The following is a 456,398-nucleotide window of genomic DNA, read 5'->3' as shown; positions in this document are numbered from 1 at the left end:
TTTAGAAGAAGCCCAGCGGGTTGATGTCGTAGCTCACCAGCAGGTTTTTGGTCTGCTGGTAGTGGTCGAGCATCATCTTGTGGGTTTCACGGCCGACGCCGGACTTCTTGTACCCGCCGAACGCGGCATGCGCCGGGTACAGGTGGTAGCAGTTGGTCCACACACGACCGGCCTTGATGGCGCGGCCCATGCGATAGGCGCGGTTGATGTCGCGGGTCCAGAGGCCGGCGCCGAGGCCGAACTCGGTGTCGTTGGCGATGGCCAGGGCTTCGGCTTCGTCCTTGAAGGTGGTGATGCTCACCACCGGGCCGAAGATTTCCTCCTGGAATACGCGCATCTTGTTGGTGCCCTTGAGCAGCGTCGGCTGGATGTAATACCCGGTCGCCAGGCTGCCCTCGAGTTTTTCCACCTTGCCGCCGGTCAGCAGCTCGGCACCTTCGCCCTTGGCGATTTCCAGGTACGAAAGGATCTTGTCGAATTGCTGTTCGGACGCCTGGGCGCCGACCATGGTGTCGGTGTCGAGCGGGTCGCCACGTTTGATCTGGCTGACCTTCTTCATCACCGCTTCCATGAACTGCGGATAGATCGACTCCTGAACCAGCGCACGGGACGGGCAGGTGCAGACTTCGCCCTGGTTGAAAAACGCCAGCACCAGGCCTTCAGCGGCTTTTTCAATGAAGCTTGGCTCGGCCTGCATGATGTCTTCGAAGAAGATGTTCGGCGACTTGCCGCCCAGTTCCACGGTGGACGGAATGATGTTTTCGGCGGCGCACTTCATGATGTGCGAGCCGACCGGCGTCGAGCCGGTGAACGCGATCTTGGCGATGCGCTTGCTGGTGGCCAGGGCTTCGCCGGCTTCCTTGCCGAACCCTTGCACCACGTTGAGCACGCCCGGCGGCAGCAGGTCGCCGATCAGCTCCAGCAGCACACTGATACCCAGCGGGGTCTGCTCGGCAGGTTTGAGCACCACGCAGTTGCCGGCGGCCAGGGCCGGGGCGAGTTTCCACGCGGCCATCAGGATCGGGAAGTTCCACGGGATGATCTGGCCGACCACGCCCAGCGGTTCATGGATGTGATAAGCGACGGTGTTGCCATCGATCTCGGCAGCGCTGCCTTCCTGGGCGCGCAGGCACCCGGCGAAATAGCGGAAGTGGTCGGCGGCCAGCGGGATGTCGGCGTTGAGGGTTTCGCGGATGGCTTTGCCGTTGTCCCAGGTTTCGGTGATCGCCAGGGTTTCGAGGTTCTGTTCGATGCGGTCGGCGATTTTCAGCAGGATCAGCGAGCGGGCCTGGGCGGAAGTGGAGCCCCAGGCATCGGCAGCGGCGTGGGCGGCGTCCAGCGCCTTTTCGATATCTTCGGCCGTGGAGCGCGGGAATTCGGCAATCGGCTGGCCATTCACTGGCGAGGTATTGGTGAAGTACTGACCTTTGACAGGCGCGACGAACTCGCCGCCGATGTAGTTACCGTACTTGCTCTTGAACGAGACTTTGGCGCCTTCAGTACCGGGGTGGGCGTAACGCATGATGTTCTCCTTGGCTTTGTACTTATTAGAGAAACGCGCATGAGCGCTTGCCATAAGCGTAGAGCAAAGGGCGGGCCACTGCCGTGCAGGTCAGGCAAATCAAGGCCTTGCGAGGTTTGTGTCGGACAAGTGGCAAGCGTCTGTGACGGTATCGGTACAGCTTGAGTGACAGTTTGTACCGCTTCTGGCACAACCCGTGACCGGGCGGTCTTGCCAGCATTGCAAAGACCGGTGGGCTGGAGGATGCTGGGCACCACTTCACGCATGGGCCGATGAGCCTCGGGGAGAATAATAAGAAATGCACGACAACCATTTGAGTCGCCATGCCCAACAGGTTCTTACCGTCACCCAGGGCAAGCCGCACCTGCATGGCCCCGGTGCCGACCCGTCGATTGCCCGCTCGTGGCTGCGTTGTCTTGAGGACTATCACCTCGACCCGGCCCTGACCATGGCGCCGACCGTGCTCGAGCACGGACGCGTCCTCGAAAGCCGCGAACGGCTGCAGCAGGTGTTGCAGATCGCCGGCAACGAAATGAGCAGCCTGCATCAACAACTCTCCGGCGCCGGACACGCGGTGCTGCTGACCGATGCGCGCGGGGTGATCCTCAACTGCGTCACGGCTGCCGCCGAACGCAAGATCTTCGAACGCGCCGGCCTCTGGCTGGGTTCCGACTGGAGCGAGGCCTGCGAAGGCACCAACGGCATCGGCACTTGCCTGGTTGAACGTCAGGCTTTGACCATCCATCAGGACGAACACTTTCGCGGGCGCCACACCGGCCTGACTTGCTCGGCGAGCCCGGTGTTCGACCCCCACGGCGAGTTGCTGGCGGTGCTCGACGTGTCCTCGGCGCGGCCGGACGTTTCGCGCCAGAGCCAGTTCCACACCATGGCGCTGGTCAATCTGTCGGCGAAGATGATCGAGAGCTGCTATTTCCTGCGCTGTTTCGATAATCAATGGTTGCTGCGTTTCCATCTCCAGGCCGAATCCGTCGGGCTGTTCAGCGAAGGGCTGCTGGCGTTTGACGGGGAAGGGCGGATCAGTGCGGTCAATCAGAGCGCATTGAATCTGCTGGGACACATTCGTGGTGGTTTGCTCGGTAAACCGGTGGAGGCGTTTTTCGATTGTTCGCTGGATGAGTTGCTGGGGCGCGCCAGTGCCCATGCCAGCGCAAGCTGGCCGCTGCGCACCCGAGACGGGCGGCATCTGTTTGCGGTGTTGCGCGCAGAAGCGCGCAAGCCGTCTCCCGTGCTGCCGAAACCGGCAGTTCCCGAGGCGCCACGCCTGTCCGGCATTTGCCTGGGCGATGCCGGGCTGCAAGCGGCTTTTCGCAAGGCCCTGCGGGTGTTCGAGCGCGACGTGCCGCTACTGATCAATGGCGAGACAGGCTCCGGCAAGGAAGCATTTGCCAAGGCTGTGCATCAGGCCAGTCAGCGTGCGAGCAAGGCTTTCGTTGCCCTCAACTGCGCAGCGATACCCGAAAGCCTGATCGAGAGCGAGTTGTTCGGCTATCGCGGCGGCAGCTTCACCGGCGCGCGCAAGGACGGCATGCGCGGCAAGCTGCAGCAGGCCGATGGCGGTACGTTGTTTCTCGATGAAATCGGCGACATGCCGCTGGCACTGCAAACCCGGCTGTTGCGAGTGCTGGAAGACCGGCAGGTGGTGCCGATCGGTGGCGAGCCCGAAGCGGTCAACGTGCGGATCATCAGTGCCACTCACCGCAATTTGCTGGAACGGGTTGGCGACGGCAGTTTCCGGGAAGATTTGTATTACCGGCTCAACGGGCTGGAAGTGGCGCTGCCGCCGTTGCGCGAGCGCAGTGACAAGTCGCAGTTGCTGGATTTTCTGCTGGCCGAAGAGGCGGGCGGGGAACAGATCCTGATTGACGAGCCGGCGCGCCGGGCTTTGCTCGGGTTCAACTGGCCGGGCAATGTGCGGCAGATGCGCAATGTGCTGCGCACACTGGCAGCGTTGTGCGATGAAGGGCGGATCGGGCTGGAGGACTTGCCGGCGATGCTGCGGCAGGTGCAGCCGCTGCTGGCCAACGTCGAAGAAGCGTCGTCCGAACATCCACTGGAAGATGCCGAGCGGCTGGCGTTGCTCAATGCGCTGGAACACACGCGCTGGCACATGACCCACACGGCGCAACAATTGGGCGTCAGTCGTAATACGCTCTATAGAAAGTTGCGCAAGCACGGGATTGCCCGAACCGCCTGAATGCTCCTGCCGATCGTTCCCACGCTCTGCGTCCGCTTTTGGACGCAGAGCGTCCTGTGCTGCATTCCCACGCAGAGCGTGGGAACGATCATGTCGGGTGATCAGCTAAAGAGTGCGATTTCCCCCTCCCTGCGCTAACCTGCGGCCATGTTTTACGAGGTCGACTATGCACATTCATATTCTGGGTATCTGCGGGACTTTCATGGGCTCGATGGCGGTTCTGGCCAAAGAGCTGGGCCATCACGTGACCGGCTCCGATGCCAACGTCTATCCGCCGATGAGCACCCAGCTCGAAGCCCAGGGCATTCAGCTGACTCAGGGGTACGACCCGGCCCAGCTTGATCCGGCACCGGATCTGGTGGTGATCGGCAACGCCATGTCCCGCGGCAACCCGGCAGTGGAATATGTGCTGAACAAAGGCCTGCCGTATGTATCCGGCCCGCAGTGGCTGGCGGATCACGTGTTGCAGGGTCGCTGGGTGCTGGCGGTTGCCGGTACTCATGGCAAGACCACCACCAGCAGCATGCTCGCCTGGGTACTGGAGCATGCCGGCATGAGCCCGGGCTTCCTGATCGGTGGCGTTCCGCAGAACTTCTCGGTGTCGGCGCGTCTGGGCGGCACGCCGTTCTTCGTGATCGAGGCCGACGAATACGACAGCGCGTTCTTCGACAAGCGTTCGAAGTTCGTCCATTACCGTCCGCGCACGGCGATCCTCAATAACCTCGAGTTCGATCACGCTGACATCTTCCCTGATCTGCCGGCCATCGAGCGGCAGTTCCACCACTTGGTGCGGACCATTCCGAGCGAAGGCCTGGTGATCCACCCGACCACCGAGCCGGCCTTGCAGCGCGTGATCGAGATGGGCTGCTGGACCCCTGTGCAAACCACCGGTGCCGGCGGTCAGTGGCAGGTCAAATTGCTCAAAGACGACGGCTCGGCGTTCGAAGTGATGTTCGAGGGTGTGTCCCAAGGCGTCGTCGAGTGGGAGTTGACGGGGCAGCACAACGTCGCCAACGCTTTGGCCACTCTGGCCGCAGCGCGTCACGTCGGTGTTGTGCCGTCGATGGGCATCGCCGGGTTGAGCGCGTTCAAGAGCGTCAAACGCCGGATGGAAAAAGTCGCGGAAGTGCGCGGCATCACCATCTACGACGATTTCGCTCACCACCCGACCGCGATTGCCACCACCCTCGACGGTCTACGCAAACGCATTGGCGATGCGCCGCTGATCGCGATCATCGAGCCACGTTCCAACTCGATGAAACTCGGCGCACACCGTGACGGTCTGCCGGACAGCGTGGTCGATGCCGATCAAGTGATCTGGTACGCCCCGGCCAACCTCGGCTGGGATCTGGCAGGCACCGCCGCGTTGTGCACTGTGCCGTCGATCGTCAGCGATTCGCTGGAAGGCATCATCGAACGCGTCAAGAGCCAGGCCCAGCCCGGCACTCATGTAGTGATCATGAGCAACGGCGGCTTCGGCGGCCTGCACGGCAAACTCGCCGAGGCGCTGAAATGAACACTCGTCTGCAGAGCAATGGCCCTGAACGCATCACGCTGGCGATGACCGGCGCGTCCGGCGCCCAGTACGGCTTGCGCCTGCTGGATTGTCTGGTGCGCGAGGATCGCGAGGTGCATTTCCTGATCTCCAAGGCCGCGCAACTGGTGATGGCCACCGAGACCGACGTGTCGCTGCCGGCCAAGCCGCAAATGATGCAGGCGTTCCTCACCGAATATACCGGCGCGGCTGCCGGGCAGATCCGTGTATACGGCAAGGAAGACTGGATGTCGCCGGTGGCCTCGGGCTCCGGTGCCCCGGCCGCGATGGTGGTGGTGCCGTGCTCGACGGGTACGCTGTCGGCCATCGCCACCGGCGCCTGCAACAACCTGATCGAACGGGCAGCAGACGTGACGCTGAAGGAACGTCGCCAGTTGATTCTGGTGCCACGCGAAGCGCCGTATTCGAGCATTCATCTGGAGCACATGCTCAAGCTGTCGAACATGGGCGTGACCATCCTGCCGGCCTCGCCAGGTTTCTATCACCAGCCGCAGACCATCGATGACCTGATCGATTTCGTGGTGGCGCGGATTCTCAATCTGCTGGGCATTCCCCAGGACATGCTGCCGCGTTGGGGCGAACACCATCTGAGCAGCGATGAATAAGCTGCTGGCGATCCTGCTGATCTTGCAACTGACCGGCTGCGCCACGGCGCGCACGCTCGATGCCGCCAAGCCCGGCGCGCCGGTGGTGTATTCCGGCACCCGACTGGACTTGTACGCCATGAATGGTGGCTGTTGCGCGATGGATCGATTCGGCGCCGAAGCGCCGAGCTATCCCGCAGTGGATCTGCCGGCCAGCGCATTGCTCGATACGCTGCTATTGCCGTTGTCGTTGCTGACGGTGCTGGGCGTAGGGTTTCAGGCCACTGGCGGGCTGTGAAAATCAATGGCTCGACCACGCAGGATCGAGCCATTGAAACTGCCTACAACGTGATCGTTTCGGGTGGAAAGACGATGTCGTCGGAGAAGATGTCCTGTCCCGTCGGCAACTCGATAACGCGCTTGCCGGCGCTCGCCACTTCATCGATCAGCGCGTCATATTCGTCACGGTTCAAGTCTCCTGCACGCGTGCGGGCCTCGATGGCATCAGTGTGGTTCTGATTCGATCCGGTGGCGCGTGACTGTGCCTGCAGATAGATATCCTCCACTGTGGCCGCGCGGGTCATGGTCGAGTTGACGAGCCAGACGCGTCTGGAGGTGAGCCCGATCGGAGACGTCGAGACATGCCCCTCCATTTTCATGCTCGGGAACAGGATTTTGCCGTCAGCGAGGCTCTGGTTGGGCCGCATTGGATTGTAGGCGCGATTTTCCTGTCCCGGAACGACCTCCACATTGCGAGTGTCGAGCAGGTAGCAGAATCTGATACGTCGCGGGTGGGGCGCCAGGCCGGCGTGACTGTTCTGGCGCGATTCGCTAGCCGCCAGCGGATCCTCTGTCCGGACGACCTCATTCGCGAAATCCATGGCAGTCTTGAGACTGAACACCGCGCTGACGGGAGTCTCGCTCGTGGAGCCTACGGTCGATAACCGTTGTGGAACCATGGCGGCGGGCCGGGCAATTTCGAAGGGCATCCGCTCGTCTACTTTGAACACGGCGGGGATGTCGGTTCTGTACAGGTAGTTATGCTTGTTGCGTTTATAGCCACTGTGTACCAGCAATTCTTGAAAGAAGGGGGCCGTCAGGCTGGCTTTCAGAATGCTGGTGCCTTCCCCCTGATTTCTCAAACTGATCATTTCGGCACGAATTTCCGGCAGAAACGGATCGTAGAGTTTTGGGTTGGCTACGAGTCGCGTGCGATCTCGATGTGTCTTTGCCCACGTGGGCAGCTCATCGTTGATCAGATTCTTGAACTGCCCGGTCGGCGATATCTCCTTGCACAGTCGCGCCAGTTGCAGGGTGGACAGATTGTACGGCTGGAAGCGGGCAATGACCTGTTCCTTTGAGTCGAGCTGAGAATAAGGGCGTGTCCACAACCGCAGGTATTCGATCAACTGTTCGCGCCGGGAAGGCGCTTCACGTTGTTTGATCCATGCGGGTGGTTTCCCGGAGATCGCAACGTCCCGACGAAAGCGCACGAGGTCGTCTCCTTCGATCCTGTACAGGTTCCAGATATCGATGTCCCGCCAGTAGGGTCGGAATGCCCGTTGTTCCGCTGAATACTTCACAGGCCTGACGACAGTCAGGCCGGATCCTTCGGGGAACGCCACTTGAGTGAGCGGGCCGTGACTGTCGTCCAGGCCAGGTTTGCGCCGCATTTCGACGTAACCATGAGGGTCTGGTTTTTCGAGATCCCAGGTGTAGTGACTCTTGTCACCGTAAACCGGTGTGGCGTCCGGGTTTTCTGGTGTGCCGGGTTTCGACAGGCGCGGCAACGAGTCGGGCGTCGACAGCTCTGGTAAAGGCGTTCGAGGGGGTGGTGCGGGGCGGTGCAAAGTGACGGTTTCGAGATGTTCGGCCCACTTGGCAGGGGGACGTTTCTGATGGTCCAGGAGGCGGTTGAACATGTTGCGGTCCATCTCCGGCCCCAGCCAGCGACGTAGCTCGTCAAACAGGTAAGTGTTTTCCATCCGTCGTGCGCGAACATGCGCCCACTGAGGTTTCCTGCCGGTGCGCTCTGCTTCGGCGCGAAAACGGGCGATGTCTGCACCCTGTATGCCGTAGAGATCCCAGATGTCGCGATCTGTCCAGGCAGGCAGCAGTTCGGCTGGCTGATCGATGGGGTGAGCGGGAGGCTCGACACTGACGAACGCACCGCTATCGTCCCTGAACGCGTGGTGCAACGGAGGGCCAACCGAGTCGTCCAGCCGCATTTTTCGGTGCATGAGCACATAACCATGGTGATGGTGGGTGGCTTCGTCCCATACGTAATGCCGGGTGTCGACGTACACGACGGGAGTGACCGATTGCGGCTGAGGCGGTCGCCCCGGTTGTGGCTGGAATGCCTGTGCCAGGCTGTCGTCTGCGTCGACTACCGGCTGATGTATCGTCGGTTCAATCGAACGGCTGACAATTTGCGGCCTGCCGATCCGCCAGGTATTGCTCTCGGGGTCGAAGTGCAGGGCAGGGCCAGAGGGGTGCGCTTCCTGTGGAAGGATGGGGCGGTAGGTTCCGATGCTCTCGTCCCAGGCCACCATGACCGTTGTGGTCGAGGTGTACTGCACCTCGGCGTAAATGCGCCCTTTGTGGACGCGTAACCCTTCGGGCCCCACGGCAGGCAAAAGGGGTCTTGCCTGGGATGGCACTTCATATTGGCGAATCGATTCGGTCGAGCGGGGATCGAGGAGCGAGGCTCCGGGGTTCTCGGCGACAGGGTTTACCAAGTCCCTGACCTGCATCGCGGGCAATCTGTCGCTTGTAACGGCGGGCAGTGTGGTTCCCGGTTGCTGGTTGGGCAGAGAGAGTTCCGGTCCTTCGAGGCGAACCAGCCCCGGGATCTCAAAACGCGGAACTGACGGAGGGGGTGATGAATCAACGGGGTTGTGGGGTGTGCCGGTGTTTTTCGGCGTTGGGTTTTTGGGTGCCATCTGGGAATCCTTTCAATGATTGCCCGACGTGCTGCCGTCTCATGTGGGGATGACAGCAGGCGCAGGCGTGCCGGCAGGCACGTTATCCATGGAAGGGAAGGCGAATGAGGTAAATAGATAGGACGTGGTTACTGATTCGATTCAGTTCGTTTCAACTGTCGGGCCGTTCAACGCGAGATCCTCGGACTCCATTGGAAATGGCCGTCCGGATCCGCGTTGAACTGCCGGGTGAGGGAGCTTACTTGCCGAGTTTGCGTAACTCATCCGACTCGACGATCCGCACCCCGTCCTGCTCTTCCAGCGCGAGGCGCCACATGGCACGGGCCAGTTGGCAGGCTTCGATGCCGCGGTACTTGCCGGGAATCAGTTTCGAGAAGGGGGCGGCCAGTTGTTCGCCCAGGCGTGGCTCGCTGCGTTCGCCAAGCAACAGCGATGGCCGGCAAATGGTCAGTTGCGGCCAGTCCTGCGCGCGCAATGCATATTCCATCTCGCCTTTGACCCGGTTGTAGAAAATCGAGGATCGGCGATCGGCCCCGAGGGCACTGATCACGATCAGGTGTCGTGCGCCCATTTCCCGGGCACGCTTGGCGAATGCTACGACCATGTCCAGATCCACGGCGCGAAACGCCTCTTCGGAGCCGGCCTGCTTGATGGTGGTGCCGAGGCAGCAATAGGCGATGTCGACCCGGCCGGCCAGTTGTGGAAGGAACGTCTGTGGATCACCGACCGGGTTTTCCAGGTGCGGATGTTCGGCCAGCGGCCGGCGTGAAGGGGCCAGGACACGGGTAATCGTCGGCTCGTTGAGCAAACGGTCGAGCAGATGTTCACCGGTCAGCCCGGTGGCTCCGGCAAGCAATACATGCTGAGGCGTCAAGTACATAGTGTCTCTCCCTTGATACTGTTCAGCTTAGTTGCTGTTTGTCGCTCCGTCGTTCAACGCAGCACTTTGCAACGCTTTTCTCGCCTGTTGCTTGCGCAGTAGCTGCCAGTGCGCAAGCACGGTTTTCGGTGCCCAGATCTGCGGTTCAGAAGCTTCGAAGTTGTCCGCCAGCTCGCGCTCGGCAACCGTGGCCTTGGCCAGTTTGAAGGCTTGCTCCAGGTCGTCGGTCTGGTTCAGTGCCTGGGCAAACAGGGCATCGCCGAAATAGGTGAAGTTGGCCTCCTCGGAGCAGCCGAATGACACGCGGTCGGCGCGCGAGGCGGTCATGATCAGCGTTCTTTCGTCCTTCAGCGCCGGAATGAAACCACCGGAATAGCACGCGGAAATCACGATGATCTTGTCGCGGTTTTTCAGCGGCGCGAGCACGGCGGCGAGTTCGTCGGCGGGCAGGTCGGCAAGCTCCATGCGCGGCTGATCGAGGACCAGTTCGTGCTCGGCGGTGCCGTGGCTGGTCAGATAGATAAACACCAGGTCTTCCGGGCCAGTGCGTTCGGCCAGGGTCAGTGCTGCTCGGCGCAGGTTTTCGCGGGTGGCCATCGGTCGATCGCCCAGGTGATCGCGATGGTTGACCAGGCGAATCTGGCCAAAGGCGCCGAAACGGCTGGCGAGCATGTTGGCCACGTAGTCGGATTCGCGCAGGAACACGCTTTGCTTGCCGTCGCCGCCGAGGGTCAGGGTGTACAACTCTACCGCCGGGGTCGAGGCTGGCACGTTGGCCAACGCTTCGTCGAGCAGGCGGCCCTGGGCCAGCAGGCCGAGTTCGAGGGTGTCGGGCAGCAATTTGCCGTCTGCATCGCGCACGCGCTGGCCATTGATCCAGGTGCCGCTGAGCACGGTGCCGTCAGTCAGCACCAGCGTGCCGCGTCCCGCGTAGCTGTCGCTGTCGAAACCGCCGATGTAGAAACTGCCGTCGGACAGATTCAAGCGGCCCTGGCCACTGAAACGCCAGTCGTTGAAATAACCGATGTAATGGCTGCCGTCGGCACCGATCAGTTCGCCCTTGCCAGTCAGCGCGCCTTCCTTGAACTGGCCGAGCCAGACGTCGCCGTCGGCGTTCTCGTAGCGGCCCTTGCCGTGCAGTTGATTGTTCTTGAAGCCACCGACATAGATGTCGCCGTCGGCGCTGTTGAAGGTACCGTTGCCTTCGAGCTGGCCATTTATGAAGTGGCCGCTGAACTGATTGCCGCTGGCGTCGCCGCGCTGGCCTTCACCGTTGGGTTTGCCGTGGGCGAACTGACCCTGGTAGGAGCTGCCGTCGTCGAGTTCCAGGCGACCCAGGCCGGAATACTGATCGTCCTTGAATTCGCCGCGATAGGTCATCGCGTTTTCCTTGAGGGTGCCTTCGCCCTCGCGCCGGCCGAGCTTGAAGCCGCCGGTGTAGCTGCCGCCGTGGGTGGTCAGCGTGCCCTGGCCGTCGAACAGGCCTTGCTGGAAATTGCCGCGATAGACTTCGCCATTGCTGCCGTGCCATTCGCCCTGACCGTGCCACTGCCCCTTGTCGAACGTGCCGGCGTACCAGCTGCCGTTGGGGTAGTCGACCCGGCCCTGGCCTTGCAGCAGACCGTTGACCAGCTCGCCGCGATAGCGTCCGCCGTCGGGCAGGCGTGCGTCCGGGGGCAACAGCGATTCGCCGTCGCCGCAAGCGGTGAGCATCAGGGTCAGGGCAAGCGGTGCAAGAGCAGCAAGTTGGCGCATAGCGGGATCCGGGCAATTAGGCGACCGAGTATGCCGCAGCTATGTGACCTTATACAGCCGGCAGGGAGGAGTGGATGCGAAACCGCGTGAGCGGCTTCGCATCCCGGCACTCAGACGAAGCAGAGCGACAGCGGTTCGGCGATGTAGGCCGGTTTGTCCGAGCCTTCGATCTCCAGGGTGGCGGTGGCCTTGAGCAGCCACTGGCCGGGTTTCTTTTCGGTCACTTCGCCGAGGTCGACCTTGAGCCGGACTTTGGAGTTGACCTTGACCGGCTGGATGAAACGCACGCTGTCCAGACCGTAGTTGACCACCATCTTCACGCCTTGCGGCAGGATCAGGATGTCTTCCATCAGTTTGGGGATCAGCGACAACGACAGGAAACCGTGTGCAATGGTGCTGCCAAATGGCGTTTGCGCGGCTTTGACCGGGTCGACATGGATGAACTGATAATCCCCGGTGGCTTCGGCGAACAGGTTGATGCGCTCCTGATCGATGGTGAGCCATTCGGAACGTCCGAGTTCCTTGCCGACATAATCTTTGAGCTCTGCAACTGGAACATAGGGCATTGAGACTCTCCTTGGGTTCATCGGTTTTATAGTTTTTCAGGTGGGGGATTTGACCGCCCTGCGAACCACTGTAGATCATCATGGCGATTTGCTCAGGTCAACCGACCATGCTTTTGGCGAATGCCGATCCATAGCGCAGGCGTGCTTATAATGCCGACGACTTGCGGGTTGGAAAGTAAGACGGAGATGACGGATGTTGCTACGCGGCCTGACGTGGCTGGTGCTGTTTCAATTGCTCGGCACGGCCCTCAATCATTTGCTGTTGCCGGTGCTGCCGGGGCCGATCATCGGCCTTTTGCTGTTGCTGGCATTCCTGATCGTGCGCGGTGAAGTCGGCGAGCCGCTGAATCTTGCGGCCGGCAGTCTGCTGCGTTACCTGCCGTTGCTGCTGGTGCCGCCGGCGGTGGGTGTGATGGTCTATGCCACGGCGATTGCCGCGGATTTCTGGGCGATCGTCGGTGCGCTGGTGGTGTCGCTGATTCTGTCCATGGCTTTCGCCGGGGTGTTGATGCAGCGCCTGGTCAAGCGCCACGCACCGCATTCGGAGGAATCCTGATGCTGTTTGACTGGCAAGGCGCCTGGGCTTCGGTGATTCATCACCCGCTGTTCGGCATCGGTATCACCTTGGGGGCTTACCAACTGGTACTGGCGGCGTTCGAGAAAACCCGCTGGATCTTTCTGCAACCGGTGCTGGTGTCGATGCTGCTGGTGATCGGCGTGCTGGTCGGTTGCGGCCTGACTTACGTCGAGTATCGCAAGAGCACGGAGATCCTCAGCGTTCTACTGGGCCCGGCAACCGTCGCGCTGGCGGTGCCGCTGTATCTGAATCTGCGGCGCATCCGCCAATTGTTCTGGCCGATTTTTACTACGCTGGTGATAGGCGGGGTGGTCGCCACGGGCATGGGCGTGGCGCTGGGCTGGTGGTTTGGTGCCGATCACATGATCCTGATGACCATGGCACCCAAATCGGTGACCTCACCCATCGCGATGCTGGTGGCTGAGCAGATTGGCGGTGTCGCGGCATTGGCGGCAGTGTTCGTGTTGATCACCGGGGTGATCGGCGCGATCTTCGGCCCGGCGTTGTTGACCCGCCTCGGTGTGCACAGTCCCGAGGCGCGCGGCATGGCGCTGGGCATGACGGCGCATGCGGTCGGCACGTCGGTGGCGTTGCAGGAAAGTGACGAGTGCGGCGCCTTCGCGGCACTGGCGATGAGTCTGATGGGCGTGGCCACGGCGGTGTTCCTGCCGTTGGCGGTGTCGATGGTGGTGTAAGGAAATGTCTATGAGTCTGCCGCTTTTTCCGCTGAACACGGTGCTGTTTCCCGGCTGCAACCTGGATTTGCAGATCTTCGAGGCGCGCTACCTGGACATGATTGGCCGCTGCATGAAGCAGGGCGGCGGTTTCGGCGTGGTGTGCATTCTCGAAGGCCATGAAGTCGGCGCTGCCCCCGAAGGTTTCGCCATGGTCGGTTGCGAAGCGCGGATCACTGACTTCCAGCAGCAGGACAACGGACTGCTGGGCATCCGGGTGCAGGGCGGACGCCGGTTCATCGTGCAGCGCACCGAAGTGCAGCGCGATCAACTGATCGTCGCCGAGGTCGAGTGGCTGGACGAAGAGCCTGAGCAACCCTTGCAGGATGAGGACGCCGATCTGGTGGCGTTGCTCAAGGCTCTGGCCGAGCATCCGATGGTTGAGGCGCTGAACATGGGCACCGAAGCGGCAGGGCAGCAGTCGCTGGCCAATCAGCTGGCGTATCTGCTGCCGTTTGCCGAGGAAGACAAGATCGACTTGCTGCAACTCGATGACCCGCAGCAGCGACTGGATGCGATCCAGGCGCTGCTCGACGAGTTGCAGGGCGAGTTGTTTGCCTAGAGTCGAAATCGCTATTGCGGCCAGATGATGTCGTTGGCGAACCACTCCTTGTCCTTGCCCAGTGTCAGTATCGGTTTGCCGGCCTGGGCTGCCTTGTCGATCAGAGCATCATATTCGTATCGATTGTAGGCGCCTCGATGGGTTCGCTCTTCCATGTCCATTCGTGACTGATATCCGGCCTCATAAGCAATGTCTTCGACTTTTGCGGCGCGAGTCAGGGTCGAGTCGAGCAGCCAGAGGCGATTCGAATCGATGCCCCGTTTCGATGCTGAAATCAGCGCCTCAAGCTCATCCTCCGGGAACCACGCACCCTTGTCCCTGGCCGCGGCATTGAGCAGGTGATTCTCCTCTCTAAGAACGACTTCCATTTTTCGTGTGTCGATGATGTAGGCGAATATGATCTTTTGATCGTGCCGGACGGTTTCGTAATTGCGTTCGGGGTCGAGCTCTACGTCCGACGCTTCGGACCAGTCATTGTCAGATTCCCCTGACTCATTGGCGGGATCGCCGGGCTTGCGTCCGGGGTACTTGTTTTTCTGGTTGTTGTAGAGCAGGTATACCGGATCGGGCGAATCGATGCCTTTGCCGGCATATTCATGAACCAGTTTCAGGCTGACGGTTGCGCTGACCGGTTTATCGGTGGTTGCTCCACGAGGATGCTTCAATCGCGGCAACATCCGGTCATCGTTGTAGAACTCGAACGGTGTCCGTTCATCAGCCCGGAACAGGGCCGGAATGTCCGTCCGGTACAGGCAGTCGCTGTCGTTGCGCAGGTACCCCAGCTTCGCAATGAATCCGTCGAGAAATTCGCGGCTGACGCTCTCGCTGAAATCACCATAATCGCCCAGACGACTGAGCAGCAGCTTGCCGTTTCTCAGGGGAAGGAGCAGGGGTTCTATTTCCTGATGGAGCGCGTCGTAGCGTCCAGGGTCGTCAGTGTTCAGGGATCGTGTCTTGTGCTGCACGACCCATTCCGGGAGCTCTGACGGATGGGCGATCAGATCGTCGCGCAGTCGAACGTGCTGGAGCGGAGAAAGGTTGTATGAACGCAATTGCATGACCCGCTCACCGTGAGTCATCTGCGGGTACAGCCTTGCGAAATGCGTACCCAGCAGTTCGGACGTGGCTGCTTTCAACTGGGCTGGCACCAACGTGATTCGCGGCTGTCTTGTCGGCACCGCCGCTTCTGCGGCACGGTTATCCGCACTCGGTCGTTTGAGCGGATGGGCTGTATCGGTCTGTCGAGCAGGGCTCCAGGTTGATTCGCCGGCGTTTCTGTAGAGCGCAGGTCCCGGCGCAAGCTTTCGGTACAGATCCATGGCCCGATACGTGCCCAGGTTCGGGTCGAACTCCACATGCACGGTGCCGCTGTCTTTGACATCGACGAACTTGCGTCCGACGACATAACGCAAGCCCTCTTCATTGGCCGGTTGCATGTTGCGCAGCAAGCCGGGGCTCAACAGATAGCGGCTCAACAGGGTTGCCGATTCCCGGGACCGCTCAGGCAAGTCCGAGAACTCGACTCTGGAAGGGGTGGTGATAGCGGTGGATGGCAGTTGATGCCCCGGGGGGCGATTGCCTGATATGACCGGATCGGAAAGTGAATCATGTGACGGTGGTATCTGCCCCTGTGGCCGCAGCCGGGGAGGTTGAATCGAAGGGTCGGCGGACGTGTCGATCCTGGACGGGGTTGGCATTGAGGGTGGTTTGGGGCGCATGGTGTCATTCCTTGACGATGGACAGGTGTTCGGCCGATATCACACGGGACGGCTCGCTTTCGAGTCTCCAGGTGTCGGTGGCAACGTTGTAGAAAATCCTGCCGGAAGTGGCATCGCGCAAGCGCAGGTTCAGAACCTGCAAATCAGTGTTTTCAAGTTCGTCGCGATGCTGGTGGTCCCTCGCGTCCTGAACAAGCGCATCGATTGTCGAGTACGCCCGAGCATCCGCCACGCAGAGACCAATCACCTCGAACAGGTTATTGATCCGGTAACGGTTCCCGGACGAGATCGCTACCTCGACGGTTTCCAGGGGCAATAGTGGATCGTTACTGTCCGGCAGGTGAATGTGAACGCTGCCGATTTTGATCAGGTCGTTCTTGATGCTCAGGTCGCGCAGGGTGATTTTTTCCGGCAGGAGATGCGTGTGAATGAGCCAGGTGGATGAACCGGAGAGTCTCACGTCAGCTTCGGCGGTGGACAGGCGGATGGAGAGATTGCTGGCGGGGAAAAGCTCATAGCTTGCCGATCTTCCTTCCAGCCAATAGGTCGCGTTGTGCTCGGTGGCCAGAAAGTCGACCCGTTGCGGGGTGTTCTTCAAGGCGCGCTTGCTGACAAAGGGGCTGACGAACAGGTATCGGCCCGCTCGCTCGCGCAGTGAGGCTCGGCTTTCAATGAGCCGGTAACCCGGATTCTTTGCATCTTCCAGATAGTTATTGCGGGGGAAGTCCAGGTGGTAGGAGACGCCATCGCGCATCACCAGGGTCAAGGGATGATTCATCGCCCACCCTGCGGCCATGTTGCCGGCGCCCATGTCGCTCTTTCGGGTCCGGTTCCCGATCACGTTTCCATGCAGCGAGAGCCGGGCTCCCCGAGCGAACGTCAGGGTGAAATGGACATTGTCGTAATCGAGGAATGTGAACGCCTCCATTTCCGTGATGCTCACGACATAAGTGGCGCTGACCCTGACAATTTCCTCACTGTCGAAATCGACGTACACGGTGCTGTGCGAAGGGAGGCTGTCCTTCGGGGCGAACAGGGCGGCGCGACGGATCTGGCGGGAAACGAAATAGTGAGAGTGTGCTTGAGCCGACAGTACGTGCGGATGATCGTTGATCTGCACCGGAGACGCCTTGGGTACGCCTGACGTTCGGATGGTGACGCTGACGGGCAGATCGCCGGACTGCAGAATCTCGGTGGGCCAGTCCGGCTGCAAGTGGAAACCGTCCTGGGTAATGAACGCCCATTTTTCATGGTGCAGGATGCGTTTGCCATCCATGGTCCGGTAAGCGTTCTCCAGTATCAGTTCACGCCTGGGCGACCCGGGATCATCGTCTCGAAGTGACTCGATCACCAGCGCGTTCTCCCGGACGAACCAGCGCTGGATGGCTTCAAGCGATACGCCCAGATAGACCGTGCTCGGCTCCAGACCGTCCTCGGTGATGGAGATCCTGTGGCACATCGGGTCTAGATAATAGATATCACTGCCGGGACCGCCATCGACCGTGGCATTCAGACCACGTACGGATATCTGATCATCCCCGGCACCGGCCTCGACGTGATCGTTACCATTGGCTGCAATGATGTCCGCCTGATCGGAGCCGATGACCCGATTGGTTGCGCCGGCAAGTGTCTCGACCTTTTCGATGGACTTGAGTGTCGAATGCAGTACCGGTTCAAGTCCCGGGCTCGCGGGGCGCAACGCCAGCCTTCCGCGTTTCAGATCAATGTCATAACCGAGATGGCGGGGTGGGTCGGGAATATGGTCGAGGTGCTTGTGCGTGCCTTGAAGCCACAATAGATCGATTCCATCTCCACCCGACAGTTCGCTGGCCTTGATCGGGTCGTACGAGAGTGCTTCTGACGCCGACTGAAACACAAAGGAGTCGTTCTTGTCGCCACCGCTCAGGGTTTTGCGGCCTGTGGTGTAGCTGAAGAAATTCGGCTTTTCCTTAATACCCTGCACCGTGTCATGCCCACCGCCCAGACTCCAGAAAACCCCTTTGGCAGGGTCACTTTTCGTTATGGAGACGACGGAATCCGAATCCGGTAAACCGTCACGCGCGTCATTCGAGTCGTCTGTGTCTTTGATGATGGGCAGGTTTTCGATGGTGTAGGGCGTTTCGCCCTTGTCTTCGTCCCATTGGTAACGATAGAGACGGGTGGGTTGCAGCGTCACCTCGAATCGACCGTTGACAATGACGTCGACGGTTTCCCTGAATTCGTTGTCCAGCCATCGAAGGCTGCGCGTCTTCAGGGCTTTGGCGTAGTCGTCGGTGGTCTTGGCGACCAGGTAGCGATCCATGAGCGCCTTGTCCTGACGCTGTCCGGTGAACGCAAACCAGCCGGCACGCCAGCGTTCGTTCACGGTCAGTTCGATGTAGTCGTCAATATCGTCGACCGCCCGCACCGCACCATAGATTTTTGATCCGACAATCATGATTGCGGCGGCGGCGATACCCACCGGGCCTGCCGCCTGGAATCCCGCCAGTGCTGCGCAGCCAAGGGCCAGGGACAGCGCGCCACTGAACACGCTCAGTCCGCCGGTGACATACAGGTCCTGCGCTTCCTTGCCCTGGGCCTTGGCCGCATCGGTGAAGGATTTGATGGCGGTATAGATATCGAAGGGCAGTGTCAGCACGCTGGCGATCAACCCGGCTCCACGACACAGCCACTTGCCCATGGAGGTCTTGCCGAATTGTTCGAAGGCCATGGATCCCTGGCGGATCATTTGCTCGCCGGTCTTGCTCAGGGCGTATTCGACTCCCAGTGAAGTGATTTCCGAGAGACCTCCGCCAAGGTTGATCAGCGCTTCAGTCGTGTCACCTTTCTTCAACGCGTCGATGGCGCCGATGTAAGCGCTGTAGAGTCCGTACGCCTGCAGCCCGACGCCCATGCTGGCCATCCCGCGGCTTTTGGTTTTATCGACCCAGTCCGGCAAGTGTTCGGGCAACGGGTCCCGACGAATGTCCAGGCGTTGGGTGGCGTTCAGCAGGTGGTTGATCTTGTTCATGGCGTCAGCGAACTCACCGGTGGGCATCTCACGCATGAGTGGTGGGGCATCGGGAGAGCGCTGGGTGACGATTTCGTACAGCAGGGGCGGGATCTGAGCGTTTTCCGGTGAGGGAACGGATCTCATGCGCTGTTCGATCTGAGTCGTATCGAATTCCAGTGCATCGATGAACGCTTGGTCAGGTTCGGAAAAGTAGGTGCTGCTCGCCGAGAGGGCTTGCCCGTGGATTCGGCCACCCAAGGCCTGAAGCGTCTGGCGACTGACGCTGAACTCTCCGATGCGCAGAGGGCCGAACAGGGTGTCGATATCCGCAAGCCCGGGCTTTTGGCCCGAGGCCTGAAGGGGGGGCTCCGATTGGATGTTCAGGTCGGATATTTTGATCGGAGCTGGCGGTCGGTCAGTCCGTGAAACAGGGTTCAATTGATTCGTCAAAGTCATGGTTCTTTTCACAAGTCCGTTTGTGGTGCTGCTGCCGAAATGTGGCATGGGACACGGACTTGTTCATGAGCATTTGCTTTGCCAAATGTTTGATGACGCTCATCGGCGCCGGATGCACCGATGAGCATTGAGCGCGGGCTCAGTAGGCATATCGCAACAAGGTGTGTGGCAAATGCCGCAATACAAAAAAACCGAACAGGGCGACCAGCGCAGGCAGCACCAGCCACCAGACCTTTTGCGGCATCGCTTCAAGCGGGGAGCGGCGCTGAGTCAGCCACAGGCTCGCTGCGCAGACGCAGGCGGCGAGCATGGCACCGGCCAGGACATCCGTCGGCCAGTGTGCTCCCAGATACACCCGTGACAGAGCAATCGCCAGCGCCGGAATGCAGCCGATCAACAGCCAGGTCAGGCGCAGTCTTGGCGGTTGCCCGCGTCCGGCCAGCACCGCCAGTGTCAAAAACAGCGCGAACGACCCGGACGCGTGGCCGCTGGGCATGCTGTAACTGGTGATCGGGTCGGTCAGCACTTCCGGGCGTACCCGGGCGAAAAACAGTTTGGTTCCGGTGTTGGCCAGTGCGGTGACGAGCAAGGTACTGCCGGCGAAGATCGCCTGACGCCACTGGCGGCACAGCAGCAACAGGCCGGTCAGCAGAATGCTGAACACCAGCATGTTGCGGAATTCGCCGATCAGGGTGAAAACCACCGCAACTTCGTCGAGCGCCGCACTGCGGTGTTCCTGCACAAGGGTCATGACGCCTTGATCGAGTGCTGTCAGATACGGATAACCGATGAACAGCGCGATCAGGATCAACAGGCTCATGCTGCTGATCCAGACCGTCGTCCGGCGATGGCGGCGCAGGCTGCTGTTGGCGCTCAGGCCGACCATCACCGCGATGCTGCCGGCGACGATTCCTGCCTGCAGCCAGAAGCCTTCCGGCAACGGCAGACGAATCGCCGCCCCGGTGGCCCAGCCCGGCAGCAGGTAGGCAATGCTCCAGCCCGCCGCCGCCAGCAGGCTGACGGCAGCGAAGCGCGGGAAGGGCATGTCGCACATCCCGGCGACCATTGGCAGCATCGGCCTTAGCGGACCGATGAAACGCCCGACCAGCAGACTGGCAATACCGTAGCGCTGGAAATAGGTCTCCGCGCCGGCCATCCACTCCGGGTGATGACGCAGTCCCGGCAGGCGCCGGATGTTCTGATGGAAGTGGCGTCCGAGGAAATACGAAACCAGGTCGCCAAGAATCCCGCCGAGAAAGCCCAGCAACAGGGTCTCGCTCAGTGACAACGCGCCGCTGCCGGCAAGTGCCGCCACGGCGAACAGCAGCACTGTGCCGGGAACGATGATCCCCGCAATCGCCAGGCACTCGACTAAGGCCACGATGAATACCGCAGCGGCCAGCCACTGCGGGTTGGCGGCCAGCCATCCGGTCACGCTATCGAGCCATGGGCCCATACAAAGCACTCCATTTCATTGATGTCCCAGGTCGGCGTACCGCAGAGGGGAATTTCACAGCAGAAAGTAATCACGCCCTTCGACCTGACCCCGGCGCAACGGGTTCCGGGTGCACCACTGGGCGTAGGCTGCGTCGACGAAGCGATACATCAGGTGCTCGTCGCGCCCGCGGGGGATGCCCAGGCGGGTGGTCTGGATGATGTGCCCCGGCGCAGGGCCGGTGTCCTCCACCAGCAGTATTTCGTGGTCGAAGCGCTTGGCGTCCCACACCGGCACCTTCAGTCCCAGTGCCTTGCACAGCAGAGTCTGCCCGGCACAGAGTTTCTGCGAGGGGCGCGGGTGGCCCTGAGCATCGGGATTGTTCAGCAGCATTTGCGCGAGACTGGCCGGGCCGCTGATCTCGTCGACCCATGGATAGGCCGATTTGATCAGCACCGCATTGCCAGGCCCCTGGGCACTGAAATTCAACGAGTCGCCGCCACGGGCGTAGTACATATAGATGTGGCCACCATCCAGAAACAAAGCTTTACGCTTTTCCGTGTAGCCGAGGGACGCGTGGCTGCCTTTTTCTTCGCAGTAATACGCTTCGGTTTCGATGATCCGGGCGCTGAGCCACAGGTCGCCGACGCGATGGCGGATGACTTTGCCGAGCAGATCCCGGGCAAGCGTCTGGGCGTCACGGTCGAAAAAAGCGTCCGGAAGGCCCATCGGCAGGCGCTCGGCGTGGGCACGAACGGTCAGATTGGACATGGCAAACGGTGTTTATCCAGGTGAAAGAGGTCGTGATGATAACAATCCGAGCCTTAATTACGGCTGAACATCGGCAAATCGCCGTCCATTTCGACCATCCGCCCGTCACCGCTGTTAGTCCCGGGACGCGACAGCTATAATCTGCCGCTTTCCTCTTTGCCAAGACCCCAGCAGACCATGACTGAGTCCGTTCTTGACTACATGACCCGATTGGGTCGCGCCGCCCGCGAAGCTTCCCGGGTCATCGGCCGTGCCAGCACCGCGCAGAAAAACCGCGCCCTGCTGGCTGCCGCCAATGCCCTGGATGCCGCCCGCGCCGAGCTTGCAGCAGCCAATGAACAGGATCTGGCCGCCGGTCGCGCCAACGGTCTGGAGCCTGCACTGCTGGAGCGTCTGGAACTGACCCCGGCGCGCATCGACGGCATGATCGTCGGTCTGCGTCAGGTCGCAGCGCTGCCGGACCCGGTCGGTGCGATCCGCGACATGAGCTTCCGTCCGTCGGGCATTCAGGTCGGCAAGATGCGTGTGCCGCTGGGCGTGATCGGGATCATCTACGAATCCCGTCCCAACGTGACCATCGATGCCGCGAGCCTGTGCCTGAAATCCGGCAACGCGACCATCCTGCGCGGTGGTTCCGAAGCGATTCATTCCAACCGCGCGATTGCCGCCTGCATCCAGCGCGGTCTGGCCGAAGCCGAACTGCCGGCCGCCGTGGTGCAAGTGGTGGAAACCACCGACCGCGCCGCCGTTGGGGCGCTGATCACCATGCCCGAGTACGTCGATGTGATCGTGCCGCGCGGTGGTCGTGGCCTGATCGAGCGCATCAGCCGTGACGCCCGTGTACCGGTGATCAAACATCTGGACGGCATCTGCCACGTCTATGTCGGCGAACACGCCGATCTACCGAAAGCCCAGCGCATTGCCTTCAATGCCAAGACCTATCGCTACGGCATCTGCGGCGCGATGGAGACTCTGCTGGTCGATCAAAGTGTTGCGAAGGGTTTCCTGCCGTCGATGGCGAAGCAGTTCCGCGAAAAAGGCGTCGAGCTGCGTGGCTGCGAGCGCACCCGGGCGATCATCGATGCCGTGCCGGCCAGCGAAGAAGACTGGAGCACCGAGTATCTGGCGCCGATTCTGTCGATCCGCGTGGTCGACGGTCTGGACCAGGCCATCGAACATATCAACCATTACGGCTCCCACCACACCGATTCGATCGTCAGCGAAAATCTCGCCGACACCCGCCAGTTCGTGGCTCAGGTCGACTCGGCGTCGGTGATGATCAACACCCCGACCTGCTTCGCCGATGGATTCGAATACGGATTGGGTGCCGAGATCGGCATTTCTACTGATAAGCTGCACGCCCGTGGCCCGGTGGGCCTCGAAGGACTGACCTGCGAGAAATACATCGTGGTCGGTGATGGCCAGTTGCGCGGCCAGGCGACGGTCTGACTTGTCCGACCTCGACCTGAAAACGCCGAAGTCCGGCAGAAAGTCTCGTCCCCAGCGCATTGGCGTTCTGGGCGGTACGTTCGATCCGGTGCATGTCGGCCATTTGCGTGGCGCACTGGAAGTTGCCGAAGCGCTGGCCCTCGATGAGCTGCGCATGATGCCCAGCGCCCGGCCGCCGCATCGCGATACCCCGCAGGTGTCGGCGCAGGATCGGTTGGCAATGGTTGAATGTGCGGTGGCCGGTGTGCCGCCGCTGGTGGTGGACGCCCGCGAACTGCAGCGGGACAAGCCGTCCTGGACCATCGATACCCTGGAGTCGCTGCGTGCCGAAATGGCCGCCGGGACCCAGGTTTTTCTGCTTTTGGGCTGGGACGCATTTTGCGGCCTGCCCACTTGGCACCGCTGGGAGGAGTTGCTCCAGCATTGCCACATCCTGGTGCTACAGCGCCCGGACGCCGACAGCGAACCGCCGGATGCCTTGCGCAACCTGCTGGCAGCGCGTTCGGTGAGCGACCCGCTGGCCCTGAAAGGGCCGAGCGGACAGATTGCATTCGTCTGGCAGACACCGCTCGCGGTCTCCGCCACCCAGATCCGTCAACTGCTGGCCAGCGGTAAGTCGGTACGTTTCCTGGTGCCCGACGCGGTCCTGGCCTACATCGATGCGCACGGTCTGTACCGTGCGTCGAACTGAACAAGGCGTGCTCAAGTAACACGATCATCGTGGGACGAGACGCCGAATACATGAGCAAAACGAGTTTTATATGACTGACAAAGACCAAACCAAAGTAAAGCGCAAAGGCACGTTCAAGAGCGCTCCGCTGCCAGAGCCGGTCAACACCAGCGAGCCGCTGAAAGGTGACGAGCTGGTCAAGATTGCCGTGGCCGCCCTGGAAGACGTCAAGGCCCAGGACATCCAGATCATCGATGTGCGCGACAAGCAAAGCATCACTGACTACATGATCATCGCCACCGGTACGTCCAACCGCCAGATCAACGCGATGCTGGACAAGGTTCGCGAAGAAGTGAAAAAGCAGGGCGCCAGGCCGCTGGGCGAAGAAGGCAAGGGCGACAGCGACTGGGTGCTGCTGGACCTGGACCTGGTGATCGTGCACATGATGACCGCCTCGGCTCGTCAGTTCTACGACCTGGAGCGCCTGTGGGCCGGTGCCGAGCAAAGCCGTGCGGCGGACGCCAAGCACCACAGCCCGGAAAACACCCACGAGCACTTCACCAAGCTCAACAAAGACCAGCTGTAAGGGCCGCGCTGTGCGACTGCGACTGATCGCCGTCGGTTCACGCATGCCCAAGTGGGTGGAAGAAGGCTGGCATGAATACGCCAAGCGTCTTCCGTCCGAGCTGGCACTGGAACTGGTGGAAATTCCGCTCAATACCCGTGGCAAGAATGCCGACGTGGCCCGCTTCATCCGTCAGGAAGGCGAAGCCATGCTGGCCAAGGTCGGGCACAACGAGCGGATCGTCACCCTCGAAGTGCACGGCAAGCCCTGGAGCACCGAGCAGCTGGCGGGCGAGCTCGACCGTTGGCGGCTGGACTCGCGCACGGTCAATTTCATGGTCGGCGGCCCGGAAGGGCTGGCGCCGGAAGTCTGTGCCCGCGCGGATCAGCGCTGGTCGCTGTCGCCGCTGACGTTGCCGCACCCGCTGGTGCGCATCCTCATCGGCGAGCAGTTGTATCGTGCCTGGACCGTGTTGTCCGGCCACCCTTACCACAAGTAATCCTGCCCTCATGTCCCAGCCGATCCGCATCAAGGACCACGAAAAAGACGCCCGTCTGGTGCGTAGCCGCGTCGTGTTCGGGGCCATTGCGGTGGTGCTGCTGATCTGTGTGCTGATTGCCCGGCTGTATTTCCTGCAGGTGATTCAGTACGAGTATCACTCGACCCTCTCGGAAAACAACCGCGTCCATGTCCAGCCGATTCCGCCGACCCGTGGCCTGATTTACGACCGCAACGGCGTGGTGGTGGCGGACAACCGTCCGAGCTTCAGCCTGAGTATGACCCGGGAACGCTCCGGCGACTGGCAGCAGGTACTCGACGTGATCGTCGAAGTGCTGGAGCTGACGCCGGAAGACCGGGTGATCTTCGAAAAGCGCATGCGCCAGGGGCGTCGGCCGTTCGAGCCGGTGCCGATCCTGTTCGAGCTGACCGAGGAGCAGATCGCCCGGATCGCGGTGAACCAGTTCCGGCTGCCCGGGGTGGAAGTGGTGGCGCAACTGGTTCGTCACTATCCGCAGGGCGCGCATTTTGCGCACTCGGTGGGTTACATGGGGCGGATCAACGAGAAAGAGCTGAAAACCCTCGATCCGGTCAACTACAGCGGCACTCACCATATTGGCAAGACTGGCATCGAGCGTTTCTACGAAGCCGAGCTGCACGGCCAGGTGGGTTACGAAGAGGTCGAGACCAACGCCCGGGGCCGCGTACTGCGAGTACTCAAGCGTACCGACCCGGTGCCGGGCAAGGACATCGTCCTGAGCCTTGACATCAAGTTGCAGGAAGCCGCCGAGGCCGCGCTGGGCGGGCGACGCGGTGCGGTGGTGGCGCTGGACCCGAGTACTGGTGAGGTGCTGGCCATGGTCAGTCAGCCGAGCTTCGACCCGAATCTGTTTGTCACCGGCATCAGCTTCAAGGCGTATGCCGAACTGCGTGATTCTATCGACCGGCCGCTGTTCAATCGCGTGCTGCGCGGTCTGTACCCGCCGGGTTCGACGATCAAACCGGCGGTGGCGATTGCCGGTCTGGACGCCGGCGTGGTGACGGCGTCGAGCCGGGTGTTCGACCCGGGTTACTACATGCTGCCCAACTATGACCACAAATATCGCAACTGGAACCGCACCGGGGACGGCTTCGTCGACCTCGACACGGCGATCATGCGGTCCAACGATACCTACTTCTATGACCTGGCGCACAAGCTCGGCATCGACCGGTTGTCGGCCTACATGAACAAGTTCGGCATCGGCCAGAAGGTCTCGCTGGACATGTTCGAAGAATCTCCAGGGCTGATGCCTTCGCGCGAGTGGAAACGCGCCACCCGCAAGCAGGCGTGGTTCCCGGGCGAGACCCTGATCCTCGGGATCGGCCAGGGCTACATGCAGTCGACCCCGTTGCAACTGGCCCAGGCCACCGCGCTGGTGGCCAACAAGGGTGTGTGGAACCGTCCGCACCTGGCCAAGACCATCGAAGGCGAGAAGCCGAAGGATGAAAACCCGATGCCGGACATCGTCCTGCGCGATCCGTCGGACTGGAACAAGGTCAATCACGGCATGCAGCAGGTGATGCACGGTGCCCGGGGTACGGCGCGCAAGGCGGCGATCGGCGCGCAATACCGGATCGCCGGCAAGTCGGGTACGGCCCAGGTGGTCGCGATCAAGCAAGGCGAGAAATACGATCGCTCCAAGGTGCAGGAACGCCACCGCGACCACGCCCTGTTCGTCGGTTTTGCACCGGCCGACAACCCGAAAATCGTGGTGTCGGTGATGGTCGAGAACGGTGAGTCCGGTTCCGGCGTCGCCGCGCCCGTGGTGCGTCAGGTGATGGACGCCTGGCTGCTGGATCAGGACGGACGCTTGAAGGCCGAATACGCCAGCCCAATCAGTGCGGAGGCTACGGCCCGTGAAGAATAATTTCGATCGCATGCTCTCCAGCGAGGATGTGATGCGTCGCCGGGCGACGCTGTTGCAACGTCTGCATATCGACGGACCTTTGCTGGTCCTGTTGCTGATCCTCGCCGCCGGCAGCCTGTTCGTGCTGTATTCGGCCAGCGGCAAGAGCTGGGACCTGCTGGCCAAGCAGGCCACTTCGTTCGGTATCGGCCTGGTGTCGATGATCGTCATCGCCCAGTTCGAACCACGGTTCATGGCCCGCTGGGTGCCGCTCGGTTATGTGGTCGGGGTGGTGCTGCTGATGGTGGTGGACATCATGGGCCACAACGCCATGGGCGCGACCCGCTGGATCAACATTCCCGGGGTGATCCGCTTCCAGCCGTCGGAATTCATGAAGATCCTGATGCCGGCAACCATCGCCTGGTACCTGTCCAAGCGCACACTGCCGCCGCAGCTCAAGCACGTCGGGATCAGTCTCATGTTGATCGGTGTGCCGTTCATTCTGATCGTGCGTCAGCCGGATCTGGGTACTTCGCTGCTGATTCTGGCCGGCGGTGCGTTCGTGCTGTTCATGGGCGGATTGCGCTGGCGCTGGATCCTCAGCGTGCTGGCCGCCGCCGTACCCGTGGCGATCGCCATGTGGTTCTTCATCATGCACGATTACCAGAAGCAGCGGATCCTGACCTTCCTCGACCCGGAAAGCGATCCACTGGGCACCGGCTGGAACATCATTCAGTCGAAGGCTGCCATCGGTTCCGGCGGCGTGTTCGGCAAGGGCTGGCTGCTGGGCACCCAGTCGCACCTGGACTTCCTGCCGGAAAGCCATACCGACTTTATCATTGCGGTGCTGGGCGAAGAGTTCGGACTGGTGGGCATCTGTGCGCTGTTGCTGATCTACCTGCTGTTGATCGGTCGCGGCCTGGTGATTACCGCCCAGGCGCAGACACTGTTCGGCAAATTGCTCGCCGGCGCCTTGACGATGACGTTTTTTGTTTATGTTTTCGTCAACATCGGTATGGTCAGTGGCCTGTTGCCGGTCGTAGGGGTGCCGTTGCCGTTCATTAGCTACGGCGGAACTTCGCTGGTGACGCTGCTGTCAGCGTTTGGGGTTTTGATGTCGATCCATACGCATCGCAAGTGGATCGCACAGGTTTGAATAAGGTGAAGAGTTCAATGCAAGTAATGCGTGACTGGGCGACACGATACGCACCGTGGCTCGGCCTGGTAGGCATCCTTGGCAGCGCGCAGGAAGCGCTGGCCGGCGATTACGAAGGCTCGCCCCAGGTGGCCGAATTCGTCGGTGAAATGACCCGCGACTACGGCTTCGCCGGCGAGCAACTGATGGCGGTGTTCCGCGAGGCCCAGCGCAAGCAGGCGATTCTCGACGCGATTTCCAAACCCGCCGAACGCGTCAAACAGTGGAAAGAATATCGGCCGATGTTCATCACCGACGCGCGCATTGCCCGGGGTGTGGACTTCTGGCGCCAGCACGAGGCGGTACTGGCACGTGCCGAGCAGGAGTACGGCGTTCCGGCTCAAGTGATCGTGTCGATCATCGGCGTCGAGACCTTTTTCGGACGTAATACCGGCAATTACCGGGTGATCGATGCCTTGTCCACGCTGGGTTTCGACTATCCTCCCCGTGCCGAATTTTTCCGCAAGGAGCTGCGTGAGTTTCTGCTGCTGGCTCGCGAGGAACAGGTCGACCCGCTGACCCTCAAGGGGTCCTACGCCGGGGCGATGGGCCTGCCGCAGTTCATGCCGAGCAGTTTTCGCGCCTACGCGGTGGATTTCGACGGCGATGGCCACATCAATATCTGGAACAACCCGGATGATGCGATCGGCAGCGTTGCCAGCTACTTCAAGCGTCACGGCTGGGTGGCCGGCGAGCCGGTGGTCAGTCGTGCCGATGTGCGCGGCGAGCAGGTGGATGAGGGCCTGACCACTGGCATTGAGCCGACGAAAACCGTCGGGGAGTTGCGAGCGCTGGGCTGGTCAAGTCATGATGCGCTGCGCGATGATATGCCGGTTACTGCATTTCGCCTGGAAGGCGACAATGGCCCGGAATACTGGATGGGCCTGAAGAATTTCTACGCGATCACGCGTTATAACCGCAGCGTGATGTACGCCATGGCTGTACATCAACTGTCTGAAGAGCTGGTAAAAGCACGGGGCGTCAAGTAATGCAGGCATTGCCTATCAACAAACCCCTGAAGCTGGTGGCATTCGCCGCGTTGGCGGTCCTGGTCGCCAGTTGCTCGACCAGTCGTGCGCCCACTCAGAAATACGCCTCCAACACCGTTCGTGCCCAGCCGGGTCTGGACATCAACCGGGCCCACAAGGACGGTGCGCCGTGGTGGGACGTTGACGTGTCGCGCATTCCGGACGCCACGCCGACCCTGCACACCGGCCCGTACAAGGCCAACCCGTACACCGTGCTGGGCAAGACCTACTTCCCGTTGCAGGAATCCAAGACCTACGTGGCCTCGGGCACCGCGTCCTGGTACGGCACCAAGTTCCACGGTCAGAACACCGCCAATGGCGAGGTCTATGACCTGTACGGCATGAGTGCCGCCCACAAGACCTTACCGCTGCCAAGTTACGTTCGGGTGACCAACCTTGACAACAACAAGAGCGTGATCCTGCGGGTGAACGACCGCGGGCCGTTCTACTCGGACCGGATCATCGACCTCTCCTACGCCGCGGCCAAAAAGCTCGGTTATGCCGAAATCGGCACCGCGCGGGTCAAGGTCGAGGGCATCGACCCGCAACAATGGTGGGCCGCCAAGGGCCGTCCGGCGCCTTTGATGCTCAACGAGCCGCAAGTCGCGCAGAATAGCGCGCCGGTGATCACGGCTTCGGCCGGTACCATCGAGCAGTGGACTCCACCGCCGCAGCAACATGCCTCTGACACTGTACCTGTACAGATCAGCGCAAAAAAAAACGCTTCTGCACCAGCGTCTGGCCAGTATCTGCAGGTGGGCGCGTTCGCCAACCCGGACGCTGCAGAACTCCTGAGGTCGAAGCTCAGCGGGATGGTGAGCGCTCCGGTGTTCATCAGCTCGATCGTGCGCAATCAGCAGACCCTGCACCGGGTACGCCTGGGACCGATCGGCTCGCCGGGTGAAATTGCCCAGGTTCAGAACAGCGTGCGCTCGGCCAACCTTGGTTCGCCAAGCGTGGTCACCGAGTAAGCAATACGTAGCACTTGATTGACGGTTCACCAGCGATTGGGGGGTGAGCCAGGTTGTTGGCTCGTCGAAGAACAAAAGCCCGGCAAAGGGTGACTGGAGTGAGCAACTGAACACGCGATGGCCCGTTAGAAAGCCATCTGATTAATTTTGCCTTCGGGCAGTTTCCATTAGCGATTTCGAGAGACGGATGAACATCACCACCTTTGCCAAACGCCTGTGTCTGCTAGTCCCGCTGCTCCTCTCGCCAGCCGCCTTCGCGGCCGAGATGATGCCGTCGCCACCACAACTGGCCGCCAAAGCCTACGTGCTCATGGATGCCAACAGCGGCAACGTGCTGGTGGAGAACAACGGTGACCAGCGTCTGCCGCCGGCCAGCCTGACCAAACTGATGACCGCGTACATCGCCACGCTGGAAATCCGTCGCGGCCAGATCGGTGAAAACGACCCGGTGACCGTCAGCGAAAACGCCTGGCGCACCGGCGGTTCGCGGATGTTCATCAAGGTCGGCTCGCAGGTGACTGTCAGCGACCTGCTGCACGGCATCATCATCCAGTCCGGCAACGACGCCAGCGTCGCGGTGGCTGAACACATCGCCGGCAGCGAAGATGCCTTCGCCGACCTGATGAACAAGACCGTCGCCGATCTGGGCATGACCAACACCCACTTCATGAACCCGACCGGTCTGCCGAACCCAGAGCACTACTCGTCGGCTCACGACATGGCGATCCTGGCTCGCGCGATCATCCACGAAGACCCGGCTCACTACGCGATCTACTCGCAGAAAGAGTTCTTCTGGAACGGCATCAAACAGCCTAACCGCAACCTGCTGCTGTGGCGCGACAAGACCGTTGACGGTCTGAAAACCGGTCACACCGACGAAGCCGGCTACTGCATGGTGTCCTCGGCCGTACGTGACGGCATGCGCCTGATCGCCGTGGTGTTCGGTACCAACAGCGAAGTGGCTCGTGCCGCCGAAACCCAGAAGCTGCTGACCTACGGTTTCCGCTTCTTCGAAACCCAGACCTTCTACCAGAAGGGCACCGAACTGGCTCAGGCCCCGGTATGGAAAGGCACCACCAGCCAGGTCAAGGCCGGCCTGGCACAAGACCTGACCATGACCCTGCCGAAAGGCCAGCTGAAGAAGCTCGCTGCCAGCATGACCATGAACCCGCAACTGACCGCGCCAATCGCCAAGGGCGACGTGATCGGTAAAGTCGAAGTGAAACTGGACGACAAGGTGGTGCACAGCGCCGATCTGATCGCTCTGGACGCTGTCGAGGAGGGTGGTATCTTCCGCCGCATGTGGGATAGCATCCGTCTATTCTTCTACGGCTTGTTCAACTGATACGAGTTGACCTGCATGGCCCCGTTCCCTTCCGGAGCGGGGCCTTGTTCGTTACCGGGCTTACGCTTACGAGGCCGTTACGCCATGACCGACACCGAAGTAAAGGCGCCAAAGATCGAATTCCCCCAGGTTGATTATCCGGTTAAGGTGATCAGCGATACGGGCGTCGGCAACAAAGACAAGATCATCGACATCGTCAAGAAACACGCGAAGATCAACGATGAGCGTGTGGACGAGCGTCAAAGCAGCAACGGCAAGTACACCACCATCCAGTTGCACATCGTCGCGACCGACCAGGATCAGCTGTACAACATCAACAGCGAACTGCGGGCGACCGGCTTCGTACACATGGTGTTGTGATGCCGGGCACGCTGGGCTTTCGCGAACTTGGCCAGATGGCTTACGAGCCGGTCTGGCATGCCATGCAACGCTTCACCAACGAACGCGGCAGCGATGCCGCCGACGAAATCTGGCTGGTCGAGCACCCTCCGGTGTTCACCCAGGGGCAGGCCGGCAAGGCTGAACATCTGTTGCTGCCGGGAGATATCCCGGTGGTGCAGGTCGACCGCGGCGGGCAGGTGACTTACCATGGCCCCGGCCAACTGGTGGCGTACCTGCTGCTGGATGTGCGCAAACTGGGTTTTGGCGTCCGCGACCTGGTCACGCGCATGGAGCGGTGCCTGATCGAGCTGCTGGCCAGCTATGACGTCACCGCAGTGGCCAAGCCAGATGCTCCCGGCGTCTATGTCGACGGAGCGAAAATCGCTTCTCTGGGTTTGCGGATTCGCCACGGTTGTTCCTTTCATGGCCTGGCCCTGAACGTGGACATGAACCTGGAGCCGTTTCGACGGATTAATCCCTGCGGCTATGCCGGGCTGGCGATGACCCAGCTGAGCGATCACGCAGGATCGATTGAATTTGCCGAGGTAAGTGCCCGGCTGCGCGCGCAGCTCGTCAAACACCTCGACTATGCTGAGCAGACGACCCTGACGGGCGGAATCGACTGATATGACTACTGATGCAGTGCAAACCATGATCCCGACGCTCGACGTGACCGAGCGCCCGGCCCCGCGTCCCAAGGTTGAAGCGGGCGTCAAGCTGCGCGGCGCCGAGAAGGTTGCACGCATCCCGGTGAAGATCATTCCGACCACCGAACTGCCGAAGAAACCCGACTGGATCCGCGTGCGCATCCCGGTTTCGCCGGAAGTCGACCGCATCAAGAGCCTGCTGCGCAAGCACAAGCTGCACAGCGTCTGCGAAGAGGCCTCCTGCCCGAACCTGGGCGAGTGCTTCTCCGGCGGCACCGCCACTTTCATGATCATGGGCGACATCTGCACCCGTCGCTGCCCGTTCTGCGACGTCGGCCACGGTCGTCCGAAACCACTGGACGTCAACGAGCCGCAAAGCCTGGCCATCGCCATCGCCGACCTGAAGCTCAAGTACGTGGTGATCACTTCGGTAGACCGCGACGACCTGCGTGACGGCGGTGCCCAGCACTTTGCCGACTGCATCCGCGAAATCCGTAAACTGTCGCCGAACGTGCAGCTCGAGACCCTGGTCCCGGACTACCGTGGCCGCATGGACATCGCCCTGGAAATCACCGCGGCCGAGCCGCCGGATGTGTTCAACCACAACCTGGAAACCGTGCCGCGTCTGTACAAGGCTGCGCGTCCGGGTTCGGACTACCAGTGGTCGCTGACCCTGCTGCAACGCTTCAAGCAGATGATGCCGCACATTCCGACCAAGTCCGGCCTGATGCTGGGTCTGGGCGAGACCGACGACGAAGTCATCGAGGTCATGAAGCGCATGCGCGAACACGACATCGACATGCTGACCCTGGGCCAGTACCTGCAACCGTCCCGCAGCCACTTGCCGGTGCAGCGTTTTGTGCACCCGGACACCTTCGCCTGGTTCGCCGAGGAAGGTTACAAGATGGGCTTCAAGAACGTCGCGTCCGGCCCGTTGGTGCGTTCTTCGTACCACGCCGACGAGCAAGCGAAACTGGTCAAGGCCGAGCTGCTCGGTTCCTGATTCAGCGCTGAATGAGAAAGTGCCCGCCGGGGTTTACCACCCGGCGGGCATTTTTTTGTCCGGCCTACACTCGTTATCGACTTTTCCTGCAAACTGCGGCGCAGCTGAAGCTCTTCTGTTTGTCGCCGTTCCTGACTACTGTGTGAGCATGACTTCACACAGGGAGATCCATGGATGACCGTTCGACCGACCCACACCCTTTTTCCGCACAAGCCTGTGCCGGCGCTGCCGTCGGAAGGGCTGATAGGTGTCATTGCACCTGCCGGTCCCGGCACACTGGAGACTGAAAAAGCCGTTCAGTGGATGCGCGCCCGGGGTTACGGTTTGCGGGTGTTCCCTGGCGTCTACGAGAAAGATGGCTATCTGGCCGGCAGCGACGAGGTGCGACTGAACGATCTGCACGCGGCGTTCACTGATCCCGAGGTTGACGCAATCATCTGTCTGCGTGGCGGTTACGGCACGCCGCGCCTGCTGGATCAAATCGACTACGATCTGTTGGCGCGTCATGCCAAGCCGTTCGTTGGCTACAGCGACATCACTGCACTGCATCTGGCGATCAGTCGCTACGCAGGGTTCGTGACCTTTCACGGGCCGCTGTTGAATGCCGATCTGCTGGGTGACAAGGAGCCACCAACGGTGACGTCGTTTTTCGCCATGTTGCGCGGTCAATTGAAGACCGGCAGTGTACTGAGTCATCCGGCGGCTTATCCGTTGACCACGGTTGAGCCCGGCATTGCCCACGGGCGTCTGCTGGGTGGCAATCTGGCAATGATCGCCGCGACCCTGGGCACGCCATACGAAATCGACGTCGAAGGGGTGATTCTGCTCATCGAGGACATCAACGAGCCGCTGTACCGGATCGACCGCTTGCTGACTCAGATGCGTCTGGCGGGCAAGTTGGCCAGATTGCGCGGCGTGCTGGTCGGGGATGTGGCGGGCGTGGATGTCGAGGCCTTGAACCGCTTGCTCAGGCAGACCTTTGCACCACTGCGGATTCCGGTGCTGTCAGGCTGGCGCAGCGGGCACTGCGATCCGAACCTGACGTTGCCGCTGGGGGCATTGGTTCGACTGGATGCAGGAAAGAAGGAGTTGATGCTGGAACAGGATGTGGTGATCAAGGCGTAGAGACTGATCGCCTCATAGTCAGTCATCGCGGGCAATCCCGCTCCCACGGTTTTCAGGTTGTACGCAGATACTGCGATCACCTCTAAACCTGTGGGAGCGGGCTTGCCCGCGATGCTTTTACTGGTTGCGCAGGCTTTCGAGCAGTTTGTGCGTCGGATAGCCATCTGCGGGCCAGCCCAAGGACTGCTGCGCACTGCGGATCGCCTTGCGCGTATTGGCGCCGATGATGCCGTCAGCGGTGCCCGCGTCGTAGTTGCGCGCGGTCAGCAGGTTTTGCAGCTCGATGCGTTCGGTACGACTCAGCGGCAGGTCATCTTTCGGCCAACTGCCATTGATCAGCCCGGCACCGTTGAAGCGTTCGGACAACAGACTCACCGCCAGAGCATAGGACGACGAGTTGTTGTATTTGAGGATCGCCCGGAAGTTATCGAGTATCAGGAACGCCGGGCCACGATAGCCGGCCGGCAACAGCAGGGCGGCTGACAGTTGTTCGGAGCCGGCTGGTGCCTGGCCGCCGTTGGGCAGAATCACACCCAGTTGCCGCCATTCGGCGACGCTCTTGCGAATCGCGCCATCTGCCAGGGTGTAGTTGAAACCGCTCGGCAGCTGCACCTCGAAGCCCCAAGGCTGGCCACGCTGCCAGCCGGAGCTTTGCAGGTAATGCGCGGTGGATGCCAAGGCGTCAGCCGGGCTGCCCCAGATGTCACGGCGGCCGTCACCATCGAAATCCACGGCGTGGGTGTTGTAGGTGGTCGGGATGAACTGGGTCTGGCCCATGGCACCGGCCCAGGAGCCGAGCATTTTCTCCGGTGTGATGTCGCCCTGTTGCAGGATTTGCAGCGCCGCTATCAGTTGCGCGTGGGCAAAGCCCGGGCGGCGACCTTCGTAGGCCAGGGTCGCCAGGGAGTTGATCACCGATTTGGTGCCCTGGAACTGACCGAAATTGCTCTCCATCCCCCATACCGACACCAGTGCCTGGCGATCGACGCCGTAACGTTGCTCGATGCGCTGCAGGATATCGGCGTACTGGTTGATCAGGGCCTGGCCTTTACGTACTCGCAGCGGCGACAGGGCGCCGTCCAGGTATTCCCAGACCGGCCGGGCGAACTCCGGCTGGCTGCGGTCGGCGCGGATCACGCTGGCGTCGAAACTGACGTTGGCGAAGGCACGGTCAAAGACGTCAGCGCGAATTCCGGCGGCCAGGGCGTCCTTGCGGAAACCTGCCTGCCACTCGGCGAAAGTCTGGGTTGGTTGCAGATCGAGGTCGTCACCGGACGGCACTACCGGCGGGACGATCGCGGGGGCCGTGGCAATGGGAGCAGTCTGAAGCGGTTGCGCGTCGGCGGCGGTGGGTTTCTCCGCGCAGGCGACAAGCAGTATGAAACTTGTGGCAGCGATCAGTTGGCGAACGGGCCAACGACGGGAAAGACTGAGGGGCATGCACAGGTCCAGGGGATACGAATCAGGTGCAGACCTTAACATGAGGAAGGGGTGCTGCGCTTCAAGCGGCCAGAAAGTAAGAAGCCTCCCAGCTGTCAGACTGGAAGGCTTCGCGGCGGTAGCTGCCTTTACCCTTGGTTGGTCGTTCCTGGCGGCTGCGGAACAGGGGTTGGGCGACGATGGATTTGGCCTTGTTGTGGCCATGTTTCGATGGCTTTTTGCTCATGAAGGTTTCTCGCGAGTGAGTGAGTTTTGCGCGGCAAATGATCTGCCGATGTCGAGCTTCTGTCTATAGGACTGAAGGCGAGATGTGCTGTAGGAAATGGTCTGTGCAAAAAAAACGGGATCGCAGTATGCGATCCCGGGTTTCATTCGGCAGGTAATGTCAGACGCTGACCCGCCATCAACAGCGCCAAACGGCTGAGGCTCATCCACGGCGAACCGGCTGCCTGGCCCTTGATCTGCGCATCGATGCGCTGGGCTTCAAGCAACAACTGCGCCCAGCGCTGTGCCGAGTAGCGTTGCAGGGCCTTGCTCATCAGCGGTTTGCGCTTGTCCCAGACCGGCGGTTTGGCCTGACTGAAGCACTTGTCCAGCGGTGTGCCCTGGCTGTACTGCAGCGAGATGTTGGCCAGCAGGCGCAACTCACGGGCCAGGGCCCAGAGGATCACCGGCGGCTCGACCCCTTCACCGCGCAGCCCTTCGAGCATGCGCAGGGCGTGAGCCGGTTCGCCGTTGAGCACCGCGTCGGTCAGGCCGAACACATCGAAGCGCGCACTGTCGGCCACGGCCGCCTGTACGGTTTCGACGGTGATCTGACCGCCTTCGGCCATCAGCTTGAGCTTCTCGATCTCCTGCGCCGCGGCAAGCAGGTTGCCTTCTACCCGCGCGGCAATCAGTTCGACCGCGTCCTGACTGGCCGAGAGGCCGGCCTGAGACAGTCGTTGGCGAATCCAGCTCGGTAACTGGTTGGCATCCACAGGCCAGATCTGGATGAACTGGGTCTGCTGACCTTCGACCAGCGCCTTGCCCCACTTGGTCTTCTGCGCGCTGCCGTCCAGCTTGGGCAGGCTGATCAGCAGTACCGTGTCTTCGGCGGGGCGCGAGCAGTATTCGATCAGTGCGGCAGCGCCTTTGTCGCCAGGCTTGCCGGAGGGCAGGCGCAGCTCCAGCAAGCGTTTTTCGGCGAACAGCGACATGCTGGCACCGGCCTGCAGCAGCGTACCCCAATCGAAATTGGCATCGGCGGCGAACACCTGGCGTTCGTCGAACCCTTGCTGACGGGCAGCGCTGCGAATGGCGTCGGCAGCTTCCTGACACAGCAACGGGTCATCGCCGCTGATGATGTAGACCGGCGCAAGGGCGCCTTGCAGGTGTTTGCCGAGTTGGGCGGGAGCGAGCTTCATAAGAGAGGGCGAACGGGGCGCCTGCGCGCCCCGAACGGCTTACTGCTGCGGCAGTTCGAGCGGCGACTGACGCGGGGTTTCCGCTTCAGCCTTCTGCGCCGCTTCCAGGGCGTCGGCCTCTGCCTTGGCACGGGCATTGGCGGTTTGCTGCAGAGCGTCCAGCTGCGCCGGTGTCAGCTGTTGCAGACGCAGCATCATGCGCTGAACCAGTTCGCGGCGGGTTTCACGACGCGCATCGTTGGCTTCCTGATCGGAACCCACGAGGTTGTTGCCGTCGTGGATGAACACTTTCTGCACTTCAAGCTTGTCGCTTTTGAGCAACAGGCCTTTTTCACCGCGGATGTCATAGCTGAGCACGGTGCTCACCTGATATTCGCCAGTACGACCGGCGCCGGCGTAGCTGAGGATGCGCTGGTTTTCCTGCTCATCGGCCAGGTACAGCTTGTACGGTGCGCCGGAGACGACCTTGACGCCGCTGGCCTCCAGCACCTGACGCAGTTGCGTCACGGTCTCGCCGTAGGCGTTGCGGGCGCTCAGATCGAGCTCCTTGATCGACAGTTCGTTGGTGCCGGTGCCGCGCAGCTGGAAACCGCAGGCGCTCAACAGGACGGCGAGGCCCATCACCAGCAGATTGCGTTTGATCATTGTGTTGCTCCCCTTGAAACCATGTGGGCCGACTCTGTGGCCCGAAAGGTTTTACTGGGCGTCAGGCACACCTGACGCCCGATCCAATTAGCTGGCGACGATATTGACCAGTTTCCCGGGCACTACGATCACTTTGCGAATCGTCAGGCCGTCAACGAAACGCAGCACGTTCTCGTTGGCGCGGGCTGCCGCTTCGACTTCTTCACGGGTCGCGGCAGCCGGCATTTCGATCTGGCCGCGAAGTTTGCCGTTGACCTGGATCACCAGGGTCAGGCTGTCCTGAACGAGTGCGCTTTCATCCACCACTGGCCAGCCGGCGTCGATCACAGGATCGGCGTGGCCCAGTTGATTCCACAGTTCGTGGCAAATGTGCGGGGTGATCGGAGCCAGCAACAGCGTAACGGCTTCCAGACCTTCCTGAACCAGCGCGCGATCCTGTTCGGTGGATTGTGCTGCTTTTTCCAGCACGTTCATCAGCGTCATCACCTGGGCGATGGCGGTGTTGAATTTGTGGTTCTGGCCAACATCGTGGCTGGCCTGCTTGATGGCCTGGTGGATCGCGCGACGAACGGCTTTCTGCTCGTCGTTCAGGCCGGCGATGTCCAGTTTGCCCGGCAGGCCCTGAGTGACGTGGGCCTGAGCCAGACGCCAGACGCGCTTGAGGAAGCGGTGCGAGCCTTCAACGCCGGAGTCGGACCACGCGGCGCTCATGTCGGGCGGCGAGGCGAACATCATGAACAGGCGGCAGGTGTCCGCGCCGAACTGGTCGATCATCGATTGAGGGTCGACGCCGTTGTTCTTCGACTTGGCCATTTTCTCGGTGCCGCCGATTTCCACCGGCAGACCGTCGGTTTTCAGTCTGGCGCTGGTGACGTTGCCCTTGCCGTCGCGTTCGAGATCGACGTCCGCCGGGTTGAACCAGGTATAGGCGCCGTTGGCTTCGCGGCGATAGTAAGTCTCGGCAATCACCATGCCTTGAGTCAGCAGGTTCTTGAACGGCTCGTTGGAGCTCACCAGGCCTTCGTCGCGCATCAGCTTGTGGAAGAAGCGCGCGTACAGCAGGTGAAGAATGGCGTGTTCGATACCGCCGATGTACTGATCCACCGGCAACCAGTGGTCGGCTGCGGATTTTTCCACCAGACCGCCCTCGAAGTGCGGCGAGGCGTAACGGGCGTAGTACCAGGACGACTCGACGAAGGTGTCCATGGTGTCGGTTTCACGCTTGGCAGGCTGACCGCATTTCGGGCAGGTGCACTCGTAGAACTCGGGCATGCGTGCCAGCGGCGAACCGGCGCCGTCCGGCACCACGTCTTCCGGCAGTACGACAGGCAACTGGTCTTCCGGTACCGGCACGTCACCGCAGGCATCGCAGTGGATGATCGGAATCGGGCAGCCCCAGTAGCGCTGACGGCTGATGCCCCAGTCGCGCAGCCGGAACTGGGTGCGCGAGGCGCCGAGGTTTTTCTTGATCAGGGCAACTTCCATGGCGTCGAACGCGCCGGCGAAGTCCAGGCCGTCGAACTCGCCGGAGTTGATCAGCGTGCCGTGCTCGCCGTAGGCATCCTGCCATGGCGCCGGGTTGGTTTCACCGGAGCTGGTGCGAACCACGGATTTGACCGGCAGGTTGTACTTGTGGGCGAATTCGAAATCGCGTTCGTCGTGAGCCGGCACAGCCATGACCGCGCCGTCGCCGTAGTGCATCAGCACGTAGTTGGCGACCCACACCGGCAGTTTTTCACCGGTCAGCGGATGCTCGACGAACAGGCCGGTCGGCAGGCCCTTCTTCTCTTGAGTGGCGACGTCGGCTTCGGCGACGCTGCCGCCCTTGCATTCGGCGATGAACGCTTGCAGCTCAGGGTTGTTCCTGGCGGCGAGAGCGGCCAGGTGGTGCTCGGCCGCCACGGCAACATAGGTTGCGCCCATCAGGGTGTCCGGACGGGTGGTGAAGACTTTCAGGGTGCCGCTTTCGCCGATCGAATCGACGTTGTACGGGAACTGCACTTCCATCCCGCGGGACTTGCCGATCCAGTTGCGCTGCATGGTCTTGACCTGTTCCGGCCAGCCAGTCAATTCGTCGAGACTCTCCAGCAGCTCATCCGCGTAGGCGGTGATCTTGAAGTAGTACATCGGGATTTCGCGTTTTTCGATCAGCGCGCCCGAACGCCAGCCGCGACCGTCGATCACCTGTTCGTTGGCCAGAACGGTCTGGTCGATCGGGTCCCAGTTCACGGTACCGTTCTTGCGGTAGATCACGCCTTTTTCGAACAGGCGGGTGAACAGCCACTGTTCCCAGCGGTAGTAATCCGGTTTGCAGGTGGTGACTTCGCGGGACCAGTCCACCGCGAGGCCCAGGCTGCGCAGCTGGGATTTCATGTAGGCGATGTTTTCGTAGGTCCACTTGGCCGGGGCTACGTTGTTCTTCATCGCGGCGTTTTCCGCCGGCATGCCGAAGGCGTCCCAACCCATCGGTTGCAGGACGTTCTTGCCGAGCATGCGCTGGTAGCGGGAGATGACGTCGCCGATGGTGTAGTTGCGCACGTGCCCCATGTGTAGCTTGCCGCTGGGGTAAGGGAACATCGACAGGCAGTAGTAAGTCTCCTTGCCTGGCTGTTCACTGACTTCAAAGGACTTTTGCTCGTCCCAGAACGACTGGGCGGCGGCTTCGATTTCACGGGGCTGATATTGTTCGTGCATGGCTACTTTTGTACTGGATAGGGGTGGCCTAATCCTCTTCAATGCGACATCCGGAGCGGGCCGGACGGGCTGGAAGTGGAGTTACAGGAAGCGCCGTAGCATACATGACCGCGCTTGGCCTAGGGAAACCCTGATTGCAGCCGTGTTACCCGTTGAAATCGCGGCGAGGGCCGTTGGTCGCGGCGTACAGCCGGTTTGTGCAGCGAAGCTAAGCTCTAACTGGGGAGTGAGTCTTATCTTCAATGAGGTGAGGGATGGTGGAGTCACAGCAAAGAAACATAAGCAAACCGGAGTTGTACGAGCGGTTGATCGATCGTCTGGGAATGGCCCTGGACGCTGCAAAAACCGCTGGACGGCTGCGCGACGAGCGCCCCCTGGAGCTGGAATTGCGTGGCTTGAGCCCCGCCGAGTTCAATCTGGTCAAGGCTTATCTGGATCGCAGTGAGCGTGAAACCCACGGATACCTGTCACAGGCAGTGAAGCAACTCGATGCAGCCCATTCGGCCAAGGTCGTCTGGCTCAAGGACAAGGCACCTGGCAGAGACCCCGTCAAGGTGCGCACTCTGCAGGCCAAGTAAACGCATGGCAGGTCAAAAAACGGATCTTTTTCAACAGGATCCGACCCTACTGGTTGTCGCGTCGTATCAACCCACTTAGGCTTCGGGCATCTCTGGAGATGCTCGATGCCTTTTCGTTATTTCATTAAACAACTTCTATTGCCGCCCGGCCTGCTCTTGTTGCTGTTGCTCGTCGCCTGGTGGTTGCGACGTTCGCGCCCGCGACTGGCCGGCCTGTGTTTTGCCCTGGGTTTTGGCGGGTTCTTGCTGATGAGCCTGCCGGTGGTCGTGCAATGGGGCGCCAAGGCCCTGGAGCGCGAGCCGCCGCTGCCCCGGGACTCATGGACAAGCCTTGCGCAGCGCGCCGATGCGATTGTGGTGCTGGGCTCCGGGCGCGAGCGTGGCGATCTGGCCTGGGGTGAGGATCAACCGACGGGCGTCGGGCTCGAGCGGCAGCGTTATGCGGCGCGCCTGGCCAAGGCGTCAGGGTTGCCGATTCTGACCAGTGGCGGCCTGCATTACGGCACGCCACCGACCGAAGCGAAGCTGATGGCCGATTCACTGCGCGATGATTTCGGTGTGACCGTGCGTTGGCAGGAAGGGGAAAGCCGCACCACGTGGGAGAACGCCGAATTCAGCGCCAAAGTGCTGTTGCCGGAGGGCGTCAAACGCATCGTGCTGGTGACCCAGGCCTGGCACATGCCCCGTGCGGTGTGGAGTTATCAACAGGCTGGATTCGAAGTAGTGCCGGCACCGGTCGGCTTCCTCGGCACGGACAACGCCCGGCCGTTTGGCGGCTGGATGCCGGAGTTCAAGTCGATCTGGCAGAGCGGGCAGTTGTTGAACGAGGCGGTGGGGCAGATCGGCTATTCACTGTTCTACCGAGGGGGTGACAGCGCCGATTGATCACTCCCGCGCAGGGCGCGGGAGTGATCGGGTTTTCAGAGAGTCTTGGACATCCGGTTGGTCATCAGCGCCCAGCCAAACAGCACTACGCACAGAATGATCAGCGGCCACGAGCGCCATTGCAGATACGGTGTCAGGTTATGCATCGGCACCACTTCGCCGTAGAGCACGCCTTGTTCGAACTGCGGAATGCGCTCGGTGATCTGCCCGAACGGATTGATCAGGCCGGTCACGCCGTTGTTGGTCGCACGAATCATCCAGCGCCCGGCTTCAAGAGCGCGCATCTGCGCCATCTGCAGGTGTTGCAGCGGGCCGATGGAGGTGCCGAACCAGGTGTCGTTGCTGATGGTCAGCAACAGGTCGCTGCGTGCTGCCAGACCGGCAGCAAACTCCGGGTACACCACTTCGTAGCAGATGAACGGTGCAATCTGATAACCCTTGGCCTGCAATAGCGGCTGATCCGCAGGGCCACGGGCGAAGTCGGACATCGGCAGATCGAAGAACGCGATCAGCCCGCGCAGCAGGTCCTGCAAGGGTACGTACTCGCCGAACGGCACCAGTTTTTGCTTGAGATAGGTGCCATCGCCTTCGCCGACCACGGTGATGCCGTTGTAGAAGCGTCTCTCGTGGTGAACCATTTCGCGAATCGGCACGCCGGTGATCAGCGCCGATTTACGCTCGGCGGCAAAGGTGCCCATCATGTTCAGGTAACCCTCGGCGGACTCCTTGAGCACCGGGACGGCGGTTTCCGGCCAGATCAGCAGATCCACCGGTTTCGAACGGAAACTCAGGTCGCGGTACAACGCCAGTTGCGCGTTGAGCTGCGCCGGGTCCCATTTCATGCTTTGCTCGACGTTGCCTTGAATGGCCGCAACGGTCAGTGGTGCGCCGGAGGGACTGGTCCAGGCGTGGCCCTTCAATGCAATGCCCGCCGCCCATGGGCCGATCAGCAATACCAGCCCGGCAGCGATAAAGCCCTTGCGACCGGTCTGCAGCAGGCGCGGTGCGTTGTAAATCAGCGCGGCGGTCAGTGCCAGGACGAACGACACCAGCCACATGCCGCCCAGCGGCGCGAGTCCGGCCAGCGGGCCATCGAGCTGGCTGTAACCGGAGTACAGCCACGGGAAACCGGTGAGGAACCAGCCACGAAAGGCTTCCTGGCCGACCCACAGCGCCGCGAAGGCCAGGGCATCGGCCAGCGGTGCTTCGTTACGGCGCAGCCAGCGCGCCCACAGCCACGCGGGCAGGGCGAAGAACCAGGCAATGGCCGCCGTGAAGATCAGCATCAGGAACCCGGCCAGCAGCACTGAAGCACCGCCGAAGTGGTGGATGCTGTAATAGATCCAGCTGGTGCCGGCGCCGAACAGGCCGAAACCGAAGCACCAGCCACGGCCGAGTGCCTGGCGCGGGCTCAGCTCGCGCAGGCCGGCGTAGAACAGGCCGACCGCCAGCAACGCCAGCGGCCAGAGATCGAACGGTGCCAGCGCGAAGGTGGTGATTGCACCGGCCGCCACGGCCAGCAGGTTACCGGGCCAGCCGGGGCGGGTAGTCCAGCGCATTTCAATCCTTAGATTTTTTACCGGGCGATAGGGGTCAGTCGCAGCAAATGAATCCGACGGCTGTCGGCGTTCAGGATGCGGAAACGATAGGCGCCGATTTCAGTGATTTCGTTGCGTTTTGGCAAGTGCCCGAACGCGCTCATCACCAGCCCGCCGACGGTATCGAACTCGTCGTCGGAGAATTCGCTGTCGAAGAACTCGTTGAAGTTCTCGATCGGCGTCAGGGCCTTGATCAGGAAATCACCGCTGGGCAGCGGCTTGATGTAGCTGTCTTCTTCGACGTCGTGCTCGTCTTCGATATCGCCGACGATTTGCTCGAGCACGTCTTCGATGGTCACCAGACCGGCCACGCCGCCGTATTCGTCGATCACGATGGCCATGTGGTTGTGGTTGGCGCGGAATTCACGCAGCAACACGTTCAGGCGCTTGGACTCCGGCACGAAGGTGGCCGGGCGCAGCAGATCCTTGATGTTGAAGCTGTCGCCGTTCTCCTTGAGGATCAGCGGCAGCAGGTCCTTGGCCAGCAGTACGCCCATCACGTCGTCATGGCTTTCGCCGATGACCGGGTAGCGCGAGTGGGCCGAGTCGACCACGGCAGGGAGGAATTCGCGGGGTGTCTGGGTCGCCTTGATGCTGATCATCTGCGAGCGCGGCACCATAATGTCGCGAACCTGCAGGTCAGCCACCTGGATGGCGCCTTCGACGATGGCCAGCGCTTCGCTGTCCAGCAGTTTGTTCTGATGTGCATCGCGCAGCAGCTCCAGCAGCTCCTGGCGGTTCTTCGGCTCGTGGGCAAAAGCCTGGGTCAGTTTACCCAGCCAGGACTTCTGCCCGTTGCTCGATCGATCTTCGCTCATAGCGATTACTCTGAATCCTTTGTTGTAACGATAGGGGATGTTTCGGTTTCGTCGTCCGCGTACGGATCGGGATAACCCAATTCGGCAAGCAACTCGCGTTCCAGTGCTTCCATTTCTTCGGCTTCCTCGTCATCTATATGGTCGTAACCAAGCAGATGCAAGCAGCCGTGAATGACCAGATGTGCCCAGTGGGCCTTTGGTTCCTTGCCCTGTTCGGCGGCCTCACGCTCAACCACGGCCACGCAGATCACCAGATCGCCCAGCAAGGGAATGTCGAGAAACTCGTCGGGCACTTCGGCGGGAAAGGACAGGACGTTGGTCGCGTAATCCTTGTGGCGCCAGGTGTGATTCAGCTCGCGGCCTTCTTCCTCGTCCACCAGACGAATGGTCATTTCCGAGTCGGCGGTGCGCTGGCGCAGGGCCAGTTCGCACCATTGGCGGAATTCGGCTTCGGTCGGCGCAGACGCTTCGGTCGCGATTTGCAGGTCAAGCTCAAGCATCGTGGCGGGTGTCCTTTGGCGCTTCATCGGCCAAACGCGTCTCGAAGCGCTCGTAGGCTTCGACGATGCGTTGCACCAACGGATGGCGCACCACGTCTTTGGGCTGGAAGTGAGTGAAGCTGATGCCCGGCACATCCTTCAGGACTTCGATGACGTGATGAAGTCCGGACTTGGTGCCGCGCGGCAGGTCGACCTGGGTGATGTCGCCGGTGATCACGGCCGTGGAGCCGAAACCGATCCGGGTCAGGAACATCTTCATCTGCTCGACGGTGGTGTTCTGACTTTCATCGAGAATGATGAAGCTGTTGTTCAGCGTACGACCGCGCATGTAGGCCAGCGGCGCGACTTCGATCACCTGACGCTCGATCAGCTTGGCCACGTATTCAAAGCCGAGCATCTCGTAGAGCGCGTCGTAGAGCGGGCGCAGGTACGGGTCGATCTTCTGCGACAGGTCGCCGGGCAGGAAGCCGAGTTTTTCACCCGCTTCGACCGCCGGACGCACCAGCAGGATGCGACGGATCTGCTCGCGCTCCAGCGCATCGACGGCGCAGGCGACAGCCAGGTAGGTCTTGCCGGTACCGGCCGGGCCGATGCCGAAGTTGATGTCGTTGCCGAGGATTTCCTTCACGTAGCGCAGCTGATTCAAGCCCCGAGGGCGAATCATGCCTTTCTTGGTGCGCAGGGCTACGGAGGCTTCGGCGGGGGCGTGGTTGTCCAGCTGCTCGACGGCCGATTCCTGAAGGAACAGGTGCACCGTATCCGGCGACAGCTCTGAACCCTTGGTTTCCCGGTACAGGCGGCGAATCAGGTTTTCCGCGGAAGTGGTGTGCTTGGGTTCGCCGATCAGCTCGAACTGATTGCCGCGGTTGCGGATCTCGATGGCCAGGCGTTGTTCGATCAGGCGCAGGTGTTCGTCGAACTGTCCGCACAGATTGGCGAAGCGGCGAGCCTCAAAAGGCTCGAGGATGAAACGATGAGGTTCTATGGGTGCGTTCAAGGTCGTATTTAGCCGCCCTGGGGCAATTGGGATGAAATCAAGGATAACGCCAGTGGCGTGGGTGCGAAAGCTCTTAAATGGATGAGCCTGTTCTCAAGAACCAGGCCGGTCCATTGTGGGAGCGAGCCTGCTCGCGATGGCCACGCCACGGTTGACTTGGTAAACCGCGTCATCGTTCATCGCGAGCAGGCTCGCTCCCACATGGGATATGCGGTGTTACTGGATCAGCGAGCCACGCAGCGAGTGCGGTTGCGCCGCGTCGATGTGGACGTCGGCGAACTGGCCGATCAGGGTCGGATTATCGCAGCGGAAGTTGACGATACGGTTATTCTCGGTGCGCCCTTGCAGCTCGCCCGGATCCTTCTTCGAGTAATCGGTCACCAGAATCCGCTGGATCGAACCGACCATTTGTCGGCTGATCTCGAACCCTTGCTGATTCAAACGGTGCTGCAAGGCGTTCAGGCGTTCTTTCTTCAGTTCTTCCGGGGTGTCGTCGGCCAGGTCGGCAGCCGGAGTCCCCGGGCGCTGGCTGTAGACGAACGAATAAGAGAAGTCGAAGCCGACGTCGGCAATCAGCTTCATGGTCTGTTCGAAATCTTTCTCGGTTTCCCCCGGGAAGCCGACGATGAAGTCCGAGCTGATGCAGATACCCGGGACGGCAGCGCGCAGTTTGCGCAGCTTGGATTTGTACTCCAGTGCCGTGTGGTTGCGCTTCATCGCCGCCAGAATCCGGTCCGAACCCGACTGCACCGGCAAGTGCAGGTGTTTGACCAGTTCCGGCACTTCGGCGTGGGCCTGGATCAGGCTGTCGGAGAATTCCAGCGGGTGCGAGGTGGTGTAGCGGATGCGGTCGATGCCATCGACCGCCGCGACAACGCGGATCAGTTCGGCCAGGTCCGCCAGACGTCCGTCGTGGGTCAGGCCGCGATAACCGTTGACGTTCTGCCCCAGCAGGGTCACTTCACGCACGCCGTTTTCGGCCAGGTGAATGATCTCGGCGATCACGTCGTCGAACGGCCGGCTGACCTCTTCGCCGCGGGTGTAAGGCACCACGCAGAACGTGCAGTACTTGCTGCAGCCTTCCATCACCGACACGTAGGCGCTTGGGCCATCGATGCGCGGCTCGGGCAGGTGGTCGAACTTTTCGATTTCCGGGAACGAGACGTCGACTTGCGGCAGCTTGCTGATGCGTGCGGCGTCGATCATTTCCGGCAGGCGGTGCAGGGTCTGCGGGCCGAACACCACGTCGACGTACGGGGCGCGATCACGGATCGCCGCGCCTTCCTGGCTGGCCACGCAACCGCCGACGGCGATGACCATGTCCGGGTTGGCCAGTTTCAGTTCGCGCCAGCGACCGAGCTGGGAATACACCCGGTCCTGGGCGCGTTCGCGGATCGAACAGGTGTTGAGCAGGATCACGTCGGCATCTTCGGCGCGCGCCGTGACTTCCAGGGCCTGGTGTTCGCCCAGCAGATCGACCATGCGCGAGCTGTCGTACTCGTTCATCTGGCAACCGTGGGTTTCGATGTAAAGCTTCTTGGCCATGGAATAGGGTCGTCACGTGGTTCAAAGAACCGCGCATTATAGGGAACATGTCCCCAGGTTCCTACCGTTGCGCGTCCAGTGGCTATGCTATAGTTTGCGCCCTCATTTTTACCCCGATGTGTTGTCCGCCCGCCATGACCAAACGCGAAGCTCCAATCTACAAGGTGATTTTCCTCAACCAGGGCCAGGTGTACGAAATGTACGCAAAGCAGATCTATCAAAGTGATCTGTGGGGTTTTCTGGAAGTGGAAGAGTTCGTCTTTGGCGAGCGCACCCAGGTGGTCGTCGACCCGAGCGAAGAGAAGCTCAAGGCGCAGTTCGAAGGCGTGGTGCGCAGCTTTGTGCCGATGCATTCGATCGTGCGCATCGACGAAGTGGAGCGTCTCGGTACGCCGAAGATCAGCGAAGCCCGTGGCGGGGTTGGCAATGTGATGCCGTTTCCGGTACCGATGCCCGAAAAGTAAGCGGGGCGGGAAAAGGAGCTAAGGCAGGGGCGAGAACGGCGTACGTCCGTCGGCGTTCTGCAGTTCCATCAGGTATTTACGGAAAATTTGCCCGAGCACCTGGGTTGCGGTTTCCAGGTCTTCGCGGGACATCTTTTCGGACACTTCGTCGGCGGTGTCGAGTGCGTCTTCGGCGCCGTTGACCGCGGCCATCTTCAGCACGATGTAGGCCTGGATGTTGTTGGCCTGCACACCCTCACCGTGGAAGAACATGGTGCCGAGTTTGAATTGCGCCTGGGCGTGGCCCTGCAGCGAAGCCTTTTCGAAATAACTCAGGGCTTGATTGAGGTCGCGCGGCGCGTTCTTGCCGTCGTAGTAGAACTCACCCAACTCGTATTGCGCTTGCGCATCCCCTTCATCCGCTGCCTTTTGGCAGGCGGCGAGAGCCTGCGTGACATCTTGCGGCTGAGTATTGAGGGTGCAACGACCCATCGCCGGGATCAACAACGAGTTGCCGCCTGCTTGTGCATGTGCGAGCAGCGGCTGAAGGAGCAACAGGCAGCCCAAGGCAAGGGTGCGGCCGGTGCGGTTCATGGGAATCGACTTACCTCTGAAGGGCGCGCGGACCCGTCGAGGGATCCAATAAGCGCGCATTATGAAATAAGCAGGGCCATCCTTACAAAGTCTTTACTCGATTTTCTGCTGCGCGGGAAATATATCGCCCACTTTATGGGAGATTTTTGGCAGACGTGTCGGAAAAGGCGTGCAGATGTAGGAGAACGCTGACGCTGGCAATGGCCAACGTCAGCGGCGGGGCGTTTTACTTCAACTGGGCGAAGGCGCGTTCGGCGGCATCGAGGGTGAGTTTCAACTCGGCATCGCCATGGGCAATCGAGGTGAAACCGGCTTCGAAAGCGCTCGGTGCCAGGTACACGCCACCTTCCAGCATCAGGTGGAAGAAGCGGCCGAACAGTGCTGCGTCGCTGGCCATTACGTCTTCAAACGTAACAATGTCGTCGGCACCGCTGAAGTACAGACCGAACATGCCGCCGGCCTGGGTGGTGACGAACGGAATGCCCGCCGCATCGGCGCGCTGTTGCAGGCCATCGAGCAGGCGAGTGGTGTAATCGGTCAGCTCGGCGTGGAAGCCCGGACGGCTGATCAGGCGCAGGGTGGTCAGGCCGGCGGCCATCGCCAGCGGGTTGCCCGACAGGGTGCCCGCCTGATAGACCGGACCCAGCGGTGCGATGCGCTCCATGATCGAACGCTTGCCGCCGAAGCAGCCGACCGGCATGCCGCCGCCGATGATCTTGCCGAAGGTGGTCAGGTCCGGGGTCACACCGTAGTAAGCCTGGGCACCGCCGAGGGCGACTCGGAAACCGGTCATCACTTCGTCGAAAATCAGCACCACGCCGTGCTTGTCGCACAGGCTGCGCAGGCCTTCGAGAAAGCCTGGTGCCGGCGGTACGCAGTTCATGTTGCCGGCCACGGGCTCGACGATGATGCACGCGACGTCCTGACCGACTTCGGCGAGCATTTTTTCAACCGCGTCGATGTCGTTGAACGGCAGGGTCAGGGTGTGTTTGGCGAACGCTGCCGGTACGCCGGCCGAGCTTGGCACGCCCTGGGTCAGTGCGCCGGAGCCGGCCTTGACCAGCAGGCTGTCGGAGTGGCCGTGGTAGCAGCCTTCGAACTTGATGATGCTGTCGCGGCCGGTGAAACCGCGGGCCAGACGGATTGCGCTCATGGTCGCTTCGGTGCCGGAGCTGACCATGCGCACCATCTCCATCGATGGCACCAGCGAGCAGACCAGATCGGCCATCTCGGTTTCCATCGCGGTCGGCGCGCCGTAGGACAGACCGTGTTGCAACTGGTTGCGCACCGCGTCCAGTACGTCCGGGTGGCTGTGGCCGAGAATCATCGGGCCCCAGGAACCGACGTAATCCACATAACGCTTGTCGTCTTCGTCGGTGACGTAGGCGCCTTCGGCGTGCTTGAAGAACAGCGGCGTGCCGCCGACGCTCTTGAACGCGCGAACCGGCGAGTTCACGCCACCGGGGATGTGTTTCTGGGCGTTGGCAAACAGGGTTTCGGAACGAGACATGATCGGGCTCTCAAATCAGACTTTAAGTAATTCGTTGAACGCGCGGGCGCGGCGGGTCACCTCGGCGGTGCTGTCTGCGCCGAACAGGCCATGGACCACGGCCAGCAGATCGACACCGTGGGCTACCAGCGGCGCCGCGTTGTCGAGGGTGATGCCGCCAATCGCGCAGATCGGCAGGTGCAGGGTGCGTTTGGCCTCGTCGAGGAGATCGAGGCTGCAACTCGGCGCACCGGGTTTGGTATTGGAATTGAAGAAGCGACCGAAGGCGACGTAACTCGCGCCTTCTTTGGCGGCCTGTGCGGCCAGTTCGAGCTGTGCGTGGCAGGTCGAACCGATGATCGCTTTTGAACCAAGCAAGGCGCGGGTCGGCGACAGCGGGCCGTCGGTCTGCCCCAGGTGCACGCCGACATTCAGGCGTGCGGCCAGTTCGGCGTCATCGTTGATGATCAGTTGCGTCTTGTAGCGCTCGCACAGATCGCGCAGGGCTTCGGCCTCACGCAGGCGCCGGGCCTCGTCGCTGCTCTTGTCGCGGTATTGCAGGAGGGTGACGCCGCCTTCCAGCGCCGCCTCCACGTAGGACAGAAACTTGCCGGCCAGCAACTGGCTGTCGGTGATGGCATACAGGCCACGTAGTTTCATCGCGCAGACCTCAGGCTCGGAACATCAGGAACAGAAATCCAGCGGCAGACGACGCGGCACGAACTGGCCTTTGCCCAGCTGTTCGGCATCGCGCAGGGTGCGCCAGGTGTAATCCAGCGCGGTACGCACCGCGCTGGCCAGGTTTTCACCCAGTGCCAGGCGGCCGGCGAGGGTGCTGGCCAGGGTGCAGCCGGAACCGTGGTAGCTGCCGGGCAGACGCTGGCATTTGAAGGTTTCGCGCAGGCCGTCACGGCTGTACAGGCGATTGTGGATTTCGGTTTCGTCGCCGTGGCCGCCGGTGATCAGCAGGTTCTTGATGTACGGCAACAGTTTTTCAGCGCACTCGTCCGCGGTGCCTTCCGGCAGTTCGGCAAGGATCCGGGCTTCGGGAAGGTTGGGGGTGGCGATGATCGACAGTGGCAGCAGGCGTTCGCGCATGGCGTAGCCGACTTCGTCCTTGCCCAGGCGTCCGCCGCCGCCGGCGCGCAGCACCGGGTCGCAGACCACTGGCAAGTGCGGGTGCGCCTGAAGCAGTTCGACGACGGTGTCGACCATTTCCAGGGAACCGAGCATGCCCAGTTTCACTGCCGCGACTTCGGAATCGTTGAGTACGGCATTGGCCTGGGCCAGTACCCACTCACGGTCGAGGACGCGAAAGTCAGTGACGTTGACCGTGTCTTGCACGGTCAGGGCGGTGACGGCCGGAGCCGCATGGCAACCCTGAGCGAGCAGGGCTTCGATATCTGCCTGCAAGCCGGCGCCACCACTGGGGTCGTGGCCGGAGAGACAGAGGACAACGGGGCGTGAGCTGTAGATATTCATGGTGCGCGAGCTTACCACCAAACCTGTTTTTCGGGTGTTGTGCCGCAGCGCCCTGCCGATAACACGGGTAGCGGATCCACAGCGCTTGTCACAATCTGACCGAGCCAACAGCTCTAGCCCGGTGCTTTGCTCTGAAACGCCCGTTCTAGAGCCTTTGTAGGAAAAATTTCCATGGTGCTCAATGGCCATCAACGGCTATGCTAGAGTGGATCCAAACCAATAACAGGTAATACCGGTTTTACGTCATCTCAAAGGGAATGGGGGGCTTCCTGACACAACCGGACAAGCCACGCTGGGGCTTCAATGCGCTATTTGTTGATGTTGCTGTTCTGTTTGCCCCTCCTGGCAAACGCCGTCGAATTCGACGAGTTCACCCAGAGTCTCCCGCTGGGTCGATCCCTGCAAGTGTTCGAAGACCCGAGCGGTCAGGCGAGCATTGCCGACGTCCGCGCGCAAGCCGCTGCCGGACAATTCAAGGCCCACGATAAAGCCACGCTCAATGCCGGTTACTCGCGCTCGGCGTTCTGGCTGAAGATCGACCTGCATTACCGTCCGAGCAATCCGGCGGCGCAGCGTACCTGGCTGCTGGAGCTGGCCTATCCGCCGCTCGATCACCTCGATCTGTATCTGCCCGACGCCGCCGGCGACTTTCGTCTGGTGCGCCAGACCGGGGACGCGTTGCCGTTCGCCAGTCGCGAGATCCGGCAGAACAACTACCTGTTCAACCTCACGTTCAAGCCAGACCAGCAACAGACCGTCTATTTGCGGCTGTCCAGCGAAGGCTCAATCCAGGCGCCGGTGACGTTGTGGTCGAGCACCGCGTACCTCGAAGACCAGCCGGTGCGCCTGTACGTGCTGGGGATCATTTATGGCGTGCTGCTGGGAATGCTGGTCTACAACCTGTTCATTTACCTCAGCGTGCGCGACACCAGTTACCTCTATTACATCTTCTATATCGCATCGTTCGGCCTCTATCAGCTGTCGGTCAACGGCGCGGCAGTCGAGTATTTCTGGCCGGACAACCCGTGGTGGGCCAACGCCGCCACGCCGTTTTTCATCGGTTGCGCAGGGCTGTTCGGCAGCCAGTTCGCCCGCAGTTTCCTGCAGACCAGGAACCACAGTCCCTGGCTCGACCGGCTCTTGATCGCCCTGATCGCGTTCGGTGCGCTGGTGATCGGTCTGTCGCTGATGACCAGTTATGCCCTGGCCCTGCGCCTGGCGACGACCCTGGCGCTGACCTTTACCGTGGTGATCTTCGCTGCCGGGATCCTCGCCTGGTGGCGCGGCCTGCGAGTGGCGCGCTATTTCATCATCGCCTGGTCGGCTTTTCTGCTCGGCGGGATCGTCAACACCATGATGGTGCTGGGCCTGCTGCCCAACGTGTTCCTGACCATGTACGCCAGCCAGATCGGCTCGGCCATCGAGGTGGCGCTGCTGTCGCTGGCGCTGGCCGACCGCATCAACGCGATGCGTGAGCAACAGGCGCAGACCCTGTTCGACGCCGGCCAGAAACTCGAAGTGCTGAACCAGCAACTGGCCCACAGCAACAAGCTCAAGGACGAGTTCCTGGCGACCCTGACCCATGAACTGCGCACGCCGATGAACGGGGTGATCGGTTCGCTGGAGCTGATGCAGACCGTCGAACTGGACCCGGAACTGGAACAATACCAACAGACCGCCGCCGGTTCGGCGCGGGACATGATGCGCATGGTCAACGGCATCCTGACCCTGACCGAATTGCAGGCCGGCAAGCTCAAAGCCACACCGGGCAGTTTCAGCCTGCGGGCCGTGGTCGAGGCGCTGCGCGTGCAGTTCGACGGCAACGCCTCGAGCAAATCGCTGGACTTCAAGGTCGACGTGCTGGCGACCCTGCCGGATCGCCTGCAGGGCGACAGCGCCAAACTCGCGCAATGCCTGGAGTGCCTGCTGGATAACGCGATCAAGTTCACTCGCGTCGGCGGCCTCGCCTTGCGGGTCACCGGCAAGCCGTCGACGGACAATCGTCTGGCGCTGTCCTTTGCGGTGATCGACACCGGCATCGGTTTTACCGATCTGGACGAGGCGACCCTGTATCAGCGCTTCTTCCAGCTCGACGGCTCGATGACCCGCGAGTACGGCGGCCTGGGCGTGGGGCTGGCGATCTGCCGACAACTGGTGGAACTGCTCGGCGGCAAATTGACCCATCGCTCCGAGCCGGGGCGCGGCAGTCGTTTCCAACTGGACGTCGAGTTTGAATTGCCGGCCGTCGAAGCGGCGCCGACGCTCATTCGCGATGCCATGCGCGCACCGCAGGACTGCACCGTGTTGCTGGTGGACGACAACAGCGTCAATCAATTGGTGATGCGCGGCATGCTGCTCAAGCTCGGTTTCCGCGTGCGTACCGCCGACCATGGTGCCGCCGCCATCGAATGCCTGCAGCGCGAGCCGTTCCATGCAGTGCTGATCGATTGCCAGTTGCCGCCGCTCGATGGCGCGTCACTGTGTTGCCAGATCCACGACCTGCCGGGTTGCGCCAACCTGCCGGTGTTCGTGATCGCGCTGGGGGCGGATCGAGAGCATTGCGCTTCCGCCGGCTCGATCGATTACCTGAGCAAACCGGTGAAATTCGAAGACTTGCAGGTCGCCATGCAGCGTCGGGTGTTGAGTTGTTGATAGGGTGAAAGCGCCGGCATTTAGGCCGATATGACACTTTGATCGGTTCGGGGGCGGTGCTTAACTGAAGCTCTGGCCGATCAAGGAGCCCCGTCATGAACCTGCATCAGTTCGCCGAAACCCACGAAGTCACCAACCAGCCACCGTCGCTGGACGGCACCAACCTGTACCGCATCGACCTGCCGTTGCAGGAGTGGTCGCGGCGGTTCGGTGCCGGCTGGGCCGAGTCGCGGATCGACGCTTACGGCGCGCTGGCCGGCGGGTCGCTGATGGAGGCCGGGTTCCTCGCCAACCAGAACAAACCGGTGTTCGCCAGCCATGACCGCTACGGTCATCGCATCGATCTGGTGGAGTTTCATCCGGCGTATCACGAGCTGATGCGCACGGCGATCGAACATGGCCTGACGTCGTTGCCCTGGGCTCACCCACAGGACGGCGCCCATGTTGCCCGTGCCTCCATGAGCTATCTGCACAGCCAGGCCGAGGCCGGCAGCGGTTGCCCGTTGACCATGACCTTCGCCAGTGTTCCCGCGCTGCGCTTGCAGCCGGACCTGGCCGAACAGTGGCTGCCGAAGATCCTCGCCACCGAATACGACCCGCGCAATGTCGGCATGGCCCACAAGGCTGGCGTCACCATCGGCATGGCGATGACCGAGAAACAGGGCGGCACCGACGTGCGCGCCAACACCACCAAGGCCTATCCGGTCGGCGCCAGCGGCCCGGGCCAGGCTTATGAGCTGGTGGGGCACAAGTGGTTCTGCTCGGCGCCGATGTGCGATGCGTTCCTGACGCTGGCGCAGACCGACAAGGGCCTGACCTGTTTCCTGCTGCCGCGCCATCGTCCGGACGACACGCGCAATCAGTTCTACATCCAGCGTCTGAAAAACAAGCTCGGCAACCAGTCCAACGCCTCCAGCGAAGTGGAGTTCCGTGGCGCGCTGGCGTGGATGGTCGGTGAAGAAGGGCGCGGCGTGCCGACCATCATCGAGATGGTGGCCATGACCCGCTTCGATTGCATGGTCGGCTCCAGCTCGCTGATGCGTCAGGCGCTGACCCAGGCCAGCCATCACTGCGCCCATCGCAAGGTCGGCGGCAAACTGCTCAGCGAACAACCGTTGATGCAGAATGTGTTGGCCGATCTGGCCCTGGAAAGCGAAGCCGCGCTGGCCCTGAGCCTGCGCATGGGCAAGGCGCTGGATCATCTGAATGATCGCCATGAAGCGCAGTTCGCCCGACTGGTGACGGCGGTGGGCAAATACTGGATCTGCAAACGCGCACCGGCGATGATCAACGAAGCCGCCGAATGCATGGGCGGCGCGGGATATGTCGAGGACAGCATCCTGCCGCGGCTGTACCGCGAGGCACCAGTGAACTCGACGTGGGAAGGCTCCGGCAACGTGCAATGCCTCGATGTGTTGCGCGCGCTGTCGAAGGAGCCGGGCGTGCTCGACGTGCTGTTCAACGAACTGGGCGATGGCCATGGCGACAAACGGCTGGCAGCGCATATCCAGCAATTGCAGGCGTCGTTCAAGGACACCAGCGACATTCAGTACCGGGCGCGGCAATTGACCGAAGACATCGCGCTGGGGCTGCAAGCGAAGCTGTTGCTGGAGGCCGGTAATACGGCAGTCAGCGATGCCTTTATCGCCAGTCGCCTGAGCGGTGGCGGTCGGGCCTACGGCGCGTTGCCGCGTGGGCTGGATGTTGAAGCCATCGTCGCCCGTTCCACCCCGCAAGGTTTCTAAAGCATCCCTGTGGGAGCGGGCAAGCCCGCTCCCACAGGGACCGCATATGCCTGTCAGATTGATGAATAGCCACAACGCCACTGTTTCCGTGACGCCACGATGCAGGCAAGATGAAGCTCTGCAAGTCAGAACACAGGAAGCTGATCGTGACCGAAGCGTTTATTGTCGTTCAAACCGCCGAACAGGCCGTGGATCGTCTCGCCGAGCTGCATGAGCGGGCCACCACGGCGCTGAACTCGGCGCTCAAGCGTTATCTCAAGGATCGCGTCGAGCCCGACGCCGAGCAACGTGCCCTGTTCCGTTATCCCGAACTGCGTCTGACCTACCACTGCCAGGGCGAAGTCCCGCAGACCACCCGCGCCTACGCCAAAGTGCAGTTGCCGGGCACCTACAGCGTGACCGTCACCCATCCGAAGGCGTTTCGCAAATACCTGCTCGAGCAGCTCACACCGCTGATGCACGACTTCACCGTGACTGTCGAAGTCGGGGTCAGCGGGCAGAACATTCCCTATCCGTACGTGGTCGAGCAGGGCGATGAACTGGCCGGCTCCGGTGTCACCGCTGCGGTGTTGGCGCGGGTGTTCCCGAGTACCGACCTGTCCGCCGCCACCGATGGCATCGCCGACGGCCTCTACGACTGGGAAAACACCGATCCGCTGCCGCTGGCGCTGTTCGATGCGGCCCGCGTCGACTTCTCCCTGCGCCGTCTGGTGCATTACACCGGCAGCGACTGGCGCCATGTGCAGCCGTGGATTCTGCTGACCAACTACCACCGTTATGTCGACCAGTTCATCGTCCATGGTCTGGAGCAACTGCGCCGCGACCCGCGCTTCGTGCGCATGGTGCTGCCGGGCAATGTGATCATCGAAAAAGGCATGGATCACGGCGAAGCCTCGGCAATTGCCGCCGGTGTGGTCTGGCATCGCTACCAGATGCCGGCCTATCACCTGATCGCCAGCGATGGCCACGGCGTGACACTGGTGAACATCGGTGTCGGCCCGTCCAACGCCAAGAACATCACCGACCACCTGGCCGTGTTGCGTCCGCATTGCTGGCTGATGATCGGTCACTGCGGCGGCCTGCGTCAGTCGCAGACCATCGGCGACTACGTGCTGGCCCACGCTTATATGCGTCGCGACGGGATTCTCGACCGGGTGGTGCCACCGAACATTCCGATCCCGGCACTGGCCGAAGTGCAGCTGGCGCTGCAACAAGCGGCGGCCAACATCACCGGCGAAAAAGGCGAAGAGCTGAAGAAGCGTCTGCGCACCGGCACCGTGCTGACCTATGACGACCGTAACTGGGAATTGCGCTGGGCTCAGGAACGACCGCTGATCAACCTGTCCCGCGCCGTGGCCGTGGACATGGAAAGCGGCACCATCGCCGCCCAGGGTTATCGCCTGCGGGTGCCGTACGGCACGTTGCTGTGTGTATCGGACAAGCCGCTGCACAGTGAAATCAAGCTGCCGGGTTCGGCCAATGCGTTCTACGAACGTGCGGTCAGCCAGCACTTGAAGATCGGCATCGAAGCGGTGGACCTGCTGCGCACCGAACTCAACTCGCTGCACTCGCGCAAACTGCGCAGCTTCGACGAGCCGCCGTTCCGCTAACGGTTAGTCGTGGTCATTTGGCGGTCGGGGCACTAGCATTGTCAGCCCTGATCGCCAAATGCCTGTGCACTTATGTCCCGTCCCCAACGTCCGCCTTCCCGCCGCCCGGGCGCGAAGCCAGCTTATTCAGCCCCGCGTCGTGTCGCCAAGGCACCACCGGCCGAGCCGAAGCTGATCCTGTTCAACAAACCGTTCGATGTGCTGACGCAATTCAGCGACGGCGAAGGGCGGGCGACGCTCAAGGATTACATCGACGTTCCGGGCATCTACCCGGCCGGACGGCTGGATCGCGACAGCGAAGGTTTGCTGCTGCTGACCAACGACGGCCAGTTGCAGGCGCGGATCGCCGACCCCAAACACAAGCTGGCGAAAACCTATTGGGTGCAGGTCGAAGGCGTGCCGACGGCCGAGCAGTTGCAGCGCCTGCGTGACGGCGTTGAATTGAATGACGGCATGACCTTGCCCGCTGAGGCGCGGCAACTGGAGGAGCCTGAACTGTGGCCGCGCAATCCGCCGGTGCGCTTTCGCGCAACCATTCCGACCACCTGGCTGGAACTGGTGATTCGTGAAGGGCGCAATCGCCAGGTACGGCGGATGACCGCGGCGGTGGGGTTGCCGACGTTGCGGTTGGTGCGGGTCAGGATTGGTGACTGGACGATCGAAGGGCTCGATCAGGGCCAGTGGAAAGAAGTGCCGGCGCGCTTATAAGGCGCCGGATTCGATCAGGCCGATCACCACGCTCTTGATGATGAACGCGGCCACGCCCAGGCCCAGCACGAAGAACAGAATGAACGATCCGAAGCGCCCGGCCTTGGACTTCTTCGCCAGATCCCAGACGATGAAGCCCATGAAAATGATCAGGATGCTGACCAGGCCAGTCATCATCCACTCTTCAAATACTGCTGGATCCATTAGGTTCTCCGGCGCGCACGGGGCTAAAAGGGCGCGGCGAGTATACGCCAAGGGGGGCGGGGTGGCATTGATCTGGGTCTGATCCGACGACTGGCCCTCACCCTCACCCTAACCCTCTCCCGGGGGGAGAGGGGACTGACCGAGGTGTCTGGCGTCATACATCGACCTGAAATTTCCAGTCGATTATGGATTCACAGCAGGGCGTTCAGGTCGGCGTACTTCTCGAGCAACCCACCGTCGGCCCCCTCTCCCTCCGGGAGAGGGCTGGGGTGAGGGCAGCTCTGATCAGCTACGCAGATGCGTGAGAGGCAATTCAGTGCTGTTGAGCACCTGATTCAACACAAAGCTCGAGCGCACACTGGTCACGCCTTCAATCCGCGTCAGATGCCCCAGCAGCAGTTTCTGATAGTGATCCATGTCCGGCACCACGACCTTCAGTTGATAGTCGGCATCGACCCCGGTCACCAGGCTGCATTCCAGCACCTGCGGCAAGGTGCGGATCGCCGCTTCGAAGTTCTCGAAGCGCTCCGGTGTGTGCCGGTCCATGCCGATCAGCACGTAGGCGGTCAGGCTCAGGCCGAGCATCTTGCGATCCAGCAGGGCGACCTGACGGGAGATGTAGCCGTCGTCCTCCAGCTGCTTGACCCGGCGCGAGCAAGGGGATGGTGACAGACCGATGCGCTCGGCCAGTTCCTGGTTGGAGATGCGGGCGTCGCGCTGCAATTCCGCCAGAATGCTCAGGTCATAACGGTCGAGTTTGCTCATGAATCTGTCCTTTGTTCTAACTATTGCGGCGGATTATCTATCCAGGGTTAAAAATTGCGCAAGTGATGTTTAATTGAGCAATCTTCGCAATCATCTGTCGCGGGCTCGAGCCTATCCTTATCACCAGAATCACTGCTCGGTAACACAGTCCACTGCGGCCCGCCCAATCAGGCCCGCCGCGGCCGCCGCCCCCACCGGGGACGTGCCGGCCCCCGAGCTGCACACTGTCCAGAAGACGGCGTGAGGTGAGCCGACGTCAAAAGCGTCGAGCCAGGACGAAGTTCTCTGGAAGGGAGGCCGACGGGTCTCCCTTTTTTCTTGCCCGCGATTTGACCTCACACACTCAATAAATAAATGGCGTGACTGATAACCTGTTGCAGAACCCGGTGTGCCCCTTTCCGGTCTTAGCTACAAGCCCTTCTTAATTACAGGGTCCAGCCCGCAGTGAGGAATTTCATGAAGTCGCGTATCTGGCGTGTGGCCAGTGTTGGTTTGCTGTGTGTGAGTGTCTGTGCGCAGGTACTGGCCGATGAGCCGCAGAATCGCGGCCCCGAGGGCGGCGGACGCGAGCGGGAGCATTGGGGCAACAATCAAGAGCACGGCGGCGGCAATCAGCCACGTCCACAAAACCAGCCTCAGCAGAATCAGCCTCGGCCGCAGAACAACGAAATCATTCGTGGCGACAACAGCCGCCAGTTCGAACACAACGGCCAGCAGCACAACAATGGGCAGTGGCAGAACCACGACCAGAACCGTCCGGCCTACAACCCCAATCCGGTCCGCCAGCCGCCACCGCCGCCACAACTGCCGGCCAACAGTCTGCCGATCCAGCCACGCCCCGACACTGTGCGCCAGACCCAGGAGCCGCGTCAGGGCTACTACCGCGACGAGCGCCCGCAGAATGGCTACCACCAGAACTGGCAGACCGGCAATCGACCCGATGACCGTCGCTGGCCGGGTCGCCCCGACGGGCATGGCAACGGCTGGGGCCCCGGCCCGCAGTACCGGCCGGGCCATGTGATCGACCGCTTCCCGGATCGTGACTTCCGCGTTCCGTATCGCGGCCAGGATTACTTCTACTCCGGCGGCTACTGGTATCGCCCGCAAGGTCCGCGTTACATCGTGGTTCAGCCGCCACGGGGAATTCGCATCCAGTACCTGCCGGATTATGCCCGTGAAGTGTGGATCGGCGGTTCGCTGTTGTTCCTGGCGGCAGGCTCGTACTACGCCTATCAGGAAGCGACCCAGGATTACGTGGTGGTCGAGCCGCCGGTGCAGCAACCGCCGCAACCGGCCAACAACGGTTATGACGTGGAAGCCTATCCGGCCAACGGCCAGTCGCCGGAGCAAGTTCAGCAGGACGGCTACCAGTGCTATCAATACGCGGTGCAGCAAAGCGGTTTCGATCCGCGCACTGCAACCTATCAGCCGGCGCCCGAAGTGGTGCAGGCCTACCGCCAGGCCCAGGGCAATTGCCTGAGCAGTCGCGGTTATCAGGTCAATTACTGAGCGCGGGCGGCTTTCACCACTTCCTGCGGGTCGGCGTGCACCAGCACTTCGGCCCGTGGGTAGGCAGCGTGGATCGCATCGGCAGCCTGATCGCTGATGCCGTGGGCGACTGACAGCGTCAACTCTCCCGGCAATTCCAGGTGCAACTGCACGAACCAGTGATTACCGGAAATCCGCGTGCGCAGATCATGCGCGCCGAGCACGCCCGGCACGCCGCACGCCAGTTCGAGCATGTGCTGACTGACATCCGTCGGCAGCTCTTCATCCATCAGCACCGAAAAACTTTCCCGGGCGATCTGGATCGCGCTCCACAGGATGTACACGGCGATCCCCAGACCGAACCAGGCATCCAGTTGATGAAAGCCCAGACCCGCCAGGATCAGCGCGATCAGGATGCTGCCGTTGAGCAACATGTCCGAACGGTAATGCAGCGAGTCTGCGCGCACCGCGTTGGAGCCGGTCTGCTTGATCACCCGGTGCTGCAGCATCAACAGCGCTGCTGTCAGCACCAGCGAAAACACGATCACGCCGATACTGATCCACGGCGCGCCGAGCGGCTCAGGCTGCTGAATTCGCTCATACGCCTGAAACGCAATCAGTGTCGCACTGCCGCCAATGAACAGCGCCTGCGCCATGCCCGCCAGGGATTCGGCCTTGCCGTGGCCATAACGATGATCGTTATCCGCCGGGCGCAGCGCGTAATGCACCGCCAGCAGATTGAGCAACGAGGTGACGCCATCGAGAGCCGAGTCGGTGAGGCCGGCGAGCATGCTCACCGAACCGCTCAGCCACCAGGCGATGGCTTTGGCGATGATCAGCGTACAGGCCACCGCTACCGAGGCGCGGGTCGCCAGCCGCAGCAGGCGGGCGTGTTCGGGGCTGGGGGTCATGGGTTCGTCAATTCCTTATGCGGCAGGTTGCAGGCCGAACATCGCCAGTTGCTGGGTGCTGCCCTTGTGCTGGATCAGCCGTGGGTCGTCCAGCGGCAGGTTGCGGCCCAATTCTGTTTCGAGAATAGCCTGCAACTTGAGGTTATCGACCTGACCGTCCGGGCCGATGGCTTGCTTGAGCTTGGCCGGATCGACCTGCGCCGTGTGGCCCGGTTCGAAATAGATCGCGCCGGTGGTGAAGTCCACGGCAAACGCGATCAGGCCGGGAATGATGTAGAACAACAGGCCCACGGCATCGAGCACGGCAATCGCCGGGTCGATCTTGCCGTCGATCTGGCCGCGCCGGTCGGGATAGAAAATCGAACCGCACGCAGTGATCTGAGTGAGCAGGGTGGCAACCAGTACACCGCCGATCAGGCGAAAAGGTAAGCGCATGGGAATCTCCTGAGTCATCTGTTAACGAAGCGTCATCGTGTGAAGTTAAGACCCTGACGAACGCCTGGCAGTTCGCCGTTATACTCGCCGCTCTGTTTGGGAGCCAGCATGATTTCTTTGCCAATCGATGAAGTTTTACCCGCCCTGCGTGAAGCCCTCGCGACACGCCACGAAGCCGTGCTCGAAGCACCGCCCGGCGCCGGTAAAACCACCCGCGTGCCCTTGGCCCTGCTCAATGAAGCGTGGCTGAACGGGCAGACCATTCTCATGCTCGAACCCCGTCGACTGGCCGCGCGTGCAGCCGCAGAACGGTTGGCCAGCGAGCTGGGCGAGAAGGTCGGTGAAACCGTCGGTTATCGCATCCGCCTCGACAGCAAGGTCGGCCCGAACACGCGCATCGAAGTGGTCACAGAAGGGATTCTCACCCGGCGTTTGCAGGACGACCCGGCGCTGGAAGGCGTGGGCCTGCTGATCTTCGACGAATTTCACGAACGCAGCCTCGACGCCGATCTGGCGCTGGCCCTCAGTCTGAACGGTCGGGAGCTGTTTCGAGCTGAACAACCGCTGAAGATTCTGCTGATGTCCGCCACCCTTGAAGGTGAACGTCTGGCCGGGTTGCTCGACGACGCGCCGATCCTGCGCAGCGAAGGCCGGATGTTCCCGGTGACGATGCGCTGGGGCCGGCCATTCCAGCCCGGCGAATACATCGATCAACGCGTCACGCAAACGGTGCTTGAAGCCCTGCACGACGAAACCGGCAGCCTGTTGGTGTTCCTGCCGGGGCAGGCGGAAATCCGCCGTGTTCATCAGCATTTGGCGGACGCCATCGGTGAGCGCAGCGACGTCTTGCTCTGCCCGCTGCACGGCGAACTCGACCTGAACGCACAACGCGCCGCCATCGACCCGGCCCCGGCAGGACAGCGCAAAGTGGTGCTGGCCACCAACATCGCCGAAACCAGCCTGACCATCAACGGTGTGCGCGTGGTGATCGACGCCGGGCTGGCACGGGTGCCGCGTTTCGACCCGGGCAGCGGCATGACCCGCCTCGACACCCAGCGCATCTCCAGGGCCAGCGCCACCCAGCGCGCGGGCCGGGCCGGGCGTCTGGAACCAGGCGTGTGTTATCGCCTGTGGTCGCAAGATCAGCATGAACAACTGGCGGCTTATGGCAGTGCGGAAATCCTTTCGGCGGATCTCGCAGGGCTGGCGTTGCAACTCGGGCGCTGGGGCGTGGCGCCGAGTGATTTGATCTGGCTGGATGTGCCGCCAGCGGCCGCTTACGCACAGGCTCAGGATCTGTTGCAGCGCCTCGGTGCGCTGGACGGTGAAAGCCTCAACCGTCACGGGAAGGCCATGGCTGAATTGCCGGCGCACCCGCGTATCGCCCATTTGCTGTTGCGCGGTCAGGCATTGGGGCTGGCGACCATGGCGTGCGACGTCGCCGCGTTGCTCGGCGAGCGGGATATTTTGCGTGGCGCCGGGGCCGATCTTCACAGTCGTTTGGCACTGCTGTCCGGTGAAGAACGTGCGGCCCGTGGTGCCCAGGGCGGCGTGCAGCGCGCCCGGCAACTGGCGCGGCAATATCGCGGCTACCTGCGTGGGCAACCGAGCGAACCGGTCGCCGACCCGGATCACCCGCGCTGGCTCGGTGCCCTGTTGGCGCTGGCCTACCCGGACCGCGTCGCTCAGCAGCGGCGTGCTGGTGGTGCCGAATATCGTCTGGCCAACGGCCGTGCGGCGCTGTTCGCCGAAGCCGACAGTCTGATGAAGGAACCGTGGATCGTGATCGCCGACCTCGGCAGCCGTCAGGGCCAGCGCGAAGAGCGGATTTATCTGGCGGCAGATTTCGATCCGGCGCTGTTCGATTCGGTGCTGGCCGAGCAGGTGCACAACGTCGATCAACTGGACTGGGACGAACGCGAAGGCGTGCTGCGCGCCGAGCGTCAGCGCAAGGTCGGCGAACTGATCCTCAGCCGCGAACCACTGACTGGTCTCGACGAAAGCGCCCGCAGTCAGGCACTGGTCAATCTGGTGCGGCGCAAAGGTCTGGAGCTGCTGCCGTGGACCCCGGACCTGCGCCAGTGGCAGGCGCGAGTCGCCTTGCTGCGCCAGCTCGACCTGGATGCCAAGGGCGACAGCCAATGGCCGGATGTCAGCGACGCCACACTGCTGAAAAACCTCGAAGACTGGCTGATGCCTTATCTGGGCAAGGTCTCGCGCCTCAGTCATTTCGCCAACCTCGACCTGTCGAGCATCGTGCGCAATCTGCTGCCATGGCCGCTTCCACAGCAACTCGACGAACAGGCACCGCATCACCTGAGCGTGCCGTCAGGCTCCTCCATTCGCCTCGACTACAGCGAGCAGCCACCGATTCTCGCGGTGCGCTTGCAGGAGCTGTTCGGCCTGGCCGACACACCGCGCATCGCCGGCGGCCGGCAAGTGGTCAAACTGCACCTGCTGTCGCCCGCACGACGTCCGGTGCAGGTGACGCAGGATCTGGCCAACTTCTGGCGCAGCACCTATGCCGAAGTGAAGAAGGATCTGAAGGGGCGGTATCCGAAGCATTACTGGCCGGATGATCCGCTGGTGGCTGAAGCCACTGCGCGGGCCAAACCGCGGGGTACGTGACAGAAGGCATTCAGGTAAGGCTTCCATCTTTCTCAATTATGCGTAATTATTTCCTTATTCATAAATTATTTATTTTGACATAAAGGCTCATAATGACCCCGGAAACCAAGGACTCGCTGCTCTTTCCTCGCACCAATCTGGCTGAAGGAATCCTGGTCACTTTCGAGTCTCGCCTGCAGAACGCCGCAACGATATTCGCGCCTCGACGCAAGGGTAAAACCACCTTTCTGATCAACGACTTGATACCGATTGCCAAGGCACACGGCTTTATTGTTGCAACAGCAGACCTGTGGTTTGACAAGGCGCATCCTGAGCGGGTAATCGCGGGTGCGCTGTATGAGGCCATCCACGGTACAGGGTTCTTGCGACGCAACTGGCTAAAGCTCATGCGACCGGGTTCTCTCGTCCAGTCGGTAGAGGCCGGCGCCAGTACTGACGGCGTAACAGTGAAGGCCGAACTGGCGAAGGAAGGCGGACTGAACCTGATCGAGCTCTTCGAGCGCTTCCGGATACTCGGTAACGGCAAGGCGCTGCTGATCATCGATGAGGTCCAGCATCTGGCGAGCCGGAAGGAATTCGAAGACTTGACCGCTACGCTCCGTTCGCTGCTGCAGCATGCGCACGGTGAAGTCTTTGCAGTGTTTACAGGTTCCTCCCAGGATGGCCTGCATCGAATGTTTCGTCGTACCAAAGCACCGTTCTATCAGTTCAGCCACGAGATCCAGTTTCCTAATCTTGGCTTGGAGTTTGTCCAGCATCTGGGCCAGCGGTTTCAGGAAATCACCGGAAGGGAGTGGGAGGTAAACGCCGCTTTCGAGCGTTTTGCTGCTCGCGGTTACATGCCCAAGTACATTCGCGACGTATTCCTGCTGTGTCTCACTGAGGGGCTCAGTGTGCGAGATGCAGACCATCGTGCCTGGAGCACCATGACGGACGAAGGCAACTTCGAGAACCTGATCCTGGAGATGGCTCCCCTGGATTTCACCGTACTTATCGGGCTGGTGAGGGGCCTTCCCATTTTTTCTACCGAAGGACGCGAATGGATTGGCAGCGAGATGCCCGGTGGCCACGTGCCCAGCGCGGCGACGGTTCAGACTGCCTTGAAGCGCCTGCAACGCCGCGACCTGGTCGGCAACCTCGGGCATGGTGAGTGGGCGATTGAAGACATTGCCATGGAAGGTTACTTGCGTCGGAACTTCGTTGAAATTGACCCTCAACTCGGCACGGAGAACGATCAATAGGTTTTTTGGGGACTGGCGACAGCCTGAGGCTTATAAAAACGGGGTATCAAAAGATCGCAACCTGCGATCTTTTGATTTTCATCGGCTGGCCTTCGCCGTCAGCTGCTCCCGGCAATAATCGGCAAACAACTGCGCCGGTTTGGTCAGTTGCCCGCGTTTGAGCCACGCCGCTACCAGCCCCGAGCCGGTGACGTCTTCGACGATGTCCACGCACACGACTTTCTTGCCGTCGTAGGTGCATTCCGAATGCGGTCGGGTCACCAGGATCGAGAAGCCGAAGCCCTGGCCGACCATGCCGCGCACCATTTCGATCGACGGTGAGCTGAACTCGATGCGCGGCGACAGGCCGAGTTCTTCGAACAGGCTGACGAAGTAGGTGCGGCTCGGTTGCACGTCGAGCAGGATCATCGGTTCCAGGCACAAATCCCGCAGCGAAACCTGCTTGAGCTGGGCGAAGCGGTGATCTGCCGGGAGCAGGGCGTAAGGCCGTTGGGCCGGCATCAGCGGTTCGGTTTCGATGGTGGCGTCGAGGTCGTGTTTGTACAGGATCGCCAGGTCGAAAGTGCCCGAGGTCAGGCCTTGCACCAGTTCCTGCTGTTCGCCGTCGCGAATGCGGATTTTCACTCCCGGATACAGCGCCGAGAAGCCTGCAATCAACTGCGGCAGGTACAGCGGCGCGACGGTTTCGAAACAGCCGATATCGATCTGCCCGGCCACCACGTCGTTGTCGGCGAGGGCGTTCTGTTCGAACTCCTTGGCCATGCGCAGCAGTTCCTGAGCCTTGCGGAAGAACCGCGCGCCGCTGGGTGTCAGGGACACGCCCTGAGCGTGATGACGGATCAGCAGTTGCACGCCGAAGCTGTCTTCCAGCCCCTTGATTGCCGTGGAAATCGCCGGTTGTGCGATGTACAGCTTGCGCGATGCTTCGGCGACGCTGCCGCATTCGACGGTGGTGATGAAGTATTTCAACTGACGCAGGTTGTAAGCGGCCACGGTGAACCTCAAAGCGAACGGATTTCACATCCAAGCAATTTGTACGCCGCCGGCCTCCGTTCTGTCGGCGGTTTTTTTTGTCCCTGAACAATAGCCCCATACGCGCGCGAAGGGGCCATCGGCTGGTTACCTTTTTTATTGTCTGGGAAGACATTTTTACTGGTTTTAGCGCGCACGGGCCTGAGCGACTATCGACCCCGCACTGTTCTCAAAAGAATAAAAGTCCAAGGAGCAACCACCGTGTTCGAGCTTGCAGACTGGCAGCGCAAGGCCGCTGAATTGAGTTTTCCCAATCAGGCCGTGATCGACGGCAAGTTGCGTGCGGCGCAGTCGGGGCAGACCTTTGCCGCGATCAACCCGGCCACCGGCCAACTGCTGGCAAACGTCGCCGCGTGCGGTGAAGAGGATGTCGATGCAGCGGTGAAAAATGCGCGGCAGGTGTTCGAAGCCGGCACCTGGGCCGGGCGTTCACCGACCGAGCGCAAGCAAGTGCTGCTGCGTCTGGCGGATCTGATTCTGGCCCATCGCGAAGAGCTGGCGCTGCTCGATTCGCTGAACATGGGCAAACCGGTGATGGACGCTTACAACATCGACGTGCCGGGCGCCGCCGGGGTGTTTCGCTGGTACGCCGAAAGCCTCGACAAACTCTACGATCAGATCGCGCCAAGCGCCTCGAATGTGCTGGCGACCGTCACCCGCGAAGCGCTGGGCGTGGTCGCCGCCGTGGTGCCGTGGAATTTCCCGCTGGACATGGCCGCGTGGAAACTCGCGCCGGCGCTGGCGGCGGGCAACTCGGTCATTCTCAAACCCGCCGAGCAATCACCGTTTTCCGCATTGCGTCTGGCCGAGCTGGCGCTGGAGGCCGGGTTGCCGGCCGGCGTGCTGAACGTGCTGCCGGGGCTCGGCGAGCAGACCGGCAAAGCCTTGGGTCTGCACCCGGATGTCGATTGCCTGGTGTTCACCGGCTCGACACAGGTCGGCAAATATTTCATGCAGTACTCCGCGCAGTCGAACCTCAAGCAGGTGTGGCTGGAGTGCGGCGGCAAGAGCGCCAATCTGGTGTTCGCTGACTGCAAGGATCTGGATCTGGCGGCGCAGAAAGCCGCGTTCGGGATCTTCTTCAATCAGGGCGAAGTCTGCTCGGCCAACTCGCGGTTGCTGGTGGAACGCTCGATCCATGACGAGTTCGTCGAGCGACTGAAGGCTCAGGCCGAACGCTGGCAGCCGGGCGATCCGCTGGACCCGGCGAGTGCGGCCGGGGCGATTGTCGACAGCCGTCAGACCGAAAGCATTCTGCGCTTCATCCATCAGGCCGAACGCGAAGGTGCGACCCGCGTCTGTGGCGGGCGACAACTGAGTTTCAACGGTTCGGATAACTACGTTCAGCCAACGATTTTCACCGACGTGCAGCCGCACATGACCCTGTTTCGCGAAGAAGTGTTCGGCCCGGTGCTGGCGGTGATGCCGTTCGATGACGAGGCCCACGCCGTGCAACTGGCCAACGACAGCGTCTACGGTCTGGCGGCATCGCTGTGGACGGACGACCTGCACCGCGCGCACCGGGTGGCGCGGCAATTGCGAGCCGGTACGGTGTCGGTCAACAGCGTCGATGCGCTGGACGTGACCGTGCCGTTCGGCGGTGGCAGGCAATCCGGTTTCGGCCGCGATCTGTCGCTGCACTCGTTCGACAAATACACCCAGTTGAAAACCACCTGGTTTCAACTGCGCTCATGACAGCCGCTCACAACAAAAAAGGAGATCCGGCGATGACCACCTCACGTGAAACCCGCGACTACCAGGCCGCCGATGCAGCGCACCACATTCATGCGTTCGTCGACCAGAAGGCCCTCAACGACGAAGGCCCACGGGTGATGGTGCGCGGTGATCGCCTGCACCTGTGGGACAACGACGGTCGGCGCTACCTCGACGGCATGTCCGGGCTGTGGTGCACCAACCTCGGTTACGGGCGCAAGGATCTGAACGCGGCGGCGAGCCGGCAGCTGGAGCAGTTGCCGTACTACAACATGTTTTTCCACACCACCCACCCGCAGGTGATCGAGCTCTCCGAGCTGCTGTTCAGCCTGCTGCCGGGGCACTACAGCCACGCGATCTACACCAACTCCGGCTCCGAGGCCAACGAGGTGCTGATCCGAACCGTGCGCCGTTACTGGCAGGTGCTGGGCAAGCCCGAGAAGAAAATCATGATCGGCCGCTGGAATGGCTATCACGGTTCGACCCTGGCCGCGACGGCGCTTGGCGGCATGAAGTTCATGCACGAAATGGGCGGGATGATTCCCGACATCGCGCACATCGACGAGCCGTACTTCTTCGCCCACGAAGGCAACCTGACCCCGGCTGAGTTCGGCCTGCGGGCGGCGCAGCAACTGGAAGCGAAGATCCTCGAACTGGGCGCCGACAAGGTTGCAGGTTTCATCGCCGAGCCGTTCCAGGGTGCGGGCGGAATGATCTTCCCGCCGGAAAGCTACTGGCCGGAAATCCAGCGCATCTGCCGTAAATACGACGTGCTGTTGTGCGCCGATGAAGTGATCGGCGGCTTCGGTCGCACCGGTGAGTGGTTCGCTCACGAGTACTTCGGTTTCGAGCCGGACACCCTGTCCATCGCCAAAGGCCTGACCTCCGGTTACATCCCGATGGGTGGTTTGATCCTGTCGAAGAAAATGGCCGACGTGCTGGTGGAGCAGGGCGGTGTGTTCGCTCACGGTCTGACTTATTCCGGGCACCCGGTGGCGGCGGCGGTGGCGATTGCCAACCTCAAGGCATTGCGCGATGAAGGCGTGGTGACGCGTGTCAAGGACGACATCGGCCCGTACCTGCAACAGTGCCTGCGCGAGGTGTTCGGCAATCACCCGCTGGTGGGCGATATCCAGGGCACGGGCATGGTCACGGCGTTGCAGCTGGCCGAAGACAAGGCCACGCGCAAGCGCTTCGCCAATGAGAACGATATCGCCTGGCGCTGCCGCACGATCGGTTTTGAAGAGGGGGTGATCATTCGCTCGACCCTGGGGCGGATGATCATGGCGCCGGCGTTGATTGCCAGTCGTGAAGAGATCGATGAGCTGGTGGGAAAGACCCTGAAAGCGGTTGATCGTACGGCGCAGGAATACGGTCGGCTCTGAGGTATTCGTAGGGCTCAAGGCCCCCATCGCGAGCAGGCTCGCTCCCACAGGTTTATCAGTCGTTCACAAAATTGTGATCCGCCTCGATAACTGTGGGAGCGGGCTTGCCCGCGATTGCGTCAGTCGATTCAACATCGTTTTTGCTGTCTTGCACCCCCTCCGTGCACCCCCGCCAGACGCGCCCTTTCGCGGTGCGCACTACCCAGTTTTTTCATCGTTCGCGTCTAACTATTTCCTCGTTTTCCTGACGCCAAGCCTGGGTCAACATCGATTTCGCCAGCCAAGGCATTGCCCGCCAGAGTCCAGCAGAGACCGCAGCGTGCGATCGCGACACCACGGCTGGCCGTACTGCCCATGACAACTAAATCAACAGCGTTGGGAGTGCTCCATGAACAAGTCCTTGTTTACCCGTCTTGCAGGTCCTCTGGCGATTTCCGCCCTTTGCGTCACCGCCGCTCAGGCCGGCACCTTGTCGATCGGCCACACCACGTGGGTCGGCTACGGCACCCTGTACCTGGCCCAGGATCTGGGCTACTTCAAGGAGAACGGCCTGACCGTCGAATTGCCGGTGGTCGAAGAAGCGTCGATGTACATGGCCGCCCAGGCGTCCGGGCAATTGTCCGGCTCGGCCTCGACCATCGACGAAGTGCTCAAGTACCGCCCGCAGTTCTGCTTCAAGGCCGTGGCCGCGCTGGATGACAGCCATGGCGGCGACGGCGTGCTGGTCGGCAAGAACGTGAAGAGCCTGCAAGAACTCAAGGGCCAGGCCGTGGCCGTCAACGAAGGGTCGACCTCGCAGTTCTGGCTCTCGTACCTGCTGAAAAAGAACGGCATGAGCATGAGCGACATCACCGTGCAGAACATGACCGCCGACGATGCCGCCACCGCGTTCATCGCCGGTCGCGTGCCGGCCGCCGTGACCTGGGAGCCGCATCTGTCGATGGTGCGCGACAAGCAGCAGGGCAAGGTGCTGATCGACAGCAGCAGTACGCCGGGGGTGATCGTCGATGTGGTGGCGCTCAACTGCACGGTGATCGAGAAGCAGCCGGAAGACGTCAAGGCGCTGGTCGCCGGTCTCTACAAAGCGGTGCAGTACACCAAGGACCATCCACAGCAAGCTTACGAAATCATGGCCAAGGGTGTCGGCGGTTACCTGTCCGATCCGAAGGAACTGGCCGCTGCCGCGCAGGGCGTGCGTTTCTACGATCAGGCCATGAGCGAAAAACTCCTTGGCTCGCCGGGCAAGCCGGGTGACAGCGCACCGCTGATCAAACTGGCCAACGAAACCGCCAGCGAATTGCAGGGCAAGCCCTACAACGTCAGCAATGACGATCTGGTGGATAACCGTTTCGTCAGCCCGCTCTAGGAGACTGGTCATGTTCAAGCGCAATTCATGGCTGAGCCGCTGCATCACGCCGAAGACCGGATTGCCGGTGCCGGTGGTATGGAGCGCCAGCGGTCTGGCCTGGGTGTTGCTGGTCGGCCTGTGGGCCGGGTTGTCCTACGGCGGCATCGTGCCGGGGATGTTTCTGCCGACGCCCGGTGCGGTGGTTGAAGCGGCGGTGCGCCTTAGCCGCGACGGCACCCTTGGCCAGCATGTCTGGGCCAGTGTCGAAGTGGTGATGGTCGGCTTCATCGTGTCGTCGCTGGTGGCGGTGCCCCTGGGTCTGCTGATGGGCAGCTTTCGCATCGTCCAGGCGTTCCTCGAACCGCTGGTCAATTTCATTCGTTATCTGCCGGTGACCTCGTTCGTGCCGCTGTTCATCCTGTGGATCGGCATCGGTCTGGAGCAACGGGTGTCGGTGATCATTTTCGGCGTGTTCTTCCAGCAACTGGTGATGATCGCCGACGTGTCCAAAGGCATCTCCAAGGACTTGATCAACGCCTCCTACACCCTCGGTTCCAACCGGCGTGACGCGGTGCTGCATGTGATCGCCCCGGCATCGTTGCCGGGTGTGCTCGACACCCTGCGGGTGACCATGGGCTGGGCCTGGACCTATCTGGTGGTCGCCGAACTGGTCGCCGCCTCGAGTGGCCTCGGTTACTTGAGCCTCAAGGCCATGCGCGGCTTTCAGGTCGACGTGATTTTTCTCGCCATCGCGATCATCGGCCTGCTGGGTCTGGTCACCGATCAACTGTTCCGCTTTTTGCGTTTGAGGATTGCCGCATGGGCTCAGTAACCGCTGCCAACCGTCGTTTCATCGAGCCGGTCGCCGCACCGGCACTTGCCGCGCCAAGGTTGCAGGTGGACAAGGTCAGCCTGCGCTACAGCAAACCCGGCGGCGGTACGTTCACCGCGCTGGAAGAAGTGTCGTTCGAAGTGCCGGATCAGCAATTCGCAGTGCTGGTCGGGCCATCGGGTTGTGGCAAGTCGAGCCTGCTGTACCTCACCGCCGGCCTGGCCGAGCCGACGTCCGGCGAGATCTACGTCGGCGGCCAGCAAGTGCAGGGTCCCGGCGCGGATCGCGGGATGGTGTTCCAGAGCTACACGCTGTTCCCGTGGCTGACGGTGCGGCAGAACGTCGAGTTCGGCCTCAAGCGCCGGGGCATGCCGGCGGCGCGGCGAAAGGAAATTGTCGATCACTATGTCCACGAGGTCGGTTTGTCCGGGTTCGCCGACAACTACGCCAAGCAGCTGTCCGGCGGCATGATGCAGCGGGTGGCGATTGCCCGGGCGCTGGCCAACGACCCGCAGATCCTGCTGATGGACGAACCCTTCGGCGCCCTCGACAGCCAGACCCGCCTGCAAATGCAGCAGCTGTTATTACGGGTGTGGGGCAACAGCAAGAAGACCGTGCTGTTCGTCACCCACGACATCGATGAAGCGATCCTGCTCGGCGATCGGGTGTACGTGATGGGCGCACGGCCCGGACGGATCAAGCAAATTCTCGATGTACCGATCGAGCGCCCACGCACGCTGGACATGGTCATGGAGCGCTCGTTCATCGACATGAAGCGGCAGATCTTCGGGCTGTTGCACGACGATCTCGAAGAGGCTCACTGAGACCACCGCCGAACGTGTGGGAGCGAGCCTGCTCGCGATAACGGTGTGTCAGGCAACAAATCGTCAACTGACCGATCGCCATCGCGAGCAGGCTCGCTCCCACAGGTACAGCAGTCAGTTGGGTGGCAGGAGGAACCGCGCAATCACCGGTAGATGATCGGAAATGCGCAACGTATCGTCCTGACGCACCGTGGCTTCGACCCGTTTGATCTTCGGGCTGTAGAACAGGTAATCGACCGTGCGGTCCGGGCCGTTGAGGCCGGGGTCGTTGGGGTAATGGGTCAGCCATTTGGCGCGGTCGATGCCGCTGGCTTCATTGTTGGTCGGGATCATCGGATACTTGTCCCACAACAGGTGCAGCGCACTGTCCACGGAGTAGGGCGTGCGCTGTTCGACCGGCAGGCGCCGGTACTGGCCGAGCGGCAACAGGTTGAAGTCGCCTCCGATCAGCCACGGCGTGCCCTGGCTTTCGTGTTTGTCGAGAACCTTGGCCACCGCCGTCACCTGCGCCTGCAAGGTTTCGTCCGGCTGCACGGCGCGATCCAGATGCGTGTTGAACACCATCAGTTGCCCGCCATCGCTGAGCGGCAGGGTGGTGGCGAGCAGGGCGTTTTTCGGCTGGAACTGACGGCTGATGATGTTCGACGGCTGCACCGGCAGTTGCAGGCGCTCGGCGTGTTCGATGCGGTAGCGGCTGAGGGTCGCGAGTTGCCGGCCGACGCTGCCGAAGATATGCGGATCCGGGACGAAATCGGCCTTCCAGTCGAAGGCGTGGGCGCTGCACGGGTAGAGGTCGGTGAGGCGTTCCTGCAACAGCTTGAGCTGGTTCTGATAGTCGCTGGCCTTGGCGCCATCATCCAGTTCCTGGATCAACACCACGTCGGGTTGCTCGTCGCGGATCACCCGGGCCACTTCGTCAAGGCTGAACGCCATGTCTTCCTGAGTCGGGGCCTCATCATCGCCGTGGGCCAGGTCGTTCCAGAACACATAACGCTTGCCGGCCAGGTATTGCACGTTCCAGGTCATGACCTTCAGCGCCTGGCCGGGCACCAGTGTTGGCGGTTGCCCGATGCAACTGACCGGCAGGGTCTCCCGGGCGTCGGGGCGCCAGGTCAGGCTGAAAATCATCACGCCGATCAGGGCGACGGCCAGCAGCACGAAGAGCAGGATGTAGCGCAGTAGACGGGTCATGGCTCGGCTTATAGCGATACGGAAGTGGTCCCGAGCATACCCGAGACCCGTCGCTCAGCCCAAGCTCAGAGCGGTCAGACCCTTCCGTCACGTTTGTCGGGCAATTCGCTGATCAGCATGAACAGGCGGAACAGCACCACGCTGGTGAACAGCTGCAGGAAGCTGTGACCACTGTCGATCAGTACCGCGATCAAAGGATTCTGCGGATCGGGATAGACCTGCAGAGTCAGACCCTTGAGCAGCCACAACGGCCCCATCACACACAGGATGCACACCAGAATCCGCAGGAAATGCCCGCGGCTCAGGCGCAGGCTTTCCTTCATCGCCTGCAACGGGCCGTAGCCGCGCAGCACCAGCAGGTATTCACCGAAGGCCAGGGTGACCATCAGCCACAGGCCTGGCAGGAAATACAAGGACAGACCGAGCAGGATCAGCAGCGTGTTGAGTGCGGTGAGCACAGCAAAACGCGGCCACAAACGCGCCGCCATCGCCAGCAAGTCGAGGGTTTGCGGGGATTCGCCACGGGTGCGGGCGTCGAGAAACAGGATCAGCGCAGCGGTGTACAGCGGGTAGACCAGCAGGCCGACGATCACGCTGATGGCCGAATAACCGTCCGGGTCGCTGGCGTGATCGACCACCTGTTGCAGCGCGGCTTCGAGGATCACCAGCGGCAGGCACAGCTGGACGATCCGGGCCAGATTGCGTTTAAAGAAATACAGAGAGTCACGCAGCACATCGAAGGCATTCATCAGTCGGTATCGCAGGTCAAAAACAGTGGCTCACTTTAACCGATGATGTGCTGAAGGGCGCAAACGTAAACGTTCGGTAAAGACCATTGAAACATTCTGTCACTGCCTCCATTACGTAGGTGCGCCTCCTCCACCGTGGACGAGGGCAACGTTATCCCCGGCAATCTACGAGGTCGCCATGAACAGCGAAGAGCAAACCCTGATCGATGGACTGTTTTCCCGGCTGCAACAGGCCGAAACGGAGGCAGCCCCGCGCGACGCCCTGGCCGAGGCGCGGATCAAGGAACACCTGACGCGCCAGCCGGCCGCAGGCTATTTCATGACCCAGGCGATTCTGGTGCAGGAGGCCGCGATCAAGAGCCTCGACGAACAGAACAAACAATTGACTCAACAGGTTCAGCAACTGCAGGCCGAACTGCAATCGGCCAAGGCGCAAAGTGCAGCCCCGGCGCCGAGCGGCGGCGGTTTCCTGTCGAGCATCTTCGGCGGCAGCAGCTCACGCCCGGCACCGACCCAGAGCGCCCCGGCGTCCACTGGCGGTTGGCGTGAACCGGCTCCGCAGCAGAACTTCGGTGCACCCGCGCCACAACAGAACTTCGGCGCGCCACCACCGGGTTATGGCCAGCAACAAGCGGCACCGGCCGCGGGCAGCAGCTTCCTCGGCGGCGCCCTGAAAACCGCTGCCGGCGTGGCGGGTGGCGTGATGCTGGCACAAGGCATCAGCAGCCTGTTCCATCACAACCAGCAGCCGGAAGAAATCGTCGAAGTGATCAAGGAAGAGCCTGCGCAAGTGGCCGACCAAGGTAATAACGGTTGGGGCGATGACCAGCGCATGGCCAACAACGATTCCTTCGGCAACAATCAGGGTGGCTTCACCGACACCGACTACAGCGATGACAACTCATCGTTCTTCGATGACGACGATTCCTTCGTCTGACTCACCATTCGTCCGGGGCGCCTGAGCGCCCCGGGCCGATTATTCGCGGAACCTTCCTTCGGGCTGGCATACTGAGCGCCTTTTTCGGGCCTGGTGCCTGATCCGGCTCATGCGCGTCAGCGCTCACAGGAACTCCGGTGAAAAAAATCGCAGTGTTCGCCGATGTGCAGAACCTCTACTACACCGTCCGCCAGGCCTATGGTTGCCACTTCAACTACGCGGCGCTGTGGGCGGATGTCAGCCAGCACGGGCAGATTGTCGAGGCCTACGCCTACGCGATCGACCGGGGCGACAGCAAACAGCAGCAGTTCCAGCAGATCCTGCGCAACCTCGGTTTCACCGTGAAACTCAAACCCTACATCCAGCGCAGCGACGGCTCGGCCAAGGGCGACTGGGACGTGGGCATCACCCTCGACATCATGGACGCCGCCGACCACGTCGACGAAATCGTGCTGGCCTCCGGTGACGGCGATTTCGACATGCTGCTCGAACGCATCATCAACAAACACGGCGTGCAAGCGGTGGCCTACGGCGTGCCCGGCCTGACCGCCAACTCGCTGATCCGCGCCGCCAGCCGTTATGTGCCGATTGAAGGCTCGTTGCTGTTGAAAAATTGAGCCCTGCTCAAGAATTGATTTGGACGGAGTACAACCCGGTTTGGAACGCATTGCAGTCATCGACTTTGAAACCACCGGCATCTCGCCGAGCAGCAGCTGCCGGGCCACGGAAATCGCCGTGGTCATGCTGGAAAACGGGCGCATCGTCGAGCGTTACCAGAGCCTGATGAACGCCGGCGTCCGCATCCCGGCCTTCATCGAGCAACTCACCGGCATCAGCAACGCCATGCTGCGCACCGCGCCCCCGGCCGAACAGGTGATGAATGAAGTCAACGAATTCGTCGGCTGCACACCCCTGCTGGCGCACAACGCAGCGTTCGACCAGAAGTTCTGGGACTTCGAACTGGGCCGGATCAAACGCACCCGCCTGCAGAACTTCGCCTGCTCGCTGCTGCTGGCCCGTCGCCTGATGCCGGCGGCGCCGAACCACAAGCTCGGCACGCTCACGACCTTCGCCCAACTGCCGCATACCGGTCAGGCGCACCGGGCGATGGCGGATGCGGAGATGGCGGCGAACCTGCTGGCGCATTTGGCGGATGAGTTGCGGCACAAGCACGGCGTGCGCGAGCTGTCGCACGACTTGCTGTGCAAATTGCAGAAAGTCCCGGCCGCCAAAGTCGGCGAACACCTGCAGCGCTATCGCTGATTTTCAGGCAAACACATTTCCCTGTGGGAGCGGGCTTGCCTCAGGGTTTGCCATTGCCTTCGATATGCCCCAACGGCACCCGCTTCTCTATCGCACTCGACAACACGATCGACGTCTTGCTGAACCCGAATTTCGCCACCCGGTTGATCAGCTCTTCCAGCTCGGTCATCGAGCCCACGGCGGCCTTCATGATCACGCACGGATCGCCCGTCACTCGAAAGCACTCGGTCAGTTGCGGAATTTTCACCAGTTCGTCGTAGACCTTTTGACTGCCGTTCTGGTGGAGGCGCAATTCGATCACGCACTGGATCGGCAAGCCGATTTTCGACAGGTCGATGTTCGCCTGATACCCGGTGATTACTCCGGCCGCCTCAAGTTTGGCCACGCGCTCGGCGACGGCGGGGGCGGAGAGGTTCACTTTGCGGGCGAGGTCGGCGTAGGACGCGCGACCGTTTTCGAGCAGGGCGCCGAGCAGCATGCGGTCGTATTTGTCCAAGGTCGGACTCCTGAAAATGCCAGACTTTCGAAATCGCGGTTTTGGCCGTCGATCTCCGTGTTTTCAAAAGTGTACCGGCGCTATAAACAGGTTTTGTAACTTATTTTTAGCGGTTGGCCTTTCTAGAATAACCAATCCTCTGAGTCTGACTTTCGAGCTGCCCATGTCTGCCTTGCGCCGTTTTTCCTTGCCGTTGATCGCTGCGTTTTTTGCGTTGTACGTGATTTGGGGATCGACCTATCTGGTGATCCGCATCGGCGTCGAATACTGGCCGCCGCTGATGCTCGGCGGTGTGCGCTTCGTGATTGCCGGCACGCTGATGTATGCGTTTCTGCGCTGGCGCGGGGCACTGGCGCCGACCTGGGTGCAGTGGAAAGCGGCGGGGATCATCGGGATTCTGTTGCTCAGTTTCGGCAACGGCGCGGTGACCCTGGCCGAGCACAGCGGCGTGGCCTCGGGTGTTGCTGCGCTGGCGGTGGCGACGGTGCCGCTGTTCACTTTGCTCTGCGGTTATTTCTGGGGCGCACGCAACACCCGCCTGGAGTGGGCCGGGGTGGTGATGGGGATTATCGGCATCGCGATGCTCAACATGGGCTCCAACCTGCAATCGAGTCCGCTGGGTGCGGCACTGCTGATTTTCGCGGCGGCGAGTTGGGCGTTCGGTTCGGTGTGGAGCAAACACCTGCCATTGCCCCAGGGCGCAATGGCCAGTGCCGTGGAAATGCTGGTGGGCGGCGTGGTGCTGTTGATCGGCAGCGCGGCCAGCGGTGAACACCTGCAAGCCATGCCGCCGTTGGAAGGCTGGCTGGCGCTGGCGTACCTGATTTTCTTCGGCTCGATCATCGCCTTCAACGCCTACATGTACCTGTTGAAAAACGTTCGTCCGGCGGCGGCCACCAGTTACGCCTATGTGAACCCGGCGGTGGCGGTGTTGCTGGGGATCGTGTTTGTCGGCGAGACCATCGGCATCGAAGAGGCGCTGGCGATGCTGGTGATCATCGGCGCGGTGGTGCTGATCAGTCTGCCACAGTGGCGGCGTCCGGCGCGGCCGCCGGTGGTCAGCGAGCCGGCTGCCGCAGCGAAGGTCATAGCGACGGAGCAGCGTGCGAATTAGGGTAAACTGCGCGCCATCGCACACATGCTCTGATTTTTTCCTACGGTACTCCCATGACTTTCGCCACCCTTGGCCTGATCGAACCCTTGCTGCGCTCCCTCGAGAAGCTCGGCTACCAGACCCCGACGCCGGTGCAGGCGCAAGCCATTCCGGCCGTGCTGGCCGGTCGCGACCTGATGGCCGCGGCCCAGACCGGCACCGGCAAGACCGCCGGTTTTGCCTTGCCGCTGCTGCAACTGCTGGCGATGGAAGGGCCGAAAGTCACCGCCAACTCGCTGCGTGCGCTGATTCTGGTGCCGACCCGCGAGCTGGCCGAACAAGTCCACGAAGCCGTGCGCCAGTACGCCGAGAACCTGCCGTTGCGCACTTACGCGGTGTACGGCGGCGTCAGCATCAACCCGCAAATGATGAAGCTGCGCGGTGGTGTCGATCTGCTGGTCGCGACCCCGGGCCGTCTGCTCGACCTGTTCCGTCAGAACGCGCTGAAGTTCAACCAGCTGCAAACCCTGGTGCTGGACGAAGCCGACCGCATGCTCGACCTGGGCTTTTCCGAAGAGCTGGCGAACATTTACCGCGCATTGCCGAAGAAACGTCAGACGCTGCTGTTCTCCGCGACCTTCTCCGATGACATCCGCCTGCTGGCCGGGCAGATGCTCAACGACCCCCAAAGCATCGAAGTCAGCCCGCGCAACGTCGCGGCCAACACCGTCAAGCAGTGGGTGGTGACGGTGGACAAGAAGCGCAAGCCGGAACTGTTCGTGCACCTGATGCGCAAGAACAAGTGGAAGCAGGTGCTGGTGTTCGCCAAGACCCGCAACGGTGTGGACGCGCTGGTCGAGAAGCTTCAGGGCCTGGGCGTGAACGCCGACGGCATCCACGGCGACAAGCCGCAAGCGACCCGGCAGCGGGCGCTGGATCGGTTCAAGCTGAGCGAAGTGCAGATTCTGGTGGCCACCGATGTTGCTGCCCGTGGTCTGGATATCGAAGACCTGCCACTGGTGGTCAACTTTGATCTGCCGATCGTTGCCGAGGATTACATCCACCGTATCGGTCGTACCGGTCGTGCAGGTTCGACCGGTGAGGCGATTTCGCTGGTGTGCGCTGATGAAGTGAACATGTTGTCGGCGATTGAAATGCTGACCCGCAGCACGTTGAAGCGTGAGGTTGAGCCGGACTTCGTGCCCGAGCACCGCGTGCCGGACACCGATGCCAGTGGGCAGGTGATCAAGAAGCCGAAGAAACCGAAAAAGCCGAAAGCGTCCGGTGGCGGCGGTGGCAAGCGCAATCTGGGCAAGTGGGTGGACAGCGGGGATACCCCGGCGCCGGAGGTGGCGATCAAGCCTGTTCGTAAAGTGCCGGTGTTCAATACCGGGCCGCGTAAGCGTAAGCCTTAAGCGTCAGAAAGGGTCGTTCCCGCGCAATGCGGGAACGATCAGTTACGCTGTTTCAACCAGTCCAGCATTCCAGCTCCGGCCGCCCGGCCACTGGCAAAACACGCCGTCAGCAAATACCCCCCAGTCGGCGCTTCCCAATCCAGCATTTCCCCCGCACAGAACACCCCCGGCAACGCCTTGAGCATCAATCGCTCATCCATCGCTTCGAACGTCACGCCGCCGGCACTGCTGATCGCTTCATCCAACGGGCGAGTTTTCACCAGCGTCAGCGGCAAAGCCTTGATCGCCCGAGCCAACAGTGCCGGATCGGCAAACGTCGCAGCATCAGTGAGTTCACGCAGCAACGCCGCTTTCACCCCGTCAATCCCGACCTGACTGTGCAGATGCTTGGCCATCGAGCGCGAACCCCGAGGTTTGCTCAACGCCGCCTGCAATTTATCCACAGGCCGGCCGGGCAGCAGGTCGATGTGAATGGTCGCGGCACCGTGCACATTGATCGCCTCACGAATCGGCGCCGACAGCGCGTAGATCAGGCTGCCCTCAATCCCTGTCGCGGTAATCACGCATTCGCCCAAACGCGGAACGTCGTCGTTCAAACCGATGGCGATATTTTTCAGCGGCGCGCCGGCGAATTTGCTGACCATCAGTTCGCTCCAGGCTTGCACCTCGAAGCCGCAATTGCTTGGCTGCAAGGGCGCCAGTCCTACGCCGCGTTGCTCCAGCGGCAGCATCCACGCGCCGTCGGAACCCAGCCGCGACCAACTGCCGCCGCCGAGGGCGAGCAGGGTGGCGTCGGGGGTAAGGGTTTTCTCGCCTTCCGGGCTGTCGATGCGCAGCGCGCCGTTTTCATCCCAGCCGAGCCAGCGGTGGCGGGTGTGGATAACCACGCCGCTGTCGCGCAGGCGCTTGAGCCAGGCGCGCAGCAATGGCGCGGCTTTCATGTCGGTGGGGAACACCCGGCCGGAGCTGCCGATGAAAGTTTCGATGCCCAGTTCGTGAATCCAGCGGCACAGGGCGTCGGCGTCGAATGCGCGCAGCAGCGGGGCAATGTTCGGGGCGCGTTCGGCGTAGCGCGAGAGGAACGCCGGCCAGGCTTCGGAATGGGTGATGTTCATGCCGCCAACCCCGGCCAGCAGGAACTTGCGGCCCACCGAGGGCATGCCGTCGTACAAATCGACGCGGACTCCGGCCTGGCTCAGCACTTCGGCGGCCATCAGGCCGGCGGGGCCACCGCCGATGATGGCGACGTGAGCGGGAGAGGTGGCGTGAATCTGGGTCATGGCGTGCGCTGCGGTCTGACGAAATATGGCGCGCATTCTAACAGCGCAAATCCCTTGTGGGAGCGAGCCTGCTCGCGATGCGGCGGATCAGTCGCCATCGATTCCGGATGAGAGGGCCTCATCGCGAGCAGGCTCGCTCCCACAGAGGCTTGTGGTGGCTCAAATTGCTGATCAAAAAACAACCAGTGCGCTGCAAGCCATGTTCAGCGTGGGCTGTAGTCCCTTTCGCTCAGGTTATCCACAGGCCGTTCCACAGCCATTGTGGGTAACGCAGCACAACTCAATGACAACCCGATGACTGCCAGACGCGCTGCGCACTGTGATGCAGGATCCCGTGACGGCGGGCGAGTGCGTGGCGATCCTTGCTGTAACCGCCGCCGATCACGCCGACCACCGGGATGTCGCGGCCCAGGCAATGGCGCATCACGCTTTCGTCGCGGGCGGCAACGCCTTCGTCGGTCAGTTGCAGATAGCCGAGGGCGTCGTCCTTGTGCACGTCGACGCCGGCGTCGTACAGCACCAGATCCGGCTGATACAGCGGCAGCAGATAGTTGAGCGCGTCATCGACGACTTTCAGGTAATCGGCGTCGCCCATGCCGTTGGGCAGCGGAATGTCCCAATCGCTTTCGGCTTTGCGTGCAGGAAAGTTCTTTTCGCAGTGCAGGGAAACGGTGATGGCTTCCGGGGTGTTGTGCAGAATTCGTGCAGTCCCGTCGCCCTGATGCACGTCGCAATCGAAGATCAGCACCCGGTTCACCCGGCCGCTTTGCAGCAGGTAGTGACTGATGATCGCCAGGTCATTGAAGATGCAGAACCCGGCGGGGTAGTCGTAGTGGGCGTGATGAGTACCGCCGGCCAAGTGACAGGCCAGGCCATGCTCCAGGGCTTTCTCTGCCGCGAGAATCGAGCCGCCGACCGCCCGTACGGTGCGTCGGGCCAGAGCTTCGTTCCACGGCAGACCGAGGCGCCGCTGGTCTTCGCGGGACAACTCGCCACTCATGTAGCGTTCGATATAACCGCGGTCATGGGCCAGGGCGAGGATGTCGGCAGGGCACAGTTCAGGGCGCAGCAGGTCTTCGTCGCGAGTCAGGCCGCTGTCCACCAGGTGATCGCGCAGCAGGCGGAACTTGTCCATGGGAAAGCGGTGATCCGCCGGAAACTCGGGGCTGTAGTCTTCGTGGTAGATCAGCGGCAATGGCATGGCGGACTATTCATAAAGGCTGTAGGAAAGAGTGCAAAGACTACCAGCGATGTAGACTTGCGGCATGGAAACGGAGGGGCACGATGGAGCCGATACTTGAGCTGGAAAGCGCGCGACTGCTGATGCGTCAGTGGCAGGACGCTGATCTGCCGGCATTTGCGGCGATGTGCGCCGATCCGCAGGTGATGCGCTATTTTCCTGCGCCTTTGAGCCGGCTGGAAAGCGCGGCGCTGATCGGCCGTGTGCGCGGCCATTTTGCCGAACACGGCTTCGGCCTGTGGGCACTGGAGCGCAAGGACACCGGTGAGTTTATCGGCTTTACCGGACTCGGTGTGGTCGGTTTCGATGCCCCGTTCACCCCGGCGGTGGAAATCGGCTGGCGTCTGGCGAAGGAACACTGGGGCCTGGGATATGCCAGCGAGGCAGCGTGGACTGCGTTGCGTTGCGGCTTTGACCGGTTGGCCCTGAAGGAGATTGTGGCGTTCACCGCACAGAGCAATCTGCCGTCGGAAAAGGTCATGCAGGCCATCGGCATGCATCACGACCCAGCCCATGATTTCGATCACCCGAAACTGGCGGTCGATCACCCGCTGCGTCGACATCTGCTGTACCGCATCACCCGGGAGCAATGGCTGCAGACCTTGCATGGCTAAGCCGACACGGACGTTTACAATGGCGCGATCATGGCTCGCGCCAGAATCTGAATTGGTCGCCGCAGCCAAGACTGCGCGGCATTGCTTTGTGTGAGGAGAGTCTGAATGAGCCAAGTGTTGGAAGATCTGGTGGATCTGCTGACCCTCGAACCGATCGAGGAAAACCTGTTCCGTGGTCGCAGTCAGGATCTGGGCTTTCGCCAGTTGTTCGGCGGCCAGGTGCTCGGCCAGTCGCTGTCGGCGGCCAGTCAGACCGTTGAAGAAACCCGTCATGTGCATTCGATGCACGGTTATTTCCTGCGTCCGGGCGATGCCAAGTTGCCGGTGGTCTACTCGGTTGACCGCGTGCGGGATGGCGGCAGTTTCAGCACCCGCCGCGTGACCGCGATCCAGAAGGGCCACCCGATTTTCACCTGCAGCGCTTCGTTCCAGTACGACGAAGAAGGCTTCGAGCACCAGAGCCAGATGCCGCAAGTGGTCGGCCCGGAAAACCTGCCGTCGGAGCTGGAACTGACCCAGCAACGCGCGCACCTGATTCCGGAACACATGCGCGAAAAGCTGCTGTGCCCGAAACCGATCGAAGTGCGCCCGGTCACCGAAAAAGACCCGTACAACCCGCAACCGGCGGACCCGATCAAGTACGTGTGGTTCCGCGCCGACGGCGCTTTGGCCGACATCCCGGCGCTGCACAAATACCTGCTGGCCTACGCCTCGGACTTCGGCCTGCTGACCACCTCGATGCTGCCCCACGGCAAATCGGTCTGGCAGAAAGACATGCAGGTCGCCAGCCTCGACCACGCCTTGTGGTTCCACAACGACCTGCGCGCCGATGACTGGTTGCTCTACGCCATGGACAGCCCGTGGGCCGGCAATTCCCGTGGTTTTTCCCGTGGCAGCGTGTTCAACCGCGCCGGGCAACTGGTGGCGTCGGTGACCCAGGAAGGCCTGATCCGTCATCGCAAGGACTGGGCATGAGTCTGGCGGATGTGCGGCACTGGGTGTTCGACATGGACGGCACCCTGACCGTGGCCGTGCATGACTTCGCGGCGATTCGCGTGGCGCTGGCGATCCCGCCGGAGGACGACATCCTCACGCATCTCGCAGCATTGCCTGCCGAAGAAGCGGCGGCGAAACACGCGTGGCTGCTGGAACATGAGCGGGATCTGGCGCTCGGCTCGACCCCGGCGGTCGGCGCGGTGGCGCTGGTGCGCGACCTGCACGCTCGGGGTTATCGCCTCGGCATCCTGACCCGCAATGCGCGGGAGCTGGCCCATGTGACGCTGGAGGCCATCGGCCTGGCCGACTGCTTCGCGGTTGACGATGTGCTGGGCCGCGATGAAGCGCCGCCGAAACCGCATCCGGGTGGTCTGCTGAAACTGGCCGAAGCCTGGCAAGTGCCGGCGAGCGAGATGGTGATGGTTGGTGATTACCGGTTTGATCTTGATTGCGGTCGGGCGGCGGGCACGCACACGGTGCTGGTGAACCTGCCGGATAATCCATGGCCGGAGCTGACCGACTGGCACGCGAAGGATTGCGTGGAGTTGCGGCAGATGCTTTTGGTCTGAGACCTGCGTTGTCTGCACGGACGCTTTCGCGAGCAGGCCCGCTCCCACAGGGGAATGCATTCCAAATGTGGGAGCGGGCTTGCGCGAGAAGAGGCCCGACCCTCCACCCCACAACTTACTGCTCGAATAGAGCTTTCTGACCTTCCGGTGAGGTCAGCATGCCGTCGCCGTTATGCCCGACGCCGGGCACTTCCACCAGCCGCTGATTCACCCCTTCCGGATGCCGGCGCAGTAGATAGCTGAAAAACATTTTTCCGCGCATCAGGCGATAGGCGCCTTGTGCTTCGGCGGCACAGCTCTTGTCCAGCGCCGGGTGTTGCGGGTCGGTGTCCTGCTGGCCCAGCAGATAAATCACCTCGCGTTTGACGTAACTGCCTTCAAGCTGTGCGGGCGTTTGCCCACCCGAGTAGATCGGCGGATCCACCAGACCGTACTTCCAGCGGTTGAAGCCCGGGCACTGCGCATGATCGAACGCCACCGGTCGTTGCTCATTGAAGTAGGCGTAGGACGACGGATTGGCCACCACGTAGCGCAAGCGAATGCCTTCAGCCTTGAGCGCCGGTTGTTCGCGGGCGAGCAGGGCATAGCGCTGCACCACCTGACCGCCGCCGGAGTGGCCGAAGATCACGATCTGCTTCACGTCCGGAAATTGCTTGCGATCAGTCAGCCGCCCGACGATTTCGTCCAGTGCGGCGTAGGAACTCAGCGGGTTCGGCCCTGTGGATAACCCGCCACCCATCCATTCATTACCCTTCCAGCGCAACACGCTGGCGGGCAACGAATAGAGAGCAACATCGCTTTCGTTGAGAAACTGCGGAGCGATCACCAGGGTGTTGGCGGTTTGCCCGGCCAGTTCCGCCGCGGCTTCGCCGCTTTTGCGATAGGTTTCGGCGTTGCGCAGCTTGCCATGAATGACGATCAGCACCCGCTCGATTTTCGCCGGCGCCGGGCCGATGCCCACCGCCATTTCGCCGGCCTGCAATTGCAGGCGCCCGGGACTGATTGCGTCGACGCCGGCCGCTTGCGCGGTGCCGCCGATCAACAGTAAAGCCAACAGCCATTTATGCATTTACAGGTTTTTCGCCGCAAAGGTATCGCACTGGCCGACCTGGCCCTGGGCGAATCCGGTTTTGAACCAGCGCACCCTTTGCGCCGACGTACCGTGGGTAAACGAGTCCGGTACCACACGGCCCTGACCCTGTTGTTGAAGGCGATCATCACCGATGGCGTTCGCCGCGTTCAAGGCTTCTTCGATGTCGCCCGGTTCCAGCCAGTTCAGACGTTTCTGCGCGTTGTAGGCCCAGACGCCGGCCAGACAATCGGCCTGCAGTTCCTGACGCACCAGCAGACCGCCGTCACCTTGCATCTGCCGGCCTTGCTGGCGGGCGGCCTGAATTTTCGCCGAGACGCCGAGAAGCGTCTGCACATGGTGTCCGACTTCATGAGCGATCACGTAGGCCTGGGCGAAGTCGCCGGCCGCCTTGAAGCGTTGGGACATTTCCTGGAAGAACGCCATGTCCAGATAGACCTTCTGGTCTGCCGGGCAATAGAACGGGCCGGTGGCCGAGGTGGCCATGCCACAGGCTGAATTGACCCGGTTGCTGAACAGCACCAGAGTCGGGTCTTTGTATTGGCGGCCGGCCTGCTGGAAGATCGCGCCCCAGGTGTCTTCGGTGTCACCAAGGATCGAGCGCACGAATTCGGCCTGTTCATCGTTGGCCGGCGGCGCCTGGCGGGTTTGCGAAGAAGGGGCTGGTTGCTCGGACATCTGCCCGGTCAATTGGCCGAGAATCTGCAGCGGGTCCTGCCCGGTGATCCAGCCAATGCCGACGATCAGCAGAATCGCGCCGAGGCTCAGGCCCTTGCCACCCCCGAAACGCATGCCGCCGCCACCTCCCATGTCATCGCCACGGGCATCGACGACGTTGTCACTGCGTCGGCCTTTTTTCCATAGCATGTGGGAATCCTCTGTCTGATCGTGGTGATGAGTGTTGCTGGTGTGTGAGTGTGGCGCCAGTCCGGTCGTCCGTCTATTCGCACATATGCACAAAGGCCCGGCCTCGGGGTGACGAGGTCGGGCCTGTTATTGACGAGCATGAGCGCCGGGAATTCAATCCGCCGGCGGTTTTCTTTTGCCGAGTCAGGTGTCAGCGGTCGAAGGCATCCCACACCGGCGCGAAGTCCGGGCTGACCTGACGTTCGCGCTTGGGCAGCGCAGCGATCAGCGCTCGGTCGTCGTCATCCAGTTCGACCTTCAGCGATGCCAGGTTGGCCAGTTGATTGGTTTTGCTGCTGGCCTTGGGAATCGCCGCGACGTTGTCCTGATCCAGCAGCCACTTCAGCGCGATTTGGGTCGGCAGCACGCCGTGTTTTTCGGCGATCTGCTGAATCTGTGGAATCTCCGAGACCTTGTTACGCGCCAGCGGCGTGTAGGCCGTCAGCGCCAGATCGTGTTGACGGGCGTAGCCGAGCAGGGCGTTTTGTCCGAGCAGGACGTGGTACTCGACCTGGATGGCTGACAGAGGAATGCCGTATTCCTCGACGACTTTGCGCAGCAGCGGCAGCGGAAAGTTCGCCACACCGATGTTGCGAGCCAGCCCCTGTTCTTTGAACGACGCGAGGGTTTCGAGGGTGCGCGGCAAATCCCAGTCGGTGGTCGGCCAATGGATCATGAACAGGTCGACGTACTCGCTGCGCAAGGCCTTGAGGCTGCGATCCAGCGAGTGACGCATGGCGTCCGGTTGCAACTGGTCCCACCAGACCTTGGTGGTGACGTGGATCTGCTCGCGGGGTGTCGGCGTATTCGCCAGGGCCTGTCCGACTGCGTCTTCGTTGTTGTAGGCCGCTGCCGTGTCGATGTGGCGGTAACCGAGTTCCAGGGCTTGCTCCACGGCGCGGGTGCATTCGTCGCCGAGCATCGGCCAGGTGCCGAGGCCGAGTTTTGGCAGGTTCAGTCCTTGTCTGTTAACGATGTGCTGCATGGTCGTTCTCCTGTTCGAAAGCCGTGACGCCCGCCATGTGCCGGGCTGCGATGTAACCGAACGTCAGCGCCGGGCCGAGGTTGATCCCGCCCGCCGGATAATGCCCGCCCATGATGCTGGCCATGTCGCCACCGGCAGCGTACAGCCCGGGGATAGGCCGGTCTTCGGCGTCGAGCACCTGCGCATGCGGGTTGACCTTGAGCCCGGCGAAGGTGCCGAAGCAGCCCGGCTGCACCTTCACCGCGTAGAACGGGCCCTGTTCGATAGGCGCCACGCACGGATTGGGCTGTCGCGCCGGATCGCCCTGTTTGCGGTTGTACGGCGTCGAGCCGCGACCGAACAGCGGGTCTTCGCCGTGCCGGGCATGGTGGTTGTAGTCATGCAGAGTGGCGCGTAAACCGTTCGGATCGATACCGCATGCGGTGGCCAATTCCTCAAGGGTATTGCCGGTTTTCAGATAGCCGCTGCGGATAAAACCTGACACCGGAACCGGAAACGGCCGAGACATGCCGAGCCCGTAACGGCGCTGGAACGCGCGGGTGCAGATCAGCCACGAAGCGACTTCTTCGCCTTCAGGGGCCGCGGCGACCATGGCGCTGACATAGTCGTAATAGCCGTTGGCTTCGTTGACGAAGCGCTGGCCGTTGCGCAGCACGCCGATGACGCCCGGTTTGCCGCGTTCGATGATGTGTGGGAAATGGCCGATGCTGCCGTCGGAATGTGGCACCTGCGAGACCGGCGCCCACGCCACGGGCGAGGCCACATCGGTGTTGACCCGGCCTCCGACGTTTTCACCCATCCGCAGGCCATCGCCATTCACTGCCAGCGGAGGCAGCGCCCAATGTTCGTGACCGGTGGGCGTGCGCGGGAACAAGGCCTTGCGCCGCTCGATGTCGTTGGCAAATCCGCCGGCCGCGAGCACCACGCCCTTGCGCGCATGGACAGTGACCGGGCCTTTCGCGGTGTGCACGTGAGCGCCGGTGATGCGTGATTCGTCGCGCAGCAGTTCAGTCACTGGCGCCGATTCCCACAGCAGTACGCCTAGGTCTTCGGCGGATTTCGCCAGCCGAGCGACCAGCGCCACGCCGTTGACCAGTTGCATCGCCCGGCCGTGCAGCGCCAGGTCCAGCAGGTGGCGAGTGAAACGCCGGGTCACGTGCCAGGCCGCCGACAGCGAGCGAGTCAGATTGAGAAACGCCGACAGGTCCGCGCCGGCCATGATCGGCATGCCCATGAACGATGTTTCGCGCATGGTTGTACGAAGACGTTTGAGCAGGCGTCCGACCTTTCGTCCGTCATAGGGCGCGGCAATCACCGAGCGTCCGCCGGTGCCGGCGCCCGGTGTTTCGCCGTGGATGTCGGCGATGGTGTTGCCGTCGGCAAATTGCAGGGCAGTGTGTTGTTCGAAGAACGCCACCATGCGCGGGCCGGCTTCAAGGAAGGCGTCGATCATGGCCGGGTCGTAGTGTTTGCCGAGTTCGTGGCGCAGGTAGGTGCGCGGCAGTTCCACGTCTTCGACGATCCCGGCGCGCCGGGCCAGCGGATTGCGTGGCACCCACGCCCAGCCGCCGGACCAGGCGGTGGCGCCGCCGAACACCGGATCCTTTTCCACCACGATGACCTTCAAGCCATGCCAGGCGGCGGTGACGGCGGCCGACAAACCGGCGGCGCCGGAGCCGACCACCAGAACGTCGCAGTCGATATCGGGAAGGGCAGGCATCAGGAAACGCTCCAGCTATCAATTATTTTTAGAATCATGTTCCAGAAAATAACCAGTGCGAGTGAAGCAGATCAACCCGACTGACGCGCAAAGTGGGCGGTTATCGGACGTCAGGTTCCAGATTTCGCATTCCTCGGGATGTCTTCTAGAATCGGCGAAATTTCACCGAGAGCGCACCATGGCCGGCAGTCAAATCGAACGGGTTTTCAGCGTGCTGGAAAGCCTCACCAGTGATCCGCGCGGGCTGCCGATGCAGACCCTGGCCGAGCAACTGGACATTCCAAAGAGCGCGACGCACCGCTTGCTCGCCGAGCTGATCCGCCTGGGTTACGTGCGGCAGAATCCGGAAACGTTGCGTTATCACCTGTCGACCAAACTGGTTGCGATGGGCTTTCAGTACCTGTCGAGCAGCGGTGCCGATATCGTGCAGCCGGTGCTCGATCGGCTGGCCCAGGAAACCGGTGAGCTGGTGCGTCTGGGCGTGATCGACGGCGAACGCCAGACCTGGATCGCCAAAGCCCAGGGCGCCCGCACCGGCCTGCGTTACGACCCGGATATGGGCCGCGATGCGCCGCTGTTCTACACCGCATCGGGCCATGCGTGGCTGGCGTGCATGAGTGACGCCGAGGCGTTGTCGCTGGTCGAACGCCAGGGCGCGGAGGTGCCGGCGGATATCGGGCCCAACGCGCCGCGCTCCAATATTGAACTGCTCGAACGCCTGCGCGTGGCCCGGGAACAGGGCTATGCCTGTGTGGAAGAAAGTTCGGCGGTGGGCACTTCGGCGATTGCTGCCGTGGTGAAGCATCCCGCCGATGGCCGGGTGATTGGCGTGCTCAGCATCGCCGGCCCAAGCGCCCGGATGCCGGCGGCGCGATTGCATGAACTGGCGCCGTTGCTGCTTACGTTTACCGCGGAGCTGTCGGCGGCGAGCCTGGCCTCGGAGTTGTTCGTTTAAGCAAAACTGTGCGCTGTTCGCCCACTTTTCAGTCGGATGGGTGTGAGAATCTGGAACCGGGTTCTAAATTGTTGGTTGAGTGAGTTTTCCCACAACAATCACAAGAGGATCGCACCTTGAACCCGCCCCTTCGCATCGCCTTGATCGGCGCCGGTAGCATGGGCCAGCAACATTACCGGCACCTGAAACATCTCACTGAGGCCACGTTATGCGCCGTGGCCGATCCCGGCCTTCAGGCACCGGCCCTGGCGGCGGAGTGGGGTGTGGCGCATTTCGCCGATCACCGTCAGATGCTGGAACAGAACCGGCCAGACGCAGTCATCGTCGCCAATCCGAATAATCAGCACGTCAGCACCGCACTGGATTGCCTGGCCGCTGGTGTTCCGGTGTTGCTGGAAAAACCGGTGGGTGTGCATCTGGATGAGGCGCGGGAGCTGGTGGCAGCGGTGAAGCGTAGCGGCGTGCCGGTGTTGGTTGGTCATCATCGGCGGCACAATCCGTTGATCGTGCGGGCCCATGAACTGGTCAAGGGCGGAGCATTGGGGCGGCTGACGCTGGTGACTGCGTTGTTCCAGTTGCGCAAACCCGACCACTATTTTGAAACCGCGTGGCGGCGCGAAGCCGGTGCCGGACTGCTGCTGACCAATCTGATTCACGACCTCGATCTGCTGCGTCATCTGTGCGGAGAAGTACGTTCGGTGCAGGCAATCACCGACCGTTCGGTGCGCGGTTTTACCAATGAAGACAGCGCGGCAATCCTGCTGCAGTTCGATGGCGGAACGCTGGGCACCCTGACCGGTTCCGATGCGGTGGCGGCGCCGTGGAGCTGGGAGTTGAACTCCGGGGAGAATCCGGTCTATCCGTGCCATGCCGAACAGCCTTGTTACTTGCTGGCGGGAACGGCCGGGGCCTTGAGCATTCCGCAACTCAAGCGCTGGCATTACCACCCCGATCAGGTGGACGCCGGTTGGCACGAGCTGTTGCTGGCGGTCGATGAACCGTTCACGCCTGATGAAGCCCTGCGGTTGCAATTGCAGCATTTCGTCCGCGTCGCACGCCGGGAAGTCGAACCGCTGGTGAGTGCCGCCGACGCCGCCCGCACGCTGGCGCTGGTCGAGGCTATCCGTGGAGCAGCGGCCAGCGGTCGCGCCACCGAACCTGCGCAGATCGAGGCCTGAACATGAGCGAACGAATTCTGTCCCTGGCCAGCCTGACCGTGCTGGAGTTGTCGCCACCCGAGATGGTCGAGGTCGCCGCCCGTGCCGGATACAGCCATGTCGGCTTGCGTCTGGAGCCGGCGACGGCCGAGGAATATCACTTTCCGTTGGTAGCCGATGGCGATTTGCGGCGTCAGACACTGGCGCGTTTGCGTGACACCGGAATCGGCGTGCTCGACGTGGAAATCCTGCGTCTGAAACCGCACACGGTGGTGGCGGATTTCGAGCCACTGCTCAGCGTCGGCGCGGAGTTCGGTGCCAGTGAATTGCTGGTCGCCGGAAACGATCCTGACGAGCAGCGGCTCACCGATAATTTTGCGGCACTCTGCGATCGGGCGGCGCCCTACGGTTTGCATCCGCATCTGGAGTTCATGCCGTGGACCGATGCACGCAATCTTGAGCAGGCGTTGCGCATCGTCGACAACGCCGGGCGCGAAAACGGTGCGGTGCTGGTCGATGCGTTTCACTTCGACCGTTCCGGATCGCGGCTGGAAGATCTGACCGGTGTGCCGTCCTCACGGCTGCGCTACGCACAGTTGTGCGATGTTGCCGGGCCGAGGCCGACGGACATGGCCGAGATCTTGCGTCAGGCCCGCAATGAACGACGGTTTCCTGGCGAGGGGGATTGTGACTTGAGCGGCTTATTGCGCTGCCTTCCGGCTAACCTTCCCCTGAGTCTGGAAATTCCCACGGTCAAATTGCTGGAGCAGGGCGTGAGTGGATTGCAGCGGGCGCAAATGGCGATCGACCGGACACGGGAATTGTTGGCCCGGCTTTAAGTCTGCTTCAAGGGGCGAGGCGCACGCGTCCTCGTCACCGTTTATTTTTCATTCAGAGAGAGCCCATGACCGTCAGCACTCCGCTTTCCGGCGTCAACCAACCCTTCAAGGGGATCTTGCTGATTGTCGTGGCAACCTTCCTGTTCTCCAGTCACGACGCGCTGTCGAAATACCTCTCGGGTTTTTATCCGATCGTGATGGTGGTGTGGGCGCGGTATCTGGTGCACACGCTGCTGATGGCGGGGATTTTCCTGCCGCAGTCCGGGTTGCGCGTGCTGCGCACCAAGCGTCCGTTGTGGCAGTTGGCGCGGGCGTTGTGCCTGTTGGGCACCAGCCTGTTTTTCACCACTGCGTTGCTGTACATCCCGCTGGCCGAGGCCACGGCGGTCAACTTTCTTGCGCCGGTGCTGGTGACGGCGTTGTCGGTGCCGTTGCTCAAGGAGCGGGTGACGCGCGGTCAGTGGATCGCGGTGGTGTGCGGGTTCATCGGTGTGCTGATCATCGTCCATCCGGGCGGTGACCTGTTCACCCCGGCGATTCTCTTGCCGTTCTGTTCGGCGCTGTTTTTCTGCTTCTATCAGTTGCTGACCCGCAAGCTCAGCGAGGTCGACAGCCCGACCACCAGCAATTTTTTCGCCGGGTTGTGCAACACGCTGGTGATGAGTGCGCTGGTGCCGTTCTTCTGGCAGGTGCCCAGTTTGGGACATGCGTTGTTGATGCTGGCGCTGGGCAGTTGCGGGATGACCGCGCACCTGTTTCTGACCCAGGCATTCCGCCATGCCGCACCGGCGTTGCTGGCGCCGTTCGGTTATTGCCAGATTGTGTTTGCAGGGTTGCTGGGCTGGTTGCTGTTTGCTCACACGCCGACCCTGATGACAGTGATCGGGATTGCGGTGATCTGTTGCAGCGGACTGGCGGCAGCGTGGCAGCAGAGCCGGCGCTGAAGACGTGACCGGCCTGAAATCAGGCCGGTCGGTGCAGGAAGGTTATTCGGTGATGGTAGGAATCTTGCGCGGTGCCATGAAGTACATCCAGGTCAGTGCGATGAAGTACATCGCCGGAATCAGGGTGAACAGCACGGTGTAGTTGTTGTTGGTGACGGTCAGGATGTGGCCGACGATCTGGGTCATGAACATCCCGCCGATCGCTGCGCACATGCCGCCGAAACCGAACACCGTGCTCATCATGTGCTTGGGCGTGTAGTCCATCACCAGGCTCCAGATGTTGGCGGTCCAGGCCTGGTGCGCGCCGATGGCCAGGGAGATGGCGGCGACGGCGATCCACAGGTTGGCGGAGCCGGCGGCCATGACCACGCCGATGATGCAGCAGGCGAACAGGAACATCGACAGCAGCCGCGCCTTGATCGAGTTCATGCCGCGACCGATCAGGAACGAAGACAGAATCCCGCCGCCCACGCTGCCGAAGTCGGCGGTGACGTAGATGATGATCAGCGGAATGCCCATCTGGGTAACGTTGATGCCCAGGTTGTATTGCTGATTGAGAAACGGCGGCAGCCAGTACAGGTAGAACCAGAACACCGGCGCAGTCAGCGAGTAGGCAAGGGCGAAGGCCCAGGTGCCGCGCATCCGCAGGATTTTCGAGAACGGTACGCGGGCCTGCTCCGGTTCGACTTCTTTCTGGATGTAGTCCAGTTCCGACTGTTTGACGCTGGGGTGATCTTCCGGGTTGAAATACTTAAGACCCCAGAACAGCAGCCAGATCCCGCCCAGTGCCGACATGCACAGGAACGCGGCTTGCCAGCCCCATACGTGAAGAATCAACGGCAGCAGCATCGGGGTGAACATCGCGCCGACGTTGGTGCCAGCGTTGAAGATGCCGGTGGCCACGGCGCGCTCGCCGGCCGGGAACCACAGGCGCGTGGTCTTCACGCAGGCCGGGTAGTTGGCCGCTTCAGTCAGGCCGAGGATGAATCGGCAGACCATGAAGCCCACCGCCGAGGTCGCCAGACCGTGGGCGCCGGTGGCCAGGCTCCAGAGCAGCACCGCGCAGAAGAACACGCGTTTGACGCCGACCCGGTCGATCAGCCGCCCTTGCAGCACGAAACCGATCGCGTAGCCGACCTGAAACCAGAAGTTGATGTTGGCGTAGTCCATCGCCGTCCAGCTCATTTCCTTGGCGAGGATTGGCTGCATGACGCCGAGGGCGGCGCGGTCGATGTAATTGAGGGTGGTGGCGAAAAACACCAGCGCCAGCATGCCCCAACGGGTCTTGCCGACGGCCATGGCGCCGCGGATCTTGTCGCCGATGCCACCCGTGGCAGTGCTCATGGCCGGAGCCATGCGGGAAGTCTGTGAAGGAATCATGTGTTCCACCCGTTTTTGGATTTGTTATTTGGTGTGCTTTTTTTGTGCACGCTGCGACCGGTGGTTCAGTTCCGGACTCAAGGTGAAAGGGATGTTGGGCAGTGGACGAAAAATCGTCAATTCGCCAAACCGGCATTGTGTTCGATAATCGCACGCAAAACTAACCGGGTAGTACAGTTTAAATTGCTCAATGAAAAACCGGGACCAATAATTCGCTCATCTTATAAAAGCGGCGCAATCCCCGTAGCCGACGTCTCCACCGGGAGTTGAATCATGCAGCGATCCATTGCCACCGTTTCCTTGAGCGGAACCCTGCCGGAAAAGCTCGAAGCCATTGCCGCCGCCGGGTTCGACGGGGTGGAGATTTTCGAGAACGACCTTCTGTATTACGACGGCAGTCCCCGGGAAATCAGGCAGATGTGCGCCGACCTCGGGATTGCCATCACCCTGTTCCAGCCGTTCCGCGATTTCGAAGGCTGCCGCCGCGATCGTCTGGAGCGCAACCTGGAGCGGGCCGAGCGCAAGTTTGACCTGATGCAGGAACTGGGCACCGACCTGGTGCTGGTCTGCAGCAATGCCTCGCCAGACAGTGTCGGCGACCAGCAGATCCTGATTGATGACCTGCGCCTGCTGGCTGAGCGCGCCGGCGCCCGTGGCTTGCGCATCGGTTATGAAGCGCTGGCCTGGGGCCGCCATGTGAACACGTATCAACAGGTCTGGGACATCGTGCGTCAGGCCGATCACCCGGCCCTCGGCGTGTTGCTCGACAGCTTCCACACCCTGTCGCTCAAGGGCGATCCACGGGCGATTGCCGAGATTCCCGGCGACAAGATCTTCTTCGTGCAGATGGCTGACGCGCCGATCCTGGCGATGGATGTGCTGGAGTGGAGCCGGCATTTCCGCTGCTTCCCGGGGCAGGGCGAATTCGATCTGCCGGGCTTCCTCGCGCCGATTATCCAGAGCGGCTACACCGGACCGCTGTCGCTGGAAATCTTCAATGACGGCTTCCGCGCCGCACCGCCTCGGGCCAATGCGGCCGACGGTCTGCGTTCGCTGCTGTACCTGGAGGAGAAAACCCGCCAGCGTCTGGAGCAGGAAATCCGCCCTGTGGATAACCGCGACATCCTCTTCGAAACGCCGAAGGCCAGCGAATACAACGGCATCGAGTTTCTTGAGTTCGCCGTGGATGAAAGCCTGGGCGCCAAGCTGTCGAACTGGCTGGAACGGCTGGGTTTCGTCAAGGCCGGCCAGCATCGCTCCAAGAGCGTCAGCCTGTTGCGTCAGGGCGATATCAACCTGATCCTCAACTCTGAACCCTATTCGTTCGGCCACAGCTTTTTCGAAGCCCACGGCCCGTCGCTGTGCGCCACTGCCGTACGGGTCAAGGACAGTGCCAGTGCGCTGGCCCGTGCCGTCGCCTATAAAGGTCAGCCGTATCGCGGGCTGGTCGGCCCCAATGAACTGGAGTTGGCAGCGGTGCGGGCGCCGGATGGCAGTCTGATTTATCTGGTGGATGAAGAGGCGGATGTCTACGGCACCGATTTCAATCTTCTGCCGGATGCTGTGGCTCGCGGCGGTCTCAAACGCATCGATCACATGGCCATGGCGCTGCCGGCAGACAGCCTCGACAGCTGGGTGCTGTTCTACAAGAGCCTGCTGGATTTCGAGGCCGATGACGAGGTGGTGCTGCCGGATCCGTACGGTCTGGTGAAGAGTCGCGCGCTGCGTAGTCGCGACAGTTCGATCCGTCTGCCGCTGAACATTTCCGAGAACCGCAACACCGCGATCTCACACGCGCTGTCGAGTTATCGCGGTTCCGGGGTGCATCACATTGCCTTCGATTGTGACGATATCTTCGCCGAGGTCAGCCGGGCGAAAGAAGCGGGCGTGCCGCTGCTGGATATCCCGCTCAACTACTACGATGACCTCGCGGCGCGCTTCGATTTCGACGACGAATTCCTCAGCGAGCTGGCGTACTACAACGTGCTGTACGACCGCGATGCACAAGGTGGCGAGTTGTTCCACGTCTACACCGAGCCGTTCGAGGGGCGTTTCTTCTTCGAGATCATCCAGCGCAAGAACGGTTATGCCGGTTATGGCGCGGCCAACGTCGCGGTGCGGCTGGCTGCGATGGCCAAAGCACGCAGTGGTGCCGTTCGCCAGGCGAAGTTGTAGGAAATTCGTAAACGCGGGATTAAACACGGGCCGCGCGGCTTCCTTCACTGTGCCGCGCGGCCCATAATCGCCAGCCTGTGCAGTGATGGCCGTGAGCCCGCAATGACAATGACTTCAGAACTTTCCGCAGCCCCCGTTCTACCCGCGGTTGAGCCGCGCAAGAGTCGCAAGAACAACCCGGAAAAGACCCGCGAGAATATCCTGCAGGAGGCGATCGTCGAGTTCGTCCAGCAGGGTCTGTCCGGTGCTCGTGTCGACGCGATCGCCGAGCGCATTCACACCTCCAAGCGCATGATCTATTACTACTTCGGCAGCAAGGAGCAGTTGTACGTCGAGGTTCTGGAAAAGCTCTACGGCGATATCCGCAGCACCGAAAACCGTTTGCACCTGGCCGAACTGCCTCCGGTGGAGGCGATCCGCCGTCTGGTGGAGTTCACCTTCGATCACCACGACCGCAACGTCGATTTCGTGCGCATCGTCTGCATCGAAAACATACATAACGCCGAGTACGTGAAGCGTTCCGACGCGATCAAGGCGATGAACAACACGATCCTCGATTCGCTGGGCGAGATCCTGGCGCGCGGTGCCGCTGAAGGTGTGTTCCGTGCCGGGCTCGACGCGCTGGACGTGCATCTGCTGATCAGTTCGTTCTGTTTCTATCGCGTATCCAACCGCCACACGTTCGGTGAGATCTTTCAGATCGACCTGCCGGATGAAACCATCAAGCAGCGTCATCGCGAGATGATTTGCGAGTCGGTGCTGCGTTACTTGCAGGCGTGACCGAAGTCGAGGGGGCGTCGCCCCCTCAGGGTTTATCCGTTCATGCTTTGAAAATGCGCGAGCATTCGCTGCGCATCCGGCACTTTGCCGCTGAACAGCTCAAACGCCTTCACTGCCTGAAACACCGCCATATTGCCGCCATCCAGGGTTCGGCAACCCAGGGCGCGGGCGTTGCGCAGCAGTTCGGTTTCCAGCGGGAAATACACGATCTCCGCCACCCACAATTCTGGACGCAGCAATGCGGCCGGCACGGGCATGCCCGGCAATTTGGCCATGCCCATCGGCGTGGTGTTCACCAGGCCATCGGCATGACTCAACGCGCTCGACAGATCGTGTCCGGCCACGGCCCGGCCCGCATCGAAATGTTGATTGAGGTTGTTCGCCAGGCTCTCGGCCCGTTCGACATCCACATCAAAAATGCTCAGTTGCTGTACGCCTTCGCTCAATAAGGCGTGGGCCACCGCCGCGCCTGCACCACCGGCGCCCATCTGGACCACACGTTCGCGGGCAACGTCTGGCAGCCCGCGACGAAATCCTTCGGCGAAACCCAGACAATCGGTGTTGTGGCCGACGCGTTTGCCGTCCTTCAGCACCACCGTGTTCACGGCGCCGATGCCCCGGGCTTCGGGTGAGAGCTCATCGAGCAGCGGAATAATTGCCTGCTTGCACGGAAAGGTGATGTTCAGGCCGGTGTAGTTCATTCGCTCGGCGGCCAGCAGCAGGTCGGGCAGGGCGCTGCTGTCCAGTTGCAGTTGATCGAGATCGATCAGCCGGTACAGGTAACGCAGTCCCTGTTCGTCGCCTTCATGTTCATGCAGCGCCGGAGTACGGGAAGCCTGGATGCCGGCGCCGATCAGCCCGGCGAGTATCACGTTGTTGTGGTTCATGCGGATCACCCCTTCAACCGCTGGTGGAAATGTTCCAGGGCCAGGCGATAACCGTGGCTGCCGAAGCCGCACATCACGGCCGTGGCGATGGCCGAGACGAACGAGTGGTGACGGAACGGCTCGCGGGCGTGGACGTTGGACAGGTGGACTTCGATCACCGGCAATTCGCTGGCGACCAGGGCGTCGCGGATCGCTACCGAGGTGTGCGTCCAGGCAGCCGGATTGATCACGATGCCGGCGCAACGCTGGCGGGCGCCGTGAATCCAGTCGAGCAGTTCGCCTTCGTGGTTGGTCTGGCGAAACTCCACGGCCAGGCCGAATTCTTCGGCGGCGCGCCCGCACAGGGCAGAGATGTCGGCCAGGGTTTCGTGACCGTACGTGGCCGGTTCACGGGTGCCGAGCAGGTTCAGGTTCGGGCCGTTGAGCACCAGAACGATAGGGGGCATGGGGGCAAACTCCACTTATTGTTTTTGGCTTGGGCCGAGGGTTTCGGCTTGTGGAGTTAAATTGTACTAGATGGTTACTTTAATCAATTGCTCTGCATCGACGGCCTGGTTTTGTGTGCGGTGATCGAACACTGGTGCAATTCACTGCGGCAACTGCTCGACCAGAAAATCGATGAAAGCCCTGACACGCAAAGGCATGTGGCGATTTTGCGGGTACAGCAACGTGAACGGTCGCGAGCGTCCGCTGTAGGGTTTGAGCACTTCCACCAGCGAGCCGTCGGCCAGTTCCTTTTCGACAATGAAGCGATAGGTCTGGAACAACCCGGCGCCATGTTTGGCCAGGGTCACGCCACCTAGCACGTCATCGGAGCAGCAGAAATTGCCCTCGGCGAGGATTTCCCGTGGTGTCTCTTCATCGTAAAACAGCCAGGTGATCCGCCGCCCGCTGCTGGGCAGTTCGTATTGAATGCATTCGTGCTGTTCGAGGTCTTCGAGGGTCTGCGGCGTGCCGGCGCGTTTGAGGTAGTCGGGGCTGGCGACCATCACCAGCGCCGCATCTTCCAGATGCCGGGCGATCAGGCCGGAATCGGGAATCGCTCGCACGCGGATCGCCATGTCGTAGCCCTCGCCGACGAAGTCGATGTTGCGATTGCTGATGTGCATGTCGACCTTCACCTGTGGGAAGCGCGCACGAAACGCGGGCAGTAGCGGCAGGATCCGATGATGGGCGTAAGTCGTGGGAATACTGATACGCAAGGTGCCGGACGGTTCCTGCTGCTGGCCCATGACTTCCCGTTGCGCCTCGACCAGTTGCGCCAGCGCCTGGCTGCATTCTTCGTAGTAACGTCGGCCGCTGTCGGTCAGTTTCACGCTGCGGGTGGTGCGTGCAAACAGGCGTACACCCAGGCGTTCCTCCATGCGTGACACCGAGCGGCTCACCGCTGCCGGCGTTACCGAAGCCGCCTGCGCCGCGCCGGTGAAGCTGCCGCACTCGGCAGCCAGGCAAAACAACTCGATGCTGCCCAGCTGAAGATCGTCAAAGTGTCGCTGCATGATTGAGTACACCGGGGAATGAGTCTTCGTATGTAGCAAATGCGCGGGCGCTGCGAAAGAACTGCTTACCATGTTGCCCAGGGCTTTCCTGAATCCCGCACTAGGCTCGAAAACGTAATGACCATTGAAGGCAGCAATGCCGATGGTCGGAATTGTCAGGGAATGGCAGTTTTCGAAACTCTTTAACCTAACGGATGGGTTAGCATGAAAGTGTGCAGTTACAAGGGATTGTCGGTGGTGATCATGTTGCGAGACGAACATTGTCCGCCCCATGCGCACGTAGATTCAGGTGCATGGAGTGCCCGTTTCAAATTCAGCTTCTGGCACAACGGCGTGGAGTTATGGGATGTGGTGCCCCTGTCGCGTCGGCCACCGATTGCAGTGCTTGAGGGGCTGCGCCAATCGCTGCGTGAAACTGTTCATCTGCGGCGGGCCCGTCGAATTTGGTGGACTCGTCTGCAGACTGCCTGTCTCGATAACCAATGGTGGGACGGGGACTCGAACGAAGTGGCGGTCATGCGCGAAGTCACCGGAGCGACCTTCAGAATCGGATCGGCATATTACGAACCGGAAGAAAACAAAACCCTGCTGGCCCTGGTTGGTGCTCAGGAAGGTGTGGAGATCGAACTATGAAAACAGTAAAAGCCGGTTTGCATGCTGATCGACCGGTAACGGAAAAGCGCCTCGATGAAGCTGTTGAGCGGGGAGGGCTGCGTCGCCGCAGCAGCTTGCAAGCCGTGTCGGTGGCCTTTCAGAAACCATGCCTGGTGATTCACTTCGAGGACGACAGCGGCGTATTGCTGCCGGTGAATCTCTACCGGGAGTTCGATGATTTCGAACCTGAAGACTTCAACGGGTTGAACGTCGGCTTTGCCGGCACCGCGCTCTGCCACGACGGCAAGGACCTGCAGGTTTCCATCGCCGGCATGATCTCGGCCAGTCAGCCCTTGATGGCCATGGCCGCCTCGGTGATCGCTTCGCGCAACGGTCGCCAGAGCAGCACTGCGAAAGCTGAAGCTGCCCGGGCCAACGGCAGGAAGGGTGGGCGCCCGCGCAAGATTGATCCTGCGTCATGAACAGGCACAAAAAAGCCGTCGGTCAGGACGGCTTTCTTGTCTCTGGCATCTGCCGTCAACGGCGAGTCAGCAACACGCCGGATTCCATGTGGTGGGTCCACGGGAACTGGTCGAACAACGCACAGCGGGTGATGCGGTGCGTGTCGTGCAGTTGGGCGATGTTGGCCGCCAGAGTCTCCGGGTTGCAGGAGATGTACAGGATATTGTCGAAGCGACGGGTCAGCTCGCAGGTGTCCGGGTCCATGCCGGCCCGTGGCGGGTCGACGAACACGCTGCCGAATTCGTAGCTTTTCAGGTCGATGCCGTGCAGGCGGCGGAACGGGCGAACTTCGTTCAGGGCTTCGGTCAGCTCTTCGGCGGACAGACGTACCAGGGTGACGTTATCCACAGCGTTTTCGGCCAGGTTGCTCAGTGCGGCATTGACTGAGGTCTTGCTGATTTCGGTGGCCAGCACTTTGCGCACGCGGGTTGCCAGTGGCAGGGTGAAGTTGCCGTTGCCGCAGTACAGCTCCAGCAGATCGTCGCTGCGATCGCCCAGTGCTTCGTATGCCCAGTTGAGCATCTTCTGGTTCACGGTGCCGTTGGGCTGGGTGAACGCGCCTTCCGGCTGACGATAGCTGAACGTGCGGCCGCCGACGTCGAGCTTCTCGACCACGTAATCGAGGCCGAGCACTTCGCGTTTGCCCTTGGAGCGGCCAATTATGCTGACGCCCAGATCCGCCGACAGCTGGGTGGCCGCCGCGTGCCAGTGCTCATCCAGCGGACGGTGATAGCACAGGGTGATCATCGCGTCGCCGGCCAGGGTGGTCAGAAACTCCACCTGAAACAGCTTGTGGCTCAGCGCCGCGCTGGCTTGCCAGGCCGCTTTCAATTGCGGCATCAGCTGGTTGATGCGCAGGCTGGCGATCGGGAACTCTTCGATCAGGATCGGCGTGCGTTTGTCGTCCTGGGAGAACATCGCGTAATGCCGTTCACCGGCCTCGCGCCACAGGCGGAATTCAGCGCGCAGGCGGAAGTTCTGCAGCGGCGAGTCGAACACCGTTGGCTCCGGTGCATCGAACGGGGCCAGCAGGTCACGCAGGCGCGTGACCTTGTCTTCGAGTTGTGCGGCGTAGGCCTGGGAATCAAAAGTCATGCGTTGAACCAACCCAGCTTGATCACGAACAGAATCGACAGGATCACCAGCGCCGGGTTCAGCTCACGGGCGCGGCCGGACAGCAGTTTGATCGCTGTCCAGGCGATGAAGCCGAAGGCGATGCCGTTGGCGATGGAATAGGTGAATGGCATCGCCAGGGCGGTGACCACGACCGGCGCGGCGACAGTGATGTCTTCCCAGTCTATTTCCGACAGGCCCGAAGTCATCAGTACGGCGACGAACAGCAGTGCCGGCGCGGTAGCGAAGGCCGGAACACTCGATGCCAGTGGCGAGAAGAACAACGCCAGCAGGAACAGAATCGCAACGACGACGGCGGTCAGGCCGGTGCGGCCCCCGGCACTGACGCCCGCAGCGGATTCGATGTAGCTGGTGGTAGTCGATGTGCCCAGCAGCGAACCGGCCATGGCCGCGGTGCTGTCGGCGATCAGCGCACGGCCCATTTTCGGCATGTGGCCGTCCTTGCCCATCAGGCCGGCGCGCTTGGCGACGCCGATCAGGGTGCCGGAGTTGTCGAACAGGTCGACGAACAGGAAGGCGAAGATCACGCTGACCAGCCCGATGTCCAGCGCGCCTTTGATGTCCAGTTGCAGGAAGGTCGGGGCCAGCGAAGGTGGCATCGACGTCACGCCGCCGAACGGGGTGAAGCCCATCACGATCGAGACAATGGTCACTGCGAGGATGCCGATCAGCACCGCGCCGCGCACTTTCAGGGCTTCAAGGGCAACGATCAGGGCGAAACCGAGAGTCGCCAGGATCGGTGCCGGTTGCTTCAGATCACCGAGACCAACCATGGTCGCCGGGTTGCTGACCACGATACCGGCGTTGTGCAGAGCGATCAGTGCCAGGAACAGACCGATACCGGCAGCAATCGCCGAACGCAGCGGCAGCGGAATGCTGTTGATGATCCATTCACGGATGCGGAAGATCGACAGCAGGAAGAAGCACACGGCCGAAATGAACACCGCGCCCAGCGCTACCTGCCAGGTGTGGCCCATGTGCAGCACGACGGTGTAGGTAAAGAAGGCGTTCAGGCCCATGCCGGGTGCGAGGGCGATCGGGTAGTTGGCGATCAGACCCATGACCGTGGAGCCGATGGCGGCTGCCAGACACGTGGCGACGAACACCGCGCCCTTGTCCATGCCGGTCTCGCCGAGGATGCTCGGGTTGACGAACAGAATGTAGGCCATGGCCAGGAAGGTCGTGACGCCCGCCAGAATCTCGGTCCGCACGTTGGTGTTGTGTGCCTTGAGTTGAAACAGCCTTTCCAGCATGTCTGCTCCCCGGGGCGCGCGTGGCGCCGTGAATGTATCGACCTCAACAGCAAAGCACAGACCGTCGCAAGCGCCTGGAAAATTGTGGTGGGCCGGAAAAAGCCGCGCATCATACCAGCAGCGTGAGGAATATGGCGGATGTTGGTATCGATCGTCGGCGAAGTTTTGCACCACGGCCAAGTACGCCATACTGCGCGCTGTTTTTTCGGGGATGGATCGCATGAGCAAGGGTTGGATGAAGACCGCTGGACTGATGGCCTTGCTGCTGGCCGGTGTACCGGCGGCACTCGCGGCGTCGGCACCGCCATTGAGCGAGGTGAAAGTCATCAAGGTTCAGTCGGCGTCCTGCGGGCTCGAAGACATTACCGATGGTCAGGTGCAGACCCGCTGCGATCACAGCGCGCCGGGCATCAAGGTTTATGTGCTGGAAATCGGCTATGGCCAGAGCCAGCCGCAAGCGGCACTGGACGGCTTTGAAGTGAACGGCACGCGAAGCCCGGTGTGTGCCTTTGATAACGGCAATCTGACCGAGTGCACGCCCGGCAGCAAAACCGTCGGCTCGCTGTATACCTTCGATCTGGCGGCCCGTCAGGAAGGCACCTTTACCTTCAGCAATACATCGATCAACGCCCCGCGCAACACGATGTCGACCCAGCTTTACATCAAGTAACGGCTGCCGCGAACAGGGCAGGGCAAAGCTGACTACGCTTTAAAGATCACCCAGCGGAAAGCGCCCATGACCTTTAGAGCCCTGATTACCCTCGCCGAGGGCATCGATGATCTGCAAAGCGTGACCCTGATCGACGTGCTGCGCCGGGCCGGCGTCGAAGTGGTAGCGGCCAGCATTGAGGGCCGGCGCATGCTGACCTGCGCCCGAGGCACACGGCTGACCGCCGACGGCATGCTCATTGATGTGCTGGCCCAGACCTTCGACCTGATCGTCCTGCCCGGCGGAGCGGTCGGCGCACAACACCTTGCCGCGCACCAGCCCTTGCAACAATTGCTCAAGGACCAGGCCAGTGCCGGACGCCTGTTCGCCGCCATCGCCGAAGCCCCGGCGGTTGCGCTGCAAAGCTTCGGTGTATTACGTCAACGCCGGATGACCTGCCTGCCCACAGCCAGCCATCAATTGTCCGGTTGTACCTTTGTCGATCAACCGGTGGTGGTCGACGGCAATTGCATCACCGCCCAGGGCTCCGGCGCCGCGCTTGCGTTTGCGCTGACGCTGGTCGAGCAACTGGCGGGCAAGGCCGTCAGAGCGAAGGTAGCGGGGGAGTTGCTGGCCTGAGAAGGTCAGGCGTGAGCAGCGATTGGTTGAATGGCTGGCTGCTCACGGTGCTCGGCTTGCCAAAGGTCGTAATCGGTTTGAACGCCTAGCCACATGCGAGCCTTGCCAATCCCCGCGCGTTCCAGTCGCACGGCCAGATCCGGGCTGATCGGCGCATGCCCGTGCAAAACACGGGAAAGGTGAGGACGAGCGAATCCAAGATGCCGAGCCAATTCGGTCACGCTGATCCCAAGTTCCGGCAATACGTCCATCAGCAGTGTTTCACCGGGGTGTGGCGGGTTGTGCATAGGCATGAGCCTGCCTCCTGTCAGTGGTAATCCAGATAGTCGATCAGTTCGATATCCGAACCTGCAAATCGAAAGATAACCCGCCAGTTCCCGGACACACTGAGTGACCAGTACTCGCAAAGCTCCCCTTTCAGTGGATGCAGACGCCAACCGGGAAGGTCCAGATCCCCGGGAGCCGCTGCGCGATCCATGAACTGCAGCATGCGCGACAGCCGTTTAGCGTGATCGGCACGAATCCCGCGAGTCGAACCGGTTTCATAGAAGCCGCGAAGGCCTTTGTGCTGAAAGGATTTGATCATGCAGCGAGTGTAAGGCGATACATTACACTCAATGCGGTATCTATGTACCGCATCTTTTCGAGCTATTTGTGCTTGGGGGATGGCCCCGCTGGTGGAGCCCGTGAAGCTAGGCCTTCACCTCTTCCACCGGCACATGCATCCGGTCGCGATTGGCCAGGGTCGGGAACAGTTTGATCCAGGTTCCGGTCACCACCAGCGTACCGATGCCGCCCATCACTACGGCTGGCACGGTGCCGAACCAGTGAGCGGTGAGGCCGGATTCGAATTCGCCCAACTGGTTCGAGGCGCCAATGAACAAACCGTTCACCGCGCTGACCCGGCCGCGCATTTCGTCCGGGGTTTCCAGTTGCACGAACGAGGCGCGGATCACCATGCTGATCATGTCCGCCGCGCCCAGCACTACCAATACCGCCAGTGAGAACCAGAACGACGTCGACAGACCGAAAGCGATGGTAGCCACACCGAATACACCGACGGCAGTGAACATCACCCGTCCGACGTTTCGCTCGACGGCAAAGCGCGCCAGGAACAGCGACATCATCAACGCCCCGACCGCCGGCGCCGAACGCAGCAACCCCAGGCCCCATGGACCGGTCAGCAGAATGTCCTTGGCGAACACCGGCAACAATGCCGTAGCGCCACCGAGCAGCACCGCGAACAGGTCCAGCGAAATCGCCCCGAGAATGTCCGGGCGGCTGCGAATGAAACGGACTCCCGCCAACAACGAATCGAGTGTCGCCTTGCCTTTGTTCAGCGGGGTCTGTCGCGCGGGCAGATTGAGCATCAGTGTGCAGGCGATGACGTACAGAACGACGGTCGGGCCATACACCCAGACGCTGCCGAAGGCATAAAGCAGACCGCCAAGGGCCGGGGCGACGATGGTGGCCGATTGCTGCGCGGATTGCGCGGCGGCGACCGCCCGTGGGAACAGCGCACTGGGCACGATGCTCGGCAGCAGCGCCTGGGTGGTCGGCATCTCGAACGAGCGCGCGGCGCCCAGCAGGAACGCCAGGATAAAGATCATTTCCCGGGCGACCTGATCGGTAGCGCTGCCGATAGCCAGTGCCAGGGCGATCAAGGCCTGCAGCGACTGGCAGATCGCCGCGACCTTGCGCCGATCGTAGCGATCGGCAACGTGGCCGGTGTGCAGCATGAACAGTACCCGCGGCGCGAACTCCACCAGCCCGACCAGCCCAAGATCGAGCACGTTGCCGGTCAGTTGATAGAGGTTCCAGCCGATCGCCACGGTGAGCATCTGAAAACCGCTGGCGGTGAAGATCCGGGCAAACCAGAACGCAAGAAAGGGACGGTGGTGGCGTAACAGCAAGGGCTCTTGGCTGGGCATCTGCGGGCCGGTCTTGATCGAGGGGAATCGCGAGATTATCACCAGTCTGTAACAGAAAGTTGCCATAACAAAAAAATTAGTTAGCCAGACATCGATTTTTCGGTATCCGGACAACAGATCTGGCCAAGGATGTATTTCGGGGCGTTGCCAGGCCTGTGAGGCAACTTGTCACGCGGCAAAAGACCACGCGGTTCCCCGTCGGAAATGGGACTACTCTTTCTACGTTGATTGATCCAGATCAAGACCCTTCGTGGAACTGATCGGTGATCCGTCGGCAGACTCCCTGCGTCGCGATGCCTGTAAAAAGAAGAACGAATCCGAGTTCGCCGCACTCCATACCCGTGGGGGCAGTGGTTCAAGGCCGCCAGCCTTGGAACCGTTATCTGATAGAGGAAAGCTTATGTTCGGTTTAGAGGCACTAGATCTCGCCCGAATCCAGTTCGCGTTCACCATCTCGTTCCATATCCTGTTCCCGGCAATCACCATCGGTCTTGCGAGCTATCTCGCGGTGCTGGAAGGCCTGTGGCTGAAAACCGGCAACGACACCTACCGCGATCTCTACCATTTCTGGTCGAAGATCTTTGCCGTCAACTTCGGCATGGGCGTGGTCTCGGGGCTGGTCATGGCCTACCAGTTCGGCACCAACTGGAGCCGCTTCTCGGACTTCGCAGGTTCCGTCACAGGGCCTTTGCTGACCTACGAGGTGCTCACGGCGTTCTTCCTTGAAGCCGGTTTCCTCGGCGTGATGCTCTTCGGCTGGAATAAGGTCGGGCGCAAGCTGCACTTCTTCGCCACGGTCATGGTTGCCATCGGCACGCTGATTTCGACGTTCTGGATTCTTGCCTCCAACAGCTGGATGCAGACGCCGCAGGGCTTCGAGATCGTCAACGGCCAAGTGATCCCGACCGACTGGCTGGCAATCATCTTCAACCCGTCATTCCCCTATCGCCTGATGCACATGGCGACGGCGGCATTCGTCGCAACGGCGTTCTTCGTCGGTTCGTCGGCCGCCTGGCACCTGCTGCGTGGCAAGGACAACCCGGCGATCCGCACCATGCTGTCGATGGCAATGTGGATGGCGTTGATCGTCGCACCGATCCAGGCGGTCATCGGCGACTTCCACGGCCTCAACACCCTCAAGCACCAGCCGGCGAAAATCGCCGCGATCGAAGGTCACTGGGAAAACGTCGGTAACGAAGCGACGCCGCTGATCCTGTTCGGCTGGCCGGACATGAAGGAAGAAAAGACCAAATACGCCGTCGAGATCCCGTACCTCGGCAGCCTGATCCTGACCCATTCGCTGGACAAGCAAGTCCCGGCGCTCAAGGAATTCCCGCCGGAAGACCGGCCGAATTCGACCATCGTGTTCTGGTCGTTCCGGATCATGGTCGGCCTCGGCTTCCTGATGATCTTCACCGGCCTCTGGAGCCTGTGGCTGCGCAAGCGTGACACGCTCTACACGTCGCGGCCGTTCCTGTATCTGGCGTTGTGGATGGGGCCGTCCGGTCTGATCGCGATTCTGGCGGGCTGGTTCACCACTGAAATCGGTCGTCAGCCATGGGTGGTCTATGGGCTGATGCGTACGGCGGATGCGTCGTCCAACCACAGTTTCATGCAGATGAGCATCACGCTGATCATGTTCGTGGTGGTGTACTTCGCACTGTTCGGTGCGGGTCTGGGCTACATGATGCGTCTGGTGCGCAAAGGGCCGAAGACCGACGAGGGCAAGGAGACCAACGAGGGTGGTCCTGGCCAGAAACGCACGCCGGCCCGTCCGTTGTCCGCTGCCGACGACGATGGCGCCGAACACGACCGCAGCCTGACCAAGGAGATTTGAGTCATGGGTATTGATCTTCCGCTGATCTGGGCCGTGATCATCATCTTCGGGATCATGATGTACGTGGTCATGGACGGTTTCGACCTGGGGATCGGGATTCTCTTCCCGTTCATCCCCGGCAAGACCGACCGCGATGTGATGATGAACACCGTCGCCCCGGTGTGGGACGGCAATGAAACCTGGCTGGTACTGGGGGGCGCTGCGTTGTTCGGCGCGTTCCCGCTGGCCTATTCGGTGGTGTTGTCGGCGCTGTATTTGCCGCTGATTTTCATGTTGATCGGGCTGATCTTCCGCGGTGTGGCGTTCGAGTTCCGCTTCAAGGCCAAGGACGACAAGCGCCACCTGTGGGACAAGGCGTTCATCGGTGGTTCGGTGGCGGCGACGTTCTTCCAGGGTGTGGCGCTCGGCGCGTTCATCGATGGTTTGCCGGTGGTCAACCGGCAATACGCCGGCGGTTCACTGGACTGGCTGACGCCGTTCACGCTGTTCTGCGGCGCCGCGCTGGTGGTGGCGTATGCCTTGCTCGGCTGCACCTGGTTGATCATGAAGACCGAAGGCAAGTTGCAGGAACAGATGCATGACCTGGCGCGTCCTCTGGCCTTCGTGCTATTGGCGGTGATCGGTGTCGTCAGTCTGTGGACGCCGCTGGCCCATCCGGAAATTGCGACGCGCTGGTTCAGCATGCCGAATCTGTTCTGGTTCATGCCGGTGCCGATTCTGGTGCTGGTGACGATGTACGGTCTGATTCGCGCGGTGGCGCGCAATGCCAACTACATGCCGTTCCTGCTGACCCTGGTGCTGATCTTCCTCGGCTACAGCGGTCTGGGCATCAGCCTGTGGCCGAACATCGTGCCGCCGTCGATCTCGATCTGGGACGCCGCCGCACCGCCGCAAAGCCAGGGCTTCATGCTGGTGGGCACGCTGTTCATCATCCCGTTCATCCTGGGTTACACCTTCTGGAGCTACTACGTGTTCCGCGGCAAGGTCACCCATGAAGACGGTTATCACTAGTGGTGATCACGATGGCGCCGGTAGCGGCGCCATTTCCCTCAACCGGAGGATGAAAGCATGACCGGCAAACATTCCCTGCACGACATTGAAGAAGCCGAAAAAAAGCCGCTGTGGCAGCGGCTCGGCTGGTTGGCGATGATCTGGGTCGGCAGCGTCGGAGCACTGTTCATCGTCGCCAGCCTGATGCGCATGTTCATGAACGCCGCAGGCCTGACCACGCACTGAGACTTCCCATCCCGCTGCCTTGCGGCACGGACTTTTGACCCTCCGACCGGAGGGTTTTTTTTGCCCGGATTATTTGCGCGCCTTGAGGATCACGAATTTCGGTGTGGCCGCGACCTGCTCGACACCCCGGAACAGCCGCGCCAGCTTGCTGTGATAACCCAGGTGACGGTTGCCGACAATGTACAGCGCACCACCGACCACCAGCGCTTCGCGGGCCTGCTGGAACATGCGCCAGGCGAGGAAGTCGCCGACCACCTGTTGCTGGTGGAACGGCGGGTTGCACAACACTACGTCCAGCGACTGCGCTTCCTGTCCGGCCAGGCCGTCACCGGCGCGCACGATTACATCCCGCTCGCCCAACGCCGCGCGCCAGTTTTCGGCAGCGGATTGCACGGCCATGAACGACTCGTCCACCAGCGTGTAATGCGCATCGGGGTTTTGCAGGGCGCTGGCAATGGCCAGTACGCCATTGCCGCAGCCAAGATCCGCGACTCGCGCTGAGCCGAGGTTTTTCGGCAGGTGCGGAAGGAAGGCGCGGGTGCCGATGTCCAGCCCTTCACGGCAGAACACGTTGGCGTGGTTGAGCAGTTCGATGGCCGGCTCGTCGAGGCGATAGCGGGTCGGGTAGGGCGAGACGGCGGGGGCCTTGGTCTCGGGCGTGGCGATCAGCAATCGTGCCTTCTTCACTGCCAGCGAAGCCTGAACCGGGCCGATGTAGCGTTCCAGCAAATCACCGGCGGCACGGGGCAAATGCTTGACCATCGCCGCTGCCACCACTTGCGCGCCGGGGGCCAGTTGGCCCTGCAAGCGAATCAGTTGCTCCTCCAGCAGCGCCAGGGTTTTCGGGACACGGATCAGCACCCGGTCAAATGGCCCGACCAGCGGCTCGCTGGCTGGCGTGCCGCGCAGTGCATCGAACGCCAGGCCATTGCGCAACAGGTTTTTTTCCAGGCCCTGAAACGCCAGGAACGAATCTCCGCTGGTGCTGACCTGCACTTTGCCTGAGAGGCTGATGGCCAGCGCTCCGAAACTGTCGTTGAGCACCAATACTCGGGTATCCGCCGGCAGATTCTGTTCGGCCAGATGATTGAGCAGGTATTCGTCGGCTGCGTCGAAGGCTTGCAGCGGTTCGTTCTGCTGTTCGGGCTGGCGGATCAGATCAAGCTGGGCGAAGGGCGTATCGAGCAAAGGCATGGGGCGGGGACTCTGGGTAATCAACGGGTGTACCGCGGCCCTGAGTGTCGTGCGGCGGAACCGTCCAGGTGAACAGCGGCGCGAAGTTTGGCGTCATCACTCAGGAAGGTCGTAAATGGTACTTTTTTTTCGACGGCATTACTTGGTTGTTTTTGGTGATCCCGACTAGATGATCCCCGCCTTGGCGGCGGCAATGACTGCAGAGATCTTGTTGCAGACGTTCATTTTCACGATCACGTTCTGCACGTGATAGTTCACGGTGCGCTCACTCAGGCTGAGGATTCTCGCGGTTTCATAAGCTGTCTTGCCACAGGCGCAGAGTTTCAGCACTTCGACCTCTCGTGCAGACAGGCGAGGCGGTCTAGCCTTCTCGGGCCGTGAAGGAAGCGTACTGGCGAAGAGTTCGCTCAGATGGCGGGTGACGTAGAGCATGTAGCCAAAATGCTCGTACAACTCGATCGAAGTGATCGGGCAGTGAGGCCGGGCCAGGCTGAGGATACTGCACAGACCGCTTTCTTCGTGATGAAAGGATTGCGACCAGCCGTGCTCCAGTCCCTGGTCCTTTAACGACTTCCACAACTGTGGTGTTTTTGAAAATAACTCTTTGCTCCAGGAAATGGGGAGCATTGAGCGAGTGCAGTGTGTGACTACCGGATCAAACTCCCAGTGGCTTTCCTCCTCATATTGTTTATTCCAGGCTGGAGGGTAGTTATTGAAGCGCAAGGGCTTTTGCAGTGTATTTCGATCAGGTGAAGTGATTGAAATGCCGCAGAACTGGAAGCCTATGTTTTTGGCAAATGTCAGCAGAATCGGGTAAGCAGTATCAATTCTCGTGGCAAATGTCAGCTGCTTTATCTGCGACTCCTTCCAAATTTCCATTTGAAGATTCTCCGATATTTTTCGCTGGGGTGCGATTTTGGATCCAATACTCGTGCACGAAAACGAGTGTAGGACGCTTCCTACAAAAGTGTTTGGAATTTTTCGCTCTTAGATTGGAGATAATTAGTCGTTTGTGATTAGCCGCCTATGCATCATTAAATGCAGATCATAATTTCAAGAATTGAACTATGTCATTGTGCCAGTAGTTATTGGCGTCATTAACCACTACAAATTGTCCGGTTTTTTATTAGGCTTTATTGCGGGACACTGTGACCTTGGCCCAGGGAGGTACCGATGACCGCCAGTGCAGAAAAAATCAGCCGCCAGACCTTGATCGATGTACGACCACTGACGTCCAGCCTGTTTACATTGCGTACGACCCGAGACGCGGGCTTTCGCTTTCGTGCCGGACAGTTTGCCAGGCTCGGCGTGACCAAGGATGACGGCAGCACGGTTTGGCGGGCCTACTCCATGGTGTCTTCGCCGTTCGATGAGTTCCTTGAATTCTTTTCCATCGTGGTACCCGGCGGGGAGTTCACCAGTGAGCTGAGCCGGCTCAAGGCGGGCGATACATTGCTGGTGGATCGCCAGGCCTTCGGCTATCTGACGCTGGATCGTTTCGTCGATGGCCGCGACCTCTGGCTGTTATCCACGGGCACCGGTGTGGCACCATTTCTGTCGATTTTGCAGGACTTCGAGGTCTGGGAAAGATTCGAGCGAATCATCCTGGTGTACAGCGTGCGGGAAGCCAGGGAACTGGCTTATCAACAGCTGATCGGCGAACTCACGCGGCGCGATTACCTGGCCGAATACGCGCACAAGTTTCAGTTCATCCCGGTCGTGACGCGTGAGTCGCATGCCGGTGCCCTGAACGGGCGTATCACCACCCTGATTGAAAACGGTGAGCTGGAGCGCGCGGCCGGGGTCAACCTTGATCCGCTCAATTCTCGGGTCATGCTGTGTGGCAATCCGCAGATGATCGATGACACTCGGGCCTTGCTCAAGCAGCGAGGCATGAGCCTCAGCCTGACCCGTCGGCCAGGGCAGGTGGCGGTGGAAAACTACTGGTAAAGAAACGGCACCCTCGGGTGCCGTTTCAGTCTTCAAGGCCGGTTGTTCTGGGCCTTGAGCAAGTCGCGTATCTCGCCCAGCAACTCTTCTTCCTTGGTCGGAACCGGTGGCAGGGTAGGTGCCACGGCCTCTTCGCGCTTCAGGCGGTTGATGGCTTTTACGCCCATGAAAATCGCGAACGCGACGATGACGAAGTCCAGAATGCTCTGAATGAACTTGCCGTAGGCCATCACGACCGCAGGGGCGCTGCCCTCGGCGGCTTTCAGGGTTATTGCCAGGTCACTGAAGTCCACCCCACCGATCAGCAGGCCGATTGGCGGCATGATCACGTCACCGACAAACGATGAAACGATTTTGCCGAAGGCCGCGCCGATGATGATACCGACGGCCATGTCGACCACATTGCCTTTGACCGCGAAGGCCTTGAACTCGCTAAGCACGCCCATAGTTATTTCCTTGTTACAGATGAGTTTGGTGTCAGCAGTGTAAATCAGCAAAACGCGTCGTGCGCGAAACACCTTCTTACAATGCCCGCATTTATCGACACATCGATTCGCCATTAGTTTGCAAAGTGCCACTAATCGCGCGCGAAATACGCTGCAAGCCGCTGATCTGGAAGAAAAATTAATCAATCATCGCGTTACGATCTTTCTATTTATGTTTGGCTGATCGAGCTTCTAGCCTCTGTCTGGCGCACCTGGATGCGCCTCAAAAAACAGAGGAGCCTGAAAATGAATTCCACTCTTGGCCTCGGGGCTGTTCCCCATCGCCGTACGTTTGGCGTACTCGCCGCCAGCCTGCTGACCTTTTCCGTGAACGCCGCGCCCCTGACCCGGGATAACGGTGCAGCGGTGGGCGACAACCAGAACTCGCAAACCGCCGGTGCCAACGGCCCGGTGCTGTTGCAGGACGTGCAACTGATCCAGAAGCTGCAGCGCTTCGACCGCGAGCGCATTCCCGAGCGTGTCGTGCATGCTCGTGGCACCGGTGCTCACGGCACGTTCACTGTAACCAACGATCTCAGCGATCTGAGCAAGGCCAAAGTGTTCGCCGCCGGGCAGGTAACGCCGGTGTTCGTGCGTTTTTCTGCTGTAGTGCACGGCAACCACTCCCCCGAAACCCTGCGCGACCCGCGGGGCTTCGCGACCAAGTTCTACACCGCCGACGGAAACTGGGATCTGGTGGGCAACAACTTTCCGACGTTCTTCATCCGTGATGCGATCAAGTTCCCGGACATGGTGCATGCGTTCAAGCCGGACCCGCGCACCAACCTTGATGATGACTCCCGTCGCTTCGACTTCTTCTCCCATGTCCCTGAGGCCACCCGCACTTTGACCGAGCTGTATTCCAACTCAGGGACGCCAGCCAGTTATCGGGAGATGGACGGTAACGGTGTACATGCCTACAAGTTGGTCAACGACAAGGGCGAAGTGCATTACGTGAAGTTTCACTGGAAAAGTTTGCAGGGGATCAGGAATCTCGATCCGCAACAAGTCGTAAAAGTTCAGGGTCAGGATTACAGTCATATGACCAATGACCTGGTAGCGAATATCAATAAAGGCAATTTTCCGAAGTGGGACTTGTACGTCCAAGTTCTGAGTTCGCAAGATTTGTCCAAGTTTGATTTCGATCCATTGGATGCAACCAAGATCTGGCCCAATGTTCCTGAGCGAAAAGTTGGACAAATGGTGTTGAACCGTAACCCTTCGAATGTCTTCCAGGAAACTGAGCAAGTTGCCATGGCACCTGCCAATGTTGTTCCCGGTATCGAACCTTCGGAAGATCGCTTGTTACAAGGTCGAGTGTTCTCTTACGCCGATACTCAAATGTATCGCCTGGGTGCCAATGCCCTGCAATTACCCGTCAACGCTCCAAAAGTAGCGGTGAACAATGGTAATCAGGATGGGGCGATGAACTTCGGTGCCAGCAGCACGGGCGTTAACTACCAGCCGAGCCGCTTGCATCCGCGTGAGGAGCCACAAGGCGCACGGTATAGCCAGTCGTCCCTGCAAGGCAGCACTCAGCAGACGAAGATCCAGCGCGAGCAGAACTTCAAGCAAGCCGGTGATCTGTATCGATCCTTCAGCAAGAAGGAACGTCAGGATCTGATCGAGAGCTTTGGCGGTTCGCTGGCGAGCACCGATGATGAAAGCAAGCACATCATCCTGTCCTTCCTCTACAAGGCCGATCCGGAGTATGGCGCCGGTGTGACCAAGGTGGCCAAGGGGGACCTTGGCCGGGTCAAGGCTTTGGCGGAAAAACTGGTCGACTGAGAGGCACCGCGAGGCCCGTGACGGGCCTCGCACCTTACAAGGAGGCGACTCATGCGCATTTATCTTTCGCTGTTGCTGGGCTGTCTGTCGTTCGCGGCCCTTGCAGCTCCGGCCGAACAGGATTCAGCGGCGCTCAAGGCGCAACTGCAGGACTACTATTTCAACGCTGCAAGGGAGGGGAATGTCGCCATGCTCGATACGTTTATCGAGGCAGGTTATTCGCTGGATACGCGCGATCCCAAGGGTTACACCGCACTGATGCTGGCGGCGTATCACGGCGAGGGCGAGGTTGTGGACAAGCTGCTGGCTGCCGGAGCCGATGCCTGTGCCCGGGATCAGCGTGGCAACACAGCCCTGATGGGGGCGATCTTCAAGGGAGAGGTACAGATTGCCCGGCGTCTGATGGCTACCCGATGCAACCCGGATCAGCGTAATGATGCCGGCCAGACGGCGGCCATGTACGCCGGGCTGTTCAAGCGCGCGGAAATGCTCGAAGCCCTCAAGGCAAGAGGCGCCGATCTGAACGCAGAGGATCCGTTGGGCAACAGCGCCGCGCGTCTGGCCAGCGGGGAAATCCGTACCGCCGAGCCGCGCTGATCGGCGACAGCTGCGTTATCATCGCGGTTTTTGTCGGGGGTTCAGATGGCCAAGGCCAAGCGCATGTACGGCTGCACCGAGTGCGGCGCAACCTTTCCCAAGTGGGCCGGGCAGTGCGGCGAATGCGGCGCCTGGAACACCCTGACCGAAACCATGGTCGAGAGCGGCGGTGCCGCCGCCCCGAGCGGGCGCACTGGCTGGGCGGGGCAACAGGCGCAAATCAAGACCCTGGCCGAAGTCAGCATCGAAGAGATCCCGCGTTTTTCCACAGCCTCCGGCGAGCTCGACCGGGTGCTCGGCGGTGGTCTGGTGGACGGTTCGGTGGTGTTGATCGGCGGTGATCCCGGTATCGGCAAGTCGACGATCCTTTTGCAGACCCTGTGCAACCTCGCCAAGACCATGCCGGCGCTGTACGTCACCGGTGAAGAGTCCCAGCAACAAGTCGCGATGCGCGCACGTCGCCTTGGCTTGCCGCAGGATCAACTGCGGGTCATGACCGAAACCTGTATCGAAACCATCATCGCCACTGCCCGCCAGGAAAAACCCAAGGTGATGGTGATCGACTCGATCCAGACAATCTTCACCGAACAACTGCAATCGGCACCGGGCGGCGTGTCCCAGGTGCGTGAAAGTGCGGCATTGCTGGTGCGTTACGCCAAGCAAAGCGGCACGGCGATTTTCCTGGTCGGTCACGTGACCAAGGAAGGCGCATTGGCCGGGCCACGTGTTCTGGAACATATGGTCGATACCGTGCTGTATTTCGAAGGCGAGTCCGATGGCCGGTTGCGCCTGCTGCGGGCGGTAAAAAACCGTTTCGGCGCGGTCAACGAACTCGGCGTGTTCGGCATGACCGACAAGGGCCTGAAAGAAGTCTCCAACCCTTCGGCGATTTTTCTTACCCGCGCTCAGGAAGAGGTCCCGGGCAGTGTGGTGATGGCAACGTGGGAAGGCACCCGGCCGATGCTGGTGGAAGTCCAGGCGCTGGTGGATGACAGCCACCTTGCCAACCCGCGCCGGGTGACCCTGGGGCTGGATCAGAATCGTCTGGCGATGTTGCTGGCGGTGCTGCACCGTCATGGCGGCATTCCGACCCACGATCAGGACGTGTTCCTCAACGTGGTCGGCGGGGTGAAGGTGCTGGAAACCGCGTCCGATCTGGCGCTGATGGCCGCCGTCATGTCGAGCCTGCGCAACCGTCCGTTGCCTCATGACTTGTTGGTATTTGGTGAGGTCGGCCTGTCCGGCGAAGTGCGCCCGGTGCCAAGCGGTCAGGAGCGATTGAAGGAAGCCGCCAAGCACGGCTTCAAGCGCGCGATCGTGCCCAAGGGCAATGCGCCGAAGGAAGCGCCTCCAGGCTTGCAGATCATTGCGGTGACGCGTCTGGAGCAGGCGCTGGACTCGTTGTTCGAGTGATCAGACGTCAATCAGCGCCGCGAGCTCGCGTTCCAGTTCGGTTTCGTCGGCCAGATTGAGTTCGATGAGGCGACGCAGGCGCTGAATCGACTCCAGGCTGATATGCCGACACACGAAACCGAGCTGGCCGTGATCTTCATGAGCCAGTTGCACATCCATCTCGATGTGCACATCCTCGCTCAGATGAATGTCGACGAAAAAATCCTTCTCGGGATTGCCCAGCCAGGGCTCGGGTCGCTCGATCAACAGCCCCTTGAGCGACAGGTCGATCAGATTCACCGGCCAGATGTACTCGCCCTGGCTCAATTCGGTTCTGGCATGGAACGCGATACGTTTGAAGCGGCGGCGCTCGGACGGGTGCTCGCTCATGGCGCAATCCTCTGGACGGTTCGCTGACTATAGACCCGCCACGTCGAGTGTTGCCAGTCAGGCAGGGCGTCCGACCAATGTCGGGGTATGGCCTTTGGCGCCAACAGCGCTAAACTCGGGGTGGCTGTCTTTCTTGTCCACCCTGGCTGGAATAATAAAATGAAAAATAATAATAGCCTGCTACGCCACTTACCCTGGCTGCTGCTGGCAATCGTAGGAGCGTGCGCCCTGGGCGTAGTGGCATTGCGCCGAGGCGAGGCGATCAACGCCTTGTGGATCGTGGTCGCCGCCGTGGCCATTTATCTGGTTGCGTACCGTTACTACAGTCTGTTCATCGCTAATAATGTGATGCAACTCGATCCGCGTCGGGCCACCCCCGCCGTGCTCAACAATGACGGTCTGGACTACGTTCCAACCAACAAACACATTCTCTTCGGTCACCACTTCGCGGCCATCGCCGGCGCGGGGCCTCTGGTCGGCCCGGTACTGGCGGCGCAGATGGGCTACCTGCCCGGTACGCTGTGGCTGATCGCCGGCGTGGTGCTGGCGGGCGCGGTGCAGGACTTCATGGTCCTGTTCATGTCGACCCGTCGCAACGGCCGTTCCCTGGGTGACATGGTGCGTGAAGAGATGGGCCGTATCCCCGGCACCATCGCGCTGTTCGGCTGCTTCCTGATCATGATCATCATCCTCGCGGTGCTGGCGCTGATCGTCGTCAAAGCTCTGGCCGAGAGCCCGTGGGGCATCTTCACCGTGATGGCGACCATCCCGATCGCGATGTTCATGGGCATCTACATGCGCTACATCCGTCCGGGCCGCATCGGCGAGATCTCGGTGATCGGCGTTGTTTTGCTGCTCGGTTCGATCTGGCTGGGCGGGCAGATTGCCGCTGACCCTGTATGGGCCAAGGCCTTCAGCTTTACCGGTGTGCAAATCACCTGGATGCTGATCGGTTACGGTTTTGTCGCGGCGGTACTGCCGGTCTGGCTGATCCTCGCCCCGCGTGACTATCTGTCCACGTTTCTCAAGATCGGCACCATCATCGCCCTGGCGATCGGCATCCTGGTCACCATGCCCGAGCTGAAAATGCCGGCGCTGACCCAGTTCGTCGACGGCACCGGCCCGGTGTGGAAGGGCGGCCTGTTCCCGTTCCTGTTCATCACCATCGCGTGCGGTGCGGTATCGGGTTTCCACGCGCTGATCTCGTCCGGCACCACGCCGAAGCTGCTGGATAACGAAACCAACGCCCGCTACATCGGTTACGGCGGCATGCTGATGGAATCGTTCGTGGCCATCATGGCCATGGTTGCGGCCTCGGTGATCGAGCCAGGCGTGTACTTCGCCATGAACAGCCCGGCCGCCGTGGTGGGCGGCGATGTGGTGGCGGTGGCGACCGCTGTCAGCAACTGGGGCTTTGCAATTACCCCGGAAGCCCTGCAAGCCGTGGCACATGACATCGGTGAAACCACCATTCTGGCCCGTGCCGGTGGTGCGCCGACCCTGGCGGTCGGTATCGCGCAGATCCTGCACAGTGTCCTGCCGGGTGAAAACACCATGGCGTTCTGGTACCACTTCGCGATCCTGTTCGAAGCGCTGTTCATCCTGACGGCCGTCGATGCCGGTACCCGTGCCGGTCGCTTCATGCTGCAGGACCTGCTCGGCTCCTTCGTACCGGCGCTGAAGCGTACCGAGTCCTGGACCGCCAACCTGATCGCCACCGCCGGTTGTGTGGCCATGTGGGGCTGGTTGCTGTATCAGGGCGTGATCGACCCGCTGGGTGGCATCAACACCTTGTGGCCGCTGTTCGGTATCTCCAACCAGATGCTGGCCGGTATCGCACTGATGCTCGGCACCGTGGTCCTGATCAAAATGAAGCGCCAGCGCTACATCTGGGTCACCCTGCTGCCGGCCGCCTGGCTGCTGATCTGCACCACGACCGCAGGCTTCATCAAGCTGTTCGACGCGAACCCGGCGATCGGCTTCCTGTCGCTGGCCAAGAAGTACAGCGATGCGCTGGCCGCAGGCCAGGTGCTCGCACCGGCCAAGAGCGTCGAGCAGATGCAGCACGTGATCTTCAACGCCTACACCAACGCTACATTGACCGCGCTGTTCCTGTTCGTGGTATTCAGCATCCTGTTCTATGCGCTCAAGGTCGGCATCGCCGCCTGGGGCAAAAAAGAGCGTACGGACAAAGAATCGCCATTCCAGGCCCTGCCGGACGCGTAACCAGAGGATTGCACCATGTTCAATGACCTGAGTCGCCTCGGTAAATACCTCGGTCAGGCCGCGCGCCTGATGGTCGGCATGCCCGACTACGACACGTACGTCGAGCATATGCAAACCAAACACCCGGACAAACCGGTGATGAGCTACGAGATGTTCTTTCGCGAACGTCAGGAAGCTCGTTACGGTGGCAAGGGTGGGCCGAAGTGCTGTTGATCTGACAGCCTTCGGTTGATGCAGTCCCCAACTGTGGGAGCGGGCTTGCTCGCGAAAGCGGTGTGTCATTGAGCAATGATGTCGACTGACACGACCCCCTTCGCGAGCAAGCCCGCTCCCACATTTGTTTTGTGTTGTTCATCAATTTTGTGAAGGGGATCGATGTTGTCTTCTCCAATACCCGTAACGGTGCTCAGCGGTTTCCTCGGCGCCGGCAAGACCACTTTGCTGCGCCATCTGTTGAAAGCCGAGCACGGCCTGAAAATCGCCGTGATCGAAAACGAATTCAGCGACGCCGGCATCGATACCCAATTGCTGGGCGACGAGCCGGTGCAAGTCATGACCCTGGCCAACGGCTGCGTCTGCTGCACCATCCACACCGACCTGACCAAAGCCCTGTACCTGCTGCTCGAACGGCTGGACAGCGGTGAAATCGCCTTCGATCGACTGGTCATCGAGTGCACCGGTCTGGCCGACCCGGCGCCAGTGGCACAGACGTTTTTCATCGACGAAGAACTGCGCGAGCGTTATCTGCTCGACGGCATCATCACCCTTGTCGACGCGGCTCACGCCGAGCTGCACCTGACCCAGACCATCGCCCAGGCGCAGATCGGTTTTGCCGACCGCTTGCTGGTGAGCAAGACCGATCTGGTGGACGAAGCCGCGTTCACCGCGCTTAGCGAACGCCTGACGCGCATCAATCGACGTGCGCCGATCCGTGTGGTCGAACACGGCAATATCGATCTGGCGGAATTGCTCGATGTACGCGGTTTCAACCTCAACGCTGATCTCGGTGGCGGCGTGAGTTTGCGCCCGGTGAGCAAGGCGCCGTCCATCGACCGGATTTCCAGCCTGGTGCTGCGCACCGATCAACCGCTGGATATCGATCAACTCAGCGAGTTCATGAATGAATTGCTGGAAGAGCACGGCAAGCAATTGCTGCGCTACAAAGGCGTGCTGAACATTGCGGGCGAAGATCGGCGGCTGGTGTTCCAGGGCGTGCTGAAACTCTACGGCTTCGACTGGGACACCGAGTGGGCCGAGGGTGAGGCGCGGGAAAGCGTGATTGTGTTTATCGCTGACGATTTGCCGGAAGAGAAAATCCGGGCGGGGTTTGCCAGGGTGGCTGCACAGCAAAACTGAATTTGTGAAGGCTCGAAAGGCCTCTTCGCGAGCAAGCCCGCTCCCACAGTAGAACGCATTCTGTCAGGAGGAATGCAGTTCATTGTGGGAGCGGGCTTGCTCGCGAAGGCGTTCTAACCAGCAACACAATATCCAGATTCTGAACCCAGCAACGTCTGCTCAAGGTGATCCAGATGCCGATTCATCAGCATGCCGGCTTTTGAAATATCTCCGCGCTCCACCGCCTCGACAATTTCAAGGTGCTCATCCCATGCGCAACATCTGTGCGTCTGCTTATCGCATCGCGCAATTGCCAGTGAGGTCAACGGCACCAGCGTGCCGAGAAAATGCGCCAACGGTGCATTCCGCGCCATCTTCGCCAACTGCAAATGAAACTCTCCAGACAGGCGAATCGCCGCCCCCCGTCGATCTTTATCCACGGCCTGGCGCTCGCGTTCGATCAAGGCGCGTAGACGTTTCAGATCATCAGCCTGCGCATGCTGACAAGCCAGTCGCACCAGCGTGGTCTCGGCCAGGCGTCGGGCGTGAAGGGCCTGGCGCGTCTGTTCGGCGTCCGGCGCAGCAACCCGTGGCCGATGGTTGGCCCGTAGCACGATGATCTGCTCGTGGGAAAGTTGGGTCAGCACCCGACGCACATCGGCGCGGCTGACACCGAACATCTGCTTCAGGCTCTCTTCGGTAAAACGGCTGGCGGCATCGAGGCGTTGTTCGAGGATCGCGTCGAACAGTCGCGGATAGAGGTCGTCCACCGGCGTTTGCAGGCGGGAGAAGGGCAGGGCCGCCGAGGTCGGGCGAGGGTGCGACGGCGTGGCAAGACTGTTCATGGCCGGTCTCCAGTGTGAGGCGTTTCAGTGGCTCAGGTTGTCATCCGGAATATTCAGCTCGATCCCCATGCGCTGGCCCTCGCGCAGGATATGCCGGCGCATTTCGGCGCTGGCCTGGGCGCTGTTCTTGCTGCGGATCGCGCGTACCACGGCTTCGTTTTCCTCAAGGCGTTCGGCCAGGTGCTCCGGCGAATTGCGCAGCACTTCGGCGCTTTGCTTGAGGGCATTGCTGGTCTGTTGCACCACGCTCTGGAAAATCGGGTTCGAGGTCAGGGTGAATAATTCCTCGTGGAAGGCGATGTAGGCGCTGACCCCGGCCTCGCTGTCGCCCGCTTCGAGGGCTTCGCGCATGTCCATCAAGGTCAGGCGCAGTTGCCCGACTTCCTTGCTGCTGATCGACTGCGCCACCAGACCGACAATGAATGGCTCGAGGGTGTAGCGCAGTTGCAGCACGTCCTCGAGGCTGGCGCCGGCCACTGCGCTGTCGTGGCTTTGGCTGTCACTGGCCTGGGTGTCGAGGACCACCACGCCTTTGCCCGGCATCGAGCGCACCAAGCCGAGGGTTTCCAGCACGATCACCGCTTCGCGCAGGCTCGGGCGGCTGATGCCCAGTTGTTCGGCCAGTTCGCGCTGACCCGGCAGCATCTCGCCGCAGCGCCACTGACCACGGGCCAGTGCGGCCCTGAGTTTTTCCACCACTGAGTTGACGACGGTTGATGTAGTAATCACGTGTTCGCTCCATGAGCCGTGCCTGCATTGGCGCAGGCACGGCGCTCATTCAGAATTCTTTGGCCGCCGCTTGAGCGACGTTTTTTCTCGGCTGAAAGTTATAGCCCTGCTCGCCGTTGAGCACCTTGTTCGCCCGCTGCACGTCGATGTCCTTTTCCCAGCGGGCGATGGCCACGGTGGCGACGCAGTTGCCGATCAGGTTGGTCAGCGCCCGGCCGATGCCCATGAACCAGTCCACCGCCAGCACCAGTACCAGACCGACCACCGGGATCGCCGGGATGGCCGTCAGCGTGGCCGCCAGAATCACCAGTGCCGACCCCGGAATGCCGTGGGCGCCTTTGGAGGTGATCAGCGATACCAGCAAAATCGTCAGCAGATCGGTCATGGCCAGCGGCGTACCGGTGGCGTTGGCGATGAACACGATGGCCAGGGTCAGGTAGATCGAAAAACCGTCGAGGTTGAACGAGTAACCGGTGGGAATCACCAGCCCGACGGTCGAGCTGCCGATGCCCAGATGTTCAAGCTTGCGCATGATTTGCGGCAGCACGGCGTCGGAGGAGGCGGTGCCCATGACGATCAGCAGTTCTTCGCGCAGGTACTTGAGCAGCGGCCACATGCGCAGGCCGGAGGCACGCATTACCAGACCGAGAATCACGCTGACGAACGCGATGCACGTCAGATAAAACAGGCCGACCAGACTGCCCAGGTGTTGCAGCGAATCGAGGCCATATTTGCTGGTGGTGAAGGCGATGGCGCCGAACACGCCGATCGGCGCCAGACGCACGATCATGCCCATGATCCGGAAGATCACATGGCTCAGCTCGTTGATCAGCCGCGAGATCCCGGAAGCCGCTTCACCCACCAGATTCAACGCGCTGCCGAACAGCACCGAGAACAGCAGCACTTGCAGGATGTTGTTGTCGGCAAAGGCGCCGAGCACCGACGTCGGGATCAGGTCCATCAGGAACTGGGTCGTGGTGTGCAGGTGCTGGCCGCGTTCGGCGATGTCGCCCATGTCGGCGGCGGACAGTTGCTCCAGATGGATATTGGCGCCGCTGCCGATCCCGGTGGTGAAGGCGAACACCAGACCGATCACCAGGGCGATGGTGGTCAGTACTTCGAAGTAGATCACCGACTTGAGACCGATGCGCCCGACCTTTTTCAGGTCGCCGGCGCCGCTGATGCCGCTGACCACCACGCAGAACACGATCAGACCGATGAGCATCTTGATCAGTTTGATGAAACCGTCGCCGAGCGGTTTGAGCTGGGCCGAGTATTCAGGAAGGGTCAGCCCGCAGACGATGCCGAGCATCAGTCCGAGAACCACTTGGAGGAAGATTGAACGCGAGCACCATCTGAGCATGGGAGGAATCCTGGTCGGTGTCCTGGCTGCCGTGCGCGGGGCGCATCAGATTCAGGACTTAATTATTGTGGTCTTACCGGTATGTCCAGTGCGGGTGCAGTCTAGGCCCTGTTTTTTACGGATCGCAAGTGAAAAGTGACGAATTGGCATGACCGGTCTGACCAGTTGGGCGCAATGCCCCGACCTTGAGCTATTTCCAGTTGGAAACTTTTTTGCGGACGAAAAAAAACCGGCCATCACTGGCCGGTTTTTCATGCTGCGTTTTTAACGTCGCAATTAAGCGCCGTATACCGGCAGTTTCTTGCAGATGGCTTTGACTTTCTCACGTACGGCGTCGATTACCGCTTCGTTGTTCAGGTCAGCCAGGATGTCGCAGATCCAGCCGGCCAGTTCCTTGCACTCAGCCTCTTTGAAGCCGCGAGTGGTCACAGCCGGAGTACCGAAGCGCAGGCCGGAGGTAACGAACGGGGAGCGTGGGTCGTTTGGCACGGAGTTCTTGTTCACGGTGATGAACGCTTTGCCCAGAGCGGCGTCGGCGTCTTTACCGGAGATTTCCTGCTTGATCAGCGACAGCAGGAACAGGTGGTTTTCAGTACCGCCGGAAACCACGTCGAAACCGCGCTCGATGAACACGCCGGCCATGGCCTGGGCGTTCTTCACCACTTGTTGCTGGTAAGCCTTGAACTCAGGTTGCAGTGCTTCCTTGAAGCAGATCGCTTTGGCGGCGATCACGTGCTCCAGCGGGCCACCCTGGGCGCCCGGGAATACGGCGGAGTTCAGCTTCTTCTCGATGTCGGCGTTGGCCTTGGCCAGGATCAGGCCGCCACGTGGACCGCGCAGGGTCTTGTGGGTGGTGGTGGTCACGACGTCAGCGAACGGAACCGGGTTCGGGTAGACGCCAGCGGCGACCAGACCGGCCACGTGAGCCATGTCGACGAACAGGTAGGCGCCCACCTTGTCGGCGATGGCGCGGAAGCGCGGGAAGTCGAGGATTTGCGAGTAGGCAGAGAAACCGGCCACGATCATTTTCGGCTTGTGTTCAACAGCCAGACGCTCGACTTCGTCGTAGTCGATCAGGCCGTTGGCGTCGATGCCGTACTGGATGGCGTTGTACAGCTTGCCGGAGGAGGAAACGCTGGCGCCGTGGGTCAGGTGACCACCGTGGGCCAGGCTCATGCCCAGGATGGTGTCACCGGCCGACAGCAGGGCCAGGTAAACAGCGGCGTTGGCTTGGGAGCCGGCGTGCGGTTGAACGTTGGCGTAGTCGGCGCCGAACAGCTCCTTGGCGCGGTCGATGGCCAGTTGCTCGACAACGTCGACGTACTCGCAACCACCGTAGTAGCGCTTGCCCGGGTAGCCTTCGGCGTACTTGTTGGTCAAAACCGAGCCTTGAGCTTCCATCACCGCTGGGCTGGTGTAGTTCTCCGAAGCGATCAGCTCGATGTGTTCTTCCTGGCGCTGGGCTTCTTGCTCCATGGCGGCAAAAAGATCGGCGTCGTACTTGGCAATAGTCAAATCACGGCTGAACATGGCGGTCCTCAAGGATCGGGGGCAGAAAAGGGGGGCATTCTAACCCATCGGGTTTTGGATGGCATATGAAACGACATCATGTCGCAGACAAGTGGCGTTCATGACCAGATATGTGGCGTCCGTGCCGGCCTTTTCGTTGACCAGCCGGTTCGCACAATAACCGAGGCCAGCCTGCGATTACGTGATCGACATCAATCCCTGTGGAAGCGAGCTCGCTCGCGAAGGCCGCGCCGCAGATCTTCAGTCGAACATGAACAGCGCATCATTGCTGAATTGCGCCTCGAAGCGAGTGGCCGGCATCGGCCGCCCGAACAGATAACCCTGAACTTCGTCGCAACCGTGCTCGCGCAGGAAGTCCAGCTGTTCATGGGTTTCCACACCCTCGGCGATTACCGCCAGATTCAGGCTGTGGGCCATGGCGATGATCGCCCGGGCGATCTGCGCGTCCTGCTCGCCGGACGGCAGGCCGTCGACGAAGGTGCGGTCGATCTTCAGCACATCGATCGGGAATTGCTTGAGGTAGTTCAGCGATGAGTAACCGGTGCCGAAGTCGTCGACTGCGATGCTCAGGCCCAGGTTCTTCAGGCCGGCCAGGATCTGCATCGCTTCGCTGACTTCGCGCATCAGGATACTTTCGGTCAGCTCCAGCTCCAGGCACGCCGGCGGCAGGCCGGTTTCCTTGAGGATGGTGGCGATCCGCGTGCCGAGCTGGCCGTCGGAGAACTGCCGGGCGGAAATGTTCACCGAGACCTTCGGCACGCGCACGCGGCTCTGGTGCCAGGTCTTGAGCTGACGGCAGGCCTCGCTGATGACCCAGTCGCCGACGTCCACCACCAGCCCGAGTTCTTCGAGCACCGGGATGAAATCCCCCGGCGGCACCAGCCCGCGACGCGGATGACGCCAGCGCAGCAGGGCTTCGGCACCGGTCAGGCGTTTGCCGTCGCCGCTGAACTGCGGTTGGTAATACAGCACGAATTCGTTCTGCTCCAGCGCGTGACGCAAGTCGCTTTCCAGTTCCAGACGCTACAGCGCACTGGCGTTCATGTCGGCCTGATAGAACTGGAAGTTGTTCTTGCCGCGCTCCTTGGCGTGGTACATCGCGGTGTCGGCGTTCTTCATCAACTGGCTGAGTTCGTTGCCGTCCTGCGGGCTCAGGGCGATGCCGATACTGGCGGTGACGAAGAACTCGCGGCCCTCCAGCACGAACGGTCGCACCAGACTGCCAAGAATCTGCTCGGCGACATGTATCGCACGGTTCAGCGCCATCTCGCGGCTGGAGCGGTGTTGCAGCAGCAGGGTGAATTCGTCGCCGCCCATCCGCGCCACGGTGTCGTCATCGTCGACGCAGGCCAGCAACCGCGTGGCCATGTCCTTGAGCATGCGGTCGCCGGCGGCGTGACCGAGGGAGTCGTTGATCGGTTTGAAACGGTCGAGGTCGAGGAACATCAGCACCACCCACGACTTCTGCCGGTCGGCCGATTGCAGTGCGGTGTGCAGGCGATCCTGGAACAGCGTGCGGTTCGGCAAGTGGGTCAGGGCGTCGTAGTAGGCGAGGCGGTGAATCCGTTGCTCGCTGGCCTTGCGCTCGCTGATGTCGCTGAAGAAACACACATAACTGGCCAGATCGCCCTCGTCATCGAGCACCGCAGTGATGCCGACCCACGCCGGGTAGTGCTCGCCATTGCGGCGCTTGAGCCAGACTTCGCCTTCCCAGGTGCTGTGCTGATGCAACTGCTTGAGCACGTAGCGCAGGTGCGCGTCCTGCTGTTCGTCGACGGTCAGCATGTTCGGCAACTGGTCGAGCACTTCGCTCACCGCGTAGCCACTGACCCGGCTGAACGCCTCGTTGGCCTGGACGATGTAACCGGCCGGGTCGGTGATCAGGATCGCCGAGGTCGAATGCTCGAATACCGTAGCCGCCATGCGCAGATCTTTTTCGGCACGGCGTTGCTGGCTGATGTCGCGACCGACCCCGAGCACGCCTTCGAAGGCGCCGTGTTCGTCCCACACCAGCACCAGACGCAGTTCGATCGGGATCTTGCGGCCGTCGGCGCGCAGGCAGTCGAACAGGAACATCTGGGTCTGCACCTGGCTGCGCAGGGTTGCCAGTTGCTCGGGCTTGTCCAGGGCTTTGCTGACCCGGTCCATCAGGTGGTAGATGCCGTTGAGCTGCTGCGGGTTGGCGATGGTCGACTGCCAGCCGTTCTGGAAAATCCATTCGGCGTCGTAGCCCAGCACCGCTTGCACCGACGGGCTGACGTAGTTGAGCGAGAGTTTGCTGTCGGTAGAGAAGATCACGTCGCTGATGCTTTCGGCGAGCATCCGGTAGCGCTGTTCGCTGTCGCGCAACGATTCGCTGGCCTCGATCTGCTCGGTGATGTCCTTGGCCACGCCGATGATTCGCGTCACCTGATCGTGCTTGTCCCGGGCCAGCGCCTGTTCGCGGATATCGAAGCGCCGCCACTTGCCGTCGCGGTGGCGGAAACGCAACTGGCATTGCAGCAACTGGCTGTAGCCGGCGTGGCGCTGCATCTGCCGCGAGCGGTGATAGTAGTCGGCGTCTTCCGGGTGCAGGAGGATTTCCCAGAAGTATTCGCCCATCTGATGCAGTTCGGTGCGGTTGTAACCGAGGGTCTGGCCGAGGTGGTGGTTGCTGAAGATCATCCGCTGGCTGATCACATCCTGCACGTACAGGTGATCCGGCACGGTGCGCACCACGTCCGACCAGAAGCCTTCGCGTTCCAGCAGCGACAATTCGATCAGCTTGCGGCTGGTGATGTCGTTGATGCTCAGGATCACGGCCTGGTAATCGTGCTGTTCCTGAGGCAGGCGCAGCACCAGCCACAGATGCTGGTCGCGGCCATTGATGTCCGGCAGTTTGATTTCCAGTTCCAGCTGCTTTTGCTGCTGGAGCACGGCGTCGAGTACCTGATTGCCGATGGCGCACTGACTGTGCGGCTGACCGTCGATCAACAGTTGCCAGGCGTGGTCACAGGAATTGACGTTGAGCAGTTGCAGCGCGACCTGGTTGACCTCGGTGATCCGCAGTTCGTTAAGCAATTGCTGGCGCCGCGCCGGCTGGTCGAGCCAGGCCTTGAGCTGGTCGCTGGTCTGGATCTGGGCTTTCTCGAAAACCTGCTTGAGCCCCGAAAGATCCAGCACGCACAACGCCACGCCGGTGCCTTCGAAAATATCCTGATAACGCCGACGCCCTTCATGCACCTGACGCTGACGACGGCGCATGTTGAGCAACGCGATGAACGGCAGCAGCGACAGCGCCAGACCCAACAGGCATTTGCCGATGAACGCCGGCAGCAGTTGTTCGAGCACATGCTGGCGGTCGAACAGGCCGCGCAGTTGCCAGTCGCTGCTGCTCAGCGGCACGGTCAGCACACTGTTGGCCAGATCGTCCGGGGTCAGGACGCTGGTGCTGCCGATGGGCATTGCTTCGTCGCGACTGATGATCTGATGGTTGATGCGATTTTCCACCAGCCAGAGAGGACGGATGCCGGTTTCGCCCTGTTTGGTCAGTGCGCTGAAAAAGGTGGGTGTCAGCCGCAGTGCCCAGTAACCGCGAGTGTTGCCGCTGGCCTGATGCAGCAACAGATGCACCACGGAACCGTCGTCGGCGTTGCTGAAGTAGTGCGCCTGGGCGTGACTGCGGCGGACCAGATCGCTGAGGTAGTCGGCGTCCTTGCTGTCTGTGGCGCTGTCGCTGAGGATTTTTCCCGACGGGCTGAGCAAGGCCATGCTCTGCAGGTCAGGCAGCGATTTCTGCAGCTTGCGCAGCAATGCCTGTTGTTCGTCGGCGGACTGCGGCTGTTCGACGATCGGTAGCAGATTGAGGGCGATCTGCGCATTCAGCGACATGTTCAGGCTGACTTGCGAAGCGAGATCGGCCGTGTAGTCGATGGTGTACTGGCGCTGGTTTTTCTGGGTTTCACCCAGTTGGTCGAGCAGTTGCCAGAACAGCAGCGCCAGCAGCAACAGCACCAAAGTCGCCAGCGCGCCTTTCAATGTTCCGCGCAGGGACGAGCCGGGCGCCGGTTGGGTGCTGCTCACAGAGGCTGGCGGAGTGACGTTGGACAAGCTGTAATCCTGCGGTCTGGCTGGACTGGCGCGACGTGCACTATAAGCCGGACGCCCAAAGGGCGGCTAGCATGCCTTGAGTTGTGGCGAAGTGCCAGCCCCGCTCGGCTGGACTGCCTTCTGTCATTAAGGTAGCTTTGCCGGTTACGCGGGAGCGTTCCAGCTCCTAGACTTTCCGCGCGCACGCATTGATATCTTCCAGTGAACGACGCGCACGGTCTGGCCGGGCATTGCCTGTGTCCCAATCATTCATCAGTCACTGACCCAAGGTTCTCCATGGCTCAATACGTCTTCACCATGCATCGGCTGGGCAAAGTTGTTCCGCCGAAGCGGGAAATCCTGAAAAACATTTCGCTGTCCTTCTTCCCGGGCGCCAAGATCGGCGTCCTCGGCCTCAACGGTTCGGGTAAGTCCACGCTGCTGAAAATCATGGCCGGCGTCGACACCGAGTTCGAAGGCGAAGCACGCCCGATGCCGGAACTGAACATCGGTTACCTGCCGCAAGAGCCGCAACTGGATCCGACCAAGACCGTGCGTGAAGTGGTCGAGGAAGCGGTCAGCGTGATCAAGGATGCGCAAGCGCGTCTGGACGAGGTCTACGCCGCCTACGCCGACCCGGACGCCGACTTCGACAAGCTGGCCGCCGAACAGGCCAAGCTCGAAGCGATCCTGCAGGCCAGCGACGGTCACAACCTGGAGCGTCAACTGGAAGTCGCCGCCGATGCGCTGCGCCTGCCGGCCTGGGACGCCAGGGTCGAACACCTGTCCGGTGGTGAAAAACGTCGTGTGGCCCTGTGCCGTCTGCTGCTGTCCGCCCCGGACATGCTGCTGCTCGACGAACCGACCAACCACCTGGACGCCGACTCCGTTGCGTGGCTCGAACACTTCCTGCACGACTTCCCGGGCACTGTGGTCGCGATCACGCACGACCGTTACTTCCTGGACAACGTCGCCGGCTGGATTCTGGAACTCGACCGCGGCGCGGGCATTCCTTACGAGGGCAACTACTCGGGCTGGCTGGAAGCCAAGTCCGATCGTCTGGCCCAGGAATCCAAGCAGCAATCGGCTCACGAAAAAGCCATGAAGGAAGAACTGGAGTGGGTGCGCAAAGGCGCCAAGGCCCGTCAGTCGAAATCCAAGGCTCGTCTGCAACGCTTCGAAGAAATGCAGTCTCAGGAATTCCAGAAGCGTTCGGAAACCAACGAGATCTACATCCCGGCCGGTCCGCGCCTGGGCGACAAGGTCATCGAGTTCAAGAACGTCACCAAGGGCTACGGCGATCGCGTCCTGATCGACAACCTGTCGTTCTCCATGCCGAAGGGCGCCATCGTCGGCGTGATCGGCGGTAACGGTGCCGGTAAGTCGACCCTGTTCCGCATGCTGATGGGCAAGGAAACTCCGGACTCCGGCAGCATCGAGATCGGCGACACCGTGCAACTGGCCTGCGTCGACCAGAGCCGCGAAGACCTGGACGGCAGCAAGACCGTGTTCCAGCAGATCTCCGACGGTTCCGACCAGATCCGCATCGGCAACTACGAGATCCCGTCGCGTACCTACGTCGGTCGCTTCAACTTCAAGGGCGGCGATCAGCAGAAGTTCGTCAAGGACCTGTCCGGTGGTGAGCGCGGTCGTCTGCACCTGGCGCTGACCCTGAAGGAGGGCGGCAACGTCCTGCTGCTCGACGAACCGTCCAACGACCTCGACGTTGAAACCCTGCGTTCCCTGGAAGAAGCCCTGCTGGACTTCCCGGGCGCCGCCATTGTGATCTCTCACGATCGGTGGTTCCTTGACCGCGTCGCGACCCACATCCTGGCGTACGAAGACGACTCGCAAGCGGTGTTCTTCGAAGGCAACTACACCGAGTACGAAGCCGATCGCAAAAAGCGTCTCGGCGAAGCGGCGGCCCAGCCACACCGGGTACGCCACAAGAAACTGGCCTGATTACAGGTTGGTTGCATGAAAGAGCGGAGCCTTCGGGCTCCGCTTTTTTTTGCCTGCAATACTGCGCCGGCCTCATCGCTGGCAAGCCAGCTCCCACAATTTCTGCGGTGCTCACCCGTCCAAGGCAAGGCGCAAACTCTGTGGGAGCTGGCTTGCCAGCGATGGCGGATTAACAGTCGATGCAGGTCTGAAATTACAGCCTGTGTACTATTTGTTTTCATAAATGCGACATTTTATTCTGTTGCTGTGTACATATCGTTTGTTACAGTCCGGCTCAATCTCTTCCAACGACAACACATTTGCCGAGACTTTTCCCATGATCGAATCCGTCGAATCCTTCCTCGCCCGTCTGAAAAAACGCGATCCGGATCAGCCCGAATTCCACCAGGCCGTTGAAGAAGTCCTGCGCAGCCTGTGGCCGTTTCTCGAAGCCAATCCGCACTATCTGCCCTCGGGAATTCTGGAGCGCCTCTGCGAGCCGGAGCGGGCGGTGGTGTTCCGGGTGTCGTGGGTCGACGATCAGGGCAAGGTCCAGGTCAATCGCGGTTTCCGCATCCAGATGAACAGCGCCATCGGCCCGTACAAGGGCGGTTTGCGCTTCCACCCTTCGGTGAATCTGGGCGTGCTGAAATTCCTCGCCTTCGAGCAGACCTTCAAGAACGCCCTGACCTCGCTGCCCATGGGCGGCGGCAAGGGCGGTTCGGATTTCGATCCGAAGGGCAAGAGCGACGCCGAAGTCATGCGTTTCTGCCAGGCATTCATGAGCGAACTGTACCGGCACATCGGCGCCGACGTGGACGTGCCGGCCGGCGATATCGGTGTCGGCGCACGGGAGATCGGTTTTCTGTTCGGTCAGTACAAACGCCTGAGCAACCAGTTCACCAGCGTGCTGACCGGCAAGGGCATGACCTATGGCGGCAGCCTGATCCGCCCGGAAGCCACGGGTTTCGGTTGCGTGTACTTCGCCGAAGAAATGCTCAAGCGCCGCGAGCAGACCGTCGAAGGCAAGCGCGTGGCGATTTCCGGATCCGGCAACGTTGCACAATACGCCGCTCGCAAAGTGATGGACCTGGGCGGCAAGGTGATTTCCCTGTCCGACTCCGAAGGCACGCTGTATTGCGAAGCGGGTCTGAGCGAAGAGCAGTGGCTGGCGCTGCTGGAACTGAAGAACGTCAAGCGTGGGCGGATCAGCGAACTGGCGACGGCATTCGGCCTGGAGTTCCGCGCCGGTCAACTGCCATGGTCGTTGCCGTGCGATATCGCGCTGCCGTGCGCGACCCAGAACGAACTCGACGCCGAAGCTGCCCGCACCCTGCTGCGCAACGGCTGTGTGTGCGTGGCCGAGGGCGCGAACATGCCGACCACCCTTGAGGCTGTGGATATCTTTATCGAGGCGGGCATTCTGTTTGCGCCGGGCAAGGCATCGAATGCCGGCGGTGTGGCAGTCAGCGGCCTGGAAATGTCGCAGAATGCCATGCGCCTGTTGTGGACGGCGGGTGAGGTAGACAACAAGTTGCACGCGATCATGCAGTCGATCCACCACGCCTGTGTGCATTACGGTGAGGAAAACGGCCGGATCAACTACGTCAAAGGCGCGAACATCGCCGGGTTCGTCAAGGTCGCCGACGCGATGTTGGCGCAAGGAGTGGTTTAAGACAGGTCGATACGGATCACTTCGATCAGTTGATTACCGGCCGGACGCTGCCACAGCACTTCGTCGTTGAGTCGTGCGCCAAGCAGCGCGCGGCCCAGCGGTGAGGCCCAGTTGATCAGGCCGTTGGCGGCATCGGCCTGATCTTCGCCGACCAGTTGCACCCGACGCTCGGTGTTGTGTTCGTCGGCGTAGGTGACCCAACTGCCGATCTGCACCTTTTCGTTGGACGTCGGAGCTGGTGCGACCTGAGCGCTGCCGACCCGCTGATTGAAATAACGCAAATCCCGTTCGAGATCAGCCAGCCGCTGTTTGTCGGCCTGTTCGCCCTTTGCGGACTCTTCTGTGTGCAGCGCCTGCAGCTCGGCAACTTTCGCCTGCAACTGGGCAAGTCCTTGTGGCGTGACGTAATTGGGCTGCGTGCTGATCTGCCGTTCGACTGGCTGATCGGCTTGCGCAGCGGCGTTGTCTTCGTTGACGAAGGCGCGACTCATGATGGGCTCCTGTTACAACCGTTGGGCCATGGTCGCAGGCATTTGGTTTCACCGGATGTCTGGAAACGACCTACTGCGAACGATAGGCCCGCGCGGCACCCTGGTCCTTTTCCTGCTGCCAGGCGCGTTCGCGTTCGTCCCAGTGTTCGTTGCGATACTGTTCGCGATCCTTGTTTTCCAGCATCGCCTGACACTGCCGGAAACCGTCGCTCCAGCCTTCGGCGTATTGCTTGTCCTTGAGATAACGCGGCACGTTCTTGCGAAACTCGCCGCTGATCGAGCCGGCTGCCTGACGACCGCTGATGCAACCGTCATCGAAACCGTCGGCGAACGCCGGTGGATAACCTTTGGCAATCAGGTCTTCGTGGGTGCTCTGACAGCCACCCAGCAACAGCAACACGCCCACAAACCCCGCACACCGCCACATCACACTCTCCCGGGCCGTCAAACGGCTGATAGGGAAAGTCTAGAAGCGGATTCGTCGATGGGGCGTGAAAGAAAGATCAAAACCTCAGTAGTGATACCACTTCACTTCCAGCATCACCTCGGTCTCCGGCGTTGCCAGATGGCTGAACTCGCGCTGGGCACTCAGGCGCAAGCCGAGGTTGCGCGACAATTCCCACTGCTGGTTCAGACTCAGACTGCGGCGCACTTCACCATTGAAGAAGTAATCGCCCTTGGCCTCCACACTGAGATTGCCCAACGGGTTCTTCCAAAGCACGCCGGTATTGAAACCGCCTGCCGGGGAAACGAATTCGGCGAAATCATTGTTGTGTTCAACGCGCACCGTGCCGAGGGCAAAACCGAGCACATCGTCACCCAGCGCCCAGGTTCCGCCACCGCCGCCATTGACGTGGCTGACCAGGTTTTCGTCGTCATGCTTGCCCGGTACACGTTCAAGGCCACCGGTAACTTGCCACGACAGCGGCTGCAACAGCGCATTGCGCGGCGTCAGCGAGCGGATGGTCGCCAGATCCAGCTGCTGGAATTGCCAGTGATTGCCTTCGTACTGGCGCAGCTTCATCTGCAGGATTTCGATCTGCGCGCCGAGGGGGAAACTTTCGGCGTTGTCGTTGAGATCGTGATAGGCCATGCGCAAGCCGTACTCGCCGAACGCACGGTCTCCGCGCGTGCCGAGACCGGCCTGCCAGGTGCGCGATTCGTGGCCGTCTTCGGGCAGGCCCGGTTGTGGGATTTGCAGCTCCGGCGCCGGGTTCTTGTTGATCGCCCGCAGCAGTTCGAAACTGCGCTGCGCTCGCTGTGGATCACGCTCCTGGCCGTTGGCGCGGTAGCGTTCCAGCCGATACGCGGCGTCGATGATCAGCGCTTGGCGGTCGCGGGGCAGGGCCTGGAAGGCTGGATCCTGCAAATGCTGCTGGTCGGCGCTGACTTTCTGTACCCAGTCTTGTTCTTGGCCGGTCAGTGGCTCGGCGCGGCTGAGCAATTCACGCTCGCGGGAAGGGCGGTATTCGATGCTCTCTACCAGCCCGGACTCCTTTACCGCCTTGACGGTGTCGGTGGGGATCGCCGTCAGCGGGAACTGTTCTGTCAGGCGCAGGCTCGGGCGTGCCACCTGCAACAGTTCGAGCAGGCGATAGGAACAGTTTTCGTCGAAGAAGAAATAGTCGAACTGAATCTGCTTCAACTCCCACACATGCTCGACCATGCGTGCGGTTTCTGCTTGCGTCAGGTTGAGCCGGTACTCCCACAGGTCGCGGTTTTCCAGGCTGCGGTATTCCGAGAGTTTTTCCTGATAGGGCACCAGTGCGAACAGCCCCGGATAACCGCCCATCAGGCCTTTCCAGGCGTAAAGAATGCTGTTGTCCGAACCTTCGATGTAGGCGCCGAAGTTGATCGCGTAACTGAGCAGCGACGTCTTGTCGCTCTGTACGTCAGCCTGGTCGATACGCAGCAGGGTGTGACCGAACATCGACGACGGGCTGTTGAGATAGGCCGCCGGGAAAATCATCACCGCGCTGTGGGGCGAGACGTCCTTGAACCACTTCTTGAATTCGCTGCAGTCCGGTGTCGGCAGGTCGGTCAGGTTGAGTTGATCTTTCAGCCAGCGGGTGCGTGCCGGGTAGACGCACTGGGCGTGTTGCTCACCGAGACGGGCGGGGGCGTACAGCGCTTGCACGGTGGCGGCCAGTTCATGGTCGGGGTGTTCGTTGCCATCGGGAGCGAGGAAGAATTTTTTGTCGCTGACGTAGCTGCGCCAGCCACCGAGCTTGGCGGTTTCGTAATGACCGAGGGAAATCCAGAAGCGGTCGCTGGCCAGTTGCTGCAAACGTTGAGGGTCGATGTGAGGCGCGGCGGACAGCGGGGCGCAGACACACAGCGCCAGCCAGGCAAGGCGTTTGAGCATAGGTGGCAACTTAAGTCGAAAGAAACAAAAGACCCAAGGAAGGGCGGGCCGAAAAAATAAAACCCGCTTCCCGAAAGAAGCGGGTGGGGCCGAGCTTAAGCCTGAGTGGCGTACTTGGCCAGACGAGGGTCTGCTTTCAGCACGGCCAGGGTGTTGGTATGCACGTCTTCGGCAGTCACGTCAGCCTTGCTGAAGATCTGCTGAAAGTGCTCGTGAGTGACGGCGGCGAAGTGCGCACGGTCTTCCGGCGCCACGCCCAGTACCACGGCATAGGTCGTCAGCGCTTCGCCGTTGCCTTTTGCCATGTCTTCGGACAGCTCGTTCATCATGCCATTCATGGCAAACCAGGATTTGCCGCCATAGGTCAGCGAGGCGTTGGTGGAGCAACCGTTGGTACCGGATGTCATGCCGAACGTGGCGTTGCCGGAGGTGCCGTTGGTGGTGGATGCCAGGAAGTGAGCCGGAGTGCCACGCTGACCTTCGAACAGCATGTTGCCCCAGCCGCAATCCGGGCCGCCTGGAGCTTGCGCCATTGCGTTGATGGATACAGCGGTGAAGAGAGTACCGAGAAGAATCCGTTTCATAGCTTTGTTCTCTTTGTGTGCATACCAATGGACAGGGTTCTGGCCCCCAAGCTCTGTACGAAACAGATCCAGACGAAGCCAGTGGGCCGGTATTAGTTCCAGCCGCGCAGTTTGGAGTTTAGGCACGTTCCGAGGGTTCCGTGAGTTTTTGCACAATATTTGGAATAAACCCCGGTTTCACGGGACCGGGCCGCGGGCAGGGCGGCTGTCTATGCTTTGTGTCGTGTGGCGCGCCTTGCCAGTGGGGCTCGGGCAGCGCCAGAATGCCGCTATCTGCCCCGCCTGATTGTTAAGGAAGTCCGATGCCTGATCCTGTTGCTGCCAGCTTGCGTCTAGCGCCCGAAGCGCTGACCCGTCCGTTTTCCGCTGAACAGTTCAGCTTCACTACCACCAATGATCTGGAGCCCTTTCGCGGTGTGCTTGGCCAGGAACGTGCGGTCGAAGCCTTGCAGTTCGGTGTGGCCATGCCACGCCCCGGTTACAACGTATTCGTCATGGGCGAGCCCGGCACCGGCCGTTTCTCGTTCGTCAAACGCTACCTGAAGGCCGAAGGCAAACGCCTGCAGACCCCGGCGGACTGGGTCTACGTCAACAATTTCGATGAGCCGCGCGAACCCCGCGCCCTGGAATTGCCATCGGGCAGCGCCGGTGCCTTCATCGGCGACATCAACGGCCTGATCGACAACCTGCTGGCGACCTTTCCTGCGGTGTTCGAACACCCGTCCTACCAGCAGAAGAAGAGCGCCATCGACCGCGCCTTCAATCAGCGCTACGACAAGGCACTGGACGTCATCGAACGTCTGGCCCTGGAAAAAGACGTCGCCCTGTACCGCGACAGCAGCAACATCGCCTTCACCCCGATGCTTGAGGGCAAGGCGCTGGACGAAGCCGAATTCGCCCAGTTGCCGGAAGCCGAGCGCGAACGCTTTCACGACGATATTTCCGGCCTCGAAGAACGCCTGAACGAAGAATTGGCGAGCCTGCCGCAGTGGAAACGCGAATCGAGCAACCAACTGCGTCAGCTCAATGAAGAAACCATCACCCTGGCCTTGCAGCCTTTGCTCGCACCGCTGTCGGAGAAGTACGCGGAAAACGCGGCCGTCTGCGGTTACCTGCAAGCGATGCAGGTGTATCTGCTGAAAACCGTGGTCGAGCAATTGGTCGATGACAGCAAGACCGATGCGGTCGCGCGCAAGCTGCTGGAAGAACAATACGCGCCGAGCCTGGTGGTCGGTCATCCACACAGTGGCGGTGCACCGGTGGTATTTGAGCCGCATCCGACCTACGAAAACCTGTTCGGCCGCATCGAATACACCACCGATCAAGGCGCGCTCTACACCACCTATCGTCAGTTGCGTCCGGGTGCGCTGCACCGCGCAAACGGTGGTTTCCTGATCCTCGAAGCGGAAAAAATGCTCGGCGAGCCATTCGTATGGGATGCGCTCAAGCGCGCCCTGCAATCGCGCAAGCTGAAAATGGAATCGCCGCTGGGCGAGATGGGGCGTTTCGCTACCATGACGCTCAACCCACAGTTCATTCCGTTGAATGTCAAAGTGATCATCATTGGCGCGCGTCAGCTGTACTACACGCTGCAGGACCTCGATCCGGACTTCCAGGAGATGTTCCGTGTTCTGGTGGATTTCGACGAAGACATCCCGATGGTCGACGAGAGTCTGGAGCAGTTTGCCCAGTTGCTGAAAACCCGTACTTCGGAAGAAGGCATGGCGCCGCTGACCGCCGACGCGGTGGCGCGTCTGGCGACTTACAGCGCGCGTCTGGCCGAGCATCAGGGGCGGTTGTCGGCGCGGATCGGCGATCTGTTCCAGCTGGTCAGCGAGGCGGATTTCATTCGTCACCTGGCCAGCGATGAAATGACCGACGCGGGCCACATCGAACGCGCCCTGAAGGCCAAGGCTACCCGCACCGGCCGTGTGTCGGCACGGATTCTCGACGACATGCTGGCAGGGATCATCCTGATCGACACCGACGGCGCGGCGGTCGGCAAGTGCAACGGCCTGACCGTGCTCGAAGTCGGTGACTCGGCGTTCGGGGTGCCGGCGCGGATTTCCGCCACGGTCTACCCGGGCGGCAGCGGCATCGTCGACATCGAGCGCGAGGTCAACCTCGGTCAGCCGATTCACTCCAAGGGCGTGATGATTCTCACCGGGTATCTGGGCAGCCGTTACGCCCAGGAATTCCCGCTGGCGATTTCCGCCAGCATCGCGCTGGAGCAGTCCTACGGCTACGTCGATGGCGACAGTGCGTCGCTGGGCGAGGCGTGCACGCTGATTTCGGCCTTGTCGAAAACCCCGCTCAAGCAGTGTTTTGCCATCACCGGATCGATCAACCAGTTCGGCGAAGTGCAGGCGGTGGGTGGGGTCAACGAGAAGATCGAAGGCTTTTTCCGTCTCTGTGAAGCACGTGGACTGACAGGTGAGCAAGGCGCAATCATTCCTCACGCCAACGTCGCCACGCTGATGCTCGACGAGAAAGTGTTGGCTGCAGTGCGTGCAGGGCAGTTCCATGTTTATGCGGTGCGTCAGGCAGATGAAGCGCTGAGCCTGCTGGTGGGTGAGCCTGCCGGTGAGCCGAACGAGAATGGCGAGTTCCCGGAAGGCAGCGTCAACGCGCGCGTGGTGGAGCGTCTGCGGGTGATTGCCGAAATGATCAGCGAAGAAGACCTGAAAGAGGCCGAGAAGGAACTGGCGCAGGAGGCGCTGGCCGAGGCCAAGCCGGCGTAAGCCAGGCTGCAGAACATAAATGGGAGCCTTGTGCTCCCATTTTGTTTTGTCGCGAACGTCGGCAAAAGTGCCATCACTCTGGCGTCAATATTCACACAATGACCATTCGGCGCCTTCTGGTTCTGCGCGGTTGGCGCGGCGGACTTTTCTTCTATTCTCAGCTCAAGGACATCGACAGTATCACGGGATCGAAACAGTCCTTCAGCAAGGGCTGAACACCGGCTTTACCGAGGGTCGCCGCCATGTCGCGCAACCTCTGCCTCACCCGTCAGTGCCTGGGTCTCGTAACCCGAATCGAATGCGCCATCAAGCCGTTGGCCGGCGATACCGGCATGTGGACTTTGCTCTTTGCCGCCGGCATGGCCGGTGAACAACCTTCCGCCATCAAGGCCCAGGGCCCGTTCCACGGGCCGGTCGCTGCCGAATCGATCCTCGATACCATCGTCGAAAGCCTGACGATGCACGGCTACGAACTGGCCAATGATCCGCAGATCTGGTCCTTGCACCTGCAAGCCCAGTTACGGCAGATCAATGGCGGACGTGGACGCAATATCGGCATTTTCGATCATTAGCGCCGATCAAGGCGCAGCGCCCTGGGTCTGCGCCTTCTCGAGCTTGACCTCAAAGCCGTACTGCACAGTGACGAGGTCGATTCGATGATAGGTTTCCACCTGCGTCGGACGGCCGTAGAAATAGTGCACGCCGAACAGCGCCGGGCCTTCTGCGCCCGCGTCGTGGCTGACCGAAAGGATCTGCTTCAGGTAGTTGCCGCTGTCATCCTTGACGAAGAATCGCCATTCGTTGGCCGGAAACAATTTCAGGTCCACCACCAGTTCGTTGTTCCTGATGTCCAGGCCCTTGGGCAATGCCTTGGCTTCGTAGGACTGTTTCGCCACCGTGGCGAGGAATAAGGGCATCGAACCGACGGCCACTGCCGGGGTTTCCGGAAATAGGTTCAAGTCATAAGTGATGGTCGCTTGCAGCGGATCCACCTGATACGCCTCGGCCGGCAATTCGATCGGCTCGTCGAGTTTGCCGTTGTGTTTTTCGGTGAAGAACGTCACCGGGCTTTCGCCGGGAGCCAGGTCGTCGCCCAGCAACTCGTCATTGAAGGTTTTGCGGTGATCGAACTCGATGCGCGCGGCGCTGGGCTCTTCCACTGACTGGCGGATATGAATGCTTTTTTTCAGCTCGTCCTCGGTCAGTGATGCACCTTTTAGCCAGTTGGGCGCCTGGTCGTCGTAGACGGTGATCGCCAGATCCAGCGGCTGCACGGTTTTCGCCGTGGTGTGCGCGTTGAATTCGCGGATCGGCAGGTCCAGTGGCCTGCGGGTGACGGTCGCCTCGGAGAAGTCCAGCACGCTGACTTCAAGGGTATCGATCGGCCCGTTGAAGTAGACCTTGTTGTAACGGCGCGTATGCTGCTGTTCGAAGGCGCGCTGGTCGTCGTTCAGCTGTTTCTCGAGATCCTCGCTCCAGGCCTTTTGCTGTTGCAGGTGCGTCAGTTGTTTTTGATAGAAGGCGATCTGCTCGGGGCTTTCATTGATGGCGCCGGCTCGCGCCAGATACTGGCCGGTGCTGTCACGGGCCTGGACGATCAGCGGGTTGAGCGGCGTGTTGGCGACTTCCGGGGCGAGCGGCAGATGGTTGCTGAATTCGACTTCGGCGTAGTTCTTTTCCAGCTTCAACAGGGTCACGCTGAGGTTGGCGTCGGTCCGGGTCTGGCCGACGTCCTGTTTGCCCAGATCGAAACGGTGCAGGCGTTTCGGGGCGATGACTTCCACCTGACCTTGCAGGCTCACAGGACGCGGCCGGGTTTTCTTGTCGACGTCCAGACCCTCGATGAACGGGTAGGTCACGGTCAGGTCGTCGGGGTTGGTGATATTGGAGCTGGACGGACTCAGTTGAATGCCCGGATCGGTTTCCGACCATTCCGGCTGGTAGGTGATCACCCGTTTGTTGCTCAACGTCACCGATTGCCACTCAACGCCATGGGGGAACAGAAACCCGCCGGGGATATTGAGATTGAAGGGAAACACCGGCTGCAGGTCGGTCAGGTAGTCGGAGCTGGCATCCTTGTGGAGCACGAACAGGCCGTTGATGAAGGTATCGACCAGCGCCTGGGGAGTGGGGTAATGCTTGAGCACGCCGAGGGCGTCTTCACCGTATTCGGTTCTGGGCGGTTTGTTGTCGAGACGTTGCTGCGCGCGCTCCAGGAGCAGTAGCGAGCCGCCGAGTTCGGTCACGGCATCCTTGAGTTTCGGGTCGGTGATGGCGTCCAGCGACTGTTCGAACTGCGCAGTCTTCTGTTCTAGGCTGAGCGGGTGTTTTTCCTCGCCGGGCGAGCAGCCGCCGATCGATAAGGCTAGGCAAATTCCGGCAGTCGTTAACGGCAATCGCACATCCATTTCCAGTCGTCCTGTCCACTGTCGCTGGGCTGTCAATGGTTTGGACACTAGCAGAAAAACTTTGACACACACACGCAGGTGGCGGATTTTCGGGCGGTTTCTGGCTGTCATGGGGGGCTGGTATACTCGCCGCCGATTACAACCCTTCTTGTGTGAGAGTCAATGGAACGCTTTATCGAAAACGCAATGTACGCCACGCGCTGGCTGCTGGCGCCGATCTATATCGGGCTGTCCCTCGGGTTGCTGGCGCTGGCATTGAAATTCTTCCAGGAAGTGTTTCATGTCATTCCCAACGTCTTCTCCATGGCCGAGTCCGAGCTGATTCTGGTGCTGCTGTCGCTGATCGACATGGCGCTGGTCGGCGGTTTGCTGGTGATGGTGATGATTTCCGGCTACGAGAACTTCGTGTCCGAGCTGAATATCGACGAAGGCAAGGAAAAGCTCAGCTGGCTGGGCACCATGGACTCCTCGTCGCTGAAGATGAAAGTGGCGGCGTCGATCGTGGCGATTTCCTCGATCCACCTGCTGCGGATCTTCATGGATGCCAAGAACGTCGATCCCGAGCACCTGATGTGGTACGTGATTATCCACATGACTTTCGTGATCTCGGCGTTCGCCATGGGTTATCTGGACAAGCTCACCAAGCATTGATGAGCTGTCGATGGCTGTAACAAAACCGCCCGTCTGTTGCGAAACAGACGGGCGGTGTCATTTGTGGCTTGTACTTTGTAGCGCCGAGGCATATCCCTGTAAGCGTCCCGGCTCGCTACAGCGTGAGGTGCGTTCATGAACCTGCAAGAGTTGAATGCGTTTGCCATCGCCAGGAAGGTCGATGAGCTGAACCTGATCTCCATGGAGGGCGGAATCTACCTGCTCGAGGCGCGGATGCACGGCGCGGCGTACCCGTTGAGCGATCCCCAGGGCAAGATGCTGATGCTGCGCTCGGTGGAGCATGCCCGGGATGTCCTGCACAACCTTCCGGTGCTGCCGTTCAACCTGGTCCACACCTCGGTACATGATGAAATGTGCGGTCTTGGTGCCAGCGGCGAAGAAAGCCTGAAAGTGCCGCTGGCCTGGCGCTCGGCACTGTAGGCTCCAGGGCCTGATCAATGGCGGAACATCTGTGCTAGTCTGCTCGCCCTTTTGGTTCCGGGCGCGCCGGGACGCGCTGTGCACGCACGGCATGTCCTGAGGCCGTCCGCACAGCGGAGCAGTGTCATGTCCGAAGTAAATCTGTCCACCGACGAAACCCGCGTCAGCTACGGTATCGGCCGTCAGCTGGGTGACCAGCTGCGCGACAACCCGCCACCGGGTGTCAGCCTGGACGCCATCCTGGCCGGTCTGACTGACGCATTCGCGGGCAAGCCAAGCCGCGTGGGTCAGGAAGAGCTGTCCGCCAGCTTCAAGGTGATCCGCGAGATCATGCAAGCCGAAGCCGCTGCCAAGGCCGAAGCCGCCGCTGGCGAAGGTCGTGCGTTCCTGGCTGAAAACGCCAAGAAAGACGGCATCACCACTCTGGCTTCCGGTCTGCAATTCGAAGTGCTGACTCAGGGCGAAGGCGCCAAGCCATCCCGTGAAGACACCGTGCGTACTCACTACCACGGCACGCTGATCGACGGCACTGTGTTCGACAGCTCCTACGAGCGTGGCCAGCCGGCAGAGTTCCCGGTCGGCGGCGTGATCGCCGGCTGGACCGAAGCCCTGCAACTGATGAATGCCGGCAGCAAGTGGCGTCTGTACGTGCCGAGCGAACTGGCTTACGGCGCTCAAGGCGTTGGCAGCATCCCGCCGCACAGCGTTCTGGTGTTCGACGTCGAGCTGCTCGACGTTCTGTAATCCCGTTACCCTGCACAAGCGTGGCTTGTGCAGGGTTTCTCCGCCGTTCTCATACTTCGATCTTGTGATGCAGTTCACTGGTCGGGCGCAAGGCCCGGGCATAGCAGAACAGGAACAGATTGCGCACCAGCTCCTTGAGCACCAACGGTTCGCTGGAACTCAGGCCGCTGACGTCCAGATCCCCTTGATCCTGCAACTCGTGCAGGGCCTCTTCTTCCAGTACCGCGCAGACTTCGCCGGTTTCCCGATGCAGGATCCTGAGGTACGGGTGCGGGCGATCCAGCCAGGCGTCGATCAAATAAGTCATGGTTCTCATCTCCATTGAAAGGGTTTCAATGAGAATAATTCTTATTCGTCAAATAGCAAGCGCCTATTGGCGGTTCGTGATTTTTTATGGGTAAAGATTGCGTAAGGTCAAAACGGCTGGCATTTGGCTATTGCCTGGTTTTGTGGGGTATAGCGGGAGAGGGTGAAGCTCCATCCCACGACGGGCGCGGGATGGAAGACAGCAGGTTCAGACTTTTCTGACGAACTCGGATTTGAGTTTCATCGGGCCGATGCCGTCGATCTTGCAGTCGATGTCGTGGTCGCCGTCGCAAAGGCGGATGTTCTTGACCTTGGTGCCGACCTTGACCACCAGCGAGGTGCCCTTGACCTTCAGGTCCTTGATCACCGTGATGGTGTCGCCGTCCTGCAGGACGTTGCCGACCGAATCTTTCTTCACGGCATCATCGGACGCGACTTCGGCTTCACCGCCGGCAGACCACTCGTGGGCGCACTCCGGGCACACCAGTTGGGTGCCGTCTTCGTAGGTGTATTCGGAATTGCATTTCGGGCAGGGTGGCAACGTGCTCACTAAGGCTCCTTGGAGAGAGGATCGTTAAAAGTCGCACATTGTATAGGGTTTTAATCCCTGATGGCAGGCAACAAAAAACCGCAGGCTCCGACGGAGGCTGCGGTTTCTTGATTGCGCGGCGTTGATCAGTGCGTGCGGGCGACCGCGAACTCGCTCAGTTCAACCAGTGCATCGCGGTATTCGCTGGCCGGCAATACTTCGAGGCAGTTGATCGCACGGGCCACGTAGTCGCGAGCCAGTTGTGCGGTGTATTCAAGCGAACCGGACGCTTCCACGGCAATGCGGATGCTTTCCAGGTCTTCGATCCCGCCTTTCTGGATCGCCTGACGTACCAGTGCAGCTTGCTCTGGCGTGCCTTCGCGCATGGTGTAGATCAGCGGCAGGGTCGGCTTGCCTTCGGCCAGATCGTCACCGACGTTCTTGCCCAGGGTTTCGGCGTCGCCCTTGTAGTCGAGCAGGTCGTCGACCAGCTGAAACGCCACGCCCAGGTGATCGCCGAAGGTGCGCAGGGCTTCGCTCTGCTCGGCGGTCGCACCGGCCAGCGCTGCGGCGCTGTGGGTCGAAGCCTCGAACAGCATCGCGGTCTTGCCGCGGATGACTTCCATGTAGGTTTCTTCGGTGGTGCTCGCGTCGCGAACCTTGGACAGCTGCAGCACTTCGCCTTCGGCGATGATGCGCGTGGCCTGGGACAGGATCTTCATCACCGGCATCGAACCCAGTTCGACCATCATTTCGAACGAACGCGAGTACAGGAAATCGCCGACCAGCACGCTCGGGGCATTGCCCCACATGGCGTTGGCGGTCGAACGGCCACGGCGCATGCCGGACATGTCGACCACGTCGTCATGCAGCAGGGTGGCGGTGTGCAGGAATTCGATGGTGGCGGCCAGCAGACGCATGTCGTCGCCTTCGCGACCCAGGGCCTTGCCACACAGCAGCACCAATAAAGGGCGCAAGCGTTTGCCGCCGGCCGACGTGATGTAATCGCCGATTTTCGATACCAGCGGCACTCGGGAAGTCAGCTGCTTCTTGATGATGCCGTCGACGGCGCTAAAATCGTCCGCCACCGCGCGGTAGAAAGCTTGGGGTTGCATCAGCGACAGGTGCTCCAGAAGGGTTGCGCGGCATGCTAGGACCCACGTCCGGGCCTGTCAAGGCGCGATGGACGGCCCCTTGCATGACTTCGAAGGCTTGCGTACAATCGCGCACCCTGAACTTCCTGGGCAGCACCTGCCTTACGCAATTGCACTTGGGCCGTTCCAGCCCCATGCAGCCATGCCAGCCAATACCTCTTCTTATAAAGAGCTGGGTGAGCAGGATTATCGGAGAAATACCATGTACGCAGTAATCGTTACCGGCGGTAAGCAATACAAGGTCGCTGAAGGTGAATACCTGAAGATCGAAAAACTGGAAGTCGCTACTGGCGAATCCGTGACTTTTGACCGCGTTCTGTTGGTCGCCAATGGCGACGACGTGAACATCGGCGCACCTGTTGTTGCTGGCGCAACCGTCAAGGCTGAAGTGATCTCCCAAGGTCGTCACGATAAAGTCCGCATCATCAAGTTCCGTCGCCGTAAGCACCACATGAAGCGTATGGGCCACCGCCAGTGGTTCACCGAGATCAAAATCACCGGTATTCAGGCTTAATTACAGCCTAATTCCTCACTAGGAGAATTGAACTCATGGCACACAAAAAAGCTGGTGGTAGTACCCGTAACGGTCGCGACTCAGAAGCCAAACGCCTTGGCGTGAAGATGTATGGCGGCCAGGTCATCAAGGCCGGCAACATCATCGTGCGTCAGCGCGGCACCCAATTCCACGCTGGTTACGGCGTTGGCATGGGTAAGGATCACACCCTCTTCGCGAAAATCGAAGGCGTGATCAAGTTTGAAGTAAAAGGCGCCTTCGGTCGTCGTTACGTGAGCGTTGTCGCAGCCTAACTGCGAGAGTGCTGGAGAAGCCCTGTCTTGCGACGGGGCTTTTTCGTTTGTGGGGTGAGTCTCTTGCAAAGCTGTTTGTATGGGCTGCCGGCGTGCGATGCAGGTCGTGGATTGGGGTCGCTGCGCTCATTTTTGCAAGAGTCTTATGTCTTGATTGTTTTTCGGCTCGTCCGTACGGCGAGAGGCGTTGGTTATGAAGTTTGTTGATGAAGTATCGATCCGCGTAAAGGCTGGCGACGGCGGCAATGGCTGCATGAGTTTCCGTCGGGAAAAATTCATTGAAAACGGCGGTCCGAACGGTGGTGATGGCGGTGACGGCGGTTCCATCTACATGATGGCCGACGAAAACCTCAACACCCTGGTGGACTACCGTTACACCCGGCACTTCGATGCCGAGCGTGGCTCCAACGGCGGCAGCACCGACTGCACCGGCAAGAAGGGTGAGGATCTGATCCTGCGTGTGCCGGTTGGTACCACCATCATCGACTCTGCTACCCAGGAAGTCATCGGCGACCTGACCAAGTCCGGTCAGAAACTGATGGTGGTGCAGGGCGGCTGGCACGGTCTGGGCAATACCCGTTTCAAATCCAGTACCAACCGTGCGCCGCGCCAGACCACGCCGGGCAAGCCGGGCGAGCAGCGTGACCTGAAGCTGGAGATGAAGGTTCTGGCTGACGTCGGCCTGCTGGGTCTGCCGAACGCCGGTAAAAGTACCTTTATCCGTTCCGTGTCGGCCGCCAAGCCGAAAGTCGCCGATTACCCGTTCACCACGCTGGTGCCGAACCTGGGTGTGGTCAGCGTCGACCGCTGGAAAAGCTTCGTCATCGCCGACATTCCGGGTCTGATCGAAGGTGCTTCCGACGGCGCTGGTCTCGGTATCCGTTTCCTCAAGCACTTGGCGCGTACCCGTCTGCTGCTGCACCTCGTGGACATGGCGCCGCTGGACGAAAGCAGTGCGCCTGACGCCGCTGAAGTGATCGTCAACGAACTGATCAAGTTCAGCCCCTCCCTGGCGGAGCGTGACCGCTGGCTGGTGCTGAACAAGTGCGACCAGATCCTTGAAGAAGAGCACGAAGAGCGCGTCAAGGAAATTGTCGATCGTCTGCAATGGGAAGGTCCGGTCTACGTGATCTCGGCCATCGCCAAAGAAGGCACCGAACGCCTGACGCGCGACATCATGCGCTACCTGGAAGATCGTGCCGATCGCCTGGCCAATGACCCGGCCTACAAGGAAGAGCTGGCCGATCTCGATCAGCGCATCGAAGACGAGGCCCGTGCCCAGTTGCAGGCGCTGGATGACAAGCGTGCCCTGCGTCGCAGTGGCGTGAAGTCGGTCCACGACATCGGTGACGATGACTGGGATGAAGAAGATGTGGATGACGAAGACGGTCCGGAAATCATTTACGTGCGTGACTGATTCGTTGAAGTAAACTTAAGCGCCGCTCAATCGAGCGGCGTTTTGGTATCTGGAAATCGATTGTTGGTCACGAGTAACCACGAATAACGTCACGGGCAGCGCTGGGTCGCGCTGTCCTCAAGCTAAGGTTGAAGATGATGCGGAGCAAGGTGACAGGTGCGCAGCGTTGGGTCGTGAAGATCGGCAGCGCTTTGCTGACAGCGGATGGCAAGGGCCTTGATCGCAAGGCGATGGGCGTCTGGGTCGAGCAGATGGTGGCTTTGCATGAGGCTGGCGTCGAGTTGGTGCTGGTGTCCTCCGGGGCGGTGGCGGCCGGCATGAGCCGTTTGGGCTGGACCGCACGACCCAGTGCGATGCACGAACTCCAGGCTGCTGCGGCAATCGGTCAGATGGGGTTGGTGCAGGCCTGGGAGTCGAGCTTTGCCGAGCATGGCCGGCACACGGCGCAAATTCTTCTGACCCACGACGATCTGTCCGACCGCAAGCGCTACCTGAATGCCCGCAGCACCTTGCGTGCACTGGTCGAGCTGAAAGTCATCCCGGTGATCAACGAAAACGACACCGTGGTCACCGATGAAATCCGTTTCGGCGACAACGACACGCTCGCTGCGTTGGTGGCCAACCTGGTCGAGGCTGATCTGCTGGTAATCCTGACGGATCGCGACGGCATGTTCGACGCTGATCCGCGCAACAACCCCGACGCGCAGCTGATTTACGAAGCGCGTGCCGATGATCCGACTTTGGATGCGGTGGCGGGCGGAACCGGCGGTGCGCTGGGGCGTGGCGGCATGCAGACCAAGCTGCGCGCGGCGAGGCTGGCGGCGCGTTCCGGAGCGCATACCATCATTGTGGGTGGGCGTCTGGAGCGAGTGCTTGATCGTCTGAAGGCGGGCGAGCGAATCGGTACGCTGCTGTCGCCAGAGCGCGGCATGCTGGCGGCGCGCAAGCAATGGCTGGCCGGTCATCTGCAAACCCGCGGCACGCTGGTGCTGGATGACGGTGCGGTTTCTGCGTTGTCGGAAGGTCACAAGAGTCTGCTGCCGGTTGGCGTCAAACTGGTTCAGGGCAGTTTCCGTCGAGGTGAGATGGTGGTTTGCGTGGCGCCGGACGGTCGTGAGATCGCCCGTGGCCTGGCCAACTACAGCGCGCTGGAAGCACAAAAAATCATCGGTCAGTCGTCGGATGCGATTGTCGGTTTGCTGGGTTACATGGCTGAGCCGGAGCTGGTTCATCGTGACAACCTGATTCTGGTCTGAGGAAAAGCGCAATGCGCATGGCAAAAGGATTGTTGGGTCTGTTGATGGCGTTGCCATTGCTGGCCTCGGCCGAGGAAATCGGCCAGGTATCGACGGTGTTCAAGTTTGTCGGGCCGAACGACCGGATCGTGGTCGAGGCGTTCGATGATCCAAAGGTCGAGGGGGTGACCTGCTACCTGTCACGCGCCAAGACGGGTGGCGTGAAGGGTGGCTTGGGTCTGGCCGAGGATCGCGCCGAGGCGTCCATTGCCTGTCGTCAGGTGGGGCCCATCAGCTTCAAGGGTGAGCTGAAGGATGGCGAGGAGGTGTTCAAGGAGCGCACTTCGCTGGTGTTCAAAACCATGCAGGTCGTGCGTTTCCTCGACAAGAAGCGCAATACGCTGGTGTATCTGGTCTACAGCGATCGCCTGATCGAGGGGAGTCCGCAGAATGCGGTGACGGCGATACCGATTCTGCCGTGGGCATCGGCTCATTGATTGAGCGCAAAAAAAACGAGGAGCGTGTTGGCTCCTCTTTTTTTGCATTGTTTTTTGCCAAATTGCAGGCAATAAAAAACCGACCCTGAGGTCGGTTTTTTAATGACTACGTCGCTTAGGCAGCTTCTTTCAGTGCCTTGACGTGGCCATTCAGGCGGCTCTTATGACGAGCAGCCTTGTTCTTGTGGATGATGCCTTTATCGGCCATACGGTCGATAACTGGCACAGCCAGAACGTATGCAGCTTGAGCTTTTTCAGCGTCTTTTGCGTCGATGGCTTTAACTACATTCTTGATGTAGGTACGAACCATGGAACGCAGGCTGGCGTTGTGGCTGCGACGCTTCTCAGCCTGTTTTGCACGTTTTTTGGCGGAAGGTGAGTTGGCCACCGTCGAGCTCCTCGAAAGACTTTTTAGGAAATAGCAAACAAAATAGGCCGCGAATCATGCCGATGAAGAGATGTCTTGTCAAGGGCGCTTGAGACGTTCCGCTAAGTGGTAGGTATAAAGAGGCGGGATATTTATTTCCGGCGCTTGACCTGTAAACTCGCGAGCTTTGGCTCTGTGCTGTTGCGGCGCGGAGTATCGCACAAGTAGGCGCATTGTTCGCCTGCTGTTTATCGACAGGCACAAATTCCTTCAATGAATCTGCTCAAATCGTTGGCCGCCGTCAGCTCTATCACGATGCTTTCCCGGATTCTCGGGTTTGTACGCGACACGCTCATTGCCCGCACCTTCGGCGCCGGAATGGCGACCGACGCCTTCTTTATCGCCTTCAAACTGCCCAATCTGCTGCGCAGGATCTTCGCCGAGGGGGCATTTTCCCAGGCTTTTGTGCCGATCCTGGCCGAATATAAAAGCCAGAAGGGCGAAGAGGCGACCCGCACCTTTATTGCCTACGTTTCCGGCCTGCTGACCTTGGTACTGGCGCTGGTCACCGCGTTGGGCATGATCGCCGCGCCCTGGGTGATCTGGGCCACGGCCCCCGGTTTTACCGATACGCCGGAAAAATTCCAGCTGACCTCCGACCTGCTGCGAGTGACCTTCCCTTATATATTGCTGATCTCCCTGTCTTCGCTGGCGGGGGCGATCCTCAATACCTGGAACCGCTTCTCGGTGCCGGCGTTCGTGCCGACCCTGCTGAACGTCAGCATGATCGTGTTTGCGCTGTTCCTGACGCCGTACTTCGATCCACCGGTCATGGCCCTCGGGTGGGCGGTGCTGGTCGGTGGTCTCGCGCAATTGCTTTATCAACTCCCGCACTTGAAAAAAATCGGCATGCTCGTGCTTCCGCGCCTGAATCTTCGCGATACCGGTGTCTGGCGGGTGATGAAGCAGATGTTGCCGGCGATCATCGGCGTCTCGGTCAGCCAGATTTCCCTGATCATCAACACTATTTTCGCCTCGTTCCTGGTGGCGGGCTCGGTGTCGTGGATGTATTACGCCGACCGTTTGATGGAGCTGCCGTCCGGTGTACTCGGTGTGGCGCTGGGCACGATCCTGCTGCCGACACTGGCCAAGACCTACGCCAGCAAGGATCGCCACGAATACTCGCGGATTCTCGACTGGGGCCTGCGCCTGTGCTTCGTGCTGGTACTGCCATGCGCGCTGGCGTTGGGGATTCTGGCCGAGCCGTTGACGGTTTCACTGTTCCAGTACGGCCAGTTCAGCGGATTTGACGCGGAGATGACGCAGCGGGCATTGATTGCCTATTCTGTCGGTCTGCTCGGGATCATCGTGATCAAAGTGCTGGCGCCCGGCTTTTATGCGCAACAAAACATCCGTACGCCGGTAAAAATCGCAATCTTCACCCTGGTGGTCACGCAGTTGTTCAACCTGGTGCTGATCGGTCCGCTGGCGCACGCCGGCCTGGCACTGGCGATCAGCGCCGGTGCCTGCCTGAACGCCGGGCTGCTGTTCTATCAACTGCGCAAACAACAGATGTATCAACCACAGCCGGGTTGGTTGAAGTTCGGTTTCAAGCTGTTGGTTGCGGTGGCGGTGATGTCGGCGGTGCTGTTGATCGGCATGCATTTCATGCCCGCGTGGGATCAGGGCCACATGCTGGAACGCTTCGTGCGCCTGGGCGCCTTGGTGGTTGCCGGCGTGGTTGCGTATTTCGGCATGTTGCTGCTGCTTGGTTTCCGCCTGCGCGACTTCAATCGCAAGGCCTTGAGCTGAGGTTTCACCCTTGAAAAGCGGGCGCCAGCCGGCAGTTTTGTCGGCTCGTTCACTTTGGGTTACGGTGTTGCCTGTCGTCGGCCGTCGGGTGTGGTTATAATCGGCCACTTTATGAGCAAGAAGCGCGTTATGCAGCTGGTTCGAGGCCTCCACAATCTGCGCCCCCAGCATCGGGGCTGCGTCGCCACTATTGGCAACTTTGACGGTGTTCACCGCGGTCACCAGGCCATCCTGGCCCGACTGCGTGAGCGTGCGCTCGAGTTGGGCGTACCCAGCTGCGTGGTGATTTTCGAGCCGCAGCCACGGGAATTCTTTGCCCCGGAGACCGCTCCGGCGCGTCTGGCCCGGTTGCGCGACAAGCTGCAACTGTTGGCTGCCGAAGGCGTCGACCGGGTTCTGTGCCTGGCGTTCAACCAACGCCTGAGCAAGCTCAGCGCCAGCGAGTTCGTTGATACCATCCTGGTCGATGGCCTCGGCGTGCAGCATCTGGAGGTCGGTGACGATTTCCGCTTCGGTTGCGACCGCCTCGGCGATTTCGATTTTCTGTTGCAGGCCGGACAGGTTCACGGTTTTACCGTCGAAGCTGCGCAAACCGTCGAGCTGGACGGCATTCGCGTCAGCAGCACTCAGGTGCGCAACGCGTTGGCCGCCGCCGATTTTGCCCTGGCCGAGCGTCTGCTTGGCCGCCCGTACCGGATTGCCGGTCGTGTGCTGCATGGCCAGAAACTGGCCCGCCAGTTGGGTACGCCCACGGCGAACATTCAGCTCAAGCGCCGTCGCGTGCCGTTCACCGGTGTTTACCTGGTCGACGTCGACATCGACGGCAAGACCTGGCCCGGCGTCGCCAATATCGGCGTGCGGCCCACGGTGCAAGGTGATGGCAAGGCCCACCTTGAAGTACATCTTTTGGATTTTGCCGGCGATCTGTATGACCGGCGTTTGACGGTGGTTTTCCACCAGAAGCTGCGTGAAGAGCAGCGTTTCGCCTCCCTGGAGGCATTGAAAACGGCGATCAGCGCGGATGTCGCCGCCGCCCGTGCACTAGCCGCACCTAGCGCCCATCGCTAATGAAGAGCCTTAAATGACCGACTATAAAGCCACGCTAAACCTTCCGGACACCGCCTTCCCAATGAAGGCCGGCCTGCCACAGCGCGAACCGCAGATCCTGCAGCGCTGGGACAGTATTGGCCTGTACGGAAAGTTGCGCGAGATTGGCAAGGATCGTCCGAAGTTCGTCCTGCACGACGGCCCTCCGTACGCCAACGGTACGATCCACATCGGTCACGCACTGAACAAGATTCTCAAGGACATGATCATCCGCTCGAAGACCCTGTCGGGCTTCGACGCGCCGTATGTCCCGGGCTGGGATTGCCACGGCCTGCCGATCGAGCACAAGGTTGAAGTGACCCACGGCAAGAACCTGGGCGCGGACAAGACCCGCGAGCTGTGCCGTGCCTACGCCACCGAGCAGATCGAAGGTCAGAAGACCGAATTCATCCGTCTCGGCGTGCTGGGCGACTTCGCCAATCCGTACAAGACCATGGACTTCAAGAACGAGGCCGGTGAAATCCGCGCCCTCGCCGAAATCGTCAAGGGCGGTTTCGTGTTCAAGGGCCTGAAACCGGTGAACTGGTGTTTCGATTGCGGTTCGGCCCTGGCCGAAGCGGAAGTCGAGTACGAGAACAAGAAGTCCTCGACCATCGACGTCGCGTTCCCGATCGCCGACGAAGCCAAACTGGCTGCCGCGTTCGGTCTGCCGTCGCTGGGCAAACCTGCCTCGATCGTGATCTGGACCACCACCCCGTGGACCATCCCGGCCAACCAGGCGCTTAACGTTCACCCGGAATTCACCTACGCCCTGGTCGACATCGGCGACAAGCTGTTGGTGCTGGCTGAAGAGTTGGTCGAATCGTGCCTGACCCGTTACGGCGTCGAAGGCACCGTGCTGGCCACCGCGCCGGGTTCGGCGCTGGAACTGATCAATTTCCGTCACCCGTTCTACGACCGTCTGTCGCCGGTGTACCTGGCCGACTACGTGGAACTGGGCGCCGGCACCGGTGTGGTTCACTCCGCCCCGGCCTACGGTGTGGACGACTTCGTGACCTGCAAGAAATACGGCATGGTCAACGACGACATCCTCAACCCGGTACAAAGCAACGGCGTCTATGTGCCGTCGCTGGAGTTCTTCGGCGGCCAGTTCATCTGGAAGGCCAACCCGGCCATTGTCGAAAAACTGACCGAAGTCGGTGCGCTGCTGCACACCACCGTCATCGAACACAGCTACATGCATTGCTGGCGTCACAAGACCCCGCTGATCTACCGCGCTACCGCGCAATGGTTCATCGGCATGGACAAGGAGCCAGTGTCCGGTGACACCCTGCGTCAGCGCTCGCTCAAAGCCATCGAAGACACCAAGTTCGTTCCGGCCTGGGGCCAGGCGCGCCTGCACTCGATGATCGCCAACCGTCCGGACTGGTGCATCTCCCGTCAGCGCAACTGGGGTGTGCCGATCCCGTTCTTCCTGAACAAGGAAAGCGGCGAGCTGCACCCTCGCACCGTCGAGCTGATGGAAGAAGTCGCCAAGCGCGTCGAAGTCGAAGGTATCGAGGCCTGGTTCAAACTCGACGCTGCCGAACTGCTGGGCGATGAAGCGCCGCAGTACGACAAGATCAGCGACACCCTCGACGTCTGGTTCGACTCGGGCACCACGCACTGGCACGTCCTGCGCGGTTCGCACCCGATGGGCCACGAGACCGGTCCGCGTGCCGACCTGTACCTGGAAGGTTCGGACCAGCATCGTGGCTGGTTCCACTCGTCCCTGCTGACCGGTTGCGCCATCGACAACCACGCGCCGTACCGCGAGCTGCTGACCCACGGCTTCACCGTGGACGAGTCCGGCCGCAAGATGTCCAAGTCCCTGGGCAACGTGATCGCGCCGCAGAAAGTCAACGACACCTTGGGCGCCGACATCATGCGTCTGTGGGTTGCCTCGACCGACTACTCCGGCGAAATGGCCGTGTCCGAGCAGATCCTGCAGCGCAGCGCGGACGCCTATCGTCGTATCCGTAACACCGCGCGTTTCCTGCTTTCCAACCTGACCGGCTTCAATCCGGCCACCGACCTGCTGCCGGCCGAAGACATGCTGGCACTGGATCGCTGGGCGGTGGATCGCACCCTGCTGCTGCAACGCGAGCTGCAAGAGCACTACGGCGAATACCGTTTCTGGAACGTCTACTCGAAGATCCACAACTTCTGCGTGCAGGAGCTGGGTGGTTTCTACCTCGACATCATCAAGGACCGCCAGTACACCACCGGCGCCGACAGCAAGGCCCGTCGTTCGTGCCAGACCGCGCTGTTCCACATCTCCGAAGCGCTGGTGCGCTGGATCGCGCCGATCCTGGCGTTCACCGCCGACGAGCTGTGGCAATACCTGCCGGGCGAGCGCAACGAATCGGTGATGCTCAACACCTGGTACGAAGGCCTGACCGAGTTGCCGGAAGGCTTCGAGCTGGGTCGCGAGTACTGGGATCGCATCATGGAAGTGAAGGTGGCGGTCAACAAGGAGATGGAAATCCAGCGCGCGGCCAAGGCCGTCGGTGGCAACCTGCAAGCCGAAGTGACGCTGTACGCCGAAGATGCCCTGAGCGCCGACCTGGCCAAACTCAGCAACGAGCTGCGCTTTGTACTGATCACTTCGACTGCCAGCGTTGCGCCGTTCGTACAGGCTCCGGCCGAAGCTGTGGCCACCGAAGTCAGCGGCCTGAAGCTGAAGATCGTCAAATCGGCCTTCCCGAAATGCGCCCGTTGCTGGCACTGCCGTGAAGACGTCGGCGTGAATCCGGAGCATCCGGAGATCTGCGGCCGTTGCGTGGACAACATCGATGGCGCTGGCGAGGTTCGTCACTATGCCTAATGCCGTTGGCCGTTTCGGACGGCTGAGCTGGCTCTGGTTGAGCTTGCTGGTTCTGGTCATCGACCAGGCCAGCAAGTTCTACTTCGAAGGCAAGCTCGAGATGTACCAGCAGATCGTGATCATTCCCGATTATTTCAGCTGGACCCTGGCTTACAACACCGGCGCGGCGTTCAGCTTCCTGGCCGACAGCTCCGGCTGGCAGCGCTGGCTGTTCGCCCTGATCGCGGTGGTGGTCAGTGCGGTGCTGGTGGTCTGGCTCAAACGCCTGGGCCGCAACGAAACCTGGCTGGCCATCGCGCTGGCGCTGGTGTTGGGCGGCGCGCTGGGCAATCTGTATGACCGCATTGCCCTGGGCCATGTGATTGACTTCATTCTGGTGCACTGGCAGAACCGCTGGTACTTCCCGGCGTTCAACTTCGCCGACAGCGCCATCACCGTTGGTGCGGTGATGCTGGCACTGGACATGTTCAAAAGTAAAAAAACCGGAGAAGCCGTTCATGACTGAACAGGTATTGGCTGAGCAACGCATCGGCCAGAACACGGAAGTCACCTTGCACTTTGCATTGCGCCTGGAGAACGGCGACACGGTCGACAGCACCTTCGACAAGGCCCCGGCGACCTTCAAGGTCGGCGATGGCAACCTGCTGCCGGGTTTCGAGGCGGCGTTGTTCGGCTTCAAGGCCGGAGACAAGCGCACGCTGACCGTCGAGCCGGAAAACGCGTTCGGCCAGCCGAACCCGCAAAACGTGCAGGTCATGCCGCGCTCGCAGTTTGCGGACATGGAACTGTCGCCGGGTCTGCTGGTGATCTTCAACGATGCGGCCAATACTGAGCTGCCGGGTGTGGTGAAAGAGTTCGACGATGCGCAAGTGACCGTCGACTTCAACCACCCGCTGGCCGGCAAGACGCTGACCTTTGACGTGGAAATCTTCTCCGTCAAAGCCGTCTGAGTAACACAGCAGAACCCCTGTGGGAGCGGGCTTGCTCGCGAATGCAGACTGACATTCAACATAAAAAAGTTGTCTGGCACACCGCTTTCGCGAGCAAGCCTGCTTCCGCTGGGATTGCAATGATCTATTTTCTTGCGCGCAAGACACGAGGCATAGCATGCAAATCAAACTCGCCAACCCCCGTGGCTTCTGCGCCGGCGTGGACCGGGCGATCGAAATCGTCAACCGCGCCCTGGAAGTGTTCGGGCCGCCGATCTACGTGCGTCATGAAGTGGTGCACAACAAGTTTGTCGTCGAGGACCTGCGCAGTCGTGGCGCGATCTTCGTCGAGGAGCTGGATCAGGTACCGGACGATGTCATCGTGATCTTCAGTGCCCATGGCGTCTCGCAAGCCGTGCGTACCGAAGCCGCCGGCCGTGGCCTGAAAGTGTTCGATGCCACCTGTCCGCTGGTGACCAAGGTGCACATCGAAGTCGCCAAATACAGCCGCGACGGTCGTGAATGCATCCTGATCGGCCACGCCGGTCACCCGGAAGTCGAAGGCACCATGGGCCAGTACGACGCCAGCAACGGCGGCGCGATCTACCTCGTCGAAGACGAGAAGGATGTTGCCGAGCTGCAGGTACGCGACCCGGAAAAACTGGCCTTCGTCACCCAGACCACGCTGTCGATGGACGACACCAGCCGGGTCATCGACGCCTTGCGCACGCGTTTCCCAGCCATCGGTGGGCCGCGCAAGGACGACATCTGCTACGCCACGCAGAACCGTCAGGACGCGGTCAAGCAACTGGCCGACGAATGCGACGTGGTGTTGGTGGTCGGCAGCCCGAACAGCTCCAATTCCAACCGTCTGCGTGAGCTGGCCGAACGCATGGCCACCCCGGCCTACCTGATCGATGGCGCCGAAGACCTGCAGAAGAGCTGGTTCGATGGTGTCGAGCGTATCGGCATCACCGCCGGCGCCTCTGCACCGGAAGTATTGGTGCGCGGCGTGATCCAGCAGTTGCAGGCCTGGGGTGCCACCGGTGCCGACGAGTTGGCCGGGCGTGAAGAGAACATCACGTTCTCGATGCCTAAAGAGCTGCGCGTACGCTCGATCTGACCGCTTTATCCTTTCGACACAGCGCCTGTTCAGCCTTTTCGCTGGCCAGGCGCACGCGACCGGTCGCCGCCAGCACCAGTTGAAGCTGGCTGACCGGCTCGCGGGTCGAACAGATGTGTAGTTTTCCTGCCTGAAATGCCCGCCCGGGCATCAGCGGTTGCCCCAGACTGCTGAACCGTATGTACCGACTGACGAACCAGTTGCCGACAATGGGTATTCGCCCGTCACTGGCGTGCTCGACCAGCAGCGGATTGCTGCTGTCTTCCGCACCCTTGCCACTGACATCCAGAATGATCCGCCAGCCCCGGCTCCAGTCCCCGTCGATGCCATGAATCACCACGCTCTGATTGCGCGTGATCGCCTGAGTGCGGGCATTGCGGATCCCGCTGATCAACGACTCTGCCGCCTGCTGTCGATGGTTTGACTCCTTCAGTGTGGCGAGCGCCGGACTGACCAGCGACAGAACAATTGCGCCGATCGCCAGTCCCATGAGCAGTTCGACCAGACTGAATCCCTGTTGCGGCATGAGCAGTTCCTCCTTGATGCAGGGTGTTCGACGCGATCCGTGCGCCGGGCAGGGCAAATCAACCGACGTAATCCGGTCGAATGTTCTAGGTTTACTGGGCAGGTATAGCCGACGGCAACGGAGGGCATCGATGGATCATCGTACAAAAGGTTTCACGCTGATCGAGGTGTTGGTGGCGGTCGCATTGGTTGTGATCCTGATCACGATGGCCGTCCCGGCGTTTACCCGATCGATCCAGGGCAGCAAGGCCGACACCGAAGTCGGCGACCTGCAACGGGCCCTCAATTACGCAAGGCTCGAGGCGATCAACCGGGGCATCACCACTCGCTTGCGGCCGAGCGCCGGCGGCAGCGTCTGGACCGGCGAGCTGTCGGTCTACGACAGTACTGGCACTCCGGCCAATGTATTGCGGGTTGTTCCAGCGATGAGCAGCGGCGCGACTCTGACGCTAACCTCAGGAGTGACCGCGCTGGATTTCAACAATCTGGGAGGGCTGGCAGCACCGTCCACGGCGGTGGTGTTCAGTTATACGCTGGGAACGCAAAGCAGGACGCTGAACGTGTGTCTGAACGGACGAATTCAATCGGGTGGAAGCTGCGGATGAGGGCAGGGAGCAAGCACGCACAGGAGGGCATGACGCTGATCGAAGTGCTGGTCGCGTTGTTGATTCTGACGGTCGGGTTACTGGGGGCGGCGGCGGTTCAGCTCAATGCGCTGAAATACACCGACAGCTCGCGGATGACCAGTCAGGCCAGTTTCATCGCCTACGACATGATGGACCGGATCCGCGCCAACTCGGGCGCCGACTACACCGTCACACCACCGACCACGGGCAACCTGAGTGTCGCCCGGGATCAGGATCTCTACGATTTCACCACCAATATCGTCAATTTCGGCGGACCGACCGCCACCGGCAGCATCACCCTCAATCAACGCGTGTACACCATCACCATCACCTGGAGTGACGCACGCGCCGCCAATACGAGCAGTGCAACCCGCAGCTTTGTCCTGACCAGCCGCGCTGCGGTCGACCCGGTGGCCACGCCATGAAGCGCCATAATCTGGGCTTCGGCCTGATCGAAATGCTGGTCGCGCTGGCGCTGGGGCTGATCGTGGTGCTCGGCGTGGTGCAGATCTTCCTGGCGGCGAAAAACACCTACGTCAGCCAGAACAGCGCCGCCGCCATGCAGGAAGACGCGCGGTTCGTGCTGAGCAAGATGATCCAGGAACTGCGCATGGTGGGCATGTTCGGCTGTCTGGGCACGATTACCGATTCCAGCTCGGCGGGGGATTTCACGGCGGCTCAGATCATGCCGATCAGCTGGGACAACGCCAATCTCAAGCTGACCCTGGTCACCGCCGATGTGGGCAGCGCGGGTGGGACGCCGACCTGGACCGTGGTCTCCGATTGCCGCAACAGCGCCATTGCTTATACCGGCGCACGGACAGCAGCGACGGGGCAGATCGCGTTCCCGATCCGTCGTCTGATCTACAGCTTCAGCAACAACCAGATTCTGATGGGCACCGGCAGCGGGAATCCGGCCCAGCAGGTGCTGGTGAACAACGTCAGTGCGTTTTCCGTGATGTTCGGTCTGGCGAGTTCTGCGACCGATGTCGCGGCGTCCACCTACAGCGCCAATCCCGGTGATCCGGCGCGGATCCGCAGCGTGCGCCTGAGCCTGACCCTCACTGACCCGAACAATCGGGTCAGCAATCAAACCTTCAACGTGGTTGCCGCCTTGCGCAACCGCTTGCAGTGAGGGGCGAGCGATGAACGTTTCTCTCCATCGGCGACGGTATCAGGGCGGTATGGTGTTGCTGGTCAGTCTGGTGTTTCTGCTGCTCCTCACGGTGATCGGCCTGTCATCAATGCAAAGCGCCAACCTTCAGGAAAAAATGGCCGGCAGTGTGAGTCTGCGCAATCAATCGTTCCAGACGGCCGAGGCGGCGCTGCGCATTGGTGAAAGTGCCGTGCAACTGGACAGTTATTCGCTGGCGGTGTGTGCCAACCCCACGCAATGCGCGCCGCCGGCGGAGTCATCGGTGGTCAGTTCAGCGGGGCTCAATTCCACGTCGGGTGTCACCTGGATTGCCGCCGGCAGCGGCTTCTACGGGGTGCAGAACATCGGCACGACCCTGACGGCGGTGAACGTGCCGAGCAACACCTCGGCGACGTTGTATCGGGTCACGGCAGTCGGCATCGTCGGCAGCTCACGCAGTGTGGTGGAGAGCGTTTATGCGAAGTATTGAGCGACGCTCAAGGTGGCGAGCCTGCCTGACGGGGCTTTTGACGGGCTTGTATGTGGCGACGCCGGCATATGCGTTCACGCCGTCCGAATCGCCGCTGTTGAGCGCGGCCGCAGTACCGCCCAACGTCATGCTGTTGATCGACGACTCAGGGAGTATGAACAGCATCATTTATGCGGCGGGGTTCGATCCGGCCGAGGATCGCACGCCGGCACGGCAGTGCAACGCGGTCATCGGCCTGTGCCTGAGCTCGACCGCCATCACCGGCGATACGATCTTTCTTTCGAGCCTGCCGACTTCCGGCTGCTCCGGCGGTGCCTATGCGTTCTACAACAACAGCCTGACACCGCTCTGTCTGAAGCTGCCGGATCCGGTGGGCAGCGGCAACACTCGCTATTCGGCGGATTACATTTCCTACGTGGTCGGGCTGGCGATCAACAACGGCACACGCGATTTCACTACCGGAGCCATTCCCAACGATTACCGGATCAACGTGGCGCGCAACGTCTCTACCGCACTGGTCACCAGCAACCGCAACCTGCGCATGGGCCTCGCCACCTTCAACCCGGCCACCGGCAACAACCCCGGCAACGGTGGTTTCATTGCACGCTCCATCAGCGACTTGTCACCAGTCAGCGGCAGCGTGACCCAGGCCCAGGCCGACAACAACTACAACGCACTGATTTCCTCGATCAACGGCCTGAGCGCGGTGGCCAACACGCCACTGGCCGAGACCTATTACGAAATCACCCGCTACATGCGCGGGATGACGCCGTACTACAACAACACCCCCAGCACCTACACCAGCCCGATCCAGTACCGCTGCCAGAAAAACTACGGGGTGGTCATCACCGACGGCCTGCCGACCTACGACCGCACCTTTGCGAACAACGACCCGCTGGGCGGCAGCCGCTTGCCGAACTGGGACGGCATCAACAATGACGGGAACAACCTGAACGGGGACGGGGAGGGCGATACGTTGTATCTGGACGATATCGCCAAGTTTGCCTTCGACATCGACATGCGTTTCAGCGGTACCGACGCGGCAGGCAAGAGCTGGAATGCGGTGGATTTTCCCAAGCAGTATATGAATACCTACACCGTAGGTTTTACCGCCTCCAACGACATGCTCTCGGACGCCGCCGATTACGGACAGGGTCGCTACTACCAGGCGACCGACAGCGCCGGCCTGAATGTCGCGCTGTCTTCGGCGTTGAGCGATATCACCTCCAAGGCTGGTTCCGGCGGTGCGGGTGTGACCAGCGGCACCACGCTGACCGCTGGCAGCAGTTTTTTTCAAACCACCTACGATCCCAAAGATTGGCGCGGCACGATCAAGTCCTTTGGCTTCACCTCGGCCGGGGCGGTCAATACGTCGGCCGTGCTGTGGACCACCGACACCGCCATCGTGCCCGGCGCCACTGCGCCGACCTACCAGTCGTGGAACACTCTGAACAATGCGGCGGTGACGCTGGCCTACGGTAATTTCTCTCCAACCCAGCAGACCGTTCTCAGTCAGGGTTTGCCCACCGGCATCAGCGGCATAGACCTGGTCGAATGGAGCAAGGGCACCAACAAGGCCGGGCTCAAAGTGCGCAGCGTGTTGCTCGGGGACATCATCAACTCGCCGCTGGTGCTGGCTTCACCCACGGATAAAACCGCCTCCGATCTGGCTGGCGATACCACCTACAGCACCTACCTGACCACCAAGGCTTCGAACATGAATGCCAGCCTCGTGGTGAACGCCAACGACGGATTTGTCAGCGTCATCAACTCGGCTAACGGTACCCGGCGCTATGCCTACATGCCATCCAGCGTATTGGCCTCGCTGCGCCTGATTGCCGATCCGAACTACGTCAACGGCGTCAGCCACAAGTTTCTGGTGGACGGTCAACTTGGTGTATTCGATGCGCAATTCGGCACGGCGTGGAAAACCCTGGCCATTGGCGGGACGGGGGCCGGGGGCAAAACCTTCTACGGGCTCCAACTGTTCGATGCCTCGGCAGGCAACGTTATCCGTGCCTTGTGGGAAGTCAGCGCGCCGGCTACTGCCAGCACCTCCAACGCTTTTAATGATCTGGGTTACGCCTATGCCCGTCCGGAAGTGGCACGCTTGGCCGATGGTCGCTGGGCAGCGTTCATTGCCAACGGTTACGGCAGCAACTCCGGGGTGGCGGCGCTGTATGTGCTGGATGTGCGTGACGGCTCGCTGATCAGGAAAATCGTCATCGACAGTACGGAAACCACCAACGGTTTGTCCTCGGTGAAGCTACGGGTCAATTCGCAGAACGTGGTGCAGGCCGCGTATGGCGGTGACTTGAAGGGGCGGATGTGGAAGTTCGACCTGAGCGCCGCTTCGTCCGACAGCTGGGGCGTGGCGTTTTCCGGCAAGCCGCTGTTCACGACAGCCGGCGGGGCGACTCAGCCGATCACCGCGCAACCGTTGCTGGCGGACAATGCTCTGGGTGGCAAACAGATTTTCGTCGGCACCGGCAAATTCAACGAGACCGCCGACAAGACCAACAAGGACTTGCAGGCGTTTTATTCGGTGTGGGATGCCGATGGGGGTTCGGGTCAACTGACTGTCAGCAGTCTGCAGGCGCAAGCGATTACCGGATCCTTCTCCGGCAGCTCCGGGCAGTTCCTGACCACAACCCAGAATGACACGACCTATCCAGCGGAGAAGGGCTGGTACCTGCCGCTGGTATACAACAACGTGCTGACCGGCGAGCGGGTGATCAATCAGGCCAGCATCGTACTCGGGCGCATCGTGTTTACCACGGCCAGTGTCGACACCACCGATCCTTGTGCGAGTTTTGGCACCGGTAAACTGGTCGAACTCGATGCGTTCAGCGGTAAGATGCTCAACTACGCGGTGCTCGATACCAACGCCGATGGTGTCGTCGACAGCAGCGACACGATTTCCAGCGGAGTGATATTCACCGGCGGCATCCCGACCTTGAACGCCATCGTCAACGCCGGGAAGGGCAAGATCGAGACCGACTCCAGTGGCAACATCACCACCCTGGTGGAAAAGGGCGGCGGCGGCAGTCGTCGTATCATGTGGCGACAAATTCAGTAAGCGAGAGTTGAGGCATGCGCAGATCCATCCGAGGATTCACCCTGATCGAAATCATGATCGTGATTGCGATTATCGGGATCATCATCACCATTGCCGCACCGAGCTATACCGAATATCTGAAGAAGGGCCGTCGCGCCGAGGTGGTATCGCTGCTGACGGAGCAGGCGCAGACTCTCGAGCGCTTCTACACCAGAAACAATGTTTACACGGGCGTCACCGGTCTCAGCACGGGTAATGATTTCTACACCATTACCCCGACCATCGCTGACCAGACTTTTGTGCTGACCGCGACCCGCAAGACCGGCACGGCCATGGCCACTGACAAGTGCGGGGATTTCACCCTCACCAACACCGGTGTCAGAAGCATGAACAACGCGACCACCGGGCTGACCACCAAGGATTGCTGGGGCCGCTGAGCCGCTATATTTCGGGCGCCATTTGCGCCCACTGTCTTTTTTACGGTTGGATCAAACATGACCAGGCAACAGCAAGTGGTGATTGTCGGTGGCGGGGTGATTGGCCTGCTCACGGCGTACAATCTCGCCTCCGAGGTCGGCAGCGTGGTGCTGCTGGATCGTTCGAACGTCGGCCAGGAATCGTCCTGGGCCGGCGGCGGTATCGTGTCTCCGCTGTACCCGTGGCGCTACAGCGCGGCCGTTACCGCGCTGGCGCACTGGTCGCAGGATTTTTATCCACAGTTGGGCGAGCGTCTTTTTGCCGATACCGGGGTTGATCCCGAGGTTCACACCACCGGCCTGTATTGGCTGGACCTGGATGACGAAGCCGAAGCGCTGGCGTGGGCCGCGCGGGAGAACCGTCCGCTGCGGGCTGTGGATATCTCGGCGGCGCATGATGCGGTGCCGGTGCTCGGTGGTGGGTTTTCCCGGGCGATCTACATGGCTGATGTGGCCAATGTACGCAATCCGCGGCTGGTGAAGTCTTTGAAAGCGGCGTTGCAGGCGCGGCCGAACGTGACGATTCACGAGCAGTGTGAAGTCAGCGGGTTTGTCCTTGAAGGCGAGCGTGTGGTGGGCGTGCAGACTTCCACCGGTGTGATCGCTGGCGATCAGGTCGTGCTGACGGCGGGCGCGTGGAGCGGCGAATTGCTCAAGACCTTGGACCTGTCGCTGCCGGTGGAACCGGTCAAGGGCCAGATGATTCTCTACAAGTGCGCGGCGGATTTCCTGCCGAGCATGGTGCTGGCCAAGGGGCGCTACGCGATTCCGCGTCGCGACGGGCACATCCTGATCGGCAGCACGTTGGAACACGAAGGTTTCGACAAGACCCCGACCGACAATGCACTGGAAAGCCTCAAGGCCTCGGCGGTCGAATTGCTGCCAGCGCTGGCGGATGCCGAAGTGGTGGGACACTGGGCCGGATTGCGTCCCGGCTCGCCGGAGGGCGTTCCCTACATCGGCCGGGTGCCGGGTTTTGATGGCTTGTGGCTCAACTGCGGGCATTACCGCAACGGACTGGTGCTGGCGCCGGCGTCCTGTCAGTTGTTTGCCGATGTGATGCTGGGGCGCGCGCCGATCATTGATCCGGCGCCGTATGCCCCGACCGGACGTATTTAATCCAGGCCGAGCTTCTTGAGCCGGTAGCGCATCGAACGGAAGGACAGATTCAACCGCTGGGCCGCTGCGGTACGGTTCCAGCGGGTTTCTTCCAGGGCCTGCAGTATCAGCTTGCGCTCGACGTTCTCCAGATAGTCTTCGAGGTTGTCGATCTGCGTGAGATCGGCAATGCCGCCCTCGGCTGTGCAATTGCCTTCGCTCAGGCGCAGGTCGTCGGCCTCGATCGTGCGGTTTTCACACAGGGTGTGCGCCCTCTCAAGCACGTTCTCCAGCTCCCGCACATTTCCCGGGAAGCGGTAGTTCTTCAATGCCTCCAGCGCTTGTGGATGCAGGCGCGCCGCCGGCTGGCCGGTACCGTTCGCCAGACGCTTGAGCATATGGCTGGCCAAGGCTTCGATATCGTCACGACGTTCGCGCAGAGAGGGCACCCGCAGTTCGATCACGTTCAGTCGGTAATACAGGTCCTGACGAAAGCGTTCGGCGGCGACTTCCGCGTCGAGATCCTTGTGCGTCGCACAGAGGATGCGCACATCGACCACGGTTTCCTGCTGGCCGCCGACGCTGCGCACGGCCTTTTCCTGAATCGCCCGCAGCAACTTGACCTGCATCGACAGCGGCAAGTCTGCCACTTCATCAAGAAACAGCGTCCCGCCATGGGCAGCCTGGAACAGGCCCGGCTTATCCTCCACCGCACCCGTGAAACTGCCTTTGCGGTGACCGAAGAATTCGCTTTCCATCAACTCTGAAGGAATCGCCCCACAGTTCACCGGTACAAACGGCTGGCTGGCGCGTGGGCCTTGCTCGTGAATCAGCCGGGCAACCAGTTCCTTGCCGCTGCCGGACTCGCCGCTGATGTAGACCGGCGCCTGACTGCGGGCCAGTTTATCGATCTGCTTGCGCAGATTGCGCATGGGCAGCGAGTCACCGAGCAGCCGGCGATCAATCGCGGTGCAGACATTGCCCGACGCCGACATGCGCAACGCAGTGGCGACCAGTTCCCGCAGACGACTGAGGTCTACCGGTTTGGTCAGGAAGTCGAAAGCCCCGGCTTTCAGGGCGTTGATCGCCGTTTCCAGACTGCCATAGGCGGTGATCATCGCCACCGGCAATTGTGGATAGCGTTGCTGGATGTGCTGCACCAGCTCCAGTCCGGTGCCATCCGGCAGGCGCATGTCGGTCAGGCACAGATCGAAAGTATCGCGGCTCAGCAGCGCTTGGGCTTCGCCGAGGTTGCGTGCGCTGAAGGTGTCGAGTTTCATCCGTCCCAGGGTGATTTCCAGGAGTTCGCGGATATCCGGTTCGTCGTCGACGATGAGGATTTTTTGCCGTGGGCTCGTGTTCAACTTTGTTTCCGTCCGTGAGCAAAGGTGATGCGAAAGCAGCCGCCGCCTTGGCGTGGTATGAAGTCTAGGCGGGCCTGGTTGCTTTCGCACAGCTCACGGGACAGATAAAGTCCAAGGCCGGTGCCCTGGCTGCTGGTGGTAAAGAAGGGCTCGAACAGATGCGACTGTTGATCCAGTGCCACGCCGGGGCCGTTGTCCTGCACTTCGAGCACAGCCAGCTGGCTTTCGCGGTCGATGAACAGCGTCAGCCACACTTCGGCCGGATCGTGCAGCAGGGCGCTGTGACGCCAGCCGTTGCGCAACAGATTGTCGAGAATTTGCGTCAACTGACCGGGGTCCATGAGGGTGCGAAAGTCCCCGGAGTCGATACGCAAATGTATCCGCTGGCGCTCGCCGGCCTGTTCCCGGGCTTCGGCGACGAACTGCGCCAGCCACGGTTCCAGATCCAGCCGTTGCGGCGCGCTCTGCTGGCGTCGGGACAGTTGCAGGACGTTTTCAATGACTCGGTTCATGCGCTGGGAGTGATCCTGGATGATCTGCGTCAGACGCCGATCCGCGCCGTCGAGTTCCTCGGACTCCTGCAGCAGCTGCGCCGCATGGCTGATGGCGCCCAGCGGGTTGCGGATTTCGTGGGCGATACCGGCGGTCAGACGCCCGAGTGCGGCGAGCTTCAGTTGCTGGGCTTGCTGGGAAATCTGCGCCAGGTCCTCGAGAAATACCAGGGTCTGGCGGTTCGGGCTCTGTTCCAGGGCAATGAAGCTCGGTTGCAGTTCCAGGCCGTTGGCCGCGATTTTCAGGCTCTGCGGGCGCAGGGTCGGGTTGTTCAGCCACAGATTCAGGCGCTCGACCAGCGCGGTCGAATAGTCATCGATCAACTGGCCTTCGAGGGGTGACTGTGCCAGCAGCGTCCGGGCGCTGTGGTTGGCCAGTTGTACCCGGCGCCGCTCGTCGAGTACCAGAATGCCGGTGCGCATGCGCTGCAGGATCAAGGCATTGAGCGCTTCAAGGCTGACCACTTCGCTGGCCCGTTGCTCGGCCAGGGTTTCGCTGATTTCGAGACGACGGATCAACCCCTGTACCAACAGTGCTCCGGCAAAACACAGAGCGCCAAGGGTGCCTGCCTGCAGGTAGTCATTGGCGCTCAAGGGATGGCTGAAGCTCAGCAGAAAACTGAGGCCGACGATGCCGAGCGCCCCGATCGCTGCGATCAGCACACCGATCCGTCGTCGCAGCAGGGTGTTGCTGATGGCCACCGAGACGATCAGCAGATTGCCCACCGGGCTGGCCACGCCGCCGGCGGCGTAGAACAGCCCGCACAGCAGCAGGATGTCGACCAGGGCCAGGCCGAACAACCGGGCCGGCCGCCGGATGTTCTCCAGGAACACCACCAGCAGGATGTTCAGCACCAGGTACAACCAGCTGCCGTTGCGCAGCAACTCGTCATCGGCTGACGTCAGCAGGCGGTTGTCCATGTTGCTGGAGATCAGCAGCACCAGGGTGATGCCGACGCTCAGGCGGTAGAGGTGATAAAGGCGCAGCAGTCGCTGGGCCTGTCTGCGTGTGGCGTTGGTGGCCTCAGCGATCACTGGAGCCTGGGCCTTGCTCGAGGTGAGCCTGGCTGCAATACCACTGTTGTTGAAGGCTCAGCGCACGATCCCGCGGCAGGTGCACGCCGCAATGGGCGCAACGCACCATCGGCGCAGCATCCTTTTCGCGGGGGGATTGCGTGGGGGCGGCAGGCGCCTTGAGTTTGCGCCACAGCCAGACGGCGGCGGCGATCAGGGCGATCCAGAAGAGTAGACGAAGCATGATGGGCGGCTTTTTGGCTGATGATCCGGCAGTTTAGCCAAGGACTCGACAGGCGCACAGCGCAATAAAACGCGGCAATAAAAAAGGGAGATCCGAAGATCTCCCTTTCTCGTACTTGCGTTGTGATCAGTCGAACACACCGAAAGTCATGTAGCTGAACCACGAGCGGTCGTCGTTGTTGCCGGCCGCCCCGTGCTCTTCCTCTTCGATCACTGCGCCGTTTTCGTCTTTGGGCTTGAGCTCGTTCGGGATCGCGTCTTTCGCGTCCTGGAACTGCTTCTGCACGTCCTGGTTGGCGCGGGTCTCTCCCGGCGGCAGCGGCGGACGGGACTCGATCAGGCCCAGAGTGGCCTTGCTCAGCCACGAACGGTTGTCGGCTTCGGCGACCGACGGTACGAACTGACCGTCTTTCAGGCTCGGGTGGTTCGGGTAGTTGAGCTTCAGGGTTTCCAGGCTGGTGGCCGCCAGTTCGTCCAGGTGCAGACGCTGATAGGCTTCGGTCATCACCGCCAGGCCGTCACCGACCGATGGGGTTTCCTGGAAGTTTTCCACGACATACCGGCCACGGTTGGCGGCAGCGACGTAGGCCTGACGGGTCAGGTAGTAGTCGGCCACGTGGATTTCGTAGGCTGCCAGCAGGTTGCGCAGGTAGATCATGCGCTGCTTGGCGTCCGGTGCGTAGCGGCTGTTCGGGTAGCGGCTGGTCAGCTGGGCGAATTCGTTGTACGAATCGCGGGCAGCACCCGGGTCACGCTTGGTCATGTCCAGCGGCAGGAAGCGCGCCAGCAGGCCGACGTCCTGGTCGAACGAGGTCAGGCCCTTGAGGTAGTAGGCGTAATCGACGTTCGGGTGCTGTGGATGCAGACGAATGAAGCGCTCGGCGGCGGATTTTGCGGCTTCCGGCTCCGAGTTCTTGTAGTTGGCGTAGATCAGTTCGAGCTGTGCCTGGTCCGCGTAGCGACCGAACGGATAGCGCGACTCCAGAGCCTTCAGCTTGGCGGTGGCACTGGTGTAACTGTTGTTATCCAGGTCCTGTTGAGCCTGCTGGTACAGCTCGGTTTCGCTCAGGTTTTCGTCTACGACTTCCTTCGATGAGCAAGCAGCGGTCAATGCGAGGATGGCGATCAGCAGCAGGTGTTTCACTTGCATGGCGGCTTGCGTCCCTATGACGGCCGCTGTCTTGGGCGGGGCCGTCCTGTTATGATGAGCGCCCCGTTGAAAAGCCCCGGGGCAAAAGACGCCGTATTTAACCACAAGCGCGCAGCCGAAACCAAAGGCTGTAGCCGACGCCCAGTCCGAGCATGTCCGATAAAATTGAACTTCGCGCAGAGGTGCCGTCCGAATTGGGCGGCCAACGCCTCGATCAAGTCGCCGCCCAACTCTTCGCCGAGCACTCGCGCTCGCGCCTTTCCGCCTGGATCAAAGAAGGTCGCCTGACTGTGGACGGGGCGGTCATCCGCCCGCGCGACATCGTTCATGGCGGTGCCATCCTTGAGCTCACTGCCGAGCAGGAGGCCCAGGGTGAATGGGTCGCTCAGGACATCGAACTGGACATCGTCTATGAAGACGACGACATTCTGGTGATCAACAAGCCTGCCGGCCTGGTGGTGCATCCGGCCGCCGGTCACGCCGATGGCACCTTGCTCAACGCCTTGCTGCACCACGTGCCGGACATCATCAATGTCCCGCGTGCCGGCATCGTGCATCGTCTGGACAAGGACACCACCGGTCTGATGGTGGTGGCCAAGACCATCCAGGCGCAGACCAAACTGGTCGCGCAGCTGCAAAGCCGCAGTGTCAGCCGGATCTACGAGTGCATCGTGATCGGCGTGGTGACGGCCGGCGGCAAGATCAACGCGCCGATCGGTCGGCATGGCCAGCAGCGCCAGCGCATGGCGGTGATGGAAGGCGGCAAGCCGGCGGTCAGCCACTACCGCGTGCTGGAACGCTTCCGTTCCCACACTCACGTGCGGGTGAAGCTGGAAACCGGTCGTACCCACCAGATTCGCGTGCACATGGCGCACATCAACTTCCCGTTGGTCGGCGATCCGGCGTACGGCGGTCGTTTCCGCATTCCGCCAGCGGCGAGCCAGACCATGGTCGAGTCCCTCAAGCACTTCCCGCGTCAGGCGCTGCACGCGCGGTTTCTGGAGCTGGATCACCCGACCACCGGTGAGCGCATGAGCTGGGAATCGCCGTTGCCGGAAGATCTGGTCTGGCTGCTGACCCTGCTCAAGCAGGATCGCGAGGCATTCGTCGGATGAACTGGCTGACGCCGGACTGGCCCGCGCCGGCCAGCGTCAAGGCCTGTGTCACCACCCGCGAGGGCGGCGTCAGCGAGGCGCCGTTCGACAGTCTCAACCTGGGCGATCATGTCGATGACCGTCCCGAGGCCGTCGCCGAAAACCGTCGACGTCTGACCGAACACTTCTCTATAAAGCCTGCCTGGTTGCAGCAAGTGCACGGGATTGCCGTGGCGCATGCTGATCCGTCCGTGGTGGCCACGGCGGATGCCAGCTGGACGGCAACACCCGGTATCGCGTGTGCAGCGATGACCGCCGATTGTCTGCCGGCACTGTTCTGCGACCGTGCCGGCACTCGCGTGGCGGCGGCTCATGCGGGTTGGCGTGGCCTGGCGGCCGGCGTGCTGGAAGCCACCCTCGACAGTCTGGATGTGCCCGCCGAAGACGTTCTGGTCTGGCTCGGCCCGGCCATCGGTCCGCAGGCCTTCGAAGTCGGCCCGGAAGTCCGGGACGTCTTCATCAATCAATTGCCCGAAGCCGAGACAGCTTTTGTCCCGAGCCACAATGCGGGCAAGTTCATGGCTGACATCTATAAGCTGGCGCGACTGCGTCTGGCGGTTCGGGGTGTCACCGCTGTTTATGGTGGCGGTTTCTGTACCGTGACCGATCCCCGCTTCTTTTCTTATCGCCGTGCGTCGCGCACCGGTCGCTTTGCCTCCTTAGTCTGGCTTGAGGCGCCCAGCCTCACAAATACAGTTTCTTTTTGACGGCGTCTGTTTACGTCATGCTGCGTTGCCGCTCCTCGCCATAGCGGGCTATGACTCGTCGCGGCGCCTTGCCTGACGAAAACAGCCACTCGTCAAAAGAGAAACGTATTTGCGAGGCTGGGCGCCCGCTAAACTCTCTGATCTGCATCAACTCCCTGACGCTTGAATCTTCCAGAATTGACCGCATCTATAGCGGTATCTGGCAGGTTTCTTTATTCAGGATGGTTTTTCAGGTCCGGCCTGCTCAAAAGGAAGGTGACCCATGCGTATAGACCGTTTAACCAGCAAGTTGCAGTTGGCGTTGTCCGATGCCCAATCGTTGGCCGTCGGCCACGATCATCCGGCCATCGAGCCGGCGCATTTGATGCAAGCCATGCTTGAACAGCAGGGTGGTTCGATCAAACCCCTGTTGATGCAGGTGGGCTTCGACGTCAACAGCTTGCGTAAAGAGCTGACCAAAGAGCTCGATCAATTACCGAAAATCCAGAACCCGACCGGCGACGTGAACATGTCGCAGGATCTGGCGCGTCTGCTCAACCAGGCCGACCGTCTGGCCCAGCAGAAAGGCGACCAGTTCATTTCCAGCGAGCTGGTGCTGCTCGCCGCGATGGACGAGAACAGCAAGCTCGGCAAGTTGCTGCTCGGCCAGGGCGTGAGCAAAAAAGCGCTGGAAAATGCAATCAACAACCTGCGCGGTGGCGAGGCGGTCAATGACGCCAACCACGAAGAGTCGCGTCAGGCGCTGGATAAATACACCGTCGACCTGACCAAGCGCGCCGAAGAAGGCAAGCTTGACCCGGTGATCGGCCGTGACGACGAGATCCGTCGCACCATTCAGGTTCTGCAACGCCGGACCAAGAACAACCCCGTGCTGATCGGCGAGCCTGGCGTGGGTAAAACCGCGATTGCCGAAGGTCTGGCCCAGCGCATCATAAATGGTGAAGTGCCGGACGGCCTGCGCGGCAAGCGTCTGCTGTCTCTCGATATGGGCGCGCTGATCGCCGGTGCCAAGTATCGCGGCGAGTTTGAAGAGCGCCTGAAAGCGTTGCTCAACGAGCTGTCGAAGCAGGAAGGGCAGATCATTCTGTTCATCGACGAGCTGCACACCATGGTCGGCGCCGGCAAAGGCGAAGGCTCGATGGACGCCGGCAACATGCTCAAGCCGGCCCTGGCCCGTGGCGAACTGCATTGCGTCGGCGCGACCACGCTCAATGAGTACCGCCAATATATAGAGAAGGACGCAGCCCTCGAGCGGCGCTTCCAGAAAGTGCTGGTGGACGAGCCGAGCGAAGAAGACACCATCGCGATCCTGCGTGGCCTCAAGGAGCGTTACGAGGTTCACCACAAGGTGGCGATCACCGACGGCGCGATCATCGCGGCGGCCAAGCTCAGCCATCGTTACATCACCGATCGGCAGTTGCCGGACAAGGCGATTGACCTGATCGACGAGGCGGCCAGCCGCATCCGCATGGAGATCGACTCCAAACCGGAAGTGCTGGATCGGCTGGAGCGGCGCCTGATTCAGTTGAAGGTGGAATCCCAGGCACTGAAGAAAGAAAGCGACGACGCGGCGAAGAAACGTCTGGAGAAGCTCCAGGAAGAAATCGTCCGACACGAGCGTGAGTATTCGGATCTGGAAGAAATCTGGAACTCGGAAAAAGCCGAAGTGCAGGGTTCTGCACAGATTCAGCAGAAGATCGAACAGTCCCGTCAGGAACTGGAAGCCGCGCGCCGCAAAGGCGATCTGAACCGCATGGCCGAGTTGCAGTACGGGGTGATCCCGGATCTGGAACGCAGCCTGCAAATGGTCGACCAGCACGGCAAGAGCGAGAACCAGCTGCTGCGCAGCAAGGTGACCGAAGAGGAAATCGCCGAAGTCGTCTCGAAGTGGACCGGCATCCCCGTGTCGAAAATGCTCGAAGGCGAGCGCGACAAACTGATGAAGATGGAAAGCCTGTTGCACCAGCGTGTGATCGGCCAGGACGAAGCGGTGGTCGCAGTGGCCAACGCGGTGCGGCGGTCCCGTGCCGGGTTGTCAGACCCGAATCGTCCGAGCGGCTCGTTCATGTTCCTCGGCCCGACCGGTGTCGGTAAAACCGAGCTGTGCAAGGCGCTGGCCGAATTCCTCTTCGATACGGAAGAGGCGATGGTGCGGATCGACATGTCCGAGTTCATGGAGAAACATTCCGTGGCACGGTTGATCGGGGCGCCACCGGGCTACGTCGGCTACGAAGAGGGTGGTTATCTGACCGAAGCGGTACGGCGCAAGCCTTACTCGGTGATCCTGCTGGACGAAGTCGAGAAGGCGCACCCGGATGTATTCAACATCCTGCTGCAAGTGCTGGAGGATGGGCGCTTGACCGACAGCCACGGCCGCACGGTGGACTTCCGCAATACCGTGATCGTCATGACCTCCAACCTCGGTTCGATGCAGATCCAGGAACTGGTCGGTGATCGTGAAGCGCAACGGGCAGCGGTGATGGATGCGATTTCCACCCACTTCCGTCCGGAGTTCATCAACCGGGTCGACGAAGTGGTGATCTTCGAGCCATTGGCGCGGGATCAGATCGCGGGCATTACCGAGATCCAGCTGGGCCGTCTGCGCAGCCGTCTGGCCGAGCGCGAGCTGAAGCTGGAACTGAGCCCGGAAGCGATGGACAAGCTGATTGCCGTCGGTTACGACCCGGTCTATGGCGCACGGCCGCTGAAGCGGGCGATCCAGCGCTGGATCGAGAACCCGCTGGCGCAGTTGATCCTGTCGGGGCGTTTCATGCCGGGCGAGACCGCGACCGGTGTCGTGGAGAACGACGAGATCACGTTCAACTGACACCTGCCGGTGGTGAAGTAAGGAAGGCCTCGCAATGCGAGGCCTTTTTTTTCGCCAGGCTGTTGAACTCAAAGGAAAAGGCTTGTAAAGTGCGCCCCGCAGTCAGTCACCAACACGGTTTCAGCTCACTGAGCAGAAATCTGAAATAAGTTGCAAATCATTAACTTGAAAGCAATTTAGGGGGTTGACAGAGGTGTTCTAGGTTGTAGAATAGCGCGCCTCAGACACACGAACGCAGCGATGCGAAAACGGTGTCGAGAAGCTGCAAGTTTCACCGTAGTAAATTGAAATGTGTAGTTCCGTGATAGCTCAGTCGGTAGAGCAAATGACTGTTAATCATTGGGTCCCAGGTTCGAGTCCTGGTCACGGAGCCAATTTCAAACCGGGGTATAGCGCAGTCCGGTAGCGCGCCTGCTTTGGGAGCAGGATGTCAGGAGTTCGAATCCCCTTACCCCGACCATTTTTGGGTCGTTAGCTCAGTTGGTAGAGCAGTTGGCTTTTAACCAATTGGTCGTAGGTTCGAATCCCACACGACCCACCATTTTTGAAACCAGGTAACACTGGGATCGAATCTTAAGATCAGAGGCCAAAAGCGCTGATCGAAGAAGGCGATCTTTGAAAGGTCGCCTTTTTTTTACCGGGGTATAGCGCAGTCCGGTAGCGCGCCTGCTTTGGGAGCAGGATGTCAGGAGTTCGAATCCCCTTACCCCGACCATATTAAAAATCCTCGTATCGAAAGATACGGGGATTTTTTTTGCCCTTCGGAAATGTTTCATTCAAGTCGTCATACAACTTGCCGATAGCCCGCTAACGCAAGGAGGCTGCCATTGATCGCCCCTTGAATCCGGCCAATACAAGAAAAGGGCGTTCGTCATGTTGCTTCGTCAGTTGAATATTGCTCCCCGTGCCGCCCTGGGCTTTGCCCTGATCGCGGTGCTGGTGGCGTTGCTCGGGGTGTTTGCGCTGGGGCAGATGTCGAGCATCCGCGACAGCGAAGTGGCGGTGGAGACGCAGTGGCTGCCGAGCATTCGCGGCGGTGACGAGATTCGCGAGATCATGTTGCGCATTCGCACCATCTCCCTGCGCATGGCTCTGGATCAGGATCCGGCCAACATCGCCACGTACCGCAGCCAGATGGATACCCGCGACAAGGAGCTGAGCGAGAAAATCGCCGCTTACGACCGGCTGGTGACCACCCCGGAAGGTCAGCAGTTGTACGATCAGTTCAAGAAGACCTTTGCTGCCTACCGCTCCGGGATCGCCCAGTCGTTCACCCTTGCCGAGCAAGGCAAGCGTGACGAGCTGACCAAACTGCTGCTGGTCGACATGAAAACCGTGGTCGACGGCTCCGGCAAACAACTCAACGATCTGGCAGATCTGTTTACCCGCCAGGTCGCCGCCGAAAGTCAGAACTCTGCCGCCCACTACGAAACTTCGCGCACCATCGTGACCTTGTTCATCGCTTTGGCGGCGCTGGCCACCGTGGCCCTGGCCATGTTGCTGACCCGCAGCATCGTTCGCCCCCTGAGCGCCGCCGTCGACGCTGCTGAACACGTCGCCAGAGGCGATCTGACCCGCCCGATCGAAACCCACGGCAACGATGAAGTCAGCCGGTTGCTCAAGGCATTGGCGACCATGCAGCAGAACCTGCGCGAAACCCTGCAGGGCATCAGCGGATCGGCCACGCAACTGGCGACCGCTTCCGATGAACTGAGCGCGGTCACCCACGACAGCACGCAAGGGCTGCAACAACAGAACAACGAAATCGAACAAGCCGCCACCGCGGTCAACGAGATGACCACGGCGGTCGAGGAAGTCGCTCGCAATGCGGTGTCGACGTCCGACGCCACCCGCCAGTCCAGCGAGTCGGCGCAATTGGGTCAGGAACGGGTCAGCGAAACCGCCGGCGCCATCAACGCCTTGGCCAGCGAAGTCGAACACACCGGCGAGCTGGTGCAATCGCTGGCCAATCAGTCACAAGACATCGGCAAAGTGCTGGACGTGATCCGAGCGATCGCCGAGCAGACCAACCTGCTCGCGCTCAACGCCGCCATCGAAGCAGCACGGGCCGGGGAGAGCGGGCGCGGGTTTGCCGTGGTCGCCGATGAAGTCCGGGCGCTGGCTTATCGCACTCAGCAGTCGACCCAGGAAATCGAGCAGATGGTGCAGGGCATGCGCAACGGTTCGAGCCTGGCGCTGGAGTCGATGCAGGCCAGTGCCTCGCGGGCGGCCACCACGCTGGTGCTGGCCGAGCGGGCCGGTGAGGCGTTGCAGACGATCACGGCCTCGGTACACGAAATCCACGAGCGCAATCTGGTGATCGCCAGTGCCGCCGAAGAGCAGGCGCAAGTGGCACGGGAAGTGGATCGCAATCTGGTGAACATACGCGATCTGTCGGTGCGTTCGGCGGCGGGTGCCGATCAAACCAATGCGTCGAGCCATGAACTGTCGCAACTGGCCAATGCCCTGCAGGGCATGGTGCGGCGCTTCCAGCTGTAATCATGCAGGCGTGAAAAAGCCGCGCTTCTCGTCAGAGAAAGCGCGGCTTTGTGTTATCGGGCAGGCTGAAAAGTCAGGCACCGTCCTGGTCTTTCAGGTGTTCGAACAGACCTTTCGGCATTTTCTTGCCATTGGCTTCGAAGTTGGCTTTGACGTTGTTGTACGCCTCTTGCTCGTCGATGAAACCGTCGTGGTTGGTGTCGATCTTGTCGAAGTCGGACTTCGGCGCGACCTTCAGAAATTCGGCGCGCGAGACCTTGCCGTCACCATCGGTGTCGGTCTTGGCCATCGACGCATCGCCGCATTTGCCTTCACCGCATTTGCCTTCCGGGGTTTTCACCGAGGTCTCGGCCGAAGCGACCATATAACCCTGAGCCAGCGGTTGTGCGGCGAACACCGAGCCGGACAGCATCAGGCCGCCGGCCAGTACGGCACCGACCAGGCCAAGGGAGTTTTTGCCGATTTTCGAAGTACGGGACATTGCATTCTCCTTCGGTTGCACAGCGCAACCACACGTTAAGGGCGATCAAGCCGGAGCAGGTGTGCTCGGGTGTGGCCATTAAGCGGTGGCGGTGTATCGCGTCTGTGTCGAGGAGCGGGGCGTTTGTAAGCGAAGGTGGGGAAAGCTGCGGGCAGATACAGTAGAAAACAAAACACCGTGAGGGCGAGCCCGCCCCCACGGTGTTTTTACATCAGTGCAGCTTGAGGCGCGGCTCGGTACCGCGTCCGATTTTGCTGCCCAGCATCAGCATCGCCGTGCGGAACGGCCCGTACAGCGCCATCTGGTGCATGCGGTACAGCGACACGTAAAACATCCGCGCCAGCCAGCCTTCGAGCATCACGCTGCCGGTCAGGTTGCCCATCAGGTTACCCACCGCCGAGAAGCGCGACAGCGAAATCAGTGAGCCGTAGTCGGTGTACTTGTACTCCGGCAGGGTCTTGCCCTCGATCCGCAGTTTCAGCGACTTGGCCAGCAACGAGGCCTGTTGGTGCGCAGCCTGGGCCCGTGGTGGAACGTTGCGATCGGAGCCCGGTTGCGGGCACGCGGCGCAGTCACCGAAGGCGAAGATGTTTTCGTCACGGGTGGTCTGCAACGTCGGCAGCACTTGCAGCTGGTTGATGCGGTTGGTTTCCAGGCCATCGATGTCCTTGAGGAAACCTGGTGCGCGGATCCCGGCGGCCCAGACTTTCAGGCTGGCCTTGATCTCGTTGCCATCGGCTGTGATCAGGCTGTCGGCGGTGACCTGGCTGACCGACGCGTTGGTCAACACATTGACCCCGAGCTTTTCCAGCGTCTTGTGCACCGGCCCACTGATTCGCTCCGGCAGCGCTGGCAGCACCCGTGGCCCGGCTTCGATCAGGGTGATGTGCATGTTTTCCGGCTTGATCCGGTCCAGACCATAAGCCGCCAGTTCATGGGCCGCGTTGTGCAACTCTGCTGCCAGCTCGACGCCCGTGGCGCCGGCGCCGACGATGGCCACGCTGATCTGCTGGACCCCATCGGATTGTCCGGCGTGAGCTCGCAGGTAGTGGTTGAGCAGTTGCTGGTGGAAACGTTCGGCCTGTTTGCGAGTATCGAGGAACAGGCAATGCTGCGCTGCACCCTGAGTGCCGAAATCGTTGGTGGTGCTGCCGACCGCGATTACCAGCGAGTCATACGGCACTTCCCGCGCCGGGACCAGTTCCACGCCGTTTTCGTCGTAGGTGGCGGCCAACTGGATCTTTTTCTGCTCACGGTCGAGCCCGCTCATACGCCCCAGCTGGAACTCGAAGTGGTTCCATTTGGCCTGGGCGACATAGTTGAGTTCGTCTTCGGAGGAGTTCAGCGATCCGGCGGCCACTTCGTGCAACAGCGGTTTCCAGATGTGCGTCAGGTTCGCGTCGACCAGCAGGATGCTGGCAGTGCCGCGTTTGCCCAGAGTCTTACCCAGACGGGTAGCCAACTCCAGACCGCCGGCGCCGCCGCCGACAATGACAATACGATGGGACATAGGGATAGCTCGCAAGGTTTTTAAAGGAAATCGGTGCGGTTACCCAAGCGAGCGCGATGCTGCTCATAGCGTCAGGTAACTGATAAGTCGGCTCAACAGGCCCAGACCAATGGTCACTGCCAGCACCAGCACCAGGAGCATCCACGGCCGGAATGGCCGGCGCTCGACACGGTGCTGGGACAACTGCAGGTACTCTTCGACATGCTTCTGGTCTTCGGGGTTCAGGCGGCTGGTCATATGAGGCCTCGTCAGGGGTAGACGTTGCTGAATGTGAACAAGCTACAGCGGTTTTTTTATCCGGGATTGAACGCAGCATAGCCACTGTCCGGGACCGGTTCGACAGACACACTGTCCCCGAGGCGAATGATCCCGCTTTGTAACACTCGCGCGGTGATTCCGCCATGCCCGCGCACCGCCTGGAACGTTCCGGGGCCGAGGTTGTTTTGCAGGCGCGCACACGGCTGGCACCAGCCCGTGGTTTCGAAAATCGCCTGACCAATGCGAAATCGCCGCCCCTTGAGGCTGAACAGGTTGATCCCGCTGATGACGAGATTGCGCCGCAGATCTTCAGGCGTGACCGGTTGTTCGGCCGACCGGCCCATCAGGGCGTTGATGACAGCCAGATGTTCCCACTGAATCAGCGTCACCTGCCGCGCATTGCGCACACCGGGCCGAGCGTGATCGCCGGTGAGCCCGGCCTCGAGCCGCGCCTCAACCGCATCGAGCGCGAGCATCGGACCCCGGGATTCGGGGCGCACGCCAATCCAGCGCACACGCCCGGACTGCGGGACATCGGCAATCAATTGTTGAAGAGGCGTCACAGGCTGATCCCGACATCGAACACGATGCTGCGACCCAGATTGCTGCGCAGAAAGTCTGGCGCATCGGGGTGGGCGAACAACACCCGGGCGAAGGTCGGCCCGACCAGCGACAGCGAGCGCCAGCCCTGACGCAGATATTCGGTGGGCGGTGGAAAGTGGCTGTTGAGGTCCAGCACTTCGCGTTTCAGGCTGGCGAAGGCAATGATGTCCAGCTCGCCCAGGTCCATGCCCCGTTCCTTGTAGTTGTGCGCCTTCTTGCGCAAGGTCGGCGCCAGTCTGAGCAAAAATTCATTGGCCGGAATTCGTCGCGGCTTGGCTTCGCGGCGTACCAGTTGGCTCAGGGAAAAGGCACTGCGCCGGCGTTGCAGCTCATCGCGCCATTCGTCGTTGAGCCGGCGACCTTCGTCGAGGACGAAAAACACCTCGAAGTTGGCGTCTCGAAACAACACGTCCGGGGGCTCGCCTGCCGGGGCGAATTCGTCGGCGCGATAGGGAATATTCAAGCCTTGCAGCAGGCGCTGGCAGACCCAACGCTCACGCTCCCATTTGCGGGCATTGGACAGGAACGCGTTGGCCTGCTCGGCGGCGATGGTCAGCAGGCGTAAATAATCCGAGTCATCCATAGGCCCAAGCTTAGCGTTCAATTGCGACAAGCAGAAAGCGTTCGCGCGGCAAAGTGCATCAGTGGGCAGTCGGGAGGGTCGGTGTAGACTGATGGCACCGTGTATCAACGTCGAATGAAAGGGGCTGAATGTGAAATTTCGCTGGCTGTTGTTGTTCGCTGTGGTTCCGCTATGGGCCCATGCGCTGGAGGTCGGTGAGCGGTTGGCGTCTTGGACGCTGCTGGATCAGTACGATCAGCCGTTTACTCTCGATAACCGCACCACGACGCTGTTGGTGGCGCGTGATATGGACGGTGCGAAACTGCTCAAGCAAGCCATGGCCGATCAGCCCAAGGGCTATCTGGAGGCGCGGCATGCGGTGTTTGTCGCCGATATCCAGCGCATGCCGGCGTTGATTGCGAAGATGTTCGCCATTCCGGCCATGCGTGACTATGGCTATCGAGTGTTGCTTGATCGCGAAGGCCGTGTGGCCTCGCGCTATCCCGGGGCCGATGGCACGGTGCTCTGGCTGCAACTCAAGGACGGGCGTTTGCTGGCCCGGCATGAGTACACCCAGGCTGCGGAACTGCGCGAGGCGCTGGAGCAGGCGCAACCATGATCGGCGCCGAGCTGCTGTCGTCTGCGAGCCTGCTGCTGGGCTGGCTGATTTACCTGCCGGTGCTGCTCTGGGCGATTGTCCGCGCACCGTGGGTCGAGCTGTTCAGCGACAACCGCCGTCAGCATTTGCTGTTCGGCACGGTGTTCGCGTTGTTTCTGCTGTGGCTGGTGCGCAGGGATTTCGATAGCGGCGTGTCCTACCACTTCATCGGCATGACAGCGGTGACACTGCTGCTGGATTGGCCGCTGGCAATCGTCGGCGGACTGGTGGCGCAACTGGGGCTGGTGTTGTTGGGACGTCAGGATCTGGTGGCTGTCGGGGTCAACGGCGCCTTGCTGATCCTGTTGCCGGTGTTGATCACCGAATGCGTGGCGATCCTGGTCGAGCGCGCCCAACCGCGCAATCCGTTCGTGTACATCTTCTGTTCCGGCTTTTTCGCCGCAGCGCTGTCGGCGTTGTTGTGTCTGACGCTGAGCCTGACCTTGCTCTGGTACGACGGCCTCTTCGCCATGCCGGAATGGCTGGAAGATTTCATCGGTTACCTGTGGCTGCTGATTTTTCCCGAAGCTTTCATCAACGGCATGGTGATCAGCGCGTTGGTGGTGTTCAGCCCGGAATGGCTGGAGACCTTCAACCGCACCCGCTACCTTTCGGCGCCGTGGAAGGACGACGATCCCAAGTCTTGATCCACATCAAATCCACTTGATGCGCAGCATTTCATGCTCGGCAAAATCCCTTCAGGAGCAGCGGCATGAGCGTTTACGAGTGGGCGAGGCAGGAAACCCGGCAGAGTCTGGAGATGGCGCAGGAGGTGGGGTTCGATCCGGGCCTGAGCCTGCGGGCCCTGCTCAGTGCGGTGGTGCAACAGAGCAAGGCCGTACGCAATGCCGAAGACCTGGCCGACGAGTTGCGCTTTCTGGCGGAAAACCTCGACGACGATCAGGACTACGGCTTCATGCGGCCCTGAGCGGGATCAGTGACGCGGGTCGAAATCGCCGGAAAACAGTTCGTCCTCGGCATCCGGGGCCACCGGAATCTTGTGTTCTTCCGACGCCCAGGCGCCGAGGTCGATCAGTTTGCAGCGGTCCGAGCAGAACGGCCGGAATTTGTTCTCGGGGGTGAATTCCACGGGCGCGCCACAAGTCGGGCAGTTGACGGTTGGGGTCTGGCTCATGACTGGCCTCCGGATAAAGTCAGGTAAAAGTGATGCAGGCGCTCGACCTCGCTGTGCAGCCAGGCGAGGTCGCGGTCGTTGACCACCACATCGTCGGCACGGCTCACGCGGTCTTCGCGGCTGGACTGGGCCTTGAGGATCGCCTGGACCTGCTCTTCGCTGGTCTGGTCACGCTGCAAGGTGCGTTCGATCTGCAGTTGTTGCGGCGCGTCGATCACCAGGATCCGTTGGGTCATCGCGTACTGTCCGGACTCGATCAGCAGCGGCGAGACCAGAATCGCGTAAGGCGATTTTGCCAGCGCCAGGTGATGGGCGATTTCCTCGGCGATCAGCGGATGCAACAGCGCTTCTAGCCAGCGGCGTTGCTCCGGCACTTCGAAGATCAGCTTGCGCAATGCGGCGCGATCCAGTGTGCCGTCGGCCTGCAGGACATCCGGGCCGAAGTGCTCGGCAATTTTCGCCAGCGCCGGGCGACCCGGTTCAACCACCCAGCGTGCTGCATGATCGGCGTCCACGACATGGATACCGAGGTCGATGAAGTGCTGGGCCGCCGCGCTTTTGCCACTGCCGATGCCGCCGGTCAGGCCGAGAATCCAGGGTTTTTCCACAGGGGTATTCATTTCAAACCGACAAACTGCCAATAGAAGTCGGTTATTTGACCACCCCAGAGCAAGGCAATCCAGCCGGCAATTGCCAGATAGGGGCCGAAGGGGATCGGCGTCGAGGTATTCCGGTCGCGCAACTTGAGCAAAATCACCCCCAGCACCGCTCCCACCAACGAGGACAACAGGACGGTCAGCGGCAGAATCTGCCAGCCGCCCCAGGCCCCAAGCAGTGCCAGCAGCTTGAAGTCGCCGTGACCGATGCCATCCTTGCCGGTGAACAGCTTGAACAGCCAGAACACCGACCACAGCGCCATGTAGCCAGCTACTGCCCCCCACAGCGCGTCGTGCAGCGAGACGAACAGGCCGAAGCTGTTGACGATCAACCCCAGCCACAGCAACGGCAGCACCAGCACGTCGGGCAACAGCTGATGTTCGATATCGATCAGGCTCATCGTCAGCAGGCCCCAGGTCAACACGATCAGCAGGCATGCCGGCCAGCTAAAGCCCAGATGCCAGGCGATGAACGCCGAGAGCAGACCGCAGGCCAGTTCGGTCAGTGGATAACGCTTGCTGATCGGCGCCGCGCATGACGAGCAGCGCCCGCGCAAAAACACGTAGCTGAGCAGCGGGATGTTTTCCCACGCACGAATGCGGTGGGCGCAATGCGGGCACTGCGAGTGCGGCAACATCAGGTTGTAAACCGGCAGCGGTGTTTCGACAGGCAGCCCAAGCACATCGTGAGCCTGCTGGCGCCATTCGCGCTCGAGCATTTTTGGCAGACGCCAGATCACCACATTGAGGAAGCTGCCGACCACCAGTCCGAGTATCAGAGCGGTGAAGACAAAGGCCAGCGGATAGAGAGCGAAGAGTTCGTCGATGGGCATGTCAGATCGCTGAGCCGAGTTGGAAGATCGGCAGATACATGGCCACCACCAGTCCGCCGACGATCACCCCGAGTACCACCATGACGAAAGGCTCCATGAGGCTTGTGAGGTTGTCGACCATGTTATCCACTTCTTCCTCGTAGAACCCGGCAACCTTGTCGAGCATGTCGTCCAGAGCACCGGACTCCTCGCCGATGGCGGTCATCTGGACCGCCATGTTGGGAAACATGCCGGTGGTGCGCATCGAGAAATTCAGCTGCATACCGGTGGCCACGTCCTGGCGGATGCGCAGCACCGCGCGTTTGAACACCACGTTGCCGGTGGCTCCGGCAACCGAGTCCAGCGCTTCGACCAGCGGCACGCCGGCGGCAAAGGTGGTCGACAGGGTCCGGGCGAAACGGGCCACGGCGGACTTGTACATCATGGTGCCCACCAGCGGCAGCTTGAGCAGCCAGGCGTCACGGCGATCGCGCAGGGCCTGGGATTTCTTCAGAGCATGGCGGGTGCCGAAAAAAGCTGCGACCAGCACGCCGAGAATCGCCCACCACCATTGCTGCATGAATTCCGACAGGCCGATCACCATCAGGGTGAACGCCGGCAGTTCGGCACCGAAGCCGGAAAACACCGACTGGAACTGCGGCACCACTTTCACCAGCAGAATTGCGGTGACGACCGCGGCTACCAGAACCACGGCGGTGGGGTAGGTCATGGCCTTCTTGATCTTGGCCTTGAGGCTTTCGCTCTTTTCCTTGTAGGTCGCCACACGTTCGAGCAGGGTGTCTAGGGCACCGGACTGCTCGCCGGCATCCACCAGGTTGCAGTACAACTCGTCGAAGTATTGCGGCTTCTTGCGCAGGGCCGCGGCGAAGCTGTTACCGGCGGCGACTTCCTGTTTGACCTCGTCCACCAGCTTGCGCATGGCCGGATTGTCAAAGCCCTCGCCAATGATGTCGAACGACTGCAGCAATGGCACGCCGGCCTTCATCATGGTCGCCATTTGCCGGGTGAAGAGGGCGATATCCAGAGGCTTGATGCGCTTGCCGAAGTTCATCAACGACGCGGATTTCTTGCGCACCTTGCCGGGGTTGATGCCTTGTTTGCGCAACTGTGCCTTGATCAGCGCGGGGCTTTGTCCGCTCAGTTCGCCAGTGATCCGGCTGCCTTTCCTGTCCGTGCCTTCCCAGGCGTAGACGCTGATTTTCGCTGCCTTGACGGCCATGTTCAGTCCTTGGTGACCCGGTTGATTTCTTCAAGGCTGGTGATGCCCTGCATGGCCTTGATCAGTCCCGAGGTGCGCAGGTCGTTGAAGCCGTCCAGGCGCATCTGGCTGTCGATTTCCAGTGAGTTGCCTTCGGCCATGATCAGCCGCTGCAGTTCGGGAGTATTCCTGACCACTTCATAGATGCCGGTGCGGCCCTTGTAGCCGCCGTTGCATTGATCGCAACCGACGGGCTCATAGATCGTGAAACTGCCGATGCGTTCCTCGGGGAAGCCTTCCTTGAGCAAGGTTTCGCGGGGAATCTCGATGGGTTTTCGGCAATGGCTGCACAGCTTGCGTGCCAGACGCTGGGCGATGATCAGGCTGACCGATGTAGCGATGTTGAAGCCGGGGATGCCCATGTTGTGCAAACGCGTGAGCGTTTCGGCGGCGCTGTTGGTGTGCAGTGTGGAGAGGACCAGGTGACCGGTCTGCGCCGCCTTGATGGCGATTTCCGCGGTCTCCAGATCGCGAATCTCGCCGACCATGATCACGTCCGGGTCCTGGCGCAGGAACGAGCGCAGCGCCTGGGCGAAATCCAGGCCCTGCTTCGGATTGACGTTGACCTGGTTGATGCCTTCCATGTTGATCTCCACCGGGTCTTCGGCGGTGGAAATGTTGATGTCGACGGTATTGAGGATGTTGAGCCCGGTGTACAGCGACACGGTCTTGCCTGAACCGGTAGGGCCGGTAACCAGAATCATGCCCTGTGGCTGCTTCAGGGCGGCGAGGTACAACTCTTTCTGCTCCGGCTCATAACCGAGGGCGTCGATGCCGATCTGGGCGCTGGAGGGGTCGAGGATCCGAATCACCACTTTTTCGCCCCACAGGGTCGGCAGGGTATTGACCCGGAAATCGATCGACTTGGTTTTTGACAGACGCATCTTCAAACGCCCGTCCTGGGGCTTGCGACGTTCGGAGATGTCGAGGCTGGCCATGACCTTCAGACGTGCAGCGATACGCCCGGCCAGCTGGATCGGTGGCCTGGCCACTTCACGCAGGATGCCGTCGGTACGTACCCGCACCCGGTAGTTCTTTTCGTAGGGCTCGAAGTGCAGGTCGGAAGAGCCGCTTTTGATCGCGTCCAGCAGCATCTTGTGGACGAAGCGCACCACCGGAGCATCGTCGGCGTCCATCCCACCGATGGCGTCCTGTTTGCTGTCATCGACTGACTCGACGTCCAGTCCTTCAAGGTCGACATCGGCCATGTCTTCCAGACCGGAAGCGTGGGTGTCGAAGAACTTTTCGATGGCGTCGGTGAGCTTGTCGTCCTCCACCAGAATGGCTTCGGTGCTCAGCCCGGTGCTGAATTGAATGTCGTTGATCGCCTGGTGATTGCTCGGGTCGGAAATGCCCACGAACAGCTTGTTGCCTCGCCGCCACAGGGGCAGGGCGTGATGCTGGCGCACCAGTTTTTCACTGACCAGGCCCTTGGGCTGGGTTTCCTTGTCCAGGCAGTTGAGGTCGAGGAATGCCATGCCGAAATGCTCCGAGGCAATTTCGACGACCTGCCAGCTCTTCACCAGTTTGTTCTGTACCAGATAGCTGACCAGCGACAGGCGATTGCGCTGGGCCTGCTGCCAGGCTTGCTGGGCGACTTTTTCCGTGAGCAGTTCGGCCTGGACCAGCTGTTTGGCCAGGCCGCTCAGAGCGATGTCATTCATGGGAATCCCGGATGCAGACAGTTCATGACTTATAGCCTAGTCAAGTGACAGCGCCAAACCTCTCCGGTGCAGGTGACAAAAAGTGTCAGATAGTGCGGTTACAGGTTGTAGGAAACCCCGCGATAGCGTGATCGCGCCCAGCCTGTGCGGCTGCGGGCGCCTTGGCACGGGCTGTGCTGAGTCCTGTTCAGATCATGAGATTCCGACTCATGCATGGAGCGTGTCTATGAAAAAACAACAAGGTTTCACTCTCATCGAGCTGCTGATCGTCGTGGCGATCATCGGCATCCTGGCGACCATTGCCCTGCCGCAATACACCAAGTACCAGGCACGGTCGAAAGTGACGGCAGGTCTGGCGGAAATCAGCGCGCTGAAAGTGCCGTTCGAGGACACCATCAATCAAGGTACAGACCCGACGCTGACGCTGGTGACCGGTAACGCATCCTATTCGACAACCAACTGCGGCACAGTCACTGCCTCGGGTACTGCGTCTTCTGGAGCTGGCACCATAGTCTGCACTCTGGCCAACGCACCGGCTCCGGTACTGGGCAAGACCATCACGCTGACCCGTTCTGGCGGTGCGACGGGTAACACCGCGGGCGTCTGGAGCTGCGCCTCGACAGTCAACCCTGACTACGCCCCTAAAGGTTGCCCTGGCAGCGGTACTTGATTGCTTGACCTCTGCTCATCAAATGCCCCGCTTTGCGGGGCATTTTCTTTTGCGGTGCTTCACAAAAAAGCTTCAATCTTTTCAGCGTGTTAGGAACTTTCCCAAAAACCGCAACTTGCATGTAGATAATTCAAGGGTCATGCAATTTGCATGATTCCGAAAATTTTTAATTTCACTAAATTATTGATTTATAAGAGTTTATTGTATTTTCAAAAGTTGGCACAGCGTTCGCAATACTTCCAGTAACCCTGCTGACAAGACACCCAGCAGACTTTCCAGAAAAACAGGAGTTACTCGTATGAAGAAGTTCGCTATCACTGCCGCTGCTGCTACCGCGCTGACCCTGACCATGGCCACCGGCGCATTCGCACAATCCACCCAGGCGACCCAGGCTCCAATGACTCTGGCTGCCGGTGAAATGACCAAGGCCAAAGAAGCTACTTCCGACACCTGGATCACCACCAAAGTCAAAAGCGACCTGGTCACTGAAAAAGGCATTCCAGGCACTGACATCAAAGTAGAAACCAACAAAGGCGTCGTGTCTCTGTCCTCCACTGTTGCAGTGACAGAAGCACAGAAAAAAATGGCCGTAGACATCACCAAGAAAATCAAAGGTGTGAAAGCGGTCTCCGCTGACGGCCTGAAAGCCGAGTAAGGCAAGACTTCTCGCCTGGACCGGGAGAAGACGCGACAGGCGGGCCGAGCAATACGTCTGCCGCACTTTAGAGTTCATGCGAACGGCCACACGGATTGTGGCCATTACAGGCCCCGGCATTCGTGTCGGGGCCTGTTCTATTTCAGGGATAGGAAAGTGGTGGAGTCAGTTACCGCGCTTGCTGTTGATCTGCCGCAGGCGATTGCCCTCGAAGCGCAGGTATTGGTACATGCCATTGCTCGGGCCGTAGGTCCACTCCTCGACCTGAAACTCTTCACGGCGATTGGCGCTGCGCTTGTAGCCCAGCACATCGCGACTGATCGGCTCGCCGCACTTTTGCAACACTTCGCTGGCGCGGTCGCCGAGGCTCACCAACTGGCTGCCGCAGCGCAGGGTATCGGATGCCGAAGCCTGGCTGGCGACAAGCGCCAACGCCATTGCAGCCAGCCATTGATTGTTCATCACTCGGCGTCCAGATGCATTTGCGTCACCACGCGGCCGTCGCTTTGCGCTTCGCCAAGATTGGCGTCGATGAAGTACACGCGGTCATCGGCCAACTGGCCCTTGTCCACCAGATAATCCTTGATGCTGCTGGCTCGTTCCTGACCGAGCTGGCGCAACAGCACGTCGCTGCTACTCCAGAACTTGATCACGTCGGCACGCATTTTCGCCGTGCGTTCTTCCTTGCCCAGATCCTTCCATTCGGCTGGTGGCTGGGTTTTCAGACGGGTGCGGTAGATGCCTTCGAGCAGCGGGCCTTTTTCGTTATCCGGCACCTGAATCAGCGAAGCCTGAGCCGGCACTTTGTCGCCACGGCGCTGGAGCATCTTGTAGTAGTTGTACTGGTATTCGCGTTCCAGACGTTGCTCGGCGATCAGTGGGCCGTCGCTGCTTTGTGCTGCGGTGCCTTCGATTTCCAGGCGCAGGGCCGGGCGCTCTTTCAAGGCCTGGGACAATTTGACCAGCGCCGCTTCGGCATCCTTGTTCAGTTCACTGGAGCCTGGCGCGAAGGACACGGTACCCAGATCTTCTGAACCGCCACCGCTGACCAGTCCGCCAATCAACTTGAACGGCGCGGCCGCCGCCTTGACGATCAGGTTGCGCAGGGTCTGCCAGATAATCGGCATCACGCTGAATTGCGGGTTGTTGAGGTCGCCGGTGACCGGCAGCTCGATGGAAATCTTGCCGTCCACATCCTTGAGCAGTGCAATCGCCAGTTTCAGCGGCAGGCTCACGGCATCCGGGCTGTCGACTTTCTCGCCCAGTTGCAGTTGCTCGACCACTACTTTGTTCTCGGCCTTGAGCTGGCCCTTGGTGATCAGGTAGTGCAGGTCGAGATTGAGCCGGCCCTTGCGGATCCGGTAACCGGCGAACTTGCCGGAGTAGGGGGTCAGGGTGGTCAGTTCGACCCGTTTGAAACTGGTGGCGATATCAAGGCTGGCCATGGGGTCGAACGGGTTGACCGCGCCTTTGATCGTCACCGGCGCATAGCGGTCGACCTTGCCCTTGACGTCAACGCTGGCCGGTTTCGCCTGACGACTGTCGATGGTGCCGATCTGGCCGTTGAGTTGCTGGATTGCCGTGGCGAAGTTCGGGGTCAGACTGAAGTCGGCAAAGTTGGCCGAGCCGTCATTGATCGCGATACCACCGATGTGAATGCCCAGCGGTTTCGAGTTGTTGGCTGGTTTGGCCGCTGCCGTTTTCGCCCCGGAATCGGCAGGTTGCGGGATCAGCAAATCATCGATGTTGGTGGTGCGGTCATCGTTGATCATGAAACGCGCATAGGGCTGGAACAGGTTGATCCTGTCGATCGACAGGCTGTCGCCATGTTGATAGTTCAGGCCTTCGACCACCACTTGCTGCCACTTGAGGAAGTCGCGGGTCTTCAGGGTATCTAGAGTGTGCAGTTGGTCGACCTGGGCGCGGCCGGTGACGCTGAATGCCAGCGGCTCGGTGCTTTTCAGGTTCACTTTCAGGTCGCTGCCGAGCATGCCGCTGCGCAGTTCAAGACGAATGAACGAGTTGATGTAGGACTGGGCGACGCGCAGGTCGATGTCCTGGGTTTTTACGTTGAGCTGGGCGGTGACCGGCGCCAGGTTGACCACGCCGTCGGCGTTGATCTTGCCTTGTTTGCCCAGGCCGGCATCGAGCTTGAGGTTGAAGGGCGAGCCGTTGAGACTGTCGAAATTCTGCAGGTCGACATTCAGCGGCGTGACGTCCAGCGTGACTTCGGGTTTCGCCGAGCGGTCGGCCAGATGCACTTTGTAGTCACGCAGTTGCACGTCCTTGAGCAGCACTTGCCATGGCTTGCCGGGGGCGGTCGGTTCGGCTTTCGGTGAATCGGCGGCCGCCGGTGTGCTCTTGGGTTCCGCCGCAGCCTTGGCAGCCGGTTTGGACGGCTGACTGGCGAACAGTTTCTGCCAGTCCAGTTGCCCGTCCGCTTCAAGGGCGGCCCAGGTTTCGAGTTTCTGGCTGCGGATCTTGCCGACCACTACTTGCTGTTTGGCCAGGTCCACCGTGGTTTCGCTGACGTCGAGGCGGTCGAGTCTTGCCAGCGGACGTCCGTCCGGGGTCTTGATCGCAAACGGCGCGACGCTGACCGAGACGTTGCTCAGCAGCAGTTCGGTTTCCTTGGACAGGTTGAGCTTGTAGTCGGTACTGAGGCTGACCACACCGTTTTCCAGCGCCAGCGGTACGGCGTCGCGAACGTAGGGCCAGAAGGCTTTCATCTGGCCATCGGTGACCTTGAGCGTTCCTTGTGAGGCGATCGGGATCAGGCTGAAGTTGCCTTTCCAGTCGATCTGCCCACCGGACGGGCCGATGGCGACCAGGGTCATGTCGGCGTTGTCGTCGGGCAGGGTGCTGAGATTTTTCAGTTCGAAGTCGAGCTTGTCGTAGACGAATTCGATCGGCTCGCTCGGGCGTGCATCCTGGAAATGCACGTTGCCGCCGGCTAGTTTGATCCGGTCGATGCGCAGTGGAAAAGGCTTGGCATTCGGATCGGCCGGCGTCGGTTCGCTGGCCGGCAGTTTGAACAGACCGAGCAGATTGAGCTTGCCGTCCTTGGCGAACAGGACTTCGGTCTTGGGTTTGTCGAGTTCGATGTCGGACAGGTGCAGGGCTTTTGTCCACAGACTGTCGAGTTGCAGGTTGGCGTACAGGCGCTCGAAACCGACCTGCTCCTTGCCCGGTTCGCCGATGACCAGGCCCCAAAGCGTGACTTCGAGGCTGAACGGATTGAGTTCGATACGCTGGAGGTGCGCAGGCAGCGTTGCATGGTTGGCCAGTTGCTGGTTGGCTATGCGCAGCGCAATGCCCGGCAGAATCAGAAACCCCAGCAGGCTGTAGAGGGCCAGAGCGGTCAACAGGGCGCCAATCGCGCGAATCAATCCTTTGGGCATGTGCGGCTTCATCTGTCTGAATCGGAGTGCCTTGGAGTATGGCACGCGATTCCGGTTCCGAAGTACATCGCGCGCGACAGGATTATTCAGATTTTTCTGCAATGTCTGTAGGCGCTGCCGAAGGGGGCTCCTGCCGGGGGGGAGTCAGAGCTGGAGAATCAGGGTCTTGAGCGGCGGTTTGCCGTCCAGTGAGGGGAAGTCCCGGCCCGGGCTCATTACGCTCCACTCGCGCACCGGTCGCCCGGCCTTCTCGGCACAACGCAGTACCTGTTCGCGCCAGTCGTCCATGCTGACTTTTGCCAGGTTGTTGCAGCAGATCAGCACGCCGTTTTCGGCGGTGGTCAGCAGGGCTGGCTTGAGCAGGCTCTGATAATCGCGAAGCAGGTCGACAGTGCCGAACGCGCTCTTGGCCCACGCGGGTGGATCGAGCAATACCAGATCGTACTGGCGCTGTTCGAGGCGTTGATAGCTCGGCAGTTTCTGCCCGCGACGCTGACTGATCGGCAGCCCGGCCAACTGACGGATCGCCGGGAAGTAGTCGGACTGAATGAATTCCATGGTCGGCAGTTGCGGATTGAGCAAGCCGTTCTCGCGTCCGACGGCCAGGTTGCCTTCGGCGAAATCCAGATTGCATACCTCGCGGGCACCGCCGGCAGCCGCGCTGAGGCCGACGCCACAGGTGTAGGCGAACAGGTTGAGCACGCTTTTGCCCCTGGCGTGATCCTTGACCCAGCCGCGGGTGTTGCGCAGGTCGAGGAACAGCAGCGGATCCTGCCCGGCATGGCGTCCGCGCACGCGGTAGTTCAGGCCCCATTCGTGGCCGACCAGATCAACCAGTGCTGCATCTTCGGCGCGGTAGACGCTGTCTTCGCGGTCGATGCGCGAGTTGCCACGGGAGCGGTCGTTGTAGACCAGCAAGGTTTGCAAGCCCAGCGTTTCATTCACCGTGGCGTGCAGTTGCAGCAGGTCGGTGAGTTCCAGCGTCTGGTGGAAACTCTGCACCATCAGTTGCGGGCCATAGCGGTCGACGGTCAGGCCGCCGGCACCTTCCTGGCTGCCATGGAACAGGCGATAGCAATCCGTGCCCTGGCTGTGCAGCTCGGCGAGCAGATCCTGGCGTTGATCGAGGGCGGCGCGCAGCGCCTGATTCAGGGAAGACATGCTTGCGCCTTGCTGGAGGGAATCGGGGCGCGGGAGTTTAGCAGCAACTCGGCTGCAAGCGGCGAGCTTCAAGCTTGAGGCTCGCCGCTTGCCGCTGCGCTTACTGGTTCAAGCGTTTATCGATCAAGCCCTGCACCACACTCGGATCCGCCAGGGTCGAGGTATCGCCGAGACTGTCGAGTTCGTTGCAGGCGATCTTGCGCAGGATCCGCCGCATGATCTTGCCCGAGCGGGTTTTCGGCAGGGCCGGGGCCCACTGGATCAGGTCCGGTTTGGCGAAGCTGCCAATCTCCTTGCTGACGTGGGCCAGCAGTTCTTTCTTCAGTTCGTCGTTGGGTTCGGTGCCGTTCATGGGTGTGACGAACGCATAAATCCCCTGGCCTTTGACGTCGTGGGGATAACCGACCACGGCGGCTTCGGCGATGCTGTCGTGCAGCACCAGCGCGCTTTCGACCTCGGCGGTGCCGATGCGATGACCGGAGACATTGATCACGTCGTCGATGCGCCCGGTGATCCAGTAGTCGCCGTCCTCGTCGCGGCGGGCGCCGTCGCCGGTGAAGTAGTAGCCGGGGTAGGGCTTGAAGTAGGTGTCGACCATGCGCTGCGGATCGCCGTAGACGCTGCGGATCTGCGCCGGCCAGCTCGACTTGATCGCCAGCACGCCGCTGCCGGCCCCCTTGATTTCCTTGCCGTGCTCGTCGAGCAGCACCGGTTGCACGCCGAACATCGGCTGGGTGGCGCAGCCCGGTTTGATTCGCTGGGCGCTGACCAGCGGGCTGAGCATGATGCCGCCGGTCTCGGTCTGCCACCACGTATCGACGATCGGGCAGCGCTGTTCGCCGACCACGTTGAAATACCATTCCCACGCTTCCGGGTTGATCGGCTCACCGACACTGCCGAGCAATCTGAGGCTTTGCCGCGACGTTTCCTGCAACGGACCGGCACCTTCGCGCATCAGTGCGCGCAGCGCGGTCGGAGCGGTGTAGAAGATGTTGACCTTGTGCTTGTCGATCACCTGCCAGAACCGCGAAGTGCTCGGGTAACTCGGCACACCTTCGAAGATCAGGGTGGTCGCGCCGTTGGCCAGCGGGCCATAGACGATGTAACTGTGGCCGGTGACCCAGCCGACGTCGGCGGTGCACCAGAACACTTCGCCGTCGCGGTAGTCGAGCACGTACTTGAAGGTCATCGCCGCCTGCAACAGGTAACCGCCGGTGGTGTGCAGCACGCCCTTGGGTTTGCCGGTACTGCCGGAGGTGTAGAGGATGAACAGCGGATCTTCGGCGTCCATCGGTTCCGGCGGACAATCGTCGCTGACGTCACGCACGGCCTGGTGATACCAGAGGTCGCGACCTTCGACCCAGTTGACTTTGTTCTGTGTGCGCTCGACCACCACGACGGTGCCGACATTCGGGCAACTCTGCAGGGCCTTGTCGACATTGTGTTTCAACGGCACGAATTTGCCACCGCGCACGCCTTCATCGGCGGTGATCACGGTGCGGCAGTCGGCGTCGAGAATGCGGTCGCGTAACGAGTCCGGTGAAAAACCGCCAAACACCACCGAGTGAATCGCACCGATCCGCGCGCAGGCCAGCATGGCGTAGGCCGCTTCGGGAATCATCGGCATGTAGATGCACACCCGGTCGCCTTTCTTCACGCCACGGCTTTTCAGCACGTTGGCCAGGCGGCAGACGTGGTGATGGAGTTTGCTGTAGGTGATTTGCGTGGATTCGGCGGGATCGTCGCCTTCCCAGAGGATGGCGGTCTGATCGCCACGCTTTTCCAGATGACGGTCGATGCAGTTGTAGCTGACGTTCAGCTTGCCACCGGCAAACCAGGCGGCTTGGCCGGTCTTCAGGTCATAGCGCTGGACGGTCTGCCACGGTGTGCTCCAGTCGAGGAAGCGGGTGGCCTGTTCGGCCCAGAAGGTGCTGGGGTGTTCAATGGATTCGCGGTACAGGCGCTGGTAGTCGTCCTGACTCAACTGGGCTGCCCGGCGGACGGCATCGGCTTTGGGGAACGTGCTGATATCGAACATGACGGTTCCTTATTCTTGTTGTGCGACAAGGATAAAGATGCGCCGAGAGCGGGGAGGGTTCAATACCTGTAAACAAACACCCCCTCATGGAGAGGGGGTGTGTTCAGGGCTGGATCAGCCGCGGTGACGGCCGCGGAAGTAGTTGATCAGGCCTTGGGTGGACGCGTCTTCAGCGGCGGTTTCTTCGCTGCCGACCAGACGGTTGTAGACGCCCTTGCCCAGTTCCTTGCCCAGTTCCACGCCCCACTGGTCGAAGGCGTTGATGCCCCAGACCACGCTTTGCACGAAGACTTTGTGTTCGTACATCGCCACCAGTGCGCCGAGACGACGCGGGCTGATGCGCTCGACCACCAGGGTGTTGCTCGGACGATTGCCCGGGATCACCTTGTGCGGTGCCAGTTTCTGCACCTGGTCTTCGCTCATGCCCTTGTCGCGCAGTTCCGCTTCGGCTTCCGGCAGGGTCTTGCCGAGCATCAGCGCCTGGCTCTGCGACAGGCAGTTGGCGTACAGCCACTGGTGGTGGTCGGAGACCGGGTTGAAGCTGACGATTGGCACGATGAAGTCGGCCGGGATCAGTTGGGTGCCCTGGTGCAGCAGCTGGTGGTAAGCGTGCTGACCGTTGCAGCCGACGCCGCCCCAGATCACCGGGCCGGTATCGGTCGACACTGCGGTGCCGTCCTGGCGCACGCTCTTGCCGTTGGATTCCATGTCCAGCTGTTGCAAGTGCTTGGTGATGTTACGCAGGTAGTGGTCGTACGGCAGGATCGCGTGGCTTTGCGCGCCCCAGAAGTTGCCGTACCACACGCCGAGCAGGGCCAGCAGCACCGGCATGTTCTGTTCGAACGGCGCGCTCTGGAAGTGCTGGTCCATGGTGTAGGCACCGGACAGCAGTTCCTTGAAGTTGGACATGCCGATGGCCAGGGCGATTGGCAGGCCGATGGCCGACCACAGCGAATAACGACCGCCGACCCAGTCCCACATCGGGAAGATGTTCTCTTCACGGATACCGAAGGCCACGGCTGCCGCGTTGTTGCTCGAGACGGCGATGAAGTGGCGATACAGTTCGGCCTCCGAACCACCCTGGGCCAGGTACCAGGCGCGAGCGGCCTGGGCATTTTTCAGGGTTTCGAGGGTGTTGAACGACTTCGACGAAACGATGAACAGCGTGGTCTCGGCGCGCAGTTTTTGCGTCAGCTCGTGGAATTCGCTGCCGTCGATGTTCGCCAGGTAATGGCAACGTACGCCTTTCTGGGCGTAGGACAGCAGGGCCTCGGAGACCAGCTCGGGGCCAAGGAACGAGCCACCGATGCCGATGTTCACCACGTCGGTGATCGGCTTCTCGGTGTAACCACGCCACAGACCGTCGTGGATGCGGCCCACGAGATCGGTGATCTGGTTCAGCACCTTGTGTACTTCAGGCATCACGTTGACGCCGTTGACCGACAGCTTGTCGCCGACCGGGCGACGCAGGGCGGTGTGCAGCGCCGGGCGGCCTTCGGAGGAGTTGACGATTTCGCCGTCGAACAGGGCCTTGATCGCGCCCTTGAGATCGACTTCATTGGCCAGACCCACCAGCAGGTTGCGGGTCTCGGCGTTGATCAGATTCTTCGAATAGTCGAGAAACAGTCCGCAGCTGCTGAGAGTGAACTGATTGAAGCGCTGCGGATCGGCGTTGAAGGCTTCGCGCATGCTGAAATCCTGCATGGCTTGGCGGTGATCTTTCAACGCTTGCCAGGCAGGCAGAGCGGTAACGTCATGAGGAGTGCGGTAGTACGCCATCGCTGCGGTTTTCCTTTTTACTTGAACGGCCTTTTGAACACTGAAAAGACCTCCCCGCCATGTTTGGGCGAGGGGGCAACTGCGTCGACACGATTACTTTGGCGCAGGGCGAATACAGTAAACCCAGCGCTGCGATCTGTCTTGGCTTCTTCTGACCTGTTACCTGTACTTTTTTAACATCGATAACAGGAGAGGCCGACAGACGGCGGGTAATGCAAGCAAGTCCCTGCTCATCGCGCGAGTAGAACGGCGGGCAGTTTGCCCGATGGGCAGGTAGGCAGCAATACACGCCGCAGGTGATACAAAGCGATGTGGGAGCCAGTCTGCTGGCGATTACGGCCCGGCAGTCAGCATCATTTCTGACCGATGGATCGCTTTCGCCTGCAGGCAGGCTCCCACAGGGGGATGGCGGTGTTTACGCGGGGGTATCGAGATTCAGGTGCAGGTTGTCGATCAATCGGGTGGTGCCGAGGAACGCAGCCACCAGAATCACCAGATCACGATCTTCTGCCGTCGCCGGACGCAGGGTCACGGCGTGGCGGATTTCCAGGTAGTCCGGCCGCAGACCGGCCACTTCCAGCTGTTGCCGCTGAGCCTGGATCAACGCCGGGAAATCGCGCTCGCCTTGCTTGATCGAGTCGGCAATGGCGCACAGGGTGCGGTAGACCACCGGTGCCACGGCACGCTGTTCTTCGCTGAGAAAGCCGTTGCGCGACGACAGCGCCAGACCGTCGGCAGCACGTACGGTTGGCTCGCCGATGATCTGGATCGGCATGTTCAGGTCATGCACCAGCGCGCGGATCACCGCCAGTTGCTGGAAGTCTTTCTGACCGAAGATCGCCAGGTCCGGCTGGACCATGTTGAACAGCTTGCTGACCACGGTCGCCACGCCTTCGAAGTGTCCCGGACGGCTGGCGCCGCACAGGCCTTCGGAAAGCTGTGGCACGCTGACCCGGGTCTGACCGGCCATGCCATCGGGGTACATTTCTTCGACTGTCGGGGCGAACAACAGGGAGCAACCGGCTTCCAGCAGTTTTTCCTGATCCGCGGCCAGCGTACGCGGGTATTTGTCGAGGTCTTCGCCGGCGCCGAACTGCAGCGGGTTGACGAAAATGCTCGCGACCACGAAATCCACACGCTGTTTGGCCTTGGTGATCAATGCGATGTGGCCGCTGTGCAGGTTGCCCATGGTCGGGACGAAGCCGATGCGCTTGCCCTCACTCCGGGCGCGAGCCACGGCGGCGCGCAGTTCACGTACGGTTTTGACGGTGTTCATGCAGAGAATCCGTGTTCTATCCCAGGGAAAGTGGTGGCTTTGACTTCGTTCACATAAGCCTTCAGTGCGGACTGGATGCTGTCCTGACCCTGCATGAAGTTCTTCACGAACTTTGGCACGCGGCCACTGATCGACAGGCCGAGCATGTCGTGCAGGACCAGTACCTGACCGTCGGTGTCGGTGCCGGCGCCGATGCCGATCACCGGGATTTTCACCGCCTGGCTGATTTCGGCAGCCAGTTCGCTTGGCACGCATTCGAGCAGCAGCATCGCCGCGCCGGCCTGCTCCAGGGAGATCGCGTCGGCACGCATCTGGCGTGCCTGGTTCTCGTTGCGCCCCTGCACTTTATAGCCACCGAGAATGTTCACGGCTTGCGGGGTCAGGCCCATGTGGGCGCAGACCGGTACGCCGCGTTCGGCCAGCAGGCGGATCGAATCCGCCAGCCACAGCGCACCTTCGACCTTGACCATGTGCGCGCCGGCCTGCATCAGCATGGCGCTGTTGGTCATGGTTTGCTCGAGGGTCGCGTTGGCCATGAACGGCAGGTCGGCCAGGATCAGGGCGTCGGTGTTGCCGCGCTTGACGCAGGCGGTGTGGTAGGCCATTTCCGCAATGGTCACCGGCAGGGTGCTGTCGTGACCTTGCAGGACCATGCCGAGGGAGTCGCCCACCAGCAGCACTTCAACACCAGCCTCGTTGCAGGCGTGGGCGAAGGTCGCGTCATAGCAGGTCAGCATGGTGATCTTTTCACCTTTCTGCTTGAGGCTCTGGAGCGTGGTCAGAGTGATGGCTGGCATGTAAGAAATCCTCGTTCAGGCGCTTTGGAAACTACTGCGAGTAACGCGCGTGATTCGTCATCTATTCAGGCGCACGCTCTTTTGTCGTGCTTATAAGGCCTGGATTGCGCCCTTGTATGCCGGGTTGGCGGCAGCGGGACGCCTATAGTCGTGATGAGGCCTCAGGAAGTCAATTGCATGTGTTACCGCATTGTTACGACGGGAGTGTTACCGGCGTTACTGATGCGATTCAGCGGGCCGGCGGGCCTGATCTTCGTAGTTTTTGTCCGACAAAAACCGGGATTTGGATAAGTCGATGTGGGATAGATGTCAGGGGTGGGGAAGGCGTTCGAGGCCGACGAACGGGCAGGCTGCGAGAAGATCGGCAAGGGTGCGGCCATCGGCAAGGCGCAGATCTTCGGGGGCCAGTTCGGCCAGGGGATACAGGACGAATGCACGCTCCTGCATGTGGTAATGCGGGACTTTCAGGCGCGGCTCATCGATCAGGCGGTCACCGAACAGCAGGATGTCCAGATCCAGCGTGCGAGGACCCCAGCGCTCCAGACGTTCGCGACCCTGACCGTTTTCGATGGCTTGCAAGGCATCGAGCAGTTGCAGCGGAGCGAGTGTGCTGTCGAGCGCTGCGACCGCGTTGGTATAACGCGGCTGGCCCGGCAGCAGCGAGTCGCTCTGGTAAAAGGCAGACACGCCAGCCAGGACCGTATCCGGCAGTTGCCCCAGTGAGTCGACCGCACTGCGCAGTTGTTCGGCCGGGTCAGCCAGGTTGCTGCCCATGCCGATGTAGATGCGTTCCATGCCTTATTCGCCCGTGGCGCTCGGTGCGCCGGCGCGCTTGCGCTTGGAACCGCCGCTGCGGCGACGCTTGCGTGGCGCACCGCTGGCGCCGTCTTCCTTGCCGCTGAGATCGCGGATCATGTCGCGGCGCTCGCTGTCGTTGGCGTCCTGATAGTCGGTCCACCATTCGCCCAGGCCATCGGTCTGCTCACCGGCGCTTTCACGCAACAGCAGGAAGTCATAGCCGGCGCGGAAGCGCGGATTGTCCAGCAACAGGTCGGCGCGTTTGCCGCTGCGGCGTGGCAGACGTTCCTGCATGTCCCAGATCTCGCGGATCGGCATGGTGAAGCGTTTTGGAATCGCAATGCGCTGGCACTGTTCGGCGATCAACTCGTGGGCAGCTTCCTGCATCGCCGGAATCGGCGGCATGCCACGTTCCTGCAGACGCAACACGCGGGCCGGCAGGGCTGGCCACAGCAACGCGGCGAACAGGAACGCCGGGGTCACCGGTTTGTTCTGCTTGATCCGCAGGTCAGTGTTGGTCAGTGCTTCGCTGATCAGCGTGTGGGTATATTCCGGGTTGTATTCCAGCGCATCGGCGCTGGCCGGGAACAACGGCGCGAACAACTGCAGGTCGACCAGCATCTCGAAGGTGATGGCGCCATGCCCGGAGAGGAACAGCTTGAGCACTTCCTCGAACAGCCGGGCCGACGGAATCTCGCGCAGCATCGGCGCCAGTTCGCGGATCGGCTGCACGGTGTGCTTTTCGATGCCGAAGTTGAGCTTGGCGGCGAAACGCACGGCCCGCAGCATCCGTACCGGGTCTTCCTGGTAGCGCTGTTTCGGGTCGCCGATCAGGCGGATCAGGTGATTGCGGATGTCGTGCACGCCGTTGGCGTAATCGAGAATGCGCTCGCTGACCGGGTCGTAATACAGGGCGTTGATGGTGAAGTCGCGGCGCTGCGCGTCTTCTTCCAGTGTGCCGTAGACGTTGTCGCGCAGAATGCGCCCGCTCTCGTTGCGCGAAGACTGGTTGCTGTCTTCGTCGTCTTCGTTTTGCGGGTGATTGGCGCGGAAGGTCGCGACCTCGATGATTTCACGACCGAAATGGATGTGTACCAGCTTGAAGCGGCGGCCGATGATCCGCGCATTGCGGAATTCGGCGCGGACCTGCTCGGGGGTGGCGCTGGTGGCAACGTCAAAGTCTTTGGGCGTGATGCCCAGCAGCATGTCTCGCACGCAGCCGCCAACCAGATAGGCCTGGTAGCCGGCGCCCTGCAGACGTTCGACGATGTTGACCGCGTATCGGCTGAATTGCGCCTTTTGCAGCGAATGTTGGCCGCTGTTGAGGACTTCAGGCGTGCTACGGATGTGTTGCGTACGACGCAGGGGAGTTCGGAATGACTGGAACAGCTTCTTCAGCATGGGATGCACTGTTTGAAGGAATGTTCGGCCATACCAGAGAATGACCGCATGATGGGCCGGGATTCTAGCATTTAGTCGAGGGATGGTGTAGGACGCTGCCGTTTTGCGCTGCAGGCCGCAGGCTAGAGGGGTGGAGATGCGCCAGAAAGGGAGAATTTCCCGGAAAGGAGAAACTACAAGGGGAGCCGAAGCTCCCCAAGAAGTAGTTGCGTGCTCTTTTTATTATTGATTCGGGCTTCTTGTTTTTGTTGAGTGCCCTCGCCATGAAGCTTTTCCTTCATGACCCTCCCAATCGGGAGCCAAGAGCAAACGGATTGCTTTGGTCGCTGAATTGCAGTGATCTCTCGATCCAACCAGTACAGGCTCTGTCTTAGGACAGTTTTTGTTGTTCTCGGCCTGGTCGTGGGGCAAGCCCCAAATACAACGCCTCTCCAAAAGAATCAGTTAGCTGCGCCTCTCGCCGTCTTGTTTTTATTGTGCGTGAGTCGATTCGTCTTATTTTTATTGTCTTGTGCATTGCTTGTTATTGTTCTTGTACCAAAGATATAGCAGGGGCCGTGCCAACTTTTGCGAAGCCCAATAAAACAAGGGGTTAGGTCGATATAGCCGTTTTCTCGTGGCGAAAAAAAGCCGGGGTTTCGTTACCGATAACCCCGGCTTCTGTTACGTGAAAAGACTGAGGTAACAGTTTTTTCACATCCTCACCCGTTACCCGCACACTCGACAGGTAACGTTCAGCTCTCGCTGGCGACCCCGGTCTTGCGCCGTGGAATGCCCAGACGCTGACGGCGTTCCCACAGGCATTTGCGGCTGACGCCCAGTTTGCGCGCCAGTTCAGTCTCGGTCATGTGGTCCTGATGCTCGAGCACGAAATGCTGAAAGTAATCTTCCAGCGACAGATCTTCGGTCGGCTCGTGACTGCTGTTGCTGGCGTTACCGGCCGGTTGCGCCGGCAGACCGATGAACTCGTCGTCCTCCAGATCCCCCAGCTCGATGTCGATGCCCAACAGGTCGGCGGAGATTTCCGGGCTTTCACTCAGAATCACGGCGCGCTCGACGGCGTTTTCCAGTTCCCGCACGTTGCCCGGCCAGGAATAGTGCCGGATCGCCTGTTCGGCATCGGCGGCAAATTTCAGGTCGGTGCGGTTGATGCGCGCGCTCTGGCGAGCGAGGAACGCATTGGCGATTTCGTTGACGTCGGCGCCGCGCTCGCGCAGGGCTGGCAGTTTCAACGCGATCACGTGGAGGCGGTAGTACAAGTCCTCACGGAACTGGCCGATTTTCGCCAGGCTCTTGAGGTCCCGGTGGGTTGCAGCGATCAACCGGACATCGACCTTCTGCGACTGCACCGAGCCAACCCGGCGAATTTCGCCTTCCTGCAGTACGCGCAACAGGCGGGCCTGAGCTTCCAGAGGCAGTTCGCCAATCTCGTCGAGGAACAGCGTGCCTCCGTCCGCCGCTTCCACCAGACCGGCGCGACCGGCGCTGGCTCCGGTGAACGCGCCTTTCTCGTGACCGAACAGTTCGGACTCGATCAGGCTTTCCGGAATGGCGGCGCAGTTCACCGAGATCATCGGTGCCTTGGCGCGTTTCGACAGGTTGTGCAGGGCGCGGGCCACCAGCTCTTTACCGGTGCCGGACTCGCCCTGGATCAGCACATTGGAATCGGTCGGGGCGACTTTACGGATCTTGCCGTAAAGGTCCTGCATCGGCGGGCAGGAGCCGATGATGCCGATCTCGCCATTGCTGTTGTCGATGGCGGATTTGCCGTTGCCGTTGGCCGATTTGGAAGGCGCTGCTTCACCGGCGGCAGGCGCCGACTGGCGATCACGCAGGATCCGCGCGACAGCCTGAAGCATTTCATCGTGGTCGAAAGGCTTGGCGATGTAATCCACCGCACCCATCTTCATCGAGTCGACCGCCGAGCGCAGGCTGGCGTAGCTGGTCATGATCAGCACCGGCGTGCCCTGGCCGAGCTTGATCAGCTCGGTGCCCGGAGCACCCGGCAGACGCAGGTCGCTGACGATCAGATCGAATGTGGGAATACTGAAGCGTTCTTGTGCTTCCTGCACTGAACCGGCTTCGCTGACCTGGTACTGGTTGCGTTCCAGCAGGCGGCGCAAGGCGGAGCGGATAATGGTTTCGTCTTCGACGATCAAAATGTGCGGCATTGATTCGATACTCTCGACGGTCTCAGTTCACAGCGGACGTCGCTTCGACATGGCGCGGCAAAGTCACCCGGATACGGGTGCCGCGCTGGCTCTGAACATCAGCCGGGCTGTCGATGGTGATTTGTCCATAATGCTCTTCAACGATGGAATAGACCAGTGCAAGGCCCAGACCGGTGCCTTCGCCAGGATCCTTGGTGGTGAAGAAGGGTTCGAACAATCGGTCCATGATGCTCGCTGGAATACCGCTGCCTTCGTCCTCGACGATCAGATCGACCGTGTGTTCGCCGGCCTCGCTCTTGACCCGCACCGCACTGCCGGCAGGCGAGGCGTCACGGGCGTTGGAGAGCAGATTGATCAGCACCTGGGCGAGACGTTGCGGGTCGCCTTCAACCCAGTGATCCGGGTCGCACAGGTTGTAGAACTGGACTTCGAAGTTGCGCCGGTTCAACGCCAGCAGACCGATGGCGTCCTGAGCCACTTCCGCCAGACAGACGGGCTCGTCGCTGTGCTGATGGCTGCCGGCATGGGCGAAGCTCATCAACGACTGCACGATGCGTGACACGCGTTTGGTCTGCTCGAGGATCTGGCCGCTGATTTCCGTCAGTTCGCCGTCTTCTTCGCGTTCTTCCCGAAGATTTTGCGCAAGACAGGCAATGCCGGTGATCGGGTTGCCGATTTCATGCGCCACGCCGGCCGCGAGACGACCGATGCTGGCCAGGCGTTCGGAGTGCACCAGTTTGTCTTCGAGCATCTGGGTTTCAGTCAGGTCTTCCACCAACAGCACGAGGCCGCTGTTACCCGGTGCCAACGGCTCGTCGATGGCCGCTTTGTGCAGGTTCAGCCAGCGGGTCTGGCCGTCGAGCGCCAGATGCTGCTTGTGCAAATGTTCGTCGGGCAGGTTGATGAAACCTTGCAGCAATTCTTTCCACGGATTGGCAATGGTACTCAGGCGCGAGCCGACGACCCGTTGCGCGGCAATCCCGGTCAGCTCTTCCATGGCCTTGTTCCACATCAGGATCTCCTGATCCTTGGCCAGCGAGCAGACGCCCATCGGCAGTTCCTGCAAGGTCTGGCGGTGGTAGCGGCGCAGGGCATCGAGTTCGGCAGCCAGGCCGGTGAGGCGCGAGTGGTAATCCTCGAGGCGGCTTTCGATGAAGTGGATGTCTTCGGTGACGTAGTTTTCGCCGCCGGCCTTGTACGGCAGGAAGGTTTCCACCATGTCCTGGGCTACGCTCGGGCCCATCAGGCCGGAGAGGTTGGCTTCGATCCGGTCACGCAAGCGGCGCAAGGCATAAGGGCGGCGTTCATCGAAAGGCAGATAAAGGTCGCGCAGGGCCTGCTCGACTTCCTTCTGTGCAGCCTTGGCGCCCAGCGGCTTGGCCAGTTGCGTGGCGAATTCCTGGGGCGAGGCGGCGTGCAGTTCGCGGCGTTGCGGACGGCGCACGTTATCCACAGCGCAGGCTTCGGCAGCGCTGGCTTCTTCCGGGCTGGCATTGGTGAACAGCGAAATCAGCGTGAACATCAACACGTTGGCCGCCAGCGAGGCGATGGCCGCCATGTGCCAGCTGGTGTCGTCCAGCACATAGATCATGTTCAGCAGCGGAATATAGAAACCCTGCAGATTGCCGACCAGCGGCAGCAGCATGGTCACGACCCACACCACGATCCCCGCCAGCAGACCGGCGATAAAGCCGCGACGATTGGCGGTCGGCCAGTACAGCACCGACAGCACACCGGGCAGAAACTGCAGGGTGGCTACGAAAGCGACGATGCCGAGGTTGGCCAGATCCTGCTCGGCGCCCAGCATCAGGTAGAAGCAGAAGCCGGCCATGATGATCGCGACGATCAGCGCCCGGCGGGTCCATTTCAGCCAGCGATAGATATTGCCCTCGGCCGGTGGCTGATAGAGCGGCAGCACCAGGTGGTTCAGGGCCATGCCCGACAGCGCCAATGTGGTGACAATGATCAGGCCGCTGGCCGCCGACAGGCCGCCGACATACGCCAGAAGGGCCAGCGATTTGCTGTTGGCGGCGATGCCGATGCCGAGGGTGAAGTATTCCGGATTGGTGGTGGCGCCGAGCTTCAGGCCGGCCCAGAGAATCAGCGGCACGGCCAGGCTCATCAACAGCAGGAACAGCGGCAGACCCCAGCTCGCGCTGACCAGCGAGCGCGGGTTGAGGTTTTCGGTGAAGGTCATGTGATACATGTGCGGCATCACGATCGCCGAGGCGAAAAACACCAGCAGCAACGTGCGCCACGGGCCTTCCTGCAACGGGGTGTGCAGGGCGGCGAGGGCGGTCTGGTTCTGCAGCAGCCACAGTTCGAGCTGTTGCGGGCCGTCGAATACGCCGTACAGCGCGTAGAGGCCCACGCCGCCGAGGGCCACCAGTTTGATCACCGATTCGAAGGCAATCGCGAAGACCAGCCCTTCGTGCTTTTCACGGGTGGCGATGTGACGGGAGCCGAAGAAAATCGTGAACAGGATGATCAGCGCACAGAATGCCAGGGCTACGCGATTCTGCACCGGTTCGCCGGTGAGGATGCCGATGGAATCGGCTACGGCCTGAATCTGCAGGGCCAGCAATGGCAGGACGCCGATCAGCATGAAAATCGTGGTCAGCGCACCGGCCCAGGTGCTGCGAAAGCGGAAGGCGAACAGGTCCGCCAGCGACGACAGCTGATAGGTGCGGGTGATCTTGAGGATCGGATACAGCAGCACCGGCGCCAGCAGGAACGCGCCGGACACCCCGAGATAGCTGGACAGAAAGCCGTAGCCATACTGATAAGCCAGACCCACCGTGCCGTAGAACGCCCACGCACTGGCGTAAACCCCCAGCGACAGGGTGTAGGTCAACGGATGGCGAATGATCGCCCGCGGGATCATGCCCCGTTCACTGATCCAGGCCACGCCGAACAACGCGGCCAGGTAGGCGGCGCTGATCAGCAGCATCTGGGTCAGGCTAAAGCTCATCGGCATCTTTTTGGCTCTGCAGGATGAAGGTCACGACAATCAGGATCAGCCAGAGCAGATAAGGGCGATACCAGGCGCCCGTAGCGTCGATCCACCAATCCATGATGGCGGGAGAAAACAGGTAGATCCCCACGACCAGAAGCAGGACCAAGCGATAGATGTACATCCCGGCCTCTCTTTTTTATGCGCGTGCCCGAAAACGTGCGGCGATGGTAACGGATGGGCGCGCCACTGCAAGTGTCGTCACAGCAGTCGCGCTTCGGGCAGGGTCAGTGTGCGCGGGATCTTTGTCGCATCCCAGTGGGTGCTGCCCCATTTCAGCAGTTCCTGTGGCGAGGCGTGGGCCAGTTCGGGCCCCGGCTCTTGCCCCAGCGCACGCAAGGCTCTCAGCAACAATGGCGTGGCCTGACCGGCTTCCAGCGGTGGCGAGCGATAGGACTTGCCGAGCTTGTTGCCGTCCGGCTGGGTGATCAGGGGCAAGTGCAGATAACGCGGCTGACGCAGGCCCAGCAGTTCTTGCAGGTACAGCTGGCGCGGCGTCGAGTCGAGCAGATCGGCACCGCGCACGATGTCGGTGATGCCCTGCCAGGCATCGTCCAGCACCACCGCCAGTTGGTAGGCGTAGAGACCGTCGCGGCGACGGATCACGAAATCACCCACGTCGCGGCCCAGATGTTGGCGGTATTCGCCCTGCACCCGGTCGATGAAGTGATATTCCAGCTCCGGTACGCGCAGGCGGATCGCGGCATCTTCCTGGTCATGGCCGGCGTTGCGGCATAGCCCAGGATAAATGCCGTGATACGGCTCCAGCTGTTTGCGCGAACAGGTGCAGGCGTAGGCGAGGCCGTGATTGAACAGGCTGTCGAGCACCTGGGCGTAGGCTTTGTGCCGATCGCTTTGGCGGACCATTTCGCCGTCCCATTCGAAGCCATAGCTTTCCAGCGCCTTGAGAATCGCCGCTTGCGCGCCGGGCTCTTCACGGGGCGGATCGAGATCCTCCATGCGCACCAGCCAGCGGCCGTTCACCGAGCGGGCGTCCAGATAGGAAGCGAGGGCGGCGACCAGCGAACCGAAGTGCAGGTGGCCACTGGGCGTGGGGGCGAAGCGGCCGATGTAGGCGGGGGAAGTGTTGGCAGTCATGAGGGCGATGTTACTTGAAGAGTAAAAAACGGCAGAAACAAAAACGGAGCGTTCGCACGCTCCGTTTTTCGTTCAGGTCGGGATTACTTGCCGACCTGCTTTTCCTTGATTTCCGCCAGGTTCTTGCAGTCGACGCACATGTCGGCAGTCGGGCGGGCTTCGAGGCGCTTGACGCCGATCTCGATGCCGCAAGAGTCGCACCAGCCGTACTCTTCGTCTTCGATCAGTTGCAGGGTCTTGTCGATTTTCTTGATCAGTTTGCGCTCGCGGTCGCGGGCGCGCAGCTCGAGGGCGAACTCTTCTTCCTGGCTGGCACGGTCGGCCGGATCAGGAAAGTTGGCCGCTTCGTCTTTCATGTGATCAACAGTGCGGTCGACTTCCTGCATCAACTCCTGCTTCCACTTGGACAGGATCTTGGTGAAGTGCGCGCGCATTGGAGCGCCCATGTACTCTTCGCCCGCTTTCGGGACGTAGGGTTCGAAACCGCTGAGGGTCTGACTTGCCTGTTGCTTTGCTTGGGTGGGCATGAAATGGACCGCCTCTACTCTTGTAATCCATTGCGCAGGATTGCTCCATCACCGACACCTGCCGGCCCTGCGGCTGCAAGCGGGCGAACTTACCAGATCAATTCGGCCCGCGCTACTCCCGGATGTCGAGCGCGTGGCCGTTGGGGCTTGCAAATGTTTGCCAAGCCATGTCCGGCAATGTTGCAGACCTGCTCAATCACTGATTTTAGTCAATCCTGGAGCGTACGCTCGGGTCGTTACAGTCCAGTGTTCTTGAGGCTGTGACCACTGCGGGTTCTCGCTCGTTCCGGCAGATGGGTAGAATCGTTTCTTTTCACTCGTTGAAGGAAGGCCAATGGCTCAGCCCTACAGTGCGCGCAGTCGTGCGATCGAACCGTTCCATGTGATGGCGTTGCTGGCGCGGGCCAATGAATTGCAGGCCGCCGGCCACGACGTGATCCACCTGGAAATCGGTGAGCCGGACTTCACGACGGCCGAGCCGATCATCCGCGCCGGCCAGGCTGCGCTGACGGCGGGCAAGACCCGTTACACCGCAGCGCGCGGGATTCCCGAGCTGCGGGAGGCGATTTCCGGTTTTTATCAGACCCGTTATGGTCTGAATATCGACCCGCGGCGCATTCTGATCACTCCGGGCGGCTCCGGGGCCCTGCTGCTGGCCAGCGCATTGCTGGTGGATCCGGGCAAGCACTGGCTGCTGGCCGACCCCGGCTATCCGTGCAACCGGCAATTTTTGCGTCTGGTCGAGGGCGCGGCGCAACTGGTTCCTGTAGGCCCGGATGTCAGGTATCAACTGACGCCTGATCTGGTGGAGCGCCACTGGGATCACGACAGTGTCGGCGCCTTGGTGGCTTCGCCCGCCAATCCGACCGGAACGATCCTGACGCGCGACGAACTGGCGGGGTTATCCACAGCCATCAAGGCGCGCCACGGGCATCTTGTGGTGGACGAGATCTACCACGGCCTGACTTACGGCACCGATGCCGCCAGTGTTCTGGAAGTCGACGACAGTGCGTTTGTCCTCAACAGTTTTTCCAAGTATTTCGGCATGACGGGTTGGCGCCTCGGCTGGCTGGTGGCGCCGGATGCGGCCGTCAGTGAGCTGGAAAAGCTCGCGCAGAACCTCTACATCAGCGCGCCGAGCATGGCCCAGCATGCGGCGCTGGCCTGTTTCGAGCCAGAGACCATCGCGATCCTCGAAGAGCGCCGCGCCGAATTCGGTCGTCGCCGCGATTTCCTGCTTCCCGCTCTGCGGGAGCTGGGCTTCAATATCGCCGTAGAGCCGGAAGGCGCCTTCTACTTGTATGCCGATATCAGCCAGTTCGGCGGCGATGCCTTCGCGTTCTGCCGGCATTTCCTTGAAACCGAGCACGTGGCATTCACCCCGGGCCTGGATTTCGGTCGTTATCAGGCCGGCCATCATGTGCGCTTTGCCTACACGCAAAACCTCCCTCGCCTGCAGGAAGCGGTGGAACGCATCGCCCGTGGCTTGAAGAGCTGGCAAGGCTGATGCGCTTTCATCCTCCTCTTGAAGAGGGACGGTTGATCCGCCGTTACAAACGCTTTCTCGCCGATATCGAAACCGTTGGCGGCGAGTTCCTGACCATTCATTGCCCGAACACCGGTTCGATGCTCAATTGTCAGGTCGAGGGCGGGCAGGTCTGGTTCAGCCGCTCCAATGATCCGAAACGCAAGCTGCCCGGTACCTGGGAAGTCGGCGAAACTCCGCAGGGCCGGCTGTTTTGCGTGAACACCGGACGCGCCAACACACTGGTCGAAGAAGCTTTGCAGACCGGCGTCATCAGTGAATTGAACGGGTTTACCGGGCTCAAGCGCGAAGTGGCATACGGACAGGAAAAGAGCCGGATCGATTTTCGCCTCGATTACCCGGCGGGCCCGGCCTACGTGGAAGTGAAAAGTGTCACGCTGGGTTTCGACGGCACGGCGGTCGCGGCATTTCCCGATGCGGTGACAGAGCGCGGCGCCAAGCATTTGCGTGAGCTGGCGCATCTGGCCCGGGACGGGATTCGCGCGGTGCAGTTGTACTGCGTCAATCTCACGGGTGTCGAAGCGGTGCGTCCGGCCGAGGAGATCGACGCGACCTACGCCGCTGCGCTGCGCGAGGCGGTGGCGTGTGGGGTCGAAGTACTGGCGTATGGCGTGCGTTTGAGCCATGAAGAGATGGTGATCGACCGGCGCCTGGACGTGCTGCTCAACGGTTAAACATCGATCCACAGCCCTTGCGCGTCTTCACGGCAAGGGATGGCCGTCAGCGATTGCCCGGCGCACGGGCCGGCGACGCATTCTCCGTCCTCGATCAGAAACAGTGCGCCGTGGGTGGCGCACTGGATCAGGCTGTTGCTCGGGTCGAGAAACTGGTCGGGATGCCATTCCAGGCCGACGCCCCGATGCGGGCAGCGATTGAGATAGACGTAAGCCTGCCCCGCGCGGCGCACGGCAAACAGTTTTTTGCCGTCGATATCGAAACCGCGACTGCCGCCTTCAACCAGATCGGCACCCGCGCAGAGAAACTTCATGGCTATCCTCAGTGTCGGCTCGTGTCTGGATATGTCCGAGCTTGACGTTCAAATGCAAACAATTATCAAATGGCCGCCTTCGCCCGTGGCGAGGTGACCGCTGCCGAGGATACTTGGCCTGCCGTCCCGATGCCCGGGAAAACCTTTCAAGGAAGCTGTCTATGCGCTTGAGTACCCGCGTTGCTGTGCTGTGTGTCGGACTTTTGGTCAGCCACCAGGCTGCAGCGGCCGAGTTGCCGCAACGTTGGGTCAGCGCCGGCGGCGCCTTGTCGGAGTGGGTGAGTGCATTGGGTGGCGAGTCCAGGTTGGTGGGCGTCGACACCACCAGCCAGCATCCGCAATCCCTTCAGTCGCTGCCGAGCATCGGCTATCAGCGCAGCCTGTCGGCCGAAGGCATCCTCAGCCTGCGTCCGGACATCCTGATCGGTACCGAAGAAATGGGCCCGCCGCCAGTGATCTCGCAGGTTCGCAACGCCAAGGTGCAGGTGGAATTGTTCTCGGCTCAGCCGGATCTGCCGACGCTGGAAAAAAACGTCACCCATCTGGGGCAGTTACTGGGCGCTGAAAGCCAGGCCGTGCAATTGCTGCAACGTTATCAACAGCAACTCGATGCGCAAAAGGCGCGTGTGGCCCAAGCGCAGACTAAACAGAAGGCGCCGGGCGTGCTGTTGCTGCTCGGCCATGCCGGCGGCAAACCACTGATCGCCGGCAAGGACACCGCCGCCGACTGGCTGCTGCAACAGGCGGGCGGGCATAACCTTGCGACCCACACCGGTTACAAGCCGTTTTCCGTGGAGTCCCTGGCCAGTCTCGATCCTGAAGTGCTGGTGTTCGCTGACCGTGCGCTGACCGGCGAGGCGGCGAAAGCAGCGTTGTTCAAGGAAAACCCGATCCTCAATTCCAGCCGTGCGGCCAAGGCCGGACGCGTGCTGGAGCTGGACCCGACGCTGCTGGTGGGCGGGCTCGGGCCGCGTTTGCCGGCTGCGCTGAAGACCCTGTCTGACGGTTTCTATCCGGCACCGAGCGGCCAATGACCACGCTGGTCAAACCCCGTGGCTTGTTCATCGGCCTGATCCTGCTGTGTTTGCTGGCGATCTGGCTGTCGCTGGCGTTGGGGCCGGTCAGCCTGCCGTTGTTTGATACCTTGCGCGCTACCCTGCGCATGATCGGTGTGCCGCTGGCGCCGGACGGGCTGGAGCAGGCTGAGCTGATTCTCGGGCAGATTCGTTTGCCGCGTACGCTGCTCGGGTTGGCAGTTGGCGGTGTGCTGGCGCTGTCCGGGGTGGCGATGCAGGGGCTGTTTCGCAATCCGCTGGCCGATCCGGGGTTGGTCGGCGTCTCGAGCGGCGCGGCGTTGGGTGCTGCGGTGGCGATCGTCGGCGGTTCGTTTTTCGGCGGTCTGCCCGAGTGGTTCGGGCCTTATCTGCTGTCGGTTTGCGCGTTTCTTGGCGGGCTCGGCGTGACGGCGCTGGTCTATCGCCTCGGTCGCCGCAACGGGCAGACCCATGTGGCGACCATGTTGCTGGCGGGTATTGCTCTGACGGCGCTGGCGAGTTCGGCGGTGGGGTTGTTTACCTATCTGGCCGACGACGCAACATTGCGCACATTGACGTTCTGGAACCTGGGCAGCCTTAACGGCGCGAGTTATGCGCGGTTGTGGCCGCTGCTGATCATCACTGCCGGTGTTGCACTCTGGCTTCCGCGTCGGGCCAAGGCACTCAATGCATTGCTGCTTGGCGAGTCGGAAGCCGGGCATCTGGGGATCGATGTCGAGCGGCTCAAGCGTGAACTGGTGTTTTGCACGGCGCTGGGCGTCGGCGCAGCGGTGGCCGCGGCGGGCATGATTGGCTTTGTCGGATTGGTGGTGCCGCATCTGGTGCGCTTGCTCGCGGGGCCGGATCACCGGGTATTGCTGCCGGCATCGGTGCTGGCCGGTGCCAGTCTGTTGTTGCTGGCGGATCTGGTGGCGCGTCTGGCGCTGGCACCGGCGGAGCTGCCGATCGGCATCGTCACCGCGTTCATCGGTGCGCCGTTCTTCCTTTATCTGTTGCTGCGAGGGCGTGCCTGATGCTGTGCGCGCACAATCTGCACATCCGCCGTGGCCGCAAGACCGTTCTGGCCGACGTCAGCCTGCAGCTCGAACCGGGCGAAGTGCTGGGCGTGCTGGGGCCGAATGGCGCCGGCAAAAGCACCTTGCTCGGCGCGTTGTGCGGTGAGCTGAGCGCACATGAAGGGGAAGTGTTGCTGGACGGTGAGGTATTGAGCCACTGGAGTGGCACTCAGCGCGCCCAGCGGCTGGCGGTGTTGCCGCAGGTATCGACCCTGGATTTTGCCTTTCGCGTTGAAGAAGTGGTCGGCATGGGGCGTCTGCCTTATCAGAGCGGGCGGGTGCGCGATGACGAGATCGTCGCTGCCGCATTACGGGCGGCCGATGCCGGACACCTGAGTGGCCGCAGTTATCTGGCACTGTCCGGCGGTGAGCGTCAGCGGGTGCATCTGGCGCGGGTGCTGGCGCAGCTCTGGCCGGGGCAGGCGGGGCAGACGTTACTGCTCGATGAGCCGACCTCAATGCTTGATCCATTGCATCAACACACGACGCTGCAGGCAGTGCGCGAATTTGCCGATCGCGGCGCGGCGGTGCTGGTGATCCTGCATGATCTGAATCTGGCGGCGCGCTATTGTGATCGCATCCTGCTGCTGGAAGGCGGGCGCCCGGTCGCACTGGATACACCTGAGCAGGTATTGCGTCCGGAATCGCTGAAGGCGGTTTTCGGTCTGGAAGTGCTGGTGCAACCGCACCCGGAGCGCGGGCATCCGCTGATCATCGCCCGCTGATTTCGTCATCGAGGTGAAGATATGCGCAGGACTTTGCTGTTGGCGGTGGTGTGGCTCGCAGGCTGCCAGCATGTTGCGGCGCCGCCGGTCGTTGGCGAGATCCGGGATCTGCGCACTGGCGAGAGGCTGACGGCGCAGCAATTACTGACTCAGCTGAGCAATCCATCGCGGGTGGTTATCGGCGAGCAGCATGACAACGTCGATCACCATGCCATTCAATTGTGGTTGTTACAGAACCTCGAAGACTCGCGCCCTCAGGGCAGCCTCCTGCTGGAAATGCTGACACCCGATCAACAGTCGCGGGTTGATGACGTACGACATGCCTCAACGCCGCCGGCGGATCTTCCTGCTGCATTGGCCTGGCAGGACGGTTGGGACTGGAATCTCTACGGGCCGATTGTTCGGTTCGCCCTGACGCAATCCTGGCCTTTGCTGGCGGCCAATCTCGATAACATCGAAATTCGCGCGTTCTATCGCGATCCTCCTGTCCTGAGCGGCGAGCGCAGCAACGCCAAATCTGTGAAAGAAACGTTGTTGGAGCAGATCGGCGATTCTCACTGCGGCTTGCTGCCGTCATCACAGATGCCGGCGATGCTGGCGGTTCAGCAACAGCGGGATCGACGCATGGCCTCGCGATTGTTGGCGGCGCCCGCGCCTGCCTTGTTATTGGCGGGTGCGTATCACGCGCGCAAGGATGTCGGTGTGCCGCTGCATGTGCTGGATCTGGGCGCGCCCGAAGCGCCGACGGTGCTGATGCTGGCGGAGCAGGGCAGTCAGATCACGGCGGCGATGGCTGATTATGTCTGGTTCACCCCCGCCACACCGAAACCGGATTATTGCGCCGAAATGCGTAAACAGTTCGGCAAAAAATGACTTTTCCACAGGCAAAAAAAGACCCGGTAAAAACCGGGTCAAATAACCGTGATTAGCCTGATGAGGAGATAATCTGAGAGTCCGAACCAAGGGCTTTTCAGAATATCGACTGATCTCGCGACCAGTTGTGATAATCATAGCGATTCTCATTAACGAGTCAACTACTGTTTTTTCATTTCTGTCGTTTTGTCCCGGCAAGGGCGTCAACGGCCTGTGTATACGGGCGTTACCTGACTGTTCGATCCCGTCAGCTGCTTGTTGAGCTCGTCGATGCGCCGCGCCATGCTTTCGATCAGGCTGTGGGCGATTTTCGGATTGCTGCGGGTCATGCTCAGAAACTGATCGCCGGGGATCAGCATCACGGTGCTCGCTTGCCGGGCAATGACTGTTGCGTTGCGCGGTTCGCCGGTGAACACGGCCATTGCGCCGAATATTTCATCCTTGGGCACGTCGCCTACCTTGTGTCCGTTAACAAACGCTTCGGCGTGTCCTTCGATAATCACGAATACATGGTCGGCGACATCGCCCTCGCGGATCAGAACGTCTCCGGCTTCGACCCGCTTGAAACCATTGGTGCTGCGAAACTCGCGCGGCTTGAACTCGGCGACTGCATGCGCCAGCAGTGCCATTTGCCCGAGCAGGTAGCGCAGAAACTGTTCCGAGCGCGAAAAGTCGCCATACACATGTTGAAACAAATCGCTTCGGTGATAAGGCCGTAAAGTCAGCGGGTTATCGGCGTACAAGCTGCAATCCGCCCATCCCGGACCCTGTTGCAGGCCGATCAAATCTCCCTCGTGCCAGTAAAACAAGCCGCGACCGCAGAGTCGCCCGTTGATGACACCTTGCGTCAGCAAAAACAGCTGGTCGTCCGGCAAACGTGCCAACAGATCATCCGTGGCTTCAAATTCCAGCGGCGGCCCGCACGGCTCCAGGCCTTCAAGCCATTGCGCAGGCAAGCTCTGCAAGTGGTTGATCAATGCATCGGCCTGGGCCGATTGTTCCCCGAGCAGGTACATGACTGTCAGTGCCCGTCAGTTCTTGTGGCGAGAGGAAATGGCTTCCAGCTGTTTGTTCAGAGCGTCCTTGCGTTCGGCTGGAATGTCGTTCCAGTGCACATCCATCAAAGCCCCTTCGATCGCATACAACAACACCTTCGACGCCCGGAACCCGCGTGTGCGCACGGCCCGATAGGCATCCACGGCGCCAAGGCGACGCAGATCCGAGGCGCTGTGGATGCCCACGGCATGCAGCCATTGCGCCGACGTCTTGCCAAGATTCTTCAGGTGTTGCAGTTCATCATTCATCAAGCCTCCTTGCGACGGCCGAATGGTGCGTGGGCGATCTTCTCAGGAGTGTAGCCATCAGTAGGAAAAGCGTGGTTGTTTGGTCGGATTCAACGCAAACGCTTCTAAGAAAGGTCAGTTTCCGCGGATGAATCAGGATGGGGAGGGCGAGGGAGAATTACCAATGGCACGCAATCCAGCGCAAAGCGGGGGCGCTGGACGGTTCAGGTTTCCAAAAGATCAGCGGGTACGATAACGCAGGCGCGTACCGAAATTCATCGACATCAGGATTTCGTCTGCACTTAGCTCCGGCGGAAAGTAGGCACCGGAAATCTGCGCATGCGCCAGGCTCGCGCCTTCCAGCGAAGCGTTGCGAAAGTCGATGCCGCGCAGGTCGGCGGAACGGAAGTAGGCGTCCCGGAAATCCACGCCATCGGCGTTCAGTTCACGCAGGTCGAGGCCGCGAAAATCACCGCCGACCATGTCGATCGGGCCGTCTTTCGGGCGTTCATTGTTGAAACCTGCGATGTCGTCTTTGTGCAGCAAGGCATAAAGCGGGGTGTCGAGAAGTTTCGGCTGGCTCATGTCGTATCACCTGTTGGTTTTATGACGCCAGTATAGTGCCACTATTTGACGGCCGTGAAGCGAGCGAGGGCTTCACGGCCGAAATAGTTTCTTACAGACCTGGCAGACGCTGGCGGATCTGCGCCACGACGGTGTCCAGAGTGCCGGATTCATTGGTCTGCACGCGTTTGCTGCGCAGGATTTCATCCGGCGTCAGGGCTTCGCGGTTAGCCTGCTGTGCTTCGATCACGGCGAGGGTCGCGTCGGACGGATCCTTCTTGTCTGCCTGACGAATCGCCAGCCAGCTCTCGATCACTGCCTGTGGAGCATTGCAATCGAGGATCAGGAAAGGCGTGCCGGTGGCTTCGGCAACTTTGGCGGCGTTGTCGCGTTGTTCGCGCTTGAGGTACGTGGCGTCGATCACCACCGGGAAACCGGCGTGCAGGATGACTTCGGCGATTTCATGCAGACGAGCATAAGTCGCGGTGCTGGCATCGGCGCTGTAGATCCCGGCCTGAACATCGTTGGCAACGGTTTGCTCGCCGAACAGACGCTTGCGTTCAACGTCGGAACGCAGGCGAATCGCGCCCAGCGCTTCGACCAGACGCATGGCAACGTGGCTTTTGCCCACAGCGGATACGCCGTGGGTGATCGCCATGAAGCGCGAAGGAATGGTGCTGTAGCTTTCCGCCAGGTTGGCGTAGTTGCGATATTGGCGCAGGGTCGTTGCGCGCTGCACCGGGGTTGCGTCGGCAGGCATGCTGAACAGCGCAACCTTCGCACGAACCAGCGCTCGGTACGCCTTGTAGAAGTTCAACACTTCCAGACCCTGATAGTCGCCAGTCAGCTCCAGGTATTGGCTGATGAAACGACGGGCCAGGGATTTCAGGCCACGGTCTTCCAGGTCCATCGCCAGGAAGCCAGTGTCGGCCCAGACGTCAGTGAAGCGGAACGGTTCGTTGAACTCGATGCAGTCGAAGATCACCACTTTGCCGTCGATGACGGTGGCGTTGCCCAAGTGGATGTCACCGTGGCATTCGCGGGTGAAGCCCTCGGCCTTGCGCTGGGCGAACAGTGGCTTGAGGCGTTCGAAGCTGCTTTCGGCCCAGGCTTTCAGCGCTTCGAGTTGCAGCAGATCGTTCTTGTCGCTGAGGAACGGCAGGATCTGTTCGAAGTTCTGCGAGACCGGCGCCATGACAGCATCCGGGGTACCGGCTTCATGCTCGGCCGGAACCTTTGGCGCATTGAGGTGGAAACGAGCGATCTGCTCGGCCATTTCGTCGATGTGTGTGGTGGTCAGTTCGCCATTGGCTTGCAGGGTGCTCAAAAGACCGGTTTGCGGGAACTGGCGCATTTTCAGCACGTATTCGATGGCCGGGCCTTCGCCGCCCAGTTGTGGTGCTTCGGCGCTGCCGGTCACTGGCAACACTTCCAGATACAAATCGTCGGTCAGGCGCTGATTCAGTCGCAGCTCCTCGCCACAGAAATGCTCGCGTGATTCGAGGCTGGTGAAATCGAGAAAACCGAAATTCACCGGTTTCTTCACTTTATAAGCGTAAGGACCGGTGAGCAGAACCCACGAAATATGGGTTTCGATGACCTGAAACCCTTCGACAGGGTGCGGGTATAGGGCCGGGTTTTGCAGGGCAGCGATCAGGGACTGGCTCACGGGCGATCCTTCAGAGACTGGGGAAATTCGAGGTCGCCATTATGGCCGCTCGCCCGCCCGACGCAAACCTCGGAGCGCTCCTGTTGAGTATGAATAAAGTGCGTATAATCCGCCGCCATGACTCGTACTCGATCCCCCCGTACCCCTAAAAAACCACCTTCCCGGGGCCTGCGCCCATGGTTGGGCTGGGCCCTTAAACTCAGTCTGGTCGGCCTTGTGGTGCTGGCCGGCTTCGCCGTTTACCTCGATGCCGTGGTGCAGGAGAAGTTTTCCGGCAAGCGCTGGACCATCCCGGCCAAGGTGTACGCGCGCCCGCTCGAGCTGTTCGTCGGACAGAAGTTGAGCAAGGACGATTTCCTCACCGAACTCGATGCCCTGGGCTATCGCCGCGAAGCCGTGAGCAATGGCCCCGGCGCTGCGGCGGTCAACGGCAACACCGTCGATTTGAATACCCGTGGCTTCCAGTTCTACGAAGGCCTCGAGAAACCGCAACCGGTGCGCGTGCGTTTCTCCGGTGATTACGTGGCCGAACTGTCGGCGACGAACGGATCGAAGCTGTCGGTGGTGCGTCTGGAGCCGCTGCTGATCGGCGGGATCTACCCGAAAAACCTTGAAGACCGGATTCTGATCAAGCTCGATCAGGTGCCGCCGTACCTGCTGGAAACCCTGGTCGCCGTGGAAGACCGGGATTACTACAGTCACTGGGGCGTCTCGCCGAAGTCGATTGCCCGGGCGATCTGGGTCAACACATCCGGCGGCAAGATGACCCAGGGCGGCAGTACGCTGACTCAGCAACTGGTCAAGAACTTCTACCTCACCAACGAACGCAGCCTGACCCGCAAGCTCACCGAAGCGATGATGGCGATGCTGCTTGAGCTGCATTACGACAAGAAGGAAATTCTTGAGGCGTACCTCAATGAAGTCTTCGTCGGTCAGGACGGACAGCGTGCAGTGCACGGTTTCGGTCTGGCCAGTCAGTTCTTCTTCGGCCAGCCATTGTCCGAGCTGAAACTGCATCAGGTCGCGCTGTTGGTCGGCATGGTCAAGGGCCCGTCCTATTACAACCCGCGGCGCAACCCGGAGCGGGCGCTGGAGCGGCGTAACCTGGTGCTCGACGTGCTTGAGCAGCAGGGTGTTGCGTCTGCCGAACAGGTGGAGGCAGCAAAGAAAATGCCGCTGGGCGTGACCTCGCGCGGCAAGCTGGCCGACAGCTCGTTCCCGGGCTTCATCGATCTGGTCAAACGCCAGTTGCGTGAAGACTACCGTGACGAGGACTTGACCGAAGAAGGCCTGCGGATCTTCACCAGTTTCGACCCGATCCTGCAGATGAAGGCTGAAGCCTCGGTCAATGACACGTTCAAACGTCTTTCCGGCCGCAAGGGGCCCGATGACGTGGAAGCGGCGATGGTCGTGACCAACCCGGAAACCGGCGAAGTCCAGGCGATGATCGGCAGCCGCCAGGCCAGTTACGCCGGGTTCAACCGAGCCCTGGATGCAGTGCGCCCGATTGGCTCTCTGGTCAAACCTGCGGTTTATCTGACGGCGTTGGAAAAGCCGAGTCAGTACACGCTCACCAGTTGGCTGTCGGACGACCCGCTTTCCATCAAGGGTGCTGATGGCCAGGTCTGGAAACCGCAGAACTATGATCGTCGCTCACACGGTACGGTGTTCCTCTATCAAGGGCTGGCGCATTCCTACAACCTGTCGACTTCGCGTCTAGGGCTGGCGGTGGGTGTTCCGAATGTCCTCAAGACCATCGGGCGCCTGGGTGTGACCCGCGAGTTCCCGGCGTTCCCGTCGATGCTGCTGGGTGCCGGGGGCATGACGCCGATCGAAGTGGCGACCATGTACCAGACCCTCGCCAACGGTGGCTTCAATACGCCGATGCGCGGAATCCGCAGTGTGCTGACCGCCGAGGGCGAGCCGCTCAAGCGTTATCCGTTCCAGATCGAACAGCGTTTCGATCCGGCGTCGATCTACCTGATTCAGAACGCCATGCAGCGTGTGATGCGCGAAGGTACCGGCAGCTCGGTCTACAACGTGTTGCCCAAGACGCTGACGCTGGCCGGCAAGACCGGTACCAGTAACGATTCGCGCGACAGCTGGTTTGCCGGTTTCAGTCAGGATCTGCTGGCCGTGGTCTGGCTCGGACGTGACGATAACGGCAAGACGCCGTTCACCGGTGCTACCGGTGCCCTGCAGGTCTGGACCAGCTTCATGCGCAAGGCCGATCCGCTGCCGCTGGACATGCCACAGCCGGACAACGTGGTACAGGCGTGGGTCGATTCGCGTACCGGTCAGGGCTCTGATGCCAACTGTCCGGGCGCCGTGCAGATGCCGTATATTCGCGGCAGCGAACCGCCACCCGGCGCTTCCTGTGCGGGCGAAAGCCCTGCGTCGGGCGAGTCGGTGATGGATTGGGTCAAGGGCTGGATGAATTAAGCGAAGAGGGTTTCAAGTGAACAAGTGGTTGATTCCAGCGGTGACCGCCGTGGCTTTGCTCAGCGGCTGCTCCACCGTACAGCGTGGTTCGATCCCGGTGGTGGATGCGGGGACGACCGTCTCCAACAGTGAGCGTCTGTCGGCCAATGGCGGTTTCCGCAAGACGACGGTCAAGCGCCCGGTACAAGGTCAGGCGCAATCCCAGGCCATTCCGCAAGGCGATACCGGCGTGGTGGTGATGGTGCCGGGCGGCGGCGCCACGACATCGGCGCCGATCAGCACGTCGCCGATCGTTCCGGGCCCTGCCTCCGGAGGTATCACGCCGGGGCCATACAATCCTTCGCCGGTCGAGTCTGCCCCGATCAGCTCCGGCAGCTACAGCATGCCTTCGACGCCGAGTGGTGTTCCTTCAGCCGGCAGCAGCGGCGGTCTGTCTGCCGATGAGCAACTGGACGGCCCGGTACTCGCTTTGCTGACCACTGCGCAGCAACAGCAGGCCGGCGGCGACTTGAATGGCGCATCCTCCAGCCTCGAGCGCGCTCAACGCGTTGCGCCGCGTGAGCCGCAAGTGCTCTACCGCCTGGCGCAAGTGCGTATGGCCCAAGGCGACGCTCCGCAAGCCGAGCAGACCGCCCGCCGCGCGCTGACCATGGCCAACGGCCGTCCGGACTTGCAGGCCAGCCTGTGGGAGCTTATTGCTCAAGCTCGCGAAAAACAGGGTGATTCCGCCGGCGCCGCTCTGGCCCGTCAGAAGGCCAGGGTTTCGCTGTGATGGACGCGCGTTTCTCGAAAGTCGCCGATCAACTGTTGTTGATCGAGCGTGAATTGCGCGCCCAGGGCTGGTGGGATGACGTCCAGCCTTCGGTCGAAGCCTTGAGCAGCGTCGAGCCATTCTCGGTCGACACGCTCGATTTCGAGCAGTGGCTGCAATGGATCTTCCTGCCCCGGATGAAGATCATCCTCGAGCAGAACCTGCCATTGCCCAATGCCTCGGGCATTCAGGAAATGGCCGAAATGGTCTTCGCCCAGCGTAATCTGCAGGGCAAGGATCGGCAGTTGCAGGTCTTGCTCAAAGAGTTCGATCTGCTGATCACTGCTTCACGCTGAGCAGCCGGCTGCCAGTGATCACTGGCAGTTTTCGGCAATCTTTTTCTGCGTCTCTGCGATTCGCTCCTGACGTTGCGTATCGCTCAGTCGACGCAACTCTCCCTCGGTTTCCTCCCTCAGGCGCGGATTGTTCTGCAACTGCGCCAGGTTCGTACGCGCCTGTTCGCAAAAGACCTTGAGCTGGTCCTGTTGCTCGGCGACCTGTTTTTTGACCTTGTCATCGATGGCTTTCTGATCCCCCAGCGGGCCGCTGCCTGGCATGGCTGCCGGACGCGGGGAAGACGAGGGCGGCGTTTGTACTGTCGTTGCAGACTGACCTTGTGGTGGTTGCGCATCGAAGTGCGTGACACCTTGGGCATCGACCCACTTGTAGATCTGACCGGCCATGCACCAGGGGCTGAGGCCGATCAGCAGAGTGACGAGGAGCGTTCGCATGCTGATTCCTTGGCAAAATTGCGCAATTGACGCTAACAGAGTAGCGCTTTTCAGGTTTTTTCTTGCGTTCTCATGTGCTTACCCACAATTAGGCCTAAAGACGGCTTGACTTGGAGAGGGCGAAACAGAAGAATCCAAAGTCCGCTGTACAGGGACTGCCAGAAGCAGACCCTCTCGGCAGATCATGAGGCGCATATCCGCGTCGACCTGTTACACCCGCAACGCGTTACCTCGCGCTGGGTGGGAAAGGCCCGCAACACTTGGGACGATCCCAATACTTGCTCAGTCAGTGCTGACGTAGTCGGCGACCACCGTCGCTCATGCTCTGCCGAGAAGTAAACCTATTAAGACCCGTTCGCTTTTCTGTGGACGGTATTCTGGCGTTTTAGAGGTGAACAACGTGGAGCTTTTATCTGGCGGTGAGATGCTCGTCCGCTTCTTGCGTGACGAAGGCGTCAAATATATCTACGGGTACCCGGGTGGTGCTCTCCTTCATGTTTACGATGCCCTGTTCAAAGAACCGGAAGTGACCCACATCCTGGTTCGTCACGAACAAGCGGCTACCCATATGGCTGACGGCTACGCCCGTGCCACCGGTAAGGCCGGCGTGGTATTGGTGACTTCCGGTCCAGGCGCCACAAACGCCATCACCGGTATTGCCACGGCCTACATGGACTCGATTCCGATGGTGATCATTTCCGGTCAGGTGCCAAGCACCATGGTCGGCACCGACGCGTTCCAGGAAACCGACATGATCGGTATCTCCCGGCCGATCGTGAAGCACAGCTTCATGATCAAGCACGCGTCCGAAATCCCGGAAGTCATGAAGAAAGCCTTCTACCTGGCGCAATCCGGTCGTCCGGGTCCGGTCGTGGTCGATATCCCGAAAGACATGACCAACCCGGCCGAGAAGTTCGAATACATCTTCCCGAAGAAAGCCAAACTGCGTTCCTACAGCCCGGCCGTTCGCGGTCACTCCGGGCAAATCCGCAAGGCGGCAGAAATGCTCCTGGCGGCCAAGCGTCCTGTGCTGTACTCCGGCGGTGGCGTGATTCTCGGCAACGGCTCCGCGCCGCTGACCGAGCTGGCGCAAATGCTCAACTTGCCAGTGACCAATACCTTGATGGGCCTGGGTGGCTACCCTGGCACTGACCGTCAGTTCATCGGCATGCTCGGCATGCACGGCAGCTACACCGCCAACCTGGCGATGCACCATGCCGACGTGATCCTGGCTGTCGGTGCGCGTTTCGACGATCGCGTGATCAACGGCGCGCCGAAGTTCTGCCCGAACGCCAAGATCATTCACATCGACATCGACCCGGCTTCGATTTCCAAGACCATCAAGGCTGACGTGCCAATCGTTGGCCCGGTGGAGAGCGTCCTGACCGAAATGGTCGCGATCCTCAAGGAAATCGGCGAAACCCCGAACAAGGAAGCGATCACCAGCTGGTGGAAGCAGGTTGATGAGTGGCGCGGTGATCGCGGCCTGTTCCCTTACGACAAGGGCGACGGCAGCAAGATCAAGCCACAGACCGTGATCGAAACCCTGTGCGAAGTGACCAAGGGCGACGCCTTTGTGACCTCCGACGTGGGCCAGCACCAGATGTTTGCTGCGCAGTACTACAAGTTCAACAAGCCGAACCGCTGGATCAACTCCGGTGGTCTGGGCACGATGGGCTTTGGTCTGCCGGCCGCGATGGGTATCGCGCTGAGCTTCCCTGACACCGATGTTGCGTGCGTCACCGGTGAAGGCAGTATCCAGATGAACATCCAGGAGTTGTCGACCTGCCTGCAATATGGTTTGCCGGTGAAGATCGTCATCCTGAACAACGGTGTCCTGGGCATGGTGCGTCAGTGGCAGGACATGAGCTACGGCAGCCGTCACTCGCATTCGTACATGGAATCGCTGCCTGATTTCGTCAAGCTGGCCGAGGCCTATGGCCACGTCGGCGTGCGCATCACCGAATCGAAAGATTTGAAGTCGAAGATGGAAGAAGCGTTCGCCCTGAAGGATCGCCTGGTCGTGATCGATATTTCGGTCGATACCAGCGAGCACGTCTACCCGATGCAGATCAAAGACGGCTCGATGCGCGATATGTGGCTGAGCAAGACGGAGCGTACCTAATCATGCGGCACATTATTTCCTTGCTTCTGGAAAACGAACCTGGTGCTTTGTCTCGTGTAGTCGGCCTGTTTTCGCAGCGCAACTACAACATTGAAAGCCTGACCGTGGCGCCCACCGAAGACCCGACCCTGTCGCGTCTGACGCTGACCACTGTCGGCCACGATGAAATCATCGAGCAGATCACCAAGAACCTGAACAAGCTGATCGAAGTGGTCAAGCTGGTGGACCTGTCGGAAAGCGCTCATATCGAGCGTGAACTGATGCTGGTCAAGGTCAAGGCCACTGGCGCCCAGCGCGCCGAGATCAAACGCACCACCGATATCTACCGTGGACAGATCGTCGACGTCAGCGCCAGCGTGTATACCGTTCAACTGACCGGTACCAGCGACAAGCTCGACAGCTTCATTCAGTCCATCGGCACCGCATCGATTCTGGAAACCGTCCGTAGTGGCGTCACCGGTATTGCCCGCGGCGACAAAGTACTCAGCATCTAAACCAAATTAGCGAATGGCCTGAACGGCCTGGATATAAAGGGGAAATTCATGAAAGTTTTCTACGATAAAGACTGCGACCTGTCGATCATCCAGGGCAAGAAAGTTGCCATCATCGGTTACGGCTCCCAGGGCCACGCTCAAGCATGCAACCTGAAAGACTCCGGTGTCGACGTTACGGTCGGTCTGCGTAAAGGTTCGGCCACCGTTGCCAAGGCAGAAGCCCACGGCCTGAAAGTGACCGACGTGGCTGCCGCTGTTGCCGGCGCCGACCTGGTCATGATCCTGACCCCGGACGAGTTCCAGTCCCAGCTGTACAAGAACGAAATCGAGCCGAACATCAAGAAAGGCGCCACCCTGGCCTTCTCCCACGGCTTCGCGATCCACTACAACCAGGTTGTTCCGCGTGCCGACCTCGACGTGATCATGATCGCGCCGAAAGCTCCGGGCCACACCGTACGTTCCGAGTTCGTGAAAGGCGGCGGCATCCCTGACCTGATCGCGATCTACCAGGACGCCTCGGGCAACGCCAAGAACGTTGCACTGTCCTACGCTGCAGGCGTTGGCGGTGGCCGCACCGGCATCATCGAAACCACTTTCAAGGACGAGACCGAAACCGACCTGTTCGGCGAACAAGCCGTTCTGTGCGGCGGTACCGTTGAACTGGTTAAAGCCGGTTTCGAAACCCTGGTAGAAGCTGGCTACGCGCCGGAAATGGCTTACTTCGAGTGCCTGCACGAACTGAAACTGATCGTTGACCTCATGTACGAAGGCGGTATCGCCAACATGAACTACTCGATCTCCAACAACGCTGAGTACGGCGAGTACGTGACCGGTCCGGAAGTGATCAACGCCGAGTCCCGTCAGGCCATGCGCAACGCCCTGAAACGTATTCAGGACGGCGAATACGCCAAAATGTTCATCAGCGAAGGCGCAACCGGCTACCCTTCGATGACCGCCAAGCGTCGTAACAACGCCGCTCACGGTATCGAAATCATCGGCGAGCAACTGCGCTCCATGATGCCGTGGATCGGTGCCAACAAGATCGTCGACAAAGCCAAAAACTAAGTCGTCGACCCTTGTGTGAAAAAAAAACGCGGCTTCGGCCGCGTTTTTTCGTATGGGCGGACGGTTCTGGTATAAAGCTGCATCGTTTGTGGCCGAACCGTCGTCCCAGACACCTGTCGAAAATGTCCAATCCGTTGCAAGGTAATGTCCATGAGCGAACGCCCCGAAGAGCCGAACCAGGCTTCAGACGCCGAAAGCCTGCTGCCCATCGATGAACATGTCGAAGAAGGGCATGACGCAGAAGGTCGTAAAGTCCGGCATCGTGGTATCTATCTTCTGCCGAATCTGTTCACCACTGCGAACCTGTTCGCAGGGTTTTATTCCATTATCAACTCGATGAGTGCCCAGGCGGCCTTGAGCGCCGGGGACGCGGCGAATGCGAGCAAGTACTTCGCGTTCGCAGCCATCGCGATTTTTGTCGCCATGGTGCTCGACGGTCTCGACGGCCGTGTGGCGCGCATGACCAATACACAAAGTGCATTCGGTGCCGAGTACGACTCGCTGTCGGATATGGTTGCCTTTGGTGTCGCGCCGGCATTGCTGGCATTCGGCTGGGCGCTGGGTGACATGGGCAAGGTCGGCTGGATGGTAGCCTTTATCTATGTGGCGGGTGCGGCGCTGCGTCTGGCACGTTTCAACACTCAGGTCGGCACTGCTGACAAACGCTACTTCATCGGACTGGCCAGCCCGGCTGCTGCCGGTGTGGTGGCGGGGATTGTCTGGGCATTCAGCGACTACGGAATACAGGGATCGAAGATGTCGTTCCTGGTTGCGTTGATGGTCGCGGCTGCCGGCATGCTGATGGTCAGCAACATCAAGTACAACAGCTTCAAGGAGCTGGACCTGAAGGGACGCGTGCCATTCGTTGCGATCCTGGCGGTGGTGCTGGTGTTCGCCGTGGTGTTCAGCGATCCGCCGCGCATTCTGCTGCTGGTGTTCCTTGCCTATGCGGCTTCGGGGCCTGTGCAGTACCTGTTGCATCTTCGTCGCCACAAAAACGTCGAGTGATGTAATTTCCCTCATACTCCGCAGTCTATGGGTGCATCTGTCCTCCAAAACTGCGGAGTTGTCATGCTGATCAAAATCCCCAAAGCGTCCGACTGCCATGAGTCGGACGTCACGCCTGAATCCATTTATCTCTCTCGGCGGCAATTGCTCGGTGCTACAGCGGCCGGCCTGGCTGTGGGCAGCCTGCCGCGTTGGGCCAGTGCCGAAGAGGCCGTCCGTTATGCCGATGTCGAGCCCGGAAAGATGCCTGTCTGGTTTTCCGAAAAGCTGCCTTCTATTAAATGGGGCGCCGTGAACGTCAAGGATGAGGCCATCACGCCCTTCAAGGACGCCACCCATTACAACAACTTCTATGAGTTCGGTACCGACAAGGGTGATCCGGCAGCTAATGCCGGATTGCTGAAAACCGAACCCTGGAGTGTGGTGGTGGACGGGGAGGTGGGGAAGCCGGGGCGCTATGCGCTGGAGGACTTCATGAAGCCTTATCAGTTGGAGGAGCGTATCTATCGCCTGCGCTGTGTCGAGGCCTGGTCGATGGTCATCCCCTGGATCGGCTTTCCCATATCGGCGCTGCTCAAGCAGGTGGAGCCAACGTCCAATGCCAAATACATTCGTTTTGAAACCTTGCAGGATCCCAAGAGTATGCCCGGACAGCGTTCAGGATTTGCTCTGATCGACTGGCCCTATGTAGAAGGTTTGCGCCTGGATGAGGCGATGAATCCGTTGGCGATCCTGGCTGTGGGCATGTATGGCCGTGAACTGCCGAATCAGAACGGCGCGCCCTTGCGTCTGGTAGTGCCGTGGAAGTATGGCTTCAAAAGTGTCAAATCCATCGTACGGATCAGTCTGGTGAGTGAGCAGCCCAAGACGACCTGGCAAAGCATTGCGGCAAATGAGTACGGGTTCTATGCGAATGTGAACCCGACGGTGGATCATCCTCGCTGGACTCAGGCTCGGGAGCGACGTCTTCCTAATAGCCTGTTCAAGCCGAATGTGCGTGATACACAAATGTTCAACGGCTACTCGGATGAAGTCGCTTCTTTATATACAGGGCTCGATCTGCGGAAGAATTACTGATGCGATATCCGTTCTGGCGTGTGGGCGTTTTTATTGCAACGGCCATCTGGCCGTTGTGGTGGTTCTATCAGGCCTTTGAGGATCTGCTCGGGCCGGATCCGGGAAAGGTTCTGGTCGATCGGCTTGGGCTTGGGACCTTGGTATTGTTGCTGATCACGTTGAGCATGACGCCTTTGCAGAAGCTCACCGGGTGGGCGGGGTGGATTGCTGTGCGCCGACAGCTGGGGTTGTGGTGTTTCGCGTATGTGGTTTTGCATTTATGCAGCTATATGGCGTTCATCCTTGGATTCGACTGGTCGCAATTGGGTGTGGAGTTGCGCAAGCGCCCTTACATTATCGTGGGTACGCTCGGGTTTCTGGGATTGCTGGCATTGGCGGTGACGTCCAATCGTTATAGCCAGCGTCGTTTGGGTGTTCGCTGGAAGAAGTTGCATCGATTGGCTTATTTGATTCTGGGGCTTGGGTTGCTGCATATGCTGTGGATTGTGCGTGCTGATCTTAAGGAGTGGGCGGTCTATGCCTTTATAGGTGGACTGCTTCTCATGTTGCGCCTCCCGCCGGTAGGCCGTCGAATCCCGCGTTTGCTGGGTAAACGACAGGTTCTGCAAGAAAAACGAAATTAAGTGTTGACGGCAGATTCTGGAGGTCTATAATTCGCCCCACTTCCGGCGCAGTCGAAACGAAAACTCCTTGAGATTCAATGAGTTGCACGGTTTTCGATAGCGGTTTACTTCAGATCATCGAGGCCTGGAAGGAGTTGGAAATGCCGGTTCTTCTGGCGCTTTCAGCGGTTCGATCTTCTCGGTCGAAAGCGGAGAAAAAGAGGTGTTGACAGCAGCGTGTAACGCTGTAGAATTCGCCTCCCGCTGACGAGAGATCGGAAGCGCAAGTGGTTGAAGTTGTTGAAGAAATCTTCGAAAACTTCTGAAAATAATCACTTGACAGCAAATGAGGCTGCTGTAGAATGCGCGCCTCGGTTGAGATGAAAGCTCTTAACCAACCGCTCTTTAACAACTGAATCAAGCAATTCGTGTGGGTGCTTGTGGAGTCAGACTGATAGTCAACAAGATTATCAGCATCACAAGTTACTCCGCGAGAAATCAAAGATGTAACCAACGATTGCTGAGCCAAGTTTAGGGTTTCTTAAAAACCCAAAGATGTTTGAACTGAAGAGTTTGATCATGGCTCAGATTGAACGCTGGCGGCAGGCCTAACACATGCAAGTCGAGCGGATGAAGGGAGCTTGCTCCCGGATTCAGCGGCGGACGGGTGAGTAATGCCTAGGAATCTGCCTGGTAGTGGGGGACAACGTTTCGAAAGGAACGCTAATACCGCATACGTCCTACGGGAGAAAGCAGGGGACCTTCGGGCCTTGCGCTATCAGATGAGCCTAGGTCGGATTAGCTAGTTGGTGAGGTAATGGCTCACCAAGGCGACGATCCGTAACTGGTCTGAGAGGATGATCAGTCACACTGGAACTGAGACACGGTCCAGACTCCTACGGGAGGCAGCAGTGGGGAATATTGGACAATGGGCGAAAGCCTGATCCAGCCATGCCGCGTGTGTGAAGAAGGTCTTCGGATTGTAAAGCACTTTAAGTTGGGAGGAAGGGTTGTAGATTAATACTCTGCAATTTTGACGTTACCGACAGAATAAGCACCGGCTAACTCTGTGCCAGCAGCCGCGGTAATACAGAGGGTGCAAGCGTTAATCGGAATTACTGGGCGTAAAGCGCGCGTAGGTGGTTCGTTAAGTTGGATGTGAAATCCCCGGGCTCAACCTGGGAACTGCATCCAAAACTGGCGAGCTAGAGTATGGTAGAGGGTGGTGGAATTTCCTGTGTAGCGGTGAAATGCGTAGATATAGGAAGGAACACCAGTGGCGAAGGCGACCACCTGGACTGATACTGACACTGAGGTGCGAAAGCGTGGGGAGCAAACAGGATTAGATACCCTGGTAGTCCACGCCGTAAACGATGTCAACTAGCCGTTGGGAGCCTTGAGCTCTTAGTGGCGCAGCTAACGCATTAAGTTGACCGCCTGGGGAGTACGGCCGCAAGGTTAAAACTCAAATGAATTGACGGGGGCCCGCACAAGCGGTGGAGCATGTGGTTTAATTCGAAGCAACGCGAAGAACCTTACCAGGCCTTGACATCCAATGAACTTTCCAGAGATGGATTGGTGCCTTCGGGAACATTGAGACAGGTGCTGCATGGCTGTCGTCAGCTCGTGTCGTGAGATGTTGGGTTAAGTCCCGTAACGAGCGCAACCCTTGTCCTTAGTTACCAGCACGTAATGGTGGGCACTCTAAGGAGACTGCCGGTGACAAACCGGAGGAAGGTGGGGATGACGTCAAGTCATCATGGCCCTTACGGCCTGGGCTACACACGTGCTACAATGGTCGGTACAAAGGGTTGCCAAGCCGCGAGGTGGAGCTAATCCCATAAAACCGATCGTAGTCCGGATCGCAGTCTGCAACTCGACTGCGTGAAGTCGGAATCGCTAGTAATCGCGAATCAGAATGTCGCGGTGAATACGTTCCCGGGCCTTGTACACACCGCCCGTCACACCATGGGAGTGGGTTGCACCAGAAGTAGCTAGTCTAACCTTCGGGAGGACGGTTACCACGGTGTGATTCATGACTGGGGTGAAGTCGTAACAAGGTAGCCGTAGGGGAACCTGCGGCTGGATCACCTCCTTAATCGACGACATCAGCTGCTCCATAAGTTCCCACACGAATTGCTTGATTCATTGAAGAAGACGATAGAAGCAGCCCGAAATTGGGTCTGTAGCTCAGTTGGTTAGAGCGCACCCCTGATAAGGGTGAGGTCGGCAGTTCGAATCTGCCCAGACCCACCAATTTTGTGTGGGAAACGCCTGTAGAAATACGGGGCCATAGCTCAGCTGGGAGAGCGCCTGCCTTGCACGCAGGAGGTCAGCGGTTCGATCCCGCTTGGCTCCACCACTACTGCTTCTGAAGTTTGAAAGCTTAGAAATGAGCATTCCATCAGTGTGATGATGAATGTTGATTTCTAGTCTTTGACTGGATCGTTCTTTAAAAATTTGGGTATGTGATAGAAAGATAGACTGAACGTTACTTTCACTGGTAACGGATCAGGCTAAGGTAAAATTTGTGAGTTCTCTTAATTGAGAAATTCGAATTTTCGGCGAATGTCGTCTTCACAGTATAACCAGATTGCTTGGGGTTATATGGTCAAGTGAAGAAGCGCATACGGTGGATGCCTTGGCAGTCAGAGGCGATGAAAGACGTGGTAGCCTGCGAAAAGCTTCGGGGAGTCGGCAAACAGACTTTGATCCGGAGATGTCTGAATGGGGGAACCCAGCCATCACAAGATGGTTATCTTGTACTGAATACATAGGTGCAAGAGGCGAACCAGGGGAACTGAAACATCTAAGTACCCTGAGGAAAAGAAATCAACCGAGATTCCCTTAGTAGTGGCGAGCGAACGGGGACTAGCCCTTAAGTGGCTTTGAGATTAGCGGAACGCTCTGGAAAGTGCGGCCATAGTGGGTGATAGCCCTGTACGCGAAAATCTCTTGGTCATGAAATCGAGTAGGACGGAGCACGAGAAACTTTGTCTGAATATGGGGACCATCCTCCAAGGCTAAATACTACTGACTGACCGATAGTGAACTAGTACCGTGAGGGAAAGGCGAAAAGAACCCCGGAGAGGGGAGTGAAATAGATCCTGAAACCGTATGCGTACAAGCAGTGGGAGCAGACTTTGTTCTGTGACTGCGTACCTTTTGTATAATGGGTCAGCGACTTATTTTCAGTGGCGAGCTTAACCGAATAGGGAGGCGTAGCGAAAGCGAGTCTTAATAGGGCGTCTAGTCGCTGGGAATAGACCCGAAACCGGGCGATCTATCCATGGGCAGGTTGAAGGTTAGGTAACACTGACTGGAGGACCGAACCGACTACCGTTGAAAAGTTAGCGGATGACCTGTGGATCGGAGTGAAAGGCTAATCAAGCTCGGAGATAGCTGGTTCTCCTCGAAAGCTATTTAGGTAGCGCCTCATGTATCACTGTAGGGGGTAGAGCACTGTTTCGGCTAGGGGGTCATCCCGACTTACCAAACCGATGCAAACTCCGAATACCTACAAGTGCCGAGCATGGGAGACACACGGCGGGTGCTAACGTCCGTCGTGAAAAGGGAAACAACCCAGACCGTCAGCTAAGGTCCCAAAGTTATGGTTAAGTGGGAAACGATGTGGGAAGGCTTAGACAGCTAGGAGGTTGGCTTAGAAGCAGCCACCCTTTAAAGAAAGCGTAATAGCTCACTAGTCGAGTCGGCCTGCGCGGAAGATGTAACGGGGCTCAAACCATACACCGAAGCTACGGGTATCACGTAAGTGATGCGGTAGAGGAGCGTTCTGTAAGCCTGTGAAGGTGAGTTGAGAAGCTTGCTGGAGGTATCAGAAGTGCGAATGCTGACATGAGTAACGACAATGGGTGTGAAAAACACCCACGCCGAAAGACCAAGGTTTCCTGCGCAACGTTAATCGACGCAGGGTTAGTCGGTCCCTAAGGCGAGGCTGAAAAGCGTAGTCGATGGAAAACAGGTTAATATTCCTGTACTTCTGGTTATTGCGATGGAGGGACGGAGAAGGCTAGGCCAGCTTGGCGTTGGTTGTCCAAGTTTAAGGTGGTAGGCTGAGATCTTAGGTAAATCCGGGATCTTAAGGCCGAGAGCTGATGACGAGTGTTCTTTTAGAACACGAAGTGGTTGATGCCATGCTTCCAAGAAAAGCTTCTAAGCTTCAGATAACCAGGAACCGTACCCCAAACCGACACAGGTGGTTGGGTAGAGAATACCAAGGCGCTTGAGAGAACTCGGGTGAAGGAACTAGGCAAAATGGCACCGTAACTTCGGGAGAAGGTGCGCCGGTGAGGGTGAAGGACTTGCTCCGTAAGCTCATGCCGGTCGAAGATACCAGGCCGCTGCGACTGTTTATTAAAAACACAGCACTCTGCAAACACGAAAGTGGACGTATAGGGTGTGACGCCTGCCCGGTGCCGGAAGGTTAATTGATGGGGTTAGCTAACGCGAAGCTCTTGATCGAAGCCCCGGTAAACGGCGGCCGTAACTATAACGGTCCTAAGGTAGCGAAATTCCTTGTCGGGTAAGTTCCGACCTGCACGAATGGCGTAACGATGGCGGCGCTGTCTCCACCCGAGACTCAGTGAAATTGAAATCGCTGTGAAGATGCAGTGTATCCGCGGCTAGACGGAAAGACCCCGTGAACCTTTACTATAGCTTTGCACTGGACTTTGAATTTGCTTGTGTAGGATAGGTGGGAGGCTTTGAAGCGTGGACGCCAGTTCGCGTGGAGCCATCCTTGAAATACCACCCTGGCAACTTTGAGGTTCTAACTCAGGTCCGTTATCCGGATCGAGGACAGTGTATGGTGGGTAGTTTGACTGGGGCGGTCTCCTCCTAAAGAGTAACGGAGGAGTACGAAGGTGCGCTCAGACCGGTCGGAAATCGGTCGTAGAGTATAAAGGCAAAAGCGCGCTTGACTGCGAGACAGACACGTCGAGCAGGTACGAAAGTAGGTCTTAGTGATCCGGTGGTTCTGTATGGAAGGGCCATCGCTCAACGGATAAAAGGTACTCCGGGGATAACAGGCTGATACCGCCCAAGAGTTCATATCGACGGCGGTGTTTGGCACCTCGATGTCGGCTCATCACATCCTGGGGCTGAAGCCGGTCCCAAGGGTATGGCTGTTCGCCATTTAAAGTGGTACGCGAGCTGGGTTTAGAACGTCGTGAGACAGTTCGGTCCCTATCTGCCGTGGACGTTTGAGATTTGAGAGGGGCTGCTCCTAGTACGAGAGGACCGGAGTGGACGAACCTCTGGTGTTCCGGTTGTCACGCCAGTGGCATTGCCGGGTAGCTATGTTCGGAAAAGATAACCGCTGAAAGCATCTAAGCGGGAAACTTGCCTCAAGATGAGATCTCACTGGAACCTTGAGTTCCCTGAAGGGCCGTCGAAGACTACGACGTTGATAGGTTGGGTGTGTAAGCGCTGTGAGGCGTTGAGCTAACCAATACTAATTGCCCGTGAGGCTTGACCATATAACACCCAAGCAATTTGCGTCGGCTCTCTAAACCAGAGCAACCAGATTGCGGTGTGTGAAGACGCAATGAACCGAAAGTTCGACGCTCACAAAGCACCGAAAACTATCCCATACCCAATTTGCTGAAGCGAGGCCGTCAGGTCACGAGTCAGTACCCGAATTTCTTGACGACCATAGAGCGTTGGAACCACCTGATCCCATCCCGAACTCAGAAGTGAAACGATGCATCGCCGATGGTAGTGTGGGGTTTCCCCATGTGAGAGTAGGTCATCGTCAAGATTAAATTCCGAAACCCCAATTGCGAAAGCAGTTGGGGTTTTGTTTTGCCCGCAGGAAAGTTTTTGCTCGCGTCAGAGAACAAATTTGCACAGTTATTTTCGAATCAGGACACTAGAATAGATCCCAACTTTTTCGGAGCCAGAGCCCTTATGTCGGATTCGGTTGACGCCCCAGGGCTGTCAGATTTACCGCTGGATGACTTGGTGGCCTGCCATGAGTGCGATCTGCTGATGCGCAAGCCCAAGCTTGCTCACGGCGAAAAAGCCCTCTGCCCACGTTGCGGTTACGAACTGTACGCTCACCGTCATAATGTGGTGCAGCGCAGTCTCGCCCTGGTCATTGCCGCGCTGTTGCTCTATGTGCCGGCGAACTTTTTACCCATCATGCAGCTCAATGTTCTCGGGCAATCGTCGCAGGACACTGTCTGGAGCGGCGTTGTCGGTCTGTTCAATACCGATATGCGTGGTGTTTCAGTTGTCGTATTCCTTTGCAGCATGGCGATTCCGCTGCTGAAACTGCTGTGTCAGTTGATCGTGTTGCTGACCATCCGTTTTAACTTCGGTCGTAGCTACGGCCTGTTGCTCTACCGCATTTATCACCACCTCAAAGACTGGGGCATGCTTGAGGTCTACCTCATGGGCGTCCTGGTGGCGATCGTCAAACTGGCGGACATGGCCGCCATCACCGTCGGTCTCGGTCTGGCATGTTTCATCGGCTTGTTGTTGGTTCAGGTCTGGCTCGAAGTGGTGATGTCACCGCACCAGATCTGGCAGGCGTTATCAGGAGAGGATGCCCATGCGGGCGATTGATGCGGGCATTCTGATCTGTACCGAATGCCACGAACTGAACAAGCAGGATGCCGACAGCGATCAGCAGACCTGCACCCGATGCGGTGCATTGGTTCACGCCCGGCGGCCCAATAGTCTGGCGAGAACCTGGGCGCTGCTGATCACGGCCGCGATCGTCTACATTCCGGCCAATGTCCTGCCGATCATGACGGTCAGCTCGCTGGGCCAGGGTGATCCGAGCACCATCATGTCCGGCGTCATCCAGTTGGTGCAGCACGGCATGATTCCGATCGCTGCTGTGGTGTTTGTCGCCAGCATTCTGGTGCCGACCTTCAAACTGGTAGGCATTGCGCTTCTGCTGTTTTCGGTTCAACGCCGTCAGCCACTCTCCGCGCGCCAGCGGATCTGGATGTACCGCTTCATCGAGTTCATCGGCCGCTGGTCCATGCTCGATATTTTTGTGATTGCCATTCTGGTGGCAGTCGTCAACTTCGGCCGGCTAGCCAGCGTCGAAGCCAATCTTGGCGCCATCGCCTTCGCCAGTGTGGTGATTCTGACGATGCTTGCCGCTGTCACTTTCGATCCCCGACTGATTTGGGATAACACGGAGTCGGACGCCGACCATGACTGATTTGCCTGTAGCGAAAACCCGACCGGCTTCGAACTGGTCTGCCATCTGGGTACTGCCCCTCATCGCCCTGATTATCGGCGGATGGCTCGGTTGGCGTGCCTATACCGAAACCGGCATCGAGATTCAGGTGCGTTTTGAAAGCGGTGAAGGCATTCAGGCCAACAAGACCGAAGTGGTCTACAAAGGCATGCCGGTCGGCAAGGTGAAAGCCCTCAAACTCGATGATGAAGGCAACTCCAAAGGTGTCATCGCGACCATCGAGATGAACAAGGATGTCGATCAGTACCTGAAGACCAGCACTCGTTTCTGGCTGGTCAAACCGAGCGTGACCCTGGCCGGGATCACCGGGCTGGAAACCCTGGTATCGGGTAACTACGTCGCCATCAGTCCCGGCGAAGGCGAGCCGACCCGCAAGTTCAAGGCCTTGGCCGAAGAGCCGCCGCTGTCGGACTCCAAACCCGGCCTGCACCTGACGATCAAGGCTGATCGCCTCGGTTCGTTGAACCGTGGCAGCCCGGTGTTCTACAAGCAGATCAAAGTCGGCCAGATCAAAAGCTATGTGCTGTCGGAAGACCAGAGCACCGTCGAGCTCAAGGTGTTCATCGAGCCGACTTACGCCAAACTGGTGCGCAAACACACGCGTTTCTGGAACGCCAGCGGCATCAGCATCGACGCCAACCTGTCCGGGGTGAAAGTGCGCAGCGAGTCCCTGGCCAGCATCGTCGCCGGCGGTATCGCGTTCGCTACGCCGGAGAACCGCAAGGACAGTCCGCCCACCGATCCAAGCCTGCCGTTTCGTCTGTACGAAGACTTCGATGCGGCCGCCGCCGGTATCCGCGTGAAGGTCAAACTCAGCGATTTCGAAGGTCTGCAGGCCGGGCGTACCCCGGTGATGTACAAAGGCATTCAGGTCGGTAACCTGAAAGCACTGAAGATTGATCCGGATCTGTCCAGCGCCACGGCTGAATTGACCCTCGATCCTCTGGCTGAGGAATACCTGGTCACCGGCACTCAGTTCTGGGTGGTCAAACCGTCGATTTCTCTGGCCGGCATCACCGGTCTGGAAGCGCTGGTAAAAGGTAACTACATCGCCGTACGCCCGGGCGACAAGGGCGGCGCTCCGCAACGTGAATTCGAAGCCCGGCCAAAAGCGCCGCCGCTGGATCTGCGCGCACCCGGCCTGCACCTGGTGCTGTTTACCGACACCCTCGGCTCGATCGATGTCGGCAGCCCGATCCTCTACAAGCAGGTCAAGGTCGGTTCCGTGCAGAGCTATCAGTTCTCCAAGACCCGCAAACAACTGGTGATCGGCGTCCACATCGAGAAGGAATACGAAAACCTGGTCAACGCTTCGACCCGTTTCTGGAACGTCAGCGGCGTCACGCTGACCGGCGGTTTGACCGGCGGTATTCAGGTCAAGAGTGAATCCTTGCAGACCCTGATGGCCGGCGGCATCGCCTTCGAGACGCCGCAAGCCAAGGCGCCGTTGCAGAAACGGATTCCACGCTTCCGCCTGTTCGCCAACCATGACGAGGCCAATCAGAAGGGCGAGGTGGTGACCATCAAAGTGGACCGCGCCGACGGTCTGCGCAGCGGCACCCCGGTTCGCTTCAAGGGGCTGGATGTCGGCAAGATCGAAAGTGTCGATCTGACCGATGACCTGCAATCGGTGATCCTCACCGCACGTATTACTGAAGTGCCGGAGAAGATTGCCCGGGTCGGCAGTCAGTTCTGGGTGGTCAAGCCGGAACTGGGGCTGATCAAGACCTCGAATCTGGAAACTCTGGTAACGGGTCAGTACATCGAAGTCCAACCCGCTGCGAAAAACCTCGGCCCGCAGAAAAACTTTGTGGCCTTGGCCAATCCGCCGGAAGTGAGCAAGCAAGAGGCCGGCCTCAGCCTGGTATTGAGTGCTGCCCGCCGTGGTTCTTTGAAGCCAGGCGTGCCGGTAACCTACCGCGAAATCACGGTGGGGAAAGTCACTGGTTACGAACTGGGTCAGACCGCCGACCGCGTTCTGGTGCACATCCTGATCGAGCCGAAGTATGCGCCGCTGGTTCGCAGTGGCAGTCGCTTCTGGAACACCAGTGGTGTCGGTTTCGACATTGGCTTGTTCAATGGTCTGACCGTACGGACCGAGTCTCTCGAAACGGCGATTCAGGGCGGTATCGCCTTCGCCACACCGGACGGCGAGAAGATGGGGAATCCGGCACGCGCCGAACAGACCTTCCCGCTGTTCGACAAGTTCGAAGACGAATGGCTGACCTGGGCGCCGAAAATCCCCCTCGGCAAGTAGTCTGGGAAACAGGTGGCGTCGGTGAGGACGCCTTCGCGGGCTTGCCCGCGAAGAGGCCTTGTCATTGAGCACAAAATCCAAGCCATAAAAAAGGCCGCGATCCAGACAGATCGCGGCCTTTTTATTGCCCGTCAGTTAACGCCGGTCAAACCGCATCCAGCTCCGGCTCGTCCGTCTCGACGTTGACGGTGGCCTTCACCACATCGTGGCGACGGATGTACTTCCAGTCCGCCTCGTCGATGTAGATGCCGGCCGGGCCGCTGCCGCCTTCCAGGTCGATGGCGACACTGGCGCAGACCTGCGGCTTCACGCTCGCCAGAATCGGCACGAAGCCCAGTTGCAGGCTGGTTTCCAGCAGTGCGGCCTGGTTCCTTTCGTCGATGTCCGCCGCCTCGTCGAGGTAGTACGGCAGGCGTACGCGACCGGCCAGATCGCGATCCATCAGGTGCAGCAACAAGTACATGTTGGTCAGCGCCTTGATGGTCATGGTGGTGCCGTTGGACGCCGCGCCATCGATGTCGGTGTGGATAACCGGCTGACCGTTGACCTTGGTGATCTCGAACGCCAGTTCGAACAAGTCCTTGAGGCCGAGCTGGTTGTGGTTCGCCGCCACCAGCCGCGCCAGGTATTCCTTGGCTTCTTCGTTCTTGTTGTCCTGCTCGGCGCTCTGGCTCAGGTCGAACACCGACAGGGTTTCGCCTTCTTCGTACTGACCGGCGCTGTGGATGATCTGGTCAATGTGCTTGAGTGCTTCCTTGTTCGGCGCGAGCACGATACGGAAGCTTTGCAGGTTGGACACCTGACGCTTGTTGATCTCGCGGTTGAACAGCGCCAGTTGGTGTTCGAGGCTGTCGTAGTCGCTGCGGATGTTGCGCAGGGTCCGCGCGATATCGGTCACGGCTGCACGACGGGCCTTGCCCAGAGTCAGGGCTTCGTCGGTACGGTGTGCATACGCGTTGATCAACAGCGACAGACGGCGCTCCATATCGTCTTCGCTGTCGAACTTGGCCACGCCCTTGAGGCGTACCTGCGCGTACAGCGCTTCGATCTGGCCATCGGCACGCAACAGGCCTTGCCAGCTGTCCTGATAGTCGTTGAGCAGCGGCAGCAGGTTGTCCATCGAGTCGTCGACCGGATCCATGAACGGCGTGCCGAACGGCAAATCCGCCGGCAGCAACTGGCGGCGACGCAGGGCATCGTCGAGAGTGCGTTGCTTGGCTTCCATGTCAGCAATTTGCCGGCCGACCAGTTGCAGCTTGGCCGACAGTTGCTGGACGCGCTCGGTGAACGCATCGCTGGAGCGCTTGAGTTCGTCCTGCGCGGCTTCCATCTGCGCCAGTTGCTCCAGCTTGTCGCCTTCTTCGGCGCTCAGGGTCTGGGTGCGGCGGAAGTCTTCCAGAGCCTTCTGCGCATCCAGTACCTGCTGGTACAGCGCTTCGGTCTGGGTCTTGCTCGCGGCGCGGTCGGCGGCCACGGCTTGTTGAGTCTTGAGTTGCTTGAGCTCTTTTTCCAGACGCTCTTTCTGATCGCGCAGCGCGGCACGGTCGGCCAGCGCTTGCAGAGCCGGAGGCTCGATGTGCGAGATGTCGATCGACAGGCCCGGCACTTCGAAACGCTCGCCCTTGAAGCCGTCGAGAATCAGCTCCACGGACTTCACCCACTCGCCGTTTTCGTCGAGCGTGATGCCATGTTCGCCCAGCGGCAGGCTGAACAACGCGCTGTTGAACAGACGCATCAGGCGTTCGACGTCCTGTTGCGAGAACTCTTCGCGCAGGCGGGCGTAGCTGTTGTTGTCGGCGTGATCGAGTTGCTGCTTCACCGACTTCAGGCGTTTTTCCAGATCGCGAAGACGTTCTTCGAGATCCTCGGCACTGAACTGACGGGACTGCGCCAGCGCACCGGCCAATTCGTCGTGAGCGTCCTTGGCCGCCAGCAGTTGCTGCTCCAGCACTTTGACGTCATCGACCAGTGCAAAGCGGTTTTTCAGAACCGACAACTCACCGAGCCAGCGCTGGATGCCGGAGATTTCCCGCTCCAGACGCATCAGTTCCTGAGTGCCACCGCGCTGATCGTTTTGCAGATCGTCCTGCTCGCGACGGTAGTGTTCGGCCTGGATCGTCAGTTCTTCCTTGCGCGCCGTGGCGTAGTCCGACCAGGTGCCGAGCAACGAGTCGAGCAGCGGCGACAGGCGATGCAGTTTGCCGCGCAGCACATCGCGTTGTTTCACGCCGTTGGCCAAGGCTTCAACCAACGGGCCGGCAGCCACCAGCGAGTTGTAGTCCTGTTCCATGCGACGTACATCGCGGAAGGCTTCTTCGCACGCCGCAATGTAATCGACGCTGCCGGAACGCAGGCTGTGTTCGAAGGCATCGAGGAACAGCTGCTTGAGCTTGGCTGCGGTGATTTCGCGCATGTGCAGCAGGTTGATGAACAGCGCACGGAAGGTCTTCAGGCTCTGTTCGCTGGTGGAGCGCAGCGGGATCAGCGTCAGGTCCAGCGGGATCGACGTGTGACCGCCAACCAGCAAGCGGCGCAGCTCATCCGGCTTGAGTTCGTAGGCTTTCAGGCCTTCTTTCTCAAGGTTGCTGAACAGCTCTTTCTGACGCAGGCAGGTGTCGTTTTTCTGGTAGTGGGCCAGATCGAGCTTGCCGGCATAGGCAAAGAACTGGTGACCGAAACCGCCGCCCGGGCCGCGACCGACCACGCCGATCACGTGCGGGCCGTGGGGCAGGTTCACTTCGACCAGGATGTAGCTGGTGTCCGAAGCAAAGTAGAAGCGCCGGGATTGTTCCAGGCTGTACTTGCCGAAACTCATGTCCGACATACGCGCCAGAATCGGGAACTGCAAGGCGTTGATCGAGGCTGATTTACCGAGGTTGTTCGCGCCGTAGACCGACAACGGTTCTTCCAGCGGGAACAGACCGAGGCTGTAACCGGCGGTGTTCAAAAGGGCAAAGCGGCGGATGCCGTAGCGTTCCTGGCTCATGCGTCGGACTCCTGTTCTTCGGCAATGGCTCGGGCCAGTGCGTCTTCTTCGCTCTCTTCTTCAAAGTCGGAAAGATCGAGTGGATCGTCGGTCTCGAGGAGTTTGGCCTCGGCCTCTTCGTCGATCAGCACCGGTGCCGGCAGTGGCAGAACGCTGTGCACGCTGGCCGCCAGATCGCGGTCCTGCTGAACCGACAGGCAGACGTCGAGGAAACGGTGCATCGGCGGCAGGAAGCGGTACACGCCGTTTTCTTCCCCGGCGAAACCGAGCTGGGTCATGCGGCGCATGATTTTCTCTTCCAGCTCATCAACGGTCTGCACTTCGGCCTGGATGAACAGGTCGCGGTATTTCTCCAGCAGCGAAGGCAGCTCGTCGCGGCCGAGGCTGCCGCCATCGAGCACGGCGATCGGGTCGCGACCCTGATCGGCCAGATGCTCGACGAGGATGAAGGTGAACAACGCCAGGCGCTGAGCGGTCTTGTTCACCGCCGCTGCGGCCATGTCCGGCACGAAGTAGTAAAAACCACGGGTATCGCAGACGAGTTCGAAGCCCAGTGCCTTGAACAGTGTGCGGTACTGGTCCTGGAAGTTCGACAGCTGCGCGTACAGCTCCGGATCGCGGCGGCTGACGTGGTAGCCCTTGAACAGTTCGCGGAAGATCGGCGCCAGTTGAGACAGTTCGGAGAGATCAAGATGCATGTGGGGTGCTCGCAGAATCCTCGGCGGCGGGGTCGCGGGCCGAGAGCAGGGCGAAGGAGCGCAGGCTGACCTGGTGCTCGTGAGTGTGGTATTCGCGGCGTTCCAGACGCTCGCGCTTGAAGCGTTTTTCCCGCGACAGACGCGAGAACCAGTAAAGCAATTCGTCGGTCGCGCCGTCCGGCTCCTGCTCCAGCAGCCAGGTCATCAGATCCGGCATCGGCAGGGACTCTTCGCAGCGGTCGACCATCTCGCGCACGGTGCGCGGTGCGCGCGGGGCATCGCCGGTCTTCTGCGATTTGTGCGCCTTGGGAAAACGCGCCGGTTTCGGCTCGAAACGGGCCAGGGCGTAGACGTAGGCTTCAACCTGACTGGCACTGCCGAGGAAGGTGCTTTGCGGTCGGGTGAACAGCGGCATCGCGGCTTGCGGTACGGCGTCGATGCCTTTGCGGCGGATCGCGGCCAGCGCCAGTGCGGCGCCCCGGGTCACGGCGTTGTGCCGACGCGCTTCTTCACGCAATGGCAGCAGCAATTCCCGGGCGTGACGCAGGGTCAGCTGGGCGCTGGTCTGCATTTCGAGGATGCGCGCGTGGGTGCGCAGCAACATGTCGTCATCGACCAGATGGCCGAGGCGCTGCTGTTCGCTGAGCATCTTCAGCAGCACGGTTTCGACCTTGCGCACGCCTTGCTCGAAAGCGCCGTCGGCGTTCACCAGATCGATCATCGGCTCGACGTATTCGTCCCAGGTCGCCAGCACCTCGGCGTAGCGCTGACGCAGGGGGATCTGCCGGTCGCTGGTCTTGGCCCGTTCAGCCACGGCCACCAGCGCCTGTTCGTCGTTGTCGAGTTTCTTCAGAACATCGCGCACGCGCATGTCGAGCAGGCGCAGCTGACGGGCCAGGTCATTGCCGTCGCGGATGTCGAACGCATCCTGGATATAACCGGCCAGACGCTCGAGGTGACGCAGGTAGGCTTCGATCTCCAGGCACAGGCCCAGGCGGTGCTCCCGGCGCAGGTAGGCAAGGAAGTCGTGGATCTGTGCGTTGAGCTCGAAGCGGTTCGGGCTTTTCGCCACGGGCACCAGAATGTCGAGGCGAATCCACACATCGAGCAGGCTGGTGATGTCCTGCGGCGTGCTTTCCAGTTGTTGGGCGGCCAGTTGCGTGCGCAGTTCGTTGAGGCTCAGGGTGCCCTGGTCGAAGTGCTCGCACAGTGGCTCCAGAAGTGCCCAGTGTTCAGCGAGGGCGCGCAAGACGCGCTTGGGTTCGATCATCGGAATGGCCGGCTGGTTGGCGATTAAAAGCCGCGATTGTACTGCATCACGGACGATGCGATTCACTCTCGGGACGGGCTGTCGCTTTTTCTGAGGTGAAGAGTAGCGTTCAAGACTATCGATCAACCGCAAGCGATCTTGAGCGAAGGGCGGTAGAATCAGCGCACTTCAGTTATCCACAAGTGGCCGACCCTTGCTAATCGAGTCCCGCCGCCGCGCCTATTTGAACGCCATGCAGGTGGTCAACTGGCTGCCGCGCACCGAATTGCCCTTCGCCGCACCGTCGCGGCCCAAGCTGCTTGAGCCTCTGGCGCCAGAGCCCGAGGCTCTGCTGCCCGTAGCGCCGGCCCCCGAGGCCGGCGCGCCTGCGCAGCCGGCCGCACGCGTGGTCGAACGGCCGAAGATCGAGGTCCCGCGACCGACGCCCGCCAGCGGCCGCCCTGCCGCCAAACCGGTGGAAGAAGTCGAAGAAGCGCCAGTGGTTGCGCGGCCCGCGCCGGTGCCGCCACCGCGTTTCGCCCTGCAATTGCTGCGCGCCGGTCGTTGCCTGTTGCTGGTGGAGTTACCCACAGGCGAATCGTTCCAGAGCCGGGATCCTGCCTATCTGCTGCTCAAGGACATGCTGCGTGCCGCCGGTTTGCCGGATGCGCCGCAGATCGTCGGCGATCCGGTGCGTTGGCCACTCCTGGTGCGCGGCACCATGGATCAGGGCCCGGATGCGGCCCGGGATTTCGTCCAGGGTTTCCTTTCGGTGCAAATGGAGACATCGCCGTGCGCCTGCCTGTGGCTGATCGGTCTGCCAGCGGTGCGCTTCGCCGGTGAGAAGGACGCCGAAGCGTTCAACAGTGAATTGCAGATCGAAGGTCTTGGCCTGGCCTGGGCCGTGCCGGGACTGGAATTGTTGATGGAAGAGCCACAGCGCAAAGCCGCCGTGTGGCAAGCCATGCGTCGGCTGATGGCGCGCTGGAAAGAATCGAATGAGTGATGCTGTAACTTTCCGTCCGATGGTCGAAGCCGATCTGGACGCTGTGCTGAAAATTGAATTCGCGGCTTACAGCCACCCCTGGACCCGCGGGATATTTCTCGACGGGCTGGGCAAATATCAGATCTGGCTGATGTTCGAAGGCGAGCAGCAGGTCGGTCACGGCGTGGTGCAGATCATTCTGGATGAAGCTCACCTGCTCAACATCACGATAAAACCGGAGAATCAGGGCCGCGGTCTGGGGCTGACACTGCTCGAATACCTGATGTCCCGTGCCTATGCGGCAGATGCCCGGGAATGTTTCCTGGAGGTGCGCGACAGCAACACCGCGGCTTTCCGCCTGTATGAGCGCTACGGTTTCAATGAAATCGGCCGTCGTCGCGATTACTACCCGGCGGTGGGTGGGCGTGAGGACGCCGTGGTCATGGCCTGTACTTTGGTTGACTGATCGCCAGTCGAAGCTGCCTCAACCTGAGGCAGCTTCTAACGAGCACTTCAGCGTTTGCCATCCATCGGATCGCGTCGCGCCAATTCCGCTTCATCCAGACCGTTGCCACCACCAATGTCGTCCTCATCGACAATGCTCAAGTCCCAATCCGCCTGTTTGCCTGAACCCAGTTCATCGGCATCACGGGCGCCGTCCTCATGGATCAGGGTTTCCGGGCTCAGGTCATCGTCGGTCGGCTCGTGGTCTGGCATTGAAGCACCGGTCATGCCGGCTTCACGCCCCCGTTCCCGGGGCATCCGTTGTTCGCGCTCACGATCCTGCAGTTCATCGCCGATCTTCGCGCCGGGGTGTTCGTCGTCAAAATTCAGCTCATGCACCGATCCCATGCGGTCTTCGTTATCATCGATGGGCTCTGGTTGCACCGCGTCGAAGGAGCGTCGTGTATCAGTCATGGCAAATCCTCATACTGTGGGCCTTACTGAGGTGGACTCATCGGGCACGCGAGAAATTCCAACGAAATCACTTGCGATCCTTTCGTGACCCCGACAGGCGGTCGTCTGTCAAAGCAGCGCATCTTTCTTGAGGCCTTACAGCATGCATGACTTACAAGACCTGATTGATAACAACGAGCGTTGGGCTGACGCGATCACCAAGGAAGACCCGGATTTCTTCGCCAAACTGGCTCGCCAGCAGACGCCTGAATACCTGTGGATCGGCTGCTCCGATGCGCGGGTTCCGGCCAACGAAATCGTCGGCATGTTGCCGGGGGATCTGTTCGTTCACCGCAACGTCGCCAACGTGGTACTGCACACCGACCTCAACTGCCTGTCGGTGATTCAGTATGCAGTGGACGTGCTCAAGGTCAAACACATCCTGGTCACCGGCCACTACGGGTGCGGCGGTGTGCGGGCGTCGATGCAGGACCGCCAGTTCGGCCTGATCGATGGCTGGCTGCGGTCGATTCGCGATCTGTATTACGAAAAGCGCGAAGAACTGGCCAAACTGCCGACCGAAGAAGAACAGGTCGATCGCCTGTGCGAGCTCAACGTGATCCAGCAAGTGGCCAACGTCGCCCACACCAGCATCATCCAGAACGCCTGGCATCGCGGTCAGAGCCTGTCGATCCACGGTTGCATCTACGGCATCAAGGATGGGCGCTGGAAAAGTCTGAACACCACCATCAGCGGTTTCGAGCAACTGCCACCGCAATATCGCCTGCGGCCGGTTGGCGCACCGTAACCTGCAAGTCAGCGTATGCCTTGTCGCAGCCAGTTCTTTAAGTAGCGCTGGCCTTCAAGGCTGGGTGGTTCGTCGTAACCGGTGATCCAGCCGCGACAATGTGCAGATCTGCAACCGCAGGCGAACTGCTTGAGCAGTTTGTCTTCGGTGGCAGTGAGATCCATGGTCAGTCGCTCGCCCGGCTGAATGTCACGCAGGGCCCACAACCATAATTCGCTCATGTCGATGAACACGTTCGGGTCGCAGGAGTGTTCGATCAGTCCGCAGAACAGTCGATCGTAGATGTGAATACCGGTCTGCAATTGCCGGGTCTGACGGCAGCGGTAGGGCAGCAACTGGCCCGACACCCTGCACATGCGGGTGATGCGCAGGAATTCCCGGCGCGCGACGATTGCGCAAGGCCTTGCCTGGGCGTCGTGAAGCACTTCGAAGTCGGCCCGGGAAGGGAATCCGAGGCGCACGGGAAGCCCGATGAAAGGGTAGATCCCCTCGGTATTGCGGGATGAGTGCTGGTGAAGTACGTGCGTATTCATAACGTTCCCTGTCAGACAGGTGCTGCTACTTCAACGGGCCAGACTCCTTCCAACCCTGCAACACATGGGATCCAATATTCGCGCATATGGGATAGCAGATCTACTGTCATATCTGACAGGCGTGATAGACGTTTCCCCGTGTCAGCCAAGGCTGACACGGGGAAATAGCGTTCCGCGTCAAATGTGCGGAGCAGGCACCGCGGTCTCAGGCATCGGGCTCTGGAGTTGTTTCAACTGAGCCTTGATCGGCGTGGTGGCGCACTTGGCAGCGGCTTGTTCTGCGGTCAGGTTGCGGATCGAGGTGTAGAACAACTCGCAAGTCTTGACCTTCTGCGTTACTTGCCACGTCTGGGTGCAACTGTTCAGCAGGGTTTTCGGGTCGGTGCCCGGCTTGCTGCCCATGCCGGCCTGCCAGCAGGCGGCGCTCAAGTCCTGTCCCATCACTTTCAGCCCCGCCGCGTCAGCCTTGGCCTCGGCGTCGTCGCCGGTGTAGCTCTTGGGGTCGGCGGCGTACCAGATGTAGCTCGGGTGGTTGGAACCCAGTACCGGCACGTTCACCCCGGTGCTCGGAGTGATGGTTGCCAGGCCCAGCACGTTCACGGTCGGTCCATATTGCTGTTTGATCCAGTTACGCACCGGTGCACCGAAGGCCACCATCGGCAGGGCAGCACCGCTGGCGCTGACGCTGACCTGTTTGACCATGGTGGTCTGGTAATCCTTGAAGTAGTCATAGACGCCTTCAAGGTCCTTGCCGGCGCTGGCAGGTGCGGCGATCGGCGCGATGTCGACGATGGTCTGGTAGCCGGGCGTCTGGTCGGCCGGGATACCGTTGTCGGTCAGCAGCGCAGCCCAGCGGTCTGTGGTGTTGGAGCGCAGGTAGTCCTGGGCCTGGGTCAGCGAGTAATCCGGCGGGAAGTGCAGCAGCTCGACGCTTTTACGGTTTTCCAGGGCCATGCCCAATGGCAGGAACAGGTACCAGCTGTAAGCCCACTTGCCATCGGCGTTGAGCTTGCTGGCGCCGGTGTAGGCCAGGTCGCCGGCATCCAGCAGCGCGGTCAACGGCTTGTCGTAGCCTTTGGGCACGCCGCTGATCTCGGCATAGATCTGTCCGTTGTCATTCTTCACCAGCACCTTGGCACCGGTATAGCCATCGCGTTGCACGCTTTGGCTCAGGTAGTGAGCGACAGTCTGCTCAAGCGTCCAGTTGCGAAAGCAGATCACGCTGCAATTGTTGGGATAGGCGAAGAGGCGGGTGACGCGCTCGGTGCTGCCCAGTTTCAGGTCTACATCGGCGTGGGCGGCTGCGCTCAGTGTGAGCGCAGCGAGGGTGAGTCCTGCGAGTTTGAACATGCTCAGATCCTTTTCAGCGTGGGTTCCCCGTTGCTCGGGTGCGCCACATATTGGATCAGCCGAGTGATGGCGAGAAGCCGTCAGTGACAGTTTTTTGAGCTGTGCCGCAGGAGCTGTCCTCAGGCCTTGAAATGCAGGGTATTGGTCAAGTCGCCCATGGGTTTCTGGCCACGGCCGGTCATCGCATCGTCGCGCTGTTTGATACCCGCCAGCGTCTCCAGCTGGAAGACACGGGTGATCAGGCGCAGGATCGACCCGGTGTCATAGACCGTGTGATCCACCGTACCCTTGCGGGCGAATGGTGACACCACCAGCGTCGGCACCCGTGACCCCGGCCCCCAGCGATCGCCCTTGGGCGGCGCGACGTGGTCCCACCAGCCGCCGTTCTCATCGACGGTCACGATCACCACCATGTTTTTCCACTGCGGACTTTCCCGCAGCACTTTCAACGCGCGGACGATGTGTCGATCACCGGAGGCCACATCGGCGTAGCCGGCGTGCATGTTCAGGTTGCCCTGAGGCTTGTAGAAACTCACGGCCGGTAACTTGCCCGCCTCGGCATCGGCGAAGAATTTGTTGGTGCTCGACTCATCGCCCAGACCGGCGTCGCGCAGGCGCTTGCTGCGTTCTTCGGGATGCTCCGGGCCTTGCTGCTGGAAGTAGTTGAACGGCTGGTGGTGATACTGGAAGTTGGGGATTTTCGGGATGCCGCCGGAATCCTTGTATTGATCCAGCGTCGCCTGCCAGGCGCCGGCGTACCACGCCCAGTCGATGTTCTTCTTCGACAGCTTGTCGCCAATGTGCTCGTGGGTCTGCGGCACCATGACGTTCGGCAGATCGGCCTTGGAATACGCCGGGCGCTCAGGGTCGCGAATCCAGGTCGGCCAATACGGCGGGGCGAGGGTATTGACCCCGTAACCGTCCGGGGTCAGCGCGCTCGGGCCGAACTGTGGTGGGCCGGTCATGGCGCTGGCCGGGGATTGCTCCAGGGGCTTGAGTCGCGGGTCGGCCGGGTCATCGCTTTGCAGCGCGGCGATCTGGCTTTTGGCGACCGAACTGGCGACATTCGGGTAGAACGGCGCGGTGGCGCTGATCAGGTATTGGTGGTTGAGGAACGAGCCGCCGAAGGCGCCCTGGAAGAAGTTGTCGCACAGCACGAACTCCTGAGCCACATCCCACAGGCGCAGGGAATAGCGACTCTGGGCATAGTGGCCCATGGTGAGGCCGCCGGAGTCGGCCCAGGCAACGAAGCCGTCATTCTTGCCGCCGTTGATCTGCATCTGGTTCTGATAGAACACGTGCCACAGATCCCGAGTCACCAGACCCAGGGGCAGGTCTTCGGCATTCGGGCCTTTCAGAGCGAAAGGTGCATTGGGCAGGTTTTCCTGAAACTGCACGGCGTTGGGATAGGTCACGCCATCGAGGGTTTGCGGGCCGATCTGCAATACACCGCCCCAGACCGGCGGCAGGGTCTGCAGCAGGCTGCCATCGCGGTCGCGCTGCTGGTATTGCTCGGGCTTGAGTGAAGACAGCGGCTTCTCGACACCGGGGAAGTCACCGAACAGGTTATTGAAGCTGCGGTTCTCGGCGTAGATCACCACGACGGTTTTCACCTGATCGCTCAGGGCCTTGTCCAGTTCGGCGGGCGTCAGCGGACGCTCATCGGGCTTGCCCGGCTGATCATCGGCTTTCCCGCACCCGGCCAGCGTGGCGCCCACACCCAGCACGGCGACACCGCCGAGAAAACGACGGCGGCTGGTATCGGTGGGATTGTCGGATTCTGGCGAGGAGAGATCTTTGCCGTCGGTGTCGTCGTTCATGTAGAAGTCCGTTTATGCCTAATTGTTTCAGTATGTTTCGGGCGGACGCTAGCAAGGGAATGTGACGGTTGGGTGACATTTCCAAGGCGCAGAAACAAATGAGGGAGCCAATACGCTAGCTCCCTCATAAGAATTACGCCTGAAGATGATTCCGCGTCATGGCATCACCGGCGGCGTATACGCCAGCGTCGTCCCCAGCGCCCACAGCAACAGCAGCACCAGCGGCGTGTGCACCAGCAGTTGCACGAAGGAGAAGCCGATCAGATCCCGCGCCTTCAATCCCAGTACGCCCAGCAGCGGCAGCATGTAGAACGGGTTGATCAGGTTGGGCAGGGCTTCGGCGGCGTTGTAAATCTGCACGGCCCAGCCCAGGTGGTATTTCAGGTCGGTGGCCACCTGCATCACGTACGGCGCCTCGATGATCCACTTGCCGCCCCCGGACGGAATGAAGAAGCCGAGAATCGCCGAGTACACACCCATCAACAACGCATAGGTGTCGTGGGACGCGATGCTGACGAAGAAAGTCGAGATGTGGTGGGCCAGAGTCTGGGCATCGGTGCCTTTGACGGTGGTCATCAGCGCGGCAATCGAGCCGTACAGCGGGAACTGGATCAGCACGCCGGTGGTGGTCGGCACCGCCCGCGCCACCGCATCAAGGAAGCTGCGCGGGCGCCAGTGCAGCAATGCGCCGAGCATGATGAACAGAAAGTTATAGGTGTTGAGCCCGGAAATCGCGGTGATCGCAGGTTTGGTCGAGAACTCGTGGAACAGCCATCCGGCTGCCAGCAGCACCAGCACAATGATCAGCAACGGACTGTGCTCCAGCCATTCGCCGGGGCGGGTGCGCGGTTGCAGCGGCGGCAGGTTGAAGGCCGGGTCGATCCCGCAGGCCCTGGCATCGCGCGCCGAGTTCGGGCCGGGCGCGGTGGCGTAGGCGATGATGATCGAGATCACCACGAGCGCCAGCAGCATCACTCCCGACTGCCAGAGGAAAATCGTCTGAGTGAATGGAATCACCCCGGTAATCGACAGGATCGACGGTGGCAGGCTGGCGGGGTTGGCCTGCAACTGCGCGGCAGATGACGACAGGCCCAAAGCCCACACGGCGCCGAGGCCAAGGTAGGCGGCGGCGCCGGCGGCGCGGTAGTCCATTTTCAGGTCGGTGCGGCGGGCGAGGGCGCGTACCAGCAGACCGCCGAACACCAGCGACAGACCCCAGTTCAGTAGGGACGCGATCATCGAGATCAGCGCAACCCAGGCCACGGCCGAGCGTCCGTTTTTCGGGATCCGCGCCAGACGATCGATCAGCTTTACGGCGGGTGGCGAGCTGGCCACCACATAACCGCCGATCACCACGAAGGCCATCTGCATGGTGAACGGGATCAGGCTCCAGAAACCGTCGCCGAACGCCATGGCGGCGTCGGTGGGTTTGGCGCCCATGGCCAGGGTCGCCAGCGCGACGATGATCACCGCCAGCGCGGCGAAGACCCAGGAGTCGGGAAACCAGCGTTCGGCAAAACTTGAACAGCGCAAGGCAAAGCGCGCAGAGCGGCTATCTTCGATATCAACGGCCACGGGAGTACCTCGGATTTTTATGTTTATTGTGGTCTTCGGGGCTTGGCCGGCCCGTCTGGACAGGTGCCAACAGTAAATCAACCGGCGGATTTTTGTGACCGTGTTTCACTGAATCAGACTATGGTCTAACGGGTTGTCCGGCGGCCCGTTTGCGTAGACCATGGGCGCCTTGGTTTTTTGCCTGCCAGAGTTCTTTGCCATGACTGCCCAACCCACAGCCCGACCGGCGCCGTTCAGCCGTTCCGACTACAAGACCCTCGGCCTTGCGGCCCTGGGCGGGGCGCTGGAGATCTACGATTTCATCATTTTCGTGTTCTTCGCCCTGACCCTCAGCCAGCTGTTCTTCCCGCCGGAAATGCCCGAGTGGCTGCGCCTGCTGCAAAGTTTCGGAATCTTCGTCACCGGCTATCTGGCGCGCCCGCTGGGCGGAATACTGATGGCGCATTTCGCCGACCGGCTGGGGCGCAAGAAAGTCTTCAGCCTGAGCATCCTGATGATGGCGCTGCCGTGCCTGCTGATCGGGATCATGCCGACCTACGCCCAGATCGGCTATTTCGCACCGCTGTTGCTGTTGGCGTTGCGCATCCTGCAAGGCGCGGCGGTGGGCGGTGAGGTGCCGAGCGCCTGGGTGTTCGTGGCCGAGCACGCGCCGGCCGGGCATCGCGGTTATGCATTGGGCTTTCTGCAGGCCGGGCTGACCTTCGGTTATCTGATCGGCGCGCTGACTGCGACCTTCCTGGCACAAGTGTTCACCCCGGCCGAAGTGCTGGATTACGCCTGGCGTTATCCGTTCCTGCTCGGCGGAGTGTTCGGCGTGATCGGCGTGTACCTGCGCCGATGGCTGAGCGAAACCCCGGTGTTCATGGCCATGGAAGCGCAGCGCGAGGCACGGGTCGAACTGCCGCTGCGCACCGTGCTGCGTGAGCATCGTCTGGCCATGCTGCCGGCCATGCTGCTGACCTGCGTGCTGACTTCGGCGGTGGTGGTGTTCGTGGTCATTACTCCGACCATGATGCAGAAAACCTTCGGCATGACCGCCGGCCATACTTTTGCGTTGAGCGCGCTGGGCATTGTGTTTCTGAACATCGGCTGCGTGATTGCCGGTCGGCTGGTCGATCGCATCGGCGCCTGGCGCACGGTCATGCTCTACAGCCTGTTGCTGCCACTGGGGATCGGCCTGCTTTACACCTGCCTGATCAGCGGCGGCGATTGGGTCGGTCTGGCCTACGCCATCGCCGGGTTGTGCTGTGGCGTGGTCGGTGCGGTGCCGTCGGTGATGGTCAGCCTGTTCCCGGCGCGGATCCGCGTCTCCGGGATCTCCTTTACCTACAACATTGCCTACGCCGCCTGGGCCAGTGTCACGCCTCTGCTGCTGATCGGCCTGATGCCCTGGAGCCCGTGGATCTGCGTGATGTTCTGCGCGGTGATGGGCGCGGTGGGCGTCGTCAGTGCGGCGTATTTCGGTTCGCGGATGCCGCGGGCGGAGCCGTGTCCGGTGGCCGGCACCGCCTGAGTTGTCGAGGCTTAACTATTTTTGTAGGACAAGCCTCGCGCGCTCTTCAGAAAAGATTTCCAAGGCCGATGGCTAGGCTGCATACCCGCTATCCATCCAGTCCATCGGTGCTTTCCCATGTTCAACAAACGCCTGAAGCAAGAGCTGGCGGCTCTTCGTGAAGAACTCTCCAGCCTTCTGCAAGTGAAGGAGAGCCTGGAAAGCGAGATGCTGGTGCTCACCCTTGAGCCCGACGGACGGATTCAGTCGGTCAACCAGAATTTCCTCGACGAAATGCTCTACAAGAGCCACGACCTGATCGGCCGCGCCATCGAAGACATCGTGCCGGCTCATGTGAAGTCAGACGAGTTTCATCACCGCTTCAAGGCTGCACTGACCCGTGGCGAGCATTTCGCCGGCGCTGTACGCCTTTTACGTGGCAATGGCGACGAAGCCTGGTTGCGCTCTATCGTGCAGCCGGTTCGCTCCTCGGATGGCCGGATCAAGCATTTCTCGATTTTCTCCAGCGACCTGACCCGCACCATCGAAGCCTCTCGCGAACACGAAAATCTGATCGGCGCGTTGGTGCGTTCGACTGCCGTGATCGAGTTCGACCTCAACGGTAACGTGTTGAGCGCCAACGACCGGTTTCTTCAGGGCATGGGTTATAGCCTGGCGCAGATCAAGGGCAAACATCACCGCATGTTCTGTGACTCGGGCGAGTCCAACAGTGCCGAGTACCAGAATTTCTGGCGTCGGCTGAACAACGGCGAGTTCGTGGCCGGACGCTTCAAGCGGATCGACAGTCATGGTCGCGAGGTCTGGCTGGAGGCGTCCTACAACCCGGTGCTCGACGCCAACGAAAAACTCTACAAAGTGGTGAAGTTCGCCACGGTGATCACCGATCAAGTCAATCAGGAACGGGCCGTCGCCGAGGCTGCCAACATCGCCTACAGCACCTCCTTGCAGACTGACAGCACCGCCCAGCGTGGCACCCGTGTGGTCACCGAGGCGGTCAACGTGATGCGCGATCTGTCCAGTCACATGCAAACCGCCGGCGAAGGCATCGAGGCGCTGAACGAGCAATCCCAGGTAATCGGCACCATCGTCAAGACCATCAGCGGCATTGCCGAACAGACCAACCTGCTGGCGCTCAACGCCGCCATCGAAGCCGCTCGCGCGGGTGAGCAGGGCCGGGGCTTTGCCGTGGTAGCCGACGAAGTGCGGCAACTGGCTTCGCGCACCAGCCAGGCGACCGAGGAAATCGTCGGCGTGGTGCGCCAGAACCAGGACATGGCACGCAACGCCGTGGCCCTGATGACCGACGGCAAGCAGCAGGCCGAACAAGGGCTGGCGCTGGCGGCAGAGGCCGGTACGGTGATCGTCGAGATTCAGGACGGCGCGCAAAAAGTAGTGAACGCGGTCGGTCAGTTCGCCAACCAGCTATCCAGTTGATGCCGCACGGGCGAAGGGGTGGTCTACGGCCATCCCTTCGTTGTTTTTATCCCGTTACAATCGGCTCTTTTTCCCGGAGCAGATCCCATGAGCGAGTTCTTTCGTCGCCCGGTTCCCCTGAACAAAGCCTACCGTTTGCTCAATCACGGGCCGACCGTGCTGGTCAGTGCCGCCCATGACGGGCGGCGCAACATCATGGCCGCTGCCTGGGCCATGCCGCTGGATTTCGAACCGCCGAAAGTGGCGGTGGTCCTCGACAAATCTACCTGGACCCGACAACTGCTCGAGGCCTCGGGCACCTTCGTTCTTAACGTGCCGTGCGTGAATCAGGCCGACATCGTGCAGACCGTCGGTTCGACTTCGGGCCTGGAAATCAATCGCGATCAAGGCCAGGACAAATTCCAGGCTTACGGCTTGCAGACCTTCGCAGCTGAACAGATTGATGCACCAATGCTTGACGGTTGTGTCGCCTGGCTCGAATGCCGGTTGCTGCCGGAGCCGCGCAATCATGAACAGTACGATCTGTTTCTGGGCGAGGTGATCGCGGCGCAGGCTGACTCGCGAGTGTTCAGCGATGGACGCTGGCACTTCGATGGGCATGACGGCCTGCGCACGTTGCACCATGTGGCCGGCGGGCATTTTTTGAAGATTGGCGATCCGGTGGATGGCAAGACGCTCGAGGTTTGAACGCCGCTTGGTGACAAGTCATGGCCGGATGTTGCAATACAAAAAAGGCTTACCTCTCGGTAAGCCTTTTTCAGTTGGCAGCGTTAATTCAATCCCCCAACGCTACTCCTTCGCGCCGAGGATCTGCCCCACCTGACAGCGTTGCCTTCCCCGCAGCATCCTTGACCCGCACGATAGCCTGGGTGCCGCTGGTCATGTCGATTTCGTTGACGGTGTGGCCCTTGTCCTTGAGTGCCTGGATCAGCGTCGGGCTGAACTGGCCCTGCTCCAGTTCTGTCGGGCCGTTGCGGCTACCGAAGTTGGGCAGGCTGATGGCGGTTTGCGGGTCGAGGTTCCAGTCGAGCAGGCCGACGGTGGTTTTGGCCACGTATTCGATGATCTGCGAGCCGCCGGGAGAGCCAACGGTGGCGACGAATTCGCCGCTGTTACGATCGAAGATCAGGGTTGGTGCCATCGATGAGCGCGGGCGTTTGCCGGGCTCCACGCGGTTGGCGACTTTCTGTCCGTTCTCTTCGGGGATGAACGAGAAGTCGGTCATCTGGTTGTTGAGGAGGAAGCCCTGAACCATCAGATGCGAGCCGAATGCCGCTTCGATGGTGGTGGTCATCGACACGGCGCCACCGAAGTCGTCCACGGCCACCACTTGGGAGGTGGAAATGCGCAGCGGCGAGCGATCCGGCGCATAGGCAACCTGTATGCCCGGCGGTGTACCGGGTTTGGCGCTGCCCATGCTGCGTTCGCTGATCAGGCTGGCGCGGCTGGCCAGGTAACCCGGATCGACCAGGCCTTTGACCGGTACCGGCACGAAGTCGGTATCGGCTACGTATTGCGCGCGGTCGGCGTAGGCCAGTCGTTCGGCTTCGGCGATCAGGTGCACGGCTTGCGGCGTCGGTTCGAGGCCGGCCGGTTTGTCGGTTTTCACAGGTTTCAGAGGTGTCAGGGACAGACGCGGATCTCGGGTTTCCAGTGCCTGCAAGGTGCCGAGGATTTGCGCGACTGCAATCCCGCCGGATGACGGTGGCGGCATCCCGCAAACCTGCCAGCGTTTGTAATCGGTGCACAGTGGCGCACGCTCCTTGGCCTGATAGTGCTGAAGGTCGTTCAGCGACAGGCTGCCGGGGTTGGCGTGGCCCTGAACCTTGGCCACGATTTCTTCGGCGATCGGGCCTTTGTACAGCGCGTCCGCACCTTCGGTGGCGATGCGTTTGAGCACGGCGGCCAGCGCCGGATTCTGCAAGCGAGTGCCGACGGCTTTGACGCTGCCATCGCTGTTCAGAAAGTACCTGGCCATGTCCGGCGAGCGGCGAATCACCGGGTCGGATTCCAGCAGCGAATGCAGGCGCGGGGAGATCGCAAAACCCTGCTCGGCCAGTTTGATTGCCGGCTCGAACAACGTCGCCCACGGCAAGCGGCCGTGCTTTTTGTGCGCCAGTTCCAATGCACGCATCACGCCCGGCGTGCCGACAGAGCGTCCACCGATCTGCGCCTGCGGGAACGGCATCGGTTTGCCGTCGGCCTGCAGAAACAGCTTCTCGGTCGCGCGGGCCGGTGCGGTTTCGCGACCGTCGTAGGTGCGCACCTGTTTGCCGTCCCACAGCACGATCATCGCGCCGCCGCCGATTCCTGAGGATTGCGGTTCGACCAAGGTCAACACGGCTTGCATCGCAATGGCTGCATCGATGGCCGACCCACCTTTACGCAACATCTCGCGACCGGCTTCGGCGGCCAGCGGATTGGCAGCGGCGGCCATGTGTTTTTCGGCGTGGCTGGCTTGCAGGCCGGTGCGGTAACCGGAGGCGGCTTCCGGAGCCAGCGGCAAGGTCGAGGAGGGCGGTGCGTTGCAGGCGGCGAGGGTGATGGCGCTGACGATCAGGGTCAGGGCGTGCAGGCGAAAGCGGTTCAGGGGCAGGGCTGGAAACACGCGGGGCTCTCCGTCCGTGGGATAAAAGTCTGACGGACTGTATCGGCCGACCGTGCAGGACGCAAACCATCGGTGTGTTTGTCCTTCATGCCTTGGCGAATTTTCTGTAGGGTCAGAGCCAATAGTGAAGCCAGAACAATCAACAAGAGGCCGCCATGTACAACGCATTTCCGACACAGCCCAGCTACCGCGAACAGCGCGAGCGATTTCTTGCCGCCGCGAAGGTGGCCGGTGCCATGCGCTATTCGTACGCGCATCCGCTCAACGGGCCGTTTGGCGAGTCTTTGAGTACCGACGTCGCGGTGCTGGGGGATGCATTGGCCAAACGGCGTCTGGTGGCGCTCAGCGGCACCCATGGGGTTGAGGGCTATTACGGTTCGGAGTGCCAGATCGACTGGCTGAAGCATTTCACGGCGGACTCGCTGCCCAAGGATGTCGCGGTCGTGATGATTCACCTGATCAATCCGTGGGGCACGGCATGGCTGCGGCGGGTCAACGAAGACAACATCGACCTCAACCGCAATCACCTGGATTTCAGCCGACCGCTCCCGGACAACCGCGTTTACGCGGCGCTGCATGAGATCTACGTCTGTACCGATTTGAATGGCCCCGAGCGGCAAAAGGCTGATGCCTTGCTGGATGCGCAAATTGCCGAGCACGGCTGGCCGGCCGTCATGTCGATTGTCGAGGGCGGCCAGCACAGTCATCCCGACGGCCTGTTCTTTGGCGGACTCGCGCCGAGCTGGTCGAATCGCACGCTACATTCAATCATCGAGAATCATTTGGCCGGTGCTGAAACCGTGATGTGCTTCGACCTGCACACCGGCGCCGGCGAGTATGGCCATCCGATGTTGCTGACGATTACCCAGGCACCGTATCCGGCGTTGTCCCGGGCGCAATCGATTTACGGCCCGTGGCTCTACACGCTGCATACCGGTGCCGAAACCCTGAGCGAAACCGGTGTTGCAGCGACCGCTACCGGTTACACCTCGCAGGCACTGCTCGATGCGTTGCCGAATGTGCAGTTGATGCCATTCGTGATCGAGTGCGGGACTTATCCGGGGCCGGACGTGCATCGTTACCTGCGCGACGATCACTGGCTGCATCTGCATGGCGATCCGCTGGATGCGACGGGGCGCGAAATCAAACTGAATCTGCTGGAGCAGTTTTATCCAGCAGATCCGGACTGGCGGGCGATGGTCGGTTTGCGCACGCGGCAGATCTGGGCGAAAGGGCTGGCGGCACTGGCCGAGTAAAAGAATGTGCGGGCTGGTGATGGCCGGCACTTTTCTCGAGGCATAAAAAAACGGCCTACCTTTCGGTAAGCCGTTTTTAGTACTTGGTGGCTACACAGGGACTTGAACCCCGGACCCCAGCATTATGAATGCTATGCTCTAACCAACTGAGCTATGTAGCCAAGTGGCGCGCATTATTCCCCTGAAATGGAAAAGCGTCAAGCGTAAATTCAAAATATTTCTTCTTATTTTCAACCGCTTATCCTCCCGCGCCGAAAATCGAGGCGGGAGGGGCTTTCAACGCAGCTGAAATCTTCCGGTGTTGGCACTCAAGGCATGGCTGCCCTGACTCAACGTGTCCGCTGCAAGGTTCACCGCCCGAGCACCTTCAAGCAGGCGAACCGCCGCCTGATCCACCTGCTGGATATTGCCGCTGACCTCATCAGCGGTGCTCGCCTGTTCTTCGACCGCCGTGGCGATCTGGGCGAGGGTGTCGGTGACGCTCTGCACGGCGCTGGCGATTTCCCCCAGGCGTTCGCCCAGCCCGGTGACGGCTTCGGCATCCGACTGCGCCTGGCCGCACGCTGCTTCCATCAGGCTCACCGCTTCGTTGACCGTATTGCGCAGACTGTCGACCGTGTCGGCAATCTGTGCGGTAGACGATTGCGTGCGTTGTGACAGGCTGCGTACCTCGTCGGCCACCACGGCAAAACCGCGACCCTGTTCACCAGCGCGAGCGGCCTCGATGGCGGCGTTGAGCGCCAGCAGGTTGGTCTGTTCGGCGACGCCACGAATGGTGTCGACCACCAACTGAATCTGCTGCCCTTGCTCGCTGACCCGACCGAGCGCTGCTGCAGTCTCGTTCAAGCGCTGATTGAGTTGTTGAATGCTCGCCGTGGTGCGCTGGCTGTCACGGCTGCTGTCGGCAGCGATGCGCCGGGTGTGCTGGGCGCTGCCGGAAGCCTGTTCGCAACTCTGCGCCACACCTTGAGACGTCGCCGCCAGTTGCGTGGCCGCTGCGGCGATCTGGCTGATCTGCAATTGCTGTGCTTCCACTTCGCTGAGGGCGCCACTGGAGTGCTCGTTAAGGCTGCGTACCGCATTGCTCAGTTGCGAAGTCTCGTGATCGACACCCAACAGGCTGGTGCGCAACTGCACGACGGCCACGTTGAGCGCGGTGCTGATCGACGCCAGTTCATCACGGCCCACGACCGGCACTTGCAGGCTCAGATTACCGTCGCGCAAGGCTTCGGCGAGCAGCGTGATACCGCTGGCGCTGCGACGGATCGAGGCTTGCAGGCAAACGAACAAGTACAGTGCCGCCAGCAACAGGCAACCGAAAATCGCCGCGACAAGAATGAACTGACGAATAGCCGATCCATGGTAGTCGTCCAGCCGCTGATCCAGTGACACCAGCGATTGCTGGCGCAGCGTGGCGAGGTTGCCGAGCAGGGCATCGAGAGTGCGCTCGAATTCGTCAGGCTTGAGATTGATGCTGCCGCCGAACACGCCGTCATCCAGCACTTTCAATCCGGTATCCAGTTGCTTGAGGCTGTCGTGATACTGCCCGGCCCAGCCTTGCAGGGCTGGCGGCAGGCGCGCTTCGAGCAGGCCCGCAGTTTTCACCAACTGCTCGCGGGCATCGCCGATGCGGCTGCGCAGGTCACGCAGTTGCAAGCGACTTTGCAGAGTGAACTGACCGGACACCACAGATGCTTGGCCGACGGCTGCCAGTCGGCCGACCCGTTCGATCAGGTCTGGTGCGTGCTGGGTGGAAATCTGTGTCAGCAGATAGGTTTCCAGCCACGGCGCGAGGATCAGGCGATTGTCCATCGCGATTTGTTCGCGCAATGCTTGCAGGGCGCTGAGGGCGTTGGTGAAGCGATCGTAACCGTCCGGCCACCAGCCGACGCCGGCCAGGCTCTTGGAGTCCAGAGTGCCGAGCGCGGTTTGCAGGGCTTGATAGCGGGCCAGGGTTTCGCCTTCCGCACCTTCGGCTTTCAACGCGTTACCCAGATCCAGAGTGGCCTGAGCGACCGCAGGTTGCACGGAATCGAATGCAGCCATGGCGGCGAGGGTGGCGGGCGTCGGCTGACGGTTGGTTTCCGTGGCGCGCCAGCGGGCAGCGCGATCACGCTGGGCGGCAAGAAGATTGTCGAGTGCATCGAGGGCGAGCAACTGCCGCACGCCGGCACGTTCGCCAGCGATCAGATTGAGTTTTTCGCGGTAGTCCTGGCCGATCATCAACAAGCTGCCGGCCAATGGCAGGATAAACAGCAGAAACAACAACTGGAATTTACGCGCGAAGCCAAACCGCCCCAGCAGCCCGATCCCCGGTGATAAAAAAGCCTGCATGCCTCATGACTCCTCTGGACACCACGCACCATCGGCGTGCATCGCGGTCGTTGCGACCGGGATTGGTGCCCTGCTAAAAGGCCTCGAAAGTTCACCCTTGCCCGCTCTGTAGGCAGGCTCTGTAGCGAAACTTCCCATTCTCGATGCCCTTTGTAAGGGCGCCGCGTTCAAGCGGATAAGCAAGGCAAGATTCAGACCATGGCTTTGCGCTATCACTTGCGCCGCGATGGAAGAATAGTTCGTTAGCTGGCTAAGGGGATGGCGCTGGCGCACCGAAAAATGGCACATTGACGCACCTGCCTGCGTGCACCCATCTGCTGTACGGAAACTCCCATGGCTATCAGCAACGTTCAGACCGCCGCTGCGTCGGCGTCCGCTCCGCCCCAAAGCAGTCCTCTGGTGATGCGCATCATCGGCGCGGTGGCGCTGGCGCATTTGATCAACGACCTGATCCAGTCAGTGCTGCCGTCGATCTATCCGATGCTCAAGGCCAACTATGGCCTGAGTTTCACCCAGGTCGGCCTGATTACCCTGACCTTTCAATTGACCGCTTCGCTGTTGCAGCCGTGGGTCGGTTACCACACCGACCGACACCCGAAACCGTGGCTGCTGCCGGCAGGTTCCGTGTGCACACTGATCGGCATTGTGATGATGTCGATGGTGGGCAGTTTCCCTCTTATCTTGCTGGCGGCGGCGCTGATCGGCATTGGCTCTTCGACCTTCCACCCCGAAGCTTCTCGTATCGCACGGCTGGCCTCCGGTGGACGTTTTGGTCTGGCGCAATCGACGTTTCAGGTCGGTGGTAACGCCGGTTCGGCATTCGGGCCGTTACTGGCGGCGGCGATCATCATTCCTTTCGGGCAGGGCAATGTGGCGTGGTTCGGACTGTTCGCGGTGTTTGCGCTGTTCGTGCTGTATCGCATCAGCCGCTGGTACGCCCATCACCTGAACCTGTTCAAGCTCAAGGCTGGCCAGGCCGCCATTCATGGACTGTCGAAGGGCAGGGTGATCAGCGCGCTGGTGGTGCTCGGGCTGCTGGTGTTCTCCAAGTATTTCTACATGGCCAGCCTGACCAGTTACTTCACCTTCTACCTGATCGAGAAGTTCGACCTTTCGGTGGCAAGTTCCCAGCTGCATCTGTTCCTGTTCCTCGGCGCGGTGGCGGCGGGCACATTCTTTGGCGGGCCGATTGGCGACAAGATCGGGCGCAAGGCAGTGATCTGGTTCTCGATCCTTGGTGTGGCGCCGTTTACCTTGCTGATGCCGCATGTCGACCTGTTCTGGACCAGCGTCCTCAGCGTGGTGATCGGCTTCATCCTGGCTTCGGCGTTTTCGGCGATCGTGGTATACGCGCAGGAACTGGTGCCAGGCAATGTCGGAATGATTGCCGGCGTGTTCTTCGGGCTGATGTTCGGTTTTGGCGGGATTGGTGCAGCGTTGCTCGGGCATCTGGCGGACATTCACGGCATCGAGTACGTGTACTTCCTGTGCTCGTTCCTGCCGCTGTTCGGGGTGCTGGCGATCTTCCTGCCGAGAACCCAAAAGGCCTGACAGGCTGAATGTCGGGCACAAAAAAGCCGCGTATCAAACGCGGCTTTTTCATGGGTGCAGCTTTTACACGTTGAAGCGGAAGTGCATCACGTCGCCGTCCTTGACGATGTAATCCTTGCCTTCCAGACGCCATTTCCCGGCTTCCTTCGTACCGGCTTCGCCCTTGTACTGGATGAAGTCGTTGTAGGCGATCACTTCGGCGCGGATGAAGCCTTTTTCGAAGTCGGTGTGGATCACGCCAGCGGCTTGCGGTGCGGTGGCACCGACGCGGACGGTCCAGGCGCGGACTTCTTCGACACCGGCGGTGAAGTAGGTCTGCAGGTGCAGCATTTCGTAGCCGGCGCGGATCACGCGGTTCAGGCCAGGCTCTTCCAGGCCCAGGGCCTCCAGGAACATGTCTTTCTCTTCGCCGTCGTCCAGCTCGGCGATTTCCGCTTCGATCTTGTTGCAGACCGGAACGACCATCGCGCCTTCTTCTTCGGCGATGGCCTTGACCACGTCCAGGTGCGGGTTGTTCTCGAAACCGTCTTCAGCGACGTTGGCGATGTACATGACCGGCTTGGTGGTCAGCAGATGGAAGCCCTTGATGATCGCTTTCTCGTCAGCGCTCATGTTCTTCATCAGGCTGCGCGCAGGCTTGCCTTCGGTGAAGTGCGGGATCAACTGCTCCAGCAGGGCCTTCTGGGCCACCGCGTCCTTGTCACCGCCCTTGGCGTTGCGCGCGACTTTCTGCAGTTGCTTCTCGCAGCTGTCGAGGTCGGCGAAGATCAGTTCCAGGTCGATGATTTCGATGTCGCGCTTCGGGTCGACGCTGTTGGAAACGTGGATCACGTTCTCGTCTTCGAAGCAGCGCACCACGTGAGCGATCGCGTCGGTTTCACGGATATTGGCCAGGAACTTGTTGCCCAGGCCTTCACCTTTCGACGCGCCGGCCACCAGGCCTGCGATGTCGACGAACTCCATGGTGGTCGGCAGGATGCGCTTCGGATTGACGATTTCCGCCAGAGCGTTCAAGCGTGGATCCGGCATCGGCACGATACCGCTGTTCGGCTCGATGGTGCAGAAGGGGAAGTTCTCGGCCGCGATCCCGGATTTGGTCAGGGCGTTGAACAGGGTGGACTTGCCGACGTTAGGCAGGCCGACGATGCCGCAATTGAATCCCATGGTGTTTCCCCTCGGATTAGAGTCAGGCCTTCTGGCTGTGCAGGTTTTTCATCGCGCGGTTCCATTCACCGGCGAGGATATCCGGCAGCACGCCGAGGGCAAAGTCGATGCTGGCATCGAGTTTTTCCTGTTCGGCGCGTGGCGCACGACCCAGGACAAAATTTGAAACCATACTGGCGACGCCCGGGTGGCCGATGCCAAGCCGCAGGCGGTGGAACGTATTCTGATTGCCCAATTGCGCAATGATGTCGCGCAACCCGTTGTGACCGCCATGGCCGCCGCCGACTTTGAGCTTGGCGACGCCCGGAGGCAGATCGAGTTCGTCGTGCGCCACCAGGATTTCTTCGGGCTTGATGCGGAAGAAACCGGCGAGTGCCGCCACGGCCTGGCCGCTGCGGTTCATGTAGGTGGTGGGAATCAGCAGACGAACATCCTGACCCTGATGCGAAAAACGCCCGGTCAGGCCGAAATACTTGCGATCGGCCACGAGATTCACGTTCTGTGCGTGGGCGATGCGCTCAACAAAAAGGGCCCCTGCGTTATGCCGGGTCTGCTCGTATTCAGCGCCTGGATTTCCCAGGCCAACGATCAGTTTGATGGCAGTCACGATAGGGGCCCTTCCTTTGAGTGGTGGATAACATCGCCGCGATCAGGGAAGGCGGCGAAAGTGGACGAAAAATGCTCATTTACCATGGATGTAAACTCCGCGTTCCCGCCCGCTTTCTCGCTACGTTCCAGTCCGCGATGTTACCTGCTCACTCAGGCATGACAGAGTGAATTACTCTGCTGCGCCTTCTTCGGTAGCTTCTGGAGCAACACGTGGAGCGTGGACGTTGGCAACAGCCTTGTCATCGCCGTGTGCCAGAGCAACGAATTCAACACCTTTAGGAGCTTTGAGGTCCGACAGGTGAACGATGGTGCCGATTTCAGCGTTAGCCAGGTCGACTTCGATGAACTCAGGCAGGTCTTTCGCTTCGCAGGAAACTTCGATTTCAGCAACAACGTGCGAGATCTCGCCGCCTTTCTTCACTGGAGCAGCTTCGTTGATGAAGTGCACAGGAACGATTGCGGTCAGTTTCTTGCCGGCAACAACGCGGACGAAGTCAGCGTGCATCACGTGGCCTTTGGCCGGGTGACGTTGCAGAGCCTTGATGATCACGTTTTGCTTGGTGCCACCAACGTTCAGTTCGATAACGTGGCTGTAGGCAGCTTCGTTTTCGAGCAGTTTGGCAACTTCTTTGGCCAGCATGCTGATGGATTCAGGGGCTTTGTCGCCACCGTAAACAACAGCTGGAACCAGGGAGGCGAGACGACGCAGGCGGCGGCTCGCACCTTTCCCCAGGTCGGAACGCAGTTCAGCATTCAAAGTAAAATCGTTCATTTTGTATCTCCAAAATAGCCATGACCGAGTGGCGTTTGCGACCAGCGCCGAACACGGTATGGGCAAAAAGCCCCGCCCCGGCAGAGATGCCGGGGCGGGGCGCTTTTCGTCAACGAGACATTTCGAGAAGGGCAGGGCCCTTAACGGAACATCGCGCTGATCGATTCTTCATTGCTGATGCGGCGAACCGCTTCGGCAACAACCGGTGCGATATCCAGTTGACGGATACGTGCACAGGCTTGTGCTGCAGCGGACAGCGGGATGGTGTTAGTGACCACCAGCTCGTCCAGCACGGAATTTTCGATATTCTCGATGGCCCGACCCGACAGCACAGGGTGTGTGCAGTAGGCAAAGACCTTGGCTGCGCCATGCTCTTTCAGGGCCTTGGCCGCGTGGCACAGAGTGCCGGCGGTATCGACCATGTCATCGACCAGGATGCAGGTACGCCCTTCGACATCACCGATGATATGCATCACTTCAGAGTGATTGGCTTTCTCACGGCGTTTGTCGATGATCCCGAGATCCACGCCCAGGGATTTGGCAACGGCACGTGCACGCACGACGCCACCAATGTCCGGGGACACAATCATCAGGTTCTCGAAGCGCTGATCTTCGATGTCATCCACCAGAACCGGGGAGCCGTAGATGTTATCTACCGGAATATCGAAGAAGCCCTGAATCTGGTCAGCATGCAGATCAACCGTGAGAACACGGTCGATGCCGACTACGGTGAGCATGTCAGCAACGACTTTCGCGCTGATGGCCACACGTGCGGAACGCGGACGGCGATCCTGACGGGCATAACCAAAATAAGGAATAACAGCAGTGATACGAGTAGCCGAGGAGCGGCGGAAGGCGTCAGCCATCACTACCAGTTCCATCAGGTTATCGTTGGTCGGAGCGCAAGTCGGCTGAATAATGAAGACGTCTTTACCGCGAACGTTTTCATTGATCTCGGCTGTAATTTCGCCGTCGGAAAATTTACCGACAGAGATGTCACCGAGAGGGATATGCAGCTGACGTACGACACGCCGAGCCAGATCGGGGTTAGCGTTCCCCGTAAAGACCATCATCTTGGACACGCGCAGTACCTAGAGGCTGAGGGTAACCTGGATGAGTATAGAAAATGGCAGGGGCGGCTGGATTCGAACCAACGCATGGCAGGATCAAAACCTGCTGCCTTACCGCTTGGCGACGCCCCTGTATCTGTTGCTTTCAAGTGCCGGGCACTTGATTCCTTTAGAGCAGACTTTGCAGCTTGCGATGCAACATCGAAACGTTGCTTCCTTTCGCTACAAACCCTGTAAGGGTCTCTGTCAGAAGGGCCGAGACTTTATCAGCTTCAGCTTTGCTTGGGAAGCCCCCAAACACACAACCTCCAGTTCCGGTGAGTTTTGCTTCGGTAAAATTACCTAACAAATTCAATGCGTTACGTACTTCTGGATAACGCCTCGATACCACCGGCAAGCAGTCATTTCGACTGTTTCCCTCGGGAACGGGGCGCACTTTAATGGGCGGCGTGTTACGTGTCAACAATGGATCTGAAAAAATTTCTGCCGTACTAACAGAGACTTGCGGAACGAGCACGACATACCACGGTTCGGCCGGCTCGACCGGGGTCAGTTTCTCGCCGACACCCTCGGCGAATGCCGCGTGCCCACGCACGAAGACCGGGACGTCCGCACCCAGGCTCAGGCCCAGTGCGGCCAGTCGATCGTCGTCCCAGCCCAGTTGCCACAAATGATTGAGACCAAGCAGGGTGGTCGCCGCATTCGAGCTGCCGCCGCCGATGCCGCCGCCCATCGGCAGGATCTTGTCGATCCAGATGTCGATGCCGAGCGAGCAGCCGGATTGTTCCTGAAGTTTTTTCGCTGCGCGCACGATCAGATTGCTGTCGTGAGGCACGCCGTCGAATTCGGTGTGCAGGCGAATCACGCCATCGTCACGCACGGCGAAGGTGATTTCGTCGCCGTAATCGAGGAACTGAAAGATTGTCTGCAATTCGTGATAACCGTCTTCACGGCGACCGAGAATGTGCAGCATCAGATTGAGTTTGGCCGGAGAAGGCAGCGTCAGGCGTGGAGCGGTCATGCTTATTGCCCCAATTTGCGCGGTTGCCAGGTCTTGATGACCAGCGTCACGTCCAGGTCGGTGCCGTGCAGCTTGATCCGCTCGGGCAGCCAGTAACCGTTCTGTTCGGCATAACCGAGGTACTCGACCTGCCAGCCATCCTGTTCCAGATTGGCCAGGCGACTGTCGGCATCGAGTGTGAGGCGGCTTTTGCTGGCCGGAGCCGGCAGGCCCCGGACCCACCAGGCCAGGTTCGATACCGGCAACTTCCAGCCGAGCTGTTCTTCCAGCAGGACTTCCGGGGACTGCGCGTCGTAGCGGCCCTGGTTGGCGACTTCCAGCGAGACCTTGCCCGGGCGACCGGTCAGTCGTGCTGCGCCACGACCCAGTGGGCCGGACAGGCGGATGTCGTAGTAATCCTGGCGTTGCAGCCAGAACAGCGTGCCGCTGCCGGAGTCTTTCGGGGCGCGGATACCGATCTTGCCGTCGATCTGCCAGCCGTCGAGACCGGTCAGCTGCTGTTTGTTCGCGGCCCATTGTGCCGGGCTGCCATGGCCTTCGACGGATTCGCGGGCGCCGAAGCCCGCGCAACCGGCGAGCAGGGCGATGAAGCTGAAAACGATGACGTGGCGCAAAAACATGAGTTAAAGAGTCTCGGATCCGGTCAGGCGCTTGATGGTGCTGCGCAGGATAGTGCTGTCAGGCTGGTCCTTGAGGAACTTGCCCCAGATTTGTTTCGCTTCGCGCTGCTTGCCCTTGGCCCACAGCACTTCGCCCAGATGCGCGGCGACTTCGTGATCAGGGAAGCGCTCCAGCGCCTGACGCAGATATTTCTCCGCGTCATCCAGGTTGCCCATGCGGAAATTCACCCAGCCGAGGCTGTCGAGTACCGCCGGGTCTTCCGGGTTGATCTGGTGAGCCTGCTCGATCAGTGTCTTGGCTTCGGCGTAGCGAGTCGTGCGGTCGGACAGGGTGTAGCCAAGGGCATTGAGTGCCATGGCGTTGTCCGGGTCGCGTTTGATGATCAGGCGCAGGTCTTTTTCCATCTGCCCCAGGTCATTGCGTTTTTCCGCCTGCATGGCCCGGGTGTAGAGCAGATTCAGATCGTCCGGGTATTGCAGCAACGCCTGTTGCAGGGTTTTCCAGGCCTTGTCGCCCTGATTGTTGGCGGACAGGGTCTCGGCTTCGATCAGGTACAGCTGGATCGCGTAATCCGGCTGCGCATCACGTTCGGCGGCCAGTTTGCTCTGGGCTTCGGCGGTCTTGCCGTTGTTCATCAGAATATCGGCCTGACGCAGTTGCGCCGGCAGATAGTCGTTACCCGGGCCGACCTGGGCGTACTCGATCAGCGCGCCTTGCGGGTCGTTGCGTTCTTCGGCGATGCGACCCAGGTTCAGGTGGGCCGAGTCGACGTGGCTTTCCCTGGCGATCAGGTCTTCCAGATAACCCTTGGCCTCGTCCCAGGCCTTGGCTTCCAGGCAGACCAGCGCCAGGGAGTAACGCAGTTCGTCGTCTTCCGGGTATTGCTGGACCAGCGTGGAGAACTCGACCTTGGCGTCGTCCATCCGGTCCTGTTCCACCAGCATCCGCGCATAAGTCAGGCGCAGGCGTTTGTCTTCCGGATATTTCTTGATGTTCTTCTGCAGCAACGGCAGGGCTTCGTCGCCACGGTTCAGCCCTTGCAGCAGACGGGCACGCAGCAGGATCGGGGCGATTTCGCCGTCGTCCGGTGGATTGTCTTCAAGCAGGGTCAGCGCACCTTTGGTATCGCCGTCCTGCTGCATCAGCAGGGCCTTGCCGAAAATCAGCTGATTGTTGTGCGGGTGACGCTGCAGCAGACGGTCGAAACTCTTCATCAGACCGTTGCGGGTTTCCTGATCGGTGTCGGCGGCCGACAGCGCGAGGAAGTCGAAATGGGTGTCGCCCTTGCCCTGCAGGACTTTCTCCATGTAGACCATCGAGTCGTCATAACGCCCGGCGCGTGCCAGTTGCACGGCGGCGGCGCGTTGCGCTTCGAGGTCGTCGGGAGCATTTTTCGCCCAGATCAGCGCCGTATCCAGTGCCGGTTGATCCGCGCCCAGGTACTCGGCAATACGGAACGCCCGCTCGGAAACGCCCGGATCCTGAGTGTTGATCGCCTGGGTCACGTAGTTGTCCAGGGCAATATCGAAACGATTGCGCTGGCCGGCGAGTTCGGCGCTCAGCAGGCTGAAAACCGTTTCCTCGCTGAACGAGCTGTACACCTTGGGCTTTTCAGGGGCTGGCGTGGTGTCTTCGACCGGCGGGGCGCCATCGTGCGAAACGGGGGCCAAGGCCTGGCAGCCGCTGAGGAAGACAAAAGCAAGGAGCAACGCGGAAGATCTATTCATATGGGAAGAGGACGACTAACCTGCGGTCGGATCATCATGACACAAGCCTTCGGCCAAACATAACCGAGTCTCGATTGTGGCCATTATAGGGGCCGGCAATTGGGACAATAGTCAGCGGTAGTTGTTCTGAATCTGACGAAGTAGGACAATTGCCGGCTTCACGTCACCATCAGCGACCTTGAATGGCCTTCCTTGCACTCGGTATCAACCACAAGACTGCTTCAGTAGACGTCCGCGAGCGCGTGGCCTTTACTCCTGAGCAGCTGGTGGAGGCCTTGCAGCAGCTCTGCCGAATCACCGACAGCCGCGAAGCTGCGATCCTTTCCACCTGCAATCGCAGTGAACTGTATATAGAACAGGATCAGCTTTCGGCCGATATCGTGCTGCGCTGGCTGGCCGACTATCACCATTTAAGCCTCGACGAGCTGCGCGCGAGTGCTTATGTGCATGAAGATGATGCGGCAGTTCGTCACATGATGCGCGTCGCCTCCGGGCTCGACTCGCTGGTGCTGGGCGAACCGCAGATCCTCGGCCAGATGAAGTCGGCCTACGCCGTGGCCCGCGAGGCCGGCACCATCGGGCCGCTGCTCGGGCGCTTGTTTCAGGCGACCTTCAATGCCGCCAAACAAGTGCGCACCGACACTGCCATCGGTGAAAACCCGGTGTCCGTGGCGTTTGCTGCCGTCAGCCTGGCCAAACAGATTTTCAGCGACCTGCAACGCAGCCAGGCCCTGCTGATCGGAGCCGGCGAGACCATCACCCTGGTCGCCCGTCATCTGCACGAACTGGGAGTCAAGCGTATCGTGGTGGCCAACCGGACGCTGGAGCGTGCGAGTCTGCTGGCCGAACAGTTCGGCGCCCACGCGGTATTGCTGTCGGACATCCCGGCCGAACTGGTGCGCAGCGACATCGTTATCAGTTCCACCGCCAGTCAGTTGCCGATCCTCGGCAAGGGCGCCGTGGAGAGCGCGCTGAAGCTGCGCAAGCACAAGCCGATCTTCATGGTCGACATCGCCGTTCCCCGGGACATCGAACCGGAAGTCGGCGAACTCGACGACGTTTACCTCTATAGCGTCGACGATCTGCACGAAGTGGTCGCCGAAAACCTCAAGAGCCGTCAGGGCGCAGCGCAGGCTGCCGAAGAGATGGTCTCGGTCGGCGCCGACGATTTCATGGTGCGCCTGCGCGAGCTGGCGGCGGTCGATGTGCTCAAGGCCTATCGTCAACAGAGCGAACGCCTGCGCGACGAGGAACTGCAAAAGGCCCTGCGCTTGCTGGCCAACGGCGGCAACGCCGAAGACGTGCTGGGTCAGTTGGCCCGTGGCCTGACCAATAAACTCCTGCACGCCCCGAGCGTGCAGTTGAAAAAGCTTTCTGCCGAAGGCCGCCTCGATGCGCTGGCCATGGCCCAGGAACTCTTTGCCCTCGAGGGCTCACCGGATAGCTTTTCGGATAAAAAACCGCAATGAAAGCGTCACTGCTCAATAAGCTGGATATCCTCCAGGACCGTTTCGAGGAACTGACGGCGCTGCTCGGCGACGCCGAAGTCATTTCCGACCAGACCAAATTTCGCGCCTATTCCAAGGAATACGCCGAAGTCGAGCCGGTCGTCGAAGCCTATAAACAGCTGCTCAAGGCCCAGGCCGATCTGGAAGGCGCCCAGGCGCTGCTCAAGGACGGCGACCCGGACATGCGCGAAATGGCCGTGGAAGAAGTTCGCGAAACCAAAGAGCAACTCATCGAACTGGAAGCCACCTTGCAGCGCATGCTGCTGCCCAAGGACCCCAACGACGGGCGCAACGTGTTCCTCGAGATCCGCGCCGGTACCGGTGGCGACGAGGCGGCGATCTTCTCCGGCGACCTTTTCCGCATGTACTCGCGCTACGCCGAGAAACGCGGCTGGCGGGTGGAAATCCTTTCCGAGAACGAAGGCGAACATGGCGGCTATAAAGAAGTCATCGCCCGGGTCGAAGGCGACAATGTCTACGGCAAGCTGAAATTCGAGTCCGGCGCCCACCGCGTGCAGCGCGTGCCGGCCACCGAATCCCAGGGCCGGATCCACACCTCGGCCTGCACCGTGGCCGTGTTGCCGGAGCCGGACGAACAGGAAGCGATCGAGATCAACCCGGCGGACTTGCGTGTCGACACCTACCGTTCCTCCGGGGCCGGTGGTCAGCACGTCAACAAGACCGACTCGGCGATCCGCATCACTCACTTGCCGACCGGCATCGTGGTCGAATGCCAGGAAGAACGTTCCCAGCACAAGAACCGTGCACGGGCGATGGCCTGGCTGTCGGCCAAGCTCAATGACCAGCAGACCACGGCGGCGGCCAACGCCATCGCCAGCGAGCGTAAATTGCTGGTGGGTTCCGGTGACCGCTCCGAGCGTATCCGTACCTACAACTTTGCCCAGGGCCGGGTCACCGACCACCGCGTCAACCTGACCTTGTATTCCCTGGACGAAATCCTCGCCGGTGGCGTCGAAGCGGTGATCGAGCCGTTGCTGGCCGAATACCAGGCTGACCAGCTCGCAGCGATAGGTGAGTAAATGACCATCATCGCCAGTCTGTTGCGCGCCGCCGAACTGCCAGACTCGCCCACCGCACGCCTGGATGCCGAATTGCTTCTGGCCGCCGCGCTGGGCAAGTCCCGCAGTTTTCTCCACACCTGGCCTGAGCGCATCGTGCCCAGCGAAGCCGCACTGGTGTTCGCCGAGTACCTGCAGCGTCGTCGCAGCGGCGAGCCGGTGGCCTACATTCTGGGTCAGCAAGGGTTCTGGAAGCTCGATCTGGAAGTCGCACCGCACACGCTGATCCCGCGTCCGGACACCGAACTGCTAGTGGAAGCGGCACTGGAATTATTGTCGGCGGCCCCGGCCAGGGTTCTCGACCTCGGCACCGGCAGCGGGGCGATTGCCCTGGCCCTGGCCAGCGAGCGCCCGGCGTGGAGCGTCACTGCCGTGGATCGTGTGCTGGAAGCCGTGGCCCTGGCTGAGCGCAACCGTCAGCGTCTGCACCTGAACAACGTCACGGTACTGAGCAGTCACTGGTTCAGCGCCCTCGAAGGCAAGCGTTTCGAACTGATCATCAGCAATCCGCCGTACATCCGCGCCGCTGATCCGCACCTGGTCGAAGGCGATGTGCGTTTCGAACCGGAAAGCGCCCTGGTGGCGGGCATCGACGGGCTCGACGATATTCGTCTGATCGTCGCTCAGGCGCCGGAGCATCTGGAGGCCGGAGGCTGGCTGATGCTCGAACACGGCTATGATCAAGCTGAAGCCGTGCGCGATCTGCTGCTCACTCAAGGTTTCGAAGAAGTCCACAGCCGCACCGATCTGGGCGGCCATCAACGGATCAGCCTGGGGCGCCTGCCGTGCTGAATGATCAGGAATTGTTGCGCTACAGTCGGCAGATCCTCCTGCAACACATCGATATTGATGGCCAGTTGAAGCTCAAGGACAGCCGGGTGCTGATCGTCGGCCTCGGTGGTCTCGGTGCGCCGGTGGCCTTGTATCTGGCGGCGGCGGGTGTCGGTGAATTGCATCTGGCGGACTTCGACACGGTCGACCTGACCAACCTGCAACGCCAGATCATCCACGACACCGACAGTGTCGGCATGACCAAGGTCGACTCGGCGCTCAAGCGCCTGAGCGCAATCAACCCTGAAATCAAACTGGTGCCTCATCGTCAGGCACTGGACGAGGATTCTCTCGCCGCCGCCGTGGCTGCAGTGGGTCTGGTGCTCGACTGCTCGGACAATTTCTCCACCCGCGAAGCGGTCAACGCCGCGTGTGTGGCGGCGCGCAAACCGCTGGTCAGCGGCGCGGCGATCCGCCTTGAAGGACAACTGTCGGTGTTTGACCCGCGTCGCGCCGAGAGCCCGTGCTACCACTGCCTGTACGGTCACGGCAGCGAAGCCGAACTGACTTGCAGCGAAGCCGGCGTGGTCGGGCCGCTGGTCGGTCTGGTCGGCAGCCTGCAAGCGCTGGAAGCCCTGAAGTTGTTGGCGGGTTTCGGCGAACCACTGGTGGGGCGTCTGCTGTTGATCGATGCACTGGGCTCGCGATTTCGTGAGCTGCGGGTCAAGCGGGATCCGGGATGCAGCGTCTGTGGTTCGCACCATGCGTGAGGCGCCGATCGCTGTATTCGATTCTGGCGTCGGCGGGCTGTCGGTGCTGGCGGAAATCCAGCATCTGCTGCCCAATGAATCGCTGCTGTACTTCGGCGATTGCGGCCACATTCCGTATGGCGAGAAAACCCCGGAATTCATTCGCCAGCGTTGCAGCGTGATGGCCGGTTTTTTCCGCGAGCAGGGCGCCAAGGCATTGGTGATCGCTTGCAACACCGCGACCGTGGCGGGCGTCGCGGATCTGCGGCGGGATTTCCCCGACTGGCCGATTGTCGGCATGGAGCCGGCGGTCAAGCCGGCGGCTGCTGCCACCCGCAGCGGCGTAGTGGGCGTACTCGCCACCACGGGCACCTTGCAGAGTGCGAAGTTTGCGGCGCTGCTCGATCGTTTTGCCACCGATGTGCGGGTCATCACTCAACCGTGCCCCGGATTGGTCGAGCGGATTGAAAGCGGCGATCTGCACAGCGCCGAGTTGCGAGCATTGCTCAGGCACTACGTCGATCCGCTATTGGCCAGCGGTTGCGACACGATCATTCTGGGCTGCACTCACTACCCGTTTCTCAAGCCGATGCTCAAGTCGATGATCCCCGAGAGCATCAGCCTGATCGATACGGGCGCGGCGGTCGCACGGCAATTGCAGCGGCTGCTGGCCGCGCGTGATCTGCTCGCCGAAGGGCCAAACCGGCCGGTCAGATTCTGGACCAGTGCCGATCCCGAGTCTTTGCGCAGTACCCTGGTCCTGTTGGGCCAAGTCGCCGGCGATGTCGAAAAATTCACCTTGTAAAAAAAATGTGAAATATCTAAAAAGTCAGCTGAACTTCTGACCAAGCGCAGATTTCTATAGCGCAGAGTGACCTAAAAAACCAAACGATCGTTCCGGAAAAGGAAGTTTCAACGTGAAGCGACTATTCTGCTTGGCCGCGATTGCGGCTGCACTGATGGGGCAAAGTTTTACCGCACAAGCTGCTGGCGTCGAGTTTGCAGTGGGTGCCACCAGCGATTCGACCATGACTTATCGCCTGGGCATGAATTTCGATTGGGACAAGAGTTGGCTGCAAAGTGACGTGGGGCGTCTGACCGGTTACTGGAGCGGTGCTTACACTTACTGGGAAGGTGACAAGACCTCTGGCAACAACAGCCTGTCGTTCTCGCCGGTGTTTGTTTACGAGTTTGCCGGTCAGTCGGTCAAGCCGTATGTCGAGGCAGGGATCGGCGTGGCGTTGTTCTCCAACACCGAATACGAAGACAACAAGCTCGGCGGCGCCTTCCAGTTCGAAGACCGCTTCGGTTTCGGCCTGCGCTTCAATGGCGGGCATGAAGTCGGGATCCGTGCGACGCACTATTCCAACGCCGGCCTGAGCAGCGACAACGACGGGGTCGAAAGCTACTCGCTGCATTACACGATGCCGCTGTAAGCACCCGGACAGTCCGTTCAAGAAAAAAGGAGCGCCAGGCGCTCCTTTTTTTGTGCTCAGCGATACGCCGTGGCAATTCCCTGGCGTTCCTCGATGCATTCCGGTGCGCCCATTTCGAACTCGCGGCAGATCAGCGGGCGCTTCTCGTAGATGGTGCACATCATCGAGTCGCGATCCAGCGCGGCGCACCAGCCGTCGTCCAGACGCAACATCACTTCACCCCCCCAATCATCGGTATCGATGAAGCGTTCGGGCACACCTGTGTCGGTGATCAGCATGACTTCGAGCTGACAGCAGCAGGCTGCGCAGGTCGAACAGGTCACTGCGGGTTCGTCGATTGGCTGGAGAGGAATGGTCTTCATGGCCGCAGTGTACGGCAGCGAACCGCGTGCGTGTGAAAGCCCTGACGGACGATTACTGCACCAGGCGTCGGGACATGTAGTGCAGCAAGGGGAACAGCAGCGCCCACAACAGGCCGATACCGATCAGGGTTGGCAGTTCGCCGTAGGGAAACTGCACCCCGGCCAGTCGTCCTCCGGCGCAGTAAGACAATGCGCCTCCGACGGCCCCGAGCAGAGTCGCCAGCCACCATGGCCGCGCGCTCCATTGCAGGCAGTGGCGCAGCGTCGTGGCAAGGAGTGCCCACAGCAGCATCAGCCACAGCGGAATGAGGGGCGACAGGTCCTTGAACTCGAAGACGCCGAGACCGCGCAGGCCGCTGTCCACGGCGGTGCCGATAATCACCACGCTGAGAATCAGGCGACCTTCCGCCGCCCAACTGCTGACCCAGCGCAGATGAATCACCAAGACTGCCAGCGCCACCAGCAACCACAGGCTGTTGCCACCGAGCACGCAGGCCAGCCAGCCGATCTGGAACAGTACGGCATTGGCGATCCGTTCAGGCATCGAAACGCCCAAGCAGTGGCGCAGGCATGGCCCCTGGTTTGGCCAACAGCAATTGTGCGGTGCCGATGGTGCGTTCGAGGAATCCGCCCTCGCAGTAACACAGGTAAAACTCCCACAGCCGCAGGAAATAATCGTCGTAGCCCAATTCGCTCAGGCGACCGTGGGCGTGGCGAAAGTTCTCGTGCCACAGGCGCAGGGTCCGGGCGTAGTGCAGGCCGAAGTCTTCCATGTGCAGCAGGTTCATGTCGGTATCGCGGCTGACGATTTCGAGCATTTTCTGCACACAGGGCAGGGCGCCGCCGGGGAAGATATAGCGCTGAATGAAATCCACGCCGCGCTTTGCCTGCTCGTAGCGCTGATCCCGGATGGTGATCGCTTGCAGCAGCATCAGGCCGTTGCTCTTGAGCAGGTGCGCGCATTGCTTGAAATAGGTCGGCAAAAAGCGATGGCCGACCGCCTCGATCATTTCGATCGACACCAGTTTGTCGTACTGGCCGGTGAGGTCGCGGTAGTCCTTGAGCAACAGCGTCACCCGGTCCTGCAGGCCGAGGCTTTCGATGCGCCGGGCGGTGAATGCGTATTGCTCTCTGGACAGCGTGGTCGTAGTGACTTTGCAGCCATAATGCTGCGCGGCATACAGCGCCATGCTGCCCCATCCGGTGCCGATTTCCAGCAGATGATCACCGGGTTCGAGTGCGAGTTTCTGGCAGATCCGTTCCAGTTTGTTCAATTGCGCCTGTTCCAGGCTGTCGTCCGGGCTGAGGAACTGCGCCGCCGAATACATCATGGTCGGGTCGAGGAATTGTTCGAACAGATCGTTGCCGAGGTCGTAGTGCGCGGCGATGTTTTTCTGCGAGCCCTTGCGCGTGTTGCGGTTGAGCCAGTGCAGGCCGCGCACCAGCGGCCGGCCGATTTTTGCCAGTCCGCCCTCCAGGCCGTCGAGCACTTCAAGGTTGCTGACGAAGACGCGTACCACGGCGGTCAGGTCCGGAGAACTCCAGTAGCCGTGAATGAACGCTTCCCCGGCGCCGATCGAGCCATTGCTCGCGACCATGCCCCAGGCCGCCACGTCGAGGACATGAATTTCGCCCACCAACGCACTGCCCGGTGTGCCGAAGACCTGACGCTCGCCGTCCTCGATCACCACCAGTTGCCCGTGCTTGAGCTGTGCGAGCTGGCGCAGGACTCCGCGACGCAGCAGCGAACCGGTGATCCCGTGAGTGCTGAACGGAATGGCTCTGGCCGAAACGCTAGAGGACTTCATGGCGGTGCTCCTCGGGAGATGCAGTGGCGGTGCGAAAACTGTCATCGGCCGCGTAATGGGTGAACAGCGGGGTGCGCTTGAGCAGCAAACGCAGGGCCTGCCAATAGATCGCAAGGGCGGTCTTGGCGGTCATCCATGGAAAGCGCCACAAATGCCGGTGCAGGTGAGATCGATCAAGAGGTTCGCGCTTCAGATTGAGCGTGGCGTCGAACAGTTTGCGTTCGTCCTGCCAGTCGGCCATGTGCACGCCAAGGGTTTTCGCGACAGGACTGAAGCTCATGCGGTATTCCAGGTCCGGCGGCAGGAACGGTGATACATGGAACGCCTTGGCCACGGCGAAGTGCTGGTGGAAGTCACGCACGCTGGTCGGCGCCCGCGCCGGCAGTACGTAGTGATAGCGCTCGCGCCACGGCGTGTTGCTGACTTCACAGAGAATCGCCGCCAGTTGCCCGTCGGCCTCGTGGCAATAAAAGAAACTCACCGGGTTGAATGCCAGGCCCCAACTGCGCGGCTGGGTCAGCAGGCAGATCGAGCCTTGCGGCTCGTGACCGAGCGCCGCGCCGACCTGCAGGCGCACGGCATCGATCAGCCGCATGCCGCGACCGGTGAACGTCTTGAGGTAGTCGGTCTCGCGAAACGAGAACGGTGCAAACCGGCTCGTGCCTGCCAGGGGCGACAGGTTCAGCACGGCATCCTGTTCGGTCAGATCGAGATAGATCAGCCCGATCCGGTAACGGAATTCATGTCGACGCGGAGCGAAGCGCCGGTGGGCGATCCAGCCGCTGTAGAGCGCGCTGTTCACAGGCTTTCTCCAAACGCTGCGGCGACGCGTAAAGCGCTGACCACGCCGTCTTCATGAAAACCGTTGGCCCAGTAGGCACCGCAATAATGTGTGTGTTGCGCGCCGTCGAGTTCGCCCCAGCGCTGTTGTGCCGCCACCGCCGCGAGGCTGAATTGCGGATGGGCGTAGGTGAAACGGGCAAGCACTTTGGACGGGCTGATCCCGGCACTCTGGTTGAGGCTGACACAGAACGTGGTGTCGCTCTGGATGCCCTGCAGGATATTCATGTCATAGGTCACGGCTGCCTGGGTATGCCCCGCACCGCCGAGGCGATAATTCCAGCTGGCCCAGGCCCGTTTGCGTGTCGGCAGCAGGCGGGTGTCGGTGTGCAACACCACTTCATTGTCGGCGTAAGGCAGTGCACCGAGGATCTCCCGTTCGGCACGACCGGGACTGCCCAGCAGGCGTAGCGCCTGGTCGCTGTGGCAGGCCAGCACGACTTTGTCGAAATGCTCGATGCCGACAGGGCTGTGGATAACCACACCGTGCTCGTCGCGGTCGATCCGGTTGACCGGGCAGTTCAGGCGGATCCGGTCTTTGAAGCTTGCGGTCAGCGGTGCGATATAGGCACTGGAACCGCCCTCGATCACTCGCCATTGCGGACGGTTGCTGACCGACAGCAAACCGTGGTTCTCGAAGAACCGCACAAAAAACTGCAACGGAAAATTCAGCATCTCGGCCATCGGCATCGACCAGATCGCCGCGCCCATCGGCACGATGTAATGCAGGATGAAGCGTTCGCCGTAGCCACCGGCCTTGAGGTAGTCGTCGAGTGTGGTGTCGCTGGCGATCCGCTGTTCGGTGAGGTCGTGCCGGGCCTCCTTGTTGAACCGCAGGATGTCGCGCAGCATGCCCCAGAAGCCCGGCGAAATCAGGTTGCTGCGTTGAGCGAAGAGGCTGTCGAGGTTGTTGCCGTTGTATTCCAGGCCAGTGTCCGGATCGCTCACCGAAAAGCTCATCTCGGTGGCTTTGCTGCTCACACCCAACTGGCCGAGCAGACGAATAAAGTTCGGGTACGTCCAGTCATTGAACACGATGAATCCGGTGTCCACGGCATATTCGCGCCCATCCACCGTGACTGGCACGGTGTGGGTGTGGCCGCCGACCCAGTCGCCAGCCTCGAAGACGGTGACGGTATGTCGGCGACTGAGCAGGTACGCGCAAGTCAGACCTGCGATCCCGCTGCCGACGATGGCGATATTCATGTCGCATCCCGCAGCGGTGGTGTGCTGCGCACCATGCGCTTACCGATCGCCAGTTGCACGCGCGCGGGCATTTTCGACAGGGGCCAGAGCGCCGCCATGAACAGCGCTGGAAAAGCGATTTCCAGAGGCCGATCCTTGAGTCGACCGAAGATGTGCCGCGCAGCTTTGTCCACAGGCCAGCTCAATGGCATCGGAAAATCGTTTTTCGCCGTCAGCGGTGTATCGACAAAGCCCGGACTGATGACCGTGACTTCGATACCTTCGTCTGCCAGATCGATGCGCAGCGATTCGAACAGATAACGCAGGCCGGCCTTCGACGCGCCGTAGGCTTCGGCCCGGGGCAGCGGCACGTAGGTGACGGAGCTGGCCATGCCCACCAGATGCGGCGCAGTCCCTTTGCGCAGCAACGGCAGGGCGGCCTCGATGCAGTAACTGCTGGCCAGCAGGTTGGTGCGCACCACGTGTTCGATGATCGTCGCGTCGAACTGCTTTGCGTCGACGTACTCGCAGGTGCCGGCGTTGAGGATCACGGTGTCCAGCGAGCCCCACTCCATCGCGATCTTTTCACCGATTTCCCGCACGGTCTGGCTGTTGGTCAAATCCCCGGGCACTACCAGAACCCGTCCTGGATAACGTTGCGACAGCACTTTGAGCGGTGCGACCTGACGGGAACTGCCCGCCAGGTGCGCGCCGGTTTTCAGAATCTCTTCAGCCAGTGCTGCACCGATGCCACTGCTGGCACCGGTCAGCCAATAACGTCTTGGAGGTGTACGGCTCATCCCATTCTCCTTTTCAGCCAGGCGATCACCCGGCCCAATACTGGTAGATGTTCATAAAGCAGTGCTCCGGCATCGAAGTAATCCCGGTGGCGATAAACCTTGTCGCGCCAGAGCAGATGCGAGCAGCCCGTGACGCGAATCAATCGTCCACCCGCCAGGCGCGGGTGGCGGTAGCTCATGACCCAGCGCAGGTAACCTTCGCAGTCGCCGATCTGGTCGAAACCGTGGAAGTCGAACCGCAACTCGGTGACGTTGGCGTACAGCTCGCTGAAGTAACTGCGCAGTTGCGTCAGTCCCTGCACTTCGTGCAGTGGATCGGTGAAATGAATGTCCTCGCTGTAGAGCGCCTCCAGGTTGTGCAGGTTGTCTTTGTTCAACTGCGCAAACTGGCGGGCGAAGCGGCGCAGGAATTCACTCATGGCCTTCTCCGATAGACTCACGAGAGGGCAGGTTCTTGAACGCTGTCAGCGCCCGCTCCCGTGAGGTGCTCAGGTTGACGATCGGCGGCGGATAGTCCGCCACACCGAACAGCCCGCCGGCACTGGCCGGGTTATGCACTTCTTTTTTGTTCAGCCCGGCCAGTTCGGGCAGCCAGTGCTTGATGAACAGGCCTTCGCTGTCGAACTTTTCCGACTGGCTGACCGGGTTGAAAATCCGGAAGTACGGCGCTGCATCGGTGCCGGTCGATGCGCTCCACTGCCAGCCGCCGTTGTTGGCCGCCAGATCGCCATCGATCAGGTGTCGCATGAAAAAGCGTTCGCCTTCGCGCCAGTCGATCAGCAGGTTTTTGGTCAGGAACATCGCTACCACCATCCGCAGGCGGTTGTGCATCCAGCCGGTTTCGAGCAATTGGCGCATGGCCGCGTCGATGATCGGCAGGCCGGTGCGTGCTTCCTGCCAGGCCGCGAGCTCCTGCGGCGCATCACGCCAGGCCAGGGCTTCGGTTTCCGGGCGGAACGCGCGATGTCGGGACACCCGTGGGTAGCCGACCAGAATGTGTTTGTAGAACTCGCGCCACAACAGTTCGTTGATCCAGGTGACCGCGCCGACCTTGCCGCTTTCGAATTCGCCCTGATTGCTTTGCAGTGCGGCATGCAGGCACTGGCGCGGCGAGATCACACCTGCGGCGAGATAGGCCGAGAGCTGACTGGTGCCGGGTTTGGCCGGGAAGTCGCGCTCGCTCTTGTAGTAGTCGATCTGCACGTCGGCGAAGGTGTCGAGGCGTCGCTGGGCCTCGGCTTCGCCGGCGGGCCAAAGGTTGCGCAGGGATTGGCCGGGCGTCGCAAAGCCCTCGATGGACTCGGGCACCGGGTCGCTGTCGATCTTCAGCGGGGCCTGCGAGGAGGGCGTCTTTATCAGTGGCGGCATCGAGCGATGCAGGCGTTCATAGCAGACCTTGCGGAACTGGCTGAACACCTGAAAGTAGGTGCCGGTCTTGGTCAGCACGCTGCCGGGCTTGAACAGCAACTGATCGAGATAGCTGTGAAATGCAATCCCTTCAGCCTGCAATACCCGGGCTACAGCTGCATCGCGTCGGCTCTCGTGGACGCCGTATTCTTCATTGACGTGAACGGCCTCGATCTTCAAGTGCCGGCAGAGCTCAAGCAGCACTGCGGGTGCCTGATCCCAGTGCGGGGCGCTGCGGATCAACAGCGGGATGTTCAATTCGCCCAGGCTCTTGCTCAATACCCGCAGGTTGCGCAGCCAGAAATCGACCTTGCACGGTGCATCGTCATGTTCCTGCCATTGCTCGGGGCTCAACAGGTACACGGCCACGGTCGGGCCGCGCTCGGCGGCGGCCGTCAGGGCGGTGTTGTCATGTTGGCGCAGATCGCTGCGCAGCCAGATCAATTGCATGGTGTTCTCTGCACGAATCATTAAATCAACCCACGCTGAAGGAGTGCCCGATGTGCCGACAAGGGATCTTCGGCCAGGTACAGATCAGCGATCTCGGAAGTTCTTACGGACAACTCGGCGTGGTGGATGCACACCGTTGGTCCGGCAATCATTTTTGGGCAGTTGATGCCGTTCAACAGTTTCGGCAACTGCACAAGATTCATGGCTTTGCTGGAATACAGCAGAACGCCGCGGGCTTGCAGGTGATCAATTGTCAGCGCCAGTTCACCGGCTGGCAGCGGCCAGTCGAACACCTGCACCGGGCAATCGGCGCTGCTGATCAGCCAGGCGCAGAGCCACAGGTGTGGCTCCAGCAACAGATCCGACTGATTGATCAGCAACAACGGTGCGCCGCGCAACTGACGGTTGTTATGGTAGATGCGTGCGCCGAATTTGCTACGTAGCCAGGAATGAAAGAACACCCGCTCCATCTGCGCACCGAACTGGCCTTGCCAGCGCTGTTCGAGTTCCGCCAGCAACGGCATCAGCAATTGCTCGCACAGCGTTCGTGGCGGGTACAGCGCCATGGCCTGGTTGATGCTGTCGTCTAGGCTGCGTTCATTCAGCTGGGTGACCGCCAGCAGCGCGGCCTGACGCAAGGGGTGCCATTCATTTTCCGGTGGTACATCGATGGTTTGCGGGGTGTCGAGCAGCGGTTTGACCTGACTGACCGCCACACCACGGTTGAGCCAGGTGAGGATGGTCTGGATGCGCTGCACGTGTTCGGCCGAATACAGGCGATGACCTTTGGGCGTGCGCTGGGGCACGATCAGCCCGTAGCGACGTTCCCAGGCGCGCAGGGTAATCGCGTTGACGCCGGTCTGGCGCGCGACCTCGCGGATCGGCAGCCAGCCCTCGTCGAGGGCTTTCTTGAAGTCGGCGCCGAGGTCTTCGCGGGCGCTGCTGTCGGGTGTGTCGTTCATTAAATGGCGTTTCGCAGGCTGAGGTTTTCCGGGTGCGGTTGCAGGTAAACCTGTTGCGCGATGTACGGATCGGGGTGTTGGCGAAAGTGATGTTTGAGCAGCGTCAGCGGCACCACAAGCGGCACGATACCGTGGCGGTACTGGCCGATGACGTGCTGCATTTCCTGTTTGTCTTCGGCGCTGATGGCGCGTTTCAAGTAGCCGCTGATGTGCTGCAACACGTTGCTGTGGGTGCGGCGTGTAGCGCAGGTAGTGAGTGCCGCCATCAACTGGCTGAAGTAGCGCGGGCCGAGCTCCACGGGATCGATTCCGCTCATGTTGCCCAGCAGATTGCCCAGTGCCTTGTATTGCACCGGGTTGTGGGCCATCAGCAGGTATTTGTAGCGCGAGTGGAAGTCGGTCAGGACGCGGCGGCTCAGACCCTGCTTGAGCACCTGCTGCCATTCGCGGTAGGCGAGCACGCGGGTGATGAAGTTCTCCCGCAGCACCGGATCGTTAAGGCGCCCGGCTTCTTCCACCGGCAGATCCGGATGCTGTGCACAGAACGCCTCGGCGTAAATGCCGCGCCCGCCACCATTCACCGGTGCACCGTTGGCGTGGTAGACCTTGACGCGCTCCAGACCGCAGGAAGGCGATTGCTGCATGAAGATGTAGCCGCAGATGTCATCGAGCTCTGCAGCCATTTTTGCGCCATAGGCCGCCAGCGGTTGGGTGACATTGATCGATGGATTGACGGTGCCGACCGCTTCAGGCTTGGCCGGGTCGCCAACAAGTCGAATCGGCTCGCGGGGAATTCCCAGGCCGATCGCTACTTCAGGACATACCGGAACGAACTCAAAATGCTCGGCCAGGGTACGGCTGCACAACCGCGATTCCTTGTGCCCGCCGTTGTACCGCACTTCGGCACCCATCAGGCAGGCGCTGATGGCGATTTTCGGTAGGGACGTCGATGAGTCGGACATGCAACAACCTCGAATCTGATCCTGTACAGACGGATAGATCTGTACAACATTCTCTCAGCATAGATTCATGGGTGTACAAGTCAAACTATTTGTATAAGTTTTTTGAGGTTTTCAGCGCCAGCCCATTTTCCAGTGTGAATCATCCTGCAAAGCGCGCCAGTCGCATTGCTCGGTACGCCGGGTGAGCACGGCCTGCAATTCGATTTCCAGCACCGTGCCGTCCTCGTCGCGGAACAGTTCGGTCACCAGGAAATGCTTTTCACGGTTTTTCGGGTGGGCTGCTGTCCATTTCGACAGCAGCAATTTGCGCGGGTTGATGCGGTTCACTGTAAGTGTTCGTGCAAGCGTCTTGCAGCCTCCTGACCACTGAGCCACGCCCCTTCGACCCGCCCCGACAGGCACCAGTCGCCACAGGCATACAGGCCCAGATCGGCGTCGGCCAGGGTGCCCCATTCATGACTGCTGGCCGGGCGGGCATAAAGCCAGCGGTGGGCGAGGCTGAAGGTCGGGGCCGGCATGGCGCTGTGCAACAGTTCGGCGAAGGCGCCGTGCAATTGTTCGATCACCGCTTCCTTGGGCAGGTCGATGTGTTGCCGGCTCCAGGCGCTGGTGGCGTGCAGGACCCAGGTATCGCACGTGGTGTCGCGTCCCGGTTTGCTGCGGTTGCGGGCCAGCCAGTCGAGGGCGCTGTCCTGGACGAAGCAGCCTTCGATGGGCGTATCCAGCGGCGTGTCGAAGGCAAGGGCGACGGCCCAGGTCGGGTCCATTTTTACCCCGGCGGCGGCACCGGCGAGTTTCGGCGCGGCGGCCAGCAGGGCGGTGGCCTGCGGCGCCGGCGTGGCGATCACCACGTGGCTGTACGGCCCGTGAGTGAAGCCCTCGGCATCTTGCAGGTGCCAGTGCTCTTCGCCGCGATAGACCTCGGTGATCCGGCAGGCGAAATGCACTTCCAGGCCATCGAGCAAACCACGGGTGATGGCGCTCATGCGCGGCGAGCCGACCCAGCGGGTCTGCTCGTCCGGTGACAGGTTCAGTTGTCCGCCATGAAAGGTATAGAGCTGCGGCGTCCACTCGGCGACCCAGCCCTGGCTTTGCCAGCGCTGGACTTCGGTGACGAAGCGCCGGTCGCGGGCCGTGAAATATTGGGCACCCATGTCCAGCGAGCCGGCATCGCTGCGCTTGCTCGACATGCGCCCGCCGCTGCCGCGGCTTTTATCGAACAACTGAACGGTGTGCCCGGCCTCGGTGAGGGCCTGGGCGGCGGAGAGCCCGGCGATGCCGGTGCCGATGATTGCGATAGGTACAGTCATAGGGGCCTCGTTTACCTTTCTGTACAGACTACGCCGTGGATGAAACCTGTACAATTTTGTTTTTTGGTATAACTTCCAGCATTCTCGTTCTGACAGCTTGGCCTATTGTTAAACAATAGAGCTTGTCCGATAGAAAAGATCCCTGCCTATAAAAATAGACTAGTGATCGAAGTAAAACGCCACGTGAGGAAGACGTCATGCACATATTGCTGACCGGCGGTACTGGATTGATCGGACGTCAGCTCTGCCGGCACTGGTCGGGTCAGGGCCACCGGTTGACCGTGTGGAGCCGTCGTGCGGAAAAGGTCGCGAAAATCTGCGGCGCTCAAGTGCGTGGCATCGCGCGTCTGGAGGACCTTGGCGACGAAGCCGTGGACGTGATCGTCAACCTCGCCGGCGCGCCGATTGCCGATCGGCCGTGGACACATCGACGCAAGGCATTACTGTGGAGCAGCCGGATCACGCTCACCGAGACGCTGCTGACGTGGCTGGAAAACCGCGGACAGAAACCGTCGCTGCTGATTTCCGGTTCGGCGGTGGGCTGGTACGGTGACGGCGGTGAGCGTGAGTTGACCGAGCAATCGCCACCGGTGATCGATGACTTCGCCAGTCAGTTGTGCATTGCCTGGGAGGAAACCGCGCAGCGCGCCGAAGCGATGGACATTCGTGTGGTACTGGTACGAACCGGGCTGGTGCTGTCGGCCGAGGGCGGTTTTTTGTCGCGCCTGTTGCTGCCGTTCAAACTCGGGCTGGGTGGGCCTTTGGGCAATGGTCGGCAGTGGATGTCGTGGATTCATATCGACGATCAAATCGCCCTGATTGATTTTCTTCTGCACCGCGATCAGGCGAGTGGTCCTTATAATGCGTGCGCGCCGAAACCTGTGCGCAATCGCGAATTTGCCAAGACGCTGGGCCGCGTGCTGCATCGCCCGGCGTTCATGCCGATGCCGGCGCTGGCCCTTAAGGTCGTGCTCGGCGAGATGTCATTGCTGTTGCTGGGTGGTCAGCGGGCCACGCCGGCACGCTTGCTGGAAGCCGGATTCACCTTCCGGTTCACGGATTTACGCGCGGCCCTGGACGATCTCTCCAGCCGCCTCTGAAATAGGACGTTGCATGACCGATCACGCCTTGCTTCTGGTCAACCTGGGTTCGCCGGCCTCCACTTCGGTGGCCGACGTGCGCAGCTACCTCAATCAATTTCTGATGGACCCGTACGTGATCGACCTGCCCTGGCCGGTGCGGCGTCTGCTGGTGTCACTGATCCTGATCAAGCGCCCGGAGCAGTCGGCCCATGCCTACGCTTCGATCTGGTGGGACGAAGGCTCGCCGCTGGTGGTGCTCAGCCGTCGCCTGCAACAGCAGATGAAGGCGCAGTGGACTCACGGCCCGGTTGAGCTGGCCATGCGTTACGGCGAGCCGTCGATTGAAACTAGCCTGTTGAAGCTGGTCGCGGCGGGGCACAAACGCATCACCCTCGCGCCGCTTTATCCACAGTTCGCCGACAGCACCACCACTACGGTGATTGAAGAAGCCAAGCGGGTGCTGCGCGAGAAGAAGCTCGATGTGCAGCTGTCGGTGTTGCAGCCGTTCTACGATCAGCCGGAATACCTCGACGCGCTGGTGGCGAGCGCCAAACCGCATTTGCAACAGGATTACGATCACCTGTTGCTGAGCTTCCACGGTTTGCCGGAGCGGCACCTGACCAAACTCGACCCGACCGGCAATCATTGCTTCAAGAATGAAGATTGCTGCAGGAACGCCTCGGCTGCCGTATTGGCCACCTGTTATCGCGCCCAGTGCCTGCGTACGGCGGCGCTGTTCGCGCAACGCATGGGGTTGCCGGACGGCAAGTGGTCGGTGTCGTTTCAGTCGCGGCTGGGCCGGGCGAAATGGATCGAGCCCTACACTGAAGCGCGGTTGGATGAACTGGCCAAAAGCGGCGTGAAGAAGATTCTGGTGATGTGCCCGGCGTTTGTCGCCGATTGCATCGAGACCCTTGAAGAGATCGGCGATCGCGGCAAGGAACAGTTCCGCGAGGCGGGAGGGGAGGAGTTGGTGCTGGTGCCGTGCCTGAACGATGACCCGCAATGGGCGAAGGCGTTGGCAACGCTGTGTGAACGGGCGCCACTGGCCCTCTAAAAGTCAAAAGCTTCGCGAGCAAGCCCGCTCCCACATTTGATTGCATTTCAATGTGGGAGCGGGCTTGCTCGCGAAGGCTGACTGTCAGGCGATGAAGATCTAAAAGTTTAGATCAGCGGCTCATCCGCCTTCTTGTGTTTCCAGCTGTCGTTGCCCGGCAGGATCAGGTTCAGCGCAATCGCCACCACCGCGCACAGCGCGATGCCTTTGAGGCCGAAGTCATCCGGACCGGTCCCGGTACCGACCAGCACACCGCCGATACCGAACACCAGGGTCACCGAAACGATCACCAGATTGCGTGCTTCGCCCAGATCGATCTTGTGACGGATCAGGGTGTTCATCCCCACCGCCGCGATCGAACCGAACAGCAGGCACAGAATCCCGCCCATCACCGGCACCGGAATGCTTTGCAGCAGGGCGCCGAACTTGCCGATGAACGCCAGGCTGATGGCGAAGATCGCTGCCCAGGTCATGATTTTCGGGTTGTAGTTCTTGGTCAGCATCACCGCGCCAGTCACTTCGGCGTAGGTGGTATTGGGCGGACCGCCAAACAGACCGGCTGCCGTGGTGGCGATGCCGTCACCGAGCAGCGTGCGATGCAGGCCAGGCTTCTTCAGGTAGTCGCGACCGGTCACGCTGCCGACCGCAATCACGCCGCCGATGTGTTCGATCGCCGGGGCCAAAGCTACCGGGACGATGAACAGGATCGCCTGCCAGTTGAACTCCGGCGCGGTGAAATGAGGAAGTGCAAACCATGGGGCCGCCGCAATCTTCGCGGTGTCGACGACACCGAAATAGAAGGACATGGCGAAACCCACCAGCACGCCGGAAATGATCGGCACCAGGCGGAAGATGCCTTTGCCGAACACCGCCACGATCAACGTGGTCAGCAGCGCCGGCATCGAGATCATCATCGCGGTCTGGTAATGGATCAGCTCGGAACCGTCACCGGCCTTGCCCATCGCCATGTTCGCGGCAATCGGCGCCATGGCCAGGCCAATGGAGATGATCACCGGACCGATCACTACCGGTGGCAGCAGACGGTCAATGAAGCCGGTGCCTTTGATCTTCACGGCCAGGCCAAGGAAGGTGTAGACGAAACCGGCCGCCATCACGCCGCCCATGGTCGCGGCGAGGCCGAACTGGCCCTTGGCGAGAATGATCGGGGTGATGAAGGCAAAGCTCGACGCCAGAAACACCGGCACCTGACGCCCGGTGACAATCTGGAACAGAATCGTGCCCAGACCTGCGGTAAACAGTGCCACGTTCGGGTCAAGACCCGTGATCAGCGGCATCAGCACCAGGGCGCCGAAAGCCACGAACAGCATCTGTGCGCCGGACAGTACCGTGCGCCAGAGCGGATCGTTGAACTCTTGCTGCATGGTTACGCGTCCTTCTGCTTGGTGCCGAAGATCTTGTCACCGGCATCGCCAAGCCCAGGAATGATGTAACCGTGCTCGTTGAGTTTCTGATCGATGGACGCGGTGTAGATGATCACGTCCGGGTGAGCTTTCTCGACAGCGGCAATGCCTTCCGGCGCGGCCACCAGCACCATCGCGCGTATGTCCTTGCAGCCGGCCTTCTTCAGCAGGTCGATGGTTGCAACCATGGAGCTGCCGGTGGCGAGCATCGGGTCGATGATCATGGCGAGACGTTCGTCGATTTCCGGAACCAGCTTTTCCAGATAGGTGTGGGCCTGCAGGGTTTCTTCGTTACGGGCAACGCCGACGGCGCTGACCTTGGCGCCCGGTATCAGGCTCAGCACGCCTTCGAGCATGCCGATGCCGGCACGCAGGATCGGCACGACGGTAATTTTCTTGCCGGCGATTTTCTCGACCGACACGGTGCCGCACCAACCCTCGATATCGTAGGTTTCCAGCGGCAGGTCTTTTGTAGCTTCATAGGTCAACAGGGCACCGACTTCCTGAGCGAGCTCACGGAAATTCTTGGTGCTGATGTCTGCACGGCGCATAAGGCCAAGTTTGTGACGGATCAGCGGATGGCGGATCTCTTGGATGGACATGGGGAAAGGCTCCGGCGGCGGGCAAAAAAACCGGCCTAGATTAATCTATCCGAGGGTGATGTCCTATAGGACATACAGAACGTTAGTCCACAAATGCTTGATTCGGCCGTGCGGGATGCGTACCTTTGCCCGCTTTTCCGAAACAGACCCCCCTTGGAGAGCGCCATGTCCGCTGATCTCGAGCATATCCGTCAAATCATGCGAGAGGCTGACTGCCTGTACACCGAAGCTGAAGTCGAGGCTGCCATTGCCCGCGTCGGTGCACAAATCAACGAACAACTGGCCGAGAGCAACCCGGTGGTGTTCTGTGTGATGAACGGCGGGCTGATTTTTTCCGGCAAACTGCTGACCCATCTGCAGTTTCCGCTGGAAGCGTCCTACCTGCACGCCACCCGCTATCGCAACGAAACCAGCGGCGGCGACCTGTTCTGGAAAGCCAAACCTGAAGTCTCGTTCATCGACCGCGACGTGCTGATCATCGACGACATCCTCGACGAAGGTCACACCCTGGGCGCGATCATCGACTTCTGCAAACACGCCGGTGCCCGAGCCGTACACACCGCTGTGCTGATCGACAAGGACCACGACCGCAAGGCCCGTCCTGACCTGAAAGCCGATTTCGTCGGCCTGCCGTGCGTCGACCGCTACATCTTCGGTTACGGCATGGACTACAAAGGCTACTGGCGCAACGCCAACGGGATCTTCGCCGTCAAAGGCATGTAAGCACCCCTGAAAGATCGCAGCCCCAGGCTGCGATCTTTTGCTTTAAAGACTGCTAAAGTGCTTGGCCCCGCCCCCCGGAGCCTGTCATGAGCCTCTTGATCCGCAGCTGCGCCGCCCTGTTGCTGACCCTCAGCCTGCCCCTGGTCGCCGCGCCGATGCACAGTCAGTTCCTGCCACCCGACGACCTGAGCCTGCGCGATGCCGAACCCCAGCAGCAACAACTGTTGCAGGTCCTCGACTATTCGGTGGTGGTCGGTGCCCAGCGTCAGTCCAATCAGCAGCCGATTCCGGTCACCTCGCCATTGATGATCCGCCTCAAGGGCAAGCCTCTGAACAAGGGCGCGACGATCAATCAGGTGCTGGTCAGCTTCGATGGCGAAAGCAAAAGCCTGAAAAAACCGGTATACGACGACCAGCGCAAGACCCTGACCCTGTTCTATCCGCTGGCCCAATACCGGGTAATCATCGATCTGCTGCGCAATGACACCGTGTACGTGCAATTCCTCAGCTACGCCAACGGCCACATCTGGGCCGATCTGCACACCGGCAGCACGCGTGCGCGTTGAGCCCCGTGCCCGGGCAGGGGTAAACTGCCCGCCCCGTGAAATGTCTGCGAGCTGGAGTCGGCAATGCGTAAAGATAAGAAACAAGTGATTGGTGACGAGATCGGCGATGAGCAGATCAAGCTGTTTCTCGATTTTGAGCCCGTCGACGCCACTTCGCCGTCGCTGCACAAACTGGTCAAGGCCTACCGCGGCCTGCGCATCGACGATTTCGAGCGTTTCCTGACGTTCTTCGTTGCAGCCGGTTATGACGTGGACGGCAAGGACGAGCACGGCAAGACTTTCGTCGACCAGATCCGCGATCAACGCAACGCACAGGAATACATCGAGCTGATCGAGAAAGCGCGCGGCTGATACCTGCGCAGTTTTCCGAGGCATAAAAAAACGCCCCGCACTCATCGAGTGCGGGGCGTTTTTCATGGAGCCGAATCAGGCGTAGCTTTCGGTCTCGTTACTGGCTTCGACCAGTTCCAGCGCGACGTTGTTCTGCGTGTTGATCTTGCGATACAGCGCAGCGTCGGTTTCCAGGACTTTTTCACGGGCCGGGAAGATTTCCGCCAGTTTGGCAGCCCACTCACCCTTGGCCTTGGCCGGGAAGCATTTCTCGATCAGTTCCAGCATGATCGAAACGGTCACCGAAGCACCTGGCGAGGCGCCGAGCAGGGCGGCGAGGGAGCCGTCCTTCGCCGCCACCAGTTCGGTACCGAACTGCAGGATGCCGCCTTTCTTCGGGTCTTTCTTGATGATCTGCACCCGTTGGCCGGCCACTTCCAGGCGCCAGTCTTCGGCTTTCGCCAGCGGGTAGAAACGGCGCAGGGATTCCAGACGCTGCTCCATCGACTGCATCACTTCACTGACCAGGTACTTGGTCAGGTCCATGTTGTTCTTGGCCACGGCCAGCATCGGGCCGATGTTGCCGGCGCGAACCGACATCGGCAGGTCCATGAAGGAGCCGTGCTTGAGGAACTTGGTGGTGAAACCGGCGTATGGCCCGAACAGCAGGGATTTCTTGCCGTCGACCACGCGGGTGTCCAGATGCGGCACGGACATCGGTGGCGAACCCACGGCGGCCTGGCTGTAAACCTTGGCCTGGTGATGCTTGACCACTTCCGGGTTGTCGCAACGCAGCCACTGGCCGCTGATCGGGAAGCCGCCGAAGCCTTTGCTTTCTTCGATGCCCGAGGCTTGCAGCAGCGGCAGGGCCGCGCCACCGGCGCCGAGGAATACGAATTTGGCGTCGACTTCACGGCTGCTGCCGCTGTTGACGTCCTTGATACTGACAGTCCAGCCGTTGGCGTTACGCTTGAGGCCGGTCACACGCTTGCAGTACTTGACCTGGGCATCCGGGGCGCTGGTCAGGTGCTTGAGCAACTGATTGGTCAGGGCGCCGAAGTTGACGTCGGTGCCGTTGATCACGCGGGTGGCGGCGAGCACCTGGTCTTTCGGACGGCCCGGCATCATCAGCGGCATCCACTCGGCCATCTTCGCCTTGTCTTCGGTGTATTCCATGTCGGCGAAGGCGTGGTGCTTGTGCAGCACGTTGAAGCGTTCCTTGAGGAACGAAACGCCTTTTTCGCCTTCGACGTAGCTCAGGTGCGGCACCGGGCTGATGAAGGATTTGCACGAGCCGAACGTGCCTTTTTTGGTCAGGTACGACCAGAACTGCTTCGACACCTCGAACTGGGTGTTGATGTGCACGGCTTTCTTGATGTCGACAGTGCCGTCGGCAGCCTGCGGCGTGTAGTTCAGCTCGCAGAGGCCGGCGTGGCCGGTACCGGCGTTGTTCCACGGGTTGGAACTTTCCGCGGCACCGGAATCCATCAGTTCGACGACTTCCAGCTTGATCGCCGGGTCGAGTTCCTTGAGCAGCACTGCAAGGGTGGCACTCATGATGCCGGCCCCAACCAGAACTACGTCGACTGCTTCGTTATGCGCCATTTAACGCGTCTCCAAAATCTGCAGCACCAAATTGTCGGCATGGCTGCCAGGTGTCCGGGGCAGGTCAGTGGCGCCCCAGGTACCCATGGCCAGGTTTGCCATGTCCGAATCTTCGCAATTTTTCGCAACTTCGACGGATGCGTGCGGCCTGGCTTCTAGAGTCACATGAACTCATTTCGGCGCGGGGCTGGCAATTCGACTTATGGTCGAGACATCCGTTTGTGCAACCAAATCCGTAGCGGACAGGCTTCAGGCTCCGGTATTCGAGGCGTACCCGTTCCTGTGTCGTTGGGCTGTTTCAGACGCTAATGGTGCATGTTCAGACGCAAAACTATTCATTTGCTCGCCACACTCTTGTGAAGTTGTGAAAACCCGTTTTTTTCACGCTCTTTTGAAGACGTGAACCTCAAAAAGGGCTGTCCGGGCCTGGCACCGTGCCCGGAGGGTTTGCCGCCACGCGATACATGGCAGGCAAAACGGGCAAACAACTCAGTGACCGAGCGTCATGACAGCTCTGCAGATTCGCGAAAAGCGGGGATTTGCCAGGGAAACAGCAAGCACGCCAGCTTCACTCGATCTGTGTGGGCGGCTCTCTGTGGGCGATTTGGATGCCAATGCAAGCGCATTGACGCTGTTGCGGGGCCCGATCAGGAGACGTCCTTATAATCGGGGGGAGATTGTATCGAAGAAATGCGGGGAGTTGGTCGAGTTTAATGACTTTTATTAGGCATCCGGTCAGATGCTCAACATCGCCTGAGCGCGTGCGCGAGGGCGCTGCTGTTCGACCCGGGCGCTGGCCGGCAGGGGTTGGTGCAACCAGTTGAGACGGATTTCCTCGATTTCGACCCAGCCGTCACCCATTGGCTGCAGGCTGCATTGCTTGAAAGCCTGGCAATGGCCGTTGCGGTCAAGCAGGGCGAAGCTGCGGTGCAGCGGACGTGGTGCGAACAACGAGATCAGATAGCGCATGGCAGTGCTCCTTTTGGGGTCTGTGAGGAAGATTGTCAGAAGGCCGTGACGCGAACGTGTATGGGCGGTGAATAATCTGTGACAGGAACCGCGTGCACCGGGGTTTGTCAGAGATTTCAGTGCTGGTGACCCGCAGTGGCCCACCGCTATACTGCGGGCCTGTCTGTGCCTGATTCTGGAGAGAAGAGCATGTTGCAACGCCTGTTGTTCGGTTTGATCACTGTGACCAGTTTGACCCTGGTTGGCTGCGCCCACAGCCCGCAACAACTGAGCCCGGAACCGAAGCTGACCACTCAGCTGGCACCGGTCGGCCATGGCCAGCCTGTCGTGGTCCGCGTAGTGGACGGTCGTCCGTCGCCAACCCTCGGCACCCGTGGCGGCCTGTACCCGGAAACCAGCGCCATCACCGTGCAGCGCGAGCAGATCCTGCCGAAGTTGCAGGCCCAGGCCGAAGCGGCCGTGCGCCTGCTGGGCTTCACCCCGTCCAATGGCGCGATGAATGCACCGCAACTGACCGTGACCCTGACTGAACTGAAATACCAGTCGCCGAAAGAAGGCATGTACGTGACCGAGGCCACCATCGGCGCGACCTTCCGCTCCGACGTGCAGAACGCCAACCGTCGTTACAGCGGTCGTTACGGTGCCTCGCTGGACCAGCGTTTCGGCATGGCACCGAACCAGGAAACCAACACCAAACTGGTCAGCGATGTGCTGAGCGATGCGCTGACCCGTCTGTTCAAGGATCCGACCGTGGGTCAGATCCTCGCTGAATAAGGCAGTCGCCTGATGTGAAAAAGCCCGGGGCCAGTGATGGTTCCGGGCTTTTTCGTTCAGGCAGCTTGCGAATAGAAGTCGAGGACGCTGACGCCGGTCAGCAGGTCGGTCTCGGGCAAGTCCGCATGCTGGTGCCCGCCGAGGGCGCAGTACACCAGCCAGTGACGGTCCTGAACATTGAAGGCCAGGCTGCCGACGAGGGTCTGTTGTTCGTCGGACGGGGAGATGAGATACAGGCGATCCTGGTTTTCAGCGTGAAGCATGTCGCATTCCGTTTACGTTTCGAGGCGCGCAGGGTGGCCGAAAAAAATGACGATGCCGTGACACAGGACAGCCATCGGTCGATTGATGCGTTATTTGTCGCAAAGGGTAGGGCAGTCGGGGAGGGTTTCGGTAGAATCCGCGCCGCGGTCGTCGGTCTGGCGTTCGCCATACCGGTCTAGATTGAGGTCTGTGATGTCGCTGCACTTGATGACGCTGTTTACCGCCCATCCCGCCAAACTGATCAACCTGCTGGCCCTGCTGCTGGCCTTCCCGGGCAGTTGGCTGCTACACGCGACCCGTCGGCGTGAACAGCGGGCGATGGCCAGCATCGCGGCCCAGCGTCAGAGTCAGCCCGATCAAGAGCCGGTGCTGGACTGGGCAACCCTGCGCATGAACCGGTTTTTCTATCGTTTCGGTTTTGCCTGTCTGGGGCTGGCGTTGCTGATTTCCTGGATCAGCACCCGCTACTGAACGAAGAACGGCGCCCGAAGGCGCCGTTCTTGTATCCGGCCGAAACCGCTTACAGCGGCAAACCAGCCTTGACCCGGTACTGATTGCGCACCGGCGTCGCATATTGCAGCACCAGATACGGGCGGTGCTCCTCTGGGCAGGCGTCCAGACGGCTTTGCCATTCCTTCTGGGCCTTGGCCAGTTCCTCGGCGCCGAACACGTCGGCAGCCTTTGGCACGTTCAATTGCGGATCGGCATCGGCCCACTGCGCGTACGCCAGGTAATGCACCGGGAACAACCGGTAGCCGCCGAGAATCTGCTTGTCCATCTCGACCGCCAATTGCTTGGTGTCCTCGAACAGCTCGGTGATCGGCGCGGCGAAGTTCACGTGCACCCGGCCCTTGTAGCCGGTGATGCCCTTGGCGATGCTCACGTCATCCTCGCCCGGCGCCTTGCTGTAGGTGCCAGTGGTGGCGCGGATGTACAGCTCGCGGGCCTTGGCCTGGTCGCACGGGTCGTATTCGTAGCTGATCGACACCGGCGTCAGGTTCAGCGACTGGATGACCTCGCCGAACGGCTCGTCCTTGCGGCTCATGTGGAACATCTTGAGAATCGCCGATTCGGTACGGTCGTCGCCGTCCTTGGCCCGGCCTTCGGCCTGGGCGATCCAGATCGAGGCGCAATCGTTGCGGATCGAGTGGTTGATGTAGGCCGACAGCAGTTGATAGGCGGCCATTTTCTCGCGGCGCCCGGTGATCGAACGGTGCACGATGAAGCTCTTGTTCAAACGCATCAGGTCGCTGACGAACGGCTTTTGCAGCAGGTTGTCGCCAATCGCAATGCGCGGGGTCGGCAGGCCGGCGTGGTACACGGCGTAGTTGACGAAGGCCGGGTCCATCACGATGTCGCGGTGGTTGGCGATGAACAGATAGGCGCTGCCGGACTTGAATTGCTCGACACCGGTGTAGGTCACGCCATCGGTGGCGCGCTCGATGGTGTGGTCGACGTAGAACTCGACCTTGTCCTGCAAAGTGGCCACGGAGGTCACGTCGGCGAACTCACGACGCAGCCGATGGGCTATAAGTGGTTTGAGCATCCAGCCGAAGGCACCGGCGAAACGCGGGAAGCGGAAGTGGGTGAGGATATCTAGAAACGCCTTGTCGCCGAGCAGTCTTGCCAGTACCGCAGGTACTTCGCTGTCGTCGTAAGGTCGGATGGCATCGAATTCGCCCATCATGCTCTCTTGTTGGAAACGGCTAGGGTAAGTAAAGGTTTGGATCGAAAACCAACGGGGCACGGTCTGAAAAAGTAGCCAGACAAAAATAGCCCTGCAAATAGACCGGCGATTATACGCACAAGTCACCCGGGAGACCGCGATGCTGGAAAGCGCACTGTATGAATGTCCGTACTGTGGGGAGGAAGTCGAGACGACCGTGGATCTGTCGGCGGGCGATCAGACCTATATCGAAGACTGTCAGGTGTGTTGCCGACCCATTACGTTCGTACTGCAGGTCCATGGAGAGGATTGGTTTCTGGAAGTCTTCAGCGAAAACGAGTGAGGTGCGCCCATGCAGCGAATCTACGAGCCGGAAAACCTGATGGAAGGCGAAATGCTCAAGGGCATGCTCGCCAGCGAAGGCATCGAGGCGCATCTGGTGGGGCGTGATCTGCTCGGCGGCACGGGCGAGTTGCCGATCTTCGGCCTGCTGGGGCTTTCGGTCGAGAACGATCAGGCCGAATACGCCCGCGAGCTGATCAGCGCGTACAATGCCGCGCTGCCGCTGCCCGGCGATGAACCGGAGAGCTTCCCCGGTACGCTGGTCTGTTAGGCTGACGTTCGTTTTTTTCTTGAGTCGTGCTGCCCCATGTGTGGACGTTATGCCCTGTTTCGCTGGAACCGCGACTTCGCGGCGCTGCCAGGTTTTCCCGCTGATCAGCAGGCGCAGTGGAACATTTCCCCCAACGATTCGGTGTTGATGCTGCGCGCCGAATCTGATGGCCAGCGCACCCTGGCCCGTGCCCGCTGGGGCCTGACGCCGCCGTGGCTGACTGATCTGTCGCGTACCCCGGCCCATGCCCGTGCTGAAACCGTTGCCGAACAGCCAATGTTCCGCGAAGCCCTGCGCCTGCGCCGTTGCCTGCTGCCGGCCAACGGGTTTTACGAATGGCGCGGAAATGTGCGCAAGCACCCGTACTGGCTGACGCCGGGGGAAGGTTCTTCGCTGTTTTTTGCGGCGATCTGGGAGGCGTATCCGGTGCAGGAACAGGTGTGGCTGAGCACGGCGGTGATCACTCAGTCGGCGGCCAGTCAGCGCCGGCCGTTGATTCTCGATGAGGCGGGTCAGGCGGCATGGCTCGATCCGGAAACGCCGCTGCACGTCCTGCAAGGCCTGCTCGCCAGCGAACCCGCCGCCTTGCGTGAGCGGGTGCTGGCGAACCTGGTCAATGATCCGAAGCTCAACGGGCCGGAGTGTCTGACTCCGGCCTAGCAGCAGATCAAGAGCCCCCCTCACCCTAACCCTCTCCCTGTATGTACCGGAGACATGGTGGACAGGTGTTCGGAGACATGGTGGACACTTTTAAATAGACACATTGCTCATCGCGAAGGAGATGGCCTGTGTCTTGGGAAGAGGTGTCTACCGTGCAGCTACGTACAGAATTCGTGCTTTTGGCTCGGCAAGAAGGGGCCAATGTTCGGCAGCTTTGCCGTCGATTCAACATCAGCCCAAGCACTGCCTACAAATGGCTCAGCAGGTTTGAAAAATCAGGGGCCGAGGGGCTGAACAATCAGTCACGACGACCGAAGACGTCCCCCAAACGTTGTGCTGACGAGGTGGAGAAGCAGATTCTGACCGTGAGTCAGGAGTACGCGGCTTGGGGCGCTCGCAAGCTCAAACGCGTGCTGGAAGACAAAGGTTTAGCGATGCCTTCCGTCAGTACTGTGCATGCAGTTTTACAGCGTCATTCACGCGTTGATCCAAAGGCTGCTGAGATCAAACCGTTTATCCGGTTCGAGCATGAAGCGCCCAACGATCTCTGGCAGATGGACTTCAAGGGCCATTTCAGCCTGAGTCAGGGGCGTTGCCATCCATTGACGATACTGGACGATCATTCGCGGTTTTCGATGTGTATCGCCGCGTGCGCCAATGAGCAGCGCGACACCGTCCAGGAGCATCTAATCCGGGTCTTTCGGCGTTACGGCTTGCCTTTGCGTATAACGATGGACAACGGTTCGCCCTGGGGTGACCAGACTGGGGTTTATACCGCGCTGGAAGTCTGGCTGATGGGTCAGGGCATCAAGGTAGGTCACTCCCGGCCTTATCATCCGCAGACCCAGGGAAAACTGGAGCGTTTCCACCGCAGCCTGAAGAGTGAAGTGCTGCAAGGTCGGCACTTCACGGACCTCAACAGCGCACAACAGGCATTTGATATCTGGCGTGATGTCTACAACCAGAAACGTCCTCATCAAGCGCTGGATATGCAGGTGCCGGCGACTCGCTACGGCAGCAGCCCTCGGGAGTATCAGGAGCAGCAAATGGCGCCGGAATACGCCGACGGAGATGTGGTCAGAAAGGTCCAGGTGAAGGGCGAGATTTACTGGAGGAACCGTGAATACTCAATCGGAAAAGCATTTCACGGGCTGTCGATAGCGATCAGGGAAACAGCGGAGGATGGCATCCACGATGTCTACTGGAGTAGACATCGTATCGCCCGAATCGACTTGAACTTGCAGATTGTTACGGCAGGTAAGAGGATCTAAAAACCGTCCACCATGTCTCCGAACATGTGTTCACCATGTCTCCGGTACATACACTCCCGGAGGGAGAGGGGACTGACCGAGATATATTGCAGAAATACACCGACTTGAAAGTTTTTTGCTGAATCCATAATCGACACTATTTACCAGGTCGATGTATGACGGAAGACAGCTCGGTCGGCTCCCTCTCCCTCCGGGAGAGGGCTGGGGTGAGGGGGTGGCTCTTAAACCTTGAACTGATTGATCAACCGCCGCTGCTGCTCCGCCAGTTTGGTCAGGTCCGCACTGGCCGAACTCGATTCATCCGCACCACCGGCCACCTCGTTCGCCACCTGACCGATATTGATCACGTTGCGGTTGATGTCGTCGGCCACTGCGCTCTGTTCTTCGGCGGCGCTGGCGATCTGGGTGTTCATGTCGTTGATCACCGACACCGCCTGGGTGATGGTCTCCAGCGCTTCGGCGGCCTTGGCCGCGTGCTGCACGCTTTCGTCGGTGCGGTTCTGGCTGTCTTCCATGACCCGCACCACATCCCGGGTGCCCTGCTGCAGTTGCTGGATCATGCTCTGGATTTCTTCGGTGGCTTTCTGGGTCTTCTGCGCCAGGTTGCGCACCTCGTCGGCCACCACGGCAAACCCGCGACCCTGTTCACCGGCACGTGCTGCTTCGATGGCGGCGTTGAGGGCCAGCAGGTTGGTCTGCTCGGCGATCCCGCGAATGGCGATCAGGATCGCGTTGATGTTTTCGCTGTCCTTGGCCAGGGTCTGCACCACGTCCACGGCCTTGCCGATTTCCACGGCCAGCACGCCAATCGAGTTGGAGGTGTCACGCACGATCTGCATGCCCTGACTGGCCGCCTGATCGGCATGGCTGGCGGCTTGTGCCGCCTGGGTCGCGTTGCGCGCGACGTCCTGGGCGGTGGCGGTCATTTCCTGCACGGCGGTGGCCACCTGATCGATCTCGGCCATCTGTTTCTGAATGCCGATATTGGTCCGGATCGCGATGTCCGCGGTGTGCTCCGAGGAATCGCTGACGCTCTGTACCGACGCTACCACCTGCGTGATCATCCCCTGCAATTTGGCGAGGAAGGTGTTGAAGCCTTTGGCGATTGAACCGAGTTCGTCTTTGCGATCACTGGTCAAACGACGGGTCAGGTCACCTTCGCCCTGAGCGATGTCATCGAGCATGGTCACCATTTGCTTCAGCGGACGGGCGATGCCGTGGCCCACCAGCCAGATCACCAGCAGGCCGAGGCCGGCAATGATCAGGCCGACCATGGCCATGCCGAAAGTGTCGGATTTGCGCTGGGCGTCGAGGTCGCCTTGCAGCTTTTGCAGATCGGCCATCACCGCGTTCAGTGGCAGTTGCAGCATCAGTGTCCAGCGCGCGTCGGTCTGACCGATGCCGAACGGCAGGTACAACTCGATCCGGCCTTGCTCTTTATTGATGGTGTAAGTCACTTCGCCGCGCTTGAGATTGGCCATGTTGGCAATCTGTTGGGCGTCGAGAATGTCGCTGACCTTCTCGCCGAATTTGCTCGGGTCCTGGGTGTAGGCGACGATCCGGCCGTTGCTGCCGATCAGGGCCATTTGCCCGGCGCCGCTGTAGAGCTTCTGGTTTGCGCCCAGCAGCATTTCCTGGATGAAGTTCACCGACAGGTCGGCGCCGACGATGCCCTGGAAGGTGCCGTTGAGCATGATCGGTTCAATGAAGGAGGCGAGCATGACGATCTTGTCGCCGACCTTGTAGGGGGCCGGATCGATCACACAGGATTTCCTGGTTTCTTTCGAGCACAGGTAGTACTCGCTGGCGCGCACGCCGGTGGACAGGACTTTCTGGTCGTCAACGTCCACCAGTTTGTCCAGGCCCAAGGTGCCGTCGTCGTTGCGAAACCACCACGGCAGGAAGCGCCCGTTGGCGGGATCGATCCCGACAACCTGAGTGCCGACGTAGGCCGCGTCATTGTGGTCCAGTGCGTTCTTTTCCCAGCCGATGTAGGTGCCGAGAATCTTCGGATTCTTCTCGACGTTTTCCTTGATCAGGCTGATCAGTTGCTCGCGGCTGACGTTCAGGCGTGGCTGGCCGTCGGTGCCCGGTGTGCCGAGCAGGGCGTTGACGCGCACCAGTCCGCCAGCAATCAGCAGCGGCGCTTCCAGTTCGCGCTGGATCTGGCTGACCTGGGTCTGCGCCAGCGAGGTCAGGCGCTGTTCGATGACTTGCTCGAACTGGGCCTGAGTCCGTTGCTGGACCATTTCCTGGGTGCGGGCACCGGAGAACAGCGCATACAGCACCAGCGCAGCGACTACGCTGAGCACGATGGCGCCGGCCAGGGCGGCCACGGAAAACTGGATCGACTTGAACTTCATGGGAGCTCCGCACGCGAGAGGACGTCTGCCGCTGCTGTATCGGCAGCCACTGTTGCGCCATGAGGCAAAACGCATGCAATCAGGGCCGGATGTCGCAAATGGATCAGTGTGCGACGCTGCTGCAGCAGGCTTGCCGAAGAATGTGAATTTTTTCCTGCAGGACTGGCGGGCGTCTTCTGAAAACAGGTGCAACACGTCCGTTGTATCTGGCGTCGATACAATTACCCGCCTAGGATACGCGGCAGGTTTTCAGGGAGCTTTTGAATGAACAAGACATTGGTTGTAAGTGCACTGAGCGCGGCGCTGTTGCTGGCCGGTTGTCAGTCGGTCAACACCACCAGCGGCGGTGCCGTGGGCGTGGAGCGCAAGCAGTACATGTTCAGCATGCTGTCCTCGCAAGAGGTCGACCAGATGTATGCCCAGTCCTATCAGAAGACCGTTGGCGAGGCGTCCAGCAAAGGTGTGCTGGACAAGACCAGCAACGAAGCCAAGCGGGTTCAGGCGATTGCCAACCGCTTGATCGCCCAGGCGCCGAACTTCCGTCCGGATGCGGCGCAATGGCAGTGGGAAGTGAACCTGATCAAGAGTGACGAGCTCAACGCCAACTGCGGTCCTGGCGGCAAGATCATTTTCTACACCGGGCTGATCGATAGCCTGAAACTCACCGACGATGAAATCGCCGCGGTCATGGGCCATGAAATCGCCCACGCCCTGCGCGAGCACGGTCGTGAAGCGATGTCCAAGGCCTATGGCATCGAAATGGCCAAGCAGGGCGCCGGCGCGTTGCTCGGTCTGGGTCAGGACAGCCTGGCGCTGGCCGATACCGTGGCCAACTACGGCATGACACTGCCCAACAGCCGCGCCAATGAGAACGAAGCCGACCTGATCGGTCTGGAATTGGCTGCCCGCGCCGGCTACAACCCGAACGCCGCGATCACCCTGTGGAACAAGATGAGCAAGGCGTCCGAAGGTGCACCGCCGGAGTTCATGAGCACTCACCCGTCCTCCAGCAGCCGCACGGCTGCCTTGCAGGCGGCGATTCCGAAGGTCATGCCGCTCTACGAAAAAGCGCCCAAGTCCTGAAACAAATGACCGCTCCCACACTGAGTATGGGAGCGGTCCGCCGGATCAGACCCAGCCGCTGCTCTGTATCGCCTTGTACACCGCGACGATTGCCAGAATCATGAACGCCGAAGCCGCGAGGCGACGGATCAGGGTCAATGGCAATTTGTCTGCGGCAAAGTTACCCGCCAGAACCACCGGTACGTTGGCAATCAACATGCCGAGCGTGGTGCCGATGATCACCAGCCACAGTTCCGGGTATTGCGCAGCCAGCATCACGGTGGCGATCTGGGTCTTGTCACCGATTTCCGCGAGGAAGAAGGCGATCAGGGTGGTCAGGAACGGCCCGAACTTGCGGGCGGTGCTGGCTTCGTCGTCGTCCATCTTGTCCGGCACCAGCGTCCACAGGGCGGTGGCGGTGAAGCTTGCGGCGAGAATCCAGTGCAGGACAGCATCGGAGAAGAAACTGCCGAACCAGGCGCCTACCGCACCGGCTGCCGCGTGGTTGGCCAGGGTCGCAGCGACGATGCCGGCAATGATCGGCCAGGGTTTGCGAAAGCGAGCGGCGAGAATCAGCGCGAGCAGTTGCGTCTTGTCGCCGATTTCGGCCAGGGCAACAATTGCGGTGGGAACGAGTAACGAGTCCAGCATCAGGATTTCCTAAGGGGCGGGTCGACACGGCTATGACACGTACAGCCTTCCCGCCCCGGGTAAGGTGTGCGTGTCATAGGTCTTGTCAAACCCTGCGATCCGTCTGCTGCGGACGCTTGGGTCGCATACGCCATGATCTGAGGATCAAGTATGTTGACGTATGCCGGACGAGCATGGCGCTCGTGGGAGACTACTCCCCTAGGACGGAGCGGATTCTGCCTAGGCAGAATCCATTCGGCAAGTGCTAATTTTCAGCCGCGCTTGGCCCGGTAAATCCGGAAACCATTGCCTTCGGCCTTGATCGCACACACGCCAAGATGTTCTTCGATCAGCGGTTGATACTTCAGGAAGCTGTTCGCCACCAGCCGCAGTTCGCCGCCGTTTTTCAGATGTTTCGCCGCTTTTCGCAGCAAGTTCTCGGTCGCGAAATAGTCGGTGTGAACGCCGACATGGAACGGCGGGTTGCTCAGAATCGCATTCAGGCCCATCGGCGCGGCATCGATACCGTCACCGGTCAGCACCTCGGCTTCCAGGCCGTTGGCCGCCAGGGTCAACCGGCTGCTGGCGGCAGCGAAGGCATCAACGTCGAGCAACGTGACCTGATTGTGCGGGTAACGACGCTTGACCGCCGCACCGAGCACCCCGGCACCGCAACCGAAATCCAGCAAATGACCGCTCGGCAGTTTGTCCAGGTGTTCCAGCAGCAAGGCACTGCCGCGATCCAGTCGGCCATGGCTGAAGACGCCCGGCAGGCTGATGACTTTCAGCGGTCCCTCGGCCAGTGGCAGCTCATAAGTCTGGGCCAGGCTTTCCAGGGATTTGGCTTCTGGAGCGTTGGCCACCGTCACTTGCCACAGTTGGCAATGGCGTGCGCTGTCGAGTTTGCGCGGCTTGCCGAACGGGTTGAGTTGCTTGGACGCGCCTTCGATGCCGCTGCGCTTTTCCCCGACCAGAAACACCTCACGCCCGGCCAGACGTGAAGCCACGGCATTGAGGACGTAGTCGGTCAAATCCTTGGACTTGGGCAGGAACACCACGGCGCCGTCGAATTCGCGCTCCGGCACATTCACGCCGAAATGGCTGCGACCTTCGAAGCGCGCGTCGAGCGCCGCCTGGTCACCCGCATGCCAGCACCAGCCGAAGGCGTCGGGCAGGCGCCCGAGCAAGTCATCGGCCGGCAGACCGGCCAACAACAGCGAGCCCTGGAATAACTCGACCTGACGAAGCAGTACTTCACTGCGCGGATCCATAACTGCTCCTGTGAAAAAAAGTGCCGCAGTTTATCAACTGACGACCCGCAGCGCCTTACCGCTGTAGAACGCCTGGGTGTTTTCCACCAGTTGGCCGACGATTCGCTGCCGTGCTTCGCGGCTGCCCCAGGCGTTGTGCGGGGTGACGATCAGGCGCGGGATGTCGGCGGCCAGCAGCGGATTGCCCTGGGTTGGCGGTTCGACGCTCAATACATCGGTCGCCGCGCCACCCAGATGACCATTGCGCAGTGCATCGGCCAATGCTTGTTCGTCAATCAGCCCGCCACGGGCGGTGTTGACCACGAAAGCACCCGGTTTCATCGACGCCAGCTCGCGGGCACCGATGAAGTGGCGGGTGTGTTCATTGAGCGGGCAGTGCAGGGTGAGGGCGTCGATCTGTGGCAACAGCTCCTCCAGCGGCAAGCGATCCGTACGGGCCGGACGTCCCGGAATCTGCCCCAGCAACACGCGCATGCCAAAGGCTTCGGCCAGACGCGCCACTGCGCCGCCCAGTTCGCCATGCCCGAGCAGGCCGAGGGTTTTGCCCTCCAGCTCAACGATCGGATAATCCAGCAGACAGAACTGTTTGGCCTCTTGCCAGCGTCCTTCACCGACGGCTTTTTGATAATCGGCCAGCCGCGTGGCGAGGTTGAGCAGCAGCATGATCGTGTGTTGCGCCACCGATGGCGTGCCGTAACCCTGGCAGTTGCACACGGTGATCCCATGGGCGCGGGCGGCGGCCAGATCGACGTTGTTGGTGCCGGTGGCGGTGATCAGGATCAGCTTCAGCTGTGGGTTGGCGGCCATGGCGGCGGCGTCGATCAGGACCTTGTTGCTGATCGCCACGGTCGCCCCTTGCAGGCGTTCGGCAACCTGCGCAGGCAACGTCTGGGCGAACAGTTGCAGATCGCTGAAGCAGTCGCGCAAAGGGCTCAAGTCGAGATCGCCAAGATCCAGCGACGGGTGATCGAGGAATACGGCGCGGTGGGCGTTCGTCATCAACTGTACCTGTTGTGCTTTGAAGGGAAGGCGTAATCTGCCGAGCCTACCAGATGAAACAACTCGTTACGCTTGGCCGAAAGGAGCCCCCATGTACTGGACCGAATTCTTGACCGTTGCCCTGATCCACCTGTTGGCCGTCGCCAGCCCCGGTCCTGATTTCGCCGTGGTGGTGCGCGAAAGCGTGACCCACGGTCGGCGCGCCGGGACCTGGACCGCGCTGGGTGTGGGCACGGCGATTTTCCTGCACGTCGGTTATTCGCTGCTGGGCATCGGCCTGATCGTTTCCCAATCGATCGTGCTGTTCAACGCTTTGAAATGGGCCGCCGCCGCTTACCTGCTGTACATCGGCTACAAGGCCCTGCGCGCGCAACCCGCCAAGACCGTGACTGACGACCTGCACAAAGAGGCCGGCGAACGCACCGCCCGTGGCGCCTTCACTTCAGGCTTCGTGACCAATGGTCTGAACCCGAAAGCCACGCTGTTTTTCCTGTCGCTGTTCACGGTGGTGATCAACCCGCATACGCCACTGGCGGTGCAGGCCGGCTACGGGATTTATCTGGCCGTCGCGACCGCAACCTGGTTCTGCCTGGTGGCAATGCTGTTCAGCCAGCAGCGCGTGCGCGCTGGTTTCGCCCGCATGGGCCACTGGTTCGACCGCACCATGGGCGCCGTGCTGATCGCCATCGGCGTGAAACTCGCGTTCACCGAGATGCATTGATCGAACTGAGCTGATTCAGGGCGTTGAGGTACTCCCGGGGATTGTCCCCGAGCAAACGGCGAAACATTGCGCTGAACGCCCGCGCGCTGCCGTAACCCAGATCCCGCGCCACGCTCTGCACGCTGTCCCCGGCGAGCAGGCGGGGCAGGGCTTCCATCAGGCGCAATTGCTGGCGCCAGGCATTGAAATTCATCTTCAGTTGTTGCTGGAACAGCCGCGCCAGTGTGCGTGAGCTGGCGCCGACCTGCTGCGCCCAGTCTTCCAGGGTGTTGGGATGATCAGGCTCGCGCAGCAGCGCCAGGCAAATGTTTTGCAGGCGCCGGTCGCTGGGCATGGGAATGTGCAGCGGCAGGTTTTCGAGGCCGGCCAGCTCCTCCAGCATCAATTGCTGGATCAGCGGGTTGTCGGCGTGGGGCGGGCCCTGCACCGCGCGCAGAATCAGTTCGCGCAGCAACGGCGTCACGGCCAGCACGCAACAATGTTGCAGGCTGGCGGGCGACAGCTCGGGGGCGATGAACAATGAACGCATCTGCACATCGCCGGACATGAAGATCTCGTGGCCGATCTGCGGTGGGATCCACACCGCGCGGGTCGGTGGAATCACCCAAGCACCTTGTGCCGTGACCACCCGCATGACCCCGCTCACCGCATACAGCAACTGCGCCTCGCGATGCAGGTGCAATGGCTGGTGCGCGCCGTCCAGGTAATCCCGGGGGTAGGCGCTCACCGGGCCGTGTTCGAAATGGCTGATCAACATGTCCGGTTCGCTGACTTGAATGGCAGGAATGCGCTTTTTTGCCAACTTAGCATAGGCGCTCACACCCTTCCTGTTCATAAAAAGAAAAGCGTGCCGCGATGAATCAATCCAGAAATGTCATCCGCTACATCAACGCAGCCCATGTGATCGATCACATGTTCATGCTGATTTTCCCCGCCGCCGTGCTCGGCATGACCCAGGCCTTCGCCCTCGACTACGCCGCGCTGATCGGCCTGTCGCTGGGCGGTTTCATCGCGTTCGGCGCCTGTTCGCTACCGGCCGGCTGGCTCGGCGATCACTGGAGCCGGCGACGGATGATGCTGGTGTTTTTCTTCGGCATCGGTGGTTCGGCGATCGTTACCGGCTTCAGTAACAGCCCGACGATGCTGGTGATCGGCCTGACCCTGATCGGCATTTTTGCTGCGATCTATCACCCGGTCGGCACGGCGATGCTGGTGGCCTATGCGCAAAATCGTGGCCGCGAAATCGGCATCAACGGCATGTGGGGCAATCTTGGCGTGGCGTTCTCGGCGCTGATCACCGGTCTGCTGGTGGCGCAGTTCGGCTGGCGTTCGGCGTTCCTGATTCCGGGTGCCGTGGCCATCGTGCTGGGGATCGGTTTTGCCTTGCAGGTGCGCGAGGAGCCGATCCCCAAGCGTCCGCACACCGCGCTCAAGGGCGCCGGCGGCCAGCGGATTTCGATGGCCATGGTGTTCGGCGTGCTGGCCTTGGCCACGGCCACCGGCGGGGTGGTGTTCAACGCCACCACCATGACCTATCCAAAACTGTTTCAGGAGCGCTTGCATGACCTGTTCGCCTCGCCGCAGACCCTCGGTGTGGTGGTGAGCCTGGCTTACGCCTTCGGTGCGATTGCGCAGTTGAGCATCGGTCGGGTGTTGCACCGCGTCAGCCTGAAATGGCCGTTTATCGTGCTGACGTTGTGCCAGGCGCCGTTACTGTTCGCGCTGGCTTATGTCGATGGCTGGGCGGTGATCGCCGTTGGGGCGGCATTCATGTTTGTGGTGTTCGGTCAGGTGACGGTGAACGATTCGATGGTCGCCAATTTCGTCGCGCCGCAATGGCAGTCACGGGTATTTGCCCTGCGTTACTGTTTATCGTTCGGTGCCAGTGCGACGGCGATTCCGCTGATTGCCTATGTCGAACCGCGCCATGGGTTTGTGGGGCTTTACCTGATTCTGGCCGGTTTTGGCGCTTTGACTTTCCTCGCGGCGGTGGTTTTCCCACGAACGCCTTCCGAAGCGTCTGTAGGGCAAATGGCCTGAGCGGTGACGAATACCGGCAAATGCTGGCGCAAAGCTAGCATTTGTACGGCTCTGCAAATCATTCCTTTGGCTGATTTGGCTGGCGTATAAGGGTTCTAGAGTACAAAACTCCAACGCCAACACCGTGCAGTCAGAAAAGGGATTCTTATGTTGCAGACTCGCGTTATTCCGCCCGCCGAAGGGGCCTACCAGTATCCACTGCTGATTAAACGGCTGCTGATGTCAGGCGCCCGTTACGAGAAAACCCGCGAGATCATCTACCGTGACCAGCTGCGCTACAGCTATCCGACCCTGATCGAGCGGGTCGCGCGACTGGCCAACGTACTGACGGCGGCCGGGGTCAAGGCCGGTGACACCGTGGCGGTGATGGACTGGGACAGCCATCGCTACCTCGAGTGCATGTTTGCGATTCCGATGATTGGCGCGGTGATTCACACCATCAACGTACGGCTGTCGCCGGAACAGATCCTCTACACCATGAACCACGCCGAGGACCGTTTCGTGCTGGTCAACAGTGAGTTCGTCGGGCTGTACCAGGCCATCGCGCCGCACCTGACCACGGTGGAGAAAACCCTGCTGCTGACCGATCTGCCGGAAAAAACCGCCGATCTGCCGAATCTGGTGGGCGAGTACGAGCAACTGCTGTCGGCCGCCAGTCCCCAGTACGACTTTCAGGATTTCGACGAGAACTCGGTCGCCACCACGTTCTACACCACGGGCACCACCGGCAATCCGAAAGGCGTGTATTTCACCCATCGGCAACTGGTGCTGCACACCATGGGCGTGTCGACCATCATGGGCGCCATCGACAGCGTGCGCCTGCTGGGCACCAACGATGTGTATATGCCGATCACCCCGATGTTCCACGTGCATGCGTGGGGCCTTCCGTATGTAGCGACCATGCTCGGGCTCAAGCAGGTTTATCCGGGGCGTTACGACCCGGAATTCCTGGTCGAGCTGTGGCGCAAGGAGAAGGTCACGTTCTCCCATTGCGTGCCGACCATCCTGCAAATGGTGCTCAACGCCAAGGGCGCGCAAGGCACCGATTTCGGCGGCTGGAAAATCGTCATCGGCGGCAGTGCGCTGAACCGCTCCCTGTATGAAGCGGCCAAGGCCCGGGGCATTCAGCTCACGGCAGCCTATGGCATGTCGGAAACCGGGCCATTGGTGTCGTGCGCACATCTGAACGACGAGTTGATGGCGGGCACCGAAGACGAGCGCACCACCTACCGGATCAAGGCCGGCGTGCCGGGGCCATTGGTCGAAGCGGCGATCGTCGACACCGAGGGCCATTTCCTCCCGGCGGACGGCGAGACCCAGGGCGAACTGGTACTGCGCGCGCCATGGCTGACCGAAGGCTACTTCAACGAACCGCAGAAGGGCGCCGAGCTGTGGGCCGGCGGCTGGCTGCACACCGGCGACGTCGCGACACTCGACAGCATGGGCGTGATCGATATCCGCGACCGGATCAAGGATGTGATCAAGACCGGCGGCGAGTGGATCTCCTCGCTGGACCTCGAAGACCTGATCAGCCGCCATGTGGCGGTACGTGAAGTAGCAGTGGTGGGCATCGCCGATCCGCAGTGGGGTGAGCGTCCGTTTGCCTTGCTGGTGATCCGCGAAGGGCATGCCATCGGGGCTCGTGAGCTCAAGGAACACCTCAAGCCGTTCGTGGAACTGGGGCACCTGAGCAAGTGGGCGATTCCAAGCCAGATCGCCCTTGTTACGGAAATTCCCAAGACCAGTGTCGGCAAGCTCGACAAGAAGCGCATCCGCCTCGACATCACTGAATGGCAGGCCAACAACAGCACCTTCCTCTCGACCCTCTGAGCGTCCGCTGGCGCGCCGAAAACGGCGCGCCAGACCCACCAAGCAAGCGCTTGGCTTGTGAAATCCGAATTTTCAGCCATCCTTGCCGTGCCGACATGTGTCGGACTGGCGAAAGGACTGTTCCAGAGTGGCCGGCAGCTGCAAATCACACTTTAGAGGGATCAAGCAGTACCACCTGCTGGCTATAGTCCGCTCAAGGATTTTTAAGAACGGGGCAATGCAACATTGAAGCGATTTCGGGAGGCCTCTGGCGCCCGGTCCTTCAGGCGTTTTTAAAAGTACTCACTGCCATAACAATAATGCACATGGAGTAGCGTCGATGACCTCAGTAAACCAGTTCTGGCGCCGGGCGAAACTGCCTCTGGCGGTCAGTCTTGCCTCCACGCTCGCCGGGCCCGCATTCGGCGTCAGTTTCAACGTCGGTGAAATCGAAGGCCAGTTCGACTCCTCGCTCTCCCTGGGCATGAGTATTTCGACCCAGCAGCCGAACAAGGACCTTATTGGTGTCAACAACGGCGGCAGGGGCCTGTCCCAGACCTCTGACGACGGTCACTTGAACTTCAAGAGCGGGCAAGCGTTCTCGAAGATCTTCAAGGGCATCCATGACCTCGAATTGAAATATGGCGATACCGGTGTCTTCGTCCGGGGCAAATACTGGTACGACTTCGCGTTGCAGAACCAGGACCTGGAATACAAGGACGTCAGCAACCATAACCGCGACGTGGCTGCACGATCTTCGGGCGGGCAGATCCTTGACGCCTTCATCTACCACAACTACGCCATTGCCGATGAGCCGGGCTCGGTGCGTCTGGGCAAGCAGGTGGTGAACTGGGGTGAAAGTACCTTCATCGGTGGCGGCATCAACTCGATCAACCCGATCGATGTTTCCGCGTTCCGCCGTCCGGGGGCCGAGATCAAGGAAGGCCTGATTCCGGTCAACATGTTCTACGTGTCCCAGAGCATCACCGAAAACCTGTCCGCCGAAGGTTTCTATCAGATCGACTGGCAGAAGACCGTGACCGACAACTGCGGCACGTTCTTCTCCCAGCCTGACATCGTCACCACCGGCTGCGACGACAACCTGCGCGTGCTGAACAAGCGCTCGACCATTCCGGGCGTTGCCCTCGGCCCGCTGGCGGCCGCCAATGTCGACGTCAACGAAGAAGGCGTGCTGGTGCGCCGTTCGCCGAACCGCAACGCTCGGGACAGCGGGCAGTGGGGTGTTTCGGCCAAGTACATGTTCGATCCGCTGGCCACCGAGTTCGGTGCCTATTTCATGAACTACCACAGCCGTGCGCCGATCTTCAGCGCAACCGGCGCGCCACAGTCGATCTATAACGGCGTCAAGGCGCTCCCGGGCCCGTTCCAGGCATTGGGCCCTCTGGTGGTGGCGGGTAACTCCGAGTATTTCATCGAGTATCCAGAGGACATTCGTCTGTACGGTCTGAGTTTCTCCACCACCCTGCCTACCGGTACGGCGTGGAGCGGTGAGATCAGCTACCGACCGAACGCACCGGTGCAACTGAACTCCACGGATATCCTGTTCGCCGGTGTGCGTCCATTGGGCGGTGCACTGACCAACGCGTCGATCCTCAATGGCGTTCCGGGCCAGGACCTGCACGGTTACAACCGCAAGGAAATCACTCAACTGCAGACCACCCTGACGCACTTCTTCGATCAGGTCATGGGCGCCAACCGCCTGACCCTGGTGGGTGAAGTCGGTGTGACCCACGTCGGCGGGCTGGAGAGCAAATCCGAGGCCCGCTACGGCCGCGATCCGGTCTTCGGTCCGGGTGAACTGCCGTCCACTGGCGGTCTGAACACCTGCTCGCAGATCCTCAACACCTCGACCATCAACGGTGCCGGTCCTGGCGCTTCGACCAGCAACCGCTCCAGCAATTGCGACAACAACGGGTTCACCACCGCCACGTCCTGGGGCTATCGCGCTCGTGCCATCTGGGATTACAGCGACGTGTTCGCCGGTGTGAACCTGAAGCCGAACGTGGCCTGGTCTCACGACGTCAAGGGTTACTCCCCGGGCCCTGGCGGCAACTTCGAGGAAGGCCGCAAGGCCATCAGCCTCGGGCTGGATGCCGAATACCAGAACACCTACACCGCAAGCCTGGCCTACACCAACTTCTTTGGTGGCGAATACAGCACGGTGGATGATCGCGACTTCGTTGCCCTCAGTGTTGGCGTGAACTTCTAAGTACAGTTTTTTCAGGACGAACAAACACATGAAAATAACAAAGAGTCTGTTCCACGCCGGTGTTCTGGGGCTTTCGCTGCTGGCCACCAGCGTAATGGCGGCGGTCCCTGCCGCCGAAGCCGACAAACTGGGCAAGAGCCTGACCCCGATGGGCGCCGAGATGGCGGGCAACGCCGACGGTTCGATCCCGGCCTGGAAGCCGCTGGCGAAGAATGCCGGCACGGTCGACAGCAAAGGCTTCCTGTCCGATCCGTACGGCAGTGAGAAACCGCTGTTCACCATCACCGCGCAGAACGTCGACCAGTACAAGGACAAGCTTGCACCGGGCCAGTACGCGATGTTCAAGCGTTACCCGGACACCTTCAAAATGCCGGTCTACCCGTCCCATCGCGGTGCTACCGTGCCGGATGACGTGTTCGCCGCCATCAAGAAAAACGCAACGACCACCACGCTGGTGGCCGGGGGTAACGGTCTGGAAAACTTCCAGACCGCCATCCCGTTCCCGATCCCGAAAGACGGTCTGGAAGTCATCTGGAACCACATCACCCGCTATCGCGGTGGCAGCGTGACCCGTCTGGTGACTCAGGCGACGCCGCAGACCAACGGCTCGTTCAGCCTGGTGTATTTCCAGGACCAGTTCGTGTTCCGCGACAAGATGAAGGACTACGATCCGGCCAACCCGGGCAACGTGCTGTTCTACTTCAAGCAGAAAGTGACCGCACCGGCTCGTCTGGCAGGTACCGTGCTGCTGGTGCACGAGACCCTCGACCAGGTGAAGGAGCCGCGCAAGGCCTGGGTTTATGCGACCGGTCAGCGTCGTGTGCGTCAGGCACCGCAAGTGTCCTATGACGGTCCGGGTACTGCGGCGGACGGCCTGCGTACCTCCGACAACCTCGACATGTACAACGGTGCACCGGATCGTTATGACTGGAAGCTGGAAGGCAAGAAAGAGATGTACATTGCCAACAACAGCTACAAGATCGATTCGCCGACGCTGAAGTACGCCGACATCATCAAGGCCGGCCACATCAACCAGGACCTGGCCCGTTACGAGCTGCGTCGCGTCTGGCATGTGGTGGCAACCCTGAAACCGGGTCAGCGTCACATCTACGCCAAACGTGACTTCTTCATCGATGAAGATACCTGGCAGGCCGCCGTCATCGACCATTACGACGGTCGTGGTCAGCTGTGGCGCGTCGCCGAGGCCCATGCCGAGGACTACTACGACAAGCAAGTGCCGTGGTACGCGCTGGAAACCCTGTACGACCTGCAATCGGGTCGCTATCTGGCACTGGGCATGAAGAACGAAGAGAAACAGGCTTATGACTTCGGGTTCTCTGCCACCAAAAGCGAATTCCAGCCTGGCAACCTGGGCCAGGACGGTATCCGCTAAGCTGTAACCCGAGGCCGCATCCTCGAAAAAACGCCCCGACTGGTTCGGGGCGTTTTTTATCGGCTGCCCCTCAAGTGCCTTGTTCTGACGTAATCTGAAGGTAGACTGTCGCGACTGAAATCTACGGACGGCCACTCGTGCTCAAGCGTTCATTCATCAAGGCCCTGATACTCTCTTCATTTTTTGTCATCGGTAGCAGTCATGCCGGCTCACACGACAAACCTCGCGTACTGATCATCGGCGACTCCATTTCGATCGGCTATACACCCTATGTCACGAAGTCGCTGGCCGCAGAGGCCGAAGTTGTCCACAACATCGGCAACGCTCAGGATTCGACCAATGGCCTCAAGAACCTCGACGCCTGGCTCGAGGGTGGCAAATGGGATGTGATCAGTTTCAACTTTGGTCTGTGGGATCTGTGCTATCGACGTCCTGGCCCCGTCACACAGGAAAACCGTGACAAGATCAACGGCTCGATTGCCGTTCCGCTGGATCAGTATGCAATCAACCTTGCGCAGATCGCGACAAAACTCAAAGCCACAGGGGCGAAGGTGATCTTTCAGAGTGTGACCGTCGTACCTGCGCAGGAACCTGGCCGCAACAGTGACGATGTCGGCCGATATAATCGAGCCGCCGCGGATGTGATGAAGCGGATGGGGATCCCGATAAACGATCTGGAAGCCGTGTCGGCGGCACTTTCGGACAATCTGCGTGAGTCGGATACTGACGTTCACTACACCGAAGCAGGTTATGAGCAGCTTGCCAGATCGGTCACTCGAAGCATCCAGGCACAACTGTGATCTGCATTTTTCGGACTTCGCCACGGCGGGCGGAAGTTGCCGCCCGTATTCGGAGGTGGTGATTACGCCTCCGACATCGGAGCTGGATCCGGGAGATCTGTCACTGAAGTTCGACATGTTTGCTTGTAGTCTTTTTGTAGTCATTTGTTGCAATAACCTTCAATCCCTCTTCGTTTAAGGCTAGTCTGCGGACATCTGCTACGCCGCCAACAGCCATTCGAACAAGAGCCGGCCATGACTGATCTGTCCCCACTTCCGGGTCCCGCAAGCGTTGCCGTCGCGGCACTGGACGGACGTTTTTTCCGTCCTCCGCTGCCGGACGGATACGTCTTGCGACCACGCCTTTGCGAGCGCCTGCGAGCCGGGCTCGGTGGACGTCTGTTGCTGGTCTGCGCCCCGGCCGGGTTTGGCAAGAGTTCGCTGGCCGTGGAGTTCTGTCAAAGCCTGCCGGGTCATTGGCAAAGTCTGTGGCTGGGACTGAGCGCCCGGGACAGTGATCCGGGGCGCTTTCTCGAGCGCCTGCTCGAAGGCCTGCAGGACTACTTCCCGGAACTTGGCAGCCGCGCACTCGGCCTGTTGAAAATGCGCCAGCGTCATCAGCCGTTCGCCTTCGAAGAATGGCTCGACGGTTTGCTCGATGAGCTGGCATTGCACCTGCAACCGACCTCGCCGCTGTTATTGGTGCTGGACGATTACCACCTCGCCCAAGGACCGGTACTTGACCGCTGCCTGCAATTTTTCCTCAATCACCTGCCCGATGGCTTGCTGGTCATGGTTACCAGCCGCCAGCGGCCGGACTGGCATCTGGCTCGTCTGCGCCTGTCGCGACAATTGCTCGAACTGCATGAACAGGATTTGCGACTGACCCACGACGAAGCCCTGGCCCTGCTTGATCGTCACAGCAGCTCGCTGCGCGGCGAAGCCCTTGAAAACCTGATTCAACGTAGCGAAGGCTGGGTGGCCGGGCTGCGTTTCTGGTTGCTGGCCGCTGCCGAGGCAGGCAGTGACATGGCCTTGCCTCAAGCACTGAACGGCGGGGAAGGGCTGATTCGCGATTACCTGCTGGAAGAGGTCATCGACTGCCTGCCCGCCGAGGTTCAGGCCTTTCTCTATGAAACCGCCCCGCAGGAGCGCTTTTGCAGCGAGTTGTGCAACGCGGTGCGCGATGCCCATGACAGTGCTGAAATCCTGCGTTTTCTCTCGGCTCACCAAGTGTTTCTGGTGCCGCTCGACGAGCATGGTCACTGGTATCGTTATCACCATCTGTTTTCCGATCTGTTGCGCAGCCGGCCGGTGGCTCAAGCCGTGGTGCCGACCGCCACGCTGCATCTGCGCGCCTGTCGCTGGTTCAATGCACAGGGCTTGCTCGATGAGGCGGTGGAGCAGGCGTTGCGTGCCGGACATCTCGATGTCGCGGCGAACCTGGTGCAGAACCTGTCCGAGGAACAACTGCTGGCCGAGCAGAACGTCGGCATGCTGCTGCGCTGGAAAATGGACCTGCCCGACAGCCTGCTGATCAGCACGCCGCGTCTGATCGTGCTGTACAGCTGGGCGCTGGGGCTGGCCTGCCAACTGGATGCCGCCGAAGAACTTGCCAGCCACCTGAGCCGTTTTCTGCCGGCGCCTTCGGCCACTGCACAGAAATCGATGCTGGCCCAATGGCTGGCACTCAGCGGCATCATCGCGCGAGGTCGCGGTCATCGCGAATTGACGCTGAAGTATTGCAGCGAAGCGCTGGAAAGCCTGCCGGCCAAACGTTATGGCCAGCGTTTGATGTGTCTTTCGACACTGTCCAACCTGGCGATTGCCGACGGCGATCTGTGGCGTGCACGGGGGTTGAATCGCGAGTCTCTTGAGCTGGCGCAGCGGGTCGGCAATCCGTTGTTCGAAGCGTTGGCGCATTACGACCGCGCTCGAGTATTGCAGTCACGCGGCGAAATCCTGCGCGCGCTGGATGAAGTGCATCAGGGGCTGGAACGCTTGCGCGGTTTGTCTCCACAGCGTCTGTACGCGGTACGCGCACGGCTGACGCTGTATGAAGGTTTTCTGTTGGCCATGCGTTTGCAGCCGCAGGCCGCGCGTGCGCGGCTGTTGATCGGGATCGGTGAGGCGCGCGCGTGTCGTGATATCAGCGTCTTGATCGGCCACTGCGTGGTCGCTCGCCTGGACGGCAGTGGTGGCGAATTTGCCAAGGCGTTCGCCGAACTCGCCGAAGCCGAACGATTGATGCACATCTGGGATGTTCCGCCGATCTACTACCTGGCAATGATCACCCTGGTCAAATGCGAACTCTGGCTTGCCCAGGGGCGTACCGATCTGGCCGAGGCGTGGTTGGCCCGACTGGGGCAGACCTACACCGGAGAACGTGCCGCCGCACCTCCTGAATTTCATCCGCAATTGCCCTTGCATGTTGAACTGCAACAGGCGCTGCTCGATGTGATTCAGGGGCATCCGATGCTCGCCGAAGGGCGTTTGAATGTGCTGCATGAAAATGGCCAGCAGACCGGCCGCCAATTGCTCAGCGTGATGGCGCTGACGCAGAAAGTGGCATTGTTGCTGGCGGATGGAAGGGAGCCGGAAGCGCGCAAGGCATTGAGTCTGGCGCTGGAGTCTGCGGCGGGTGGGGTCGTGCAGCCGTTCGGCGCGCTCGTCAGTCAGCACCCGGACTGGTTGCGTGGGCAGTTGGTAACGAGCACCCCGGCTGCCGTCAGTCAGCAACTGCTTGAGCTTCTTCCACAACCGATGGCTCGCCCGGTCCTGGAACAGGCCGCGACCGAACAACTCAGCAGTCGCGAGTTGGCCGTGTTACGGCTGATCGCCCAGGGCTGTTCGAATCAGGAGATCAGCGAGCAACTGTTCATTTCGTTGCATACCGTGAAGACCCACGCCAGCCATATCAACAGCAAGCTGGGTGTCGAGCGACGAACACAGGCAGTGGCCCGGGCCAAAGAGCTGGGTCTGTTGTCCTAGAGACAGTTAAAAAAACACCCCGCCAAGGCGGGGTGTTTTCATTTGTGTCTATCTGTCCGTTCAAGGATCCAAGGGGTCAGACCAGCACATCGTTCGCGCTGAGAGTATGGACACCCAGCAGTTGCACCTGGAAGTCAGCGCCGAGGTCACCGCTTACGTTGCCGAGAAGCACCTGATCCACGAAACGCAGTTGACCGGCACCGGTGAACTCATTGGAACCGATGAAAGTCATGTGCTGTACACCGAGGGTCAGCGGATCCATGTCGTAGCCGGAGAAGTCGATCTTGTCACCATCAAGCGCGCTGAAATCGGTAATGATGTTCTGTGAGTCGGCCGGGCCCATGCCCATTTCCGGTCCCAAGGTGATCCAGTTATTGAAGGTAAACGTGTCGGACCCAGTACCACCGGTCAGTGTGTTGCTTCCCCACCCACCGAACAGTGTGTCGTTACCTTCTGCGCCGAACAGTTGGTTGGTGCCGCCAAAGCCCATGAGTGTGTTATTGCCGGAGTTGCCGGTGAGGACGTTATCGAGATTGTTGCCGCTCAGGGTGAGGTCCGCATTGCCGAGCAATACGCCGTCTTCGACGTTGTCCGAAAGGCCGTAGTCGACCCAGGTCTGAATCAGGTCGTGGCCGCCATTGAGTGGCGATTCAAAGACGAGATCATTGACGTTATCGACGATATAGATATCGTCGCCGCCCTCGCCGATCATGCGATCGGCACCGAGCCCACCCGACAGGATGTTGTTGCCGCTGTTGCCGTGCAAGACGTTATCCAAGGCATTGCCGGTCAGGTTCAGGTTGGCGTTGCCAAGCATCTGGCCGTCTTCGACGTTGGCCGTCAGCGTGTAGTCGACACTGATGTTGACGGTGTCGATACCTTCATCGGCAAGTTCAATCACGATATCGTTGATGTTGTCCACGATGTAGGTGTCGTGGCCGCCGCCGCCGATCATGGTGTCCGCGCCCAGACCGCCGTCGATGTTGTTGGTCGCGGAATTGCCCCTGATCACGTTGTTCAATGCGTTGCCGGTCAACACCGAATTGGCGTCACCGATCATCGTCAGGTCTTCGATGTTGGCTGAAAGGGTGTAGCTGGTATTGGTTCGGATCAGGTCGTGACCCTCGCCGATCTGTTCGATCACAACGTCCTGAGAATTATCCACAATGTAGATGTCATCACCGGCACCACCGATCAGGGTATCGACACCGGCACCGCCGTCGAGCGTGTTGTTAGCGGCGTTGCCATTGATCACGTTGTCTTGATCATTGCCGGTGCCGTTCAGGTTGGCGGTTCCTGCCAGGGTCAGGTTCTCGATACCACCGACAAGGGTATAGCTGATCGTCGAGATCACCTGATCGACGTCGCTGGCCGAACCGCCCATGTCCATGACAAAGTCAAAGTCGTCATCCACGTAGTAGGTGTCCGAACCGGCGCCGCCTCTCATCAGGTCCTGGCCCAGTCCTCCGTCGAGAATGTCGTCACCGGCCCCACCGTTCAGCGTGTTGTTTTCACTGTTGCCGATCAGCACGTTGTTCAGATCGTTGCCGGTGCCCCTCATCGCATTGCCAGTCAGCACCAGGTTTTCCAGGTTGGCGCCTAGCGTCCAGTCGACTGAAGCGCGCACGGTGTCGATTTCACCGGCCAGGGTACTGGTTTCGCGAATGATGTCGTCGATGCCGTCGACGATGTAGGTGTCATTGCCCAGCCCGCCGATCAGGGTGTCCGACCCGAGACCGCCATCGAGGACGTTGGCACCCTCGTTACCGGTGATCACGTTATTGGCCGCATTACCGGTGCCGTTGAGGTTGGCGGAACCGAGGAGCGTGAGATTCTCGAGATTGGCGCCTAGGGTGTAGTTGATGGACGAGAATACGCGGTCAATGGCGTTTGGCGAGGTATCGGTTTCGATTACCAGATCGCCAACGTTGTCGACGTAATAGCTGTCGTTGCCGTCGCCTCCGACCATGGCATCGGCACCGATGCCACCGTCGAGGGTGTCGTCGCCGGCACCGCCGCTGAGTACGTTGTTGCCGCTGTTGCCGATCAGATAGTTGTTCAGGCCGTTGCCGACACCATTGAGATTGGCGGTGCCTGCGAGGAACAGGTTTTCCAGGTTGGCGCCCAGAGTCCAGTTGACCCAGCTCCACACGGAATCGATCTCGCCGGCCAGGGTGCTGGTTTCGGTGATGGTATCGCCGAGATTGTCGACGATGTAGGTGTCGCTGCCCAGGCCGCCGATCAGGCTGTCGGCGCCCAGGCCACCGTCAAGGATGTTGGCGCCAGCGTTGCCGGTCAGGGTGTTGTTGACCGAGTTGCCGGTGCCGTTGAGGTTGGCCGAACCCATGAGGGTCAGGTTCTCGACGTTGGCAACGAGGGTGTAGTCGATGGACGAGAACACCCGGTCGAGTGCGGTCAGCGAAGCGTCGGTCTCGATGACGATGTCGCCGACGTTGTCGACATAGTAGGTGTCGCTGCCGTCGCCACCGATCATGGTGTCGGCGCCGAGGCCGCCGTCCAGGGTGTTGGCTGCGGCGTTGCCGGTCAGGCTGTTGTTCAGCTCGTTGCCGGTACCATTGATAGCGTTGCCGGTCAGCACCAGGTTTTCCAGGTTGGCGCCCAGGCGCCAGTCCACGGATGAGCGCACGGTGTCGATTTCACCGGCCAGGGTGCTGGTTTCGGTGACTGTATCGCCGAGGTTGTCGACGATGTAGGTGTCGTTGCCCAGCCCACCGATCAGTTTGTCAGCGCCCAGACCGCCGTCGAGGACGTTGGCGCCAGAGTTGCCGATCATGTAGTTGGCCAGTTCGTTGCCTGTGCCATTGAGATTGGCCGGGCCTGCGAGGAACAGGTTTTCCAGGTTGGCGCCGAGGGTCCAGTTGACCCAGCTCCACACCGCGTCGATTTCGCTGGCCAGGGTGCTGGTTTCGGTAATGGTGTCACCGAGGTTGTCGACGATGTAGGTGTCGTTGCCCAGGCCGCCGATCAGGCTGTCGGCACCGAGTCCGCCATCAATGAGGTTGTCACCCGAATTGCCGGTCAGGGTGTTGTTGACCGAGTTGCCGGTGCCGTTGAGGTTGGCCGAACCCATGAGGGTCAGGTTCTCGACGTTGGCAACGAGGGTGTAGTCGATGGATGAGAATACCCGGTCGAGTGCGGTCAGCGAAGCGTCGGTCTCGATGACGATGTCGCCGACGTTGTCGACGTAATAGGTGTCGCTGCCGTCGCCACCGATCATGGTGTCGGCGCCGAGGCCGCCGTCCAGGGTGTTGGCTGCGGCGTTGCCGGTCAGGCTGTTGTTCAGCTCGTTGCCGGTACCATTGATAGCGTTGCCGGTCAGCACCAGGTTTTCCAGGTTGGCGCCCAGGCGCCAGTCCACGGATGAGCGCACGGTATCGATTTCACCGGCCAGAGTGCTGGTTTCGGTGACTGTATCGCCGAGGTTGTCGACGATGTAAGTGTCATTGCCGAGCCCGCCGATCAGTTTGTCGGCGCCCAGTCCACCGTCGAGGATGTTGGCACCCTCGTTACCGGTGAGCACGTTATTGGCCGCATTACCGGTGCCGTTGAGGTTGGCGGAACCGAGGAGCGTGAGATTCTCGAGATTGGTGCCTAGGGTGTAGTTGATGGACGAGAATACGCGGTCAATGGCGTTTGGCGAGGTATCGGTTTCGATCACCAGATCGCCAACGTTGTCGACGTAATAGCTGTCGTTGCCGTCGCCTCCGACCATGGCATCGGCACCGATGCCACCGTCGAGGGTGTCGTCGCCGGCACCGCCGCTGAGTACGTTGTTGCCGCTGTTGCCGATCAGATAGTTGTTCAGGCCGTTGCCGACACCATTGAGATTGGCGGTGCCTGCGAGGAACAGGTTTTCCAGGTTGGCGCCCAGAGTCCAGTTGGTCCAGCTCCACACGGAATCGATCTCGCCGGCCAGGGTGCTGGTTTCGGTGATGGTGTCACCGAGGTTGTCGACAATGTAGGTGTCGTTGCCCAGACCGCCGATCAGGCTGTCGGCGCCCAGGCCACCGTCAAGGATGTTGGCGCCAGCGTTGCCGGTCAGGGTGTTGTTGACCGAGTTGCCGGTGCCGTTGAGGTTGGCCGAACCCATGAGGGTCAGGTTCTCGACGTTGGCAACGAGGGTGTAGTCGATGGACGAGAACACCCGGTCGAGTGCGGTCAGCGAAGCATCGGTCTCGATGACGATGTCGCCGACGTTGTCGACATAGTAGGTGTCGCTGCCGTCGCCACCGATCATGGTGTCGGCGCCGAGGCCGCCGTCCAGGGTGTTGGCTGCGGCGTTGCCGGTCAGGCTGTTGTTCAGCTCGTTGCCGGTACCATTGACGGCGTTGCCGGTCAGCACCAGGTTTTCCAGGTTGGCGCCCAGGCGCCAGTCCACGGATGAGCGCACGGTATCGACTTCACCGGCCAGGGTGCTGGTTTCGGTGACCGTGTCGCCGAGGTTGTCGACGATGTAGGTGTCATTGCCGAGCCCGCCGATCAGTTTGTCAGCGCCCAGTCCACCGTCGAGGATGTTGGCACCCTCGTTACCGGTGAGCACGTTATTGGCCGCATTACCGGTGCCGTTGAGGTTGGCGGAACCGAGGAGCGTGAGATTCTCGAGATTGGCGCCTAGGGTGTAGTTGATGGACGAGAATACGCGGTCAATGGCGTTTGGCGAGGTATCGGTTTCGATCACCAGATCGCCAACGTTGTCGACGTAATAGCTGTCGTTGCCGTCGCCTCCGACCATGGCATCGGCACCGATGCCACCGTCGAGGGTGTCGTCGCCGGCACCGCCGCTGAGTACGTTGTTGCCGCTGTTGCCGATCAGATAGTTGTTCAGGCCGTTGCCGACACCATTGAGATTGGCGGTGCCTGCGAGGAACAGGTTTTCCAGGTTGGCGCCCAGAGTCCAGTTGACCCAGCTCCACACCGCGTCGATTTCGCTGGCCAGGGTGCTGGTTTCGGTAATGGTGTCACCGAGGTTGTCGACGATGTAGGTGTCGCTGCCCAGGCCGCCGATCAGGCTGTCGGCGCCCAGGCCACCGTCAAGGATGTTGGCGCCAGCGTTGCCGGTCAGGGTGTTGTTGACCGAGTTGCCGGTGCCGTTGAGGTTGGCTGAACCCATGAGGGTCAGGTTCTCGACGTTGGCAACGAGGGTGTAGTCGATGGATGAGAACACCCGGTCGAGTGCGGTCAGCGAAGCATCGGTCTCGATGACAACGTCGCCGACGTTGTCGACATAGTAGGTGTCGCTGCCGTCGCCACCGATCATGGTGTCGGCGCCGAGGCCGCCGTCCAGAGTGTTGGCTGCGGCGTTGCCGGTCAGGCTGTTGTTCAGCTCGTTGCCGGTACCATTGATAGCGTTGCCGGTCAGCACCAGGTTTTCCAGGTTGGCGCCCAGGCGCCAGTCCACGGATGAGCGCACGGTGTCGATTTCACCGGCCAGGGTGCTGGTTTCGGTGATGGTATCGCCGAGGTTGTCGACGATGTAGGTGTCGTTGCCCAGCCCACCGATCAGTTTGTCAGCGCCCAGACCGCCGTCGAGGACGTTGGCGCCAGAGTTGCCGATCATGTAGTTGGCCAGTTCGTTGCCTGTGCCATTGAGATTGGCCGGGCCTGCGAGGAACAGGTTTTCCAGGTTGGCGCCGAGGGTCCAGCTGAACCAGCTCCACACCGCGTCGATTTCGCTGGCCAGGGTGCTGGTTTCGGTAATGGTGTCACCGAGGTTGTCGACGATGTAGGTGTCGTTGCCCAGGCCGCCGATCAGGCTGTCGGCACCGAGTCCGCCATCAATGAGGTTGTCACCCGAGTTGCCGGTCAGAACGTTGTTCAGTTCATTGCCGGTCAGGTTCAGTGCAGCGTTGCCCACCAGTTCACCTTCCTCGAGGTTGGCGCCGAGGGTGTAGGTGACGGAGGTGCGAACCAGATCCCGGCCTTCGTTGGCCTGTTCGATCACCGAGTCCTGCAGGCTGTCGATGACATAGGTGTCATTACCCGTGCCACCGATCAGTGTGTCGTTGCCGACGCCGCCGTCGAGCAAGTCATTGCCTGCGCCGCCCTGGAGAGTGTTGGCAGAGGCGTTGCCGAACAGGTAATTGTCCTGCGCGTTGCCCAGCACGTCGAATGCGCCGACACCTTTGAGAGTGACGTGCTCGAAATTGCTCAGCGTGCTGCTGTTCAGGTCGATCAGCGTGTTGCCTTGCACGTCGTAGGCGAGGATCAGCGTGTCGCTACCTTCGTTGGCGTTTTCCTTGATCAGGTTCAGTTCGCCAGATTGGTCAAGCACATAGGCGTCGTTGCCGGCGCCGCCAATCATTGTGTCCAGACCTCCCATACCGTCGAGTACGTTACTGCCGGCGTTACCGGTCAGCACGTTGTTCTGGTTGTTGCCCACGGCATTGACGCTGGCATTTCCAGTGAGCTGGAGATTCTCGAGGTTGCTGCTCAGGGTGTAGCTGACCGATGCGCGAACGGTGTCGATTTCGTCAGCCACGGTGCTGGTTTCGATGACCACATCACCGACATTGTCGACCACATAGATATCGTTGCCGGCGCCCCCGTACATGTAGTCTTTGCCGGTATTGCCATTGAGGACGTTGTCCAGGGCATTGCCGTACAGGATGTCGTCGAAGGTGGAGCCGGTGGCGTTTTCGATCTTGGCGCCAAAGGCAATCGCCAGGCCACTGTTGAACGAATAGACAGTGCCGTCGGCGTGGTGCTCGAGATACAGACCCAGGCTGCTGTAGGCCCCTTCGTTCAGGTCGAGGGTGACGCCATTGCCTTGGGAGCTGGCATCGATCGTGTCGTTGCCGCCGGCATCCCAGATGGTTTCGAATACCGGCCGGTAGGCCTGCCACGAGTAGACGTTGTCGCCGGTCTGCCAGTTCATGTTGGCGCCGTACAGCGCCTGGATGGCGAGAATGTCCAGCACCATCGGCGTCGTCGGCTGGGACGAATAGCTGTTGTTGTAGCTCATGACCGTATAGCGGACATCGTCCAGCGACGGGTCGAGGAGGGTGGTGTTCGTCGCGCTGGCGGAAAACGGGTGCTTGAGGCCCAGGGCATGACCGATCTCGTGGATGTAGGTCATGTAGTCATAGGTACCCTTGATCGGGTAGTCGGTGGTCGGCTCGCCAATCCAGACATCCCCGCCGCGCGGCGCGGTGGAGGGGGTATAGGCCCAGGCAGCGGCCTGATTGCCCATCAAGCCGTAACCGCCGAACCGCAGGTCACCGACATTGGAAATGTCGTCGGTGGTCTCGGTAAAGCTGATGTTGGCCACGGCACTCCAGGTGGCAAGTGCCGCAGTGATGCCGTTCTTCTGATAGCCGGTCAGGGAATAGATGGATTGGTATTCGTTGTCCGCGCTGTAGTTGGTCGCGAAATAGGATGTCCCGGGCTCGATAAAGCTGTAGGTCAGCTTGGTCGGACCGTCGAAGGGCCAATTGACGCCTGCCCAGTAGGTTCCCGACAGCAGGCTGTCGACTGCTTTATTGCCGGTGAGTTTGGAATAAAGGCTTACGGTATAACCAGTTGGGCTAGGCATGCGAATTTCCTGAGTGCGCTGCGGCCCTTCCTGAATGCGACCGCTACAAAAAAATGCGATTTTGCACCAGAAACAGTGCGCTTGACATCAATGAGCCATCATTTTCTGATCGCTGACGCCAAATAACTGACCGGGCGATCTGTATCGGCCTGTGAAGTAGAATTCTGAAACAATACCCACTGCCGTTCGTCCAGGATTTTCCATGACCGTCGACAAGCCCGCTCTGATTCGCGAAACCTTCCCCGTCGGCCCGTTGCAGTGCATCGGCGACCCGATCACGAAAAAAGCCATCGTCGTCGATCCGGGCGGCAATCCCGATCTGATCATGGCGCGCCTTGATGCGCTGGGCCTGAAGGTGGTCAGCATCATCCACACCCATGCCCATCTCGATCATTTTCTGGCCTCCGGGCAGATGAAGGAAAAAACCGGTGCAACCCTGCACCTGCATAAAGAGGATCAGTTCCTGTGGGACAACCTGGAGATGCAGTGCCAGATGTTCGGTGTGCCATACACCCCGGTTCCGGCGCCTGATCGCTGGCTGTCCGACGATGAGGAGCTGGCCTGTGGCTGTGGCGTGGCGCTGCACACGCCGGGGCATACACCCGGTTCCATGAGCTTTTGGTTTTCCGAGGCTAAGCTGTTGATTGCCGGCGACACGTTGTTCCGGCGCGGAGTAGGGCGCACGGATTTGTGGGGCGGCGATCAGGCGACCATCGTGCGATCGATCAGGCAGCGGCTGTATACCCTGGATGAAGATGCGACCGTCGTGGCCGGGCATGGTCCGGATACGCGACTGGGGGATGAAATGCGCGAGAACCCGTTTGTGCGTGCCTAAACATTTTGTCACGGGTGCCCGGCGGAATTTTTGTGCATTGTCATGATCCAACGCCCGCACGGGCCGATTGCCAATGGCCGCTGCACCACAGAATGCAAAATGTAGGAGCTCTCCATGTTCACCACGCGTCGTTTGATTATTGTCGCTACTGCCGTAGCCGTACTGTCCGGCTGCGCCTCGCCCAACCCATATGACAATCAGGGTCAGGCCGACGGTGGCTCTCAGGGCATGAGCAAAACCGCCAAGTACGGTGGCCTCGGTGCACTGGCCGGTGCGCTGGCCGGTGCCGCCATCGACCACAACAACCGCGGCAAGGGCGCCTTGATTGGTGCTGCTGTCGTCGGTGCTTCCGCTGCCGGTTACGGCTATTACGCCGACCAGCAGGAGAAGAAACTGCGCGCCAGCATGGCCAACACCGGCGTCGAGGTGCAGCGTCAGGGTGACCAGATCAAACTGATCATGCCGGGCAACATCACCTTCGCCACCGATTCGGCGAACATCGCGCCAAGCTTCTATCAACCGCTGAACAACCTGGCCAACTCCCTGAAAGAGTTCAACCAGAACCAGATCGAAATCGTCGGCTACACCGACAGCACCGGCAGCCGTCAGCACAACATGGACCTGTCCCAGCGTCGTGCACAGAGCGTGGCCACTTACCTGACCTCGCAAGGCGTCAGCGGTGCCAACCTGAGCGCCCGCGGTGCCGGTCCGGATAATCCGATTGCCAGCAACGGTGACGTCAACGGCCGGGCACAGAACCGCCGCGTCGAGGTCAACCTGAAGGCGATCCCGGGTCAGCAGTACGGTGGTCAACAGCAACAGCCGGGTACGGTTCAGCAGTATCCGTAACCGTCAGGTACAAAAAGCCCCCGGACAAGTGATTGTCCGGGGGCTTTTTGTTGGTGCGAAGACTGATTACTTCTTCAGACCGTAATGCTCATCGAGCATGCCGGGCGAGTTCGGGGTCTTCGGCGCGTAGTCACGCGGCGGTTCCTGATCCCGTGGTGGCGTCAGGCGCTCCCGTGGAGCCTGTGCCGCTTCGGAGTGCAGAGAGGCCAGCAGACGCTGACGGGTCTGTTCGTCCAGGGCCAGGCGATTGGCGCCCTCGGCGAGGTGATCCTGCACTTCCTGGTAACTCTGGGTCAGCTTCTTGACCAGGTTGGCGGTGCTGTTGAAGTGGGTCACCACTTCATTCTGATAACTGTCGAAACGTTCCTGAATGTCGTCCAGTTGACGCTGTGTGCGGCTGGGCGCGGCATTCGGCGCAACGCGTGCGATCAGGAAACCAATGGCGACACCCACAACCAGGGCAAGAGTCGGTAACAACCAAACTAAGAGCGAGTGTTCCACGAGTCCTTCCTCTATAAACGGCTTTGCTTTACGTTAACGGCTCGAACCTGCGCTGTATACCGCGATTCACTCGCAATAGATTGGCACAGACAATTTGCTAGACGAGTCGACCCGATTCGAGGTCACGGAGTTCCTTCCTTGCTGATGCGTGAAACCCCTGTAGTGATTGATGGCCCGGTGGGTCAATTAGAGAGTCTGTATCTGGAGAATGAGCAGCCACGCGGCATCGCGCTGATCTGCCACCCCAATCCGGTGCAGGGCGGCACCATGCTCAACAAGGTCGTCTCGACCCTGCAGCGCACCGCCCGCGACGCGGGCCTGATTACCTTGCGCTTCAACTACCGCGGCGTCGGTGCCAGCGAAGGCTCCCATGACATGGGCAGCGGTGAAGTCGATGACGCCCAGGCCGCCGCCGCGTGGCTTCGGGAAAAACACCCGGATCTGCCGCTGACCCTGTTCGGTTTCTCCTTCGGTGGATTTGTTGCAGCAAGTCTCGGCGGTCGTCTCGAAGAGCAGGGTTTGCACCTCAAACATCTGTTCATGGTGGCGCCGGCGGTGATGCGTCTGGGCGATCAGGATCAACTGCCGCAGCAGGGTGAGCTGACTGTCATCCAGCCGGAAACCGACGAAGTGATCGATCCGCAACTGGTCTACGACTGGTCCGACAAACTCCAGCGCCCCCATGAGCTGCTGAAAGTGGCAGAATGCGGACACTTTTTTCATGGCAAGCTGACCGATCTCAAGGATCTGATCCTGCCGCGTCTCTCGAATTGATTGCAGTCTGACAAGCGATTACCCATGACGAACCGTACCCGCATCCTCACCGGCATCACCACCACCGGCACCCCGCACCTGGGCAACTACGCCGGTGCCATCCGCCCGGCGATCGTCGCCAGCCGTGACACGAACGCCGATTCGTTCTACTTCCTGGCCGACTATCACGCCCTGATCAAGTGCGATGACCCGCTGCGCATTCAGCGCTCGCGCCTGGAAATCGCCGCGACCTGGCTGGCCGGTGGCCTGGATGTGGATCGCGTGACTTTCTACCGCCAGTCCGACATCCCGGAAATCCCCGAGCTGACCTGGCTGCTGACTTGCGTTGCCGCCAAGGGCCTGCTCAACCGCGCCCATGCCTACAAGGCTTCGGTGGATAAGAACGTCGAGTCCGGCGAAGACCCGGATGCCGGCATCACCATGGGCCTGTACAGCTACCCGGTGCTGATGGCGGCGGACATTCTGATGTTCAACGCGCACAAGGTGCCGGTCGGGCGCGACCAGATCCAGCACGTGGAAATGGCCCGCGACATCGGCCAGCGCTTCAACCACCTGTTTGGCCAGGGCAAGGAGTTTTTCACCATGCCCGAAGCGCTGATCGAGGAAAGCGTGGCCACATTGCCGGGCCTGGACGGTCGCAAGATGTCCAAGAGCTACGACAACACCATTCCGCTGTTCTCCAGCGCCAAGGAAATGAAGGACGCGATCTCGCGGATCGTTACCGACTCCCGTGCACCGGGCGAAGCCAAGGATCCGGACAACTCGCACCTGTTCACCCTGTTCCAGGCGTTCGCCACGCCGGCGCAGGCCGACGAGTTCCGCAGCGAGCTGCTGGGCGGTCTGGGCTGGGGGGAGGCGAAGAACCGTCTGTTCCAGTTGCTCGACAACGAACTGGGCGAGTCCCGCGAGCGTTATCACCAGTTGATCGAACGCCCGGCGGACCTGGAAGACATCCTGCAACACGGGGCCAAAAAGGCCCGTGCAGTGGCGACGCCGTTTCTCAACGAGTTGCGCGAAGCGGTCGGCCTGCGTTCGTTCGTCAATCAGGTTCAGGTGGCCGCGACCACCAAGAAGAAAGCTGCGAAAGCCGCGCGTTTCGTCAGCTTCCGCGAAGACGACGGCAGCTTCCGTTTCCGTCTGCTGGCCGCCGATGGCGAGCAATTGCTGCTGTCGCGCAACTTTGCCGACGGCAAGACCGCCGGTCAGGTGACCAAGCAGCTGCAATCGGGTCAGGCACTGGATGTACGCAGCGAAGACTTGAGTTTCAGTGTCTGGCTGGAAGGCGAGTGTGTCGGCGACAGCCCGGCGTTCGCCGACGTGGCTGCGCGGGACGCGGCCGTCGAGGCTCTGCGGATCGCTCTGACACCCGCGCAGGAATAATCAACGGGCCGGCCCGACCAAGGGCCGATTGCCATTCCCACGGGCCATCGCTACAGTGACGGCCCGTTTTTGTTGCCTTGCTAACGAATTATGACGCCCCTAGAACGATATCAAGCTGATCTGAAACGCCCGGACTTCTTCCATGACGCGGCGCAGGAAACTGCCGTGCGTCACTTGCAGCGCCTGTACGACGATCTGATCGCGGCCGAGCAGAACAAGCCGGGTTTGCTGGGCAAGCTGTTTGGCAAAAAGGATCAGACGCCGGTCAAGGGCCTGTACTTCTGGGGCGGCGTGGGTCGCGGCAAGACTTACCTGGTGGATACCTTCTTCGAAGCCCTGCCATTCAAGGAAAAGACCCGCACTCACTTCCACCGCTTCATGAAGCGCGTGCACGAAGAGATGAAAACCCTCGGCGGCGAGAAAAACCCGCTGACCATCATCGCCAAACGTTTTGCGACGGAGTCGCGGGTCATCTGCTTCGATGAATTCTTTGTTTCCGACATCACCGACGCCATGATCCTCGGCACGCTGATGGAAGAGCTGTTCAAGAATGGCGTGACCCTGGTCGCCACGTCGAACATCGTGCCGGACGGTCTGTACAAGGACGGCCTGCAACGCGCGCGCTTCCTGCCGGCCATCGCGCTGATCAAGCAGAACACCGAGATCGTCAACGTCGACAGCGGCGTCGACTACCGTCTGCGCCACCTCGAACAAGCGGAGCTGTTCCACTTCCCGCTCGACGAAGCCGCCCACGAAAGCCTGCGCAAGAGCTTCCGTGCGCTGACGCCTGAGTGCACAGCTGCCGTGGAAAACGATGTACTGATCATCGAAAACCGCGAAATCCGCGCTCTGCGCACCTGCGATGACGTGGCCTGGTTCGACTTCCGCGAACTGTGCGACGGCCCGCGCAGCCAGAACGACTACATCGAGCTGGGCAAGATCTTCCACGCCGTGCTGCTCAGTGGCGTGGAGCAGATGAGTGTCACCACCGACGACATCGCCCGTCGCTTCATCAACATGGTCGACGAGTTCTACGACCGTAACGTCAAGCTGATCATTTCTGCCGAAGTCGAGTTGAAAGACCTGTACACCGGCGGGCGCCTGACGTTCGAATTCCAGCGCACCCTCAGCCGTCTGCTGGAGATGCAATCCCACGAGTTCCTGTCCCGGGCACACAAGCCCTGAGCGGATTCGGCAAACAAAAAGGGCCTGCAGATGCAGGCCCTTTTTTGTGTCTGGTCGAATCGTCATGCAGCTTGCTGGAACTGCTGCCGGTACTGGTTCGGTGACAATTCGGTGTGCTGGCGGAACAACCGTGCGAAGAAGCTCGCATCGTCGTAACCGACTTCGTAACTGATGGTCTTGATGCTTTTGCGACTGCCGGAGAGCAAGCCTTTGGCCGTTTCGATGCGCAGCCGTTGCAGGTAGTGCAGCGGCTTGTCACCGGTGGCGGTCTGGAAGCGGCGCATGAAGTTGCGGATGCTCATGCCGTGCTCGCGGGCCACATCTTCGAAGCGGAACTTGTCGGCGAAATGCTCTTCGAGCCAGTGCTGGATCTGCAGGATGATCACGTCCTGGTGCAGCTTCTGGCCGCCGAAACCAATGCGGCCCGGTGAGTAGCTGCGCTGCACTTCATAAAGAATGTCGCGGGCCACGGCTTGCGCCACATTGGCACCACAGAAGCGTTCGATCAGATAGATATAGAGGTCGCAGGCCGAAGTGGTGCCGCCGGCGCAGTACAGGTTGTCGGCGTCGGTCAGGTGCTTGTCCTGATTGAGATAGACCTGCGGGAAACGCTCGGCGAAGGCGTTGAAGAAGCGCCAGTAGGTGGTCGCTTCCTTGCCGTTGAGCAAGCCGGCCTCGGCCAGCCAGAACACCCCGGTGGCCTCGCCGCATAGCACCGCACCTCGGGCATGCTGCTCGCGCAGCCACGGCAGAATCTGTGGATAACGCCGACACAGCGTATCGAAATCGTCCCAGAAGGCTGGAAGGATGATGACGTCGGCGTTTTCCAGGCCGCCGTCCACCGGCATGATCACGTCACTGAAGCTGTTCACCGGTTTGCCGTCGGGGCTGACCAGGCGGGTTTCGAACGCCGGAGTCAGGCCGTGGCCCAGTTGTTTGCCGTAACGCAGGCTGGCCAGATGGAAGAAATCCTTGGCTTGCATGAGGGTGGAAGCGAAAACCCGGTCGATCGCCAGGATGCTGACGCGCCGCAAGGGCGTGGAGACTTGCTTGGACATAATTCAACTTTTGTTTTTATAAGGGAAAGTGGTCACCAGACGGCTGGATCGTCTTATTTTTTGTCGGATGTGTCCAGTGTCCTGTATCGGTAGCGAGGCTTAGTCTCTGAAGGTCTGATCCCTTCAAGAATAAAGAAAAGGTGTCGCATGATCCCCAGAACCCTGTTCAGCTCCGAGCACGAATTGTTCCGCGACAGCGTAAGAACATTCCTCGAAAAAGAGGCGGTGCCGTTTCATGCTCAGTGGGAAAAACAGGGCTACATCGACCGAAAACTCTGGAACAAGGCGGGGGAGGCGGGGATGCTCTGCTCACACCTGCCGGAGGAATACGGTGGGTTGGGGGCGGACTTCCTGTACAGCGCTGTGGTCATCGAGGAGGTGGGGCGACTGGGCCTGACCGGCATCGGCTTCTCGCTGCACTCGGACATCGTTGCGCCGTACATCCTGCATTACGGCAGCGAGGCGCTGAAGCGCAAATACCTGCCGAAACTGGTGTCCGGCGAGATGGTCAGTGCCATCGCCATGACCGAGCCGGGTGCCGGTTCCGATTTGCAGGGGGTCAAGACTACCGCTGTGCTGGACGGTGACGAGTATGTGATCAACGGCTCGAAAACCTTCATCACCAATGGCTTTCTGGCTGATCTGGTGATTGTCGTGGCCAAGACCGATCCCAAGGCCGGGGCAAAGGGCACCAGCCTGTTTCTGGTGGAGGCGAACACGCCGGGCTTCGACAAGGGCAAGCGCCTGGAGAAGGTCGGAATGAAGGCTCAGGACACCTCGGAACTGTTCTTTCAGGACGTGCGAGTGCCGAAGGAAAACCTGTTGGGTCAGGCCGGGGCCGGGTTTGCCTATCTGATGCAGGAATTGCCGCAGGAGCGTCTGACAGTCGCCATTGGCGGGTTGGCTTCGGCCGAGGCGGCGCTGCAGTGGACGCTGGATTACACCCGTGATCGCAAGGCGTTCGGCAAGGCAATTGCCGACTTCCAGAACACGCGCTTCAAACTGGCGGAAATGGCCACCGAGATACAGATCGGCCGGGTGTTCGTCGATCGCTGTCTGGAGCTGCATCTTCAGGGCAAGCTGGATGTGCCGACGGCGGCGATGGCCAAGTATTGGGGCACCGACCTGCAATGCAAGGTGCTCGACGAGTGCGTGCAGTTGCATGGCGGCTACGGTTTCATGTGGGAGTACCCGGTGGCCCGGGCATGGGCGGATGCGCGGGTGCAGCGAATCTATGCCGGCACCAATGAAATCATGAAGGAGATCATTGCGCGGTCGCTATGAATTTCGCAGTGAATTGACTGGCCCCTTCGCGAGCAGGCTCGCTTCCACAAGGATCACGCTGTACCTGTGGGAGCGAGCCTGCTCGCGAAGCTTTTAGCGGCTGATCACGGTGCCGGGTTCGGATGATCTTTGTGAATCGCTTCGATCCCTTCCAGCACTTCCTTCGACAGTTTCAGCTCGTAACTGGCGATATTGCTGTCCAGTTGCTCCAGCGTCGTCGCACCAATGATGTTGCTGGTGACGAACGGTTGCTGATTGACGAAGGCCAGCGCCATTTGCGCCGGATCCAGGCCATGTTTCCGGGCGAGCGCCACGTAACGGCTGCACGCCGCTTCCGATTGCGGGTTGAAGTAGCGGCTGAAGCGGCTGTAGAGGCTCAGGCGACCTTTTGGCGGACGGGCGCCACCTTCGTACTTGCCCGACAGGAAACCGAATGCCAGCGGCGAATAGGCGAGCAGGCCGCACTGTTCGCGAATGGCGATCTCCGCCAGACCGACTTCGAAGCTGCGGTTGAGCAGGTTGTACGGGTTCTGGATCGATACCGCGCGCGGCCAGCCACGGGCTTCGGCCAGGGCGAGGAAACGCATGGTGCCCCACGGGGTTTCGTTGGACAGGCCAATGTGGCGGATCTTGCCGGCCTTCACTTGCTCGTCGAGTGCTTCGAGGGTGTCTTCGAGCGGGGTGAGGTTGGCTTCGATCTTGTGCTTGTAGCCCAGCTGTCCGAAAAAGTTGGTGCTGCGCTCCGGCCAGTGCAGTTGGTACAGGTCGATGTAATCGGTCTGCAGACGCTTGAGGCTGGCGTCCACTGCTTCGGTAATGTGCTGGCGGTTGTGGCGCAGGTTTTTGTCGCGGATGTAGTCGATGGTGTTGCCGGGGCCGGCGATCTTGCTGGCGAGGATCCAGTCGGCGCGGTCGCCCCGGCTCTTGAAGTAATTGCCGATGTAACGCTCGGTGGTGGCGTAGGTTTCGGCTTTCGGCGGCACCGGATACATCTCGGCGGTGTCGATGAAGTTGATCCCGGCGCCCTTGGCCCGTTCAATCTGGGCGAAGGCTTCAGCTTCAGTGTTTTGCTCGCCCCAGGTCATGGTGCCAAGGCAGATTGCGCTCACGTTCAGGTCGGTACGGCCTAGCTGGCGATAGTCCATCGGGTGCTCCTTGGGCAAAACAAGCATAAAAGCAGGTTGAAATTTTTTTCGCAATCTGCATAATTGCCGACCTCTTTCTGCAGTGGAAGTGATGCCCCGCCGCCGAAGAATCTTGCCGTTGAACGGACGCGCCGACCCGAGCCCCCGAAAGCGTCTGTATCCGGCTGCCTTTGACTTGTCAAAGTACGCACTATTCAGTAAGATCCGCCGTCTTATTTACAGGCGGCCCCTGAGGCTATAAAGAATGAAAACTTTTACTGCTAAACCGGAAACAGTAAAGCGCGACTGGTTTGTCGTCGACGCTGCTGGTCAGACCCTGGGTCGTCTGGCCACCGAAATCGCGAGCCGTCTGCGTGGCAAGCACAAGCCTGAGTACACTCCTCACGTTGACACCGGCGACTACATCGTCGTAATCAACGCTGAGCAGATCCGTGTTACCGGTGCTAAAACCACTGACAAAATGTACTACTCCCACTCCGGTTTCCCGGGCGGCATCAAGTCGATCAACTTTGAAAAGCTGATCGCCAAGGCCCCTGAGCGCGTGATCGAGACCGCGGTTAAAGGCATGCTGCCTAAGAACCCACTGGGTCGCGACATGTACCGTAAGCTGAAAGTCTATGCGGGCGCTGCACACCCTCATACTGCTCAGCAGCCCCAAGAACTGAAGATTTAACGGAATAGTTCATTATGTCGGCGACTCAAAATTACGGCACTGGCCGTCGCAAGACCGCAACCGCACGCGTTTTCCTGCGTCCGGGTACTGGTAACATCTCCATCAACAACCGTTCGCTGGATTCGTTCTTCGGCCGCGAAACTGCCCGCATGGTAGTTCGTCAGCCGCTGGAACTGACCGAGACTGTCGAGAAGTTCGACATCTACGTCACCGTGATCGGCGGTGGTGTAAGTGGTCAGGCTGGCGCAATCCGCCACGGTATCACTCGCGCTCTGATGGACTACGACGAAACCCTGCGTAGCGCTCTGCGCAAAGCTGGTTTCGTTACCCGCGACGCCCGTGAAGTTGAACGTAAGAAAGTTGGTCTGCGTAAAGCGCGTAAGCGTCCGCAGTACTCGAAGCGTTAATTCCGCTTCCACGTTCAAAAAGAACGCCCGATTCCTCACGGAACCGGGCGTTTTTTTATGCGTGCGATTTCTTGAATAATTGCGCTGTGACAACTTGCCACATTCGTAGACCCCCTATACTACAAGGCTTGAGGGCCAGCCCTCCGGGTAATTACCTTGTCAGAATTGGGGGTTTTCATTACCATTCGGCAAAATTTTTATAAGTACATTGTTTCATATTTAGTAGATGCCTGATTTAACAGGCCACAAAGCTGATGGGAGAGGACTGAATGAGCAATGACGGCGTGAATGCAGGCCGGCGTCGCTTCTTGGTAGCGGCCACATCCGTGGTGGGTGCTGCAGGAGCGGTGGGGGCTGCGGTCCCGTTCGTGGGGTCATGGTTTCCCAGTGCCAAGGCGAAGGCTGCCGGCGCACCGGTGAAAGTGAATGTCAGCAAAATCGAGCCCGGACAGCAGATGATTGCTGAATGGCGCGGCCAGCCGGTATTCATTGTTCGCCGTACTGCGGAAATCCTGGGGAATCTCAAGAAGATCGAGGGCCAGCTCTCCGATCCGACCTCCAAAAACTCCACGCAACCCACCTATGTCGACCCTGAGGTGCGTTCGATCAAGCCGGAAATCCTGCTGCTGATCGGGATCTGCACTCACCTGGGTTGCTCACCGACCTTCCGTCCCGAAGTGGCACCCGCGGATCTGGGCAAAGACTGGGTAGGTGGCTATTTCTGCCCTTGCCACGGTTCCCACTACGATCTGGCTGGCCGCGTCTACAAGTCGCAACCTGCGCCTTTGAACCTGCCAGTACCCCCGCATTCCTATGAGACCGATGATCTGATTGTCATTGGCGTCGATACGGAGAAAGCGTGATGAGCAAGTTCATGGATTGGGTTGATGCGCGCTTCCCCGCCACCAAAATGTGGGAAGACCATCTCAGCAAGTATTACGCGCCAAAAAACTTCAACTTCTTCTACTTCTTCGGCTCGCTGGCACTGCTCGTTCTGGTCAACCAGATCGTCACCGGTGTCTGGCTGACCATGAGCTACACCCCGTCGGCGGAAGAGGCGTTCGCCTCCGTCGAATACATCATGCGAGACGTCGAGTACGGCTCGATCCTGCGTTTGCTGCACTCCACCGGCGCTTCGGCGTTCTTCATCGTGGTCTATCTGCACATGTTCCGTGGCCTGCTTTACGGTTCGTACCAGAAACCGCGCGAACTGGTGTGGGTCTTCGGCATGCTGATCTATCTGGCGCTGATGGCTGAGGCCTTCATGGGTTATCTGTTGCCATGGGGGCAGATGTCCTACTGGGGCGCCCAGGTGATCATCTCGCTGTTCGGTGCGATTCCGGTCATCGGCAACGACCTGACTCAGTGGATTCGTGGTGACTACCTGATTTCCGGAATTACCCTGAACCGCTTCTTCGCCCTGCACGTGGTCGCTCTGCCGATCGTGATCCTCGGTCTGGTGGTGCTGCACATTCTGGCACTGCACGAAGTGGGTTCGAACAACCCGGATGGCGTGGACATCAAGAAACACAAAGACGAAAACGGTGTGCCGCTGGACGGTATCGCTTTCCACCCGTACTACACCGTGAAAGACATCGTCGGTGTGGTGGTGTTCCTGTTTATCTTCTGCTTCATCGTGTTCTTCTTCCCGGAAATGGGCGGCTACTTCCTCGAAAAACCAAACTTCGAGCAGGCCAACCCGTTCAAGACGCCAGAGCATATTGCGCCGGTCTGGTACTTCACGCCGTTCTACGCGATCTTGCGTGCGGTTCCTGACAAGCTCATGGGCGTTATCGCCATGGGTGCGGCCATTGCGGTGCTTTTCGTCCTGCCGTGGCTCGACCGCAGTCCGGTCAAGTCAATGCGCTATAAAGGCTGGATGAGCAAAATCTGGCTGGTGGTGTTCTGCATTTCCTTCGTGATCCTCGGCATTCTGGGGGTTCTGGCCCCGACGCCGGAGCGCACGCTGGTGTCGCAGATCTGCACCTTCCTGTATTTCGCCTACTTCATTCTGATGCCTTTCTACACCAGGCTCGAGAAGACCAAACCGGTTCCGGAAAGGGTGACTGGCTGATGAAAAAGTTATTTTTTGCTCTGATTTTTGCTGCTCTGCCAGTGCTGTCCTTTGCTGCGGAACACGGTGGCCCGGAACTGGAAAAAGTCGACATCGACGTTTCCGACAAGGCTGCCCTGCAGGATGGTGCACGCACCTTTGCCAACTATTGCATGGGTTGCCACAGTGCCAAGTTCCAGCGTTATGAGCGTGTGGCCGACGATCTCGGCATCCCGCACGAAATGATGCTGGAGAAGCTGGTGTTCACCGGTGCCAAGATCGGCGATCACATGAACATCGGCATGCAGCCGGCCGACGCCAAGACCTGGTTCGGTGCAGCGCCTCCGGATCTGACTCTGGTGGCGCGTGTTCGTGGTACCGACTGGCTTTATGGTTATCTGCGTTCGTTCTATGAGGATCCGGCGCGTCCTTGGGGCGTGAACAACAAGGTCTTCCCGAACGTCGGCATGCCTAACGTGCTGGTCGGCCTGCAAGGTCGTCAGGTCGTGGGTTGCAAGCAGGTACAGATCGTCGAAGACGGCAAGAAGCAATATGATCCGCTGACCGGTACGCCTCTGACTCATGAGGCGTGCGATCAATTGACCATCGTGCCGAAAACCGGAACTCTCAACGAAGAGCAGTTCGATGAGAAGGTCAAGAATCTGGTAACCTTCCTGGCTTACTCGGCTAACCCGGTTAAGCTGCAACATCAGCGCATCGGTACTTACGTCTTGCTGTACCTGGCGTTCTTCTTTGTGTTCGCCTACCTGCTCAAGCGTGAATACTGGAAAGACGTGCACTGATACGCTTCAAGCAATTGCTGTTAATCGCGCGCGCCCAAGGGCGTCTCTGAAATGCAAAGCCTGGTCAGCCATGTTTTGCGGGAGGCGCCCTCTGGGCGCGCGCGTTTTTCCGGCTCCGACTATTTCAACAAGCGAGGAGGATCGCCATGGGCGTGACCAATCGGTTGGCCTGTTACTCCGACCCCGCCGACCACTATTCCCACCGAGTGCGCATCGTGCTTGCAGAGAAGGGTGTCAGCGCCGAAATCATTTTTGTGGAGGCTGGTCGCCAGCCGCCTAAACTGATTGAAGTAAACCCTTACGGCAGTCTTCCGACGCTGGTCGATCGTGACCTGGCGTTGTGGGAGTCGACCGTGGTGATGGAATACCTGGATGAGCGTTACCCGCATCCGCCATTGATGCCTGTGTACCCGGTGGCGCGTGCCAACAGTCGTCTGCTGATTCACCGCATTCAGCGCGACTGGTGTGGTCTGGTGGATCTGATTCTGGATTCGCGCACCAAGGAAGCGGCGCGTGCCGTGGCGCGCAAGGAATTGCGCGAGAGCCTGACGGGTGTGTCGCCGCTGTTCGCCGACAAGCCGTTTTTCCTCAGTGAGGAACAAAGTCTGGTGGATTGCTGCCTATTGCCAATACTCTGGCGTTTGCCGATTCTGGGTATAGAACTGCCGCGGCCTGCCAAGCCGCTGCTTGATTATATGGAGCGTCAATTTGCGCGTGAGGCTTTCCAGGCGAGTCTGTCTGGTGTCGAACGCGACATGCGCTAAGGCTTAAGGAGCCGCTATGAACTCCAGTCGACCTTATCTGGTCCGCGCGCTCTACGAGTGGATTGTGGATAACGATTGCACCCCGCACATGCTGGTCAATTCCGAGTACCCGGCGGTACAGGTGCCACAGGGCTTTGCCAGTGACGGACAGATTGTCCTGAATATTTCGCCAAGTGCCGTGCGGCATCTGCACATGGACAACGACGTCGTGACCTTCGAAGGTCGTTTCGGTGGCGTTCCTCATAGCCTGTACGTGCCGATTGCTGCAATTCTGGGGATCTATGCCCGGGAGAACGGTCAGGGCATGGTGTTCGATCTGGAGTCGCCGATGGATGACGAAGACGAGATCGAGCAGGATGACGATGTTCCGCCACCGGACAGCGAGCCGCCGCGCCCAAGCGGTCGGCCAAGCCTGAAAGTGGTGAAGTAATAAAAAAGGCGATCCAACCGGATCGCCTTTTTTGTGCCTGCGCTTTGTGTATCAGTCGATGTATTCGAACAGCTTCACGATTTTCTGCACGCCAGAAACACCCTGCACCAGATTGGTGGCCTGTGCGGCTTCCTGTTTGGTCAGCAGGCCAAGCAGATAGACGATGCCGTTTTCGGTCACGACCTTGATGCGTGAGCCAGGAATGCTGGCGTCGGTGAGCATCTGGGTTTTGATCTTGGTCGTCAGCCAGGAATCGTTCTGGCGGGCGAGGAAGCTCGAAGGCGCAATCACTTGCAGCTCGTTGTGTACTTTCTTCACGCGTTGCACGTTGGCGGCAGCCTGTTCGGCCTTGGCCTTCAGGTCTTCGCGCGGGGTCTGTCCAGCCAGCAGCACGACACCGTTGAAACTGGTCACGACGATGTGCGAGTCGTTGTCCAGAGCCGGGTCGGCCTTGGCCACGTTGACACCGACCTTGGTTTCAATCAGCGAATCGTCGATCTTGCTGCCGAAGGTGCGGGTGCCGCGATCGTCTTCGATCGGTGCTTCACGGCTGGCGTTCACCACCGAGGTGCAGCCAGAAATGCCGAGGCACAGGGTCAAGGCCAGAAGGCCAAGGCGATTAGGGGTCATTCTTCACTCCCGAACAGTTGGCTGTCGATCAGATCGCAGAGGCAATGGATCGCCAGCAAGTGGACTTCCTGAATACGTGCGGTGACGTTGGCCGGTACGCGAATTTCGACGTCTTCAGGCAGCAGCAGTGACGCCATGCCGCCGCCATCGCGACCGGTCAATGCTACGACAATCATTTCGCGATCATGTGCGGCCTGGATCGCTTGAATAATGTTCGCCGAGTTGCCGCTGGTCGAAATCGCCAGCAATACATCGCCTTGCTGGCCGAGTGCGCGGATCTGCTTGGAGAACACTTCGTTGTAGCTGTAATCGTTGGCGATCGAGGTGATGGTCGAGCTGTCGGTGGTCAGCGCGATGGCAGGCAGACTCGGACGCTCGCGCTCGAAACGGTTGAGCAGTTCCGAGGAGAAGTGCTGGGCATCGCCGGCCGAGCCGCCGTTGCCGCACGAGAGCATTTTCCCTTCGTTGAGCAGGGCGTTGACCATTACCTGGCTGGCTTGCTCGATGTGCGGTGCAAGTACGTCCATCGCCTGTTGCTTGGTGTCGATACTGGCCTGAAAAAGCTGGCGAATTCGGGATTGCATGTCCATCTGTGTGACCTTAATTGGCGCGGCTGTCCGGCACGTGAATGTGCAGCCCGCAAAGCAAAGAGCAAAAGTGTTGAGTGAAAATGTCCGGGTCGGTGCAGGCGGTCAACTGTCGAACGCATTCTGCAACCAGTTCAACTGATCCTGATGGCTGTCGATGGCCACCACGTCGAAGCGGCAGGGGGAATTTGCCCAGCGCGACTCGCGCTGAAGAAAATATTGTGCGGCGAAAATCAGTTTCTGCCGTTTGCGCCCGTCGATACTGTCGAGCGCTCCACCCCATTGAGTGTTCTTTCGGTAACGTACTTCGACGAATACTACTGTATCGCCATCAAGCATGACCAGATCAAGCTCGCCGCGTTTACATAACCAGTTCTGCGCCAGGAGGCGCAGACCCTGGTGTTGCAAATGCTCGAGCGCCTGACGCTCGGCATCCTTGCCGCTTTGCAGGTGTGACCTGTCGGGCATCAGCGCGGAGTGTCCGGCAGGCGCTGGATCTGGCCGCTGACAAACTGGGCCCATGGCAACTGGCGTACCACGCGTTGGCTCTGGGTCATGCCCAGGCTGCCCGACAGACCTTCGATGCGGCTGTCCGGCAGGGTCTTGAGCTGGCTCAGGCGCGGGGCCAGGCGGTAGGCATCGGCACCCATTGCATACAGACGACCAAGACTGCCGGAGGCTTGTGGCCATTGCGCGGCGACCTGTTTGCGCAGCGGGTCGTTGGTATCCAGCAGCCAAGGGGTTTCGCAGAAGCGCACACCGTTCATGTCGTTGTACTGGTTCACGTCGCCGCTGGCGCTGAACACGTGGGAAGTGGCGTAGACCGGAACGTCACCGGCGTACTGGAAGTTCAGGGTCGGCTTGATCTGCTGGGCCTGTTGCGGTGTCGCGGCGAGGAAAATGAATTCGATGTCCTGGCGACGCGAAGGCTGAGCAGCAACGTTGGTGCCGACGGCGTTCTGCAGGCTCTTGGCACGGGCTTCGCTCTGACGCAGCTGGAACATGTCGGCGATTTGCTGGGCCAGTTGTACTGGCTGGTCAACGCGTTCGGTGGCGACGATGCTGCCACCGTTGGCTTGCCAATCCTGGCTGAAGGCGCGCAGGACGCGGTCGCCCCATTCGCCTTTCGGCACCATGATCGCGGCGCGGTGCAGGCCGTCGGCGCGGGCGCGGCGGGAGACTTCACGGGCCTCGTCTTCAGCGGCGAGGCCGAACTGGAACAGCTGCGCCGGGCCCTGGTCACCTTCGCTGTAGTTCAGAGCGAGGGTGGTGATTGGCAGTTGCGGGCGGGTGCTCAGCTGTTTGACCAGTGGTTTTTCCAGCGGCCCGACAACCAGTTGCACGCCGTCGGCCTGGGCCTTGCGGTAGAACTCGTCCATGTTGGTCAGGTGCGAGCTGTCATAGAACACGATGGCCGGTGGCTTCTGGCCGGCTTGCTGAGCCTGATAGTGCGCGGCCATGAAGCCGTCACGCAGTGCCTTGCCGACAGAGGCCAGTTGGCCGTCCTGTGGCAGCAGCAGGGCGATCTTGCTCAGGGGCTGGCTGGCCAGCTCCTTGAGTTTGGTCAGTGGCAGCGGCAGGTTGATGGCGGCCGGGTGTTTCGGGTGCTGAGAGCGCCAGTCGTCGATGGCTGCCTGTTGCTGTTCCAGGGTGCCGGCGGTTTTCACGGCCAGGGCCAGGCTCATCCAGCCGGCGAGGTCGTCGGTCCCGTTGGGTTGCAGTTGATCGGTCGGCAGCGAGGCGATCAGGGTCCAGATGGCTTCGTGGTTCTTGCTCGCGGCTTCGCCTTCGAGCATCGGCGCAATGAAAATGCGCTCGCGTGCCGCAGCCAGGGTCTGACCGTCGGCCTCAAGGGCACGGGCGTGAACGGTGCCGGCGCGAACCTGCAACGGCACCGACATTTCGCTCAGGCGTTGCAGGCTTGGATGGTTCAAGGCTGCCAGTGCGGCTTTGGGCTGATTGCGGGTCATCGCCAGTTCAGCAGACAAAGTGCTGGCGAATGCCTGCTGGCCTGGCTGGAGTTGCTCCATCGGCACTTGTTGCAGGATTTGCGCGGACTGTCCGGCATTGCCCTGGCGATAAGCCATGTCCGCCGCACTCAGGCGCAGCAGCGCAGCCTTGTCCGGCGATTTGGCCTGGGCGGCCTGTTCGAGCAGTTGCTCGATGCTGGCATCCGGAGTCCGTGGAAGTTCGCCAAGGCTGGAGGAAGGGGAGCTGGCGCAGGCCGCCAGCAAGGCAGCGAGGCAGAGGGCAGTGAACAGCCGCAGACAAGCGATCATGTAAGTGTTCCTGATACTCGATCAAATTAGCGTCGAATTGTACCCAAGCGCTGGCCGGGGCGCGATGTTACTGGTGTGAAACCGTCAATTTAGATGATGTAAATGTTGCGCGACCGCACAATGGTGCGACAAACCGTGTCTGCCGCGGCCGCATCGTCAGTTGCGCGACGCGCTACAATGGCGGTTTTTACCGATCATGAGGTGTGCGCTTTGACTGCTCCAGGTGCTTTGAATTCCGCTGCAGGCTCGCTTTATGTGGTGGCGACGCCCATCGGCAACCTGGATGACATCAGCGCCCGGGCGTTGAAGATCCTGCGCGAGGTGGCGCTGATCGCCGCCGAAGACACGCGCCATTCCCAGCGTCTGATGCAGCACTTTGGCATCTCCACGCCGCTGGCGGCCTGTCACGAGCACAACGAACGTGATGAAGGCAGTCGTTTCATCACTCGTCTGCTGGCAGGCGACAACGTCGCGCTGATTTCCGATGCCGGTACCCCGCTGATTTCCGATCCGGGTTATCACCTGGTGCGTCAGGCCCGTGCAGCCGGCATCAATGTGGTGCCGGTGCCGGGGGCTTGTGCGCTGATTGCTGCCTTGTCCGCGGCCGGTCTGCCATCCGACCGTTTTATCTTCGAAGGCTTTCTGCCGGCCAAGGCGGTTGGACGCAAGGCACGCCTTGAAGCCATCAAGGAAGAGCCGCGCACGCTGATTTTCTACGAGGCGCCGCATCGTATTCTTGAGTGTCTGCAGGATATGGAAGCCGTGTTTGGCGCTGATCGCCCGGCATTGCTTGCCCGGGAAATCACCAAGACCTTTGAAACCCTCAAGGGGCTGCCGCTGGCCGAGCTGCGGGCATTCGTCGAGGCGGACAGCAATCAGCAGCGTGGCGAATGTGTGGTGGTCGTGGCTGGCTGGACTGCGCCGGAGTCAGAAGATGCCGTGAGCAGCGAGGCGATGCGCATCCTCAATCTGCTGCTCGAAGAGATGCCGCTCAAGCGTGCGGCCGCTTTGGCAGCGCAAATCACCGGTGAGCGCAAAAACGTGCTGTATCAAGTCGCGCTGGATCAGCAAAAAGACGCGTAACCCGTCGCGCAGACCGGTTGGCGGGCTATTAGCGCTTGTTCTTCGAGCGCTCTGCCGTTAACCTGCGCGGCGGAGAGTCGATCGGACAGTCGCTGCCCTCTATGAAAATTAGGGGGGGGAGGAAAGTCCGGGCTCCATAGGGCGAAGTGCCAGGTAATGCCTGGGAGGCGTGAGCCTACGGAAAGTGCCACAGAAAATAACCGCCTAAGCGCTTCGGCGCCGGTAAGGGTGAAAAGGTGCGGTAAGAGCGCACCGCACGTCTGGCAACAGTTCGTGGCTAGGTAAACCCCACTTGGAGCAAGACCAAATAGGGTCCCAAGGCGTGGCCCGCGCTGGGACCGGGTAGGTTGCTAAAGATGTCCAGTGATGGCCATCGTAGACGAATGACTGTTCAAGACAGAACCCGGCTTACAGATCGACTCTCCACCTTTTTCTTTTCCCTGCTTGAATTAAAGGCGACAGGGCTGTTTATTATCAGCAGGCCTGCTCTGGAATTCCGGCGGCGGCAATCGCAGTAATAGCCATTTCCCACCTTGCTTCAATCAACAGCAGAAGCGCTTTTGTAATACCGAAAAAATCTTACTCTTAACAAATTACTTTAACTTTCGAGCGCAGCTGTCAGTGCTGTCTCAAGTTATTGGATAAAAGCATCCGCCGGATTCTCGTTGCTCCTCCTTTTATGCTCCTAAATCTCCGTTCTGTAAGGGTTTTCCTTTGATCCGCGCCTTGACGGTGTGGTGGGCGCATTCCTATAGTGTGCGCAAGTGGCGGAAAGTGGCATGAAGTGGGTTTTTTGAGCTCAAAACGATAAAAATTGGAGAAACGCAGACGTGTTTCGCGGAGCTAACGCTATCAGTCTCGACGCAAAGGGCCGTCTCGCCATGCCGAGCCGGTACCGTGACGAGCTCGTTTCGCGTAGTTCCGGCCAGTTGATCGTGACCATTGATGCCGTTGATCCGTGCCTGTGTGTCTACCCGCTCGATGAGTGGGAAATTATTGAAACCAAGTTGCGCGCGCTTCCTTCGCTTCGCGAAGAGAACCGTCGTCTGCAACGTTTATTGATTGGTAACGCCGTTGACCTCGAGCTCGACGGCAGTGGTCGTTTCCTGGTGCCGCCGCGCCTGCGCGAATACGCGAAGCTCGACAAGCGCGCGATGCTGGTGGGCCAACTGAACAAGTTCCAACTGTGGGACGAAGATGCCTGGAACGCGGTTTCTGCCGCTGACCTGGCTGCCATACAACAACCGGGCGCCATGCCTGACGAACTGCGTGATCTGATCCTGTGACTATTGATAGCGGCTTTAACCACATCACCGTACTGCTTGACGAAGCCGTCGAGGCTCTCGCCGTACGTCCTGATGGCTGCTATCTGGACGGCACGTTCGGGCGCGGCGGGCACAGTCGATTGATCCTCAGCAAGCTCGGGCCTGATGGCCGGCTCATCGGATTTGACAAGGATCCTCAAGCGATTGCCACCGGGCAAACGCTAGCGGCCGAAGACGGCCGCTTTGTCGTTGTGCAGCGCAGCTTTGCCGAACTGGGTTCGGTGGTTGCCGAACAGGGTCTGGCTGGCAAGGTCAGCGGCATTCTGCTGGATCTGGGCGTGTCTTCGCCGCAGCTCGATGATGCCGAGCGCGGCTTCAGTTTTCTCAACGATGGCCCGCTGGACATGCGCATGGATCCGTCCCGTGGCATCAGTGCAGCCGAGTTCGTCAACACCGCGCCGGTGGAAGAAATCGCCCGTGTTTTCAAGGAATATGGCGAAGAGCGCTTCTCCGGTCGCATGGCCCGTGCCGTGGCCGAACGTCGTGACATCACGCCGTTCGAGCGTACCGCTGATCTGGCCGAAGTTCTGAAAGTCGCCAACCCGGCGTGGGAAAAGGGCAAGAACCCGGCCACCCGTGCATTCCAGGGCCTGCGCATTCACGTCAACAACGAACTGGGCGATCTGGAAGCAGGCCTTGAAGCCGCGCTCGAATGCCTGGAAGTGGGCGGCCGTCTGGTCGTCATCAGCTTCCATTCGCTGGAAGACCGCATCGTCAAACTGTTCATGCGCAAGCTGGTGAAAGGCGAAGCCGACAACCTGCCGCGCAACCTGCCGGTTCGCCACGTTGCGTTCGAACCGAAAATCAAAGTCCATGGCAAAGCGCAGACGGCCTCCGACGCCGAGCTCAAGGCCAACCCACGTTCTCGTAGCGCCGTCATGCGCGTCGCGGAGAAGTTGCGGTGAGCAAGCTTTTCGCCAAACCACTGCCTGGCGGCAGCTTTTTCATGCTGCTGCTGTTCATCGGCGTGCTCGTGTCGGCCATCGGCGTTTCCTACAGCGCCCACTGGAACCGGCAGTTGCTCAACACCCTGTACAACGAACTCAGCGTGCGCGACAAGGCGCAGGCCGAGTGGGGGCGTCTGATTCTGGAACAGAGCACCTGGACCGCCCACAGCCGGATCGAAGTACTGGCTACCGAACAACTGAAGATGCACATCCCTGGCGCGGCTGACGTGAAGATGGTGGCGCCATGATGAAACTCGAAGGGGCACTCTTCCCGTGGCGCTTCCGTCTGGTCGTTGGTCTGCTGGGCATGATGGTGGCCGCGATCTGCTGGCGCATCATCGACCTGCAGGTGATCGACCGTGACTTCCTCAAGGGGCAGGGCGATGCACGTAGCGTTCGTCACATTCCGATCCCGGCGCACCGTGGTTTGATCACCGACCGCAATGGCGAGCCTCTGGCCGTGAGTACGCCGGTGACCACGTTATGGGCCAACGCCAAGGAAATGCAGCTGGCCAAAGAAAAGTGGCCGGCACTCGCCGCTGCCCTGGGCCAAGACCCGAAAGCCCTGGCCGAGCGCCTCGAAGCCCAGGCGAACAAGGAATTCATTTATCTGGTGCGCGGACTGACCCCCGAGCAGGGCCAGGCTGTGCTCGACCTGAAAGTGCCGGGCGTCTACGGCATCGAAGAGTTCCGCCGGTTCTATCCGGCCGGTGAAGTCACTGCGCACATGGTCGGGTTCACCGACATCGACGACCACGGCCGTGAAGGTGTCGAACTGGCCTACGACGAGTGGCTGGCCGGCGTACCCGGCAAGCGGCAAGTCATCAAGGATCGGCGCGGACGGCTGATCAAGGATGTCCAGGTCACCAAGAACGCCAAGGCCGGCAAGCCCTTGGCGTTGTCCATTGACCTGCGTCTGCAATACCTGGCCAACCGCGAGCTGCGCAACGCGATCATCGAGAACGGCGCCAAGGCCGGCAGTCTGGTGATCATGGACGTGAAGACCGGCGAGATCCTCGCCATGGTCAACCAGCCGACCTACAACCCGAACAACCGTCGCAACCTGCAGCCGGCGATGATGCGTAACCGCGCGATGATCGACGTGTTCGAACCGGGTTCGACCATGAAGGCGATCTCGATGAGCGCCGCGATCGAAACCGGCCGCTGGAAACCGAGCGACACCGTCGAGGTGTATCCGGGTTCCCTGCAGATCGGCAAGTACACCATCAAAGACGTATCGAAGACCGAAGGTCCGGTGCTTGACCTGACCGGCATTCTGATCAATTCCAGTAACGTTGGTATGAGTAAGGTCGCGTTCGACATTGGCGGCGAAACCATTTTCCGTCTCGCACAAAAGGTCGGTCTCGGCCAGGACACCGGCCTCGGCTTCCCGGGTGAACGTGTCGGCAACCTGCCGAACTACCGCGAGTGGCGTAAAGCTGAAACCGCAACGCTGTCCTACGGCTACGGTGTTTCGGTGACCGCGATCCAGCTGGTGCACGCGTTCTCGGCATTGGCCAACAACGGTCGTCTCGCACCGCTGACTCTGATCAAAACCGACAAGGCGCCGCAGACCACCCAGGTGCTGCCGGAAGCCGTGGCGAAAACCATGCAGGGCATGCTGCAGCAAGTAATCGAAGCACCACGTGGCGTGTTCCGTGCTCAAGTCCCGGCGTATCACGTGGCCGGGAAGTCGGGTACCGCCCGCAAGACCTCGGTGGGCACCAAGGGCTATGCCGAAAATTCCTATCGCTCGCTGTTCGCCGGTTTCGGCCCGATGAGCGATCCGCGTTATGCCATCGTCGTGGTGATCGATGAACCGACCAAGGCCGGCTACTTCGGTGGTCTGGTGTCGGCGCCGGTGTTCAGCCGTGTGATGTCCGGCACTCTGCGCCTGATGAACATCACCCCGGACAACCTGCCGAATACCCAGCAAGCCAATGCCACCCCGGCTGTTCCGCTGAAAGCCAATGGAGGGCGCGGCTGATGTCTCTTAGTCTGAACAAGATATTCCCCCACGCCGGCCACGATCTGTTGATCCGTGAACTGGCGCTCGACAGCCGCAACGTACGCGCAGGCGACCTGTTCCTCGCGGTGCCGGGCGGCAAGTTCGACGGTCGTGCGCACATTGCTGACGCACTCACCCGTGGGGCGGCCGCCGTGGCTTACGAAGTGGAAGGCGCCACCGTGTTGCCGATCACTGATGTGCCGCTGATTCCGGTCAAAGGTCTGGCAGCGCAGTTGTCGGATATCGCCGGACGTTTTTACGGTGAACCAAGCCATCACCTGAACCTGGTGGGCGTCACCGGCACCAACGGCAAGACCAGCGTGACCCAGCTTGTTGCCCAGGCGCTGGACCTGCTCGGTCAGCACTGCGGCATCGTCGGCACCCTCGGTTCCGGTTTCCATGGCTCGCTGCAAAGCGGCCTGCACACCACGCCGAATCCGATTGCCGTGCAGGCGACCCTGGGCGACCTGAAAAAGGCCGGTGCCAAAGCCGTGGCCATGGAAGTTTCGTCCCACGGCCTGGATCAGGGCCGGGTCACCGCGCTGGCGTTCGACGTGGCGGTGATGACCAACCTTTCCCGCGATCACCTCGATTACCACGGCACCATGGAGGCCTACGCCGAAGCGAAAGCCAAGCTGTTCGCCTGGAATGACTTGAAGTGCCGCGTGGTCAATCTGGACGACGATTTCGGCCGGCAACTGGCCGCTGAAAAACGTGAGTCGCGCCTGATCACTTACAGCCTGCTCGACAGCAGCGCGTATCTATATGTCCGCGAAGCACAGTTCGACGACCATGGCGTGCGCGCCACGCTGGTGACGCCGCAGGGCGAACACCATCTGCGCAGCACGCTGCTCGGTCGTTTCAACCTGAGCAACGTACTGGCCGCGGTCGGCGCCTTGCTTGGCCTGGATTACGCCCTCGACGAAATCCTCAAGGTGCTGCCGAAACTCGAAGGCCCGGCCGGACGCATGCAACGTCTCGGTGGTGGCACCCAGCCGCTGGTGGTGGTCGATTACGCCCACACGCCCGATGCGCTGGAAAAGGTTCTGACTGCGTTGCGTCCGCACGTCAAAGGCCAACTGTTGTGCCTGTTCGGCTGTGGCGGTGACCGTGATCGCGGCAAACGCCCGTTGATGGCCGAAGTGGTCGAGCGTCTGGCCGACCGCGTGCTGGTCACCGATGACAATCCGCGTACCGAAGATCCAGCGGTGATCTTCGATGACATCCGCGCCGGCTTCACGGCTGTGGATAACGTGACGTTCGTGGCCGGTCGTGGCCAGGCCATCGCACAACTGATTGCCAGCGCCTCGGCGGATGACGTGATTGTCCTGGCCGGCAAAGGTCATGAGGACTATCAGGAAATCAACGGCGAGCGCCACGCATTCTCCGATCTGGTCGAGGCCGATCACGCCCTGACCGCCTGGGAGGTGGCCCATGCTTAAGGCCCTGAAACTCAGCGAACTGACCAACGCACTCGACGCGCGGTTGATCAGCGCGGACGCAAGCTTCGACGGCGTGAGCATCGACAGCCGCGCCATCAAGGCTGGCCAACTGTTTGTTGCATTGACCGGTCCGCGCTTCGACGGTCATGACTATCTGAACGAGGTCGCTGCCAAAGGCGCCGTTGCTGCATTGGTCGAGCGCGAAGTCGCCGACAGCACGCTGCCACAATTGCTGGTCAAGGACACCCGTCAGGCCCTCGGTCAACTGGGCGCATTGAACCGTGCCGCGTTCACCAGACCGGTTGCGGCCGTGACCGGCTCCAGCGGCAAGACCACGGTCAAGGAAATGCTCGCGAGCATCCTGCGTACGCGCGGCTCGGTACACGCGACCCGTGGCAACCTGAACAACGACCTCGGCGTACCGCTGACCCTGCTCGAACTTGCCCCGGAGCACAGCGCGGCAGTGATCGAACTGGGTGCCTCGCGTCTGGGTGAAATCGCTTACACCGTCGGGCTGACCAAGCCGCACGTAGCGATCCTCAACAACGCCGGCACCGCTCACGTTGGCGAGTTCGGCGGGCCCGAGAAAATCGTTGAAGCCAAAGGCGAAATCATCGAAGGGCTGGCCGCCGATGGCATCGCCGTGCTGAATCTCGATGACAAGGCATTCGGTATCTGGAAGCTCCGCGCCGCCGGTCGCAAAGTGCTGACTTTCGCGCTGAGCAACACGCAAGCGGATTTCCACGCCAGCGATCTGGCCACTGATGCCCGAGGCTGCCCGGCGTTCAACCTGCACAGTCCTGAAGGTGTGGAACGGGTTCAACTGAACCTGCTCGGCACCCATAACGTCGCCAATGCCCTGGCCGCTGCCGCTGCTGCTCACGCCCTGGGCGTGTCGCTGTTCGGCATCGCCACCGGGCTTGGCGCGGTACAACCGGTCAAGGGTCGCACCGTCGCGCAACTGGCGAAAAACGGCATGCGCGTGATCGATGACACTTACAACGCGAACCCCACCTCCATGTGCGCGGCCGTTGATATACTCGCCGGCTTTTCCGGCCGCACCGTCCTGGTGCTCGGGGATATCGGCGAGTTGGGCGACTGGGCGGAGCAGGGGCACCGCGACGTGGGCGAATACGCCCGGGGCAAGGTTTCCGCGCTTTACGCCGTCGGGCCGAACATGGTCCACGCCGTGAACGCATTCGGCAACGAGGCGCATCACTTCGGCACGCAGGCCGAACTGATCCAGGCCCTCGGCGCCGAGCAGGATAAAAACACCACCATTTTGATCAAGGGTTCGCGCAGCGCAGCGATGGAAAACATCGTTGCGGCCCTGTGCGGGTCCAGTCTGGAGAAACATTAATGCTGCTGCTGCTAGCGGAGTATCTGCAACAGTTCTACAAAGGCTTCGCGGTCTTCCAGTACCTGACCCTGCGCGGGATTCTCGGTGTGCTGACCGCGCTGGTCTTGTCGCTGTGCTACGGCCCGTGGATGATCCGCACCCTGCAGAACCGTCAGATCGGCCAATCGGTTCGTAACGACGGCCCGCAATCGCACCTGTCCAAATCCGGTACGCCGACCATGGGTGGCGCACTGATTCTGTCGTCCATCGGCGTCAGTACCCTGCTGTGGGCCGACCTGAGCAATCGTTACGTGTGGGTCGTGTTGCTGGTGACCCTGCTGTTCGGTGCCATTGGCTGGGTCGATGACTACCGCAAAGTGATCGAGAAGAACTCCCGTGGTCTGCCGAGTCGCTGGAAGTATTTCTGGCAGTCGGTGTTCGGTCTCGGCGCGGCGATATTCCTTTATATGACTGCCGCCACGCCGGTGGAAACCACCCTGATCCTGCCGATGCTCAAGGACTACAGCATTCCGCTGGGCGCCGGTTTCATCGTGCTGACTTACTTCGTGATCGTCGGTTCGAGCAACGCGGTCAACCTGACCGACGGCCTCGACGGTCTGGCGATCATGCCGACAGTGATGGTCGGCGGTGGCCTGGGCATCTTCTGCTACCTGTCGGGTAACGTGAAATTCGCTGAATACCTGTTGATCCCGTACGTGCCGGGCGCGGGCGAGCTGATCGTGTTCTGCGGCGCGCTGATCGGTGCCGGTCTGGGCTTCTTGTGGTTCAACACCTACCCGGCGCAAGTCTTCATGGGCGACGTCGGCGCACTGGCGCTGGGCGCTGCTCTGGGCACCATCGCGGTGATCGTCCGTCAGGAAATCGTCCTGTTCATCATGGGCGGCGTGTTCGTGATGGAAACCCTGTCAGTCGTCATTCAGGTGGCTTCCTTTAAGCTGACCGGTCGTCGTGTGTTCCGCATGGCTCCGATACACCACCACTTTGAACTCAAGGGCTGGCCCGAGCCGCGCGTGATCGTCCGTTTCTGGATCATCACCGTGATTCTCGTGCTGATCGGCCTTGCCACCCTGAAGCTGAGGTAGAACGAGTGTCTCTGATCGCTTCTGACCACTTCCGCATCGTTGTCGGCCTCGGCAAGAGCGGCATGTCCCTGGTTCGCTTCCTGGCGAACCGGGGTGTGGCGTTTGCCGTGGCCGACACGCGGGAAAATCCACCGGAACTGGCCACGCTCCAGCGTGACTATCCGCACGTGGAAGTGCGTTGTGGCGAGCTGGACGTCGAGTTCCTGTGCCGTGCCGACGAGCTCTACGTGAGCCCCGGCCTGGCGCTGGCGACCCCGGCCCTGCAAGCCGCCGCGGCCCGTGGTGTGAAGTTGTCCGGCGACATCGAGCTGTTCGCGCGTAACGCGAAGGCGCCGATCGTGGCCATCAGCGGTTCCAACGCGAAAAGCACTGTCACCACCCTGGTTGGTGAAATGGCGGCAGCGGCCGGCAAGCGCGTGGCGGTGGGCGGCAACCTCGGTACGCCGGCGCTGGATCTGCTCAGCGATGACGTCGAGCTGTACGTGATGGAACTGTCGAGTTTTCAGCTGGAAACCACCGATCAGCTCAACGCCGAAGTGGCGACCGTGCTCAACATCAGCGAAGACCACATGGACCGCTACAGCGGCCTGCCGGCCTATCACCTGGCCAAGCACCGGATCTTCCGTGGCGCGAAACAATTCGTGGTCAACCGTCAGGACGCCCTGACCCGGCCACTGATGGGCGAGGGCCAGCCATGCTGGACCTTCGGCCTCACCCCACCCGACTTCAAGGCGTTCGGTCTGCGCGAAGAGAATGGCGAGAAATACCTGGCCTTCGAATTCCAGAACCTGATGCCGGTGCGTGAACTGAAGATTCGCGGCGCCCACAACCAGTCGAACGCCCTGGCGGCGCTGGCGCTCGGGCACGCAGTCGGGCTGCCGTTCGACGCCATGCTAACGGCCCTGCGCAACTTCGCCGGCCTCGAACATCGCTGCCAGTGGGTGCGTGACCTGGACGGCGTCGGTTACTACAACGATTCCAAAGCCACCAACGTCGGCGCCGCCCTGGCCGCCATCGAAGGCCTGGGTGCGGACATCAGCGGCAAGGTCGTGCTGATCGCCGGCGGCGACGGCAAGGGTGCCGAATTCAAGGACCTGCGCGATCCGGCGGCTGCCCATTGCCGCGCCGTGATCCTGATGGGCCGTGACTCCGACAAAATCGGCCAGGCCATCGGTGATGCCGTGCCGCTGATCCGCGCCACCACGCTGATCGACGCCGTCGAGAAATGCCGCGCCGCCGCCCAGCCGGGTGACGTGGTGCTGCTGTCGCCGGCCTGCGCCAGTTTCGACATGTTCAAGAATTACGAAGACCGTGGTCACCAGTTCGTCCGCGCCGTGGAGGAACTGGCATGAGCCTGCGAAACATCATCAAACCGTATCCGTCTCCGATCATCACCGGACGTGGGATCGACCTCGACTTCCCCATGCTCGCCGGTTGCCTGGCGCTGCTCGGCCTGGGGCTGATCATGATCGCCTCGGCCTCGACCGAGGTGGGTGCGGTGCAATCGGGCAGCGCTCTCTACTACATGACCCGTCACCTGATCTATGTGGTGCTGGGCCTGGGCGCGTGCATCGTCACCATGATGATTCCGATCGCCACCTGGCAGCGTCTGGGCTGGCTGATGCTGATCGGCGCATTCGGTCTGTTGGTGATGGTGATCATCCCGGGGATCGGCCGTGAGGTGAACGGTTCGATGCGCTGGATCGGCTTCAGCTTCTTCAACGTTCAGCCGTCCGAAATCGCCAAGGTGTTCGTGGTGATTTACCTCGCCGGTTATCTGGTGCGTCGCCAGAAGGAAGTGCGCGAGAGCTGGATGGGCTTCTTCAAGCCGTTCATCGTGCTGCTGCCGATGGCGGGCCTGCTGCTGATGGAACCGGACTTCGGTGCCACCGTTGTGATGATGGGGGCTGCAGCGGCGATGCTGTTCCTTGGCGGGGTCGGGCTGTTCCGGTTCTCGCTGATGGTGGTGCTGGCGGTGGCGGCGGTGGTGTTGCTGATCCAGATGCAACCCTACCGGATGGCGCGTCTGACCAACTTCGCCGACCCGTGGGCGGACCAGTTCGGTGCCGGTTATCAATTGTCCCAGGCCTTGATCGCCTTCGGTCGCGGCGAGTGGCTGGGCGTTGGTTTGGGCAACAGCGTGCAGAAGCAGTTCTACCTGCCGGAAGCCCACACTGACTTCGTGTTTTCGGTACTGGCTGAAGAGCTGGGCGCGGTGGGTTCGCTGTGCACCGTGGCGCTCTTCGTGTTCGTGTGTATTCGCGGCATGTACATCGGTCTGTGGGCCGAGAAAGCCAAACAGTTTTTTGCCGCTTATGTTGCCTACGGTCTGTCGTTCCTGTGGATCGGTCAGTTCCTGATCAACATCGGCGTGAACGTCGGCCTGCTGCCGACCAAGGGCCTGACCTTGCCGTTCCTCAGTTACGGCGGCAGTTCCCTGGTGATCTGCTGTGCCTGCCTTGGCCTGTTGCTGAGGATCGAGTGGGAGAGCCGGACCCACCTGGGCAGTGAAGAGATGGAATTCCATGAGAGCGACTTCGCCGAGGAGCCGAACCATGGGCGCTAACGTATTGATCATGGCCGGCGGTACCGGTGGCCACGTGTTCCCGGCGCTGTCCTGCGCCCGTGAATTTCAGGCGCGGGGTTACACCGTGCACTGGCTCGGCACGCCACGGGGGATCGAGAACGACCTGGTGCCGGCCGCCGGCCTCGAATTGCATCGCATCAACGCCACTGGCCTGCGTGGCAAGGGCAAGCTGTCGTTGCTCAAGGCACCGTTCATGTTGCTGAAATCGGTCTGGCAGGCGCGGGCGATCATTCGCCGCCTGCGTCCGGTGTGCGTGGTTGGTTTCGGTGGTTATGTGACCGGTCCTGGTGGCATTGCCGCCAAACTGGCCGGCGTGCCGGTAATCGTTCACGAGCAGAACGCTGTGGCTGGCACCGCCAATCGGTTGCTGGTGCCGTTCGCCGCCCGGGTGTGTGAAGCGTTCCCCGACACCTTTACCCTGTCGGACAGCCGCCGTACCACCGGCAACCCGGTGCGCAGCGAGCTGTTCCTCGAAACACCGCGTGCGGCCCTGGCCGGACGCAAGGCGCGTTTGCTGATCCTGGGCGGAAGCCTGGGGGCAGAACCGTTGAACAAGTTGCTGCCTGAAGCCCTGTCGCAAGTCGCTGTCGACCTGCGTCCGGAGGTGTTTCATCAGGCCGGCAAAAATCACGATGAAGTGACTGCAGAGCGCTACCGCGCTGTCGGCGTGGACGCGCAGGTGCAGCCCTTCATCAAGGACATGGCTCAGGCCTATGGCTGGGCTGACCTGGTGGTGTGCCGCGCAGGCGCATTGACCGTCAGCGAGCTGGCCGCCGCCGGTCTGCCGTCGATGCTGGTGCCCTTGCCCCACGCGATCGACGATCACCAGACCCGCAACGCCGATTATCTGGCCCGTGAAGGCGCTGCCTTCCTGATGCCGCAAAGAACGACTGGTGCCGCGGACCTTGCCGCGCGCCTGACAGAGGTCTTGATGCAACCGCAACGACTTGAAGAAATGGCCCGAGCGGCCCGCCGTCTGGCGAAACCCGAAGCCACCCGCAGCGTGGTCGATACCTGTCTGGAGGTGGCCCATGGTTGAGAATCAGAAAGCCATGCCGCAACCGGAAATGCGCCGCATCCGTCGCATCCACTTCGTCGGAATCGGCGGCGTGGGCATGTGCGGTATTGCTGAAGTGCTGCTGAACCTGGGTTACGCCGTGTCCGGTTCCGACCTGAAGGCTTCGCCGGTCACCGAGCGCCTGGAATCCTTCGGTGCGCAGATTTTCATCGGCCACCGTGCCGAGAACGCCGCTGCTGCCGATGTGCTGGTAGTGTCGAGCGCCGTCAACACGTCCAACCCGGAAGTGGCGACCGCACTGGAACGCCGCATCCCGGTGGTACCGCGTGCCGAAATGCTTGCCGAACTGATGCGCTACCGCCACGGCATCGCCGTCGCCGGTACCCACGGCAAGACCACCACCACCAGCCTGATCGCTTCGGTGTTTGCGGCCGGTGGCCTGGATCCGACCTTCGTCATCGGTGGCCGTCTGAACGCCGCGGGCACCAATGCCCAGCTCGGCACCAGCCGTTACCTGATCGCCGAGGCCGATGAAAGCGACGCCAGTTTCCTGCACCTGCAGCCGCTGGTGGCTGTGGTGACCAACATCGACGCCGACCACATGGCGACCTACGACGGTGACTTCAACAAACTGAAGAAAACCTTCGTCGAGTTCCTGCACAACCTGCCGTTCTACGGTCTGGCGGTGATGTGCCTGGACGATCCGGTGGTGCGTGAAATCCTGCCGCAGGTGAAACGTCCGACCATGACCTACGGCTTCAGCGAAGACGCCGACGTGCGCGCCATCAATGTGCGCCAACAAGGCATGCAGACCTTCTTCACTGTGCTGCGCCCTGATCGCGAGCCGCTGGATGTGTCCGTGAACATGCCGGGCAACCACAACGTGCTCAATTCCCTGGCGACCATCTGCATCGCTACCGACGAAGGCGTCAGCGATGAAGCCATCGTACAGGGCCTGTCCGGGTTCCAGGGTGTCGGCCGCCGCTTCCAGGTCTACGGCGAACTGCCGGTGGACGGCGGCAACGTGATGCTGGTCGACGACTACGGTCATCACCCGACCGAAGTCGCGGCCGTCATCAAGGCTGTACGCGGTGGCTGGCCTGAGCGCCGTCTGGTGATGGTCTACCAGCCGCACCGCTATAGCCGCACCCGCGACCTGTACGACGATTTCGTCAATGTACTGGCCGACGCCAACGTGCTTCTGCTGATGGAAGTCTATCCGGCCGGCGAAGAGCCGATCCCGGGTGCCGACAGCCGCAAGCTGTGCAACAGCATCCGTCAGCGCGGTCAACTGGACCCGATCTACATCGAGCGTGGTGTCGACCTGGCGCCGCTGGTCAAGCCGTTGCTGCGTGCCGGCGACATTCTGTTGTGCCAGGGCGCCGGCGACATCGGCGGTCTTGCACCGAAACTGTTGAAAAGCGAGTTGTTCGCCGGTGCCGTGGCCGCACCGGTCGAGGGGAAGTTGAAATGACTGCTGCCTACGCCAACCTGTTCTCCACCATTGCCCCGAAAGACTTCGGCCGTGTCGCCGTGCTGTTCGGTGGCCTGAGTGCCGAGCGTGAAGTTTCGCTGAAGTCCGGCAACGCCGTGCTTTCTGCGCTGCAAAGCGCCGGTGTGGACGCATTCGGGATCGATGTCGGCGCCGATATTCTGCAGCGTCTGTTGAGTGAAAAGATCGACCGCGCCTTCATCATTCTCCACGGTCGTGGCGGTGAAGACGGCAGCATGCAGGGCCTGCTCGAAGTGGCCGGTATTCCCTACACCGGCAGCGGCATTCTGGCTTCGGCGCTGGCGATGGACAAACTGCGTACCAAGCAGGTCTGGCACACCCTCGGTATTCCAACGCCGCGTCACGCCGTGCTGCGCAGCGAGGCCGATTGTATTTCGGCAGCGACGGAACTGGGCTTCCCTTTGATCGTCAAACCGGCGCATGAAGGTTCAAGTATCGGGATGGCCAAAGTGAGTTCTGCGTCCGAGTTGATCGACGCATGGAAAGCGGCCAGTACCTACGATTCGCAAGTGTTGGTCGAGCAATGGATCCACGGTCCCGAGTTCACCATCGCCACCCTGCGTGACCAGGTGTTGCCTCCTATCGCCCTGGGTACGCCGCACACGTTCTACGACTACGACGCCAAGTACATCGCCAACGATACCCAGTATCGGATTCCGTGCGGGCTCGATGCCGACAAGGAAAAAGAACTCATGGACCTCACGGCGCAAGCCTGCGAGGCGCTGGGTATCGCCGGTTGGGGCAGGGCGGACGTGATGCAGGACGCCGACGGAAAATTCTGGTTCCTGGAAGTCAACACGGCTCCCGGCATGACCGATCACAGCCTGGTACCGATGGCGGCGAAAGCGGCCGGTCTGGATTTCCAGCAGCTGGTTCTGGCCATTCTGGCCGCCAGTGTCGATGCCGATGGCCATAAAGAGGCGCGAGGTTAAGACCATGCAAGGCGCACAGCTCAGACATCAGCCACCCGCTCCCGGCCGCAAGCCGGTGCCGCGGGGTGCCAGCCGAATGGTGGCCAAAGAGCCGATGTCCGCGCGCCTGCCGAAAGCCAATTTCGGGTTCCTCAAAGGCCTGTTCTGGCCGGTGCTGCTGGTGGCGCTCGGTTTCGGCACTTACGAAGGCGCGCAGCGTTTGCTGCCGTATGCCGACCGGCCGATCACCAAAATCGCCGTGCAGGGTGATCTGAGCTACATCAGCCAGCAGGCGGTGCAGCAGCGAATCGCCCCCTACGTGGCGTCGAGCTTCTTCACCATCGACCTGGCCAGCATGCGCTCGGAGCTGGAACAGATGCCCTGGATCGCTCACGCCGAAGTCCGTCGGGTGTGGCCGGATCAGGTGGTGATCCGCCTCGAAGAGCAACTGCCCGTGGCCCGTTGGGGTGACGAGTCGCTGCTCAACAACCAGGGCCAGGCGTTCACGCCCAAGGAACTGGCGAATTACGAACACCTGCCACAGCTGTTCGGCCCGCAGCGGGCCCAGCAGCAAGTGATGCAGCAATACCAGGTGCTGAGTCAGATGCTCAGGCCGTTGGGCTTCTCGATCGCGCGCCTGGAACTGCGCGAGCGTGGCAGCTGGTTCCTGACCACCGGTGCCGGCAGTTCCGGCCCCGGCATCGAGTTGCTGCTGGGACGCGGCAACCTGGTGGAAAAGATGCGCCGCTTCATTGCCATCTACGACAAGACGCTTAAAGACCAGATTACGAACATTGCGCGCATCGATCTGCGCTATGCCAACGGCCTCGCTGTTGGCTGGCGGGAACCAGTAGCGCCGACGACAGCCCAACCCGCTGTCGCAAAGAATTAAGAAGAGGCAGGACCCATGGCAAACGTGCAAAGCGGCAAAATGATCGTCGGTCTCGATATCGGCACCTCCAAGGTGGTGGCGCTGGTCGGCGAGGTTGCGGACGACGGCTCGCTGGAAATCGTCGGGATCGGCACTCATCCGTCCCGCGGCCTGAAGAAAGGCGTGGTGGTGAACATCGAGTCCACCGTGCAATCGATCCAGCGCGCGATCGAGGAAGCCCAACTGATGGCGGGTTGCCGCATTCACTCGGCGTTCGTCGGCGTGGCGGGCAATCACATCCGCAGCCTGAACTCCCACGGCATCGTGGCGATCCGCGACCGCGAAGTCAGCTCCGCTGACCTGGAGCGCGTACTCGACGCTGCCCAGGCAGTGGCGATCCCGGCGGACCAGCGTGTGCTGCATACCTTGCCGCAGGACTACGTGATCGATAACCAGGAAGGCGTGCGCGAGCCGCTGGGCATGTCCGGCGTGCGTCTGGAAGCCAAGGTTCACGTGGTGACCTGTGCCGTCAACGCTGCGCAGAACATTGAAAAATGCGTGCGTCGCTGCGGTCTGGAAATCGACGACATCATTCTCGAGCAACTGGCTTCGGCCTACTCGGTCCTGACCGACGATGAAAAAGAACTGGGCGTGTGCCTGGTCGACATCGGCGGCGGCACCACCGACATCGCGATCTTCACCGAAGGCGCAATCCGCCACACGGCCGTGATCCCGATTGCCGGCGATCAGGTGACCAATGACATCGCCATGGCGTTGCGCACCCCGACCCAGTACGCCGAAGAGATCAAGATCCGTTACGCCTGCGCTCTGGCCAAACTGGCCGGTGCCGGCGAAACCATCAAGGTGCCAAGCGTCGGCGACCGTCCGCCGCGCGAACTGTCCCGTCAGGCCCTGGCTGAAGTGGTCGAGCCGCGTTACGACGAGCTGTTCACCCTGATCCAGGCCGAGCTGCGTCGCAGCGGTTATGAAGACCTGATCCCGGCCGGCATCGTGCTGACCGGCGGTACCTCGAAAATGGAAGGCGCCACCGAACTGGCCGAGGAAATCTTCCACATGCCGGTACGCCTCGGTGTACCGCACGGCGTGAAGGGCCTGGATGACGTGGTGCGCAACCCGATTTATTCCACTGGCGTTGGCTTGTTGATGTACGGCCTGCAGAAGCAGTCCGACGGGATCTCGTTCTCGGGCATCGGCAGCCGCGACAGCTACAGCAACGAGGAGCCGCAGGCGCCGTTGCTGGACCGTTTGAAGAAGTGGGTTCAAGGCAACTTCTAAAGCTTTACCGCAGCACCGCAACAAACAGCAGTAGGCGAAAAAACTAGAGAATGTAAGGAGAGGGAAAATGTTCGAACTCGTAGACAACATCCCCGCAAGCCCGGTAATCAAAGTTATCGGTGTTGGCGGTGGCGGCGGCAACGCTGTCAACCACATGGTCAAGAGCAACATCGAAGGCGTCGAGTTCATCTGCGCCAACACCGATGCTCAAGCGCTGAAAAACATCGGCGCGCGCACCATTCTGCAACTGGGCACCGGCGTAACCAAAGGCCTGGGTGCCGGCGCCAACCCGGAAGTCGGCCGTCAGGCTGCGCTGGAAGATCGCGAGCGCATCGCTGAAGTGCTGGCGGGCACCAACATGGTGTTCATCACCACCGGCATGGGCGGCGGTACCGGTACCGGTGCGGCGCCGATCATCGCCGAAGTGGCCAAGGAAATGGGCATCCTGACCGTTGCGGTCGTGACCCGTCCGTTCCCGTTCGAAGGCCGCAAGCGTATGCAGATTGCCGACGAAGGCATCCGCATGCTTTCGGAAAGCGTCGACTCGCTGATCACTATTCCGAACGAAAAACTGCTGACCATCCTCGGCAAAGACGCCAGCCTGCTGTCGGCTTTCGCCAAGGCTGACGATGTACTGGCCGGTGCCGTTCGCGGTATCTCCGACATCATCAAGCGTCCGGGCATGATCAACGTCGACTTCGCCGACGTACGCACCGTGATGAGCGAAATGGGCATGGCGATGATGGGCACTGGCTGCGCCAGCGGTCCGAACCGTGCACGTGAAGCCACCGAAGCGGCCATCCGCAACCCGCTGCTGGAAGACGTGAACCTGCAAGGCGCACGCGGCATCCTGGTGAACATCACTGCCGGTCCTGACCTGTCCCTGGGTGAGTACTCCGACGTGGGTTCGATCATCGAAGCCTTCGCTTCCGAGCACGCGATGGTCAAGGTCGGTACCGTTATCGATCCGGACATGCGTGACGAGCTGCACGTGACTGTGGTTGCCACGGGTCTGGGCGCGAAAATCGAGAAGCCTGTGAAGGTCATCGACAACACCGTTCACACCACCATGGCTTCCGCTCCGGTGCAACAACAGGCCCCTGCGCGTCAGGAACAACCTGCTGTGAACTACCGTGATCTGGACCGTCCGACCGTCATGCGCAACCAGGCTCAGGCCGGTGCTGCGACTGCCGCGAAGATGAATCCGCAAGATGACCTGGACTACCTGGACATCCCGGCTTTCCTGCGTCGTCAGGCTGATTGATGGAATGTATCAGGGCTATGAAGGTGATTGGTGTTCAGCAAAGGCTCGGTCTGCTATTATCGCCAGCCTTTGTTGATACCAGTTCGCAATTTGCGCTGAAGCGGCCCAAGCCATGATTAAACAACGCACACTGAAAAATATTATCCGTGCCACAGGTGTAGGCCTGCACTCCGGGGAGAAGGTCTACCTGACCCTCAAGCCTGCGCCTGTCGACACTGGCATTGTGTTTTGTCGCGCTGACCTCGACCCTGTGGTGCAGATTCCTGCCCGCGCGGAAAACGTCGGTGAAACCACTATGTCGACGACGCTGATCAATGGCGACGTCAAAGTGGACACGGTAGAGCACTTGCTCTCGGCCATGGCTGGCCTGGGCATCGATAACGCCTACGTCGAGCTCTCCGCGTCCGAAGTCCCGATCATGGACGGTAGCGCAGGACCTTTCGTATTCCTGATTCAATCGGCAGGCCTGGAAGAACAGGACGCCGCCAAGAAATTCATCCGCATCCTGCGTGAAGTGACAGTGGAAGACGGCGACAAGCGCGCCACTTTCGTCCCTTTCGACGGATTCAAGGTGAGCTTCGAGATCGATTTCGATCACCCGGTATTCCGGAACCGCACCCAAAGTGCAAGCGTGGATTTTTCCAGCACTTCGTTCGTAAAAGAAGTCAGCCGCGCCCGTACTTTCGGTTTCATGAGTGACATCGAGTACCTGCGCAAGCACAACCTCGCACTCGGCGGCAGCGTTGAAAACGCAATCGTGGTCGATGCCGATGGCGTGCTGAACGAAGACGGCCTTCGCTACGAAGACGAATTCGTGAAGCACAAGATCCTCGATGCAATTGGCGATCTGTACCTGCTGGGCAACAGCCTGATTGGTGAGTTCAAGGGCTTCAAGTCCGGCCACGCACTGAACAACCAGCTTCTGCGCAAACTGATTGAGCAGAAAGACGCCTGGGAAGTCGTGACGTTCGAAGACGCCAGCACTGCACCGATCTCTTACATGCGCCCGGTTGCGGCAGTGTAAGTAAAAAACCTCTCTAGTTTTTTGAAGGCCACCTTTGGGTGGCCTTTTTTTATGCCTGTGTTCAGGACGCCAGCACCACCCGGTTCCGGCCTCCTTCCTTGGCCTGATACAGCGCCCGGTCCGCCGCGAACAACAGTTGTTCCAGACTGATTTCACTCGCTACCGTCCAGGTGCTGATACCGATGCTCACTGTCATCGGCATTTCATCGCCCTCCATACGCGGTAATTGCTCAACGCCAGCCCGCACATGCTCGGCAATCTGTCGCGCGCCTGCGCTATCGGTCTCTGCCAGGATCACCGAGAACTCTTCACCGCCGTAGCGCGCCACCAGATCCGTCGGGCGTCGCACATTCGCGGTAATGACCTTGGCCAGTTCACGCAGGGCCTGATCCCCGGCCTGATGGCCATGCCGGTCGTTGAATGCCTTGAAGTGATCGGCGTCGATCATCAGCAGTGACAAGGATTTGCCCGAGCGCTGCGCACGAAACCATTCATGACGCAACGACTGGTCGAGCATGCGCCGGTTGGCGACCCCCGTCAGAGCATCGGTGGCCGCCAGTTGGGCCAGCTCATGTTCGGCGCGCTGGCGCAGACGCAGTTCTCTGACCAGCAGCCAGGTCAGCCACAGCAGTCCGAGGCAGAGCACACCGGTGGCGCCGCTGATCAGAATTGCCGTGCGCTTCCACGCCCCGAACACTTCCTCACTCGATAGCGCCACGATCACTGTCAGCGGCAGGTTGCCGACCTGGGAGTAGGTGTACAGCCGTTGCTGATGATCCATGCTCGAAATGCTATTGAAACTGCCATTGCCGCTGCGATCGCGCAGAATCCTCACAACATTGGGACGGGCGGCGAAGCTCTTGCCGATCGAATCACTTTGCAGATAAGGCTTCTGGGCCAGCAGGATGCCGTCGTTGTTGATGATGTTCAGGGTGCTGTCGACGCCGATGTCGAGGCTGTTGAACAACTGGTCGAAATAATCGAGCTTCATTGACGCCACCGCTACGCCGAGGAATTCGCCGGTGTCCGAAGAGATACGTCGGCTGAAACTGATACGCCACTGGTTGGCGTCGTCGCAGTCGCAACGCGGCTTGAACGGGCGACTGATGAACATGCCGGCGTCGCGGTTGAAGGCGTGGGCGAGGAAGTAGTCGCGGTCGGCGAAGTTGCCCGGCAGCGGTTCGATCCGCGAAGAGTCGGCGATGACCTCGCCATGCTTGTCGAGAAGCAGGATGTCGCCCTTGAAGCGCGCGGTAGTGGAGCGGTCGAACAGCGCCAGGTGGCGGATCTGCGGCGACACGTTTTTCAGGTCGTCGCGCTGGGCGGCGGCGATCAATCCTTGCAGGGTCAGGTCATACAGTTCGACGGTGCGCAGCACATCGGCGTCGATCAGTTGGGCGATGGTGGTGGCGCTGCGAGTCGCCGATTCCTGAGCGTTGGCGCGTTCGCGAATCAGCAGAAAAGTGACGATGCACACAATCGCGATGACGCTCAGCAAACTGCCGAAGATCAGCAGCAGCTCCGGACGTCCGGTCTTGCCCGTAGCGGGTGGGGTGCGGCTCGCGATCATGGTTGGGTTATCGGTTGAAGAGTCTTATAAGCGTAGTTGTACAAACGTCGCTGCCGCACACGCAAGAAAAAGGCCAGCGTATAAGGCTGGCCTCTCTACTGTAGCGCCGATCTTAGAAGACGTTGATCGGGTAGTCGATGATCACTCGGTATTCATCGGTGTCAGTGTCCAGCGCGCCGTAACCGTTGCCGCCGCGGTTGGTGGCCCATTGCAGGCGCACGGCGAGGTCTTTGGCCTGGCCGCTCTGCACCACGTATTTGAGGTCGATGTCGCGTTCCCAGTGCTTGGCGTTGCGGCCTTCAGCGCTGTACCACGAGGCGTAGCCTTTGCTGTCCGGATCGACCTTGGTCAGGTCCAGCATACCGCGCGAGTAGGACACCGCCGAAGTCAGGCCCGGCAAGCCGACACCTGCGAAGTCGTAGGCGTACTTGAGTTTCCACGAGCGCTCGTTCGGGCCGTTGAAGTCCGAGTATTGCTGGGAGTTGTCGAGGTAGATGCTGTCGCCCTGGCTGATGTAGTCGAATGGCGTGTTGCCGTTGACCCGCTGGTACGCGGCGGTGACGCTGTGGCTGCCGATGCCGACGGTGAAATGCAGGCTGTAGGTGTTGTTGTCGATGTTGCCCAGCAGCGCCTCGCCGGTGTCCTGGGTGTGATAGAAGTGCAGGCCCGGGTTGAGGGTCACCCGATCGTTCAGCGCCCAGGTGTAATCGAGGTCGTAGTAGTACTGGTTCCAGATGTCCTTCAGCTCGGCGGCATACAGGTTGCTGGTCAGGCCTTCGACGCCGCTCCAGGACACGCCGGCCCAGTTCAGGTGCTGGCTTTTATCGCCCTCGGCGAGGGTGCCGTACGAGGTGCCGATGCGCTTGTGGCCGCTCTGGTTGTACGGCTTGGTGAAGCTCGCCTGGCCACCTTCGATCATCCAGCCGTCGAAGCTGTGGTTGGTCAGGCTGACACCGCGAAAAGTCTGCGCCAGCATGCGGCTTTCACCGCCGGCGATCACCGGGTTGGTGAGGAACAGGTCGCCGGCCTTCAGTTCGGTATCGAATGCACGCATTTTCAACGTACCGCCCGCGGTGGAGAACGAGCCCGGCGCTTTGCCGTTGCCATCGCTGACCGGCAGGATGCTGGAGTTGTCCGTACCGCCACCACCGTCGAGTTTCAGACCGAGCATGGCGTGGGCATCGATGCCAAAGCCGACCGTGCCTTCGGTGTAACCGGACTGGAATTTGCCGAGGAAACCCTGGCCCCACTCGATGTTGTCGTCCGCTTTCTGTAGGCGGTTGCGATTCATGTAGTAGTTGCGGGCGTTGAGGTTGAGGCTCGAGCCTTCGACAAAACCTTCCTTATCGGCTTCAGCGGCGTGGGCGGCAGGAGCAATCGTTGCGGCGATTGCAATGAACAGCGGGGTAAAGCGGACTGGGTAACGCACTTGCGGTAAAGCTCCTTGGGTCAACTGGCACTTCAATGTCTTGAGGTGCGGGGTGTTTCTAATGGTAAGAGACGCACCGGACCGCTTTCACACCACAACGAAAAAAGGCCACTGAAAATCAGTGGCCTGGAAGGACGACGGTTGAACGGGAAGAGCCAAACAACCGCGTCGAGGGAAACGTTTAACGTTGCGCGACTCAGCTGTCTTTCTCGGCTGCCTGAGTCTGGGAAGTTGCGGCCTGAGGGGCTTGCGTGGCGTCTTGAGCCTTGGCCATCACTTCTGCCTGATACTGTTCGAATGCCAGGGCGCGAGCGGCATTGTGCGCTACGAACGACTGCGATTCTTCAGCCATCGCCATCGGCGACAGGATCAATGAGGACAAAATGAAAGCGCTGGCAATACCCATACTGTTGGACATCTTGAAAACCTTCTTGCTTGGCAAGTGCTGTTTGGTGCGGGCAAAGATAAGGTTGCCGGGCGTCGGGAAACAGCATGATTTTCATAAATGACTGTTACAGCAAAAGCAAAAGTCACCCCCTCATCGGAACGCCGCCCGCCCAACCCTCCCGAAACGTCGGACCGCCCCCAAGGGGGCGAGGGGGAAAGGGAGCCGATTGGGGACTTTTCAGAATCTGAGTTCGACTGGATTTTTCAGGTCGGCGTAACTCGAAAGAACAACTCGGTCAGTCCCCTCTCCCTCGGGGCGGTCCGACGTTTCGGGAGGGTTAGGGTGAGGGGCTTTTCAGACCGGCAAATGAATCCCGAAAGTGTTCATCCCGCGATCACTGCGCACAAACACATCCCCACCATGCATCAGCGCAATCGCCTTGACGATCGCCAGCCCTAGCCCATGGTTATTACCGCTGTTACTGCGCGAAGCGTCGACCCGGTAAAAGCGCTCGAACAGGCGCGGCAAATGCTCGCTGGCAATCGGCGCACCGGGGTTGGCCACGCCGATGCTGACCTGATGTTCCTCGACCGTGATCTGCACTTCGATCACCTGTCCCGGCGCGGTGTGTTGCACCGCGTTACTCAGCAGATTGATCAACGCCCGGCGCAGATGGGCGATCTCGATCTGCACCTGTGCGTCGCCACTCACATGGACCTGAACCTGTGCATCTTCGAGGATGAAATCGAGGTATTCGAGGGTAGTCGCCACTTCATCGGCCAGGGAGGTCGAGGTCAGCTTGGTGGCCTTGCTGCCCTGATCGGCGCTGGCCAGAAACAGCATGTCATTGATGATCGAGCGCAGGCGTTCCAGCTCTTCGAGGTTGGATTGCAGCACTTCGAAATAATGCTCGGCGGAGCGCCCGCGAGTGAGGGCGACCTGGGTCTGGCCGATCAGATTGGTCAGCGGCGAGCGCAGCTCATGGGCCACGTCGGCGTTGAAGGATTCCAGTCGTGAATAGGCCTGTTCGACCCGCTCCAGCGTCGAGTTGAACGAGTCGACGAACTGCTCCAGTTCCGGTGGCAACGGCGACAGACGCAGACGCCCGGCCCGCAACGGCGGCGCCAGACGCTGGGCTTCGTGGGACAGTTTGATCAGCGGTTTGAGGCCGATTCGTGCCACCCAGTAACCCAATGCCGAGGCCAGCAGCACGCCGATCACCGCCAGACTCACCAGCGCGATCAGCAACTGATGCTGGGTCTGGTGAACGGTCTCGGTATCGATGCCGATCATGAAGCGCAGCGGCGGGCGCTGATCCCTGGCCGGCAGTTCGGTGAGCAGCACTTTCAGCGGATAGGGATGGCCGGGCAGTTGCAGGTCGTGCATGCCGGGCGCTCCTTGGGCAAAGGTGCGGATCAAGGCATCCGGTTCGCCGAACTCGTAGCCCGGATCGCCGCTGACTACCCAGAAACGAATGCGTTTGTCTTCTTCGCCGAGCAGCTTGAGTTTGGCGTTGATCTTCACCCAATGCTCGGGGGTGCCATAGCGGTTGAGCGCCGATTCGAGCACGCTGTAGCGCGCATCGAGTTCCGCTTCCGGCAGCAGACCCAGGCCTTTGTCCACTTGTTGATACAGCGCGCCGCCAATCAACAGGAACACCAGCAGCGCCACCAGCGTGAACATTCCGCTCAGGCGCAGGGCAATGGAGTTACTGGACACCACGGCTCTCCAGCACATAGCCCATGCCCCGGATGGTGTGCAGCAGCTTTTCGTCGAACGGCCCGTCGAGCTTGGCGCGCAGACGTTTGATCGCGACTTCGACGACGTTGGCGTCGCTGTCGAAATTGATGTCCCAGACCATTTCCGCAATCGCGGTTTTCGAGAGGATTTCGCCCTGACGCCGGGCCAGTACGCTGAGCAGCGAAAACTCCTTGGCGGTCAGGTCCAGGCGCGTGCCGGCGCGGGTGGCCTTGCGGCTGATCAGATCGATCCACAGGTCGGCGATGCTCACCTGCACCGGCTCGTGGCCGCCGCTGCGGCGGGTCAGCGCTTGCAGGCGCGCCACCAGTTCAAGGAAGGAGAACGGTTTGCCGAGGTAATCGTCGGCGCCGTCACGCAAACCCCGGATCCGGTCTTCGACCCGCTCGCGGGCGGTGAGCATGATCACCGGCGTCTGCTTGCGCGCACGCAGCGCGCGCAGTACGCCAAAGCCGTCGAGGCCCGGCAGCATCACGTCGAGGACGATCACCGCGTAGTCGCTTTCCAGCGCCAGATGCAGGCCCTCGACGCCGTCGCGGGCCAGATCCACGGTGTAACCCTGTTCCGTCAGGCCGCGGTGCAGATAGTCCGCGGTTTTCTCTTCGTCTTCGATAATCAGAACGCGCATGACCCGCCTCAGTCTGTCGTTGCCAGCGCCGCGACGGGCGCCGGTTTGGGCTTGTGGAACAGCCGCTCAAGCCACAAGTATATGACCGGCGTGGTGAACAGCGTCAGCATCTGGCTGACCAGCAGGCCACCCACCACCGCGATCCCCAATGGCTGGCGCAGTTCGGCGCCGGTGCCGTAACCGAGCATCAGCGGCAGGGCGCCGAGCAGGGCGGCGAGGGTGGTCATGATGATCGGCCTGAACCGCGTGATACACGCTTCGAAAATCGCATCCTGCGGCGACAGCCCGCGATGGCGCTGCGCTTCCAGGGCGAAGTCGATCATCAGGATGCCGTTTTTCTTGACGATACCGATCAGCAGCACCAGCCCGATCAGCGCCATGATCGAAAAGTCCTGGCCGCAGATCCACAGCATGATCACTGCGCCCAGCCCTGCTGCCGGCAGCGTCGAAATAATCGTCAGCGGATGGACGAAACTCTCGTAGAGCACGCCGAGAATGATGTACACCGCCACCAGTGCCGCGAGAATCAGCCACGGCTGACTTTTCAGCGAACTCTGGAACGCCTGGGCCGCGCCCTGGAAGTTGCCGCTGATCGCGGTCGGCATACCGATCTCGGCCTTGGCCTGATTCAGCAAAATCACCGCGTCGCCCAGCGCCACGCCGGGCGCCAGGTTGAACGACAGGTTGGCGGCCGGGAACATGCCGTCGTGGGCAATCGACAGTGGGCCGATGGTCGGCGCGTCGAATCGGGCCAGCGCCGACAGTGGCACCATTTCTCCGCTCAGCGGTGAGCGCAGGTAGAAATAGTTGAGGCTTTCGGCCTTGCCGCGCTGTTTGGTGTCCAGTTCCAGGATCACGTTGTACTGGTTGACCTGGGTCTGGAACTCGTTGATCTGCCGCTGGCCGAAGGCGTCGTACAGCGCCTCGTCGACATCACTCGCCGTCAGGCCGAAACGCGCGGCGGCGCTGCGGTCGATGCTGATGTGGGTGATGCTGCCGCCCAGTTGCAGGTCGTTGGAAATGTCACGGAACGCCGGGATGCTGCGCAGTTTTTCCGTGAGCTTCTGGGTCCAGGTGGCGAGCGTCGGCCCGTCGTTGCTTTTGAGCACGTATTGATACTGCGCACGGCTCGGTCCGGAGCTGAGGTTGATGTCCTGGCCGGCGCGCAGGTAAAGCACGATGCCCGGGACTTTCATCAGTTTCGGACGAATGCGGTCGATGAACTGGCTGGCCGAGACGTCTCGTTCACCCCGTGGTTTCAGGGCAATCCAGAAGCGGCCGTTGGCGATGGTCTGGTTGCTGCCGGACACGCCGACCGAGTGGGAAAACGCCTGGACGGCCGCGTCGGCGGCGACGATTTCGGCCATCGCCAAGTGTTTTTTCACCATGTCGCTGTAGGAGATATCGGCGGCGGCTTCGGTGGTGCCGAGGACGAAACCGGTGTCCTGCACCGGGAAGAAACCCTTGGGGATAAACACGTATCCGCCAATCGCCAGCGCGACGGAAATGCCGAACACGCCGATCATCAGTTTCTGGTGGGCGAGGGCGCGGCGCAGGCCGTTTTCGTACCAGCCGAGCAGCCGTTCGCTGAAGCCCGGTTTGTCATGGGCGTGATGCACCGGTTTACGCATGAACAGCGCGGCCAGCGTCGGCGCGAGGGTCAGCGACACCACCACGGAAATCATGATGGTCGAGGTGGCCGTCAGGGCGAACTCCTTGAACAGACGCCCGACCACACCGCCCATGAACAGCAGCGGAATGAACGCTGCCACCAGCGAGAAACTGATCGAGACCACGGTGAAACCGATCTCGCCGGCGCCCTTGATCGCGGCGTCACGCATGCTGTCGCCGGCCTCCAGATGGCGGTGAATGTTTTCCACGACCACGATGGCATCGTCGACCACGAAGCCCACCGCCACCACGATGGCGACAAGTGTCAGGTTGTTCAGGCTGAAACCGAGCAAATACATCAAGGCGAAACTGGCGGTCAGCGACACGCCGAGCACCGCCGAGACAATCATCGTCGCCGACAGCTGGCGCAGGAACAGTGCCATGACCGCCACCACCAACAGGATCGCGATCAGCAGGGTGATTTCCACTTCATGCAGGGACGCGCGGATGGTCTGGGTGCGGTCGATCAGGGTTTTGACTTGCACCGAGGCCGGCAGCATGGCTTCGAGGCCGGGCAGGGCGGCCTGAATCCGGTCCACGGTCTCGACGATGTTGGCGCCGGGCTGGCGCGAGATCACCAGGTTCACGCCCGGCCGATCACCGGCCCAGGCTTGCACGTAGGCATCTTCCGAACCGTTGACGACTTTGGCGACATCCTTGAGGTGAACCGGGGCGCCATCCTTGTAGGAAACGATGAGCTGGCTGTATTCCTCGGGGTGGAACAACTGGTCGTTGGTCGACAGCGTGGAAATGCTCGAGTCGCCGTACAGCGCGCCTTTGGCGAGGTTGAGGCTGGTCTGCTGGATCGCCACACGAATGTCGGCGAGGGTCAGGCCGATGGCCGCCAGTTTGTCCGCCGAAGCTTGAACACGGATTGCCGGACGTTGCTGACCGGTGATGTTGATCTGGCCTACGCCGTCGATCTGACTGATCTGACGGGCGAGCAGGGTTTCCACCAGGTCGCTGAGTTCGGTGCCGGGCATTTGCGTGGAGCTGACGCTGAGGATCAGCACCGGGCTGTCGGCCGGGTTGACCTTCTTCCAGGTCGGCAGGGTCGGCATGTCTTTCGGCAGCTTGCCGGCGGCGGTGTTGATCGCGGCCTGCACTTCCTGGGCGGCGGTGTCGATGCTCTTGTCGAGGGTGAATTGCAGGGTCAGCAGGCTGGAGCCCAGCGCACTGCTGGAGGTCATCTGGGTCATGCCGGGGATGGCGCTGAATTGCACCTCCAGCGGCGTGGCCACGGATGAGGCCATGGTGTCCGGGCTGGCGCCTGGCAGTTGGGCGGAGACCTGGATCGTCGGAAATTCCGCTTCCGGCAGCGGGGCAATCGGCAAGCGCGGGAAGGCAATCACCCCGACCAGCACCAGCGCGATGGTCAGCAGAATCGTCGCCACCGGGTGATCGATGCACCAGGTCGAAACGCCTTTGTGCTGCTTCATGGCTTGGGCTCCGCTTGCACCACCTGCGGCGGTTCGCTCATGACCTGCACGGTCGAACCGGGCTTGAGCCGCGACTGGCCATCGCTGACCAATACGTCGCCAGGCTTCACGCCCTTGATGATGTCCTGGCCGCTGCCCTGATAAACCATCTGCACCTGCACCGCTTCAACCTTGTCGCCGTTGACCCGGTACACGAAGTGTTGATCGAGGCCCCGCTGTACGACAGTGGGCGGGACCACCAGCGCATTTTTATCCAGTGCCGTCTGAATCTTTACCGTTACCAGCAGGCCCGGCCAGAGCTTCTGGTTGGGGTTGTCGAATTCGGCCTTGGCGCGGATGGTGCCGGTGTTGGCGTTGATCTGGTTGTCGATCAGGGTCAGGTGACCTTCGCCGAGCAGGTTGCCGGTTTCACCGTCGGTGTCGGCGCCGATGTAGGCCTTGACTTGCGCGCGCTGCGGGTCGCTGATCAGACCTTGCAGGGTCGGCAGCATTTGCTGGGGCAGGGAGAACTCGACGGCGATCGGGTCGATCTGGGTCACGGTGAACAGACCCTGGGTGTCGGTCATGCGCAGGAAGTTGCCTTCGTCGACTGTGCGAATCCCGACGCGACCGGTGACCGGGGAGCGAATCTGGGTGTAGGAAAGTTGTACCTGTGCCGCGTCAATCGAGGCTTGATTGCCTTGGGCGGTGGCCTTGAGTTGGTTGACCAGTGCCTGTTGCTGGTCGTAGGTCTGCTTGGAGACGCCGTCGTCGACACTGAGCAGTTTGTAGCGCTTGAGGTTGACCAGCGCCACTTGCAGTTGCGCCTGGCTTTCGCCCAGTTGTGCCCGGGCCTGGTCGAGGCTGGCGCGGATCGAGCGGTCGTCGATGGTGGCGAGCAGGTCGCCCTGTTTCACCAACTGGCCCTCTTTGACGAAGAGCTTGGTGAGGATGCCGTCGATCTGCGGGCGCACCACCACGCTGTGCAGCGAGAGCACCGAGCCGATGCCGCTGGTGTAGCGGGGGACGTCTTTTTCGCTGACAGCGACGACCCGTACCGGGATGGCGCTGGGGGCCGCGAGTTTGGCCGGGGCGGGTTTGTATGCGTACCACAGACCGGCGGCTGCGAGGGCGATCAGCAGGGTGGCGAGCAGGGCCTTTTTCTTCTGGATTTGCATGCTTGTGGGGCGCCAGGGGGACGGGGTTTGGGCAGGTTTTGTCTTTATAAACTTGTTTGGGGGTCAGGAGGGTGACGGCTGGCTGACGGCGCTGTCAGTTTCGGCTTTTGATTTGGCGGCCTTTGGGCCGACCATGCTGGTTTTGGGTTGTGTGTATATCCGTTTTTTCGGGTGTTGCGGCTGGCGGTTTCGCCCTTACGGCGAGTCCCTTTTGGCAAACGCCCGGAATGCCGGCCCAGCCAAAAGGAACCAAAAGGTCTAGGCCCCGGCGTACGGCACCTCGCTGTGGCTCGGCGTCCCTTCGTTCCGGGATTCATCCGGGGGCATCGCCTACGGTTTGCTTCGCTGCACCTCCTCTCGATGCATGCGGCTGCGCCGCACGGTCGCTGCGCTCCCACCCCCGGATAAATCCCTCCACTCAGCCTGCCGATGGGGCCGGCACGTCAAAAGCGGTACTCGAGCTAACGCTCATCGTTTTGAGTGGTGAAGAGCGTAGTGCGGTGCTGCTCAAAACTGGAGTTAAGCTCGGTGATTCAGGTCGGTGTATTCCGTATAAACAACACCGTCAGTTCCCTCTCCCTCCGGGAGAGGGCTAGGGTGAGGGGAGCTTTTGAGGTTGTTTAAATTTCAACAACTACACCGGATCCTTCCCACAAGGTTTTCAGGTTGTCCGTCGGAAGTGCGCTCTCTAGTCTCTGGCTGTCGCTGCCAATTCAGCGAACAGGCGTGGAAACCTGATTTCAAGTAGTTGCAAAGCATCTCCCCGTAATCGTTGCCGATGTCTTCTTTCGTCTGCAAACTGCGTCGCGGCGGCTGTGCGCAGGCAGACTTCGGTCTGGCCGGTTGCCTACTTATCGGTTTTCCACCCTGCGTACAGTTGCCACCTTTTGTCGTGTGGAAACGACAAGGGATGGCTCCATAGCCAAGTAGGAGTTTTTCATGGACAAACTGATACCCGACCCACCCCTCGAATCACCCACCCCCCTCGAAGAGGCCATGCGCGCCGAAGACCTCGCCCGTAACCGCGAAGCCATCAAGCGCGCCCTCGATTATTACCTCTGCCCCAACCCCACCAAGCCGCGCCCGAGCACGATGTACAGCGTCACTCCCAACGTCGACACCGAAAGCCTGTTGGCCAATGCCTGCGAATCCCTGGCCTCGGCCAGTACCATTGCCAGCAATTTCGCCAATGAGCTTTCCGGCCCGCAGCGTAGTACGGCGTTGGGCATTCAGCAGATCATCATGCTGGCCGAGCTGGCGGTGAATCGGGCGCTGGATCGGGTTGATCCGCAGACGTGATCCGTTAGTCGCGCAGTCCCCAAAAGGCACCGGTCGTAGCCGTTTTGGGGCTCTTTAAAGTCCACGCGCGCAGGTATACTGCGCGCTTTCGCGGCTCGTCCATCGGGCCGGACTTTTTGCTTCGCGGAGCTTTCATGACTTCCCCAATCGACAACGCTGTGAGCGATGTCCCGGCAGAGCTGGCCGAGGCCGGTGAATCCAAGCCGACCATTCCTGCGTTCAAGTTTCCGTTCAAGCCAGGTGAGCTGGCGGCTGCCAAAGCGGCGAAACTGCCGCAGTTCAAGGGCAAGGACGGTGATCGTCACGCCAAGATTCCGGGTGTGGCGCCGTCGGGCACGCGTCGTTCGATGGGCAAGCGCTGATTCCACCTCCCTCTTGCAGCCATCGTCTGTGATTTTCGGTCACAGTGATGGCTAATTGCTCAGTTCCTGAGCCAGATCAACGTTTAACCAGTGAGTGCGCTTAGAGTCAGCAGCCCTGCCGACTCTTTCCAATAAAACGAGCGCGCTTTCCATGAAGATCAATCTCCCGGTGACCGGGCGCAATGTCGATGTTGCGCCGGATGCGAACATTCTCTCGACCACCGATCTGACCAGCGCGATCACCTACGCCAACGACGACTTCATCAGGATCAGCGGTTACAGCCGCGACGAGCTGCTGGGTGCGCCGCACAATTTGCTGCGTCATCCGGACATGCCGGCGCAGGCGTTTGCCCATATGTGGCAGACGCTCAAGCGTGGGCGGTCGTGGATGGGGCTGGTGAAGAATCGTTGCAAGAACGGTGATCACTATTGGGTCAGTGCCTATGTCACCCCGGTCACGCAGAACGGTGCGGCGGTGGAGTTTCAGTCGGTGCGTACACGGCCGGATGCCCGGCAGATCGCCGCAGCGGAGCGGGCGTATGCGCAGTTGCGCGAGGGGCGGATGGCGCGGTGGCAGCGGCTGCCAGTGCTGAGTTTGCGGGCGAAGATCATGGCGTTGACCAGTTCGGTGCTGGCGGTGGTGCTGGGGATGGAAGCCTGGCTGCGGCCGGAGACCATGGGCATCGAAGCCGCTGCGCTGGTGGCCGGCAGTGGCGCGTGTGCCTTGGGCGTGGGTTGGTTATTGCGGCCACTGGAACGTCTGACCGAGCGTGCGCGGCTGATTGCCGACAACCCGTTGAGTCAGGGCATTTATACCGGGCGGCGGGATCAGTTCGGGCAGATCGAGTTTGCGTTGCAGATGCTCGAAGCCCAGGTCGGTGCGGTGGTCGGGCGGATCGGTGATGCCTCGCAACGGCTGGCCGGGCATGCGGCGCAGCTTGTGGATCATTTGCACAGCAGTCACACCAGTACGTTGGCGCAGCAGGCGGAAACCGATCAGGTGGCGGCGGCGATTCATCAGATGGCGGCCAGTGTGGCCGAGGTCGCCAGCCATGCGCAGCAGGCGTCGGTGGCGGCGGATATGGCCGGGACGGAAACCCGTGAAGGGCATTTGTTGGTCGGCGAGAGTCGCAGTGCGGTGTTGCGGCTGGCCGAGGAGTTGGGGCGGGCGACCGAGGTCATCCATCAGCTCGAAGGTCACAGCAGCGAGATTTCCGGGGTGCTGGAGGTGATTCGCAGCATCGCCGAACAGACCAATCTGCTGGCGCTCAACGCAGCAATCGAAGCGGCGCGGGCCGGGGATGCGGGACGTGGGTTTGCGGTGGTCGCCGATGAGGTGCGCGGTCTGGCCCAGCGCACTCAGCAGTCGACCAATGAAATTCAACGGATGATCAGCACCCTGCAAAACGGCGCGCGGGATGCGGTGCTGGTGATGCAGCAGAGCAGCGAGCATGTGGATAACAGCGTCGAGCAGGCGCAGCGTGCGGCCCGGGCATTGGACGGGATCAGTGGGCGGGTCGAGCAGATTACCGAGATGAGTCTGCAAATCGCTGCAGCCGTTGAAGAGCAGAGCGCGGTGAGTGAGGACATCAACCGCAACATCGTCAGTATTCGTACGGCCTGTGAACTGACGGTGGATGAGGGGCGCCAGAGCCAGCTCAACTCACAGGATGTGGCGGGGCTGGCGGGGGATTTGCGTTCGCTGGCGCGGGAGTTCTGGGGGCGGCGGCAGGGCGCTTAGGCTGCTCGCAGGGAAATGAACGCGTAGGTCTGCGGCGGTTCGGACACCACGTGTGCCCCGGCCGCCCGCACTTGCCCGGCAATGTCGTCACCGGAGACATGGAACAGCCATTCACTGGAAACTTCGCTCAATGGCTGCGCCGTGACCTGATTGATCACCGAGGCAAACGCGCCCATCTCCGGCAGGTACGCTGTAAAACCGTCGCCCTTGAGGGCGGTGGTGCGGATACCGAGCAAGCCGCAAATCGCATCCTTAATCCGGATGTCATCGCGATCCGCCTGACGCGAGCGCTGGATCAGCGTCACCAGTTCCTGATCTACCAGTTCGCCACCGACGATCAACTGCGGCCCTTGCTCCCAGGACTCTGGCGGGCAGTCCTTGGCGGCAGGGTTCAGCGGGATGTGCGGATTGATTTCGGCGGGATAGATGCGACACACCAGCGGCCGACGTTCGTAGATACGGCACAGCTTGTCTTCGTCAAGATTCCGGCAGGGGCCGACGTTGTAGGCGGCAAAAGTGATCGCCACATGGGCGTCGGACATGCCGCTGCGCACCACCGCCGAACGGCGCTGCGCATGCTCGCGCTGCTGTTCCGGCAGACCCAGACCGTTGGCGAGAAACGCCTCCACCAGCACGATCACCTGACCGCCGTCGGCCGCCCACATGCGGGCTTCGGCCAGGGTCAGGGGCACATGGTGATCGGTGCAGCATTTGCCGCAACCTACGCAGGAAAAGGTCGTATTCATTGAGCGGGCAATCTTCAATCAGGGTGTGAATCGGCGACATAAAGCCGCCGTACAGGTCCGGAGTGAAGCAAGTTGTGCGCCATTCGCTCAGGGCTTGGCGTTCGGGCGGATCGAGTCCCATTCGGTGACGTACGCAGTTTTCGACTTCTTGTTGTACAGGCACAACTCGGTGCCTTGCTGGCCTTTCATGTGTTTTTGCGGATACTGGCCTTGCAGCAACAGCGCGGTGTAGCCGGCGCGGTCATCGAATTGCGCGGCGTTGCCGACCGGTTTGGCGTTTTTCAGGCCGCTGGCCTTGGTGCAACTGGCGAGTACGTTTTTGTCGTAGGCCGCCCAGGCGTCGGGGCTGGAGGCGTGGGCGAACGGGGCGATGAGGCAAAGTACGGAGAGGGCGAGGCGTTTCATGGTTCGGGCATCCTTGGAGGGGTGATCGCCAAGGTTGGAGTATGCCGCAGGATTTTAGTTTGTCAGTCCGGCACCCATTCCCGGCGAACTACATACATTCCAGACCTTTCATACAAGCGCTGCGCTCGCTGGTTGTCTTCCAGCACCTTCAGGTCGACAAACCCTTCACGTCGATCCCGAAACGCCGTGAACGCATGAAGCAGCAACGCCCGACCCAATCCGCGACCCTGAGCGCGAGGATGCACCACCAGATTCTTGATGTAGGAACTGGTCCAGCATTGCGCCACGCCGATGACGCCTTCGGTATCACTGGCGATGAAACACAGTGCCGGATCGTATTCCGGATCGTTTTCAAACTGCTGTTGCCAGACGCCCAGCGCCGGCACCCGACCGCCGCCTTCGCGGTAACCGATTTGCATCAGTTCATGCACGGCGGGTGCGCGTTCGTCGCTGTAGGTCGTGAGTTCGATGCCGTTCGGCCATTCGATGGCCGGCACGTCCTGGCTCAGGTCGCGCCGCATCAGAAAGCAGAACGTCTCGCTCAAGGCTCAGTAGCCCTGGGCGGCGACGTGTTTGGCCGCTTCGATCAGGCAGTGGGTCAGCTCGGGCGAGGAGAACTTGGTCAACACGCCGTTGGCCCCGGCGAGGCGGGCCTTTTCGCTGTTCATCGCGCTGTCCAGCGAGGTGTGCAGCAGTACGTAGAGGTGGGCGAAGTCCGGGGTCTCGCGCAGGGTACGGGTGAAGGCGTAGCCGTCCATCTCGGACATTTCGATGTCGGAGACGATCAGGTTGATCTGCTGCGCCGTGCCTTGCAGGTCCAGCAGGCAGTCGATGGCTTCCTTGGCGCTGCGAGCGGTGTGGCATTGCAGGCCGAGGTTGCGCAGGGTGTGCACCGATTGCTGCAGCGCCACCTGGCTGTCGTCGACCACCAGGATCCGTGCGTTGCCCAGCACTTCGGCGTCTTCCATGCTCAGCTCGGTCGGGGCCATTTCGATCTGCGCCGGGGCGATGCCGTGGATGACTTTTTCGATGTCCAGCACCTGCACCAGCGTGCCGTCCACCGAAGTCACGCCGGTAATGTAGGCGCGGGAGCCGCCGGAACCGAACGGCGGCGGTTTGATGTCGGTGGTCAGGCAATGCACGATCTTGCTCACCGCCTGCACATGCAGGCCCTGTTTCGAACGGCTGACGTCGGTGACGATCAGGCAGCCGCCGTTCGGGTCCTCCAGCGGACGCTCACCGATGGCGCGGCTCAGGTCGATCACCGACAGCGAAGCGCCGCGCAGAGTGGCGATGCCTTTGACGTGCGGGTGCGACTCCGGCAGTTTGGTCAGCGGCGGGCAGGGGATGATTTCACTGACTTTCAGCAGGTTGATCGCCATCAGCTTGCCGCTGCGCAAGGTAAACAGCAGAAGCGAAAGTGAATCTGCGCGGGCTTTGTTGGAAGACATAAAAACCTTCTGTGGAAAAAGGTGGTGGGCGAGGGTGGAAATCGCCAGAAACTATTGATGCCGGGTTATCGGCGTCAAAGGGGTGGGCTTTAGGTTAGTTGTCGGGTGGCGTCGAGATCCAGAGCCCCTCACCCCAGCCCTCTCCCGGAGGGAGAGGGGGCCGACCGAGGTGTCTGGCGTCTGACATCGACCTGAACCACCGAGTCGATTATGGATTCAACAATGCACTTTCAGGTCGGTGTAGCTCTGAATCATCCCCCAATCGGCTCCCTCTCCCTCCGGGAGAGGGCTGGGCGGGCGGCGTTCCGATGAGGGTGCTTTTGATCTTGAATAAGCATTTCAGCTTTTCATCCCCAACCGCTTCGCCATCCGCCCCAGATTCGCTCGATCCAGCCCCAGTTCACGCGCAGCACTGGCCCAGTTGTCCCGGTTACGCTCAAGTGCTGCGCTGATCAACTGCCGCTGATACTGCTCGGTGGCTGCACGCAGGTCACCGCTGATCAATGGCAGGGCGGCAGTCGTTTCGGACGGCGCCGGCGAGTTATCCACAACCTCGCGCGGCAGATCGAGGTCCATCGCGCTCAAGCTGAGAATCTTCGGCCGCACCTTGCAGTTGCCCAGCGCCTTGAGTGCGCTGCGCCCAATCAAGTGCTCAAGTTCCCGCACGTTGCCCGGCCAGGTGTAGGTCAGCAGCGCTTCTTGGGCGTCGCTGTTCAGGCGCAGGCTGTTGAGGCCCATGCGTGAGCGGTTCTGTTCCAGAAAATAGCCGCTGAGCAGCAACACATCACGACCCCGGTCACGCAGCGCCGGCACCCGCAACGGGTAAACGCTGAGGCGATGGTAAAAGTCGGCGCGGTAGCGGCCGCTGCGCACTTCTTCGGCCAGATCACGGTTGGTCGCAGCGATCAGGCGCACGTCGACCTGATGCTCCTTGTCCGAACCCAGGCGCTGCAACTGACCACTCTGCAACACCCGCAACAGCTTGGCCTGGACGGTCAGCGACAACTCGCCGACTTCATCGAGAAACAGCGTGCCGCCATTGGCCAGTTCGAACTTGCCGCGCCGGTCGCTGGTGGCGCCTGTAAAGGCGCCGCGCACGTGGCCGAACAGTTCGCTTTCCACCAGCGTGTCCGGCAGGGCTGCGCAGTTGAGGCTGATGATCGGTTTGTCGGCGCGTTTGGAAGCGGCGTGAATGGCCTGGGCCACCAGTTCCTTGCCGACCCCGGTTTCGCCGGTGATCAGCACGGTCAGGTCGCTGCCGCCGACCAGGTTGATCTCTTCCACCAGCCGTTTGTGGGCCTTGCTCTGGCCGATCATTTCGCGATGCTGCTGACCGCTGGCCTGGCGATAGACCTCGGCGCGCTGGTGTTCGTCTTCGGCGCGAATCGCCAGACGTTCGATGCGTTCGGCGGCGTTGACCGTGGCTGAGGCGAGGCTGGCGAAGGCTTGCAGGGCATCGAGTTCGATCGGTTCGAAACGCTCCGGATCGAGTGCGTCGAGGGTGATCAGGCCCCAGAGCTTTTCATCGACGAACAACGGACAGCCGAGGCAGTCGTGAACTTCCAGATGATCGTCGAGGCCGTCGACCAATCCGTCATAAGGATCGGGCAATTCACAGTCGGCGGCGAAACGGGTCGGCCCGGCGCCTGCCAACAGGACTTCGAAACGCGGATGTTCGCTCACTTTGAAGCGCCGGCCGAGGGTGTCGGTGCTCAAACCGTCCACGGCCAGCGGCACCAGCCATTCACCGTCGAGGCGCAACAGTGCGGCGGCATCGCAGGGCAGCAGGGCGCGCATGGCTTCGAGCAGGCGTCGATAGCGCTCGCCTTCAGGCAGTTCGCGGGACAGGTCCGAGACCAGTGGGAGCAGGGCGGTGAGCAATGATTTGGCGGACATAGGCTTGTAGTCAAAGAGACACGTTGTAGTCGAAGCGACTATAGAGGGGCTTGTGTCGATCTGACTACATAATTTTCAAACTATTGATTTATATGAAAAAAATAGTTGGCATGAATACTGGAGTGAACAAGGCACTTTTAGAGAAAGCTCAGGAGTCACCCTTATGCTTAGCGTCCAGGATCGTGCCATCATCAAGTCCACCGTGCCTCTGCTGGAAAGCGGCGGTGAAGCGCTGATCACCCATTTCTACCGGATGATGCTCTCCGAGTACCCGCAAGTCCGCCCGCTGTTCAACCAGGCCCACCAGGCCAGCGGTGACCAGCCCCGCGCACTGGCCAACGGCGTGTTGATGTACGCCCGCCACATCGATCAACTCGACCAGTTGGGCGACCTGGTGGCGAAGATCATCAACAAGCACGTAGCATTGCAGATTCTGCCAGAGCACTACCCGATCGTCGGCACCTGCCTGCTGCGCGCCATCTCCGAAGTGCTGGGCGATGAAATTGCCACGCCTGAAGTGATGAGCGCCTGGGGCGCGGCTTACGGTCAATTGGCCGAGATCCTGATCGGCGCCGAAACCGCCATTTATGACCAGAAAGAGCAAGCCGTCGGCGGCTGGCGCGGGGCGCGGGAGTTCATCGTCGCGGCCAGGGTCGAGGAGAGTGCGGAAATCATCTCGTTCTACTTCGAGCCAGCAGACAAGGGCCCGATCCTCGCCGCCGAGCCGGGTCAGTACATCGGCATGAAGCTGATCCTCGACGGCGAGGAAATCCGTCGCAACTATTCGCTGTCGGCGTTGGCCAACAAAGGCCAGTACCGCATCAGCGTCAAACGCGAACCGGGCGGCCGTGCCTCCAATTACCTGCACGATCAGCTTCATGTCGGTTCCAGCATCCAACTGTTCCCGCCATCGGGCGAGTTCACTCTGGCTGCCAGCGACAAACCGCTGGTGCTGATCAGCGGCGGCGTCGGCATCACGCCGACCCTGGCGATGCTGGAAGCGGCGCTGGAAACCGAGCGTCCGGTGTACTTCATACACAGCGCGCGCAACGGCAGCGTGCACGCGTTCCGTGACTGGATCGACGGTCTGGCCGAGCGTCATCCGCAGCTCAAGCGCTTCTATTGCTACGCCGAAGATGACGGCGTGAGCCCGGCGGCGGACAAGGTCGGCCTGCTGAGCCAGGAGCAATTGGGCGAGTGGTTGCCGGCGCAGCGTGATGTGGACGCCTATTTCCTCGGGCCGAAAGGCTTCATGGGGGCAATCAAGCGTCATCTGAAAGCGCTGGGCGTGCCGGAGAAGCAGAGCCGTTATGAGTTCTTCGGGCCGGCTGCTGCTTTGGAGTAATCCGGAACCGGGTCGCCCTCATTCGCGAGCAAGCCCGCTCCCACAGGATTTGAGTTCGACGCGGTCCTTGTGGGAGCTGGCTTGCCAGCGATTGGCCGTTACACGGTCCTGATTCTTAAATTCTGTTTAAAGGTTAATCGTTTCTTAACCGGTTTATCGTTTATTCCCCGATGCTGATGATAGGCGCTCGTTCGTTTACATGATCAGGATCGCCCCCATGACACACTTCGCCTCTTCCCGTCGTTTCAGCCTGGCCGCGTTGGGCCTGTCGGTTGCCTTGCTGTCCAGTCCGTTCGCCTTCGCCGAATCCGCCTTGATCGAACCCCAGACCCTGATCGTCGATCAGAGCCTGCCCAAGGCCCAGCGTGATGCGATGGAACTGGCGGCGCGGCGTTACGGCAGTTTCTGGAACACGGGCGAAGAGGCGTTGGCCACCGCCGCCCTGTCGCCGCAGTTTGTCGACAAGACCCCGCCGGAAGGCCGGGTGCAAGGGCCGACCGGGCCGCTGCTGGCGTCGAAGTTCTTTCGCACGGCGGTGCCGGACCTGAGCTGCGAGATCGAACAAATGATCGTTGCCGGCGACCGCGTGGTGGTGCATCTGCACTTTCGCGGACATTTCACCGGTACGTTCAAGGCTCTCAAAGGGCAGGGGCAGCGTGTAGACTTCCGGGCAACCGATATCTATCAGATCGACAACGGTCGCATCGCGGCCAATTGGCATATCGAAGACAACATCAGCCTGATGGCGCAACTGCAAGCGCAGCCGCCGGCCAGCTGAACCATGGACATGAAAGGGAAACGCGATGAGCGAGGAAACGATTCGATTGGGGCGTGAGCGGCGCTATCTGGTGTTGCTGGGCGTCATCTGTCTGGCACTGATCGGTGGCGCGCTGTACATGCAGGTCGTGCTGGGCGAGGCGCCATGCCCGCTGTGCATCCTGCAACGCTATGCATTGCTGTTGATCGCGCTGTTCGCGTTCATCGGCGCGGCCATGCGCACCCGCCGCAGCATCACCGTGTTCGAGGTGCTGGTGGTGATCTGTGCGATCGCCGGGGCCGGTGTCGCCGGGCATCACGTGTACACCCAGTTCTACCCGGCGGTGAGTTGCGGCATCGATGTGCTGCAGCCGATTGTCGATGATCTGCCGCTGGCGAAGATCTTCCCGCTGGGCTTCCAGGTCGATGGTTTCTGCTCGACGCCGTACCCGCCGATCCTCGGTCTGTCGCTGGCGCAGTGGGCACTCGTGGCCTTCGTGCTGGTGGTGATCCTGGTGCCGCTGTTGACCTCGCGCAACCGAAAAGCATTGCGTTGAATCAACTTTTCGGCCCCTGCGCCGATAACACAAACGCCTCGATTTGCAGTGACGCAAATCGGGGCGTTTTGCATTTCAGGGTCTTTGTGAAAACGTCGTGACGAACGGCAAGGGAGCGTGCGACAGGTGTGCGACATGTTGTCACACGCGCCATGTCGCAGTGCCTTTCGCGGGCCCGGATTGGACTGTTGTTACAAAAAAGGATTGGTCTGTTTCAGGGGTTTTCGGCTTTGGGACGCTTGTGCCGGAACAGGCAGTTTTAACAACCTGTGGCAATTGGCCAAAGCCCTTGGGTTATCGGGGTTTAAGCGCTTCACGGTGTCGGAAAAAGTCTTCGGAACTGTCTGATCCGAGCCAGGTACACCTACATTTTTTGGAGTTTTTGTTGAGAATCGATTTCGATAGCATGGGTCACTTTTGCAAAAACGGTGATGGATTGTTGCTCTGAGCGATAAAAATTATTTCGGGATAAGACATGGTGTATAGGGCGCTACCTATCTACAATCGCCCGCACTGAATTCCCGGCACTGTTCAACCTTTATAAGGAACTGAGCAGGAAGTCGGGTGTCGAGGGGCCGAAAGGCTTGCGAGACACCCAGGTGTCGGTGCCTTCCAACTTTCCGCACCAAATGGAATTGGTCTGTAACAAGGCCTTTGACCACGAATTCGAATAAGAACTGACCGCTGTCCCAGGATTTGTCGAGCGTCTGACGCGCGACGGGCGGCCCTTATTCAATCCAAAGAAAATGCCAACCCTTGGCAGGGTGAAGTGTTGGCGATCAAAACCCAACTGCATTGCGCAAGCTGCTTTAGAGGTCGTGAGATGAGTAAAAACAGGTACCCCAGATTACTAGGCCTAGTGCCGCTGCTCGGCACGTTGTTGCTGGGAGGCTGCAACATGACCTTGCTCAATCCAACGGGCCAGGTCGGCCTGGAACAGCGCAACCTGATCATCACCGCTACGCTGCTGATGCTGTTGGTCGTTGTGCCGGTCATCGTCATGACCTTCCTGTTCGCCTGGAAGTACCGCGCCTCCAACAAGAACGCCGTCTACACCCCGAAATGGTCGCACTCGACCAAGATCGAAGTGGCAGTCTGGACCATTCCGGTCCTGATCATCATTGCCCTGGGTTACATCACCTACAAGTCGACCCACTCGCTGGATCCGTATCGTCCGATCGAATCCGACGTCAAGCCTGTGACCATCGAAGTGGTCGCGCTGGACTGGAAGTGGCTGTTCATCTACCCGGAACAAGGCATCGCCACGGTCAACAAGATCGTATTCCCGGCGCACACCCCGGTTAACTTCCGGATCACTTCGGATGCGGTGATGAACTCGTTCTTCATCCCGGGCCTGGGCGGCCAGATCTATGCGATGGCGGGCATGACCACCAAGCTGCACCTGATCGCTGACCGCAACGCTGAAATGGACGGTATCTCCGCCAACTACAGCGGCGCTGGTTTCACCGGTATGAAATTCAAAGCGATCGCAACTTCTCAGGAAGATTTCGACGCCTGGGTAAGTGAAGTCAAAAAGGCACCTAAACAGCTTGAAGCCGCTGAATACGCAGCCCTTGCCAAGCCAAGCCAGAACAATCCAGTCGAGCTCTACTCCTCGGTCACGCCGAACCTGTTCCAGACCATCGTCGACAAGTACGAAGGCATGAAACCGGGCAAGCCGCTGAAGCACGAGAAGAAAGAGAAAGAAGTGGCGGCAACGGATATGGACTCGAATTCGCATTCAGCTGCCGGGGCAGAGGAGTAAACGATGTTTGGTAAATTAAGTTGGGAAGCGATCCCTTTCCACGAGCCGATCGTGATGGTCACCATCTCGATGATCGCGCTCGGTGGTCTGGCGTTGTTCGCTGCAATCACCTACTTCAAGAAGTGGACTTACTTGTGGACCGAGTGGCTGACGTCGGTCGACCACAAGAAAATCGGCGTGATGTACATCATCGTTGCCATGGTCATGCTGCTGCGTGGCTTTGCCGACGCCATCATGATGCGTACCCAGCTGGCCATGGCCACCGAGGGTTCGCCTGGCTACCTGCCACCTGAACACTATGACCAGATCTTCACCGCTCACGGTGTGATCATGATCATCTTCATGGCGATGCCATTCTTCACCGGCCTGATGAACCTTGCAGTGCCGCTGCAGATCGGCGCCCGTGACGTTGCGTTCCCGTTCCTGAACTCCCTGAGCTTCTGGCTGCTGGTGTCCGGCGTCGTGCTGATCAACCTGTCCCTGGGCGTCGGCGAATTCGCCAAGACCGGCTGGGTTGCCTATCCACCGCTGTCGGGTCTGCAATACAGCCCTGGCGTGGGGATGGACTACTACATCTGGGCGCTACAGCTATCGGGTCTGGGTACAACGTTAACCGGGGTCAACTTCCTCGCGACCGTGCTGAAAATGCGTACCCCTGGCATGAAGCTGATGGACATGCCGATCTTCACCTGGACCTGCACCTGGGCAAACGTTCTGATCGTGGCTTCGTTCCCGATCCTGACCGCTACCCTGGCACTGCTGACCCTTGACCGTTACATGGATTTCCACATTTTCACCAATGAACTTGGTGGCAATCCAATGATGTACGTCAACCTGTTCTGGGCATGGGGCCACCCTGAGGTTTACATCCTGATCCTGCCGGCATTCGGCATTTTCTCGGAAGTCATCTCGGCCTTCACCGGCAAGAAACTGTTCGGCCATCACTCGATGATCTACGCTTCGGGCGCGATCTCGGTACTGGGCTTCATGGTTTGGCTGCACCACTTCTTCACCATGGGTTCGGGTGCCAGCGTCAACGCCTTCTTCGGTCTGGCGACGATGCTGATTTCCATCCCGACGGGTGTGAAACTGTTCAACTGGCTGTTCACCATCTACCAGGGCCGTCTGCGCTTCACCAGCCAGGTTCTGTGGACCCTGGGCTTCATGGTGACCTTCGCCATCGGCGGCATGACCGGCGTACTGCTGGCCATCCCGGGTGCTGACTTCGTTCTGCACAACAGCCTGTTCGTGATCGCGCACTTCCACAACGTGATCATCGGCGGCGCGGTATTCGGCTACATCGCAGGCTTCGGCTTCTACTTCCCGAAAGCGTTCGGCTTCAAGCTGCACGAAGGCTGGGGTAAAGCAGCGTTCTGGTTCTGGATCTCGGGCTTCTTCGTTGCGTTCATGCCGCTCTACGCTCTGGGCTTCATGGGCATGACCCGTCGTCTGAACGCCACCACCAACCCTGAGTGGGTACCGTACCTGTACGTTGCCATGTTCGGTGCGATCCTGATCGCTGTGGGTATCGCCTGCCAGCTGATCCAGCTGTATGTATCGGTACGTGACCGCAACAAACCGGAAAACATGTGCGAACACGGTGACCCGTGGAATGCCCATACCCTGGAATGGTCGACCTCGTCGCCACCTCCGTTCTACAACTTCGCTGTACTGCCAAAGGCTGACTGCATCGACCCGTTCACCGAAGCCAAGGAAAACGGTACTGCGTACCAGGCTCCGGCCAAGTACGAACCGATCCACATGCCGAACAACACCGCCACTGGCGTGGTGATGGGCGCACTGCTGACCGTGTTCGGTTTCGCGATGATCTGGCACATCTGGTGGTTGGCGATCGCCAGCCTGGCCGGCACTGTCATCTACTTCGTGATCCACGCTGCACGTGACGACCAGGGCTACATGGTTCCGGTTGAAACGATCGAGCGCATCGAAGCCGAGCAGCACAAGCGTCTGGTAGCGGCCGGGAAGATCCCTGCTTCCGCGACCCGTGTTGAAACCAAGTTGGAACAGGCTTAAACAATGTCGAACTTAGTGACCAATGCTGGACACGCCCATGGCCATGACCATGGGCACGATGACCATCACCACGACTCGGGCGAGATGACCGTATACGGTTTCTGGCTCTACCTGATGACCGACTGCATTCTGTTTGCGTCGATCTTCGCGGTGTACGCGGTACTGGTAAACAACGTCGCCGGTGGCCCGTCGGGCCACGACATCTTCGAACTGCCATACGTGCTGGGCGAAACCGCTCTGCTGTTGTTCAGCTCGATCACCTACGGCTTCGCCATGCTGGCGTTGTACAAAGGTAAAAAGCAGCAGGTTCTGGGCTGGTTGTTCATGACCTTCCTGCTCGGCGCAGGCTTCATCGCCATGGAGATCAACGAGTTCCACCTGCTGATCTCCGAGGGCTTCGGTCCTAGCCGTTCGGGCTTCCTGTCGGCGTTCTTCACCCTGGTCGGTACCCACGGTCTGCACGTGTCTGCGGGTCTGATCTGGATGGGCATCATGATGTACCAGGTCAACAAGCACGGCCTGACGGCGACCAACAAGACCCGTCTGAGCTGCCTGAGCCTGTTCTGGCACTTCCTGGACGTGGTGTGGATCTGCGTATTCACCGTTGTTTACCTGATGGGGACCCTGTAATGGCTAATGCACACTCCCATGACAGCCATGATGCTGGCCACGGCAGCGTAAAGTCGTACGCCATCGGCTTCATCCTGTCGGTGATTCTGACCGTCATCCCGTTCGGCCTGGTGATGTTCCCGACCCTGCCGAAGTCCACCACGCTGGCAATCGTCCTGCTGTTCGCAGTCATCCAGGTGATCGTTCACCTGTATTACTTCCTGCACCTGGACCGTTCCATTGCCCAGCGTAACAACGTGATTGCGTTCGTCTTTACGGCCATCGTGATCGTGCTGCTGGTCGGTCTGTCGTTGTGGATCATGTTCAGCATCCACACCTACATGATGGCGAAGTGAGGTAAACCCGATGTCGCTCAAGCACTTTATCCAAATCACCAAACCGGGGATCATTTTCGGTAACGTGCTTTCTGTGGCAGGCGGGTTCTTCCTGGCCTCGAAAGGGCATGTCGATCTGGCGGTGTTCCTGGCCGCCATGATCGGCACTTCCCTGGTCGTGGCCTCCGGTTGCGTGTTCAACAACTGCATCGACCGCGACATCGACCTGAAGATGGAACGCACCAAGAACCGGGTGCTGGTCCAGGGCCTGATCTCCCTGAAACTGGCCCTGGTCTATGCGACCGTCCTGGGTGTCGCCGGCGTTGCGTTGCTGTACAAGGTGGCCAACCCGTTGGCTGCCCTGTTCGCCGTGATCGGCTTCATCATCTACGTCGGCTTCTACAGCCTGTACCTCAAGCGCAAGTCGGTTCACGGCACGCTGGTGGGCAGTCTGTCGGGCGCCATGCCGCCGGTGATCGGTTACGTGGCCGTGACCAACAGTTTCGACATGGCCGCGCTGACCCTGCTGGTAATGTTCAGCCTGTGGCAGATGCCGCATTCCTACGCTATCGCGATCTTCCGCTTCAACGATTACCTGGCCGCGTCGATTCCGGTGCTGCCAGTGAAGCGCGGGATTCAAGTGGCCAAGAAGCACATCCTGCTCTACATCCTGGCGTTCCTCGTGGCGACCTTGATGCTGACCTTCAGCGGTTACGCCGGCATGAGTTACCTCGCCGTCGCCGCGGCCATGGGCATGTACTGGCTGTACATGGCCTGGACCGGCTACAAGGCAGTGGATGACACGGTCTGGGCACGCAAGCTGTTCGTGTTCTCGATCTTCACCATCACCGCGTTGAGCGTCATGATGTCCCTGGACTTCAAGGTGCCGAGCGAGTTGTTGCTGACGTACGCACCGTAAGGTTCGAACGTTGTATGAAAAACCCCGTTCATCGAGAGATGAGCGGGGTTTTTTATTGATCGTTATTTCTCGTCGAGCAAGCGCAGGAACCGTTCACGCACTTGCACGTGATCACTGTGCGCGACGTTGAAGCGCAGATAGTTGTCGGCATCCGCCGCTTTGCTCAGCAGGGTGCCCGGTGCCAGCACCAGATCATTTTCCAGACCCCGGCGGGCGAGCGTTTCGGCATGTTTGCCCTCGGGCAGACGCGTCCAGATGAACAGACCCTCCCCCGGTAGCGATGACACCGAACAACCCGCTTCGACCAGCCAGCCGGCGACCCGGCTGTTGGATTCATAAAGGCGATCTACCGTGCGCCGCGTGTGTCTGGCGTAGCTGCCATCGCTGAGCATGGTGCAGGTAATCTGCTCGGCCAGTTCGGAGGTGACGCCGCCGCAGGCCATTTTCAGCGCAATCATCCGTGCAGCGAGTGGTGCTGACAGCACCGCATAACTGACCCGGCTGTTGGCGGTCAGGGTTTTCGAGAAACCGGAAACGTAACTGACGTTGTCCAGTCCGCTCGCCGCCAGACGCGGGGTGCGGCGCTGCTGGATATCGCAGTACAAATCGTCCTCGACCAGGTGGAAGCCATAACGATGGCTCAACTCCAGCAAACGATAGACCTGTGCCGGGGAGAAGGAGTGACCGGTCGGGTTGTGCAGGGTGCTGTTGGTCATGTACAGCACCGGTCGATGGGCGATCAGCAGTTGTTCGAAGGCTTCCAGATCCATGCCGTCGCAATCGCGGGCAATGGTAATGACCCTGGCGCCGTGCAATGCCAGATTGGCGTGCATGTTGAAGTAACAGGGATCATCGAGCAGTACCGTATCGCCGGGTTTGATCAGCAGGCGCATCAGCAGGTCAATCGCCTGCATGGTATTGGCCGTCGTGATGATCTGCTCCACCGGCGCCTCGATGCCGAAGCTCGCCAGTTTTACCCGCAATGCCTGACGCAAGGGCAGGTAGCCGCCGGCAACGCCGTATTCACCCATACGCAGGGTGGTGGCGCGCAAAGTACCGCGTACGGCCTTGAGCAGTTCTTCGGCAGGCAGCCAGGACGAGGGCAGGAAACCGCAGCCCGGGCGCAATGCGCCGTTGTCCAGCAACAAGGCGCGGCGAACGACGCTGAGAGTGTCCTGGGGCAGCAGATCAGGGCCGCGACTGCCGGGCTGCGAACTGCTCGAACGGTGCACGTAGTGCCCGGAGCCCTGACGCGACACAACCTGGCCCTTGGCCCGCAAGCGGTCAAGAGCATCGACCACCGTGGATTTGCCGACATTCATCAGCTCTGAAAGCTCACGAATCGGGGGCAATCGGGCACCGTGTGGCAGAGCGCCGCTGCTGATTGCGCGGGACAACTGATCGACGATCTGTTGCACCAGTGGTGCACCCGGCTGGAATTCGATCGCGGCGATCACGGCGCGTTGAACCTGCATTTTACTGGTCTCCCCAGCAGTAAACTTCGTTGGATTCTATACGAACTTGCTCTGACCGAAAGTGACCTGCGTCTCTACCATCGCCTGACAGACTTTCCGACGTTTGCTGGTCAGGGGCTTTCAATGAGTATTGAAACAACGGTTGCAGTCGCCAAACCGGTCATTAACGTGCGGTTGTTCGTGATCCGCATGATCACCGCTGTCTCGCTGTTCGCGGTGCTGGGCAAGGCCAATGTCTGGCTCGATACCGCCACCAACAGCATCCTGGCACTGGGCTATCGCGCCCTGCTGCTGTTGCTGCCGCTGACCTTGCTGATTCTGGGACGGCGCTCGCTGAGCGTGACGCTGCTGTGCGCCGGTCTCGGGCTGGTGCTGCTGGCACTGACCAGTCAACAAGGTGTGGTGATGTTTGCCGCAGCGCTGTTCGCCTACGGAATCGCCATTGCCGGCTATCTGATCAAGAGTGAAGCGGCGCAGACCAAAGAAGGTGCGGCCTATAACCGGGTGGCGATGAACATGGGCAGTCTGGTGGCAGGGCTGATCCTGCTCTCGCCGCTGCTGACCCCGACGACGTTTTTCCTGGGGGCGGCCGCATTCGTGTTGCTGTGCCTGCCGATTGCCTTCGGTGCCACGTTCACCACCGCGCCAGGCGTCGCACCTGCGGTGACGCATGAGGGCAGCGGCTGGCGCAACAAGCTGCCATGGGTGGTCGCCGGGATCATCATGGGTATCAAGTTGTTCGGGGTATTTTCGATCCTGCCGCAAGCCATCCTGCTTGAGACCGGTGAGCTGCCAGCCTGGTACGGCCTGATGCTGATCCTGAACAGTGCGGTGGTGGTGTTTGCACAGGTGCCCGTGATGAAGCTGATCGAGCGCACCGGGCGCTTCAAGGTGCTGACCGTGATCGCGATCATCGCCGGTGGCTTTGCCGTGCTTTCCTCGCCCGCGCTGTTCCATGTCGAAACACTGCTCGGAGCCCTTGTCTGGGTGGCGCTGCTGTCGGTGGCCGAGTGCGCGTTCAGCTACCTCGACTACTTCTCGGTCAAGCAGAACAACATGTTCGTCAAGGAAGTCTCGCTGGGTGTCGGCGCAGGCCTCACGGTACTGGTCATGCGTGTGGTACCGGCGCCGTTCAACGCGGTATTGCTGGCGCTGATCGGAGCCGGCGGGATTCTGGCCTGGTATTGGATGGTCCGCCGGTCCAACGCCGCGCTGCACGAATGATTCACGGAATGCAGGAGGGGTTATGAGTACGACGTCTTGTCTGGTGGTGGTCGGTTACAACGGCAACCGGATCAACGATATCCAGAAACTGCGCGATCTGAGCCATCGTCTGTACAACGCGCGACTGGTGCTTCTGGTCGAGCAGATACACAAGGATGATCACCGGGTTGCCGATCACGTCTGCACCACGTCCTTTGCCGAAAAAGACTTGTCCGATGCCGTGGAGCTGGTGAGCGGCTGCCTCAGTGCAGATCGCTGGAAGGTGCTCGGTGTGCTGCCGTTTTCCGATCGCGGCGTCTTGCTCGGCGCTGCACTGGCGCAGCGATTCGGATTGCCCGGCATTACCGCGGCACAGGCGCGGGCGGGACTCGATAAACAGATTTTTCGTGGCCTCGAAGCCGCCGCCGATGCTGCTCCGGCGGACTATCGCCCGGTTGCCTCGACTCGTATTGAAAACCTCGCGCAACTGCGTGAGCGGGTCGTCTCGCTGGGCGGCAAGGCGTTCATCAAACCCGCCTGTGAAGGTGCGAGCCGTGGTTGCCGGGTGATCCATCATCCGTCCGAGTGTGAGGAGGCATGGCAGGCCCTCAAACCCTATCGCGATGGCGGGATCGTTCTCGAAGAACTGATCGAGGGCGCGCGCGAATACAGCTGGGACAACGTCGCCGGGAGCACCTGGATCACCGAGAAAACGACCACCGAAGGTGCTTATCGTGCCGAGATCCAGCAAGTGGTACCCGCGCCGCTGGCGAATCAGTTGCACACGCGCCTGATCGCTGCCGGAAAGCACATGGCGGATCTGGTGTCGACCGACAACGGTGCCTGGCACAACGAGGTGTTCCTGCGTCGCGATGGTTTCAGTTCGGCGGTGGAAACCAACATGCGCCCCGGCGGCATGCACATCTGGGATCTGGCGCGTCATGCCTTCAGTGATTTCGATCCGTGGGAGCGTTGGGTGCGCTGGGCCGTCGAAGGTCAGGTTGCCCCTCATGCGCCAGTGGCCCGTGGTCATTGCGCAATCCGCCTCTTGCGCGCGCCGCGCGACGGCATCCTGCGCTCGATGCCGGATATCCATGCACTGGCCCGCAGCCTCGGGATCGAGCTGATCGAGGCGGTGTATGCCCGCAAGGTCGGCGACTCTGTGACGGCGCAGGTGAAGGACAACACTGCCTTCATCGGTCACATCATTTTGTTCAACAGTGACTACACACAACTCAGTGACGACTTGCAGCGACTGGCCGAAGCCGTCGAGGTGCAGGTTGAGGTCACGGCGCTGGCAATGGCGGGTTGAAACGCATTTTTCGTAGTAATGAGTCAGAGGGTGACGCTGTGGAGAAAGAGACGTGTGATGAGCGCTTCATCAGACTGGCCCGGGAATTGGGCTATGACATCTATGGTGAAAACGCTGCCGGAGGCCATTACGTACCGCTCGTGCGTCATCAGGATGAGCTGTATGTAAGCGGTATGGTGCCGCGCATGAATGGCAAGATTCAGTATCCCGGGCGTGTCGGCGTTGAACTGGATATGAGCCAGGCCCAGGCGGCAGCGAGTATCAGTGCCATGCGTTGCCTGGCCCTGATCGTTGATGCGATTGGCTCACTGGACAAAATCAAGTCGCTGGTGAAAGTGACGGTCTACGTCAAGTCCACGGCGGACTTCGTCGACCTGAGCGAAGTTGCCAATGGCGCCTCCGATGTCTTCAGTCATGTACTCGGCGATTCAGGTAAACATACACGGACAACCGTGGGTGTTTATCAACTTCCAAAGAATGCGGCGATTGAAGTGGACATGATCGTAGCATTGCGTCCAACCGCGTTATAAGTTGTGCCGTCGCAACTTTACAGTGGCGTTGCTCTGAACTAATGTGGCGCGACTTTTAGGGATGGAAGGCTGGAGTTGATGAACGATATCCGTGGCGATTTTTTTTCTTACAAAGACTTTAGAAGAAGTCTTCATCATCAAACGCTCAGTCCGAAAGTCTGGACCCGCACGCAACTGACGAACGAGCGCCAGGCCCTGGCGAGTGAGGATGTGGATATCGTGGCGCTCACATCGGCAGCGGATACGGCTGGCTGCGAGGTGGCACCCGGCATGGCCATGGCGATGCAATGGCTGAACCCTGGCGTCCAGTTGAAGGGGCATGCCCATGCCTGGTGGCACCTGTTCATCATTCAGTCCGGCCGCGGTTACCTGACCCTCGGCGATGCCGCGCCAGTGGCCGTTGGACCGGGCGATGTGTTGCTGGTGCCTGCCTGGAACACCCACGGCTTCGACAATGTCGAGGGGGAGGAACCCCTGGCGATGCTGAATCTGAGCAACATGCCGCAGATGGCATTGTTGTCCAACTTTGCCGACAGTCACGGGCTGATCACCACCCCGGCCTGATACCGGATTGCAACTGCGAGGGAGCCAATGGCTCCCTTTTTTTTTGTCTGGAGTTTGAGCCTTTGCGCGCGTTTTCTGTATCGATGCAAACAAGGCATTTCTGTATCTATTCAGCCTCCTGGCAACTAATTAGGATTGGTTGCAAGACGTTCGATATTAACGAAGCGCCCGCTTTTAGTGGTGCGATCGAGCGCGTTTATATAGGGGAGCGCATGCGTGAATAGTTCAAGATTGAAGTTGTATGTCGGTGCGGATTTCGTCAGCGCGTTTGCGATGTCGGCCTTTGTCGGGCTCAAGGAAAAACAACTTTCCTTTGAACTTGTGAGTGTTGATCTGAAGTCGGGAGAGAACTACCAGTCGGCTTACCGAGATCTTTCGCTGACCTGCAAGATTCCCACACTGGTTCATGAAAACTTCGCCCTGTCGGAATCGTCCGCCATCGTCGAATACCTCGACGAGATCGCCCCCGGCCATCCGAAGCTGCTGCCACAGAACATCCACCATCGTGCCCGGGCCCGACAGCTGCAAGCCTGGCTGCGCAGTGATTTGCTGGTCATCCGCAAGGAGCGTCCGGCAGACCTCATCTACTTCGGACCGCGTGATACGCCATTGTCCCCCGACGCCCGGAGCGCTGTGCAACGCCTCTTGTTCGTTGCCCAGACTTTGCTGAAGACAGGGAGCGAGTACCTGTTTGACGAATGGTGCATCGCTGATATCGACCTGGCGATCATGCTCAACCGGCTGCTGGCCAATGGTGATCCGTTGCCCGAGCGGCTTGCCGAATACGTACGCCGCCAATGGCAGCGTGACAGCGTGCAAGCGTGGCTGGATCAGCCGCGCGTCGCGCCGCTGCAAGCCTGATCATCGCGCCCAGGAGTATCGCCATGCAGGGACTCGAACAAGGACCGTCGCAATTTGAACGCTACAAACCCTACAACTCACGCAGCATTCGCGACACGTCGTACTGGCAAAGACTGACGCCGGCGTTGCAGGAAGCCATGGACGTGGTGGCGCGGGTCATGCCGTTTCGCACCAACGACTATGTGCTGGGCACGCTGATCGATTGGGAGAACATTCCCGACGACCCGATCTTTCGCATGACCTTTCCGCATCGAGACATGCTGCTGGCTCACGAATACGACACGTTGAAACGGTTGATCCAGCAGGATGATTCCATCGCGATCAAGCGCTGCATCGAAGGGATCTGGCGGCGAATGAATCCGCATCCTGCGGGACAGCTGACACACAATGGCGCCAGCCTCGACGGAAAAATCCTGCCGGGCATTCAGCACAAGTACCGCGAGACGGTTCTGTTTTTCCCCGGCGCCGGTCAGACGTGTCACGCCTACTGCACGTTCTGTTTCCGCTGGGCGCAGTTCATCGGTGAAGAAGAACTCAAGTTCAACGCCCGGGAATCCCAGGAGCTGGTGAATTATCTGACGCTGCACACCGAGGTCACCGATGTGCTGATCACGGGTGGCGATCCGATGATCATGAATACCCGATCACTGGCGTCCTACATCGAGCCGCTGCTGGAACTGGCGCATCTGAAGAGCATCCGCATCGGCACCAAATCGGTGGCGTACTGGCCGCAGCGGTTCGTCAGCGACAAGGACGCGCCGCAGCTGCTGGCACTGTTCGAGCGGATTGTGGCCGCCGGCAAGAACCTGTCGATCATGGGGCACTACAACCATCCGGTGGAAATCCGTCAGGACATCGCCCGACAGGCTGTGGCGAATATTCGAGCAAGCGGCGCAACCCTGCGCATGCAGGCTCCAGTGATCCGCCATATCAATGAAGCGCCGGCGGACTGGGCGGCACTGTGGACGGAGGGCGTGCGGTTGGGGGCGATTCCCTACTACATGTTCGTCGAACGCGATACCGGGCCGAGCCACTACTTCGCAATGCCGCTGGCCCGGGCGTTCGAGATCTTTCAGGCAGCCTATCGCACGGTCTCGGGTCTGGCGCGCACTGTGCGCGGGCCATCGATGAGCACGTTTTACGGCAAGGTCCTGATCAACGGAATCGAAACCGTCGCCGGGGAAAAGGTCTTCGTGTTGCAGTTTCTCCAGGCCCGCAACCCGCAGTGGGTGCTGCGCACGTTTTATGCCGCATTCGATCCCCACGCCACGTGGTTTGACGAGCTGAGACCGGCGTTCGGCGAGCGGAGTTTTTTCTTTCAGACCGAAGCGGCGATCACGCCTGAATTGATACCGGTGCTGCTGCAAACAGCTTAGGACGATTGATTGTCAAAGGGAGAAGAAGGGACATGAGCGCAATTCCATTTGATCAGCGCGAAGGCGTGATCTGGCTTGACGGCGAGTTCGTCGAGTGGTCGCAGGCACGGTTGCATGTGCTCAGTCACGGGCTGCATTACGCCAGCACCGTGTATGAAGGCGAGAGAGTCTATGGGGGAAAAGTATTCAAGCTGCGTGAGCACACAGAGCGTTTGTATCGCTCGGCGCAATGGATGGATTTCACGATTCCCTTTACGCCGCAGGCACTGGAAGACGCCAGTCATGAGTTGCTGCGGCGCAACTCGGTCATCGACGGCTATCTGCGTCCGGTGGCGTGGCGCGGCAGCGAGATGATTTCCACTTCCGCACGTTTCAACCGGGTCCATGTGGCGATTGCCTGCTGGCAATGGCCGAGCTATTTCGATCCGGCGGCACGCATGGCTGGCATCCGTTTGAAGACTGCACTGTGGCGTCGGCCGCCACCGGACACCAGCCCGTTCCAGGCCAAGGCGTCCGGGCACTATCAGATCGCGACATTGAGCAAGCACGATGCAGAGAACAGCGGTTATCACGATGCACTGATGCTTGACTGGCGTGGGCATGTTGCGGAGGCGACCAGCGCCAACGTGTTCTTCGTCAAAGGCCGGACGCTGCACACGCCAACGGCCGATTGTTTCCTCAATGGCATCACTCGCCAGACCGTGATCGAACTGGCGCGGGCATTGGACTATCAGGTCATCGAACGAACGATCGTGCCCTCGGAGCTGGGCGAGTTCGATGAGTGTTTTCTCACCGGCACCGCCGCTGAAATTACCCCCGTGCAAAGCATCGACCAACAACGCTTCGAACCTGGCGCCGCATGCCGCGAACTGATTGCGGCCTACACCTCAACCGTTAACGCCTGAACCGGAAAAGGACTGCCACCATGTCAGACCAAGGATTCGCTGTGCCCGCCCCTCAAGCTTCGCTGGACCTTCGTCAAGAAGAGTTGGCCATACGCGGCTGGACGGTGCTCACCCCCAACGAATTTGCGCACGATGTCGAGGGCGTTTTGCAGGCGTTCGGCCCGATCATTCCGCAGTTCAACGGGCAAACGGCGTTCGCCATCACCCGCAAGCCGGGTTATGAGGATCTGCCTTATTCGCAAAGCATGAATGGCATCGGCCCGCACACCGAGGCTCCGGTCTATGGTCCGCCGCCGCGCTACCTCGCGCTGCATTGTCTGCGCCAGGCCACTTGTGGTGGCGGGCATACGGGGCTGGTGGATGGCCTCGAGTTTCTCCAATCACTGGAGCAGGACGATCCAGAGTTGCGCGAGTGGATTCACGATACTCCGGTGGAGTTTGTCGCCACCGCCAAGCCCGGTGAGCCAGGGCAGCGCCGTGTGCTGGAGTACATCCTCACGCCGGCCGAGAAGGGCGACGTCTTTCGTTTCAGCTACAACCAGTTTCATTACGGCGATGTGAACCCTTCGAAACAAGCGCTGGAGCAATCACAGGTCGCCAACAGCGATAGCCCGCTGGCCCGTTTTGCCCGTTTGGGCGAGGCGTACTTTCTTGAACACAACACCCCGGTGCTTATCCCTGACGGGCACATGCTGATCTGGGACAACTGGCGAATGATCCATGCTCGCAGCCGCTACAGCGATCCGGCGCGACACCTTGTTCGCTACTGGCTGGGTTGAGTTTTGCGACTTTCTTAATTTCATTGACGTACCTGGCAACAGGTACGCGTCCTACAGGTATCGCGTCATGGAAACTGCAATCGAGATCGTCTCTGTCGATCATCAACTGGTGATCCGTCTGAATCAGGCCTGGAGCAAACGGGCTACGGTGTGTTCGCCGGCAAAGGCGGATGTCAGCGAGGCGTTCGACCCGACCCGTGCTGATTACCCCGAGCGGCTGGTGCCGTTCTTCCATCACCCGGCGTTTCAGGCGCTCAGTGAAGAACTCAAGAGCAGCGTGCTCACCTGGGGGTGGATTGGCTATAACCTGCGCACCGTCACTGCCGAAGAACTGGTGGTAAACCCGGCATTGAGCGTCATTGCCAACCAGTACCTCGGTCCGGACGACTGGCATTTTCGCGAGGCCATGCAGCAGGCACTGATCGACGAGCACTACCACACGCTGATGCACCTGCGCGCTGTGGAGCGTACCCGCGCCGAACGCAAACTGGGGGCGATGCTTGACCTGCCTCCGTCGGTCACGTATCTGCGGCTGAAGGCCTTGCAACAGGAACTGAGTGAGCCCTGGCAGCGGGACATGGCTGCAATCACGTTTGCTGTCGTGGCAGAAATCAGCGTCAACGCCTTCCTCGACCTGCTGGCGGATGACCAAAGCATCCAGCCGCAGAATCGACTCGTCGCCGAATTGCACAATCGGGATGAATATGCCCACAGCAAGGTGCTGGCCGAAGTGGCCAAGGTCATGTACGCCAACATGCAGACGGAACAGCGAGCGTTTTTCACCCGCACCCTGTCCCAGGCATTGAGCGCATTCGTGGCCCAGGACTACTCGATGTGGGAGGCGATTCTGAGTCAGCTCGGTGTTGAGCAAGCCAGGCAGATCATCGACGAAACCCGTGAAAGCAACCGCAACGCCACCATCATGCGCGACTACAGCGGATTGCATCGTCTGGCCGAAGATCTGGGAATCGGCGCGCAGATCGATTTTGATTTCCGCCCGACGCTCAAATCCGAAGCGGCAGCCTGAATCGGGAGGTGAACATGTCTGTTCCTGAGTACGAAGTTTTTGCCATCCGTGTCGGGGCCAATGCCCAACGCACAGCCCGCGAGAGCTTTCTTTACGACGCCTGTTGCGGTGACCCGAATGCGCCAATGCCGCTGGACTATTACTTCTGGGTCATTCGCAATGCCGAGCACGTGGTCGTGGTCGATACCTGCTTCCAGCCTGCCACGGCGGAACGGCGTGATCGTCAGATGTATCGCCGGCCAGAAAACTCCCTGCGGCAACTGGATATCGATCCTGCGCAAGTCAAACAATTGATCCTGACGCATCTGCATTGGGATCATGCCGGCAACATCGGTTTGTTTGCCAATGCCACGGTGCATTTGCAGGAAGCTGAACTGCGTTTCTGCACCGGGCCGAAAATGACCCATCGCACCCTCAACAAAACCTACGAGGTCGAGGACGTCATGTCGGCCCTGCCGCCATTGTTCGAAGGGCGCTTGCGTTTGCACAGCGGCAGTGTCGAAGTGTTGCCGGGCATCACCCTGCATCCGGTCGGCGGTCACACACCCGGCAGCCAGGTGGTGCGGGTGTTCACCGAGCGCGGCTGGATCGTACTGGCCTCCGACGCCGCCCACCTGTGGGCCAACATCCGCCAGCGCAGTCCGTTTCCGATCCTCGATGATCTGGCGCAGACCCTTGAGGCGTTCGATCGGATCGATGAATTGGCGGACGGTGAAGACCATGTCATTCCCGGTCACGATCCGTTGATCGCCGAGCGTTTCGTTCACTTGAACGGTGATCCGCACATCATTTGTCTGCACCTGCCGCCGTTGTCTGCTGGCTAGTACTGGTTCTCCAGCAGTCGTCCAAGGGTTTTCACCGCGTCCTCGATACGCGGTGAAAACGGCGCGCCGCAACCGATACGCACACAGTGACCGAAGCGCTTGGCGTTGGAAAAGATGTCACCTGGCGTGATCTGGATACCGAGTTTCAGCGCGTCGTGAAACAACCTCATTGCCGACAACTCCCGCGGCAGTTCCACCCACAGCAACGTGCCGCCCTGAGGTGACGTGACCCGAGTACCGGCGGGGAAATGACGCAGGATCGCGCTGCTCATTTGCTGGCGTTGCCCGGTGAGTGTCTTGCGCAAACGGCGCAGATAACGTTCGTAGGAGGGCGTTTTCATCAAGGCGCTGACCGCCAGTTGAGACAATGCCTCGCAACCACGCGACTGCGTATGTTTGAGCATCTCTACACGTTCATGCCAGCGCCCGGCGCTTATCCAGCCCAGGCGAATGCCCGGTGCCAGGGTTTTGTTCAGTGAGGCGCAATAAATCAGGTTGTCGTTACGATCCCAGTGCTTGAGGGTCGACAGCGGTTGCTCGGTATCCACCAGATCGCCATAGGTGTCGTCTTCGATCAGTACGGTGCCGTGTTTATCGCACAACTCGACCAGCCGCGCCTTGTGGGCGTCGGGCATGATGCTGCCCAGCGGATTCTGCAGGTTGGGGATGACGATCAGCGCGCGGATCGGTTTTGCTCCTGCGAGCAATTGTTCGAGGACGTCGAGGTTCAGGCCGGTGTCGCTGGTTGTCGGCACTTCGAGCACCCGCAGATTGAGGCTCTCAAGGATTTGCAGCAGTCCATAGAAGGTCGGAGATTCCACTGCCACGATATCGCCGGGTTGAGTGACTGCGCGCAACGCAAGATTGATCGCCTCGGTTGCACCGTTGGTGATGACGATGCGCTCGGCCGGCAGATTGGCCTTGCTGGCCAAGGCGCGGCGCGCCAGGACCTGACGCAGCAGCGTGTTGCCACAGGCAGAGCCCGGAGCACCGAGCAGGTGTTGATCCAGGCGCAGGGACTTGGTCATGTGGGCCTGCAGGATCTTCAGCGGATACAGTTCGGGCGCGCAGTAGGCACTGGCGAAATTGACTTTGATCGACAGACCCTGGCTGGCCTTGAGCACCGACGACACCTGTTCATGAATGCCGACGTACACGTCGGTGCTCACAGGTGACGGGGCTGCAATGGCTGGCGATTTGGGCAATTTGTCGGGCTGACGGATGAAGTTGCCCGAACGTGGACGGGCTTCCAGCACGCCCTGGTGTTCCAGTTCGCGGCACACCTGCACTGCCGTGGAGAGGCTGACGGCATGTTTTTCCATCATCAGTCGGATCGAGGGCAACCGTTCGCCTGCCTTGAGGGTGCCGCTGCGAATGGCATCTAGATAGTGATTGGCGAGTTGCCGATAGAGGGGTGGGGTATTCATGAGAGCCTCAGCAAACGCACCACTCGTCGTTGGCTGGAAAGTGATTCGATGCTCCCTGCAGGCGGATCCGTGGTGCTCAAGGGTTGAGAAAAATGGAGGTGTCCGGGGTAAAAGGCATCGGGTGGGCTGTCGCGGCCGTCCGGCGCCTGTGACTTTCAGGGACCGGCATTGAGTGCCGCAGATACTGGCACTTTGCAAATGGTCTGGTGGAGGGGGGCCTGGCAGGGCTTGAGAGATGCAATCGACGGGGTGGGTGCAACCGCCGAAAGTATCGGGTTGTACTTATGTTTGTTTTGAATCGAAACAGTGCAACCGAAGGCAGTTTCTTTTTGCCTGGCCAGGGAAAATCAACGCGACTAATAAGTCATTATGGGTCTGAGTGTTGTTGCACGTCCTTTGTAACAACAAGGTGACTTTGTCTAACTTCGCGCACTAAAAGAGTGCGTGTTTTTTTTATTCAGAGATAGATGACAAAATTATTAAAAGATATTGCCCAGTATTGTTTTTTACGATAGCGTGTCAGTCAAGCAGGAAGCTTGCACAGTGAAGGATCATAATGAGCAACACCCTCTCTACGAAAAAACTGACGATCCTTATATGGATCATCAATCTTTGCGCCATCTGTGCATCGACGCTCAGTTATATCTACCTTTCTTATTACACTTATAAAGAAACCGGTAGCCTGCTGTATTCTCAAATCGTGTTGTTTTCGCCGATGGTGTTGCCGGTTCTGTTCGTCGGGCAGATTTATCGGCTCTCTGATCGCGTCTCCCCACGCACCCTGTTGCTGTTATCCAATGCCGTGGCGTTGCTGGTCGCCATCCTGGTGTATTCGGTGTTGCCGACGTTTGCGTTGATTGCCGTCGTCGGCGGTATTGCGATAGGGGCACTGGATGCTTTGCAGCGGGTAGGGCGGATCGTTGCGATCAAGTGCTATTTCAATTCGCAGAACGTGGAGTCGACAGTGCCGCTGACTCTCACGGCGCAGTTCATCGCCGGCGGGATTGCCGGTGCCGCCATGGCGTTGGTCAAGGGTGAAATGATGCCCTGGCACGCCTTGCTGATTACCGCCACGCTGTTTGCCTGCGCAGCTATCGCGGCGTTTCTGCTGCCACGGGCCGAGCGTTCGGTCAGTACCGGGGTGCCAGCGTCCACGGCGCTGATCGCGACTTTTTCGGCGCTCATGAAAAGCACCCCGCAGCTGCGCCACAGTTTCATCAGCTTCATCGTTTTCGTGAGCGTCTATCAGGGTTTCTTCAACGTTTCCCGGATTTTGCTGCCTGCCCACGTGCTGGGTTTGTCGGAAGGTTATGTCGGGCTGTTGCAAGCGGTGAACAGCATCGCTGCCCTGGTCGGAGCCATCGTTTATTACAGGCTGAACAAGCGTGGGCATCGGCTGGCGCCGTTGTCGATGGCGTGTGCCAGTGCATTGTTCATGATGACTGCCGCTTTCGGTGGCGGGTTCTCTTCAAGTTACGTGGCGTACTTTTTCTATATCTTTTTCTTTGAACTGGCATTTTTCAAACTGCAGTCGGATGTGGTATTGGCGACGCCCGGTCATGCCATGCCATTAGTCGCATCGGTTCAGTACGCGGGTGTCTACGCAGGGATGATAGTTACTATCTTTCTCGGAACATTATTGGTTGAGCAGGTCGGGCTGTTTATCACCAGTATTGTTTTCGTTGTTACTTACTTGCTCGCTATAAAGTTATTGTCGTTCGGTACAAGAGCCGCCGAGCAAGTCGTTTAATCAAATCAAATAAGACAAGGAAGTCATGAGTCATGCGCATTATTGTGCCGGTGTTTCCGTTCGTCCGTTTTCTCGACCTCGCTAACTGGGTGACAACAATAAATATATTGTTGTCCTTCGCTGCGGTCGTGACCGCCTACCGGGGAAGTCTGTCCTGGGCCGCGAGCATCATATGCCTGGCGGCCATTCTGGATTTCGTTGATGGTCACATCGCCAGAACCTGGCTGGCCGCTGATGCTCCCCGTCGTGCCTTCGGTAAACACCTGGACAGCTTTGCCGACCTGTTGAACTTCAGCGTTGCGCCGGCGCTGATCCTGATTCTGCTGTCGCCTTCCTTGCCCGGGGTGTCGGCCGCTGCTGCGCTGGTGCTATCGGGTGTTCTGCGCCTGGCGGTGTTCGCCATCAACGACCCGAATGCCCCGGTCGGTTATCGCGGATTGCCAACCACTTATTCCGGCCTGCTGTTCGCGCTCGCGTTCCAGGCTGTCGCCGCTGGCAAGGCTTCGGAACACAGCGTTCTGTGGCTGACCTTTCTGATTGCCGTATTGCAAGTCACCAGCCTGAAACTGCCGAAATTCAAGGCGGTTCCTACGGTGACGTTCATCGCGGTGGTGTTTTCTCTGAGCAGTTTTCTCCTGCACAACGCATAACTACATGGAGCGTTCCTTATGAAACACGTTGTTTTGGTCGACAGCACGGTCAGTGGCCTGCTGGCCTTTGAAGCGGCCAAGCGTCTGGGTTGTTACGTGACCTTCATTCACCAGCGCGACATGTCGTTCCTGACCATCTCGGTCAAGGGTGATCAATCGAAGATCGAACCGTACCTCAAGCATGTCGATGAATACATTCGGGTCGGATCGCTGGAAGGTAGCGAATTCCACGACCTGCTGGTCAAGCTCAACGAAGCCCGCAAGATCGATGCGCTGATCACCACTTCTGAAGCCGCCATTGTGGCAGTGGCCAGAGAGTCGGAGTGGCTGGGTACCCGTTATCCAAGCCACGAGCATCTGTGCGGTGCGGTCTATAAAAGTCGTCTGCGCGAAACGCTGCGAGCCAACAATGTTCGCTCACCTGATTTCCAGGTACTCACTGAAAGCCAGCTGGCTGAAGGTGTCGCGCCACGACTGGCACTGCCGTTCGTGGTCAAGCCTACCCGTGGTTTCTCCAAGCAGTTTTCCGCGATCTGTTTTACTCGGCAGGATTTCGACGGTTTCGTCGAGAACATCCGCCAGGCCCGTTCCGAATCGGACCCGATGATCGATGGACTGGTCAGCCGTGAATACCTGATCGAGGAATACGTCAAAGGCACGCTGCATTCGGCCGAAGTGATCGTGCAAAAGGGCGTGGTGTCGTGCTATGCGACGACCATCCGTTTCCGCGCCGAGTACAACGAAATCCTCGAAATGACCGCGACCATGCCGTCGGGTCTGGACAATGCCGCGCGTGATGAAATCAAGGCATATGTACAGGATGTTTTCAGTGCGCTGAAACTCGATATCGGTCTGTATCACGTCGAGCTGCTGCGTGACGAAAAAGGTCCGTGCCTGGTGGAAATCAATGCCCGCATGATGGGCAGCGTTGCTCCGCAGATGTACCGGATGCTGACCGGTATCGATCCCTTCGAAATGCTCATTCGCCTGCACCTGGGCGAGACCATCAAGATCGACGATTCGCTGATCGAAACCGCCGGCACCGTGGTGACGGTCGCTTCGCGTCATGGCGGCAGCATTTGCGAAAGCTACGACCCAAGTCTGTTGCAGCCGCTTCTGGACAAATACGCCATCGAGTTCTGCACGGCGCACGTGGTTCCTGGCCAGCAGGTGAGTGTCTACAGCGGCAACATCGGCACTATCGGCCATGTGATCGTGCTCGACAGCTGTCCGTATGCCGCAGCGAAAAAAGGCAATGAGTTCCTGGCCGAACTGTCGCTGTTGTACGGCAACGAACTGGCGAAATACACCGGCCCCGAGTTGTTGTAAATCGTCGTTGTACCCGGCTCCCGGTGGCCGTCACGGCTCACAACGGAATGTAATGACCTCTCTCAATGGAAGACGACATGCAGTCGATGACTTTAGTCAGTCCCTTCGAGTTTTCCGGTAAGGCCGGAACACTGGAAAGCCTTGCCCCGTTTCTGCAGAACGGTCGTGTGCTGCCTCTGCACCGGTTCACTGTGGGAAACTGGCGCAATAAACCCCAGGCGATTCTGGATTACTGTGTCAGGCGCTTCGGTGATCAGCCTTTGATCGTGCGTTCGAGCAGTCTGACCGAAGATCAGGATGGCACCTCGGGCGCCGGGATGTACGACTCGGTCGGTAATGTCTGCGGCGCGCCGGCGCTGCAGCAGGCCATCGAGCAAGTGATCGCTTCTTATGGGCAGGCGCGTGACTTCGATGAAGTGCTGATTCAAAGCATGGCGACCGGGGTGCTGGCTTCGGGCGTGGCGATGACCCGCGACCCGGAATCCGGCCTGCCGTATTACGTGGTCGACTATGTGCCCGGTCACGGAACCGATGGCGTGACGGCCGGCACCGGCACCGTTCATTCATTTGTTGCGATCAAGTCCCAGACCGCTGCAGAACCGGCAGCGCTCAAGGGGCTGTTTGCCTTGCTGGCCGAAGTCGAACAACTGACCGAACGCGATGCGCTGGACATCGAGTTCGCCATTACCGAAGACGGGCCGCTGCTGTTTCAAGTGCGACCGATGACCGGGCAAGGCATCGACAACATCGATGCGCGGGCGGACATCGGGTTACAGGCGGTACTCGACTCGGAAGTGGTGCTACTCGAAGGGCTGGCCCGCAAGACCCGTCAGCCCGAACTCGGCGTGCATGCCTTTCTGGGGCTGATGCCGGACTGGAACCCGGCCGAGATGATTGGGGTCAAGCCACGTCCCTTGGCCTACTCGCTGTACAAGGAACTGATCACCGACGTGAACTGGGCATCGGCCCGGTTCCGCTATGGCTACCGTGACATGCGCAACAAGCCGCTGATGTATCAGTTCAGCGGCTCACCCTATATCTGCATTCCCTACAGCGTGGAGTCGTTCATCCCTGCGAGTTTGCCGCTGTCGATCGTCAACTCGGTGGTCACCCAATGTTGTGAACATCTGGGGGCGCATCAGTCGTTGCACGACAAGATCGAGTTCTCGATCATTCCCACCTGTTTCACACCGCAACTGGCTGCGATGCCCGCCGAGTCGATCCCGGCCTTCAAGGGGCTCAATGCCGGGCAGCGCGCACTCTATCTGGCCGAACTGAAAAGCGTCACCGAACATATCATCAGTGCCGATGGCCCGTTCTTTTCGGATCTGACACGACTGCCGCGGATCGAACAGAAGGTAGAGCGCCTGGATCGCGACCCTGAGAACGTCGACCCGTTGCATCGTCTGCGTCACGCACTCGCCGATGCGAAGGTCGTGGGCGAAGTGTTTTCCGGGGTCGCCCGGGCAGCGTTCGTGGCGACAGCGGTAATCAAGTCGCTGGAAAACCAGCAGCGCATTCCGGCGGGTTTCACCGACTGGATGATCGGTGGCGTGCACACGGTCGGGCGCAAGATGGCCGACGACTTCCGCATCCTGCACAAAGAAGCGTTCCTGCGCCTGCATGGTCATGTGCGGCCTGGCACTTATGACGTGCGTGTGGCGCGCTATGACGAAAGTCCGCAAGCGTATTTCGACTGGAACACGCCGCCGCAACGGGCCCAGCGTGACGAAGGACCAAGGGTGATCAGTGGCGAGATCCGCCTGGCGGTGCAGCAGGCGTTCGACGAGTGCCGGTTCCGGGTGTCGGCGGAGCAGTTTTTCAAGTTCCTCGATGCCGCCGTGGCGGCGCGCGAGAAGGTCAAATACTTGTATGGCGCGTTCGTATCCCAGGCGCTCAAGGCACTGGCAGGCTGGGGGCGCGAGCATGAATTGAGTCTCGATGAGCTGAGCTTCGCCAGGCTTGGCGATTTTGTCGGCAACCTGGAAGAGGTGCGACTGGACTCGATTCGCGACAAGATCGCCAGTAACCGCACGCGCTGGCAACAGACGCAGAACATTCGTACCCCGGTGATCGTCTGCAAACCGCAGGATTTGCTGGCTCACGCCATCGAATCGTGCAACCCCAACTTCATCACCCGAAGTTCGACGCAGGCGCCGGTCGCGGTGTTGCGTGCGGAAGACATCGGCAAGCGCGATATCGAGGGCTGCATTGTCCTGATCGAAAACGCCGATCCCGGATTCGACTGGATTTTCACCCACCGCATCGCCGGCTTCATCACCGCCTATGGTGGGGAAAACTCGCACATGTCGATCCGCGCCAGGGAGTTTGCGATTCCCGCCGCCATCGGCGTCGGTGACGTGAAGTTTCGCAGCTTGCTGAACAGCAAGCGGTTGATCCTCGATTGCGCCGAGCGGCGGATTCAGGTGCTGTCGTGACGTTGATCGCGGTGACCATGCTGCGTCTGTTCGATACCGCGCGCCAGGAGTGGCGCGATGCGATCGACCAGCGCTGGACGGCGTTTCTGACGCAATGCGCAGTGCTGCCGTTGTACCTGCCGAACGATCCCGTCGTCAGTCGGCAATTGCTGGAGCGATTCGAGCCTGACGGGGTGCTGCTGACCGGAGGTGGAAGCTGTCAGGCTTTGACCGGCAGCGCCGATCTGCGCGATGAGACTGAAGCGCTGCTGCTGGATTGGGCACAACGACGCCGATTGCCGGTGCTGGGGGTGTGTCGCGGCATGCAGGTCATGCTCACGCGGGCTGGCGCCGCACTTGCACCGGTCACAGATCATGTCGGCAGTCACGACATCCGGTATTGCGGTGCGTCCCGACGTGTCAATTCGTTCCACGACTACGGGTTCCGTTCCGTTCCGTTGGGTTATGAAATCGAGGCCGAGAGCGCCGATGGCGTGATTGAAGCGGTCAGCCATCCGGACGCCCGCCACAGCGCGGTGATGTGGCATCCCGAGCGCAATTCCCCCTTTGACAGTGCCGACCTTTCGCTGGTCCGCCAGGTTTTTGGAGTTTCACCATGAAGGCAATCATTCTTGCGGCAGGGCGTGGCAGCCGACTGGGATCGCTGACCGATCAACGGCCCAAGGCACTGGTCGAGTTTAATGCGATCCCGTTGATCGAGCGCACGGTCAACACGTTGCGCGCCGGCGGTATCAGCGAAATCGGCATTGTCGCCGGTTATCGCAGCGACATGCTTGCCGCCTATGCTGATCGGCTGTTCATCAACCCGTTGTGGAGTACCACCGGTATTCGCCAGTCCTTGAGTGCGGCGCAAGCGTGGCTCGACGACGAACCGTGTGTGGTGAGTTATGGCGACATTTTCTACTCGCCGGCTCTGGTGCGTAATCTGACGCAAGCGCAGGGCGATATCGTTCTGGGCTATGACCCCCGCGCAGTCGAGCTCTGGCAGCAACGCTTCGAGCAGCCGCTGGACGATATGGAGCGCTTTGTCATCGATAACGGACAGATCTGCGAGATCGGCCATCGCGCGCAGTCGCTGGAGCAGATTCAGGGGCAGTACATGGGCTTGTTCAAGCTGACCCCGGCGGGCTGGCGCGGATTGAATGAACAATTGACGGATCTGAGTACCGAACAGCGTGATCAGGTGGACATGACCTCGTTGTTTTCTCTGGCAATCGAAGCGGGTATCCGGGTTCAGGGAGTGCCGACCCATGAACCCTGGGGCGAAATCGATTGCCCGTCGGATGTGCGATTGTACGAGCGGATTTATCCACAGCTCTGACGATTGCCCGTCGTAAAAACCAAAAGCCCCACGCTGCCGGACAGCGTGGGGCTTTTTTTGCGGTCGCCGTGTTACTGGGCAGCGATGCTGTAACCGTCGAACGCGGTCTGCTGTTGCAGGGCCGTGATGATGTTCTTGCGGTTGATCGCGTGTTCGGTGCCGGCGTTGTCGACGAAGGTCTCGCCTTCGATTTCTGCTTCTTCGCCTTCACCGACGAAGGTGAAGCCGAGGAACTCCAGCGCTTCACGATCCACGCTCAGGCGCGAACGCGGCGTGCGCAGGGGCAGGGTCACGCTGATGCCGTCCTTGCTGATGCTGAACACTTCGACATCTTTTTTGGCACGGGCAGCCTTGCTCTTGCCGCCGCCCGGGTTGCTGATGGCCTGATGGGTCTGGTTCAGCACCTTGAGGGCCAGGCCGTAGACGATTTCCTGGAACGCCGGGTCGTCCTTGAAGCTGGACAGGATGCGGCTGATCGGGAACTTGCTGCTCAGGTCTTCGAGCGCCGCAATGTCGGCTGCCTCGGCGTCCTTCAGGCGCTTGAGCTGGCCCATCAGCTCGTAGGCCTGATCGTCATCGAAGCGATCGTGAGCCTGACGGATCGCGGCGCGCAGTTCGCGGATCTGCTCGCTCTCGCGGGTCGACTGGAACGCGTCGAGCACCATCTCGCTGATGATCTTCGCTTGTGGAATGTGTTGTGAAAGATTGATGGAGTTTTCGTATTCCGCTTTGGACGACAGGGTGACTACGGATTCAGCGGTGTTGAAATCGGACATTGAAATTTCACTACTTTTAACTTGGGATAAGACGAGAAAGCATGGGGGGCTTTTTCAGGCCGACTAATTTAGGGGAGCGGGGCGGTGTTGTCACGGAGCAACGGCCCGGTGGAGTTGATTATTTGCCCGGCGTATTCAGGTTCATCGAACGGACGATCCACTGCTCTGCATCCTGTTGATCCACCGGCAGCGAGAATTGAAAGGTCGCCCCGCGCCCGGCGACATCCAGCAAGCGGATCTCGCGTCCATGCAGTTGCAGGATCCGGTGCACGATCCTCAAACCCAGCCCGCCATCCCGTCGCGCGCCGCCGATATTGAAGGGACGCAGGAACAAGCCTTCGCGCAGTTCGGCAGCGATACCGGGCCCGGAGTCGCTTACGGTCACCTCGACCAATTGGCCACGTGACATCAGGCCGAGTTCGATTTCGCCGCCTTGCGGTGTGTGACGCAGGGCGTTGTCCACCAGATTGGTCAGCACTCGTTCGATCAGCCCGAGGTCGGCGCAGACGGCCGGCAGGTTGGCGCTGAAACTGGCCTTGAGCTCGACGTTCCGGGCTTCGGCCCCGAGTTCGAATTTCTGGAAGATGTCCTGCACCAGGTCGGTCAGGGAAAACTTCTCCAGTATCGGCTGCACAAAACCGTGTTCGAGGCGCACCAGTTCCAGCAAAGACTGCGCGAGTCCGCCGACCTTGCGGCTCTGGTCCAGGGCAATCCCCAGATAGCGGCGGCGTTCTTCGGGAGACAGTGTGGCGTCCTTGAGCGACAGGGTTTCTAGATAACCGTGCAGCGAAGCCAGTGGTGTGCGCAAGTCATGGGAAATGTTCGCCACCAGTTCCCGGCGTTCCTGATCCTGGCGGGTCAATGAGCGCCACTGTTCACCGAGGCGGTTTTGCATTTGTCGGAACGCCGCGTCGAGTACGGCGATTTCATCCGGATCGGCGAACTTGTCCACAGCGTTCGGAGTGACAGGAAGCGTTTGCGGCGCACCGTCGATGTCGAACTGGCTCACGGTTTCGGTCAATCGTCGCAGCGGTCGGGTGATCAGGTTGAATGCCGTCAGACCGGCAATCAGACACAGGAACGCCACCAGACCGATGGACAGCAACGCCGTATTCAGCGCCGCGCTGGTGGCGCCGCGTTCGGCAAAGCGATCATGGGCTTCACTGAGCAACACCACGTAAAGATACCCGGCCGGCTTGCCGTTGACCTGCAACGGGGCGGCGCTGAAAACCTTGCGGCCGTCGAGGCTGCGCGGGTCATCACCAAGGATCGGCAATGGCTGATCGTTGAGCAATCGCTGAATCGGCGCGAGATCGACAGTCTGCCGACGCAGGCGTCCTTCCGGCGCCGCATTGCCAACGATCCGCCCTTCGGTGTCGAGCAGGTACACCTCGACACTCGGGTTGACCAGCATCAACTGGCTGAACAGTTCGCGCACCGCGCCAGGCATCAGGCCGTTGCTGTCCATCAGCACCGTGTCGTGGGCGATGTGCTGCGCCAGATCCCGGGACAGGCCCTGCACCACCTCCAGTTCATGCATCTGGCTGGAGCGCACCTGCAGCCACGCGGACGTGCCGCAGCACGCCAGCAGCAACACGGCGAATACCAGAGACAGGCGCTGCGTCAGGGTCAGTTTCATGGTTGCTCTGCGCTCGTGCCGAATTTGTAGCCACGGCCCCACACCGTAAGGATGCGCACCGGTTGTGCCGGATCGGCCTCGATCTTCGCCCGCAGGCGATTGATGTGGGTGTTGACCGTGTGTTCGTAACCTTCGTGGCTGTAGCCCCAGACTGCGTTGAGCAGATCCATGCGCGAGAACACCTTGCCCGGCTGGCGGGCGAAGAAATACAGCAGGTCGAACTCCCGAGGCGTGAGATCAAGACGCTGGCCGTTGAGGGCAACGTCACGGGTGATCGGGTCGATGGTCAGGCCATCGAGGCTCAGGCTGCCGGCGTCCATCTTCAGGTTGCGCGCCATGGCGTCTACCCGACGCAGCAGTGCCTTGACCCGGGCGACGAGTTCGAGCATCGAAAACGGTTTGGCGAGGTAATCGTCGGCGCCCAGTTCGAGGCCAAGAATGCGGTGCAGTTCGCTGGAGCGGGCGCTGGTGATGATGATCGGCGTATAGCGGGCCATGGCCCGGGCGCGGCGGCAGATTTCCAGTCCGTCGACGCCGGGCAGCATGAGATCGAGGATGAGCGCATCCCAGTGGCCTTGTTGCAGCAGGCGCATGCCTTCGTCGCCATCGGCGCTGTGCACCACCTCGAATTGTTCGTCCCGCAGATGCAGGCAAATGAGGTCAGCGATGTGCAGGTCGTCCTCGACCACCAGGACGCGTTTGGTCTGTTCCATGAAGCTCAATCCTTCGGCGCAATGTGCGCATTGTGCGGGTTTTCCTCGGGGCGAGTTATCACGAATTGTTTAACTTCCCGTGAGGATTTGGCGATCAACCCAAGCCTAGGCTGTGTTCCACGACAGGCATCTGGAATTTTGGGAGACGGCCATGTTTTCACGGCGACAGATTCTCGCAACAGGCGGCGGGCTGGGGCTTGCAGCGTTACTGACGGGTGTATTGCCAAAATTATCCACGGGCTCCGCGCTGGTGAGTGAGGCGCTTGCCGACGAGGCTTTCGAAGTGACCCACAGTGACAGCGAGTGGCATGCACTGCTCACCGACGAGCAATACGACGTGCTGCGCAAGGAAGGCACGGAACGGGCCTACAGCAGCCCACTGAACAACGAGCATCGGGCCGGCACGTTTGCCTGTGCCGGGTGCGATCTGGCGCTGTTCCCGTCGGACACCAAGTTCGACAGCCGCACCGGCTGGCCGAGCTTCTGGGCGCCGCTGGAACACGCCGTGGCCACCCGCCAGGACCGCTCCTTCGGCATGACCCGCGAGGAGGTCCATTGCCGGCGCTGCGGTGGTCACCTGGGACATGTCTTTGACGACGGGCCAAAGCCCACCGGCCTGCGCTACTGCATGAACGGCCTGGCCATGACCTTCAAACCCGTGGCGGTTTGAGTCATGGCCCGCCTGCAATCTTCACTCACTACAGGACGACACCATGTGGCTCTTGGTTCTCGCTTATCTCGGCGGTGTGCTGACGATCGTCAGCCCGTGCATCCTGCCGGTTCTGCCTTTTGTCTTCGCTCGCACCGGGCAGCCGTTTATCAAGAGTGGCTTGCCGCTGCTGGCCGGGATGGCTCTGACCTTCGCCCTCGTTGCGACACTGGCGGCGGTGGGCGGCGGTTGGGTGGTGCAAGTCAATCAGTACGGTCGCTGGCTCGCGTTGCTGTTCGTTGCACTGTTCGGGCTGACCTTGCTGCTGCCGCATCTGGCCGAGCGTCTGACCCGGCCGCTGGTGTCCGCCGGCAGTCGCCTGTCGGAGGCCGCCGGCCGGGACAATCGTCCGCGTCCCGGCGCGTCGTTTCTGATCGGTGTCGCCACCGGGCTGCTCTGGGCACCGTGCGCCGGGCCAATCCTCGGCTTGATTCTGACCGGAGCCGCACTGCAAGGGGCAAGCATCGCCACCACGCTGTTGTTGCTCGCTTACGCGGCGGGCGCGGCTACGTCGCTGGCTGCGGCGCTGCTGCTGGGCGGTAAGGTTTTTGCGCTGATGAAGCGTTCGATCGGCACCGGCGAGTGGATCCGCCGCGGACTCGGCGCTGCGATGCTGGCCGGTGTGACCGCCATCGCGCTGGGCCTCGATACCGGGATTCTGGCACGGGTCTCGACCGCCTCCACCGGCGGTCTGGAACAGGCCCTGGTCGGCAAGCTCGCGGGAAAATCCCCTCAAAGCAACGGCACGATGATGGCGCAGATTCCCGCTGCGGATGATGCGGCGAACAGCAGCATGATGGCCGCCGGTGGCGCGATGAAAATGGCTGCCAAGGCGCCGGGCTCTTTGCCGGTCGAAGGTCAGCTGCCGCCGCTCGATGGCGCCGTGCAATGGCTTAACTCCGCCCCCCTGGATGCAAAGGCATTGAAGGGCAAAGTGGTGCTGGTGGATTTCTGGACCTACTCCTGCATCAACTGCCTGCGCACGCTGCCTTATGTCAAAGCCTGGGCCGAGAAGTACAAGGATCAGGGCCTGGTGGTGATCGGCGTGCACGCACCGGAATTCGCCTTCGAGCGTGATGTAGGCAACGTCACCAAAGCCATGAAGGAACTGGGTATCAACTACCCGGTTGCCGTCGATAACGACTACAGGATCTGGCGTGCTTTCAGCAATGAATACTGGCCGGCGCATTACTTTGCCGACGCACAGGGGCGCATTCGTTACCACCACTTTGGCGAAGGGGACTACGCCGAATCGGAACGCGTCATCCAGCAACTGCTGCGTGAGGCCGGTGCGAAAACCGTCGCCGACGGTTTGATCAATGCCGATGCCCAAGGCGTGCAGATGGCGCCGGACATGAATCAGGTGCTGTCGCCGGAAACCTACGTCGGCTACCAGCGCGCGGAACATTTCGTACCGGAGACCAGCCTCGTGCCTGACAAGGTGGCGGCTTACACGACGCCGACCAACCTCGCCCTGAATGACTGGAGTCTGGGCGGGCAATGGGCGGTCGGTGCCGAGCGCGCCACCGCCAGTGCGCCAGCCAGTCGTATCGTTTACCGGTTCCATGCCCGTGACCTGCATCTGGTGCTGGGGCCGGGTACGGACGGTAAACCGGTGCGTTTCAAGGTGACCATCGATGGTCAGGCACCCGGCGATGCCCACGGAGTCGATGTGGCGCCTGACGGTAGTGGTCGGGTAACCGAGCAGCGTTTGTATCAATTGGTGCGGCAAAACGATGGGGTGAAGGATCGAACCTTCAGTATCGAGTTTCTCGATCCGGGCGTGTCGGCCTACGCCTTTACCTTCGGCTGATCAGGAGTGCGCGACATGAAAACTCGAATTATCTGGCGTCGTCTGTTGCTGGGCGTCGCAGCGGCCGGGGTGATCGGTCAATGCTCGGCATTTTCTTTCGGCGCCGAGGAGGGTGTGGCCATTGCGCCGCCGGCTCTTGATGAGAACACCCAGGCACACAGCGAGACGGCAGTGTTCGCTGGCGGCTGTTTCTGGGGTGTGCAGGGTGTTTTCCAGCACGTCAAAGGCGTGCAGAAAGCCGTTTCCGGATACGCTGGCGGCGCGGCCGACACGGCGGAATATGAACGAGTCAGCGAGGGCGACACCGGGCATGCCGAGTCGGTGCAGGTCACCTTCGATCCAACTCAAGTCAGCTACGGCAGCCTGTTGCAGATCTACTTCTCCGTTGCCCACAACCCGACCGAACTCAATCGTCAGGGGCCGGACAGCGGCACGCAATATCGATCGGCACTGTTCCCGGTCAATGCCGATCAGCAACGAGTGGCCCAGGCCTATATCGCTCAACTCGATGCGGCGCATGCCTACAGCAAACCCATCGTGACCAAACTGGAAACCTACAACGGCTTCTACCCGGCGGAGGATTATCACCAGGACTTCCTGACCGAACACCCGACCTATCCATACATCGTGATCAACGACCTGCCGAAAGTGGCGCAGTTGAAGCAACTGTTCGCCGAACGTTATCAGGAGAAGCCGGTGCTGGTGAAAAGCGGGTCGTGATCACTGGTTATTGTGCGGTCACCGGCGACTGTCGGGCGGCGAGGGTTCGCAGCGTCCAGTAGAGCTTCAGCGAACGGGTACTGATCAGGCCGCACATGAAACCCGATACCGTGGACTTGAGCAGGAGCATATTCGCAGAAGCAGAAAACTCCGGATTTACGTCCTGTTGATATCCGAAGTAGAAGTTCGCGGAAAAAAACATCAGGAGCATGATCAGGATTTTCACGGTGCCCGGCATGATCAGCCCGGTTGCGGAGTCGTCGAGTACCACGCCCTTGCGGGAAAACACCATCCAGGCCGCGAGAGCACCCAGCAACAGCGCGCCGAACCAGCAGCCAAGGAACAGGACCGGGTCGATCGTCAAGTTCACGGAGTACAACGACCACGCCAAAAATGCAGGTGGTGTGATGAGCATCGAGAGACGGCTTTCACGGCGGGGAGAAAATGCCTTGATCCCGAAATAAACCAGCAACAGAAAAATCACGTACGCCCGTATCGGGGTGTTTTGCAGAATCGTTAGCATCGTGCAGCATCCATGCTGGAAAGAGATAAACGAGCATAGTCGTTATCGAACTCAAGGCAAAAGCACCTTCCTGTTTGGCTAATTGATCACTGCGGCTTCAACGTCGGCGATGGGTGGTCCCGATTGGAAAAAGTCGCTGCGAATATCTCGCTCGACACTCGTGATGAACACATAGTCCGGTTGGAATCGTTCAATGAGTGAGACGAGCCCCTCAGGTTTGAGCGGCAGATAATACACATGCAATGTTTCGGTAAAGGTGGCCGACATCAAGGGAGACATTGACATGCCAAACGAATCACGTAACCAAAGTACTTTTTTCGGATTCAGGGCGTGTGGCGATTTGACCAAAAGAGGTGACGCCGGAGACGCGACTCCGATGTTTTGACCCGCGAATGTGATGTCACCGGAGTTGAAGTCCTGGTGCTCGACCGGTAGTGCGTATTCGTCAGGGAAATTGAGCACGGTCTCATGGTCGGTCAGCGACGCTTGAATCCTCAGAAACTGGGCCAGGTCACCACCAAGACGTTCGTGAGTTTTCAGAATCAAGGGTTCCCGAGCCTGCGGCCATGTCAACCGAGCCTGGCTTTTCGAAAGGCTTTTGCGCAACTCATCGAAGGCGATCCATGCACCTGCGTTGTTCCAGTGTGTATCGGTCTTGTAGTAGAGCGGATGGAGAAGTTGTTCTTTGGCCTTGAGCAACGCCTTTGTCGGATCGACATAAATATCATCTCGCACGTAACGCAGCAGCACATCGGTTGGCCTGGCAGGGGCGTGCGACGACCAGTTCGGGAGGTGTTCCGGATATACGGAGTCCTTGTCCGGGCCTACGACAATGCGAAAGGCGACCACGCCTTTGTTGTTCAACCATTGACTCCAGGCCTCTACGGACCGGGCGACTTTCTCGACTGTCCGAGTATCCTCCTGGTTCATACCCATACGTTTCGATGAAATCGTATTGGCGTAGTCGTCACCGAGAAACAGCCAGCCATCCTTGCCGATGATGACTTTCCCCGGACTGATGGACAGCCCGATGGGGTAGATCCATTCGCTGATGACAGCATGAAATGAATCCATGTTGTACAACACCTTTGATTTCCACCATTTCACGTCGCTCTGTGCCGTGAACACCTGTTTAAGATTGATCGCCGGTACAACGCTCATGATCAGCACTGTCAGAGTGAGTGCCGCATACAATTTCTTTTTCATTGGCGGCATCCTCAGAAATTGAAGTAGAGGAAAACGGGGCTTTTGCTTTGCACGCCGGTGTACAGCGCGAGGCAAAACAGTGTGGACATTGCGAGCGCCTTCGCATGCCCGAAGTCGCTGCGAACGGTGAGTTCGAAAGCATTCTTCTGGCGAATGATCAGCAGGGCGATCGCGATCATCAATGTGGGTGCAAGGTTGGCGACCAGGCCTGCGGGAAGGATCTCTAGCAAACGATCGGAAAAAATCCCTCCCCATGCAAGATTGGCGGTCGGCACGCTATTGACGGCGAGTTGATGGATTGAGTCGAAATCTACCAGCCCACGAAGTATGCGCAGGGCATCGTCAACGGTATCGGCTCTGAAGAATACCCATGTGATGTTCACGAACATGAAGGTAACAATCCATGCGACAGGATCGGGCAGCGACATGCCCCATTGTTTCCAGATCCGATGCATGACGATGGCGCCGCCGTGTAATGCTCCCCAAATGATGAACATCCAGCTCGCGCCATGCCAGAGTCCACCGAGAACGAAAGTAATCATCAAATTGAAATACAAGCGCTGCCGACCCCCTCTGTTACCGCCTAGCGGTATGTATAGGTAATCGCGAAGATAGCGGCTCAACGTCATGTGCCAACGCCGCCAGAAGTCCTGGATGTCCAGCGACTTGTAAGGTGAGTTGAAGTTGACTGGCAGCCAGATGTTGAACAACAGCGCTGCACCTATTGCCATGTCGCAATAACCACTGAAGTCAAAATAGAGTTGAAAGGTATAGGAAAGGCTGGTCGCCCAGGCGCTGAAAAAATCATGGCTGGCACCTTGTGCGAAGCCGGCATCCGCCCAGATGGCGAATGTATCGGCAAGCACGACTTTCTTGAAAAGACCGATGCTGAAAATAAACAGCCCCATCATTATGTTTCTGTGGCGAACGGCAAGCGTCCAGCGCGACTGAAACTGGCTCATCATTTCTTTATGGTGAAGAATCGGCCCGGCGATCAAGTGAGGAAAGAACGTTACAAACAACGCATAGTTTACGAAGCTGTACTCTTTCGCGAGGTTCTTGTAGCAGTCCACCAGAAAGGCGATCTGCGTAAAGGTGTAGAAGCTGATGCCCAAAGGCAGAACGACCTGGACAAAAAACAGGTCTGTACCAAGAGCCGAGTTTATGTTGTCGACAAGGAAATTGGCGTATTTGAAGTATCCAAGCAAGGCCAGATTCGTGACGATTCCAATAACGAGAATGGCTTTTTTAGATAGGCAAGACGTCACAGGTCGGTTGGGGGTCGCAAGGCTTTTTCCCACAATGAAATTGAATCCAATGGAGAGCCCGAGCAAAGGAATATACGCGACGCTCCAGTGCCCGTAAAAGATCAGGCTGGCAATGACAAGCCAGACTTTTCCAGCCGTGATCAGTCGTTTGCGATTCAGGAAAAAGTACACAAAAAAGACAATGGGAAGGTAGATCAGGAAGAATTTTGGGGAGCTGAAGGTCATGAAGGGCCTGGAATGTGTCCGTGCTTTCAGAAAAGCGGCGGATTGTATCAAGCCCAATGTAATCGTGAAGACTGAAAGTGCTGGTCTAGACGGTTCCTACACACATCTCGGAAATGGCATTCAAGTTTGCTGAGTGTTTAAACACAGAGGACGTTCCATCGCAATCACTGAGGCTTCAAACCCCAGGCGGGTAAAAGATCGCGTACCGTCAGAGCGTTTTCCATTGGGTGATCGAGTCCTTGATGAGTGGATGAATGCAATTGAACCGATGCCAAGCGTAGTCAGTTTTTTCCCCATGTCCGCATCGCAAACTCGACGAAGCGCCGCAGTTTCGGCAAACGATAGCGATCCTGTGCATAAAGCAGGTGCAATGGGCGGCTCGGTGGCTGGTAGTCGGGAATCACCGTGACCAGTTTGCCGTCGCGCAGATCCTGTTCCACCAGTGCATCGGGCAACATCACGATACCCATGCCGGTGCGGGCAGCCTGATGCAAACCGGCGGAGGTATTCATCAGCATCGGCCCGCTGACGTCGATCATGATTTCACCCTCCGGACCACTCAATCGCCAGCGTTTTTCCACCGATTGCCAGTCATCGCCGGCGGGGTAGGCGAATGACAGGCAATCGTGTTGTTGCAGGTCTTCAGGTGTCAGGGGCATGCCGCGCCGGGCCACGTATTCCGGGGAGGCGCAGACGGTCAGGGTGTAGTCGATCAATGGGCGGGCGATCAGGTTCGATTGCTCGAAATGGCCGAGGCGGAACGCGACATCGAGACCACTTTCCAGCAGATCCGGGCGGCTGTTGGTCAGCACGACATCCATTCTGACTTGCGGATACTGCAGAGAAAATTCGCTGAGCGCCGGAGCCAGGCGTTCGACACCAAAGGTTAACGGCGCGGTGATGCGCAGCAAGCCGCGCGGCTCATCCAGGGTTTGCTCGGCGAGTCGTTCGGAGTCTTGCACCAGGCCCAGCACTTCCAGACAGCGCTGATAATAGACCGTGCCGAATTCGGTCAGCCGCTGACGGCGTGTGGTGCGTTGCAGGAGTTGCACGCCAAGGCGCTGTTCCAATGCCCGCAGGTGATTGCCGACCATGGTCGTGGACATTTCGCATTGCAGGGCGGCCGCCGTCATGCTGCCGGTTTCCACAACCTTGACGTAGACGCTCATCGACTGGAACAGATCCATTATCAAGCCCTGCTTTTAAATGATTGAAGTTTTGCCGAGTTTATCCAGTTCTGGTGGCTAACCATACTGCAAGCACACCGACCTTCACTGGAGTTTGAAGTCATGACCGCCGCCGCCCTGATGAACACGTACCAACCATTGGCCCTGAGTTTCACCAAGGGTCTGGGCACTCGACTGTGGGATCAGGCCGGTCGTGAATACCTCGATGCCGTCGCAGGAGTGGCGGTGACCAATGTCGGCCACTCGCATCCGCGAATTGTTTCGGCGATCAGCGAGCAGGCGGGATTGCTGCTGCACACCTCCAACCTTTACAGCATCGATTGGCAGCAGCAGTTGGCGCGCAAGCTGACGCAGCTGTCGGGGATGGAGCGGGCGTTCTTCAACAATTCCGGCGCCGAGGCCAATGAAACCGCGCTGAAACTGGCGCGGCTGCACGGTTGGCGCAAAGGGATCGAACAGCCGCTGGTGGTGGTCATGGCCAATGCGTTTCATGGCCGCACTCTCGGCACCTTGTCCGCCAGCGATGGCCCGGCGGTGCGCTTGGGATTCAACGAGCTGCCGGGGGATTTCGTCAAAGTGCCATTTGGTGATCTTGAAGCGCTGAAGCAGGTGCAGCAAAAACATGGCGAGCGGATCGTGGCGATTCTGGTCGAGCCGATCCAGGGTGAAAGCGGCGTGCAAATGGCGCCGCCGGGTTACCTGAAAGCCCTGCGCGAACAATGCAATCGCCACGCCTGGCTGTTGATGCTCGACGAAATCCAGACCGGCATCGGCCGCACCGGGCGGTGGTTTGCGTTTCAGCACGAAGGTATCGTCCCGGATGTCATGACCCTCGCCAAGGGCCTGGGCAATGGTGTGCCGATCGGTGCCTGCCTGGCACAGGGCCGGGCGGCGGAACTGTTCACGCCGGGCAGCCATGGCAGCACCTTCGGCGGCAATCCGCTGGCCTGTCGGGTGGGTTGTACGGTGCTCGACATCATTGAAGAGCAGGGGCTGTTGGAGAATGCCCGGACACAAGGCGAGCACTTGCTCAGCCGTTTGCGGGCGGAACTGGCGGACAACCCGAATGTGCTGGCGATTCGTGGACAGGGATTGATGATCGGTATCGAACTGAAACAGCCGATCCGCGACCTGACCCTGATTGCCGCGCGGGATCACGCGTTGCTGATCAACGTTACTCGCGGCAAGACGATCCGGCTGCTGCCGCCGTTGACGATTGATGAGCGGGAGGTGGGGATGATTGTGAGGGGAGTGGGGCGGATGCTTGAGGCAAACTGACCGCCACGAGATCGCCTGAAGTTGCTGCCGATTTTTTCGGCAGCCATTTTTTCATCCGGGTAAATCTGCTGTCGGATATTGCCGCAATCCTAATCAGGATAATCCGTCAGATCCGGCGCCTGCATCCGGGTCTTCGGCGCGCCGTTCGAGTTGTGTTGAATGATCTCTCGGGGCTGCCCTTGTTCATTGAAAAACACCTGACCGATCCCCGCCGAATTCCATAGCCGTTCACCGGCTTCGGCATGCTCGGGAACGTACGGCACGATGCGCATGCGCCGGCGCTTGGTCAGCCAGTTCAGCGGCGAACGGGGTGAGTAGAGCCAGCGGTTGAGGCGGTCGAACCATTCCAGCAGGGTGGGCGGGAATTCGTTTTTGATGCCGCTGCTGGTGATCTGCCAGATTCGCGGTCCGGCCTTGCGGTGTCGGATAAGCACTTCGTAGACAAAGGAATAATGCACATCCCCTGACAGCACCACGTAGCTGCCGGGTGTACGGGTGTGTCGGAAGATGTTCAGGATCACCTGGGCCGCACCCCGATGGGCCATCCAGTTTTCCGCGTCCACCAACAAGGGATAACCGCACCAGCTGAAGACTTTCTGCACAGTCTCGATCAGCTTCACGCCAAAGATCGGCGCCGGTGAAACGATGATCGCCGAGGGATGATCGAGCAGTTCCTGTTGCAGTTCGCTCAGGGCTTCCCAATCCAGCAGACCGGAAGGTTGCTTGAGCGCCATCTCGCTGCGCCAGCGACGGGTGCGGGTGTCGAGTACCACCAGCGCCGGGCTGGTCGGCAGCACGAAGTGCCAGTGTTGGAAGCGCAGCAGTTCATCAATCAATTCGTCCTGCACGAGAGCGTCGAGATGACGGTCGTCACCGCTGGCGCTCAGGCCACGGGTTTTCTCCAGCACTGTGCTGAATGCATCCGGATTGTTGCCCCAGCCCTGACACAGCATGTAGGCGATCAGCGCGTTGCCGATGATGCGTTTGGAGAACGGGTGGCTGTAGGCGGTTTCTTCCCATTGCGCGGAAAGATTCCAGTCATCGGTGATGTCGTGATCATCGAAAATCATCAGGCTCGGCAAGTGCGCCAATGCTCGGGCGACGTTGCCAAGACCTGCCTTGAAGGCATCGATCCGGGTCTGCTCCAGTGCGTAGCGCTGCTGGCGTTCGTGCGTCACCTTCGGGACTTGCGGATCGATCAGCGTCCATGGCGTCGGCGACCACACCAACAGGTACATGGCCATGACTTCAGCGAACGTCACCAAGTGATTGTCCGCGCTGCTGCTGGTGAAAATCGGCTTGCGCGCACCGCCGAAAAATCGCTCGCGCAACGTCTCGTTGCTCTCGAGCGCCGGTAACAAATCCGCACGGTGGTAATAGCTGGCCGGGTGTTCGTAGAGTCGAGCGCTGTCGCTGACCACCGCGCCTTCGAGTTGCTCACCGAACAGGCAGAGTCGCTCGATCAGGGCGTGAATCGCCCGCAGCATTGGGCCGGCGACGTCATCGGCGTAGATCTGATCGCCGCTCATCATCAGCAAGGCAGGGCGTTGTTGTGGCTCGTTTTCAGCCGCCAGCAGTTGATCGACACAGAGCAGACCGTCAGTCGAAGGGTGATGCGGTTTGCGACAGGAGCCGTGGAGCAGTTGATCGATCCGCGAGCGCACGACAAGGTTCGGGCACAGGGCGCTACCGTATAACAGATGCGGCGCCCAGTCGGTGACGGGATGTCGGCCATCGATCAGCAAGTCGTAATCGACACGCGTATCAAAAGGCAGGGGACTGTCGAGCGTGATGTCTATCAGGTGAATGAATGCATGAGCGCCCACAGGAATGACCGTGCATTTCCCGGCCTCCAGTGGAATGTCTCCTGCGCCTTGCAGGCGCAAGGTCAGCGCCAGCTCGCGGCTGCCTACCAGCCAAAGCACTACGCGCGTCGGCTCCAGCCGTCGCAGCAGGGGGCCGGCCAGCACCGGAGGCAGCGCAGTCAGGTCAACAGAAGTTTGAGACATCGGAGGGCAAAACTCAGGTCGCACAGGCTGGCGATAATAGCTCAGCCTGTGCTTTCAACCCTTAAGCGAGGCTTAAGAGTCCACCTTTTGCAGCTTCAGCGCCAACAGGCGCCATTCGGCAGGCGTCGTGTCGACCCTTGGTTGTTCTTGCACGGAGCAGTCGAAACGGTAAGTGACGTCGTCGCCATTCATGTTCCGCGCGGTGACGGTGTTGCTGAAGGTGTAGACCTGTTCCTTGAATCGTTGCGGGGCGAGGCTCTTGCTATCGGCAAACCGCGCAGAAGCGGGGAAGCGCAAGGTACTGGTCACGAACGGGCTGCACATGACATACGCGAGCATCGACTTGTCGCCCTGCGCGTCGTTGCGCAGTTTTTTGCTCAGGGCTGTCAGGGCCTTGCGTCCCTGGTCGTCACTCTGGTCAATCACGGTTTGCACCGACATCGTCTTCGGCGCCCGACTGGCGTAGTTCGGCAGCAATGCCGAATCTGGTGGAGAGGGTTTGTCGTCCGGCTCGATAGCGGCAAACACTGGCGCGTCTTTCAGCGCAGCGGGGCTTGCAGCCGACTCGGCTTCCGGCAGCAACGACGTCGGCTCGGCGTCCTGCGCCACCACGTTTTCAGTCTGCGCCGCTTCGTAGCGATGCGCCGAAGGGAACAGTGAAAAAGTGATCGACAACACCACCAGCGCCACAATAAAGCCGCCCGCTGCACCGACCAGGTTGCCGTAAAACAGATTCCAGCTGCCGCGGTTTTTCACCACCCAGCGCCACATGAAACCCCAGGCTGCGACAAATGCCAGAAAACGCAGAAACTCCATTCGATCCTTTCCTTAAACCTGCAAAAACCTGAAAACAGTGCGTCGTGGAGAATGAGTCCTGACGGTGGACGGCAAGATATCAAAATAGATTTCTGGTGCCACGAGAACCTTCATACCCAGTGTCGATAAAAATCACTTGAGTGCAAAAAACGCCAGGGCTGTGATGCCGGCCACCGTGCCGCAAAGGCCTGCCAGAAGCTGCCGCGCAATGACGGGCTCGACTTGCGAGCGTCGCGCGACCAGCATCCACACGCCGATCAGAGCCGCGGCGGTTGTCATCATTTCCAGCAATGTACCCGTCAGCCCGGATACGTGTGGCCGGGTCGACCCGAACAGGCCGATGTAAAACTCCGAGACCACCAGTCCCACCACCAGACCGCTGGCAGCGCCCAGCAGGTTGGCGAGAAACAGGTTCCAGCTACCACGCCGCTGGACGACCCACACCCACATGGCCGCCCAGGCTAAAAGACAAAACGCAAAGTCCATCGAATCCTTCCATTTGAGTCAGTACCGGTCAGGTTCTTTGCGCCCCGCCCGGCAGTGGATGGCAAGATAGCAAAATAGTAGCGTCGCGCCACTTTCTTCAGCTGCGCAATGGACTACACATGCCTGGCATTTCTGGCGAAGCGCATCCGAAGACATTGATGATCAAGGTCGACTGGCGTGGCGGCAGACATTGCCGAGCCGTGCGATACGTCAAATCCTAGGTGATCTACACCGCCCATCCCGATTAGGGCAACTGCGCAATCTATAGAGAGGTCGCGGTGCTGGGCGGAGCCATGGTGGAGAGGGGAGACACCATCGATCGTGACGCGATTTTTCAATACGTGGGATGGAAGAAGCAGGAAGGAGCAGGCGGGTTCCCCATCGACATTCAAGTGGTAAAGGTGCGCAAGTAGTCCGAGGGGCTGTTTCTTCAGATCGCACGTCTGATTACAGAACGTCCTTCAAATACCCCTTGAGCGCGAGGAGCGGCTGATCCAGCTGATCCAGCGACTGCGCCTGACTGAAGTCGGTCGACAACTTGTACAGTTCCCGCCCCATCGGTTTCTCGACGCCACCCAGCGCACCCATCGCCAGCGCCAGGCACTCGTTCATCTTGAACTGGATCGTCTCGACATCACCTCGGCGCACCAACAATTCGAAAACGTCTTTCTGATAGTCGCCCATGACCATGTCATCCCGCAGAATCGGGCTCAGGCCTTCTTCTTCGTAGGCGAGTTTGAGGGAGAACAGGGCGACGGTTTCCAGTGACGTTTCCATGGTGTGAACCTGTGTGAGATCTCGCCGGATGGTCAGCGGCACTTTCCGACAGACGAAAAAAAAGGCCTTGCTAAGCAAGACCTTTTTTAATTTTGGTGCCCGAGGGAGACTCGATACATCCATAAGATTCGTGGCTTGCAGGTCGATTATAAAGCTTGGGATACATGGAGGGATACACGGTGGTGAGTGCTGGCACATTTTCCAATATGGGATAGTGTTCTGCATCTCACAATGGAGCACGTCATCGATGGCCCGAGTTCAACCCCCACCAGAACCTTCCGCTTCCAAGCTTCAAATCCAGCAGCAGGATATCAATCGAAACATCGAGAGGCTACGAGATCGTGTTTCCGAACTCGAAGCATTCGATCTGACCTCCGTGCGTCACGGCCTTACACCAGAGGTAAGGGGGCTGGAGGTCAGAATCAAAGACACTCTTGTACGGTGCTTTGGTGAGAACACTTCTACCTACAATGATTTGCAGTCTGCAGCGGTTCTTGCGTTCTATCCGCGCTTTCGGGCTAACGGGGTACCGACAGATTATGTTGGGCGCCTTGAGAAAAACATCAAAAGGGCTATCGAGCTTCTTCGGCAAGGCCAAAGAACATTAGCTGAAGACCTGGCCGACTTTCAGCATGAACATGAGAAAAATCTGGATGAAGGGGAAGTGATGGAAGAGTTATCAAGACGTGTGTTTGTCGTTCATGGTCATGACGATGGCTCACGCGAGATGGTGGCTCGCTTCCTTGAGAAAGTAGGATTCGAAGCTGTGATCTTGCACGAGCAGGCTAACGGAGGCCGGACGGTTATTGAGAAGGTCGAAGCTCACGGGGATGTAGGGTTCGCCGTCGTATTACTCACTCCTGATGATGAAGGATGTGTGAAAGGTGGGATGCCTGAACCGCGGGCTCGCCAAAACGTAATCTTGGAACTTGGGTATTTCATCGGTCGTCTTGGACGAGGGAAGGTTTGTGCACTCAAGCGAGGAGCCTTGGAAATACCGAGCGATTACGCAGGTGTAGTCTATGAATCACTGGACGGTGATTGGAAGCAAGCCCTTGGCCGTGAACTTCAAGAAGCTGGACACGAAATTGACTGGAACAAGGTTATGCGGTCTTGAGGCATCTGCTAGGTGCCTCCCGCAAGTGAAGAGTGAGGCCGACGCATCGGGCCTCCGTGCCGAAAGCTGCCGGGGACCCTGAGGATATTTAGATGATACGGGGTCGGAAACCCGCGGGACTGTGGTAGCGGGAGATGCTGGAGCTTACTGAAATTTCAACGTTGAATTGAAAGGATCTTGAAGAAAAAAGGACATCGTTACCGTACCGGTAATGATGTCCTTGGATCGATTGTTTTGTAGTGCAGATGCACTGTTGAACAGGCAGTTCACCGGGTTCACCTGTTCACTAAGCTGGGAGTTCTCCCGCTACCAAGGTCCGGCGGGTTTCCGACCCCGTGTCTCGAAGAAAACCTCAGGGGCCCCAGCACACTGCGGGAGATACACCTGACGTTCGCTGGTGGGATTGATGCTTACGGGGTGTGGGGGGCTGTACCCCTCAAAAATGCGATGTAACTCGTGTAACTGGTGTAACGATTGTTGGTAAGTGGCTGTATTTATTGAACATTATTGATGTTACATCGGCTTCGTACACAAACCTTTAGGCGTGTAACTCTGCCATCTGGTGTAACGCTCCGATGCTTGAAAGAGGGACGGAGGAGGTCATGTCCATGCGCAGGAGACCAGGTACTTCCCCACTCCCACTCTGCCCAAGAGATGCGATTAACGGGCTGTAATCATCAGTTTGGCCGCTCTGCCAGCGATCAGTCAGCAGTCGTAACGGGCCGCTTTCGGCCAAAACCGGCCGCTCGCATACGTCTACGAATCTATGGGCGATTCCTGTAGTGTGAGGGTATGAAATCTTGACAGGGAGGGTGTCATATGCAGAACACGCGGATTCGAGAGATTTTTATCTCGAGGCTTTATGGCTTGTATAACCATCGTATAAATCTAACAGAAGAAGGTCTTACGATAATTCATGGAGCCAATGGTGTAGGAAAGACAGCTGTTCTGAAGTGCTTGGATTATTTGTTTGGATGGAACATAGACGCCTTATCAAAGATTCCTTTTAGAACAATAAATATCGGTCTTAGTGATGGCGCCAAGATATCTATATCTAGAGCTACAAGAATCGAGAGAACTCCTTCTAAAAGCGACATGCTTAATGGACCTCTAGAGCTTTCATTTTTTAAAGACCCCAACACACACATAGAGACTGTTTTTGCTATTGATCCGGAGATGGCAAATTTTGCTGAGACTATTACGGCCTCGCAAACATGGATGGTTAAAGTTCAGCACGGGCTGTGGCGCGATACTAGAACAGGCAAATATGTTGACGCAATGGAAGTGGTGCAAGATTATTTTCCCGGAAAGGGCAAAAAAAAGAAAACCTATTCTGGTTATTTTGAAAAAATCAGGAAGGGTCTCAATGTTAAGTTGATTGATACCCATCGCCTCAGTCAGCGCTCGAAAGATCAATTGGCAGATTTTACCGTGCTGGAATGTGCGGCGGATATGTTGAAGCAGATCAAAACGGTTAACGCAGAGTATGCCAGAAGAGCTCAGGAGCTGGATCAAAATTTCCCCCACAGGTTGATCTTAAACTCCAATAGCTTCTACGGCCCTGATATTGTCAAGGAACGATTATTGAAGCTTGAAAAACGCCAGGTGCAACTAAGTAAAATTGGATTGTTAGCGACACACGGTGCGCAGACCTTCCCTTCCGATGTTGAGTCTCTATCAAATCCAAAGCTTGAAGCGATTAGTCTGTTTGTGCAAGATAGCGAAGCAAAGTTAGATGCATTCAATGAGTTAGCAATCCGTTGCACTGCACTATTAAAGCTGCTAAACACAAAATTCAAGCATAAAAAATTAGAACTGAGCAAAGAGACCGGGCTGTCGATAATTGATTCGTTTGGCGACATCATTCCAATGGATGCTCTATCTTCCGGTGAGCAGCACGAATTAGTTATCACCTATGAACTTTTATTTAAAACCCCGTCGAATACATTGTTATTGATCGACGAGCCCGAGATATCACTGCATGTTGGATGGCAAAAAAGCTTTATTGAGGACCTTCTGTATATATCAAATATTGTAGGATTTGAATCCGTTGTTGCCACTCATTCTCCATTCATAGTGGGGGAGAAGTACGACTTGATGGTAAGTCTTGATGATGGAGTTCATGGGGAATGATCGTATCTAGAGATGTTGGAGATATAATTTCAGAAATCCAAATGACTTTGGCTGCGGATCCCAATGCTATTTTTTGGTTACTTGAGGGGGTCACAGATATAAAGTTTTTCAAACCGAGACTAATTGATGAAATAACACTTATTGACTCGATGGGAAAGTACAAGGTTATCGAAACCATAAAAAGGATTGCTGCTAGCAATAACCTTAAGCCCCTGCCAGTTCTAGGAGTGGTTGATAATGATTATGACTGGTTGAATGGCTATGAGGCACCTCCTAACGTTGTCTCAACTGAGCCCAGGGATCTGGAAGGGATTTTGCTTAGGGCTAATTGCGTAGATTGCGTTCTAAGTGAGTTTGGAAATAGTAATGCGATAGCTCAGTTTGAGAGGCGAGAGGGGCCCGTTATTGATGCGATTTTATCCAGGGCGCTAGAATTTGGTAAAGTGCGAGCTGTAAACAGCAGAGGTAATCGAGTCTGTTTGAAATCACTTAAACCAGTTCAGTTTTTTAAAAACGACTGGTCCTATGATAAGGACAGATTGTACGAGAAGGCTGTGCAGCTAGGTGTGTCATCAAGCATTGACGAGCTTAAGAGAGAGATTTCTAATCTTCCTGAAACTAATCCCTGGCATTACGTCAGAGGGCACGACGCTATAGATATATTATGCGGCGGTCTGATTTCAGTTCTCGGGCCTTTCAAAGCGCACGCCTCTTTAATAGAGCCGGTTTTACGTCAATCTTTAACTTCGCAACAATATAAAACTACAACAATCCACCAGCAGTCAATGCTTTGGCATTTACAAAGAAACTTACCATACCCCTACCGGGAAGCTCTCAACTGATGTTCTATTGTTATTTTTATGCATGCTGACCTTATGGCGAATTGACACAGGGGACATGGAATGCACTAATCGTTGACAAATATTCAAACGCAGCTAGAAGCTGTGATTGCACAGATAGGGGGCAAGATGGTATCTGGTGAAGTGCAGATGCAAGCGATACCTGATCGCATGCCTAACAAGCAATGTTGGATGCTGTTCAAGGTGGCTAATCTAGATCGACTAAAGGCGCTGCAGCGTGGTCTACTTTACATGAATAGCGTCGACTATTTCGCGAAGCTTGAAGGTGAGGCCGGCGCTGCACTTCGAAGGGACGAGCTTGAAAATGTGTACCTTAAGCTCAGCTCTGGCATGAGGGATGGGGTAGTCAGAGAGCTCGCACTTCAGGTTGAAGGTCACGACGAAATCGTATTGAACCCTGAGACAATCATGACCCTGAATTTACCCCGACCTGAAACCGTTATGTTGTACTGCCTGGGTTCTGTATCAGCCGGACATGACGGTCAGATTTGGGGACTCGACAACGGAATGCTGCAATTTAGTGAGCGTTTCCGAGAGTTTGGTACCCATGTCCTTCGTATTACGAACCATGCAGAGTTTTCTAAAAGGCTTTCACAAGCCATCGCGACCCACCCTCTCCTTTATAATTCTCCCTTCTTTAAAGGTGGCTACGGCCAGGTCGATTACGTAGATTTCCGCGACTACAGCGGCCCGATAGGATTGTTTCGCAAACCCGTTGAGTATGCTTGGCAACGAGAGTACAGACTATGCTTTGGCGCTGAACCTGAGGCTCTAAATGATCGAGGTGCGTTAGAGCTAAATATTGGAGACCTATCGGACATCACTCAGATCACAACGATAGAAAGTTTCACGTCGCACCCGATAAGAATCATTGAAAGGAACTACAGGATAGTCGACGGCAAGCCTGTGCAAGTTTCTAACTAAACCTACGTTTAAGACCGACTCGGCGTAAAGAAAGAGCGTGAATAGGCTACGTAAAAAAGCGAAGACAATTCAATGGCTTCGCTTCTAATGTTTACGGTTATGAAAAAGCTGCGGTTCAGAACGGTATGTCATCGTCGAAGGTGGCTGTAACTTTCGGGAGAGGCAAAGCGCTCTTTGGTAATGGCAGATTCGTAACAATGAAAAGATTGAGTATGTCGTCTCTGTCCATAAACATGATCTGAGAGCGCTTCGTGGCATCTAGCTTGTTGCCTATCCAGTTTCTTGCCTGTTTTGTTATCTCGCCGCCCGCGACGATGAATGCGTGGTCAACCAAGACTCGTCGATTCAGTTCCGAATCGAAAATCTCGTGGCCAAGCATCATGTTCACCTGATTGTGAATCTCGGCGACATTCGATGAACCGGGTCTTCCTACTCCCGCTGAATCTAGCTTGCCCTTTTTTGCTTGGATACCGAAGTAGAGGACATGGAGAGTCGGCAGTGTGTATTTCATCCACACGTCCTTGCCATATTCCAACGCCTTATCTTTGTGACCCGTTACGGTTACGCGATGAAACCCAAGCTGACGGAATAACGGCAGTAGCACCTCCTCGATCAGCTCATCTTCAGAGCACTTGTCGAGGTATGTCGTGAGTAGCTCTCGACGTTCCATCTCCGCTGGTGTAAGCGGTCGATGCGGGTTCGCCATCTGCGCAATAGTGTTCGTGGCATTGTGGCGCAACTGGCCGAGGCCGTGCTCGTCGAAGAACGCTTCCCAACCTTCGCGCACCAGCACAGCGTTAAGCGCGGCAAGAGCTCTGCTTCTATCCGGATCGCCCTCCTGCGCGTCGCCTTTGTCGAGAGTTGCACGGATGATCCGAATGAAAGCATCAGGTGGAACCGAAGGACTGGCATGCGGGAGAGCCAACACCTCCTCCAATCTGCTTGCAACCCAAGCCCAGCGGGTTGAACCGTCGTGGGTGTAATCTAAGTCACAATCTTGAAAGAACTCAGTGATGTAACTGCTTGAACGATACCGAAAGTGCTCAGAGTCGCCACAGACAATGTGGGCAAGTTCTCTTAGATTCCTGCTCTTCCATTTCATTTGCGTTCCTAGATTAGGCGGAGTGAGGCTGAAGCACAGCTGACATAAAACAGTCAGCAGATAATGATCGCCAGATGTGGGTAGATAGCTGCCGCTGACAATATAGGGTCGTCAGCTTTTTAAGTGATCGATTGAGCATAGCTTCCCATCGGCCTCTCGCTTTGATGGCACGAAAGGCTCCGAAGCCTGGCCGTTATCGCAATTTCTAAGGCGCCACACTGTTTAGTGTAGTGCTTCTACCAACCTTCTCCGTGCTGACTCAGACGCTACCCCGTTCAGGATTCAGGACCACGCGCAAATCGGGTACCCGATGCGATTCAGCCGTTTTGTGACTGACCGCTTTTGGCCGTATGCGGTCGCTTGGGAATGTCCGCTTCTGGCCGAAAGCAGACGTCCGTGAGCGGCGCTAGTGGGCAGAAGCGGTCGTTAAGAAAAAATCGTGGAGGACAGCTAGGGGCAGCTCTTTTCTACCAGGTTGGGAGGGCTGAGCAATACTTCGCGGAAGGCTGCACCGAGCTATAGGGAAGCAGTCGAGGGCGTAGGGCAAGGTACCTAGTGTTATTCCAGATTTGTAGACCGGCGAGAGATGATCATCTTTTCGAGGATCTCGCGGAGCAGGCGGTTAATTCCCGCTTCGCCGTGGTACCTGGAGCGTTCAATGTGCGCAATCGTGAAATTGTCGCTGGTCGGGGCCGATCACTTCGATAGACAAGCTACGGTCGGCATTTATCGAGCAGGTGATGGGGCATTGTGGAAGGCGCCGAGACAACAGGTCACCAATCTAACGTCTGCTCATTGTGTCCACAACGTAGACTCCTTTTGCTGATGGTAGTGATTCTTTGAGGGTGAAGTCGCAGGCGCGAAGGATGTCATCAACAAAAAAAGGCCTCTTAGAGGCCTTTTATTCAAGCTGCGTTATTTGCGAACCCAGCTTTCAACCTCGTCGGAACCGTGCTTGGTTTTCCACTCTTTGAGCGTCTTGTGGTTACCGCCTTTGGTTTCAACCACTTCACCGGTATGCGGATTTTTGTAGGCCTTCAGCTCGCGAGGCTTGCGTTTGCCAGGTGTCGCCGCTGGTGTTGAAGCGCGTTTCGTGCTCTGCGGATCCAGCAGGTTGATGATGTGCTTGAGGCTGAAACCGTACTGATCGAGCAGCTCGCGTAGCTTGGTTTCGAACTCGATCTCTTTTTTCAACGCGCCATCGCTCTTCAGTGCTTCCAAAGCGTGAAGCTGTTCGGCGAGGTGTTTCTCAAGCTGGCGGTATTCGGCGAGTTTGGACATGTGAATTCCTTGTTGTGTTTTAGCGATATCTATCTGAAGTGTATTACAGCACGGAGTTCAGCTCACTTGCGCCCCTTCAACTGGTCTTCGATGTAGCTCATTTCGTTCTTGATCAAGTTGACCGTCAGTGTCTGAACATTCGAGACCTTGCCCGTTTTGATGTCCACGATTTTCATCAGCGCGGTCAGGTGGTTTTTGCGTGCCTTCAAGGTGTCGGTCCAGTTCGCGCTGCTCAGTATTGGAGTGATCATGATCTTTGTCCTGATGGGGTTCTAAACAGCCCGCGTGAGCGGGCTGCTTCGGGTTCAAGCTGCCAGCAGATCCTCTGCGCTGATGGAGCGGGCTGCGGTGACTAGGTCTGAGTGACGAAGATCCGAATGGAAAGGACCGAATTGAGGTACATCGAGCTTGGAGAAACCATATCCCGAGTACCCTCGGGCGTAGTCCGCCGCGAGTATCCGCGCGCCCAGGGCTACCAAGTGTTCCGCAGCGGAGTTCCACTGTTCTTCCAGAGTCAGCTTTACAGCGCTCAGGGCCGATTCTTTTGCATCGTTCTCCCGCTGCTGTGCAGTTGCGATTTGCGTTTCAAGGGAGTCGAGCTCAGCCTGCAAGGCCTCTATGATGAGTTCCTGTCTTCTGACATGCTCATCGGTGGCGGCGAGTTGTTTGGCTGCCTTCTGCATTTCGCTGTTGGCGGATTTCTCTCCGTCGCTATCACCACTCGCAAGGCTACGCGCATACAGGCTTGCAGCATCTCGTTCTGCCTGCTGTGCTTTCTCCAGCGATTGCTGCGCGTCCGACTGAATGGTCTGAAGGCGTTGGGTCAGGTGCGATTGTGTCTGCTTCAGCGCTTCGATTTCAGCGGCAGCTTCGGACATGGTCTGGATCGACTTTGCCCTGATTTCTTCGACGTGTTCAATGCGCTCCAAGTAAGCCATCTTTTCCTCGATACGGCTGATCGAGGATGGAATTGCCCTCAGGCGACATTCGGCACTGGAGTAACGATCCATGGCGGCACTTCTCTCAGGGCTTCCGATCATGTTGCCGATTGGACTGTAGTTGTTAGGCGCATTGCTCCATTCCGCGTGCAAGATGGGAAGACTGTTTTCAATTGCTTCTTTCTCGGCAATCAATTCGGCGAGTTGCTGTTTCAATTCATTCATTGTCATGTTCGTTGTCCTTGATGAGTTTGATTTGAGTGATTCGGCTGGCGAGGCCGGGAATGAGCCGGCGTTACCTCGATCAGCAGAGTTGCCCTCAGGCAGCCCGTGCCTCGCCGTCATCCGTTCCCGGAATCACTTTCACGATGTAGCAGCGCTGCTGGCCCAGGCCGGGCAGACGCACCAAACTCGACGCCTTACCGTCGCTGCTCGGTTCCAGCACACCGCGCTGCAGTAGCTCCTTGTTCACCGCCGTTAGGTTCATGCCGCGGAAGATCTCCGAGCGCCACGCCTCGGTCAGCACGTAATAGGTGTTGGTGGTGTGCATGGTGTCGCCCATGCCATGCTCCAGCGTCTTGCGAAAGCCGAGACGGTCGATAGTGCGTGGGCCGTGTTCGTCGATCTTCGCCGCCGCCGATTCCCAGCGAGTGAAACGGCTTTCACCGAAGCGCTCGATGACCTGGCGCAGCCGCGCCAAAATCGCATCGCCTTCGAAGTTTCCGGCGCCGCCACGCTCGTTCAGCCATGCGTTCAAGCACACCCGAGCGGCCGTGGTGGCCGTGCCGTCCGGCCAGCCGGTAATGCCCATCGCGGTGGCCAGCTCGCCAGCGGCCGCCGCGAGACCGAAGCGCGCCGCAGCACGGTGTGCCTGTCCACTGGCAGAGGCTGGGAGCGCTTTGGCTATAAAGCCTTCCAGCGTGCGGCGTAGGATTGCCGCCCAGCCGTGGCGCTTGCCCGGTTCGCACAGGGCGGTGAGAAACGCGGTGATCGGTGTGCCGTAGTAGTTCGCCACCCGCGCCTTGAGCGCGTCGGACAGAGCTGCGGCGTCCTCAAACCCGTTGAGTGTGTCGAACATGCCAAGGCCTTTGCTGGCATCGGCCGGGACGGCGAGCATGCGCACCTCCATGCCGGCTTTCAGTTCCTTATTGGCTTCGGCCATGTGCTGGGCCAAGGTCTTCTCGCCGGTAGAGAGGAACAGCAAGCGCCATTCCTGCACCTGTCTGCCCGCTTGGCCTCGATCATTGGCGCGGGCCTTGCCGGTGCCGTTGCCGAGCATGTACACCGTCTCGCCGATGATCCGGGCATCACACATGCCGATTTCATCGAGCACCAGAAGCCCGTCGGAATGCGCGGCGGCGATAGACTCCAGAGCGTTGTCGGTCGAGCGCCACGAACGCACCAGACGCGGTCCGCCGTAGATCGAGGCGGCAACTTGCAGGTGCGTGGTTTTGCCACCGGAGCTGTCGCCGTACAGGTGAAAGCCGCCCGATTCGTGGCCGAGCATGTGCAGCAAGGGGCCGGCAAAAGCCACGCCGACGACAAACGCCAAGCGATGGTTGCCGATGCACAGCGCGCCGATCTGCTGTTGCCACTGTTCCAACGTGCCCGCTTCGCTGATCGGCGGAAGTTGCGCGCCGGCCTCGTAGAAGTGCAGGTGTTCCGCGTGCATGCCGACCTGCTGCTCTGGCAACAGAAAGGCGTTGTCATGCCAGCCCAAACGGGTGACCAGTCGCGCACGTTGAGCACTGTCGAAGCCGCCCAGGTAGCTCTGCAAATCGTTGCGTGCGTTGCGCCCCGAACGACTGCCGGCAAGACGCAACCCCATGTCTACCAAAGGGCCGAGTACATCTTTACCGAAGTCACCGGTCATCGTGCGCGCCGGGATGTTCCAGCGTTTCTTGGTGCCGTCGGGGTCGTCGAACTCGACCAGCAAACCCCAGTTGTGGCCCTTCTCGTCACGGGTACGCGCAAGGATTGCCAGCGGCGAACACACCGGGCGTGCTTCGCCGTCGTCGCCGGCATAAAACACACCATCGGGCGTCAGGCGAAAGCCACCGGGCATCAGGTCATTTTTCGATTTTGCCGGGCGCTTGGCTGCTGCCTTGGGTTTCGCTTCCGGCTCTGGTTCCGGCGTGGGTTCCACCTGGGCAATCACCCGTTTTTCTTCGATCACACCGAACAGTTCGCCGCTGCATTCCAGTTCGGCGAAGTGGCTGGCGGTCCAGCCTTTGGCGAGCGCATCGGCGGCATCGTCGCCGTCATCCCATTGACCACCCTTGGCAAACGCGGCGCGGTCGCTTTTCAGCGTCGGCTTGCGTTTGAACACCTCCAGCGCAATGAATCGGACCGAGGCGGCGCCGATTTCGCGGAGCTTCTCGGCGACGGTGGCCATGCAGGCTTTACCGCTGTCATCGTTGTCCGGCCACAACAAAACGTCGCGCCCCTTGAGCGGCGTCAGGTCAGCTTTGTGCCAGGAGTTGGAGCCGTTCGGCCAGCAGGTGGCCACGTAGGTCGGCAACAGCTCGGCGGCGGCATCGGCCGCTTTCTCGCCTTCGCACAGAATCACCGGTGCGTCAGCGCGCTGGGCCAGTTCATCAAGGCGCAGCAGCGGGCGCGGATCCGGCAGACCTTGCCAGCGCCATTGCTGGGTTTGGCTATCGGTGCGCTGACACCACGTCAGGGGCGCAAAGACCTTCTTCGGCTTGCCGCCCTCATCCGGGCCGAGGTCGAAGCGATACAGCGCCATGAGTGGCTGACCCTGTGCATCGCGATAGATCCACACCTTCGACGGTACGCCGTGATCACGGTGCTTGGCCGGGCACTTGTTCATGGCCTCGGTCGGGATCGGCTGGATGGCGTTCCATGTCGGCGCCTTGGGCTTAGTCGAGGCGGCCGTGATCTTTGCGGCGCCGGGCGCAACGTTTAGCCAATCTGCCAACTTGTTGCACGCTTCGACGTCGGTGCCGCCGTCCAGATTGCGCACCAGATCAATCAGGTCGCCGCCTTTGTCGCCGGTGGCGAAGTCGGCCCAGGTGCCCTTGCTCAAATTGACCTTGAGCGAACCGGCGCGCTTGTCGCTGCGGGTAGGATTCGGGGCTGTGTATTCCTTGCCGCCGTCCACACGCTTGCCGTTGGGCAGCCAATGCGACAGGACACGTTCAATGTCTTTCAGTGCGGCGGCTTTCACGTCGGCAAAGCTTGGACGTTTCGCGGTGCTGTTCGTGCGTTGGCTCATGTGTCAGCCCTCGGCAGAAACAGCGCGTCGTTGATGTCGTCGATCAGCGCTTTCGCCATCTCGCCCAGGTACAGGGCGGGCCAACTGAAACGCTCGCCGTGGTCACTCATGGCCGCGTCGAAGTTGAGCTGGTTCGCGTGATGTTGCAGCAACGACACCATCTCCAGCGCGTCTTCGACGGGTACACCGGCATTCACTCGAAACAGCTTCAGGTCGGTGGCATTAACGCGAGAAAAGGTAGCGTGGCCTGGTGTGGTGGAAATGCTCATAGCGCACCGCCTTTTTGCACCGCAGGGGCCGAAGTGTTGTCACCGTGCATAGCCAGTGTTTTGATCAGGCCGAGGGTGCCGCGCACGTCCCAGAGGACGGCTGCAATGACGTGATTGGCAAGGCGTGAGGATTCGTTTTCGAAGTGATCCTCCAGCAGCGTCAGCACCGAGTCAGCACGGTCAATGGCGCAGGTGATGGCATCGATAGGTACGCCGGCTTCGGCGGTTGGATTCACGCAGAGCAGATCTTCGGGCAGGGCAAAACTCAGGGCGTTGTTCATTGGGCACCGCCTGCGGTTTCGAGTGCGCGGGCTTTGGCCATGTGAGCGTTGTAGCGGGAGAGGCGTGTGGCGAGGCTGGAGTTGGCGTGTAAAGCGGCGAGAGCCATTGCACGGTGTGCAGCGGCGCGAATTTTGGACGGATTGAGGGCGTGCATAGGTGGCGCTCCAAGTTTTGACTATGGAACTGCCACGATCCTTTCCACGGGATTGGGTGGCAGCTGTGCGTGGGGTGGAAATACCGGGAAACTTGGAACCCGGCCAGGCCGAAGCCTGCCCACACACAGCCGCCATAACTCGAAATCGCAGGCGTAAAAAAAGACGCCTGCAATCGTAATGGGGGCGCCTGTGCGCCAAGTTTTCAAACGGGTTTCCACGCCCGGTCGCTGAATTTGCAGCGACGGCCAGAGAGTAACGTCCGTGTTTCGAAATAGCAACTGCGCTGATGGCTTGCGGATTTTTCAGGTGCGGCATAAATTGTTCGGGCATGTAGATTGACCTCAACGCCTCCGGATCGCCCCCGGAGGCGTTTTTGTTTCAGGCATGGGCTTCCCAGCGCAGGGAGAGAAGGGGCAGGAATCCGCCGCTGAGCATGGAGCGGGCATCTTCGTAGGCGTCGACCTGCTGGCCTTCGTCGACGACCACGGCCCCGGTCTTTTCGCAGTGAAGGGAGAGGGCGCACCAGGTGCCGTCGGCCCAGCTGAGCACGCTGACAACGCGACCTTGCTTGTCCTGCTGGCTGCGGTAGCGTTCAAGGCGCTGCATGACGCGAGTCGAGAAACCAATCCGACGCAACACGGAAAAGGGATGCATCAAAGCGTTGTCTGCAGTCTTGTGGCTCATGCAGCCACCTGATCGCGTGCCTCGATGCGGCTGCGCGCCCACGCTTGAACTTCGGAAAGGACCCAGGCGACAGGGGCGCCGCGTGCGTTGCTGTTGCTCAGCTTGACGGGCTGCGGAAAGCCGCAGTCGGTGCGCTGCATCAGTTTGTAGATGGTCGAACGCTTCATCCCCACAATGCCTTCCACCTCCCGCATGCGGATCAAAGTTGAAGTGGCATCAAAAAGTGAGGTGGCGTTGACGGGAGTCTTGCGGGGAAAATCGGTAACAGAGGTGTTCATAGGTATTGCTCTCGATTGATTTGGACAACGAGAGCAATGGTCTAGAAAATCGTCTGCGGGAAGCAGTTCACTTCCAATTGAAATTTCGGTGAACCTTTGTTCACAGCACAAAGTTGCGCTTGAGTATGGCCTCTACGCTTTTGCGGGTCAGCGCTTTTTCGGTTTCCAGCGTCAGCCACTCCGCGCGCTGCTTGGGCGGTTTGGAAACCTCCCGCTCCAGCCAAGCATGTACCGCCGTGGTCACGTTTCTTCGTGGCATTCCGCTCGTCACGTAGTGGCGACCTTGCCTAATGATTGCTGTATCCCGTGCGCTGATTTCTTCATTACGCTCCATTCCGCTGATGATGCCGCCCTTAGTGCGTATAGCGTTCTTGATTGCTCTGTAAGCAGTAGGGGTCAGTTCGTCACTGATCAAGCAGGGTAGGGTTGTTATGGGCTCCAGAAACAGCACGTATTGTTCTAGTGCCTGAATGCGTTCAATGGGATCGACCTGTCCCTCTACGACGAGACAATAAATATCCCACGGACAGTCCGTGGGAGGTTCAGCAACATGTGACCATGCCTCGTCTTCCGTAGAGCGCATCCAGTCAGCTAATGCGCTTAGCGCTTTTACTGCGCAGGCCATGACGTAGGCTGCATATGCATCGCGCTCCGAAGCTGAAGGGCAGCTGCTGTATTGGCGAACCCAATGTGCAAGACGATTTTTTTTGTCGGTTGAGGCGTACTGAAAAATGGCCTCTTCATGCATCGTTGTCTGTATGCACATGCTGCTCATATCGCTGCTGATGTCGCCGTTCTGGATGCGTACGCAGCATTGATTGATTAGCTCGCATAGATCAGTGATCTGTTCATTGCAGAGCTCATAGAGCGGTTGACCGGAGAGATATTGAAGTAGGCCGGCGGTTAGCGCCGTGTGCAAAATTGGATGAGTTTCAATCATGCCCAAGGTTCTCTACGTGTAACGCTCTATCCCTCGCCCTGCGAGTTGGATGCGTTTCCAGCGATATTTGCGCTCTGGCCCAGCTTGGAGAAATTTGGCCCGCAGCATGCGAAGGGCTTATTCTTGTGTTACACGAACGGCATGCGTTACATCGCATGTACCGAAGGTCGTGCAAGAGTGTATCGGGATTGAAAGTCAATGAATCCGGGCGTTTGGCCGGCATCGTTACACGAGTTACACCTGTAACACGGATTTTGAAGGTGGTATGGATAAGTGCATTCATACCACTTTTCCAAATTGTCCCTTGATTACCTTTTCGCTTGCTAACGCATCAAGGTGATCTGCATACCACTGCATCATCTTCACTCGATGCTCAAGGTATTGAGCCTTGTTGTAGACCCCCGATATTCCCTCTTCTTTGTGAGCAAGCTGCGCTTCGACGTGCTCTTTCGGCCAGCCGTGTTCCCTGAGCATAGTGCTGGCGGTGTGACGAGTACCATGACCAACCAATCGCCCCTTGTAACCGACTGTCGCGAACACCTTGTTGATGGTGTTTTCGCTAATCGTTGGGTTCTTTGCGCCCACCCCAGGGAACAGCCAGCGACTACGACCTGTGAGGCAATGAAGTTCTTTGAGAGCGGAGAGCGCTTGCTTAGGGAGTGGACACACAAAGTCTCGGCGCATCTTCATCTTGGCAGCAGGCGTCGTCCATATCGCTTTATCCAGGTCAAACTCTTTCCATTCAGCTAATCGGACCATGCCCGGTCTGGATGCGGTCCAGATGCAGAGCCATGCAGCAGTTCGGGCCGTCAGCCTGCTGGGGGTGTTTTTGAGTGCTTGGAGGAACTCTGCCAACTCTGGCTCCAGCAAATGAGGATGCTGCTGAGTCTTTGGGGCTTGAGCTGCAATATCTCGGAGGCGACTGCCAGGATCGTTTTCCGTGAGGCCTAAGCCGATGGCTCGTCCGAATATCTGATTGATCCACGTGCGGCACTTTTCCGCCACGTTGTGTGCGTCTCGGGCTTCAAGTGATGCTTGGAGCTCCGCACAGTCAGTACGGGTGATTTCATCCAAGGGTTTGTCTCCCAGCGCCGGGAGTATGTCTTTGTCGAGATAAGTGCGGATTTTGTTAAGGGTGGAAGGAGCGAGTCCCTTTTCTTCCTTGGCCTTGAGCCAAGCTTCAGCAGCCGCTCGGAAGGTACGAGTCTTGGCAGCATCAATTGCCGCTTTGGCAGAGCGTTTTTGTTCGAGAGGATCGGCCCCGCTACTCACGACCTTGCGCAGTTCAGCAGCTTTATCCCGTGCCAACGCACCGCTTACTTCTGGGTAACCCCCCAGCCCCATCCAAGCCCAATTGCCCGCCGGACGTTTGTAGCGGAGCTGCCAGGATTTACCACCATCAGGTTTTACCCTGAAGTAGAGGCCGTTTCCGTCCAGCTCTCGGTATTCCTTTAATTCCGACTCCAATCCCGCAAGTGTCGTATCAGCGAGAGGGCGGCGCTTGATGTCTGCGCGCTTCATCCTTGTATCCCAAAGTTCGGTATTTTTCTCAGGATACAAGCAGGGATACAGGGATACAACGGATAAGGGGAGACAGGGATAAACAGACAGGCACAAAAAAACCGGCCAAGTGGCCGGTTTCTCTGGGTCTGAGAGGCTGGTAGAGACTCTCAGAAACTGCTATGTGGTGCCCCGAGGGAGACTCGAACTCCCACTCCTTTCGAAAACGGATTTTGAATCCGCCGCGTCTACCAATTCCGCCATCAGGGCTCAATGGCGGCGAAGTATAGAGAGGTGCCTACCGTTGGTCAATCACGTTTCATGGTCAATTTTCGATATTTCCGCTAGACTTTCCGGCCCTGCTAGACGAACCCCATCATGCGCGTTGCTGACTTTACCTTCGAGCTTCCTGATTCGCTGATCGCCCGCCACCCTCTGGCCGAGCGTCGCGGTAGTCGCCTGTTGACCCTGGATGGGGTCAGCGGCGCCCTGGCACACCGTCAATTCACTGATCTGCTTGAGCATTTGCGCCCGGGCGATCTGATGGTGTTCAACAATACCCGGGTGATTCCGGCGCGGCTGTTCGGGCAGAAAGCCTCCGGCGGCAAGCTGGAAATCCTCATCGAGCGGGTGCTCGATACGCACCGCGTGCTGGCCCATGTGCGTTCCAGCAAGTCGCCGAAACCGGGTTCGAAGATCCTGATCGACGGTGGTGGCGAAGCCGAGATGCTGGCGCGTCACGATGCGCTGTTCGAGCTGGGCTTCTCCGAGGAAGTGCTGCCGTTGCTCGACCGTGTCGGGCACATGCCGTTGCCTCCTTATATAGACCGCCCGGACGAGGGTTCGGATCGCGAGCGTTATCAGACGGTTTACGCCGAGAAGCTGGGCGCGGTGGCTGCACCGACCGCCGGGCTGCACTTCGACCAGACGCTGATGGAAGCGATCGCCGCCAAGGGCGTCGAGACTGCGTTCGTCACGTTGCACGTCGGCGCTGGCACGTTCCAGCCGGTGCGCGTCGAGAAGATCGAAGATCACCACATGCACAGCGAGTGGCTGGAAGTCGGTCAGGACGTGGTTGATGCCGTCGCCGCTTGCCGTGAGCGCGGCGGTCGAGTCATCGCTGTCGGCACCACCAGCGTGCGTTCGCTGGAAAGCGCCGCCCGCGATGGCGTGCTCAAACCTTTCAGCGGCGATACCGATATCTTTATCTACCCGGGCCGGCCGTTCCACGTGGTCGATGCCCTGGTGACCAATTTCCATTTGCCCGAATCCACGCTGTTGATGCTGGTTTCGGCGTTTGCCGGTTACCCGGAAACCATGGCCGCCTATAAAGCTGCCGTGGACAACGGTTACCGCTTTTTCAGCTACGGTGATGCGATGTTCATCACCCGTAATCCCGCCCCCCGCGGCCCAGAGGAATCCGTATGAGTCGCACCTGTCGTATGTCTTTCGAGTTGCTTGCCACCGATGGCAAGGCTCGTCGTGGTCGTCTGACTTTCCCCCGTGGCACCGTCGAGACCCCGGCCTTCATGCCGGTGGGCACCTACGGCACGGTCAAGGGCATGTTGCCGCGTGACATCGTCGCCACCGGCGCGGAGATCATTCTGGGCAACACCTTCCACCTGTGGCTGCGCCCGGGTACCGAAGTGATCAAGGAGCACGGCGACCTGCACGATTTCATGCAGTGGAAAGGCCCGATCCTGACCGACTCCGGCGGTTTCCAGGTGTTCAGCCTCGGCGCCATGCGCAAGATCAAGGAGGAGGGCGTGACCTTCGCCTCCCCGGTCGACGGCTCGAAAGTGTTCATGGGCCCGGAAGAATCGATGCAGGTCCAGCGCGATCTGGGTTCCGACATTGTGATGATCTTCGACGAATGCACGCCGTACCCGGCTGACGAAGACGTTGCCCGCGTGTCCATGGAGCTGTCGCTGCGCTGGGCTCAGCGTTCGAAGAATGCCCATGGCGACAACACGGCGGCGCTGTTCGGCATCGTTCAGGGTGGCATGCACCAGGACCTGCGCATGCGCTCGCTGGAAGGTCTGGACAAGATCGGTTTCGATGGCCTGGCCATCGGCGGTCTGTCGGTGGGCGAGCCGAAGCACGAAATGATCAAGGTGCTCGATTACCTGCCGGGCATGATGCCGGCTGACAAACCTCGTTACCTTATGGGCGTTGGCAAACCGGAAGATCTGGTTGAGGGTGTGCGCCGCGGTGTGGACATGTTCGATTGCGTGATGCCAACCCGTAATGCCCGCAACGGGCATCTGTTCATTGATACAGGCGTGCTGAAGATCCGTAACGCGTTCCATCGCCATGATGATTCGCCGCTGGATCCGACCTGCGATTGCTATACCTGCCAGAACTTCTCCCGCGCCTATCTGCATCACCTGGACAAGTGCGGCGAAATGCTGGGAAGCATGCTCAATACCATCCATAACTTGCGCCATTATCAGGTGCTGATGGCTGGTTTGCGCGAGGCTATTCAACAGGGTACATTGGCCGCCTTTGTCGATGCCTTCTACGCCAAACGCGGGCTCCCCGTTCCGCCTTTGGACTGAGTTTTCTGACCCCAAGATTCAACATTTGCAACTGGAGTGCTAAATGAGCTTTTTTATCTCTAATGCCATGGCTGACGCGGCTGCACCGGCTGCAGCGCCTATGGGCGGCGGCTTCGAGTGGATTTTCCTGGTCGGCTTCCTGGTCATCTTCTACCTGATGATCTGGCGTCCACAGGCCAAGCGCGCCAAAGAGCAGAAGAACCTGCTGAGCAGCCTGCAGAAGGGCGACGAAGTGGTCACCACCGGCGGCATCGCCGGCAAGATCACCAAAGTGGCCGATGACTTCGTGGTTCTGGAAGTTTCCGACACCGTGGAAATGAAGTTCCAGAAGGGCGCCATCGCCGCCACGCTGCCAAAAGGCACGCTGAAAGCGATCTAAGGTTCCAACTTCTACTCAATCGACGGGGCGCGCAAGGCGCCCCGCGTTCATAACGGGCGGCGTGATGCTGAACAAATATCCTCTGTGGAAATACATTCTGATCCTGGCGGTGCTGGCGATCGGTCTGATTTATTCCGCTCCCAATCTGTACCCCGATGACCCGGCCATCCAGATCAGCGGCGCCAGCACGGCCCTGCAGGTCAACCAGGCCGACCTGGACCGCGTGAGCACCGCGCTCAAGGAGTCCGGGATCAACGTCAAGGCTTCGAGTCTGGCAGCGAACGGCAAGGGCGGTCTGATCCGTCTGACCAAGGCTGAAGACCAGTTGCCGGCCAAAGACGTTGTACGCAAGGCATTGGGTGATGACTACGTCGTCGCGCTGAACCTGGCACAGACCACTCCGCAATGGCTGCGCAGCCTGGGCGCGCACCCGATGAAGCTGGGTCTGGACTTGTCCGGTGGTGTGCACTTCCTGCTGGAAGTGGACATGGACAAAGCCCTCGACGCACGCCTGAAAGTCTACGAAGGCGACGTCAAGAGCCTGCTGCGCAAAGAGAAACTGCGCTATCGCAGCCTGCCGCAGCTCAATGGTGCCATTCAGCTGGGCTTCAGCGATGCTGACTCCCGCGAACAGGCCCGCGTGCTGATCCGCAAGAACTTCAACGATTTCGACATTGTTCCGGCTGACCTCAACGGGCAACCGGTGCTGCGTCTGGCGATGACCCCGGCCAAGCTGGCGGAAATCCGTGAATATTCCATCAAGCAGAACTTGACCACGGTACGTAACCGCGTCAACGAGCTGGGTGTTGCCGAGCCGATCGTCCAGCGTCAGGGCGCCAACCGTATCGTGGTTGAGCTGCCGGGCGTGCAGGACACTGCCGAAGCCAAGCGTATCCTCGGCAAGACGGCCAACCTGGAGTTCCGTCTGGCTGCAGAGCCGGGCGCTTCAAAAGCCACTTCCGAAACCTTCGAATTCCGCGAAGGCAAGCGTCCTCCTGCCCAGATCGAGCGTGGCCTGATCATCACCGGTGACCAGGTGACTGACGCCAAGGCCGGTTTCGGCGAGCACGGCACGCCTGAAGTGAACATCCGTCTGGATGGCCACGGTGGCGAGCTGATGAGTCGTGCGACCCGCAGCAACGTCGGTCGCAGCATGGCGGTGATCTTCATCGAGCAGCGTCCGGTGACCACCTACGTCAAGCAGATGGTCGACGGCGTCGAGAAAGACGTTGCCGTGCAGACCTTCAAGGAAGAGAAGAAAATCATCAGCCTGGCGACCATTCAGTCGCCGCTGGGTGCGCAATTCCGTATCACCGGCCTGAACGGCCAGGGCGAGTCGTCCGAGCTGGCGCTGCTGCTGCGTGCCGGTGGTCTGGCGGCTCCGATGTACTTCGCTGAAGAACGTACCATCGGCCCGAGCCTGGGTGCGGACAACATCACCAAGGGTATCGATGCATCGCTGTGGGGCATGCTGTTTGTCTCGCTGTTCATCATCGCCATCTACCGCTTCTTCGGTCTGATCGCCACTGTCGCATTGGCGGTGAACATGGTGCTGCTGCTGGCGTTGATGTCGCTGCTGGGTGCAACCCTGACCCTGCCAGGTATCGCCGGTATCGTGTTGACCATGGGTATGGCGGTCGACGCCAACGTGCTGATCTTCTCGCGGATCCGCGAAGAGATCGCCGCCGGCATGACTGTGCAGCGTGCAATCAACGAAGGCTTCGGCCGGGCATTCACTGCGATTCTCGACGCCAACCTGACCACCTTGCTGGTCGGCGGCATCCTCTTCGCCATGGGCACCGGCCCGGTGAAGGGTTTCGCAGTGACCATGTCCCTCGGGATCTTTACCTCGATGTTCACGGCCATCATGGTGACCCGCGCGATGGTCAACCTGATCTTCGGCGGTCGTGACTTCAAGAAGTTGTGGATTTAAGGGGCTGCCATGTTACGTACAATCAACTTCATGGGCGTTCGCAACTTCGCGTTCGGCGTCACATTGTTCCTTACCGTGCTGGCCTTGTTCAGCGTGTTCCACAAGGGCATGAACTGGGGCCTGGACTTCACCGGCGGTACGCTCATCGAGCTGACCTACGAGCGTCCGGCCGACGTCACCAAGGTGCGTGAGCAACTGGTTACCGCCGGTTATCACGAAGCGGTCGTGCAGAACTTCGGTGCGACCACCGACCTGCTGGTGCGCATGCCGGGTGAAGACCCGCAGCTGGGCCATCAGGTAGCGGAAGCGCTGCAGAAGGTCGGCGGTGAGAACCCGGCGACGGTCAAGCGCGTCGAGTTCGTCGGCCCGCAGGTCGGTGAAGAGCTGCGCGACCAGGGCGGCCTCGGCATGCTGCTGGCGCTCGGCGGTATCCTGATCTATCTGGCTTTCCGCTTTCAGTGGAAATTCGCGGTCGGTGCCATCGTTTCGCTGATTCACGACGTGATCGTGACCGTGGGTATCCTGTCGATCTTCCAGATCACCTTCGACCTGACGGTGCTGGCGGCGGTGCTGGCGATCATCGGTTACTCGCTGAACGACACCATCGTCGTGTTCGACCGGGTGCGTGAGAACTTCCGCGTGCTGCGCAAGGCTTCGCTGATCGAGAACATCAACATCTCGACCACTCAGACCCTGCTGCGCACCATGGCGACTTCGATCTCCACCTTGCTGGCGATCGCGGCGCTGCTGTTCTTCGGTGGCGACAACCTGTTCGGCTTCTCCATCGCCCTGTTCATCGGTGTTCTGGCGGGTACCTACTCGTCGATCTACATCGCCAACGTGGTGCTGATCTGGCTGAACCTGTCTTCGGAAGACCTGATTCCGCCGGCCAATACCGAGAAGGAAGTCGACGACCGTCCATAACGGCCATCGTTACCCCGGTTGTCAGTCAAAAAAAGGCGCGAGTTGAACTCGCGCCTTTTTTATTGCTCCAAGGCTGGGAGAAGCGCGGGCGCGTCCCGCATGTGATGGTCAGGAGGTTCATGTGAACAAGTCGTTGCTGGTTGGTGCGGTACTGGGTGCTGTCGGTGTGACTGCCGGGGGCGCTGTTGCCACCTACAGCCTGGTGAAAAGCGGCCCTGAGTATGCGCAGGTATTGGCCGTCGAGCCGGTCAAGACACAAATCAAGACTCCACGTGAAGTGTGCAAGGATGTGACGGTGACCCGGCAGGCGCCGGTGAAAGATCAGCACCAGATCGCGGGCACCGTGGTCGGTGCGCTGGCGGGTGGTCTGCTGGGTAACCAGATCGGCGGCGGCACCGGCAAGAAGATTGCCACGGTGGCCGGTGCGGTCGGTGGTGGTTACGCCGGTAACAAGGTTCAGGAGGGTATGCAGGAGCGTGATACCTACACCACGACTCAGACTCGCTGTAACACGGTGAATGACATCAGCGACAAGGTCGTGGGCTATGACGTCCGGTATTCGCTGGACGGCAAGGAAGGCAAGGTGCGGATGGATCGTGATCCGGGCAACCAGATTCCGGTCGACAAGGAAGGCAAGCTGATCCTGTCGCAGAACGCGCCAGGCCAGTAACTGGCTGAAGGCTTATAAGAAAAGCACCCTTCGGGGTGCTTTTTCATGCCCACAAAAAAAACACCCCGAAGGGTGTTTTTTGATTTCGCGAAACGCTTAGCGCTTCAGCGAGGCTGGCAGGTGCGGCTGGATCGCCGTCAGAACTGCCTTGAAGCATTTGGTGTTGCCGGCGACGACATGGCCTTTTTCAAGGAAGTCGTGACCGCCGGTGAAGTCGCTCACCAGGCCGCCAGCTTCCTGAATCAGCAGGGCGCCAGCCGCCATGTCCCACTCGGACAGACCCGACTCCCAGAATGCATCGAAACGACCGGCAGCAACGTAAGCCAGATCCAGGCTCGCCGAACCGGCGCGGCGGATGCCGGCAGTCTGGCCAACCAGGGCGCGGAACATGCCCAGGTAGTTGTCGAGGTTGTCCATCTGGTCGTCACGGAACGGGAAACCGGTACCCAGCAGAGCGCCGTCCAGGCTGGTGCGACCGCTGACACGCAGACGGCGACCGTTCAGTTGAGCGCCGCGACCACGGCTGGCGGTGAATTCTTCCTGGCGAACCGGATCCAGAACAACGGCGTGTTCCAGGCGACCGCGGTATTTGCAGGCAATGCTGACAGCGAAGTGAGGAATGCCGCGCAGGAAGTTGGTGGTGCCGTCCAGCGGATCAATGATCCACAGGTATTCTTCACCTTCGATACCGCTACCGGCGTGCATGCCGGTCTCTTCACCCATGATCGAGTGATTCGGGTAAGCCTTGCGCAGAGCGTCGATGATTTTCTGTTCGGCGGCGCGATCCACCTCGGATACATAATCCTTGGCGTCTTTTTCGTCGACCTTGATGGTATCCAGGCGCTCGATGGAGCGGAAGATCAGTTCACTGGCGCTGCGGGCGGCGCGCAGCGCGATATTCAGCATGGGCTGCATGGATGTGTCACCTAAGGTTGTTAAAGAAAGCCGCGCATTCTATCAGAACTTTTCTTCAGGTGAAGGTCGCTGTTCGCTTTCATAGCTTAACGGTAGGCTGTTCTGTAAGATTTGCACCCCTTTGCCGAGTCCGAGAGCGCCCGCCGTGCTGCAGAATATTCGTGTCGTCCTGGTCAACACCAGCCATCCGGGAAACATCGGCGGGACCGCGCGCGCCATGAAAAACATGGGCCTGTCGCGTCTGGTGCTGGTTGATCCGCGAGTCTTTCCGCATCACGAAGCCGATGCCCGTGCTTCCGGTGCCGGTGACATCCTTGAAAACGCGCAAGTCGTCGCCACCTTGGAAGACGCCCTGGTCGGTTGCAATCTGGTGCTCGGCACCAGTGCCCGTGACCGGCGCATTCCCTGGCCATTGCTGGATCCGCGCGAGTGCGGGACCAAAGTGGTCGAGGAGGCCGGGCAGGGCGCGGAAATCGCGCTGGTGTTCGGTCGTGAAGATTCCGGGCTGACCAATGAAGAGCTGCAGCGATGTCACTATCACGTGCACATCCCCTCCGATCCTGAGTTCAGTTCGCTGAACCTCGGGGCGGCGGTGCAGGTGTTGAGTTATGAAGTGCGCATGGCCTGGCTGGCCGCACAGGGACAGCCGACCAAGATCGAGAAGGAAGAAGTGGCCTCCGTGAAAAGCGCAGAGCTTGCGACCATGGATGAGCTGGAGCGCTTCTATGAGCACCTGGAACAGACGCTGGTTGCGATCGAATTCCTCGATCCGGAAAAGCCTCGGCACTTGATGGCGCGCCTGCGCCGGTTGTACGGACGCAGCTCGGTCAGCCGAGCGGAAATGAATATTTTGCGTGGCATCCTCACGGAAACCCAAAAAGCGGCCCGTGGCGAGCTCCTTAAGCGGAAGGATTAATGATGTTCGAGCGTTTGCGTGAAGATATCCAGAGCGTATTCCACCGAGACCCGGCGGCGCGTAACGCTTTTGAAGTCCTGACCTGCTACCCCGGCATGCATGCAATCTGGATTCATCGACTGGCCGGCATGCTCTGGCGCAATGATCTGAAATGGCTGGCGCGGCTGGTGTCGAACTTCGGTCGCTGGCTGACCGGAATCGAGATTCATCCGGGTGCCAAGGTCGGTCGACGCTTCTTCATCGACCATGGCATGGGTATCGTGATCGGCGAAACCGCTGAAATCGGCGACGACGTGACGATCTATCAGGGCGTGACCCTGGGGGGTACCAGCTGGAACAAGGGCAAGCGTCACCCGACGCTCGGCGATGGCGTGGTGGTGGGGGCGGGCGCGAAGGTGCTCGGTCCGTTCACTGTTGGCGCTGGCGCCAAGGTCGGTTCTAACGCCGTGGTCACCAAGGAAGTGCCTCCGGGCGCCACTGTGGTGGGGATCCCGGGCCGGATCATCGTCAAGTCCGATGATGAGGTCGACGCCAAGCGCAAGGCGATGGCCGAAAAGATCGGCTTCGATGCCTACGGCGTCAGCGAAGACATGCCCGATCCGGTGGCGCGTGCCATTGGCCAGTTGCTCGATCACCTGCAAGCGGTGGACGGACGTCTGGAAGGAATGTGCGGCGCGCTTAAGGATCTGGGCAGTAATTACTGTGCGAAAGACCTGCCCGAGCTGCGTGAAGAAGACTTCGCCTGCGTCAAGGGCAAGGACGAATCCAAGCTCCACTGATGCCCCTGCAGGGCTGCTGCCGACCGGTGTGCCATTAGGCCGCAGACCCTGCTATCATTCGCGCGCTCTTTTGCGGGTAAACCCGACTAAAGCACTAGGTCTTATAGTTGACTTAAATGCTCGGGAATTGCATACTCCCGTCCATTCCGAACTCCGTGGTAATTGTCCATGCGACTGACTACAAAAGGCCGATACGCCGTGACCGCCATGCTTGACCTGGCGTTGCACGCGCAACACGGGCCGGTGTCCCTGGCCGATATCTCCGAGCGCCAAGGCATCTCCCTGTCCTATCTCGAACAGCTTTTCGCCAAGCTGCGCCGCAGTAACCTGGTTTCCAGTGTTCGCGGTCCGGGCGGTGGTTACCAGTTGTCCCGCGACATGCAGGGCATTCAGGTCGCCCAGGTGATCGATGCGGTGAACGAATCGGTCGATGCCACCAAATGCCAGGGCCAGGGCGATTGCCATTCCGGCGATACCTGTCTGACCCATCACCTGTGGTGCGACCTGAGCCTGCAGATTCACGAATTTCTCAGCGGTATCAGCTTGGCCGACCTCGTAACTCGCCGTGAGGTACAGGAAGTGGCCCAGCGTCAGGATCAGCGTCGTTGCAATGGCAAGGCGCCGCGCCTGGACAAGATTGAAGCGTCCGCCGTCGAATGACAGCCAGAGAGCTAGCGGCACGCCAGCCAGCCTGATTTAGGAGATAGTCCATGAAATTGCCGATTTACCTTGATTACTCTGCGACCACCCCGGTCGATCCGCGCGTTGCGCAAAAGATGAGTGAATGCCTGCTGGTCGACGGAAACTTCGGTAACCCGGCGTCCCGTTCCCACGTGTTCGGCTGGAAGGCCGAAGAGTCCGTCGAAAACGCCCGTCGTCAGGTGGCCGACCTGGTCAACGCCGACCCGCGCGAAATCGTCTGGACCTCCGGTGCCACCGAGTCCGACAACCTGGCAATCAAGGGTGCGGCACATTTCTACGCCTCCAAGGGCAAGCACCTGATCACCTCCAAGATCGAGCACAAGGCTGTCCTCGACACCATGCGCCAGCTGGAGCGTGAAGGTTTCGAAGTGACCTACCTCGAGCCGACCGAAGACGGTCTGATCACGCCGGCCATGATCGAAGCCGCACTGCGCGAAGACACCATCCTAGTGTCGGTGATGCACGTGAACAACGAAATCGGCACGGTCAACGACATCGCCGCCATCGGCGAGCTGACTCGTTCCAAAGGCATCCTGTTCCACGTCGACGCCGCTCAGTCCACTGGCAAGGTCGATATCGATCTGCAGAAGCTGAAAGTCGACATGATGTCGTTCTCTGCCCACAAGACCTACGGCCCTAAAGGCATCGGTGCGCTGTACGTCAGCCGCAAGCCGCGTGTGCGCATCGAAGCGACCATGCACGGCGGCGGTCACGAGCGTGGCATGCGTTCCGGCACCCTGGCGACTCACCAGATCGTCGGCATGGGCGAAGCGTTCCGTGTGGCCAAGGAAGACATGGCTGCCGAAAACGTGCGTATCAAGGCGTTGAGCGACCGTTTCTACAAGCAGGTCGAGCATCTGGAAGAGCTGTACGTCAACGGCAGCCTGACCGCCCGCGTTCCGCACAACCTGAACCTGAGCTTCAACTACGTTGAAGGCGAGTCGCTGATCATGGCGCTCAAGGATCTGGCGGTTTCGTCCGGTTCGGCCTGCACCTCGGCGTCGCTTGAGCCTTCGTACGTACTGCGCGCCCTGGGCCGCAACGACGAACTGGCACACAGCTCGATTCGCTTCACCTTCGGCCGCTTCACCACCGAAGAAGAAATCGATTACGCCGCGCAGAAAGTCTGCGAGGCCGTTACCAAGCTGCGCGCTCTGTCGCCGCTGTGGGACATGTACAAAGACGGCGTCGATATCTCGAAGATCGAGTGGGCGGCACACTAAATATAGAAGCCGCCGGATACAGATCCTGTAGCGACGCGGCGGTTTGCGCAGCGCAGTTGCAGGGTCTCAAGAGCGGCCCTGATGAGTGAGGATTGAGAATCATGGCTTACAGCGAAAAGGTCATCGACCACTACGAAAACCCGCGCAACGTCGGCAAGATGGACGCGGAAGATCCAGATGTCGGCACCGGTATGGTCGGCGCTCCGGCGTGCGGCGACGTGATGCGTCTGCAAATCAAGGTCAACGAGCAGGGCGTTATCGAAGACGCCAAGTTCAAGACCTACGGCTGTGGTTCGGCTATCGCTTCCAGCTCCCTCGCCACTGAGTGGATGAAGGGCAAGACCCTGGACGAAGCGGAAACCATCAAGAACACTCAGCTGGCCGAAGAACTGGCCCTGCCGCCGGTGAAAATCCACTGCTCGGTTCTCGCTGAAGACGCCATCAAGGCGGCCGTTCGCGACTACAAGCAGAAGAAAGGCTTGATCTAAGCATTGGGCGACGAGTAAGGAGTCAACGATGGCTATCAGCATGACAGAAGCGGCTGCTCGACACGTGCGACGCTCCCTCGACGGGCGCGGCAAGGGTGAAGGGATTCGTCTGGGTGTTCGCACCACGGGCTGTTCCGGCCTTGCCTACGTGCTGGAGTTTGTCGACGAGGTGGTTGCAGAAGATCAGGTGTTCGAGAGTCACGGCGAAAAAGTGATTATCGACCCCAAGAGCCTGGCCTACCTTGACGGCACCGAGCTCGATTTCGTCAAGGAAGGGTTGAACGAAGGCTTCAAGTTCAACAATCCCAACGTGCGCGGTGAGTGTGGCTGCGGCGAAAGCTTCAACATCTGAGGCTGGTCGTGGGAACTCCTTGTCATTTCGCTTTATTCGAGCTGCAACCGGGCTTTCGTCTGGATCTCGAGCAGTTGGCCACGCGCTATCGCGAGTTGGCGCGCGGCGTTCATCCCGATCGTTTTGCCGACGCTTCCGAGCGTGAGCAGCGCTCGGCGCTCGAACAGTCCGCTCGGCTCAACGATGCTTACCAGACGCTCAAGAGTCCGGCCCAGCGTGCGCGTTACCTGCTGACGATCAGCGGTCATGAAGTGCCGATGGAAGTCACGGTCCATGATCCCGAGTTTCTGTTGCAGCAGATGCAATGGCGCGAAGAACTCGAAGATCTGCAGGACAGTGCCGACCTGGCGGGCGTCGCAGCCTTCAAGCGTCGCCTGAAAACTGCCCAGGAACAGCTGAACGAAAGCTTCGCAGCCTGTTGGGATGATGCGGCGCAGCGCGAACAGGCCGAACGCCTGATGCGGCGCATGCAGTTCCTCGACAAGCTCACCTACGAAGTGCGCCAGTTAGAAGAGCGCCTCGACGATTAACCCAGTGCCGCTCCGGTCGCACGCCTGATATACAGATAAGTCCTGATCACGATGGCCCTACTGCAGATCGCCGAACCCGGCCAAAGTCCTCAACCGCACCAGCGTCGTCTGGCTGTGGGGATCGACTTGGGCACTACCAATTCGCTGGTCGCTGCGTTGCGCAGTGGTCTTTCCGAGCCGCTGGCCGATGCTGAAGGGCGGGTCATCCTGCCTTCCGCCGTGCGTTATCACGCCGATCGCGTCGAAGTCGGCGAGTCGGCCAAGCTGGCCGCGTCCTCCGATCCCCTGAATACCGTGCTGTCGGTCAAGCGCCTGATGGGCCGTGGTCTGTCCGACGTCAAGCAATTGGGCGAGCAACTGCCGTACCGCTTTGTCGGCGGCGAATCGCACATGCCGTTCATCGACACCGTGCAGGGTCCGAAAAGCCCGGTCGAAGTCTCTGCCGATATCCTGAAAGTGCTGCGCCAGCGCGCTGAAGCGACCTTGGGCGGCGAGCTGGTTGGCGCAGTGATCACCGTTCCTGCATATTTCGACGACGCTCAGCGTCAGGCCACTAAAGATGCAGCGAAACTCGCAGGCCTGAACGTGCTGCGTCTGCTTAACGAGCCGACTGCTGCTGCCGTGGCTTATGGTCTGGATCAGCATGCCGAAGGCCTGGTCGCCATTTATGACCTGGGCGGCGGTACTTTCGATATTTCGATTCTGCGCCTGACCGGCGGTGTCTTCGAAGTTCTGGCAACCGGCGGCGACAGCGCGCTGGGTGGCGATGACTTCGACCACGCGATTGCCGGCTGGATCATCGAGAGCGCGGGCCTGTCCGCCGATCTCGATCCGGGTGCGCAGCGCAATCTGCTGCAAACCGCCTGTGCGGCCAAAGAAGCCCTGACGAATGCCGACAGTGTTGAAGTTGCTTATGGTGACTGGAAAGCACAGCTGACCCGCGAAGCCTTTGATGCGCTGATTGAGCCGATGGTTGCTCGCAGCCTGAAAGCCTGTCGCCGTGCCGTTCGCGATTCCGGCGTCGAGCTGGAAGACGTGCACGCCGTGGTGATGGTGGGTGGTTCTACCCGTGTTCCACGTGTTCGCGAGGCCGTCGCCGAAGCTTTCGGTCGCCAACCGCTGACTGAAATCGACCCGGATCAGGTGGTGGCCATCGGGGCTGCGATCCAGGCCGATACACTGGCCGGCAACAAGCGCGATGGTGGCGAGCTGCTGCTGCTCGACGTGATTCCGCTGTCCCTGGGGCTGGAAACCATGGGCGGCCTGATGGAGAAGGTGATTCCGCGCAACACCACCATTCCGGTTGCCCGCGCCCAGGACTTCACCACTTATAAAGATGGCCAGTCGGCCATGGCCATTCACGTGTTGCAGGGCGAGCGCGAGCTGATCAGCGACTGCCGCTCCCTGGCTCGCTTCGAATTGCGCGGCATACCGGCAATGGTCGCCGGTGCAGCCAAGATTCGCGTCACCTTCCAGGTCGATGCCGACGGTCTGCTCAGCGTTTCTGCCCGCGAACTGGGTTCGGGCGTTGAGGCCAGCATTCAGGTCAAGCCATCGTATGGTCTGACCGATGGCGAGATCGCCAAAATGCTCAAGGATTCGTTCCAGCATGCCAATGACGACAAGGTCGCCCGCGTTCTGCGTGAGCAGCAAGTCGATGCCCAGCGCCTGATCGAGGCGGTGCAGGGGGCTCTGGAGGCGGATGGCGAGCGTTTGCTCGACGCCGAAGAGCGCATGGTCATCGATCTGCAGGTGCAGGAACTGACCGAACTGATGAAAGGTACCGATGGTTACGCCATCGAGCAGCAGACCAAGCGTCTGTCGCAAGTGACCGACGCCTTTGCTGCCCGTCGTATGGATCAGACGGTGAAAGCCGCTCTGTCCGGGCGCAATCTGAATGAAATCGAGGATATCTGATGCCGCAGGTCATTTTTCTGCCCCACGAGAAGTTCTGCCCTGAGGGTATGGTGGTCGAGGCTGAGCCCGGCACATCGATTCTCGATCTGGCCCACGAACACCACATCGAGATGGAAAGCGCCTGCGGCGGCGTCTGCGCCTGCACCACCTGTCACTGCATCATTCGCGAGGGTTTTGACTCGCTGGAAGAAGCCGACGAGTTGGAGGAAGATTTCCTTGATCGCGCATGGGGTCTTGAGGCGCATTCGCGCCTGGCCTGTCAGGCCATCGTCGGTGAAGAAGACATCACCGTCGAAATTCCGAAATATTCGCTTAACCATGCGGCCGAAGCGCCGCACTGACTGGTAAGACTGTCATGAGCTACGGTTGGAATGATGTTCAACGTATTGCAGAAGAGCTGGCCGAAGCCAAGCCGGACGTCGATCCGCTCTCTGTCAATTTCGTCGACTTGCAGCGATGGATCATGGAACTGCCTGATTTCGACAATACCTCTGGCCGAGTCGGTGAGAAGGTGTTGGAAGCGGTTCAGGCGCTCTGGATCGAAGAAGTAGACTGATCGTCCTTGCAGGTTAGGCAATACCCAAGAACCCGCGTATAATTCGCGGGTTTAATTTTTCGCAAATTACTGTTTCTGGAGTTACACCATGGCTGTTCAACGTACTTTCTCCATCATCAAGCCTGACGCCGTTGCTAAAAACGTGATCGGCAAGATCACCACTCGCTTCGAAGACGCTGGCCTGCGCGTTGTAGCTTCGAAACTGAAGCAACTGTCCAAAGCCGAAGCCGAAGGCTTCTACGCTGAGCACAGCGCTCGTGGTTTCTTCGGCGACCTGGTTGCCTTCATGACTTCGGGTCCAGTTGTCGTTCAGGTTCTGGAAGGCGAAAACGCCATCGCTCGCAACCGTGAGCTGATGGGCGCTACCAACCCTAAAGAAGCTGCTCCAGGCACCATCCGTGCTGACTTCGCTGAATCGATCGACGCCAACGCCGTTCACGGTTCGGACTCCGAAGCCGCTGCTGCTCGCGAAATCGCTTACTTCTTCGCAGCTACTGAAGTAACCACTCGCTAAGCATTGGCTTAAGAGTGAAGGTGAATCCATGACGACATCGACTGTTAAAACCAACCTGCTGGGTCTGACCCAGCCGGAAATGGAAAAATTCTTCGACTCAATCGGGGAGAAGCGTTTCCGTGCCGGTCAGGTAATGAAATGGATTCACCACTTTGGCGTCGATGATTTCGACGCCATGACGAACGTCAGCAAGGCCTTGCGCGAAAAGCTCAAGGCGGTTGCCGAGGTCCGTGGTCCCGAAGTGGTCAGCGAGGACATCTCCAGCGACGGCACCCGTAAATGGGTGGTGCGCGTGGCGTCCGGCAGCTGCGTCGAGACCGTTTACATTCCCCAGGGCAAACGCGGCACTCTGTGCGTTTCGTCCCAGGCAGGCTGTGCCCTGGACTGCAGTTTCTGCTCCACCGGCAAGCAAGGCTTCAACAGCAACCTCACCGCCGCCGAAGTCATCGGCCAGGTGTGGATTGCCAACAAATCCTTCGGCAGTGTTCCGGCAACCATCGACCGCGCCATCACCAACGTGGTGATGATGGGCATGGGCGAACCGCTGCTGAACTTCGACAACGTCGTGGCCGCCATGCATCTGATGATGGATGATCTGGGCTACGGGATCTCCAAGCGCCGCGTGACCCTGTCCACGTCGGGTGTGGTGCCGATGATCGATGAGCTGGCCAAGCACATCGACGTATCCCTGGCGTTGTCCCTGCACGCACCGAATGACGCATTGCGTAACCAATTGGTGCCGATCAACAAGAAATATCCGCTTAAGATGCTCCTCGATTCGTGCGTGCGCTATATGTCCGCCCTGGGCGAGAAACGTGTGCTGACCATCGAGTACACCTTGCTCAAGGACATCAACGACAAGCTTGAGCACGCTGTGGAAATGATCGAGTTGCTCAAGGATATTCCCTGCAAGATCAACCTGATTCCGTTCAACCCGTTCCCGCACTCCGGTTACGAGCGGCCAAGCAACAACGCGATTCGCCGATTCCAGGATCAGCTTCATCAGGCAGGCTTCAACGTCACCGTCCGCACCACCCGTGGTGAAGACATCGACGCGGCTTGCGGTCAATTGGTAGGGCAGGTGCTGGATCGCACCCGTCGCAGTGAACGTTACATCGCCGTGCGCGAATTGAGCGCCGACAGCGATCTGGCACAGAACGCCGCGAACACTAATTAAGAGAGGATCTCTATGTCCCTGCGCTTTGCGCTGCTGTTGCTGTTGGCCAGCCTGTGTGCTGGCTGTGTCCTGTCGGGTGATTACAACCCGATGAAGACCAGCAAGGGCCGCGACGAGGCGCGGGCTGCCTATGTGCAGCTGGGGCTGGGATACTTGCAGCAAGGCATGACCGAACGGGCCAAGGTGCCGTTGAAAAAGGCCCTCGAGCTGGATAGCTCGGATCCTGATGCGAACGCCGCCCTCGGGCTGGTGTTCCAGGCGGAAATGGAGCCGAAGCTGGCCGACGAACACTTTCGCAAGGCGCTGTCCTCCCGTCCCGCCGATGCCCGCATCCTCAACAATTACGGCAGTTTTCTCTACGAAGAGAAGCGTTACAAGGAGGCCTACGAGCGTTTTGAGCAGGCCGCCGCCGATACCCTGTATCCTGAGCGTTCACGCGTGTTCGAGAATCTCGGCATGACGGCATCGAAGCTTGGTCAGCGTGAGCTGGCGCAGCAGCAACTGGAAAAGGCGCTGCGTTTGAACCAGCAACAACCACGGGCCTTGCTGGAAATGGCTGAGTTGTCATTCGAAGACAGGCATTATGTGCCCGCGCGTGACTATTACGACCGTTTCAGCCAGCTCTCCGAGCAAAATGCACGTAGTCTGTTGCTCGCCGTTCGATTGGCAAAAGTATTTGAAGATCGCGACAAGGCCGCCAGTGCGGGCCTGCAATTAAAACGACTCTATCCCGGTACGCCGGAATATCAGCAATACCTGTCGGAGCAATGATGAAAGCGGCGCATCCCGAAGTTGTAGCAGCGAATCGCGTTAACCCCGGTGAAACCTTGCGCCAGGCCCGCGAAAGCAATGGCTGGTCGCTGGCCGAAGTGGCCCTCAAGCTCAACCTCACCGTGACTTCCCTGTCCAACCTCGAAGCCGGTGCGTTCGACAAGCTGCCGGGGCATACCTTTGCTCGCGGCTATATTCGCGCCTATGCCAAATTGCTCGGCATGGATCAGGCTGTTCTGGTCCAGCAGTTCGATCAGTCCACCGGCACCGACTCCCAGGGCAGCAATGTGCACGCGCTGGGGCGCATCGAAGAACCGGTTCGGGTTTCCCACACCATTTTGCGGATCGTCAGCCTGCTGTTACTGATCGGGGTCATCGGCGGCGGTTTCGTCTGGTGGCAGGATCAGACCTCGTTGCGCACCAAGGACCTGACCACGCTGGCTCCCGAGCACGTGGAAGTCGAAGGTGCGGACGGCACTACCCAGATCCACCCGCTGGACGAGCCGGAAGACCAGGCTGTTGCGGAAGGCGAGGCTGAGGGCGCAACGGCCCTGGCACTGCCTCAATCGCAATCCACCGCTGAATCGACGGTTGCCGAAACTGCCGCTCCGGCAGCCGTTGCACCCGTGGCACCGGCCCCGGCCGCGACGGCCCACGTCCCGGCGCCAGTGGTTGCGGCTCCGGCGGCGACTGTGCCGGCAACCGTTCCAGCCGCGCCTGCACCCGTTGTTACCGCGCCGGTAACGCCAAGCGTTGCTGCACCGACTTCAGCCCCTGCCGTTGCGGCTGCCCCGGTTGCCGGTCAAGGCCAGGTGCAGGTTCAGTTCATCGCCGATTGCTGGACACAAGTGACCGATGGCAGCGGCAAAGTGCTGTTCAGTGGTCTGAAGCGCAAGGGCGACAGCCTGTCCGTCGCCGGCAAGCCACCGTTTGCCGTGCGCCTGGGTTATGCCCGTGGCGCCCAGGTCAGCTACAACGGCCAATCGGTCGATGTGGCTCCGTTCACCAGTGGCGAGACTGCTCGCCTGAAGTTGGGTCAATAAGTCATGCACGGCGAATCTCCAATCAAACGTCGCGAATCACGCAAGATCTGGGTCGGTAACGTGCCTGTGGGCGGCGATGCACCTATCGCGGTGCAGAGCATGACCAACAGCGACACCAACGACGTCGCGGCCACCGTCGCACAGATCAACCGTCTGGAAGCTGCCGGCGTCGACATCGTCCGCGTTTCGGTGCCGGACATGGACGCCGCCGAGGCGTTCGGCAAGATCAAGCAACTGGTCAAAGTGCCGCTGGTTGCCGACATCCACTTCGACCACAAGATCGCCTTGCGCGTGGCCGAACTGGGTGTGGACTGCCTGCGCATCAATCCGGGCAACATCGGTAGCCCGGATCGCGTACGCGCCGTGGTCGATGCCGCCCGTGATCGCGGGATTCCGATCCGCATCGGCGTCAACGCCGGTTCGCTGGAAAAAGACCTGCAGAAAAAATACGGCGAGCCGACACCGGCTGCGCTGGTCGAGTCGGCATTGCGTCATGTCGAGCACCTTGAGCGCCTGAATTTCCAGGACTACAAGGTCAGTGTGAAGGCCTCCGACGTGTTCATGGCCGTCGAAGCCTATCGCCTGCT

417 protein-coding genes, 9 tRNA genes, 3 rRNA genes, 1 other RNA gene, 3 pseudogenes and 1 riboswitch (1 of these 434 running past the window's edge) are annotated in these 456,398 nt (G+C 60.2%); of the genes and pseudogenes, 246 read left to right on the top strand and 187 right to left on the bottom strand.

The window, feature by feature from the left end; all coding sequences use genetic code 11:
- Position 1 precedes the first annotated feature (1 nt).
- Positions 2-1,522: an acetaldehyde dehydrogenase ExaC gene (gene exaC / locus NE357_RS25400; protein WP_134020938.1), complete on the bottom strand. Its 1,521-nt coding sequence runs from the start codon at positions 1,520-1,522 to the stop codon at positions 2-4.
- 298 nt (positions 1,523-1,820) lie between these two features.
- On the opposite strand from exaC, the gene NE357_RS25395 reads away from it, so the two are divergent.
- From NE357_RS25395 to NE357_RS25380, 4 genes are all read left to right on the top strand, one after another.
- Positions 1,821-3,737, top strand: coding sequence for a sigma-54-dependent Fis family transcriptional regulator (locus NE357_RS25395; protein ID WP_169432081.1), 1,917 nt, complete (start codon positions 1,821-1,823; stop codon positions 3,735-3,737).
- A 166-nt stretch (positions 3,738-3,903) separates the two neighbouring features.
- Complete coding sequence (gene mpl, locus NE357_RS25390) at positions 3,904-5,253, top strand: UDP-N-acetylmuramate:L-alanyl-gamma-D-glutamyl-meso-diaminopimelate ligase (protein ID WP_007958628.1); 1,350 nt, start codon at positions 3,904-3,906, stop codon at positions 5,251-5,253.
- Positions 5,250-5,897, top strand: coding sequence for a flavin prenyltransferase UbiX (gene ubiX, locus NE357_RS25385; protein WP_085654987.1), 648 nt, complete (start codon positions 5,250-5,252; stop codon positions 5,895-5,897). Before mpl ends, ubiX begins: the two co-directional genes overlap by 4 nt.
- A complete protein-coding gene (locus NE357_RS25380) occupies positions 5,890-6,174 on the top strand; it encodes a YceK/YidQ family lipoprotein (RefSeq protein WP_169432080.1) in 285 nt (94 codons plus the stop codon). The genes ubiX and NE357_RS25380 overlap by 8 nt, the downstream gene beginning before the upstream one ends.
- Positions 6,175-6,217: 43 nt before the next feature.
- Here the strand turns inward: NE357_RS25380 and NE357_RS25375 are convergent, their stop codons facing one another.
- The 4 genes from NE357_RS25375 to NE357_RS25360 form a co-directional block, all read right to left on the bottom strand.
- Entirely contained in the window at positions 6,218-8,818 is a 2,601-nt protein-coding gene (locus NE357_RS25375; RefSeq protein ID WP_169432079.1) for a hypothetical protein, read from the bottom strand.
- A 238-nt stretch (positions 8,819-9,056) separates the two neighbouring features.
- Entirely contained in the window at positions 9,057-9,698 is a 642-nt protein-coding gene (locus NE357_RS25370; RefSeq protein ID WP_169432078.1) for an oxidoreductase, read from the bottom strand.
- Between the two features lie 27 nt (positions 9,699-9,725).
- Positions 9,726-11,453 (bottom strand): C13 family peptidase, encoded by a 1,728-nt coding sequence (locus NE357_RS25365; RefSeq protein ID WP_169432077.1) that lies wholly within the window; start codon positions 11,451-11,453, stop codon positions 9,726-9,728.
- Positions 11,454-11,563: 110 nt separating this feature from the next.
- Complete coding sequence (locus tag NE357_RS25360; RefSeq protein ID WP_007909575.1) at positions 11,564-12,019, bottom strand: MaoC family dehydratase; 456 nt, start codon at positions 12,017-12,019, stop codon at positions 11,564-11,566.
- A 193-nt stretch (positions 12,020-12,212) separates the two neighbouring features.
- Here NE357_RS25360 and NE357_RS25355 point away from each other — a divergent pair, with 193 nt between their 5' ends.
- The 3 genes from NE357_RS25355 to NE357_RS25345 are packed head-to-tail and all read left to right on the top strand — an operon-like array spanning position 12,213 to position 13,892.
- Positions 12,213-12,575, top strand: a complete 363-nt coding sequence (locus NE357_RS25355; RefSeq protein WP_169432076.1) for a CidA/LrgA family protein — start codon at positions 12,213-12,215, stop codon at positions 12,573-12,575.
- Entirely contained in the window at positions 12,575-13,291 is a 717-nt protein-coding gene (locus tag NE357_RS25350) for an LrgB family protein (RefSeq protein WP_169432075.1), read from the top strand. The genes NE357_RS25355 and NE357_RS25350 overlap by 1 nt, the downstream gene beginning before the upstream one ends.
- A gap of 10 nt (positions 13,292-13,301) precedes the next feature.
- Positions 13,302-13,892 (top strand): LON peptidase substrate-binding domain-containing protein, encoded by a 591-nt coding sequence (locus NE357_RS25345; protein ID WP_169432074.1) that lies wholly within the window; start codon positions 13,302-13,304, stop codon positions 13,890-13,892.
- 11 nt (positions 13,893-13,903) lie between these two features.
- Here NE357_RS25345 and NE357_RS25340 read toward each other — a convergent pair whose 3' ends face one another.
- The 4 genes from NE357_RS25340 to NE357_RS25325 form a co-directional block, all read right to left on the bottom strand.
- On the bottom strand, positions 13,904-15,367 hold the full coding sequence (locus tag NE357_RS25340) for a hypothetical protein (protein ID WP_249314344.1): 1,464 nt from the start codon (positions 15,365-15,367) through the stop codon (positions 13,904-13,906).
- Between the two features lie 247 nt (positions 15,368-15,614).
- A complete protein-coding gene (locus NE357_RS25335; RefSeq protein ID WP_169432072.1) occupies positions 15,615-19,058 on the bottom strand; it encodes a calcium-binding protein in 3,444 nt (1,147 codons plus the stop codon).
- 139 nt (positions 19,059-19,197) lie between these two features.
- Positions 19,198-20,514: a bifunctional DedA family/phosphatase PAP2 family protein gene (locus NE357_RS25330; RefSeq protein WP_169432071.1), complete on the bottom strand. Its 1,317-nt coding sequence runs from the start codon at positions 20,512-20,514 to the stop codon at positions 19,198-19,200.
- Between the two features lie 54 nt (positions 20,515-20,568).
- Positions 20,569-21,264 carry a DNA-3-methyladenine glycosylase gene (locus tag NE357_RS25325; protein WP_169432070.1) on the bottom strand — a complete coding sequence of 232 codons (696 nt, stop codon included), beginning with the start codon at positions 21,262-21,264 and terminating at the stop codon, positions 20,569-20,571.
- A 177-nt stretch (positions 21,265-21,441) separates the two neighbouring features.
- On the opposite strand from NE357_RS25325, the gene NE357_RS25320 reads away from it, so the two are divergent.
- The 13 genes from NE357_RS25320 to NE357_RS25260 all read left to right on the top strand — a co-directional run bounded on the left by NE357_RS25320 (position 21,442) and on the right by NE357_RS25260 (position 34,027).
- Positions 21,442-22,713, top strand: coding sequence for a glutamate-5-semialdehyde dehydrogenase (locus tag NE357_RS25320; protein WP_169432069.1), 1,272 nt, complete (start codon positions 21,442-21,444; stop codon positions 22,711-22,713).
- Positions 22,682-23,404 carry a nicotinate-nucleotide adenylyltransferase gene (nadD, locus tag NE357_RS25315; RefSeq protein ID WP_249314343.1) on the top strand — a complete coding sequence of 241 codons (723 nt, stop codon included), beginning with the start codon at positions 22,682-22,684 and terminating at the stop codon, positions 23,402-23,404. Before NE357_RS25320 ends, nadD begins: the two co-directional genes overlap by 32 nt.
- A gap of 70 nt (positions 23,405-23,474) precedes the next feature.
- A complete protein-coding gene (rsfS, locus tag NE357_RS25310) occupies positions 23,475-23,969 on the top strand; it encodes a ribosome silencing factor (protein WP_169432068.1) in 495 nt (164 codons plus the stop codon).
- A gap of 10 nt (positions 23,970-23,979) precedes the next feature.
- A complete protein-coding gene (gene rlmH, locus NE357_RS25305; protein WP_169432067.1) occupies positions 23,980-24,447 on the top strand; it encodes a 23S rRNA (pseudouridine(1915)-N(3))-methyltransferase RlmH in 468 nt (155 codons plus the stop codon).
- A 10-nt stretch (positions 24,448-24,457) separates the two neighbouring features.
- Positions 24,458-26,353, top strand: a complete 1,896-nt coding sequence (gene mrdA / locus NE357_RS25300) for a penicillin-binding protein 2 (RefSeq protein WP_169432066.1) — start codon at positions 24,458-24,460, stop codon at positions 26,351-26,353.
- 31 nt (positions 26,354-26,384) lie between these two features.
- Complete coding sequence (gene rodA / locus NE357_RS25295; protein ID WP_085712360.1) at positions 26,385-27,488, top strand: rod shape-determining protein RodA; 1,104 nt, start codon at positions 26,385-26,387, stop codon at positions 27,486-27,488.
- Between the two features lie 17 nt (positions 27,489-27,505).
- Complete coding sequence (gene mltB / locus NE357_RS25290; protein WP_085712282.1) at positions 27,506-28,516, top strand: lytic murein transglycosylase B; 1,011 nt, start codon at positions 27,506-27,508, stop codon at positions 28,514-28,516.
- Positions 28,516-29,526, top strand: a complete 1,011-nt coding sequence (locus NE357_RS25285) for a septal ring lytic transglycosylase RlpA family protein (RefSeq protein ID WP_169432065.1) — start codon at positions 28,516-28,518, stop codon at positions 29,524-29,526. Before mltB ends, NE357_RS25285 begins: the two co-directional genes overlap by 1 nt.
- A 187-nt stretch (positions 29,527-29,713) precedes the next feature.
- Positions 29,714-30,871, top strand: a complete 1,158-nt coding sequence (locus NE357_RS25280) for a D-alanyl-D-alanine carboxypeptidase family protein (protein WP_169432064.1) — start codon at positions 29,714-29,716, stop codon at positions 30,869-30,871.
- An 84-nt stretch (positions 30,872-30,955) separates the two neighbouring features.
- Positions 30,956-31,231: a DUF493 domain-containing protein gene (locus NE357_RS25275; protein ID WP_007958664.1), complete on the top strand. Its 276-nt coding sequence runs from the start codon at positions 30,956-30,958 to the stop codon at positions 31,229-31,231.
- Positions 31,231-31,878 carry a lipoyl(octanoyl) transferase LipB gene (lipB, locus tag NE357_RS25270; RefSeq protein WP_169432063.1) on the top strand — a complete coding sequence of 216 codons (648 nt, stop codon included), beginning with the start codon at positions 31,231-31,233 and terminating at the stop codon, positions 31,876-31,878. Before NE357_RS25275 ends, lipB begins: the two co-directional genes overlap by 1 nt.
- 25 nt (positions 31,879-31,903) lie before the next feature.
- Positions 31,904-32,902: a lipoyl synthase gene (lipA, locus tag NE357_RS25265; RefSeq protein WP_169432710.1), complete on the top strand. Its 999-nt coding sequence runs from the start codon at positions 31,904-31,906 to the stop codon at positions 32,900-32,902.
- A 174-nt stretch (positions 32,903-33,076) separates the two neighbouring features.
- Positions 33,077-34,027, top strand: coding sequence for a S66 peptidase family protein (locus tag NE357_RS25260; RefSeq protein ID WP_169432062.1), 951 nt, complete (start codon positions 33,077-33,079; stop codon positions 34,025-34,027).
- Between the two features lie 117 nt (positions 34,028-34,144).
- Here NE357_RS25260 and NE357_RS25255 read toward each other — a convergent pair whose 3' ends face one another.
- From NE357_RS25255 to leuS, 5 genes are all read right to left on the bottom strand, one after another.
- A complete protein-coding gene (locus NE357_RS25255) occupies positions 34,145-35,467 on the bottom strand; it encodes a lytic murein transglycosylase (RefSeq protein ID WP_169432061.1) in 1,323 nt (440 codons plus the stop codon).
- Between the two features lie 61 nt (positions 35,468-35,528).
- On the bottom strand, positions 35,529-35,693 hold the full coding sequence (gene arfA, locus NE357_RS25250) for an alternative ribosome rescue factor ArfA (protein WP_007958672.1): 165 nt from the start codon (positions 35,691-35,693) through the stop codon (positions 35,529-35,531).
- A gap of 142 nt (positions 35,694-35,835) precedes the next feature.
- Positions 35,836-36,873 (bottom strand): DNA polymerase III subunit delta, encoded by a 1,038-nt coding sequence (gene holA, locus NE357_RS25245; protein WP_007960578.1) that lies wholly within the window; start codon positions 36,871-36,873, stop codon positions 35,836-35,838.
- Positions 36,874-36,912: 39 nt separating this feature from the next.
- A complete protein-coding gene (locus NE357_RS25240) occupies positions 36,913-37,518 on the bottom strand; it encodes an LPS-assembly lipoprotein LptE (RefSeq protein WP_169432060.1) in 606 nt (201 codons plus the stop codon).
- Between the two features lie 87 nt (positions 37,519-37,605).
- Complete coding sequence (leuS, locus tag NE357_RS25235) at positions 37,606-40,212, bottom strand: leucine--tRNA ligase (protein WP_169432059.1); 2,607 nt, start codon at positions 40,210-40,212, stop codon at positions 37,606-37,608.
- A gap of 254 nt (positions 40,213-40,466) precedes the next feature.
- On the opposite strand from leuS, the gene NE357_RS25230 reads away from it, so the two are divergent.
- Positions 40,467-40,790, top strand: a complete 324-nt coding sequence (locus tag NE357_RS25230; protein WP_169432058.1) for a hypothetical protein — start codon at positions 40,467-40,469, stop codon at positions 40,788-40,790.
- 105 nt (positions 40,791-40,895) lie between these two features.
- Positions 40,896-41,675: a YdcF family protein gene (locus tag NE357_RS25225; protein ID WP_169432057.1), complete on the top strand. Its 780-nt coding sequence runs from the start codon at positions 40,896-40,898 to the stop codon at positions 41,673-41,675.
- Between the two features lie 35 nt (positions 41,676-41,710).
- Here the strand turns inward: NE357_RS25225 and lnt are convergent, their stop codons facing one another.
- The 5 genes from lnt to miaB form a co-directional block, all read right to left on the bottom strand.
- Positions 41,711-43,234, bottom strand: coding sequence for an apolipoprotein N-acyltransferase (gene lnt / locus NE357_RS25220; RefSeq protein WP_169432056.1), 1,524 nt, complete (start codon positions 43,232-43,234; stop codon positions 41,711-41,713).
- Positions 43,235-43,251: 17 nt separating this feature from the next.
- A complete protein-coding gene (locus NE357_RS25215) occupies positions 43,252-44,091 on the bottom strand; it encodes an HlyC/CorC family transporter (protein ID WP_007909641.1) in 840 nt (279 codons plus the stop codon).
- 5 nt (positions 44,092-44,096) lie between these two features.
- The gene (ybeY, locus tag NE357_RS25210; RefSeq protein ID WP_169432055.1) at positions 44,097-44,591 is read right to left on the bottom strand and encodes an rRNA maturation RNase YbeY; all 495 of its coding nucleotides are present in this window, start codon (positions 44,589-44,591) and stop codon (positions 44,097-44,099) included.
- Complete coding sequence (locus NE357_RS25205; RefSeq protein WP_011336084.1) at positions 44,584-45,588, bottom strand: PhoH family protein; 1,005 nt, start codon at positions 45,586-45,588, stop codon at positions 44,584-44,586. Before NE357_RS25205 ends, ybeY begins: the two co-directional genes overlap by 8 nt.
- 216 nt (positions 45,589-45,804) lie before the next feature.
- Positions 45,805-47,133 carry a tRNA (N6-isopentenyl adenosine(37)-C2)-methylthiotransferase MiaB gene (gene miaB, locus NE357_RS25200; RefSeq protein WP_064382169.1) on the bottom strand — a complete coding sequence of 443 codons (1,329 nt, stop codon included), beginning with the start codon at positions 47,131-47,133 and terminating at the stop codon, positions 45,805-45,807.
- Positions 47,134-47,267: 134 nt separating this feature from the next.
- Between miaB and NE357_RS25195 the strand changes: the two genes are divergently transcribed.
- The gene (locus NE357_RS25195) at positions 47,268-47,597 is read left to right on the top strand and encodes a DUF1820 family protein (RefSeq protein WP_169432054.1); all 330 of its coding nucleotides are present in this window, start codon (positions 47,268-47,270) and stop codon (positions 47,595-47,597) included.
- An 18-nt stretch (positions 47,598-47,615) separates the two neighbouring features.
- Here the strand turns inward: NE357_RS25195 and NE357_RS25190 are convergent, their stop codons facing one another.
- The 4 genes from NE357_RS25190 to NE357_RS25175 all read right to left on the bottom strand — a co-directional run bounded on the left by NE357_RS25190 (position 47,616) and on the right by NE357_RS25175 (position 51,141).
- Positions 47,616-48,170 carry a tetratricopeptide repeat protein gene (locus tag NE357_RS25190; RefSeq protein ID WP_047296791.1) on the bottom strand — a complete coding sequence of 185 codons (555 nt, stop codon included), beginning with the start codon at positions 48,168-48,170 and terminating at the stop codon, positions 47,616-47,618.
- A 226-nt stretch (positions 48,171-48,396) separates the two neighbouring features.
- Positions 48,397-49,680: a glutamate-1-semialdehyde 2,1-aminomutase gene (gene hemL, locus NE357_RS25185; protein ID WP_169432053.1), complete on the bottom strand. Its 1,284-nt coding sequence runs from the start codon at positions 49,678-49,680 to the stop codon at positions 48,397-48,399.
- Positions 49,681-49,695: 15 nt separating this feature from the next.
- The gene (gene thiE / locus NE357_RS25180; protein WP_169432052.1) at positions 49,696-50,319 is read right to left on the bottom strand and encodes a thiamine phosphate synthase; all 624 of its coding nucleotides are present in this window, start codon (positions 50,317-50,319) and stop codon (positions 49,696-49,698) included.
- 24 nt (positions 50,320-50,343) lie between these two features.
- Complete coding sequence (locus tag NE357_RS25175; RefSeq protein WP_007958699.1) at positions 50,344-51,141, bottom strand: hydroxymethylpyrimidine/phosphomethylpyrimidine kinase; 798 nt, start codon at positions 51,139-51,141, stop codon at positions 50,344-50,346.
- Positions 51,142-51,444: 303 nt separating this feature from the next.
- Here NE357_RS25175 and NE357_RS25170 point away from each other — a divergent pair, with 303 nt between their 5' ends.
- From NE357_RS25170 to NE357_RS25155, 4 genes are all read left to right on the top strand, one after another.
- Entirely contained in the window at positions 51,445-53,793 is a 2,349-nt protein-coding gene (locus NE357_RS25170) for a hybrid sensor histidine kinase/response regulator (protein WP_169432051.1), read from the top strand.
- A 95-nt stretch (positions 53,794-53,888) separates the two neighbouring features.
- Complete coding sequence (locus NE357_RS25165; protein ID WP_169432050.1) at positions 53,889-55,538, top strand: acyl-CoA dehydrogenase family protein; 1,650 nt, start codon at positions 53,889-53,891, stop codon at positions 55,536-55,538.
- 110 nt (positions 55,539-55,648) lie between these two features.
- The gene (gene amn / locus NE357_RS25160; RefSeq protein WP_011336076.1) at positions 55,649-57,148 is read left to right on the top strand and encodes an AMP nucleosidase; all 1,500 of its coding nucleotides are present in this window, start codon (positions 55,649-55,651) and stop codon (positions 57,146-57,148) included.
- A gap of 72 nt (positions 57,149-57,220) precedes the next feature.
- Positions 57,221-57,856 carry a pseudouridine synthase gene (locus NE357_RS25155; protein WP_249314341.1) on the top strand — a complete coding sequence of 212 codons (636 nt, stop codon included), beginning with the start codon at positions 57,221-57,223 and terminating at the stop codon, positions 57,854-57,856.
- On the opposite strand, the gene NE357_RS25150 is transcribed toward NE357_RS25155, so the two are convergent.
- Positions 57,851-58,060 carry a DUF2788 domain-containing protein gene (locus NE357_RS25150; protein WP_003228500.1) on the bottom strand — a complete coding sequence of 70 codons (210 nt, stop codon included), beginning with the start codon at positions 58,058-58,060 and terminating at the stop codon, positions 57,851-57,853. The two genes, NE357_RS25155 and NE357_RS25150, sit on opposite strands and share 6 nt — an antisense overlap.
- Positions 58,061-58,345: 285 nt before the next feature.
- Positions 58,346-58,825, bottom strand: coding sequence for an Lrp/AsnC family transcriptional regulator (locus NE357_RS25145; protein WP_007909658.1), 480 nt, complete (start codon positions 58,823-58,825; stop codon positions 58,346-58,348).
- 456 nt (positions 58,826-59,281) lie between these two features.
- Here NE357_RS25145 and NE357_RS25140 point away from each other — a divergent pair, with 456 nt between their 5' ends.
- Positions 59,282-60,334: a DUF6515 family protein gene (locus NE357_RS25140; RefSeq protein WP_169432049.1), complete on the top strand. Its 1,053-nt coding sequence runs from the start codon at positions 59,282-59,284 to the stop codon at positions 60,332-60,334.
- Here the strand turns inward: NE357_RS25140 and NE357_RS25135 are convergent.
- Complete coding sequence (locus NE357_RS25135; protein WP_169432048.1) at positions 60,328-61,224, bottom strand: cation diffusion facilitator family transporter; 897 nt, start codon at positions 61,222-61,224, stop codon at positions 60,328-60,330. The two genes, NE357_RS25140 and NE357_RS25135, sit on opposite strands and share 7 nt — an antisense overlap.
- Before the next feature lie 15 nt (positions 61,225-61,239).
- On the bottom strand, positions 61,240-61,659 hold the full coding sequence (locus NE357_RS25130; RefSeq protein ID WP_169432047.1) for a polyribonucleotide nucleotidyltransferase: 420 nt from the start codon (positions 61,657-61,659) through the stop codon (positions 61,240-61,242).
- Between the two features lie 108 nt (positions 61,660-61,767).
- On the opposite strand from NE357_RS25130, the gene hrpB reads away from it, so the two are divergent.
- Both hrpB and NE357_RS25120 read left to right on the top strand, forming a co-directional pair.
- Positions 61,768-64,287 carry an ATP-dependent helicase HrpB gene (gene hrpB, locus NE357_RS25125; protein ID WP_169432046.1) on the top strand — a complete coding sequence of 840 codons (2,520 nt, stop codon included), beginning with the start codon at positions 61,768-61,770 and terminating at the stop codon, positions 64,285-64,287.
- Positions 64,288-64,379: 92 nt separating this feature from the next.
- Positions 64,380-65,528, top strand: coding sequence for a hypothetical protein (locus tag NE357_RS25120; protein WP_169432045.1), 1,149 nt, complete (start codon positions 64,380-64,382; stop codon positions 65,526-65,528).
- Between the two features lie 78 nt (positions 65,529-65,606).
- On the opposite strand, the gene NE357_RS25115 is transcribed toward NE357_RS25120, so the two are convergent.
- Positions 65,607-66,521 (bottom strand): LysR family transcriptional regulator, encoded by a 915-nt coding sequence (locus NE357_RS25115; protein ID WP_007958716.1) that lies wholly within the window; start codon positions 66,519-66,521, stop codon positions 65,607-65,609.
- A 240-nt stretch (positions 66,522-66,761) separates the two neighbouring features.
- Here NE357_RS25115 and NE357_RS25110 point away from each other — a divergent pair, with 240 nt between their 5' ends.
- The 5 genes from NE357_RS25110 to NE357_RS25090 all read left to right on the top strand — a co-directional run bounded on the left by NE357_RS25110 (position 66,762) and on the right by NE357_RS25090 (position 72,662).
- A complete protein-coding gene (locus tag NE357_RS25110) occupies positions 66,762-68,255 on the top strand; it encodes an aldehyde dehydrogenase (protein WP_169432044.1) in 1,494 nt (497 codons plus the stop codon).
- Between the two features lie 32 nt (positions 68,256-68,287).
- Entirely contained in the window at positions 68,288-69,658 is a 1,371-nt protein-coding gene (locus NE357_RS25105) for an aspartate aminotransferase family protein (RefSeq protein WP_169432043.1), read from the top strand.
- Between the two features lie 388 nt (positions 69,659-70,046).
- Complete coding sequence (locus tag NE357_RS25100; protein ID WP_169432042.1) at positions 70,047-71,024, top strand: ABC transporter substrate-binding protein; 978 nt, start codon at positions 70,047-70,049, stop codon at positions 71,022-71,024.
- A 10-nt stretch (positions 71,025-71,034) separates the two neighbouring features.
- Positions 71,035-71,838, top strand: a complete 804-nt coding sequence (locus NE357_RS25095; RefSeq protein WP_007958721.1) for an ABC transporter permease — start codon at positions 71,035-71,037, stop codon at positions 71,836-71,838.
- Entirely contained in the window at positions 71,826-72,662 is an 837-nt protein-coding gene (locus NE357_RS25090) for an ABC transporter ATP-binding protein (RefSeq protein WP_064382153.1), read from the top strand. Before NE357_RS25095 ends, NE357_RS25090 begins: the two co-directional genes overlap by 13 nt.
- Positions 72,663-72,776: 114 nt before the next feature.
- On the opposite strand, the gene NE357_RS25085 is transcribed toward NE357_RS25090, so the two are convergent.
- Both NE357_RS25085 and NE357_RS25080 read right to left on the bottom strand, forming a co-directional pair.
- Entirely contained in the window at positions 72,777-73,853 is a 1,077-nt protein-coding gene (locus tag NE357_RS25085) for an endonuclease/exonuclease/phosphatase family protein (RefSeq protein ID WP_169432041.1), read from the bottom strand.
- Positions 73,854-73,927: 74 nt separating this feature from the next.
- A complete protein-coding gene (locus tag NE357_RS25080; RefSeq protein ID WP_169432040.1) occupies positions 73,928-74,602 on the bottom strand; it encodes a YciC family protein in 675 nt (224 codons plus the stop codon).
- A 178-nt stretch (positions 74,603-74,780) separates the two neighbouring features.
- Here NE357_RS25080 and NE357_RS25075 point away from each other — a divergent pair, with 178 nt between their 5' ends.
- From NE357_RS25075 to NE357_RS25065, 3 genes are all read left to right on the top strand, one after another.
- Positions 74,781-75,539, top strand: a complete 759-nt coding sequence (locus NE357_RS25075) for a DUF2076 domain-containing protein (protein ID WP_169432039.1) — start codon at positions 74,781-74,783, stop codon at positions 75,537-75,539.
- A 137-nt stretch (positions 75,540-75,676) separates the two neighbouring features.
- On the top strand, positions 75,677-76,156 hold the full coding sequence (locus NE357_RS25070) for an NYN domain-containing protein (RefSeq protein ID WP_169432038.1): 480 nt from the start codon (positions 75,677-75,679) through the stop codon (positions 76,154-76,156).
- Between the two features lie 40 nt (positions 76,157-76,196).
- Complete coding sequence (locus NE357_RS25065) at positions 76,197-76,802, top strand: 3'-5' exonuclease (protein WP_169432037.1); 606 nt, start codon at positions 76,197-76,199, stop codon at positions 76,800-76,802.
- 40 nt (positions 76,803-76,842) lie between these two features.
- On the opposite strand, the gene NE357_RS25060 is transcribed toward NE357_RS25065, so the two are convergent.
- Positions 76,843-77,298, bottom strand: a complete 456-nt coding sequence (locus tag NE357_RS25060; protein ID WP_169432036.1) for an Lrp/AsnC family transcriptional regulator — start codon at positions 77,296-77,298, stop codon at positions 76,843-76,845.
- Between the two features lie 163 nt (positions 77,299-77,461).
- Between NE357_RS25060 and yedA the strand changes: the two genes are divergently transcribed.
- Together yedA and NE357_RS25050 are read left to right on the top strand one after the other, a co-directional pair.
- Complete coding sequence (gene yedA / locus NE357_RS25055; RefSeq protein WP_169432035.1) at positions 77,462-78,412, top strand: drug/metabolite exporter YedA; 951 nt, start codon at positions 77,462-77,464, stop codon at positions 78,410-78,412.
- Positions 78,413-78,465: 53 nt separating this feature from the next.
- A complete protein-coding gene (locus tag NE357_RS25050; RefSeq protein WP_169432034.1) occupies positions 78,466-79,806 on the top strand; it encodes a DEAD/DEAH box helicase in 1,341 nt (446 codons plus the stop codon).
- A gap of 38 nt (positions 79,807-79,844) precedes the next feature.
- On the opposite strand, the gene NE357_RS25045 is transcribed toward NE357_RS25050, so the two are convergent.
- Positions 79,845-81,086, bottom strand: coding sequence for a TIGR03862 family flavoprotein (locus NE357_RS25045; RefSeq protein WP_212633396.1), 1,242 nt, complete (start codon positions 81,084-81,086; stop codon positions 79,845-79,847).
- Positions 81,087-81,366: 280 nt separating this feature from the next.
- Positions 81,367-82,287: a histone deacetylase family protein gene (locus NE357_RS25040; RefSeq protein WP_007958746.1), complete on the bottom strand. Its 921-nt coding sequence runs from the start codon at positions 82,285-82,287 to the stop codon at positions 81,367-81,369.
- Positions 82,288-82,370: 83 nt separating this feature from the next.
- On the opposite strand from NE357_RS25040, the gene NE357_RS25035 reads away from it, so the two are divergent.
- From NE357_RS25035 to NE357_RS25025, 3 genes are all read left to right on the top strand, one after another.
- Positions 82,371-82,940, top strand: coding sequence for a GNAT family N-acetyltransferase (locus tag NE357_RS25035; RefSeq protein WP_169432032.1), 570 nt, complete (start codon positions 82,371-82,373; stop codon positions 82,938-82,940).
- 105 nt (positions 82,941-83,045) lie between these two features.
- Positions 83,046-83,915 (top strand): acyl-CoA thioesterase II, encoded by an 870-nt coding sequence (tesB, locus tag NE357_RS25030; protein ID WP_085712241.1) that lies wholly within the window; start codon positions 83,046-83,048, stop codon positions 83,913-83,915.
- Positions 83,912-84,505: an HAD family hydrolase gene (locus tag NE357_RS25025; protein WP_169432031.1), complete on the top strand. Its 594-nt coding sequence runs from the start codon at positions 83,912-83,914 to the stop codon at positions 84,503-84,505. Before tesB ends, NE357_RS25025 begins: the two co-directional genes overlap by 4 nt.
- 115 nt (positions 84,506-84,620) lie before the next feature.
- Here the strand turns inward: NE357_RS25025 and NE357_RS25020 are convergent, their stop codons facing one another.
- From NE357_RS25020 to NE357_RS25005, 4 genes are all read right to left on the bottom strand, one after another.
- Positions 84,621-85,574 (bottom strand): alpha/beta hydrolase, encoded by a 954-nt coding sequence (locus tag NE357_RS25020; RefSeq protein ID WP_169432030.1) that lies wholly within the window; start codon positions 85,572-85,574, stop codon positions 84,621-84,623.
- Positions 85,575-86,462: a KPN_02809 family neutral zinc metallopeptidase gene (gene ypfJ, locus NE357_RS25015; protein ID WP_169432029.1), complete on the bottom strand. Its 888-nt coding sequence runs from the start codon at positions 86,460-86,462 to the stop codon at positions 85,575-85,577.
- 190 nt (positions 86,463-86,652) lie between these two features.
- Positions 86,653-87,486 (bottom strand): aldo/keto reductase, encoded by an 834-nt coding sequence (locus NE357_RS25010; RefSeq protein WP_169432028.1) that lies wholly within the window; start codon positions 87,484-87,486, stop codon positions 86,653-86,655.
- The gene (locus NE357_RS25005) at positions 87,470-89,206 is read right to left on the bottom strand and encodes an FAD-dependent oxidoreductase (protein ID WP_169432025.1); all 1,737 of its coding nucleotides are present in this window, start codon (positions 89,204-89,206) and stop codon (positions 87,470-87,472) included. Before NE357_RS25005 ends, NE357_RS25010 begins: the two co-directional genes overlap by 17 nt.
- A 178-nt stretch (positions 89,207-89,384) precedes the next feature.
- Here NE357_RS25005 and NE357_RS25000 point away from each other — a divergent pair, with 178 nt between their 5' ends.
- From NE357_RS25000 to NE357_RS24985, 4 genes are all read left to right on the top strand, one after another.
- The gene (locus NE357_RS25000; RefSeq protein WP_169432024.1) at positions 89,385-90,161 is read left to right on the top strand and encodes an IclR family transcriptional regulator; all 777 of its coding nucleotides are present in this window, start codon (positions 89,385-89,387) and stop codon (positions 90,159-90,161) included.
- A 116-nt stretch (positions 90,162-90,277) separates the two neighbouring features.
- The gene (locus NE357_RS24995; RefSeq protein ID WP_169432023.1) at positions 90,278-91,339 is read left to right on the top strand and encodes a Gfo/Idh/MocA family protein; all 1,062 of its coding nucleotides are present in this window, start codon (positions 90,278-90,280) and stop codon (positions 91,337-91,339) included.
- Positions 91,340-91,341: 2 nt separating this feature from the next.
- Positions 91,342-92,157 (top strand): sugar phosphate isomerase/epimerase family protein, encoded by an 816-nt coding sequence (locus tag NE357_RS24990; protein ID WP_169432021.1) that lies wholly within the window; start codon positions 91,342-91,344, stop codon positions 92,155-92,157.
- 65 nt (positions 92,158-92,222) lie between these two features.
- The gene (locus NE357_RS24985) at positions 92,223-93,101 is read left to right on the top strand and encodes a DMT family transporter (protein WP_169432020.1); all 879 of its coding nucleotides are present in this window, start codon (positions 92,223-92,225) and stop codon (positions 93,099-93,101) included.
- Between the two features lie 42 nt (positions 93,102-93,143).
- Here NE357_RS24985 and NE357_RS24980 read toward each other — a convergent pair whose 3' ends face one another.
- Positions 93,144-94,481, bottom strand: a complete 1,338-nt coding sequence (locus tag NE357_RS24980) for an MFS transporter (protein ID WP_169432019.1) — start codon at positions 94,479-94,481, stop codon at positions 93,144-93,146.
- A 273-nt stretch (positions 94,482-94,754) separates the two neighbouring features.
- On the opposite strand from NE357_RS24980, the gene quiC reads away from it, so the two are divergent.
- Together quiC and NE357_RS24970 are read left to right on the top strand one after the other, a co-directional pair.
- Positions 94,755-96,656, top strand: coding sequence for a 3-dehydroshikimate dehydratase QuiC (gene quiC, locus NE357_RS24975; protein WP_169432018.1), 1,902 nt, complete (start codon positions 94,755-94,757; stop codon positions 96,654-96,656).
- Positions 96,657-96,758: 102 nt separating this feature from the next.
- Entirely contained in the window at positions 96,759-97,436 is a 678-nt protein-coding gene (locus NE357_RS24970; RefSeq protein WP_169432017.1) for a TetR family transcriptional regulator, read from the top strand.
- 32 nt (positions 97,437-97,468) lie between these two features.
- Here the strand turns inward: NE357_RS24970 and NE357_RS24965 are convergent, their stop codons facing one another.
- The 3 genes from NE357_RS24965 to NE357_RS24955 all read right to left on the bottom strand — a co-directional run bounded on the left by NE357_RS24965 (position 97,469) and on the right by NE357_RS24955 (position 99,822).
- The gene (locus NE357_RS24965) at positions 97,469-98,323 is read right to left on the bottom strand and encodes a shikimate dehydrogenase (RefSeq protein WP_169432016.1); all 855 of its coding nucleotides are present in this window, start codon (positions 98,321-98,323) and stop codon (positions 97,469-97,471) included.
- Between the two features lie 5 nt (positions 98,324-98,328).
- Positions 98,329-98,769, bottom strand: a complete 441-nt coding sequence (aroQ, locus tag NE357_RS24960; RefSeq protein WP_169432015.1) for a type II 3-dehydroquinate dehydratase — start codon at positions 98,767-98,769, stop codon at positions 98,329-98,331.
- A 141-nt stretch (positions 98,770-98,910) separates the two neighbouring features.
- Complete coding sequence (locus tag NE357_RS24955) at positions 98,911-99,822, bottom strand: LysR family transcriptional regulator (protein WP_169432014.1); 912 nt, start codon at positions 99,820-99,822, stop codon at positions 98,911-98,913.
- Between the two features lie 204 nt (positions 99,823-100,026).
- Between NE357_RS24955 and NE357_RS24950 the strand changes: the two genes are divergently transcribed.
- Complete coding sequence (locus NE357_RS24950) at positions 100,027-100,455, top strand: hypothetical protein (protein ID WP_039771768.1); 429 nt, start codon at positions 100,027-100,029, stop codon at positions 100,453-100,455.
- Positions 100,452-100,898 carry a hypothetical protein gene (locus tag NE357_RS24945; RefSeq protein WP_169432013.1) on the top strand — a complete coding sequence of 149 codons (447 nt, stop codon included), beginning with the start codon at positions 100,452-100,454 and terminating at the stop codon, positions 100,896-100,898. Before NE357_RS24950 ends, NE357_RS24945 begins: the two co-directional genes overlap by 4 nt.
- Before the next feature lie 55 nt (positions 100,899-100,953).
- Here the strand turns inward: NE357_RS24945 and trmA are convergent, their stop codons facing one another.
- Positions 100,954-102,033, bottom strand: a complete 1,080-nt coding sequence (gene trmA / locus NE357_RS24940) for a tRNA (uridine(54)-C5)-methyltransferase TrmA (protein WP_169432012.1) — start codon at positions 102,031-102,033, stop codon at positions 100,954-100,956.
- Positions 102,030-103,325 carry an NCS2 family permease gene (locus NE357_RS24935; protein ID WP_169432011.1) on the bottom strand — a complete coding sequence of 432 codons (1,296 nt, stop codon included), beginning with the start codon at positions 103,323-103,325 and terminating at the stop codon, positions 102,030-102,032. Before NE357_RS24935 ends, trmA begins: the two co-directional genes overlap by 4 nt.
- Before the next feature lie 220 nt (positions 103,326-103,545).
- Here NE357_RS24935 and NE357_RS24930 point away from each other — a divergent pair, with 220 nt between their 5' ends.
- Both NE357_RS24930 and NE357_RS24925 read left to right on the top strand, forming a co-directional pair.
- A complete protein-coding gene (locus NE357_RS24930) occupies positions 103,546-103,995 on the top strand; it encodes a DUF4879 domain-containing protein (RefSeq protein ID WP_169432010.1) in 450 nt (149 codons plus the stop codon).
- A 66-nt stretch (positions 103,996-104,061) separates the two neighbouring features.
- Positions 104,062-104,613, top strand: coding sequence for a DJ-1 family glyoxalase III (locus NE357_RS24925; protein ID WP_169432009.1), 552 nt, complete (start codon positions 104,062-104,064; stop codon positions 104,611-104,613).
- Between the two features lie 5 nt (positions 104,614-104,618).
- Here the strand turns inward: NE357_RS24925 and NE357_RS24920 are convergent, their stop codons facing one another.
- From NE357_RS24920 to NE357_RS24910, 3 genes are all read right to left on the bottom strand, one after another.
- The gene (locus tag NE357_RS24920) at positions 104,619-104,906 is read right to left on the bottom strand and encodes a HigA family addiction module antitoxin (protein ID WP_045121630.1); all 288 of its coding nucleotides are present in this window, start codon (positions 104,904-104,906) and stop codon (positions 104,619-104,621) included.
- A gap of 14 nt (positions 104,907-104,920) precedes the next feature.
- Positions 104,921-105,199: a type II toxin-antitoxin system RelE/ParE family toxin gene (locus NE357_RS24915; protein ID WP_085747693.1), complete on the bottom strand. Its 279-nt coding sequence runs from the start codon at positions 105,197-105,199 to the stop codon at positions 104,921-104,923.
- A 106-nt stretch (positions 105,200-105,305) separates the two neighbouring features.
- A complete protein-coding gene (locus NE357_RS24910; protein WP_169432008.1) occupies positions 105,306-106,544 on the bottom strand; it encodes an MFS transporter in 1,239 nt (412 codons plus the stop codon).
- Positions 106,545-106,944: 400 nt separating this feature from the next.
- Here NE357_RS24910 and NE357_RS24905 point away from each other — a divergent pair, with 400 nt between their 5' ends.
- The 3 genes from NE357_RS24905 to NE357_RS24895 are packed head-to-tail and all read left to right on the top strand — an operon-like array spanning position 106,945 to position 109,617.
- Positions 106,945-108,381 carry a cytochrome ubiquinol oxidase subunit I gene (locus NE357_RS24905; RefSeq protein ID WP_169432007.1) on the top strand — a complete coding sequence of 479 codons (1,437 nt, stop codon included), beginning with the start codon at positions 106,945-106,947 and terminating at the stop codon, positions 108,379-108,381.
- A 3-nt stretch (positions 108,382-108,384) separates the two neighbouring features.
- Positions 108,385-109,392, top strand: a complete 1,008-nt coding sequence (gene cydB, locus NE357_RS24900) for a cytochrome d ubiquinol oxidase subunit II (RefSeq protein ID WP_169432006.1) — start codon at positions 108,385-108,387, stop codon at positions 109,390-109,392.
- Positions 109,393-109,449: 57 nt separating this feature from the next.
- A complete protein-coding gene (locus tag NE357_RS24895) occupies positions 109,450-109,617 on the top strand; it encodes a DUF2474 domain-containing protein (RefSeq protein ID WP_007950992.1) in 168 nt (55 codons plus the stop codon).
- Positions 109,618-109,686: 69 nt separating this feature from the next.
- Here the strand turns inward: NE357_RS24895 and NE357_RS24890 are convergent, their stop codons facing one another.
- Positions 109,687-110,811: a methyltransferase gene (locus NE357_RS24890; RefSeq protein WP_169432005.1), complete on the bottom strand. Its 1,125-nt coding sequence runs from the start codon at positions 110,809-110,811 to the stop codon at positions 109,687-109,689.
- A gap of 165 nt (positions 110,812-110,976) precedes the next feature.
- The gene (locus tag NE357_RS24885; RefSeq protein ID WP_169432004.1) at positions 110,977-111,690 is read right to left on the bottom strand and encodes an autoinducer binding domain-containing protein; all 714 of its coding nucleotides are present in this window, start codon (positions 111,688-111,690) and stop codon (positions 110,977-110,979) included.
- A 294-nt stretch (positions 111,691-111,984) separates the two neighbouring features.
- Between NE357_RS24885 and NE357_RS24880 the strand changes: the two genes are divergently transcribed.
- Entirely contained in the window at positions 111,985-112,761 is a 777-nt protein-coding gene (locus NE357_RS24880) for a ferredoxin--NADP reductase (RefSeq protein ID WP_169432003.1), read from the top strand.
- Between the two features lie 32 nt (positions 112,762-112,793).
- Here NE357_RS24880 and mscL read toward each other — a convergent pair whose 3' ends face one another.
- Positions 112,794-113,207: a large-conductance mechanosensitive channel protein MscL gene (gene mscL / locus NE357_RS24875; RefSeq protein ID WP_102354481.1), complete on the bottom strand. Its 414-nt coding sequence runs from the start codon at positions 113,205-113,207 to the stop codon at positions 112,794-112,796.
- Positions 113,208-113,492: 285 nt separating this feature from the next.
- Between mscL and NE357_RS24870 the strand changes: the two genes are divergently transcribed.
- From NE357_RS24870 to radA, 3 genes are read left to right on the top strand one after another with little or no spacing between them, the layout of a single operon-like run.
- A complete protein-coding gene (locus tag NE357_RS24870) occupies positions 113,493-115,034 on the top strand; it encodes a catalase (RefSeq protein WP_169432002.1) in 1,542 nt (513 codons plus the stop codon).
- Positions 115,035-115,085: 51 nt separating this feature from the next.
- On the top strand, positions 115,086-115,631 hold the full coding sequence (locus NE357_RS24865) for an ankyrin repeat domain-containing protein (protein WP_169432001.1): 546 nt from the start codon (positions 115,086-115,088) through the stop codon (positions 115,629-115,631).
- A gap of 45 nt (positions 115,632-115,676) precedes the next feature.
- A complete protein-coding gene (gene radA, locus NE357_RS24860) occupies positions 115,677-117,044 on the top strand; it encodes a DNA repair protein RadA (protein WP_039771749.1) in 1,368 nt (455 codons plus the stop codon).
- Here the strand turns inward: radA and NE357_RS24855 are convergent, their stop codons facing one another.
- Complete coding sequence (locus NE357_RS24855; RefSeq protein WP_169432000.1) at positions 117,045-117,413, bottom strand: PilZ domain-containing protein; 369 nt, start codon at positions 117,411-117,413, stop codon at positions 117,045-117,047. It abuts the gene before it with no gap.
- Positions 117,414-117,572: 159 nt separating this feature from the next.
- Here NE357_RS24855 and NE357_RS24850 point away from each other — a divergent pair, with 159 nt between their 5' ends.
- From NE357_RS24850 to yjiA, 3 genes are all read left to right on the top strand, one after another.
- A complete protein-coding gene (locus NE357_RS24850) occupies positions 117,573-119,639 on the top strand; it encodes a carbon starvation CstA family protein (RefSeq protein ID WP_169431999.1) in 2,067 nt (688 codons plus the stop codon).
- 15 nt (positions 119,640-119,654) lie between these two features.
- Positions 119,655-119,852: a YbdD/YjiX family protein gene (locus NE357_RS24845; protein WP_003228401.1), complete on the top strand. Its 198-nt coding sequence runs from the start codon at positions 119,655-119,657 to the stop codon at positions 119,850-119,852.
- A 162-nt stretch (positions 119,853-120,014) separates the two neighbouring features.
- Positions 120,015-120,995 carry a GTPase gene (yjiA, locus tag NE357_RS24840; RefSeq protein ID WP_169431998.1) on the top strand — a complete coding sequence of 327 codons (981 nt, stop codon included), beginning with the start codon at positions 120,015-120,017 and terminating at the stop codon, positions 120,993-120,995.
- Positions 120,996-121,108: 113 nt separating this feature from the next.
- Here yjiA and NE357_RS24835 read toward each other — a convergent pair whose 3' ends face one another.
- The 5 genes and pseudogenes from NE357_RS24835 to NE357_RS24815 all read right to left on the bottom strand — a co-directional run bounded on the left by NE357_RS24835 (position 121,109) and on the right by NE357_RS24815 (position 129,530).
- Complete coding sequence (locus tag NE357_RS24835) at positions 121,109-121,819, bottom strand: GntR family transcriptional regulator (protein WP_169431997.1); 711 nt, start codon at positions 121,817-121,819, stop codon at positions 121,109-121,111.
- A 24-nt stretch (positions 121,820-121,843) separates the two neighbouring features.
- Positions 121,844-122,548, bottom strand: a complete 705-nt coding sequence (locus NE357_RS24830; RefSeq protein ID WP_169431996.1) for a FadR/GntR family transcriptional regulator — start codon at positions 122,546-122,548, stop codon at positions 121,844-121,846.
- A 49-nt stretch (positions 122,549-122,597) separates the two neighbouring features.
- Complete coding sequence (locus NE357_RS24825; protein WP_169431995.1) at positions 122,598-123,911, bottom strand: C4-dicarboxylate transporter DctA; 1,314 nt, start codon at positions 123,909-123,911, stop codon at positions 122,598-122,600.
- Positions 123,912-124,187: 276 nt separating this feature from the next.
- On the bottom strand, positions 124,188-125,441 hold the full coding sequence (gene glyA / locus NE357_RS24820; protein WP_007950978.1) for a serine hydroxymethyltransferase: 1,254 nt from the start codon (positions 125,439-125,441) through the stop codon (positions 124,188-124,190).
- 240 nt (positions 125,442-125,681) lie between these two features.
- A pseudogene (locus NE357_RS24815) lies at positions 125,682-129,530 on the bottom strand (bifunctional diguanylate cyclase/phosphodiesterase).
- 276 nt (positions 129,531-129,806) lie between these two features.
- On the opposite strand from NE357_RS24815, the gene ettA reads away from it, so the two are divergent.
- Both ettA and gdhA read left to right on the top strand, forming a co-directional pair.
- A complete protein-coding gene (ettA, locus tag NE357_RS24810; RefSeq protein ID WP_169431993.1) occupies positions 129,807-131,471 on the top strand; it encodes an energy-dependent translational throttle protein EttA in 1,665 nt (554 codons plus the stop codon).
- Between the two features lie 316 nt (positions 131,472-131,787).
- Positions 131,788-133,125: an NADP-specific glutamate dehydrogenase gene (gene gdhA, locus NE357_RS24805; protein WP_169431992.1), complete on the top strand. Its 1,338-nt coding sequence runs from the start codon at positions 131,788-131,790 to the stop codon at positions 133,123-133,125.
- Here gdhA and NE357_RS24800 read toward each other — a convergent pair.
- From NE357_RS24800 to NE357_RS24785, 4 genes are all read right to left on the bottom strand, one after another.
- Positions 133,122-133,616, bottom strand: a complete 495-nt coding sequence (locus NE357_RS24800; protein ID WP_169431991.1) for a GreA/GreB family elongation factor — start codon at positions 133,614-133,616, stop codon at positions 133,122-133,124. The genes gdhA and NE357_RS24800 overlap by 4 nt on opposite strands.
- Positions 133,617-133,686: 70 nt before the next feature.
- Complete coding sequence (locus tag NE357_RS24795) at positions 133,687-134,043, bottom strand: hypothetical protein (RefSeq protein ID WP_169431990.1); 357 nt, start codon at positions 134,041-134,043, stop codon at positions 133,687-133,689.
- Positions 134,044-134,127: 84 nt separating this feature from the next.
- The gene (locus tag NE357_RS24790; protein WP_169431989.1) at positions 134,128-135,981 is read right to left on the bottom strand and encodes an Lnb N-terminal periplasmic domain-containing protein; all 1,854 of its coding nucleotides are present in this window, start codon (positions 135,979-135,981) and stop codon (positions 134,128-134,130) included.
- 95 nt (positions 135,982-136,076) lie between these two features.
- On the bottom strand, positions 136,077-136,565 hold the full coding sequence (locus NE357_RS24785) for a DUF3015 domain-containing protein (RefSeq protein ID WP_007950971.1): 489 nt from the start codon (positions 136,563-136,565) through the stop codon (positions 136,077-136,079).
- A 302-nt stretch (positions 136,566-136,867) separates the two neighbouring features.
- Here NE357_RS24785 and NE357_RS24780 point away from each other — a divergent pair, with 302 nt between their 5' ends.
- Both NE357_RS24780 and NE357_RS24775 read left to right on the top strand, forming a co-directional pair.
- The gene (locus tag NE357_RS24780; RefSeq protein WP_169431988.1) at positions 136,868-139,306 is read left to right on the top strand and encodes a Lon protease family protein; all 2,439 of its coding nucleotides are present in this window, start codon (positions 136,868-136,870) and stop codon (positions 139,304-139,306) included.
- Between the two features lie 242 nt (positions 139,307-139,548).
- Positions 139,549-139,878, top strand: coding sequence for a PA4575 family protein (locus NE357_RS24775; protein ID WP_169431987.1), 330 nt, complete (start codon positions 139,549-139,551; stop codon positions 139,876-139,878).
- A 6-nt stretch (positions 139,879-139,884) separates the two neighbouring features.
- Here the strand turns inward: NE357_RS24775 and NE357_RS24770 are convergent, their stop codons facing one another.
- Positions 139,885-141,714, bottom strand: coding sequence for a hypothetical protein (locus tag NE357_RS24770; protein WP_169431986.1), 1,830 nt, complete (start codon positions 141,712-141,714; stop codon positions 139,885-139,887).
- A gap of 162 nt (positions 141,715-141,876) precedes the next feature.
- Here NE357_RS24770 and NE357_RS24765 point away from each other — a divergent pair, with 162 nt between their 5' ends.
- The 3 genes from NE357_RS24765 (at position 141,877) to NE357_RS24755 (ending at position 143,550) form a co-directional block, all read left to right on the top strand.
- A complete protein-coding gene (locus tag NE357_RS24765; protein ID WP_007950967.1) occupies positions 141,877-142,365 on the top strand; it encodes a TIGR00645 family protein in 489 nt (162 codons plus the stop codon).
- A 135-nt stretch (positions 142,366-142,500) separates the two neighbouring features.
- Complete coding sequence (locus tag NE357_RS24760; protein WP_169431985.1) at positions 142,501-142,806, top strand: DUF6482 family protein; 306 nt, start codon at positions 142,501-142,503, stop codon at positions 142,804-142,806.
- A gap of 126 nt (positions 142,807-142,932) precedes the next feature.
- Positions 142,933-143,550 (top strand): FKBP-type peptidyl-prolyl cis-trans isomerase, encoded by a 618-nt coding sequence (locus tag NE357_RS24755; protein ID WP_085689724.1) that lies wholly within the window; start codon positions 142,933-142,935, stop codon positions 143,548-143,550.
- A 49-nt stretch (positions 143,551-143,599) separates the two neighbouring features.
- Here NE357_RS24755 and NE357_RS24750 read toward each other — a convergent pair whose 3' ends face one another.
- The 3 genes from NE357_RS24750 to NE357_RS24740 form a co-directional block, all read right to left on the bottom strand.
- Entirely contained in the window at positions 143,600-143,857 is a 258-nt protein-coding gene (locus NE357_RS24750) for a PA4570 family protein (protein ID WP_039771721.1), read from the bottom strand.
- A gap of 207 nt (positions 143,858-144,064) precedes the next feature.
- Entirely contained in the window at positions 144,065-144,406 is a 342-nt protein-coding gene (locus tag NE357_RS24745) for a zinc ribbon domain-containing protein YjdM (protein WP_007950963.1), read from the bottom strand.
- A 125-nt stretch (positions 144,407-144,531) separates the two neighbouring features.
- Positions 144,532-145,500, bottom strand: a complete 969-nt coding sequence (locus NE357_RS24740; protein WP_169431984.1) for a polyprenyl synthetase family protein — start codon at positions 145,498-145,500, stop codon at positions 144,532-144,534.
- A 241-nt stretch (positions 145,501-145,741) separates the two neighbouring features.
- Between NE357_RS24740 and rplU the strand changes: the two genes are divergently transcribed.
- The 5 genes from rplU to NE357_RS24715 all read left to right on the top strand — a co-directional run bounded on the left by rplU (position 145,742) and on the right by NE357_RS24715 (position 149,495).
- The gene (gene rplU, locus NE357_RS24735) at positions 145,742-146,053 is read left to right on the top strand and encodes a 50S ribosomal protein L21 (RefSeq protein WP_003228361.1); all 312 of its coding nucleotides are present in this window, start codon (positions 145,742-145,744) and stop codon (positions 146,051-146,053) included.
- A 35-nt stretch (positions 146,054-146,088) separates the two neighbouring features.
- Complete coding sequence (gene rpmA / locus NE357_RS24730) at positions 146,089-146,346, top strand: 50S ribosomal protein L27 (protein ID WP_003228360.1); 258 nt, start codon at positions 146,089-146,091, stop codon at positions 146,344-146,346.
- 193 nt (positions 146,347-146,539) lie between these two features.
- Positions 146,540-147,763, top strand: coding sequence for an Obg family GTPase CgtA (cgtA, locus tag NE357_RS24725; protein ID WP_169431983.1), 1,224 nt, complete (start codon positions 146,540-146,542; stop codon positions 147,761-147,763).
- 137 nt (positions 147,764-147,900) lie between these two features.
- On the top strand, positions 147,901-149,019 hold the full coding sequence (proB, locus tag NE357_RS24720; protein WP_085712194.1) for a glutamate 5-kinase: 1,119 nt from the start codon (positions 147,901-147,903) through the stop codon (positions 149,017-149,019).
- A gap of 11 nt (positions 149,020-149,030) precedes the next feature.
- Entirely contained in the window at positions 149,031-149,495 is a 465-nt protein-coding gene (locus NE357_RS24715) for a CreA family protein (RefSeq protein WP_169431982.1), read from the top strand.
- A 115-nt stretch (positions 149,496-149,610) separates the two neighbouring features.
- Here the strand turns inward: NE357_RS24715 and rpsT are convergent, their stop codons facing one another.
- Positions 149,611-149,883, bottom strand: a complete 273-nt coding sequence (rpsT, locus tag NE357_RS24710; protein WP_003228351.1) for a 30S ribosomal protein S20 — start codon at positions 149,881-149,883, stop codon at positions 149,611-149,613.
- Between the two features lie 252 nt (positions 149,884-150,135).
- Between rpsT and murJ the strand changes: the two genes are divergently transcribed.
- The 6 genes from murJ to ispH all read left to right on the top strand — a co-directional run bounded on the left by murJ (position 150,136) and on the right by ispH (position 157,639).
- Positions 150,136-151,674 (top strand): murein biosynthesis integral membrane protein MurJ, encoded by a 1,539-nt coding sequence (murJ, locus tag NE357_RS24705; RefSeq protein ID WP_169431981.1) that lies wholly within the window; start codon positions 150,136-150,138, stop codon positions 151,672-151,674.
- A gap of 129 nt (positions 151,675-151,803) precedes the next feature.
- Positions 151,804-152,742 (top strand): bifunctional riboflavin kinase/FAD synthetase, encoded by a 939-nt coding sequence (ribF, locus tag NE357_RS24700; protein ID WP_007959537.1) that lies wholly within the window; start codon positions 151,804-151,806, stop codon positions 152,740-152,742.
- A 13-nt stretch (positions 152,743-152,755) separates the two neighbouring features.
- Positions 152,756-155,587: an isoleucine--tRNA ligase gene (ileS, locus tag NE357_RS24695; protein ID WP_169431980.1), complete on the top strand. Its 2,832-nt coding sequence runs from the start codon at positions 152,756-152,758 to the stop codon at positions 155,585-155,587.
- Positions 155,580-156,092 (top strand): signal peptidase II, encoded by a 513-nt coding sequence (lspA, locus tag NE357_RS24690; protein ID WP_085712189.1) that lies wholly within the window; start codon positions 155,580-155,582, stop codon positions 156,090-156,092. The genes ileS and lspA overlap by 8 nt, the downstream gene beginning before the upstream one ends.
- 7 nt (positions 156,093-156,099) lie before the next feature.
- Entirely contained in the window at positions 156,100-156,537 is a 438-nt protein-coding gene (fkpB, locus tag NE357_RS24685; protein ID WP_169432708.1) for an FKBP-type peptidyl-prolyl cis-trans isomerase, read from the top strand.
- 157 nt (positions 156,538-156,694) lie between these two features.
- Positions 156,695-157,639 (top strand): 4-hydroxy-3-methylbut-2-enyl diphosphate reductase, encoded by a 945-nt coding sequence (gene ispH / locus NE357_RS24680; protein WP_169431979.1) that lies wholly within the window; start codon positions 156,695-156,697, stop codon positions 157,637-157,639.
- Here the strand turns inward: ispH and NE357_RS24675 are convergent.
- A complete protein-coding gene (locus NE357_RS24675) occupies positions 157,611-158,165 on the bottom strand; it encodes a GspH/FimT family pseudopilin (protein ID WP_169431978.1) in 555 nt (184 codons plus the stop codon). The genes ispH and NE357_RS24675 overlap by 29 nt on opposite strands.
- A 130-nt stretch (positions 158,166-158,295) precedes the next feature.
- Here NE357_RS24675 and NE357_RS24670 point away from each other — a divergent pair, with 130 nt between their 5' ends.
- Genes NE357_RS24670 through thiO form a run of 7 tightly spaced genes read left to right on the top strand, consistent with a single transcriptional unit; the run spans position 158,296 to position 165,068 of the window.
- Positions 158,296-158,769 carry a GspH/FimT family pseudopilin gene (locus NE357_RS24670; protein ID WP_169431977.1) on the top strand — a complete coding sequence of 158 codons (474 nt, stop codon included), beginning with the start codon at positions 158,296-158,298 and terminating at the stop codon, positions 158,767-158,769.
- Positions 158,766-159,215 (top strand): type IV pilus modification protein PilV, encoded by a 450-nt coding sequence (gene pilV, locus NE357_RS24665; RefSeq protein ID WP_169431976.1) that lies wholly within the window; start codon positions 158,766-158,768, stop codon positions 159,213-159,215. Before NE357_RS24670 ends, pilV begins: the two co-directional genes overlap by 4 nt.
- Positions 159,212-159,925 (top strand): PilW family protein, encoded by a 714-nt coding sequence (locus tag NE357_RS24660; RefSeq protein ID WP_169431975.1) that lies wholly within the window; start codon positions 159,212-159,214, stop codon positions 159,923-159,925. The genes pilV and NE357_RS24660 overlap by 4 nt, the downstream gene beginning before the upstream one ends.
- 10 nt (positions 159,926-159,935) lie before the next feature.
- Positions 159,936-160,415 carry a pilus assembly PilX family protein gene (locus tag NE357_RS24655; RefSeq protein WP_169431974.1) on the top strand — a complete coding sequence of 160 codons (480 nt, stop codon included), beginning with the start codon at positions 159,936-159,938 and terminating at the stop codon, positions 160,413-160,415.
- Positions 160,402-163,494 (top strand): pilus assembly protein, encoded by a 3,093-nt coding sequence (locus tag NE357_RS24650; RefSeq protein WP_169431973.1) that lies wholly within the window; start codon positions 160,402-160,404, stop codon positions 163,492-163,494. Before NE357_RS24655 ends, NE357_RS24650 begins: the two co-directional genes overlap by 14 nt.
- Before the next feature lie 14 nt (positions 163,495-163,508).
- Complete coding sequence (locus NE357_RS24645) at positions 163,509-163,910, top strand: type IV pilin protein (protein WP_169431972.1); 402 nt, start codon at positions 163,509-163,511, stop codon at positions 163,908-163,910.
- A 57-nt stretch (positions 163,911-163,967) separates the two neighbouring features.
- Positions 163,968-165,068, top strand: a complete 1,101-nt coding sequence (gene thiO / locus NE357_RS24640) for a glycine oxidase ThiO (protein ID WP_169431971.1) — start codon at positions 163,968-163,970, stop codon at positions 165,066-165,068.
- Here thiO and NE357_RS24635 read toward each other — a convergent pair.
- From NE357_RS24635 to NE357_RS24620, 4 genes are all read right to left on the bottom strand, one after another.
- The gene (locus NE357_RS24635; protein ID WP_169431970.1) at positions 165,065-166,411 is read right to left on the bottom strand and encodes a sigma-54-dependent transcriptional regulator; all 1,347 of its coding nucleotides are present in this window, start codon (positions 166,409-166,411) and stop codon (positions 165,065-165,067) included. The two genes, thiO and NE357_RS24635, sit on opposite strands and share 4 nt — an antisense overlap.
- Positions 166,408-167,997, bottom strand: coding sequence for a sensor histidine kinase (locus NE357_RS24630; RefSeq protein WP_169431969.1), 1,590 nt, complete (start codon positions 167,995-167,997; stop codon positions 166,408-166,410). Before NE357_RS24630 ends, NE357_RS24635 begins: the two co-directional genes overlap by 4 nt.
- Positions 167,987-168,220: a PP0621 family protein gene (locus tag NE357_RS24625; RefSeq protein ID WP_169431968.1), complete on the bottom strand. Its 234-nt coding sequence runs from the start codon at positions 168,218-168,220 to the stop codon at positions 167,987-167,989. The genes NE357_RS24630 and NE357_RS24625 overlap by 11 nt, the downstream gene beginning before the upstream one ends.
- Before the next feature lie 126 nt (positions 168,221-168,346).
- Positions 168,347-169,369 (bottom strand): outer membrane protein assembly factor BamD, encoded by a 1,023-nt coding sequence (locus NE357_RS24620; protein WP_169431967.1) that lies wholly within the window; start codon positions 169,367-169,369, stop codon positions 168,347-168,349.
- Positions 169,370-169,521: 152 nt separating this feature from the next.
- On the opposite strand from NE357_RS24620, the gene rluD reads away from it, so the two are divergent.
- The 8 genes from rluD (at position 169,522) to NE357_RS24580 (ending at position 176,556) form a co-directional block, all read left to right on the top strand.
- Positions 169,522-170,484, top strand: coding sequence for a 23S rRNA pseudouridine(1911/1915/1917) synthase RluD (gene rluD / locus NE357_RS24615; RefSeq protein WP_011335991.1), 963 nt, complete (start codon positions 169,522-169,524; stop codon positions 170,482-170,484).
- Positions 170,481-171,230, top strand: a complete 750-nt coding sequence (pgeF, locus tag NE357_RS24610) for a peptidoglycan editing factor PgeF (protein ID WP_169431966.1) — start codon at positions 170,481-170,483, stop codon at positions 171,228-171,230. Before rluD ends, pgeF begins: the two co-directional genes overlap by 4 nt.
- A gap of 262 nt (positions 171,231-171,492) precedes the next feature.
- The gene (clpB, locus tag NE357_RS24605; RefSeq protein WP_169431965.1) at positions 171,493-174,057 is read left to right on the top strand and encodes an ATP-dependent chaperone ClpB; all 2,565 of its coding nucleotides are present in this window, start codon (positions 171,493-171,495) and stop codon (positions 174,055-174,057) included.
- A gap of 298 nt (positions 174,058-174,355) precedes the next feature.
- Positions 174,356-174,431: transfer RNA gene (locus NE357_RS24600), tRNA-Asn, on the top strand.
- A gap of 9 nt (positions 174,432-174,440) precedes the next feature.
- A tRNA-Pro gene (locus NE357_RS24595) sits at positions 174,441-174,517 on the top strand.
- A gap of 5 nt (positions 174,518-174,522) precedes the next feature.
- Positions 174,523-174,598, top strand: a tRNA-Lys gene (locus NE357_RS24590).
- A 97-nt stretch (positions 174,599-174,695) separates the two neighbouring features.
- A tRNA-Pro gene (locus NE357_RS24585) sits at positions 174,696-174,772 on the top strand.
- Between the two features lie 158 nt (positions 174,773-174,930).
- Positions 174,931-176,556 carry a methyl-accepting chemotaxis protein gene (locus NE357_RS24580; protein ID WP_169431964.1) on the top strand — a complete coding sequence of 542 codons (1,626 nt, stop codon included), beginning with the start codon at positions 174,931-174,933 and terminating at the stop codon, positions 176,554-176,556.
- Positions 176,557-176,629: 73 nt separating this feature from the next.
- Here the strand turns inward: NE357_RS24580 and NE357_RS24575 are convergent, their stop codons facing one another.
- The 5 genes from NE357_RS24575 to NE357_RS24555 form a co-directional block, all read right to left on the bottom strand.
- Positions 176,630-177,037, bottom strand: a complete 408-nt coding sequence (locus NE357_RS24575; protein WP_007959573.1) for an HvfA family oxazolone/thioamide-modified RiPP metallophore — start codon at positions 177,035-177,037, stop codon at positions 176,630-176,632.
- A 211-nt stretch (positions 177,038-177,248) separates the two neighbouring features.
- The gene (locus tag NE357_RS24570) at positions 177,249-178,547 is read right to left on the bottom strand and encodes an NAD(P)/FAD-dependent oxidoreductase (protein WP_169431963.1); all 1,299 of its coding nucleotides are present in this window, start codon (positions 178,545-178,547) and stop codon (positions 177,249-177,251) included.
- Between the two features lie 63 nt (positions 178,548-178,610).
- Entirely contained in the window at positions 178,611-178,784 is a 174-nt protein-coding gene (locus tag NE357_RS24565) for a DUF3094 family protein (RefSeq protein ID WP_003228304.1), read from the bottom strand.
- 56 nt (positions 178,785-178,840) lie between these two features.
- Entirely contained in the window at positions 178,841-179,368 is a 528-nt protein-coding gene (locus NE357_RS24560; RefSeq protein ID WP_169431962.1) for an MOSC domain-containing protein, read from the bottom strand.
- Positions 179,365-179,991 (bottom strand): DUF1780 domain-containing protein, encoded by a 627-nt coding sequence (locus tag NE357_RS24555; protein ID WP_003228301.1) that lies wholly within the window; start codon positions 179,989-179,991, stop codon positions 179,365-179,367. The genes NE357_RS24560 and NE357_RS24555 overlap by 4 nt, the downstream gene beginning before the upstream one ends.
- A 130-nt stretch (positions 179,992-180,121) precedes the next feature.
- Between NE357_RS24555 and NE357_RS24550 the strand changes: the two genes are divergently transcribed.
- The 3 genes from NE357_RS24550 (at position 180,122) to NE357_RS24540 (ending at position 181,556) form a co-directional block, all read left to right on the top strand.
- A complete protein-coding gene (locus NE357_RS24550) occupies positions 180,122-180,589 on the top strand; it encodes an FAD/FMN-containing dehydrogenase (protein WP_169431961.1) in 468 nt (155 codons plus the stop codon).
- Positions 180,586-181,275 carry an energy-coupling factor ABC transporter permease gene (locus tag NE357_RS24545; protein WP_169431960.1) on the top strand — a complete coding sequence of 230 codons (690 nt, stop codon included), beginning with the start codon at positions 180,586-180,588 and terminating at the stop codon, positions 181,273-181,275. Before NE357_RS24550 ends, NE357_RS24545 begins: the two co-directional genes overlap by 4 nt.
- Positions 181,276-181,340: 65 nt before the next feature.
- A complete protein-coding gene (locus tag NE357_RS24540; RefSeq protein ID WP_007959584.1) occupies positions 181,341-181,556 on the top strand; it encodes a hypothetical protein in 216 nt (71 codons plus the stop codon).
- A gap of 6 nt (positions 181,557-181,562) precedes the next feature.
- On the opposite strand, the gene yacG is transcribed toward NE357_RS24540, so the two are convergent.
- From yacG to pilB, 5 genes are read right to left on the bottom strand one after another with little or no spacing between them, the layout of a single operon-like run.
- Positions 181,563-181,763 (bottom strand): DNA gyrase inhibitor YacG, encoded by a 201-nt coding sequence (gene yacG / locus NE357_RS24535; protein WP_039771664.1) that lies wholly within the window; start codon positions 181,761-181,763, stop codon positions 181,563-181,565.
- The gene (gene coaE / locus NE357_RS24530; RefSeq protein WP_169431959.1) at positions 181,760-182,383 is read right to left on the bottom strand and encodes a dephospho-CoA kinase; all 624 of its coding nucleotides are present in this window, start codon (positions 182,381-182,383) and stop codon (positions 181,760-181,762) included. Before coaE ends, yacG begins: the two co-directional genes overlap by 4 nt.
- The gene (locus NE357_RS24525) at positions 182,380-183,252 is read right to left on the bottom strand and encodes a prepilin peptidase (protein WP_169431958.1); all 873 of its coding nucleotides are present in this window, start codon (positions 183,250-183,252) and stop codon (positions 182,380-182,382) included. Before NE357_RS24525 ends, coaE begins: the two co-directional genes overlap by 4 nt.
- Before the next feature lies 1 nt (position 183,253).
- Entirely contained in the window at positions 183,254-184,471 is a 1,218-nt protein-coding gene (locus NE357_RS24520; RefSeq protein WP_169431957.1) for a type II secretion system F family protein, read from the bottom strand.
- 2 nt (positions 184,472-184,473) lie between these two features.
- On the bottom strand, positions 184,474-186,174 hold the full coding sequence (pilB, locus tag NE357_RS24515; RefSeq protein WP_169431956.1) for a type IV-A pilus assembly ATPase PilB: 1,701 nt from the start codon (positions 186,172-186,174) through the stop codon (positions 184,474-184,476).
- A gap of 226 nt (positions 186,175-186,400) precedes the next feature.
- Here pilB and NE357_RS24510 point away from each other — a divergent pair, with 226 nt between their 5' ends.
- Positions 186,401-186,844, top strand: a complete 444-nt coding sequence (locus NE357_RS24510) for a pilin (protein WP_085732829.1) — start codon at positions 186,401-186,403, stop codon at positions 186,842-186,844.
- A gap of 298 nt (positions 186,845-187,142) precedes the next feature.
- Positions 187,143-187,499 carry a BON domain-containing protein gene (locus tag NE357_RS24505; protein WP_065261581.1) on the top strand — a complete coding sequence of 119 codons (357 nt, stop codon included), beginning with the start codon at positions 187,143-187,145 and terminating at the stop codon, positions 187,497-187,499.
- Between the two features lie 165 nt (positions 187,500-187,664).
- Here NE357_RS24505 and NE357_RS24500 read toward each other — a convergent pair whose 3' ends face one another.
- The 14 genes from NE357_RS24500 to dksA form a co-directional block, all read right to left on the bottom strand.
- Positions 187,665-187,961: a DUF2845 domain-containing protein gene (locus NE357_RS24500; protein WP_169431955.1), complete on the bottom strand. Its 297-nt coding sequence runs from the start codon at positions 187,959-187,961 to the stop codon at positions 187,665-187,667.
- Positions 187,961-190,912, bottom strand: a complete 2,952-nt coding sequence (locus NE357_RS24495) for a DUF748 domain-containing protein (protein ID WP_169431954.1) — start codon at positions 190,910-190,912, stop codon at positions 187,961-187,963. Before NE357_RS24495 ends, NE357_RS24500 begins: the two co-directional genes overlap by 1 nt.
- Positions 190,913-191,044: 132 nt before the next feature.
- Complete coding sequence (locus tag NE357_RS24490; RefSeq protein WP_169431953.1) at positions 191,045-192,061, bottom strand: class I SAM-dependent rRNA methyltransferase; 1,017 nt, start codon at positions 192,059-192,061, stop codon at positions 191,045-191,047.
- Between the two features lie 100 nt (positions 192,062-192,161).
- Positions 192,162-194,099 (bottom strand): acetate--CoA ligase, encoded by a 1,938-nt coding sequence (acs, locus tag NE357_RS24485; protein WP_169431952.1) that lies wholly within the window; start codon positions 194,097-194,099, stop codon positions 192,162-192,164.
- A gap of 114 nt (positions 194,100-194,213) precedes the next feature.
- The gene (gene pgi, locus NE357_RS24480) at positions 194,214-195,878 is read right to left on the bottom strand and encodes a glucose-6-phosphate isomerase (protein WP_085612637.1); all 1,665 of its coding nucleotides are present in this window, start codon (positions 195,876-195,878) and stop codon (positions 194,214-194,216) included.
- A gap of 415 nt (positions 195,879-196,293) precedes the next feature.
- Positions 196,294-197,154 (bottom strand): pantoate--beta-alanine ligase, encoded by an 861-nt coding sequence (gene panC, locus NE357_RS24475; RefSeq protein WP_169431951.1) that lies wholly within the window; start codon positions 197,152-197,154, stop codon positions 196,294-196,296.
- Positions 197,151-197,951: a 3-methyl-2-oxobutanoate hydroxymethyltransferase gene (panB, locus tag NE357_RS24470; protein WP_169431950.1), complete on the bottom strand. Its 801-nt coding sequence runs from the start codon at positions 197,949-197,951 to the stop codon at positions 197,151-197,153. The genes panC and panB overlap by 4 nt, the downstream gene beginning before the upstream one ends.
- A 309-nt stretch (positions 197,952-198,260) precedes the next feature.
- Positions 198,261-198,746, bottom strand: a complete 486-nt coding sequence (folK, locus tag NE357_RS24465; RefSeq protein WP_169431949.1) for a 2-amino-4-hydroxy-6-hydroxymethyldihydropteridine diphosphokinase — start codon at positions 198,744-198,746, stop codon at positions 198,261-198,263.
- A gap of 3 nt (positions 198,747-198,749) precedes the next feature.
- Positions 198,750-200,150: a polynucleotide adenylyltransferase PcnB gene (locus tag NE357_RS24460; RefSeq protein ID WP_169431948.1), complete on the bottom strand. Its 1,401-nt coding sequence runs from the start codon at positions 200,148-200,150 to the stop codon at positions 198,750-198,752.
- Between the two features lie 734 nt (positions 200,151-200,884).
- On the bottom strand, positions 200,885-202,321 hold the full coding sequence (locus tag NE357_RS24455) for a sigma-54-dependent transcriptional regulator (protein ID WP_169431947.1): 1,437 nt from the start codon (positions 202,319-202,321) through the stop codon (positions 200,885-200,887).
- A gap of 22 nt (positions 202,322-202,343) precedes the next feature.
- On the bottom strand, positions 202,344-205,298 hold the full coding sequence (locus tag NE357_RS24450; RefSeq protein ID WP_169431946.1) for a sensor histidine kinase: 2,955 nt from the start codon (positions 205,296-205,298) through the stop codon (positions 202,344-202,346).
- Positions 205,282-205,458: a hypothetical protein gene (locus NE357_RS24445; protein WP_003176118.1), complete on the bottom strand. Its 177-nt coding sequence runs from the start codon at positions 205,456-205,458 to the stop codon at positions 205,282-205,284. Before NE357_RS24445 ends, NE357_RS24450 begins: the two co-directional genes overlap by 17 nt.
- A 77-nt stretch (positions 205,459-205,535) precedes the next feature.
- Positions 205,536-206,432, bottom strand: coding sequence for a tRNA glutamyl-Q(34) synthetase GluQRS (gluQRS, locus tag NE357_RS24440; protein ID WP_169431945.1), 897 nt, complete (start codon positions 206,430-206,432; stop codon positions 205,536-205,538).
- Between the two features lie 83 nt (positions 206,433-206,515).
- Positions 206,516-206,959: an RNA polymerase-binding protein DksA gene (dksA, locus tag NE357_RS24435; RefSeq protein WP_169431944.1), complete on the bottom strand. Its 444-nt coding sequence runs from the start codon at positions 206,957-206,959 to the stop codon at positions 206,516-206,518.
- A 334-nt stretch (positions 206,960-207,293) separates the two neighbouring features.
- On the opposite strand from dksA, the gene NE357_RS24430 reads away from it, so the two are divergent.
- Positions 207,294-208,466 (top strand): pyridoxal phosphate-dependent aminotransferase, encoded by a 1,173-nt coding sequence (locus tag NE357_RS24430; RefSeq protein ID WP_169431943.1) that lies wholly within the window; start codon positions 207,294-207,296, stop codon positions 208,464-208,466.
- Entirely contained in the window at positions 208,466-209,179 is a 714-nt protein-coding gene (sfsA, locus tag NE357_RS24425) for a DNA/RNA nuclease SfsA (RefSeq protein ID WP_169431942.1), read from the top strand. Before NE357_RS24430 ends, sfsA begins: the two co-directional genes overlap by 1 nt.
- Here the strand turns inward: sfsA and NE357_RS24420 are convergent.
- Positions 209,176-209,493: a Rieske (2Fe-2S) protein gene (locus NE357_RS24420; RefSeq protein ID WP_085689800.1), complete on the bottom strand. Its 318-nt coding sequence runs from the start codon at positions 209,491-209,493 to the stop codon at positions 209,176-209,178. The genes sfsA and NE357_RS24420 overlap by 4 nt on opposite strands.
- Before the next feature lie 161 nt (positions 209,494-209,654).
- On the opposite strand from NE357_RS24420, the gene NE357_RS24415 reads away from it, so the two are divergent.
- The 4 genes from NE357_RS24415 to NE357_RS24400 are packed head-to-tail and all read left to right on the top strand — an operon-like array spanning position 209,655 to position 213,201.
- A complete protein-coding gene (locus NE357_RS24415) occupies positions 209,655-210,527 on the top strand; it encodes a heme/hemin ABC transporter substrate-binding protein (protein WP_169431941.1) in 873 nt (290 codons plus the stop codon).
- Between the two features lie 50 nt (positions 210,528-210,577).
- Positions 210,578-211,561, top strand: a complete 984-nt coding sequence (locus tag NE357_RS24410; protein ID WP_169432707.1) for a FecCD family ABC transporter permease — start codon at positions 210,578-210,580, stop codon at positions 211,559-211,561.
- A complete protein-coding gene (locus NE357_RS24405; protein ID WP_169431940.1) occupies positions 211,561-212,328 on the top strand; it encodes a heme ABC transporter ATP-binding protein in 768 nt (255 codons plus the stop codon). The genes NE357_RS24410 and NE357_RS24405 overlap by 1 nt, the downstream gene beginning before the upstream one ends.
- A gap of 21 nt (positions 212,329-212,349) precedes the next feature.
- Positions 212,350-213,201 carry a ChaN family lipoprotein gene (locus NE357_RS24400; RefSeq protein WP_169431939.1) on the top strand — a complete coding sequence of 284 codons (852 nt, stop codon included), beginning with the start codon at positions 212,350-212,352 and terminating at the stop codon, positions 213,199-213,201.
- A 203-nt stretch (positions 213,202-213,404) separates the two neighbouring features.
- On the opposite strand, the gene NE357_RS24395 is transcribed toward NE357_RS24400, so the two are convergent.
- The 4 genes from NE357_RS24395 to NE357_RS24380 form a co-directional block, all read right to left on the bottom strand.
- A complete protein-coding gene (locus NE357_RS24395) occupies positions 213,405-214,217 on the bottom strand; it encodes a Crp/Fnr family transcriptional regulator (RefSeq protein ID WP_169431938.1) in 813 nt (270 codons plus the stop codon).
- A 15-nt stretch (positions 214,218-214,232) separates the two neighbouring features.
- Positions 214,233-214,505 carry a TfoX/Sxy family protein gene (locus NE357_RS24390; RefSeq protein ID WP_003228231.1) on the bottom strand — a complete coding sequence of 91 codons (273 nt, stop codon included), beginning with the start codon at positions 214,503-214,505 and terminating at the stop codon, positions 214,233-214,235.
- Between the two features lie 219 nt (positions 214,506-214,724).
- On the bottom strand, positions 214,725-215,069 hold the full coding sequence (locus NE357_RS24385) for a pentapeptide repeat-containing protein (RefSeq protein ID WP_108563258.1): 345 nt from the start codon (positions 215,067-215,069) through the stop codon (positions 214,725-214,727).
- Between the two features lie 91 nt (positions 215,070-215,160).
- A complete protein-coding gene (locus NE357_RS24380) occupies positions 215,161-216,717 on the bottom strand; it encodes a bifunctional aminoglycoside phosphotransferase/ATP-binding protein (RefSeq protein ID WP_169431937.1) in 1,557 nt (518 codons plus the stop codon).
- Positions 216,718-216,834: 117 nt separating this feature from the next.
- Here NE357_RS24380 and mrcB point away from each other — a divergent pair, with 117 nt between their 5' ends.
- The 3 genes from mrcB to NE357_RS24365 are packed head-to-tail and all read left to right on the top strand — an operon-like array spanning position 216,835 to position 220,266.
- Positions 216,835-219,159, top strand: coding sequence for a penicillin-binding protein 1B (gene mrcB, locus NE357_RS24375; protein WP_169431936.1), 2,325 nt, complete (start codon positions 216,835-216,837; stop codon positions 219,157-219,159).
- A 16-nt stretch (positions 219,160-219,175) separates the two neighbouring features.
- Positions 219,176-219,931, top strand: a complete 756-nt coding sequence (locus NE357_RS24370) for a tetratricopeptide repeat protein (protein WP_169431935.1) — start codon at positions 219,176-219,178, stop codon at positions 219,929-219,931.
- On the top strand, positions 219,931-220,266 hold the full coding sequence (locus tag NE357_RS24365; protein ID WP_085712134.1) for a YqcC family protein: 336 nt from the start codon (positions 219,931-219,933) through the stop codon (positions 220,264-220,266). Before NE357_RS24370 ends, NE357_RS24365 begins: the two co-directional genes overlap by 1 nt.
- 18 nt (positions 220,267-220,284) lie before the next feature.
- Here the strand turns inward: NE357_RS24365 and NE357_RS24360 are convergent, their stop codons facing one another.
- Complete coding sequence (locus NE357_RS24360) at positions 220,285-220,701, bottom strand: DUF4124 domain-containing protein (protein ID WP_169431934.1); 417 nt, start codon at positions 220,699-220,701, stop codon at positions 220,285-220,287.
- A gap of 400 nt (positions 220,702-221,101) precedes the next feature.
- On the opposite strand from NE357_RS24360, the gene NE357_RS24355 reads away from it, so the two are divergent.
- The 14 genes from NE357_RS24355 (at position 221,102) to NE357_RS24290 (ending at position 236,566) form a co-directional block, all read left to right on the top strand.
- Positions 221,102-222,826 carry an acetolactate synthase 3 large subunit gene (locus NE357_RS24355; protein WP_169431933.1) on the top strand — a complete coding sequence of 575 codons (1,725 nt, stop codon included), beginning with the start codon at positions 221,102-221,104 and terminating at the stop codon, positions 222,824-222,826.
- A gap of 2 nt (positions 222,827-222,828) precedes the next feature.
- Positions 222,829-223,320: an acetolactate synthase small subunit gene (gene ilvN, locus NE357_RS24350; RefSeq protein ID WP_003205610.1), complete on the top strand. Its 492-nt coding sequence runs from the start codon at positions 222,829-222,831 to the stop codon at positions 223,318-223,320.
- A 48-nt stretch (positions 223,321-223,368) separates the two neighbouring features.
- The gene (gene ilvC, locus NE357_RS24345; RefSeq protein WP_007959661.1) at positions 223,369-224,385 is read left to right on the top strand and encodes a ketol-acid reductoisomerase; all 1,017 of its coding nucleotides are present in this window, start codon (positions 223,369-223,371) and stop codon (positions 224,383-224,385) included.
- Positions 224,386-224,535: 150 nt separating this feature from the next.
- On the top strand, positions 224,536-225,393 hold the full coding sequence (pssA, locus tag NE357_RS24340; protein ID WP_065261609.1) for a CDP-diacylglycerol--serine O-phosphatidyltransferase: 858 nt from the start codon (positions 224,536-224,538) through the stop codon (positions 225,391-225,393).
- Between the two features lie 63 nt (positions 225,394-225,456).
- Positions 225,457-226,470 carry a protein-methionine-sulfoxide reductase catalytic subunit MsrP gene (gene msrP, locus NE357_RS24335; protein ID WP_169431932.1) on the top strand — a complete coding sequence of 338 codons (1,014 nt, stop codon included), beginning with the start codon at positions 225,457-225,459 and terminating at the stop codon, positions 226,468-226,470.
- Entirely contained in the window at positions 226,470-227,093 is a 624-nt protein-coding gene (gene msrQ, locus NE357_RS24330; protein ID WP_169431931.1) for a protein-methionine-sulfoxide reductase heme-binding subunit MsrQ, read from the top strand. Before msrP ends, msrQ begins: the two co-directional genes overlap by 1 nt.
- A gap of 540 nt (positions 227,094-227,633) precedes the next feature.
- Positions 227,634-229,170: ribosomal RNA gene (locus tag NE357_RS24325) — 16S ribosomal RNA — on the top strand.
- Between the two features lie 81 nt (positions 229,171-229,251).
- Positions 229,252-229,328: transfer RNA gene (locus tag NE357_RS24320), tRNA-Ile, on the top strand.
- Between the two features lie 30 nt (positions 229,329-229,358).
- Positions 229,359-229,434, top strand: a tRNA-Ala gene (locus tag NE357_RS24315).
- 247 nt (positions 229,435-229,681) lie between these two features.
- Positions 229,682-232,570: ribosomal RNA gene (locus NE357_RS24310) — 23S ribosomal RNA — on the top strand.
- Between the two features lie 165 nt (positions 232,571-232,735).
- A 5S ribosomal RNA gene (gene rrf / locus NE357_RS24305) occupies positions 232,736-232,851 on the top strand.
- Together the 16S, 23S and 5S rRNA genes with 2 tRNA genes alongside form the textbook arrangement of a ribosomal RNA operon.
- A gap of 149 nt (positions 232,852-233,000) precedes the next feature.
- Complete coding sequence (locus tag NE357_RS24300; protein WP_169431930.1) at positions 233,001-233,660, top strand: paraquat-inducible protein A; 660 nt, start codon at positions 233,001-233,003, stop codon at positions 233,658-233,660.
- Positions 233,647-234,270: a paraquat-inducible protein A gene (locus NE357_RS24295; RefSeq protein WP_169431929.1), complete on the top strand. Its 624-nt coding sequence runs from the start codon at positions 233,647-233,649 to the stop codon at positions 234,268-234,270. The genes NE357_RS24300 and NE357_RS24295 overlap by 14 nt, the downstream gene beginning before the upstream one ends.
- Positions 234,263-236,566, top strand: a complete 2,304-nt coding sequence (locus tag NE357_RS24290) for a PqiB family protein (protein ID WP_169431928.1) — start codon at positions 234,263-234,265, stop codon at positions 236,564-236,566. Before NE357_RS24295 ends, NE357_RS24290 begins: the two co-directional genes overlap by 8 nt.
- Positions 236,567-236,711: 145 nt before the next feature.
- Here NE357_RS24290 and mksF read toward each other — a convergent pair whose 3' ends face one another.
- Genes mksF through mksB form a run of 3 tightly spaced genes read right to left on the bottom strand, consistent with a single transcriptional unit; the run spans position 236,712 to position 241,520 of the window.
- Positions 236,712-239,552, bottom strand: coding sequence for an Mks condensin complex protein MksF (mksF, locus tag NE357_RS24285; protein ID WP_169431927.1), 2,841 nt, complete (start codon positions 239,550-239,552; stop codon positions 236,712-236,714).
- A complete protein-coding gene (gene mksE, locus NE357_RS24280; RefSeq protein WP_169431926.1) occupies positions 239,549-240,250 on the bottom strand; it encodes an Mks condensin complex protein MksE in 702 nt (233 codons plus the stop codon). Before mksE ends, mksF begins: the two co-directional genes overlap by 4 nt.
- On the bottom strand, positions 240,240-241,520 hold the full coding sequence (gene mksB / locus NE357_RS24275; protein WP_162803512.1) for an Mks condensin complex protein MksB: 1,281 nt from the start codon (positions 241,518-241,520) through the stop codon (positions 240,240-240,242). Before mksB ends, mksE begins: the two co-directional genes overlap by 11 nt.
- A gap of 232 nt (positions 241,521-241,752) precedes the next feature.
- Here mksB and NE357_RS24270 point away from each other — a divergent pair, with 232 nt between their 5' ends.
- Together NE357_RS24270 and rimI are read left to right on the top strand one after the other, a co-directional pair.
- Positions 241,753-242,505 (top strand): energy transducer TonB, encoded by a 753-nt coding sequence (locus tag NE357_RS24270; RefSeq protein ID WP_169432706.1) that lies wholly within the window; start codon positions 241,753-241,755, stop codon positions 242,503-242,505.
- Positions 242,498-242,950, top strand: a complete 453-nt coding sequence (gene rimI / locus NE357_RS24265; RefSeq protein ID WP_169431925.1) for a ribosomal protein S18-alanine N-acetyltransferase — start codon at positions 242,498-242,500, stop codon at positions 242,948-242,950. Before NE357_RS24270 ends, rimI begins: the two co-directional genes overlap by 8 nt.
- A 47-nt stretch (positions 242,951-242,997) precedes the next feature.
- Here rimI and NE357_RS24260 read toward each other — a convergent pair whose 3' ends face one another.
- Positions 242,998-243,402: a serine kinase/phosphatase gene (locus NE357_RS24260; protein ID WP_169431924.1), complete on the bottom strand. Its 405-nt coding sequence runs from the start codon at positions 243,400-243,402 to the stop codon at positions 242,998-243,000.
- A 142-nt stretch (positions 243,403-243,544) separates the two neighbouring features.
- Between NE357_RS24260 and can the strand changes: the two genes are divergently transcribed.
- Positions 243,545-244,189: a carbonate dehydratase gene (gene can, locus NE357_RS24255; RefSeq protein ID WP_007951756.1), complete on the top strand. Its 645-nt coding sequence runs from the start codon at positions 243,545-243,547 to the stop codon at positions 244,187-244,189.
- 8 nt (positions 244,190-244,197) lie between these two features.
- Here the strand turns inward: can and NE357_RS24250 are convergent, their stop codons facing one another.
- The 4 genes from NE357_RS24250 to NE357_RS24235 form a co-directional block, all read right to left on the bottom strand.
- Positions 244,198-244,722 carry an SET domain-containing protein-lysine N-methyltransferase gene (locus NE357_RS24250; RefSeq protein WP_169431923.1) on the bottom strand — a complete coding sequence of 175 codons (525 nt, stop codon included), beginning with the start codon at positions 244,720-244,722 and terminating at the stop codon, positions 244,198-244,200.
- Between the two features lie 177 nt (positions 244,723-244,899).
- Positions 244,900-246,072, bottom strand: coding sequence for a hypothetical protein (locus tag NE357_RS24245; protein ID WP_169431922.1), 1,173 nt, complete (start codon positions 246,070-246,072; stop codon positions 244,900-244,902).
- A gap of 119 nt (positions 246,073-246,191) precedes the next feature.
- Positions 246,192-247,892 carry an acid phosphatase gene (acpA, locus tag NE357_RS24240; RefSeq protein ID WP_169431921.1) on the bottom strand — a complete coding sequence of 567 codons (1,701 nt, stop codon included), beginning with the start codon at positions 247,890-247,892 and terminating at the stop codon, positions 246,192-246,194.
- Between the two features lie 156 nt (positions 247,893-248,048).
- Entirely contained in the window at positions 248,049-249,467 is a 1,419-nt protein-coding gene (locus NE357_RS24235) for a short-chain fatty acid transporter (protein WP_169431920.1), read from the bottom strand.
- A gap of 199 nt (positions 249,468-249,666) precedes the next feature.
- Between NE357_RS24235 and NE357_RS24230 the strand changes: the two genes are divergently transcribed.
- The 4 genes and pseudogenes from NE357_RS24230 (at position 249,667) to NE357_RS24215 (ending at position 253,101) form a co-directional block, all read left to right on the top strand.
- Positions 249,667-250,980, top strand: a complete 1,314-nt coding sequence (locus NE357_RS24230; protein ID WP_169431919.1) for an MFS transporter — start codon at positions 249,667-249,669, stop codon at positions 250,978-250,980.
- Positions 250,981-251,097: 117 nt separating this feature from the next.
- Positions 251,098-251,826 (top strand): annotated as a pseudogene (locus NE357_RS24225) (PAS domain-containing protein); the annotation flags it as partial.
- A gap of 156 nt (positions 251,827-251,982) precedes the next feature.
- Positions 251,983-252,414 carry a methyl-accepting chemotaxis protein gene (locus tag NE357_RS24220; protein ID WP_423815214.1) on the top strand — a complete coding sequence of 144 codons (432 nt, stop codon included), beginning with the start codon at positions 251,983-251,985 and terminating at the stop codon, positions 252,412-252,414.
- Between the two features lie 87 nt (positions 252,415-252,501).
- Positions 252,502-253,101 carry a flavin reductase family protein gene (locus NE357_RS24215; protein ID WP_169431917.1) on the top strand — a complete coding sequence of 200 codons (600 nt, stop codon included), beginning with the start codon at positions 252,502-252,504 and terminating at the stop codon, positions 253,099-253,101.
- 88 nt (positions 253,102-253,189) lie between these two features.
- Here the strand turns inward: NE357_RS24215 and ggt are convergent, their stop codons facing one another.
- A complete protein-coding gene (gene ggt, locus NE357_RS24210; RefSeq protein ID WP_169431916.1) occupies positions 253,190-255,022 on the bottom strand; it encodes a gamma-glutamyltransferase in 1,833 nt (610 codons plus the stop codon).
- Between the two features lie 155 nt (positions 255,023-255,177).
- Here ggt and NE357_RS24205 point away from each other — a divergent pair, with 155 nt between their 5' ends.
- Positions 255,178-256,278, top strand: coding sequence for a M14 family metallopeptidase (locus NE357_RS24205; RefSeq protein WP_169431915.1), 1,101 nt, complete (start codon positions 255,178-255,180; stop codon positions 256,276-256,278).
- A gap of 84 nt (positions 256,279-256,362) precedes the next feature.
- Here NE357_RS24205 and NE357_RS24200 read toward each other — a convergent pair.
- Positions 256,363-256,439 (bottom strand) — tRNA-Met (locus tag NE357_RS24200).
- 115 nt (positions 256,440-256,554) lie between these two features.
- Positions 256,555-258,612, bottom strand: a complete 2,058-nt coding sequence (locus NE357_RS24195) for a methyl-accepting chemotaxis protein (RefSeq protein ID WP_169431914.1) — start codon at positions 258,610-258,612, stop codon at positions 256,555-256,557.
- A 333-nt stretch (positions 258,613-258,945) separates the two neighbouring features.
- On the opposite strand from NE357_RS24195, the gene NE357_RS24190 reads away from it, so the two are divergent.
- The gene (locus NE357_RS24190; RefSeq protein WP_169431913.1) at positions 258,946-260,163 is read left to right on the top strand and encodes an MFS transporter; all 1,218 of its coding nucleotides are present in this window, start codon (positions 258,946-258,948) and stop codon (positions 260,161-260,163) included.
- A 63-nt stretch (positions 260,164-260,226) separates the two neighbouring features.
- On the opposite strand, the gene ychF is transcribed toward NE357_RS24190, so the two are convergent.
- From ychF to NE357_RS24150, 8 genes are all read right to left on the bottom strand, one after another.
- The gene (ychF, locus tag NE357_RS24185) at positions 260,227-261,327 is read right to left on the bottom strand and encodes a redox-regulated ATPase YchF (RefSeq protein WP_085709288.1); all 1,101 of its coding nucleotides are present in this window, start codon (positions 261,325-261,327) and stop codon (positions 260,227-260,229) included.
- A gap of 22 nt (positions 261,328-261,349) precedes the next feature.
- The gene (pth, locus tag NE357_RS24180) at positions 261,350-261,934 is read right to left on the bottom strand and encodes an aminoacyl-tRNA hydrolase (RefSeq protein WP_007951726.1); all 585 of its coding nucleotides are present in this window, start codon (positions 261,932-261,934) and stop codon (positions 261,350-261,352) included.
- A 171-nt stretch (positions 261,935-262,105) separates the two neighbouring features.
- Complete coding sequence (locus NE357_RS24175) at positions 262,106-262,708, bottom strand: 50S ribosomal protein L25/general stress protein Ctc (RefSeq protein ID WP_169431912.1); 603 nt, start codon at positions 262,706-262,708, stop codon at positions 262,106-262,108.
- 140 nt (positions 262,709-262,848) lie between these two features.
- Entirely contained in the window at positions 262,849-263,790 is a 942-nt protein-coding gene (locus NE357_RS24170) for a ribose-phosphate pyrophosphokinase (protein ID WP_003171603.1), read from the bottom strand.
- A gap of 45 nt (positions 263,791-263,835) precedes the next feature.
- Positions 263,836-263,910: transfer RNA gene (locus NE357_RS24165), tRNA-Gln, on the bottom strand.
- A 37-nt stretch (positions 263,911-263,947) separates the two neighbouring features.
- Positions 263,948-264,799: a 4-(cytidine 5'-diphospho)-2-C-methyl-D-erythritol kinase gene (gene ispE / locus NE357_RS24160; RefSeq protein ID WP_169431911.1), complete on the bottom strand. Its 852-nt coding sequence runs from the start codon at positions 264,797-264,799 to the stop codon at positions 263,948-263,950.
- Between the two features lie 2 nt (positions 264,800-264,801).
- The gene (gene lolB, locus NE357_RS24155) at positions 264,802-265,419 is read right to left on the bottom strand and encodes a lipoprotein insertase outer membrane protein LolB (protein WP_169431910.1); all 618 of its coding nucleotides are present in this window, start codon (positions 265,417-265,419) and stop codon (positions 264,802-264,804) included.
- 3 nt (positions 265,420-265,422) lie between these two features.
- Positions 265,423-267,147, bottom strand: coding sequence for a tetratricopeptide repeat protein (locus tag NE357_RS24150; RefSeq protein WP_169431909.1), 1,725 nt, complete (start codon positions 267,145-267,147; stop codon positions 265,423-265,425).
- Between the two features lie 182 nt (positions 267,148-267,329).
- Between NE357_RS24150 and hemA the strand changes: the two genes are divergently transcribed.
- The 6 genes from hemA to NE357_RS24120 all read left to right on the top strand — a co-directional run bounded on the left by hemA (position 267,330) and on the right by NE357_RS24120 (position 272,690).
- Positions 267,330-268,616: a glutamyl-tRNA reductase gene (gene hemA / locus NE357_RS24145; RefSeq protein ID WP_103306074.1), complete on the top strand. Its 1,287-nt coding sequence runs from the start codon at positions 267,330-267,332 to the stop codon at positions 268,614-268,616.
- Positions 268,613-269,695: a peptide chain release factor 1 gene (gene prfA, locus NE357_RS24140; protein ID WP_114885501.1), complete on the top strand. Its 1,083-nt coding sequence runs from the start codon at positions 268,613-268,615 to the stop codon at positions 269,693-269,695. The genes hemA and prfA overlap by 4 nt, the downstream gene beginning before the upstream one ends.
- Entirely contained in the window at positions 269,696-270,526 is an 831-nt protein-coding gene (gene prmC / locus NE357_RS24135) for a peptide chain release factor N(5)-glutamine methyltransferase (protein WP_169431908.1), read from the top strand. It begins immediately after the preceding gene.
- Positions 270,520-271,275, top strand: coding sequence for a molybdopterin-synthase adenylyltransferase MoeB (locus tag NE357_RS24130; RefSeq protein WP_169431907.1), 756 nt, complete (start codon positions 270,520-270,522; stop codon positions 271,273-271,275). Before prmC ends, NE357_RS24130 begins: the two co-directional genes overlap by 7 nt.
- Positions 271,268-272,059: a glutamate racemase gene (gene murI / locus NE357_RS24125; protein WP_169431906.1), complete on the top strand. Its 792-nt coding sequence runs from the start codon at positions 271,268-271,270 to the stop codon at positions 272,057-272,059. The genes NE357_RS24130 and murI overlap by 8 nt, the downstream gene beginning before the upstream one ends.
- Positions 272,060-272,171: 112 nt before the next feature.
- A complete protein-coding gene (locus tag NE357_RS24120) occupies positions 272,172-272,690 on the top strand; it encodes an acyloxyacyl hydrolase (RefSeq protein ID WP_169431905.1) in 519 nt (172 codons plus the stop codon).
- A 56-nt stretch (positions 272,691-272,746) separates the two neighbouring features.
- Here the strand turns inward: NE357_RS24120 and NE357_RS24115 are convergent, their stop codons facing one another.
- The 12 genes from NE357_RS24115 to NE357_RS24060 form a co-directional block, all read right to left on the bottom strand.
- Entirely contained in the window at positions 272,747-273,052 is a 306-nt protein-coding gene (locus NE357_RS24115) for a YkgJ family cysteine cluster protein (RefSeq protein WP_169431904.1), read from the bottom strand.
- A gap of 52 nt (positions 273,053-273,104) precedes the next feature.
- A complete protein-coding gene (locus tag NE357_RS24110) occupies positions 273,105-273,596 on the bottom strand; it encodes a DUF2878 domain-containing protein (RefSeq protein WP_169431903.1) in 492 nt (163 codons plus the stop codon).
- The gene (locus tag NE357_RS24105) at positions 273,589-274,860 is read right to left on the bottom strand and encodes an SAM-dependent methyltransferase (protein ID WP_169431902.1); all 1,272 of its coding nucleotides are present in this window, start codon (positions 274,858-274,860) and stop codon (positions 273,589-273,591) included. Before NE357_RS24105 ends, NE357_RS24110 begins: the two co-directional genes overlap by 8 nt.
- On the bottom strand, positions 274,847-275,662 hold the full coding sequence (locus NE357_RS24100) for a DUF1365 domain-containing protein (RefSeq protein ID WP_169431901.1): 816 nt from the start codon (positions 275,660-275,662) through the stop codon (positions 274,847-274,849). Before NE357_RS24100 ends, NE357_RS24105 begins: the two co-directional genes overlap by 14 nt.
- Positions 275,659-276,906: an NAD(P)/FAD-dependent oxidoreductase gene (locus tag NE357_RS24095; RefSeq protein ID WP_169431900.1), complete on the bottom strand. Its 1,248-nt coding sequence runs from the start codon at positions 276,904-276,906 to the stop codon at positions 275,659-275,661. The genes NE357_RS24100 and NE357_RS24095 overlap by 4 nt, the downstream gene beginning before the upstream one ends.
- On the bottom strand, positions 276,903-277,685 hold the full coding sequence (locus NE357_RS24090) for an SDR family NAD(P)-dependent oxidoreductase (protein WP_169431899.1): 783 nt from the start codon (positions 277,683-277,685) through the stop codon (positions 276,903-276,905). Before NE357_RS24090 ends, NE357_RS24095 begins: the two co-directional genes overlap by 4 nt.
- Positions 277,682-278,104: a nuclear transport factor 2 family protein gene (locus NE357_RS24085; protein ID WP_169431898.1), complete on the bottom strand. Its 423-nt coding sequence runs from the start codon at positions 278,102-278,104 to the stop codon at positions 277,682-277,684. The genes NE357_RS24090 and NE357_RS24085 overlap by 4 nt, the downstream gene beginning before the upstream one ends.
- Complete coding sequence (gene phrB / locus NE357_RS24080; RefSeq protein WP_169431897.1) at positions 278,097-279,542, bottom strand: deoxyribodipyrimidine photo-lyase; 1,446 nt, start codon at positions 279,540-279,542, stop codon at positions 278,097-278,099. The genes NE357_RS24085 and phrB overlap by 8 nt, the downstream gene beginning before the upstream one ends.
- A 20-nt stretch (positions 279,543-279,562) precedes the next feature.
- Positions 279,563-280,504, bottom strand: a complete 942-nt coding sequence (locus tag NE357_RS24075) for a MerR family transcriptional regulator (protein WP_169431896.1) — start codon at positions 280,502-280,504, stop codon at positions 279,563-279,565.
- Entirely contained in the window at positions 280,504-281,466 is a 963-nt protein-coding gene (locus NE357_RS24070; protein WP_169431895.1) for a YbgA family protein, read from the bottom strand. The genes NE357_RS24075 and NE357_RS24070 overlap by 1 nt, the downstream gene beginning before the upstream one ends.
- 111 nt (positions 281,467-281,577) lie before the next feature.
- Entirely contained in the window at positions 281,578-281,793 is a 216-nt protein-coding gene (locus NE357_RS24065; RefSeq protein WP_169431894.1) for a TIGR02450 family Trp-rich protein, read from the bottom strand.
- On the bottom strand, positions 281,790-282,776 hold the full coding sequence (locus tag NE357_RS24060; RefSeq protein WP_169431893.1) for an NAD(P)/FAD-dependent oxidoreductase: 987 nt from the start codon (positions 282,774-282,776) through the stop codon (positions 281,790-281,792). Before NE357_RS24060 ends, NE357_RS24065 begins: the two co-directional genes overlap by 4 nt.
- 197 nt (positions 282,777-282,973) lie before the next feature.
- On the opposite strand from NE357_RS24060, the gene NE357_RS24055 reads away from it, so the two are divergent.
- Together NE357_RS24055 and hemH are read left to right on the top strand one after the other, a co-directional pair.
- Positions 282,974-283,876: a TIGR01777 family oxidoreductase gene (locus NE357_RS24055; protein WP_169431892.1), complete on the top strand. Its 903-nt coding sequence runs from the start codon at positions 282,974-282,976 to the stop codon at positions 283,874-283,876.
- A gap of 13 nt (positions 283,877-283,889) precedes the next feature.
- Positions 283,890-284,915 (top strand): ferrochelatase, encoded by a 1,026-nt coding sequence (hemH, locus tag NE357_RS24050; RefSeq protein ID WP_169431891.1) that lies wholly within the window; start codon positions 283,890-283,892, stop codon positions 284,913-284,915.
- A gap of 107 nt (positions 284,916-285,022) precedes the next feature.
- Here hemH and NE357_RS24045 read toward each other — a convergent pair whose 3' ends face one another.
- Positions 285,023-286,297, bottom strand: a complete 1,275-nt coding sequence (locus tag NE357_RS24045) for a uracil-xanthine permease family protein (RefSeq protein ID WP_169431890.1) — start codon at positions 286,295-286,297, stop codon at positions 285,023-285,025.
- Positions 286,298-286,299: 2 nt separating this feature from the next.
- Entirely contained in the window at positions 286,300-286,938 is a 639-nt protein-coding gene (upp, locus tag NE357_RS24040; protein ID WP_007951682.1) for a uracil phosphoribosyltransferase, read from the bottom strand.
- 165 nt (positions 286,939-287,103) lie between these two features.
- On the opposite strand from upp, the gene NE357_RS24035 reads away from it, so the two are divergent.
- From NE357_RS24035 to NE357_RS24025, 3 genes are all read left to right on the top strand, one after another.
- The gene (locus NE357_RS24035; protein ID WP_085709312.1) at positions 287,104-287,661 is read left to right on the top strand and encodes a hypoxanthine-guanine phosphoribosyltransferase; all 558 of its coding nucleotides are present in this window, start codon (positions 287,104-287,106) and stop codon (positions 287,659-287,661) included.
- Between the two features lie 86 nt (positions 287,662-287,747).
- Positions 287,748-288,227, top strand: a complete 480-nt coding sequence (locus NE357_RS24030) for a hypothetical protein (protein WP_169431889.1) — start codon at positions 287,748-287,750, stop codon at positions 288,225-288,227.
- A 63-nt stretch (positions 288,228-288,290) separates the two neighbouring features.
- The gene (locus tag NE357_RS24025; RefSeq protein ID WP_169431888.1) at positions 288,291-288,578 is read left to right on the top strand and encodes a PA4642 family protein; all 288 of its coding nucleotides are present in this window, start codon (positions 288,291-288,293) and stop codon (positions 288,576-288,578) included.
- Positions 288,579-288,653: 75 nt separating this feature from the next.
- Here NE357_RS24025 and mqo read toward each other — a convergent pair whose 3' ends face one another.
- Complete coding sequence (mqo, locus tag NE357_RS24020) at positions 288,654-290,162, bottom strand: malate dehydrogenase (quinone) (RefSeq protein WP_169431887.1); 1,509 nt, start codon at positions 290,160-290,162, stop codon at positions 288,654-288,656.
- 735 nt (positions 290,163-290,897) lie between these two features.
- Positions 290,898-291,131, bottom strand: coding sequence for a hypothetical protein (locus NE357_RS24015; protein WP_039766297.1), 234 nt, complete (start codon positions 291,129-291,131; stop codon positions 290,898-290,900).
- A gap of 189 nt (positions 291,132-291,320) precedes the next feature.
- On the opposite strand from NE357_RS24015, the gene NE357_RS24010 reads away from it, so the two are divergent.
- On the top strand, positions 291,321-291,905 hold the full coding sequence (locus NE357_RS24010) for a YajG family lipoprotein (protein WP_169431886.1): 585 nt from the start codon (positions 291,321-291,323) through the stop codon (positions 291,903-291,905).
- 56 nt (positions 291,906-291,961) lie between these two features.
- On the opposite strand, the gene NE357_RS24005 is transcribed toward NE357_RS24010, so the two are convergent.
- Positions 291,962-292,168: a hypothetical protein gene (locus NE357_RS24005; protein ID WP_039766399.1), complete on the bottom strand. Its 207-nt coding sequence runs from the start codon at positions 292,166-292,168 to the stop codon at positions 291,962-291,964.
- A gap of 193 nt (positions 292,169-292,361) precedes the next feature.
- Here NE357_RS24005 and NE357_RS24000 point away from each other — a divergent pair, with 193 nt between their 5' ends.
- Positions 292,362-292,640, top strand: coding sequence for a hypothetical protein (locus NE357_RS24000; RefSeq protein ID WP_169431885.1), 279 nt, complete (start codon positions 292,362-292,364; stop codon positions 292,638-292,640).
- Positions 292,641-292,689: 49 nt separating this feature from the next.
- Here NE357_RS24000 and NE357_RS23995 read toward each other — a convergent pair whose 3' ends face one another.
- Positions 292,690-293,856 (bottom strand): 1-acyl-sn-glycerol-3-phosphate acyltransferase, encoded by a 1,167-nt coding sequence (locus NE357_RS23995; RefSeq protein ID WP_169431884.1) that lies wholly within the window; start codon positions 293,854-293,856, stop codon positions 292,690-292,692.
- Positions 293,857-293,995: 139 nt separating this feature from the next.
- Here NE357_RS23995 and NE357_RS23990 point away from each other — a divergent pair, with 139 nt between their 5' ends.
- The 4 genes from NE357_RS23990 to NE357_RS23975 all read left to right on the top strand — a co-directional run bounded on the left by NE357_RS23990 (position 293,996) and on the right by NE357_RS23975 (position 296,379).
- On the top strand, positions 293,996-294,178 hold the full coding sequence (locus tag NE357_RS23990; RefSeq protein ID WP_096797159.1) for a CPXCG motif-containing cysteine-rich protein: 183 nt from the start codon (positions 293,996-293,998) through the stop codon (positions 294,176-294,178).
- A gap of 9 nt (positions 294,179-294,187) precedes the next feature.
- Complete coding sequence (locus NE357_RS23985; protein WP_085709319.1) at positions 294,188-294,448, top strand: putative signal transducing protein; 261 nt, start codon at positions 294,188-294,190, stop codon at positions 294,446-294,448.
- Between the two features lie 36 nt (positions 294,449-294,484).
- Complete coding sequence (locus NE357_RS23980; protein WP_169431883.1) at positions 294,485-295,108, top strand: SOS response-associated peptidase; 624 nt, start codon at positions 294,485-294,487, stop codon at positions 295,106-295,108.
- A 128-nt stretch (positions 295,109-295,236) separates the two neighbouring features.
- On the top strand, positions 295,237-296,379 hold the full coding sequence (locus tag NE357_RS23975; RefSeq protein WP_169431882.1) for an IS481 family transposase: 1,143 nt from the start codon (positions 295,237-295,239) through the stop codon (positions 296,377-296,379).
- 221 nt (positions 296,380-296,600) lie between these two features.
- Here the strand turns inward: NE357_RS23975 and NE357_RS23970 are convergent, their stop codons facing one another.
- On the bottom strand, positions 296,601-298,742 hold the full coding sequence (locus tag NE357_RS23970) for a methyl-accepting chemotaxis protein (RefSeq protein ID WP_169431881.1): 2,142 nt from the start codon (positions 298,740-298,742) through the stop codon (positions 296,601-296,603).
- 264 nt (positions 298,743-299,006) lie between these two features.
- On the opposite strand from NE357_RS23970, the gene NE357_RS23965 reads away from it, so the two are divergent.
- Positions 299,007-299,825 (top strand): M48 family metallopeptidase, encoded by an 819-nt coding sequence (locus NE357_RS23965; protein ID WP_169431880.1) that lies wholly within the window; start codon positions 299,007-299,009, stop codon positions 299,823-299,825.
- Positions 299,826-299,870: 45 nt separating this feature from the next.
- Here the strand turns inward: NE357_RS23965 and NE357_RS23960 are convergent, their stop codons facing one another.
- The 3 genes from NE357_RS23960 to NE357_RS23950 form a co-directional block, all read right to left on the bottom strand.
- Positions 299,871-300,455, bottom strand: a complete 585-nt coding sequence (locus NE357_RS23960; protein ID WP_169431879.1) for a TMEM165/GDT1 family protein — start codon at positions 300,453-300,455, stop codon at positions 299,871-299,873.
- A gap of 87 nt (positions 300,456-300,542) precedes the next feature.
- A riboswitch (yybP-ykoY riboswitch) is annotated at positions 300,543-300,667 on the bottom strand.
- A 39-nt stretch (positions 300,668-300,706) separates the two neighbouring features.
- On the bottom strand, positions 300,707-301,705 hold the full coding sequence (locus tag NE357_RS23955; protein ID WP_169431878.1) for a class I SAM-dependent methyltransferase: 999 nt from the start codon (positions 301,703-301,705) through the stop codon (positions 300,707-300,709).
- A gap of 33 nt (positions 301,706-301,738) precedes the next feature.
- Entirely contained in the window at positions 301,739-302,704 is a 966-nt protein-coding gene (locus NE357_RS23950) for a 2-hydroxyacid dehydrogenase (RefSeq protein ID WP_169431877.1), read from the bottom strand.
- Positions 302,705-302,795: 91 nt separating this feature from the next.
- Here NE357_RS23950 and NE357_RS23945 point away from each other — a divergent pair, with 91 nt between their 5' ends.
- A complete protein-coding gene (locus tag NE357_RS23945; protein WP_169431876.1) occupies positions 302,796-303,425 on the top strand; it encodes a LysE family translocator in 630 nt (209 codons plus the stop codon).
- Here NE357_RS23945 and NE357_RS23940 read toward each other — a convergent pair.
- Complete coding sequence (locus tag NE357_RS23940; RefSeq protein WP_169432705.1) at positions 303,409-304,182, bottom strand: AraC family transcriptional regulator; 774 nt, start codon at positions 304,180-304,182, stop codon at positions 303,409-303,411. The genes NE357_RS23945 and NE357_RS23940 overlap by 17 nt on opposite strands.
- Positions 304,183-304,280: 98 nt before the next feature.
- Here NE357_RS23940 and NE357_RS23935 point away from each other — a divergent pair, with 98 nt between their 5' ends.
- From NE357_RS23935 to NE357_RS23910, 6 genes are all read left to right on the top strand, one after another.
- Positions 304,281-305,465 carry an MFS transporter gene (locus tag NE357_RS23935; RefSeq protein ID WP_169431875.1) on the top strand — a complete coding sequence of 395 codons (1,185 nt, stop codon included), beginning with the start codon at positions 304,281-304,283 and terminating at the stop codon, positions 305,463-305,465.
- Between the two features lie 147 nt (positions 305,466-305,612).
- A complete protein-coding gene (locus tag NE357_RS23930) occupies positions 305,613-307,295 on the top strand; it encodes a fatty acid--CoA ligase (RefSeq protein WP_169431874.1) in 1,683 nt (560 codons plus the stop codon).
- 319 nt (positions 307,296-307,614) lie between these two features.
- Complete coding sequence (locus NE357_RS23925) at positions 307,615-309,504, top strand: DUF1302 domain-containing protein (protein WP_169431873.1); 1,890 nt, start codon at positions 307,615-307,617, stop codon at positions 309,502-309,504.
- Between the two features lie 28 nt (positions 309,505-309,532).
- Positions 309,533-310,897 (top strand): DUF1329 domain-containing protein, encoded by a 1,365-nt coding sequence (locus NE357_RS23920; protein ID WP_169431872.1) that lies wholly within the window; start codon positions 309,533-309,535, stop codon positions 310,895-310,897.
- Between the two features lie 137 nt (positions 310,898-311,034).
- Positions 311,035-311,697, top strand: coding sequence for an SGNH/GDSL hydrolase family protein (locus tag NE357_RS23915; protein ID WP_169431871.1), 663 nt, complete (start codon positions 311,035-311,037; stop codon positions 311,695-311,697).
- Between the two features lie 234 nt (positions 311,698-311,931).
- Positions 311,932-314,667 carry a LuxR C-terminal-related transcriptional regulator gene (locus tag NE357_RS23910; RefSeq protein ID WP_169431870.1) on the top strand — a complete coding sequence of 912 codons (2,736 nt, stop codon included), beginning with the start codon at positions 311,932-311,934 and terminating at the stop codon, positions 314,665-314,667.
- 76 nt (positions 314,668-314,743) lie between these two features.
- Here NE357_RS23910 and NE357_RS23905 read toward each other — a convergent pair whose 3' ends face one another.
- Positions 314,744-322,219 (bottom strand): M10 family metallopeptidase, encoded by a 7,476-nt coding sequence (locus tag NE357_RS23905; RefSeq protein ID WP_283241376.1) that lies wholly within the window; start codon positions 322,217-322,219, stop codon positions 314,744-314,746.
- A 202-nt stretch (positions 322,220-322,421) separates the two neighbouring features.
- On the opposite strand from NE357_RS23905, the gene NE357_RS23900 reads away from it, so the two are divergent.
- Positions 322,422-323,054 carry an MBL fold metallo-hydrolase gene (locus NE357_RS23900; RefSeq protein WP_169431869.1) on the top strand — a complete coding sequence of 211 codons (633 nt, stop codon included), beginning with the start codon at positions 322,422-322,424 and terminating at the stop codon, positions 323,052-323,054.
- A gap of 114 nt (positions 323,055-323,168) precedes the next feature.
- Entirely contained in the window at positions 323,169-323,903 is a 735-nt protein-coding gene (locus NE357_RS23895; protein WP_065261680.1) for an OmpA family protein, read from the top strand.
- A 66-nt stretch (positions 323,904-323,969) separates the two neighbouring features.
- Here the strand turns inward: NE357_RS23895 and NE357_RS23890 are convergent, their stop codons facing one another.
- Positions 323,970-324,404, bottom strand: coding sequence for a YhcB family protein (locus tag NE357_RS23890; RefSeq protein ID WP_039766275.1), 435 nt, complete (start codon positions 324,402-324,404; stop codon positions 323,970-323,972).
- 144 nt (positions 324,405-324,548) lie between these two features.
- Here NE357_RS23890 and NE357_RS23885 point away from each other — a divergent pair, with 144 nt between their 5' ends.
- The 3 genes from NE357_RS23885 (at position 324,549) to zapE (ending at position 327,743) form a co-directional block, all read left to right on the top strand.
- Positions 324,549-325,178, top strand: coding sequence for an alpha/beta hydrolase (locus NE357_RS23885; protein WP_169432703.1), 630 nt, complete (start codon positions 324,549-324,551; stop codon positions 325,176-325,178).
- Positions 325,179-325,202: 24 nt separating this feature from the next.
- Entirely contained in the window at positions 325,203-326,558 is a 1,356-nt protein-coding gene (locus tag NE357_RS23880) for a tryptophan--tRNA ligase (protein WP_169431868.1), read from the top strand.
- A 90-nt stretch (positions 326,559-326,648) separates the two neighbouring features.
- Positions 326,649-327,743: a cell division protein ZapE gene (zapE, locus tag NE357_RS23875; protein ID WP_085606932.1), complete on the top strand. Its 1,095-nt coding sequence runs from the start codon at positions 326,649-326,651 to the stop codon at positions 327,741-327,743.
- Positions 327,744-327,805: 62 nt separating this feature from the next.
- On the opposite strand, the gene NE357_RS23870 is transcribed toward zapE, so the two are convergent.
- On the bottom strand, positions 327,806-328,702 hold the full coding sequence (locus NE357_RS23870) for a GlxA family transcriptional regulator (protein ID WP_169432702.1): 897 nt from the start codon (positions 328,700-328,702) through the stop codon (positions 327,806-327,808).
- A gap of 246 nt (positions 328,703-328,948) precedes the next feature.
- Here NE357_RS23870 and NE357_RS23865 point away from each other — a divergent pair, with 246 nt between their 5' ends.
- Entirely contained in the window at positions 328,949-330,085 is a 1,137-nt protein-coding gene (locus tag NE357_RS23865) for an acyl-CoA dehydrogenase family protein (RefSeq protein WP_169431867.1), read from the top strand.
- Positions 330,086-330,189: 104 nt separating this feature from the next.
- Here the strand turns inward: NE357_RS23865 and NE357_RS23860 are convergent, their stop codons facing one another.
- Positions 330,190-331,230 (bottom strand): NADP(H)-dependent aldo-keto reductase, encoded by a 1,041-nt coding sequence (locus NE357_RS23860; RefSeq protein ID WP_169431866.1) that lies wholly within the window; start codon positions 331,228-331,230, stop codon positions 330,190-330,192.
- A gap of 244 nt (positions 331,231-331,474) precedes the next feature.
- Here NE357_RS23860 and rplM point away from each other — a divergent pair, with 244 nt between their 5' ends.
- From rplM to NE357_RS23825, 7 genes are all read left to right on the top strand, one after another.
- On the top strand, positions 331,475-331,903 hold the full coding sequence (gene rplM / locus NE357_RS23855) for a 50S ribosomal protein L13 (RefSeq protein ID WP_003228062.1): 429 nt from the start codon (positions 331,475-331,477) through the stop codon (positions 331,901-331,903).
- 14 nt (positions 331,904-331,917) lie between these two features.
- On the top strand, positions 331,918-332,310 hold the full coding sequence (gene rpsI, locus NE357_RS23850; protein WP_007961615.1) for a 30S ribosomal protein S9: 393 nt from the start codon (positions 331,918-331,920) through the stop codon (positions 332,308-332,310).
- Positions 332,311-332,579: 269 nt separating this feature from the next.
- Positions 332,580-333,173, top strand: coding sequence for a ubiquinol-cytochrome c reductase iron-sulfur subunit (gene petA, locus NE357_RS23845; protein WP_003228055.1), 594 nt, complete (start codon positions 332,580-332,582; stop codon positions 333,171-333,173).
- Positions 333,173-334,384: a cytochrome b gene (locus NE357_RS23840; protein WP_065261493.1), complete on the top strand. Its 1,212-nt coding sequence runs from the start codon at positions 333,173-333,175 to the stop codon at positions 334,382-334,384. The genes petA and NE357_RS23840 overlap by 1 nt, the downstream gene beginning before the upstream one ends.
- Positions 334,384-335,166 carry a cytochrome c1 gene (locus NE357_RS23835; protein WP_169431865.1) on the top strand — a complete coding sequence of 261 codons (783 nt, stop codon included), beginning with the start codon at positions 334,384-334,386 and terminating at the stop codon, positions 335,164-335,166. Before NE357_RS23840 ends, NE357_RS23835 begins: the two co-directional genes overlap by 1 nt.
- A 146-nt stretch (positions 335,167-335,312) precedes the next feature.
- Positions 335,313-335,930: a glutathione S-transferase N-terminal domain-containing protein gene (locus NE357_RS23830; protein WP_011335872.1), complete on the top strand. Its 618-nt coding sequence runs from the start codon at positions 335,313-335,315 to the stop codon at positions 335,928-335,930.
- A 16-nt stretch (positions 335,931-335,946) separates the two neighbouring features.
- Entirely contained in the window at positions 335,947-336,360 is a 414-nt protein-coding gene (locus NE357_RS23825; RefSeq protein WP_007956787.1) for a ClpXP protease specificity-enhancing factor, read from the top strand.
- A gap of 51 nt (positions 336,361-336,411) precedes the next feature.
- Here the strand turns inward: NE357_RS23825 and NE357_RS23820 are convergent, their stop codons facing one another.
- The 4 genes from NE357_RS23820 to NE357_RS23805 all read right to left on the bottom strand — a co-directional run bounded on the left by NE357_RS23820 (position 336,412) and on the right by NE357_RS23805 (position 339,856).
- Positions 336,412-336,990 carry a BON domain-containing protein gene (locus NE357_RS23820; RefSeq protein ID WP_169431864.1) on the bottom strand — a complete coding sequence of 193 codons (579 nt, stop codon included), beginning with the start codon at positions 336,988-336,990 and terminating at the stop codon, positions 336,412-336,414.
- Entirely contained in the window at positions 336,987-337,580 is a 594-nt protein-coding gene (locus NE357_RS23815; RefSeq protein ID WP_169431863.1) for a phosphoheptose isomerase, read from the bottom strand. Before NE357_RS23815 ends, NE357_RS23820 begins: the two co-directional genes overlap by 4 nt.
- Before the next feature lie 102 nt (positions 337,581-337,682).
- On the bottom strand, positions 337,683-338,045 hold the full coding sequence (locus tag NE357_RS23810) for a YraN family protein (protein WP_011335870.1): 363 nt from the start codon (positions 338,043-338,045) through the stop codon (positions 337,683-337,685).
- A complete protein-coding gene (locus NE357_RS23805) occupies positions 338,045-339,856 on the bottom strand; it encodes a penicillin-binding protein activator (protein WP_169431862.1) in 1,812 nt (603 codons plus the stop codon). Before NE357_RS23805 ends, NE357_RS23810 begins: the two co-directional genes overlap by 1 nt.
- A 177-nt stretch (positions 339,857-340,033) precedes the next feature.
- Between NE357_RS23805 and rsmI the strand changes: the two genes are divergently transcribed.
- The 18 genes from rsmI to lpxC all read left to right on the top strand — a co-directional run bounded on the left by rsmI (position 340,034) and on the right by lpxC (position 359,587).
- A complete protein-coding gene (rsmI, locus tag NE357_RS23800; protein WP_169431861.1) occupies positions 340,034-340,939 on the top strand; it encodes a 16S rRNA (cytidine(1402)-2'-O)-methyltransferase in 906 nt (301 codons plus the stop codon).
- 73 nt (positions 340,940-341,012) lie between these two features.
- Positions 341,013-341,366: RNase P RNA component class A (rnpB, locus tag NE357_RS23795), an RNA gene on the top strand.
- Between the two features lie 403 nt (positions 341,367-341,769).
- Positions 341,770-342,225 (top strand): division/cell wall cluster transcriptional repressor MraZ, encoded by a 456-nt coding sequence (gene mraZ / locus NE357_RS23790; RefSeq protein ID WP_003205355.1) that lies wholly within the window; start codon positions 341,770-341,772, stop codon positions 342,223-342,225.
- Positions 342,222-343,169, top strand: coding sequence for a 16S rRNA (cytosine(1402)-N(4))-methyltransferase RsmH (gene rsmH, locus NE357_RS23785; protein WP_039766256.1), 948 nt, complete (start codon positions 342,222-342,224; stop codon positions 343,167-343,169). Before mraZ ends, rsmH begins: the two co-directional genes overlap by 4 nt.
- Positions 343,166-343,459 (top strand): cell division protein FtsL, encoded by a 294-nt coding sequence (gene ftsL, locus NE357_RS23780; RefSeq protein WP_007956777.1) that lies wholly within the window; start codon positions 343,166-343,168, stop codon positions 343,457-343,459. Before rsmH ends, ftsL begins: the two co-directional genes overlap by 4 nt.
- Positions 343,459-345,198, top strand: coding sequence for a peptidoglycan D,D-transpeptidase FtsI family protein (locus NE357_RS23775; protein ID WP_169432701.1), 1,740 nt, complete (start codon positions 343,459-343,461; stop codon positions 345,196-345,198). Before ftsL ends, NE357_RS23775 begins: the two co-directional genes overlap by 1 nt.
- Positions 345,198-346,661 (top strand): UDP-N-acetylmuramoyl-L-alanyl-D-glutamate--2,6-diaminopimelate ligase, encoded by a 1,464-nt coding sequence (locus NE357_RS23770; protein WP_169431860.1) that lies wholly within the window; start codon positions 345,198-345,200, stop codon positions 346,659-346,661. Before NE357_RS23775 ends, NE357_RS23770 begins: the two co-directional genes overlap by 1 nt.
- Positions 346,654-348,021 carry a UDP-N-acetylmuramoyl-tripeptide--D-alanyl-D-alanine ligase gene (locus tag NE357_RS23765; RefSeq protein WP_169431859.1) on the top strand — a complete coding sequence of 456 codons (1,368 nt, stop codon included), beginning with the start codon at positions 346,654-346,656 and terminating at the stop codon, positions 348,019-348,021. Before NE357_RS23770 ends, NE357_RS23765 begins: the two co-directional genes overlap by 8 nt.
- Positions 348,021-349,103 carry a phospho-N-acetylmuramoyl-pentapeptide-transferase gene (mraY, locus tag NE357_RS23760; RefSeq protein WP_015096766.1) on the top strand — a complete coding sequence of 361 codons (1,083 nt, stop codon included), beginning with the start codon at positions 348,021-348,023 and terminating at the stop codon, positions 349,101-349,103. The genes NE357_RS23765 and mraY overlap by 1 nt, the downstream gene beginning before the upstream one ends.
- 5 nt (positions 349,104-349,108) lie before the next feature.
- Entirely contained in the window at positions 349,109-350,455 is a 1,347-nt protein-coding gene (gene murD / locus NE357_RS23755) for a UDP-N-acetylmuramoyl-L-alanine--D-glutamate ligase (RefSeq protein WP_169431858.1), read from the top strand.
- Positions 350,452-351,669: a putative lipid II flippase FtsW gene (ftsW, locus tag NE357_RS23750; protein WP_423815203.1), complete on the top strand. Its 1,218-nt coding sequence runs from the start codon at positions 350,452-350,454 to the stop codon at positions 351,667-351,669. The genes murD and ftsW overlap by 4 nt, the downstream gene beginning before the upstream one ends.
- Positions 351,659-352,729 carry an undecaprenyldiphospho-muramoylpentapeptide beta-N-acetylglucosaminyltransferase gene (murG, locus tag NE357_RS23745; RefSeq protein WP_169431857.1) on the top strand — a complete coding sequence of 357 codons (1,071 nt, stop codon included), beginning with the start codon at positions 351,659-351,661 and terminating at the stop codon, positions 352,727-352,729. Before ftsW ends, murG begins: the two co-directional genes overlap by 11 nt.
- Positions 352,722-354,182, top strand: coding sequence for a UDP-N-acetylmuramate--L-alanine ligase (murC, locus tag NE357_RS23740; RefSeq protein ID WP_169431856.1), 1,461 nt, complete (start codon positions 352,722-352,724; stop codon positions 354,180-354,182). The genes murG and murC overlap by 8 nt, the downstream gene beginning before the upstream one ends.
- Positions 354,179-355,153, top strand: coding sequence for a D-alanine--D-alanine ligase (locus NE357_RS23735; RefSeq protein ID WP_169431855.1), 975 nt, complete (start codon positions 354,179-354,181; stop codon positions 355,151-355,153). The genes murC and NE357_RS23735 overlap by 4 nt, the downstream gene beginning before the upstream one ends.
- Positions 355,154-355,157: 4 nt before the next feature.
- On the top strand, positions 355,158-356,024 hold the full coding sequence (locus tag NE357_RS23730; RefSeq protein WP_169431854.1) for a cell division protein FtsQ/DivIB: 867 nt from the start codon (positions 355,158-355,160) through the stop codon (positions 356,022-356,024).
- A 15-nt stretch (positions 356,025-356,039) separates the two neighbouring features.
- Positions 356,040-357,299: a cell division protein FtsA gene (ftsA, locus tag NE357_RS23725; protein ID WP_169431853.1), complete on the top strand. Its 1,260-nt coding sequence runs from the start codon at positions 356,040-356,042 to the stop codon at positions 357,297-357,299.
- 67 nt (positions 357,300-357,366) lie between these two features.
- Entirely contained in the window at positions 357,367-358,563 is a 1,197-nt protein-coding gene (ftsZ, locus tag NE357_RS23720) for a cell division protein FtsZ (RefSeq protein ID WP_085709356.1), read from the top strand.
- Between the two features lie 112 nt (positions 358,564-358,675).
- Positions 358,676-359,587, top strand: coding sequence for a UDP-3-O-acyl-N-acetylglucosamine deacetylase (lpxC, locus tag NE357_RS23715; protein WP_169431852.1), 912 nt, complete (start codon positions 358,676-358,678; stop codon positions 359,585-359,587).
- Between the two features lie 61 nt (positions 359,588-359,648).
- Here lpxC and NE357_RS23710 read toward each other — a convergent pair whose 3' ends face one another.
- The 7 genes from NE357_RS23710 to NE357_RS23680 form a co-directional block, all read right to left on the bottom strand.
- The gene (locus NE357_RS23710; RefSeq protein ID WP_169431851.1) at positions 359,649-361,157 is read right to left on the bottom strand and encodes a sensor domain-containing diguanylate cyclase; all 1,509 of its coding nucleotides are present in this window, start codon (positions 361,155-361,157) and stop codon (positions 359,649-359,651) included.
- Between the two features lie 112 nt (positions 361,158-361,269).
- Positions 361,270-362,586 (bottom strand): OprD family porin, encoded by a 1,317-nt coding sequence (locus NE357_RS23705; protein ID WP_169431850.1) that lies wholly within the window; start codon positions 362,584-362,586, stop codon positions 361,270-361,272.
- 196 nt (positions 362,587-362,782) lie between these two features.
- Complete coding sequence (locus NE357_RS23700) at positions 362,783-363,004, bottom strand: hypothetical protein (protein ID WP_169431849.1); 222 nt, start codon at positions 363,002-363,004, stop codon at positions 362,783-362,785.
- A 324-nt stretch (positions 363,005-363,328) separates the two neighbouring features.
- The gene (locus NE357_RS23695; protein WP_169431848.1) at positions 363,329-364,693 is read right to left on the bottom strand and encodes a heavy metal sensor histidine kinase; all 1,365 of its coding nucleotides are present in this window, start codon (positions 364,691-364,693) and stop codon (positions 363,329-363,331) included.
- Entirely contained in the window at positions 364,683-365,360 is a 678-nt protein-coding gene (locus tag NE357_RS23690) for a heavy metal response regulator transcription factor (protein ID WP_003228008.1), read from the bottom strand. Before NE357_RS23690 ends, NE357_RS23695 begins: the two co-directional genes overlap by 11 nt.
- 8 nt (positions 365,361-365,368) lie before the next feature.
- Positions 365,369-368,470: a multidrug efflux RND transporter permease subunit gene (locus NE357_RS23685; RefSeq protein ID WP_169431847.1), complete on the bottom strand. Its 3,102-nt coding sequence runs from the start codon at positions 368,468-368,470 to the stop codon at positions 365,369-365,371.
- Positions 368,467-369,627 (bottom strand): efflux RND transporter periplasmic adaptor subunit, encoded by a 1,161-nt coding sequence (locus tag NE357_RS23680; protein WP_169431846.1) that lies wholly within the window; start codon positions 369,625-369,627, stop codon positions 368,467-368,469. The genes NE357_RS23685 and NE357_RS23680 overlap by 4 nt, the downstream gene beginning before the upstream one ends.
- A gap of 939 nt (positions 369,628-370,566) precedes the next feature.
- Here NE357_RS23680 and NE357_RS23675 point away from each other — a divergent pair.
- The 4 genes and pseudogenes from NE357_RS23675 (at position 370,567) to NE357_RS23660 (ending at position 373,029) form a co-directional block, all read left to right on the top strand.
- On the top strand, positions 370,567-370,926 hold the full coding sequence (locus NE357_RS23675; RefSeq protein WP_169431845.1) for a DUF6124 family protein: 360 nt from the start codon (positions 370,567-370,569) through the stop codon (positions 370,924-370,926).
- Positions 370,927-371,060: 134 nt separating this feature from the next.
- Entirely contained in the window at positions 371,061-371,288 is a 228-nt protein-coding gene (locus NE357_RS23670; protein ID WP_169431844.1) for a hypothetical protein, read from the top strand.
- 151 nt (positions 371,289-371,439) lie between these two features.
- Positions 371,440-371,721: pseudogene (locus tag NE357_RS23665) on the top strand (PAS domain-containing protein); the annotation flags it as partial.
- A 243-nt stretch (positions 371,722-371,964) separates the two neighbouring features.
- Complete coding sequence (locus NE357_RS23660) at positions 371,965-373,029, top strand: methyl-accepting chemotaxis protein (protein ID WP_420793694.1); 1,065 nt, start codon at positions 371,965-371,967, stop codon at positions 373,027-373,029.
- On the opposite strand, the gene NE357_RS23655 is transcribed toward NE357_RS23660, so the two are convergent.
- The 5 genes from NE357_RS23655 to norR all read right to left on the bottom strand — a co-directional run bounded on the left by NE357_RS23655 (position 373,026) and on the right by norR (position 377,527).
- Positions 373,026-373,775, bottom strand: a complete 750-nt coding sequence (locus NE357_RS23655; protein ID WP_169431842.1) for a YkgJ family cysteine cluster protein — start codon at positions 373,773-373,775, stop codon at positions 373,026-373,028. The genes NE357_RS23660 and NE357_RS23655 overlap by 4 nt on opposite strands.
- Positions 373,776-373,862: 87 nt before the next feature.
- Positions 373,863-374,180: a hypothetical protein gene (locus NE357_RS23650; RefSeq protein ID WP_169431841.1), complete on the bottom strand. Its 318-nt coding sequence runs from the start codon at positions 374,178-374,180 to the stop codon at positions 373,863-373,865.
- 62 nt (positions 374,181-374,242) lie between these two features.
- A complete protein-coding gene (locus tag NE357_RS23645; protein ID WP_169432699.1) occupies positions 374,243-374,701 on the bottom strand; it encodes a GNAT family N-acetyltransferase in 459 nt (152 codons plus the stop codon).
- Positions 374,702-374,728: 27 nt separating this feature from the next.
- Positions 374,729-375,631 (bottom strand): chemotaxis protein CheV, encoded by a 903-nt coding sequence (locus tag NE357_RS23640; protein WP_169431840.1) that lies wholly within the window; start codon positions 375,629-375,631, stop codon positions 374,729-374,731.
- 339 nt (positions 375,632-375,970) lie between these two features.
- Positions 375,971-377,527 carry a nitric oxide reductase transcriptional regulator NorR gene (gene norR, locus NE357_RS23635; protein ID WP_169431839.1) on the bottom strand — a complete coding sequence of 519 codons (1,557 nt, stop codon included), beginning with the start codon at positions 377,525-377,527 and terminating at the stop codon, positions 375,971-375,973.
- Between the two features lie 163 nt (positions 377,528-377,690).
- Between norR and hmpA the strand changes: the two genes are divergently transcribed.
- The 8 genes from hmpA (at position 377,691) to cyoE (ending at position 385,847) form a co-directional block, all read left to right on the top strand.
- Positions 377,691-378,872 carry an NO-inducible flavohemoprotein gene (hmpA, locus tag NE357_RS23630; protein ID WP_169431838.1) on the top strand — a complete coding sequence of 394 codons (1,182 nt, stop codon included), beginning with the start codon at positions 377,691-377,693 and terminating at the stop codon, positions 378,870-378,872.
- 217 nt (positions 378,873-379,089) lie between these two features.
- On the top strand, positions 379,090-379,650 hold the full coding sequence (locus NE357_RS23625; RefSeq protein WP_169431837.1) for an ester cyclase: 561 nt from the start codon (positions 379,090-379,092) through the stop codon (positions 379,648-379,650).
- A gap of 25 nt (positions 379,651-379,675) precedes the next feature.
- Positions 379,676-380,185 (top strand): disulfide bond formation protein B, encoded by a 510-nt coding sequence (locus NE357_RS23620; protein WP_065261343.1) that lies wholly within the window; start codon positions 379,676-379,678, stop codon positions 380,183-380,185.
- 823 nt (positions 380,186-381,008) lie between these two features.
- Positions 381,009-381,950, top strand: coding sequence for a ubiquinol oxidase subunit II (gene cyoA, locus NE357_RS23615; RefSeq protein ID WP_011335843.1), 942 nt, complete (start codon positions 381,009-381,011; stop codon positions 381,948-381,950).
- A gap of 3 nt (positions 381,951-381,953) precedes the next feature.
- Entirely contained in the window at positions 381,954-383,984 is a 2,031-nt protein-coding gene (cyoB, locus tag NE357_RS23610) for a cytochrome o ubiquinol oxidase subunit I (protein WP_169431836.1), read from the top strand.
- A 3-nt stretch (positions 383,985-383,987) separates the two neighbouring features.
- A complete protein-coding gene (locus NE357_RS23605) occupies positions 383,988-384,614 on the top strand; it encodes a cytochrome o ubiquinol oxidase subunit III (protein WP_007956720.1) in 627 nt (208 codons plus the stop codon).
- Entirely contained in the window at positions 384,614-384,949 is a 336-nt protein-coding gene (cyoD, locus tag NE357_RS23600) for a cytochrome o ubiquinol oxidase subunit IV (RefSeq protein WP_007956718.1), read from the top strand. The genes NE357_RS23605 and cyoD overlap by 1 nt, the downstream gene beginning before the upstream one ends.
- Before the next feature lie 10 nt (positions 384,950-384,959).
- A complete protein-coding gene (cyoE, locus tag NE357_RS23595; protein WP_169431835.1) occupies positions 384,960-385,847 on the top strand; it encodes a heme o synthase in 888 nt (295 codons plus the stop codon).
- A gap of 62 nt (positions 385,848-385,909) precedes the next feature.
- Here the strand turns inward: cyoE and NE357_RS23590 are convergent, their stop codons facing one another.
- On the bottom strand, positions 385,910-387,322 hold the full coding sequence (locus NE357_RS23590) for an aminotransferase-like domain-containing protein (protein WP_169431834.1): 1,413 nt from the start codon (positions 387,320-387,322) through the stop codon (positions 385,910-385,912).
- Positions 387,323-387,445: 123 nt separating this feature from the next.
- On the opposite strand from NE357_RS23590, the gene NE357_RS23585 reads away from it, so the two are divergent.
- The 10 genes from NE357_RS23585 (at position 387,446) to NE357_RS23540 (ending at position 396,703) form a co-directional block, all read left to right on the top strand.
- Positions 387,446-388,546: a hypothetical protein gene (locus NE357_RS23585; protein ID WP_169431833.1), complete on the top strand. Its 1,101-nt coding sequence runs from the start codon at positions 387,446-387,448 to the stop codon at positions 388,544-388,546.
- A gap of 22 nt (positions 388,547-388,568) precedes the next feature.
- A complete protein-coding gene (locus NE357_RS23580; protein WP_169431832.1) occupies positions 388,569-389,837 on the top strand; it encodes a biotin carboxylase in 1,269 nt (422 codons plus the stop codon).
- A 5-nt stretch (positions 389,838-389,842) separates the two neighbouring features.
- The gene (locus NE357_RS23575; protein ID WP_439822043.1) at positions 389,843-390,367 is read left to right on the top strand and encodes a RidA family protein; all 525 of its coding nucleotides are present in this window, start codon (positions 389,843-389,845) and stop codon (positions 390,365-390,367) included.
- A 78-nt stretch (positions 390,368-390,445) separates the two neighbouring features.
- Positions 390,446-390,931: a cupin domain-containing protein gene (locus NE357_RS23570; RefSeq protein ID WP_169431830.1), complete on the top strand. Its 486-nt coding sequence runs from the start codon at positions 390,446-390,448 to the stop codon at positions 390,929-390,931.
- A 216-nt stretch (positions 390,932-391,147) separates the two neighbouring features.
- Positions 391,148-391,792 carry a glutathione transferase gene (gene yfcF, locus NE357_RS23565; protein ID WP_169431829.1) on the top strand — a complete coding sequence of 215 codons (645 nt, stop codon included), beginning with the start codon at positions 391,148-391,150 and terminating at the stop codon, positions 391,790-391,792.
- A gap of 23 nt (positions 391,793-391,815) precedes the next feature.
- Positions 391,816-393,168 (top strand): KamA family radical SAM protein, encoded by a 1,353-nt coding sequence (locus tag NE357_RS23560; RefSeq protein WP_169431828.1) that lies wholly within the window; start codon positions 391,816-391,818, stop codon positions 393,166-393,168.
- Between the two features lie 32 nt (positions 393,169-393,200).
- Complete coding sequence (locus tag NE357_RS23555; protein WP_169431827.1) at positions 393,201-394,073, top strand: branched-chain amino acid aminotransferase; 873 nt, start codon at positions 393,201-393,203, stop codon at positions 394,071-394,073.
- A gap of 20 nt (positions 394,074-394,093) precedes the next feature.
- A complete protein-coding gene (locus NE357_RS23550; RefSeq protein WP_169431826.1) occupies positions 394,094-394,852 on the top strand; it encodes a TauD/TfdA family dioxygenase in 759 nt (252 codons plus the stop codon).
- A 67-nt stretch (positions 394,853-394,919) separates the two neighbouring features.
- Complete coding sequence (locus tag NE357_RS23545) at positions 394,920-395,879, top strand: diiron oxygenase (RefSeq protein WP_169431825.1); 960 nt, start codon at positions 394,920-394,922, stop codon at positions 395,877-395,879.
- 14 nt (positions 395,880-395,893) lie between these two features.
- Positions 395,894-396,703: an N-acyl homoserine lactonase family protein gene (locus tag NE357_RS23540; protein WP_169431824.1), complete on the top strand. Its 810-nt coding sequence runs from the start codon at positions 395,894-395,896 to the stop codon at positions 396,701-396,703.
- On the opposite strand, the gene NE357_RS23535 is transcribed toward NE357_RS23540, so the two are convergent.
- Positions 396,700-398,130, bottom strand: a complete 1,431-nt coding sequence (locus NE357_RS23535; RefSeq protein ID WP_169431823.1) for an aminotransferase-like domain-containing protein — start codon at positions 398,128-398,130, stop codon at positions 396,700-396,702. The two genes, NE357_RS23540 and NE357_RS23535, sit on opposite strands and share 4 nt — an antisense overlap.
- Positions 398,131-398,686: 556 nt before the next feature.
- Here NE357_RS23535 and NE357_RS23530 point away from each other — a divergent pair.
- From NE357_RS23530 to NE357_RS23505, 6 genes are all read left to right on the top strand, one after another.
- Positions 398,687-399,880, top strand: coding sequence for an MFS transporter (locus NE357_RS23530; protein WP_169431822.1), 1,194 nt, complete (start codon positions 398,687-398,689; stop codon positions 399,878-399,880).
- A 32-nt stretch (positions 399,881-399,912) separates the two neighbouring features.
- Positions 399,913-400,530 (top strand): CDP-alcohol phosphatidyltransferase family protein, encoded by a 618-nt coding sequence (locus NE357_RS23525; protein WP_169431821.1) that lies wholly within the window; start codon positions 399,913-399,915, stop codon positions 400,528-400,530.
- A gap of 18 nt (positions 400,531-400,548) precedes the next feature.
- Positions 400,549-401,859, top strand: a complete 1,311-nt coding sequence (locus tag NE357_RS23520; protein ID WP_169431820.1) for an ATP-grasp domain-containing protein — start codon at positions 400,549-400,551, stop codon at positions 401,857-401,859.
- 77 nt (positions 401,860-401,936) lie between these two features.
- Positions 401,937-404,297 (top strand): PEP/pyruvate-binding domain-containing protein, encoded by a 2,361-nt coding sequence (locus tag NE357_RS23515; RefSeq protein WP_169431819.1) that lies wholly within the window; start codon positions 401,937-401,939, stop codon positions 404,295-404,297.
- The gene (locus NE357_RS23510) at positions 404,294-404,896 is read left to right on the top strand and encodes a gamma-glutamyl-gamma-aminobutyrate hydrolase family protein (RefSeq protein ID WP_169431818.1); all 603 of its coding nucleotides are present in this window, start codon (positions 404,294-404,296) and stop codon (positions 404,894-404,896) included. Before NE357_RS23515 ends, NE357_RS23510 begins: the two co-directional genes overlap by 4 nt.
- Positions 404,893-405,618, top strand: coding sequence for a phosphocholine cytidylyltransferase family protein (locus NE357_RS23505; protein WP_169431817.1), 726 nt, complete (start codon positions 404,893-404,895; stop codon positions 405,616-405,618). Before NE357_RS23510 ends, NE357_RS23505 begins: the two co-directional genes overlap by 4 nt.
- A gap of 71 nt (positions 405,619-405,689) precedes the next feature.
- Here NE357_RS23505 and NE357_RS23500 read toward each other — a convergent pair whose 3' ends face one another.
- The 3 genes from NE357_RS23500 to NE357_RS23490 form a co-directional block, all read right to left on the bottom strand.
- A complete protein-coding gene (locus NE357_RS23500) occupies positions 405,690-406,394 on the bottom strand; it encodes a hypothetical protein (RefSeq protein WP_169431816.1) in 705 nt (234 codons plus the stop codon).
- Positions 406,395-406,512: 118 nt separating this feature from the next.
- Positions 406,513-408,033: a sensor histidine kinase gene (locus NE357_RS23495; protein ID WP_169431815.1), complete on the bottom strand. Its 1,521-nt coding sequence runs from the start codon at positions 408,031-408,033 to the stop codon at positions 406,513-406,515.
- On the bottom strand, positions 408,030-408,746 hold the full coding sequence (locus NE357_RS23490) for a response regulator transcription factor (RefSeq protein WP_096822804.1): 717 nt from the start codon (positions 408,744-408,746) through the stop codon (positions 408,030-408,032). The genes NE357_RS23495 and NE357_RS23490 overlap by 4 nt, the downstream gene beginning before the upstream one ends.
- 151 nt (positions 408,747-408,897) lie before the next feature.
- Here NE357_RS23490 and msrB point away from each other — a divergent pair, with 151 nt between their 5' ends.
- Genes msrB through msrA form a run of 3 tightly spaced genes read left to right on the top strand, consistent with a single transcriptional unit; the run spans position 408,898 to position 411,988 of the window.
- Positions 408,898-409,416, top strand: coding sequence for a peptide-methionine (R)-S-oxide reductase MsrB (msrB, locus tag NE357_RS23485; protein WP_169431814.1), 519 nt, complete (start codon positions 408,898-408,900; stop codon positions 409,414-409,416).
- 43 nt (positions 409,417-409,459) lie between these two features.
- The gene (locus NE357_RS23480; protein WP_169431813.1) at positions 409,460-411,268 is read left to right on the top strand and encodes a cytochrome c biogenesis protein DipZ; all 1,809 of its coding nucleotides are present in this window, start codon (positions 409,460-409,462) and stop codon (positions 411,266-411,268) included.
- A 15-nt stretch (positions 411,269-411,283) separates the two neighbouring features.
- Positions 411,284-411,988 (top strand): peptide-methionine (S)-S-oxide reductase MsrA, encoded by a 705-nt coding sequence (gene msrA / locus NE357_RS23475; RefSeq protein ID WP_169431812.1) that lies wholly within the window; start codon positions 411,284-411,286, stop codon positions 411,986-411,988.
- Positions 411,989-411,995: 7 nt separating this feature from the next.
- On the opposite strand, the gene NE357_RS23470 is transcribed toward msrA, so the two are convergent.
- From NE357_RS23470 to NE357_RS23455, 4 genes are all read right to left on the bottom strand, one after another.
- Positions 411,996-412,511: a hypothetical protein gene (locus NE357_RS23470; protein ID WP_169431811.1), complete on the bottom strand. Its 516-nt coding sequence runs from the start codon at positions 412,509-412,511 to the stop codon at positions 411,996-411,998.
- Positions 412,512-412,589: 78 nt separating this feature from the next.
- Entirely contained in the window at positions 412,590-413,717 is a 1,128-nt protein-coding gene (locus NE357_RS23465; RefSeq protein ID WP_169431810.1) for an alginate O-acetyltransferase AlgX-related protein, read from the bottom strand.
- Between the two features lie 11 nt (positions 413,718-413,728).
- Positions 413,729-415,210, bottom strand: coding sequence for an MBOAT family O-acyltransferase (locus tag NE357_RS23460; RefSeq protein ID WP_169431809.1), 1,482 nt, complete (start codon positions 415,208-415,210; stop codon positions 413,729-413,731).
- Between the two features lie 281 nt (positions 415,211-415,491).
- Positions 415,492-416,397 (bottom strand): LysR family transcriptional regulator, encoded by a 906-nt coding sequence (locus tag NE357_RS23455; RefSeq protein WP_169431808.1) that lies wholly within the window; start codon positions 416,395-416,397, stop codon positions 415,492-415,494.
- A 102-nt stretch (positions 416,398-416,499) separates the two neighbouring features.
- Here NE357_RS23455 and NE357_RS23450 point away from each other — a divergent pair, with 102 nt between their 5' ends.
- Entirely contained in the window at positions 416,500-417,675 is a 1,176-nt protein-coding gene (locus tag NE357_RS23450) for an aspartate aminotransferase family protein (protein WP_169431807.1), read from the top strand.
- Positions 417,676-417,764: 89 nt separating this feature from the next.
- Here the strand turns inward: NE357_RS23450 and NE357_RS23445 are convergent, their stop codons facing one another.
- The 4 genes from NE357_RS23445 to NE357_RS23430 all read right to left on the bottom strand — a co-directional run bounded on the left by NE357_RS23445 (position 417,765) and on the right by NE357_RS23430 (position 421,763).
- The gene (locus tag NE357_RS23445; RefSeq protein ID WP_169431806.1) at positions 417,765-419,684 is read right to left on the bottom strand and encodes an alkaline phosphatase D family protein; all 1,920 of its coding nucleotides are present in this window, start codon (positions 419,682-419,684) and stop codon (positions 417,765-417,767) included.
- A gap of 72 nt (positions 419,685-419,756) precedes the next feature.
- Entirely contained in the window at positions 419,757-420,500 is a 744-nt protein-coding gene (locus tag NE357_RS23440; RefSeq protein WP_169431805.1) for a hypothetical protein, read from the bottom strand.
- Between the two features lie 132 nt (positions 420,501-420,632).
- Positions 420,633-420,986, bottom strand: a complete 354-nt coding sequence (locus NE357_RS23435) for a hypothetical protein (RefSeq protein WP_169431804.1) — start codon at positions 420,984-420,986, stop codon at positions 420,633-420,635.
- Positions 420,987-421,433: 447 nt separating this feature from the next.
- Positions 421,434-421,763, bottom strand: coding sequence for a hypothetical protein (locus tag NE357_RS23430; RefSeq protein WP_169431803.1), 330 nt, complete (start codon positions 421,761-421,763; stop codon positions 421,434-421,436).
- A 247-nt stretch (positions 421,764-422,010) separates the two neighbouring features.
- Here NE357_RS23430 and NE357_RS23425 point away from each other — a divergent pair, with 247 nt between their 5' ends.
- The 4 genes from NE357_RS23425 (at position 422,011) to NE357_RS23410 (ending at position 426,797) form a co-directional block, all read left to right on the top strand.
- Positions 422,011-422,880: a TIR domain-containing protein gene (locus tag NE357_RS23425; protein ID WP_169431802.1), complete on the top strand. Its 870-nt coding sequence runs from the start codon at positions 422,011-422,013 to the stop codon at positions 422,878-422,880.
- A gap of 819 nt (positions 422,881-423,699) precedes the next feature.
- Positions 423,700-425,013: an AAA family ATPase gene (locus NE357_RS23420; RefSeq protein WP_169431801.1), complete on the top strand. Its 1,314-nt coding sequence runs from the start codon at positions 423,700-423,702 to the stop codon at positions 425,011-425,013.
- Complete coding sequence (locus tag NE357_RS23415; RefSeq protein ID WP_169431800.1) at positions 425,010-425,855, top strand: DUF4435 domain-containing protein; 846 nt, start codon at positions 425,010-425,012, stop codon at positions 425,853-425,855. The genes NE357_RS23420 and NE357_RS23415 overlap by 4 nt, the downstream gene beginning before the upstream one ends.
- A gap of 72 nt (positions 425,856-425,927) precedes the next feature.
- The gene (locus NE357_RS23410) at positions 425,928-426,797 is read left to right on the top strand and encodes a hypothetical protein (protein WP_169431799.1); all 870 of its coding nucleotides are present in this window, start codon (positions 425,928-425,930) and stop codon (positions 426,795-426,797) included.
- Between the two features lie 115 nt (positions 426,798-426,912).
- Here the strand turns inward: NE357_RS23410 and NE357_RS23405 are convergent, their stop codons facing one another.
- From NE357_RS23405 to NE357_RS23350, 12 genes are all read right to left on the bottom strand, one after another.
- Complete coding sequence (locus NE357_RS23405; RefSeq protein WP_169431798.1) at positions 426,913-427,899, bottom strand: hypothetical protein; 987 nt, start codon at positions 427,897-427,899, stop codon at positions 426,913-426,915.
- A gap of 915 nt (positions 427,900-428,814) precedes the next feature.
- Positions 428,815-429,180 carry a histone-like nucleoid-structuring protein, MvaT/MvaU family gene (locus tag NE357_RS23400; RefSeq protein WP_169431797.1) on the bottom strand — a complete coding sequence of 122 codons (366 nt, stop codon included), beginning with the start codon at positions 429,178-429,180 and terminating at the stop codon, positions 428,815-428,817.
- A gap of 62 nt (positions 429,181-429,242) precedes the next feature.
- A complete protein-coding gene (locus NE357_RS23395) occupies positions 429,243-429,431 on the bottom strand; it encodes a hypothetical protein (protein WP_169431796.1) in 189 nt (62 codons plus the stop codon).
- Positions 429,432-429,485: 54 nt separating this feature from the next.
- Positions 429,486-430,349 carry a hypothetical protein gene (locus tag NE357_RS23390; protein WP_249314337.1) on the bottom strand — a complete coding sequence of 288 codons (864 nt, stop codon included), beginning with the start codon at positions 430,347-430,349 and terminating at the stop codon, positions 429,486-429,488.
- 88 nt (positions 430,350-430,437) lie between these two features.
- Positions 430,438-433,356, bottom strand: coding sequence for a DUF927 domain-containing protein (locus NE357_RS23385; RefSeq protein WP_169431795.1), 2,919 nt, complete (start codon positions 433,354-433,356; stop codon positions 430,438-430,440).
- A complete protein-coding gene (locus tag NE357_RS23380; RefSeq protein WP_085655302.1) occupies positions 433,353-433,625 on the bottom strand; it encodes a DUF3077 domain-containing protein in 273 nt (90 codons plus the stop codon). Before NE357_RS23380 ends, NE357_RS23385 begins: the two co-directional genes overlap by 4 nt.
- Positions 433,622-433,906, bottom strand: a complete 285-nt coding sequence (locus tag NE357_RS23375) for a hypothetical protein (RefSeq protein WP_085655303.1) — start codon at positions 433,904-433,906, stop codon at positions 433,622-433,624. The genes NE357_RS23380 and NE357_RS23375 overlap by 4 nt, the downstream gene beginning before the upstream one ends.
- A 534-nt stretch (positions 433,907-434,440) precedes the next feature.
- Positions 434,441-434,746: a hypothetical protein gene (locus NE357_RS23370; protein ID WP_169431793.1), complete on the bottom strand. Its 306-nt coding sequence runs from the start codon at positions 434,744-434,746 to the stop codon at positions 434,441-434,443.
- Positions 434,743-435,024 (bottom strand): helix-turn-helix transcriptional regulator, encoded by a 282-nt coding sequence (locus NE357_RS23365; protein WP_169431792.1) that lies wholly within the window; start codon positions 435,022-435,024, stop codon positions 434,743-434,745. Before NE357_RS23365 ends, NE357_RS23370 begins: the two co-directional genes overlap by 4 nt.
- Positions 435,025-435,124: 100 nt before the next feature.
- The gene (locus NE357_RS23360) at positions 435,125-435,964 is read right to left on the bottom strand and encodes a hypothetical protein (protein ID WP_234206557.1); all 840 of its coding nucleotides are present in this window, start codon (positions 435,962-435,964) and stop codon (positions 435,125-435,127) included.
- Between the two features lie 279 nt (positions 435,965-436,243).
- Complete coding sequence (locus NE357_RS23355; RefSeq protein ID WP_169431791.1) at positions 436,244-437,485, bottom strand: tyrosine-type recombinase/integrase; 1,242 nt, start codon at positions 437,483-437,485, stop codon at positions 436,244-436,246.
- Positions 437,486-437,649: 164 nt separating this feature from the next.
- Positions 437,650-437,734: transfer RNA gene (locus tag NE357_RS23350), tRNA-Leu, on the bottom strand.
- 108 nt (positions 437,735-437,842) lie between these two features.
- Here NE357_RS23350 and queA point away from each other — a divergent pair.
- From queA to NE357_RS23320, 6 genes are all read left to right on the top strand, one after another.
- Positions 437,843-438,892 carry a tRNA preQ1(34) S-adenosylmethionine ribosyltransferase-isomerase QueA gene (queA, locus tag NE357_RS23345; protein WP_169431790.1) on the top strand — a complete coding sequence of 350 codons (1,050 nt, stop codon included), beginning with the start codon at positions 437,843-437,845 and terminating at the stop codon, positions 438,890-438,892.
- Between the two features lie 14 nt (positions 438,893-438,906).
- On the top strand, positions 438,907-440,022 hold the full coding sequence (gene tgt / locus NE357_RS23340; protein ID WP_161794909.1) for a tRNA guanosine(34) transglycosylase Tgt: 1,116 nt from the start codon (positions 438,907-438,909) through the stop codon (positions 440,020-440,022).
- Between the two features lie 43 nt (positions 440,023-440,065).
- A complete protein-coding gene (yajC, locus tag NE357_RS23335) occupies positions 440,066-440,401 on the top strand; it encodes a preprotein translocase subunit YajC (protein WP_007956696.1) in 336 nt (111 codons plus the stop codon).
- A gap of 64 nt (positions 440,402-440,465) precedes the next feature.
- Positions 440,466-442,334, top strand: a complete 1,869-nt coding sequence (gene secD, locus NE357_RS23330; protein WP_169431789.1) for a protein translocase subunit SecD — start codon at positions 440,466-440,468, stop codon at positions 442,332-442,334.
- Positions 442,335-442,343: 9 nt separating this feature from the next.
- Positions 442,344-443,258 carry a protein translocase subunit SecF gene (gene secF, locus NE357_RS23325; protein WP_169431788.1) on the top strand — a complete coding sequence of 305 codons (915 nt, stop codon included), beginning with the start codon at positions 442,344-442,346 and terminating at the stop codon, positions 443,256-443,258.
- A gap of 121 nt (positions 443,259-443,379) precedes the next feature.
- Positions 443,380-443,928: a glycine zipper 2TM domain-containing protein gene (locus tag NE357_RS23320; RefSeq protein WP_169431787.1), complete on the top strand. Its 549-nt coding sequence runs from the start codon at positions 443,380-443,382 to the stop codon at positions 443,926-443,928.
- 96 nt (positions 443,929-444,024) lie between these two features.
- On the opposite strand, the gene suhB is transcribed toward NE357_RS23320, so the two are convergent.
- Entirely contained in the window at positions 444,025-444,843 is an 819-nt protein-coding gene (suhB, locus tag NE357_RS23315) for a type III secretion system regulator SuhB (protein WP_085709393.1), read from the bottom strand.
- A 145-nt stretch (positions 444,844-444,988) separates the two neighbouring features.
- Between suhB and trmJ the strand changes: the two genes are divergently transcribed.
- From trmJ to ispG, 15 genes are all read left to right on the top strand, one after another.
- Positions 444,989-445,759, top strand: a complete 771-nt coding sequence (trmJ, locus tag NE357_RS23310; protein WP_169431786.1) for a tRNA (cytosine(32)/uridine(32)-2'-O)-methyltransferase TrmJ — start codon at positions 444,989-444,991, stop codon at positions 445,757-445,759.
- Positions 445,760-445,761: 2 nt separating this feature from the next.
- A complete protein-coding gene (gene cysE / locus NE357_RS23305) occupies positions 445,762-446,538 on the top strand; it encodes a serine O-acetyltransferase (protein ID WP_085699842.1) in 777 nt (258 codons plus the stop codon).
- 168 nt (positions 446,539-446,706) lie between these two features.
- Positions 446,707-447,198: a Fe-S cluster assembly transcriptional regulator IscR gene (gene iscR, locus NE357_RS23300; protein WP_007956690.1), complete on the top strand. Its 492-nt coding sequence runs from the start codon at positions 446,707-446,709 to the stop codon at positions 447,196-447,198.
- Between the two features lie 50 nt (positions 447,199-447,248).
- A complete protein-coding gene (locus tag NE357_RS23295) occupies positions 447,249-448,463 on the top strand; it encodes an IscS subfamily cysteine desulfurase (protein WP_169431785.1) in 1,215 nt (404 codons plus the stop codon).
- A gap of 101 nt (positions 448,464-448,564) precedes the next feature.
- On the top strand, positions 448,565-448,951 hold the full coding sequence (gene iscU / locus NE357_RS23290; RefSeq protein WP_027619655.1) for a Fe-S cluster assembly scaffold IscU: 387 nt from the start codon (positions 448,565-448,567) through the stop codon (positions 448,949-448,951).
- Positions 448,952-448,979: 28 nt separating this feature from the next.
- Positions 448,980-449,303 (top strand): iron-sulfur cluster assembly protein IscA, encoded by a 324-nt coding sequence (gene iscA / locus NE357_RS23285; protein ID WP_003227904.1) that lies wholly within the window; start codon positions 448,980-448,982, stop codon positions 449,301-449,303.
- An 8-nt stretch (positions 449,304-449,311) separates the two neighbouring features.
- Positions 449,312-449,833, top strand: coding sequence for a co-chaperone HscB (gene hscB, locus NE357_RS23280; RefSeq protein WP_169431784.1), 522 nt, complete (start codon positions 449,312-449,314; stop codon positions 449,831-449,833).
- Between the two features lie 51 nt (positions 449,834-449,884).
- Positions 449,885-451,750 (top strand): Fe-S protein assembly chaperone HscA, encoded by a 1,866-nt coding sequence (hscA, locus tag NE357_RS23275; protein WP_169431783.1) that lies wholly within the window; start codon positions 449,885-449,887, stop codon positions 451,748-451,750.
- The gene (gene fdx, locus NE357_RS23270; protein ID WP_169431782.1) at positions 451,750-452,091 is read left to right on the top strand and encodes an ISC system 2Fe-2S type ferredoxin; all 342 of its coding nucleotides are present in this window, start codon (positions 451,750-451,752) and stop codon (positions 452,089-452,091) included. The genes hscA and fdx overlap by 1 nt, the downstream gene beginning before the upstream one ends.
- A 14-nt stretch (positions 452,092-452,105) precedes the next feature.
- Positions 452,106-452,306 carry a Fe-S cluster assembly protein IscX gene (gene iscX / locus NE357_RS23265; RefSeq protein WP_027619659.1) on the top strand — a complete coding sequence of 67 codons (201 nt, stop codon included), beginning with the start codon at positions 452,106-452,108 and terminating at the stop codon, positions 452,304-452,306.
- Between the two features lie 88 nt (positions 452,307-452,394).
- Entirely contained in the window at positions 452,395-452,820 is a 426-nt protein-coding gene (gene ndk / locus NE357_RS23260; protein WP_039765715.1) for a nucleoside-diphosphate kinase, read from the top strand.
- Positions 452,821-452,848: 28 nt separating this feature from the next.
- Entirely contained in the window at positions 452,849-453,997 is a 1,149-nt protein-coding gene (gene rlmN / locus NE357_RS23255) for a 23S rRNA (adenine(2503)-C(2))-methyltransferase RlmN (protein ID WP_169431781.1), read from the top strand.
- Positions 453,998-454,009: 12 nt separating this feature from the next.
- Positions 454,010-454,768: a type IV pilus biogenesis/stability protein PilW gene (gene pilW, locus NE357_RS23250; RefSeq protein WP_169431780.1), complete on the top strand. Its 759-nt coding sequence runs from the start codon at positions 454,010-454,012 to the stop codon at positions 454,766-454,768.
- Positions 454,768-455,811, top strand: coding sequence for a RodZ domain-containing protein (locus NE357_RS23245; protein WP_169431779.1), 1,044 nt, complete (start codon positions 454,768-454,770; stop codon positions 455,809-455,811). Before pilW ends, NE357_RS23245 begins: the two co-directional genes overlap by 1 nt.
- A gap of 3 nt (positions 455,812-455,814) precedes the next feature.
- A protein-coding gene (ispG, locus tag NE357_RS23240) for a flavodoxin-dependent (E)-4-hydroxy-3-methylbut-2-enyl-diphosphate synthase (protein ID WP_169431778.1) crosses the window boundary here: on the top strand, positions 455,815-456,398 show its 5' portion. 526 nt of this gene lie beyond the right edge of the window; 584 of the gene's 1,110 nt are visible here — the first part of the coding sequence; its start codon is at positions 455,815-455,817; the stop codon falls past the right edge of the window.

It is taken from the genome of Pseudomonas sp. G7(2022), from assembly GCF_052660475.1.
Note: the sequence above shows the minus strand (reverse complement) of the source record. Positions and strands in the feature narration are given on the sequence as shown.

Bases quoted from the DNA above. Each gene is read 5' to 3' on its own strand.
- exaC (WP_134020938.1), bottom strand. From the start codon at position 1,522: ATGCGTTACGCCCACCCCGGTACTGAAGGCGCCAAAGTCTCGTTCAAG.
- NE357_RS25395 (WP_169432081.1), top strand. From the start codon at position 1,821: ATGCACGACAACCATTTGAGTCGCCATGCCCAACAGGTTCTTACCGTC.
- mpl (WP_007958628.1), top strand. From the start codon at position 3,904: ATGCACATTCATATTCTGGGTATCTGCGGGACTTTCATGGGCTCGATG.
- ubiX (WP_085654987.1), top strand. From the start codon at position 5,250: ATGAACACTCGTCTGCAGAGCAATGGCCCTGAACGCATCACGCTGGCG.
- NE357_RS25380 (WP_169432080.1), top strand. From the start codon at position 5,890: ATGAATAAGCTGCTGGCGATCCTGCTGATCTTGCAACTGACCGGCTGC.
- NE357_RS25375 (WP_169432079.1), bottom strand. From the start codon at position 8,818: ATGGCACCCAAAAACCCAACGCCGAAAAACACCGGCACACCCCACAAC.
- NE357_RS25370 (WP_169432078.1), bottom strand. From the start codon at position 9,698: ATGTACTTGACGCCTCAGCATGTATTGCTTGCCGGAGCCACCGGGCTG.
- NE357_RS25365 (WP_169432077.1), bottom strand. From the start codon at position 11,453: ATGCGCCAACTTGCTGCTCTTGCACCGCTTGCCCTGACCCTGATGCTC.
- NE357_RS25360 (WP_007909575.1), bottom strand. From the start codon at position 12,019: ATGCCCTATGTTCCAGTTGCAGAGCTCAAAGATTATGTCGGCAAGGAA.
- NE357_RS25355 (WP_169432076.1), top strand. From the start codon at position 12,213: ATGTTGCTACGCGGCCTGACGTGGCTGGTGCTGTTTCAATTGCTCGGC.
- NE357_RS25350 (WP_169432075.1), top strand. From the start codon at position 12,575: ATGCTGTTTGACTGGCAAGGCGCCTGGGCTTCGGTGATTCATCACCCG.
- NE357_RS25345 (WP_169432074.1), top strand. From the start codon at position 13,302: ATGAGTCTGCCGCTTTTTCCGCTGAACACGGTGCTGTTTCCCGGCTGC.
- NE357_RS25335 (WP_169432072.1), bottom strand. From the start codon at position 19,058: ATGACTTTGACGAATCAATTGAACCCTGTTTCACGGACTGACCGACCG.
- NE357_RS25330 (WP_169432071.1), bottom strand. From the start codon at position 20,514: ATGGGCCCATGGCTCGATAGCGTGACCGGATGGCTGGCCGCCAACCCG.
- NE357_RS25325 (WP_169432070.1), bottom strand. From the start codon at position 21,264: ATGTCCAATCTGACCGTTCGTGCCCACGCCGAGCGCCTGCCGATGGGC.
- NE357_RS25320 (WP_169432069.1), top strand. From the start codon at position 21,442: ATGACTGAGTCCGTTCTTGACTACATGACCCGATTGGGTCGCGCCGCC.
- nadD (WP_249314343.1), top strand. From the start codon at position 22,682: ATGGCCAGTTGCGCGGCCAGGCGACGGTCTGACTTGTCCGACCTCGAC.
- rsfS (WP_169432068.1), top strand. From the start codon at position 23,475: ATGACTGACAAAGACCAAACCAAAGTAAAGCGCAAAGGCACGTTCAAG.
- mrdA (WP_169432066.1), top strand. From the start codon at position 24,458: ATGTCCCAGCCGATCCGCATCAAGGACCACGAAAAAGACGCCCGTCTG.
- rodA (WP_085712360.1), top strand. From the start codon at position 26,385: ATGCGTCGCCGGGCGACGCTGTTGCAACGTCTGCATATCGACGGACCT.
- mltB (WP_085712282.1), top strand. From the start codon at position 27,506: ATGCAAGTAATGCGTGACTGGGCGACACGATACGCACCGTGGCTCGGC.
- NE357_RS25285 (WP_169432065.1), top strand. From the start codon at position 28,516: ATGCAGGCATTGCCTATCAACAAACCCCTGAAGCTGGTGGCATTCGCC.
- NE357_RS25280 (WP_169432064.1), top strand. From the start codon at position 29,714: ATGAACATCACCACCTTTGCCAAACGCCTGTGTCTGCTAGTCCCGCTG.
- NE357_RS25275 (WP_007958664.1), top strand. From the start codon at position 30,956: ATGACCGACACCGAAGTAAAGGCGCCAAAGATCGAATTCCCCCAGGTT.
- lipB (WP_169432063.1), top strand. From the start codon at position 31,231: ATGCCGGGCACGCTGGGCTTTCGCGAACTTGGCCAGATGGCTTACGAG.
- lipA (WP_169432710.1), top strand. From the start codon at position 31,904: ATGATCCCGACGCTCGACGTGACCGAGCGCCCGGCCCCGCGTCCCAAG.
- NE357_RS25260 (WP_169432062.1), top strand. From the start codon at position 33,077: ATGACCGTTCGACCGACCCACACCCTTTTTCCGCACAAGCCTGTGCCG.
- NE357_RS25255 (WP_169432061.1), bottom strand. From the start codon at position 35,467: ATGCCCCTCAGTCTTTCCCGTCGTTGGCCCGTTCGCCAACTGATCGCT.
- arfA (WP_007958672.1), bottom strand. From the start codon at position 35,693: ATGAGCAAAAAGCCATCGAAACATGGCCACAACAAGGCCAAATCCATC.
- holA (WP_007960578.1), bottom strand. From the start codon at position 36,873: ATGAAGCTCGCTCCCGCCCAACTCGGCAAACACCTGCAAGGCGCCCTT.
- NE357_RS25240 (WP_169432060.1), bottom strand. From the start codon at position 37,518: ATGATCAAACGCAATCTGCTGGTGATGGGCCTCGCCGTCCTGTTGAGC.
- leuS (WP_169432059.1), bottom strand. From the start codon at position 40,212: ATGCACGAACAATATCAGCCCCGTGAAATCGAAGCCGCCGCCCAGTCG.
- NE357_RS25230 (WP_169432058.1), top strand. From the start codon at position 40,467: ATGGTGGAGTCACAGCAAAGAAACATAAGCAAACCGGAGTTGTACGAG.
- NE357_RS25225 (WP_169432057.1), top strand. From the start codon at position 40,896: ATGCCTTTTCGTTATTTCATTAAACAACTTCTATTGCCGCCCGGCCTG.
- lnt (WP_169432056.1), bottom strand. From the start codon at position 43,234: ATGCGCTGGACTACCCGCCCCGGCTGGCCCGGTAACCTGCTGGCCGTG.
- NE357_RS25215 (WP_007909641.1), bottom strand. From the start codon at position 44,091: ATGAGCGAAGATCGATCGAGCAACGGGCAGAAGTCCTGGCTGGGTAAA.
- ybeY (WP_169432055.1), bottom strand. From the start codon at position 44,591: ATGCTTGAGCTTGACCTGCAAATCGCGACCGAAGCGTCTGCGCCGACC.
- miaB (WP_064382169.1), bottom strand. From the start codon at position 47,133: ATGGCCAAGAAGCTTTACATCGAAACCCACGGTTGCCAGATGAACGAG.
- NE357_RS25195 (WP_169432054.1), top strand. From the start codon at position 47,268: ATGACCAAACGCGAAGCTCCAATCTACAAGGTGATTTTCCTCAACCAG.
- NE357_RS25190 (WP_047296791.1), bottom strand. From the start codon at position 48,170: ATGAACCGCACCGGCCGCACCCTTGCCTTGGGCTGCCTGTTGCTCCTT.
- hemL (WP_169432053.1), bottom strand. From the start codon at position 49,680: ATGTCTCGTTCCGAAACCCTGTTTGCCAACGCCCAGAAACACATCCCC.
- thiE (WP_169432052.1), bottom strand. From the start codon at position 50,319: ATGAAACTACGTGGCCTGTATGCCATCACCGACAGCCAGTTGCTGGCC.
- NE357_RS25175 (WP_007958699.1), bottom strand. From the start codon at position 51,141: ATGAATATCTACAGCTCACGCCCCGTTGTCCTCTGTCTCTCCGGCCAC.
- NE357_RS25170 (WP_169432051.1), top strand. From the start codon at position 51,445: ATGCGCTATTTGTTGATGTTGCTGTTCTGTTTGCCCCTCCTGGCAAAC.
- NE357_RS25165 (WP_169432050.1), top strand. From the start codon at position 53,889: ATGAACCTGCATCAGTTCGCCGAAACCCACGAAGTCACCAACCAGCCA.
- amn (WP_011336076.1), top strand. From the start codon at position 55,649: ATGAAGCTCTGCAAGTCAGAACACAGGAAGCTGATCGTGACCGAAGCG.
- NE357_RS25155 (WP_249314341.1), top strand. From the start codon at position 57,221: ATGTCCCGTCCCCAACGTCCGCCTTCCCGCCGCCCGGGCGCGAAGCCA.
- NE357_RS25150 (WP_003228500.1), bottom strand. From the start codon at position 58,060: ATGGATCCAGCAGTATTTGAAGAGTGGATGATGACTGGCCTGGTCAGC.
- NE357_RS25145 (WP_007909658.1), bottom strand. From the start codon at position 58,825: ATGAGCAAACTCGACCGTTATGACCTGAGCATTCTGGCGGAATTGCAG.
- NE357_RS25140 (WP_169432049.1), top strand. From the start codon at position 59,282: ATGAAGTCGCGTATCTGGCGTGTGGCCAGTGTTGGTTTGCTGTGTGTG.
- NE357_RS25135 (WP_169432048.1), bottom strand. From the start codon at position 61,224: ATGACCCCCAGCCCCGAACACGCCCGCCTGCTGCGGCTGGCGACCCGC.
- NE357_RS25130 (WP_169432047.1), bottom strand. From the start codon at position 61,659: ATGCGCTTACCTTTTCGCCTGATCGGCGGTGTACTGGTTGCCACCCTG.
- hrpB (WP_169432046.1), top strand. From the start codon at position 61,768: ATGATTTCTTTGCCAATCGATGAAGTTTTACCCGCCCTGCGTGAAGCC.
- NE357_RS25120 (WP_169432045.1), top strand. From the start codon at position 64,380: ATGACCCCGGAAACCAAGGACTCGCTGCTCTTTCCTCGCACCAATCTG.
- NE357_RS25105 (WP_169432043.1), top strand. From the start codon at position 68,288: ATGACCACCTCACGTGAAACCCGCGACTACCAGGCCGCCGATGCAGCG.
- NE357_RS25100 (WP_169432042.1), top strand. From the start codon at position 70,047: ATGAACAAGTCCTTGTTTACCCGTCTTGCAGGTCCTCTGGCGATTTCC.
- NE357_RS25095 (WP_007958721.1), top strand. From the start codon at position 71,035: ATGTTCAAGCGCAATTCATGGCTGAGCCGCTGCATCACGCCGAAGACC.
- NE357_RS25090 (WP_064382153.1), top strand. From the start codon at position 71,826: ATGGGCTCAGTAACCGCTGCCAACCGTCGTTTCATCGAGCCGGTCGCC.
- NE357_RS25085 (WP_169432041.1), bottom strand. From the start codon at position 73,853: ATGACCCGTCTACTGCGCTACATCCTGCTCTTCGTGCTGCTGGCCGTC.
- NE357_RS25080 (WP_169432040.1), bottom strand. From the start codon at position 74,602: ATGAATGCCTTCGATGTGCTGCGTGACTCTCTGTATTTCTTTAAACGC.
- NE357_RS25075 (WP_169432039.1), top strand. From the start codon at position 74,781: ATGAACAGCGAAGAGCAAACCCTGATCGATGGACTGTTTTCCCGGCTG.
- yedA (WP_169432035.1), top strand. From the start codon at position 77,462: ATGTCTGCCTTGCGCCGTTTTTCCTTGCCGTTGATCGCTGCGTTTTTT.
- NE357_RS25050 (WP_169432034.1), top strand. From the start codon at position 78,466: ATGACTTTCGCCACCCTTGGCCTGATCGAACCCTTGCTGCGCTCCCTC.
- NE357_RS25045 (WP_212633396.1), bottom strand. From the start codon at position 81,086: ATGACCCAGATTCACGCCACCTCTCCCGCTCACGTCGCCATCATCGGC.
- NE357_RS25040 (WP_007958746.1), bottom strand. From the start codon at position 82,287: ATGCCATTGCCGCTGATCTACCACGAAGACTACAGCCCCGAGTTTCCG.
- NE357_RS25035 (WP_169432032.1), top strand. From the start codon at position 82,371: ATGGAGCCGATACTTGAGCTGGAAAGCGCGCGACTGCTGATGCGTCAG.
- tesB (WP_085712241.1), top strand. From the start codon at position 83,046: ATGAGCCAAGTGTTGGAAGATCTGGTGGATCTGCTGACCCTCGAACCG.
- NE357_RS25025 (WP_169432031.1), top strand. From the start codon at position 83,912: ATGAGTCTGGCGGATGTGCGGCACTGGGTGTTCGACATGGACGGCACC.
- NE357_RS25020 (WP_169432030.1), bottom strand. From the start codon at position 85,574: ATGCATAAATGGCTGTTGGCTTTACTGTTGATCGGCGGCACCGCGCAA.
- ypfJ (WP_169432029.1), bottom strand. From the start codon at position 86,462: ATGCTATGGAAAAAAGGCCGACGCAGTGACAACGTCGTCGATGCCCGT.
- NE357_RS25010 (WP_169432028.1), bottom strand. From the start codon at position 87,486: ATGCAGCACATCGTTAACAGACAAGGACTGAACCTGCCAAAACTCGGC.
- NE357_RS25005 (WP_169432025.1), bottom strand. From the start codon at position 89,206: ATGCCTGCCCTTCCCGATATCGACTGCGACGTTCTGGTGGTCGGCTCC.
- NE357_RS25000 (WP_169432024.1), top strand. From the start codon at position 89,385: ATGGCCGGCAGTCAAATCGAACGGGTTTTCAGCGTGCTGGAAAGCCTC.
- NE357_RS24990 (WP_169432021.1), top strand. From the start codon at position 91,342: ATGAGCGAACGAATTCTGTCCCTGGCCAGCCTGACCGTGCTGGAGTTG.
- NE357_RS24985 (WP_169432020.1), top strand. From the start codon at position 92,223: ATGACCGTCAGCACTCCGCTTTCCGGCGTCAACCAACCCTTCAAGGGG.
- NE357_RS24980 (WP_169432019.1), bottom strand. From the start codon at position 94,481: ATGATTCCTTCACAGACTTCCCGCATGGCTCCGGCCATGAGCACTGCC.
- quiC (WP_169432018.1), top strand. From the start codon at position 94,755: ATGCAGCGATCCATTGCCACCGTTTCCTTGAGCGGAACCCTGCCGGAA.
- NE357_RS24970 (WP_169432017.1), top strand. From the start codon at position 96,759: ATGACAATGACTTCAGAACTTTCCGCAGCCCCCGTTCTACCCGCGGTT.
- NE357_RS24965 (WP_169432016.1), bottom strand. From the start codon at position 98,323: ATGAACCACAACAACGTGATACTCGCCGGGCTGATCGGCGCCGGCATC.
- aroQ (WP_169432015.1), bottom strand. From the start codon at position 98,769: ATGCCCCCTATCGTTCTGGTGCTCAACGGCCCGAACCTGAACCTGCTC.
- NE357_RS24955 (WP_169432014.1), bottom strand. From the start codon at position 99,822: ATGCAGCGACACTTTGACGATCTTCAGCTGGGCAGCATCGAGTTGTTT.
- NE357_RS24950 (WP_039771768.1), top strand. From the start codon at position 100,027: ATGAAAGTGTGCAGTTACAAGGGATTGTCGGTGGTGATCATGTTGCGA.
- NE357_RS24945 (WP_169432013.1), top strand. From the start codon at position 100,452: ATGAAAACAGTAAAAGCCGGTTTGCATGCTGATCGACCGGTAACGGAA.
- trmA (WP_169432012.1), bottom strand. From the start codon at position 102,033: ATGACTTTTGATTCCCAGGCCTACGCCGCACAACTCGAAGACAAGGTC.
- NE357_RS24935 (WP_169432011.1), bottom strand. From the start codon at position 103,325: ATGCTGGAAAGGCTGTTTCAACTCAAGGCACACAACACCAACGTGCGG.
- NE357_RS24930 (WP_169432010.1), top strand. From the start codon at position 103,546: ATGAGCAAGGGTTGGATGAAGACCGCTGGACTGATGGCCTTGCTGCTG.
- NE357_RS24925 (WP_169432009.1), top strand. From the start codon at position 104,062: ATGACCTTTAGAGCCCTGATTACCCTCGCCGAGGGCATCGATGATCTG.
- NE357_RS24920 (WP_045121630.1), bottom strand. From the start codon at position 104,906: ATGCCTATGCACAACCCGCCACACCCCGGTGAAACACTGCTGATGGAC.
- NE357_RS24915 (WP_085747693.1), bottom strand. From the start codon at position 105,199: ATGATCAAATCCTTTCAGCACAAAGGCCTTCGCGGCTTCTATGAAACC.
- NE357_RS24910 (WP_169432008.1), bottom strand. From the start codon at position 106,544: ATGCCCAGCCAAGAGCCCTTGCTGTTACGCCACCACCGTCCCTTTCTT.
- NE357_RS24905 (WP_169432007.1), top strand. From the start codon at position 106,945: ATGTTCGGTTTAGAGGCACTAGATCTCGCCCGAATCCAGTTCGCGTTC.
- cydB (WP_169432006.1), top strand. From the start codon at position 108,385: ATGGGTATTGATCTTCCGCTGATCTGGGCCGTGATCATCATCTTCGGG.
- NE357_RS24895 (WP_007950992.1), top strand. From the start codon at position 109,450: ATGACCGGCAAACATTCCCTGCACGACATTGAAGAAGCCGAAAAAAAG.
- NE357_RS24890 (WP_169432005.1), bottom strand. From the start codon at position 110,811: ATGCCTTTGCTCGATACGCCCTTCGCCCAGCTTGATCTGATCCGCCAG.
- NE357_RS24885 (WP_169432004.1), bottom strand. From the start codon at position 111,690: ATGGAAATTTGGAAGGAGTCGCAGATAAAGCAGCTGACATTTGCCACG.
- NE357_RS24880 (WP_169432003.1), top strand. From the start codon at position 111,985: ATGACCGCCAGTGCAGAAAAAATCAGCCGCCAGACCTTGATCGATGTA.
- mscL (WP_102354481.1), bottom strand. From the start codon at position 113,207: ATGGGCGTGCTTAGCGAGTTCAAGGCCTTCGCGGTCAAAGGCAATGTG.
- NE357_RS24870 (WP_169432002.1), top strand. From the start codon at position 113,493: ATGAATTCCACTCTTGGCCTCGGGGCTGTTCCCCATCGCCGTACGTTT.
- NE357_RS24865 (WP_169432001.1), top strand. From the start codon at position 115,086: ATGCGCATTTATCTTTCGCTGTTGCTGGGCTGTCTGTCGTTCGCGGCC.
- radA (WP_039771749.1), top strand. From the start codon at position 115,677: ATGGCCAAGGCCAAGCGCATGTACGGCTGCACCGAGTGCGGCGCAACC.
- NE357_RS24855 (WP_169432000.1), bottom strand. From the start codon at position 117,413: ATGAGCGAGCACCCGTCCGAGCGCCGCCGCTTCAAACGTATCGCGTTC.
- NE357_RS24850 (WP_169431999.1), top strand. From the start codon at position 117,573: ATGAAAAATAATAATAGCCTGCTACGCCACTTACCCTGGCTGCTGCTG.
- NE357_RS24845 (WP_003228401.1), top strand. From the start codon at position 119,655: ATGTTCAATGACCTGAGTCGCCTCGGTAAATACCTCGGTCAGGCCGCG.
- yjiA (WP_169431998.1), top strand. From the start codon at position 120,015: ATGTTGTCTTCTCCAATACCCGTAACGGTGCTCAGCGGTTTCCTCGGC.
- NE357_RS24835 (WP_169431997.1), bottom strand. From the start codon at position 121,819: ATGAACAGTCTTGCCACGCCGTCGCACCCTCGCCCGACCTCGGCGGCC.
- NE357_RS24825 (WP_169431995.1), bottom strand. From the start codon at position 123,911: ATGCTCAGATGGTGCTCGCGTTCAATCTTCCTCCAAGTGGTTCTCGGA.
- glyA (WP_007950978.1), bottom strand. From the start codon at position 125,441: ATGTTCAGCCGTGATTTGACTATTGCCAAGTACGACGCCGATCTTTTT.
- ettA (WP_169431993.1), top strand. From the start codon at position 129,807: ATGGCTCAATACGTCTTCACCATGCATCGGCTGGGCAAAGTTGTTCCG.
- gdhA (WP_169431992.1), top strand. From the start codon at position 131,788: ATGATCGAATCCGTCGAATCCTTCCTCGCCCGTCTGAAAAAACGCGAT.
- NE357_RS24800 (WP_169431991.1), bottom strand. From the start codon at position 133,616: ATGAGTCGCGCCTTCGTCAACGAAGACAACGCCGCTGCGCAAGCCGAT.
- NE357_RS24795 (WP_169431990.1), bottom strand. From the start codon at position 134,043: ATGTGGCGGTGTGCGGGGTTTGTGGGCGTGTTGCTGTTGCTGGGTGGC.
- NE357_RS24790 (WP_169431989.1), bottom strand. From the start codon at position 135,981: ATGCTCAAACGCCTTGCCTGGCTGGCGCTGTGTGTCTGCGCCCCGCTG.
- NE357_RS24785 (WP_007950971.1), bottom strand. From the start codon at position 136,565: ATGAAACGGATTCTTCTCGGTACTCTCTTCACCGCTGTATCCATCAAC.
- NE357_RS24780 (WP_169431988.1), top strand. From the start codon at position 136,868: ATGCCTGATCCTGTTGCTGCCAGCTTGCGTCTAGCGCCCGAAGCGCTG.
- NE357_RS24775 (WP_169431987.1), top strand. From the start codon at position 139,549: ATGTCGCGCAACCTCTGCCTCACCCGTCAGTGCCTGGGTCTCGTAACC.
- NE357_RS24770 (WP_169431986.1), bottom strand. From the start codon at position 141,714: ATGGATGTGCGATTGCCGTTAACGACTGCCGGAATTTGCCTAGCCTTA.
- NE357_RS24765 (WP_007950967.1), top strand. From the start codon at position 141,877: ATGGAACGCTTTATCGAAAACGCAATGTACGCCACGCGCTGGCTGCTG.
- NE357_RS24760 (WP_169431985.1), top strand. From the start codon at position 142,501: ATGAACCTGCAAGAGTTGAATGCGTTTGCCATCGCCAGGAAGGTCGAT.
- NE357_RS24755 (WP_085689724.1), top strand. From the start codon at position 142,933: ATGTCCGAAGTAAATCTGTCCACCGACGAAACCCGCGTCAGCTACGGT.
- NE357_RS24750 (WP_039771721.1), bottom strand. From the start codon at position 143,857: ATGACTTATTTGATCGACGCCTGGCTGGATCGCCCGCACCCGTACCTC.
- NE357_RS24740 (WP_169431984.1), bottom strand. From the start codon at position 145,500: ATGCAACCCCAAGCTTTCTACCGCGCGGTGGCGGACGATTTTAGCGCC.
- rplU (WP_003228361.1), top strand. From the start codon at position 145,742: ATGTACGCAGTAATCGTTACCGGCGGTAAGCAATACAAGGTCGCTGAA.
- rpmA (WP_003228360.1), top strand. From the start codon at position 146,089: ATGGCACACAAAAAAGCTGGTGGTAGTACCCGTAACGGTCGCGACTCA.
- cgtA (WP_169431983.1), top strand. From the start codon at position 146,540: ATGAAGTTTGTTGATGAAGTATCGATCCGCGTAAAGGCTGGCGACGGC.
- proB (WP_085712194.1), top strand. From the start codon at position 147,901: ATGCGGAGCAAGGTGACAGGTGCGCAGCGTTGGGTCGTGAAGATCGGC.
- NE357_RS24715 (WP_169431982.1), top strand. From the start codon at position 149,031: ATGCGCATGGCAAAAGGATTGTTGGGTCTGTTGATGGCGTTGCCATTG.
- murJ (WP_169431981.1), top strand. From the start codon at position 150,136: ATGAATCTGCTCAAATCGTTGGCCGCCGTCAGCTCTATCACGATGCTT.
- ribF (WP_007959537.1), top strand. From the start codon at position 151,804: ATGCAGCTGGTTCGAGGCCTCCACAATCTGCGCCCCCAGCATCGGGGC.
- ileS (WP_169431980.1), top strand. From the start codon at position 152,756: ATGACCGACTATAAAGCCACGCTAAACCTTCCGGACACCGCCTTCCCA.
- lspA (WP_085712189.1), top strand. From the start codon at position 155,580: ATGCCTAATGCCGTTGGCCGTTTCGGACGGCTGAGCTGGCTCTGGTTG.
- ispH (WP_169431979.1), top strand. From the start codon at position 156,695: ATGCAAATCAAACTCGCCAACCCCCGTGGCTTCTGCGCCGGCGTGGAC.
- NE357_RS24675 (WP_169431978.1), bottom strand. From the start codon at position 158,165: ATGCCGCAACAGGGATTCAGTCTGGTCGAACTGCTCATGGGACTGGCG.
- NE357_RS24670 (WP_169431977.1), top strand. From the start codon at position 158,296: ATGGATCATCGTACAAAAGGTTTCACGCTGATCGAGGTGTTGGTGGCG.
- pilV (WP_169431976.1), top strand. From the start codon at position 158,766: ATGAGGGCAGGGAGCAAGCACGCACAGGAGGGCATGACGCTGATCGAA.
- NE357_RS24660 (WP_169431975.1), top strand. From the start codon at position 159,212: ATGAAGCGCCATAATCTGGGCTTCGGCCTGATCGAAATGCTGGTCGCG.
- NE357_RS24655 (WP_169431974.1), top strand. From the start codon at position 159,936: ATGAACGTTTCTCTCCATCGGCGACGGTATCAGGGCGGTATGGTGTTG.
- NE357_RS24650 (WP_169431973.1), top strand. From the start codon at position 160,402: ATGCGAAGTATTGAGCGACGCTCAAGGTGGCGAGCCTGCCTGACGGGG.
- NE357_RS24645 (WP_169431972.1), top strand. From the start codon at position 163,509: ATGCGCAGATCCATCCGAGGATTCACCCTGATCGAAATCATGATCGTG.
- thiO (WP_169431971.1), top strand. From the start codon at position 163,968: ATGACCAGGCAACAGCAAGTGGTGATTGTCGGTGGCGGGGTGATTGGC.
- NE357_RS24625 (WP_169431968.1), bottom strand. From the start codon at position 168,220: ATGCTTCGTCTACTCTTCTGGATCGCCCTGATCGCCGCCGCCGTCTGG.
- NE357_RS24620 (WP_169431967.1), bottom strand. From the start codon at position 169,369: ATGCAAGTGAAACACCTGCTGCTGATCGCCATCCTCGCATTGACCGCT.
- rluD (WP_011335991.1), top strand. From the start codon at position 169,522: ATGTCCGATAAAATTGAACTTCGCGCAGAGGTGCCGTCCGAATTGGGC.
- pgeF (WP_169431966.1), top strand. From the start codon at position 170,481: ATGAACTGGCTGACGCCGGACTGGCCCGCGCCGGCCAGCGTCAAGGCC.
- clpB (WP_169431965.1), top strand. From the start codon at position 171,493: ATGCGTATAGACCGTTTAACCAGCAAGTTGCAGTTGGCGTTGTCCGAT.
- NE357_RS24580 (WP_169431964.1), top strand. From the start codon at position 174,931: ATGTTGCTTCGTCAGTTGAATATTGCTCCCCGTGCCGCCCTGGGCTTT.
- NE357_RS24575 (WP_007959573.1), bottom strand. From the start codon at position 177,037: ATGTCCCGTACTTCGAAAATCGGCAAAAACTCCCTTGGCCTGGTCGGT.
- NE357_RS24570 (WP_169431963.1), bottom strand. From the start codon at position 178,547: ATGTCCCATCGTATTGTCATTGTCGGCGGCGGCGCCGGCGGTCTGGAG.
- NE357_RS24565 (WP_003228304.1), bottom strand. From the start codon at position 178,784: ATGACCAGCCGCCTGAACCCCGAAGACCAGAAGCATGTCGAAGAGTAC.
- NE357_RS24555 (WP_003228301.1), bottom strand. From the start codon at position 179,991: ATGGATGACTCGGATTATTTACGCCTGCTGACCATCGCCGCCGAGCAG.
- NE357_RS24545 (WP_169431960.1), top strand. From the start codon at position 180,586: ATGATCGGCGCCGAGCTGCTGTCGTCTGCGAGCCTGCTGCTGGGCTGG.
- NE357_RS24540 (WP_007959584.1), top strand. From the start codon at position 181,341: ATGAGCGTTTACGAGTGGGCGAGGCAGGAAACCCGGCAGAGTCTGGAG.
- yacG (WP_039771664.1), bottom strand. From the start codon at position 181,763: ATGAGCCAGACCCCAACCGTCAACTGCCCGACTTGTGGCGCGCCCGTG.
- coaE (WP_169431959.1), bottom strand. From the start codon at position 182,383: ATGAATACCCCTGTGGAAAAACCCTGGATTCTCGGCCTGACCGGCGGC.
- NE357_RS24525 (WP_169431958.1), bottom strand. From the start codon at position 183,252: ATGCCCATCGACGAACTCTTCGCTCTCTATCCGCTGGCCTTTGTCTTC.
- NE357_RS24520 (WP_169431957.1), bottom strand. From the start codon at position 184,471: ATGGCCGTCAAGGCAGCGAAAATCAGCGTCTACGCCTGGGAAGGCACG.
- pilB (WP_169431956.1), bottom strand. From the start codon at position 186,174: ATGAATGACATCGCTCTGAGCGGCCTGGCCAAACAGCTGGTCCAGGCC.
- NE357_RS24510 (WP_085732829.1), top strand. From the start codon at position 186,401: ATGAAAAAACAACAAGGTTTCACTCTCATCGAGCTGCTGATCGTCGTG.
- NE357_RS24505 (WP_065261581.1), top strand. From the start codon at position 187,143: ATGAAGAAGTTCGCTATCACTGCCGCTGCTGCTACCGCGCTGACCCTG.
- NE357_RS24500 (WP_169431955.1), bottom strand. From the start codon at position 187,961: ATGAACAATCAATGGCTGGCTGCAATGGCGTTGGCGCTTGTCGCCAGC.
- NE357_RS24495 (WP_169431954.1), bottom strand. From the start codon at position 190,912: ATGAAGCCGCACATGCCCAAAGGATTGATTCGCGCGATTGGCGCCCTG.
- NE357_RS24490 (WP_169431953.1), bottom strand. From the start codon at position 192,061: ATGTCTTCCCTGAATCAGGCGCTGCGCGCCGCCCTCGATCAACGCCAG.
- acs (WP_169431952.1), bottom strand. From the start codon at position 194,099: ATGTTCGATATCAGCACGTTCCCCAAAGCCGATGCCGTCCGCCGGGCA.
- pgi (WP_085612637.1), bottom strand. From the start codon at position 195,878: ATGGCGTACTACCGCACTCCTCATGACGTTACCGCTCTGCCTGCCTGG.
- panC (WP_169431951.1), bottom strand. From the start codon at position 197,154: ATGAACACCGTCAAAACCGTACGTGAACTGCGCGCCGCCGTGGCTCGC.
- panB (WP_169431950.1), bottom strand. From the start codon at position 197,951: ATGCCAGCCATCACTCTGACCACGCTCCAGAGCCTCAAGCAGAAAGGT.
- folK (WP_169431949.1), bottom strand. From the start codon at position 198,746: ATGGAACGCATCTACATCGGCATGGGCAGCAACCTGGCTGACCCGGCC.
- NE357_RS24460 (WP_169431948.1), bottom strand. From the start codon at position 200,150: ATGCTGAAGAAGCTGTTCCAGTCATTCCGAACTCCCCTGCGTCGTACG.
- NE357_RS24455 (WP_169431947.1), bottom strand. From the start codon at position 202,321: ATGCCGCACATTTTGATCGTCGAAGACGAAACCATTATCCGCTCCGCC.
- NE357_RS24450 (WP_169431946.1), bottom strand. From the start codon at position 205,298: ATGCCGATGAGCTTTAGCCTGACCCAGATGCTGCTGATCAGCGCCGCC.
- NE357_RS24445 (WP_003176118.1), bottom strand. From the start codon at position 205,458: ATGTACATCTATCGCTTGGTCCTGCTTCTGGTCGTGGGGATCTACCTG.
- gluQRS (WP_169431945.1), bottom strand. From the start codon at position 206,432: ATGACTGCCAACACTTCCCCCGCCTACATCGGCCGCTTCGCCCCCACG.
- dksA (WP_169431944.1), bottom strand. From the start codon at position 206,959: ATGCCCACCCAAGCAAAGCAACAGGCAAGTCAGACCCTCAGCGGTTTC.
- NE357_RS24430 (WP_169431943.1), top strand. From the start codon at position 207,294: ATGGCTCAGCCCTACAGTGCGCGCAGTCGTGCGATCGAACCGTTCCAT.
- sfsA (WP_169431942.1), top strand. From the start codon at position 208,466: ATGCGCTTTCATCCTCCTCTTGAAGAGGGACGGTTGATCCGCCGTTAC.
- NE357_RS24420 (WP_085689800.1), bottom strand. From the start codon at position 209,493: ATGAAGTTTCTCTGCGCGGGTGCCGATCTGGTTGAAGGCGGCAGTCGC.
- NE357_RS24415 (WP_169431941.1), top strand. From the start codon at position 209,655: ATGCGCTTGAGTACCCGCGTTGCTGTGCTGTGTGTCGGACTTTTGGTC.
- NE357_RS24405 (WP_169431940.1), top strand. From the start codon at position 211,561: ATGCTGTGCGCGCACAATCTGCACATCCGCCGTGGCCGCAAGACCGTT.
- NE357_RS24400 (WP_169431939.1), top strand. From the start codon at position 212,350: ATGCGCAGGACTTTGCTGTTGGCGGTGGTGTGGCTCGCAGGCTGCCAG.
- NE357_RS24395 (WP_169431938.1), bottom strand. From the start codon at position 214,217: ATGTACCTGCTCGGGGAACAATCGGCCCAGGCCGATGCATTGATCAAC.
- NE357_RS24390 (WP_003228231.1), bottom strand. From the start codon at position 214,505: ATGAATGATGAACTGCAACACCTGAAGAATCTTGGCAAGACGTCGGCG.
- NE357_RS24385 (WP_108563258.1), bottom strand. From the start codon at position 215,069: ATGAGCCAGCCGAAACTTCTCGACACCCCGCTTTATGCCTTGCTGCAC.
- mrcB (WP_169431936.1), top strand. From the start codon at position 216,835: ATGACTCGTACTCGATCCCCCCGTACCCCTAAAAAACCACCTTCCCGG.
- NE357_RS24365 (WP_085712134.1), top strand. From the start codon at position 219,931: ATGGACGCGCGTTTCTCGAAAGTCGCCGATCAACTGTTGTTGATCGAG.
- NE357_RS24360 (WP_169431934.1), bottom strand. From the start codon at position 220,701: ATGCGAACGCTCCTCGTCACTCTGCTGATCGGCCTCAGCCCCTGGTGC.
- ilvN (WP_003205610.1), top strand. From the start codon at position 222,829: ATGCGGCACATTATTTCCTTGCTTCTGGAAAACGAACCTGGTGCTTTG.
- ilvC (WP_007959661.1), top strand. From the start codon at position 223,369: ATGAAAGTTTTCTACGATAAAGACTGCGACCTGTCGATCATCCAGGGC.
- pssA (WP_065261609.1), top strand. From the start codon at position 224,536: ATGAGCGAACGCCCCGAAGAGCCGAACCAGGCTTCAGACGCCGAAAGC.
- msrP (WP_169431932.1), top strand. From the start codon at position 225,457: ATGCTGATCAAAATCCCCAAAGCGTCCGACTGCCATGAGTCGGACGTC.
- msrQ (WP_169431931.1), top strand. From the start codon at position 226,470: ATGCGATATCCGTTCTGGCGTGTGGGCGTTTTTATTGCAACGGCCATC.
- NE357_RS24300 (WP_169431930.1), top strand. From the start codon at position 233,001: ATGTCGGATTCGGTTGACGCCCCAGGGCTGTCAGATTTACCGCTGGAT.
- NE357_RS24295 (WP_169431929.1), top strand. From the start codon at position 233,647: ATGCGGGCGATTGATGCGGGCATTCTGATCTGTACCGAATGCCACGAA.
- NE357_RS24290 (WP_169431928.1), top strand. From the start codon at position 234,263: ATGACTGATTTGCCTGTAGCGAAAACCCGACCGGCTTCGAACTGGTCT.
- mksF (WP_169431927.1), bottom strand. From the start codon at position 239,552: ATGAGCCAGGAACGCTACGGCATCCGCCGCTTTGCCCTTTTGAACACC.
- mksE (WP_169431926.1), bottom strand. From the start codon at position 240,250: ATGCATCTTGATCTCTCCGAACTGTCTCAACTGGCGCCGATCTTCCGC.
- mksB (WP_162803512.1), bottom strand. From the start codon at position 241,520: ATGATCGAACCCAAGCGCGTCTTGCGCGCCCTCGCTGAACACTGGGCA.
- NE357_RS24270 (WP_169432706.1), top strand. From the start codon at position 241,753: ATGCAGGTGGTCAACTGGCTGCCGCGCACCGAATTGCCCTTCGCCGCA.
- rimI (WP_169431925.1), top strand. From the start codon at position 242,498: ATGAGTGATGCTGTAACTTTCCGTCCGATGGTCGAAGCCGATCTGGAC.
- NE357_RS24260 (WP_169431924.1), bottom strand. From the start codon at position 243,402: ATGACTGATACACGACGCTCCTTCGACGCGGTGCAACCAGAGCCCATC.
- can (WP_007951756.1), top strand. From the start codon at position 243,545: ATGCATGACTTACAAGACCTGATTGATAACAACGAGCGTTGGGCTGAC.
- NE357_RS24250 (WP_169431923.1), bottom strand. From the start codon at position 244,722: ATGAATACGCACGTACTTCACCAGCACTCATCCCGCAATACCGAGGGG.
- NE357_RS24245 (WP_169431922.1), bottom strand. From the start codon at position 246,072: ATGTTCAAACTCGCAGGACTCACCCTCGCTGCGCTCACACTGAGCGCA.
- acpA (WP_169431921.1), bottom strand. From the start codon at position 247,892: ATGAACGACGACACCGACGGCAAAGATCTCTCCTCGCCAGAATCCGAC.
- NE357_RS24230 (WP_169431919.1), top strand. From the start codon at position 249,667: ATGACTGCCCAACCCACAGCCCGACCGGCGCCGTTCAGCCGTTCCGAC.
- NE357_RS24220 (WP_423815214.1), top strand. From the start codon at position 251,983: ATGCGCGATCTGTCCAGTCACATGCAAACCGCCGGCGAAGGCATCGAG.
- NE357_RS24215 (WP_169431917.1), top strand. From the start codon at position 252,502: ATGAGCGAGTTCTTTCGTCGCCCGGTTCCCCTGAACAAAGCCTACCGT.
- NE357_RS24205 (WP_169431915.1), top strand. From the start codon at position 255,178: ATGTACAACGCATTTCCGACACAGCCCAGCTACCGCGAACAGCGCGAG.
- NE357_RS24195 (WP_169431914.1), bottom strand. From the start codon at position 258,612: ATGCAGGCTTTTTTATCACCGGGGATCGGGCTGCTGGGGCGGTTTGGC.
- NE357_RS24190 (WP_169431913.1), top strand. From the start codon at position 258,946: ATGGCTATCAGCAACGTTCAGACCGCCGCTGCGTCGGCGTCCGCTCCG.
- ychF (WP_085709288.1), bottom strand. From the start codon at position 261,327: ATGGGATTCAATTGCGGCATCGTCGGCCTGCCTAACGTCGGCAAGTCC.
- NE357_RS24175 (WP_169431912.1), bottom strand. From the start codon at position 262,708: ATGAACGATTTTACTTTGAATGCTGAACTGCGTTCCGACCTGGGGAAA.
- ispE (WP_169431911.1), bottom strand. From the start codon at position 264,799: ATGACCGCTCCACGCCTGACGCTGCCTTCTCCGGCCAAACTCAATCTG.
- lolB (WP_169431910.1), bottom strand. From the start codon at position 265,419: ATGTTTTTGCGCCACGTCATCGTTTTCAGCTTCATCGCCCTGCTCGCC.
- NE357_RS24150 (WP_169431909.1), bottom strand. From the start codon at position 267,147: ATGAATAGATCTTCCGCGTTGCTCCTTGCTTTTGTCTTCCTCAGCGGC.
- hemA (WP_103306074.1), top strand. From the start codon at position 267,330: ATGGCCTTCCTTGCACTCGGTATCAACCACAAGACTGCTTCAGTAGAC.
- prfA (WP_114885501.1), top strand. From the start codon at position 268,613: ATGAAAGCGTCACTGCTCAATAAGCTGGATATCCTCCAGGACCGTTTC.
- prmC (WP_169431908.1), top strand. From the start codon at position 269,696: ATGACCATCATCGCCAGTCTGTTGCGCGCCGCCGAACTGCCAGACTCG.
- murI (WP_169431906.1), top strand. From the start codon at position 271,268: ATGCGTGAGGCGCCGATCGCTGTATTCGATTCTGGCGTCGGCGGGCTG.
- NE357_RS24115 (WP_169431904.1), bottom strand. From the start codon at position 273,052: ATGAAGACCATTCCTCTCCAGCCAATCGACGAACCCGCAGTGACCTGT.
- NE357_RS24110 (WP_169431903.1), bottom strand. From the start codon at position 273,596: ATGCCTGAACGGATCGCCAATGCCGTACTGTTCCAGATCGGCTGGCTG.
- NE357_RS24105 (WP_169431902.1), bottom strand. From the start codon at position 274,860: ATGAAGTCCTCTAGCGTTTCGGCCAGAGCCATTCCGTTCAGCACTCAC.
- NE357_RS24095 (WP_169431900.1), bottom strand. From the start codon at position 276,906: ATGAATATCGCCATCGTCGGCAGCGGGATCGCAGGTCTGACTTGCGCG.
- NE357_RS24090 (WP_169431899.1), bottom strand. From the start codon at position 277,685: ATGAGCCGTACACCTCCAAGACGTTATTGGCTGACCGGTGCCAGCAGT.
- NE357_RS24085 (WP_169431898.1), bottom strand. From the start codon at position 278,104: ATGAGTGAATTCCTGCGCCGCTTCGCCCGCCAGTTTGCGCAGTTGAAC.
- phrB (WP_169431897.1), bottom strand. From the start codon at position 279,542: ATGCAATTGATCTGGCTGCGCAGCGATCTGCGCCAACATGACAACACC.
- NE357_RS24075 (WP_169431896.1), bottom strand. From the start codon at position 280,504: ATGAACGACACACCCGACAGCAGCGCCCGCGAAGACCTCGGCGCCGAC.
- NE357_RS24070 (WP_169431895.1), bottom strand. From the start codon at position 281,466: ATGTCCGACTCATCGACGTCCCTACCGAAAATCGCCATCAGCGCCTGC.
- NE357_RS24060 (WP_169431893.1), bottom strand. From the start codon at position 282,776: ATGACTGTACCTATCGCAATCATCGGCACCGGCATCGCCGGGCTCTCC.
- NE357_RS24055 (WP_169431892.1), top strand. From the start codon at position 282,974: ATGCACATATTGCTGACCGGCGGTACTGGATTGATCGGACGTCAGCTC.
- hemH (WP_169431891.1), top strand. From the start codon at position 283,890: ATGACCGATCACGCCTTGCTTCTGGTCAACCTGGGTTCGCCGGCCTCC.
- NE357_RS24045 (WP_169431890.1), bottom strand. From the start codon at position 286,297: ATGCAGCAAGAGTTCAACGATCCGCTCTGGCGCACGGTACTGTCCGGC.
- upp (WP_007951682.1), bottom strand. From the start codon at position 286,938: ATGTCCATCCAAGAGATCCGCCATCCGCTGATCCGTCACAAACTTGGC.
- NE357_RS24035 (WP_085709312.1), top strand. From the start codon at position 287,104: ATGTCCGCTGATCTCGAGCATATCCGTCAAATCATGCGAGAGGCTGAC.
- NE357_RS24030 (WP_169431889.1), top strand. From the start codon at position 287,748: ATGAGCCTCTTGATCCGCAGCTGCGCCGCCCTGTTGCTGACCCTCAGC.
- NE357_RS24025 (WP_169431888.1), top strand. From the start codon at position 288,291: ATGCGTAAAGATAAGAAACAAGTGATTGGTGACGAGATCGGCGATGAG.
- mqo (WP_169431887.1), bottom strand. From the start codon at position 290,162: ATGGCGCATAACGAAGCAGTCGACGTAGTTCTGGTTGGGGCCGGCATC.
- NE357_RS24015 (WP_039766297.1), bottom strand. From the start codon at position 291,131: ATGCGCTATCTGATCTCGTTGTTCGCACCACGTCCGCTGCACCGCAGC.
- NE357_RS24010 (WP_169431886.1), top strand. From the start codon at position 291,321: ATGTTGCAACGCCTGTTGTTCGGTTTGATCACTGTGACCAGTTTGACC.
- NE357_RS24005 (WP_039766399.1), bottom strand. From the start codon at position 292,168: ATGCTTCACGCTGAAAACCAGGATCGCCTGTATCTCATCTCCCCGTCC.
- NE357_RS24000 (WP_169431885.1), top strand. From the start codon at position 292,362: ATGTCGCTGCACTTGATGACGCTGTTTACCGCCCATCCCGCCAAACTG.
- NE357_RS23995 (WP_169431884.1), bottom strand. From the start codon at position 293,856: ATGATGGGCGAATTCGATGCCATCCGACCTTACGACGACAGCGAAGTA.
- NE357_RS23990 (WP_096797159.1), top strand. From the start codon at position 293,996: ATGCTGGAAAGCGCACTGTATGAATGTCCGTACTGTGGGGAGGAAGTC.
- NE357_RS23985 (WP_085709319.1), top strand. From the start codon at position 294,188: ATGCAGCGAATCTACGAGCCGGAAAACCTGATGGAAGGCGAAATGCTC.
- NE357_RS23980 (WP_169431883.1), top strand. From the start codon at position 294,485: ATGTGTGGACGTTATGCCCTGTTTCGCTGGAACCGCGACTTCGCGGCG.
- NE357_RS23970 (WP_169431881.1), bottom strand. From the start codon at position 298,742: ATGAAGTTCAAGTCGATCCAGTTTTCCGTGGCCGCCCTGGCCGGCGCC.
- NE357_RS23965 (WP_169431880.1), top strand. From the start codon at position 299,007: ATGAACAAGACATTGGTTGTAAGTGCACTGAGCGCGGCGCTGTTGCTG.
- NE357_RS23960 (WP_169431879.1), bottom strand. From the start codon at position 300,455: ATGCTGGACTCGTTACTCGTTCCCACCGCAATTGTTGCCCTGGCCGAA.
- NE357_RS23955 (WP_169431878.1), bottom strand. From the start codon at position 301,705: ATGGATCCGCGCAGTGAAGTACTGCTTCGTCAGGTCGAGTTATTCCAG.
- NE357_RS23950 (WP_169431877.1), bottom strand. From the start codon at position 302,704: ATGACGAACGCCCACCGCGCCGTATTCCTCGATCACCCGTCGCTGGAT.
- NE357_RS23945 (WP_169431876.1), top strand. From the start codon at position 302,796: ATGTACTGGACCGAATTCTTGACCGTTGCCCTGATCCACCTGTTGGCC.
- NE357_RS23940 (WP_169432705.1), bottom strand. From the start codon at position 304,182: ATGTTGATCAGCCATTTCGAACACGGCCCGGTGAGCGCCTACCCCCGG.
- NE357_RS23935 (WP_169431875.1), top strand. From the start codon at position 304,281: ATGAATCAATCCAGAAATGTCATCCGCTACATCAACGCAGCCCATGTG.
- NE357_RS23930 (WP_169431874.1), top strand. From the start codon at position 305,613: ATGTTGCAGACTCGCGTTATTCCGCCCGCCGAAGGGGCCTACCAGTAT.
- NE357_RS23925 (WP_169431873.1), top strand. From the start codon at position 307,615: ATGACCTCAGTAAACCAGTTCTGGCGCCGGGCGAAACTGCCTCTGGCG.
- NE357_RS23920 (WP_169431872.1), top strand. From the start codon at position 309,533: ATGAAAATAACAAAGAGTCTGTTCCACGCCGGTGTTCTGGGGCTTTCG.
- NE357_RS23910 (WP_169431870.1), top strand. From the start codon at position 311,932: ATGACTGATCTGTCCCCACTTCCGGGTCCCGCAAGCGTTGCCGTCGCG.
- NE357_RS23905 (WP_283241376.1), bottom strand. From the start codon at position 322,219: ATGCCTAGCCCAACTGGTTATACCGTAAGCCTTTATTCCAAACTCACC.
- NE357_RS23900 (WP_169431869.1), top strand. From the start codon at position 322,422: ATGACCGTCGACAAGCCCGCTCTGATTCGCGAAACCTTCCCCGTCGGC.
- NE357_RS23895 (WP_065261680.1), top strand. From the start codon at position 323,169: ATGTTCACCACGCGTCGTTTGATTATTGTCGCTACTGCCGTAGCCGTA.
- NE357_RS23885 (WP_169432703.1), top strand. From the start codon at position 324,549: ATGCGTGAAACCCCTGTAGTGATTGATGGCCCGGTGGGTCAATTAGAG.
- NE357_RS23880 (WP_169431868.1), top strand. From the start codon at position 325,203: ATGACGAACCGTACCCGCATCCTCACCGGCATCACCACCACCGGCACC.
- zapE (WP_085606932.1), top strand. From the start codon at position 326,649: ATGACGCCCCTAGAACGATATCAAGCTGATCTGAAACGCCCGGACTTC.
- NE357_RS23865 (WP_169431867.1), top strand. From the start codon at position 328,949: ATGATCCCCAGAACCCTGTTCAGCTCCGAGCACGAATTGTTCCGCGAC.
- NE357_RS23860 (WP_169431866.1), bottom strand. From the start codon at position 331,230: ATGGACTATCGCCAGCTAGGCCGTACCGACCTGAACGTGAGCGCAATC.
- rplM (WP_003228062.1), top strand. From the start codon at position 331,475: ATGAAAACTTTTACTGCTAAACCGGAAACAGTAAAGCGCGACTGGTTT.
- rpsI (WP_007961615.1), top strand. From the start codon at position 331,918: ATGTCGGCGACTCAAAATTACGGCACTGGCCGTCGCAAGACCGCAACC.
- petA (WP_003228055.1), top strand. From the start codon at position 332,580: ATGAGCAATGACGGCGTGAATGCAGGCCGGCGTCGCTTCTTGGTAGCG.
- NE357_RS23840 (WP_065261493.1), top strand. From the start codon at position 333,173: ATGAGCAAGTTCATGGATTGGGTTGATGCGCGCTTCCCCGCCACCAAA.
- NE357_RS23835 (WP_169431865.1), top strand. From the start codon at position 334,384: ATGAAAAAGTTATTTTTTGCTCTGATTTTTGCTGCTCTGCCAGTGCTG.
- NE357_RS23830 (WP_011335872.1), top strand. From the start codon at position 335,313: ATGGGCGTGACCAATCGGTTGGCCTGTTACTCCGACCCCGCCGACCAC.
- NE357_RS23825 (WP_007956787.1), top strand. From the start codon at position 335,947: ATGAACTCCAGTCGACCTTATCTGGTCCGCGCGCTCTACGAGTGGATT.
- NE357_RS23820 (WP_169431864.1), bottom strand. From the start codon at position 336,990: ATGACCCCTAATCGCCTTGGCCTTCTGGCCTTGACCCTGTGCCTCGGC.
- NE357_RS23815 (WP_169431863.1), bottom strand. From the start codon at position 337,580: ATGGACATGCAATCCCGAATTCGCCAGCTTTTTCAGGCCAGTATCGAC.
- NE357_RS23810 (WP_011335870.1), bottom strand. From the start codon at position 338,045: ATGCCCGACAGGTCACACCTGCAAAGCGGCAAGGATGCCGAGCGTCAG.
- NE357_RS23805 (WP_169431862.1), bottom strand. From the start codon at position 339,856: ATGATCGCTTGTCTGCGGCTGTTCACTGCCCTCTGCCTCGCTGCCTTG.
- rsmI (WP_169431861.1), top strand. From the start codon at position 340,034: ATGGCGGTTTTTACCGATCATGAGGTGTGCGCTTTGACTGCTCCAGGT.
- NE357_RS23775 (WP_169432701.1), top strand. From the start codon at position 343,459: ATGAAACTCGAAGGGGCACTCTTCCCGTGGCGCTTCCGTCTGGTCGTT.
- NE357_RS23770 (WP_169431860.1), top strand. From the start codon at position 345,198: ATGTCTCTTAGTCTGAACAAGATATTCCCCCACGCCGGCCACGATCTG.
- NE357_RS23765 (WP_169431859.1), top strand. From the start codon at position 346,654: ATGCTTAAGGCCCTGAAACTCAGCGAACTGACCAACGCACTCGACGCG.
- mraY (WP_015096766.1), top strand. From the start codon at position 348,021: ATGCTGCTGCTGCTAGCGGAGTATCTGCAACAGTTCTACAAAGGCTTC.
- ftsW (WP_423815203.1), top strand. From the start codon at position 350,452: ATGAGCCTGCGAAACATCATCAAACCGTATCCGTCTCCGATCATCACC.
- murG (WP_169431857.1), top strand. From the start codon at position 351,659: ATGGGCGCTAACGTATTGATCATGGCCGGCGGTACCGGTGGCCACGTG.
- murC (WP_169431856.1), top strand. From the start codon at position 352,722: ATGGTTGAGAATCAGAAAGCCATGCCGCAACCGGAAATGCGCCGCATC.
- NE357_RS23735 (WP_169431855.1), top strand. From the start codon at position 354,179: ATGACTGCTGCCTACGCCAACCTGTTCTCCACCATTGCCCCGAAAGAC.
- NE357_RS23730 (WP_169431854.1), top strand. From the start codon at position 355,158: ATGCAAGGCGCACAGCTCAGACATCAGCCACCCGCTCCCGGCCGCAAG.
- ftsA (WP_169431853.1), top strand. From the start codon at position 356,040: ATGGCAAACGTGCAAAGCGGCAAAATGATCGTCGGTCTCGATATCGGC.
- ftsZ (WP_085709356.1), top strand. From the start codon at position 357,367: ATGTTCGAACTCGTAGACAACATCCCCGCAAGCCCGGTAATCAAAGTT.
- lpxC (WP_169431852.1), top strand. From the start codon at position 358,676: ATGATTAAACAACGCACACTGAAAAATATTATCCGTGCCACAGGTGTA.
- NE357_RS23710 (WP_169431851.1), bottom strand. From the start codon at position 361,157: ATGATCGCGAGCCGCACCCCACCCGCTACGGGCAAGACCGGACGTCCG.
- NE357_RS23700 (WP_169431849.1), bottom strand. From the start codon at position 363,004: ATGTCCAACAGTATGGGTATTGCCAGCGCTTTCATTTTGTCCTCATTG.
- NE357_RS23690 (WP_003228008.1), bottom strand. From the start codon at position 365,360: ATGCGCGTTCTGATTATCGAAGACGAAGAGAAAACCGCGGACTATCTG.
- NE357_RS23685 (WP_169431847.1), bottom strand. From the start codon at position 368,470: ATGAAGCAGCACAAAGGCGTTTCGACCTGGTGCATCGATCACCCGGTG.
- NE357_RS23680 (WP_169431846.1), bottom strand. From the start codon at position 369,627: ATGCAAATCCAGAAGAAAAAGGCCCTGCTCGCCACCCTGCTGATCGCC.
- NE357_RS23675 (WP_169431845.1), top strand. From the start codon at position 370,567: ATGGACAAACTGATACCCGACCCACCCCTCGAATCACCCACCCCCCTC.
- NE357_RS23670 (WP_169431844.1), top strand. From the start codon at position 371,061: ATGACTTCCCCAATCGACAACGCTGTGAGCGATGTCCCGGCAGAGCTG.
- NE357_RS23660 (WP_420793694.1), top strand. From the start codon at position 371,965: ATGGGCATCGAAGCCGCTGCGCTGGTGGCCGGCAGTGGCGCGTGTGCC.
- NE357_RS23655 (WP_169431842.1), bottom strand. From the start codon at position 373,775: ATGAATACGACCTTTTCCTGCGTAGGTTGCGGCAAATGCTGCACCGAT.
- NE357_RS23650 (WP_169431841.1), bottom strand. From the start codon at position 374,180: ATGAAACGCCTCGCCCTCTCCGTACTTTGCCTCATCGCCCCGTTCGCC.
- NE357_RS23645 (WP_169432699.1), bottom strand. From the start codon at position 374,701: ATGCGGCGCGACCTGAGCCAGGACGTGCCGGCCATCGAATGGCCGAAC.
- NE357_RS23640 (WP_169431840.1), bottom strand. From the start codon at position 375,631: ATGTCTTCCAACAAAGCCCGCGCAGATTCACTTTCGCTTCTGCTGTTT.
- norR (WP_169431839.1), bottom strand. From the start codon at position 377,527: ATGTCCGCCAAATCATTGCTCACCGCCCTGCTCCCACTGGTCTCGGAC.
- hmpA (WP_169431838.1), top strand. From the start codon at position 377,691: ATGCTTAGCGTCCAGGATCGTGCCATCATCAAGTCCACCGTGCCTCTG.
- NE357_RS23625 (WP_169431837.1), top strand. From the start codon at position 379,090: ATGACACACTTCGCCTCTTCCCGTCGTTTCAGCCTGGCCGCGTTGGGC.
- NE357_RS23620 (WP_065261343.1), top strand. From the start codon at position 379,676: ATGAGCGAGGAAACGATTCGATTGGGGCGTGAGCGGCGCTATCTGGTG.
- cyoA (WP_011335843.1), top strand. From the start codon at position 381,009: ATGAGTAAAAACAGGTACCCCAGATTACTAGGCCTAGTGCCGCTGCTC.
- cyoB (WP_169431836.1), top strand. From the start codon at position 381,954: ATGTTTGGTAAATTAAGTTGGGAAGCGATCCCTTTCCACGAGCCGATC.
- NE357_RS23605 (WP_007956720.1), top strand. From the start codon at position 383,988: ATGTCGAACTTAGTGACCAATGCTGGACACGCCCATGGCCATGACCAT.
- cyoD (WP_007956718.1), top strand. From the start codon at position 384,614: ATGGCTAATGCACACTCCCATGACAGCCATGATGCTGGCCACGGCAGC.
- cyoE (WP_169431835.1), top strand. From the start codon at position 384,960: ATGTCGCTCAAGCACTTTATCCAAATCACCAAACCGGGGATCATTTTC.
- NE357_RS23590 (WP_169431834.1), bottom strand. From the start codon at position 387,322: ATGCAGGTTCAACGCGCCGTGATCGCCGCGATCGAATTCCAGCCGGGT.
- NE357_RS23585 (WP_169431833.1), top strand. From the start codon at position 387,446: ATGAGTATTGAAACAACGGTTGCAGTCGCCAAACCGGTCATTAACGTG.
- NE357_RS23580 (WP_169431832.1), top strand. From the start codon at position 388,569: ATGAGTACGACGTCTTGTCTGGTGGTGGTCGGTTACAACGGCAACCGG.
- NE357_RS23570 (WP_169431830.1), top strand. From the start codon at position 390,446: ATGAACGATATCCGTGGCGATTTTTTTTCTTACAAAGACTTTAGAAGA.
- NE357_RS23560 (WP_169431828.1), top strand. From the start codon at position 391,816: ATGCAGGGACTCGAACAAGGACCGTCGCAATTTGAACGCTACAAACCC.
- NE357_RS23555 (WP_169431827.1), top strand. From the start codon at position 393,201: ATGAGCGCAATTCCATTTGATCAGCGCGAAGGCGTGATCTGGCTTGAC.
- NE357_RS23550 (WP_169431826.1), top strand. From the start codon at position 394,094: ATGTCAGACCAAGGATTCGCTGTGCCCGCCCCTCAAGCTTCGCTGGAC.
- NE357_RS23545 (WP_169431825.1), top strand. From the start codon at position 394,920: ATGGAAACTGCAATCGAGATCGTCTCTGTCGATCATCAACTGGTGATC.
- NE357_RS23540 (WP_169431824.1), top strand. From the start codon at position 395,894: ATGTCTGTTCCTGAGTACGAAGTTTTTGCCATCCGTGTCGGGGCCAAT.
- NE357_RS23535 (WP_169431823.1), bottom strand. From the start codon at position 398,130: ATGAATACCCCACCCCTCTATCGGCAACTCGCCAATCACTATCTAGAT.
- NE357_RS23530 (WP_169431822.1), top strand. From the start codon at position 398,687: ATGAGCAACACCCTCTCTACGAAAAAACTGACGATCCTTATATGGATC.
- NE357_RS23525 (WP_169431821.1), top strand. From the start codon at position 399,913: ATGCGCATTATTGTGCCGGTGTTTCCGTTCGTCCGTTTTCTCGACCTC.
- NE357_RS23520 (WP_169431820.1), top strand. From the start codon at position 400,549: ATGAAACACGTTGTTTTGGTCGACAGCACGGTCAGTGGCCTGCTGGCC.
- NE357_RS23515 (WP_169431819.1), top strand. From the start codon at position 401,937: ATGCAGTCGATGACTTTAGTCAGTCCCTTCGAGTTTTCCGGTAAGGCC.
- NE357_RS23505 (WP_169431817.1), top strand. From the start codon at position 404,893: ATGAAGGCAATCATTCTTGCGGCAGGGCGTGGCAGCCGACTGGGATCG.
- NE357_RS23500 (WP_169431816.1), bottom strand. From the start codon at position 406,394: ATGTCCGATTTCAACACCGCTGAATCCGTAGTCACCCTGTCGTCCAAA.
- NE357_RS23495 (WP_169431815.1), bottom strand. From the start codon at position 408,033: ATGAAACTGACCCTGACGCAGCGCCTGTCTCTGGTATTCGCCGTGTTG.
- NE357_RS23490 (WP_096822804.1), bottom strand. From the start codon at position 408,746: ATGGAACAGACCAAACGCGTCCTGGTGGTCGAGGACGACCTGCACATC.
- msrB (WP_169431814.1), top strand. From the start codon at position 408,898: ATGTTTTCACGGCGACAGATTCTCGCAACAGGCGGCGGGCTGGGGCTT.
- NE357_RS23480 (WP_169431813.1), top strand. From the start codon at position 409,460: ATGTGGCTCTTGGTTCTCGCTTATCTCGGCGGTGTGCTGACGATCGTC.
- msrA (WP_169431812.1), top strand. From the start codon at position 411,284: ATGAAAACTCGAATTATCTGGCGTCGTCTGTTGCTGGGCGTCGCAGCG.
- NE357_RS23470 (WP_169431811.1), bottom strand. From the start codon at position 412,511: ATGCTAACGATTCTGCAAAACACCCCGATACGGGCGTACGTGATTTTT.
- NE357_RS23465 (WP_169431810.1), bottom strand. From the start codon at position 413,717: ATGAAAAAGAAATTGTATGCGGCACTCACTCTGACAGTGCTGATCATG.
- NE357_RS23460 (WP_169431809.1), bottom strand. From the start codon at position 415,210: ATGACCTTCAGCTCCCCAAAATTCTTCCTGATCTACCTTCCCATTGTC.
- NE357_RS23455 (WP_169431808.1), bottom strand. From the start codon at position 416,397: ATGGATCTGTTCCAGTCGATGAGCGTCTACGTCAAGGTTGTGGAAACC.
- NE357_RS23450 (WP_169431807.1), top strand. From the start codon at position 416,500: ATGACCGCCGCCGCCCTGATGAACACGTACCAACCATTGGCCCTGAGT.
- NE357_RS23445 (WP_169431806.1), bottom strand. From the start codon at position 419,684: ATGTCTCAAACTTCTGTTGACCTGACTGCGCTGCCTCCGGTGCTGGCC.
- NE357_RS23440 (WP_169431805.1), bottom strand. From the start codon at position 420,500: ATGGAGTTTCTGCGTTTTCTGGCATTTGTCGCAGCCTGGGGTTTCATG.
- NE357_RS23435 (WP_169431804.1), bottom strand. From the start codon at position 420,986: ATGGACTTTGCGTTTTGTCTTTTAGCCTGGGCGGCCATGTGGGTGTGG.
- NE357_RS23430 (WP_169431803.1), bottom strand. From the start codon at position 421,763: ATGGAAACGTCACTGGAAACCGTCGCCCTGTTCTCCCTCAAACTCGCC.
- NE357_RS23425 (WP_169431802.1), top strand. From the start codon at position 422,011: ATGGCCCGAGTTCAACCCCCACCAGAACCTTCCGCTTCCAAGCTTCAA.
- NE357_RS23420 (WP_169431801.1), top strand. From the start codon at position 423,700: ATGCAGAACACGCGGATTCGAGAGATTTTTATCTCGAGGCTTTATGGC.
- NE357_RS23415 (WP_169431800.1), top strand. From the start codon at position 425,010: ATGATCGTATCTAGAGATGTTGGAGATATAATTTCAGAAATCCAAATG.
- NE357_RS23405 (WP_169431798.1), bottom strand. From the start codon at position 427,899: ATGAAATGGAAGAGCAGGAATCTAAGAGAACTTGCCCACATTGTCTGT.
- NE357_RS23400 (WP_169431797.1), bottom strand. From the start codon at position 429,180: ATGTCCAAACTCGCCGAATACCGCCAGCTTGAGAAACACCTCGCCGAA.
- NE357_RS23395 (WP_169431796.1), bottom strand. From the start codon at position 429,431: ATGATCACTCCAATACTGAGCAGCGCGAACTGGACCGACACCTTGAAG.
- NE357_RS23390 (WP_249314337.1), bottom strand. From the start codon at position 430,349: ATGACAATGAATGAATTGAAACAGCAACTCGCCGAATTGATTGCCGAG.
- NE357_RS23385 (WP_169431795.1), bottom strand. From the start codon at position 433,356: ATGAGCCAACGCACGAACAGCACCGCGAAACGTCCAAGCTTTGCCGAC.
- NE357_RS23380 (WP_085655302.1), bottom strand. From the start codon at position 433,625: ATGAGCATTTCCACCACACCAGGCCACGCTACCTTTTCTCGCGTTAAT.
- NE357_RS23375 (WP_085655303.1), bottom strand. From the start codon at position 433,906: ATGAACAACGCCCTGAGTTTTGCCCTGCCCGAAGATCTGCTCTGCGTG.
- NE357_RS23370 (WP_169431793.1), bottom strand. From the start codon at position 434,746: ATGAGCCACAAGACTGCAGACAACGCTTTGATGCATCCCTTTTCCGTG.
- NE357_RS23365 (WP_169431792.1), bottom strand. From the start codon at position 435,024: ATGAACACCTCTGTTACCGATTTTCCCCGCAAGACTCCCGTCAACGCC.
- NE357_RS23360 (WP_234206557.1), bottom strand. From the start codon at position 435,964: ATGATTGAAACTCATCCAATTTTGCACACGGCGCTAACCGCCGGCCTA.
- NE357_RS23355 (WP_169431791.1), bottom strand. From the start codon at position 437,485: ATGAAGCGCGCAGACATCAAGCGCCGCCCTCTCGCTGATACGACACTT.
- queA (WP_169431790.1), top strand. From the start codon at position 437,843: ATGCGCGTTGCTGACTTTACCTTCGAGCTTCCTGATTCGCTGATCGCC.
- tgt (WP_161794909.1), top strand. From the start codon at position 438,907: ATGTCTTTCGAGTTGCTTGCCACCGATGGCAAGGCTCGTCGTGGTCGT.
- yajC (WP_007956696.1), top strand. From the start codon at position 440,066: ATGAGCTTTTTTATCTCTAATGCCATGGCTGACGCGGCTGCACCGGCT.
- secD (WP_169431789.1), top strand. From the start codon at position 440,466: ATGCTGAACAAATATCCTCTGTGGAAATACATTCTGATCCTGGCGGTG.
- secF (WP_169431788.1), top strand. From the start codon at position 442,344: ATGTTACGTACAATCAACTTCATGGGCGTTCGCAACTTCGCGTTCGGC.
- suhB (WP_085709393.1), bottom strand. From the start codon at position 444,843: ATGCAGCCCATGCTGAATATCGCGCTGCGCGCCGCCCGCAGCGCCAGT.
- cysE (WP_085699842.1), top strand. From the start codon at position 445,762: ATGTTCGAGCGTTTGCGTGAAGATATCCAGAGCGTATTCCACCGAGAC.
- iscR (WP_007956690.1), top strand. From the start codon at position 446,707: ATGCGACTGACTACAAAAGGCCGATACGCCGTGACCGCCATGCTTGAC.
- NE357_RS23295 (WP_169431785.1), top strand. From the start codon at position 447,249: ATGAAATTGCCGATTTACCTTGATTACTCTGCGACCACCCCGGTCGAT.
- iscU (WP_027619655.1), top strand. From the start codon at position 448,565: ATGGCTTACAGCGAAAAGGTCATCGACCACTACGAAAACCCGCGCAAC.
- iscA (WP_003227904.1), top strand. From the start codon at position 448,980: ATGGCTATCAGCATGACAGAAGCGGCTGCTCGACACGTGCGACGCTCC.
- hscA (WP_169431783.1), top strand. From the start codon at position 449,885: ATGGCCCTACTGCAGATCGCCGAACCCGGCCAAAGTCCTCAACCGCAC.
- fdx (WP_169431782.1), top strand. From the start codon at position 451,750: ATGCCGCAGGTCATTTTTCTGCCCCACGAGAAGTTCTGCCCTGAGGGT.
- iscX (WP_027619659.1), top strand. From the start codon at position 452,106: ATGAGCTACGGTTGGAATGATGTTCAACGTATTGCAGAAGAGCTGGCC.
- ndk (WP_039765715.1), top strand. From the start codon at position 452,395: ATGGCTGTTCAACGTACTTTCTCCATCATCAAGCCTGACGCCGTTGCT.
- rlmN (WP_169431781.1), top strand. From the start codon at position 452,849: ATGACGACATCGACTGTTAAAACCAACCTGCTGGGTCTGACCCAGCCG.
- pilW (WP_169431780.1), top strand. From the start codon at position 454,010: ATGTCCCTGCGCTTTGCGCTGCTGTTGCTGTTGGCCAGCCTGTGTGCT.
- NE357_RS23245 (WP_169431779.1), top strand. From the start codon at position 454,768: ATGAAAGCGGCGCATCCCGAAGTTGTAGCAGCGAATCGCGTTAACCCC.